Below are 382,419 nucleotides of genomic sequence, written 5' to 3'. Positions count from 1 at the left end.
ATATCTGGCGTTGATTTTTGGCACGCTGTTGAGTTCTCAAGGAACGGACGCTTCCTTTGTACTCACCCAAGCTACTCTCGGGCTTTCCTCCGGGCAGTTTCCCTTCGGTCTTGCGTTTCCGACTCTATCAGATCCTTTTCCGATCCGATTCCCTGTCGGCGGGATTTGCCTTTCGGCTGTCTTTTGGCCTCGCGGTTTCCCTTGCGGCCTTTCGACATTCACTACGTTAGCCGATTCCCTCGGCAACTCATAATTGAGTGGTGCGGGCTGGAATCAGGGCATGCCTGAATCGCCCCCGCTGAGGGGATGTCGTAGGTAGTGGGTTGGCCGCTCTCGGCTGCTGGCTGATCGCCGTAACCGGTTCAAGCGGCTCGGGCTACGTTACGGATCGCCCAGGGGCGAGTCAAGTTGAGCGCCGACGGGGGACGTGGGCCCGATAAGGGCTGACCGTCGGGTCGTTGGCGATCCAGAAACGCCAGGGGTGGACGCCGCCGTCTCCGGCGACCCCCGTACGGGGACCGTTGAGCACCTGGTCAGGGCTGACGGGGGTGCCGGTCAGGACGGTCAGGGGCGAGGCCTCTGACGCGCAGGCGTCCGTGCCGTCCAGGGCTCGGTCCACGTCCAGGGCCGTGGCCAGGCGGGCCGGCCCTTTGGCCAGTTCTTTGTCGTTTCGGGCCGAGATTCGACGTTTGCGGGCGAGGTCGACACCCTCCGTGATCTCGCCGGCGCGCAGCAGGACCGCGCTCGCCCGGCCCTCCGGGCCGCACACGAGGTTCATGCAGTGCCACATGCCATAGGTGAAGTAGACGTACACGTGTCCGGGTGGACCGAACATCACGTCGTTGCGGGCGGTGCGACCCCGATAGGCGTGCGAGCCGGGGTCGTTTGCGCCGTCGTACGCCTCGACCTCCGTCAGGCGCAGTGCGATCGGCCCGTCCGGGGTGGTGCGGACGAGGACGCGCCCGAGGAGGTCCGGCGCCACCTCCAGTACGGGGCGGTCGAAGAACTCGCGGGCGAGGGGCGTACGGTCGGGGCTCGCGATCATGGCGTACGAGCGTAGTCCAGACGGGTGCGTGCCGACGGGTGGCGTGGTGGCGTCCTCCTTGGAAGGGTGAGGAACCGGGAGGACGCGGAACCGGGTGCCGTCGGTTTGCGTTTGTAGGGATCAAGGCTCCGCGCCACGCAGAGCGATCCACACCACAGAGAACACAGAACCACGCAGATGCGCAGGCTTCGGCCTGACGGGAGGAACAGACATGGGGTTCAAGCGGCTGCTCGCGAGCCTGGGAGCCGGTGGCGCTTCGGTCGAGACGGTGCTGACCGAGGTCAACGTCGTCCCGGGCGGTGTCGTCCAGGGTGAGGTGCGGATCCAGGGCGGCTCCGTGGACCAGCAGATCGAGGCGCTGTCCGTCGGGCTCCAGGCCAAGGTCGAGGTCGAGGGTCAGGACGCGGAGTACAAGCAGGACATCGAGTTCACCAAGCAGCGGCTCGGCGGTGCCTTCGAGCTGAAGGCCGAGGCCGTCCACGTGGTGCCGTTCGGGCTGGAGATCCCGTGGGAGACGCCCGTCACCACCATCCAGGGGCAGACGCTGCCCGGGATGCACATCGGCGTGACCACCGAGCTGGAGATCGCGCGCGCGGTCGACTCAGGTGACCTGGACCCGATCAACGTGCACCCGCTGCCCGCGCAGCAGGCTCTGCTGGACGCCTTCATCCAGCTGGGCTTCCGCTTCAAGAACGCGGACATGGAGCGCGGCCACATCCGCGGGACCCGGCAGAAGCTGCCGTTCTACCAGGAGATCGAGTTCTACCCGCCGCAGCAGTACCACGGCCTGAACCAGGTCGAGTTGAGCTTCGTCGCCGACGAGCGCGAGATGGACGTCGTGCTGGAGATGGACAAGAAGCCGGGTCTGTTCAGCGAGGGCAGCGACTCGTTCCGTTCCTTCAAGGTGGGTCTGCACGACTACCAGAGCACGGACTGGGCGGCGTACCTCAACCAGTGGCTGTCCGAGGTCGGCAGCAAGCGCAGCTGGTTCTAGGCTCGGTACGACTGGAACCACATCTTCCCCGGATCCATCAGGAGGTACCGAGATGACCGAGCCGAAGAGGCCGCCGCTCCCCCACGACTTCCACCCGGTCGTGCCGTCCTTCACGGTCGCGAGCGAGGACGTCGAGGCGGGTTCCACGCTCAAGGACGCTCAGGTCTACGCGGAGGGGAACACCTCTCCGCAGTTGCGCTGGGAGGGTTTCCCGCCGGAGACCAAGAGCTTCGCCGTGACGTGCTACGACCCGGACGCCCCCACGGGGAGCGGATTCTGGCACTGGGTCGTGTTCGACATCCCGGCGTCGGTGACGGAGTTGCCGACGGGTGCCGGCTCGGGGAAGTTCGAGGGCCTGCCCGAGGGCGCCGTCCAGGCGCGCAACGACTACGGGACGAAGGACTTCGGTGGGGCCGCCCCGCCGCCCGGCGATCCGGCCCACCGGTACGTGTTCACGGTGTACGCCGTGGACCAGGAGAAGCTCGGCCCGGATGCGGACGCCTCTCCCGCCGTGGTCGGATTCAACCTGCGGTTCCACACGCTGGCCCGTGCGCAACTCATCGGTGAGTACGCCGCTGTGGCGGAAAAGTAACGAAGCCGGACGTTCATTGAACGTTTGCCCGTCTCTGGTCTTGGAAGTGATCAGAGACGGGCATTTTTTATTGCGTTGTCCATCTCGGCGTGCCCGGCCAGAGTTGATCCAAGCCCGCCGGGGGGTGGGCTGGCACAGGAGGTGGGCTGGGATGCGGGACACGCTGGTACTGAACGCGAGCTTCGAGCCGCTGTCGACGGTGACGCTCAACCGAGCCGTCGTGCTGGTGCTGCAGGACAAGGCCGTCGTCGAGCAGACCCACCCCGAGCTGCGCATGCGGGGAGCCGCGGTCGACATACCGGCGCCCCGGGTGATCAGGCTCTGCCGCTATGTGCGGGTGCCGTTCCGAAGACAAGCGCCGTGGTCGAGGCGGGGGGTCCTGGTACGGGACAGGCACAGATGCGCGTACTGCGGTCGTCGGGCGACGACCGTCGACCATGTGGTGCCGCGTTCGCGGGGCGGTGGTGACACCTGGCTGAACACCGTGGCCTCCTGCGCCGAGGACAACCACCGCAAGGCCGACCGGACTCCGGAGCAGGCGGGTATGCCGTTGCTGCGGCAGCCGTTCGAGCCGACGCCGGCCGATGCGATGCTGCTGTCGCTGGGGCATGACGACTTCGACGCGCTTCCGGCCTGGCTGTCGCAGGGAGCGGCGTAACGCCGTCGGGGTTGCTGTGGTTCGCGGTCTGTGGGTGCGTCGTGGCTTGTCGCGCACTTCCCCGCACCCCCAGACATGTCTGGGCCCGCCCTTCTTCGGAAGGCGGGCCCATCGTCGTGTCTGCCCTCAGTCGATCGCCGGCTTCTCTCGGCGTTCGCCGTTGCCGTCGGCGGGGCGGGGGACGGTCGGGCCGCCGCCCAGGTTGCCGAAGTTGCCCATGGCTCCGGAGAGGCCCTTGAGGGCGTCGCCGATCTCGCTGGGGACGATCCAGAGCTTGTTGGCGTCGCCCTCGGCGATCTTCGGGAGCATCTGGAGGTACTGGTAGGACAGCAGCTTCTGGTCCGGGTCACCGGCGTGGATGGCCTCGAAGACCGTACGCACGGCCTGGGCCTCACCCTCGGCGCGCAGGGCGGCGGCCTTGGCCTCACCCTCGGCGCGCAGGATCTGGGACTGCTTCTCGCCCTCGGCGGTGAGGATGGCCGCCTGGCGCGTACCTTCGGCGGTGAGGATCGCGGCGCGCTTGTCACGGTCGGCGCGCATCTGCTTCTCCATCGAGTCCTGGATGGAGGTGGGCGGCTCGATCGCCTTCAGCTCGACGCGGTTGACGCGGATGCCCCACTTGCCGGTCGCCTCGTCGAGGACGCCGCGCAGGGCGGCGTTGATCTCCTCGCGGGAGGTCAGGGTCCGCTCCAGGTCCATGCCACCGATGATGTTGCGCAGCGTGGTGACGGTGAGCTGCTCGATGGCCTGGATGTAGCTGGCGACCTCGTAGGTCGCGGCGCGGGCGTCGGTGACCTGGTAGTAGATGACCGTGTCGATGTTCACGACCAGGTTGTCCTGGGTGATCACCGGCTGCGGCGGGAATGGCACGACCTGTTCGCGGAGGTCGATGCGGTTGCGGATGGAGTCGATGAACGGGACCACGATGTTGAGGCCCGCGTTGAGTGTGCGCGTGTAGCGGCCGAACCGCTCGACGATGGCCGCGCTGGCCTGTGGGATCACCTGGATGGTCTTGATCAGGGCGATGAAGACCAACACCACCAGAATGATCAGGACGATGATGATCGGTTCCATCGTTTGCTCCCCGTGCCCTTCTCCGCCGTGGCGCTTCCTGAAGATCTTATGCCTGTTCGGACTGTTGAAGATCTTGCTGGTCGAGTCTGGCAGAACACCGCCTGCCGGGTGGGTCGTTCAGGCCATTGCGTCATCGCCTCGTGACCACGTCGTGCGAGGTCACATGACGATCGCCGTGGCCCCCTCGATCTCCACCACGTCCACTTCCTGACCCACCTCGAAAGCCTGGCCGGTGTCGAGCGCCCGGGCCGACCACACCTCGCCGCCCAGTTTGATGCGGCCGCCCGCGCCGTCGACCCGTTCGAGGACGACGGCGTGTTTGCCCCGCAACGCATCGATGCCGGTGGCGAGTTGCGGCCGCTGCGCTCTGTGCCGGGCCGCGATGGGCCGGACGACGGCGATGAGGGCGACGGAGACGATCGCGAAGACGACGACCTGGAGTACGACACCACCGCCCAGCCCCGCGACCACGGCGCCGGCGACCGCGCCCAGGGCGAGCATTCCCAACTCGGGCATCGCGGTCACGACGAGGGCGATCCCGAGCCCGGCCGCGCCGATCAGCCACCACACCCATGCGTCGATGCTGTCCACATCGGCCATGGTAGAACCGCGATCGGGCCGCCGAACAGAGCGCCCGGTCAGTGATCGCGTACAGGGGGCTCCCAAGTCGGGTGCGCTCGGGCCGTGTTGTGGCCCCGGCGCGCCCGACGGACGGGAGATCGACAGGAGTTGGAGGTCAGGTGAGCGGCAGGCCGCGGGCGGTCCAGCGGTCGTCGAGCTGCTCGACGACGAGCGGGAGGCCGAAGCAGAGCGAGAGGTTGCGGGAGGTCAGTTCCAGCTCCAGCGGGCCCGCGGCGAGGACCTTGCCCTGACGGATCATCAGGACGTGGGTGAAGCCCGGGGGGATCTCCTCGACATGGTGCGTGACCATGATCATGGAGGGGGCGATCGGGTCGCGGGCGAGGCGGCCGAGGCGGCGTACGAGGTCCTCGCGGCCGCCGAGGTCGAGGCCGGCGGCGGGCTCGTCGAGGAGCAGCAGCTCGGGGTCCGCCATGAGGGCGCGGGCGATGAGGGTGCGCTTGCGCTCGCCCTCGGAGAGGGTGCCGAACTTGCGGTCGACGTACTCGCTCATGCCGAGGCGGTCGAGGAAGGCGCGGGCGCGCAGCTCGTCGACCTCCTCGTAGTCCTCGTTCCAGGTGGCCGTCATGCCGTAGGCGGCGGTCAGCACGGTCTGCAGGACGGTCTGGCGCCGGGGAAGCTTCTCCGCCATGGCGATGCCGGCCATGCCGATGCGGGGGCGCAGATCGAAGACGTCGACCTTGCCGAGGGTGTCGCCGAGGATCGTGGCGGTGCCCCTGCTGGGGTAGACGTAGCTGGACGCAATGTTCAGGAGGGTGGTCTTGCCGGCGCCGTTCGGGCCGAGGATGGCCCAGCGCTCGCCCTCCTTGACCGACCAGGAGACCTGGTCCACCAGAGCCCGGCCCTCGCGGACCACGGATACGTCCTCCAGCTCCAGAACATCGCTCATGAGCGCGCTGTCTCCCCTTGCAGTGTCGGCCTGTCTCGGCTGTCGCGTACGCCTGTGGTTGGAGCCACCGCCGGGTGGGCGCAGCCCATGGGGAAATCTACGCCACCGGTCGGGCCACCCATCGCCTCGGTCGTCCTTAGGGTGGGGGCATGCTCTCGGAACCACGCTCAGGACGCCTCGTCTCATGGGGAAATGCCCTTCTTGCCGGACTTGTCTCGCCGGATGACGCGGTGCTCGCGATCGTCGGGGAGGACGCGGTGCACCGGGTGGAGGGACTGCCCGGTGAGTCGGGGCCCGTGGGACTGACGCTCGGGCTGGGTCGGTTGCGGGCGCTCGGGGTGACCGGGTTGCGGGTCGCGCTGCCGGCGCCGGGGCATCCGCTGGGGCTGAGCGGGCCGCCGGAGTTCAACAAGCGGGCGCTGGAGGCGGAGGAGGCGGTCGTCTGCCACGGGGGTGCGCTGGGGCTGGTCCCGGAGGTGTCCTCGATCGGGCCGGCGGGCGACGAGCACGTGGAGGTCGTCTGGCACTGCCTGGAGGTGCGCGAGGCGCCGCCGGCCGATGTGCCGTCGCTCGGGGAGGCCGAGCGGGAGTTGGCGGAGGGGCTCCGGGAGGCGACGGAGGTGTTGTCGCGGCTGGACGTGGCGGCGTCGGGGCCGGTGGCGGAGGCGGCGATCGACGCGTACCGGGCTCGGGCGGAGCGGGGACGGGAGATGCTGGCGCCCGGGTATCCGCCGCGTGCGGTACGGGTGCTGGAGCTGGCGCAGCGCATCGGGCTGCTGATCTCCGTGGCGTTCGAGAACGGGCACGGCGGGGCGGTGAGCGCCTCGGAGATGGCCTCGCGGACGGCCGCGCTGCGGCCGGTGGAGCGGACGGCCCGGCGGGCGCAGGTGGCGGCGTACAACGCGTTCGTGGAGGAGCGGGAGCGGGGGCGGTAGGGGGCCGTGGGCGCGTCCGGCCCGGGTGCGTCGTTGCTTGGCGGTGGTGCCGGGCGGGGGCGGGCTGGGCCCTCGGCTGTGTGTTGCCCGGCGGCTGCGGCTGGGCGGGGTTTCGCTCACCGGCGCTTGCCGGGTGCCGCTGCGCCCACCCTCCCCCACTCTCGGCTTCGCTCGAGCAGGAGGTGCCCCCATCGCCCCAGCGGCACGACTGCCCGCAGCTGGGACAGCTGGATGGCCGGCGCGGCCGTGCTCAGTGGTTGGCGGTGATGTTGCCGAAGGTCGGGTTGAGTGCGGCGATGAGGTTGGCGCTGAGGCCCGTGACGGTGACGGGGACGTCGACGGGGACCTGGACGTCGAGGCCGGGGGCGACGCCCGGGGAGCTCACGGCGGCGCTGTCGGCGACCGAGTCGGCGACGGCGGCACCGGACGAGGCGCCCGCGGCGAGACCGGCGGCCGTGACGGTCAGGGCGGCCTTCTTGGCGAAGTTCATGAGCTGCGCTCCTCCTGCGTCGTACGTGTCCGGCCCAGCCGCGGGCCGTGCGCTGACAACGCCCGGCGGCTCCGCGGCGGCACGCGCCGCCGGCGGGAACGGTCCCTTCGGCGCATTGAGGCGATGGAACGACCACAGGACGAAACCTGACCGGCCTTCCAGGAGGCGCCTGGAAGGCCGGTGGTCACTCGTGCTCCGGGGCGGGAACGTCAGTGGTTGACGCCCAGGTTGCCGAAGGCCGGGTTCAGGATGCCGACGACGTTCACGCTGTTGCCGACCGCGTTCACGGGGATGTGGACCGGGGCCTGGATGACGTTGCCCGAGACGACGCCCGGCGAGCCGATGGCCTTGCCGTCGGCGTGCGCCCCGCCGTCGGTGGCGGAGGCCATACCGGCACCGGCGGCGACGAGGCCACCGGCCACCATCGTGACAGCGGCGGCCTTCTTCAGGTTCTTCACTTTGAGCCCTTCCTTGCGATCACTGCGGCGGTCGCACGCAGCACGCACTGAAGAACGCCGGGGGTCCCGGCAGGATGCGCCACCCGGGGGACATACACCCGACAGTATGAATCTCAGCCCGGAGGGGAACCCTCCATGTTGCCGGACAATCCGCACATCATCCGGTCACACCATGGCGTACCGCCCAGAGCGCGGCCTGGGTCCGGTCCGCCAGGTCGAGCTTCATCAGGATGTTCGAGACGTGGGTCTTCACCGTCTTCTCGGACAGCACCAGTGCCCGGGCTATCTCGCGGTTGGAGCGGCCGTCGGCGATCAGGCCGAGCACCTCGCGCTCCCGCTCCGTCAGCGAACCGCCTCTCCCCTGGCCGGAGTTGGCCTCCTCCTGGGACAGCAGGGCGTCGGCGACCTCCGGCTGGAGCAGGATGTGTCCGGCGTGCACCGAGCGGATGGCGCCGGCCAGGGCGTCGGGGTCCACGTCCTTGTAGACGTATCCGGCGGCCCCGGCGCGCAGGGCGGGGACGACCGTGCGCTGCTCGGTGAAGCTGGTGACGATGAGCACGCGCGCGGGGTTGTCGAGTTCGCGGAGTCTGCGCAGGGCCTCGACCCCGTCCATGCCGGGCATCTTGACGTCCATGAGGACCACGTCGGGCCGCAACTCCTCGGCGCGGGCGACCCCTTCGGCGCCGTCGGCGGCCTCGCCCACGACCTCGATGTCGTCCTGCACCTCCAGGAAGGTGCGCAGACCTCGGCGGACCACCTGGTGGTCGTCGACGAGGAGCACCTTGATCGCGTCAGCCACCGGGGACCTCCATCTCGATGGTCGTGCCCTTGCCGGGCGCCGATTCCACGGCCAGCCGGCCTCCGACCCCGCTCGCCCGGTCGCGCATGGAGACCAGGCCGAGGTGGCGTCCCGCACGGCGTACGGCCTGGGGGTCGAAGCCGTCGCCGTCGTCGGTGACCCGCAGGACGGCTCCGCCGTCGTGCCGGTCGAGCGTGACGTCGACTCGCTCGGCGCCCGAGTGCCGCAGGGCGTTGTGCAGGGCCTCCTGGGCGACGCGCAGCATGGCCTCCTCCTGGGCCGCGGGCAACGCGCGGGTGCCGCGGCCGGAGAAGGTGACGCGGGCGCTGTGGGCGCGGTCCAGGACGTGCACCTGGGTGCGCAGGGTGGCGACGAGGCCGTCCTCGTCGAGTCCGGCGGGGCGCAGTTCGACCACGGCGGCGCGCAGTTCGTCCGCCGCTTCGGCGGCGAGGGCGGCGACCTGCTGGAGTTCGCCCTTGGCGCGGGAGGGGTCGCGGTCGACGAGGGCGGCGGCCGCCTGGGCGGTCAGGCGCAGGGAGAACAGCTTCTGGCTGACCGCGTCGTGGAGCTCGTGGGCGAGCCGGGAGCGCTCCTCGGCGATGGTCAGCTCGCGGCTGCGCTCGTAGAGGCGGGCGTTGGTGAGGGCGATGGCGGCGTGCTGGGCGAGGATCGACAGCAGGTCCTCGTCCTCCTCGGTGAAGCCGCAGCCGCCGTCGGGCTTGGGGCAGCGCTTGTTGGCGAGGAAGAGGGCGCCGATGACCTCGTCGCCGTCGCGGATGGGCAGGCCCAGGAAGTCGATCAGGTCCGGGTGGGCGCTGGGCCAGCCCTCGAAGCGGGGGTCCTTGCGGACGTCGGCCAGGCGCTCGGGGGTGGCCTGGTGGAGCATCGCGGCAAGGATGCCGTGTTGGCGCGGGAGCGGGCCGATGGCCTTCCACTGGGCGTCGCTGACGCCGTCGACGACGAACTGGGCGAAGCCGCCGTGGTCGTCGGGGACGCCGAGCGCGGCGTACTCCGCGTCCAGCAGTTCACGCGCGGAGGCGACGATCGTCTTGAGGACGTCGCGCACCTCCAGGTGCCTGCTCATGGCCAGCAGCGCGCTGCTCACCGCGGCGAGGCCGGACCGTGGACCTTGACTCATGACCTCACCGTACCGGCGGGGTCCGACAGCGCGGATCGGACCGCCGGAGGCTCCGCCGGGTCCTCGGACCTAGGCCGGAGGCCTACGACCGGACCTAGGTCCGGGGCCGGCCCGGGGCCCCGGCCGTCCCGGGACCGGCCCGGGGGCCTAGGGCGAAGGGACCCGGCGGTCTGCGGCCCGCGGACGAGGCGGCGGGGGCGGTGCGGTTCCTACGTTGAGGTCGTCGCCGCCTGATCGGAGGCGGTCGAGGACGAGGGGACGGACGTCATGTCGGTGGCGATCATCACGGGTGCGTCGAAGGGGCTGGGCCGGGCGCTCGGCGGGGCGCTGGCGGAGCGCGGGTGGGATCTGGTGCTCGACGCCAGGACCGCCGGGGTCCTGAAGGAGGCGGCGGCGGAGCTGTCGGCGTACGGGACGCGGGTGGAGGCCCTGGCGGGGGACGTCACGGACGCCGGGCACCGGGCGGAGCTGGTGGCGGCCGCGCGGGGACTGGGCGGGGTGGACCTGCTGGTGAACAACGCGAGCGCGCTGGGCGCCGAGCCGCTCGTACGGCTGGAGGGGCTGCCGCTGGAGGGGCTGAGGCGGGCCCTGGAGGTCAATGTGGTCGCGGCGCTGGGGCTGGCCCAGGAGGCGCTGCCGCTGCTGCGGGCCTCGGGGGCGGGTTCGGTGATCAACGTCAGTTCGGACGCGGCGGCCGAGGCGTACGGGACGTGGGGCGGGTACGGGGCGTCGAAGGCGGCGCTGGACCAGTTGTCGGCGGTGCTGGCCGAGGAGGAGCCGGGGCTGCGGGTGTGGGCCGTCGATCCCGGGGACATGGGCACGGACCTGTACGCGGCGGCCGTGCCGGACGACGACGATCCGCGGCCGGAGCCGGCCGGCGTGGTGCCCGCCTTCCTGCGGCTGCTCGACGAGCGGCCGGCCAGTGGCCGCTACGCGGCGCCGTCCCTGCTGGAGCAGCGATGACGACGGCGACGGTGCGGGTGCCGCGGGAGCTGCACGCGCGGGTGCCCGCCGAGCAGCGCGGGCCGGGGCGCGACCGGGACGGCGTACGGCTGCTGGTCTCGCGGGGGACGGCGGTGTCGCACCACGCGTTCGCGGCGCTGCCGGGACTGCTGACGGCGGGCGATCTGCTGGTGGTCAACACCTCGCCCACGCTGGCGGCGGCGGTGGACGGCAGGATCGGGGACGCGCGCGTGGTGGTGCATTTCTCCACGCGGGGTGACGACGGGCGGTGGGCGGTCGAGCTGCGGGACCCGGACGGGCGCGGCACCACGCGCGCGCGTGCGGGCGGCCCGGCGGGGACGGGGGTGCTGCTGCCCGGTGACGTACGGCTGGTCCTGGAGGAGCCCCTGAGCGAGCGGGGGGACCGGCTGTGGTGGGCCCGGGTGTCCTCGTCGGCCGTGGCCGGACTGCTGCGGGAGCACGGGCGGCCCATCCGTTACTCGTACACCGAGCGGGACCAGCCGCTGTCCATGTACCAGACGGTGTTCGCGCTGCCGTCGCGGGACGGGGCGGGGAGTGCGGAGATGCCGAGTGCCGGGCGGCCGTTCACGGCTCGGCTGGTGGCGGAGCTGGTGAGCCGCGGGGTGCAGTTCGCGCCGGTCTCGCTGCACACCGGGGTCGCTTCGGCGGAGGTGCACGAGCCGCCGTATCCGGAGCGGTTCGCGGTGCCCGGGGCCTCGGCGCGGCTGATCAACGCGGCGCGGGCCGGTGGCGGGCGGGTCGTCGCGGTGGGGACGACGGCGGTGCGGGCCGTGGAGTCGGCGACCGGGTCCGACGGTGTCGTACGGGCCCGGGAGGGCTGGACGGATCTGGTGGTGACGCCGGAGCGCGGGGTGCGGGTGGTGGACGGGCTGCTGACCGGGCTGCACGAGCCGGAGGCCTCGCATCTGCTGATGCTGGAGGCGGTGGCGGGGCGGGCGGCGATCGACCGTGCGTACGAGGCGGCGATCGCGGGGCGGTATCTGTGGCACGAGTTCGGGGACGTGCATCTGATGCTGCCGGAGAAGCACCTCACGCAGCGCATTGCTGACGCAACTAGCTGTGAACAAAACGTCGGGGCGGTGTGAGGCCCCCCATAGGGCCCACATCACGTACGAAGAAGCCTAGGAGATGCATACGGGCGGTATGAGCGGGAAGGACAGGGCGGTCTGTCCTATTTTGCCGGTTCCCGTACAACTAAGTGGCATCGTACGTCACACCTTTGCCACCCGATTTTGCGGCCGCTAAGAATTGCTGCTGTCGCTCGACGCCGCGGGTCAAACCGCGGCGTTTGTGCTGGAAGAGCTGTGTCCCCCACCTGGCACGCAGAGCGACCTCCGCGCTATTCGAAGAGGTCCATCACTCATGCTCAAGAACGCCAAGATCCCCGGCCACAGTCTCGCGCTGACCAAGACCCACAAGCTCTCGTTCGCCGGTGTGGCCGCCTTCGGTGCCGCCGCCCTCGCGTTCTCGCTGGTGCCGGCCGAGGCTCAGACCACCACGCAGACCGTGTCCGCGGCTCCGGCGGCGTTCAGCCAGAACCCGGCCCCGGCCGCGAAGGCCAGCGTCGTCGACCAGGCCGCCGACGCCGAGAAGAAGGCCGCCGCCGCTGCCGCGCAGAAGAAGGTCGAGCAGGAGCGCGCCAAGAAGGAGGCCGCGAGCCGGTCCGCCAAGCGCGCCGCCCAGGTCAAGGCCGCCGCCACGAAGTCGTACCCGAACAACCTCGACGGCTGGATCCGCGAGGCGCTCGACATCATGAAGAAGCACAAGATCCCGGGCACCTACAACGGCCTGCACAAGAACATCATGCGGGAGTCCTCGGGCAACCCGAACGCGATCAACGACTGGGACATCAACGCCCAGAACGGCGTCCCGTCGATCGGTCTGCTGCAGGTCATCAAGCCGACCTTCGACGCCTACCACGTCCCGGGCACGAAGAAGAGCCAGTACGACCCGGTCGCCAACCTCACGGCCGCCGCGAACTACGCCGCCGACCGCTACGGCTCGATCGACAACGTCAACAGCGCGTACTGAGGCCCGCGCGGGACCTCTGAGAACGTGGAAGGGCGGCACCCGGTTCGGGTGCCGCCCCTCGTTCGTCAGTGCTTGTCGGTCACTTCCGCATGACCTCCGGCTCGTGGCGGCGCAGGAAGCGGGCCACGAGGAAGCCGCAGATCACACCCAGCACGATCAGGGCGATCATGTCGAGACTGTAGGCGCCGACCGTGTGGTCCCACAGCGGGTCGGTGTCGCCGGCCTCCTTGGGCGGGCTGATGTTGTTGAAGTCCAGCGTGGCACCGGCGGCGGCGACCGCCCAGCGCGACGGCATCAGGTACGAGAACTCGTTGACGCCGGGGCTGCCGTGCAGGGCGAAGAGGCAGCCGGTGAAGACGACCTGGACGATCGCGAACATGACCAGCAGCGGCATCGTCTTCTCGGCGGTCTTCACCAGCGAGGAGATGACCAGGCCGAACATCATGGACGTGAAGCCGAGCCCCATGATCGGGATGGACAGTTCCAGCATCACGGCGACCTTGCCCTCGCCGAAGATCAGCGCCTCGTCCGGGATCGTCCGGCTGGAGAAACCGATCGCGCCGACCATGGCGCCCTGGAACACGGTCACCGCGCCGAGCACGATCACCTTGGACATCAGGTACGCCGAGCGTGACAGGCCGGTGGCCCGTTCCCGCTCGTAGATCACCCGTTCCTTGATCAGTTCTCGGACGGAGTTGGCGGCGCCCGCGAAGCACGCTCCCACCGCGAGGATCAGCAGCACCGTGGTGGCCGTGCCGTTCGGGATGGGCAGGTCGGTCGCCGGGTTGATCTTCCTGACCAGCAGGTCCTTGTCCGGGTCGATGAGCAGGCTCACCGCGCCGAGGACGGCCGGCAGGATCACCGTCAGCGCCAGGAAGCCCTTGTCGGAGGCGATGACGGAGACATAGCGCCGGACCAGGGTGCCGAGCTGGGAGAACCAGCCCTGCGGCTTCGGCGGACGCATCGACTGCGGCGGCGGCATGTGCACCGACTGCGGGGCGACCGCGTCGATGTCCGCGGCGTACATCTGGTAGTGCTGCGAGCCCTTCCAGCGGCCCGCCCAGTCGTAGTCGCGGTAGTTCTCGAAGGCGGAGAAGACGTCGGCCCAGGTCTCGTAGCCGAAGAAGTTCAGGGCCTCCTCGGGCGGACCGAAGTACGCCACCGAGCCGCCCGGGGCCATCACCAGCAGCTTGTCGCAGATCGCCAGCTCGGCCACGGAGTGGGTGACCACCAGGACCGTGCGGCCGTCGTCGGCGAGGCCGCGCAGCAGCTGCATCACGTCGCGGTCCATGCCCGGGTCGAGGCCGGAGGTCGGCTCGTCCAGGAAGATCAGCGACGGCTTGGTCAGCAGCTCCAGGGCGACCGAGACGCGCTTGCGCTGGCCGCCGGAGAGGGAGGTGACCTTCTTGTCCTTGTGGATGTCGAGCTTGAGCTCGCGCAGCACCTCGTCGATGCGGGCGTCGCGCTCGGCGGCCGTGGTGTCGGCCGGGAAGCGCAGCTTGGCCGCGTACTTGAGGGCCTTCTTGACGGTCAGCTCCTTGTGCAGGATGTCGTCCTGCGGGACCAGACCGATGCGCTGCCGCAGCTCGGCGAACTGCTTGTACAGGTTCCGGTTGTCGTAGAGGACGTCGCCCTGGTTGGCCGGGCGGTAGCCCGTGAGCGCCTTCAGCAGGGTCGACTTGCCGGAGCCCGAGGGGCCGATGACCGCGATGAGCGACTTCTCCGGGACACCGAAGGAGACGTCCTTGAGGATCTGCTTGCCGCCGTCGACGGTGACCGTCAGATGACGCGCGGAGAAGGAGACCTCACCGGTGTCGACGAACTCCTCGAGCCGGTCGCCGACGAGGCGGAACGTCGAGTGGCCGACGCCGACGATGTCGTTCGGGCCGAGGAGTGCCGTGCCGCCCTTGGCGATCGGCATACCGTTGACGAACGTGCCGTTGTGCGAGCCGAGGTCGCGGATCTCGAAGCGCCCGTCGGGCGTCGCGTGGAACTCGGCGTGGTGGCGCGAGACCTGGAGGTCGGAGACCACCAGTTCGTTCTCCAGGGCACGACCGATCCGCATCACCCGGCCGAGGGCCAGCTGGTGGAACGTGGTCGGGCTGCGGTCGCCGTAGACCGGCGGCGCCCCCGCGCCACCACCGGGGCCCTGCTGCGGGAAGCCCTGCTGGTGCGGGACCTGGGCAGCCTGCGGCTGCTGCCAGCCCGCCTGCGGGGCCTGCTGCTGCGGAGGCTGCTGGCCGGCGTATCCGGCGCTCGCGCCCTGCGCCGCGTACGGCTGCTGCTGGGGCTGTGCGACGGACGCGGCGGCACCGGAGAGGCTGAGTCTCGGTCCGTCGGTCGCGTTGCCGAGGTGCACTGCCGAGCCGGGGCCGATCTCCAACTGGTGGATCCGCTGCCCCTGCACGAAGGTGCCGTTGGTGCTGCCGTGGTCCTCGATCACCCAACTACGGCCGCCGAAGCTGATCGTGGCGTGACGCCAGGACACCCTGGCGTCGTCGAACACGATGTCCCCCTGCGGATCACGTCCGAGGGTGTATGCCCTGGACGGATCGAGCGTCCAGGTTTGTCCGTTCAATTCCAGTACGAGTTCCGGCACTCCATGCCCCACTGAGTTGTCCCCCGAAATTACCCCCAACACAGGGAGTCTAGGGATGTCGAACATCGGGGGGAACTATTTCAGGCTCGACCCCCTGACCGAAAGTCGGGCCTTGTGAAGAGAACGTACGGGGGCATCTCCCCGTCCCGTTGACGGGGTTGAAACCGGGCCGGAGAGTGGTAATCCCACGCGAGGGGGACATCAGCGGTGCAACACCGCGATGTGGATCGGGGGGTCCGACCATGAGCGACCGGAATGTCGACCGTGCCGGCCGTGTGCCGTGGGCCGAGGTGGTGGTCTCCGCGATCGCCGCGGTGAGCTGGGCGTTGATCGGCATGGCGGGTGTGGCCGCGCTCGGTCTGCATCTGCTGGAGGCCGACACCGCGGGCGAACTCGGGCCCATGACGGCGGCTGTCGTGGCGCTCGGGGCGGGTGGGTCGGTGACTCCGTCGGGCGATGTGTCCGTGATGGGCCTGGAAGGGGCCGAGGCGACCACCGCCATCGAGATCACGCCACTGGGTGTCAGCCTCGTGGGTGCGCTCCTGCTGGCCTGGTTCTTCCTACGGTCCTTGCGGGGCGCGGGAGTTGTCGTCCCGCCCGGGGAACTCCTCGCGCGCGTGGGCTCGGTGCTGGTGCTGTTCGCGGCGCTGATGGGCGGGTTGGCCTGGGCCGGGAACGCCATCATCACCCTCGACGGCAGCCGGCTCGGCATCGACGACCAGCTGCCGGGCGGCGGCGACCTCGGGGACGTCGAGATCCCCGGGCTCGGCGACCTCGGCGACCTCGGCGGCGGTCTGCTGCCGGACCGGCTGGGCGACCTCGCCGACGCCGACGCCCGGGTCGGCTTCACGGTCGACGCCGTGCCGACCGTGCTCGGCGGTCTGACCTGGTGCCTCGGCGTGCTGCTCATCGCCCTCCTGGCCTCGCGCCGCGCCCCGCTGCCGCCCGGACTCGACGTGCTGCACCGGGTCGTCCGGCCGGCCGTGTCCGCCGTGGTCACCGTGCTCCTGGTGGCGGTCCTGGCCGGGCTGGCGGCGGCCGGGTACGCGGCGGTCGGCGACCCCCACCCCCGGCGGATCGCCGGCGCGGCCCTGCTCGGCGCGCCGAACGGGGTCTGGCTGGGCGTCCCCCTCGGCCTCCTGGTCCCCTGGGACGGCAGGGCCACCGGGGCGCTGGCCGACCTCCTGCCCGACCCGCTCGACGAACTGCTGCGCGTCGGCGCGGGCGAGTCCGTCACCCTCGGCCGCCTCGCCGAACTGGACGGGCGGGTCTGGCTGCTGGGCCTCGCGGCGGCGCTGACGATGCTGTACGCGGGGGTCCTGACCGCCGTGCGTACGCCGTTCGTACGGGGGTCGGCTGCCGCCGCTGCCGGGGGTGCGTCCGGTGCGGATGTACGGGGCGGGAGCGTGCTCGGCTTCATCGGTCGCTGCGCGCTTCGGCTCGGGCTCACGACGGCGGTGGCACTGCCGCTGCTCGTCTGGGCGACGGAGGTGTCGGTGGACGCGTCGCTGGCCGTGTTCGGCATCGACGCGTTCGACGCGGGGGTGGAGCTGCGGGGGCGGGCGGCGACGGCGTCGCTGCTGGGCGCGCTGTGGGGCGCGGGGGCGGGGGCGGCCGGGGCACTGCTGGCCTGCGCGACACGGGCGGCCGGGCTACGGGCGTCGCCGTCGGCGCGGGGGGACGGGGGTGGCCGCGGGACGCCGACGCCCCCCGAGAACCACGCGGCGGCGTCCACCGGGCCGTACACACCGCACACGCCGTACCGTCCGCCGAACCCGGACACGAATCCGTATCTGCGACTGCCGGAGGCGGATGAGTTGCGGGGGGTGCGGGGGGCGGCAGGGGCTGGGGGGTCTCGGGAGGCTGGGGGGTCTGGAGCGGCCGGGTCCGGTGGAGGGGCAGGGCGAGGTGGGGGTACGTCGGGGGCGTCCGGTGGCTCGGGTGGCTCCGGTGGCTCGGGCGGCTCAGGTGCGCAGGGGGTGCCTGATGTGTATGGGGCGCCGACGGTGGTACGGCGGTTCACACAGCCGCCTCGGCGACCGGGGCGACGGCCGGGAACGGGGGCGGGCTCGGGCTCGGGCTCGGGCTCGGGGGGAGGTTCCGGATCGGGGGCTGGATCAGGGGGAGGGTCGGGGTCGGGGGCAGGCGCGTGGCCCTCACCGCCGCCGCCACCGGAGGAGAGGCCACCCCCGCCACCGCCACCGCCACCGCCTCCGCCGCCACCGGGGCCGCGAGGGCGGTGAGCGGCGCCGAGGGGCTCCGAGGGCACGTCGGGCGAGCCGCGCCGGCCGCCAGCCGCCAGGGCGTAGGGCGCCGTAGGCAGGCCTCTCAGGGCCGGTGGTGAGGCCCGGTGGGCAGTCCCTCGGGCCCGGTGATGGAGCCCCGAGGACGGCCTCACGGGGCCGGTGCTGGAGCCCGCAGGCCGGCCTCTGCCCCGGCCGATCAGACCGGCCCCATCGATGCTACGGCGAAGCCGCGCCAGGTCAGCCCCGAGCCATGAGCCATGAGCCATGAGCCATGAGCCATGAGCCATGAGTGGCCACCCAAACGGCGCTCTCGGCCCACAGCGGGCCCATCCAGGCGCGACCCCGCGCCGGCGGCGCTGGACTCCAGGCACGGACTGCGTACGACGGCGGCGCTGAACTCCGGGCACGGTCCGTGCGCGACGGCGGAAACTCCCCCCGCACGCTCTCCGAGGCGTCGTGCCGCATCCCGGTGGGGTTCGGTCGTCGGTAACCCAGTGTTCTCCGTCCGCTGGGCGGACCTCAGGGTCAAAAGGCACGGGGCGCCGGATACGGTTGGCACATCATGAGCGCTTCGCAGACCTCCTCTGACATCCCCACCCTCCTCGTCAAGATCTTCGGCAAGGACCGGCCGGGGATCACCGCCGGGCTGTTCGACACCCTCGCCGCGTACTCCGTCGACGTGGTCGACATCGAGCAGGTCGTCACCCGTGGCCGGATCGTGCTGTGCGCGCTCGTGACCGAGCCGCCCGCCGGGCAGGAGGGCGACCTGCGGGCGACCGTGCACAGCTGGGCGGAGTCGATGAAGATGCAGGCGGAGATCATCTCCGGCCTGGGCGACAACCGGCCCCGCGGTCTCGGCCGCTCGCACGTCACCGTGCTGGGCCACCCGCTGACCGCCGAGTCCACCGCCCGCATCGCCGCCCGCATCACGGCCACCGGCGGCAACATCGACCGTATCTTCCGGCTCGCCAAGTACCCGGTGACGGCCGTCGAGTTCGCGGTGTCCGGCACGGAGCCGGAGACGCTGCGGACCGCGCTGGTCACCGAGTCGGTGGCACTCGGCGTGGACGTCGCCGTGGTCGCGGCGGGGCTGCACCGCCGGGCGCAGCGCCTGGTGGTGATGGACGTCGACTCCACGCTCATCCAGGACGAGGTGATCGAGCTCTTCGCCGCGCACGCCGGGTGCGAGAAGGAGGTCGCCGAGGTCACCGAGGCCGCCATGCGCGGGGAGCTGGACTTCGAGCAGTCGCTGCACGCGCGTGTGGCGCTGCTGGAGGGGCTGGACGCCTCGGTGGTGGAGAAGGTGCGCAGCGAGGTCCGGCTCACGCCGGGCGCGCGCACGCTGATCCGTACGCTGAAGCGGCTCGGCTTCCAAGTCGGTGTCGTCTCGGGCGGGTTCACCCAGGTCACGGACGACCTGAAGGAGCGGCTGGGCCTCGACTTCGCGCAGGCCAACACGTTGGAGATCGTCGACGGCAAGCTCACCGGCAAGGTCGTGGGCGAGATCGTGGACCGCGCGGGCAAGGCGCGGCTGCTGCGCCGGTTCGCCGCCGAGGCAGGGGTCCCGCTGGCCCAGACCGTGGCCATCGGCGACGGCGCGAACGATCTCGACATGCTCAACGCGGCCGGTCTGGGCGTCGCCTTCAACGCCAAGCCGGTCGTGCGCGAGGCCGCCCACACCGCGGTGAACTTCCCCTTCCTCGACACCGTGCTGTACCTGCTCGGGGTGACCCGTGAAGAGGTCGAGGCGGCGGACACGCACGACGAGTAGCGGAGCCCGGCCATGACGAGGGCCCGGCACCCTGAGGTGCCGGGCCCTCCTCGTGCCGGATGCCGGATGCCGGATGCCGGGTGCCGAAGGTGGGCTACGCGGTGGAGTTACTCGGTGGGCGCCCAGTAGTCGGACAGCGTGGTCACGCCCGGCTCCAGGCTCTTCCAGGCGCCCTCGAAGGTGAGCACGGCGTAGGCGGCGGCCGGGAAGCCGAGGCGGTTCATCCGCTCGCGGGCGTCGCCCTCGGAACTGCCGGCGAGGACGTCGGCGAGACCCTGCACACCGGGGTTGTGGCCGATCAGCACGACGTTCTGCGCGTCGTCCGGGGTTTCGTTGAGCAGGGCGATCAGCTCGCCGGGCGAGGCCTCGTAGATCCGCTCCTCGTAGACCGTTTTCGGTCGCTCGGGCAGTTCGTGGACGGCCAGCTTCCAGGTCTCGCGGGTCCTGACGGCGGTCGAGCAGAGGGCAAGGTCGAAGGGGATTCCGGAGTCGGCCAGCTTGCGCCCGGCGACGGCGGCGTCCATGCGGCCCCGGTCGGCGAGCGGCCGCTCGTGGTCGGAGACCTGGGGCCAATCGGCTTTCGCGTGCCGGAAGAGGACAATCCTGCGGGATTCTGCGACGCTCATGCGTCCCAGCTTCGCACGAAACAGGCCACGGGGCGCAGGGAGTTGAAGTGCGGATACCCGAGACCGGTACATGTGCTTCCGGTGTGCCGGGCGCTCGTCACGGTGTGTGGCCCGCCAGGGCGTGCCGTATGCGCTCCACGAGGTCGGCGATCACGGGGTCGCCGCTCGCGGCCTGGGCCTGCGCGGGGTCGGAGATCAGCAGCAGGAGCGTGATGAAGCCGACCGCGGGCAGGGCGATCGCCCACCAGGGCAGCCGCACGACGACGGCGCTCGTGGTCGCCGGGTGGGGTCGGGGGTGCGTACGGGCCGACATGCCGCCTCCGTGGTCTGCGAGTCCTCGTGGCCCGGTCCTCCGTGGGCCCTCGCGGGTCCCCTGCGGCCACATCTCGACGTTACGGAACGCGGGCGGTCCGACCCATCCGGTGATCCACCCACTTCACCCTGAGACTCGCCCCCTAGGGGACGGGGGGTTTCCCCCATCCCGGGCGGTCACGGTGAGGCGATGGCCGCGATGATCCCGATGACGACGAAGATGGCGAGGAACGAGCCGAAGACCAGGAGCATCTTCTTCTGGCCGTTCTGGGGGTTCGGGTCGAGCACTGGCATACGCCCAGTCTCGCACCCCGGATACCCGGTGGGGCCGCCGGGGGTGTGCCTCAGCGGGTCGCCTCGTCCTCCACGACCCGGTCGCGGCCCGCGAGGACGCCCGCGGCGATCTGCGGGATCATCAGCGCGGCCATGAGGGCGAGGGGCAGGCCCCAGCCGCCGCTGTGCTGGTACAGGACGCCGACGACGAGCGGGCCCGGGATCGAGATCAGATAGCCCGTGCTCTGCGCGAAGGCGGACAGCCGGACCACGCCCGCGCCGGTCCTGGCCCGCATGCTGACCAGGGTGAGCGCGAGCGGGAAGGAGCAGTTGGCGACACCGATCAGCAGCGCCCACGCCCAGGCGCCCTGGGCCGGGGCGAGGTGCAGGCCGCCGTACCCGAGGAGGCCGCAGACGCCCAGGACGACGACGATCGGCCCCTGGTGGGGCAGGCGGGTGGCGAGCCGGGGGATCACGAAGGCCAGCGGCACGCCCATGACCATGGTGAGGGCCAGCAGCAGCCCCGCCGTGCCCGCGGGAACCCCGGCGTCCCGGAAGATCTGCGCCATCCACCCCATGGTGATGTAGGCGGCGGTCGCCTGGAGGCCGAAGAAGACGGCGAGCGCCCAGGCCGTACGGCTCCGGGTGATCCGCAGGGCGGGTGCCGCCTCGCGCCCGGGGCCCGACGCTCCACCGGCACCGCGTACCGACCCCGACACTCCCCGGGGGTTCTCCGTCGAGCGCGCGTCCCGGTCCCGGAGCAGCGGAAGCCACGGGACGACGGCCGCCGTCGCGAGGAGCGCCCAGACGGCCAGTCCGGTCCGCCAACTCCCGCCCAGCGCCTCGGTCATGGGCACGGTGACGGCCGCGGCGGTCGAGGTGCCGAGCGCCAGGGCCATGGAGTAGAGGCCCGTCATGGAGCCGACCCGGTCGGGGAACCAGCGCTTGACGATGACCGGCATCAGGACGTTGCTGACGGCGATGCCCATCAGGGCGAGGGCGCTCGCGGCCACGAATCCGGCCGTGCCGCCGACGTACGGCCGTATCAGCAGGCCGGCGGCGATCGCGGCCATGCCCGCGCAGACCACGGCGGCCGGACCGAACCGGCGGGCGAGCCGGGGCGCCATGACGCCGAAGAGGGCGAAGCAGAGCGGCGGGACGGAGGTGAGGAGCCCGGCGACGCTGCCGCTCATGCCGAGTCCGGTGCGCACCTCTTCGAGGAGGGCGCCGAGGCTGGTGATGGCGGGACGGAGGTTCAGGGCCGTCAGGACGGTGGCGACGACCACGAGACGGATCGTCCACGCGCGCGTGGCGGGTGCCGGGGGTTCGGACGCGGCCCGGTCGGACGCGGGTGCATCGGACCCGGGTGTTTCGGACGGTGCCCGGCCCGGTGCGGATGTCGTCGTCGCGGTCTCCTGGCTCACCATGACACCCATCATAGAATCATAGGATGATTGGTTGTCCATGGCCCGACCACTCCCGGTCGGTCACTTCGTGCGAAGGTGTGCCATGCCGTTGAGCCATCCCCGTCGATCGGCGCTGTCCGAGCAGGTCATCGCCGCGCTGCGGAACCAGATCACCTCGGGCGAGTGGCCGGTCGGCTCCCGCATCCCCACCGAGCCCGAGCTGGTCGAGGAGCTGGGCGTCGCCCGGAACACGGTCCGTGAGGCCGTCCGCGCGCTCGCGCACAACGGCCTGCTGGACATCCGCCAGGGCTCCGGCACCTACGTCGTCGCGACCAGCGAGCTCGCGGGCGTGATGCACCGCCGCTTCGCCGACGCCGACCCGAGCCACATCGCCGAACTGCGCTCCGCCCTGGAGTCGAGCGCCGCGAAGCTGGCGGCCGAGCGGCGCACCGAGAAGGACCTCAGGCAGTTGGACGCGCTGCTGGCGCGCCGCGAGGAGGCCTGGGCCTCGGGCGACGCGGAGGACTTCGTGACCGCCGACGCGACCTTCCACATGGCGGTCGTGGCCGCGTCCCACAACGACGTCGTGACGACGGTCTACGCGGACCTGGGCGAGGTCCTGCGGGACTGGCTGCGCGGTGACGTGGGCGAGGAGCTGACCCCGGAGACGTACATGGACCACGCCCGGCTGGTGGACGCGATCCGCGCGGGCGACGCGGAGACCGCCGCGGCGGAGGCCGCCGGCTATCCGTTCCACTGCCGTCCCGGCCGGGTCAGCCGTCCACCCGCTGGTGGCTGAACCACACCGAGCCGACTTCCTTCCAGCAGCGCCCGGTGAGCCGTACCGTCCGCGCGGGACCGGCCTCGACCGCGGCGCTGTCGCTGTCGATGTCCCACCACCGGACGCACTCGATGTGCAGCCGGACGCGGTCGACGGCCGCGTGGGGGTTGAAGCAGTAGCCGACCACCTGGGAGCCGGTGACGGTGCTGCGGCAGGCCGCCCCGAACGCAACGGGCTTGTCGTCCGCCCCTACGCGCGCGGGTGACTCCGCGGTCTCCACGCGCGCGTACGGTGCCGATTCGGACGGAAGAGTGAGGACGAGAACCAGGGCGACGACAGCTGGGGCGATGCTGCGGAGGATGCGCACAAGGGGGACCTCCTCGGCCGAGTGGCTGAGCGGTGCACGTCCAGCGTGCGCGGCACCGGGCTCCGGCGGCCCGCCGGATGAGCCGAACGAGTGATGATCCCGGCGGACAGGAGTACGGCGAGGGCGCGCACCCGAATGGATGCGCGCCCTCGAACCGTGGCAGAGCGTTGTGGGTGACGCTCACGCGCCGATCGCGTGCAGCCCGCCGTCCACGTGGATGATCTCGCCGGTGGTCTTGGGGAACCAGTCGCTGAGCAGCGCGACGACACCGCGGCCGGCCGGCTCGGGGTCCTTGAGGTCCCACTCCAGCGGCGAACGGTCGTCCCACACGGCGGCCAGCTCGCCGAAGCCCGGGATGGACTTGGCGGCCATGGAGCCGATGGGACCGGCGGAGATGAGGTTGCAGCGGATGTTCTGCTTGCCCAGGTCACGCGCCATGTAGCGGCTGGTGGCCTCCAGGGCGGCCTTGGCCGGACCCATCCAGTCGTACTGCGGCCAGGCGTACTGCGCGTCGAAGGTCAGGCCGACGACCGAGCCGCCGTTCTGCATCAGCGGCAGACAGGCCATGGTCAGCGACTTCAGGGAGTACGCCGAGACGTGCATCGCGGTGGCGACGGACTCGAAGGGCGTGTTCAGGAAGTTGCCGCCGAGGGCGTCCTGCGGGGCGAAGCCGATGGAGTGGACGACGCCGTCGAGCCCGCCCAGCTCCTCGCCGACGATGTCGGCCAGGCGCCCGAGGTGCTCGTCGTTGGTGACGTCGAGCTCGATGACCTTGGTGGGCTTGGGGAGCTTCCTGGCGATGCGCTCGGTCAGCGTGGGCCGGGGGAAGGCCGTGAGGATGATCTCGGCGCCCTGCTCCTGGGCCAGCTTGGCGGTGTGGAAGGCGATGGAGGACTCCATCAGCACACCGGTGATCAGGACGCGCTTGCCCTCGAGGATTCCGCTCATGGTGATCAGTGACCCATTCCCAGTCCGCCGTCTACGGGGATGACGGCTCCAGTGATGTACGAGGCGTCGTCCGAGGTGAGGAACCGCACCGTCGCGGCGATCTCCTCGGGCTGCGCGTACCGGCCGAGCGGCACCTGCTTCACGATGCCCGCGCGCTGCTCGTCGGTGAGCACCTTGGTCATGTCGGTGTCGACGAAGCCGGGCGCGACGACGTTGAAGGTGATGTTGCGCGAGCCCAGCTCACGGGCGAGGGAGCGCGCGAAGCCGACCAGGGCGGCCTTGGAGGCGGCGTAGTTGGCCTGGCCGGGCGAGCCGTAGAGGCCCACGACCGAGGAAATGAGGACGACGCGGCCCTTCTTGGCGCGCAGCATGCCGCGGTTGGCGCGCTTGACCACGCGGAAGGTGCCGGTGAGGTTGGTGTCGATGACCGAGGTGAAGTCCTCCTCGGACATGCGCATCAGGAGCTGGTCCTTGGTGACGCCGGCGTTGGCGATCAGCACCTCGACCGGGCCGTGCTCGGCCTCGATCTCCTTGTAGGCCTGCTCCACCTGCTCGGGGTCGGTGATGTCGCACTTGACGGCCAGGCAGCCCAATTCTGTTAGGGCGGCCGGCGGCTCCCCCGAGCGGTAGGTGATGGCGACCTTGTCGCCGGCGTCGGCGAACGCGCGGGCGATGGCGAGGCCGATGCCCCGGTTGCCTCCGGTGACGAGAACCGAGCGGCTCAACGGATCACCCTTTCCTTAGCGGTCTGAACGCCTGCCCGCATGCCTGGACGGCAGGCGCCTTCCCTCGAAACCTATCGGTCCGCTTCCCCCGGCGGGCATTCGAGCTGTGACAGTGGCACGGGGTGGTCACTGTGGGGTCCCTACAGAAAGCCCGCCGACCACAGCCGGAAAGATGTGGTCCGGCCGCCCGCGGGCGCGACATGATCGGATCCGACACGCCACGACAACCGTTCGGCGACAGGGAGACCTCGGTGCCTCATTCCATCGACGAAGCCTTCACGGCACTACCGCTGAGGGCATTGGCCGACGCCGCGCTCGCCCGCGCGCGGGCCCTCGGCGCCGAGCACGCCGACTTCCGGTTCGAGCGGGTGCGCAGCGCCTCCTGGCGGCTCAGGGACGCCAAGCCCGCCGGGTCCTCGGACACCACCGACCTCGGGTACGCGGTGCGGGTCGTGCACGGCGGGACCTGGGGGTTCGCCTCCGGGGTGGATCTGACGATGGACGCCGCCGCGAAGGTCGCCTCGCAGGCCGTGGCCATGGCCAAGCTGTCCGCGCAGGTCATCAAGGCCGCCGGGTCGGACGAGCGGGTCGAGCTGGCGGACGAGCCGGTGCACGCGGAGAAGACCTGGATCTCCTCGTACGGGATCGACCCGTTCACCGTCCCCGACGAGGAGAAGACCGCGCTGCTCACGGAGTGGAGCACGCGGCTGCTGGCGGCCGACGGGGTCAACCACGTCGACGCCTCGCTGCTCACCGTGCACGAGAACAAGTTCTACGCGGACACCGCCGGGACCGTGACCACCCAGCAGCGGGTGCGGCTGCACCCGTCGCTGACCGCCGTGTCCGTCGACGAGTCCAGCGGCGAGTTCGACTCGATGCGGACGCTGGCGCCGCCGGTCGGGCGCGGCTGGGAGTACCTGACGGGCACCGGCTGGGACTGGGACGACGAGCTGGCGCGCATCCCCGAGCTGCTCGCGGAGAAGATGCGGGCGCCGAGCGTCGAGTCGGGCGTGTACGACCTGGTCGTGGACCCGTCCAACCTGTGGCTGACCATCCACGAGTCCATCGGCCACGCCACCGAACTGGACCGCGCCCTCGGCTACGAGGCCGCGTACGCCGGCACGTCCTTCGCCACCTTCGACAAGCTCAACAAGCTGAAGTACGGCTCCGAGCTGATGAACGTCACCGGTGACCGCACCGCCGAGCACGGTCTGGCGACCATCGGGTACGACGACGAGGGCGTGGCGGGGCAGTCCTGGGACCTGGTGAAGGACGGCACACTGGTCGGCTACCAGCTCGACCGTCGTATCGCCAGGCTCACCGGGCTCGGCCGCTCCAACGGCTGTGCGTACGCCGACTCCCCCGGGCATGTGCCGGTGCAGCGCATGGCCAATGTGTCGCTGAAGCCGGATCCGGCGGGGATGTCGACGGAGGACCTGATCGGCGGGGTCGACCGGGGGATCTACGTCGTCGGGGACCGGTCCTGGTCCATCGACATGCAGCGGTACAACTTCCAGTTCACCGGCCAGCGGTTCTTCAAGATCGAGAACGGGCGGATCACCGGGCAGCTGCGGGACGTCGCCTACCAGGCGACGACGACCGACTTCTGGGGTTCGATGGCGGCCGTGGGCGGGCCGCAGACCTATGTCCTGGGCGGCGCGTTCAACTGCGGGAAGGCCCAGCCGGGTCAGGTCGCCGCGGTGTCGCACGGCTGCCCTTCGGCCCTCTTCAAGGGCGTCAACATTCTGAACACCACGCAGGAGGCCGGTCGATGAGCGGGCGGAACACCAAGGCGCACAAGCCGCACGAGATCGTCGAGCGGGCCCTCGGACTCTCCCGTGCCGACGGCTGTGTGGTGATCGCCGACGAGTACTCGACGGCGAACCTGCGCTGGGCGGGCAACGCGCTCACCACGAACGGGGTCACCCGGGGCCGGTCGGTGACGGTCGTCGCCACCGTCGACGGCAAGGAGGGCACCGCCTCCGGGGTCGTCTCGCGGGCCGCCGTCACCGCCGAGGAGCTGGAGCCGCTGGTGCGGGCCGCCGAGGCCGCCGCGCGCGGCGCCGGACCGGCCGAGGACGCCCAGCCGCTGGTCACGGGGGTGGCGCACTCCCCCGACTTCACGGACGCGCCCGCCGAGACGTCCTCCGCCGTGTTCACCGACTTCGCGCCGGCCCTCGGCGAGTCGTTCGCACGCGCGCGTGCGGGCGGCCGCGAGCTGTACGGCTTCGCCAACCACGAGATGGTGTCGAGCTACGTCGGTACGTCCACCGGGCTCCGGCTCCGCCACGACCAGCCGAACGGGACGCTGGAGCTGAACGCCAAGTCCCCGGACCGCAAGCGCTCGGCCTGGGCGGGGCGCTCCACGCGGGACTTCAAGGACGTCGACCCGGCGGCCCTGGACGCGGAGCTGGCCGTACGGCTGGGCTGGGCCGAGCGGCGGGTGCCGCTGCCCGCCGGACGGTACGAGACGCTGCTGCCGCCGACGGCCGTGGCGGACCTGCTGATCTACCAGATGTGGTCGGCGTCGGCGCGGGACGCGGCCGAGGGCCGGACGGTGTTCAGCAAGCCCGGCGGCGGCACCCGGATCGGCGAGCGGCTGACCGAGCTGCCGCTGACCCTGCGCAGCGACCCGAACGAGCCGGGCCTGGAGTCCGCGCCCTTCGTGCTGGCCCACTCCTCCGGCGGTGACAGCTCGGTGTTCGACAACGGGCTGCCGCTGACGGCGACCGACTGGATCAGCCGGGGCGAGATCGCGCATCTGCCGACCACCCGGCACAGCGCGGGCCTGACCGGGCTGCCGGTGGTGCCGACGATCGGCAACCTGATCCTGGACGGCGGCGAGGACCGCTCCCTGGCGGAGATGGTCGCGAACACCGAACGCGGGCTGCTGCTGACCTGCCTGTGGTACATCCGCGAGGTCGACCCGGCCACGCTGCTGCTGACCGGCCTGACCCGCGACGGGGTGTACCTCGTGGAGAACGGCGAGGTCACGGGCGAGGTCAACAACTTCCGGTTCAACGAGTCGCCGGTGGACCTGCTGGGCCGGGCCACGGAGGCGGGCCGCACGGAGAAGACGCTGCCGCGCGAGTGGAGCGACTACTTCACCAGGGCCGCGATGCCCGCGCTGCGAGTGCCGGATTTCAATATGAGTTCTGTCAGCCAGGGCGTATAACCTCGTACCTGATTACGACCCGAACGAGGAGACACGAGAACCGTGACGGACATCGTCGACGAGCTGAAGTGGCGGGGACTGTTCGCCCTGTCCACCGACGAGGACGCCTTGCGCAAGGCGCTCGCGGACGGTCCTGTCACGTTCTATTGCGGGTTCGATCCGACCGCGCCGTCCCTGCACGTCGGACACCTGGTGCAGGTGCTCACCGTGCGCCGGCTCCAGCAGGCCGGTCACCGGCCGCTGGCGCTGGTCGGCGGTGCGACGGGCCTGATCGGCGACCCCCGCCCGACGGCGGAGCGCACGCTGAACGACCCGGAGACCGTGGCCGGCTGGGTCGGCAAGCTGCGCGGGCAGATCGAGCCGTTCCTCTCCTTCGAGGGCGAGAACGCGGCCGTGATGGTCAACAACCTCGACTGGACCGAGGGCCTGTCGGCCATCGAGTTCCTGCGGGACATCGGCAAGCACTTCCGCGTCAACAAGATGCTGACGAAGGACTCCGTCGCCCGCCGGCTGGAGTCCGACCAGGGCATCAGCTACACCGAGTTCAGCTACCAGATCCTCCAGGGCATGGACTTCCTCCAGCTCTACCGGAGGTACGGCTGCACCCTCCAGCAGGGCGGCAGTGACCAGTGGGGCAACCTCACGGCCGGCCTGGACCTGATCCACCGGCTGGAGCCCGGCGTGGAGGCGCACGCGCTGGCCACTCCGCTGATGACCAAGGCGGACGGCACCAAGTTCGGCAAGACCGAGGGCGGCGCCGTCTGGCTCGACCCGGAGATGACCACGCCGTACGCGTTCTACCAGTTCTGGCTGAACGTGGACGACCGGGACATCACCCGGTACATGCGGATCCTTTCCTTCAAGTCCCGTGCGGAGCTTGAGGAGTTGGAGAAGCAGACCGAGGAGCGGCCGCAGGCGCGGGCCGCGCAGCGGGCGCTGGCCGAGGAGCTGACGACGCTGGTGCACGGGGCCGACCAGACGGCTGCGGTGATCGCCGCGTCCCGTGCGCTGTTCGGGCAGGGCGAGCTGGCGGAGCTGGACGACCGGACTCTCGCCGCGGCGCTGTCCGAGGTGCCCCACGTCAAGGTCGCCGAGCTGGGTCCGGTGGTCGACCTGCTCACCGAGGTCGGGCTGGTGCCCAGCAAGTCCGCGGGGCGGCGGACCGTGAAGGAGGGCGGGGCGTACGTGAACAACGTGAAGGTCACCGCGGAGGACGCGGTTCCGTCCCGGGAAGAGCTGATCCACGGGCGGTGGCTGGTGCTGCGGCGGGGGAAGAAGAACCTGGCCGCGGTCGAGGTGACCGGGGCCTAGGCGCGATCGAGTCTGCCGGGGCCTGGGCGCCGTAGGGGCGTGGGGTCGCTGGCGAGTGCCGCTTCGGCGTGGTTGCTCGCGCAGTTCCCCGCGCCCCTCAGATGGCGGCTGCGCCGCCGTTCAGGGCGCGGGGCTCAGGTCCGCCGTTTTCTCTTGCCCAGGGTCGCCATGTACGCCATGTCGCCGAGGGCCACGATGACGATCGCGGCGACCAGCTGGAAGATGTGGCGGCTCCAGTCGATGCCGGAGGTCTCCTCGACACCGAAGCCGCGTGCGAGCGCGTTGCCGACGACGGCGCCCAGCATGCCGAAGATCGTCGTCAGCCAGAGCGGGCTGTGCTGCTTGCCCGGGAGGATCGCCTTGGCCAGCAGGCCCAGCACGAATCCCACGATGATCGCCCACAACCAGCCCATGGCTGCCTCCTCGTACGGCTCGACGTGAGCATTACGCCCAGTCTCGGCCCGCCCGCGGTACGCCGCATGTCGGGCACGGCCGTACGCGGCGCGGCGCATTTCCTCCACTCTCCGTGGAAGGTGACCCGGTCTCGTAGGCGGCGCAGACGCGGCGTAACGTGGAATGCGTCCGGACCGTGTTCCTGTGGCGGGCACGGACGGGCACGGGCCGGGGAGCGTCCGATACAGGCGGGTGGTGGAACGTGATGCGGAAGCAGCACAACGTCGAGGTCTTCCGGATCACGGGTGCCCGGCAGGGCCTCGCCGACGACGTCCGCGGCCGGCAGCGCCGCTACATCATCTCGATGTCCGTGCGCACCCTCGCGGTGATCGCCGCCGCGGTCCTCTGGAACGTCGAACGGCACGTCGCGGTCGTCGCGCTGGTGCTCGGCGCGGTGCTGCCGTACGTCGCCGTGGTGATCGCCAACGCGGGCCGGGAGAACGCGCCCTCGCTGCCGTCCACGTTCGTCAGGGCCCCCATGCGACCGATGATCACGCCGCCCGCGGAATCCGTCGCGGAGGACGCGGCGGCCGATTCGGCGGGGCACAGGCGGAGCGAGCCGCGCGAGCGGGCCTGAGCGCGGGCCGTCCGGCCACTCCGGCGAAGCGGAATCCGGCCACCCGCCAAGCTCAAGAAAAGCTCAGATCAATCATGTAGTTCCTGTGCCGGGCAGAGGGCTACCCGTGACATACTTCGAGAGCGCTCCGCATCCCCCGTCGGAGCGACAGACCGACGCCGGGCAGCTCCCCCCGTGGCTGCTCGGCGTCGCCTTTTCTGCGGCTAGGGTCGACGTCGTGAACATCCTCAACGTCCCCGGGTCCGATCCTTCCTCCCCCATCTGTTCGGCCAAGGGGTGTCGGGCCGACGCGGTCTGGGTGCTCGCCTGGAACAACCCGAAGCTGCACACGCCGGAGCGGCGCAAGACGTGGCTCGCGTGCGACGAGCACCGGGAGCATCTGTCGCAGTTCCTGGGGGTGCGGGGGTTCTTGAAGGACGTGGTGAAGCTGGACGACTGGGAGGAGCCGGCGCCGTAGGACCGCTCAGCCCCCGATCGCCGACATCGGCCGGTCCGGCTGGACGAACGACGGGTCGTCCAGACCCGCGCCCGCCTTCTTGCCCCACATCGCCAGCCGCCAGATACGGGCGATCTCCTCGTCCGGGGCGCCGGAGCGCAGCGCGGCGCGCAGATCGGTCTCCTCACGGGCGAAGAGGCAGGTGCGGACCTGGCCGTCGGCGGTGAGGCGGGTGCGGTCGCAGGCGGAGCAGAACGGGCGGGTGACGGAGGCGATGACGCCCACGCGGTGGGGGCCGCCGTCGACCAGCCAGCGCTCCGCCGGGGCCGAGCCGCGTTCGTCCCGGCCCTCGGGGGTGAGGTCGAAGCGGGTGCGCAGGGAGGTCAGGATGTCGCCGGCGGTGACCATGCCGTCGCGCTTCCAGCCGTGCTGGGCGTCCAGGGGCATCTGCTCGATGAAGCGCAGCTCGTAGTCGTGCTCGACGGCCCAGGCGAGGAGGTCGGGGGCCTCGTCGTCGTTGAGGCCGGGCATCAGGACCGAGTTGACCTTGACCGGGGTCAGGCCGGCGTCGCGGGCGGCTTCGAGTCCTTCGAGGACGTCCTTGTGGCGGTCGCGGCGGGTGAGGGTCTTGAAGACGTCCGGGCGCAGGGTGTCCAGGGAGACGTTCACCCGGTCCAGGCCGGCCGCCTTCAGGGCCGTCGCCGTGCGCCTGAGGCCGATGCCGTTGGTGGTGAGGGACATCTGGGGGCGGGGGGCGAGGGCCGCCACCCGCTCCACGATGCCGACCAGGCCGGGGCGCAGGAGCGGCTCACCGCCGGTGAAGCGGACCTCCTCGATGCCCAGGATCCGGACGGCTATGTCGATGAGACGGACGATCTCGTCGTCGCTCAGCAGGTCGGGCTTGGCCAGCCACTGCAGGCCCTCCTCGGGCATGCAGTACGTACAGCGCAGATTGCACCGGTCGGTCAGCGAGACCCTCAGGTCGGTGGCCACTCGGCCGTAGGTGTCGATGAGCACGTGGGCCCCCTCCCTCGCGGCGGATCACAATCGTTCGACATGTGCGAGCCTACGTGACCGCGCTGACAACATCACCGGCCCGATCGCACGAGACGCGGCGAGGGGCCGCCGTAGAGATCTACGACGGCCCCCTCGCGACGGCGTCCCCCGGCGGAGCTAAGCACCGTTGCAGTACTAGTGCGCTCCGGTGCCCGTGAGGGAGCGGACCTCGAGCTCCGCGTACTTGGCCTCGTCGGGCTTCTCCTTGGACAGGACCGTGCCGAGGAAGCCCATGAGGAAGCCGAACGGGATGGAGATGATGCCCGGGTTCTTCAGCGGGAACCAGGCGAAGTCGGCGTCCGGGAACATCGCCTTCGGGTCGCCGGAGACCACGGGCGAGAACAGCACCAGGCCGACGGCGACGATCAGACCGCCGTAGATCGACCACAGCGCGCCCTGGGTGGTGAACCGCTTCCAGAAGAGGCTGTAGAGGATCGTGGGCAGGTTGGCGGAGGCCGCGACCGCGAAGGCGAGGGCGACCAGGCCGGCCACGTTCAGGTCGCGGGCGAGGGCGCCGAGGCCGATGGAGACGACGCCGATGAAGACGGTCGCCCAGCGGGCCGCGCGGACCTCCTCGGCGCCGGAGGCCTGTCCCTTGCGGATGACGTTGGCGTAGATGTCGTGCGCGAAGGACGACGACGAGGCGAGGGTGAGGCCGGCGACCACGGCGAGGATCGTCGCGAAGGCCACCGCCGAGATGGTGGCGAGCAGGATCGCGCCCCAGGCCGAGTCGACGCCGCCCAGGTGCAGGGCGAGCAGCGGTGCCGCCGTGTTGCCCGACGGGTTGGAGGCGATGATCTCGTCCTGGGAGATCAGCGCGGCGGCGCCGAAGCCGAGGGCGATGGTCATCAGGTAGAAGCCGCCGATGATGCCGATGGCCCAGTTCACGGACTTACGGGCGGCCTTGGCGTTGGGCACCGTGTAGAAGCGGATCAGGATGTGCGGCAGGCCGGCGGTGCCGAGGACCAGGGCGATGCCGAGGGAGATGAAGTCCAGCTTGGAGGTGCCGGTCGCGCCGTACTGGAGGCCGGGCTCCAGGAAGGCGGCGCCCTTGCCGCTGTTCTCGGCGGCGGTGCCGAGCAGATCGGAGATGTTGAAGTTGAACTTCAGCAGGACCAGGAACGTGATGAGGATCGTGCCGCCGATGAGGAGGACGGCCTTCACCATCTGGACCCAGGTGGTGCCCTTCATTCCGCCGATGGAGACGTAGACGATCATCAGGATGCCGACGAGGGCGACGATGAGGATCTTGCCCGCGTCGGAGGTGATGCCGAGGAGCAGCGAGACGAGGACGCCCGCGCCCGCCATCTGGGCCAGCAGGTAGAAGATCGACACGACGATCGTGGAGGTGCCGGCGGCGGTGCGGACGGGGCGCTGGCGCATGCGGTACGCGAGCACGTCGCCCATGGTGTAGCGGCCGGAGTTCCTGAGCGGCTCGGCGACCAGGAGCAGGGCGACCAGCCAGGCGACCAGGAAGCCGATGGAGTAGAGGAAGCCGTCGTAGCCGAAGAGGGCGATGGCGCCCGCGATGCCGAGGAACGAGGCCGCCGACATGTAGTCGCCGGAGACCGCGAGGCCGTTCTGGAAGGCGCTGAACTGGCGGCCGCCCGCGTAGAAGTCGGCGGCGTCCTTGGTCTGGCGGCCGGCCCAGATGGTGATGCCGAGGGTGGCCAGGACGAACAGCGCGAAGAGAGTGATGATGAGCGGCCGGTGCTCGCTGGCCTCGTTGGCCGCGAGGATCGTCTGCGTTGCGGGGCTCATGCGCCGCCCTCCATCCGGGACTTGATCGCCTCGGCCTTGGGGTCGAGCTTCGCGGCGGCGTGCTTCGAGTACCACCAGGCGATGAGGAACGTGGTGACGAACTGTGCGACGCCCAGGACGAAGGCGACGTTGATGTTGCCGAAGAGCTTGGTGCCCATGAAGTCGCCCGCGTAGTTGGAGAGCAGGACGTACAGCAGGTACCAGGCGATGAAGCCCACGGTCAGCGGGAAGGCGAACGAGCGGTAGGAGCGGCGCAGTTCGGCGAACTCGGCGCTCTCATGGACCGCGGCGAACTCCTCGGGTGAGGGGAGGTGATGCTCGGCCTTCGCTGGGGGCGGTGCGTCGGTTGCCACGGAGTCTCCTCGCGTCTCCGCCGCGTTCGCGACGGTGGATGGTGACCTCTTCGCCGTCGGATCGGGGGACGGACTGGGTTCGGACATGGGGGCGGTTCTGTTCTTTCGGTGACGGGCGCACGATCGTGCTCGGGCTCCCTGCTCAACGTCACGGCGGGGCGCGAGGACCGGTTCAACCGTGCGTGTTTCTTTCGAAAACCGATTCGGAAACCGTCGCGGGGTCCGATGTGTGGCCGAAGTGCGCCCGTTGCGGAAATGGCCAGGAGATGCGGCGACTTCGAGGGTTACCCCTCTACTTCCGCCTCCCGCCCGTGAAGTCATTGCTGGCCGGCGACGACCAGGGATAGCTTCGAGCTGCACCACCAACGTCATGTACCTGCCCAGGCACCCGTGTGCCTCGGGCCGGTTTCTTTGAGAATGATGTGGAGATCACATGGCTCATCTGCGCTCCAGGCGACGGCTCGCCCTCGCGGTGCCGGTCGTCCTGTCGCTGACCGCCTCGCTCGGTTTCCTGCCGGGTGTCGCCTCGGCGGCCCCGTCCGCGGAGTCCACCGCCGCGACCGCGGAGGGCCCGAACCTGTCGTACGTCGTGAACACCAAGACGGACAAGCGCACGATCGCCAAGGTGCAGAAGGCGATAGCCGAGGCCGGCGGCAAGACGGTGGTCACGTACGCCAAGATCGGCGTGATCGTGGTCCACTCGACCGACCCGGCCTTCGGTGCGAAGATCCGCGCGGTGCGTGGGGTGCAGTCCGCCGGTGCCACCCGGACCTCGCCGCTCACCCCCGCCGGTACGACGGACGTGGGCGCCGTCGACATGCTGACGGACGCGGAGGCCGCGAAGGTGAAGGCCGCCTCGGCGGACATCCCCGACGCCGAGCCCCTCGAGGCCGACCAGTGGGACCTGCGGGCGATCGGCGCCGACAAGGCCGCGAAGATCGACGACGGCAGCAGGAAGGTCACCGTCGCGGTGATCGACACGGGCGTCGACGACACCCACCCGGACCTCACGGCGAACTTCTCCAGGTCCCAGTCCGCCAACTGCGACGGCGGTGTCGCGGACACCAGCGAGGGCGCCTGGCGGCCGTACACCGTGAACGACTACCACGGCACGCACGTCGCCGGTGAGATAGCCGCGGCCCGCGACGGCGTCGGCGTCGCCGGTGTCGCTCCGGGCGTGAAGGTCTCCAGCATCAACGTGACCGACCGGACGAGCGGTCTGTTCTACGCCGAGAGCGTCGTCTGCGCGTTCGTGTTCGCCGCCGACAAGGGCGTGGAGATCACGAACAACAGCTACTACGTGGACCCGTGGCTCTACAACTGCGTGGACGACCCGGACCAGAAGGCCATCGTCGACGCCGTCAACCGGGCCCAGCTGTACGCCCAGAAGAAGGGCACGCTGAACCTGGCCTCGGCGGGCAACTCCAACCACGACCTGGCCTCCGACGCGATCCCGGACGCCTCCAGCCCCAACGACACGACCCCGGTCGAGCGCACCATCGACCCGAGCGAGTGCTTCGACGTCCCGACCCAGCTGCCGGGGGTCGTCACCGTCAGCGCGACGGGCGTGAAGAACGAGAAGTCGTACTACTCCACGTACGGCAACGGCGTCATCGACATCGCCGCGCCGGGCGGCGACGCCCGCTACCAGATCCCGGACACGCCGTCGAAGAACGGCCGCATCCTGTCCACCATGCCGAACGGCGCCTACGGCTACCTCCAGGGCACCTCGATGGCGTCGCCGCACGCCGCCGGTGTCGCCGCGCTGCTGAAGTCCACGCACCCGTGGGCGTCCCCGAAGCAGCTGCAGAAGCTGCTGAAGGCGCAGGCGGACGAGCAGGCCTGCCCGACGTCGTACGACCAGAACGGCGACGGCGTCCAGGACGCGGTTTGCGAAGGCAGCCCCAGCGTGAACGGTTTCTACGGGTTCGGCATCGTCAACGCCCTGAAGGCCGTCAAGTAACCCGGCCGGCGAGCAGCCACGACGAACTGGAGACAGCATGACAGCGCCTCTCAAGCGCTCCCGTCGTCTGACCGCGATCCCGCTGGGGATGGCCATGGCGACCGCACTGGTCGTCGTACCGAACATCACGGCCTCGGCGGCCGAGTCGACCGGCTCTGCCGTGTCGGCCGGGCAGACCGACGCGACCGGGCTCAGCTACGTCGTCAACGTGCGCGCGGGGCACGGGCCCTCCGCGCACGTGAAGAAGGCGATCGCTCAGGCCGGCGGCACGATCGTGACGTCGTACGACCGGATCGGTGTCGTCGTCGTCCACTCCACGAACCCCGGCTTCGCCGCGGAGATCCGTGAGGTGCGCGGGGTCCGGTCGGCCGGTGCCACCCGCACCGCGCCGCTGCCCGCGCAGTCGACCACCGACGTGGGCACCCCGAAGGTGCTGACCGCCGAGGAGATCGCGGACGTCGAGGCTGTGGACGGGCAGGACCCGCTGGAGCCGTTGCAGTGGGACCTGCCCGCCATCAAGGCGGACAAGGCCCACGAGGTGTCGCTCGGCAGCCGGGACGTCACGGTCGCCGTCATCGACACGGGTGTCGACGACACGCACCCGGACATCGCGCCGAACTTCGACCGCGACGCCTCCGTCAACTGTGTGACGGGCAAGCCCGACACCACCGACGGGGCCTGGCGGCCGGGGCCGACGGAGAGCGCGCACGGCACCCATGTGGCCGGTGAGATCGCCGCCGCGAAGAACGGCGTCGGTGTCACGGGTGTGGCGCCCGGGGTCAGGGTGTCCGGCATCAAGGTGTCCACCACCGCCGGCTTCTTCTACACGGAGGCCGTGGTCTGCGGCTTCATGTGGGCCGCCGAGCACGGGGTGGACGTCACCAACAACAGCTATTACACCGACCCCTGGTACTTCAACTGCACGAACGACCCGGACCAGAAGGCGCTGGTGGAGGCCCTCGGCCGGGCGACGAAGTACGCGGAGAAGAAGGGCGCGGTCAATGTCGCCGCGGCCGGCAACGAGAACTACGACCTCGCGGCCGACGAGATCACCGACCCGGTCTCCCCCAACGACTCGACCCCGACGGACCGGGTGATCGACCCGTCCGAGTGCCTCGACATCCCGACCCAGCTGCCGGGTGTCGTCACGGTCGCCTCCACCGGCGCCAAGGGCATCAAGTCGTCCTTCTCCAACCACGGTCTGGGCGTCGTCGACATCGCCGCACCCGGCGGCGACTCGACCCGCTTCCAGACCCCCGCCCCGCCCGCCACCAGCGGCCTGATCCTGGGCCCGCTGCCCGGCGGCACATGGGGCTACATGGCCGGTACGTCGATGGCGTCGCCGCACGTCGCGGGCGTCGCCGCCCTGATCAAGTCGACGCATCCGCACGCCCCGGCCGCCCTGGTCAAGGCACTGCTGTACGCCCAGGCCGACGCCACGCCCTGCACCGACCCGTACGACATCGACGGGGACGGCAAGGCCGACGCGGTCTGCGAGGGGCCGAAGAACCACAACGGCTTCTACGGCTTCGGCACCGCGGACGCGCTGGACGCGGTGACCAGGTAGAGGTTCTCGTCGTAGCGGCGGGTCGTTCTCGTCGTAGCGGCGGGTCGTCGGGCCGGGCGGTGTCACACCGCCCGGCCCTTCGGCTGCATAGTGCGGTCATGACAGACATGGAAAAGGTGTGGGCGGCACTCGGCGGCGATCCCGTCCTGCCGCGGCGGATCTCGACCGTCGTACGGGACGGGGTGCTCGACGCCCGGCTGCCGGTACGGGAGCTGGCGCGGACCTGCGTCGGGGTGTGCGCGCTGGCGGCGGCCGAACTGGGGGCCAGCCGGGCCGGGCTCGCCGAGGTCCCCCGGGTACGGGTGGACGACGGGGCGGTCGGCACCGCCTTCGTGAGCGAACGTCATCTGCTGGTCGACGGGCGGGCCCCGGTCAACTTCGCGCCGCTGTCGCGGTTCTGGCGGACGGCGGACGGGTGGGTGCGGACGCACGCGAACTATCCGCATCACCGGGAGCGGCTGCTGTCCGCGCTGGGGGTGCCCGGCGCCGAGGTGCCCGCGGTCGAGGCGGCGCTCGCCGAGCGGTCCGCGCGGGAGGTCGAGGAGGCGGTGTACGCGGCCGGGGGCCTGGCGGTGGCGCTGCGGACGCCCGGGGAGTGGGCCGCGCACGAGCAGGCGCGGGCGGTGGCGGCCCGGCCGCTGGTCCAGCACGAGCGGCTGGACACGGCCTACGCGCGCGTGCTCCCGCCCCTGCCTTCGGCCGAGGCGCCGCTGTCGCCCGCCGCCGGGGTACGGGTCCTGGACCTGACCCGGGTCATCGCGGGCCCCGTGGCCACCCGGACACTCGCCCTGCTGGGCGCGGACGTGCTGCGGATCGATCCGCCGGGGATGCCCGAGATCCTCGACCAGCACGCCGACACGGGCTTCGGGAAGCGGTCGGCGACGCTCGATCTGACCGCAGACCCGAGGGCGTTCGAGGCGCTGCTCGCCGAGGCCGACGTCGTCGTCACCGGGTACCGGCCGGGTGCGCTGGACCGGTTCGGGCTGTCGGCCGAGGCACTGGTCGACCGGCGTCCCGGGCTGATCGTGGCGCAGCTCTCGGCCTGGGGCGCGTACGGGCCGTGGGCCGGGCGGCGGGGGTTCGACAGTCTGGTGCAGGTGGCGACGGGGATCGCGGCGGTCGAGGGTACGGCGGAGCGGCCGGGCGCGCTGCCCGCGCAGGCACTCGACCACGGGACGGGCTATCTGCTGGCGGCGGCCGTGCTGCGGGCGCTCACCGAACAGGCGGAGCAGGGGTACAGCCGAGTCGTCCGGCTGGCCCTCGCACGTACGGCGGCCTGGTTGACGGACGGGATCGAGCGGGCCCCTGGTGAGGGCGGGGCCCTCGGCGCGCCGGACGCCTGGCTCGCCGAGCGGGACAGCCCCCTCGGGCGGCTGCGGTACGCGCTGTCGCCGGTGTCCTTCGAGGGCGGGCCGGGCGACTGGGCTCGGCCTCCGGGGCGTTGGGGTGCGGACGAGGCGCGCTGGCGTTGAATCACCGCGGCCTCCGGGCCGTATGGATGGGCGGAATGTCGAACTGCCAGTCGATTTCCGGCACTTGCCCTGATCTGGTGCGACTGGTGAACTTTCCGGGGTGAGCCTGACGAGACGGACGACGGACGCGGCGGGAGTGGCGGGGATGGAAGCCGCCGGGCCTGAGGGGCGGGCCGGGGGCGGGGCCGGGCGGGCCGTCGTCGTGCTCGTCCTGGTGGCCGTGGCGGCGCTGATACCCCTGTTCGGCCCGCGGGTGGCGCTCGACGGCACGGGTGAGGCCGGGGCGCCCGGCGCCGGCGGGATCGCCCTGCTGCGGACGGTGCTGCTGGCGGCGCTGTGTGTGCCGGTGGGCGAGCTGTTCGTGGCCCGGCTGGTGCGACGGGTGCCCGGCGCGCCCGGGCAGGCGCCGCGCAGTTGGGCGCCCTGGGCGGCGGGGGCCGGCCTCGTGGCCTCGCTGGGGCTGGCCTCGGTCGTGGCCACCGGCAATCTGGTGCCGGACTCCCCCGCCGACATGGACGTGGGCGGCCTCTACGAGACCCGGGACGGCACGCTCGCCCTCGTGGAGGTCAACGCCTTCGCGGCGGCCGGTCTGCCGGCGCTGTGCCGGCGGCCCGCCGCCCAGGCGCTGCCCCTGGCCGCCGTCGTCGTCGCGGAGGCGCTGCGCGCCCACCCGAGCACCGACCACCACGACCCGCTGGTCGGCACCGGTCTGACCCTGGTGCACCTGACATGCGCGGCCCTGTGGGCGGGCGGACTGCTGCACGTGCTGCGGACCCTTCGCACGCGCGCGTGGCGCTCGTCGGGGCGGGGCACCGCGTTGCTGGGCCTCTACGCGCGCGTGGCCGCGATACTGCTCGCCGCCGTCACCGCCAGCGGGGTGTGCAGCACACTGCGCCGGATGCCGCCGGGCACGGTGCTCGACCAGCTGACGGAGACGGCGTACGGGCGCGCCCTGTTCGCCAAGGTGGTGCTGGTGGCCGCCGTCACCGTGCTGGCCCTCTGGGCACGGCTCCGGCTGCGCCGCGCGGCCGACGATCCCCTCGGCGCCTGCGCTCCCGCGCGGGCGGAGGTGGTCGTACTGGGCGCGGTCGTCGCGGTGTCGGCGCTGCTCACAGCGCTGCCGCTGCCGATCCGCTGGTGAGGCGGCGACGGAGCGGAGGTGCGCCGCGTGGCCCGGTCAGACCGTGTGCCGGGACGCCCCACCCTCGGCCGGGGTGGACGAGGGGCGCGTACCGAGGGTGTTGAGGGCCCCTCGGGTGAGCAGGTACTGCGCCGCCAGATAGGTGAGCATGATCCACAGGTCGGGGCGGGGCGGCTGCGGCCACTCGGCGACGCCGGTCGCGATGAGCATGTCCGACACCACGAAGAGCGCGCCGCCGAGCCCCGCGACGGACCCGAACCGGGCGGCGGCCCACGCCATCGTGGTCAACAGGGCGCTGTAGCAGGCGACGGGGATGCGCAGTTCCGCCGGCAGACCGGGCCACAGACTCACGACGGCGACGACCAGGGCCAGGCCGTACGCCAGGCCGTACGCGACACCGGACGCCGGCTCCCCCAACCTGTCGCGCCTGCCGAGGCCGGCGAACAGCACGAGGTAGGAGACGTGTCCCGCCGCGAAGGAGCCCATCCCGGCGAGGAAGGCCGGTTCGGCGTCGGAGAGGAGCAGCACGTCGCCGCCCCAGCCGAACAGCAGGGCGGCGAGCAGCGGTCGGGGCGCGCCGCGGGTGTACGCGTACGCCGCGAGCAGGGGCATCAGCAGGGGCTTGGCGGCGAGGTGCCCCGCGTCGAACCCGATGGTCAGGGAGGCGAGGTCGACGCCGGCGGCGACCCCGAAGGCGACGAGGAGGGCGGCCCCTGTGTCTCGCTTCACGCGACGGTCTTCGAGGGCGGGGCCGAGAGCGATGCCTGGGGCGGGGATGGGGGCGAAGCCGGGGACGGGGTGGTGGTCGAGGTCGGGGCCGGGGGCCCGTCGCCCGCCGCGTCGCGCCCGGCCGAACCGGAGGAGTCGGCCGGGGACGGCTGCGCGGGTTTCCAGCCGGGGCCGCCGAAGACCCGCCCGGCCCGCTCGCCCCAACCGCTCGCCTTCTTCAGGTCCTTGGCGATGGCGACGTACTCGTGGGTGGCGACCCGCAGCGGGTTGTATGTGTCGATGTTCTTCGTCAGGCCGTACACCGGCCGCTCGGTCTCCTCGACGAACGAGCCGAAGAGCCGGTCCCAGACGATGAGGATGCCGCCGAAGTTGCGGTCCAGATAGCCGCCCTGGGAGGCGTGGTGGACCCGGTGGTGCGAGGGCGTGTTGAAGACGAACTCAAAGGCGCGGGGCAGCTTCCCGATGCGCTCGGTGTGGATCCAGAACTGGTAGACGAGGTTGGCGGAGGAGCAGAAGGCGAGCGCGGCCGGGTGCACGCCGAGGGCGATGAGCGGGACGTAGAAGGGCCACACCGTCCAGGTCGTCCAGGGCTGCCGGAGGGCGGTGGTGAGGTTGAACTTCCGGCTGGAGTGATGGACGACGTGACAGGCCCAGAGGATGCGGATCACGTGGTGGCCGCGGTGCGACCAGTAGTAGAAGAAGTCCTGCGCGAGCAGCATCAGCGGGACCGTCCACCACAGGACCGGGACGCGCAGCGGGGTCAGTTCGTGGACGGCCGTGTAGATCGCGACGATCGGGATCTTCCAGAGGAAGTCGAAGACGAGACTCCCGAGCCCCATGCCGACGCTCGTCGCGGCGTCCTTCGTCTCGTACCCCGCGGCATCGTCGTCCGGATGGATCCGGACACTGATCACCTCGATCACGGTGAGCAGCACGAAGGCGGGTATCGACCACAGCACGACATCGGGCAGGTTCGGCATGGGGGCACGGTAGATCCGCTGGTCGACGGGGGCTAGACGTTGTTACTGACAAGTATTTCCGGCGGTACGCGCTTGCTTCTTGGCGCTCCTCGCCAAAGCGGGGGGCGAGGGAAGAGCTGTCGCCCCGTCACTTGTGCGGTGCCACCGCCGGGTAACGAGCTGTCAGTCCCGGCCCGTATCCTCAGGGACCATGCTCGAAGACCACACGACCGCAGCGTCGCAAGCGCCTTGGCCGGCCGCGTATCCCCAGGGGTACGCGGTCGTGGACGTGGAGACGACCGGGCTGGCCCGGGACGACCGGATAATCTCCGCGGCTGTGTACAGACTGGACGCGCGGGGCGAGGTCGAGGACCACTGGTACACGTTGGTCAACCCGGAGCGGGATCCGGGGCCGGTGTGGATCCACGGGCTGACGAGTGATGTGCTCGAAGGGGCGCCGCTGTTCAAGGAGATCGCGGAGGAGTTCTCGTCGCGGCTCGCGGACCGGGTGCTCGTCGCGCACAACGCGGTGTTCGACTGGTCGATGATCGCCCGGGAGTACGCGCGCGCGGAGAGCGAGGCGCCGGTGCGGCAGCGGCTGTGCACGATCGCGCTGTCGAAGGAGCTGGCGCTGCCGCTGCCCAACCACAAACTGGAGTCGCTGGCGGCGCACTTCGGGGTGGTGCAGCAGCGGGCGCACCACGCGCTGGACGACGCGCGGGTGCTGGCGGAGGCGTTCCGGCCGAGTCTGCGGGCCGCCGCCGCGGGGGGTGTACGGCTGCCGCTGCACGAGTGCCGACCGCTGACCGAGTGGCGGGACAGCCCGGCCGCGCCCCGCATCGGGCAGCAGGCGGGTCACGGCGGCGGTCAGGGTGGGGGTTACGGCGGTTATCAGCCCACCAGTTGGCGCCCTTCGCGGAAGCGGCCCGCGTGCCCCTATCCCAACCCCGGGCGCTTCGAGGACGGCAAACCGCTCAAGCAGGGCATGCGGGTCGCCTTCTCCGGGGACACCTCGATCGAACGCGATCTGCTGGAGGACCGCGCGATCGAGGCGGGGCTGCATGTGGCGACGAGTCTGTCCCGGGTGACCAGTCTGCTCGTCACCAACGACCCCGACTCGAACACGTCGAAGGTCGTCAAGGCCCGGCAGTACGGGACGCCGGTGGTGGACGAGGCCGCGTTCGGGCAGTTGCTGCGCGATGTGGCGCCCGCCGACGAGTGACCCGTACGGACGGGTGATTGCCGGGCGACTCGCCCGGCGCCCGCTCGCCCGCGCGGCGGCGACGGCTCACCCTGTGGCGCATGGCGAGATGCGAAGTTTGCGGCAATGACTACGGAATGACCTTCGAGGTCCACGCCCAGGGCGCGGTGCACGTCTTCGACTGCTTCTCCTGTGCGATCCACCGCATGGCCCCCATCTGCGAGCACTGCCGGGTGCAGATCATCGGCCAGGGCGTCGACGTCGACGGCCACTGGTACTGCGGCGCCCACTGCGCGCGCGCCGAGGGGAAGGCGGGCATCGTCGACAAAGTCTGAGCTGACGCGTGACCGCCTGAGCCGACCATCGTTCCCCTTGTCAGCCGTGGCAGTGTGAGGACCCTTGTCCCCGCCAGTGTGAGGACCCTTGTCCCCGCCAGTGCGGGGGGGCCCGCGGTAGACCCCACGCCCCTGCAAATCGGTTGGGTGCTCTCCGCATCTGCGGAGGTGACGGCCCTCGGCGGGACCCTCCCGCCGAGGGCCGAATTGCGCGAGGTACGGTCAGTGGGTGTACCGCTTCCTGTTGTCCCGGCAGTGGGTGATCCTCGCGCTGCTCGCCCTCGTCCTGGTCCCGACCATGGTCAGGCTGGGTATTTGGCAGATGCATCGCTACGAGGAGCGCAGCGCGCGGAACCGGCTCGTCGCCGAGGCGCTGGCCGCGAAGCCGGTGCCCGTGGAGCGGCTGACCTCCCCCGGGCACACCGTCACCAGCGCCGAGCGCTACCGCACGGTGACCGCGAAGGGCCGGTTCGACACCGATGACGAGGTCGTCGTCCGTCGGCGGGTCAACGCCGATGACGAGGTCGGCTTCCACGTCCTGACCCCGTTCGTGCTCGACGACGGCAGGGTGCTGCTCGTCAACCGGGGCTGGATCCCCGCGGACGCCCCGAGTCAGACCGCGTTCCCCGAGGTTCCCGCGCCGCCGGCCGGCGAGGTCACCGTCACCGGGCGGCTGATGCCCGACGAGACGACCGAGGCGAGCGGTATCAAGGATCTCCAGGGTCTGCCGGACCGGCAGATCATGCTGATCGACAGCGAGCGGGAGGCGAAGCGCCTCGGCGTGCAGGTCCTCGGCGGTTATCTCGCGCAGACCTCGCCCGACCCCAAGGGCGACACCCCGGAGCAGCTCGGCAGCCCCGGCGACGAGAACGCCGCGCTGAACTACGCCTACGCCCTGCAATGGTGGCTCTTCGCCCTCGGCGTTCCCGTCGGCTATGTCGTCCTCGCCCGCCGGGAGCGCCGCGACCGCGTGGAGGCGGCGGCCGCCGCGGAGGCCGAGGACGACAAGGAGACGGCGCCGGCGCCGGTGTAGGGGGCCGGCCGGTTCAGGTGCCGGCCGGTTCAGGCACGGTCGCGGCTCTCCACCGAGCGCTCCCGCCAGTACACGAACGTGCGTCGCGGCTCGGGGAGCAGGTCCCACGGGTGGGTCGTCATATGGCGGCCCAGGCGGGCGAAGACGGGGGCGGCCTCGGCCGGGCGGTGGGCGCGGGTCAGGGCGAAGGCGAGGGTGTTGAGGTCGGTGACGGCCTCGGCGTGGGGTGCGGTGCCGACGTCGAACCAGCCCGTGAGGGCCAGGTCGATCTCGTGGACGGACCGGGGCTCGTTCCAGTTGCCGCCGCCCGAGCCGAGGGCGTCGACGGGTGTCGACCCCTGACGGTGGGCCATGAGTTCGACGCGGGCCGCCACCGGGAGCAGGGCCAGCGGTGAGCCGTGGGGCGCGCGGGCGGCGGCCTGCCAGGCGAAGTCCATCATGTCGGGGACCGTCCCGTGGCCGCGCGGGGAGAGATAGCGCAGCAACCGGTGGTAGGACGTCCGGAGCCAGGGGGCCCGGTCGACGGCCTCCGTCCACACGGGCACGGCGTCCCTGACCGGTACGGCGCAGGTGTCCATCAGCGACAGCAGCGCGAGCCAGGGCGTGGGGTCCTCCGGGCAGGCCTCGGCGGCGCGGAGGCAGGAGTGTTCGGCGCGGCGGACGGCGGCCCGGTCGGCGGCCGGGGCGCGGTACGACTCGACGAAGGCGCGCAACGTGAGGGCGTCGCCGTCCTCCGGGCGGTCGGCCGTCCAGCGTTGCGGAACGGCGGCGGGGAGTCGCTGGGCCAGTACGGCGACGCGGTGCGCCCGGCGGTCCCAGTCGCGGCCGGTGGCGCGCAGGAGGTCGGCCACGGGTTCCCACACGGGGCGGGTGCGGCCGGCGCCGAGGCCGTGGAGCTGAGGGGTGGGGCGGAGGTCGGCCAGGGTCGTGTGGAGGGGGGCGTCGTCGAGTTCGGGGCGGATCAGCAGGGAGGGTCGGCGTCTCAGCATCTCTGGATCCGGGGGTGGGAGGGGGGTGGGTTCGGGTGCGTTGCGGGTGCGTTGCCGGGTGCGGGTCCGGTGGGGCTTCTCGCGCAGTTCCCCGCGCCCCTGAAAAGCAGGGGGCGCCCCGTGCTTTTCAGGGGCGCAAGGAGCAGGCCCTGCGCTCCCGCACCCGACAACGCGCCCCGTGCCGGCTCAGCAGATGGCCGTCGCTCTCAGCAGCAGCGGCCCTCCGGGTGCTGTTCCCTGTAGGACGTCCGCTGGGCGTCGTACTCCCGGCGGGTCGGGACCGGCGCTGCCGGGTGGTGGCGGCGCCGGCGTTCGCAGTAACGGTCGTACTCGGCCTCTCCGGTGAGTTCCCGGAGGTACCAGCGGACCCCTCGCGCCCAGCTCCGGACAGTCATCGGCGTGCCCCCACCAACTGCTTCTCGGTGTCGTCGTCGATGCGGGACTCGACGTACGGGGCCTCGGTCGACGGCAGGGGCACCGGGGACCGTACGGCGTGCACGCAGACCACGGCGCAGTTGACCAGGACCGTGAGCACCAGGAGCAGGAAGATCGCCATGATCACGCCGTCGACCGTGTTGTTGGTGACGATGGTGTGCATGTCGTCCATGGTCGTGGCGCCCGGCAGCAGTTCGCCCTTGTCGATGGCCGCCGCGTACTTGTCCCGCAGGGCGAAGAAGCCGATCGCGGGGTGGTCGGAGAAGATCTTCTGCCAGCCGGCGGTGAAGGTGACGGCCACGTCCCAGGCCAGCGGGATGCCGGTGACCCAGGCCCAGCGCAGCTTGCCGGACTTGATCAGGACGGTGGTGGTGACGGCCAGGGCGACGGCGGCGAGCAGCTGGTTGGCGATGCCGAACAGGGGGAACAGCTGCTTGATTCCGCCGAGGGGGTCGGTGACCCCGGCGTAGAGGAAGTAGCCCCAGGCGCCGACGACCAGGGCGCTGGTGATCCAGATGCCCGGCTTCCAGGTGACGCGGCCGATCGGCTTCCAGACGTTGCCGAGCATGTCCTGGAGCATGAAGCGCCCGACGCGGGTGCCGGCGTCCACAGTGGTGAGGATGAACAGGGCCTCGAACATGATCGCGAAGTGGTACCAGAAGGCCTTCATCCCGGCGCCGCCGAAGACCCCGGCGAAGATCTCCGACATGCCGACGGCGAGCGTGGGCGCGCCGCCGGAGCGGCCGACGAGGGTCTCCTCCTCGACGGCCTTGGCCGCCGCGGTGAGCTGTTCCGGGGTGATGGTGAAGCCGAGGTTCTTGACCGCCTCGGCGGCGGTGTCGACGGTCGGGCCGAGCAGCGCGGCCGGGGAGTTCATGGCGTAGAAGAGGCCGGGCTCCAGCACACAGGCGGCGATCAGGGCCATCACGGCGACGAAGGACTCCGTGAGCATGGAGCCGTAGCCGATCAGCCGGACCTGGGACTCCTTCTGGATCAGCTTCGGCGTGGTACCGGAGGAGACCAGGGCGTGGAAGCCGGACAGGGCGCCGCAGGCGATGGTGATGAAGAGGAAGGGGAAGAGGGAGCCGGCGAAGACCGGCCCGGCGCCGGTGTGGGCGAACTCGGTGACCGACTCGGCGCGCAGGTTCGGGGCGGCGATGACGACACCGACGGCCATCAGTGCGATGGTGCCGACCTTCATGAAGGTGGAGAGGTAGTCACGCGGGGCCAACAGCATCCACACGGGCAGCACGGAGGCGACGAAGCCGTAGCCGACCAGGCAGAAGACCAGCGTCTCGGGGCTCCAGACGAAGTACTCGGCGAGCGAGGAGTCCTGGATCCAGCCGCCGCCGAGGATGGCGAGCAGGAGCAGGGCGACGCCGATGAAGCTGGTCTCGACGACCCGGCCGGGGCGCAGATAGCGCAGGTAGAAGCCCATGAAGAGGGCGATCGGGATGGTCATGGTGACCGAGAAGGTGCCCCAGGCGGATTCGGCGAGGGCGTTGACGACGACCATCGCGAGGACCGCGAGCAGGATGATCATGATGGCGAAGACACCGATCAGCGCGGCGGCGCCGCCGACCTTCCCTATCTCGTCGCGGGCCATCTGGCCGAGGCTCTTGCCGTCCCGGCGCATGGAGAGGAACAGGACGATCATGTCCTGCACCGCACCGGCGAAGATCACGCCCGCGATGATCCAGATGGTGCCCGGCAGATAGCCCATCTGGGCCGACAGCACCGGTCCGACCAGCGGGCCCGCGCCGGCGATGGCGGCGAAGTGGTGGCCGAACAGCACCCGCTTGTCGGTCGGGTGGTAGTCGACGCCGTCCTCCAGCCGTTCGGCGGGGGTGGCCCGGGTGTCGTCGACCTGGAGGACCCGGCGGGCGATGAACCGGGAGTAGAAGCGGTAGCCGATCGCGTACGAGCCGAGGGCCGCCATGAGCAGCCAGACGGCCGAGATCTCCTCGCCCCGGGAGAGGGCGAGCACGGCCCAGCCGACCGCTCCGACGAGGGCGACGCCGATCCACAGCGCGATCGATCTCGGTGACATACGCGGCTTTTCCGGCGCCTCGCGACCGGGTTCGGGCATGACTGACGTAGACATGGCGGCTCCTGACCTCAACGGGGGTACGGCAGAGAAGGGAAGAAAGGGGGAGGGTGCGGCTGCGACTCAGCGATGTCGGTCGCGGTGCCCGGCGGAGCGTCGCCGCTCCGTCAGCGCGTACGCGGCGAGCAGGCAGAGGCCGCAGCCCGGCACCCAGGCGAGCTGGTACCAGTAGAAGAAGGGCGTGCCCGCGAGCCGTGGTGCGGCACCGGCGTACCAGGGGACCCACAGCAGGCCCGCGGCGGGCGCGAGGAGCAGTACGGCGATCGCGACGCGCCGTAGCCGGGGGTGACCGGTCTGTGCCATGACCTGCTCTCCTCTCCCGCTTCCTGGGGGTCTGTGCAAGAGTTGCCCACTCGCCGGGATCGGTTGACAGCGAATTTCCAGAAGATTTCCCGCCGATTCCGTGTCATCCGGATCGGCCGTCCCCGCAACCAACAGGCGAGGGCCCAGGCACACCAAGGACGGTGACCCATGGCGGACGCTGCCATGACCGCGACGTTCCTCGCCGTGATCGGCGGAGCGTCGCTGCTCGCCGTCACCGCGCGCCGGCTGCGGCCCAGCGACCGGCTGCCCTCGCTGGAGGGCTGGGCGCTGGCCGACCGCGGCCTCGGCCCGGTGTGGACCTGGCTGCTGCTCGGCGGCACGATCTTCACCGCGTACACCTTCACCGCCGTCCCCGGCCTCGCGTACGGGAACGGGGCGCCGGCGTTCTTCGCGGTGCCGTACACGGTGATCGTCTGCCCGCTGGCCTTCGTCCTGCTGACCCGGCTGTGGGAGGTGGCCCGGCGGCACGGGTACGTGACGGCCGGGGACTTCGTGCGCGGCCGGTACGGTTCGGCGCCGCTCGCGCTGGTGGTGGCGCTGACCGGGATCCTCGCGACGATGCCGTACCTGGCGTTGCAGTTGCTCGGCATCAGGGCGGTGCTGACGGCCGGGGGTGTCTATCCGAAGGGCGCGGCCGGTGACCTGGTGATGGTCGCGCTGTTCGCGGGCCTCGCGGTGGCGACGTACCGGCACGGGCTGCGGGCGCCCGCCGTGATCTCGGCGCTGAAGGCGGTGGCCGTCTTCGTGTCGCTGACCGCCGTGTGCTGGCTGGTGCTGGAACGGTTCGGCGGCCCGGGCGCGGTCTTCGAGGGGGCGGCCCGGCGGCTCGGCGGCGCCGGTGTCGAGGAGTCCGCGCTCCTCCTGGCGCCCGAGCAGCAGCCCGCCTACGCCACTCTCGCGCTCGGCTCGGCGCTGGCCCTGCTGATGTACCCGCACGTGCTGACCGCCGGGTTCGCCGCCGACGGGCCGCGCACGGTCCGCAAGGTCGCCGTGGCGCTGCCCGCCTGGACGGGGCTGCTGGCTCTCTTCGGCTTCCTCGGGGTCGCGGCGCTCGCGTCGGGCGTGCGGGCCCCCGAGGGCGGTGCCGAGGCGGCGGTGCCGATGCTGGTGGACCGGCTGATGCCGGGCCCACTGGCCGGACTGGTGTTCGGCGCGATCACCGTGGGCGCGCTGGTCCCGGCGGCGGTGATGTCGATCGCGGCCGCCACGGGCTTCGTCCGCAATGTGTACGTCGAGTACTTCCAGCCCACCGCCACGCCCAAGCGTCAGGTGCGCATCGCCAAGGTGGTGTCGCTGACGGCGAAGGTGGGGGCGGTGGCGTTCGTGTTCGGCCTGCGCGACCAGGACGCCATCAACCTCCAGCTGCTCGGCGGGGTGTGGATCCTACAGATCTTCCCGGCGGTGGCGGTCGGCCTGTTCACCGGGCGGCTGCATCCCCGGGCGCTGCTGGCGGGGTGGGGCGTGGGCATGGTGACCGGCACCTTCCTGGTGGTGCGCGAGGGGTTCTCCTCCATCGTGCTGCTGGGCGGCGGCTCGCTGGAGATCTACGCCGGACTGCTCGCCCTCCTGCTCAATCTGACCGTCGCCGTCGCCGGCACCGCGGTCCTCGAACGGCTCGGTGTCCCGCGCGGCGCCGACGCGACCGACCTACCGTCCCGCCTGACCGTCAGGCGGCGCCCCGAGACGGGAGCGAGCAACCCGTGAGACGCAGAACGCACATGCGTATACCGGTTTCCCCGGCGGCCTCCGCGCCCCTGACGGCCACCGAGCCGCTGGGACAGGTACCGGCTCCGGCCGCCGAACCCCTGCTCCCCGGCCCCGCGCCGGCACCGGACTCCCCGCCGGTCCCGAACCCCGCGCTGCCGCCGGGTGCCCTCGGGGACCCCTCCGACGTGGAGCGCGAGGCCGGGGTCGCCCGGCTGTTCGAGCTGCACTACTCCTCGATGCTGCGGCTCGCGGTGCTGCTGGGCGCGGACGACCCCGAGAACGTGGTGGCCGAGGCGTACTACCAGATCTACCGCAAGTGGCGGCGGCTCAGGGACGCCGAGGCGGCGGAGGCGTACCTCCGCTCCACCGTCTGCAATCTGACCCGGATGCGGATACGGCACCTCCAGGTCGCCCGCCGGCATGTGGAACTCCCCGTGGTGGAGGAGCCGGTGGCCTCCGCCGAGAGCACCGCGCTCCTCCACGACGACCAGCGGGTGCTGATCGGCGCGCTCCAGCAGCTGCCCGCCCGGCAGCGGGAGGCGCTGGTGCTGCGCCACTGGCTCGGGCTGAAGGAGAGCGAGATCGCGGCCGCGATGGGCATCTCCTGCGGCTCGGTCAAGACCCACACCGCACGCGGCCTCGCCGCCCTCACCCAGGCGATGGAGGCCCGGCGATGAACGACACCACCGGAAACGACACCGGCCAGGACCGCACCGAGCGGGAACTGGCCGCGGCGCTCGCCGCGCTGGCGGGCGGCGTGCACGCCGCGCCGGACGCGTACCGGACGGCACGGGGGGACTGGCTCCGCCGTGAGCGCCGGCGGCGGCTGGTGCTGGCCGTCCTGATGCTGGTGGTCTTCGCCGTCGCCACCTTGATCGGCCTCTGGGTGCTCAACCAGGCCCCGTCCGGCTCCGGGGTGATCTTCTCGGGGGTGGGAGGGACCACGGCGGGGACGGGACCGGGCTGACAGAACCGGTCCGACGGGACCGGGCTGACGGGACCGGGCTGACGGGACCGCTGCCGGGGCCACGCCCTCCGGATCCCGCCGGACTGATCACCCCCGGCCCCGGGAACCCGACCCCCGTGCATCCCCACATCGAGGACTACGCCCTGATCGGCGACCACCAGACGGCCGCGCTGGTGAGTCGCCACGGTTCCATCGACTGGCTCTGCCTGCCGCGCTTCGACTCGGCCGCGTGCTTCGCCGCGCTGCTCGGTGACGAGGAGAACGGCCACTGGAGGATCGCGCCCGACGAGGGCGGCACCTGTACGCGGCGCTCCTACCGGCACGACTCGCTCGTGCTCGACACCGAATGGGAGACCGACGACGGCGCGGTACGCGTCACCGACCTGATGCCGCAACGCGACCGCGCCCCCGACGTCGTACGGATCGTGGAGGGCCTGTCCGGCCGGGTCACGATGCGCAGCACCCTGCGTCTGCGGTTCGACTACGGCTCGGCGGTCCCCTGGATGCGCCGGTCGGACGGCCATCGTGTGGCGGTCGCCGGCCCCGACGCGGTCTGGCTGCGCAGCGAGCCCCGGGTGCGGTCGTGGAGCGAGGACCGGGCCACGTACGCGGAGTTCACGGTGGAGCCGGGTGAGAAGGTCGCGTTCGTGCTGACCTGGCACCCCTCGCACGAGCCGCGCCCCCGCCTCGTCGACCCGTACGAGGCGCTGCGGTCGAGCCTCCACGACTGGCGGGCCTGGGCGGCGCGCTGCCGCTACGACGGCCCGCACCGGGACACCGTGGTCCGCTCGCTGATCACCCTCAAGGCCCTCACCTACGCCCCCACCGGCGGCATCGTCGCGGCGGCCACCACCTCCCTGCCGGAGGAGATCGGCGGCGTCCGCAACTGGGACTACCGGCACTGCTGGCTGCGCGACTCCACCCTCGCCCTCGGCGCGCTGCTGTCCTGCGGCTACCAGGAGGAGGCCGAGGCCTGGCGCGACTGGCTGCTCCGCGCGGTCGCGGGTGACCCGGCCGACCTGCAGATCATGTACGGCCTCGCCGGTGAGCGCCGCATCCCCGAGTACGAGCTGCCGTGGCTGTCCGGCTACGAGGACTCGCGCCCGGTCCGGGTCGGCAACGACGCCGTACGGCAGTTGCAGCTGGACGTGTACGGCGAGGTCATGGACTCCCTCTTCGTGTCCCGGCGTTCGGGCCTCCCCGACAAGCCCGACATGTGGCGGATGCAGTGCGCGCTGTTGGAGTACCTGCGGACGGCCTGGCGGAAGCCGGACGAGGGGCTGTGGGAGGTGCGCGGTCCGCGTCGCCACTTCACGCACTCCAAGGTGATGTGCTGGGTGGCCGCCGACCGGGCCGTCCGCACGCTGGAGGACGACCCGACCCTCACCGGCGGCGACCTCGAGGGCTGGCGGGCCCTGCGCGACGAGATCCACCGCGAGGTCTGCGAACGCGGCTTCGACGCCGACCGGGGCACGTTCACCCAGTCCTACGGCTCCCGCGAACTCGACGCCGCGCTGCTGCTCATCCCGCTGATGGGCTTCCTGCCGCCGGACGACCCCCGGGTTGTCGGCACGGTCGACGCGATCCGCGAGGAGCTGTGCCACGAGGGGTTCGTCCGCCGCTACGGCGCCGACCGCCTCACGGCGGCGACCGGCTCCGTCGACGGGCTGCCGGGCGGCGAGGCCACGTTCCTCGTCTGCTCGTTCTGGCTGGCCGACGCACTGCATCTGACCGGCCGCACCCAGGAGGCCCGCGACCTGTTCGAACGGCTGGTGGGGCTGGTCAACGACGTGGGTCTGCTCGCGGAGGAGTACGACCCGGTGGCGGGCCGTCAGCTGGGAAACTTTCCGCAGGCGTTCAGCCACGTCGGTCTCGTCGGCACCGCCCTCGCCCTCTTCGACGGCAAGAAGGCAGGATAGGGGCCATGGATCTTGGGCTGAAGGACCGTGTCTACATCGTCACCGGGGCGACCCGCGGACTGGGCAACGCGGTCGCGCGGGAACTCGTCGCCGACGGCGCGAAGGTGGTCGTCACGGGCCGCGAGGAGGAGACAGTGGCCGCGGCGGCCGCGGCGCTCGGGGCGAACGCGGTGGGTGTCGCCGCCGACAACGCGGACGCCGGGGCCGCGGCACGGCTGATCGCCGCCGCCCGTGAGCACTTCGGCGGCTTCGACGGCATCCTGGTCAGCGTGGGCGGACCGGCGCCGGGCTTCGTCGCCGACAACACCGACGAGCAGTGGACCACCGCGTTCGAATCGGTGTTCCTGGGGGCGGTGCGCCTGGCGCGGGCCGCGGCCGAGGAGCTGGGCGAGGGCGGGGTCATCGGCTTCGTGCTGTCGGGGTCGGTGCACGAGCCGATCCCCGGGCTGACCATCTCCAACGGGCTGCGGCCCGGACTCGCCGGGTTCGCCAAGTCGCTGTCCGACGAGTTGGGGCCGCGCGGCATCCGGGTGGTCGGCCTGCTCCCGGCCCGTATCGACACGGACCGGGTGCGGGAGCTGGACGGGATGTCGGCGGACCCGGAGGCGACGCGGGCGGCCCACGAATCGCGGATCCCGTTGCGTCGGTACGGGCGGCCGGAGGAGTTCGGGCGCGCGGGGGCCTTCCTGCTGTCTCCGGCCGCGTCCTATCTGACGGGGATCATGCTGCCGGTCGACGGTGGGATGAGGCACGGGTTCTGACGGTCGTCGGCGATCGTCAACTGACCCTCTCCGCGCGGTGTCCGGCTCCTCGCAGCCGGACCTCCGCCGGCAGCGCGGCCAGTCCAGCCGACTCCCTGGCGTGAGCCAGTGCCTCGGTGGTCAGCGTGTGCAGGGCGTCCCCCGGGTGCACATGGGGCTGGAGGAGGAGGCGGACCCGGGCCTCGGGGGCGTTGCGGCGGCCGGTCAGCCGGGCGTGGGCGCGTTCGACGCCGTCGGAGCCGGCCGCCTCGGCGGTGAGCACGCCCTCCAGCGCCCGCCCCCGGAGCAGCGCGCCCTCGCCGTCGCCGGTGTCGACGAGCACCTCGGCGAGGCGGTGGCGGCGCAGCACGGCGGTCAGCCACCACAGCGCGAGCAGGACGAGGACGGCGAGCACGGCGAGCACGGTGGGCCACCACCAGCCCGAGTCGCGCCAGCGGGTCCGGTCGGCGTCGCTGAGCAGCACGTCCCGCCGGCCGTCGTAGGGCCACCAGGAGGGCGGGTGCACGCCGAGCCCGACGGCGAGGACGGTGCCGCCGACCACCACCAGGACGAGCCCGACGACTCCGAGCAGCACGCGGTTGACGATCCTCAGCATCGCGGGTCACCCTTTCCGGCCGGGGCGGCGGACATGCACCGAGAGGGCGGGGGGCCGGGCCAGGCCCAGTCCCCGGATGCCCTCGGCGAGTGCGACGTCCAGGTCGGCCCGGACGTCGTCGAGTTCCCGGAAGTGGGAGACCGCGCGGACGTCGACCCGCTTGCGTCCCGCCCGGACCCGTACGGACCGCACGCCGGGCACCTCCATGGCCCGGTCCCGCAGGGCCAGGGCGGCGGCGTCCCGGTGCAGTCCGGCCCGGACGTGCGGGTGGACGCGCCGCATGGGCAGGACGTCGCGCAGCCCGGGGGTCGCGGCCAGCACCAGCAGCCAGAGGCCGAGGAGGACGGCGACCGCGGCGCCGACGAGGACCCAGATGTCGTCGAGGGGCCGCTCGGCGAGTTCCCGGGCCAGCGAGCGGCGCCATGCCATGGCGGGCCGGTCGGCGCGGACGGCGACGACGTCGTAGAGGAAGAGGCCCACGCCCGCGAGGAGGAGCACCGCGAGGACGGCCGCGGGGACTCTGCGCGCGGACCAGAAGCGCCGCTCGCCGCCGCTCTCGCCCCTCCCGCCTTCCGGGGCGGGGGGCGGGAGGTAGGCGGAGGCGGACGCGGACTGGTCCGGATCGCGGCCGGCCGCCTCGCCGCCGGCGGCCGCGTCGTCCGACGCCGTCCCGGCGGCGGCCTTCTCGATGACGGGTAGGCGTCGCGTGGTGCCTTCGGTGCCGTGGGGTTCGCTCATCGCGTCCTCCCCTGTGCCACGTCGTGGGCGTGTGCCAGGTGCAGCCGTTCCACCTGGACGGCCACCTCCGTCACGCGCATTCCCGCCAACGTCCCTACCCGCTCGGTGACATGACGACGCACCGCAGCGCACTGGCCACCGATGTCCGAGGGGTAGAGGAGCCCGAGCGTGACACGGACGCGCGCCGTCTCGTGAACGACGACGACGGTGGCGTTCGGGGGCGCGGAGGCGGGCGCCGACGCCACCAGTGCCTCGCGCGCCGCCTGGGCGGCGATCTTCGCGACCACCCGGTCGGCGATCCGCGTCGCCCCTCGTCCACCGGGCGCCACGGCCTGCGCCGGCTGCGTCGGTCGCGTCGCCCGCGTCTCCTGCGTCTGAGGGGGACGGCCGCTGTCCGCCGGATTCATCGGCGTCGGTCGTCACGCGGGCGGAAGAAGTCGCCCAGTTCCAGGTCCCCCTCCAGGAACCGGCCGACGACGAAGCCGACGGCTCCCAGCGCCGCCACCAGCAGGAAGGCCCCGAATCCGCCGAAGTATCCGGCGAAGCCCAGCGCCATCCCGGCGACCATGCCGATCACGGCCAAGCTCATGCTGCGCTCCTAGCGACTCGAGCCCCGCTCACTGCAGCCGGGACTCCGGCTCTTCGTCCTCCTCGTCCGGCAGCTTCACATCGCTGACGGCGATGTTGACCTCGACGACCTCCAGGCCGGTCATCCGCTCGACGGCCGCGATGACGTTCTCGCGCACATCACGGGCCACGTCGCCGATGGACACCCCGTAGTCGACGACGATCTCCAGGTCCAGCGCGGTCTGCACCTCGCCGACCTCGACCTTCACACCCCGGGTCACGGACTTGGCCCCGCCGGGGACCCGGTCGCGCACGGCCCCGAAGGTCCGGGACAGCCCACTGCCCATGGCGTGCACACCCACCACTTCCCGCGCGGCGAGTCCGGCGATCTTCTCCACGACGCCGTCGGCGATGGTCGTACGCCCGCGGGCCGCCGGATCGCCGCCGCCGCGCCGGGTTGTCCCGCGCCCGACCTGCGTCGACTCCTTGGTGGTGTCGGGTCCTTCCGTCCGGTTCCGCTCCGTCATGTCAGTCATGCCGTCAGTCCCTTCCGGTCGTCCCCCCTCAAGCCCACAGTAAGCGCGGTTGCGGCGCCGCGCGCCGGGGATGGGGCAGGCTGGAGGAATGACGGCGGACGGTTGGACGAAGGCGGTACGCCAGCAGCTCGGGCTCGGCCGCGTGCTCCCCCTGGGCGACCCGCACGACGGCACGTGGATCACGGAGAGCGCGGCCGGGGCGGCCCTGCGCCGCACGGCGGCGGCCCTGCGGGGGCTCAGCCTCGACCGGCTCCGTATCGAGCCGGTCGGCGCCGGTGCGAAGGAGGGTGAGGAGGGCGAGGACGCGCACGGGTACGGTCACGACACGGCCGTGCCCCCGCCCCCGAGTGCCCTGCCGCCCGGTCCGCTCCGGATCACGGCCGATCTCGCGGCCATGGCGGGCCCGGCCGCCGAGCCGCTCCCGGCCACGGCGGCCCGTCTGCGCGCGGCCCTGTTCACCGCCGCCGGGGAGCGCCTCGGACTGACGGTGGCCGAGGTGGACCTCCAGGTGACGCGGCTGCTGGAGGCCGACGCGGGGCCCGGTCCGGCGCCCGCACCGCCGCCCTCCGCCCCCGCTCCGACAGCCCCGGCCGGCGACGACGAGGAGTCCCGCGTGGCCGCGGCGGCGCTCTCCGTCCCCGGCGTCGCCCGTCTGACCGGTGCGCTCGGAGGTCTCGGGGGCGTCGGCGGTCTCGGCCGCGCGGTCGACATCGCCGCGGGGTCGGCCCTCCCCCGCCGCCATGTCCGCGTGGAGCTGGCGGTGACGGAGGAACGGCGTGCGCTGGACGTGGCCCGCGAGGTACGCGGGGCGGTGACCGTCTGCCTGCCGGACCACCCTTCGGTGGCGGTGCTCATCACAGCGATCGGCACCTGACCCCGCAGCCGACCGTAAGGACCGGCCGGCTTACTCGCCGATGCCCGCGAGGTCCCGCAGACGCCGGGCCTGGGCCTGACGCTCGGCCGCCCGCTGCTCGTCGTACCCGCGGTCCTGGGCACCGCGCAGCAACGCCTTGGTCTCGACGACGGCGTCCCGGGGCGCGGTGACCAGCGCACCGGCGAGGTCGCGCACCGTGTCGTCGAGCTGGTCGGTGGGTACCGCGAGGTTCGCGAGCCCGATCCGCTGGGCCTCGTCCGCCTGGACGAACCGTCCGGTGAGGCAGATCTCCAGCGCGCGGGCGTACCCGACGAGGCTCACCAGGGGGTGTGTCCCGGTGAGGTCGGGCACGAGTCCGAGGCTGGTCTCGAGCATGGCGAACTGCACGTCGTCGGCGACGACGCGCAGATCACAGGCGAGGGCGAGCTGGAAGCCCGCGCCGACGGCGTGCCCCTGCACGGCGGCGACGGACACGATGTCGTTGCGCCGCCACCAGGTGAACGCCTCCTGGTACTCGGCGATGGTCGCGTCGAGCCCGGCGTCGTCACGGCGCGCGAGATCGACGAACGACGGCTCCCCTTCGATGCCTTCGGGCGTGAACATCTGCCGGTTGAGTCCGGCGGAGAACGATTTGCCCTCGGCCCGCAGCACGACCACACGGACGGAGCCCGGCACCGACCGCCCGGCCTCGGCGAGGGCCCGCCACAGGGCGGGACTCTGCGCGTTGCGCTTGGCCGGATTGGTCAGCGTCACCGTGGCGATGGCGTCGTCGACGGTGAGCCGTACGCCGTCCTTGTCGAGCAGTGGTTCGAGCGAAGCCATGGTTGCGCCTCCGATGGGTGCGGTCAGCAGAGCGAGGGAACATCGCCAAGTGACTGCACAGTAACCACCCGGTCGATCATTCGACCGACCGGGTGGCCACCATCGAAGCCGATGGGCCGCCCGGCGTCAGGCCGAGGCGGCTTTCTTGCCCCGCGTCGCGCCGCCACGCCCTCGGAGCGTGACGCCCGACTCGCTGAGCATCCGGTGTACGAAGCCATACGAGCGGCCGGTTTCCTCGGCCAGCGCCCGAATGCTCGCACCGGAGTCGTACTTCTTCTTCAGGTCTGCCGCGAGCTTGTCGCGCGCGGCGCCGGTTACCCGGCTGCCCTTCTTCAGAGTCTCGGCCACCCGGTCCTCCTCATGGGAAGTGCGCTCTGGTCTCCTCATGATCACCCCTCCGGCGCGGGTTGGCCACCCATTCGGCAAGGTCCGTGCGACAAGGTTGTGACGACAGGAGCGCGTCCCCACAAGCGGAACCTGTGATTCCGCCCGGTCGTGTCCGTACGGCCGAACGGGTTGTTCCGTGAAGTCCCAGGTCAGAGACGCACGACGGCCGAGCCCTTCGCGCGGAAGGGCTCGGCCGTGAAATCGATGTAGGACACACCTCGGTACGAGGAGATCTCACACAGATGATGGATCACCGATGGGCCGAATGATCCAGCGGCAGTTGATCAACCGATTCGATCAAGCGAGCGCGACGAGGTCCGCGTAGTCCGCGCCCCACAGGTCCTCGACGCCGTCCGGCAGCAGGATGATCCGCTCGGGCTGGAGCGCCTCGACCGCGCCCTCGTCGTGGGTGACGAGGACGACCGCGCCCTTGTAGGTGCGCAGGGCCCCGAGGATCTCCTCGCGGCTGGCGGGGTCGAGGTTGTTGGTCGGTTCGTCGAGGAGGAGGACGTTCGCCGAGGAGACCACCAGGGTGGCCAGCGCGAGGCGGGTCTTCTCACCGCCGGAGAGGACGCCGGCCGGCTTGTCGACGTCGTCGCCGGAGAAGAGGAACGAGCCGAGCGTCTTGCGGATCTCGACCAGGTCGAGATCCGGGGAGGCGGAGCGCATGTTCTCCAGGACCGTGCGCTCCGGGTCGAGGGTCTCGTGCTCCTGCGCGTAGTAGCCGAGCTTGAGGCCGTGGCCCTCGATCACCTCGCCGGTGTCGGGCTTCTCGACGCCGCCGAGGAGGCGGAGCAGGGTGGTCTTGCCGGCGCCGTTGAGGCCGAGGATGACGACGCGGGAGCCCTTGTCGATGGCCAGGTCGACGTCGGTGAAGATCTCCAGCGAGCCGTACGACTTCGACAGGCCCTCGGCGGTGAGCGGGGTCTTGCCGCAGGGCGCGGGCTCCGGGAAGCGCAGCTTGGCGACCTTGTCGGAGACCCGGGCGGCCTCCAGGCCGGCCAGCAGCCGGTCGGCACGCTTGGCCATGTTCTGCGCGGCGACGGTCTTGGTGGCCTTGGCGCGCATCTTGTCGGCCTGCGAGTGCAGTGCGGCGGCCTTCTTCTCGGCGTTCTGCCGCTCGCGCTTCCTGCGCTTCTCGTCGGCCTCGCGCTGCTGCTGGTAGAGCTTCCAGCCCATGTTGTAGACGTCGATCTGGGCGCGGTTGGCGTCCAGGTAGAACACCTTGTTGACGACCGTCTCGACCAGGTCGACGTCGTGGGAGATCACGATGAAGCCGCCGCGGTAGGTCTTCAGGTAGTCCCGCAGCCACACGATCGAGTCGGCGTCGAGGTGGTTGGTCGGCTCGTCGAGGAGCAGCGTGTCCGCGTCGGAGAACAGGATGCGGGCCAGCTCGATACGGCGGCGCTGACCGCCGGAGAGGGTGTGCAGCGGCTGGCCGAGCACCCGGTCGGGCAGATTGAGCGCGGCGGCGATGGTGGCGGCCTCGGCCTCGGCGGCGTACCCGCCCTTGGTGAGGAACTCCGTCTCCTGGCGCTCGTACTGCTTGAGCGCCTTCTCCCGGGTCGCGCCCTGGCCGTTCGCGATCCGCTGTTCGTTGTCGCGCATCTTGCGGATCAGTACGTCGAGGCCACGCGCGGAGAGGATGCGGTCGCGGGCGAGGACGTCGAGGTCGCCGGTGCGGGGGTCCTGCGGGAGGTAGCCGACCTCGCCGGAGCGGGTGATGGTGCCGCCGGCCGGGATGCCCTCGCCGGCCAGGCACTTGGTGAGGGTGGTCTTGCCGGCGCCGTTGCGGCCGACCAGGCCGATGCGGTCGCCCTTGGCGACACGGAAGGTGGCGGACTCGATGAGGACGCGGGCACCGGCACGCAGCTCGATACCGGAGGCGGAGATCACGGACAGACTCCAGGGCGGATGGGGGTGGCGGGTGTGGGCGGCTGAGGACGTTCCCGCCGTCTAATGCGCGAGGAGAATGGCCATGGGCCGATTCTAACTGGGGCCGGCAAGCGGTTTTCCGCCCGTATGACAAGGGATCACGTGGTCTCGGTCACCGGCTCACGAGGAACGGAGGACGGAGGACGGAGGACGGAGGACGGAGGCGCTGGGCTTCACCGAGCTGTCGGTGCACGAGGGCGAGGACGGCGTCGTGCGGCACGCCGAGCCGGCGCGGGGCCCGCCGGGGTGTACGTCGTCGTGGACGACATGGACGCCCACCACCGGCGGGCCGTGGAGCACGGTGTGGAGATCCTGATGCCCCCGTCAGCTGCCTCCGGTGTGCACCTGGAAGGCGGCGCGGCGCACGGCCTTGGCGAGGGCCGGGTCGGGGTGGGCCGCCGCGAGGGCGACCAGGACCTGGACGGTGCGGGGGTGGCCCACCGCGCGGACCTCGTCGAGCAGCGCGGGGACGGTGGCCTGCACGGCGGACTCCAGATGCCGTACGAGCAGGGGTGCCTCGCCGTGGTCGGCGACGGCCGCGGCCGTGTCGACCCAGAGCCAGGTGGACTCCTCCCGGGTGAGGACCTCGTGCGCGTCCTCGGGGTCGGCGCCGTCGTGCTCGGCGAGCCACAGCAGGGCGTAGGGGCGCAGCGGGGTCTCGTCGGCGACGGTGCGGACGTCGGGCTCCGCGGGGGCGCCGACGACCCGCAGGGCCTCGAAGGCGAGGCCGCGGATGAGGGCGTCCTCGCCGCGGGCGGCGGCGATGAGTTCGGTGACGGCGCCGCCGACGGGGCGGGCTGCGAGCCAGGCGCGGTACTCGGCGCGGGCCGCGTTCGGGCGGAGCTGGGCGCAGCCTCTGAGCATGTCCTCGGCGGAGACCTCGATGTTGCCGGCGGGGCTCTGCGCGGCGACACAGATCTGTTCGAGCTTGACCCAGACCGCCCAGCTGCCGAGCGGGGTGAGGGTGGCCTGGCCGTCGCCGTAGGTGAGGGCGCCGACGGAGGCGAGGGCGCGCAGGGACCAGTCGAGGAGCGGGGCGAGGGGGGTGTCCTCGGCCGTGGGCTCCGCGCCGGGCCCGGGTCCGGGCTGCGGGCCGTAGGGGACCTCGCAGCGCTCGGTGCGCAGTTCGGTGACGCGCTGCTCCAGGAGGTCGAGGAGCTGTTCCACGGGGACGGGCCCGGCGGAGAGCTGGAGGAAGGAGAGGACCTGGGGCATGGCCGAGACGACCTCGGCGACCGCCGCGGGTTCCCGGTCCTCGGGCTCCGGATAGGCGATGGACCAGGCGTCGAAGAACGCGACCCAGCCGCGCAGGACGGCGCTGTCGTCGCGGTTCCAGGCGCGCAGGCGCCAGCCGGGGCGCGCACTGTCGCCGTGCACCTCGATCAGGCCGGCCAGGCGTGCCGTGTCCCAGTCGTGGCGGACCTGAGCCGGGGTCAGCCCGAGTTCGGCGGCGGCCCGTTCGGCGGTCGCGGCGGAGAGGGTGCCCTTGCCGTCGGGGCTCGCGCCCTCGCGGCCCGGGCGCAGGACGGCATCGGCCCAGCGGGCGACGCGGGCCGCGTCCGCCAGGACGGCGCGGGCCATGCGGGCGAGTTCCACGGGCGGCGGGGTGCCCTCCGGGGGCCGGGGAGCCGGTCGGCGGCGCTGGGTCACTGCTGCTCGGGGAGCGGCGGCCAGGGTTCGCGGGCTGACGAGTCGGAGCCTGGAGTCGCGCGGATTACGGGACGTCACGGGGGCAGTCTTCCGGTTGACGGTCCGAAAACCCAAACGGAATGTCACAGCGGGCGACAGGGGTGGCCAACGCACGGGTTTTCCCAGGGGTCCGCACCGAGGAGGATCGCCTTGGTTCGACACGAAACGGAATGTGGCGTACCTCTCTCCGGCAGGGCGGTGCGCGACCCCTCCCCCGCTCTTCCTCCGGCCGGGCGCGGGCCCCTAGATCAACGGGGTGAGGAAGCGGCGGAGGGCCTCTTCGTAGGTCTTGGGGTCGGCGTTCCACATGGCGCCGTGCGGCGCGTGACGGACCGTGCGGAGGGTGACCCGGTCGGGGCGGCGGGCGGCGAGGCGCCGGGAGGAGCCCCAGGGGGCGACGGTGTCGTCGGGGCCGTGGAGGATCAGGGTCGGCGTCCTGAGCCCCGCGGGGTCGCTGTCCTGGTCGGCGGAGGCGGCGCCCAGTCCGGTGCGGCCCTGGGCGGCGCGGACCGCGAGGGGCAACAGGGCGCCGGGGGTGCGGCGGGCGGCGGCGAGGGCACGCAGGGTGGCGGTCCAGTCGAGCACCGGTGAGTCCAGGACGAGTCCGGCGACGCGGTCGCGCAGCGCGGAGCGGGTGGCGGCGCGCAGGGCCATGGTGGCGCCGGTGGACCAGCCGAGCAGGACGACGCGTTCGGCGCCGAACCTGACGGCGTGCCGGACGGCGGCGTCCACGTCGCGCCACTCGGTCTCGCCGAGGTGGTTCAGGCCGTCCGGGGAGCGGGGGGCGCCCGGGTCGCCGCGGTAGGCGAGGGTGAGCACCGGGAAGCGGTGGCGGTGCAGGAACTCCATGACGTTCATGGGGTGTTCGCGGGTGGTGCCCAGGCCGTGCACGGCGATCACCCAGATGTCGCGGTCCGCGGGGGTGAACCAGGCGGGCAGGGTGCCGAGTTCACCGGGGATCTCGATGTCCTCGTGGTCGAGGCCGAGCGCGGTGCGCGGGTCGCCGAGGTGGAGGGTGGGGGTGAACCGCACCTTGTCGCCGGGCTCCAGGGTGCCGTGGGTGACGCGCTCCAGGCGGCGGACGACCGCGTCGGGGGCGTGCGGGGCGGCGTCCAGGACGCCGCCGACGACCGCGTGGGCGCCGTGGCCGGTGAGGCCGTAGGTGCCGGGGCGCTGGGAGGCGAAGGCGCGGGTCAGGGCGATACGGCCGGCGGCGGTGGAGTGCACGGTCAGCCGGGGTTCGGTGGGCAGCGGTTCGCCCGGCGGCGCCTTCAGCGCGACATCGCTGGCCAACCGGCCCGCTGCGACACTGGCCGCACCGGCCGCGAACGCGACCCCGACCGCGGCGACCGCCGCTTTGACTGCACCCACCCCTCCAGTGTCCCGGGGGACCCGGCCTCCGGCCAGTGGGCACCGACCGAGGAGTGACCGGAGGGACGAGGACGGCGAAGAGAGCCGCACGAGGCGGTCGGCGCCACGACGGAGAAGCTCGGGCGGAAGCGGCGCGCAGCCGGGTTTCTAGGTCGGCTGGCCGTACTCGCGCAGGTGGGCGGCCACGGTCGTCAGTTGGGCGGGGGTGAGGAGGTGGGGGGTGCGGCCCGGGAGCGAGGACGCCGTCAGCCAGACTCTGCACATCCATTCGAGCTGGGCCGTGCGGTCGTAGGCCTCGGCGAGGGTGCTCCCGTAGGTGATCGTGCCGTGGTTCTGGAGGAGGCAGCCACTGCGCCCCGTCAGAGCGCGGAGCATGTTCTCGGCCAACTCGGCGGTGCCGTAGGTCGCGTAGGGGGCGACCCGGACCGGTCCGCCGAGGGCGGCGGACATGTAGTGGATCAGCGGCAGCTCGCTCACCAGGGTGGAGACGGCCGTCGCGTGGACCGCGTGGGTGTGGACGACGGCACGGGCGTCGGTCGTGCCGTGGATCGCCAGGTGCATCGGGAGTTCGCTCGTCGGGCGGAGCGTGCCGAGGACCTGCCGGCCGGTGAGGTCCACACCCGTCACGTCGTCCGGGGTCAGGCGGTCGTACGGCACTCCCGTCGGCGTGACCAGGACGGTGTCCCCGACGCGCACGGACACGTTCCCCGAGGTGCCCACGACCAGACCGTCGGCCACCGTCCGGCGGGCCGTCGCGACGAGCTCGTCCCACGCCCGCGCCACGTCGTCCGGCACACCCGGCGCACCGCGCCGCCGCGCGTCCCGCTCGCCCCGGGCGTTCCCCTGTTGTTCGACCATGCCGCGATCCTGCCAGGCGGCCGGCGGTGGCGGGCCCCGGCGCGGGCACGGCGGGCGGATGGCGGGCCCGCGCAAGGTCCCATGTCCGCATACGCTCGACATCGCATACAACCCGTACGACCGGAAGCGGAAGCGCCACGGCCTGAGCGACGCCGTGACGGTCGGCTGGATCACGTCGTTCAGCGACGAGGTCGGGCGCCCCGCGGGCCGCCGCCCGGTGCGTACGGCAACGGCAGCGGGAGTCCGGCGGGCGACCAGAACCTGTTCAACGGGTCGGTGGACCGGCTGAAGCGGTTCGCCCGGGGGTGGCGGATCTTCGCGTTCCGCCTCCGTTCGAAGGCCGGACGGCCGCCCTGTGCGGCCCGGGGCCGCCCGGCGGCCGAAAAGCGGAGCGGCGACACCTTGTTCATTACACCCGCGCGCCTGCCCCAGTTCATCTTCCGTTCACCCAGGTTGCCTACGGTCCACATGCCACTGACGTCCGAAAGAAGCCCGGGTAAATGGAAAACTTCTCGCTGATCCTCGCGATCGTGGTCATCACCGCGCTCGCGTTCGATTTTACGAACGGTTTCCACGACACCGCCAACGCGATGGCCACCACCATCTCGACCGGCGCAATGAAGCCCAAGGTCGCGGTGGCCATGTCCGCCGTGCTCAACCTTGTCGGCGCGTTCCTGTCCATCGAGGTCGCCAACACCATCTCCAAGGGACTCGTCGACGAGTCCGGGATCCAGCCAGAGGTCATATTCGCGGCGCTCGTCGGCGCCATCCTCTGGAACCTGCTGACCTGGCTGGTCGGGCTCCCGTCCAGCTCCTCGCACGCTCTGATGGGCGGCCTCGTCGGCGCCACCATCGCCTCGGTCGGCGTCGCCGGTGTGCACGGCGACGTGCTCGTCACCAAGGTGCTGATCCCCGCCGTCGCGGCCCCGCTGGTCGCCGGCATCGCGGCGATGCTCGCCACCCGGCTGACGTACAAGCTCGGAGAGCACACGAGCGAGAAGGCGTCCGGCAAGGGCTACCGCGTCGGCCAGATCGCCTCCGCGGGCCTGGTCTCGCTGGCCCACGGCACGAACGACGCCCAGAAGACCATGGGCATCATCACCCTCGCCCTGGTGGCCGGCGGCGTCCTCGCGCCCGACTCCGACCCGCCGGTGTGGGTCATCGTCTCCGCCGGTCTCGCCATCGCACTCGGCACCTACCTGGGCGGCTGGCGCATCATCCGCACGATGGGCAAGGGCCTGACCGACCTCCAGCCGCAGCAGGGCTTCGCCGCCCAGACCAGCGCGGCCACGGTCATCCTGGCCTCCTCGCACCTCGGCTTCTCGCTCTCCACCACGCACTCGGTCTCCGGTGCGGTGATGGGCGCGGGCCTCGGCCGCAAGGGCGGGGTGGTCCGCTGGTCCACCGCGACCCGGATGTTCGTCGCCTGGGGTCTGACCCTGCCGGCCGCCGCGCTGGTCGCCGCGCTCGCCGAGTGGGTGACGAGCTTCGGCAGCTGGGGCACGGCCGTCGTCGCGGCCTTCCTCATCGCCTCCAGCGCCGCGATCTGGGTGATCTCGCGCCGCGAGGTCGTCGACCACACGAACGTCAACGACACCGAGGAGCCGCCCGGTGTGGTGACCACGGCGATGGCCGCCGTGACCCCGCCGCCCACCGCCGCCGTGGCCGAGGAGCTCACGGCGACCATCCCCGCGGCGGCCGCGGCCGCCGCCGAGACCCCGGCCCCGGCGACCTCGTCCGCGCCCACGCCCGCCGTCTGAGCCCCGCGACCTCCTGAGGAAGATCACCATGCACATCGACTGGGCAGCCCTGGGCTCCGTCTTCGGAGTCAGCCTCGTGGTCACCGTGGCCCTCGTCGGCCTCTTCACCCTGGGGATCGTCGGTCTCTCCAAGCGGGAGGCCGCGACCACCGCGGGCACCTCGCCCGCGCTCGCCACGACAGCGGCGTACGCCTGCTTCGCGGCCTGCACGGCGGCGGTGGGTTACGGGATCTACCTGATCATGGCCTGAGGCCCCGGCACCCCCTCCCACCTCGCACGACACATACAGACAAACCCCTCGTACCGTTTGACCCGGTACGAGGGGTTTGTCTATTGTCCACCCAAAGCCGTGACCCTCGTCGAAATGACATATGTCATTGAGGAGGTGTCTGTACGACGATATCCAATCGGCGTAAGCTATCAGATACATGCCGATTCGACGATGGCCACCCGACAGTTGAACAGGGGAGCGCCATGCCCAGGGACATCGATCCGAGCCTGAATCGACGCAGGCTCAGAGTCGAACTGCGCAAAGCCCGCTACACGTCAGGGCTGACCAAGCAGCAGACGGCGGACGCCCTGGAATGGTCACTGTCGAAGATCATGCGCATCGAGGCCGGCACGGTCGGGGTCAGCGTCACCGACGTCCGGGCACTCATCCAGCAGTACGGGATCACGGATCCGGCGCTGGTGAACGAGCTGGAAGAGGCCGCACGGGGCTCGAAGGGCCCGTCGTGGTGGGCCCCCTGGGGCAACCTGGTCTCCCAGCCGTTCGCCCAGTACCTGGGCTACGAGGGGGCGGCGACCTCCCTCCGCATGTACAACCCCATCGTGCTCCCCGGCCTCCTGCACACCGAGGACTACGCCACCGCCCTGCTCTCCCCCACGTCGGAGCCCACCGACGTGCGCCGCTCGGTGGAGCTCCGGCTCGCCCGGCAGGAACGGCTGATCCACTCCGACTCCGGCCCGCGCATCGACATCGTCCTGGACGAGGCCGCCGTACGACGGGTGATCGGCGGCCCTCGCGTCATGCGCCAACAGCTGGACCACGTGAAGGCGCTGGCCGGGCGCCCCCGCATGGGCATCCGGCTCCTGCCGTTCACGGCGGGGGCGCACTTCAGCACCCTCAGCCCGTTCATCCTGCTCGGGTTCAGGGACGACGACGACCTGCTCTACCTGGAGGGCCCCAACGGCGGGTTGTCCAACCGTGAGGATCTCGATCTCACGGTCCGCCACCAGGAGTGCTTCGCGGACATCAGCGACCTCGCGTACGAAGGCGACCGGATGATCGAGTTCCTCGACACGGTCCGGGAGAGCCTGGACAACGACTGAGCACCGGGCCGGGACGCCCGGCGGAATCGGGGGGAGGGCCCATGGCGGTCTTCGGATGGCACGAGTGGTGGAGGCGGCTGACGGCGCGCCGTACCGTTCCGGGCGGCGGGGACCCGGACGCCCCTCCTCCGGGCGATCCCCCGGAGACCGGCGGCCCGGCCCGGCTGGACGACTGCACGCTGAAGGCGTACGCCATGCAGGAGGCGGAGTGGGCGGAGGCGCTCATCCGGGTGGAGAGCGCCCGGGTCGACGGCGAGATACGGCTCCTGTCCACCCGCCTGTTACTGGGCACGTTCTGCGCCAGCGTCCTGCTGCTGAGCATCGCCGTGGCCGGTCGGGTCGTCCCCACGACCCGGTTCGACGCCACCGCACCGCTCACCACGGCGATCACCGGCGCGATCGCCGCCGCTCTGCTCACCTCGCTCGCGGCGGGCATCGGCAGGGTGCTGCGCGCCCGAGCCGACGCCGGGCGGCCCGGCGGCCTCAGCGTTCCTCCGGCCCCCGCGGCCGAGCCCCGACCAGAGCCCGGTCCAGGGCCCTCAGCCGCTCCGTGACCGGGGTGAGCCCCCACCACAGGCCCGCCCCCGTCGCGATCAGGGCGGTCACCACCAGCCAGACGGCACCCCGCGCCTCCGTCCCCGGCACCAGCAGGGCGGCGAGAGCTCCCACCCCCACGGCCAGGACTCCGGCGACCGTGCTGAAGAGCACCAGCGGAGCGGCGGCGGACAACAGCGTCCGCCGGTCCCTCGATGCCCGCGCGCGCGCCGAGGCGGATCCCTTGGTCCGATCGTCCATCGCGTGTACCTCCCGTCCCCCGAACGGTTCTTCAGGAGCCGTCCGCTCCCGGGTCCACAAGCCCCGCCAGAAAACCACACCACGCGCTGTGACGGAAGGAGAGCACAGCGCTCTTCTTCGAGTTCGAGTCACGCACCAGAACTCGGTCCTCGTCGAACGACGCCTCCACGCACATACTGGTGTCACCCGAACGACTGCTCTTGATCCAACTCCGCGCCGCGGACTCCCTGTCGGACACCCTGACCTCCACCTCACAAGTCAGCGCGCCGACACGCGTCCACCGCGACGACCCGAGCGCCGTGCCCAGCCGCTGCCGCTCGTCGGCGCTCAGTCTTCGTACTGCCGTTCCCTCAAGTGTTCCCGTCCGACGCCGTGGAAATGAGCGCAGAAAGAGCCGATTCGGGCGTCTGGCGATATTTCAGCGATGTGGGGCTGAGCACACCCCTGCGCCGCAGGTCAACAGCAAGTTGACGGGTCTTCCGGGGGCGTGGTGGACTGCCGGGGCCATGTACGACGGCAGGAGAGGAAGCCGGTGGAAGTCCGGCGCGGTCCCGCCACTGTCACCGGGGAAGAACCTCCCGGGAGCCAGGAACTCTCGCCGTCGGTCTCGTCGAACCAGGGCGTGGACACCCTGAGTGAGGACATATCGCCATGTGCGGCTGCCACTTGAGTCCCAGCACCGGATCCCCGTCCGACCTCGCGACCGGCTGAGCCCGTGCGTGCCGATCGCGTCTTCGCGTACGGCGCCGCCGCCGGACTCCTCGGTGATCTGCTGCTCGGTGATCCTCGCCGGGGGCATCCGGTCGCCGCGTTCGGGCGGGCGGCCGGTGCCGTGGAGCGGGTGCTGTGGCGGGACCACCGAGGGTGGGGCGCGCTGCACACCGCCGTGTGCGCGGGAGGCGCCGTGGCGCTCGGGGCCGTCGCCTCGACCGCCGTGCGGCCGTCGCGCGCGGCCTCCGTCGCGTTGACCGCCGCCGCCACCTGGGCCGTCGTCGGGGGGACTTCGCTCGCGCGGGAGGCCCGGACGATCGGGCGGTCCCTCGACGCGGGGGACCTCGAGGGCGCGCGGGCCAGGTTGCCCCATCTGTGCGGGCGGGACCCGCAGGCGCTCGACCGGGACGGGATCGCGCGGGCGGTCGTGGAGTCCGTCGCCGAGAACACCTCCGACGCGGTGGTGGGGGCGCTCGTGTGGGGAGCCGTGGCGGGTGTGCCCGGGCTCGTGGGGTTCCGGGCCGTCAACACGCTGGACGCCATGGTCGGCCACCGGTCGGAGCGGTACCGGCGGTTCGGCTGGGCCTCCGCGCGGCTGGACGACGTGGCGGGGTGGCCGGGGGCCCGGCTCACGGCGGTGCTGGCCGCCGCCTCCGGTGGGGACGCGCGGGGGGCCGTACGGGCCTGGCGCGCGGACGCGGGCAGGCACCCGAGCCCCAACGCGGGGCCCGTGGAGGCGTCGTTCGCGGGGGCGCTCGGAGTGCGGTTGGGGGGCACGTTGTCGTACGGGGGGCGGGTCGAGCACCGGCCGGTGCTGAACGGGGAGGGGCGCGCCGTCGAAGTGGGTGACATCGAGCGGGCCGTGCGGTTGTCCCGGCGGGTGGGATGGCTGGCGTTGGGGATCGGTGCGGGTGTGTCGCTGCTGCGGTCGAGGAGGCAGGGATGAGTGGCGGGCTGCTGGTCGCCGGGACGACCTCCGACGCCGGGAAGAGCGTGGTGACCGCCGGGATCTGCCGGTGGCTGGTGCGGCAGGGGGTCAAGGTCGCGCCGTTCAAGGCGCAGAACATGTCGCTCAACTCCTTCGTGACGAAGGAGGGCGCCGAGATCGGGCGGGCGCAGGCCATGCAGGCGCAGGCGTGCCGGGTCGAGCCCAGCGCGCTCATGAACCCGGTGCTGCTCAAGCCCGGGGGTGAGCGCAGCAGTCAGGTCGTGCTGCTCGGGAAGCCCGTGGGCGAGATGAGCGCGCGCGGCTATCACGGCGGACGGCAACAGCGGCTGCTCGGGACCGTGTTGGAGTGCCTCACCGAGCTGCGGGGCACGTATGACGCGGTGATCTGCGAGGGGGCCGGCTCTCCGGCCGAGATCAATCTGCGGCGGACCGACATCGTCAACATGGGGATCGCCCGCAACGCCGGGCTGCCCGTGCTCGTCGTCGGCGACATCGACCGCGGTGGGGTCTTCGCGTCGTTCTTCGGGACCGTCGCGCTGCTCTCCCCCGAGGACCAGGCGCTCGTCGCCGGGTTCCTCGTCAACAAGTTCCGGGGGGACGTCTCCCTGCTGGAGCCTGGGCTCGACATGCTGCATGGGCTCACCGGGCGGCGGACGTACGGGGTGCTGCCGTTCCGGCACGGGCTCGGGATCGACGAGGAGGACGGGCTGCGGGTCTCGCTGCGCGGGACGGTCCGCGAGTCGAACGTCGCGCCGCCCGTAGGGGAGGACGTGCTGCGGGTCGCCGTGTGCGCGGTGCCGCTGATGTCCAACTTCACCGACGTGGACGCGCTCGCCGCCGAACCCGGTGTCGTGGTGCGGTTCGTGGACCGGGCCGAGGAGCTGGCCGACGCGGACCTGGTCGTCGTGCCGGGGACCCGGGGGACGGTGCGGGCGCTGGAGTGGCTGCGGGAGCGGGGGCTGGCCGACGCGCTCGTGCGACGTGCCGCCGAGGGGCGGCCGGTGCTCGGGATCTGCGGTGGGTTCCAGGTGCTCGGGGAGCGTATCGAGGACGAGGTCGAGAGCCGGCTCGGGCGGGTGGACGGGCTCGGGGTGCTTCCCGTGCGGGTCCGCTTCGACCCTGAGAAGACCCTGACCCGGCCCGTGGGTGAGGCCCTCGGTGAGCGGGTCGAGGGGTACGAGATCCACCACGGGGTCGCCGAGGTCCTGGGGGGCGAGCCCTTCCTGGACGGGTGCCGGGTGGGGCAGACCTGGGGCACGCACTGGCACGGGTCGCTGGAGTCGGACGGCTTCCGGCGTGCCTTTCTGCGCGAGGTGGCGGCGGCTTCGGGGCGGCGGTTCGTGCCGGCCCCGGACACGTCGTTCGCCGCGCTGCGCGAGGAGCAGCTCGACCGGCTCGGCGATCTGATCGAGGAGCACGCGGACACGGACGCGCTGTGGCGACTCATCGAGTCGGGCGCGCCGACGGGGTTGCCGTTCGTGCCGCCGGGGGCGCCGGGGGTGCCGGGATGAGGGCGCCGGGTCGGTTCCGCCGGGAGAGCCGGGGGAGGGAGCGTCGTCCGCCGGCCGGTGGGGCTTCCCGCGCGGTTCCCCGCGTCCCTGAGAAGCAGGGGCTGCGCGCCGCGCCTCTCATCCCGCCGGTCGGCACTCGTCTCATTCATTCACCTCCAGGAGGGACCACCGCGTGAGCACGCACTTCCCCTTCACCGCCGTCGTCGGGCAGGGCGACCTGCAACTCGCCCTGCTCCTCAACGCCATCTCCCCGAGGATCGGTGGGGTGCTGGTGCGCGGCGAGAAGGGCACCGCCAAGAGCACCGCCGTGCGGGCGCTCGCGGCGCTGCTGCCGCCGGTGGAGGTCGTCGTCGGCTGCCGGTTCTCCTGCGACCCCGTGAAGCCGGACCCGGCGTGTCCGGACGGCCCGCACGAGCCGGCGTTCGAGACCCGGCCCTCGCGCATGGTCGAGCTGCCCGTCGGTGCCTCCGAGGACCGGCTCGTCGGCGCTCTCGACATCGAACGGGCGCTGTCGGAGGGCGTGAAGGCGTTCGAGCCGGGCCTGCTCGCGGACGCGCACCGGGGCATCCTCTACGTCGACGAGGTGAACCTGCTCCACGACCACCTCGTCGACCTGCTGCTCGACGCGGCGGCGATGGGCGCCTCGTACGTGGAGCGCGAGGGCGTCTCCGTACGGCATGCCGCGCGGTTCCTGCTGGTCGGGACGATGAACCCCGAGGAGGGCGAGCTGCGGCCGCAGTTGCTCGACCGGTTCGGGCTGACCGTGGAGGTCGCGGCCTCGCGGGAGCCGGACCAGCGGGTGGAGGTCGTCCGGCGGCGGCTCGCCTACGACGACGACCCGGCCGGTTTCGCGGCCAGTTGGGCGCACGAGGAGGCCGACGTACGGCAACGGGTCGTCGCCGCACGGGAGTTGCTGCCGTCCGTGGTGCTGGGCGACGCGGCGCTGCGGCAGATCGCGGCGACCTGCGCGGCGTTCGAGGTGGACGGGATGCGGGCCGACATCGTGATGGCCCGGACCGCGACCGCGCTGGCCGCGTGGGCCGGGCGGACCGAGGTGCTCGCGGAGGACGTGCGCCGGGCGGCGCTGCTCGCGCTGCCCCACCGGAGGCGGCGGAATCCCTTCGACGCGCCCGGCCTCGACGAGGACAAGCTCGACGAGACGCTGGAGGAGTTCGCGGAGCCGCCGCAGAACCCCCAGAACCCCCAGGACCCGCAGGACGACGACGATCCGGATCCCGGTCCCGACGGCCCCGGTGGCGGTGGGCGGCCGCCGGCTCCCGAGTACGACGGGCCCCAGGGCGGCGACGACGGCGCCCGGCCCGAGTCCGGCGAGGGCGTGCCGGCGCAGGCTCCGGCCGCCGGGGAGCAGTCGGCCGTCCGGGCCGCCGAGCCGTTCCGTACGAAGGTGCTCAGTGTGCCGGGGCTCGGGGAGGGCGCCGCCGGGCGGCGTTCGCGCGCGCGGACCGAGCACGGGCGCACGACCGGGGCGCGCAGGCCGCGTGGCACGCTGACCAAGCTGCATCTGGCGGCGACGGTGCAGGCCGCCGCGCCGCATCAGCGGACGCGGGGGCGGTCCGGGCCGGGGCTGGTCGTACGGCGTGACGATCTGCGGCAGGCGACCCGGGAGGGGCGGGAGGGCAACCTCGTGCTGTTCGTGGTCGACGCCTCCGGTTCGATGGCGGCGCGGCAGCGGATGGGTGCCGTGAAGGGCGCGGTGCTGTCGCTGCTGCTCGACGCCTACCAGCGGCGGGACAAGGTGGGCCTGGTGACGTTCCGGGGGTCGGCCGCCGAGGTGGCGCTGCCGCCGACCTCGTCGGTGGACGCGGCGGCGGCCCGGCTGGAGTCGTTGCCGACGGGCGGGCGCACCCCGCTCGCGGCCGGACTGCTCAAGGCGCACGACGTGCTGCGGGTGGAGCGGCTGCGGGACCCCGCGCGCCGCCCGCTGGTCGTGGTGGTCACCGACGGCCGGGCGACCGGTGGGCCGGAGCCCGTCGCGCTCGCCGGGCGGGCGGCCCGGTTGTTCGCGGCCGAGGGCCACGCCTCGGTGGTGGTCGACTGCGAGTCGGGCCATGTCCGGCTGGGGCTCGCCGGGCAGCTGGCGGGTGAACTGGGCGGTACGGCGGTGACGTTGGACGAGCTGCGGGCGGACTCCATCGCCGGGCTCGTCCGGGACGTGCAGGGTACGCAGAGGACTTCGAGGAAGGCGGCGTAGATGCCTCAGGGACAGCCGAGTGTCGTACCGGACGACGGGCTGACGACTCGTCAGCGCAGGAACCGTCCGCTGGTCTTCGTGCACACGGGTATCGGCAAGGGGAAGTCCACCGCCGCGTTCGGGCTCGCGCTGCGCGCCTGGAACCAGGGGTGGCCGATCGGGGTGTTCCAGTTCGTCAAGTCGGCGAAGTGGAAGGTCGGCGAGGAGAACGCGCTGCGGGTGCTGGGGGCGTCCGGTGAGGGCGGGTCCGTCGACTGGCACAAGATGGGCGAGGGCTGGTCCTGGGTGCAGCGGGACGGCCAGATGGACAACGAGGACAAGGCCCGCGAGGGCTGGGAGCAGGTCAAGCGGGACCTGGCGGCCGAGACGTACAAGCTGTATGTGCTGGACGAGTTCGCGTACCCGCTGCACTGGGGGTGGATCGACACCGACGAGGTGATCGACGTGCTGCGGAACCGGCCCGGGACCCAGCATGTGGTGATCACCGGACGGAACGCGCCCGAGAAACTGGTGGACTTCGCGGACCTCGTGACCGACATGTCGAAGGTCAAGCACCCCATGGACGCGGGCCAGAAGGGCCAGCGGGGCATCGAGTGGTGACGACGTGACCGCTTCCTCCGCTTCCCCTCCCCTGCCTTCCGTCCCCCGGCTGGTGATCGCCGCGCCCTCGTCGCGCAGCGGCAAGACCACCGTCGCCACGGGCCTGATGGCCGCGCTCACCGAGCGGGGCCTCGCCGTGTCCCCGCACAAGGTGGGGCCGGACTACATCGACCCCGGGTACCACGCGCTCGCCAGCGGGCGGGTGGGGCGGAACCTCGACGCGTACCTGTGCGGGCCCGAGCTGGTCGCGCCGCTCTTCGCGCACGGCGCGCGCGGATGCGACATCGCCGTCGTCGAGGGTGTGATGGGGATGTTCGACGGGGCCTCGGGTCAGGGGGAGCTGGCGTCCACCGCGCATGTGGCGAAGCTGCTGCGGGCGCCGGTGGTGCTGGTCGTGGACGCGTCGTCGCAGTCGCGGTCGGTGGCGGCGCTGGTGCACGGGTTCGCCTCCTGGGATCCCGAGGTGCGGATCGGGGGCGTGATCCTCAACAAGGTCGCCTCGGACCGGCACGAGGAACTGCTGCGGGATGCCCTGGAGTCGACCGGTGTCCCCGTGCTGGGCGTGCTGCGGCGGGCTCCTCAGGTGGACACCCCGTCCCGGCATCTGGGACTGGTCCCGGTCGCCGAACGGCGGGCGGCGGCGCTGGAGGCCGTGGCGGCGATGGCCGCGCAGGTGCGGGCCGGGTGCGATCTGGAGGCGCTGGTCGCGCTCGCCCGGAGCGCGGGTGCGCTGTCGGGGGCGGCGTGGGAGCCGCCGGTCGTGGCGTCGGCCGGGCGGGAGGTGGTCGCCGTGGCCGGTGGGCCCGCGTTCACCTTCTCCTACGCCGAGCACGCCGAGCTGCTGACCGCGGCGGGTGCCGAGGTGGTCGTCTTCGATCCGCTGCGCGACGAGCGTCTGCCGGACGGGACGCGCGGGTTGGTGATCGGCGGCGGGTTCCCCGAGATGTACGCCGCCGAGCTGTCGGCGAACGAGCCGCTGCGCAAGGCCGTCGCGGAGCTGGCGTTCGACGGTGCTCCGGTGGCGGCCGAGTGCGCGGGCCTGCTCTATCTGTGCCGGGAGCTGGACGGGCGGCCCATGTGCGGGGTGCTCGACGCGACGGCGCGGATGGACGAGCGGCTGACCCTCGGGTACCGCGACGCCGTGGCCGTGGGCGACAGCGCGCTCGCGCCGGCCGGGACCCGGATGCGGGCCCACGAGTTCCACCGGACCGTCGTCGAGCCGGGGGCCGGGCCCGCGCCCGCCTGGGGGATACGGTCCCCCCGGCCTCGGGTCGAGGGGTTCGTGCAGGGAGGGGTGCACGCGAGCTATCTGCACACCCACTGGGCGTCGGAGCCCGGTGTCGCACGGCGGTTCGTGGAGAGATGCCGGGCGTCATGAGCGGTACGTCGACCGGTGGGGTGTGCCGCTCACTCCGCCACGCCCACCACCAGCCAGATGAAGGCCGCCCCGGCGACCGTGCACAGCAGGGTGGAGCGGGCCGGGTGCGCATGGTGGGCCTCGGGGAGGATCTCGGCAGCGGCGAGATAAAGCAGGGCGCCGCCGAAGAAGCCGAGGTAGCAGCCGAGCGGGCCCTCCGGGATCGTGAACAGCAGCGTGGAGGCGGCTCCCACCACCGGCGCCGCCGCGTCCGCGAACAGCATCGCCAGCGCACGGCGGCGGGCGTTGCCGTAGACGCTGGTGAGCGTGTACGTGTTGAAGCCGTCCGCGAAGTCGTGGGCGATCACCGCGAGCGCGACCGCGATGCCCATGCCCTCGCCGATCTGGAAGGCCGCGCCGATCGCGACGCCGTCCATGGCGCTGTGTCCGACCATCGCGGCCGCGGCGGTCAGACCCACCTGGGGCGTACGGCCGTTGTGCTCCTCCGCGCCGTGCGCCGCCTGGCGGGCGGCCAGCAGGCGTTCCACCAGGTGGGCCAGGAGAAACCCGGCGACGAACAGCAGCAGCGCCGCCGGTACGCCGAAGACCTCCTCGCCCGCGGCCTCCAGTGCCTCGGGGAGCAGATCGAGGCCGACCACGCCCAGCATCAGGCCGCCGGCCAGACCCAGCACCAGGTGACGGCGGTCCGTCACACGTTGTGCCGTCCACCCGCCGAGCAGCGTCATCAGGAACGCGCCGAGTGCCACGAAGACCGCCATGGGTCCTTGCTACCGGAAGAGTGGGCGGTGTCGGTTGCGGCGCCCCGGGGTGGTGTGGAGTGGGGAGGTCGGATTTCGGGTGCGGGTTCGTGGGGGCTGGTCGCGCCCACGCGGCGGAGCCGCATATGTCACCGCCCCGCGCCCCCAGAAAACCGGCGCGGCTGTGGCTGACCGTGGGTTCGGGGCACTCGTTGTCGGTGTGGGCGCCTCTGCCGGGGTGTCGGTGGTGGAGGTTCTCGGGCTGGTGGTAGGGGTGCTGCGGGATGCCGGGCTCTCCCTCGGGGCCGTTTCCGCGCTCGTCACCGTCGACGCCAAAGCCGGTGAACCCGGCCTCGTCCAGGCCGCCGAGCGGCTCGGGGTCCCCCTGGTCGCCCACTCCGCGGCGGAGTTGGCCGCCGTGGCGGTGCCCAACCCCTCCGACGTCGCCCTCGCCTCCGTCGGTACCCCGTCCGTCGCGGAGGCCGCCGCGCTCGTCGGCGGGGGTGAACTCCTTGTGCCGAAGCGGAAGTCGGAGCCGGTGGACGGGCGGCCGGGGCGGGTGACGTGTGCCGTCGCGACAGCCAACCCTGGCTGTGCCGCCCCCGACGGCGGTCGGCATGATGATCGTGGTGGCGGTGACCGTGACCGCGGTCGTCGAGGGACCCGATGACGGTGACCGCCGCCGACCCGCCCCGAACGCCCCCGCGTCCCGACCGCTCCCGCACCACCCCTTCCGCCTCCGAGGAGACACCGTGACCACCCCGCCGCCCGCCCTGCTCATCACCGGTCATGGAACCCGGGACGAGGCCGGGGCCGAGGCGTTCCGCGACTTACTGCGCGAGCTGCGGCGCCGCCACCCCGGGCTGCCCGTCGGGGGCGGCTTCGCCGAGCCGTTCCGGCCGCCGCTGGGTGAGGCCGTGACCGCGCTGGTGGAGCACGGGGTACGGCGGTTCGTCGTGGTCCCGCTGGCCCCGGAGGCCGCCGGGCGCGCCGAGGCGGATGTGCGGGCGGCGCTGGACCGCGTACGGGAGCGGCACCCGGAGGTGTCGTACGGGCACGGCCGTCCCCCGGGCCCGCGTCCCGCGCTGCTGGGCCTGCTGGAGCGGCGGGTGGAGGAGGCGCTGGGGTCGCCCGCGCCGCGGACCCCGGGCGACCGGGCCGATGTGACCGTCCTGCTCGTCGGGTACGGCTCCACGGACCCCGCCGCCAACGCCGAGGTGCACCGGGCGGCCCGGCTGCTGTGGGAGGGGCGCGGGTACGCGGGGGTGGAGACGGCGTTCGTGTCGATGGCGGCGCCGGACGTGCCGAGCGGTCTCGACCGGTGTGTGCGGCTGGGCGCGCGGCGCATCGTCGTCCTGCCGTACTTCCCGCTCGACGGCGCCCTCGCGGACCGGGTGCGGCAGCAGACCGAGGGCTGGGCTGCCGCGCGTCCGGAGATCGGGGTACGGTCGGCCGATGTCGTCGGACCGGAGCCGGAGCTGCTCGATCTGATCGTGGGGCGGTACCGGGAGGCGCTGGAGGGCGGCCCGCACCCGCACCGCGATTCCCCCGGCTCCCCCGATCCCACCGACTCCTCCGTCGCCGGCGGCACTCCGCACGGCGGCGGGAACAGCCCGGGGCTGCCACGGCAGCCGCAGACCCGTCCGGACGACGACGGCCACCACGGTCACGATCATCACCTCTGGGGACACACGCACTCCCATGCACACTGAATCCGACTCCGGGAGCGGGCACGGCCTGCGGAACACGGGACACGACCTGACCGACCCGGGCCATGACCTGCGGCACCACGGCGACGCCGAGGTGCGGGACGACGGGGCGAGGCTCACCGACCTCGCCGTGAACGTCCGGTCCGACACACCGCCCGCCTGGCTGCGGGAGCGCATAGCCGGGTCGCTGACCGGGCTGGCCGCCTACCCCGACGGACGGGCCGCCCGGGCGGCGGTGGCGGCCCGGCACGGACTGCCGGCCGAGCGGGTCCTGCTCACGGCGGGCGCCGCCGAGGCGTTCGTGCTGCTCGCGCGCGCCCTGAGGGTTCGTCATCCGGTGGTCGTGCACCCGCAGTTCACCGAGCCCGAGGCCGCGCTGCGGGACGCCGGGCACACCGTGGACCGGGTGCTGCTGCGGGAGTCGGACGGCTTCCGGCTGGACCCGGCGGCCGTGCCGGAGGACGCGGACCTGGTGGTCGTGGGCAACCCGACCAATCCGACGTCGGTGCTGCACCCGGCGGAGTCCCTCGCCCGGCTCGCCCGGCCGGGGCGGACGCTGGTGGTCGACGAGGCGTTCATGGACGCGGTGCCGGGTGAGCGCGAGGCGCTGGCCGGGCGGACGGACGTGCCCGGCCTCGTCGTCCTGCGCAGCCTCACCAAGACCTGGGGGCTGGCCGGGCTGCGGATCGGTTACGTCCTCGCCGCGCCCGGGACGATCACCGAGCTGGAGCGCGCCCAGCCGCTGTGGCCGGTGTCGACGCCGGCCCTCGCGGCGGCCGAGGCGTGCGTCTCGGAGCGGGCGCTGGCGGAGGCCGCCGAGGCGGCCGCGCGCGTCGTCGCCGACCGGGCCCATCTGGTCGCCGGACTGCGGGAGTTCGCCCCCGACGGGCTGGCCGTGGTCGAGCCCGCCGAGGGCCCGTTCGTGCTGATCCGGCTGCCCCGCGCGACCGCCGTACGACGGCATCTGCGCAGCCTCGGCTTCGCCGTCCGCCGCGGGGACACCTTCCCGGGGCTGGACGACGCGTGGCTGCGCCTGGCGGTCCGCGACCGGACCACGGTCAACGGCTTCCTCCAGGCGCTGGACCGGGCGATGACGCTGGCGGACCGCTGAGCGGAGGGGCTCAGCGGTCCGCCGGCCGAACCGGTCGGACGGCTCGGGTGTGTCACGGCCTCGGGCCGGTCGGGGCGGGCACCGCGCGGGTCAGCACTGCGAGCTGTGCTTGCAGTGCATCTTGACGCCCATCTTGTGGTTGAAGTCCTGCCACTTGCCGCGCGCGAACGACCTGTTGACGCTGTCCGGGACGGAGGGCTTGGCGACGTGGGCCCAGACGTGGAGCATCAGGTAGCCGGTCTTCTTTTCGTTGTAGAACTGGAAGTTGACCCGGGAGCCGGCGCCGTCGAAGTGGCCCTTCTGCGCGATGAAGTACCAGCCGTTCTTCATGCCCTTCGTGTAGAACTTCACCGGCGCGTTCCGACAGCCGAAGGGCCCGGCCGCGCAGGCCTTCAGGTTGATCAGCTGACCTTCCTTGGGGTACTTCTTCGGCGCGTTCTTCACCGGGAAGGTGCAGTTGAAGCACCTCTTCAGCTCCTGCATCGGCTCACTGGCCTTCCAGGGGCGGCCGATGTACTTGGCGTTGTTGGGCTTCACGTGGAAGCGCCAGTCGTAGAGCTTGCGGAGCTTCACGGCGGCCGCGGCCCCGGTGTCCTTCTCGGCGACCGCCGCCGGGGCCTTCCTGGCGACGGCGGAGCCGCCTTGGGCGGACGCCGCGCCGGCGGGGGCGAGGACCGCGAGCATGGCGGCCCCCGCGACCGCCAGGTTCGAGAGGGTGCGGAGGAGGGGGGAACGGGTGAACACTGGTCTCCCTGGTGTCGGACGGACGTCTGGGACGGACGTGTGGTGCGTCACCAAGCTAGGGAGTTCGCTGATCCCCCGACATTGTCACTTCGGGCACTGCCCGTCGGGGAGCCTCAGCGGGGCCGCCCGTACGGCGTCTCATCCTTCCGGACGGACTCACGGGTGCCGTCCGGGAAGCGGATGTCCACGTCTCCGTCGGCGTCGACCCCGGCGCTCGCGCCGGTGTGCGGGGTGTGCGGGTCGCCGCTGAGCAGGACCAGGGTGACCAGGAGCGACTGACCGCCGGGCGCCGTGCGGCCTTCGAGGACGGGCGTCGCCGAGTGGTGTCCGTAGGCGTTCGTCCCGGCTGCCGACACGACCGTGCCGGGGCCGTCGCCCCAGCCGTGCAGGCCCACGAGCGCGCTGGTCAGGCCGTCCGCGCGACGGGCCAGTGCCCAGCCCGGCCCGGACGTCCCCTCGGGCGGCCCGTCGTCGGCCACGGCCCAGCCCCCTTCCCGTACGGGCGTGCCGGCCGGGGCGTGGACGCGGTGCACCCGCACCTCCCACGGGCCGTGCACCACGCTCACGGTCTCGATCCCTTCGCCGTCCGCGCCGCCGTACCGGGACGCGGCGCGGCGGCCCTCGGCGCCCAGGGGACGGATCCGGCCCCGTGGGGAGGGGGTGCCGTCGGGTGCGAGCAGGGCGAGGTGGTTGTCGGGGCCCGCCGGGGTCTCCGGTGCCGTGGCGCTGGAGTAGGCGAGCCGGGCGTAGTGCGGGCTGTCGTCGGCGGTGGCGGGCGGGGGCGGCAACCGGTCGCTGCCGTGGTTGACGAGGCGTACGAGGCCGTCGGCGGCGGTGGTGTGCAGCAGCCAGCCGGGGCCGGGCAGGGCGAGCGTGGTGTCGTCGGTGTCGATCGGCGCGGGCTCCTCCGGCGCGGTCCACACGGGGTGGCTCTCGGGCAGGAGCAGGCCGAGGAAGGCCTTGCTCGCCCAGTACGGGGAGGCGGGGCCCGAGTAGCGCTGGGTGACGGGGAGGAAGGGCCGGTACCAGCCCAGGGTGAGCAGGCCCCGCTCGTCGGGCACCCCCCGTTCCGCGAAGTGCCGCAGGGCACCGGAGGCGAGCCGGCGGGTGCGGCCCGGCGGCAGGGGCGTGGCGTCGGCGAGGGCGCCCGCCCACAGCGGGGCGGTGGTCGCGAAACGGTAGGTGAGGGAGCGGCCCTGGTGGAGCGGGCCGCCGTCGGCGCCGAAGAAGTGCTGGTGCGCTGCGAGGAACTCACGCAGCCGCGCCCGGTGCCGGGCCACCGCCGCCGTATCCGCCCGGGGGCCCGCGATCCGCGCCCACAGCACCGGATACAGGTGCAGCGCCCAGCCGTTGTAGTAGTCGAACTTCCGCCCGTCGCCGTCGGTGTACCAGCCGCCGCCCCGGTACCAGTCCTCCAGCCGGGCGAGGCCCGCGTCGATCTCGGCGCGGCTGTGCGGGGCGCCGACCGAGGCGAGGAACTCCTCGGTGATCACCTGGAAGAGGCGCCAGTTGGAGTCGTTGACGTCCGCGCCGACGAACCCACCCAGCCAGTCGGCGACCCGGGCGCGCACCCCGTCGTCGAGCCGGTCCCACAGCCAGGGGCGCGTCTCGTGCAGGGCGATCGCGATCGACGCGGCCTCCACCATGGGCTGCGCCCGGTCCGTGATCGCCGGCCAGCGCTCGTCACCGCCGGCCGGATCGGTCCCGGCGGCGAGCCCCGCCGCGTACCGCTCGATCAACGCGGGCCCGACCCGCCCCCGCGAGCCCGCGATCCGAAAGGCGGCGAGCAGGAAGGACCGCGCGAACCCTTCGAGGCCGTCGGACAACGCCCCCGAATGACTGGCCCGCCCCGGCAGCCGGTACTGCGCGAGGCCCGGCGAGGCGAACGGCTCGATCCCGTCGAGCAGCCGATCGGCGAGCGCCTCCCAGTGGGCTCGGGTCCAGCCGGTGAGGGGGGAGAGAAGAGAGTCGGTGGGCGCAAGCGTCGAGCTGTCGGCGGGTGACATGTGCGGCGCGGTCATACGGGGTCGAAACCTCCGGTGAGTTGTGGGCAGAGAGCAGGGCAGCGCGCCCCTTCAGGGGCGCGGGGAACTGCGCGACCAGCCACGACGGACCCGCACGCGACCTACGGCCGGACCGGCGGAGCCATCGGCGGAGCCATCGGCGGAGCCATCGGCGGAGCCACACTCCGCCGCACGACGATGTGCGTGCCCAGCAGATGGTGGCTCCCCGCCGCCCCCTCCGGATCCCGCAGAGCGATCCGCACCGCCGCCCGCCCCAACTCCTCCGCCGGGGTACGCACCGTCGTGAGCGGCGGATCGAAGTCCTCGGCCAGCGGGATGTCGTTGTACCCGACCACCGAGATGTCGTCGGGAACGCGCAGCCCGGCCGTGGCGATGGCGCGGAGCGCGCCCGCCGCGACCATGTCGTCCCCCGCGAAGACGGCCGTGAACTCCCGTGTCTCCTCCAGCAGTTCGGTCATCGCCCGCAGCCCGGCCGGGCGGCCGAGGCCGCAGTTCACCACCCGCGCGGCCTCGGGCGGCAGCCCGTGCTCCGCGAGCGCGGCCCGGTATCCGGCGACGCGGGCGTCGAGCGCCGTGTTCCCGGGCAGTCCGCCGAGGAAGACGATCCGGCGGTGCCCGGCGGACAGCAGGTGCCCGGTGATCGCCCGCGCCCCCGCCTCGTTGTCGAACTCGACGACGAGTGCCGGTATCCCCGGGTCGGGAGCCGGGCGTCCGCACAGCACGAGCCGGGCGCCGGAGGCGTCCAGGGCCTGCGCGTACTGGGCGACGCGGGAGCGGTACGCGTCGTCCTCGACGACCCCGCCGACGAGGATCACCAGCCGTGCCCCCTCCTCCCGCATCAGCCGGACGAAGTCCATCTCGCGCTGCGGGTCTCCGCCGGTCGCGCCGACCACGCACAGCCAGCCCCGGTCGGCGGCCTCCGCCTCCACGCCCTCGGCGACCTGGGCGTAGAAGGGGCTGGTGACCTGGCGGACGACGACGGCGGCCATCTTGCGGCCGCCGCCGACGAGGGCACGGGCGTGCGCGTTGGCGACGTAGTCGAGTTCGCGGGCGGCGCGCAGGACGCGGGCCCGGGTGGCGGCGGGCACCGGATGGTTGCCGCTGAGGGCGCGGGAGGCGGTGGCCGTCGACACGCCCGCCCGCACGGCGACCTCACGGATCGTGATCCGGCCCCTGGCCGCCGGGTCCTTGGGCTCGCTCTCCTCGGCGCCCCGGGTTCCGGGGTCCGGCTTCCGCCGTGCCGGGGCCTTGAGTTCGGTCTCCTCGGGCGCCATGTCGTTCCCCATCCCCCGCGTCTCCTGTTCCGCCGCCGCCGGCCGCAGGCCGTCGCTCATGTGTTGGCCGCGTAGTCCTTCGCGAACTCCTCGGCCATTCTGTCGCCGCCCCGCTGCCGCCACGTCTTCACGGTCGTGTCCCATTCCGAGAGCGGGAGGCGCCCGGCGACGATGCCGGTGACCGTGTCGTCGACGAGGGCCTTGAGGGTGGCGCCCTGGGCGTTGAAGGTGGCGGACTGCAGCCCGTAGGAGGCGTTGCGGACGGCGTGCGGCACGACCTTCCGCTGCCAGGCGTGCAGGGCCCGTACGGCGTCGGGCATGCCCGGCACGAAGAGCACCTGGGGGCCTTCGGCGAGGTACTTCAGCGGCAGGTTGGTGTTGTTCTCGACCTCGCCGAGCTTCGTGGTCTCGGGCGAGCCGTCGCTGCCCCGGGTGAAGTGGACGCCCTCGACGCCGTGGTGGACGAGTTCCCACTCCTTGGTACCGAAGGGCGCGGCGAGGAAGTCGAGGACGCGCAGCATCAGCTCGACGCGCTCCTTCTTCGCCTTCTTCAGGATGGTGTAGCCGAAGGAGCGACGGGCGGCGACGACTCCGCCGGGCGTGCCGTCGACGCTGTACGGCAATGCGGCGGCCGGGGTGAACTTGCCCTTGGAGTCCTGGTACTTGGGCAGATAGGCGCCGAAGCCGTCCTGCATGGAGCCGACGGTGCCGTTGAGGAAGAGGCTGCTCAGGTCGATCTGGGAGACCGAGGTCGCGTCCGGGTAGTAGGAGCCGTTCTCGCGCAGCCGGGCGCGGAAGGCGATCGACGCCTTGTAGCGCTCGTCCGCGTACCCCGGCACGAAGACGCCGTCCTTGGTGACGGACCAGTCCTGGGGCGCGTTGTGGGCGGCGGAGTGGAAGCCGTTGCCGAAGCCGGACCCCTGGGCGGCACCGAGGGCGTACGTCCTGCCGCGGGTGGCCTGCCGGGCGACGGCGGCGAAGTCCTCCGCGGTCCAGCCCTCCTCCATGCCCGCGCCCGCGAACATGGCCTGGTTGAGCCAGAGCGTGGAGCCGGGCAGCGGGCGTTCCAGGGGGATGCCGTAGATCCGGCCGCCGATACGGCCCATGTCCCGCCAGGCGTGGCCGGGGATGTTGGCGAGGTTGGGGTAGTCGGTGACGGCGTCGCCCGACAGGTACGGGGTGAGGTCCTCGCCGCGGGTCCGCACGAACTGGGCCTCGCGGGGCACGGTCAGCCCGGTGAACATGTTGATGATGTCGGGAAGGCTGTCGGCGTCGCCCGCCATGACCGTGGCCATCTTCTTCTGGTAGTCGGCCTGGGAAATGATCGTGTAGTCGATCTTCACGCCGAGTGCCTTCTCGACGGCCGCCCAGAATCTGTTGGACGAGGCCGGTTTGGGCGGTGTGCCGAAGGACACCGTCATGACCTTGATCGTGGACCCGTCGCCCGGGGTGCGGGACACGGACTGTGTCAGCTCGGCCGGGTAGGAGGTGTATCCGGCCTGGACCCCTTCCGCGGTGGCGGCGAGGTCCGGCTTCGGGGCCTTGGCCGTGGGCCGGTACGTGGGCCAGGGGGCCAGCTTCTTGCCGGCGTTGGAGACGTCGCTGTCACGGCTGCCGGAGGAGGAACAGGCGGTCAGCACGCCCGGGACGGAGGCGGCGGCCAGGGAACCGAGCAGAGTACGTCGGGACATGCGGGGCATGGGTGAATCCCTCGTGTCGGCTGGAATCGGCGGGGGTCAGCTCTTGATGGCGCCGGTGAGCACGCCCTTGGTGAAGTACTTCTGGAGGAAGGGGTAGACGAGCAGGATCGGGACGGTGGCGATCACCAGCACCGCCATCTGCACGGTCTGGGGCGCGGTGACCGTGCCCTCGCCGGTCGTCGCGTCGGTGAGCCCGGAACCGGCCACCACATAGGTGCGCAGGACCTGTTGGAGGGGCCAGTGGTCGCTCTCCAGGTACAGCGAGGCGTAGAACCAGGAGTTCCAGTACGCCACCGCGTAGAACAGTCCGACGACGGCGAGCGCGGCCTTGGACAGCGGCAGGACGACGGAGAACAGCACCCGCCAGTCCCCCGCCCCGTCCAGGCGCGCGGCCTCGTACAGCTCCTCGGGGATGCCCTGGAAGAAGCCGCGCAGCACGACGAGGTTGAAGACGTTGACGAGGACGGGCAGCACCAGTGAGGCGTAGCTGTCCAGCAGGCCCAGCTCCTTGACCAGCAGGAAGCTCGGGATCATGCCGGGCGGGAAGAGGAAGGTGAACAGGATGAGCAGCAGCGCCGGCCGGCCGCCGAAGACCCCCGGCCGGGAGAGCGCGTAGGCGAGGGTGACGGTGCAGGCGAGGCTGAGGAGGGTGCCGACGATCGTCACGCCCGCGCTGACGCCGAGGGCGTGGGTGACGATGCCGCCGTCGAGGATGTCGCGGTAGGCGTCGAGGCTGGGTTCGGTGGGCCAGAGGACCCAGCCGCCGTTCGCCACGACCTCGTCGGTGGAGGCGAGGGATGTCGAGACGATGACGAGGAACGGCACACAGACCAGGAGCACGACGGCGGCGAGGGCGACGGCCTTGGCCGCCTGGGTCACCGGCTTCGGCTTCTCCAGCCAGCCGGGCCGGACGGCGGTGCGGGTGCGGACGGCGGTGCGGGTGCGGACGGCGGTGCGGGAGCGTACGGCGGTGCGGGAGCGGGCGCTCACTTGTAGACCCCCTGTTCGCCGAGACGGTGGGCGACCTTGTTGGCGGCGTACACGAGCAGCGCGCCGACGAGGCCCTTGAAGAGGCCTGCGGCGGCGGCGAATCCGTAGTCGCCGCCGACGATGCCCTGGTAGTAGACGAAGGTGTCGATGATCTCGGCGGCCTCCGGGCCGACCGCGTCGCGCTGGAGCAGCATCTGCTCGAAGCCGACGGAGAGGATGTCGCCGAGCCGCATGATGAGCAGCAGCACGATCACCGGGCGGATGGCGGGCAGTGTGACGTGCCAGAAGCGCCGCCAGGGGCCCGCCCCGTCGATCGCGGCTGCCTCGTACTGCTGCTCGTCTACCTGGGCTAGGGCGGCGAGGAAGATGATCGTGCCCCAGCCGGCGTCCTTCCAGATGACCTGGGCGACGGTGAGCGGCCGGAAGGCGTCGGGGTTGCCGATGATGTCGACGGTGCTCAACCCCATGCCGTCGAGGGAGGAGTTGAGCAGTCCGGTGTCGCCGAGCACCTGTTGGAACAGGGCGACGACGATCACCCAGGAGATGAAGTGCGGCAGGTACGCCACCGACTGCACGACGCGGCGGACGGTGCTGAAGGTGAGGCTGTGCAGCAGCAGGGCGAGGCCGAGCGGCACCGGGAAGTAGAAGACGAGCTGGAGGACGGCGATCCAGAGGGTGTTGAGGACGGCCGCCCAGAACGCCCCGTCCTCGAACATGCGCTGGAAGTTGCCGGTGCCGACCCAGGGGCTGCCCCAGATGCCGTCGAACGGCACGTACTCCTTGAACGCGATGAGGTTGCCGGCCAGGGCGCCGTAGTGGAACAGCAGGAAGTAGCCGAGGCCGGGGAGCATGAGCAGGACGAGGGTGCGGGTGCCCCGGATTCTGCCCTTGCTCTGTAAACCTTTTCGTCGCGGTGGCGCACCGTCCGCCCTACGGTGCGCCGACCCGACCTCCTCTGTACCTGTGCGTTCCCGTAGTACAGCGGCCACGGGTCCCCCTCACGTCTCGAAGTCGGAGTGAGGGAAAGTTAAAACGTTTTCAGTAACCGGTCAACAGTTCCGACACAGAAGGGAGTTGGCTCGGCTCAGCCCACGACCCGCCCGTTCAGCACCACCCTCGACGGCGCCCCCAGCACCCGTACGTCCGCGCGGGGGTCCTCGGCGTAGACCACGAGGTCCGCCGGGGCGCCCTCGGTCAGGCCGGGGCGGCCGAGCCAGGCGCGGGCGTGCCAGGTGGTCGCCGCGAGGGCCTCGGCCGGGGGGATGCCGGCGGTGACCAGTTCGGCGACCTCGGCGGCGACCAGACCGTGGGCGAGGGAGCCGCCGGCGTCGGTGCCGACGTACACCGGGATGCCCGCGTCGTGGGCGTTGCGGACGGTGTCGTAGCGGCGTGCGTGGAGGCGGCGCATGTGCGCGGCCCAGTGCGGGAACTTGGCCTCGCCGCCGTCCGCCATGGACGGGAACGTGGCGATGTTCACCAGGGTCGGGACGATCGCGACGCCTCGGGAGGCGAAGAGGGGGATCAGGTCGTCCGTCAGGCCCGTCGCGTGCTCGACGCAGTCGATGCCCGCCTCGACGAGGTCCCGGAGGGAGTCCTCCGCGAAGCAGTGGGCGGTGACGCGGGCGCCGAGCAGGTGGGCCTCCGAGATGGCCGCCTCGACGGCCTCGCGGGGCCAGCAGGCGGTGAGGTCGCCGACGCCCCGGTCGATCCAGTCGCCCACGAGCTTGACCCAGCCGTCGCCGCGCCGGGCCTCCCGGGCGACGTACGCGACCAGGTCCTCCGGCTCGATCTCGTGGGCGAAGCCGCGGATGTAGCGGCGGGTACGGGCGATGTGGCGGCCGGCGCGGATGATGTTCGGCAGGTCGTCGCGGTCGTCGATCCACCGGGTGTCGGAGGGGGAGCCCGCGTCGCGGATCAGGAGGGTGCCCGCGTCGCGGTCGGTGAGGGCCTGCTTCTCCGCGACGTCCTCCGGGACCGGGCCGTGGGGGCCGAGGCCGACGTGACAGTGCGCGTCGACCAGGCCGGGGAGGGCCCAGCCGTCGACGGTACGGACGTCGTCGGCGGCGGCTGGGCGGTCGTAGGAGATGCGGCCGTCGATGATCCAGAGTTCGTCGCGGACGTCCTGCGGACCCACGAGGATCCGGCCCTTCACATGCAGCACCGGCAGATCGTTCATGCCACGCACGATAGTTCTTCGGGCACGGGTCCGTCGTGGCCGGTCGCGCCCACGCGGCGGAGCCGCACATGTCATCGCCCCGAGCCCCCTACGGGGCGCTGTCGTCCTCCTCCACGTTCGCCATCGCCGGGTCCAGCAGGCGGGAGAGGAAGTGGCGGGTTCGCTCGTGCTGCGGATCCCCGATGACCTGGGCCGGGGTGCCGTCCTCGACGATCAAGCCGTCGTCCATGAAGACCACGCGGTCGGCGACCTCCCTCGCGAAGGTCATCTCGTGGGTCACCACCATCATGGTCATGCCGTCCTGGGCGAGCATGCGCATCACCGCCAGGACGTCACCCACCAGTTCCGGGTCGAGCGCCGACGTCGGCTCGTCGAAGAGCATCACCTCGGGGCCCATCGACAGCGCGCGGGCGATCGCCACGCGCTGCTGCTGGCCGCCGGAGAGGGAGGCGGGGTAGGCGCTCGCCTTCTCCGACAGGCCCACCCGGGACAGGTTCTCTACCGCCACCTTCGCCGCCGTCGCCTTGTCCCGCTTGAGGACCCGGCGCTGCGGCAGTGTGAGGTTCTCGGTCACCGTGAGGTGCGGGAAGAGGTTGAACTGCTGGAAGACCATGCCGATACGGCGGCGTACGGCGTCGATGTCGACGTCGGGGTCCGTCAGTTCCGTACCGCCGACGAAGACCTGGCCCTTCGTCGGCTCCTCCAGGAGGTTCACACAGCGCAGCAGCGTCGACTTGCCGGAGCCCGACGGGCCGATGACGCACACCACCTCGCCCCGCCCGATCTCCAGATCGATGCCCTTCAGCACGTCGTTGGCGCCGAAGGACTTGTGCAGGCCCCGGACCTCGATCTCCGCCCTGGTACTCATTTCACGGCCTCCTGGGCCTTCGCCTCCATGCGGCGTACGACGAAGCCGAGCGGAACGGTCACCAGCAGGTAGCACAGGCCGGCGACCAGGATCGGCGTGGAGTTGGCGGTGGTGCTGGCCAGGTCACGGCCGTACTTGGACAGCTCGCGCTCCTCCAGCGTGACGCCGAGGAAGAGGACGAGCGAGGAGTCCTTGAACAGCAGGACCAGTTCGTTGGTGAGCGGCGGCAGGATGATCCGGAACGCCTGCGGAATGATGATCGACACCATCGCGCGGGCGGGCGAGAACCCCAGCGAACGGGCCGCTTCCAGCTGGCCCTTCGGCACCGCCTGGATGCCCGCGCGGATCGTCTCCGCCATGTACGCGGCGGCCACCAGACCGAGCGCGAGCGCGACCTTGCCGTACGTGCCGCCGGGGATCTCCGTGCCGGGGAAGGCCAGCGGCACGGCGACGCCGATGAAGATGAAGATCAGCAGCGCGGGCAGACCCCGGAAGATCTCGATGTACACGCCGGCGAACCAGCGGTACGGGCCCACCGACGACAGCCGCATCAGCGCGATGACCATGCCGAGGACGAGCCCGAACACGAAGCCGGACAGCGTGTAGAGGACGGTGTTCTTCAGTGCCAGCGTGATCACGTCGGGGAACATCTGCTCGGCGATGTCCCACTGGGCGAACTGGTTCTTCAGCCGGGCCCAGTCCGCCGACACCGCGAAGGCGACGACGGCGGCGACGAACAGCGCGTACTGCGCGCCCCGGGAGAGGGTGCGCTTCTGGCTCCGGCTCAGGCCCTTCTTCTTCGGCTGGAGCGCTGTGTCCGTGTCGGTCCCGCTCATGAGGCCGACGGGGAGGCCGAGGCGGCGCTCTCGTCGTACGGGCCGATCCACTGCTCGTACAGGTCCTTGTACGTGCCGTCGGACCTGGCCTCGGCCAGCGCCTTGTTGATGGCCGCGAGGAGCTTGGTGTTGCCCTTCTTGACCGTGAAGCCGTACTCCTCACCGGTGTTGATCTGCTCGGCGACCTCGAACGCGGCGGCGTTCGCCTTGTCCTTCAGCCAGCCCTGGACGACCGGGTAGTCGATGATCACGGCGTCGACCTGCTTGGTCCGCAGGCCGTTGAGGACGGCGTCGGAGGACTCGAAGGAGACCGGGTCGAGGCCCTGGCTCTTGACGTAGTCCTCACCGGTGGTCTGCGCCTGGGTGCCGACCTTCTTGCCCTTGAGGTCCGCGAAGGAACCGATGCCGGCGCTCTTGTCGGCGAGGACGGCCTGGGTGGCCTCGAAGTACGGGTCGGAGAAGTCGACGTTCTTCTTGCGCTCGTCGGTGATCGTCATACCGGCCGCGGCGAGGTCGCACTCGCCGGAGTTCAGGAAGGCGCCCGTCTTGAAGTTCTCGAAGGGGGTGTCCAGGATGTCCTGCTTCACCCCCAGGTCCTCGGCGACGAGGTCGATCAGGGACACGTCGAAGCCCTGGACCTTGCCGTCGATCTCGGACTGGAACGGCGGGTACGGGAGGTGCGTGCAGGTCGTCAGCTGACCGGCCTTCACCAACTCGACCCCGCCGGCCGCGGTCTTGGTGCCGCTGCTGCCGCCGTCGTCCGACGAACAGCCGGCCACGAGCAGCAGTCCGGCCGCGGCGGTGGTGGCGGCGAGGATGCGGGTCCGGCGTCCGGGGACCGAGTTCACGGGGAGACCTCCTGTGGGGAAACTGAGACAACCGATGATAAGGAAATGTTTGGCTCGCTCAAACTATTCCGATGGCTATCGGGCCGTCTGACCTCCGATGTTGGCGATGAGGGCCGCACGGATGCCGTCGGTACCCTCGACACCATCTACCCCGTCGGTGAAGAGAGCACCCCGTGACACACCCGTTTCTGGATCTGGCCCCGCTGAGCGCGTCGCACTTCGCCTCGATCGAGGACCGGGTCGCCCGGCTGCTCTTCACCGAGCAGGACGTCGTGATCACCCAGGGCGAGGCGCTGCTGCCGCTGGAGGGCGCGATCCGCGGGGCCGCCGGGCCCGGCACGACCGCGCTGAACGTGATCACCGGGCCGTACGGGCAGACCTTCGGGAACTGGCTGCGGGACTGCGGGGCGACGGTCGTCGACCTGGCGGTGCCCTTCCACACGGCGGTGACGGCCGGACAGATCCGCGACGCCTTCGCCGAGCACCCGGCGATCGACTTCGTGTCACTGGTCCACGCGGAGGCCGCCACCGGCAACACCAACCCGGTGGCGGAGATCGGCGAGGTCGTCCGCGAGCACGGCGCCCTGTTCTACCTGGACGCGGTGGCCTCCGTCGGGGCGGAGCCGGTCCTGCCGGACGCGTGGGGTGTCGACCTGTGCGTCATCGGGGCGCAGAAGGCGATGGGCGGGCCGGCCGGGGTGTCGGCGATCTCCGTGAGCGAGCGGGCGTGGGCGCGGATGGCGGCCAACCCGCGGGCGCCGCGCCGCTCGTACCTCTCCCTGCTGGACTGGAAGGAGCGCTGGATCGACGGCGGTCGCCGGACGCTGCTGCACGCGCCCGCCCAGCTGGAGATGCTCGCCCTGGAGGCCTGTCTGGAGCGCATCGAGGCGGAGGGGCTCGGGACGGTGATGTCCCGGCACGCGTCCGCCGCCGCGGCGACCCGGGCCGGGGCGCTCGCGCTGGGCGGAGGCCTGGAGCCCTATGTGCGTGAGGCGGCCGACGCGGCACCCGTCGCCACGACCCTGCGGACACCCGCCGGGGTCGACGCCTCGGAGCTGGTCGCCAAGGCGCTGGCCACGGATCCGGCGCTCCCGCTGGCCGCCGGCGGCGGTGCCCTCGCCTCGGAGATGGTCCGCGTGAACCACTACGGCCCCGACGCCACCTCGGGGGTGGTGCACTCCGCCCTCGCGGGGCTGGGCGCGGCCCTGGCGGAGTTCGGCGCGCGCGTCGACCTGGAGGGGGCCCGGCGGGCGGCGACGGCGGCGGCCCGCGCATAGCGGGCCGCTTTCGGCGGGGGAATTGCCAACGGCTTTCCGGCAGAAATGAAGTGGAATTCACAGAATAGAATCCCGTATTCTTCTGCCCGCTCTTCCCCCGCCTAAACGCAAAGGTTTCGCGAACGCCGACGGGGCCGATTCGAGCAGGACTCGTGAGGGTTGCGCACATGTGACCGACTCCACAACGCGCCCGTTTTGTGCGGTAATTTACGGGCGAAACCCACCATACCGACCATGTATCCGCAGGCCCCTCACGCCCGCGTGATAACACGTGAGCGGCTCATGCGTAACCCCGCGCGGCGATGCAATTCGAAATTCCCATGGGTAAATTCAAGCCCCATGACTGCCGCACAAGCAGAACCACTGACGGAAATCGCGGAAGGGATTCGGATCGACCGCCCGGACGTGTCGGACGGCGCGTCGCTGTGGCGCATCGCCGGGGACTCCAAAGCGCTGGACCTGAACTCCTCGTACAGCTATCTGCTGTGGTGCCGGGACTTCGCGGACACCTCGGCGGTGGCGCGGGACGAGTCCGGGGAACCGGTGGGCTTCGTGACCGGGTATGTGCGCCCGGAACGGCCGGACACCCTGCTGGTGTGGCAGGTGGCCGTCGACGAGGCGCACCGGGGGCTCGGGCTCGCGGGCGCGCTGCTGGACGGGCTCACCGCCCGGGTCGCGCGACAGCACCCCCTGACCTGCCTGGAGACCACCATCACGCCCGGCAACACCGCGTCCGAGCGGCTGTTCGCCGCGTACGCCGAACGGCACGGCGCGAGCGTCGAGCGCACGGTCCTGTTCGAGGCGGGGGACTTCCCGGACGGCCCGCACCAGCCCGAGGTGCTCCACCGCATCGGCCCGCTGTCCCCCTGAGGCCGCCGCGCGTCCGGGTCTCCGCCCGCCGGCGGACCCGCCCCCTTCCGCACTCCCCCACTCCCCCTCCCTCCCCTCACCCCCACGCACCGAGGAGCGATTCGACGTGACCATCACCCAGCCCGACCTGAGCGTCTTCGAGACCCTGGAGTCCGAGGTGCGCAGCTACTGCCGCGGCTGGCCCACCGTCTTCGACCGCGCGCAGGGCAGCCGGATGTTCGACGAGGACGGCCACACCTACCTGGACTTCTTCGCCGGCGCCGGGTCACTCAACTACGGCCACAACAACCCCGTGCTCAAACGCGCCCTCATCGACTATCTCGAACGGGACGGCGTCACCCACGGGCTCGACATGTCGACGACCGCCAAGCGGGCGTTCCTGGAGTCCTTCCAGAACCTGGTGCTGCGGCCGCGCGATCTGCCGTACAAGGTCATGTTCCCGGGGCCGACCGGCACCAACGCGGTGGAGTCGGCGCTGAAACTGGCGCGGAAGGTGAAGGGCCGGGAATCGGTCGTGTCGTTCACCAACGCCTTCCACGGCATGTCGCTCGGCTCGCTCGCCGTCACCGGCAACGCCTTCAAGCGGGCCGGGGCGGGGATCCCGCTGGTCCACGGCACCCCGATGCCGTTCGACAACTACTTCGACGGCACCGTCGAGGACTTCCTGTGGTTCGAGCGGCTGCTGGAGGACCAGGGCTCGGGGCTGAACAAGCCCGCCGCGGTGATCGTGGAGACCGTGCAGGGCGAGGGCGGCATCAACGTCGCCCGCCCGGAGTGGCTGCGTGCGCTCGCCGATCTGTGCGAACGGCAGGACATGCTGCTCATCGTCGACGACATCCAGATGGGCTGTGGCCGTACGGGCGCCTTCTTCTCGTTCGAGGAGGCCGGCATCACGCCCGACATCGTGACCGTCTCGAAGTCCATCAGCGGCTACGGGCTGCCGATGTCGCTCTGCCTGTTCAAGCCGGAGCTGGACATCTGGGAGCCGGGCGAGCACAACGGCACCTTCCGCGGCAACAACCCCGCCTTCGTGACGGCGACGGCCGCCCTGGAGGCGTACTGGGCCGACGGCTCCGTCATGGAGAAGCAGACCCGCAAGCGGGGTGAGCAGGTCGAGCAGGCGTTCATCTCCATCACGGAGGAGAACCTCGCCGACGTGAAGGAGTACCGGGGCCGCGGCCTGGTGTGGGGCATGGAGTTCCACGACAAGGAGCGCGCGGGACGGGTGGCCAAGCGGGCCTTCGAGCTCGGGCTGCTGATCGAGACGTCCGGCCCGGAGAGCGAGGTCGTCAAGCTGCTGCCGGCCCTCACCATCACCCCCGACGAGCTGGACGAGGGCCTGCGCGTCCTCGCCCGCGCCGTACGGGAGACCGTCTGACGCCGTACGGGAGACCGTCCGGCGCCGTACGGCGAACCATCTAACTAGGAGGCATCGCACCACCGTGATCGTCCGTTCGTTCAAGGACATCGAAGGAACCGACCGGCATGTGAAGTCGGCGTCCGGCACCTGGGAGAGCAAGCGCATCGTGCTCGCCCGGGAGCGGGTCGGCTTCTCCCTCCACGAGACGACTCTGTACGCGGGTACGGAGACGTCCATGTGGTACGCGAACCACGTCGAGGCCGTCGTGTGCGTCGAGGGCGAGGCCGAGCTCACCGACCAGGAGACCGGGCGGAGTTACACGATCACGCCCGGAACCATGTACCTCCTCGACGGGCACGAGCGGCACACACTGCGGGTGAAGGAGGACTTCCGCTGCATCTGTGTCTTCAACCCGCCCGTGACCGGCCGGGAGGACCACGACGAGAACGGCGTCTACCCGCTGCTCACCGAGCCCGAGGAGGTGTGACATCACCATGACCACGACCACCACGATGAACACTGCCACCACCGTCCCCGACCTCTACCCCAGCCGTGGGGCCACCGAGGTGTCGGTCCCGCGTCAGGACCCGGTCGTCTGGGGCTCCCCCGCCACGCCCGGCCCGGTCTCCCTCGCCGAGCTCCAGGCGTACGAGCGCGACGGGTTCCTCCCCGTCGAGCAGCTGATCGAGCCGGACGAGGTCGCCGTCTACCGGGGGGAACTGGAGCGGCTGGTCGCCGATCCGGCGATCCGCGCCGACGAGCGCTCGATCGTGGAGCCGAAGTCGCAGGAGATCCGTTCGGTCTTCGAGGTGCACCGGATCAGTGAGCTGTTCGCGCAACTGGTGCGGGACGAGCGGGTCGTCGGGCGGGCCCGGCAGATCCTCGGCTCGGACGTGTACGTCCACCAGTCGCGGATCAACGTGAAGCCGGGCTTCGGCGCGTCCGGGTTCTACTGGCACTCCGACTTCGAGACCTGGCACGCCGAGGACGGGCTGCCGAACATGCGGACCGTCTCCGTCTCGATCGCCCTGACCGAGAACTACGACACCAACGGCGGTCTGATGATCATGCCGGGGTCGCACCGGACGTTCCTCGGCTGCGCGGGAGCCACCCCGAAGGACAACTACAAGAAGTCGCTGCAGATGCAGGACGCCGGCACCCCGTCCGACGAGGCGCTGACGGCCATGGCGTCCGAGTACGGCATCAAGCTGTTCACGGGCAAGGCCGGTTCGGCGACCTGGTTCGACTGCAACTGCATGCACGGGTCCGGTGACAACATCACCCCGTTCCCGCGCAGCAACGTCTTCATCGTCTTCAACAGCGTGGAGAACGCGGCCGTGGAGCCGTTCGCGGCGCCGGTGCGGCGGCCGGAGTTCATCGGCGCACGGGACTTCACCCCGGTGCGGTGACCTCACCGTCCCCCTGACGGGGGCCGGGCGATCGCCACTCCTGAGCGACCGTCCGGCCCCTTTCGCGTGCCCACGGGGTCCGCCCGCGCGGCATTCCTACAGCCAGGCCAGCGAGGCCGCCCGTTCCAGTACGGTGCGGGCCGCGCTCTCGTCGCCGGTGATGCCCCTCGGTACCTCGTCCGGGGCGTGGCGGCCGCCGACCAGGAGGCAGAAGTCGACCGGGTCCAGGCTGAGTTCGGCGTGCACGGGGCCGGTGTCGTCGCCGAGGATCCAGCTGGTGTCGGTGGGCCCGGTGACCTCGAACAGGACGGGCGGCGCGTCGTGGAGGGCCAGGCCGAGGATGCGGACGGCCAGCCGGACCAGGGACCACAGGTGTTCGTCGGGGGGCGGCGGCACGGGCAGACCGAGGGCCCGGCCGATGTCGTCCGTGTGGATCCAGGCCTCGAAGGCGCGGATCACGAAGTGGTCGGCGACCGGCAGCCTGAGGCCCATCACCGTGACGGGGCGGGCGGCGAGTTCGGGGTCGGCGGCCTCGGGGGTGGCGAGCAGCGCGGCGGCCTGCGCGGCCCAGGTGGCGACCGTCTGCGCGGGTGTGCGCCGGTGTTCGTGGGCGATGACGTCGGCGGTGCGCCGGGCCCAGGCGTCCGGGGCGGGGGTCCCCTCCGGGATGTGCGAGAGGGGCAGCGGGGTGTCGACGCCGAGGCGTACGGCGAGGTGTTCGTCGGCGGCGACGAGGTGGGCGACGGTGGCGTGGGCGTCCCAGTCGTGCACGACCGGGGTGCCCCAGCGGCCCTCCACCTCCGGTACCAGCGCCTGGAGTCCGGCCACGGCCGCGGCGTAGGGCGCCGCGTGGTGGGCGAGTTCGGCGGCACGGGGGCGGCGGGAGCGGAGCGCGAGCGCGAGGACGCCGTCGGCGCGCCTGGGCGGGGCGTCGTCCGGGTGGCCGTTCGCCCCGTGGCCGGGCCGCCCGTTCACCCCGTGGTCCCGCTCGGCGATCGGTCCCGGCCCCGGCTGCTCGGGGGGCGCCGGGTAAGGCTCCGGTGTGCCGTCCAGCAGCCGTACCGTGGCGCGGAGCCGTTCCGCCTCCGCCGCGCACGAGGTGCAGACGGCCAGGTGCGGGGCGACTCTCCGCCGCTCGCCGGGCGGGAGCGCGCCGACGGCCCAGGCGGCCAGCAGCTCCCGTACGCCGTCGTGGTCGTTGGTCATCGCGCGCCGCCCTTTCGCCCTGCCGCGTCCACGATACGCAGGTGCCGCGCGCTCCGGACGGTCCCGTGCGCCCCCATCACGCGCCCCTTGCCGCTGCCGGGTCCGGCGGGTCCGCGAGGGACTCCGCCAGCTTGCGCAGCGCCGAGCGGAGGCGGGTCTTCGCGGTGCCCTCGGGTATGCCGAGTTCGACGGCGGCCTGGCGGTAGGTGCGGCCGGCGAAGTAGGCGAGGTGGACCACCTCCCGCTGGGGGCGCGGGAGTTCGGCGAGGGCGGTGTGCAGCAGGAGGGAACGCTCGCGGTCGACGAGCGCCTCGGCCGGGTCGGGGCCCGCGTCGGGGATGGCGTGCAGCGCCGAGTCGTCCGCGCGGACGTCCTTGCGGTGCCGGGCCTCCCCGCGCACCCAGTCCACGGCCCGCCGGTGGGCGACCATGGACAGCCAGGTGCGCAGCGAGCCCCGGCGCGCGTCGAAGCCGTACGGCCTGCTCCACAGCTGGGCGAAGACCTCCTGCGCCACGTCCTCGGCGGCCGCCGGGCTGCGGGTGACCCGGACGGCCACCCGCCGGACGAGCCCTCCGTACGCCGCGTACGCCTCACGCAGCGCGGACTCGTCCCCGTACACCAGCCGCCGATGCAACTCCACATCGATGGACGGCTGTTCGAGCGTCGGCTCCACCGGCACCACCACCTCGTGATGCCTTCCTAGCGTCCTGGCGCGGTCCGCGCCAGTGAGTCGGGAAAGTCAGCCGGAGAGGACGACCGGAAGCCGGCCGACGTCCGTTCGCGTGGTGCGCAGGTGGCGGGCGGCGCGCGGCTTCCCGGCGCGGGGCCGTCCCCGCACCACCGCTCCTACTGCGGCACGGCGCATCCGTCCGGCCCGCAGGCCTCCGCGCCGTCCGACGCCACGACCTTCAGCGGCGCGGGCCGCTCGCCCCAGGCCTGGGTGAGTGCCTGTTCGAAGACCTCCGCGGGCTGGGCCCCGGAGACGCCGTACTTCCGGTCGAGCACGAAGAACGGCACCCCGTTCGCCCCCAGCTCCGCCGCCTCCCGCTCGTCCGCGCGGACGGCGTCCGCGTACGCCTCGGGGTCGGCGAGCACCGTGCGCGCGGCCGCCTCGTCGAGCCCGGCCTCGACGGCCAGCTCGACGAGGTAGTCGTCCGCGTCGACGTACACGGACCGCTCCTCCGCGAAGTTCGCCCGGTAGAAGGCCTGGAGCAGTTCGCTCTGCCGTCCCTGGTCCTTGGCGAAGTGGATCAGGCGGTGCATGTCGAAGGTGCTGCCGTGGTCACGGCCCTCGGCCCGGTAGGCGAGGCCCTCGGCCGCCGCCTGGTCCCGGAGGTTGTACTCACCGGCCTGGGCCTGCGCGTGGCTCATCCCGTACTTCTTGGTCAGCATGGTGAGCACGGGCTGGACGTCGTCCTTGGCGCGGCCCGGGTCGAGCTCGAAGGAGCGGTGGACCACCTCGACGCCGTCGCGGTGCGGGAAGGCCGCGAGCGCCTTCTCGAAGCGGGCCTTGCCCACGTAGCACCAGGGGCAGGCGATGTCGCTCCAGATCTCGACGCGCATGGTGTCAGCTCTCTCCAGGTCGTACGGATACGGAGACGCCCTCCGCCCTCACGATGGATGAACGTTCAAGCAGTGCGTCCCATTCCCCGCTCAGCTGCCGTTCCTCAGATCTTTCGGCCAGTTCGGCCGGAACTCGATCTCGTCGTAGGTGACGACGCAGCCCTCGCCCATCGGGGACTGCGTCATGAAGCCGACCAGCGCGGCGCCGCTCTCCCGCTCGCCGGCGAGGGTGAAGAGGCGGACGAAGGTCCACCGCTCGCCGTCGCGGGAGGCGTGGAAGGCGAAGGCACGGCCGGTGCGGCTGACCCGCAGCCAGACCGAACTGCCCTCGACGGTGAAGGAGTTGGCGTCGTCCGAATGGCCGCGGGTGACCACCGTGCAGACGGTCGGCACGTCGGGCGAGTTCTCCAGGCAGAGCTTCGCCCAGGCCCGCTCCCCCACGTGCACGTACAGCACGCCCGCGTCGAACCCGGCGGCGAAGCCGACGGTGACGCGGGCTATCAGCTGGAAGTCCCCCTCCGGCGCCCCCAGCAGCCGGGGCGCGTCCGACTTCGGGTCCAGCCCTTCGTCCGTGGGCGGCACGAAGCGGTCCTGCCGGGCACCGGCCCACCCGGTGAGCACCCCGTCCTCGTAGGACCAGTGCCCATCGGGGCCGTACGTACGAAGCGGGAAGGGGAGTTCGGGGATCTTGACGTCCATGAGGGGATTCTTGCAGTTCCCCGCGCCCCGAAGGGGGCGCGGGGAACTGCGCGAGCAACCACGAACGCACGCGCAGCCCGAAACCGAACCCCTACGGCGCTCCCCGGAGGGCTAGCGCTCCAGCACCCCGTTGAACCGCCGCGGCAGCCCCAGCGGGTTCTCGTCCCGCAGCTCCGGCGGGAGCAGCCCCTCCGGCGCCCCCTGGTACGCCACCGGCCGCAGCCACCGCTCGATCGCGGTGCCGCCCACCGAGGTGGACGTGGAGGTCGTCGCCGGGTACGGCCCACCGTGGTGCTGGGCCGCGGCCACGGCCACACCCGTCGGCCAGCCGTTGACGAGGACGCGCCCGGCCAGCGGCGTCAGCTCGGCCAGCAGCTCCGGTCCGCGCCCGCCCTCGGCGGCCTCCTCGCCCGACACGTGCACCGTGGCGGTGAGGTTGCCCGGCAGCCGGGACAGCACCGACTTGGCCTCGTCCTCGTCCTCGTAGCGGGCCACGACCGTGAGCGGGCCGAAGCACTCCTCCAGGAGCAGGTCGTGCTCGCCCTCGACGGCCAGCTTGCCGGCGGGGACGGTCAGGAAGCCGGGGCTGACCGTGTGCTCGCCGCCCGCGCCGGCGGTCACCGGCGACTCCACGTCCGGCAGCTCGGCGCGCTCGGCGACACCGGCGAGGAAGTTGTCCCGCATCCGGTGGTCCAGCAGCACGCCGGAGCCGACGTCGCTGACCGCCTCGGTGAGCGACTTCAGCAGGCGGTCACCGGCGTCACCGGCGGGCGCCAGCACCAGGCCGGGCTTCACACAGAACTGGCCGACACCGAGGGTCATCGACCCGGCGAGGCCCGTGCCGATGGCCTCGGCGCGCTCGGCGGCGGCGGCCTCGGTGATCAGGACGGGGTTCAGGGAGCCCAGCTCGCCGTGGAACGGGATCGGCACGGGGCGCGCGGCCGCCGCGTCGAAGAGGGCACGGCCGCCGCGCACCGAACCGGTGAAGCCGGCGGCGGTGACCAGCGGGTGCTTGACCAGCTCGACGCCCGCCTCGAAGCCGTGCACGAGGCCGAGGACGCCCTCGGGGAGGCCGTGCTCGGCGGCGGCCCGGCGCAGCACGATCGCGACCAGCTCGGACAGCGCCGGGTGGTCGGGGTGGGCCTTGACGACGACCGGGCAGCCGGCGGCAAGCGCGCTCGCCGTGTCACCGCCGGGGACGGAGAAGGCGAAGGGGAAGTTGGAGGCCGAGTAGACGGCCACGACGCCGAGGGGGACCTTGTAGCGGCGCAGGTCCGGGATGGGCGGGGTGGCGGTGTCGTCGGGGTGATTGATCACCACGTCGAGGAACGCGCCCTCGTCGACGATGTCGGCGAAGGCCCGCAGCTGGTAGCAGGTGCGGGCGAGTTCGCCGGTGAGGCGGACCGGGCCGAGCGCCGTCTCGGCGTCGGCGACCTCGACGAGTTGGTCCTTGGCCGCCTGGAGCTGGTCGGCGGCGGTGCGCAGGAAGGCCGCGCGGACGGTGCGGTCGGCCAGGGAGCCGCGGGCGGCGTGCGCCGCGCGGACGGCGGCGTCCACCTCCTGGGCTGTGGCCTCCACCGCAACCTGCTCGCGCTGCTTCCCGGTACGGGGGTCGACACTCCAGACTGGTGCTGCTGCCACCGCGGGTTCCTCCACGTATTTCTGGATCGATTCCCAGGGGTATATCTGGGTCATTCACCAGCGTCGTTCGATATGCTGAACGCCGTCTCTGATGATGAATATTCTGTCGGAGACTATATCTTCAGCTTCTCGCCGAACGAAGGGGTCACGGGCGATGTCGGCAGTGGAGACGGGCGGCGGAGCACAGGTCAAATCGGCGGTAAGGACCGTTGAGCTGCTCGAATACTTCGCCGGACGCCCCGGTATGCATTCCCTGGCCGCGGTCCAGGAAGCCGTCGGATATCCCAAGTCGAGTCTCTACATGTTGCTGCGCACCCTGGTGGAACTGGGCTGGGTGGAGACCGACGCGACGGGCACGCGGTACGGCATCGGCGTGCGAGCACTGCTCGTGGGCACGTCCTACATCGACGGCGACGAGGTGGTGGCGCTGGCCCGGCCGACGCTGGACCGGCTGTCGGACGACACCACGGAGACGATCCACCTGGCCCGGCTCGACGGCACCAACGTCGTCTATCTGGCCACCCGCCAGTCGCAGCACTATCTGCGCCCCTTCACCCGCGTCGGCCGCCGGCTGCCCGCGCACTCCACCTCGCTCGGCAAGGCGCTGCTGGCCACCCACACCGACGAGCAGGTCCGCAAGATGCTCCCGGAGACCCTCCCGGCGCTGACGGAGCACACGATCACCGACCGGGAGCGGCTCATCGAGGAGCTGCGCCAGATCCGCGAGCAGGGGTTCTCGGTGGACCGCGAGGAGAACACCCTCGGGCTGCGCTGCTTCGGGGTGGCGATCCCCTACCGCACCCCGGCCCGCGACGCGATCAGCTGCTCCGTCCCCGTGGCCCGGCTGACCCCGGCCCACGAGCAGCTCGTCAAGGACGCCCTCTTCGACGCCCGCGACCGGCTGACCCTGGCGACCCGCAGACTCTGAACCGGCCTCGGCGACCCGCAGACTCCGAACCGGCCTCGTGACAACCCCGGCTTCATGAAGACCCCATGAGAAATCCGGCCGGAGGGAACGCGTGATCGCCTCCCGCTCGTCCTTCCGGGTGCGATGAACAAGACGATCAGGCGCACCGCCGTCTTCACCCTGCTGCTCGTGCTCGCCCTGCTGGTCAGGGCGACATGGGTGCAGTTCTACGAGGGCACGGCGCTCGCGGACGACCAGGACAACCGACGCAACGCGATTCGGACCTACGCCGACCCGCTCGGGAACATCATCGTGGCCGGCAAGTCGATCACCGGCTCGGCCCGTACCGAGGACAGCGACCTGGCGTACCGGCGCACGTACACGAACGGCGAGCTGTACGCGGCCGTCACCGGCTACGCCTCGCAGTCCTACGCGCCCACGCAACTGGAAGGCATCTACCAGAGCCTGCTCGACGGCACGGACCTGCGGCTGAAGTCCGTGACGGACACGGTCACCGGGCAGCGGGCCGATCCGGGCAACGTGATCACCACGATCGATCCAGCCGTGCAGAAGGCCGCGTACGACGCGCTGGGCGACAACAAGGGCGCGGCCGTCGCGATCGACCCGGCGACGGGGAAGATCCTCGCGGTGGTGTCGACGCCGTCGTACGACCCGTCCTCGCTCACCGGCGCCAACACCGCCGGCGATGCCTGGAAGAAGCTCAACGCGGACGCGGACAAGCCGCTGACCAACCGGGCGCTGCGCCAGCCGCTGCCGCCGGGCTCGACGTTCAAGCTGGTCGTGGCGGCGGCCGCGCTGGAGGACGGGCTGTACGACTCGGTGGACGAGAAGACCGTCAGCCCGGACCCGTACACGCTGCCGGAGACCGAGACCGAGCTGTCCAACGAGAACCCGAACGCGCCCTGCGAGAACGCCACGATCCGTACGGCGCTGCAGTACTCGTGCAACAACGTCTTCGCGAAGATGGCCTTCGACCTCGGGCAGGACAAGGTGCGGGCGACGGCCGAGAAGTTCGGCTTCAACGACACCTCGCAGGACGTGCCGGTGCGGGCGTACGAGAGTGTCTATCCGTCGGACATGAACAAGTCCTCCACGGCTCTGACGGGCATCGGCCAGTACGACGTCACCGCGACGCCGCTCCAGATGGCGATGGTGTCGGCGGCGATAGCCAACGGCGGCAAGCTGGTCTCGCCGCACATGGTGGCGCAGATCACCGACGGCGGTGGTGACGTGCTGGAGGACTACGACGCGGAGGCGGGCACCGAGGAGATCATGAGCTCCGACACGGCCGAGCAGCTCCAGTCGGCGATGCGGACGGTCGTGGAGGACGGCACCGGCACCAACGCGCGGATCAGCGGGGCGACGGTGGGCGGCAAGACCGGTACGGCCCAGCACGGCGAGAACAACAGCAAGACGCCGTACGCCTGGTTCACGTCGTTCGCGAAGGCAGACGGCAAGGAGGTCGCCGTCGCGGTCGTCGTCGAGCAGTCGAACGCGGCGCGCTCGGAGGTCAGCGGCAACGGGCTGGCGGCGCCGGTGGCCAAGGCGGTCATGGAGGCCGCGCTGAAAGACTGAAGAACCCCTGGACCACCTGAATGAGAAGGGCCGCCCTCACTCCCCCCGGAGGGCGGCCCTTCGTCCGTGAGGTCCGTGAGGTCCTACCTGACCCCGAACAGCTGCTGGATCGGGTTGATCGCGAAGTACACCAGGAACAGCGCCGAGGTGGCCCACAGCAGCCAGTGGATCTCCTTCGCCCTGCCGAGGACCGTCTTGATCAGGACGAAGGCGAGGAAGCCGGCGCCGATGCCGTTGGTGATGGAGTAGGTGAACGGCATGACGGCGATGGTGAGGAACGCCGGGATGGCGATGTCGTACCGGTCCCAGTCGATGTTCTTGACCTGGGTCATCATCAGGAAGCCGACGGCGACGAGCGCGGGCGCTGCGGCCTGCATGGGCACGATGGTCAGCAGCGGGGTGAGGAAGAGCGCCACCGCGAAGAGGCCGCCGGTGATCAGGTTGGAGAAGCCGGTGCGGGCGCCCTCGCCGACGCCGGCCGCGGACTCGATGTAGGAGGTCGCGGAGGACGAGGAGGCCGCGCCGCCCGCGACGGCCGCCGCGCCGTCGATGAGCAGGACCCGGCCGAGGTTCGGGACCTTGCCCTCCTCGTCGAGCAGGCCCGCCTCGGCCGTGATGCCGACGACGGTGCCCATGGTGTCGAAGAAGTCCGAGAGCAGCAGGGTGAAGATCAGCAGGACGACCGTGATGACGGTGGTCTCGCCGAACGAGCCGAAGAGGCTGAAGTCGCCGATCAGTCCGAACTCGGGGGCGGCGACGATGTCGTCGGGGACCTTCGGGGTGGTCAGGCCCCAGCTCTTGATGTCGGCCACCGAGTTGATCACGATCGCAACGACCGTCATCGTCAGGATGCTGATGAGGATCGCGCCCTTCACCTTGCGGGCGAGCAGGCCGATGGTCAGCAGGACACCGAGACAGAAGACCAGGATCGGCCAGCCGGACAGTGCGCCGGTCGCGCCGAGCTGCACCGGGACCGTGGTGTGGGCGATGTCCGGTATGCGGCTGACGAACCCGGCGTCGACGAAGCCGATGAAGGCGATGAACAGGCCGATGCCGACGCTGATCGCCTGCTTCAACGGCTGCGGTATGGCGTGCATGACGGCCTCGCGCAGGCCGGTGACCACCAGGACGCAGATCAGCAGTCCTTCGAGGACGACCAGGCCCATCGCGTCGGACCAGCTCATCAGCGGGGCTATCTGGAAGGCGACGACCGCGTTGAGACCGAGGCCGGCGGCGAGCGCCAGCGGAAGGTTTCCTCCGACGCCCATGATGATCGTCATCACGGCGGCCACGAGGGCGGTGGCGGTGACGAGTTCGGCGCCGTCGAGGGTGTGGCCGTACTTGTCCTTCGCGCTGCCGAGGATGATGGGATTCAGGACAAGGATGTACGCCATCGTGAAGAACGTGGCGAAGCCGCCGCGTATCTCACGGGCGAAGGTGGACCCCCGGGCGCTGATCTTGAAGAAGCGATCGACGCTGTTCGCCCCGGGTGGCTCGGCTGCGGGCCGGTCGGCCACCTTCTGTGCGTCGGACATGAGCGGTGCTCCTAGTGACATGCGTGGACTACGCGCGGATGCTGGCTGGATTGTGCCCGTGTTGAACCTGGTTCAGGTTTTCACCGTGTTACGGAATCGGAGTTCTCCCTGCAAGAGGGCGTTCGAAGCCGCGTACGAACCCCCTTCACGATCACTGCTACTCTTCCGGATCTCGTCGGGGGTCGACCCCTGACGACCACATGTCATTCACATGACACGCACAGTCAGCCGGCTCGGCTGCTGTGGCCGCAGCGAGAAGAGAGGTCCCCGTGGGCACTGTCGTCGACGACGCAGCCTCCGTGGAGTTCCACGCCTTCTTCGAACGGCACTATGCCGAACTGTCGCGTCTGGCACACCTGTTGACGGGCGAGGCGGACGCCGCCGACGATCTGGCCGCGGACGCGCTGCTCGCCCTGTGGCACCGCTGGGACCGGGTCCGGGCGGCGGACCATCCGGTGGCCTACGCCCGTGGCGTCGTCGCCAATCTGGCCCGTACCCGGATCCGCAGCGCGGTCCGTGAGCGCCGCAGGATCACGCTGTTCTGGTCGCAGCGCGAGGAGAAGACCGAGAATCCCGATGTGCCCGGCGTGGTCGACGTGCAGTCGGCGCTGCGCCGGCTGCCGTTCCGCAAACGGGCCTGTGTGGTCCTGCGCCATGCCTTCGACCTCTCGGAGAAGGACACGGCGCTCGCCCTCGGCGTCTCGGTCGGTACGGTGAAGAGCCAGACGTCCAAGGGGATGGCCGAGTTGCAGAAACTGCTCGGCACCGAGGACACGCCGCAGCGGATGCACGCGGGCATCGCGGGCGGGGGCGTCACGAAACCGCGCGTGACCCGCGCGGGCGTGACCGGCACCGGAGGAAGGGACCGATGAGGGACGTGCACGAGGAGCTGCGCGCCCGGCTGCGCGAGTCGGCCGAGGCGCACGAGCCCGACCGCGCCCGCATCCTGGCCCGGATCGAGCGCGGTATGGCCGCCCCCGAGGAGCGCCGGAGCCGCCGGGTGACCCGGCCGCCGCTGTGGGGCTGGGTGCGGGTGGTCACCGCCACCGCCGGTGTCGCGGGTGTGCTCGCGGTCGGCGGGTACGCGGTCGCCTCCGCGGTCAAGGGCGAGCAGACACCGCCGGCCGATCGGACGGTCGTGGTCTCCCCGACCCCGGTCGACTCCCCCGCCGCGACCAGCCGGGCCCCGGTCCGGCCGGACCGCCCGAGCCCGAGCGACGGCGGCGAGCGGGAGGACAAGCCCCGTTCGACGCCGTCGAAGAGCCCGTCGCCCAAGGAGACGACGGTGCCGAAGCTGCCCGTCTCGGGCGACGAGGAGGACGGCCCGCTCTGGTCGGACGGCTCGGTCGACCCGCACAGCAACGACTTCTGGGCGCAGAGCAACCTCACCCTGAAGACGAGCGAGCAGCTCACCGAACTGACCGTCCAGCTGACGATCGCCCAGACCGGCGGGGTCTCCTCGGCCGGTGCCTGGCGGTCGCTGCCCGAGCAGGACTTCGACCTCACGGTCGAGGCCGACGGCGGGTTCCTGGTCTACACCTGGGTGCTCAAGGACGGACGCACCGTCCCGAAGGGCGAGTTCGTCTTCGCGGGGCAGTACAACCACGAGCGCGGTGGCCGTGACGCGGCGAAGGACCGCTACACGATGACCGCGCGGGCGGGCGGTGAGAACCTCACGGTGGGCGGCGGCTTCGAGGGCCACGACGACGGCGACTCCTCGGACGAGGGCGATTCGTGACGGCCGCCCCGCCCGCCGGATCCGCGGGATCCGCGGCGAGGATCCCGTGAAAAAGATCCGCGGGCGCGGCAACCCTTTCTCCACCGGTGGCGACCAGTAGGCGCAAGAGTCACCACCAGCGAGGAATCGGCTCCATGACCGCACCTGCTCGACAGCGCGTCCGGCACCGCCGCCGGGTCACCGGCCGGCGGGCCGTGTTCATCGGTGTGCCGGGGGCGGACGGGGTGCGCTGCGAGGGCGGCTGCTGCGGATCGGGGCCAGGGACGCGTTCGGGTGCGGGCGGGCGCGGGTATCCATCAACGAGTGGGGCTCGCCGGTCCCGGTGGCCCCGAGACAGCCGTCCAGCCGTTCGCTCACCACGGGTTCGTACCGGGGGAACAACCACACCTTCCTCCCATGCGTCCCTGCAAGTGCGTGGAACTCGAACACCAGTGAGGGCGACGTTCTGACACTCGACATCGTCGGTGTCGTCAGTGGTTCGAGCGGCACGGGCTTCCTCGGTCCGGGCAGCTCGTTCGACTGCGTGGACCTGCCGGCCTGAGCCCCCCTCGGCCGGCAGCAGGTGCCGACCGGAGCCCCCCTCGGGGTCGGCACGAGAAGCGCCCCCCGCCGGTGACGACCGGCGGGGGGCGCCTTCTTCTCGCCCTGGGGGCGGGTCAGTTCATCGTCGCGCCGATGGCCTTGGAGCCGGTGGTGAGGAACGTCGTGATCGGCAGGGACCCGTCCGTGCGCCGAGCGGCGTGGGCGGGGGCCGCGTCCGTGGAGCGGAAGGCCGGCGTGGCGGTGCCTGCGTCCCAGTTGTTGGCGGCCGAGACCGTGCGGGAACCCAGCTTCGCCTTGCCCGTGCCGTTGCCCACCGCGAGGTTCCGCGCCAACCGGGCCTTGCCGGTGGCGAAGTAGAAGCCGCTCTCCTTGTTGGCGTACGCCGTGTTCCGGTTCAGCAGGATCGCGCCGGTGTTGGAGTTCTCGGTGAACCCGTGCAGCGTGTTGTCCCAGGCCGCGTTGTTGTTGACGGAGTGCGCGACCGAGGCCCCGCCGCCGCCCAGCTTGAACCCGTTGCCGTTGCCCTCGAAGGCGGGGTCCTTCCAGCGGTTCCTGCCGTTGCCGAAGGCCCAGGAGTGGTCGACGGTGACGGGCGAGGAGAACTGCCAGAGGTCGAGGCCGTCGTCGGCGTTGTCGTACAGGCGTGCGCCGGTGATCCTGTTGCCGGTGCCGGAGCCGAACTTCACGGCGATGCCGTCGGCGTTCTGGCCGTGGTTCGCGGCGTCGTAGTTGCCGTGACTGTCCAGGTTGCGCACGAGGTTGTCCGTCGTGCCGTCGCCCCGCAGGGTGAAGCCGGAGTCGCCGTTGTTCGCGGTGACGAGGTTCTCGAAGATCCCCGCGACCGAGGACGTGACGACGAGGCCCTGCGCCGGGGAGTTCTGGAAGGTGAGGCCGGAGACCGTCCAGTGGTCGCCGTAGATCCCGGCGAGCCAGGAGCCGGCGGGCAGCGCGGACCCGTCGATGCGGACCTTCTCGCCCCGGTGGGCGGTGAGCGTGATCCGGGCGGAGGGGGTGCCGTTCGCCGTGGACTTCAGCGTCCGCGTGGGCCGGTAGGTGCCGCCGCGGACCTGGATGGTCGTCCCCGCGACGGCGTTCGCGACGGCCGACTCCAGCGACGCGGTGCTGGAGACGGTGACGGTGGCGGCGGCGGCCTGGGCGCCGTCGTGCGCGAGACCGAGGTAGACGCCACCCGCCCCCGCGGCGACGGACACGGCGGCGGCGATCGACAGGGTCCGGGTTCTCCGGTGGCGTCCGATGGTCTGACGCACGGGTGTTCCTTTCGCAGGGGAGGCGTCTTCGGGAAGACGAGGAACGAAGCGGGCCGGAGGGGCCGCCCCGGCCCGCTTCTGATCACTGGTCGCCACCCGCCGGGAAAGGGTTGCCGCGCCCCCGCGAAATCGCCCGAAAGTTTCGCTCGGCCTCCTGGCCGCTCCACCGGGCGCGACCCGCCCGGCGCCCGGATCCGTGAAGTGGCCGTGCCGTCGGTCAGGCCGGTGCGGCGCCGCTGGTCCGTTCGTCGGTCACCGTCAGCAGCAGGTCCGCCGTGAAGCCGGTCCCACCGACCTCGAAGGCCCAGGTGCCCTCGCCGGTGGGCCTCATCGGCAGCACCTCGGGCACCTGCTCGTCCTCCGCGGCGGTCTGCCCTTCCTCGGTGCTCACTCCCGGCGCCAGGAAGCGCTCGCCGGTGTGGAGGTACAGCGACCACCCGCCCTCGCCGTCGGGCACCGCCTGGACGTAGTACTGCTTGCGGAAGACGATGTTGTCGGAGAATCCGATGCCGAGACTGTCCCGCTCGCAGACATGGACGTCCAGGCGGAGCACCACGCTCCGGTCCACCGCCCCCTCGGGTTTGGCGGCGGCGTCGAGCCAGCCCTCCCAGATCAGCCGGTCGGCGTCGGCCCACCCGGTGGTGGCGTCGCCCGGTGTCGCGAGCGGCTTGCTCAACTCCTCTGCGAGATCGGGCAGTTCGTCGCTGAAGTCGTTCTTGCGGAAGGGGCCGTAATAGTTCTCGGCCTCGCTGCTCTGATGGCACAGGTCGAAGTCGACGAACCGGGGTTTGACGGACACCCCGAAGTAGAACTCGCTGCGGCCGAAGAGGTCCCGGCCCCGGGTCACCTCGGCCCGGTCCAGGCGCAGCTGGACGTGGTGGGTGCCGTGGAAGAAGCGCATGGCGATCTCGTACGCCTCGCGTGAGGTCACCAGGGAGTCGTCGCCGCCGTGGCACTTGTGGACGAAGGTCCTCGGGGCGCCCGGGATCTGGGCGGAGGACTGCTTGACCAGGCCGTCGCTGCGGTTGTAGGTGAGCGTGCCCTCGTCGATCAGGCCGGCGATGCGATTGCCGAGGGTGGCGAACTTGTTGCTGTAGGAGCGGTGGTCCGTGCCGACCACCGTGAGGATCCTCCTGACGGGGAACGGGATGGCCCGGATGTCCGTGCGGTCCGGGTCGAAGGCGGCGATCTCGTCCGCGACCGCGTCGGGCAGGCACTTGACCAGGGTGTCGGGCAGGTACTGGAACGCGATGCCCCGGTGCGGTGTGCCCAGGGTGACGATGCGGTGGACGAGGTCCGCGCTCCTGTCCCCCAGCCGGCTCAGGGCGGCCCGGGTGACGAGGCCTCCCATGCTGTGGGCGACGATGTCCACGCCGGTGAACTCCTCGTCCGGCCGCATGCCGTGCCGGATGATCTCGATGAGCCGGACCAGCCCCTCCCCGAAGCGGTCGATCTTCCGGGGCAGCAGGTCGTAGTAGCGGTAGATCCAGAGGGTTCCCCGGGCGCCCTGGCCCAGCACCTCGCGCGCCATGGGGACGTCCACCACCATGGTGCCGGTGAGCAGGTGCTCGGGCCATCCGTCGTGCTCACCCGGTCTGGGCTTCTGCTCCTTCTCGTAGTAGCCGACCACGTTGGTGGCGTCCCGGTAGGGGTGCAGCGTCGACTTGAGGGCGCGCAGGACGAATCCCTCGTAGATGTAGTTCTCGCCGTAGCGCTCTCCGTAGACGCTGCCGTTGTTGAATCCCTGATAGGCGTCACGCCGCTCGTCCGACACACCGGGGCCGCCGAATCCGCGAATCAGGATCAGCGGGCGAGGACTACCGACCACTTGGACCACTCCACTCAGATGCGCAGGTGCTGTTCGTCGCGCAACACTGTGTGGGGTCGCCTCGCCTCCGGGTCGACAGAATCGTTTTGCCCGGCGTGCCGGACGAGCTTCGCGCCGGTCAGTTCATCGTGGAGCCGATCGTCGTACTGCCGGTGGTCAGGAAGGTGGTCGCGGGCAGGGTGCCGCTCGACGAACGGGCGTTGTACGTCGAGGAGGCGTCGGTGGAGCGGAACGACGGGGTCGCGATGCCGGAGTCCCAGTTGTTGCCGGACGACACCACCGACGAGCCCTTGTTGACCGAGCCGCCGCTGTTGCTCACCGCCAGGTTCTTGCCGAGGCGGGCCGCGCCGGTGGCGAAGTAGTAGCCCCACTTGGCGTTGGCGTAGGCGGTGGTGCGGTTGATGACGATGGCGCCCTTGTTGCTGTTCTCGGTGAAGCCGTTGCCCGCGTTGTCCCAGGCCGCCGAGTTGTTGATGACATGGGCGACGGTCTCGCCGTCGCCGCCGAGCTTGTAGCCGTTGCCGTCGCCCGCGAACGCGGAGTCGCCCCAGCGGTTCTTGCCGTTGCCCATCGCCCAGGTGTGCTCGACGGTGACGGGCGAGGAGAAGGACCAGAAGTCCAGGCCGTCGTCCGAGTTGTTGTAGAGGCGGGCCCCGGTGATGAGGTTGCCCGAGCCGGAGCCGAACTTCACGGCGATGCCGTCGGCGTTCTCGCCGTGGTTGGCCGGGTCGTAGTGGCCGTAGGAGTCGATGTTGCGGACGGTGTTGTTGGTGGTGCTGTCGCCGGTGAGCGTGAAGCCGGAGTCGCCGCCGTTGATGGTCTTGATGTTGTCCCAGACCGTGGAGGCGCAGGACTGGCAGACGACCGCGCTGTCCGGGGAGTTCTGGAAGGTGATCCCGGAGACGGTCCAGTAGTCGGCGGTCAGCTTGAAGATCCAGTCGCCGTCGGGAAGGTTCGAGCCGTCGATCTTCACCGTCTCCGAGCCGTACGGCTGGAGGTATATCCGGCTGGAGGAGCTGCCGTTCGCCGTGGACTGGAGGGTCGCCGTCGGGTAGTACGTGCCGCCGCGCACCTGGATGACGGTGCCGGCGGTGGCGTTCTTGATGGCGTTGGCCAGGTCGGTGGAGTTGCTCACGACCACGGTCGCGGCGTGCGCCTGGGTGGGGAGCACGGCCAGACCGGCGCCGAGGGCGAGGGCGGTGCCCAGGGCGAGAGTGGTACGACGAGACATGGAGAGCGGTTCCTTTCTCGTGCGGGTGGGGTCGTTCACAGGACGGAGTCGAACCAGTCGACGACCTCGTCCTGCTGGGGTGCGGTGAACACATGGCCGAGGTCCGGCCGGATACGCAGGTCCAACCGCTCCCCGGCGTGGCGTGAGCGCCAGACGGCGCGCAGCTTCTCGTGCGCGACCCGGACGCCCTCCTCGGTGAAGAGGGGGTCCTGGCCGCCGTGGAGGAAGAGCATCGGCTTGGGGGCGCCGATGCTCGCCACGTCGGGGAAGTCGAGGTGCCGGGCGAGCCCGGGGTGGAGCATGTAGTAGGAGGACTGGCCGCGCAGGATGTTGTTGCCCGGGACCATGACCTCCTTGAGGCCGGTCATCCAGCACACGCTCGCGGCGGCCGCGATGTCGTCGCTGAGCGCGGCCGTCTGCCAGGCCCGGAAGGCGCCCATGGAGAACCCGAGGGCGGCGACGCGGCGGCGGTCCACCCGGTCCAGACCGGCCAGGAAGCCGGCCGCGCGCACGTCCTCCCGGGCCATGAGCCCGGCGAGCGACGAGCCCAGGTTGTAGAGGTTGCTGGCGAGGGCCTGCTGCTCCTCGTAGGTCGTCGGGCCCCGGTCGCCCCAGCCGAGCGCGTCCACGGCGAGGACGACATAGCCGCGCCGGGCCAGTTCGTCGCCGACGAAACGGCCGCTGAAGTACCGGTCGGCCCAGGCCTGCGCGGAGGCCAGCCGGCTCTCGTCGAACCACGGCCGGACCAGCTTCTCCTTGCCGATGTCGAACGTGGCGCCGTGGTCGTGCAGGAGGAGCACGGCCGGGAACGGGCCGGTGCCGTGCGGGGTGAGCAGGGCGCCCCGGACACGGCCGTACCGGGTGAGGGAGAAGGTCACCGTCTCTCGGGTGAAGCCGTCTCCCTCGCCGCGATGCCCGCCGAACTCGGGCTCGTACGCGGTGTCGTCCGGGGCGACGAACAGGTGCTCCTCGACCGTGGCCCGGGCCACGCGCCGCCAGGTGCGGAAGTCCCGGATCGGTGAGGTGCCCCAGGCGAGCGGGAAGCGCAGCTCCTCCTTGAGCAGGGGGTGGAAGTCGGGAAGTGCACCGGCCGGGGCGGCCCCGGCGGGGTCCACGCGTGCCGCCCCGGCCGCCGGCGTTCCCGTCCCCGTGAGGAGCGCCGCCGCCCCCGCGCCCACGACGAAGGCACGGCGCCCCACGGACCGGCGGGTGCCGGGCGGGCCGGGGTCGCCCGCCGGTTCACCGGCCGGCATACGGCCTCCAGTCCCCGAGATACGTCCGCCGTGTGTGCTCCCCCGCCTCGGCCGTCGTCAACTGCGGCCGGTTCTCCGGCACGGAGACGACCGCGCCCGGGCCGGAGTTGGCGTACTCCCGAAAGCGCATGGTCTGCCAGGGGTAGGCGTCGCGCATGTTGGTGTAGGGCGCGACCGCGTCGATGCCGGGGCCGATCCAGGTGTCCCGCACGACCAGCGAGGGCCAGGCGGTCGTCTCGTACGACGGCACCCAGGGCCGGGCGATCTTGTACGCGGCGTCCTCGGCGCCGGAGGTGATCCGGCCGCCCACGGCGAGGAAGCCGTAGGGGTTGGCGCGGGCGGTGGCGGGGGCGAAGACCATGCCCTTGGGGGTGAAGGGCACGTCCCGCTGGAGGGTGCGGAAATGGCACGAGTCGAAGACGGCCCGGGCCCGCCCGAACACGAAGTCGACGTCGCCCTCGATGTAGCAGTTCCGGTAGTACTGCCGGTCGAAGGCTTCGAGCGCGGTGGTGTCCGCGAAGAGCGTGTCCTGATGGGCGAGGAACCGGACGTTGTCGAAGTGCGAGCGGTCCCCGGTGATGTACGCGGCGACCGCCTGCGTTCCGGTGTAGTCCGGGTGGTCCGCGCGCAGCCAGTCGTTGGCGAGGGTCAGGTCGCGCACGGTCAGGCCGGGTGCCGCCGAGGTGAAGGTGGCGGATCCCGCGGTGCCGTACGTGCCGCCCTCGGGCCTGGGGGTGCCGTTGGCGCGGGCGAAGACGACCACGGCGGCGCGGGGGTCGCGGGACGCGCCGCGCACCGTCAGTTCCGCCTTGCTCGCGGGGATGTGGACGACCTCGCGGTAGGTCCCCGGATGGACGACGATCGTCCACCCGGGGCCGGTGACGGCGTCCACCGCGGCCTGGACCGAACCTCCGGGCCGGACGTGCAGGACCCGGCGGCCGTGGGCGAGGGCGGGGGCCGCGCCGGCGGCCACCAGGCCGCCGGCGATCCCGCCGAGGAGGGTGCGTCGGCGCATCTCAGCACCTCTCCGACGGGGTCCAGTCGCCGAGGTACGCCTCACGGGTGGCCGAGGCGGCTTCCGCGGCCGTGAGCTGGGGCCGGTTCTCCGGGACGGAGACGACGGCGCCGGGCCCGGTGTTCCGGTACTCGGCGAACCGCTGGTCCTGCCAGGGGAAGCCGGCCGACATGTTGGCGTAGGGCGCGACCGCGTCGATCCCGGCACCGAGGCGGGTCTCGCGCACGGTGAGCATGGGCCGGGCGGTGGTGTCCGAGCTGGGCACCCAGGGGCGGGCCAGCTTGTAGTGGGCGTCCGGGGCCTCGCTGGTGATGCGGCTCCGGGTCACCAGATAGCCGCGCGGGTTGGCGCCGGCCGTGGAGGGCGCGAAAACGAACCCGTAGGGGGCGGAGGCCAGATCGGTCCTGGTCAGGGTGTGGAACCGGCAGTGCTCGAAGACGGCGGTGGCCCGTCCGAAGACGAAGTCCACGTCCCCCTCGGCGTAGCAGTCGCGGAAGTACTGCCGGGCGAAGGCGCCGAGCGCCATCGAGTCGGCGTACAGCGTGTCCTGGTGGCCGAGGAACCGGCATCGGAAGAACGCCGACCGGTCGCCCTGCACCTTGAGGGCGACGGCCTGGGTGCCGGTGATGTCGGGGTGGTCGGCGCGCAGCCAGTCGTTGGCGAAGGTGATGTCCCGTGCGGTGAACCCGGCGCCCTGCACCAGGGTCGTGGCGGACCCGGTGGTGCCGTGGGTGCCGCCGCCGGGCTTCGGGGTGCCGGCCGCGTTGTCGTGGACGACCACGACGTCCCGGGCGTCGCCTGAGGCCCCGATCCAGGTCATCTCGGTGCGGGTCGCGCCGACCGCGACCGTCTCCCGGTACACGCCCGGCGCGACGACCAGGGTGTACCCGGTGCCGTCGGCGGCGGTGACGGCGGCCTGGACGGTGGTGAAGTCACCGGCGCCGCCCGCGTCCACGTACAGGGTCAGGGCGTCGAGGCGGGCGGCCGGCGATCCGTACCGCCCGAAGACCCGGCGGCCACGGGCGGCGCGGTCGCCGCCGGCCGCCGGGGCCGCCTGGGCCCGGGGCGCGACGGCGAGCGCGAGGGCGGTCCCGACCCCGGCGGCCACGAACGACCGTCTGCTCGGTGCCGGGTGGCGCCCCGCCATCAGCAGACCTTCCCGGCGCCCGCGCGGTTGGCGACGATGCCGGGCACGGCGCGCGGCGAGTCGACCTTCGTCCGCAGGGTGGGCGTCCACCCGGCGCCGGAGCGGAGGAACTCGGCGGGGATCTCGGCGTTGTGGACGGCGATGAGGTCCGTCAGCCTGCCGTTGACGTAGTTGTTCTCGGCGGTGAGCGGGGAGTCGTTCCACCTCTTCAGGGCCTTGCCGACGCTCGCGCCCGCCGGCAGCGTGATCGCGTTGTCACTGGCGTGGAGCTGCGAGGAGATGCCGACACCGAAGATGTAGTAGTCGTCCTTCTGCTCCTCGGTCACCAGGTAGTGGTTGTTGTAGACGTCGACCTGGCCGAACCGCACGCGCGGGGAGCGCTGGAGGATCCCGTCGAAGCGGTTGTGGTGCATGGTGACCTTGAGCTTGCCGGCGTCCAGGGCGGCGGTGCCGTCGCTGTTGCCGATCAGCATGTTCTTGTCGTGGTTCTCGAAGCGGTTCCAGGAGACGGTCACGTAGTTGGAGCCGCGCACGATGTCGGTCAGGCCGTCGTGTTGCTGGAAGACCTTGCCGAAGTAGACCGGCCGCTCGCTGTCGGGGTGGCGCCCGTCGGTGAACGTGTTGTGGTCGAGCCAGACGTGGTCGGTGCCGAAGACGACGACGGCGTCGTACTCGGAGTTCCAGTTGCCGGTGTTGTTGTCGTCGGTGGGGTCCCACTTGGGGAAGCAGTCGAGCGGCGCCTCGATGGTGAGGTTGCGCAGGATGACGTTGGAGACACCCTTGATCTGGAGGCTGCCGCCGAGGATGCCGGAGTTCTTGCCGACGCCGACGATGGTGGTGTTGCTGGGGATGTTGGCCTTGATCGCCGAGTCCTGGTTGGCCATGGAGGCGACCCGCGCGTCCTCCTGGGGCCCCTTGGCGACCTGGTCGTTGCCGTAGACGGCCGGGTCGTAGTCCTTGAGGTACTGCTGGAGGTCGTACCCGCCGGCGACGAAGGCCTCGCAGCCCTCGGCGACGGCGTCGATCATCCCCTTCACCTTGATGATCTTCGGGGCGTTTCCGCCGGTCGCCAGCGCGCTCTTGAACTCGGCCCAGGTGGTGACCGTGTAGACGTGCTCGGCGTCGGCCGCCGAGCCGCCGGTGGTGCCGCCTTCCGCCGATCCCCATCCGTCACCGGCCCCGATGACCTGTCGGCCGAGATCACGGCCCTGGGCCTGGGCGACGCCGGTGCCGGCGACCCCGAGCACGAGCGCGGTGCAGCCGACGACGGATGTCATGACATGGGCATGCCAGATACGAGAACGCATGTGTGCGGTTCCTTTCAAAGCAAAGGGGGATGTCGAGCCCCTGCAAGGGGCGCGGGGAACTGCGCGACCGGCCACAACGGCCCCGCAGCCGAAAACCGACCTACGAGCGGAGCGCTACGCCTGGGGCCACGTGATCCAGGAGTCGGGGACCTCCTCGTCGAGACGACGAACGTCCCTCGGAGAAAGAACCCGCCTGCGCAGCAACTCACCCGCGACCAGCCGGGCCACGGCGATCGCCCCCGGCGGGTTGAAGTGCGTGTTGTCCTGCTCCGTCGCGGTCCAGTTGAAGTACTTCTTGGTCTCCTCGACCCCGAGCCGCTGCCACAACGCGATGGACAGCGCCTGGATGTCGAGGAGGGCGACACCCTCCTCCGCGGCGAGAGCGATCGCCGCTGCCGGATAGTCGCCGTGGGTCGGTACGGCGTTGCCGTTCGCGTCGAACTTTCTGCGCTCGACGGAGGTGGCGAGCACCGGCCGGGCGCCCCGCGCCCGCGCACCGTCGACGTACTGGCGCAGGTGGTCCTGGTACGTCGTCCACGGCTCGGTGTACCGCGTGGGATCGGCGATCTTGGAGTCGTTGTGCCCGAACTGGATGACGAGGAAGTCCCCGGGCCGGATCGCCCCGAGGATGACGTCGAGCCGCCCCTCGTCGATGAAGCTCTTCGAACTCCGCCCGTTCACGGCGTGGTTGGAGACCGCCAGCCCCTTCCCGAGGAAGAACGGGAGCGCCATGCCCCAGCCCGTCTCGGGCGCGGCGTCGGCGTACTTCTGGGCGGCGGTGGAATCGCCGGCGATGTAGAGGGTGCGCTGCCGCCGCGCCGACGCGGCGGAGGCGGTCCCGGTGGCGGCGGCAGCGAGCGGAACAGCGGCGAGAGCCGCGCCGGCGACTTGTCTACGAGTGAGCGACACGTGCGGGTGCCTTTCCAGGAGGGCCCCGCGCCCCGTTTGTCGGGGGCGCGGGGAACTGCGCGACCAGCCACAACCAACCCGCAGCCGGCCGCCGACGAACCGGACCGAGCTCTTAGCCCTTCTGTTCCTTCCACTCCGCCTGCGCCGTGTTCAGCTGGTCGGCCAGCGTGTCCAGGAACTCCTTCGCCGTGCTCTGCCCGTCCATCACCTTCTGGAAGGCGGGCTCGTTGTCGGCCTTGGAGATCGTGTTCCAGTCCGGCAGGTAGTACGGCAGCTGCACGATCGTGGTCGAGCCGTCGGTCAGCGCGGCGGCGGCCAGCTTCGTCGGCTCCGCCTCGGAGATCCAGGTGTCCTTCGCGGCGTCGTTGTTCGACGGCACCTGTCCGGCCGACTTGTTGAACTTGGAGTTCTCCTCGTGCGAGGTCGCGAACTCGATGAACTTCCAGGCGGCTTCCTTGTTCTTCGAGCTCTTGAACATGCCGAGCCCGTCGACCGGGTTGGACACCTGAACCCGCTTGCCGTCGGGCCCGGTCGGCTGCGGGATGCCCCGGAACTTGTCGCCGAACGCCTTCACATGGTCCTGGTAGGAGCCCAGGTTGTGGTTGAGCATCCCGATCGTGCCGGAGTCGAACTGCGCGACCATCTTGGTGAAGTCGTTGTTGAGGTCGGCCGCGGGCGTGACCTTCTTGTAGAGGCCGACGTACTTCTCCAGGGCGGCGACGTTCTTCGGGTCGTTGACGGTGGTCTTCTCACCGCTCGCGTCCCAGAACGAGGTGATCCCGGACTGCCCGTACATCGCGTCCAGCGCCTGCGCGATGGAGCCGGCGCCGCCGCGGATGGTGTAGCCGAACTTGTTCTTACCCTTGTCGGTGAGCTTCTCGGCGGCCTCGTAGAACTTGTCCCAGTCGGTCGGCGCGGCCAGGCCCGCCGCCTTGAACAGGTCGGTGCGGTAGTAGAGGACACCGTTGTTGGCGGAGGTCGGGATCGAGTAGAGGGAGTCGCCGCCGCCGGCGGACTTCAGCGACTCGACCATCGCCTCGTTGAGCTTGCCGCTGAGGGAGGACTTGGAGAGCCGGTTGTCGAGGGGCTCCAGCGCGCCCTGCGCGGCGAACCCGGCGGCCATGGCCGCGCCGACACCGCCGACGTCGGGCAGGCCGCCGCCCTGGATGGCGGTGTCGACCTTGGACTGGTACTCGGTGGAGGCGATCCCGACGTACTCGACCTTGATGTCCGGGTTGGCCTTCTCGAAGTCGGCGATGATCTCCTTCCAGATCTCGGTGCGGACACCGCCGTTGTTGTCCCAGAAGAGAACCTTGCCCTTGCCGCTGCCTTCGGAGCCCTTGTCCCCGCCCGCGCCGCTGCCGTCGTCACCGCAGGCGGTGGCGGTCAGCGCGAGAACGGAACCCAGGGCGACGGCCGCGGCGGCACGCCTGCTTCTGCGATTGCTGATCTTCATTGAACGGCTCTCTTCTTCTGGATACGAGGGTTATGAAGTTGTGGGGGGTCTGTGCTGTCCCCGGGGCGGACTCAGTGGCCGGCGCGACCGCGATGCGGCGCCCAGCCGTCCGTCCCCGCGAGGTAGGTGGTGACCGTGTGGGTCGATGCGCCGACGCCGTCGAGCTGCGGCCGGTCGGCGGTGACGACGGCCCCGGGCCCGTACGTCCGGTACTCCGTGAACCGCGCGTCCTTCCAGGAGAAGCCGCTCATGTCCGTCCACGGCGACGACTTGATCGCGGCGGGCAGTTCGGTCTCCCGGAAGAGCACCTGGGCGACGGCGTCCGGCTCACCGCCCGGGTGCCAGGGCCGGCCGAGGTGGTACGTCCCGGCGGGCGCGTCGCTGACGACCTTCGACCGGGTGATCAGGAACCCGTAGGGGTTCTGCTTCCAGGTCGAGGCGGCCGTGATGTAGCCGTTGTTGCTGTCCGAGCCCCGGCTGAGCGCCTTGATCAGGGAACGCTCGATGACGGTCGTGGCCCGGCCGTAGATGAAGTCGACATCGCCCTCGATGTAGGAGTCGCGGATGTAGACCCGGCTGACGACGTCGAGCTTGGGGCTGTCCGTCATCAGGGTGTCCTGGTTGCCCAGGAAGGCCGTGTTCTCGAAGACGATCCGGTCGCCGGTGGTCTTCATCGCGAGCGCCTGCTCGCCGTTCACCTCGTGCGCGGCCTCGTCGAAGTCGTTGCTGAAGGTGAGATTGCGGGCGGTGACGTCACTGGCGAGGATCCGCACGGTGGCGCTGCCGTTGGAGCCGCCGTTCGCGGCGGGTGTGTCGAAGACGATGACGGTGTCCGAGCGATCTTGTCCAGTCCCCTGCAGCACCAGGTTCGGCTTGTTCGCGGGGATCAGGACCTTGGCCCGGTAGGTGCCGGGCGCGATGCGGATCGTGACGGTGCCGTCGTTGCCGGCGGGCACGGCGTCCACGGCGGCCTGCACGGTCGGGTGGTCGCCGGGCACGTTCAGCACGGTGTTCGTGCCGAGCGTCTTCTGCGGGCCGGAGAACCGGGTGACCAGCGCGGGGACGGCGGCGGCCGGGTCGAGCCGGTAGGCGTAGAAGTCCCGGGGATCGAAGGCCGTGCCCCACGCCTCCCGGCGTCCGGAGACGTTCTTCAGGATCGACCCGCGCTGCACCAGCTCGGCCGTGGCGTCGGCCTGGTAAGGGTGCTGGACGCCGTCGTAGTAGCTGTTCTCGATGACCATCCTGGTCCGGCCGCGCGCCCAGTTCCCGTACGTCCACACGGGGTCGCCGTCGGCCACCTGCGCCGAGAGGTAGTTGTTGTAGAGGTGGGCGTAGGCGCAGTTGTCGGCGGAGGGGTTGCGCTGTTTGGTGCCGGTGAACCAGTTGTGGTCGATGGTGATCTCGGTCAGGACATTGCTGGTCCAGCCGATGCCGAGGGCCTTGTTGTGGTTCCTGAACTGGTTGTGGGAGACGGTGACGTACCGGCTGTCCTTGCGGATGTCGAGCAGCCCGTCGCCCATGTGCTCGAAGCGGTTGTGGTCGATCCAGACGTGGTCGACGGTGTCCATCTGGATCGCGTCGAAGTCGGTGGTCTTGCCGTCCCAGTCGCCCTCCACGTAGGAGTCCCGGATCGTCAGATTGCGGATGATGACGTTGCTGGTCCCGGGGTTGAGGTGCAGTTCGCCGTGGACGATCTCGGCGGTGTCGCCGACGCCGATGATCGTCTTGTTCGAGGTCACGACCACGTCGGAGCCGAAGGGTTCGACGTCGACGGTCCCCTCGACCCGGATGACGTACGGCTCCTCGGCGGATGCGTACCGCACCAGTGCGGCCTGGTCGGTGACGGTCACGACCTTGCCGCCCGCGCCGCCGGTGGTGCCGCCGTCGAGGGAGGCGAACCCGTGGGGGCGGTCGGTCCAGCGGGGTGCCGCGCCGTACCCGGCGGCGGCGTCGGCGGCCGTCGCGGGCTCTGCGGCCTCCGCCGGGGTGAACGCGCCGACGACGAACGAGGCGATCAGTGCGGTGACGGCGGCGAGGGCTCTCCCCTTGTGCGGCAAGCGCTTGCTACGGAGGTGCGTCATTGCGGCTCCCAACAGGCGTACGAGGACTGCGGTCAGGCGGTGGTGTCCCGCGCGGCGGTGATCCGGAACTGGGTGAACGTGGCCGCCCCGGCGTGGCCCCCACCGGTGGGCGCGACCGCGAAGAGGCCGAGCAGGGCGCCGACCCAGCGCCAGGGGGTGGCGGCGAAGACCTGTCCCGAGGACTGCCACCCCTCCCCCACGTCGTAGGAGAACCGGCAGCGTGCCCCGGCCGAGGTCTCGATCCGCAGCCGGGCCCGTCCCCCGGGCGCCGGGCGGGCGTGATCGGCGTCCCGTTCCCGCTCGGCGACGGTCTCGGCGAACCGGTGGACCAGGTGCACGGTCCCGTCGGCACCCCGCTGGAGCCCGATCCAGCGGAACGCGTCCCCGAGCACGGTGAGCCCGGCACGCGCCCCCGGTTCCTCGCTGTCGAGCCTCAGGTCCACCTCGACGACGGCGGGGATCCCCGGCAGCCGCTGTGTGAGCACATTCGCCAGTTTCCGCAGGTCGTGCGCGTGCACGGAGCGCACGCACGTGAGCCGCAGCCCGTCGCCGGAGTGCTGGGTGGCCCAGCCGTCCTGCGGGTTCGCGGTCCACTGCCATTGGCGTCCGAAGCGGCCGCCGGGGAAGTCGTCGTCGAGCGCGGGCGCGGCCGGCGGCTGCGCCGGCAGCTCCGGCTTGCGGTGGACCGCGACGGGGGCGCCGTCGTCGCCGAGCACGGGCCAGCCGTCCGGCCCCCAGCGCATCGGCTGGAGGTGGACGACCCTGCCGTAGGCGCCCCGCTGCTGGAAGTGCAGGAACCAGTCCTCGCCGGCCGCCGTGCGCACCCAGCCGCCCTGGTGCGGCCCGTTGACGTCGGTGTCCTTCTGCTCCAGGACGATCCGCTCCTCGTACGGGCCGAAGAAGTCGCGGGAGCGTAAGGCGCCCTGCCAGCCGGTCTCCACACCGCCGGCGGGGGCGAAGATCCAGTACCAGCCGTCGTGCCGGTAGAGCTTGGGCCCCTCCAGCGTGAACCAGCCGGGGAGCCGGTCCGCGTCGACGATCACCTTGCCCTCGTCGAGCAGCCCCGTCCCGTCGGGTCGCATCCGGTGGCCGGTGAGCCGGTTCTTGACGCCGGAGCGGGACTTGGCCCAGGCGTGCACCAGGTACGCCTCGCCGGTCTCCTCGTCCCACAGCGGACAGGGGTCGATGAGTCCCTTGCCCTCCTTGACCAGATGCGGCCGGGTCCAAGGGCCCCTGATCCCGGGGGCGTTGACCTGGAAGATGCCCTGGTCGGGGTCGCCCCAGAAGATCCAGAAGCGGTCGTCGAAGTGGCGCAGCGAGGGCGCCCACACCCCGCAGTCGTGGCGCGGGGCCCTGAACTCGGCGGCGGGTTCGAGCAGGTGCAGCGCGTGGCCGACGAGCGTCCAGTTGACCAGGTCCCGGGAGTGGAGCAGGGGAAGGCCCGGGGCCCGGCCGAAGCTGGAGGCCGTCATGTAGAAGTCGTCGGCCACGCGCAGGACGTCGGGGTCGGACCAGTCGGCGTCGAGGACCGGGTTGCGGTAGGTGCCGTCGCCCAGGTCGGCGGAGAAGGCGGGTGCGCTCACCGAGGTGGTCACGGGCTCACCGCCTTGCGGACGAGGGCCGCCGCCTCGCCCCGGCCGAGGGTGCCGTCGGCGACGACGGTGACGACCCGGCGTACGGCCGTCCCGCCCGGCTCGATGGGGAGACGGTCGGTGTGGGCGAGGGAGGAGCCGACGCCCGGGTACTCGTCGGCGCGGACGAACCAGGGGTCGCGCCGGGTGGTCCCGGTGGCCCCGGCGAAGACGAGCGTCCAGGTCTCGCCGGCCAGGGCGACCCAGTCGGCGCGGCTGCCGTGCACCTCGGCCTCCCCCTCCGCCTCGGCGGTGAAGACCCGGGGTGCCGCGGCCTCCTTGCGGGCCCGCCAGAAGAAGCCGCCGTACGCGGCGCCGGGGCGGCCGTTGGTGGCGGGGCTGCCGATCGACACCGGGGCGTCGGTGATGTTGGTGAGGGAGAAGGTGAAGTCCAGCGCCCAGGCGGAGTCGGTGAGTTCGGTGGCCGCGACGGTACGGCGTTCGCGCAGCAGTTCCCGGCCGGCCGCCACCCAGCGCAGCTCCTCGACGAACCCGTCGGGGTCGCGCAGTTGGAAGGCGGTGTGGCGCTGGGTGCCGTGGTTGTCGAGCTCGGTCGGGCCCCGGTCGCGGACATAGGTCCGTCCGCCCCAGAAGTTGTGCCCCTCGACGTCGGGAACGGCGACACCGACGCCGAGGTGGTGGAGGTGGTCGGCGGGACTCAGCTCGGTGACCGCCGTACCGGACAGGGTGGTGACGGGATGCAGACAGGGGCGCGGGGAGAGCCGTTCCGGCAGTTCGGGCCGGGTGAGGTAGCGGCCCACCGGGCGGCCCGCCACGCGCAGGACCAGGGAGTTGTCGGTGATCGTCATGTGCTCACCTCTTTCGCCTGAGCTTCGGGCAGCGCCCAGGGGGCGCCGAGTTCGGAGTAGAGGGCGAGGTCGTCGGCGGCGGCCGCGACGAGACCGTCGATGCCGTCGACGACCCGGCGGTCCTCGTCGGGCAGCCGGTGCCAGGCGCCCGCCGGGAGCGCGATCGGGTCGGGGGCGACCCGGATCGCCTCGACGACCTTCATGAACGCGCCGGTCACCTCCGGCGGGACCAGCAGCTCGGTGCCGTCGACGAGATGGTCGACGAGGTTCTCCAGCAGGTCCGTGCGGCCGTACTCGATCTCCTCCGGGCCGTGTCCGGCGCGCTGGACGAGCACCCGGTCCTGCTTGTACCAGAAGGTGATCCGGCCGCTGGTGCCGTGGACGACGTTGTACGGGTCGTCCGGGTCCTCGGCGCACAGCGTGGCGGCGACGGCGACCCGGCCGCCGCCGGTGGTGGTGATCCGGACGCAGGAGGTGTCGTCGGACTCGATGTCGTTGGCGCGCAGCAGCTCGGTCTCGATGCCGGCGACGTCCTCGGCCCGGCCCGCGTCGGCGAGTGCCAGCCCGGTGGCGACGGCGTGCGCGAGGGGGTTGGTGAGCGCCCCGTCGATCACGTCCACGCCGTTCATGCGCCGCTTCCCGGCCCAGGGCGCGCGCCGGTAGTAGGCCTCGGCGCGGGCCCAGGCACCGGCGCCGCCGATGCCGACGACCTCGCCGATCAGGCCCTCCGCGACCATCCTGCGGATCGCGGGCAGGGCGTGCGAGCCCAGCGACTGGAAGCCGATCTGGCAGACCGTCCCGGCCGCCGCGACCCCGTCGGCCATCCGGCGGAACTCGGCGTACGACGGGGCCGGCGGCTTCTCCAGCAGGACGTGGACGCCCCGCTCGGCGGCCGTCAGCGCCAGGTCGGTGTGGGTGGGGATGGGCGTGCAGATCACGGCGATCGCCGCGCCCGTGGAGTCGAGGAGCGCCCCGAAGTCGGCGGACTGCTCGGGCGTGCCGAGGCCGTCGGGGATCTCGTCCGCGCCCAGCGGGGTCAGTTCGCAGATCCCGGCGAGCCGGACGATCCCCTTGTCCGCGAGGCGCCGGATGTTCTCCAGGTGCCAGCGGCCGTGGCCGCGGGCGCCCGCGAGGACGAGCGGAAGCGGGCTCTCGTACGTCGTGGTGTTCATCGGATCCTCCCTGCGCCCGCGCCGCGTGCCACCTCTCGGTCGGCCTTACCGGCGCTGTCGATCTTTTGGTGCAGGGTAGGCGTCCAGCCCACGTCGGCCGTGAGATCACGCTCGCTGCCGGAGTTGTAGGCGTTGTGGATGGCCAGGAGATCCACCGGATAGCCGTTGAAGAGGGTGCCCGTCTGGTGCAGGGCGGTGCCGTTCCAGCTCTTGACCAGGTCGGCGGCCTCGATGTGGCCGGGTGTGGTGAACGCGTTGTTCTCGGCGTACACGGCGGACTCGGTGGAGACGCCGAGGGAGTAGCGGTGGTCGTGGGCGTCGGCCGGGACGACGTAGCGGTTGTTGTACAGGTGCACCTGTCCGAAGCGGACGCGCGGCGCGCGCTGCACGACGTTCTCGAACTGGTTGTGGTGCAGCGTCACCCGCAGCCTGCCCCGGTCGCCGGTGGCCGTGTCGCCGTTGCCGATCAGGAGGCCCTTGTCGTGGTCGGCGAAGCGGCTCCAGGAGACGGTGACCAGGTCGGAGGCGTTGGTGATGTCGAGCAGGCCGTCGTGGCGGAGGTAGGTGCGGCCGAAGTACGTCGGCTCGTCCTCGTCGGGGTGCCCCTGGTCGGAGATCGTGACGTGGTCGATCCAGACGTGGCTGGAGCCGCGCACCCAGATGTTGTCGTACGCCGTCTTCCAGTCGCCGAGGCCGCCGGTGTTGGGCTGCCAGACGGGGAAGCAGTCGTAGGCGTCGCGCAGTTCGAGGTCGCGGACGATGACGTTGTCCGCGCCCCTGAGCTGGAGGCTGGCGCCCTTGAGCACCGCGCCCCGCAGGCCGACGATCGTGGTGTTGGAGCCGACGGCCAGCTCGATCCGCTCGGCCTGGCGGGCCGCCGACGCCTGGCGGGCCTGCTCCTGGGGGCCGCTGGGCTTGGCGGAGCCCCAGGTGCGCGGGTCGTAGGCGGCCAGGTACTTCCGCAGGTCGTAGCCGTCGGTCGCGTAGTCGGCGCAGTCGAGCCGCTCGCCGTCGTCGGAGGTGTTGGCGTCGATGGTCCCGGCGATCCGGATGATCTTCGGGGTGGCGCTGCCTCCGTCGAGCGCGCGCACCAGTTCGGCGCGGGTGCGGACGGTGAGGACATGGGCGTCGTCGGCGGTGGAACCCCCCGTGGTACCACCGTCGGCCGCGGCCCAGCCGTCGTCCGCCGCGAGCGTGTCCCGGCCGATGTCCCGGGACTCCGCCCCGGCCGGGGTGGTGAGCGCGCAGCCCAGCACCCCCGCCAGGGCGAGGAGTTGCAGGCTCCTCCTGCGTCCGGTCATCCCTTCACCGCCCCCGCGCTGAAGCCCGTGATCAGCCACTTCTGGATGAAGGCGAAGACGATGACCACCGGGACGGCGGCGATGATGCCGCCCGCGGCCAGCGCGCCCAGGTCGACGCTGTCGGCGCTGAGCAGGGTGTTGAGGCCGACCGGGATGGTCTGCTTGGCCTGGTTGTTGAGGAACATCAGGGCGAAGAGGAAGTGGTTCCAGGAGTGCACGAAGGCGAAGGAGCCGACGGCGATCAGGCCGGGCCGCAGCAGCGGCAGCACGACCACCCGGAACGCGGTGAAGCGGTTGCAGCCGTCCACCCAGGCCGCTTCCTCCAGCGTGTACGGCACGTTCTTGATGAAGTTGCTGATCAGGATGATCGACAGCGGCAGCTGGAAGACCGTCTCGGCGAGGATGACGCTGCCGAGCGAGTTGATCATCCGCAGTTCGGCAAAGATCTGGAACAGCGGCACGAGGAGCAGTGCGCCCGGCACGAACTGGGAGCACAGCAGCGCCAGCATGAACCCGCGCTTGATCTTGAAGTCGAAGCGGGCGAGGGCGTAGCCGCCGGCCAGGGCGACCAGGGTGGTCATCACCAGGGTGACCACGCCGACGAGCACGCTGTTCTGGAAGTAGATGCCGAACGACCGCTCGTTCCACACCTTCTCGAAGTGCTCGAACGTCATCGGCCAGGGCACGAGCGAGGTCGAGCCGGGCTTGCGCAGCGCGAAGAGCAGGATCCAGTAGAAGGGGACGAGGGTGAAGACCAGGTAGATCCCCAGCGGCAGGTAGATCTGCCAGCGCGGTACCTCGTCCCAGGACCTGCGGACCTTTCCGGGCCGCTGCGGGGGCTCCTCGGCCGCGGGCGCGGACGTCACCGGTACGGTCCTCTCGGCGTCCTTGGTGATCACTTGGACTCGCCTCCGAACTTGCTCAGCCGCAGATAGACCATCGAGCAGAAGAGCAGGATCACGAACGCGACCGTGGTCAGGGCGGACGCGTAGCCGAAGTTGTGGGCGTCGACGGAGGTGTTGGCGATGTACAGCGGGAGTGTCGTGGTCACTCCGGCCGGTCCGCCGCCCGTCAGGGTGTACAGCAGGTCGACGTTGTTGAACTCCCACACCGCGCGCAGCAGCGTGGAGAGGATGATCGCGTCCTTCAGGTGCGGCAGCGTGATGTGCAGGAACTGCCGGACACGGCTGGCGCCGTCGACCTCGGCGGCCTCGTACAGGTCCTTCGAGACGGACTGGAGGTCGGCGAGGATGAGGATCGCGAAGAAGGGGACACCGCGCCACAGGTCGGCGACGACCGCCGCCGAGAAGACGGTGGAGGTGTCGGAGAGCCAGCTGGTGCCGTACTCGCCGATGCCCATGTCCGCGAGGTAGCGGGTGATGCCGGTCTGGGAGTTGTAGAGCAGCACCCAGATCGCGGAGGTCAGCACGCCGGAGACGGCCCACGGGGAGAAGACCAGGGCGCGGCCGACGGCCCGGCCGACGAAGGTCTGGTTGACGATGAGCGCGAGGGCGAGACCGAAGAGCAGTTGCAGCGAGACCTCGACGATCACCCACTTGGCGCTGAAGACGAGGGTGTCCCAGAAGAGGGGGTCCTCGGTGAAGGCGTGGACGAAGTTGTCGAAGCCGGCGAAGCCGTTCCGCCAGGGCTTCGTGGGGTTGTAGTGCTGCAGGCTGTAATAGAAGACGCTGACGACCGGGTAGGCGATGAAGCCCAGCATGAGCAGGGCGGCCGGGGCGATCAGCAGGTACGGCAGCCTGCGCGGGGTCGCGGAGGCACGGCGCGCACGGCTCCGCCGGGGTGGCGCGGGCGGCTTCGCCACGGCTGCGGCTTGGGCCATGACTGGGGCTCCGTTTCTGGGTCTGTCGTGGTGCGGTGTGGTGCGTCGTGGTGCAGGAAGCGCTTTCTCGCTGTGCATGGGTGTGCTTGATCGCGCGGTAGGGGGTGCCTCTCGCGGTTGCGTCGCGGGTGCGGGTGCGTGGGGGCTGATCGCGCAGTTCCCCGCGCCCCTATGGGGCGCTCAGCCCGCGTACGGGTCCGGGACCTTGCCCGGTCTGGCCAGGAACTCGAAGTCGCAGCCGGTGTCGGCCTGGGTGATCTGGTCGTTGTAGAGGGCGCCGTAGCCGCGTTCGTAGCGGGTGGGCGGCGGGGTCCACTCCGCTCGGCGGCGCTCCAGCTCCTCGTCGTCCACATGGAGGTGGAGGGTGCGCGCCTCGACGTCGAGGGTGATCGGGTCGCCGGTGCGGACCAGGGCGAGCGGGCCGCCGATGTACGACTCCGGCGCGATGTGCAGCACGCAGGCGCCGTAACTCGTGCCGCTCATCCTTGCGTCGGAGATCCGCACCATGTCCCGTACGCCCTGCTTCAGCAGGTGGTCGGGGATGGGCAGCATCCCGTACTCGGGCATGCCCGGGCCGCCCTTGGGGCCGGAGTTGCGCAGCACCAGCACGCTGTCGGCGGTGATGCCGAGGGACGGGTCGTTGATGGTCCGCTGCATGGTTCGGTAGTCGTCGAAGACGACCGCGGGGCCGGTGTGCTTCAGCAGGTGCGGCTCGGCGGAGATGTGCTTGATGACCGCGCCGTCCGGGCACAGGTTGCCGCGCAGGACGGCGACCCCGCCCTCGGTGGCGACCGGGTTGCCCCGGGTCCGGATCACGTCGTCGTTGTGGACGAGCGCGCCGTCGAGCTGTTCGCGCATCGTGTCGTACGAGACGGTCGGCCGGTCCAGGTGCAGCAGGTCGGTGATCCGGGACAGGAACCCGGGCAGGCCTCCCGCGAAGTGGAAGTCCTCCATCAGGTACGTCTGGCCGCCGGGCCGGACGTTGGCGAGCACCGGGACCGTACGGGCGATGCGGTCGAAGTCGTCGAGGGTGAGCTCGACGCCCGCGCGGCCGGCCATCGCGATGAGGTGGATGACCGCGTTGGTGGAGCCCCCGAGTCCGAGGACGGTGGTGACGGCGTCCTCGAAGGCGTCGGCGGTGAGGATGTCGCTCAACTTCCGGTCCCGGTGGACCAGTTCGACGATACGGAGACCGGCGGCGGCCGCCATGCGGTCATGGCCGGAGTCGACGGCCGGGATGCTGGACGCGCCCGGGACGGTGACCCCGAGGGCCTCGGCGGCGGCGGTCAGCGTGGACGCCGTCCCCATGGTCATGCAGTGCCCCGGCGACCGCGCGAGACCGGACTCCAGCTCGGTCATCTCGCAGTCGCCGATCAGCCCGGCGCGCTTGTCGTCCCAGTACTTCCACATGTCGGTGCCGGAGCCGAGGACCTCGTTGCGCCAGTGCCCCGGCAGCATGGGCCCGGCGGGCACGAACACGGCCGGCAGGTCGACGGAGGCGGCGCCCATGAGCAGCGCGGGCGTCGACTTGTCGCAGCCGCCCATCAGCACGGCCCCGTCGACGGGGTAGGAGCGCAGCAGCTCCTCGGTCTCCATCGCGAGCATGTTGCGGTAGAGCATGGGGGTCGGCTTCTGGAAGGTCTCGGAGAGGGTCGACACCGGGAACTCCAGCGGGAAACCGCCCGCCTGCCAGACACCCCGCTTGACCGCCTGCGCGCGATCCCGGAGGTGCACATGACAGGGGTTGATGTCCGACCAGGTGTTGAGAATCGCGATGACCGGCTTGCCGAGGTGCTCCTCGGGGAGATAGCCGAGCTGGCGGGTACGGGCCCGGTGGCTGAAGGAACGCAGTCCGTCGGTGCCGTACCACTGGTGGCTGCGGAGGTCTTCGGGCTTCTTCACGGCGACCGGCTCGCTCATATCGACCACCCCGCGGCGATGGCGGCGACCTCGGCGCGTTCGTCCTCGGGCAGGTGCCTGCTGGGGGCCCGGACGTCGCGGCGGCAGAGGCCGAGGGCGGCGAGGGCCTCCTTGACGACGGTGACGTTGTTGGCGGAGCCGTTGGCGGCGCGCAGCTCCTCGAAGCGGCGGATCTGCTCCCAGACCTTCATGGCGGCCGGGAAGTCACCCGACCGCAGCGCCTCGATCATGTTCAGCGAGACGGCCGGGGCGACGTTCACCAGGCCCGAGGTGAAGCCGGTGGCGCCGGCCGAGAAGTAGGAGGGGGCGTACGGCTCGGCGAGTCCGGCCACCCAGACGAAGCGCTCCAGACCGGCGTCGCGGGCGAAGGCGGCGAAGCGCGCGGCGTCCGGCACCGCGTACTTGACGCCGATCACGTTCGGGCAGGCGTCGGCGAGTTCGGCGAGGCGTTCGCCGGTGAGCTGGGCGTTGCGGATGTAGGGCACGACGCCGAGTTCGGGCACGGCCTCCGCGATCGCGCGGTGGTAGTCGACCCAGCCGCTCTGCGAGACGTAGGGGTGGACCGGCTGATGGACCATCACCATCTGGGCGCCGACCTCGCGGGCGTGCTCGGCGGAGGCGACGGCGGTCGGCACGTCGTGCCCGACCCCGACCAGGACGACGGCCCGGTCGCCGGCCTCGTCCATGGTCAGCTCGGTGACCAGGCGACGCTCCTCGGGGGTGAGGGCGTAGAACTCACCGGTGTTGCCGTTCGGCGTGAGGGTGGTGATCCCGCCGTCGAGCAGCCGACGCAGCAGGGCCCGGTGGGCGCCCTGGTCGACGGTGCCGTCCTCGGCGAACGGAGTCACCGGGATCGCCACCACGTCGGCCAGAGCCGTCCGTTGGGTCTCGAACGTCACGCTGCTCATGGATGACCTTCCTCTGCAAGGAGCTCTTGGAGGACTGCGGAGGCCCGGCGGTGCCGCCGCGTCGCGCGGCTCCGCCGTCCCTCGTGGACTCGGGGGCTTACTGGTCCTGCTGTTCCTCGCGGGACCCCGGGAAGGCCCGCTCGACGAACGACGCGATGTGCGCGTACAGGGCGGCGGCGGCACCGTCGGCGTCGCCGTCGAGGGCGAGCCGCAGGATCTCCCGGTGCTCGGTGGCCTCCCTCTCCCAGGAGGGGTCGGCGGCCCAGGCGACGGCCGAGACCAGGGCGGCCTGGTCGCGCACCTCGTCGAGCATCCGGCCGAGCAGCGGATTGCCGCACGGTACGTACAGCGCGCGGTGGAACTCCCGGTTGGCCAGCGAGCGTTCGGCGGTGTCCGTGGCCTCGTCGGCCCTGGTCAGCGCGTCGCTCGCCGCGTCCCACGGGGCACCGCGCCGTACCGAGCGGCGCAACGCCTCCGGCTCCAGGAGCAGCCGTACGTCATAGACCTCGCGCGCCATGTCCGCGTCCACCATGCGCACCGTGACGCCCTTGTACTGGCTCATCACGACGAGCCCGGTCCCGGCCAGCGTCTTCAGGGCCTCGCGCACGGGGGTCTTGGACACCCCGAACTGCGCGGCCAGTTCGGTCTCGACCAGGGCCTGCCCGGGCGTCAACTGCCCGGTGAGGATGCGGTGCTTGATCCCCTCCAGCACGAACTGCGTGCGGGACGGGATCGGCGTGGGCACAGCGGTCATGCGCGCCTCTCGGATCTCACGTATGCGATCTCACGTATGAGATCTCCCATATCGCGTCTCATATATGACGTACGAAGTACGACGCGTTGAAGGTAGGGAGGGCTCCCGTGTTTCGTCAATGCTTCTGACAGAAGAAGATGTGCGCGCGGTCACATGATCTTGGTGCGTCGGACGTCACACGGTGTGGGTGTCCCCCACCCGCGCGCTGTCCGTCGGACCGCCGAAGACCACCGCCGCCCTCCCGGTCGCCCCCTCCGGGGTGAGCGTGGGGCCCACATGGGTGATCAGCAGCCGGCCCGCGCCCTTGGCGTACCTCCCGGCCTCCTCCGGGGTGAGATGCACCCGGGGTTCGCCTTCGCGATGCGCGTCGATGTCCGCCTCGCACAGGAACAGGTCCGCGCTGCCCGCGAGCGTGCCCAGTTCCTCGCACGGCCCGCTGTCCCCGGAGTAGGCGAGCACCCGCCCCTGACACTCGGCCCGCAGCCCGTACGCCTCCACGTCGTGGACGACGGCGCGGGCGGTGAGGGTGAGGTTCCAGTGCCGGACGGTGTGGCCGTCGTACAGGGGGCGGAAGTCGAACACCTCGTTCAGGAAGGTGCTGTCCGGCCTCCCGAAGAACGCCGCGAGCCGGGCCGCGCAGTCGCCGGGCGCATAGACCGGCAGCGGCGCCGGCAGGGTGAGGCCGCCGTAGGCGAACCCGTAGTGGGCGGCCGCCAGATCCGCGCTGTGGTCCGCGTGGAGATGGGAGATCCAGATCGCCGTGAGCCGGGTGGGGTCCGTGTGCCGCTGCAACTCGGCGAACGTGCCGAAGCCCGCGTCCACCCACACCTCGGCGCCCCCACCGCGCAGCAGATATCCGGAGGCGGGGCGGCCGGGTCCGGGGTGCGGGGAGGCGGTGCCGAGGACGGTGAGACTCAGGGGCATGCTCGGGAGCGTACGGACGCGAGCGGGGGCGCGTGCCGCGTTTGTGCGTTCTTTCGCGGGTTGCTCATGGTGTTGCTCGCGGGGTGGCCGTCATGGCTTCCACCGGGGATCACGTCCGCTCAGTCCGATCACCCGGTCGAGCAGCGGCGCGTCGTCCGGCACGGGCACCACGGGACCGAAGATCTCGCCGCGCGAAGGGTCGTCGACCGACGCTTCGAGGAAGGAGTGCGTCGCGGTGAGGGCCGGCGGATCGGCCTCGTACGGCTGACCGGTCGCCCGTGCGAGGTCCCAGCCGTGCACGACGAGTTCGTCCGCCGCCACGGCTCCGGCGACGGCCCCCGGCAGCGGCACCCCGCCCGCCCGGGTCTCGCCGGTCCACGCGGCCTGCTCCGCCAGACCTCCGCCAGCTCGTCGAGCACCCGCGGCAACGCCTCGCGCCAGCCGGGCCCGATGTCGGGCAGCGTCGCCTGCGGGGCGGTGTCCGTCGTGGCCCCCAGCTCCTTGCGGCCCGCGTCCCGGAAGGCGGTGGCGAGCCCGAGCAGATGCCCGAGGAGGTGGCGCACCGCGTACTCGGGACACGGGGTGGGGCCGGAGAGCTGGTCGTCCCGGACGGCGGCGACGAGCCGGGCGACGGTCCGGGTCTGCCGGCCCAGGTCGAGGGGGATCGGGCCGTGGTCGGTCATGCGGTACTCCTTCGCCGGTCTTCGTCCTTCGTGTTGGGTAGACCGCCGGCGCCCCCGGAACTCATCGCCCGCGCGCCGCCCACCTGTCCCGGTGACGATTCCTAGGGCATCCGCCCGATCCCCCGGCCGGGGTCTTAGCGCCACGCTCACCGGACATGACATCCACGACATGGGCGGTGCGGCGCGTGCTCCAGGACCGCGACGCGGGGCTGTATCTGGCCGGGGTGGTGGTCTCGGGCCTCGGTTCGTCGGCGATGTGGCTGGTCGCGGGCGTCTGGGTCAAGGACCTCACCGGCTCGGACACGCTGGCGGCGCTGTGCGCGTTCGTGCTGTGGGCCCCGCTGCTCGCCGGGCCCGTTCTGGGCACCCTCGCGGACCGCGCCCGCCGCCGCGCGCTCCTCATCACCACCGACCTCGCCCTGGCCGCCCTCATCCTCACCCTCTTCACCGTCGACGCCCCGGGCGACCTGTGGCTCCTCTACGCGGTCCTCCTCGTCTACGGCACGGCGGGTGTCGTCCACGACGCGGCGGAGTCGGCCCTCGTCGCCACCACCGTCGCCCCCTCCCTCCTCGGCGACTTCAACGGTCTGCGCATGACGGCGAACGAGGGCATGAAGCTGCTGGCTCCGTTGGCGGGGGCGGGCCTGTACACGGCGTACGGCGGGGCGACGGTGGCCCTGCTGGACGCGGTGACGTTCGCGGCGGCCGCGGGGCTGTACGGGCTGGTGCGCACCCGGGAGCCACACCCCGTCCCCATCGACCGCCCCACCCAGGGCCTCCGCACCCGCACGGCGGAAGGCGCCCGCCACCTCCTCACGGACCGGCGCCTGCGCCCCCTGGTCCTGGCCGGCGGCACGACCATGCTGCTCTCCGGCGTGAACGGCTCCCTGATCTTCGCGGTGGTCGACTCCCTCGGCCGCTCCCCCGCGTACGCCGGCCTGCTCCACGTGGCCCAGGGCGCCGGTTCCGTCGCCGTCGGCCTGGCCACGGGCGTCCTCCTGCGCCGCCTGGGCGAACGCCGGTTCGCCGCGTACGGGATCGCCCTGACCGGGGTGGCGATGGCGCTGCGCGCCGTGCCCGACGACACGGTGGCCCTCGTGTGCGGCGCGGCGACCGGCACCGGGCTGCCGTGCGTCCTCGTGGCCACGCTCACCGCGGTGCAGCACGCGACCCCACCTCACCTGCTGGGCCGCGCCACGGCAACCGCCCAGACCCTGCTGTTCGCCCCGACAACGGTGGGCATGGCACTCGGCGCCGCCCTGGTGGGACCGGTCGACCTCCCGGTGCTGTCGGTGGCGGTGGGTGCCGCCGCCCTCCTGCCGGCGGCCGCGCTGCTGCGCCGTCCCTGAGCCGTGGGGGACCCTGTACGCATGGGCAAGGTGAGCTGTGACATCACGATCTCGCTCGACGGCTTCTCGGCGGGACACCACCAGACCGAGGCTGGCGGCGGAACGGCTGGTGGGGCGCCGATCGGCAGGTCACACGCGTCACGTACCGCGTGCTGTCCTGAGCCGGACGAAGGACGTGGTCTTACGACCCAGAACTCAACTCCAAGGGGGCCCGTTGTCAACCAGTTCCGGCGGAACCAGTGCGCCGCCCGATCCTCCCGCACAGGACGACCCGAAGATGGTCTCCGTACTCGCCGACCACTACTTCCCGGACTCCCGCGATCTGCCGAAGAAGAAGCGAAGGGTTCTTCTCGCCATCGTGACGGGGCTGACGATCCTGACTTTCCTCGGCGCCCTGTTCGCCGAGAACTACTTCGGCCTGCTGTTCTCCGAACCGTCGGTCCGCCGGGAGGACGACGCCCAGAAGAAGCTGGACATGGAAGGAGAGCCGTTCACCGCCCAGACGACCCAGCCGGTTTTCGACCCCACGGTGACACCGTTCGACTTCGTTTTCGACCACGCGCTGACTCCTGCGCAGGAGAAGCGGATGCAGGAGTTCTCGGCCGTCAAGGTGGACGAACTGTGGGCCTATCTCGCCTCCATCGGAGGCCGTATGGTCGAGTACCCCGCCGGCGGCTCGGGGGAGGCGCGTTCCCATGTGTTCAATCTCCACCTGCAGAGCGACAGGCAAGCGCCCTTGACGGTGACCGGCCTTCGGGCCGACGTTCTCCGCTGCGCTCCGTCGCGGGCGGTCTCGGTCGTCCGGGTGCCGCCCCAGGGAGGGGGCGGGTATCTGGGAATCTTCCTCGACCTGACCGAACGCGATCCTGTCGCGCGCATCAGCGAACCGACCAAGGACTACGGAAAACCCTTCTTCCGTGACCACGTCGTCAATCTCGGGAACGGCGAGGACCCCGGGAATTTCCGCGTCGAAAGCATGGTGGAGAAGGAGAGCTGCGACTGGGAGATCGAGTTGACCTATGCCGATCTGTCAGGGGTCCACACCCGGACCGTGAAGAACGGCGGCCGGCCGTTCCGGACCGAAGCCCTTCCGAAGAACCCTGAGCAGGACTGGGTGGCTTACCCGGCCGAGGGCGGCGACGTCCAGTGGATCGAATGCGGCAGCTCGATCGAGCCGGCACGACGCGATCCACTGTGCGCCTGAACGTATGGACGCAGACGGCTCACACCACCGCCGTCAGCGCCTCCCGTACCGCCGCCAGGTCCTGGTCGGAGGCCAACCCCGCGTGGTAGAGGCGGAGTTCGGTGGCGCCCAGTTCCGCCGCGCGGCCCGCGTCCTCGGCCAGGGTGACGGGGCTGCCGCCCATGCCCGACACGATGCCGAAGTTGGCGGCCAGGACGGCGCCCTCCGCGCCGACCTCGGCGAAGGCCGGCAGCAGGCCCGGGCCGCCCGCGCACGGGACGACCACACCGTCCGCCACGCCGAGGATGTGCGCGGGGTCGACCCCGGGGTTGGCGCCGCAGTGGTACGTCACCGGGTCCGCGTGCAGCAGGATCCGGAACCCGGCGGGCGCGGCGGCCCGCACCGCCTCGACGGCCGTCTCCTGGAGGGAGCGGGCGATCCCGTCGCGCCATGCGCGCGTGGCCTCCGCCCGCTCCGCGCCGAGCAGCTTCTCCACGGCCGGCCAGCCCTCGTCGACGGCCTCCCCCCGCCACAGCGGTTCCAGCGCCTCACGCACGGCCGCCGCCAGTGCCTCGGGGTCCTGCCCGGCCTCGGTGTAGCCGGCGCGGCAGGTCCCGCAGAAGCAGAGCGACATCAGGTACTGCCCGGCGTCCCCGAGTCCGACGCCGCCCGTCTTGTCGTGGGCGTGCAGGTGGGAGATGCCGTACCAGCCGAGCGACTCCAGTTCCGTGCCGTGCGCGCCCGGCCGGACCGCCGCCTCCACGGCCAGGTCGACGAGGTACTCCCGGGTCGCCTCCTGCGCCACACAGGGGGCCCACGGATACCGGTCGCCGTAGGCGTTGACCACGGAGGTCGAGGGGTGCTCGGCGCCGAGCCGGGAGTTGTGGGCGAGGACGACCCAGGTGTGCACCTCCAGGCCGGCGTGCGCGAGTGCCGTCGCCGCCTCGCCGAACGCGTCTCCCGGCGCCCACTGCCCCGCCGGGTACGGCCGCAGCGTACGGCCCTCCCAGCGCGCCCCCGGCGGGTACAGGACGGCCGCGTGCTCGGCGGTGACGATGCGCCGGCGGGGGTGGCGGGGGGTGAGCGCGCGGGTGGAGTGGTACGCGGAGGCGAGCGTCACCTGCCCCACGCCCAGCCCCGCGATGCGCTCCGCGGCGGCCGGGTCGCCGTTGACGTCCCACGGGTAGACGAACGTCGACGCCTTCACTAGTCCTCCTGGCACTCTTCCAGCAGCGCGTGTCCGCGCTCGATCAACTGGCCCAGCTGCTTGACGTGTTCCTCGGCCGGCTCGTGCAGCGGCGGCCGTACCCCGCCCACGTCCAGTCCCCGTAGCCGTACCCCGGCCTTGACCAGTGACACGGCATAGCCCCGGCCCTTGGCGCGGAGTTCGACGAAGGGCCGGTAGAACCCGTCGAGCAGCTGTTCCACGATCGCACGGTCACCGGCTTCGAGCGCCCGGTGGAAGGCGAGGGCGATCTCCGGGACGAAACAGAAGACGGCCGAGGAGTACAGCGGGACGCCGACGCCCCGGTACGCGGGCTGGGTCAGCTCGGCGGTCGGCAGGCCGTTGAAGTAGAGGAAGTCACCGGCGGCCGGAACCTCGGCGCGTACCGCGCTGACGATCCGCGTCATCAGGTCCAGGTCGCCGACGCCGTCCTTGAGGCCGACGATGCCTTCCGTGCGGGCCAGTTCGACGACGGTCTCCGGGGTGAGGACCGCGTTGTCGCGCTGGTAGACGACGACCGGGAGGGAGGTGGCGGCGGCCAGTTCCCGGTAGTGGCGCAGCAGTCCCTCCTGCGCGGCCACGACGAGGTACGGCGGCAGGGCGAGCAGACCGTCGGCGCCCGCCTCCTCGGCGAGGCGCGCGTAGCGCACGGCGAGGGCGGTGCCGTAGCCCGCACCGGCCACCACGGGCACCCGGCCGGCCGTCTCCGCGACGGCGGCCCGGACGCAGCTCTGGAACTCCTCGGGCGTGAGCGCGTGGAACTCGCCGGTGCCGCAGGCGACGAAGACGGCGGCCGCCCCGGCGTCGACGCCCTGGCGGACGTGCGCGCGGCAGGCGTCGAGATCGACGGCGCCGTCCGGGCCGTACGCCGTGACGGGGAAGAACAGCGGTCCGCTGGGGACCCTGAGCCGGGCGGTGAGAGGGGCTGACGTCACGGGCGCTCCCAAGTCCGGGCCGAGGTCGACCGTCCGGGGCGACGTCGACGCGCAGGTCCATGTCACTGATCAGTGTTTACATTTCTGAACAAGAGCACGCTAAGGCGCCCCTGCGGGGCGGGTCAAGCCGGGCAACCCCACCGCACCAGCGATTTCCGCCCCCGTGCGCGCCACTTGACGCGCGCGACCCCACTCCTTAGCGTGTCCATGAATGTGAATGTCGGACGCCCATGTGCACGGCTGGCGATACAAGGAGACCCCCGGATGCCCGCTCCCCGCACGGTTCTGCTCACCGGCGCCGCCGGTGGACTCGGCACCCTGATGCGGGACCTGCTCCCGGCCCACGGCTACGAGCTGCGCCTGATGGACCTGCTGCCCGTCGAGGGCGCGCCGGACGCGATCACGGCCGACCTCGCCGACAAGGACGCCGTGCGCGAGGCCGTACGGGGCGTCGACGCGATCATCCACCTCGCGGGCATCTCACTGGAAGCCTCCTTCGAGAAGATCCTCCGGGCGAACATCGAGGGAACCTACAACCTGTACGAGGCCGCCCGCGCGGAGGGCGTGCCGCGTGTCGTCTTCGCGTCCTCCAACCACGCGGTGGGCTTCACCCCCCGCCCCGGGGACGGGGACCCGCTGATCCCGGTCGACACCCCGCACCGCCCCGACACCTTCTACGGCCTGTCCAAGTCCTTCGGCGAGGACCTCGCCCAGCTCTACTGGGACAAGCACGGCCTGGAGACCGTGTCGGTGCGCATCGGCTCCTGCTTCCCCGAGCCCACCAGCGTCCGCATGCTCTCCCTGTGGATGAGCCCGGCCGACGGCGCCCGCCTCTTCCACGCGGCCCTGACCGCCGAGCACGTCGGCCACACCGTCGTCTACGGCTCCTCCGCCAACACCCGCCTGTGGTGGGACCTCTCCAGCGCCCGCGCCCTCGGCTACGACCCCCAGGACGACTCCGAGCCGTACGCCGAGAAACTCATCGCCGAGCAGGGCGAGCTGGACCCCGCGAACGAGGCCCACGCCAACCTCGGCGGCCACTTCGTGAGCGACCCGCCGATCTGGCCGTACTGACCGCGCCGGAGCGGACCCAAGGGTTCGCGCGTCGTACGGGAAACGAGGGCCGTACGGCGTGCGGAAGGAGCGGGCGGGCACCGAACGGGCCCGCCCGCTCCCGTATTCGGGCACGCCCGCTGCCCGATCCCTCCTCCGCCCCAGGTCCGCGACGGGCACCGGCCGCGCGAAACGGTCAGGGACGGGCAGCATCGGACGCGCAACAGGCCTGGTCGGCGCCGCGCACCCGCTGTAGAACTTCCCCCAGGGCCCGCAGCGGGCCCGAACGGGCAGCAGCACGGCGAGGGCTGCGAGGGCGAGGGAGAGCTGGTGTCGGCCATGAGCGCGGAGGAGAGGCAGCGCGAGATCGTCAGGGCCGCCCGCCGCACGGGCGCGGTCGACGTCGCCGAACTCGCGGTCGCCCTGGGCGTCGCCAAGGAGACCGTACGGCGTGATCTGCGCGCCCTGGAGGACCACGGCCTGGTCCGCCGGACGCACGGCGGGGCGTATCCCGTAGAGAGCGCCGGCTTCGAGACGACACTCGCCTTCCGCGCCACCAGCCATGTGCCCGAGAAACGCCGGATCGCCGCCGCGGCGGCCGAACTGCTGGGCGACGCGGAGACGGTCTTCGTCGACGAGGGCTTCACCCCGCAGCTCATCGCCGAGGCGCTGCCCCGGGACCGGCCGCTGACCGTGGTCACCGCCTCGCTCGCCACGGCGGGCGCCCTCGCCGAGACGGGCAGCACCACCGTGCTGCTGCTCGGCGGCCGGGTGCGCCCCGGCACCCTCGCCACCGTCGACCACTGGACGACGAGGATGCTGGCCGGCTTCGTCATCGACCTCGCGTACATCGGCGCCAACGGCATCACCCGTGAGCACGGCCTCACCACCCCCGACCCGGCCGTCAGCGAGGTCAAGGCCCAGGCGATCCGCGCCTCCCGGCGCACGGTTTTCGCGGGCGTCCACACCAAGTTCGGCGCGGTCAGCTTCTGCCGGTTCGCCGAGGTGGGCGACCTGGACGCGATCGTCACCAGCACGCTGCTGCCGACGGCCGAGGCCCACCGCTACGCACTGCGGGGCCCCCAGGTCATCCGCGTCTGAGCCCCCACCGACCCGACTCCCCGCCCCCTCCCTCCCCCCTTCCCTCCCCCGCCACGAAGCACCACGCGCTGGAGCACCGCGCCCCACGGAACCCCTTTTCTCCCGATACGTCCAGGAGCGATCCATGCGAATCCCGAGCCGACGGAGGTCGCGCGCACTCGCCGCGGTCGCCGCGGGGACGCTGCTCGCCCCGCTTCTCTCCGGCTGCTGGACCGGGGCGGGCGGGGCGGGATCCGGCGGCGACGCCATCAACGTCCTCATGGTCAACAACCCCCAGATGCAGGAGCTACAGAAGCTCACCGCCGCGCACTTCACCAAGAAGACCGGCATCCGGGTCAACTTCACCGTGCTGCCGGAGAACGACGTCCGCGACAAGATCAGCCAGGACTTCGCCAACCAGGCGGGCCAGTACGACGTGGCCACCCTCAGCAACTACGAGATACCCGTCTACGCCCGCAACGGCTGGCTGGAGGAGCTGGACCCGTACGTCGCGAAGGACCCGGGCTTCGACCAGCAGGACATCCTGAAGCCGATGCGCCAGTCCCTGACCGGCGACGACGGCAAGCTCTACGGCGAGCCGTTCTACGGCGAGTCGTCCTTCCTGATGTACCGCAAGGACGTCTTCGCCGAGCACGGGCTCACCATGCCCGAGCACCCCACCTGGCGGCAGGTCGCCGACCTCGCCGCCGAGGCCGACGGGGCCGAGGACGGCATGAAGGGCATCTGTCTGCGCGGACTGCCCGGCTGGGGCGAGATCATGGCGCCGCTCACCACCGTCGTGAACACCTTCGGCGGCACCTGGTTCGACAAGGACTGGAAGGCCCGGCTCGACTCCCCCGAGTTCGAGCGGGCGACCAGGTTCTACGTGGACCTCGTGCGCGAGCACGGCGAGTCCGGCGCCGCCCAGGCCGGCTTCGCCGAGTGCCTCAACAACATGACCCAGGGCAAGGTCGCCATGTGGTACGACGCCACGTCCGCGGCCGGCTCCCTGGAGGCGGACGACTCCCCGGTGCAGGGCAAGGTCGGCTATGTACCGGCGCCCGTCGAGAAGACCCGGTCCTCCGGCTGGCTCTACACCTGGGCCTGGGGCATCCAACAGGCCTCCCGGAACCCGGACAGGGCCTGGAAGTTCGTCTCCTGGGCGTCGAGCAAGGAGTACGAGGAACTGGTCGGCGACGAGATCGGCTGGTCGAACGTGCCCGCCGGCAAACGGGAGTCGACGTACGCGAACCCGGACTACCGCGAGGAGGCCGCCGCCTTCCAGGAGACGACCCGCGAGGCCATCGAGAGCGCCCGGCCCACCGACCCCGGCATCCAGCCGCGCCCCGCGCCCGGCATCCAGTTCGTCGGCATCCCCGAGTTCACCGACCTCGGCACCAAGGTCTCCCTGGAGATCAGCGCGGCCGTCGCCGGACGCCAGTCCGTCGCGTCGGCCCTGAAGAAATCGCAGGCGCTCGCCGAGCAGATCTCCGAGGAGTACGAGGGACGATGACCGCGACCACGACAGCGCCGACGGCGGCGGCCGCCGTACGCACCCGCGGCACACCGAACGCCCGGCTGCGCGCCTGGGCCACCCGAGCCCCGCTCCTGCCCGCCCTGATCTTCATGATCGCCGTGACCCAACTCCCGTTCGTGGCCACGCTGGTGATCTCCTTCCTCGACTGGAACTCCCTCTACCCGGACGCCCGCCGCTTCGCCGGCCTCGCCAACTACGGCGAGGTCCTCACCGACCCCGACCTGCGCCGCTCGGTGTGGACGACGATCCTGCTGACGGTCGCCGTGGTCCTCGCCAGTCTGGTCCTCGGTCTGCTGCTCGCCCTGCTGCTCGACCGGAGGTTCCGGGGCCGGGGCATCGTCCGCACCCTGCTCATCGCCCCCTTCCTGGTGGTCCCGGTGGCGGCGGCCCTGCTCTGGAAACACGTCCTCTACAACCCCGAATACGGCCTGTTCAACGGGCTGTTGCACTATGTCGGCGGCCCCCAGCCCGACTGGATCTCGGACACCCCGCTGCTCGCGGTCGAGGCCGCCCTGGTGTGGCAGTGGACACCGTTCATGATGCTGATCCTGCTGGCGGGACTACAGTCCCGGGACCAGCAGCAGATCGAGGCGGCCCGGGTCGACGGCGCGAGCGACTGGCAGATCTTCCGCCATCTGACGCTCCCGCATCTGCGCCGCTATCTCGAACTGGGCGCGTTGCTGGGCTCGATCCACATCGTCCAGAACTTCGACGCGGTCTTCACGATCACCTCGGGCGGCCTGGGTACGGCGAACCTGCCGTACACCGTCTACCAGACCTTCTACCAGGCCCACGAGAACGGCCTCGCCTCGGCCGCGGGCGTCCTGGTCGTCATCGGCTCGATCATCATCGCGACGTTCGCCCTGCGTGTGGTGTCGTCGCTGTTCCGTGAGGAGGCGGGCCGGTCATGAGGCCAACTGCCCAAAGAAGCAAAGGACTCGGCCTGGGGCTGGCGGCCTGGGCGCTCGGTGTCCTGTTCTTCCTGCCCATCGCCTGGATGGCGCTGACGTCGCTCCACTCGGAACCGGACGCGGCGACCAACCCCCCGTCCTGGGCGGCCTCCCTGACCCTCGACGGCTACCGCGAGTTCTTCGGCGTGGACGGCGGGGCCGGCCCCTGGCCCGCCCTGATCAACTCGGCGGTGGCGTCCCTGGCGTCGACCCTGCTCGTCCTCCTCCTCGCCTTCCCGGCGGCGTACGCGCTGTCGATCCGCCCGGTGAGGAAGTGGACGGACGTCCTGTTCTTCTTCCTCTCCACGAAGATGCTGCCGGTGGTGGCGGGCCTGCTCCCCCTCTACCTCTTCGCCAGGAACACGGGCCTGCTGGACAACATCTGGCTCCTCGTCCTGCTGTACACCTCCATGAACCTGCCGATCGCCGTCTGGATGATGCAGTCCTTCCTGGCGGAGGTCCCGGTGGCGGTGATCGAGGCCGCGCAACTCGACGGTGCCCGGCTCCCCACGGTGCTGTCCCGGGTGGTGGCGCCGATCGCGGCCCCCGGCATCGCCGCGACCGCCCTGATCTGCTTCATCTTCAGCTGGAACGAGCTGCTCTTCGCGAGGGTGCTGACCGGTGTCGTCGCCGAGACCGCCCCCGTCTTCCTCACCGGCTTCATCACCAGCCAGGGCCTGTTCCTGGCCAAGGTGTGCGCCGCGTCGCTCGTCATCTCCCTGCCGGTGCTCGCCGCGGGGTTCGCCGCCCAGGACAAGCTGGTCCAGGGCCTCTCCCTGGGAGCCGTCAAATGAAGGCCGCCGTCATCGAGTCCGTGGGCAGGGCCGTCGTCGCCGAGGTCCCCCACCCGGCACCGGGCCCCCGAGAGGTCGTCGTCGAGGTCGCCGCGTGCGGTCTGTGCGGCACCGATCTGCACATCCTCCAGGGCGAGTTCGCCCCGAAGCTGCCGATCGTGCCCGGACACGAGTTCGCGGGCGAGGTGGTGGGCGTGGGCGGCCGGGTCACCGAACTCTCCGTGGGCGACCGGGTGGCCGTCGACCCGTCCCTGTACTGCCACGAGTGCCGCTACTGCCGCACCGGCCACAACAACCTCTGCGAGCGGTGGGCCGCGATCGGCGTCACCACGGCCGGAGGCGCGGCGCAGTACGCGGTGGCGCCGGTGGCGAACTGCGTCCGGCTCCCGGAGCACGTCCGCACCGAGGACGCGGCACTGGTGGAACCGCTGTCCTGCGCGGTACGGGGCTACGACGTCCTGCGGGCCCGTCTCGGCGCCCATGTCCTCGTCTACGGCTCGGGCACGATGGGTCTGATGATGCTGGAGCTCGCGAAGCGGACGGGCGCGGCGAGTGTGGACGTGGTCGACGTGAACCCCTCCCGCCTGGAGACCGCCCGCCGACTGGGCGTCTCGGCGGCCGCCGCGGGCGCCGACGAACTCGACCGGCCCCAGGGCTGGGACGTGGTGATCGACGCGACGGGCAACGCCGCCGCCATCCAGGACGGCCTGGACCGGGTGGCCAGGGCCGGGACCTTCCTCCAGTTCGGAGTGGCCGACTACGCGACACGGGTCACGATCGACCCGTACCGCATCTACAACCAGGAGATCACCATCACGGGCTCCATGGCCGTCCTGCACAGCTTCGAACGCGCGGCGGAACTCTTCGCGAGCGGCGTCCTGGACCCGGACGTCCTCATCAGCGACCGCCTCCCCCTGGACCAGTATCCGCAGGCCCTGGAACAGTTCGCCTCGGGCGTCGGCCGCAAGATCGTGGTGATCCCCTGACCGCGCCCCGCACCGGCCGGCGGCTCACTTCTCCACGAAGACGATGTCCTTGCACGGGCGGGTCATCTTCACCGTGTTGTCGGTCGTGACCTCGACGATGTGGTGCAGGCCCCGGTGGATCCTTGCGGAGTCCGGGAGGCGGTACTCGTCCTGGGCTCCGGCCAGGAAGGCGCGGAAGCAGGCCAGCGAGGGGGCCGTGCCCGTGAAGTCCAGGTAGTCCTTCAGCCGCCGGAACAGCTTCGGCAGGATCACCACGCCGGTCTTGTCGTCCGTCAGCGAGGCCATGCCCATGACCTTCACGCCGTCGAGGGTCTTGTCCACCTTCCACACGCCCTTCGCGGACGCCTTCGCCTTCTCCGCGGCCTCGGCGAGCAGTTCGCGCAGGTGGAAGGGGAGGCCCGAGTAGAACGTCGGGTAGGCCAGACCGAGCAGGAGCAGACGGTGGTTGGCGGTGCGCTTCAGCAGGTCCTCGTCGACGTCCGTCCAGTAGCCGCTGTGGACGGGCGGGGTGCCCTTGCCGGCGAAGGCCACGCAGCGGCCGTAGGCGTCGGCGCCCCGGGTGAGGATCCAGCCGGGCACGCTGTCCGGCACGGTGGCGACGGTCTCGTCGTCGTCCCTGAGAACGGTCTTGAAGTCGAGGAACTTCAGCAGTTCGTCGGCGGCCTCGTGGGCGAGACCCCGCGGCTGGTGCTCCACGTGCGGCTCCTCGCCGTAGTGGGTCTCCAGGGCGTCGATCCCTTCGAGCCGGACACTCGCGCGCCCGTCGGCCCTGGGCACGATCCGCGTGTCCCCCGGGACCAGTTTCCAGTCGTCCACGTCGTCAGGGATGAAGGGAAGGGTGTCCCCGTCCGGCTTGGCACCCCCCTCCACCTTGAACCTTCCTCTGATCAGCAGCATGGCCATGATCGGCTCCCGTCCAGGCGTCACGGTGGGTGTTCGTCCCTCACGGAAGGTACACACGCGAGGAGCGGACCGGAGCGCCCCGCGCCTCCGCCCGGCCGACCCCACCCACACGGCCCCAACCCGGACGGTAAGGGAACGGTAAAGCGGCTCGAATCGTTCTCCCGGCATGACCGCTATGACCCCCGGCTCGAACATCCCGCTGCCCGTCACCCGTGTCGCGGTGGACGTCGCCGCGCCCGTGCGGCTCGACGTCTCGGGCCTGCTGCTCACCGCCGACGGCAAGGTCCGCTCGGACGACGACTTCATCTTCTACAACCAGCCGAGCGGCCCGGGCGTGACCTACCGCTCCGGCGGCGGCACGACCCCCGACTCGATCACCGTGGACACGACGGCCGTCCCCCCGGGCATCGAGAAGATCGTCGTCACGGCCAGCCCCGACGCGGCCGGCCAGACCTTCCAGGGCGTCGAACCGACGGCCACGATCCGCGACGCGGCGAACGGCTCGGTGATCGCCACGTTCACCCCGCCCCAGCTGGGCACGGAGACGGCCCTGGTGATCGTGGAGGTCTATCTGCGCAACGGCGCGTGGAAGGCGCGCGCGGTCGGCCAGGGATACGCCAACGGCCTCGCGGGCATCGCGACGGACTTCGGCGTCACCGTGGAGGAGCCCGCCCCGGCACCGGCGCAGCCCGTCGCCCCGCCCGCCCCCGCCACCCAGCCCCCGGCCGCCCCGCCGGCCCCGCCCATGGACCCCCGCGTCGCCGCGCCCCCGGCACCCCCCGCCCCTCCGGCCCCGCCCGCGCCCGGCGCCGGGAAGATCAACCTGGACAAGGGCCGCGTCAGCCTCCAGAAGAACCAGACGGTCTCCCTGGTCAAGGGAGGCCGCCCGCTGCTCTCCCAGGTCAAGATGGGCCTCGGCTGGGAGCCCGCGTACCGGGGCAAGGACATCGACCTGGACGCGTCGGTCATCGCGTACGGCCCCCAGCGCAACCACATCGACAGCTGCTACTTCGGCAAGCTGTCCATCGTCAACGGCGCGATCAAGCACTCGGGCGACAACCTCACCGGTGAGGGCGGCGGCGACGACGAGGTCATCGTCGTGGACCTCGGCCGGCTCCCCCAGGACGTCACCGGTCTGGTCTTCACCGTCAACTCCTTCTCCGGGCAGAAGTTCACCGAGGTCGCCAAGGCCTACTGCCGTCTGCTCGACGCCGCGACCGGCGAGGAGCTGGTCCGCTTCGACCTCACCAACGCCGAGGCCCAGACCGGCGTGATGATGGCCAAGCTGATCAAGCAGTTCTCCGGCGAGTGGGAGATGACCGCGATGGGCGACTTCGTCAAGTCCCGCACGGTCAGGGGGATGGTGAAGCCGGCCGCCCAGGCCCTCTGAGGCAAACAACGCCGGGCGCCCCGCTCAGGAGGGCGCCCGGCTGACGAGCGCGTACTGCTCAGGAGGGCGCCCGGCTCACTGGATCACTCCGCTGTACGCGTTCAGCGCCGGCTGCCCGCCGAGGTGCGCGTAGAGCACGGTGGAGTCCGGACCGATCTCGCCGCGCTCGATCAGGTCGACCATCCCGGCCATCGACTTGCCCTCGTAGACGGGGTCGGTGACCATGCCCTCGGTGCGTGCCGCGAGCTGCATGGCGACGAGGGTGGCGTCGTCCGGGACGCCATAGGTCCCGGCGTGGTACCGCTCGTCCAGCTCCACGTCCGCGACGGTCAACTCCCTTTTGAGACCAATGAGTTGCCCGGTGTTGTGGGCGATCCGGGCGACCTGCTCACGGGTGGTGGCCGGCTTGGCCGAGGCGTCGATGCCGATCACCCGGCGCGCCCGTGCGCCCGCCTCCTCCAGCGCGGCGAAGCCGGCGACCATGCCGGCCTGCGTCGAGCCGGTCACCGAGCACACGACCACCGTGTCGAAGAAGACGCCCAGCTCCCGCTCCTGCTCGGCGACTTCGTACGCCCAGCCGGCGAAGCCCAGGCCACCGAGCGGGTGGTCGGAGGCGCCCGCCGGGATGGCGTACGGCTTGCCGCCGTTCTCCTCGACCTCCCTGAGCGCCAGCTCCCAGCTCTCCTTGAAGCCGATACCGAAGCCGGCCCGGACGAGCCGTACGTCGGCGCCGGCCAGCCGGCTGATCAGGATGTTGCCGACCTTGTCGTAGACGGCGTCCGGCCAGTCGACCCAACTCTCCTGCACGAGCACGCACTTGAGCCCGGCGCGGGCGGCGACGGCGGCGACCTGGCGGGTGTGGTTGGACTGCACACCGCCGATGGAGACGAGGGTGTCGCAGCCCTGCGCGAGCGCGTCGGCGACCAGGTACTCCAGCTTGCGCGTCTTGTTGCCGCCGTACGCGATACCGGAGTTGCAGTCCTCCCGCTTGGCCCAGACGGAGGCACCACCGAGATGCGCGGTCAGCCGCTCCAGCGGGTGGACCGGCGAGGGCCCGAAGAGGAGCGGATAGCGCGCGAAGGAAGAAAGGGACACGGGTCCTCCCGGTCTGGAGTGGAGCGGTGCGGGGCGGGATGGTGCGGGACGAGGCGTGGTGGGGCTCGCGTGTGTACGGCGGGCGGTGGCGGCGGGTCAGTCGTCCGCTTCGAGGACGGCCGGCCCGTCCGCCGGACCGTCCGCCGACTCGTCGACGAGTGCCGCCAGGCCGTGCCAGATCTCCGCCGTCACACGGACCGCCTCGTCCGTGTCGCCGCCCGCGCAGGCCTCGATGAGCTGGTCGTGCAGGCCGGCCGAGCGGCAGTTGCCGCCCTCGCCGAAGCGCCGGCGCTCCAGGCGGCGGATGAGCGGGGTGTAGCGGGCGATGGTGGCGGCGGCCGCGCGGTTGCCGCTGACCCGGACGAGGACGTCGTGGAGTTCGTCGTCGGCGACGAGGGCGGCGTCCACGTCGCCGGTGCGGACGGCCGCCGCGAACCGCTCGTTGGCCGAGCGCATCGTCTCGACGTCCGCCGCGAACAGCCGGGGCACGGCGGCCCGGGTGGCCAGTTCGTGCATGGCGCCGACCACGGCCGCCGCGTCCCGCACATCGGCGGCCACGACGGCCGTGACCCGTGTGTAGCTCTGCGGCTTGCTCTCCAGCAGCCCTTCGTCGACCAGACGCGAGAAGGCCTCCCGCACCGGCGCCCGGGACAGCCCCAGCAACTCCGCGAACTCGGCGTCACGCACCACCGCGCCGGGCTCGATCTCCCCGGCCACGATGGCGTCCCGGATGGCTTGGTAGGCACGGTCCCTGAGAAGGGTGCGCCCGACCGGTCGTATGGCCTCCATGGACTGAAATGTTAGATGTCAGTACGGGACGCGAACAAGAGTGTGGCCCGCACCCCCACTGGGATACGGGCCACACTCACCCCCCGGTCGACCGAGGGACCGAAGTCACTCGGCCGCCCACGGCCAGTCGGCGTCCCGGGCCGCCTCCAGCAGCGGGACCATCCGGAAAGCCGCGTCCGAGAGCCCCCCGAACGTGTGCCGGTTCGCCCGGCCGGAGGGGCCGTGGCCCGCCCGGTACCCGGCGAGGTTCCAGGTGTAGACGGGGACGTCGGCCGGGATCTGCGCGGTCGGGTCGCCGTAGTGGCTGTACGTGGCCTGCTCGTCGGTGACGATCAGGACCCGGTCGTGCTTGCGGTAGTGCCGGCGGACGGCCTCGGTGGTGTCGGTGCCGCCCAGGTCGCCGAACCGGCCGATGATCTTCAGCACGGACTCGCCCGCACCGAACTTCACCACCCGGCTCGTGCTGCCGAACTCGACGAGATCCGCGTGCGCCGCCCGCAGCGCGAGCGCCGTGCCGAAGATCGCCGCCGCGTCCGCGTACGTCAGCGAGGAGCGGTCGGTCAGCCGCGAGGAGAACATCGAGCCCGAGCGGTCGACCAGGACCAGGGTCCGGCCGGGCAGCGCGGGCACGTTGGCCAGCGAGTGACCGAGCGCCTGCTCCAGCGGGTACGCCCAGCGCAGCGAGGGCGCGTGCCGGAACGCCGAGAGGTAGCGGAACGGGAACTGCCGCGACCGCGCGACCTCCGCCGGGTCGCTGATCCGCGCCGCCACCCGCGCCGCGACCTCGTCGGAGACACCCGCCTCGTCGAAGTTCCGCAGGTTGCGCACGAGGGCCATGGCGCCCATGGACGGAATGACGGCCTCCCAGGCCGCCTTGTCCATCGGCCCCTGCAGCCAACCGGCCAGCGCCTCCCAGGTGATCCCCGCGTCCGCGAGCCGCTGGGCGCCGCCCGAGCCGGTCACGACCCGGCGCCGCTTGGCGGGCCGCAGCTCCATCAGGTCACGGTGCGCGGCGAGCATCGGCAGCGACCGGGGCACGACCGCCGTGTCCGGGTGGTGGCGCCGGTCGAGGGCGTACTGGAACAGGTCCCCCTGCCACGGCTTGGCCGGGTCCGGCGCCGCGTGCACCAGGTTCAGGATGTCGCCGAAGCGGTACCCCTTGGACGCGGTGTCGTACTTCAGCAGCGACTTGGGGCTGTAGAGCCGTCGTACGGCGTCGGCGACGCCCCGCTTCACGGGCTTGGGGACGGCGCGCCCGTACCGCGAGGTCCAGTAGGCGAGCAGCTCGCCGGGCTCGTCCGGGCGCCGCAGCACCGAGTCGACGACCTGGCGGTTGGCGGGCCCGTCGGTGACGCCCGCGTCGAGCCGTGCCTTCACGTACTCGGCGGCTCCCACGATCGAGGCCGTACGGAGGTTGCCCTCGCCGCGCAGCCAGCCGAGCAGGCCGGCCGTCCACACCGGGTCGGTGACGGCGAGGCGGCGGACGAGCGCGGCGAACCGGTCGTCGCGGTCCTCACCGCTCTCGTAGAAGGTCTTCTGCGCGACGAAGTTGGCGATCGACAGCAGGAACAGCTCGGAGCGCTCGTCCCGCTCACGGCCCCTGCCGCCCTCGTACGTACGGAGCACCTGCCCCGTCGAGGTGACCCGCGAGGTGGGCTGCGCCTTTCCGGCCTTCGTGTTGAACCGCGCCATGATGAATTCCCCCGAATACATGGGTATTTCGGAGGGAGGCACGGCAGAAGGAAGGTGACCGAGATCGAATTCGGCGGCGGTGCTTATCAACAGGCGCGTCTTCCGTTCCGCCACACCGACCGGAGTCGATGACGGGATTCGAACCCGCACGGGGATTCCTCCCCACCAGTTCCCGAAGTATCCGCTGCCTGCGCACCGGGCACCCACCATCTGCCGCGCCTCCCGAGATCGCGTCGCACCGGGAGGTGCGTAAAGCTTTGGGTGTCCAGAGATCGAATTCGGCGGAACCGACGTAGGTGCTCTAACCCCTGAGCTACACCGGCGTGTTGGTACCGGTGGCGGGACTCGAACCCGCGGCCGCCCCATTATGAGTGGAAGTAGGTCCTGCCTTCGCACCTGGACAGGCATCACTCTAGGAGGCGCACCGCGGGACGGGCCAGCGAATTAATCACCGCTTCTCACCACCGTTTCTCACCACCGCTTCTGCCGCTTCCACGGCCCGGTGATCGCGAGCAGGATTCCCGGCGTCTGGATGTCGGCGTAGAGGGTCTTTCCGTCGGGTGAGAAGGTGACGCCGGCGAACTCGCTGTACTCGGGCTCCTCCTCGGTGCCGATGTTCAGGTCGTTGCGGGCGATCGGGTAGGTACGGCCGCTGTCGGTGGCGCCGAACAGATGCGAGATCCCCTCGCCGTCCTCGGCGAGGAGGACGATGCCGCCGTACGGAGAGACGGTGATGTTGTCGGGCCGGTCGAGGGCGCCGTCGGCGGACGGGTCCGGGTCGACGCCGAGGAGGACCTTCAGGGTGAGGGTGCGGCGCTTGGGGTCGTAGAACCAGACCTGGCCGTCGTGCGCGGCGCCGGGGCTCTCGGCCCGGGCGTACGAGGAGACGAGGTACGCGCCGCCGTCGCCCCCACCACATGCCCTCCAGCTTGGGTGCGCCGTGGTCAGGGGGGTGCGTGTGTCATGGGCGGGTGCGGGTCCGGTCTTCGTCCGCGGGTGCGTGGGACTTCTCGCGCAGTTCCCCGCGCCTTTAAAAGCTTCAGGCCCCTGCGGGCCTGAAAGACCACGGCCCTGCGGGCCTGAAAAGCACGGGGCGCAGCCCCTGCTTTTCAGGGGCGCGGGGAACTGCGCGAGAACCCCCACTCACCCGCACCCGCCGACGAAACAGGCACCCCCACCCCACTAGGCGCCCCACCCTTCAGACGCCCCACCCCGTCAAACCCCCGGCCCCATCTGCGAACGTGCCTTGAACGCCGCCTTCCGCGCCTCCTTCGCCACCTTCTTGTCGGGGTGGATCCTCCCCATCGCCTCCAGCACATCCGGCGTCGCCGGATGATCCACCCGCCACGCCGCCGCGAAGAACGACCCGTGCTGCGCGGCCAGCCCCTCCACCAGCGCCCTCAGCTCCGCCGAATTCCCCTCCGCCGCCAACTGCGCGGCCACCGTGTCGATGGTGAGCCAGAAGACCATCGCCTCGGACGGCGCGGGCACGTCCCCCGCCCCGCGCTCGGTCAGCCACACCCGGGCGAGCCCACCCAGCTCGGGATCGTCCAGCACCTCCCGGAGCGCCGGCTCGGCCACCGCCCCCACCAGGGACAGCGCCTGCTGACAGCGCAGCCGCCGCAGCGGAGCCCCCGCGTCGGAGCCGCGCGCCGCGGCCAGCAGTTCCCGCGCCGCGGCCAGCGCCTCACGGCGGGCGAGCCACTGCTCGGTCTCGGCCTGGGCCGCCGCCGGCGGGAACCCGGCGGTGCCGTCGAGGAGCACGTCCGCCCCCTTGTCGACGAGGTCCCCCACGGCGGGCGCGGCCACGCCGGCCTCCTGGAGCCGCGCCCGCACCCCGTACAGCCCCAGCGGGGTGAGCCGGACCATGCCGTAGCGGGTGACATCGGTGTCGTCGACGACGGGCGCCCCCGACCCCTCGGCGGCGGCCGCGGCCTCCTCCGCGTCCGTCATCAGCGCCTCGTCCACCGGCTGGTACTCCACCAGCCCGACCGGCTCCAGCACCCGGAACTGGTCGTCGAGCCGCATCATGGCGTCCGAGACCTGTTCCAGGACGTCGTTGGTGGGCTCCCCCATGTCGTCGGGAACGATCATCGACGCGGCGAGGGCGGGCAGCGGAACCGGCCCCTCGGGGCCGTCCTCGCTGACGGTGAGGAGGTAGAGGTTGCCGAGCACTCCGTCGAGGAAGTCCGCCTCGGCCTCGGGGTCCCAGTCCAGCTCGGAGAAGTCGATCTCGCCGCCGGAGTCCATGGCCTCGACCAGGCCGTCGAGGTCGGGCACGCTCGCGTCGGCGAGGGTGGTCTCCAGGGCGGTGAGCCAGATGCCGAGCACGTCCTGCGGTCCGCCCGAGGTGAGGAGCGCGAGGTCCTCGCCCGCCGCGACCGTCCCGGCCTCCTCGTCCACGATCTCGACGAGCCCGGTGTCCATGGCCACCCGCCAGGCCTCGCTCGCCAGGGCCGCCGCGTCGTCACCGCCGAGAAGGGCGAGCGGGTCGGTGCCCACACCGCCCGAGCCGCCCCCGGCGGTTTCCCCGCTTCCGGCCCCGCCCCCGCCGGTGAGCCCCAGCGCCTCGGCGGCCGCGGGCAGTTGCTCCTCCACGAGTTCGCCCCCGGCGCCCACGCGCGTGTCCGGCCCGGCCCAGCGGGCGAGCCGCGCGGCGCGCGAGAGCAGCGGCGTGGCGAGCGCCTCCCGCGCCAGCTCCGCTTCGGAGAGAAGCCGCACCGGCGGCAGTGGCGAGCTGTCTGACATCGGTGGGGGTCTCCTCGGAACAGATGGTGACGTACGACGGCCGAGCGGTTCAGGGCCGCTGTGCGGACGGCGCCCGTGAGCGATACGCGTACGAGTGCGCAGCCGCTCAGCCTAGACGGATTTGAGCCCATGCCGCCCGGTTCATGTACCTGCCAGGAGTCGGGTGTGGCTGAAACCTTGACAACTGACCTGACCAGGCAGGAGATTGACGCGCGTAGAAACTCACGGGTAGCTCTGGGCGGATTCCAGGGCCGCCCACAGGGGCGACCGTCCGGGCCCACCGAACCCCGCCGCCGCCCATCGGAGTTCTACGCGCGTCGCACCGCCCCACCGGTCGCAGGCCACCCCCGTCCACTCTCGTCCCGGCGCTCACGTACGTCCCCGGAGGGATCCCCTTGCCGAGCAAGAGAACCGCGCGCATCGGCGCGCTGACCGTCGCCACCATCTGCTCCACGGTCTCCGCCGTGGTCCTGACCTCGCCCGCCGTGGCGGACGCCGTACGCATCCACGACATCCAGGGCACGACCCGGACGTCCCCGCTCGCCGGTCAGCAGGTGACCGGGGTCGAGGGGATCGTCACGGGCGTCCGCACCTACGGTTCGCGCGGCTTCTGGATCCAGGACACCAAGGCGGACGCCGACCCGGCCACGAGCGAGGGCGTCTTCGTCTTCACCAGCTCCCGGCCGACCGTCTCCGTCGGTGACGCGGTGACGGTCGCGGGCACGGTCTCCGAGTTCGTACCGGGCGGCACTTCGTCCGGAAACCAGTCCGTGACACAGATCACCCGCCCGACGATCACGGTGGTCTCCACCGGCAACGCCGTCCCGGCCGCGACCGTCGTGAACGCCCGGTCGGTGCCGAGCCGGTACGCCCCGACCGGCGACACCGCCGTCGGCGGTTCGGTCAACGGCCTCACGCTCGCCCCGGCCACGTACGCCCTGGACTACTACGAGTCCCTGGAGGGCATGAACGTCCAGGTCGCCGATGCCCGGGTGGTGGGCGCCACCGACCCGTTCACCGAGCTGTGGGTCACCGTGAAGCCCCGGGAGAACGCCAACCGCCGCGGCGGCACGGTGTACGGCTCCTACACCTCGCAGAACACCGGCCGGCTCCAGATCCAGTCGCTCGGCGCGGTCGCCGACTTCCCGAAGGCGAACGTCGGCGACGCCCTGAAGGGCACGACGGCCGGCCCGCTGGACTACAACCAGTTCGGCGGCTACACGCTCGTCGCCAACCACCTCGGCACCCTTGAGCAGGGCGGGCTGGAGCGCGAGACGACGCGCAAGCAGGGGCGCGGCGAGCTGGCGGTGGCCACGTACAACGTCGAGAACCTGGACCCCTCGGACGCCTCCTTCGCGGACCACGCGGCGGCGATCGTGCACCACCTCCAGTCGCCCGACATCGTGACCCTGGAGGAGATCCAGGACAACAACGGCGCCACCAACGACGGTACGGTCGCCGCCGACCAGACGGTGAAGAAGCTGATCGAGGCCATCGCGGCGGCCGGCGGCCCGACGTACGACTGGCGCTCCATCGACCCGGTGAACCTCGCGGACGGCGGCGAGCCGGGCGGCAACATCCGCCAGGTCTTCCTGTTCAACCCCGAGCGGGTCTCCTTCACCGACCGCGCGGGCGGCGACGCCACGACCGCCGTCGGGGTGACGAAGGCGTACGGCAAGGCGCGGCTGACGGTCTCCCCCGGCCGTATCGACCCGGCGAACGCCGCCTGGACCAACAGCCGCAAGCCGCTCGTCGGCGAGTTCTCCTTCCGCGGCAAGTCCGTCTTCGTGATCGCGAACCACTTCGCGTCCAAGGGCGGCGACCAGTCGCTGCACTCGGAGTTCCAGCCGCCGAAGCGGAGTTCGGAGACCCAGCGCCATCTCCAGGCGACCGCCGTGAACACCTTCGTCAAGGAGATCCTGGCGAAGGAGAGGAACGCGGACGTCATAGCCCTCGGCGACATCAACGACTTCGAGTTCTCGAAGACCGCCGAACTGCTGGAGGACGACGGCGCCCTGTGGTCGGCGGTCAAGTCGCTGCCGGGGAGCGAGCGTTACTCGTACGTCTTCCAGGGCAACACGCAGGTCCTCGACCAGATCCTGATCAGCCCCTCGATCCGGCGCTCGTGCGATTTCACGTACGACAGCGTGCACACCAACGCGGAGTTCCACGACCAGATCAGCGACCACGACCCGCAGGTGCTGCGCTTCGAGCCGTAACGGGCGCGGTGGGCAGTGGTTTTCTCAGGGCTGGCTGAACACCCCGTTCAGCCAGCCCTTCCACGCGGTCTCGTCGGCCTCGGAGTCGGCGCCCGGCGCGAAGTCGTGGACGCTCATGCCGACGACATGGCCCCAGTGGTTGCGGCCGAAGAAGCGGAGGAGGGCGTCGTCGGTGCGCAGACCGATGAAGTACGCGTCGCGATAGTCGACGACGGCCTCGAAGCGCTGCCCGCCGGGCCCCTCGACCTGGACCCGGGCGCCTTCGGCGGTGTCGTCCGCGAGGCCGAGCGCCCGTCCGACGACGGAGAGCGCGTCGGCGCCACCGGACGCCTCGGGGCCGTCGAAGGTGGCGAACGCGGTGATCTTCCGGCCGGCGAAGCGCGTCAGGTACTGGCGCAGGGTGTGCAGATAGAAGCCGGTGTGCTTGGCGGCACCGTCGTACTGGTTGTCCCAGTCGTCGACGAAGACGCCGCTGTGCACGTACCGCACCCAGGCGCGGCGGCCGTCGTCGCGCGGCTCGATCGTGTAGTCGAGCTGGTTGAGCGTCTGCTCGGAGATCCCCTCCACGTCCTCGACGCGGTTGGTGTAGCGGTGCGGCGGGTCCCACGCGGTGACGTCGGAGCCGAACGGCCCCTTGCCGCCGACCCGCGGCTCGGGTGCCTCCATCGGCCACAGCCACCCCCCGGTCCCGGCGGTGACGGCCTCCCACACCTCCTCGGGCGTGGCGTCGACCTCGAACTCACGGGCGATCTCGAATTCCTTGGGCATGATGCGCTCCTCAACGGGTCCTACCGGGCGGGCGGTTCGGGCGGGACGGGAAGTACGGACGGCTCGGGGCCGTCGGCGGGCTGCGGCCTGACCGTCGGGTGGACGGCCACGACGATGCGGTGACCCCGGCCGCCCTGGGCGTCGGGGGCGTCGTACTTGCGGATGAGCGCGCTCACCCCGGCCGTCAGCTCCTGGACGAACGCGGCCCGGTCGGCGGCCGAGGCGAAGGCGACCTCGCCGTCGAGCGCGAAGGTCGCCAGGCGTTTGCGGGCCTTGGCCGCGCCGGTGATCAGCGATCCGACGTCCCGGACCAGCCGGGCGCCGAGCGCCAGCAGCCACCGCGCGGAGAGCTGGTCCCGGAAGCGGTCCGGATCCGGCTGCACGGCGGCGAGCGCGAGCGGTGAGATCACGTACGACGCGGCGGTGGCCCGCATCAGCCGCTCGGTGACGTTGCCCTTGCGGCGCTCCCCCGCCAGCTCGACCAGGCCGTGCCGCTCCAGCGCCTTGAGGTGGTAGTTCACCTTCTGGCGCGGCAGTCCGACCTTCCCGGCCAGCATGGCCGCCGAGGCGGGCCCGGCCGCCAGTTCGGCGAGCAGCCGGGCACGCACGGGGTCCAGCGACACGGCCGCTGCCTCGGGGTCCTCGATCACGGTGACGTCCCACATGACTCCAAGGTCTCACCGAAAACTTTTTTTGTCCAGACGGTTGGAATTTTCGGTGAACGGGTGTGTGCGGGTGGGGCGGGGTGGGGTGGGACCGGGGGTCGCCCATGGACGAGAGGAGCCGCCGGGCTCAGTCGGGAACGAGGCCGAGGGCGTACTCGTACCGCTTGACCGAGCCGGTCCCCAGCAGTCCGGGCCAGTTCTGCACGCGCTGCCAGAGCGGCGAGGACGAGCCGATGCCGTCGCCCGGTGCGGCGAGGGCGTCCATGTGGTGTTGCGCCGTCTCCCATTCGGCGTAGTTGAGGACGCGGGTGCCGTCGGTGCCGAGGTGGAAGTGGGCGGAGATGCCGCCGGGGTGCGCGTCCGGTTCGGCGGCGAGCGCCTCCTCCACGGCGTCCACCCAGGCCCGCTGCCGCGCTGGGTCCGGCCCGTCGAACCGGACGTCGACGATCACGACGCACCCCGGCACGCGCGCGGGCCGCCCCTCGCCGCCCGTGAGGCTGCGGTACCGCCGATAGCGCGCCAGGTCCACCCGCTCGATCCCGGGTACGGCGGTGTCGATGGCGTTGTTGCGCTCCTGCCGGTGCGTCTCGACGAAGGCGTCGTAGGCCTGCTCGTCGGCCCACTGCGAGTGGTGCAGCAGGCCGGAGCCGTCCTCGGCGGTGTAGACGAAGTACCCCAACAGCCCGGCCGCCGGCCACGGCCGTCGCTCCCAGGTGTCGGCGACGGCCTCGACTGTCCGGCGCTGCCGCTCGGGGGTGCCGACCTCCCAGGTGCTGAAGAGGGACGCCCCGACGTCCGGGCGGTCGAGGACGGGGTGGAGGTCCGTACGACGGGTCATGCCACTCTCCCAAGATCGGTACGCGATGAATGCACCGACCACCTTTCAACCTCAACCAAGATTCAGGTCAAGTGCGCGCTCGGGCCGAGCGCGCGAAGGCGCGGAAAACCAAGGGGAGAGCGCCGCACCGGACTACCGGGACGCGCGAGGCATGGCGGCGGCATTGGCGCGCCGCCACGCTTCCCCGATCCGCTGACGCCGGACGCAGACACCGCCCCCCGCGAACCGCCACCGATGCACTCGGCGCAGTGGACATCCCCGGCGCGCTCAGGCACGCGCCCCCTTCAACGCAGACCACACCGTCGGCACGCTCCAAGCACTCAGCGCGCTCCAGACACGCAGCAGCTCCACGCGCGCGTGGTCCGAACGGCAATGATGGCGGGGGCGGCGCGCATGGCGGGGGTGGCGCGCATGGCCTGCACCACGACGCACGACCCGCAGAGCGACGCGCGACCAGCACGGCGACGCGCGGCCTGCGGGGCGACGCGCGGCCTGCGGGGCGACGCGCGGCCTGCGGGGCGACGCGCGGCCTGCGGGGCGACGAGCCCGGGCGCAGGCTCGCGAGCCAAGCTCGCGGGCGGCGCATCCGGGCTCGCGACGCACGGCGCGCATGGCCTGCACCACGACGTACGACCAGTACGGCGACGAATCCCTGCGCAGCGCGCATGCCGAGAGGGCGCACATGGCCTGCACCACGACGCACGACCTGCACGGCGAGGCACGACCAGCACGGCGAGGCACGACCCTCATGGCGAGGCACGAGCCGCAGGGCGCCGCACGGCGCGCATGGCCTGCGACGCGACGCATGACCTGCACAGCGACGAATCCCAGCGCGGCGCGCATGGCGGGGACGGAGCGTACGGCCTGCACCACGACGAACTACCAGCACGGCGACGCACGACCCGCAAGGCGACGCACGGTCCGCGCGGCGCACGGCGCACCAGCCTCACCCAGTCGGCGACCGGCGTCGGCATCGGGCCGGCATCGGCCGCCCCATCGAGCTGGACTTGTCAGAGAAGCGAGTCGGGTGGGTGGGTGGGCAAAAACATTCGGCGCACCCACCGGCGGTCATTCGTGGTAGTGGCGCCAGGCCAGTACTCCCGCCGCCGCCACGGCAACAGTCGCACCGCCCACGACCACCGCCTCCCGCGGCACTCGCGGCACCCGCTCCCACGCGGAGTGCACCCGCGCCTTCACATCGGCCTTGGCGGCCAGCTCCTCGACCGTGTCGCCGAGCTGCGCCCGGGTCTGCTCGATCTGCCGCCGGAGTTCATCGGGCCCCTTGGCGCCGACCGAACCGTTGCTCGCGCCGCCGGACGCGCCGGCCGTACCGGAGGTGTGCGTCATCGCCGAGCCCTCCCCTTGATCTCGTCCATGTCGGCCTTGACGCTGTCGAGCGCCAGTTCCGGACGCGGAGGCGTGGCCCGCCGCAGCTGCGCGCGCCCCAGGGCGGCCAGCACTCCGGCGATCACGAACAGCACGGCCATGACGATGAGCGCTGCGGCCCACACGTCCAGCACCAGCGACAGCGCGGCGACCCCGGCCCCGGCGAGGGTCATGAACCCCACATAGGCGACGGCGCCGGCCGCTCCGAGGAGCCCACCGCCGCGCCCCGCGCGCCGCCCCTTCTCGGCCAGCTCCTCCTTCGCGAGGGCGACCTCCTGTCGTACGAGCAGGGAGAGCTGTTCGGTGGCCTGCCCCACCAGCTCGCCCACGGAGTGATGGTCGTGTTCCGCCGGCCCCGGACGCGCGGATCGCACAGAGCGCACGAATCGCGTGGGCCTGGTCTCGGTGGTCCCGGTCACGGTGTCGCCTCCTCACACATCGGGACGCCACGAGTACCCGCACCGGCCCGCGCTACCCCTCGGCATATCCACCGGTCTGTCCATCGGTCCGCCCCTCGGTCACCAGCGCGTCCCGCCGTGACCAGGCAAACGCCGCGCAAGGTGGTAGCAACACTTCGCAATATCTCGTAGAAGAATTAAGTGGAGCTTCACAATGAGCCCGCCGAGACTACCCCCATGACACGCATCCACCGCCCCGCCCCCTTCGGCCGCGCCCTCTGCGCGATGATCACGCCCTTCACCGCGTCCGGCGCGCTCGACCTCGACGGCGCGCAGCGGCTGGCCGACCGGCTGGTGCGGGAGGGGTGCGACGGGCTGGTGCTGTCCGGCACGACGGGCGAGTCGCCGACGACGACGGACGCGGAGAAGACGGAGCTGATCCGCGCGGTGCGCGCGGCGGTCGGCGGGCGGGCCGCGATCGTGGCCGGCGTGGGCACCGCCGACACCCGGCACACCGTGGAACTGGCGCTGGCGGCCGAGAAGGCGGGCGCGGACGGCCTGCTGGCGGTCACGCCGTACTACAGTCGGCCTCCGCAGGACGCCGTGGAGGCCCACTTCCGCGAGTTGGCCGACGCCTGCGGGCTGCCCGTCGCCCTGTACGACATCCCCGGCCGCACCGGCACCCGTATCGAACCGGAGACCATGGTCCGGCTCGCCGGCCACCCCCGGATCGTGGCGGTGAAGGACTGCGCGTACGACCTCCTCGGCACCCAGAAGGTACTGGCGGAGACGGAGCTGGCGTACTACACGGGCTGCGACGAGTACGTCCTCGCGCTGTACGCGATCGGCGGTTCCGGTTACGTGGGGACGGTCGCCAACGCGGTGCCCCGGCACTTCCGTTCGATCCTCGACGCCTACGACGCCGGCGACAGCGACGAGGCGGCCCGCCTCCAGCGGCTGGCCGTCCCGCTCACCGAGGCGATGATGGCCCGTGGCCTGCCCGGCTCGGTCACGGCGAAGGCGCTCCTGGGCCGGCTCGGTCTCCCGTCGGGCCCGGTCCGCGCACCGCTGCGGCCCGCCGGCCAGGAGGTGACCGACGGGCTGCTGGCGGCTTACGAGGAACTGGTCGGCTCCGGCGCCCGGTAGGAAGGCGGGAAGGTCAGTCGGCCCAGCGTTCGGTGAAGACCGGGACCCAGCGGCCGGGGTAGTCGTCGGACGCCTTGCGGAACCCGCTGAGCTGCACGACCTTGTCACTGCCGATCGTGAGGAGGATGAGCTGGTTGCGGAACTCGCCCTTGCCGCTGCACCTCTTGGGGTCGCAGCCCCAGGCGATGATCCGCTCGTCGTCCGCCCAGGCCAGGAGTTGCTGGCCCGGCACCGTCGTGACCCTCTTGCCGGTGCGCGAGTCGACGATCGCGGAGGAGATCTTCTCCCCCTCTCCGGCGAACTCGCCCCCGATCAGCTTCCCGTTGGGCGACAGACCCGCCTCCGCGTAGTTCACGTACTTCTCGACGGCGGGCACGTCGATCTTGTCGCCCTTCAGGTCGTAGTACTGCCGGAACGGCTTCTCCCCGATGTCCGAGAAGACGGACCGGCCGTCGTGGCTCCACTCGAAGTCGTCCCGGCTGTTGTAGAAGAAGCCCCACTCGTCCTTCCACTGCGGTGCCTTGTGCCAGGTCTCCTCACCCGAGCCCACGTCCACGACGGAGAACCCGGTACGGCTGGCGACAGGGCCCGGCACTTCCTTGCCGTTGACGTTCTGCGGGTGGTCGGCGAAGTTGCGGTCGGGGTTCTTGGAGTAGGTCGTCGCGACAAGCTTGGTGCCGTCCGGGGAGAACTCGACGGACGCGACGCCGTGGCCCACGGGGATCCAGCGGTCCACCTTGCCTGTGATCATGTCGAGCAGCCCGATCCTCCTGGCGGGCAGTTCGCCCTCCAGTACGGCCGCGGTGCGCATACCGGGCGCGACGTCCAGGAAGGCCCACTTGGTCTTGCGGTACTCGGCCGTCTTCTGGTCGAGGAGGCCGTACACGCGGGTGTTGACGATGTCCCCGCCCGGCTGCTTGACCGCCTGGCGCACATAGAACGCGGAGAGCGCGGTGTCGCCCGCCGCGATCATGTTCCGCGGCGGCGACTGCTCGGGATGACCGATGATGTCGCTCTTGTTCATCTCGCTGGCGGGCCGCACCTCGTCCCCGCCCCCGGTCATCAGCATGGGCACACCCACCGAGACGGCCACGACCGCGGCCGTGGCGGCGGCGGTGCCCGCGATCGCGCGGGTCCGGCGGCGCCGCCGGACGGTCAGCACCCGTTCGGCGAAGTCCGCTGCCAGGGGCGGCTGTTCGGCGGCCTGCTCGCGCAGGGAGTCGCGCACCAGTTCATCGACGTTCACGGACGCACCTCCACGGGCGAGAAGTCACGGGACGGCTGTTGCTCGGCCGTCGCGGGGCCGAGCGCGGCGAGTTCGGGCGCGAGTTCGCGCAGCCGGGCGAGCGAGCGGTGGGTCGTGGACCGCACGGTCCCGACGGAGCACCCGAGGATCCGGGCCACCTCGCCCTCCGGCAGGTCCTCGAAGTAGCGGAGCACGAGCACGCTCCGCTGCCGGGCGGTCAGCCGGGCCAGCGCCCCGCGCATCACCAGCCGCAGCTCCACACCGGCCACTCCGTCGACGACACCGCCGCTCTCGGGCGGCTCGGCGACGGTCAGCTCGCGCCGCCGCCACTTCAGCCGCCACCGGCTGACCTGCTGCCGGTAGAGGATCTGCCGTACGTACGCCTCCGGCTCGTCGATCCGCTGCCAGCGCCCGGCTGCCTTGATCAGCGCGTTCTGCAGCAGATCCTCGGCTGCGTGCCGGTCCCCGCCGCTCAGCAGTACGGCCGTCTTCAGCAGTGCCGACGACCGCCCGGCCACGAACTCCCGGAAACTCTCCTGCCCCGCGGCATCCATCGTCACCTTCTCTTCCCCCGGCGGTCCCTGTGTCCGCCCTGTGCTTCTTGAGACGCGTCGCCCCGGGCACCGCTATGCCAGGTCGACGAAAGAAGTCGACGAAGTCGACGGAGGAAAGTGTCGGTGAACGGGTCCGGGGCCCGCACGCGTGTCCACGCGTGCGGGCCCCGGACCGTGCGGCGGCCCTGCCGCCGTGCCTGGTCAGCCCCAGCGGTAGCCGTCACCGAACAGCAGGGTGTGCTCCAGCACGTCCTCCATCGGGTCGTCGACCTGCCCGACGTTGACGAGTCCGATCCGGGGACCGTTGTGCGAGGCCCTGTTGGTCTCGTCGGCGTGCGCGGCCCCGGCCGACACCCCGCACAGCAGCCCCGCGGCCAGCCCCGCCACGACCACGCGCGGCACGGCCCCCACCCCGTCGTTCCTCATCCCTCGGTCCCTCATCTCATCGTTTCGACCACTGATCGGACACTGCGTCCGCCCAGTTCATCGCCCCACCCCACGACAAGGTCACGCCGAGCAACCCTTACGGGGTCAGTTGTGGCTGTTCTGAACCCCGTGCAGGTCATGGGCTCATGTTGCCTCATGGGCCGTATCGGGGCCGTCGTGGGTGTCACCCGAGTTCCGGAAGACTTGATCCACGGCGGCCCTGGTGCGCGCTTCGCTGTTCGGCATCAGGTGCGTGTACGTGCCCAACGGGAGCGTGACGGATCAGGTACTCGTTCAGCGCCTTGACGCTTTCCCCCGAGCCCAGAAGCACGGAGGCGTAGGACAAGTGACGGAGCACGCGCCTGCCTGTCTCCCGGCCAAGGGGTGTTCCAGCGGCGGACGCATTGATCGTGCGATCTACACCTATTCAAGAGGGAGTTGACACCCCGCCAGGTACGGCAATACTAGAACCATCTCGGGGAAACGAGTGAGCCTTCCACCCCTCAAAGGTGCCGACAGGAGCATTTGTGCACCCGAGTTCCTTAAACGCCTAAGGGGGAGCCTGCGCTCCAAAACAAGTTAGTTAGCCTAACTATAGAAAAGGCCTTAGTTTCGACGCTTTGAAAGCGCGGATTGAACGAATCAATTTGCCCACCCAGAGATTTGCGCTCCAGGGATTTCATCTCGCTGGAGATCCGCAAGCCACAGGGGGCTGTAGACAGACCTCCCGAGCGGGCGACGGGCCAAGGCACACGGCCCCGCGGTCCGCACTCGTCGCACGGCGAAGAGGAGGCGGGGCGCGAAGACGCCCCACGCAGCAGCCCGACGCACCAAAAGAGCAGGCCACCCGCGGCGCCTGGAAACGATGCGGGTGGCCCGTTACTCACATCCCTCTTACGGAACAGGAGCGAGACAAGTATGTCCGAAGGTAACGCGACACGAACAGCCGTACTGGTACGTGCCAGCATCTACGGAGGTGCGCTGGCCGCAGGCGTTCTGCTAGTCCTCGTGGGTCACACCACACCGGTCGAGGCTTCCGGTTACATCTCTCCATTCCTTGTGATCTTCGAGCGAAGCAGCAGCCAGCGATCCGAGTGACGGAAGTCCGCGACGCAGAACACTCATGCGGAACGGCGGCGTCCGGCCATCTCATGACCTGACGCCGTCAAGTGTGCGTCGAATCTAGAAATACCTCCCTGTGGAACGTGCAGGTCACGGCCTCATGTTGCCTCGTGGGCCACATCAGGGCCGTCGTCGGTGTCACCCGGGTTCCGGAAGACCCGATCCACGGCGGCCCTGGTGCGCGCTTCGCTGTTCGGCATCAGGTGCGTGTACGTGCGGATGGTGAAGCTCGGGTCGTGGTGGCCGAGGTATTCGCTCAGCGCCTTGATGCTCTCCCCCGCGTCCAGGAGCACGGAGGCGTAGAAGTGGCGGAGGGCGTGCATGCCGTTCTCACGTCCGAGAGGTATGCCGGCGGAAGCGAGGGCCGGACGCCACACGGACCGGTTGAAGCGGAACCGATGTAGCCATTGCTTCCGGGCGCTGACGAACAGCAGCGAGGCCGTGACCGGCGGGCCGTCCGGGGTCTTCCAGGGCAGGGTGACCTCTACCGGCGGGTGCTTCGTGATGTGGGCCGCCAGTGCGAACGAGACGGTCTCGGGGAGCGGCACGTGACGTTCCTTGCCACCCTTGGGCGGGCCGAAGATCGCCTGAACGCCCCGGATGAGCTTGACCTGCCGGACGACGCGCACCGTACCGCCGAGGAAATCGATGTCTTCGAGGGCCAGGCCAAAGATCTCGCCCTGTCGGAGGCCGCAGCCCGCCCCGAGAGACACCATCTCCTGGTAGGCGTCCGGCACCGCCTCATGCATGGCCATGACGCGGTCGAAGGACCACGGCTTGACCTTGCGCCCGTCGAGGGACGGAGCCCGAACCGAGCGAGCCCGGCAAGGGTTCTCAGCGATGATCCGGTCTTCCACGGCAGCCGTGAACACAGCCGACACGTTGGCGAAGATCGACCGCCGGTAGGAGGCCGCGCGTCCCGTCTCCTCCAGCTGTCGCATCCACACGCGCAGATGCGAGGGCCGGAAGGACGCCATGGGCCGATCGCCGAGGTACGGAAGCGCGTGAACCCGCAGCCGAATCTCTACGCTCTCGCGGGTCACCGGGTCGATGGTGAGCGCCGCCATCCAGTCCTTGGCGTACTGGCCGAAGGTGATCGAGCCCGCAGCAGGGTCGATGTAGCGCCCTTGCGACATGTCGGCTTCGATGTTGGCCAACCAGGCTTCGGCCTTGCGCTTCTGCTTGTCCGGGAAGCTCTTGGACTTCTCGGAGCCGTCCGGCGCGATGTACCGAGCACGGTAGCGATGCCCGATACCGAAGCGGTCGGTTCTGGCCCGGACGGTCTTGCCATCCGGAGCGAGAGCGCTCTTGTACCAACGGTCTTGAATGTGTCCGGCCATCAGACAGCGGTTCCTTCCTTGCAGGACTTGACCCAGGCGCGAACGTCTTCGGGGTCGTAGCGGACGTGCCGGCCGACGCGGAAGCCGCGGGGGCCGGTTCGCTTGCGGCGCCACTGGTAGACCGTCTGCACGCTGGGCAGTTCGAACATCTCGACCAGGTCCTCAGGCGTCAGGTACCGGTCGGGCAGACGTATCGCCACGGTCACCACTCCCCCTCGTCCGGCAGCTCGGCGAGGGCTTCGCGGGCGGTTTCGCGGTTGAGCCGGAGGTCTCGCGCGATGGTGGCGGCGAGGGCGGATTCGCCGGGGGTGTGGCCGTGTCCGGCGTACTGCCAGTCGGCGAGGACGAGGACGGTGTCCGGCTCGCGGTCGTCCAGGTCGAGGGCTTTGCGCTCTTGGGCGGCGCGGTAGTCGGCGCGTGTCTGGCGGAGGGCGCCGAGGGTGGTGGAGTAGCGGCGGGATTTGGAGGAGAAGTGGCCGCGGAAGCCAAGCATGTGAGCCCAAGCCCACAGGCGGCGGTCGGGGTACAGCGGGTCGAGCCGTTTGCACGCTTCGATGAGGCGGCGGGTGTGGTCGGGGACCTGGTGGCGGTCGAGTTCGGAGAGTTCGCCGATGCGGCGGTCCAGGGTGCCGGTGTTCTCAGCGGCTTTGGTGGCGTACTTGGCGACGTAGGAGGCCACGGCCTGTTCGGTGATGTCGGAGCCGTAGCCGAAGGCTTTGACGGGGCGGACGTCGAGCTGGGTGCCCCAGCGGAAGGTGCGGGCAGGCTGGTCGTCGGCGGCGGGGACCGAGACCGAGGTGTACGAGTGCGTGGCGGCGGCGCGGATCGCGTCGGCGAGGAGATCGACGGTCGCCCAGGACGGCGGCGGGGTGTCGGGGCCGTCCGGTCCGTCGATGCGGATCACGGCGTGGAAGTGCAGGGCGCCGCGTTTCTGGAACTCGGCGACCTTGCCGTACGACAGCCGGGCACGCTCTTTCAGCTCTCGCTGTGTCAGGCCAGCGCGGGCGGCAATCTCGCGGCGGAGCCGGTTGGTGAAGCGCTGCCACAGGTTGCCCGCGTGGTTGTTGAAGAGGACGGCGCCCTCGTAGTCGTAGCTGGCCGGGTCGAGGGCGGTGCCGAGGGCGGGATCGTCGGCGGCGTGGTGGGTGCCGCAGCGGCAGACGCCATGGTCGGGACGGTTGTGGACGCGGCCGAAGGAGGGGGCGGTGAGGGTGGCGAAGACACGGGGGTGATCGCGGACCGTGGCGGGGATGTCGCGGCGGTCGTCACCGGCCAGGCCAGCTCTGATCACGTGGTAGGTGTCGCCTGCGTAGGTCCAGGCACAGGACGGGCAGCGGGAGGCGCGGCGATTGCCGCAGGCGAGGCGGAGGCGTCCGCCCGGCTCGTTCTCGGTGGAGTAGTGGTGCAGCGTCTCGCCGGTGGTCTTGTCCTTGGCGAGTGTCCAGCCGGTGAGGTGGATGGGGTCGGCGCAGCCGCCGGTGCGGCGGATCTGCTCGTGCCAGCGGTCGTAGTCAGCGGCGGAAGCCACCCTCAGCAGGTCGCCGAGGGTGGTCGGGTCGAGCAGCAGGTCAGGCACGGGCACCCTCCCGGACGCGGACGGTGCGGGTGCCGGTGCCCTTACAGGCCGGGCAGTCGGCGGTGGCGGTGCGCAGGTGACCGCTGCTGTCACGGCCGCCGGTGGTGATGGCGGCGGAGGCGAAGCCGTCGCAGTTCGGGCAGATGCGGGACGCGGGTGTGGTGCGGTCGGTCATGCTGGGGGTTCCTTCCGGTTGCGATCGGATAGGGGCACGGCTCCCGGGCGGCGGATGCTTGGCGGTATCGAGGTCGCCCGGGGGCCGGTCAGCGGCGCTGGTCGTTGACGAGCGAGCGGATCACCAAGGCGCAGATGGCGAGCGAGGCGCCGGTGATGGCGACCGCCAGGAGCATGGAGACGAGGACGGCGCCCACGACCAGGACCACGGCCGTACCGCCGCCCACCAGGGCGAGCGCGGTGCCGGGGGTGAGCTGGACGGTGGGCCGGGCGGGCGCCGGGGCGACCTGGGCGGGCGCGGGGGGCGTCGGGTGCTGAATGACGGTGGTCGGCTCGACGACGGCGGGCGGGGTGACCCGTCCGGTCGGCATCGGGTTGGTCGGGACCTTGGGGCGGAGCATGGCGGGTGTTCCTTCCTGGCCGGGTTACTTGACGGTGGAGTCGATGAGCAGGGCGAAGACGCTGTCGGCGATGAGGTAGCCGCCGAGGAGGAGCACGATCACGAGCCACCAGGGCGGGCGGATGAGCTTGACGCCGAGCCAGCCGATGACGATCAGGGCGAGCCAGAGTGGGACGTCCATGGCTGGGGGCCTCCTAGCGGACCTTGCAGCGGTGGGTGCGGGCGGCGAGCTGGGCGGCGGAAGAGCTGGAGTAGTCGGCGGACCAGCCGCAGCGGTCGGCGGTGCACACCGCGGCGTGCTTGGTCTGGCCGTGGCGGTTGCGGTGGGTGCCGATCTGCACGGGGCCGATCCTCATGACGGAGTGAAAGTTGTCGCGGGCAGGCATGACGGTGGTTCTCCCTTCCGGTCAGGTGAGTTGGGCGGCAATGGCGTGGGCGAGCTGGGGCGGGACGCCGAGGCGGGCGCGCAGGGTGTCGCTGTCGATCGGCGAGCCGGTTCGGGCGTGGTGGTCGTCGGCGACCTTGCGGGCGTGGTCGACGAGCGCGGCCGGGACCGGCACAGCCGGAGCAGTAACCGGTTCAGGGGCAGGCAGTGCGGGAGCTTCCTCGACGGCAGGGGCCGGGGAGGCGTCCAACTCCGGTGCTTCGGCGATCGGTTCGGGGTCGAGGTCGGGCGCGAGTGCCGGCGGATCCGGCGCCCGGTCCTCGGCGGAGTGGGCGAGGAGGGTGCCGCCCATGAAGGCCAGGGCGGGCCAGGCGGCGACGAGAATGCGCAGCCAGGCCGGGACCTGGTTCAGGTCGAGGAGCCCGGCGGTGGCCACATTGGCGCCGAGCGAGGCGACCAGGGCGATGACGAACCAGCACCAGGCCAGCCGGGATGGTCCGTCGGTACGGAGGCGTCGCCAGGCGGCGACCAGGAGCAGGTCGACGGAGACCGGGTAGGCCCAGGCCTTCCAGCCGTCCTGTCCGGCAGCGGCGGCCAGGTCGTGCAGGTGAGCGAAGGACAACGCTCCGGCGATGACGGCCTGGACCAGGACGGCGTCGATACGCAGTCGCGAGGACATCACGTCACCGGTCCCGGCCGGAGTCGGAGGCGTCTTCGGATTCCTCGTCGCGGTAGTCGTCCATGACGTCCGGGGAGTTGTTCCAGGCGGACAGCAGGGCGGATTCCAGCGGATCCACCGGGCACGGGTGCGGGGAGTGCACGGGGCACGGGTTCAGGCTCACGGGGATCACTCCGTTTCGGGCATGGCTCGGGTAGGGACCTGGCTCGAAGGCGGTCACGCCGACCGAGGAAGCGAGGGAGGCGTCAGGCCGTAGCGGGAGCTGTCTTGGACAGCGGCACGCGGGCCGAGGGCACCGGGGCGACGGCGGGTCGGAAGGCCGCCAGGGCGGGCAGGTCCGGGGTGCGCTCAGCGTGCTTGTTGCAGATGTTCACGGCCTCGCGCAGCGAGGTGTGCGGGGCGCGGATGCGGGCCCAGCCGCCGGAGGAATCGCCCGTGACGGCGATGCCGGGGGTGTCGGTGGAGATCTGGATCGCGGCGAGGACGGCGTCCGGCGCGATGTCACCGAAGGCCATGTTCGCCGAGGACTCGTCGTTGACGCGGTGGGCGGTGCGGCCGGTGAGCTGGGCGCGGAGCATGGTGATGCCTTTGCCGAGTTCGGAGCCGAAGCGCTGCCCGCAGATCTCCAGGTAGATCCCGGCGGCGCGGCCGAGCTGGGCGAGCCGGACGAGCGCGGTGATGATCCGGTCCCGCCGCTTCTCCTCGTCCTTGGTGGCGAACAGGGCGAGTTCGGCGACCTCGTCGACCAGGACCACGACCGGGACCGGGCGCAGGTTTTCGGGCAGGTCCCAGATGTCGGCGGCGATCTCCGCATCCGGAACGGCGACGCTGATGCGCTGTTCGGCGCGGATGAGCTGGTAGACCTCCTCCATGTGGGTCACGAGCGCTTCGAGCATGTCAAGCGCGGTGTCGGGGTTGTCGGCGAGAGCGGAGAACCGGCGCGCCAGCGGAAAGAGTTCCACGCCCTGTTTGCAGTCGATGCCGACCAGGGCCACGTCGTGCGGAGCCAGACCGGCTACCAGGTTGCGCTGGTAGACGGACTTGCCGGACTCGGTGGCGCCGAGGGTCAGGCCGTGCGGGACGGTCCGGCAGTCGCGGTAGTGCACCGAGCCGTCCTCCCGCAGGGCGACCGGGACCCGCATCGGGGCGCGGTCGGTCTTGGCAGGCATCTGCACCCGGTTGAGCACGTCGTAGCCGGTCATCCGCAACTCGACGACGCCGGACCGCAGTTCACGGGAGGTCACGCCGTACATCCCGAAGGAGTGACGCAGCCGGTCCGTGGCAGCCGCAACGTCGAAGGCGTCCTGTCCCGGCTGGAGCTTGAGCCGGAGGACCAGGCCGGTCCGGGTGGGCCGTATCCGCAGGATGCGCGGGACGCGGGAATCGGGCACCGGCCGGTTGGTCATCCGGGCCAGGGTGAGCCGCCAGCGCGAGGGCGGAACGGTCAGCCCGCAGGCGTCCATCACGGAGGCGTACCGGACCAGGACCCGCAGCGCGGCGAGGATGACCCCGAAAGTCAGCCAGTACCAGGCGGGGCGCCGCCACCGCAGGAGACCCGCAGCGGCGACGACCAGCACCAGAGCGACCGTGAAGCCGGTCATGATCAGGCAACCTTCGGCTTCGAGGCAGCGGCGGCGAGCGAGGTGACCGCGACCGCGCGGAAGGCGATGCCGTGCCGCTTCTGGCCGTTGAACTCGTTCTCCCACGCCGAGGCGACCAGACCCGTCAGGGCGACCGGGGTACCCATGGCCAGGTCCTCGGAGACGCCCGGCTGCGGAACGGTGAGCTTGAGGATCTCGACCTCGTCCGGGGTGGAGAACATGACCTCAACGGTCATCAGGGTGACGCCGTCCTTGTCGGTGGCGATCTCACCGGTACGGCGGTCCTTGATCTTCGGCTGCGGAGCCTTGGCGACCATCACGGTGGCGTTGGTGGTGTCGACGGGAATCTGACGCATCGTCGGTTCTCCTGATCTCGGGAGGAGTTGCATCCGCCCGTTCGGCGGTGAGATCAGGAGACCGCGAAAGGTGGTGGACACATCACGGTCCGTATGGACGGTTGGGGACGTCTGAGCTATCGTCAAAACGTCCCTGAAACGTCCCAGGAGGGAACGTCATGGCGAACGAGCGTCTGCGCGCGGCGATTTCGGCGAAGGGCGAGACCATCCAGTCCGTCGCTGATCACGTCGGAGTCGACCCAAAGAGCGTGGAGCGCTGGATCACGACCAACCGGACGCCGCACCGGGGACACCGCTGGAAGGCTGCGAGCTTCCTCGGAGTCGATGAGGTCTACCTCTGGCCCACAGTCGAGAAGCAGGCCGAGACGGCGAGCACTTCCGAACTGATCACGTACTACCCGCACCGGGGCGCGGTCCCGGCGTCGCTATGGTCATCGCTGATCGACAAGGCGACGGACCAGGTGGGAATCCTCGTGTACGCAGGCCTGTTCCTCTTCGACAGCCACCCGGACCTGCCGGACCAGCTCGCCGAGAAGGCGAAGGCCGGAGCACAGGTTCGCATCCTGCTGGGCGACCCAGACTCCGAGACGGTCCACCAGCGCGGCGAAGAGGAGGGCATCGGTGACGACCTTGCCGCGCGGGCCCGGAGCACCCGGCGCTACCTCGAACCGGCGATGATCACTCCCGGCGTTGAGGTCCGGCTGCACGACACGATCCTGTACAACTCGCTGTACCGCTTCGACGATGACGTGTTGGTGAACCCGCACGTCCTCGGAGCACCCGCCGGTCAGAACCCGGTGCTGCACTTCCGGTACCTTCCGGGAGCCCGGACGTTCCGGCACTACATGCGGAGCTTCGACTACGCGTGGGAGCGCGGTCGGCCGGCATAACCGCCCCGTCATGCGACGGTCCGTCGTGCGACGCTGGGGACATGGCTCGCATCGACTACTTCAACGACCCGAACGCACCGAAGGCGAACAGCATCGTCCCGTCAGTCACCGCCGTGGCGCTGAACGAGGCCGGGGAAGTCCTGTTGATCCACAAGACGGACAACGACCTATGGGCGCTGCCCGGCGGCGGAGTCGATGTGGGCGAGTCCGCGCCCGATGCGGCCGTCCGGGAGACGAAGGAGGAGACCGGGTTCGATGTCGAGGTGACCGGCCTGGTCGGCCTCTACACGAATCCGGCCCACGTCATGGCCTACGACGACGGCGAGGTCCGTCAACAGTTCTCGATCTGCTTCCGGGCGCGCATCACCGGGGGCGAGCTGCGGACGAGCAGCGAGAGCAAGGAAGTCGCGTTCGTGGCCCCGAGCAGGCTCGATGAGCTGAACATCCACCCGTCCATGCGGATGCGCATCGATCACGGACTCGAAGCGCGAACGGAGCCGCACCTCGGGTGACGCCGCTTCCCAGGCGACTACTTGAAGATAAAGTCCGCGCAAGCCACGATCGCAGAGATCACACCCACCGCGACTCCGAGGGTTGCACTCATCTGCTGGCGGTCCGCCATGAGCGCAGCGCGAGGGCCTTGTGCCTCGCCTCCAGCTCCCCGCAATGCCTTGAAGCCTTGCCACTTGTGCTCGCGAATCCAGCACCCCCGCAAGAGACCCTGAGCGTTGTTTCGGCACCTTCCCTGCCGTCCCAAGGCGATGCACCTGAGCGGCGCCTGGAGGAGGAAGTACAGGACGGCTGCGGCAGCCACGAGGATCAAGATCCCCGGTCCGATGAGGTCGGATGCCCACGCCAAGATCCCCAGCAAGAGGATCACTACGCCCCAACGCTTCTTTAAGAATTCCCCCAGGCCACCCATGCTGAGGACGGTAGAGCACTAGATCCATCTGCGGTAGACCGTCTACGAGCCACGTACAGACACCCGCACATCATCCCAAGCGTGCTTCGACCCGCTGAATCGCTGCGCTGAGGTACGGCCGAGCCTTGGTGATCGCGTTGTGTACTTCGCTGCCGGGCTCGTACCGCTCCAGGATCTCGTCTATGCGGTGATCGAAGCCGAAGGACTGCCCAGCGGGACCGGTCGTCATGTCGGCGTAGATCAGCGCGTCCAGTACCTCGGAATCCTCGCGCTCGTACACGGCCAGCTCAGCGGTAAGCCCGCGTTGCTCGGCCTCGTAGACGGCACCCGAGTGATGCGCGACCAGCCGGACGAGACGTGCCGACGCACCGAGCCGCTCCAGGTGGCGAGCACCATCGAGGGGGTGAAAGCCGGTCTCCCGGAGCTCCGGGGCGTAGCCGAGGTCATGCAGCCAGGCAGCGGCGATGAGGAGGTCCCGATCACCTTCGGACACAGCCGCGGAAGCCTCGCGTGCACGGGCGGCCACGGCCTGAGTGTGAAGCCAGCGGTTCCCGAGCGGGGGCAACAGGGACTCAGCGAGTTCGGCCGCACCCTGGGGTGCGTCCAGTGCAGAAGGCATGTACGCACGGTAGCCGAGTCGGGCTGGAAGCCGACAGCCCATTGCGGATCATGGCGCGGTCATACTTTCCCTACTTCATCAAGAGCCCGCGCACGGCGCGGGCGCGCGCCGCCTCTGCGGCGCGGCCTGCCTCCTGTCTGCGCCCCGGCTGGCCGCGCCCGGCGGCGCGCTCGGCGGCTGCGGGCATGAAGTGGAAGACACCCTCTATGGCTGGGGCGGTCGGCTCCACGGCTTTAGGCAGCCACTTTGGGGCGAGCCTCTAAGATCATGGCCCCAACGTCGTGCTTTACGGGCAGGTCCACTGACTGCCCGACTCGCCATGAGCTTACGGGGCCATGATCACTCGCCCCAAAGCAGCTCCAGCCCAAAGCCGCTCCACCGACCTCGCATTGCACCAGCAACACTCCGACACCTAGAGAAGCAAATATGCCGATATCATTCACTCGGCTGCAACTTCTTCGTACTTCATCCGCAATTGCCCGATCGTCACCTCCCCAAAAGGTGGATCCGCAACATCACCCTTGGCGCACTTATAGAGCCACAAATAGAATAGCCCGACACCCGACGGAAGCACGTCAAATTCGTCATCCGGACCCTCCGATTCATCGAATTTCCATTCCACATCAGAATCGGCGACATTCACATTCGCCGCCCAGACACCCCCTACCTTCTCATCGGAAATCCAAGAATGCGCAAATCTGGCGATCAATTCCAAATCCCGTTCAATCTCCCGCTTCACATCAAGGAGATTCGCAAATCCGGCAATTTCAAGTTCCCTTCGACGAGCTTCGGAATATTCACGATCCGAGTGCACGAGAGACAGGCCCACAGATTTAGCAATCCGTCGATCAAGCGCCTTAGATGCGGGCTCCCGCCTCGTGAAGGCGTGGACCGAGTCCTGATCGATCCTCACCCCCTTCCACTGTCGACTGCTGGCACCCTCAAGTCTCCGCTGGTGCCGATCCAAGTACTTCCTAATCTCCTGGAATTCGTTGTCGGCAACCTCCAGGAGGCCCGCAACGCGCGAGAACCGCCGCCGAATCTCCACGGGAATCGCATTGGAGCTCTTATATCCAAGATCGTGCTCGATCTCAGCCCAGGCATGCTGAAGGATCGACCTGATTTGAATCTCGAAGGTAACATCACTGAATCTTCCATACTCGGCTAGCTGCGACCTGCGCCCTCCGAGGCGCGCGATGTAATGCAGAGACAAGTAGCCGAATCGATCCGCGTCAAGCAATGCCCTTTTATCCGTAGAATTCTTCTCGTCGATCGTAAATTCATCTCGGATCACTTTGGCTACACGATCTACATCGTCAGGGAAGTACGTAACAATGCGCACACCCAACATGTCTGTCAGATCCGTGATCCCCGTGTATCTCTTCGACGGATTTGCCAACTTACGAACGGTGCTGACTTTCGTCTTAACTCGCGACCGGATGTAGTGGAACTGAATCTCCTTCGAGATAAGCAACTCTCTCAAGAGGGATTCCAATGCAGGTGCAAAATTTCGCAACGGTTCAGTGACTTCTTCGTAGTCCACACCTTTGTCAGACAAGTCCCCTCCAAAGTCGGGCAATACGCATCTATGCACTCTGCATGATAGGTGCTGTCACTAACGCACACGCTTAGAAGTGCCAAAAGCGGTAGGCGCACAGGACGAGGAGGTCTGACGCCGCGAACTCGTCACGCGTACAGCTCTACATGCAAGAGCGCCCTCCCGGGCCGTCCTCGGGCCGTGGAAGGGCGCTCAATGGTGACCAACGTCGACAACTGCCGACAGCTCAGCAGCAGGTCAGAGCAGTGATCGATTAGGTGGCCGCAGGTCACGGCCGCCGATGATCAGTTGTGGCTGTGCAGGATCTCGTTCAGGCCGCCCCAGACCGCGTTGTTCGGGCGGGCCTCGACCGTGCCGGTGACCGAGTTGCGGCGGAAGAGGATGTTCGAGGCGCCGGAGAGTTCGCGGGCCTTGACGACCTGGCCGTCGGGCATGGTGACGCGGGTGCCGGCGGTGACGTAGAGGCCGGCCTCGACGACGCACTCGTCGCCCAGCGCGATGCCGACGCCCGCCTCGGCGCCGATCAGGCAGCGCTCGCCGATCGAGATGATGACGTTGCCGCCGCCGGAGAGCGTGCCCATCGTGGAGGCGCCGCCGCCGATGTCCGAGCCGTCGCCGACGACGACACCGGCGGAGATCCGGCCCTCGACCATCGACGTACCGAGCGTGCCGGCGTTGAAGTTGACGAAGCCCTCGTGCATGACCGTGGTGCCCTCGGCGAGGTGCGCGCCCAGCCGGACCCGGTCGGCGTCGGCGATCCGGACGCCCTTGGGGGCCACGTAGTCCGTCATCCGCGGGAACTTGTCGACGGACGTGACCTGGAGATGCAGACCCTCGGCACGCGCGTTCAGGCGCACCTTCTCCAGCTCGTCGACGGCGACCGGGCCGAGCGAGGTCCAGGCGACGTTGGCGAGCAGGCCGAAGATGCCGTCCAGGCTCTGGCCGTGCGGCTCGACCAGGCGGTGGGAGAGCAGGTGGAGGCGGAGGTAGGCGTCGTGCGTGTCGATCGGCTTCTCGTCGAGCGAGGAGATGACCGTGCGGACCGCGACGACCTCGACGCCCCGGCGCGTGTCGTGACCGATGGCGGCCGTCGCGCCACCGCCCAGCAGCTCCGCGGCGCGCTCGGCGGTCAGCCGCTCGGTGCCGGAGGGGCCCGGCTCGGCGACGAGCTCGGGCGCGGGGAACCAGGTGTCGAGAACGGTGCCGTCGGCGGCGATCGTGGCGAGGCCGGCGGCCACGGCGCCGGTGGTACGAGGAGCAGTCGTGTCGGTCATGAGGGCAACCTAACCAGGAGGGGGGCACGCAGGCCAACCCGCGGCGCGGGCGTCTCAGCGGCCGGGCACGTTGCGGACATACCGTACGGGCCCGCGACGCCGGCCGGCCCGACGGTACGGACACGGGCCGCGGCTCAGGGGATCGCGCGCGCCAGGGCCTCCCGTGCGTACTCCTCGTCGTAGGGCGCCCCGGTCAGCAGGACCTGGAGGCAGATGCCGTCGATGAGGGCGACCAGGGTGCGCGCGGTCACGGGGTCGGTGCGTTCGGCGAGGCAGTCGGCGAAGCCCCGGCCCCACTCGTCGGCGACCGGCCTCAGGGCGGGGCGGCGCAGGGCGGCGAGATAGAGCTCGTACTCGACCTCCAGGCCCGTACGGTCGTCGGCGAACCATTCGCCGCCCAGCGCGGCCAGTTCGGCGGCGAGGTCGGTGCCGGGGTCGCGCAGGGCCTCGCGGGCTGCGACGGTCTTCGCGGAACGCTCGTTGGCCTGCCGCAGCGCGGCGACCATGAGGTCGTCGAGGGTCTTGAAGTGGTACGTCGTCGAGCCGAGCGGGACGTCCGCCTCGGCGGCCACGGCGCGGTGGCTCAACCCGGCGATGCCCTTCTCCCGCACCACCCGGATCGCCGCGTCGATGATCCGCTGCCGCCGCTCGGGGTCGTAACGCCGGGCCATCAGTGGGCGCCTCCCAGGTTCAGCACCACGACCCCCGCGACGATCAGCACGATCCCGGCGATCTTGGCCACGCTCAACCCCTCCCCGAACAGCACCAGTCCGAGGGCGGCGACCGTCGCGGTACCGACGCCGGACCAGATCGCGTACGCCGTGCCGATCGACATCGACTTCAGTGCCTGGGCGAGCAGGACGAAGGAGATGACGTACCCCACCCCGGTGACCAGCGACGGCCACAGCTTGCTGAAGCCCTCGCTGTACTTCATCGCGGTGGTGGCGGCCACTTCGGCGGCTATGGCCGCGGCGAGCAACAGATATCCCATGTGTACGATCGTACACATGATGCGTACGCCTGTACACATCGCGGGACACAGGCGCGCTTATGGGCGGAATTGACCAGCACAGACGGCCAAGAGGCCCTGCATTCGGGGCCGTTCCGTTATGGAAGCGCTCTCCGAATGGGCTCCACGCACACCCCTTGGTCCACTACTGTTTCAACGGTCAATCTCCCGATTGTGTGACGACCGCCAGGGTTTGCACACACGGGTGACACGTACCACCCTCCCTGACCCGCATGACGATTCACGTCCGCCTTGGGCCGACGCCGAAGGAACCGCGCATGCCGCCAAAGAAGCCCGGACCTGATCCGGCCGAGACCACGCCCAACCTTCCGGTGCTCAGATCCGCGAAGGTGTGGGAGACCGGTGTCGCCCCGAACGACACTCGAATACCGGGCACGCGCCGCCTCTGGCTCGCCGGCGCCCTGGCCCTCGCCGTCGTGTCGTCGTGTGTCACCGCGATCACCCTCCAGGGCAGCGGACCTGACGACTCGTCGTCGAAGAACGGGCGCACCACCACCGCCGGTGAGGACCGCGTCCTGCCCTCCCTCTCCCTCCCGCCCGCGTCGCCCCCCGCGACCTCGGCACCGGACGGCAAGAGCGGTCTGTCGGAGCCCCAGGGCTCCGAGGTCGACTCGAAGAACGGCGACGACGGCAAGAAGGACGAGGACACCGGCTCAAAGGACGCAAACTCGTCCGACGACAAGCAGCAGGGCGGTGCGAACCCGACCAGCGAGCCGTCGAAGGCCCCCGCGCCCACCAAGAAGCCGCCGTCCACCTCGACGACGCGCAAGTCCGTACGGTCCGTCAACCACCCGGACCGCTACTGGCATCTGCGTGACGGGGTGATCCAGCTGGACCAGGTGAGCTCCCGCAGCGGCAGCGAGACCAGGGAGGACTCCTCCTTCAAGGTCGTCTCCGGTCTCGCGAACTCCTCCTGCTACTCCTTCCGCATGGCGGACGGCCGCTACGTGCGCCACCAGAACTTCGTGCTCCGCGCGTCCGGCCACGACGGCTCCCGCCTCTTCATGCAGGACGCCACCTTCTGCCCCCGCTCGGGCTATTCGGGCTCGGTCATGCTGGAGTCGGTGAACTATCCCGGCTACTTCGTCCGCCACCGCGATTTCCAGCTCCGCCTGGAACGCGCCGAACACAGCGGCTACTTCTACGCGGACGCCACGTACAGCCTGGTGAAGGGCTTCTCCTGACCGGACGCCACCACCGCGGACATGGGTGTGGCCCCCGGCGATCCGCCGGGGGCCACACCCATGTCACAGCTCTCAGACGTTGAACCCGAGCGCCCGAAGCTGCTCACGGCCGTCGTCGGTGATCTTGTCGGGGCCCCACGGGGGCATCCAGACCCAGTTGATACGGAGTTCGTTGACGAGGCCGTCCGTGGCGGACTTGGCCTGGTCCTCGATGACGTCCGTCAGCGGGCAGGCCGCCGAGGTCAGGGTCATGTCGATCGTCGCGATGTTCGCGTCGTCGATGTGGATGCCGTAGATCAGGCCCAGGTTGACGACATCGATGCCCAGTTCGGGGTCGACGACGTCGTACAGGGCCTCGCGGACCTCCTCCTCGGAGGCCGGCTTCATCTCCAGGGTCTCGCTCATGCCGTCTTCCTTTCGACGTCGGCGTCGGCGCCCAGCGCCTGGGCCGTCGCGTCCTTCCACGCCATCCAGCTGAGGAGGGCGCACTTGACCCGGGCGGGGTACTTGGAGACACCGGCGAACGCGACCGCGTCCTCCAGCACCTCCTCCATCGCGTCGTCCGGCTCGATCTTCCCCTTGGACTGCATCAGCTCCAGGAAGGTCTCCTGGATCTTCCGCGCGTCCGCGAGGTCCTTGCCGACGAGAAGGTCGTTCAGCACGGAGGCCGAGGCCTGGCTGATCGAGCAGCCCTGGCCCTCGTACGACACGTCCGCGATGGTCGTGCCGTCGTACTTCACTCGCAGGGTGATCTCGTCGCCGCACGTCGGGTTCACGTGGTGTACCTCGGCGTCACCGTCCCGCAAGCCCCGGCCGTGCGGGTGCTTGTAGTGGTCCAGGATGACTTCCTGGTACATCGAATCCAGCTTCATGCGATCGCTCGTCCCCTCAGCCGAAGAAGTTCCGTACGTGCTCCAGGCCTTCGACCAGGGCATCGATCTCGGCCGGCGTGGAGTACAGATAGAACGACGCTCGGGTGGTCGCGGGAATTCCGTACCGCAGGCAGACGGGACGGGCGCAGTGGTGGCCGACCCGGACCGCGATGCCCTGCTCGTCGAGGACCTGGCCCACGTCGTGCGGGTGGATGTCGCCGAGGGTGAAGGAGATCGCCGCGCCCCGGTCCTCGGCCGTGGCGGGGCCGATGATCCTGAGGTCCGGGACCTCCGTGAGCCGCTTCACCGCGTACTCGGTGATCGCGTGCTCATGGGCGAGGATCTTGTCCATGCCGATGGAGTTCAGGTAGTCGATCGCCGCGCCGAGGCCGACCGCCTGCGCGATCGGCGGGGTGCCCGCCTCGAACTTGTGCGGGGCGGGGGCGTACGTCGACGAGTGCATCGACACCGTCTCGATCATCTCGCCGCCGCCGAGGAACGGAGGCAGGTCCTCCAGGAGCTCCTGGCGGCCCCAGAGCACGCCGATGCCCGTCGGACCGCACATCTTGTGGCCGGTGAAGGCCACGAAGTCGGCCTGGAGCGCCTGCACGTCCAGCGGCATGTGCGGCGCGGCCTGCGAGGCGTCGATGCAGACCAGCGCACCGACCTCCTGCGCCCGGCGCACTATCGCCTCGACGGGGTTGACCGTGCCGAGGATGTTGGACACCAGCACGAAGGAGACGATCTTCGTCTTCTCGGTGATGATCTCCTCGATGTTGGAGAGGTCGAGTCGGCCGTCGTCGGTCAGCCCGAACCACTTCAGCTTCGCCCCCGTGCGCTGCGAGAGCAGCTGCCACGGCACGATGTTGGAGTGGTGCTCCATCTCCGTGATGACGATCTCGGTCTCGGCGTCCACGCGGTAGGGCTCGTCGGCCCAGCCCAGCATGTTCGCCACGAGGTTGAGCGACTCGGAGGCGTTCTTGGTGAAGATCACCTCGTCGCGCGAGGGCGCGTTGATGAAGGCTGCGACCTTGTCGCGCGCTCCCTCGTACAGCGCCGTGGCCTCCTCGGCGAGCACATGCACACCGCGGTGGACGTTGGCGTTGTAGCGCTCGTAGTACTCGCTCAGGGCGTCCAGCACCTGGCGCGGCTTCTGCGAGGTCGCCGCGTTGTCCAGGTACACGAGCTTCTTACCGTCGTGGACCTGGCGGTCCAGGATGGGGAAGTCCTTGCGGATCGCCTCGGTGTCGAGGAGGCCCGGCAGCTGTGTCACGCGGATGCGCCACCCTTCGTGTATACCTCGTAGCCCTCGTTCTCCAGCTTGTCGGCGAGCTCGGCGCCGCCGGACTCGACGATGCGCCCGCCGGAGAAGACGTGGACGAAGTCGGGCTTGATGTAGCGCAGGATGCGCGTGTAGTGGGTGATCAGCAGGGTGCCGACCTCGCCGGTCTCGCGGACGCGGTTGACGCCCTCGGAGACGATGCGCAGCGCGTCGACGTCCAGACCGGAGTCCGTCTCGTCGAGGATCGCGACCTTGGGCCTCAGCAGCTCCAGCTGGAGGATCTCGTGGCGCTTCTTCTCACCGCCGGAGAAGCCCTCGTTGACGTTGCGCTCGGCGAAGGCGGGGTCCATGTTGAGGCGCTGCATGGCCTCCTTGACCTCCTTCACCCAGGTGCGCAGCTTGGGGGCCTCGCCGCGGATGGCGGTGGCGGAGGTCCGCAGGAAGTTGGAGACCGAGACGCCGGGGACCTCGACCGGGTACTGCATCGCCAGGAACAGGCCCGCGCGGGCGCGCTCGTCGACGGACATCTCCAGGACGTCCTCGCCGTCGAGCAGCACGGTGCCGCCGGTGATCGTGTACTTCGGGTGACCCGCGAGGGAGTAGGCGAGGGTCGACTTGCCGGAGCCGTTGGGGCCCATGATGGCGTGCGTCTCGCCCTGCTTCACGGTGAGGTCGACGCCCTTGAGGATCTCCTTCGTGGCGTTGTCGGCCTCGACGGTGACGTGCAGGTCTCGGATTTCAAGCGTTGCCATGGGTGCCTCAGGACTCCTGGGTGAGGGAGACGAGCACGTCGTCCCCTTCGATCTTTACGGGGTATACGGGGACGGGGCGCGTCGCGGGTAGGCCGGACGGCTTGCCGGTTCTGAGGTCGAACGCGGAGCCGTGCAGCCAGCACTCGATCTGACAGTCCTCCACCTCGCCCTCGGAGAGCGAGACGTTCGCATGGGAGCAGATGTCGTGGATGGCGAACACCTCCCCCTCGGTCTGCACGACCGAGACCGGCGTGCCGTCGAGTTCCACCCGCTTGGGGGTGTCCTCCTCCAGCTCGCTCAGCCCACAGGCTCGTACATAGGTCGACATCAGACCGACGCCTCCAGCTCCTCGTCGATCTTCACGAGAAGGCGTTCCTGGATGTCGTCCACACCGATCTGCTGGACCAGCTCGGCGAAGAAGCCACGGACCACGAGGCGGCGGGCCTCCTCGGCCGGGATGCCGCGGGCCATCAGGTAGAAGAGCTGCTCGTCGTCGAAGCGGCCGGTCGCCGAGGCGTGGCCGGCGCCGACGATCTCGCCGGTCTCGATCTCCAGGTTCGGCACGGAGTCGACCCGGGCGCCGTCCGTGAGGACCAGGTTCCGGTTCATCTCGTAGGTGTCGGTGCCCTCGGCCTTGGCCTCGATCAGCACGTCGCCGATCCAGACCGCGTGGGCGCCGTCGCCCTGGAGCGCGCCCTTGTAGACCACGTTCGACTTGCAGTGCGGGGTGTTGTGGTCGACCAGGAGGCGGTGCTCCTGGTGCTGCCCCTTGTCGGTGAAGTAGAGCCCGAACAGCTCGGCCTCGCCGCCGGTCCCGGCGTAGGCGACGCGGGGGTGGAGGCGGACGACGTCGCCGCCGAAGGTGACGACGATCGACTTGAAGGACGCGTCCCGGCCGACCAGGGCGTTGTGCTGGGCCACGTGGACGGCCTTGTCGTCCCAGTCCTGGACGGAGACGACGGTCAGCTTGGCGCCGTCGCCCAGGACGTAGTCGACGTTGGCGGCGAGCACCGCGTCACCGGTGTGGTCGATGACGACGACGGCCTCGGCGAAGGCGCCCAGCTCGATCACCTGGTGGGCGAAGGCGGTGCCGCCCTCGCCGTGCACGGCGATCCGGATCGGCTCGGCGAGGACCGTCTCCTTGGGGACGGTGATCACGCCGGCCTTCTCGAACGCCGAGTAGGCCTGGGCGGCGACGCGGTCCACCGGGGTGCCGGCCCTGCCGAGGCGGGCGTCGTCGCGGCCGACGGCCTCGACGGTGACGCCCTCGGGGGCCTGGACGTCGACCTTCAGGCCGTCGCCGGTGGCGACGGCGGTGCCGTCGTGCAGCCCGCGCAGGCGCTCCAGCGGGGTGAACCGCCACTCCTCCTCGCGGCCGTGCGGCACGGGGAAGTCCGCCACGTCGAAGGACGGGGGCGCGCTCATGCGCGTGGCGACGGTCGACTCGGCGGCCACCGCGATCGAGCCGGCGGTGGTGCTCCCCACCGGGATGTTCTGAGCCTCAGCCATGGCTGTCGGTCTGCTCTCTTCCTACGTTTTTCGATCTTCGGCCCGCCCCGGAGAGGCGGGCCGCCTGCTGCTGGACCGGAGGGCGGTGCTTAGCCGACCGCGCCTTCCATCTGCAGCTCGATCAGCCGGTTGAGCTCCAGCGCGTACTCCATCGGCAGCTCCTTGGCGATCGGCTCGACGAAGCCGCGCACGATCATCGCCATCGCCTCGAACTCGCTGAGGCCGCGGCTCATCAGGTAGAAGAGCTGGTCCTCGGAGACCTTGGAGACGGTCGCCTCGTGGCCCATGGAGACGTCGTCCTCGCGGACGTCCACATAGGGGTAGGTGTCGGAGCGGGAGATGGTGTCGACGAGCAGCGCGTCACACAGGACGTTCGACTTCGAGCCCGGGGCGCCCTCGCCGATCTCGATCAGGCCGCGGTAGGAGGTGCGGCCACCGCCGCGCGCCACCGACTTCGACACGATGTTCGAGGAGGTGTTCGGGGCCATGTGGACCATCTTGGCGCCGGCGTCCTGGTGCTGGCCCTCGCCCGCGAAGGCGATGGAGAGGGTCTCGCCCTTGGCGTGCTCGCCCATCAGGTAGACGGCGGGGTACTTCATCGTCACCTTGGAGCCGATGTTGCCGTCGACCCACTCCATGGTCGCGCCCTCGTAGGCCACGGCGCGCTTGGTGACCAGGTTGTAGACGTTGTTCGACCAGTTCTGGATGGTCGTGTAGCGGCAGCGGGCGCCCTTCTTGACGATGATCTCGACGACCGCGGAGTGCAGGGAGTCCGACTTGTAGATCGGGGCCGTACAACCCTCGACGTAGTGGACGTAGGCGTCCTCGTCGACGATGATCAGCGTCCGCTCGAACTGGCCCATGTTCTCCGTGTTGATACGGAAGTAGGCCTGGAGCGGGATCTCCACGTGCACGCCCTTCGGCACGTAGATGAAGGAACCGCCGGACCACACCGCGGTGTTCAGCGACGCGAACTTGTTGTCGCCGACCGGGATGACGGTGCCGAAGTACTCCTTGAAGAGCTCGGGGTGCTCCTTCAGGGCGGTGTCGGTGTCGAGGAAGATGACGCCCTGCTCCTCCAGGTCCTCGCGGATCTGGTGGTAGACGACCTCGGACTCGTACTGGGCGGCGACACCGGCGACGAGGCGCTGCTTCTCCGCCTCGGGGATGCCGAGCTTGTCGTAGGTGTTCTTGATGTCCTCGGGCAGGTCCTCCCAGGACTCCGCCTGCTTCTCCGTGGAACGCACGAAGTACTTGATGTTGTCGAAGTCGATGCCGGAGAGGTCCGAGCCCCAGTTCGGCATGGGCTTCTTCTCGAACAGGCGCAGACCCTTGAGACGGAGCTTGGTCATCCACTCCGGCTCGTTCTTCTTGGCGGAGATGTCCCGGACGACGTCCTCGTTGATGCCACGCTTGGCAGAGGCGCCGGCCTCGTCGGAGTCCGCCCAGCCGTATTCGTACTTACCCAGGCCCTCGAGCTCGGGGTGGGCTGTCTCCTCGATGGGGAGAGTCATGCGGGGTTCCTCCCGGCCGTGCTTGCGGATGCGTTGGTGGCTGTCTTGGAAATTCTGGGGATGAACGTCGTGCAGACGCCGTCGCCGTGGGCGATGGTGGCCAGCCGCTGGACGTGTGTACCGAGCAGTTCGGCGAAGAGCTCGGTCTCGGCCTCACAGAGCTGCGGGAACTGCTCGGCCACATGGGCCACCGGGCAGTGGTGCTGGCAGAGCTGCTCGCCCTGGTGGGGGTGAGGGGCACTGCGTGCCGCAGCAGCGTACCCGTCGGCGCTCAAGGCCTTGGCCAGGGCTTCGGCCTTCTCGTCGGGGTCCGCGGCCTCGACCGCCTCGCGGTAGGCCCTGGCCTGGGCGGCGACCCGGGCGCGGGCGAAGGCGGCGACCGCCTGCTCCCCGCCCTCCTGGTCGGCGATCCAGCGCAGCGCGTCGGTCGCGAGCTTGTCGTACGACTGGTCGAAGGCGTCCCGTCCGCAGTCCGTCAGGGCGAAGACCTTGGCCGGGCGCCCGCGCGTACGCGTGCCGTAGACGCGCTGCTCGCGGGGTTGCACGACATCGTCGGAGACCAGGGCGTCGAGGTGGCGGCGGACGGCCGCCTGGGTCAGCCCCAGACGCCCGGCGAGGTCGGCGACGGTGGACGGGCCATGGGACAGGATGGACCGCGCGACCCGGTTGCGGGTGGACCGCTCACCGGTCGCGAGTTCCTCCTGCGGAGCCTCACCGACGTTTTTCACAACGCCATTGTTGCGTAATTCCTCAGAGCTGGGCAAGCCGCGCCCGGCCGGGCGGGCGGTGCCGTGCATCACTTAGGCATACCTAAGCTGACCTGGGGAAACGATCACTGATCGATCAAACCGGTGGCGTCGCGCGGAGCGCTCCGGAAGACTGCCACACCATGTCGACAACCCCTCCCACCGGCCCACTTGTCACCCGCGCCGGCCTGGCGGCGGACCTGCGCGCCGCCGGGGTCGAGGCCGGCGAGACCCTCCTCGTGCACTCCTCGCTCAGCTCGCTCGGCTGGGTCTGCGGAGGCGCCGTGACGGTCGTGCGCGCGCTGCTCGACGCGCTCGGTCCGGAGGGCACCCTGGTCGTGCCCAGCCAGTCCGGCGACCTCTCGGATCCCGCGCTCTGGGCGAATCCGCCGGTGCCCGAGGAGTGGTGGGAGACCATTCGCGCCACCATGCCCGGATACGACCCGGCGACCACCCCCACCCGCGGCATCGGGGTGATCCCGGAGACGGTGCGGACCTGGCCGGGAGCGCTGCGCAGCGCCCACCCCCAGACCTCCTTCGCGGCGATCGGCCCGGGCGCGGCGGCGCTCCTCGCGGACCACGCCACCGACTGCCGCCTGGGCGAGCGCAGCCCCCTGGCCCGGCTGGAGGCGGCGGGCGCCCGGGTCCTGCTGCTCGGCGCGGGCTACGACGCCTGCACCTGCTTCCACCTGGCCGAGTACCGGATCCCCGCACCGCTGGTGGAGGTCGGGCGGCCCGGCCCGGACGGCTGGGAGGTGGTGACCGAGGTGTCCATCGACTCGGACCGCTTCGACGAGCTGGGCCACGACTTCGAGCGCGACCGGGGCATCCGCCGGACCAGGGTGGGCGGGGCGGACGTACGTCTGTTCCCAGTGGCGGACGCGGTGGCGTACGCCGAGCGCTGGCTCCCCGTGCACCGCCCCCGTGAGGAGGAGATCTCCGGACCCGCCCGCCTCGGCACCCGGCCGCGTACCTAGACTCGGGCCCATGCGAAGTGACCCCGTGGTCCAGGTCCGGTCCCTGGTGAAGCGGTACGGCGACAAGACCGCGGTGGACGGCCTGGACCTGGTGGCCGGGGTGGGCGTGACCGCCGTGCTCGGCCCGAACGGCGCCGGCAAGACGACCACGATCGAGACCTGCGAGGGCTACCGGAGGCCGGACTCCGGCTCGGTGTCCGTCCTCGGCCTCGACCCGGTCCGCGAGGCGGCCGCGCTGCGCCCCCGGATCGGCGTGATGCTCCAGTCCGGCGGCGTCTACTCCGGCGCCCGCGCGGAGGAGATGCTCCGGCACGTGGCGAAGCTGCACGCCCACCCGCTCGACGTGGACGCCCTGATCGAGCGCCTGGGCCTCGGCAGCTGCGGCCGGACGACGTACCGACGGCTCTCCGGCGGTCAGCAGCAGCGGCTCGCCCTGGCGATGGCCGTCGTCGGCCGGCCCGAGCTGGTCTTCCTCGACGAGCCGACCGCCGGTCTCGACCCGCAGGCCCGCCGGGCCACCTGGGAGCTGGTGCGCGACCTGCGCGCGGACGGGGTCTCGGTCATCCTCACCACGCACTACATGGACGAGGCCGAACAGCTCGCGGACGACGTCGCGATCATCGACGGCGGCAGGGTCAGGGCCCAGGGCTCGCCCGAGGAGCTGTGCCGGGGCGGCGCCGAGAACACCCTGCGCTTCACCGGACGGCCCGCCCTCGACGTCGGCTCCCTGCTGAAGGCCCTGCCGGCGGACTCCACCGCAGTCGAACTGACGCCCGGCGTGTACCGGGTGACCGGCAAGATCGACCCCCAGCTGCTCGCGACGGTCACCTCCTGGTGCGCCCAGCACGGGGTGATGCCGGACCGGATCTCGGTGGAACGGCACACCCTCGAAGACGTCTTCCTGGAGCTCACGGGCAAGGAGCTGCGTTCATGAGCGCGCGTACGGGCACGGGGTCCTACACACCGATGCCGGGGGCCGCCCCGCTGACCCGCATGATCGCGGCACAGGCGGCGCTGGAGACGAGGATGCTGCTGCGCAACGGCGAGCAACTGCTGCTGACGGTCGTCATCCCGACGCTGCTGCTGGTGCTGTTCGGCTCGGTGGACATCGTCGACACGGGCGAGGGCGAGGCGGTCGACTTCCTGACGCCCGGCATCCTGGCGCTGGCCGTGATGTCGACGGCGTTCACCGGGCAGGCCATCGCCACCGGCTTCGAGCGCCGCTACGGCGTGCTGAAGCGGCTGGCGGTCTCGCCGCTCCCCCGCTGGGGGCTGATGACGGCGAAGACCCTGTCCGTGCTGGTCACGGAGGTCCTCCAGGTCGTCCTGCTCACGGTGATCGCCTTCGCGATGGGCTGGGACCCGCACGGGAACCCCCTGGCCGTGCTGCTCCTGCTGGTCCTCGGCACGGCGGCCTTCTCCGGCCTCGGTCTGCTGATGGCGGGCACGCTGAAGGCGGAGGCGACACTGGCGGCGGCGAACCTCGTCTTCCTGCTGCTCCTGGTCGGCGGCGGTGTGGTGGTCCCGCTGGAGAAGTTCCCGGACGCGGCGCAGAGCGTGCTCGGGCTGCTGCCGATCGCGGCCCTGTCGGACGGGCTGCGGGACGTCCTCCAGCACGGCGCCGGGGTGCCGTGGGGCGACCTCGGGATCCTCGCCGGCTGGGCGGTGCTCGGGCTGGGCGCGGCGGCACGCTTCTTCCGCTGGGAGTGAGCGCAGGCCGACGCCGGGAGCAGCCGCAGGTCGCAGGGGGCGTGACAGGGGCCTGTACCCCTCGTGAATGTGTGCACAAGCGGCGGCCTACGATGGGGGCGTGCCGAAAGTGACCCGTGACGACCTCGTCTCCGCCGCGCGCAACCCGCTCGCCTTCATCGCCGAACGCTGGACCCCGGACCCCAGAACGGTCCGGCGGGCGGCCCTCGCCGCCCTCGTCATGGCGGTGGTGATCGTGGTGACCGGCGGCGCCGTGCGGCTCACCGGCTCGGGCCTCGGCTGCCCGACCTGGCCCAAGTGCACCGACGACTCGCTCACCGCCACCCGTGAGATGGGCGTGCACGGCGTCATCGAGTTCGGCAACCGCATGCTGACGTACGTGCTGTGCGCGGCGGTCGGCTGGGCCATCATCGCGGCACGCTCCCAGAAGCCCTACCGGCGCGATCTGACCCGGCTGGGCTGGGCGCAGTTCTGGGTCGTCATGAGCAACGCGGTGCTCGGCGGCATCGTCGTGCTGGTCGGCCTCAACCCGTACACGGTGGCTGCGCACTTCATGCTCTCGACCGCGCTGATCGCCGTCGCCGCCGTGATGTGGCACCGCACCGGCGAGAGCGACACGGCCCCGCGTCCGCTGGTCGGCCAGGCGGTGCGGCAGCTGGTGTGGGTCCTGGTCGGCGTGACGCTGCTGCTGATCGCGGTGGGCACGGTCGTCACCGGCGCCGGTCCGCACGCCGGTGACTCGAGCGAGGTGTATCGCATCCCGCTGAACTGGGAGAACGTCACCAAGCTGCACGCCGTGCTGGCCTGGATCGTGGTGACGCTGACCTTCGCGCTGTGGTTCGTCCTCAAGGCCGTGGACGCTCCGGCCGGTCCGCTGCGCCGCACCCGCGACCTGTTCCTGATCCTCCTCGCCCAGGGCCTCATCGGCTACGTGCAGTACTTCACCGACCTCCCCGAGCTCCTGGTCGGCGCCCATATGTTCGGCTCCTGCCTGGTGTGGATCGCGACCCTGCGGGTGCTGCTGTCGCTGCGGGAGCGGCCGGCGGACGAGGTCGACGTGTCCGCCGCGGCGGCGCAGACGCCGGTCGCGGCGCGCGGCTGAGTCAGCCGTACGCCGCCACGAGGTCGTCGATCGCGGGGCCGAGGAACAGCCGGGTCAGTTCGGCCCGGTACGGCACCTCCTCGGTCGGTTCGCCGTATCGGCGCCGCCGGACGTCCTCGACCACCTCGGCGGGCGCACCCAGCGCGGGCAGCAGGTCCAGGGCCTCGCGCTTGGAGAGCAGGCGGCCGTCGCGCAGGGTGGCGGTGGCGCGGGCGAAGGTGAGCAGCCCGAGGTCGACCCAGACGTCCCGCTCCCAGAGAGGGGCCTTGTCCACGGCCGGGCGCCAGAACTCCCGCTGGTCGCGGACGACGAAGGCGTCCAGCTCGATGTCGGAGACGGGCGGCACCAGCGCCCCGGGCGGTTCGCCGTGCAGGACCAGGCCGAAGGTGTGCAGTTCGCGCCGGGTGACCGGGGTGACCGTCCGCCGGAACAGGTGCCGGTGCGCCCAGGTGAGGTGCGGGCGGTCGGTGTCGGCCGCCGTGGCCGGCGTCAGATAGGTGCAGTGCAGCTGGCCGGCGAGGCGGTCGTGGCGCAGCCGGGCGTGCAGCCGTCCGACCGTCCAGGCGGTGCGGGCGGTGACCGGGCCGTCCAGGACGGCGATCAGGTCGAGGTCGCTGCGGCCCTCCCGGTAGTCGCCCCCGCCGAGGGAGCCGTGGGCCCAGACGGCGAGCGGGGCGAGGGCGCCCAGTTCGTCGAGGAAGTGTCCGAGCAGGGCCGCCGTGTCGGTGTCGGTGAGCGGGCCGGGTAAGCCGGTGGTCGGGTCGCTGCGTGTCATGCGCCCAGTCTGGACAGCCCGGGCGGGCGCCGTACACCCGACGGCTCACTCCAGCCCGTACACCCGGCGTGCGTTGCCGGCCGCGATGAGTCCCGCCACGCGCTGGGCGTCCGTCAGTGACCAGGCGCCCTCCGCCACCCAGGTGCCGAGCACCCGTGCGAGTGCCTCGCGGAACAGCCGGGCGCCGACGACGTGCAGCTCGGGCAGGCCGTGGGCACCGCTGGAGAAGAGGAGCTTGCCGAAGGGGGCGAGTTCCAGGACCTCGGCGAGCACGGCGGCGGCCCGTGCGCCGGTGCGGACCAGTTCGGCGCCCAGGTCGGCGTAGACGTGCGGGAAGACGACGGCGAGGTGGGCGGCGTGGCGGTGGTACGGGTAGCCGTGCAGCAGGATCAGGTCGGTGCCGAGGCCCGCCGTGGCGCGGGCGAAGCCGGTGAGCAGCACGGGGTCGGTGGCGTCGATCCGCAGGCCCGGTTCGCCGAGGCCCGCGTGGAGTTGCAGGGGGCGGCCCGAGGCGACGGCGATCCACAGCAGGTGGCGCAGGAGGACCGGGTCGGTGAGCGCCCCGCCGACCGGCCGGTGGGCGAGCCAGCGCCCCGCCGCGCCGCGCACCTCCCCGGCGCCGGGTGGCTCGGGCGCGATCGCCAGGCCGTGCCGTACGCCCGCGACGGACGCGAAGGCGACGGCGTTCGCGGCGGCCGCGTGCACCGACTCGGCGAGATTGGCCAGGAACGACTCGACGGTGCCGGAGGTGTCGGCGACCTGTTCGGCGAGGAGTTCGAGGCGGACGATCTCGTGGGCGTCCGCGTTTGAGGTGGAGGCCATCTCGCGGGGGCCGGTGAGGTCGCCGGGCAGGCCCGTGTCGACGAGGTAGGTGGTGACACCGCTGCCGCGCAGGAGTCTGCGGCCGGCCTCCAGTACGCCCAGTTCGCGGCGCCGGGCGAGATAGCGGGCCGGTGGGCAGTGCGGTTCCAGGCCCAGCAGGGGCGGGCACCAGCGGCGTACGGCGAAGCCCGTCTGGGTGTCGAAGAAGGTGGTGCCGGGGGCCGGTGGGCCCTCGCTGCGGGCGAGGTGGGCCTCGAAGGTGCCGAGGCCCAGCTCCGTGCGCAGTACGCCGTGGCAGTACTGGTCCACGAGGGACGGCGTGTCGATCATCGGGCTCCCCGAGGCTGGACCTGTGAACTCCCACAGGTCCTAACGGGTGAGCCGGGCTCAGGTGTTGCTGTTGCCGGGGCCGCCGACCTGGATTCCGGCCATCCGCGACCACTCGTACGGTCCGGTGCGGACCTTGGCGGCGAACTCTCCGTCGAAGTCCTCGTGGACGGTGACGCCGGACTGGGCGACGGCCGCCTCGGCGATCGCGTACGTCGGGGCCACGAGGTCGCCCCAGCCGCCGTCCTCACCGACCAGGACGATGCGTGCGCCGAGCTGGCCGATGTAGGCGACCTGGGCCTCGGCGCCTCCGTGGGCCTTGGCGAAGGTGCCGATCTGCTTGGCCAGCTTGGCCGCCCTGCGGTCGGCCTTCGCGGTGGCCTTGGCGTCCTTGGCCTCGTCTGCCTGCTTGGTGTCTGCCATGGTCAGGATGCTACCGATGGGTAGAGCGGGCGGCGACGGTGAGGTGAGTGGGGTTGGCCACTCGCCGTTGTGTCTTGCCGCGAGTGGGCGCGTGCGGGTTGTGCGTGGTTGCTCGCGCAGTTCCCCGCGCCCCTTACGGGGCCCTCAGCGCAGGAAGGGGTCCACCGCCACCGCCACGAAAAGCAGGGACACGTAGGTGATCGACCAGTGGAACAGGCGCATTTCCTTGAGCTTGGCGCCGGTCGTGCCGTTCTTCGCCCGGGTCTGGAGGGCGTGCGCCTCCCAGAGCCACCAACCGCCCGTGACCAGGGCGACCGCCGTGTAGAACCAGCCGGTGTAGCCGAGGGGGGTCAGCATCAGCGAGACGGCGACCATGACCCAGCTGTAGATGACGATCTGCTTGGCGACCACCTTGTTGGAGGCGACCACGGGGAGCATCGGGACGCCGACGCGGGCGTAGTCGTCCTTCACCTTCATGGACAGGGGCCAGTAGTGCGGCGGGGTCCAGAAGAAGATGACGAGGAAGAGGATGACCGCGGCCCACGACATCGAGTTCGTCACCGCGGACCAGCCGATGAGGACGGGCATGCAGCCGGCGATGCCGCCCCAGACGATGTTCTGCGACGTACGCCGTTTGAGGATCATCGTGTAGACGACGACGTAGAAGAGGAGCGCCCCGAGCGACAGCCAGGCGGACAGCCAGTTGACGAGGACGCCGAACCAGGCGGTGGAGACGACCGCGAGGGTGATGCCGAAGAGCAGGCCCTCACGCGGGGTGACCATGCCGGTGACCAGCGGGCGCTGCGACGTGCGCTCCATGAGCGCGTCGATGTCCCGGTCGATGTACATGTTGAGCGCGTTGGCGCCGCCCGCCGAGAGGTAGCCGCCGACGCAGGTGGCGAGCACCAGCCAGAGGTCCGGGACGCCCTGTTCCGCCAGGAACATCACCGGAACCGTGGTGATCAGCAGCAACTCGATGATCCGCGGCTTCGTGAGCGCCACGAACGCCTTGACTCGGGCCCCGATCGGCCGCTGACCCCGGCTGCTGCTCGTGCTGCTCGCGCCAAGCACGCCCGGTGGACGGGATTCGACGGCCGTCACGCACACCCCTGACAGAGACTCCTCAGCAAGCCTCCGGATGTGAACTCCCCGTGACGGCTCGCGCGTACCACGCCACTGTAGACGTTGCCCAGAGCCAGCCTTTCAAGGGGGTCGGGTCGTGTTGGCAGGCGCCCGCCGGGGAGGCGCACACACTTCGGTTGAGCAGTCGGATGAGCGGCTCCGTATTCAGATGTCGAACAGCGGAACCCCCAGGTCTCACCATGCGGAACACGGGTCGGGAGGCGGACCGGACCCAGTCCCGTCAGTCTGGAATGACTCGAAAAAATGCGCGTTCCTACGGGGGTAGGCTCGAGAACGGCCGGTGCCGTGAAGAACACCGGCACGAGACATGTGGAGAGGAGCCCTGACCCAGGGTGAGCACCAAGCCGACCACTACAGACCTCGCGTGGACCGAATTGGACCAGCGGGCCGTCGACACCGCCCGGATCCTGGCCGCCGACGCCGTCCAGAAGGTCGGCAACGGCCATCCGGGTACGGCGATGAGCCTCGCGCCCGCCGCGTACACCCTCTTCCAGAAGGTGATGCGCCACGACCCCGCCGACCCCGACTGGGTGGGCCGTGACCGGTTCGTCCTGTCCGCCGGCCACTCCTCCCTGACCCTCTACATCCAGCTGTACCTGGGTGGCTTCGGCCTGGAGCTGGCCGATCTGGAGGCCTTCCGCACCTGGGGTTCCAAGACCCCGGGCCACCCCGAGTACGGCCACACCAAGGGCGTCGAGACGACCACCGGGCCGCTCGGCCAGGGTGTCGCCAACGCCGTGGGCATGGCGATGGCCGCCCGCTACGAGCGCGGTCTGTTCGACCCCGAGACCCCGCAGGGCGAGTCGCCGTTCGACCACCACATCTTCGCCATCGCCGGTGACGGCTGCCTCCAGGAGGGCATCTCCGCCGAGGCGTCCTCGCTGGCCGGGCACCAGAAGCTCGGCAACCTGGTCCTGCTGTGGGACGACAACCACATCTCGATCGAGGGCGACACCGAGACGGCCGTCTCCGAGGACGTCACCAAGCGGTACGAGGCCTACGGCTGGCACGTGCAGCGTGTCGAGCCCAAGGAGAACGGCGACCTCGACCCGGTCGCGCTGTTCGCGGCGATCGAGGCCGCGAAGGCGGTCACCGACAAGCCGTCGTTCATCGCGATGCGTTCGATCATCGCCTGGCCCGCCCCGAACGCGCAGAACACCGAGGCCGCGCACGGCTCGGCGCTCGGCGCGGACGAGGTCGCGGCCACCAAGCGGGTCCTCGGCTTCGACCCCGAGAAGAGCTTCGACGTCGCGGACGAGGTCATCGCGCACACGCGTGCCCTCGGTGAGCGTGGCCGTGAGGCCCGTGCCGTCTGGGAGAAGCAGCTCCAGGAGTGGCGCGACGGCAACGCCGAGCGGGCCGCCGAGTTCGACCGGATCAGCGCGGGCGAGCTGCCCGAGGGCTGGGAGTCGCACCTGCCGGAGTTCGAGACGGGCAAGGGCGTCGCGACGCGTGCCGCGTCCGGCAAAATCCTCCAGGCGCTGGGCGCGGTGATCCCCGAGCTGTGGGGCGGCTCCGCCGACCTCGCCGGGTCGAACAACACCACGATCGACAAGAACAGTTCGTTCCTCCCGGCGGACAACCCGCTGCCGGAGGCGGACCCCTACGGCCGCACGATCCACTTCGGCATCCGCGAGCACTCCATGGCCGCGGAGATGAACGGCATCGCGCTGCACGGCAACACCCGTATCTACGGCGGCACGTTCCTCGTGTTCTCCGACTACATGCGCAACGCCGTGCGCCTGTCCGCGCTGATGCACCTGCCGGTGACGTACGTGTGGACGCACGACTCCATCGGTCTCGGTGAGGACGGCCCGACGCACCAGCCGGTCGAGCACCTCGCCTCGCTGCGCGCGATCCCCGGCCTGAACGTGGTCCGCCCGGCCGACGCCAACGAGACGGCGATCGCCTGGCGCGAGATCCTCAGGCGCTGGACCAAGGAGTTCGGCAAGGGCGCCCCGCACGGTCTGGCGCTGACTCGTCAGGGCGTGCCGACGTACGAGGCCAACGAGGATGCCGCCAAGGGCGGTTACGTCCTGTTCGACGCCGAGGACGGCGACGCGCAGGTCATCCTCATCGCCACCGGCTCCGAGGTGCACGTGGCCGTGGAGGCCCGTGAGCGGCTGCAGGCGCAGGGCGTGCCCACGCGGGTGGTGTCCATGCCGTCCGTGGAGTGGTTCGAGGAGCAGGACCAGGGGTACCGGGACAGCGTTCTGCCGCCGTCCGTCAAGGCGCGTGTCGCGGTCGAGGCCGGGATCGGGCTGACCTGGCACAAGTACGTCGGCGACGCCGGTCGCATCGTTTCGCTGGAGCACTTCGGCGCTTCGGCCGACGGCAAGGTCCTCTTCCGCGAGTTCGGCTTCACTGCCGAGAACGTGGCCGCGGTCGCGCAGGAATCCCTCGCCGCCGCTCAGCGCTGACGCTTACACACGACACGTAGGAGATGTAATCCATGACAGACGCACTCAAGCGCCTCTCCGAAGAAGGCGTGGCGATCTGGCTGGACGACCTGTCGCGCAAGCGCATCACGTCCGGCAACCTCGCCGAGCTGCTCGACCAGCAGCACGTCGTGGGCGTCACCACCAACCCGTCGATCTTCCAGAAGGCGATCAGCAGCGGTGACGGCTACGAGCAGCAGGTCTCCGACCTCGCCGCCCGCAAGGTCACCGTCGAAGAGGCCATCCGCATGATCACGACGGCGGACGTCCGCGACGCCGCCGACATCCTGCGCCCGGTCTTCGACGCGACCGGCGGCCAGGACGGCCGGGTCTCCATCGAGGTCGACCCGCGTCTCGCCCACAACACCAAGGCGACCGTCGCCGAGGCCAAGCAGCTGGCCTGGCTGGTGGACCGCCCCAACACCCTGATCAAGATCCCGGCGACGAAGGCGGGCCTGCCCGCGATCACCGAGACCATCGGTCTCGGCATCAGCGTCAACGTCACGCTGATCTTCTCGCTGGAGCGCTACCGCGCGGTCATGGACGCGTACCTGGCGGGTCTGGAGAAGGCCAAGGAGCGCGGCCTGGACCTCTCCAAGATTCACTCGGTGGCGTCCTTCTTCGTGTCCCGTGTGGACACCGAGATCGACAAGCGCCTCGACGCGCTCGGCACCGACGAGGCCAAGGCCGCGCGCGGCAAGGCCGGTGTCGCCAACGCCCGTCTCGCGTACCAGGCGTACGAGGAGGTCTTCTCGGACGGCCGCTGGGCCGCGCTGGAGAGCGCGGGCGCCAACAAGCAGCGTCCGCTGTGGGCCTCGACCGGCGTCAAGGACCCGGCCTACAAGAGCACCCTGTACGTCGACGAGCTGGTCGCGCCGAACACGGTGAACACCATGCCGGAGGCCACGCTGGAGGCCACCGCCGAGAGCGGTGAGATCCGCGGCAACGCGATCGCCGGGACGTACGAGCAGTCGCGTGCCGAGCTGGACGCGGTGGAGAAGCTCGGGATCTCGTACGACGAGATCGTGCAGCTGCTGGAGGACGAGGGCGTCGAGAAGTTCGAGGCGTCCTGGAACGACCTGCTCAAGTCGACCGAGGCGGAGCTCCAGCGCCTCGCACCCTCGGAGGGCTGAACACCTTGTCGAGCAGCAATCCGCTGCGTGACGCCGCGGACCGACGGCTCCCGCGTATCGCGGGGCCGTCGGGCCTGGTCATCTTCGGCGTCACAGGCGATTTGTCACGTAAAAAGCTGATGCCTGCCGTGTACGACCTCGCCAACCGCGGACTGCTGCCGCCGGGCTTCTCGCTCGTCGGCTTCGCGCGCCGGGAGTGGGCCAACGAGGACTTCGCGCAGGAGGTGCACGACGCGGTCAAGGAGCACGCGCGGACGCCCTTCCGCGAGGAGGTCTGGCAGCAGCTCATCCAGGGCATGCGGTTCGTGCAGGGCACCTTCGACGACGACGAGTCCTTCGAGCGGCTGCGCGACACCATCGAGGAACTGGACAAGGCGCAGGGGACGGGCGGCAACTTCGCCTTCTACCTCTCCGTTCCGCCGTCCGCGTTCCCGGTCGTCATCCAGCAGCTGAAGAAGCACGGTCTGGCGGACCAGAGCGGTGGCTCGTGGCGGCGCGCGGTCATCGAGAAGCCGTTCGGCCACGACCTGAAGTCGGCCGAGGACCTCAACACGACCGTGGAGGAGGTCTTCGCCCCGGACCAGGTCTTCCGGATCGACCACTACCTGGGCAAGGAGACCGTCCAGAACATCCTGGCGCTCCGCTTCGCCAACACGATGTTCGAGCCGATCTGGAACCGGTCCTTCGTCGACCACGTGCAGATCACGATGGCCGAGGACATCGGCATCGGCGGCCGGGCGGGCTACTACGACGGTATCGGCGCCGCCCGTGACGTCATCCAGAACCACCTGCTCCAGCTGATGGCGCTGACCGCGATGGAGGAGCCCGCCTCCTTCGACGCGGACGCGCTCGCCGCCGAGAAGACCAAGGTGCTCGGCGCGGTGAAGCTGCCGAAGGACCTGGGCCGGGACACCGTGTTCGCGCAGTACGCGGCCGGCTGGCAGGGCGGCGAGAAGGTCATCGGCTACCTCGAAGAGGACGGCATCGACCGCAAGTCGAAGACCGACACGTACGCGGCGATCAAGGTACAGATCGACAACCGCCGCTGGGCGGGCGTCCCCTTCTATCTGCGCACCGGCAAGCGGCTCGGCCGCCGGGTCACCGAGATCGCGGTCGTCTTCCAGCGCGCCCCGCACTCCCCCTTCGACTCCACCGCCACCGAGGAGCTGGGCCAGAACGCGATCGTCATCCGCGTCCAGCCGGACGAGGGCGTGACGGTCCGCTTCGGTTCCAAGGTGCCGGGCACCTCCATGGAGATCCGGGACGTGTCGATGGACTTCGCGTACGGCGAGTCCTTCACCGAGTCGTCGCCCGAGGCGTACGAGCGCCTCATCCTCGACGTCCTCCTCGGCGACTCCAACCTCTTCCCGCGCACCGAGGAGGTCGAGCTGTCCTGGAAGATCCTCGACCCGATCGAGGAGTACTGGGACAAGCACGGCAGGCCCGCGCAGTACCAGGCGGGCACCTGGGGTCCCGTCGAGGCGGACGAGATGCTGGAGCGAGACGGACGGAGCTGGCGCCGGCCATGAAGACGGACCTCACGGACACCACGGCCAGCAAGATCAACAAGGCGCTGGTGAAAGCCCGGCGGGCGATAGGCACCCCCGCCGTCGGCATGGTGCTCACGCTGGTCATCGTGACGGACGAGGAGAACGCGTACGACGCGCTCAAGTCCGCCAACGACGCCTCCCGCGAGCACCCCTCGCGCACGATCGTGGTGATCAAGCGCGTCTCCCGCTCCCCTCGCGACCGTACGAAGTCCCGCCTCGACGCCGAGGTACGGGTGGGCGCGGACGCGGGCACCGGTGAGACGGTCGTGCTCCGGCTGTACGGCGAGGTCGCGGACCACGCCCAGTCGGTGGTGCTCCCGCTGCTGCTGCCGGACGCGCCGGTGGTCGTCTGGTGGCCGGTGAACGCGCCGCTCGACCCGGCCCGTGACCCGCTGGGCGCGCTCGCCCAGCGCCGGGTCACCGACAGCTACGCCGCCGAGAAGCCCATCGAGGAGCTGCGGGCCCGCGCGGACAACTACGAGCCCGGCGACACGGATCTGGCCTGGACCCGGATCACGCCCTGGCGCTCCATGCTGGCCGCCGCGCTCGACCAGGTGGACTGCGAGGTCATCTCCGCGGAGGTGCAGGGCGAGCAGTTCAACCCGAGCGTGGAACTGCTGGCCATGTGGCTGGCGGACCGGCTCCATGTGCACGTACGGCGTGGGGTGTCGGCCGGGCCGGGCCTCAACGAGGTGCGGATGCTGACCAGCACCGGGCCCATCCGGCTGTACCGTCCGGCCGGAGGGCTCGCCCTGCTCACGCTGGAGGACCAGCCGGACCGGGCGGTGGCGTTGAAGCGCCGCGAGACGTCCGAGCTGCTGGCGGAGGAGCTGCGCAGGCTGGACCCCGACGACACGTACGCCTCCGCGCTGCGGTTCGGGGTGGACCGGTTGGGCGGCGGGCTGAGCGGTGCGGCGGGCGGTGCGCCCGCCGCGGCGACCTCGGCGGGCGCCGGCGGTGCGGGGTCCGTGGGTGCGGGGTCCGTAGGTGCCGGGTCGGGGACCTCGTCCGGTGGGGCGGGGGACGCGTCTGCGTCCGTCGCGGGATCGGTGCCGGGTTCCGTGCCCGGGTCCGTGCCGGGTTCCGTGCCCGGGTCCGTGCCGGGTTCGGTTTCCGGCTCCGGGCCGGGGCTCGGGGCGGCTGTGGCGTCCGCGGCGTCCGCCGCGCGGGCGGCCGCGGCGTTGCCTCCGGCTGCTCCTTCGGGGGCGTCGGGGGCGGCGGGGTCCGCCGGTGACGGTGACTCCGAGCGGCCGACTCCGGCGCAGATGCCGCCCGTGAAGAAGGCGAACTCGTCATGAGCACACCGCAGTTGGTCGTGCACCGCGACAAGGAGCTGATGGCGCGGGCCGCTGCGGCCCGGCTGATCACCAAAATCGTGGACGCGCAGGCCTCGCGCGGCTACGCCTCGGTCGTCCTCACCGGCGGTCGCAACGGCAACGGGCTGCTCGCCGCGCTGGCGGCGGCGCCCGCCCGGGACGCGATCGACTGGGGCCGGCTGGATCTGTGGTGGGGCGACGAGCGGTTCCTGCCCGAGGGCGACGCCGAGCGCAATGTCACCCAGGCCCGGGAGGCGCTGCTGGACTCGGTGCCGCTGGACCCGAAGCGGGTGCACGCCATGCCCGCCTCGGACGGGCCGTGGGGTGCCGATGTGGACGCGGCGGCCGCGTCGTACGCGGAGGAGTTGGCGCGGGCGGCGGGGCCGGAGAACCACGGTTCGGTGCCGACGTTCGACGTGCTGATGCTGGGCGTCGGGCCGGACACCCATGTGGCCTCGCTCTTCCCGGAGTTGCCCGCCGTGCGGGAGACCGAGCGGACGGTGGTGGGAGTGCGGGGAGCGCCGAAGCCGCCGCCGACGCGGGTCACGCTGACGCTGCCGGCGATTCGGGCGGCGCGTGAGGTGTGGTTGCTCGCGGCCGGGGAGGACAAGGCCGGGGCGGCGGCGATCGCACTGTCCGGTGCGGGCGAGATCCAGGCCCCGGCGGCGGGGGCGACCGGGAGGTCGCGAACCCTGTGGCTGCTGGACGCGGCGGCGGCGTCCCGCCTGCCGCGCGCCCTGTACCCACCGGCCTCACCGTGAAGGGTTGACTCGCCCCCGCCGCCCCTACCCGTCCCATCCCCAGGGGCTGCGCCCCTTCGACCCCCGGTCGTCCGCCCGATGGGGCTTCTCGCGCAGTTCCCCGCGCCCCTGAAGGGGCGCGGGGAACTGCGCGAACGGGGTCCGGGGCGGAGCCCCGAGTCTTCGACGGGGGCAGGAGAACTCAGGCGGTGAAGTCGTCCTCCCTGGTTTCCGGCAGCGCCCACAGGCACACCAGGCTGACCAGGCACAACCCGCCCGTGTAGAACCCCAGCACCAACGGCGACGACCACTGGCTGTTCAGCCACGTCGCCACGAGCGGAGCGAATCCGCCCCCGAGCGTGTTGGCCAGGATGAACGCCGCCGACGCCCCGGTGTAGCGCAGCCTCGCCGGGAACAGCTCCGCCAGGAACGCCGCCACCGGCGAGAACATCAGGGCGAGCAGCATGAGACCCACCGTGTACGCACCGGTGATGACGAACCCGTTGCCCGTACTGAGCGACCCGTACATCGGCACGGCCCACACGACGCACCCGACCGCGCCCGCCAGCATCAGCGGACGCCGTCCGACCCGGTCGGCCAGCCGTGCGACGGGCAGGGTGATCGCGATCCCGGCCGCCGCCCCCACACTCGCCGCGGTGAGCATCGTGTTCTGAGGGATGCCGAGCGCCTTCGGCCCGTAGGACAGGCTGTAGACGATCGTCAGGTAGTAGACGGCGGACCCGCCGATCGCCGCGCCGGTGCCGAGCAGCAGCCGGCCGGGGTACCGCGCGACGAGCGTGCCGAGCGGGAAGCGCGACACCGAGTCCGCCGAAGACACCGAGTCCGCCGAAGGCGCCGAGGACTTCGGGGTGGTCCCGGGCGTCTTGGCCGCGGGCCGGTCCTGGAAGACCGGCGACTCCGACACCGTCGTCCGCACCCACAGCCCGACCATCACGAGCACCGCGCTGAGCAGGAACGGCACGCGCCAGGCCCAGTCGGTGAAGCCGTCGCGGCCCACGATGTTCAGGGTCGGGAGGATGACGGCGCTGGAGAGCAGGAACCCGAGGGAGGGGCCGACGTTCGGGACGGCGGCGTACAGCGCCCGCCGACCGGGTGGGGCGTGCTCGGCGGCCAGCAGGACCGCGCCGCCCCACTCGCCGCCCATGCTGACCCCCTGCAGCAGACGGAGGGTCACCAGGAGGACGGGGGCGAGGAGTCCGGCGGTCTCGTAGGTCGGGAGCAGGCCGACGCCGACCGTCGCGAGACCCATGAGCAGCAGGGAGGCGACGAGTGCGCGCCGCCGGCCCAGCCGGTCGCCGATCGTGCCGAAGAGCACGACGCCGAGCGGGCGGGAGAGGAAGGCCGCGGCGAAGGTGAGGAACGCGGCGAGGGAGGAGACGGTCGGGTTGCCGGAGGGGAAGAACGCGGGGCCGAGGACGAGCGCGGAGGCCGTGCCGTAGACGGCGAAGTCGTAGTACTCGACGGTCGTGCCGATGAGGCTCGCGGCGGCGACCTTGGAGGCCTTGCTCGACCCGGCCGGCGGGGAGACCGGTAACGGGACGGATCTGGGCTCCGCGGCCTCGGCGACGGTCCTGGACGGGGATTCGGGCATGGGGGCTCACTTCCGGTACGCCCGGACACGAATGGTCCGGAACCAGAGGGGGACGGCCACGCATGAAACACGAACCGGAGTGCGGCTGTCACCCTAGGCCGGGAAATTCGAATCCCACAAGGAACCCTCGGAAAAGAGCGCCTGCCGAGTTCGTCGAATGTTTTCGACGAAGAATACGTGCCGATTACACGAGACAACGGCAGGTAAAGCATGTGATCCCGCTTTGCGTGCGGACAGATCGGCAGAGTATGCCACGAACACGACTCCCGGACCCCGTCAACCCTGCGGATCCTGTCAAGTCGCTGTCAATATTCATGTGATCCCCTGCATAAAAATTTGCCCTCGGTCACGCCTTGCCAACTGCCGATCACGCACGGAATGCTGACGTCCGGCTGAACTTGAAAGTTCTACGACCATCGTTTTTCGGACATGGACGGAAGGCTCTTTTCCCATGCTGAAAAGTGGCAAGCCATTACGTTGGAGAAGACTTTCCCTGACCGGCGACGACCGGCATTTGCTGATACCGCTCGACCACAGTGTCTCGGACGGTCCGGTCGCTCCTCCGGGTCGGTGGGAAGAGCTGTTGAAGGCGCTGGTGGCCGGCGGCGCCGACGGGATCATCGTCCACAAGGGGCGGGCCCGCACGCTCGCCCCGGCCCTCCTCCGGAACTGCGCGCTGGTGGTGCACCTGAGCGCCAGCACGGCCTGCTCCGCCGATGTCGACGCCAAGGTACTCGTCGGCGATGTCGAGGAGGCGGTGGCCCTCGGCGCCGACGCGGTCAGCGTCCATGTGAACATCGGCTCGGACACCGAGGGGCGCCAGCTCGCCGACCTGGGCGCGGTGGCCCGGTCCTGCGACACCTGGGGCATGCCGCTGATCGCGATGGTCTACCCGAGGGGCCCCCGGATCGAGAACCCGCACGATCCCGCGCTCCTCGCGCACATCGTGAACGTCGCCGCCGACCTCGGCGCCGACATGGTGAAGACCTCCGTGGCCCTGCCGCTCGCCCGGATGGCCGAGGTGGTGGCCCACAGCCCCATCCCCGTCCTCGCAGCCGGGGGCCCGCCCGACGGCTCCGACCTCATCGAGTACGGCACCGCCGTGATGGCCGCCGGCTGCCACGGACTGGCCGTCGGCCGCCGGATCTTCTCCTCCCCCTCCCCCGCCGCCCTGGTCTCCCGGCTCGCCGCCGTGGTGCACAGCGGCGAGTTCACCGATGACATGAGCATGTCCAATCCGTCCCCCTACTCGACGATCGTGGCAGGTGTCGCATGAGGTTCGCGTGGATCGATCTCCGTGAAGTCCCCCGTCCGCAGCTCCAGGCGGTGGTGGACGCGGCCGTCCACGCCCGGATGGCCGGGGTCGTCTCAGCCGACGCCGAGCTGCTGGGAACGCTGCCGCCGACGGTGACCCGGGTGCTGGCAGGCACGGCACCGGCCGCCGCTCCCCCGAAGAAGTCCGCCGACAAGGGCGACAAGGAGGCCCGGGCCGCGGCCGACGCCAAACCCGGGTCCCAACCCGAGGGCCGGGCCCCGGCCGGCGCCGGCTTCGACCTGCTGCTGCGGAGGTTCGCCACCCGGGAGGAGCTGGACGCCCTCGCCGCGGAGAACCGGGCCGCGACCGGCGCGCCGATCGCCGGCTTCGTCGACGTACGGGACGACCGCACCCTCCAGCTGTCCTGCGAGGGCGCGATGGCACTGCCGTACACGGTGATCCACTTCGCCGATCCGACGAAGATCCCGCTGGAGATCGTGCTCGCGGCGGCCGAGTCGGCCGAGGGGAAGCTGGTGACCGTCGTCGGGGACCTGGAGGAGGCGGCCATCGTCTTCGACGTGCTCGAACGGGGTTCCGACGGCATCCTGTTCACCCCCCGGAGCGCGGACGACGTGTTCGCGCTGGCCCGGCTGCTGGAGGCGACGACCCCGCAGCTGGAGCTGTCCACGCTCACCGTCGAGAGCATCCGGCACGTCGGGCTCGGCGACCGGGTCTGTGTGGACACCTGCTCGCACTTCGAGGAGGACGAGGGCATCCTCGTCGGCTCGTACTCCTCCGGTTTCGTGCTCTGCTGCAGCGAGACGCACCCGCTGCCGTACATGCCGACCCGGCCGTTCCGGGTCAACGCCGGTGCCCTGCACTCGTACACGCTGGGCCCCGACAACCGCACCAACTACCTCAGCGAGGTCGGTTCCGGCAGCGCCCTGCTGGCGGTCGGCGCCGACGGCCGCACCCGGCGGGTGGTGGTCGGGCGGGCCAAGCTGGAGTCCCGGCCGCTGCTGGAGATCCGCACCCACGCGGAGGACGGACGGCTGGTGAGCCTGACCGTGCAGGACGACTGGCACGTACGGGTCCTCGGACCGGGCGGGAAGGTCCTCAACGTCACCGAACTGCGGACCGGCGACGAGCTGCTCGGTTATCTGGCCCAGGACAAGCGCCATGTGGGCCTGCCCATCGGCGAGTTCTGCAAGGAGGTCTGAGGCCCCATGGGCGAACTCGTGGCGGCCGCGGCCGGCGAGGACGGGATGGGTGTCCTCGTCCAACGGCTGTTCGACGCGCGGGACGACGGTCTGCCGTATCTGACACACCAGACGGAGACCGTCGCGCGCGGGGAGTTACGGGAGCGGGTGGCCAAGCAGGCCGCCGTGTTCGCCGGTTACGACATCGGGCCCGGCAGCACGGTGGGGCTGCGGACGCCGCCCAGTTTCACCCAGGTCGAGGTCCTGCTCGCGCTGTGGCGGCTGGGCGCGCAGGTGATGCTGTTCGACTTCCGGCTGAAGCCCGCCGAGGTCGACGCCCTGTGCGCGGTCTGCCGGCCGCAGTTCATGGTCCGGGCCGGCGCCAACGTCCGGGCCACGTTCGGCTTCCGCTCCGAGTACGAGGTCGCCACCGAGTGCCGCAGGGCGGGACGGGCGGCCGACGGCGACCACCGGCTGGTCCAGTTCAGCTCGGGGTCGACCGGGCGGCCGAAGGTGATCGGCCGGACCGCCTCCTCCATCGCCGCCGAGATCGAGTCGTTCGCGGCGGTCCCCGGCATGCCGGCCGAGGGCGACCGGCTGCTGCTGCTCAGCTCCACCGCGCACAGCTTCGGGCTGATCGGCGGGCTGCTGCACGCGCTGGCGGCCGGGGTCTCCGTCGTCTTCGCGCCCCGGGTCTCGGCCCGCGACATCCTGCGGACCTCCCTCGACCACCGGATCACCACCCTCTTCGGGGTGCCGATGCACTACGAGCTGCTCGCGGCCGCTCTCGATCCCCCCACGCTGCCCGCGCTGCGGACGGCCGTCTCGGGAGGCGAGCTGATGCCCCCCGAGGTCGCCGCGCGGTTCGCCGAACGGTACGGCGTCACGGTCGGCGAGGCGTACGGCACCACCGAGACCGGCATCGTCGCCGTCGACGTCGGCGGCACGCTCCGGCCGTCCGTCGGCCGGCCGGCCCCGGGTGTGGTGGTCCGGCAGCACAAGGGCGAACTGGACGTCGCGCTGGCCGAGTCGCCGTACCTCTTCGACTCCGGCGGCACCCAGTACACCGACGGCTGGCTGCACACCCGGGACCGGGCCGCGGTCGGCGCCGACGGAACGGTCACCGTGGGCGGCCGCGCCGACTCCCTCGTCGTGATCGGCGGCCTCAAGGTCGACCTCACCGAGGTCGAGCACGTACTGCGCGCGCACCCGGCCGTCGAACAGGCGGTCCTGGTCCACGAGGACGTCACCGAGGCGTACGTGGCCGTCGCCGCCGGGGCCGAGACCCCGTCGGCGGAGGAGCTGCTGCGCTGGTGCCGGGAGCGGCTGGCCGACTACAAGCTGCCCCGGGTGATCCGGCTGCTGGAGACCCTGCCCCGCACGTCGAACGGGAAGCTGGTCCGTCGGGCGGCGACGCTCCAGGCGGCGGCGGGCGGCGCGTGACGGCTCGTCCCGAGTCTTCCGCGAGCTTCCCGCATACGACGTTTCGCACGACCCTCTCACGACATTCCCCCTCTGGAGATGGCGATCATGAGCACGTCCACCCTGGACAACGAGATCCGCGAGTTCGTCCTGACCACGGTCATCGACGAGATGAACATCCTGCTGAGCCGTGACGGCATCACCGACGAGAGTCCGGTGACCGTCGGCGGCCTGGAGCTGGACTCCCTGAGTCTGATCGAGCTGACGTTGCGGCTGGAATCGCGGTTCGGCGTGGAGATCCCGGACACCGACATCGAGCCGCTGGCCTCGCTGACCCTCGGCGGGCTCGTCGCCGAGGTCGTCGGGCGCGGGGCGAAGGCATGAGGGCGAAGACCTCCCCGCCGACCGTCACGGAGCCCGTCGTGCCGGACGGCGCCGCGCCGGCCGTCCTCACCACCGGGCTCGTCCGGGAGCTGCTGTCCGACCGCAAGATCTTCCCCGGTGTCCCGGACGACCTCGACGAGGACGCCGAACTGGTCCTGGACTCCCTGGGGTTGGTGTGGCTGCTGCATGTGGTGGAGGAACGGTACGGCCTGGTCGTGGAGCCCGGTGACGAGGACATCGCGGGCCTGACCTCGCTGCGGCGGCTCACGGAGTTCCTGGGCACGGCCGGAACACGGGAAGCGGTCGGGACAGCGGATGCGGCCGGGAAACCGGGTGCGTCGGGTGAGTCGGGTGCGCCGGACGGGGGTGAGCGCGGTGACCGGTGAGGTGACGGTGACCGGGTTCGGCGTGCGGACGGCGTTCGGGGTGGGCGCGGACGCCCTGCGGCGCGGTGTCTTCGCCGGTGTCCCCTCCTTCGCCCCCACCACCCGGTTCGACACCGGCCCGTACCGCACCCCGATGGCCGGCGCCGCCCCCGACGGCCCCGACGCGGTGGAGCACTGGGCCCTGCGTCCCGCCCTCGCGCACTGCGGGGCGGAGGCCCTCGACATGGCGGGGCTGCCCAGGGGCACCGAGGCGGCGGTCCTGTTGGGCATCGCGGGCGACTGCACGAGCATCACGCGGTACTGGCGGGAGGCGGCCGCGCCGGGGGCCGACACCGGGCACGGCGGTCCCGGCGACGGGGCGCCCGAGGCGACGAGGACAGCGGTCGCGGCGGGGGCCGCCACGCCGGCCGACGCCGTCCCCGCGCATCTCGCCGAGTCACTGGCCCGGGGCCTCGCGCTGACCGGGCCCCGGCTCACCTTCACCAACGCCTGTGTGGCCTCCGCCGCCGCGATCATCCACGCCTGCCGGCTGATCTCCTCCGGGCGGACCGAGGTCGCGGTGTGCGCCGGCGGCTACCTCGTGGAGGAGGAGACCTTCGGGAAGTTCGACTCGGGGCGGGCGCTGTCGCGTGACGGCGCGGTACGGCCGTTCAGCGCCGACCGCACCGGGCTGCTGCTCGGCGACGGGGTCGCGGCGGTCGTGCTGGAGTCCGCCGAGCACGCGCGGTGGCGCGGGGCCCGGCCGCTGGCGGGTGTCGTCGGCTGGGGCGCGGCGACCGACGCCCACCACATCGCGCAGCCGCATCCGGACGGGGTCGGCCTGGCCCGCGCGACCCGGCAGGCGCTGCGGCTGGCCGGGGACCCCGACGGATCGGGCCTCGGCTATGTCAACGCCCACGGCACCGGCACCAAGTACAACGACGGCGCCGAGACCCGGGGGCTGCGTGCCGCGCTGCGGGAGCGGGCCGAGTCGATCCCGGTCAGCTCCACCAAGAGCACCACGGGCCATCTCCTGGAGGCCGCCGGAGTCGTGGAGTTCGTGATCACGATGCTGGCTCTGACGGAGGGCGTGCTGCCGCCGACCGCCAACTTCACGCGGGCGGACCCGGAGTGCGACCTGGACTACGTGCCGAACCGGCCCCGGCAGACCGACCTCCGCCGGGCCCTCACCATCAACGCCGCCTTCGGGGGCGCCAACACCGCACTCGTCCTGGAGCGACCGTGACGACGACGGACAGGGGCACGAAACCCACATCGACGAGGGGGAACGAGCCCGGGGCGGTGGACGCGGGCGCGCCTGCGTCGGCCGACGCGAGGGAGGCCGGGCCGACCGACAGGAGGGTGGTGCCGACCGGCACAAGGGGGGTACCGCGTTCGCCGCTCGTGGTGCTGGCCGCCGCCACCGCCACCCACGGCACCGGGCGGGACGGCGACATTCCGTTGCCGCGCCTGCCGGGGTTCGTGGAGTCGGCGTTCAGCCCGCTGGCGTACGAGGTCGCCGCGCGGTGTCTGACCGAGCGGCCGGACGGGGGCACCTCCCGCTCGAGCGAAGCCGAGAGTGGGAGAGGTTCGCGTACGGCCGTCGCGCTCGCGAGCCTGATGGGCGACACCACCACGGCCGATCTGGCGAGCCGGCGCGTGGTCTCGGGCCGGGTCCACAATCCGCTGCTGTTCATGCAGGCCACCCCCAACTCCGTGCTGGGGCACCTCAGCCGCGAGTTCGGGATCACCGGACAGATGTTCAGCCTGTCGACGTTCGACGATCCGGTGACCGAACTGCTGGACATGGCCGACCTCCTCCTGGAGGACCCGGAGCTGGACCAGGTGCTGGTGGTGGGCGTGGAACTGGGCGGCGGCGAGCGGTGGGCCGCCGTGCACCGGGAGCTGTCCGCCGAGGACGGCCGCCCGGTCCCGGACCTGCCCGCGTCCGCCGCCCTGGCGGTGGCCGTCCTGCTCGGCCGTCCTGGCCCCGGCGCGCACCCCGGGTCCGGCGCCCCCATGACCATCGGTCCGACGGAGACGTACGCCGGGGAGCGCCCGGCGACGGCTCCGCACGCCGGCAGCGTCCAGGGCCTGTTCGACCTGGCAGACGCGCACCGGCGGCTGCTGCGGGACACCGAACGAGACGAGACGGAGAGCCATGCTCATCGGTAGGCAGGAGCGGGCGCGGATCTGCTCCGACACGGAACTCGGCGCCGGCAACGTCCTGCAACGCCTGGCCGCCTACGAACGCCCCCTCGACGAACCGGTGTTGCACACCGACGGCACCTGGCGCGCACCGGACGGCAGCCGACCCGACGTGCTGACACTCGGGCAGTTGTACGAGGTGGTCGAGGCCTACGCGGGCTGGTACGCGGCCCACGGGGTGCGCCCCCGCGACCCGGTGGCCATCCACTCCTCCTCCGCCGCCGAGTTCGCCGTGAACTTCCTGGCGCTGACGTCGATCGGGGCCGTGCCGTCGTTCGTCAACGGCAACCTCTCGCCGGAGATCGCGCGGGAGTACGTCCGCCGCCAGGGCGCGGTGGGCGCCTTCACGGACGAGGCACACCGCGAGGTGCTGGCCGAGAACGCGGCCGGGGAAGGCGACGCGAAAGCAGCGGGCGGCACGGGAGGCCCGGAAGGCCCGGACGGTGCGCGCGGCTCCGGGGGGCACGGTCTCGGGCTCCGTTTCCGGCTGACCGCCGCCGATGTCCGGCCGGAGCACCGCGCGTCGCTTCCGTCGTCGTACCCCTACCGGCACGACCCCACCGACCCGGTGCTCATCTCCCACTCCTCCGGGACGACCGGCCTGCCGAAAGGGGTGCCGCACACCCATCGCACGCTGATGTACGCCCAGGTGCACCGGCTGCGGTTCTCGACCGGCGCCGACATGGAGCGCACGCTGGTGGGGCTGCCGGGCGCGCACAACGCGATGGTGGCGACCCTGTTGTACTGCCTGCTGCTGCGCACCGACCTCAAGCTGCTCTCCAGTCAGCGCGGCACGGACGTGCTGGACGCGATCGAGGCGTTCCGGCCGACGACCGTGCTGGCCTTCGCCGGAACGTTCGGCGAGATGGCGGCGGAGGATCTGACGGCGCGCGATCTGTCCAGCGTGCAGGTGTGGTTCAACACGGGGGACGCGGCGCACGAGGCGCACATCCGGGCGCTCGTCCAGCACGGGAGCCGGGTCGAGATCCGGCGCGACCTCAGCCGTGTCCGGGTCGAGGGATCGGTCTTCGTGGACGGGCTCGGTTCCTCGGAGGCCGGCTACTCGGTCTTCCACAACCGGCACACCAAGGACACCTCCGCCTACTCCCGCTGTGTCGGCAAGCCGATCAGCTTCGCCGAGGCCGCCGTGCTCGCCGAGGACGGCACCCCGCTGCCGCCCGGGCGGATCGGCCGACTGGGCCTCAAGTCGCCCACGCTGACGCCCGGTTACTGGAACGACTCGCTGACCTGGAACCGGATGCGGCTCGGCGGCTACTGGCTCACCGGCGACCTCGCCCACCAGGACGAGCAGGGCAACTTCTACCACCTCGACCGGGCCCCGGACGCCATCCGCACCCCGGCGGGCATCGTCTTCAGCACCCGCACCGAGGAACTGCTCCTGGCCGCGCTGCCGGAGCTCAGCGACTGCACGGTGGTCGGGGTCGCCCCCGACGGCGTGCGCGCGGACTGGGACGGCGACGGCGAGGCGCAGGCGTACGCGCTGCTCCAGCTCGCCGACGCCGGCGGAGCCGACGAGGAGCGGAGCGGGCCGCGGGACGGCCGGCAGCGGACCGGGCCGCGGGACGACGAGCAGCGGACCGGGCCGGCGGTCGACGAGGAGTGGACCGGGCGGGTCAACGCGGTGCTGACGGCCGCCGGGTTCCCGCCGGTGACCCGGGCCCTGCGGATGGAGGCCGGTGATGTGGCCAAGGGCGCCACCGGCAAGGTTCTCAAACGAGTGATGCGCGACCGGTTCGCCGCCGACACGGCCGCCGCGGTCGCCGCCGAGGAGCAGCACGTATGAGCACGCACACCGACGCCGAGGGCGTCAACCACCGCGCCCGGGCCGGGGAGGCGTACCGGCTGTGGTGGCAGCACGACGCCAACTGGTACCAGGGGGTGGCCGCCCGGTTCGGGCAGGAGGTCGCGAACGAGATCAACGCGGAGGCGATGGGGAAGGTCGCCCTGCACGTCGGACAGCGGGTCGCCCGGCTGCACGGGCCCCTGCCCGACACCGGCGACGGCCGCAAGGACCTGGAGGAGCTGCGCCGCCGGTACGACGACTGCGGCGACCGGATGTTCCCGCCGGAGCTGCGCAACGCCTCCACCGAGGTCGAGGACGACGACCTGATCGTCCTCACCCTCCGGCGGAACTTCGCGATCACCATGGTCCGGATGGCCGGTTCGCTGGAGGGCTACCGCTGCCCGTGCACCGCCGTCCACGCCGGCTGGTCCGAGGGCCTCGGTGTGACGCTCACGGAGAACCGGGCCGAGACGTGTCTGCGCGACGGCGACAAGGCGTGCCGCCTCCTCCTACGGGTCGCTCCGGCCGTCGCACCCACCGCCGTCGTCCCCGGATCGGAGGCCTGAGCCATGCGCGTACTCGTCGCCGGGGCCACCGGCGTGGTCGGACATCCGCTGGTGGGCGCGTTGCGGGCGCGGGGCCACCACGTCGGCGTCCTGGTGCGGCAGGGCTCGCGCGCCCGGGCCCCGGAGGCGGACGAGGTGCTGGTCGCCGATGCCCTGGACCGTGAGGCCGTGCTGTCGGCGGTGTCCGCCGCCCGGCCCGAGGTGGTCGTCCACCAGATGTCCGCGCTGCGGCTGCTGCGGGACGACCCGCCGGAGGCCTTCGCCCGCACCGCGCGCCTGCGCGTCGAGGGCACGGCCCATCTGGTCGAGGCGGCCCGCGCGGCCGGCACGCGCCGGCTGGTCGCCCAGTCCATCGCCTTCGCCGCCGCCCCGGCCGACGCCCCGGTCCTCGACGAGGACGCGCCGCTGTACGTCGACGCCCCCGACCCCGGCTGGGCCTCGACCGTACGGGCCGTCGCCGAGCTGGAACGGCAGGTGACGGGCAGCGGCCCGGAGGGCGTGGTGCTGCGCTACGGCACGCTGTACGGACCCCGCACGGCGTACGCCCGTACCGGCGCGACCGCGCTGTCCGTGCGGGCCGGCCGGCTGCCGCTGCCGGGCAGCGGGGCGGGGATCATGTCGTTCCTGCACGTCGAGGACGCGGTGGGAGCGGCCGTGACCGCCGTCGAGTCCGACGCGGGCGGGGTCTTCCATGTGACGGACGACGATCCGGCGCCCGCCGCGCAGTGGCTGCCGCACTTCGCCCGGATGCTCGCCGCGCCCTCCCCGCGTACGGTCCCGGCGGCCCTCGCGCCCCGGCTCCTCGGTTGGTTCATGACCCACCAGCTCACCTCGGCGCACGGCGCCGCCAATGACCGGGCCCGTACGGCCCTGGGCTGGAAACCGGCCAGACCGAGCTGGCGCGACGGGCTGGGCCGGGAGTGACCCGCGCCGATGACGCCCTCGCCGTCGGCGGGAGCGCGCGCACCCCTGTGACCGGCCGCCGCGCCGTGACCGGCCGCCGCACGACCGGACGCGACCGCGCGAGAGACGGAGGCACCCGATGAGCCCCACGAGCCGGGCGGCTGGGAACGCCTCGGCCGGCCCGGCCCGGGGTCGGCTCGTCCTCCTCGTCGTGGTCTGCGCGCAGATGCTGATCTGGCTGGACACCTCGATCCTCAACGTCGCCGTCACCACGCTCGCCGACCCGGTCGAGGGCCTGGGCGCCACCCCCGGCGAACTGGAGTGGGTGGCGAGCGCCTACACCCTGGTCGTCGCCGGCACCCTCTTCGCGGGCGGCGCGCTCGCCGACCGTTTCGGTCCCCGGAACACGCTCGTCGCCGGGCTCGCGCTGATCGGCGTGGCCTCCGGGGCGGGCGCGTTCGCGGGCGGCCCGGAGTGGTTGATCGTGGCCCGTGTCGTCATGGGCGCGGGCGCCGGCCTGTTGATGCCGGCCACGCTGACGGTCATCGTGCAGAGCACCCCGGAGGAGAGACGCACCCGAGCGATCGCGATCTGGAGCTCGTCGAGCGGAATCGGCGTGGCCATCGGCCCGGTCGCGGGCGGGGCGCTGCTCAGCCACTTCTGGTGGGGCTCGGTGTTCCTGGTCAATGTGCCGATCGTCGCGCTGTGTCTGCCGGCGGTCCTGGCCTTCGTCCCCGACCTCGGCGGCTCCCGGCGCCGGGTGCTCGACCTGCCCGGCCTCGTGCTGTCGGTGCTGGGCCTGGGCGGGGTGGTCTACGGCATCATCGAACTCGGCGGCGGCAGCGCCTGGTACGGGCCGCACGTGCTGCTGCCCCTGGTGCTGGGCGGTGTCGTGCTGGCCGTCTTCGTCGCCGGTCAGCGCAGGTCCACGGCGCCCAGTCTGGATCTGCGACTCTTCCGGCAGCCAGGCTTCACGGCCGGCAGCGTGGTGCTGCTGATCGCCTTCATGGCGCTGGCCGGTCACCTGTTCTACGCGGCCTTCTATCTCCAGGGACCCCGGGGCCTCTCCCCCGCCGACGCCGGAACCGTCATGATCGCCGCCGCGATCGGCATCGTCCTGGGCAGCCAGGCCTCTCCGGCGCTGAGCCGTCGGCTGTCGGCCCGCTGGACCGTCGCGGCCGGAGTCCTCGCCACCGCCGCCACCTACGTCGCGTACGCCTGGCTCGACGGGGGGACCCCGCTGTGGGTGGTCGCCACATTGCTGTGGATCCAGGGCTTCGGCATGGGCCTGGTCGGCACGCCGGTCACGGCCGTGATGATGCGCGAGGTGCCGCCGCAGCTCGCGGGCGCCGGTTCCGCCGTCAACAGTGTCACCCGGCAGGTCGGCGGCACGCTGGGGGTGGCCATGGCCGGGTCGATCCTCTCGGCGGTCTACCGGGACCGGATGGCCGACGCCGAACTGCCCGGCCCCGCACAGGGTCTGCCGGCGGCCTCGGCGGAGCAGGCGCGCGCCTCCGCCGAGGCCGCCCGCTCCCTGGCCGACTCGCTGAACCTGCCCGGCCTGGCGACCGCGGCCGACCGCGCCTTCCTCGACGCCATGTACGCCGCCACGCTCTCCGTCGCCGCCCTCGCTCTCGTCGGCTGCGCGGTCGCGGTGACGGGCCTGCGCGACCGCCCGGCACCCGAGGACCGAGAACCCGCCGGGTCCCGGGATCTCCCCCGGCCGGAGGTGCCCTCCACCCGACCGCGGGGCCCGGCCCGCCCCCAGGACCGGACCCCATCGCAGGAGCCCGCCCAGCCGTCGGACCCGGCACCGAGAGGAAACGCACGATGACCCAGCCGACGACCGCGGAGGCGGCTCCCGCACCGACCCCGGCCACGGCGACCGCCCCGGCGGCTGTCCCGGCGACCGCCCCGGCGGCTGTCCCGACCGCCGATCCCTCGGCACCCGCAGCCCGCTCGGTCCTCGTCACCGGAGGGAACAGAGGCATCGGACTGGCCATAGCCCGCCGGTTCGTGGCGTCCGGAGACCGCGTCACCGTGACCTACCGGAACGAGGCACCCCCCGCCTCCGAGGGCTTCCTCGCCGTGCGCTGCGATGTGACGGACAGCGCCCAGGTCGACCAGGCCTTCAAGGAGGCCGAGACCGCCCACGGCCCGGTCGGCGTCCTGGTCGCCAACGCGGGCGCCACCCGGGACCGGCTGCTGGTGCGCATGTCGGAGGAGGACTTCACCTCCGTCGTCGACACCAACCTCACCGGCGCCTTCCGTGTCGCGCGGCGCGCGGTGCGCGGCATGCTGCGGGCGGGCCACGGCCGGATCGTCCTGCTCTCCTCCACGGCGGCCCTGCACGGCTCCCTGGGCCAGACCAACTACGCGGCGGCGAAGGCCGGCCTCGTCGGCTTCGCCCGTTCCCTGACCCAGGAGCTCGGTTCCCGCGACATCACCTGCAACGTCGTCGCCCCCGGGCTCACCGAGACGGACATGAGCCGCGCCCTCACCCCGGAACAGCGCCGCGCACTGCTGAGCACCACCCCCGCCGGCCGCCCGGGCACCCCGGAGGAGGTCGCCGACGCGGTGGCCTTCCTGGTCGGCGCGGGCTACGTACGCGGCGCCGTGATCCCGGTCGACGGAGGCGCCGGACTGGGGCACTGAGGGCACCCCCGGACCCGGGTGGGGAAACGGACGTCGCGCGGCCGTTCGTCTCCCCACCCGTCGTACGGGCCCCGTCGAGGGCTAGCTCCGCCCGCGCAGCGTCCGGTACGTGGCGACCAGGGCCTTCGTGGACTCGTCCAGGCCCGGCACCTCGGCCCCTTCCGTGAGCGCCGGCTCCACGCGCTTGGCGAGGACCTTGCCCAGCTCGACACCCCACTGGTCGAAGGAGTCGATGTTCCAGACGGCTCCCTGGACGAACACCTTGTGCTCGTACAGTGCGATCAGCTGGCCGAGGACCGACGGGGTCAGCTCCTTCGCCAGGATCGTGGTCGTCGGGTGGTTCCCCTCAAAGGTCTTGTGCGGCACCAGCTCCTCCGGCACGCCCTCCGCCCGCACCTCGTCGGGCGTCTTGCCGAAGGCCAGCGCCTGGGTCTGGGCGAAGAAGTTGGCCATCAGCAGGTCGTGCTGGGCCTTGAGCGTGTCGCTGAGCTCGGCGACCGGCTCGGCGAAGCCGATGAAGTCCGCCGGGATCAGCTTCGTGCCCTGGTGGATCAACTGGTAGTACGCGTGCTGCCCGTTGGTCCCCGGCGTGCCCCAGACCACCGGCCCGGTCTGCCACTCCACGGGCACCCCGTCCCGGCCCACGTACTTGCCGTTGGACTCCATGTCCAGCTGCTGGAGGTAGGCGGTGAACTTGGACAGGTAGTGGCTGTAGGGCAGCACCGCGTGCGACTGGGCGTCGTGGAAGTTGCCGTACCAGATCCCCAACAGGCCCAGCAGCAGCGGCACATTGGACTCGGCCGGTGCCGTACGGAAGTGCTCGTCGACGATGTGGAACCCGTCGAGCATCTCCCGGAAGCGGTCGGGCCCGATCGCGATCATCAGGGACAGCCCGATGGCCGAGTCGTAGGAGTACCGACCGCCGACCCAGTCCCAGAACTCGAACATGTTGGCCGTGTCGATGCCGAAGTCCGACACCTTCTCGGCGTTCGTCGACAGCGCCACGAAGTGCTTGGCGACGGCCTCGGAGCCGGCCTTCAGCTCGGTGAGCAGCCAGTCGCGCGCGGAGGTCGCGTTGGTGATCGTCTCGATCGTGGTGAACGTCTTGGAGGCGATGATGAACAGCGTCTCCGCCGCGTCCAGGTCCCGGACCGCCTCGTGCAGATCGGCCCCGTCCACGTTGGACACGAAACGGACGGTCAGATCGCGGTCGGTGTAGGAGCGCAGCACCTCGTACGCCATCGCCGGGCCGAGGTCGGAGCCGCCGATGCCGATGTTGACGACGTTCTTGATGCGCCGGCCCGTGTGGCCGGTCCACTCGCCGGAGCGGATCCGCTCGGCGAAGCCGGCCATCCTGTCGAGCACGGCGTGCACACCGGGTACCACGTTCTCGCCGTCGACCTCGATCACCGCGTCGCGCGGGGCGCGCAGCGCGGTGTGCAGGACGGCACGGTCCTCGGTGGTGTTGATCTTCTCGCCGCGGAACATGGCGTCCCGCAGCCCGAACACGTCGGTGGCGGCGGCCAGCTCGCGCAGCAGCCGCAGTGTCTCGTCGGTGACCAGATGCTTGGAGTAGTCGACGTGCAGATCGCCGACCTCCAGCGTGTACCCGGTGCCGCGCCCCGGGTCGGCCGCGAACAACTCGCGCAGCCGGACGTCGCCCTGCTGCTCCCGGTGCTCGGCCAGCGCGGTCCACTCCGGCGTCTGGTTGAGCCTGGTACGGCTTTCTGCGTTCATCTCGGACTTCAGCCTTCTTTCCTACCTGGTCCTGCCTGCGTACCTTGCCCCGCTGCCGTTCCAACCTAATTGATCACGACGGAACACGAGCCGTCGTCCCCGGGTCGTCCGACACGACAACAGATACGTCTGCCCCGAGCGCCGGTGTCAGCACGGGCGAGGAACGGCACGAAGAAGGCGCCGAGCAGGCCGGCGGCACGCCGGTCGCCCTGTTCAGGGCCGGAGGACGGCGCACGCCCCCGAACAGCTCCGGCCGGGCACCCTGGGTACCCGGCCGGTGTCGTTCGTCAGATCTCGCCCCGCAGTTTGGCGAGCGCCTCGGCGAGGATCGCCTCGCCGTCCGCGTCGCTGCGCCGCTCGCGGACGTAGGCGAGGTGCGTCTTGTAGGGCTCGGTGCGCGGTGGGTCCGGCGGGTTGTCCCGGTCCTGTCCGGCCGGGAAGCCGCAGCGCGGGCAGTCCCAGGTGTCGGGGACCTGCGCGTCGCTGGCGAAGCTCGGCTGGGTCTCGTGTCCGTTGGAGCACCAGAAGGAGATGCGCAGCCGGGGTGCGGACTCGCCGCGCTCGGCTTCGCCCATCGGCCCCGCCCCGACCCGGCTTCCTCGGATCGCGTTGCCACTTGCCACGGTCGTAACTCCCTGCGTGATGGTGCGGCGAAGCGAGTCGGCGTTTCGCTTCGCTGCGAGCGCCTCAGTCTACGTAAGGCCCAACGCGCGTCCAGTGATTGGAGTTACATCCCGCCCACAGACGCAAGCCCCATGATAGGCCGCGCTCGAAGTCGCGTACCCGGCATGGGGCTTTACGTGCGGAATGGTGCGTCCGTGACGCGTTGTTCGCCGGTGTCGGCCTGAGGGTCAGTTGTTGACCTTCATCAGGATGCCGAGTACGACAATGCACGCGAACCACAGCAGACCGACCACGACGGTGATCCGGTCGAGGTTGCGCTCGGCGACCGAGGAGCCGCCGACGGAGGACTGCATACCGCCACCGAACATGTCGGAGAGGCCGCCGCCCTTGCCCTTGTGCATCAGCACCAGCAGCATCATCAGCAGGCTGAAGACGATCAGGGCGATCGAGAACCCCATAACCACGGCTGGACCAACTTCCTCGGATTCTGATGGACTGCGGGGACCGGCCTCGGCGGCCGGTCCCCGCAAGAGTACGACGTCTCGCTGCTACCGCCTACTCACTGGTCGCGGAAGCGCACGATCTTGACGAACTCGTCGGCGTCCAGCGAGGCACCGCCGACGAGGGCGCCGTCGATGTCGGCCTGGGCCATGATCTCGGCGACGTTGCCGGCCTTGACCGAGCCGCCGTACTGGATGCGGACCTTGTCGGCCAGCTCCTGGCCGTACAGCTCGGCGAGCTTGGCGCGGATGGCGGCGCAGACCTCCTGGGCGTCCTCGGCGCCGCAGACCTTGCCGGTGCCGATGGCCCAGACGGGCTCGTAGGCGATGACGACGGTCTCGGCGTGCTCTGCGGGGACGTCCCTGAGGCCGCCCTCGACCTGGGCGAGGGTGTGGGAGACGTGGTTGCCCGCCTCGCGGACCTCCAGCTCCTCGCCGACGCACAGGATGGGGGTGAGGCCGTGCTTGTAGGCGGCCTTGACCTTGGCGTTGACGATCTCGTCGGTCTCGTCGTGGTACTGGCGGCGCTCGGAGTGGCCGATCGCCACGAACGTGCACTTGAGCTTGGCCAGCATCGGGCCGGAGATCTCGCCGGTGTAGGCGCCGGAGTCGTGGGCCGAGAGGTCCTGGGCGCCGTACTTGATCTTGAGCTTGTCGCCGTCGACCAGGGTCTGGACCGAGCGCAGGTCGGTGAAGGGCGGCAGGACCGCGACCTCACAGGCCTCGTAGTCCTTGTCGGCGAGGGCGAAGGCGAGCTTCTGGACGTGGGCGATGGCCTCCAGGTGATTGAGGTTCATCTTCCAGTTGCCCGCCATCAGGGGCGTACGCGTGCTCATTGAGGGTCAGTCCTCCAGTGCGGCGAGGCCGGGGAGCGTCTTGCCCTCGAGGTATTCGAGGGAGGCGCCGCCACCGGTCGAGATGTGGCCGAATGCGTTCTCGTCGAAGCCCAGGATCCGTACGGCGGCGGCGGAGTCGCCGCCGCCGACGACCGTGAAGGCCTTGGAATCGAGGAGTGCCTGGGCGACCGCCTTGGTGCCCTCGGCGAAATCGGGGTGCTCGAAGACGCCCATGGGGCCGTTCCAGAAGACGGTGGCGGCGTCGGCGATCTTCGAGGCGTACAGCGTGGCGGACTCCGGACCGATGTCCAGGCCCATCTGCCCGGTCGGCATGGCGTCCGCGGCGACCGCGGTGGCGTCGGCCGGGGCCTTGCTCTTCAGGTCCGGGAAGGCGGGGGCGACGACGGCGTCCACGGGCAGGACGATCTCGACGCCGGTGCGCTCCGCGCGCTCCAGGTACTCGGTGACCGCGCCGAGCTGGTCCTCCTGGAGGAGGGAGCCGCCGACCTCGTACCCCTTGGCCTTGAGGAAGGTGTACGCCATGCCGCCGCCGATGAGGATGCGGTCGGCCTTGCCGAGCAGCTGGTCGATGACGGCGAGCTTGTCGGAGACCTTGGCGCCACCGAGCGCGACCACATAGGGCCGCTGGACGTCGTCGGTGAGCTTCTTGAGGACGCCGACCTCGGTGGCGATGAGGTACCCGGCGTAGTGCGGCAGCCGGGCGGGGAGGTCGAAGACCGAGGCGTGCTTACGGTGCACCGCGCCGAAGCCGTCGCCCACGTAGACGTCCGCGAGGGCGGCCAGCTGATCGGCGAAGGCGCCGCGCTCGGCGTCGTCCTTGCTCGTCTCGCCGGCGTTGAAGCGCAGGTTCTCGACGACGGCGACCTGGCCGTCGGTCAGGCCCGCGACCGTGGCGGTGGCGGACTCGCCGACCGTGTCCGTCGCGAACGCCACGTCGGCGCCGAGGAGTTCACCGAGGCGGGCGGCGGCCGGGGCGAGCGAGAAGGCCGGGTCCGGAGCGCCCTTGGGGCGGCCCAGGTGGGAGGCGACGACGACGCGCGCGCCCGCCTCGGCCAGCGCCTTCACGGTGGGCAGGACGGCGCGGATACGGCCGTCGTCGGTGATGGTGGTGCCGTCGAGCGGCACGTTGAGGTCGGCGCGGACGAAGACCCGCCGGCCGGCGACTGGCTCGGCGAGGAGTTCGTCGATCGTCTTCATGAAGAGGGCTCCCGAGGAGGACTTGTGGTGCTCGTGATCGTAGGAGGAACCGCTTTTGTACGTGCGGCAGGGCTCGGGCGACGCGTCCCTGCGCCGCCCGAGCCCTGCTCTCACACGGAAGTGCCCGCTCTGCCGATCAGAGCTGGCCGCCGACGAAGACCGTGAGGTCGACGAGGCGGTTGGAGTAGCCCCACTCGTTGTCGTACCAGCCGAGGATCTTCACCGAGTTGCCCTCCTGGACCATGGTCAGGGAGGAGTCGAAGGTGCAGGAGGCGGGGTCGCTGACGATGTCCGAGGAGACGATCGGGTCCTCGGTGTAGGCCAGGTAGCCCTTGAGGTCGCCGTCCTCGGAGGCCTTCTTGAACGCGGCGTTGACCTCGTCCTTGGTGACCTCGCGCTGCAGCGTGACGACCAGGTCGGTGGCCGAGCCGGTCGGGACCGGGACGCGCATCGCGATGCCGTCGAGCTTGCCCTTGAGCTGCGGGAGGACCAGCGCGGTGGCCTTCGCGGCACCCGTGGTGGTCGGGATGATGTTCTCGGCGGCGGCGCGGGCGCGGCGCAGGTCCGAGTGCGGGAAGTCCAGGATGCGCTGGTCGTTGGTGTACGCGTGGACCGTCGTCATCAGACCCTTGACGATGCCGAAGTTCTCGTCGAGGACCTTGGCCATCGGCGCCACACAGTTGGTGGTGCAGGAGGCGTTGGAGATGACGTGGTGGTTGGCCGCGTCGTACTTGTCCTGGTTGACGCCCATCACGATGGTGATGTCCTCGTCCTTGGCCGGAGCCGAGATGAGGACCTTCTTGGCGCCGCCCGCGAGGTGCTTGGCGGCGTCGGCCTTCTTCGTGAAGATGCCGGTGGACTCGATGACGATGTCGACGCCCAGCTCGCCCCACGGGATGTCGGCGGGGTTGCGCTCGGAGAGGACCTTGATGGTGTGGCCGTCCACGGTGATCGTGTCGGCGGTGTGCGACACCTCGGCCTTGAGGCGGCCCAGGATGGTGTCGTACTTCAGCAGGTGAGCGGTGGTCGCGGTGTCACCCAGGTCGTTGACAGCCACGATCTCGATGTCTGCACCCTGCTCCAGCAGCGCGCGGAAGTAGTTACGACCGATGCGGCCAAAGCCGTTGATGCCTACGCGGATCGTCACGAACCGATCTCCTCGTTGGTACGCCGGCTCAGTGCCGGCGAGCTGTATGGGATGTCCCCGACCGCCTACGACCCTACAGCCCCGGGGGCCGTCGAGTGACATCGAGATGCCCTATACATGCCGGTGCGGTCCGTACTCGCCAGTAGGGGTACGGACCGCCCTGGCTTTACAAGGTGATTACCTTTTGAGCGGCCCCCCGATCATCTGATTTCAGACGTCCGGAGGGCCGCCCACGAGGCCTTTCCTCATTCGTTCGGCTCAGTCGGCACTCAGTTCTTCAGTGCCGCCAGCGCCTTGCCGAGCAGTGCCTTGCGGTCGGCCGCCGAGACGACCTGCTCCAGACCGAAGCCCAGCAGCACCGTGTCGTCCGTGGTGACCGCGCCGAAGGTCTTGAACAGTTCACCCGAGAGTCCCCAGTCCTTCACGACCGCGGGGCTGCCCGCGGGCGGGCCGGGGGTGCTCCACGCGCCGAGCGAGGTCTCGAATCCGTCCACCGCGCCGGGCGTGCCGCCGATGACGACGGCTGCGTTGTCGGCGAGGAGACCGCGACCGCCGCTGCCGGGGTCGGTGACATAGCTGAGCGACACCTCGACCTTCTTGCCGGCGTACGCGGACAGGTCGAACTCGACCTGCTGCCAGCCGTCGGAGGCCCCGGTGAAGCTGTTCCAGGCGCCGCTGGTGCCGCTGGGCGTGCAGCCCCCGGAGCCCACGGTCAGGTACCGCTTCAGGGCCGGGTGGCCCTGGACGAAGAACCCGGCCTCGCACTCGGTGGGCACGGCGGAGGAGGTGGCACCGCCGGTGTCCGGCAGCGTGGTCCAGTCGTCCGCGCCGGCCGTGTGCGCCTCCAGGAGGGCGTGGTCGTACCCCTCCTCCGTGCTCCACAGCAGCTGGGTGCGCAGGGTGGGCCGGTCCGCCGCGGTCACCGAGGTGAGGTCGATGGTGCGGGTGAGCCGGTTCCAGGCGTAGTCGGTGTGCGTGGCGGCCGCCATGGACGCGCCCTCGTAGGGGCCGTACGGGTTGACGGTGCCCGGGTACTGGCCGGCGCCCGCGCTCGCGAACTGCGGGAAGGTCCCCACGGGCAGGGCGTCGGAGGTGACCCCGAAGGATCCGGCGGTGTTCAGCGGGTTCCCGGGCGCGTCGCCGAGGGCTCCCGAGAAGCCGTCGAGCTTGGCGAGCCCCGCGAAGGCGGTGGCGTTCGGCAGGGAGGTACGGCTGTAGGCGCCCAGGTAGTACTGGCTGAAATCGTTCGACAGCGTGCCGTCGCCGAGGTCGACGGAGCCGCCGGCGCTCTCGCCCGACTCGATCAGCTTGCCGCCCTCGTTGAGGTAGGCGCGCAGGGCGAGCTGGGTGGCGACGCCCGGCCGGACGGCGCCCGTGTAGTGCACGACCTGCTGGAAGTGCTTCAGTACGCCGAGCGCGTCGGGCGCGCCCTGGGTGGCGACGTCCCAGACGAGCGCCTTCTTGCCGTTGGCCTTCAGCGCGTCGACGTAGACCTGGGTCTGGGTCGCGGTCGCGCCCTCCTCGGCGACGACGAGCGTGTCGGCCTTGGGGCGTTCGGCGATCGTGTAGGTGAAGCGCTCGCTCCTGGTGGGCTTGCCGCTCTTCGTCTCACCGGTGAACCAGACCTCGACCTTGTCGCCCGGCTCGCCGTCCTGCACCTTGGCCCGGTACTCGTCGAAGTACAGGTTGTCCGCGCCGCCGAAGGTCTCGCCGCCCTTCCAGGCCTTGAGCGTCTGGTCGTACGTGGGGCCGCGGCCGTTGATCCGGTACTTCAGTTCCTTGTCGCGCACGGACCTGCGGGCGACGACGGAGATCGTCTGGTCGGCGCCGCGCGAGTACGACGTGGTGAAGGCGGCCGGGGTGAAGTCGGGGGCGTCGATGCCGACCGAGGACTTCGGCTGGTCGGGCTTGACGGCGGACTCGGCGACGGAGAGCGCGAAGGGGATGTTCTTCTCGAACTCCTGCTGGATCAGCTTCTCGTCGTCCGGGAACGTGAAGACCGAGGCGCAGTCCTCGGGCTTCCAGGCGTCGGCCGGGTCGATGTTCGACGCGGTCTGGCAGGTCGACATCTCGGGGGTGAAGAACGCCGCGCCGTTGACGTTGGAGGCGTGGCCGTTCGCCTCACCGTTCGTCGTGTACAGCTCGGAGGAGAGCTGGGGGCGGTACCCGGGGATCGCGGGGTTCTCCGGGGTGCCGGCCAGCGACTTGTAGAGCACGTCGTCCGGGCTGGGGCTGGCCACCTGCCAGCCGACGCCGTAGAGGATCAGCTCGGCGGCCGAGTGGTAGTTGATGCCGTACTCGAAGCCGATGCGCTTCTCGAAGGCGTCCAGGACCTTGGTCTCCGGCTCCGAGTTCGGGCCGTCGCCGCGGTAGGTCTCGCTGGTGGGGAACGGGGAGGAGCCCTCGTTGTCGTAGCCCCACTTGTAGGCGAAGTTGCGGTTGAGGTCGACGCCGTCGCCGACGGTGATGGCGTTGTCGCCGTTGACGTCCCGCAGGTTCTTGCGCCACTGGCGGTTGCCGTCGGCCTGGTGCGTGAAGTCGTAGCCGTCGGGGTTGGCGGAGATCACGAACCACAGTTCGGTGGAGTCGACGATCTTCTTGATCCGCTTGTCCGTCCGGTAGTTGTCCAGGTAGTGGTGCATCAGGCGCCGGGTCATCTCCGGCGTGATCCACTCACGGGCGTGCTGGTTGGACAGGTACAGCACCGACGGCTTGGCGCCGTCCTTGGTCTTCTTCGCGTTCTTGGTCAGCTTGACCGCGAGAATGTCCTGGCCCCGCAGGGTCTTGCCGAGGGAGACCACCTTGGTCAGGGAGGGGTGCTCCTGACCGGTCCGCAGGATCTCCTCCTTGAGGTTGCCGGCGCCGCTGTAGGGGCGGTAGACCCCGTCGCCGGCGGCGTCCACGCGGGCCTCGGCCTTGCTGGTGAGGCGGTGTTCCCTCAGCTCGACGCCCTGCTTCTCCAGGGCGTCCGCCTGCTTGTCGGTGAGGTAGACCTCGACCGAAGCGGTGCCCTTCTCCGGCGCCTGCTCGCTGAGTTCGTGACCGTCCTGCCCGGCCGCGAGCAGCAGCGGTATCTGCTTCTTCGTCACCTCGGCGCGGAAGACCTTGACCTCCTCCGTGTCCGAGCCGTCGTTCTCGGCAGCCTGGGCGAGCGGTGCGAGTCCCGCACCACCGCCCAGCAGGAGCGCGCCGGCAGCGAGGATCGATCTCGCTCTTCGTCTCATGAGCCCCCCTTGCAGTGGTTCGCCCCAGTAGCGAACAGACGCCAGGCTCATGTCAGATCTGGGCCAAGTCAAGGAGGCCTCACAGGCCAGTCCCGGAATTCACGCGATAAGCCGGAAGCCGGTGCCGACAGCCCCAAATGAGCGTCGGCACCGGCGAGTTGAGATGTCCGGGGGTTTCTTCACCCCACGAGATTCTCGGCCATCTCCTCGGTCAGGCTGGCCTCGGTCCCCGGGATGCCGAGGTCCGACGCGCGCTTGTCGGCCATGGCGAGCAGCCGCCGGATCCGGCCCGCGACGGCGTCCTTGGTCAGCGGGGGGTCGGCGAGCGCGCCCAGCTCCTCCAGGGAGGCCTGCTTGTGCTCCATGCGCAGCCGTCCGGCGGCCGCGAGGTGCTCGGGGACGTCGTCGGCGAGGATCTCCAGGGCGCGGCCCACGCGGGCGCCGGCCGCGACGGCGGCACGCGCCGAGCGGCGCAGATTGGCGTCGTCGAAGTTGGCGAGCCGGTTCGCCGTGGCCCGGACCTCGCGGCGCATCCGCCGCTCCTCCCACGCCAGCACGGACTCGTGGGCGCCGAGGCGGGTCAGGAGCGCGCCGATGGCGTCCCCGTCCCGTACGACGACCCGGTCCACGCCCCGCACCTCGCGCGCCTTCGCCCCGATCGAGAGCCGGCGGGCGGCGCCGACCAGCGCGAGAGCGGCCTCGGGGCCCGGGCAGGTCACCTCCAGGGAGGACGAACGGCCGGGTTCGGTGAGCGAGCCGTGGGCCAGGAAGGCGCCGCGCCAGGCCGCCTCGGCGTCGCAGGTGGCCCCGGAGACCACCTGGGGCGGCAGACCGCGGATCGGGCGGCCCCGGCCGTCCACCAGGCCGGTCTGCCGGGCCAGCTGGTCACCGCCGGCGACCACCCGGACGACGTAACGGGAACCGCGGCGCAGACCGCCGGGGGCCATCACGATCAGTTCGGACCCGTGTCCGAAGATCTCCGCGATGTCCCGCTTGAGGCGGCGGGCCGCCATCGCGGTGTCCAGCTCCGCCTCGATCACGATGCGGCCGCTCACCAGGTGCAGCCCGCCCGCGAACCGCAGGATCGCCGAGACCTCCGCCTTTCTGCAGCAGGTCCGGGTGACGGGTAGCCGGGAGATCTCGTCCTTCACCGCTGCCGTCATCGCCATGGGCCGATCCTTCCATGCATCCGAAAAATACGGTCGTACGCGGCGGCCAACAGCTCCGGGTCATGCCGCGGAGATCCGTCGGTCCGGGCCACCGGCGCCAGCTCGACCGCGGCGCCGAACCGTTTGGCGGCGTCGGTCAGCAAGTCGCGGTCGGGCACGGCGGCCTCGTCGGCCAGCACCACGTCCAGGGCGAGTTTAGGGGCGTGTCGTGCCAAAACCTCCAAATGACGCTGCGGGGAGAAGCCATCGGTTTCTCCCGGCTGCGGGGCGAGGTTCAGCGACAGCACCAGTCGGGCCTTGGTCTCGGTGAGGGCGTCGAGCAGCTCGGGCACGAGCAGGTGCGGGATGACCGAGGAGAACCAGGAGCCGGGGCCGAGGACCACCCAGTCGGCGTCGCGGACCGCCGCCACGGCCTCGGGGACGGCGGGCGGGTCGTGCGGCACGACGTGCACGGACTGGACCTCGCCCGGGGTGAGGGCGACGGTCGCCTGCCCCCGCACGGTGTCGACGTCGTCCGGGCGGGCCGGGTCGTGCCCCTTGACCAGCGCCTGGAGCTCCAGCGGAACCGCGGACATGGGCAGCACCCGGCCCTGGGCGCCGAGCAGCCTGCCGACCAGGTCGAGGGCCTGGACGTGGTCGCCGAGCTGTTCCCACAGGGCGACGATCAGCAGATTGCCGACCGCGTGCTCGTGCAGGTCGCCCTTGGACTGGAAGCGGTGCTGGATGACGCGCGCCCAGGTCTGGCCCCAGTCGTCGTCGCCGCAGAGCGCGGCCAGCGCCTTGCGCAGATCGCCGGGCGGCAGGACGCCCAGCTCGTCACGGAGGCGTCCGCTGGAGCCGCCGTCGTCGGCCACCGTGACGACGGCGGTGAGGTCGCCGGTGATCCGGCGCAGCGCGGCGAGCGAGGCGGACAGCCCCATGCCGCCGCCGAGCGCGACGACCTTGGGCTGGGCGCCCCGGCGGCGCGGCCTGGCCCCGCGGGCCTCGGCGGGCCTGTCCGCACGGCCCTCCGGGGCGACCCGGCGCAGTCTGCTCAGCCTGCTCAGCCGGGACGAGGTGGGTCCGGTCACTCGCGCCCCATGTCCCGGTGCACGACCACGGTCTCGACGCCCTGGGAGGCGAGGCGGGCGGCGAGCTTCTCGGAGGTGGCGACCGAGCGGTGCTTGCCGCCGGTGCAGCCGACCGCGATGGTCACGTACCGCTTGCCCTCGCGGCGGTAGCCGGCGGCGATCATCTGGAGCAGCTCGGTGTAGCGGTCGAGGAACTCCTTGGCGCCGGGCTGGTTGAAGACGTACGCGGAGACCTCCTCGTTGAGGCCGGTGAACGGGCGCAGCTCCGGGACCCAGTGCGGGTTGGGCAGGAAGCGCATGTCGACGACCAGGTCGGCGTCGACCGGGAGGCCGTACTTGAAGCCGAAGGACATGACGGTCGCCCGCAGCTCGGGCTCCTCCTCGCCGGCGAACTGGGCGTCCATCTTGGCCCGCAGCTCGTGCACGTTCAGGCTGGAGGTGTCGATGACCAGGTCGGCGTCGCCGCGCAGCTCGCGCAGCAGCTCCCGCTCGGCGGCGATCCCGTCGGTGATGCGGCCGTCGCCCTGGAGGGGGTGCGGGCGGCGCACCGACTCGAAGCGGCGCACCAGGGCGTCGTCGGAGGACTCCAGGAAGACGATGCGCCGGGTGACGTGCTTGGTCTCCAGGTCGGCGAGGGAGTCGCGGAGGTTGTCGAAGAAGCGGCGGCCGCGGACGTCGACGACGACCGCGATCCGGGCCACGTTCCCCTGGGAGCGGGCGCCGAGCTCCACCATGGTGGGGATCAGCGCGGGCGGCAGGTTGTCGACGACGAACCAGCCGAGGTCCTCCAGACACTTGGCGGCCGTGGACCGTCCGGCGCCGGACATGCCGGAGATGATGACCAGCTCGGGGATGGCCGCCTCGGGGACCCCGGCTGTTTCGATGCCCGTACTCACGTGTGCTCCGTCTTCCTGTGGCGCTGGGGGCCGGGGCGTGTCGTCGCCCACCGCGCTGTGGGCCGCCCCGCGCTCCGCTGTGTGCTCGTGGTGCTGTTGTCCTGGACGCTTGGAGCGCTCCGGGGGTTCTGTGTGTTCCCGACCCGGGTTCTCTTCGTGCTCGGTCATGTCTCCTGCCCTCGCCGCCGGTCCGGGGGGCCCGCGGCCACGGGCTCCCCAGAGGGGTCCGCCGTCGTACCGGGCTCCTCTTCCTCCATGATCTCTCCGGTCGCCGTGTTCACGGCGGGTGCGGCCGGAGCCGCCTCGGCGAGGGCCACGGCGATCGTCTCGGCGGTCTTGCGCCCTATGCCGGGAACCTCGCAGATCTGCTCGATCGTCGCGGACCGCAGCTTCTTCAGCGAGCCGAAGTGCTTCAGCAGGGCCTGCTTGCGAGCCTCCCCGAGGCCGGGCACGTCGTCCAAGGGGCTCGCCCGGAATCGCTTGGAGCGTTTGGTCCGCTGATAGGTGATGGCGAAGCGGTGGGCCTCGTCGCGCACGCGCTGCAGGAGATAGAGGCCCTCGCTGGTGCGGGGCAGGACCACCGGGTCGTCCTCGCCGGGCACCCAGACCTCCTCCAGCCGCTTGGCGAGGCCGCAGACGGCGATGTCGTCGATGCCCAGTTCGTCGAGGGCCCGGCGGGCGGCGGCCACCTGCGGCTGCCCGCCGTCGACGACGACGAGCTGGGGCGGGTAGGCGAACCGCTTGGGGCGGCCGTCGTCGTCCTTGAGACCGCCCGCCGGGCCCTCGGCCCCGTCTCCGGATGCCGCGGCGTCCTCCTCGACCCACTCGCCGGTCTTCTCCTTCTCCGCGAGGTAGCGCCGGAAGCGGCGGGCGATGACCTCGTGCATGGAGCGGACGTCGTCCTGGCCCTCGCCGTGCCAGACCTGGGTGTCGCCGACGCGGCCCTTGATCTGGAAGCGGCGGTACTCGCTCTTGCGGGCCAGTCCGTCCTCGAAGACGACCATGGAGGCCACGACGTCGTCGCCCTGGAGGTGGGAGATGTCGTAGCACTCGATCCTGAGCGGGGCGCTGTCCAGGTCGAGGGCCTCGGCGATCTCCTCCAGGGCGCGGGAGCGGGTGGTGAGGTCGGAGGCGCGCTTGGTCTTGTGCAGCACGAGCGACTGCTGGGCGTTGCGCGCGACCGTCTCCATGAGCGCCTTCTTGTCCCCGCGCTGCGGGATGCGCAGGGAGACCATGGCCCCCCGGCGCTCGGTGAGCCACTCCTGCACGGGGCCCACGGGGTCGGGCAGTGCCGGGACGAGGACCTCCTTGGGCACGGAGTCGCCCGTCTCCTCGCCGTACAGCTGCTGGAGCGCGTGTTCGACGAGGTCACCGGTGGTGACGGCCTCGACCTTGTCGGTGACCCAGCCGCGCTGGCCGCGCACCCGTCCGCCGCGGACGTGGAAGATCTGGACGGCCGCCTCCAGCTCGTCCTCGGCGACGGCGATCAGGTCGGCGTCGGTCGCGTCGGCGAGCACGACCGCGTTCTTCTCCATGGCCTTCTTCAGGGCCTCGATGTCGTCCCGCAGGCGGGCGGCCCGCTCGTACTCCATCTCCTCGGCGGCGTCCGTCATCCGCTTCTCCAGACGACGGATGTACGTGCCCGTGCGCCCGGCCATGAAGTCGCTGAACTCCTCGGCCAGTTCGCGGTGGTCCTCGGCGGAGATCCGGTCGACGCAGGGGGCCGAGCACTTGCCGATGTAGCCGAGGAGACAGGGGCGGCCGGTGCGGGCCGCGTTCTTGAACACCCCGGCCGAGCAGGTGCGCACGGGGAAGACGCGCAGCAGCAGGTCGACGGTGTCCCGGATCGCCCACGCGTGCGCGTACGGCCCGAAGTACCGCACGCCCTTCTTCTTGTGACCGCGCATCACCTGCACGCGCGGGTACTGCTCGTTCATCGTGACCGCGAGGTAGGGGTAGCTCTTGTCGTCGCGGTACTTGACGTTGAACCGGGGGTCGAACTCCTTGATCCAGGAGTACTCCAGCTGAAGCGCCTCGACCTCCGTGGACACCACGGTCCACTCCACGGAGGCGGCCGTGGTGACCATCGAGCGGGTGCGCGGGTGGAGGCCGGCCAGGTCCTGGAAGTAGTTGGCCAGGCGCTGGCGCAGGCTCTTCGCCTTCCCGACGTAGATCACCCGGCGGTGCTCGTCACGGAACTTGTACACCCCGGGGGAGTCCGGGATCTGTCCCGGACTGGGGCGGTAGCTGGAGGGATCGGCCATGCTCCACACCCTACTGGCGGGGAGTGACAACCCGGGGGCCCTGTGGACAAGGGCCGATGCCCCTGGTGCTAGCGCGTCTCCAGGAACGTCAGCACGGCCAGCACCCGGCGGTGGTCGTCCGGTTCCTCGGGCAGTCTCAGCTTCCCCAGGATGCTCCGCACATGTTTCTCCACCGTCCCCTCGGTGACCCACAGCCGTCGGCCGATCCCCGCGTTGGAGCGTCCCTCGGCCATCAGGCCGAGGACCTCCCGCTCCCGGTTGCTGAGCATCGACAGCGGGTCGTCACGTCGCTGCGCGGCGACCAGCTCCTGCACCAGCGACGGGTCCACCACCGACCCGCCGCGCCGGATCCGGTCCAGCGTCTCCAGGAACTCGTCCACGACGGTGATCCGGCTCTTGAGCAGATACCCGATGCTGCGCCCGCCGGCCAGCAGCTCCAGCGCGTCCTCGACCTCGACGAACGCCGACAGCACGAGGATCCCGACCGACGGGTACCGCTCCCGGATCTCCCGCGCGGCCTTCAGCCCCTCCGTGGACTGCGTCGGCGGCATCCGGATGTCGACGATGGCGATGTCCGGAAGCTCGTTCTCCACCAGCTCCATGAGTCCCGCGGCGTCACCGGCCTGACCGGTCACCTCGTAGCCGACGCGCTCGCAGAGGCTCGCCAGGCCCTCCCGCAGCAGCACGTCGTCGTCCGCGAGCACCACTCGTCCGCGCACCGGGTGCGCATCGGCCTCCATGGTCTCGGTCTCCCCCTTGCCCGACCTGTCCCGTTCGTCCCAACAGCCTGCCTGAACACGGTCTTACGGCTAGCCGGAAGCCTAGTTGGGGGCGGGCCGTGAAGACACCTGAACGTTTGCCCGCCATGCTCGAAAAAGCGCAGCCGCGGACGGCACCGGCGACTCTGACGAGAGACGGCGAGGCATCCGCATGCCCGAGAGCCGGACGGCCGTCTCCGCCGTCCGATTCGACCGCCCGGAACGTACGCCCGTACCGAGTCCCGGACTCCCCCCTTTGAACGGGCCTCACCGCGTACGCTTCGGGCGGTCACACGCGCGTCGCGACGGCCGTCGCGGCCTCCTCGGGCGGGGTCAGCGGCAGCCGCACGCTCAGCGTCGTCCCGCCGCCGGGCGGGCTGGTGACCGTCAACCTGCCGCCGATCGCTTCCACCCGGTCGATGAGCCCGATCAGTCCCGATCCCTTGTCCGGTTCGGCTCCCCCGACGCCGTCGTCCCGGATGAGCAGCTCCAGCACGCCCGAGCGTTCCTCCGCCGCGACCGTCACCACGCTCGCGCGCGCGTGCTTGACGGCGTTGGTGAGGCTCTCGGAGGTGACGTAGTACGCGGCCACCTCGACCTGTTCCGGGAAGCGGGTGCGGGCGAACCCGAGGTCGAGCTCCACGGGGACGGCGGCGCGGCGGGCCAGGGCGCGCAGGGCGGGGCCCAGGCCGCCCTTGGAGAGGATGGACGGGTGGATGCCCCGGGCGACCTGGAGCAGGTCCTGGAAGGCGTCGTCGAGGCCCTTGGCCAGATGGTCCAGCTGCCGGGCGAGTTCCGAGGAGGGGTCGTCCACCAGGGTCTCCGTCATCCGCAGCTCCAGCTGGAGGGAGACCAGGCGCTGCTGGACGCCGTCGTGCAGATCGCGTTCGATGCGGCGCCGCGAGGCGTCCCCGGCGGCGACCACGCGCGCGCGTGAGGCGGTCAGCTGGTCGCGGCTGTCGGCGTTGGCGATCGCGGTGGCGATCAGCGCGGTGAAGTCGGCGAGCCGGGACTCGGCGCCGCCGGGCAGCGGATCGGCCAGCGACGCCGCCACGACCAGCCCCCAGATCCGGCCGTCGACGACGATGGGGGCGCCCACGGAGGTCTCCGACCGGGCCGCGCACCGGGTCCGGGCCACCTCGTCGATGGTGTGCGCGGCCGCCTCCCGGCGGGTCAGGCAGGCGGCCTCGACCTCGTCCACGCGCGCGTGCGCGATCCCGAGGACCTTGACGCCGCCGTCGGGCTCGTACCGGATGACGGCCGAGGCCGTGCCCAGCAGCGAGGCGACCTCCTCCGCCACCGTCGCGAACACCTCGGACGGCGGCACCCCGCGCGCGACCGCGGTGGCGACCCGGCGCAGCGCGGCCTGTTCGAGCGCGGCCCGACGGCTCTCGGTCACGTCGCGGGCGGCGGCGTAGATGAGGCCCTCCTCGTGGACCGCCCGGGCGCTCCACTGGAGCCAGCGTTCGGTGCCGTCGGGCCGGAGGTAGCGGTTCTCGAACTCGGCGACCTCGGCGCCGCTCGCCAGCAGCGCGACGGCCGCCCGGGTGCTCTCCCGGTCGTCCTCGTGGACGAAGTCGAGGAACGGCCGGGAGGTCAGGGTCCGGACCGGATAGCCCAGGGTGCGTTCGAAGGCCGGGTTGACGCGCTTGAAGTAGCCGTCGACGCCGCTGATGCAGAGCAGGTCCAGGGAGAGGTTGAAGATGCCCTCCAGTTCCCGTTCCGCCCGCCGGCGCCGACCGTGGGCCGCGGCGAAGGACGCCATCGTGCCGTTCATGCCGCCCAGCAGCTGGGCCCAGGTGCCGTCGAAGGAGTCGACGTCGGCGCGGTGTCCGAGCCGGCCCGCGTCGATCGCGGTGTTCATGTCCCGGATCTCGCCCGCCAGCCGCTCGCTGGTCACCCGCAGCTCGCGGAACGTGTCGGCGACGTCGCCGAGTTCGTCGCGTCCCGCGTAGCGGATGTCGTACGAGAGATCGCCGTCCGAGAGGGCGCGGGCGCCCTCGGAGACCTCGCCGAGGGGACGGGTGATCGAGCGGCACAGGGCGAGCGCGAGGAAGGTGACGAGGGCCAGGACGACGAGGCAGATCGTCAGTTCGATGAAGGTGCGGGTGCTGGTGGTGCGCAGGTCCCGGTGCGCGGTGTCGTCCAGTTGCCTGGCGGCCCGGTCGCGGATGCCGCGCAGGGCGTCGGCGTAGTCCTCGGACTCGCCGAGCCAGTCGGCGTACGAGGGCCAGTCGGCGGGCTGGGGATCGGGGTCGGCGACCAGGTCGCGGGCCGCGCGGACCGCGCGTCCTGGGGCCTGGAACCTCGCGGCGTGCAGTTCGGCCTTCAGCTCGTCCGACGCGGTCTGCTGGAACGCCCTGAGCTGGGCCTTCTCCAGTTCGGTCCAGCGGCCCGCGGCGGCGGTGGCGTGTCCGTCGCCGGGCGCGTGGAAGAGGATGGCGAGCTCCGCGCGCTCGCTCTCGGCGGCGGCGACGGCCCGCAGCATCGCGATGTGGGCGTCCGCCGCCCGGCCCGCGGCCCGGGTGGGCCGCCCGGATTCGAGGTCGGCGACGATGTCGAGCACCTTGTTCTCGATCGCCTCGTACCGCTGGGCGACGGTCGGCGCCTCCAGCGACCCGGTGCCCGTCTGGACCCTGACGGCGTGCAGCTGGCGGCGTACGGAGTCGAGGATCCCGGCGTCGTCGGACTCCGTCCGGCCGACGGTCTCCTCGAAGGCCCGGCGCAGCGCGTGGTCGGTGGTCCGCTGGGCCTCGGTCCGCTCGCGCAGGGCGTCCGGTGCGGCGCTCAGCCGGGCTTCCACCGCGGCGATCCGCTCCCGGGCGACGGCGTCGGAGACCTCGCTGATCTCGAAGGACACCTCGATCGCGGTGTCGAAGTCGCGCAGGGTGCGGGCCTCACGCCCCTGGTCGACGGCGGCGAACGCCGTGACGGCCAGCAGGACGGTGACCGGCAGCAGGACGAGCAGCGTCAGCTTGGGGCCGACGCGCAGCCGGGACAGGAACGGGACGGTGTCCACGGCCGCGGCGCGGCGGGGCGCCGGCTTCGTCGCGGGGCGCGGCGCGGGGGCCGGTCGGCTGGGCGGTGGGCGGAGCACGGCGAGGCCTCACGGACCGGTCGGGGGGTAGTGACCGTGGTCCGCCAGGTCCTTGTCGACGGCGCGCACCGCCTCGTCGAGGGCGGGCCGTACCGCCGCTCCCTTCATGATCTTCGCGAACGCCTCGGCGAAGGCGTCGGTGATCGCCGGGTAGGCGGGGGTCTGCGGCCGGGGGCGGGCGGCGCCGCCCCGCAGCTGCTCTATGTAGAGGCGCGCGGGCCCGCCCTCGGCGAACGCGTCGGTGCGTTCGACGGCGGTGCCGGTGGCGGGGATGCCGCCGTTGACGTCCGTCATCCGCAGGACTTCCTCGGGGCGCAGCAGGAAGGACAGGAAACGCCAGACCGCGTCGCCGTCGGCCGTGCCCGCGGGCACGCCCCACTGCCAGGAACCCATCCCGGTGACGCTGCCCGTGCCGAAGTCGGGCAGCGGCACGATCGCCACGTCGCCGGGGTGGGCCTCGGTGTAGCGCCCGTACCACCAGTGGCCGGTCCAGGAGACGGGGCTCCGGTCCTTCTGGAAGGCCTCGGCGTCCTTGTTCTCGTCCACGTATCCCGCCTTCACCCAGCCCTGCAGCGTCGTCAGCGCCTCGACCGTCCGCGGCCCGTTGAGCACTCCGTCGGCCGTCCGGTAGGTGGAGCGTTCGATCAGGTCGCCGCCCGCCGACCAGACGGCCGGCGCGAAGCCGTACGTCCCCCATTCCGTGCCGGCCCACTGCAGCTGGAGGTCGAGGGGCCTGTCGTAGCCCAGGGTGCGCAGTTTCTTCAGGATGCCGGTGAACTCGTCGGCGGTCCAGGCGTCGTCGACGCCCTTCGGGATGCGCACGCCCGCGTCCTTCAGCACCGACGGCCGTACGTACAGGCCGAGTCCGGAGTCGAACGTGCCGAGGCCCCACAGCCGGCCGCGGTAGGTGCCCTGTTCGAGGACGGAGGGGAGCAGGTCCGCGCGCAGGGCCTCCGGGACGCAGGAGTCGATGGGTCGGAGGTGGCCTGCCCAGGCGTGGCTGAACAGCTTCGGGGCGTCGAAGTCGAGCAGGTCGGGCAGTTCCCCGTCGGCGGCGGCCGCGCGGACCAGGTCCTCGTAGTCGCCCTCCGGGACGTCGACCAGACGGACCGTCACCTCGTCCTGGGCGGTGTTGAACGCCTCGACCTGGGCGCGTACGGCCGCCAGTTCACCGCGCGCGGAGGGTTCGTGGAACCACATCGTGATCTGCGCGGGGGCGTCGATCCGCCCGTCGCAGGTCGCGTCGGCGGCCCGCCGGGGCCGCTCGCCGTCGTCCCCGCCCGCTTCGCAGCCCCCGAGCAGCAGGGTCATGCAGAGCACGAGCGCCGCCCGGGCACGACGGGACGTCCGCCGGGCGCGGAGGCGTCCGGTCGTCCGAGGAGTGCTCCGCGGGGGCCGGGCGGCGCGGGTCACGGACCGCTCTTCGGGTAACCGTCGTGGGCGGCGAGATCCTGGTCGATGGCCTCGACCGCGTCGTCCAGCGTCTTCTCGACGGGTGCTCCGGAGAAGACGATGTCGGCGACGGCGTGCGAGAAGGCGACGGTGACCGCCGGGTACGCCGGGGTCTGCGGCCTGGGCCGGGCGACACCGCCGCGCAGCTGCTCGATGAACAGCCGCTCCGCGCCGTCCTCGTCGTACAGCGGGGAGAGCTCCACGGCTCCCTCGGTGCCGGGGATCGCGCCGTTGGCCTCGCTCATCCTGGCCACCTGCCCGGGTCGCAGCAGGTACTCCAGGAAGCGCCACACCGCGTCGCCGTCGGCGTCCCCGGAGGGGATGCCCCACTGCCAGGAGCCCATGCCGGTGACGGTGCCCGTGCCGAAGTCGGGCAGCGGCACGATCGCCACGTCGCCGGGGTGCGCCTCGCTGAACTCCCCGTACTTCCAGTGCCCCATCCAGGAGATGGGTGTGCGGCCCTTCACGAAGGCGCTCTTGTCCTTCTTCCGGTCCCTGTCGACGTAGCCCTCCTCCACCCAGCGCTGCATGGTGGTGAGCGCCTCGACGGACTCGGGGCTATTGAGGAACCCGTGGGCCGTGCGGAACTCCACGGGGTCGATGAGGTCGCCGCCGGCGGACCACACGGCCGGCGCGAAGGCGTAGGTGTTCCACTCGTCGGCGGTCTGGGAGTCGATGAAGTTCAGGTCGAGCGGTGCCTCGTAGCCCGCCTCGCGCAGGGTGCGCAGGATCCCGGTCAGCTCGTCGGCGGTCCAGGCGTCGTCGACGCCCTTCGGGATGCGTACGCCCGCGTCCTTCAGCACCGACGGCCGTACGTACAGGCCGAGTCCGGAGTCGAACGTGCCGACCCCCCACAGCCGGCCGTCGTACGTGCCCTGTTGCCGGACGGAGGGCAGCAGGTCCTTCCTGGTCCTCTCGGGAACGCAGGAGTCGATCGGCCTGAGCGTGCCGGACCAGGCGTAGCTGTAGAGGTTCGGGCCGTCGAAGTCGAGCAGGTCCGGCAGATCGCCGCTGGCCGCCGCGGACAGCACCAGCTCGGTGTACGGGCGCTGCTCGGGCAGGGTGACCAGTTCGACCTGTACCTGCTCCTGGGCTCTGTTGAACTCCTCGACCTGGCGCTCGAGCGTGGTCTGCTCGCCGCTCTGGCCCGCGTGGAACCACATCGTGATGTGGGCGGTTCCGTCGATCCTGCCGTCGCAGGTCGTGTCGCCCGCCGCCTTGTTCTCCTCGTCCACCCGGCCGTCGCCGTCGCCGGCGCCGCATCCGGCCAGGAGCAGCGCGACAGCCGCCACGCCCGACATCAGGGCACGGCGGACAGGACGTTTTCCGAGGTCCCGGCATTGCGTGTTCATCGCACACCCCCCACTCGACCGGACGGCACGGCCCCCAGGGCGACGACATGCTACTCCTCGTGTCGCACGCGATTCCCTGAGTGAGAGCGAACCCCTCGATCCGGCACGGGACTTCAGCACATTCCCGCTGACGGGTGTCCGGCGGCGACGACACTTTCCGGCTAGCCGGAATGTATGCCCCTGACCCCCTTGGGAGGCTGAGCCCATGTCCATGCGCTGTCTCATCGTCGATGACAGTGCCCGGTTCCTGGAGGCCGCCCGTACGCTGCTGGAGCACGACGGCGTGCACGTCGTCGGTGTGGCGTCCACGGGCGCCGAGGCGCTGGCACGGGCCGGGGAACTGGCCCCGGATCTGGTCCTGCTGGACATCGACCTCGCCGGCGAGAGCGGACTGGAGCTCGCGCCGAGGCTCGCGCGCACGGCTGCCCCCGTCATCGTGCTGATCTCCACGCACGCGCCGGACGACGTCCAGGAACTCGTGGCCGCCACTCCCGCCCGGGGTTTTCTGCACAAGTCGAAACTCTCGGGACAGGCTTTGCGGGCCCTGTCGGGGCCCGATCGCGGGGCGTCGGAGCATTGAGGAACCCGGCGACGGTGTCCGGCCATGTCACGCGGCAGGTGTTGTCGGGACCTGACCGACACGCTTCAATGCGGAGGAACTCGGAGCGAGGAACGCGGTCGTACGGATGTGAAGACGGATGGCCGCCCAGGGTTCCTGGAGCCCCGAGCATCCGCCGGGCGCCCGATCGGCACGCGCGGTCCCGAGCACGCGTCGCGCACTCGTCATCGTCTACGGAAAGGTCCCTGCATGCGGCACGCCACAGAGCACGCGGACGTCGCGGCGGTCACGGACGTCGCAGCCGTCGCGGACGTCGCCACGGCGGAGCTGGAGTCGGTCCTGCGGGGCGGCCCCTTCCATGTCGCCCTGCGCGCCGCGATCGCCGCCCGCGGGCTGCCGCTGCAGCGCGTGCAGCACCATCTGACGCGCCACGGGGTCAAGGTCGGTGTCACCAGCCTCAGTTACTGGCAGCAGGGCGCCCGGCGTCCGCAGCGTCCCGAGTCGCTGCGAGCGGTGCGGGCCCTTGAGGAGATCCTGCAACTGCCGGACGAGTCGCTGATCCGGCTGCTCGCGCGGGCCGACGAGCAGTCCGGTCCGCAGCGCCCCGCCGGCCGCTCGTACCGCTCCGTCGTGGAGGCCTCCGGCGTCCTGCGGCGGCTCCTCGCCGAGCTGGACGTGCCGCTCGACGGCGGGGTGCACTCCGTCGGCCACCACGAGCGCGTCCGGATCGGGGCCCGTCGCGAGCTGCTCGGCCGCGAGTCCCAGCAGATCGTGCGCGCCCACAGGGACGGGGTGGACCGCTATGTGGCCGTCCACCACGGCGATCCGGGCTGCGCGCCGGAGCGGACGGCCGTCCGTGCCCTGGAGAACTGCCGCAGCGGGCGCGTGCGCTGGGACCGGGACACCGGTGTCCTGGTCGCCGAGCTGCTCTTCGACACGCGGCTGCGCAGCGGCGACACCCACCTCTTCCGCTACGGCTTCGACGACGGCACGGGCGGTGTCTGCACCGAGTACGTCCGCGCCTTCCGCTCCACCGGCGGCCAGTACGCCCTCCAGGTCCGCTTCGACGAACGTGCCCTGCCCCTGCGCTGCCACCGCTTCAGCCAGCACTCCGCCGCGGCCCCGCGCGGCGGCCGGCAGACCCTCGCCCTGAGCGGCCTGCACCGCACGGTGCACCTCGTCGAACCCCGGGTGCGGACGGGGATCGTGGGGATCGACTGGGAGTGGGAGTGAGCGGCCGGGCCGGGGTCTGAGCCGCCGGGGTCTGAGCTGCCGGGGAGCACGGCCGGCGGCGGGGTCGGCTCCGGGGCGGGCGCCCGTCGCGGGGCGCACGCCTCTGCGGTACGTTCCGGGCCGAGAGCCCCCAGAAAGGATCCGTCCCGTGATCGTCGTCGCCGGTGAAGCCCTGATCGACCTCGTGCCGCAGGGTGCGGGCGCGCTCGTGGATCTGCGGCCGGCTCGCGGCGGCGGCCCCTACAACACGGCGGTGGCGCTCGGCCGTCTCGGCTCCCCCACCGCCTTCTGCTCCCGGGTGTCGTACGACGTCTACGGGGAGGCCCTGCTGACCGGTCTGCGCGAGGCCGGGGTGGACGTGGCCGCCGTGCAGCGGGGCTCCGAGCCCACGACCCTCGCCCTGGCCTCGATCGGCACGGACGGCTCGGCCCGGTACTCCTTCTACGTCGAGGGCAGCGCCGACCGCCTGTTCGAGACGCCCGGCCGGCTTCCGGAGGGCACCCGGGCCGTCTCCTTCGGCACCTGCTCGCTGGTCCTGGAGCCCGGTGCGAGCGCGTACGAGAAACTGCTGCACACGACCGCCGCCCAGGGGGTGTTCACCGCCCTCGACCCCAATGTCCGGCCGGGTCTGATCCCGGACGCGGACGTCTATCGGGCGCGTTTTTGGAGCTGGTTGCCCTCGGTGTCGCTGCTCAAGCTCTCCGAGGAGGACGCGCGGTGGCTGGGCGGCACCCCGCGTCTGTGGCTGGACTCCGGTCCGGCCGCCGTCGTCGTCACCCACGGCGGCGACGGGCTGACCGTCCACACCCGGGTCGGCGGGGAGCACTCCGTACCGGGCGAGAAGGTCGACGTCGTCGACACCATCGGCGCCGGTGACACCGTCAACGCGGCCCTCCTGCACGCCCTGGCGGCCCGGGACGCGCTCTCCGACGCGGCCCTCGCCGCCCTGGGCGCCGAGGACTGGACCCGGCTGCTGCGCTTCGCGGCCCGCGCGGCGGCGATCACCTGCTCCCGCGCGGGCGCGGAACCCCCGTACGCGGCGGAGGTGGGCGAGCCGCCCCACTCCCCCGCGGTACGGGAAGGCTGAACGCGAGGTCCGCCCTCGCCGAGCCGGTGCGGCCGGCGAGTGAACGGGCGGCGGCCCGTGGGGAGGTTCCCACGGGCCGCCGTGTTCTTCCAGGTGCGACAGCGCTCGCCGCGCGGACGCCTCAGGCCTTGGGCGCCCGCGTGGTCTTCTTCGCGGGAGCGGCCTTCTTCGCGGTCGAGGCGGCCTTCTTGGCGGCCGTGGTCCCGGCTGCGGTGGTCCTGCCCGTCGCGGTCTTGGCCGCCGACGTCTTGGCCGCCGTGGTGGTCCGGGCCGTCGCCGTCTTCCGAGCGGTCGAGCCGGCGGCGACGGTCTTCTTCGCCGCGGTCCTGCGCGGGGCCTTCACCGGGGCCGCGTCGCTGATCCGGTCGGCGCCGAGGATCTCCCGCAGGAACTTGCCCGTGTGGCTGGCCGGAACCCCGGCGACCTGCTCGGGCGTGCCCTCCGCGATGACGAGGCCACCGCCGGCGCCGCCCTCGGGCCCCATGTCCACGACCCAGTCGGCGGTCTTGATGACGTCGAGGTTGTGCTCGATGACGATGACCGTGTTGCCCTTGTCGACCAGGCCGGAGAGCACCTTGAGGAGCTTGCTGATGTCCTCGAAGTGCAGACCGGTGGTCGGCTCGTCCAGGACGTAGACCGTGCGGCCGGTGGAGCGCTTCTGCAGCTCGCTGGCGAGCTTCACGCGCTGTGCCTCGCCGCCGGACAGGGTGGTCGCGGCCTGGCCGAGCCGGACGTAGCCGAGGCCGACGTCCTTGAGCGTCCTGAGGTGGCGGGCGATCGCGGGGACGGCCTCGAAGAAGTCGGTCGCCTCCTCGATCGGCATGTTCAGCACGTCGGCGATGGACTTGCCCTTGTAGTGGACCTCCAGGGTCTCCCGGTTGTACCGGGCGCCGTGGCAGACCTCGCACGGGACGTAGACGTCCGGGAGGAAGTTCATCTCGATCTTGATGGTGCCGTCGCCCGCGCAGTTCTCGCAGCGGCCGCCCTTGACGTTGAACGAGAAGCGGCCGGGCAGATAGCCGCGGACCTTCGCCTCGGTGGTCTCGGCGAACAGCTTGCGGACGTGGTCGAAGACGCCGGTGTACGTCGCCGGGTTGGACCGGGGCGTCCGGCCGATCGGCGACTGGTCGACGTGCACGACCTTGTCGACGAGGTCGTCGCCGTCCACGCGCGTGTGCCGTCCCGGGACGCCCCTGGCGCCGTTCAGCTCGCGGGCCAGGTGCGTGTACAGGATGTCGTTGACCAGCGTCGACTTGCCGGATCCGGAGACGCCGGTGACCGCCGTGAAGACACCCAGGGGGAACGCGACGTCGATGTCCTGGAGGTTGTTCTCGCGGGCGCCGTGCACCGTGAGCTGCCGGGTCGGGTCGAGCGGGCGGCGGATGTCGGGCAGCGGGATGGCCTTGCGGCCCGAGAGGTACTGCCCGGTCTGCGACTCGGTGTTGCCGAGCAGCTCCTTCAGCGAGCCGCTGTGCACGACCTTGCCGCCGTGCTCGCCGGCGCCGGGGCCGATGTCGACGATCCAGTCGGCCATCTTGATGGTGTCCTCGTCGTGCTCGACGACGATGAGCGTGTTGCCCATGTCGCGCAGCCGGACCAGGGTCTCGATGAGCCGGTGGTTGTCGCGCTGGTGCAGACCGATGGAGGGCTCGTCGAGGACGTAGAGCACGCCGACGAGGCCGGAGCCGATCTGGGTGGCCAGGCGGATGCGCTGGGCCTCGCCGCCGGAGAGCGTGCCGGCCGCGCGGTTCAGCGAGAGGTAGTCCAGGCCGACGTCGACCAGGAACCGCAGCCGTTCGTTGACCTCCTTCAGCACCCGCTCGGCGATCTTCTTGTCGCGGGCGCTCAGCTTCAGCTCGCCCAGGAAGTCCGCGCAGTCGCTGATCGACATGGCGGAGACCTCGGCGATGGACTTCTCCATGATCGTGACCGCGAGGACGATCGGCTTCAGGCGCGTGCCCTCACAGGTGGGGCAGGGCACCTCGCGCATATAGCCCTCGAAGCGCTCACGGCTGGCGTCGCTCTCGGCCTCGCTGTGCCGCCGCTTCACGAAGGGGACGGCGCCCTCGAAGGCCGTCGTGTACACCCGCTCGCGGCCGTACCGGTTGCGGTAGCGGACCTCGATCTGGGTCTTGTGGCCCTGCAGCAGGGCCTTCTTCGCGCGCTGCGGGAGACCGGCGAAGGGGATGTCGGTCCGGAAGCCCAGGGCGTCCGCGAGGGCTCCGACGAGGCGGCCGAAGTAGTCCTTGGTGTGGCCGTGCGACCAGGGGTGGATGGCGCCCTCGTCGAGCGACTTGTCCTCGTCGGGGACGATCAGCTCGGGGTCGACCTCCATGCGCGTACCGATGCCGGAGCAGTCGGGGCAGGCGCCGAAGGGCGAGTTGAAGGAGAAGGAGCGGGGCTCCAGCTCCTCGAAGGACAGGTCGTCGTACGGGCAGTACAGGTGCTCCGAGAACATGCGCTCGCGCTCGGGGTCGTCCTCGGGGAGGTCGACGAAGTCGAGCACGACCATGCCGCCGGAGAGACCGAGGGCGGTCTCCACGGAGTCGGTGAGGCGGCGCTTGGCGGTGTCCTTCACCGTGAGGCGGTCGACGACCACCTCGATGGTGTGCTTCTCCTGCTTCTTCAGGGTGGGCGGGCTGGAGAGCTGGACGGTCTCGCCGTCCACCCGGGCACGGCTGTACCCCTTGGTCTGGAGGTCGGCGAAGAGGTCGACGAACTCGCCCTTGCGCTCCCGCACGAGCGGGGACAGCACCTGGAAGCGGCTGCCCTCCGGCAGCTCCAGCACCCGGTCGACGATCGCCTGCGGCGACTGGCGGGAGATCGGGCGGCTGCACTGCGGACAGTGCGGCTTGCCGATGCGCGCGAAGAGCAGGCGCAGATAGTCGTAGACCTCGGTGATGGTGCCGACCGTCGAGCGCGGGTTGCGCGAGGTCGACTTCTGGTCGATGGAGACCGCCGGGGACAGACCCTCGATGAAGTCGACGTCCGGCTTGTCCATCTGCCCGAGGAACTGGCGGGCGTAGGAGGAGAGCGACTCGACGTACCGGCGCTGCCCCTCGGCGAAGATCGTGTCGAAGGCCAGCGAGGACTTGCCCGACCCCGACAGGCCCGTGAAGACGATGAGCGAGTCGCGTGGCAGGTCGAGCGAGACGTTCTTCAGGTTGTGCTCGCGCGCGCCACGGACGATGAGACGGTCGGCCACGCCGGTCCGCACCTTTCTTGAGTGAATGACAGGGGCCAGAGCCCCCGTCTTCCACAGACTAGGGGGAGCCACTGACAGCGCCGGTTCTGTTTCCCCGTTCCGACAACAAACCCGGGCCTTCCAGCATGCCCGACGCCACGACCGACCATATAGCACGTGCATTCGATTTACGGCGCTGGTCGGCCACCTTCACCCGAAGGTGTGGCCGGGGCTAGGGTCGGCGCCATGATGGATCACGCGCGTGACCTGGCCTCTGTGTGTGAAGCGACGGACCGGCTACTCAGCGCGGTCGCCGCCCTGGACAACGCGGCTGTGACCGAGCCGTCACGGCTGCCCGGCTGGACCCGTGGTCATGTCCTCGCCCACCTCGCCCGCAACGCGGACGCCCTCGTGAACGTCCTCGAAGGGCGTCCCATGTACGTCTCCGGCGACGCCCGGGACGCCGACATCGAGCGGGACGCGCCGCGACCGCTGAAGGCCCAGCTCGCCGACGTACGCGACAGCGCGCACCGCTTCCAGGACGCCGCGTCGGTGTCCCAGGACTGGTCCCGCACGGTCGAGCTGCGGGGCGGGGTCCTCGACACCGCGGCCCGGCTGCCGTTCCGGCGGTGGATCGAGGTGGAGCTGCATCACGTGGATCTGGGGATCGGGTACGAGCTGGAGGCTCTGCCGGAGGAGTTCACGGAGCGGGAGATCGACTTCCTCGCCGACCGGTTCGCCGGACATCCGGCGGTGCCGCACACCCGCCTCACGGACGGCACGCGCGCGTGGACCACCGGTAGCACCGCTTCCGGATCGGGAGTGACGGTGACCGGTGCCGCGGCGGCCCTCGTCGGCTGGCTCGCCGGCCGCCGCGACGGCGCCGACCTGCGCGTCGAAGGAGGCGCGCTCCCCCCACTGCCCCCGCTATAGGCTGCCCTCATGACGTACAGCGGAGCGGTGAAGGTCGGCGGTCCTGCGGATGTGCACGAGCTGCCGGACCTGATGATCTCCAAGGTCGCGGTGGGCCCGATGGACAACAACGCGTATCTGCTGCGCTGCCGGGCCACCGACGAGCAGCTGCTGATCGACGCCGCGAACGACGCCCGCACCCTGCTCACCCTGATCGGTGACGACGGGATCGCGTCCGTCGTCACCACGCACCAGCACGGCGACCACTGGCAGGCGCTCGCCGAGGTCGTGGCGGCCACCGGCGCCCGTACGTACGCCGGCCGGGACGACGTCGAGGGCATCCCGGTGCCGACCGACGTGCCCGTCGGCGACGGGGACACGATCCGGGTGGGGCGCGTGCAGCTCACCGCGCGCCACCTGGTGGGTCACACGCCGGGTTCGATCGCCCTGGTCTACGACGACCCGCACGGGCATCCGCACGTCTTCACAGGCGACTGCCTCTTCCCGGGCGGCGTCGGCAACACCCGCAAGGACCCCGAGGCGTTCGCCAGCCTGATCCACGACGTCGAGACCAAGATCTTCGACGTGCTGCCCGACGAGACCTGGGTCTACCCGGGCCACGGCAACGACACGACGCTCGGCGCGGAGCGCCCGCACCTGCCGGAGTGGCGCGCGCGGGGCTGGTGAACTCCCGTGTGCCGTAGGGCAGTTGGCGGAAAGCCCGGACGGGCGCGCGACCGCTCCCGCACGCGCCCCGTGTGAATCGAACGCACACGCCGGTGTCCCGCGCGCGCTCCCGGCGTACGCCGTGGCGTAGTCCACTGGAAGCAGGTCCGCACGGGATGACGGCTCCCGCGCGGATGGGCCGCCGGCCTCACCGACCCCGCCCTCGGCCGGCGGCCCCGCCCTCGCGTTCGCACGCGTTCACTCAGCCGCAACACCCGTTCCCAGAATGCGGACAAACACCCGTGTGACCTCGACAGACGGCACGTCGCGCTGTCAATCTCACGCCATGCGTCCTGTCCCGCGAACCGCGCGCTCCCCGCGCCGTGCCGCCTCCGCCGCCATAGCCGCCCTGCTCGCCGTCGTCGCGGTGGGCTGCGCCCCGCAGCCGGAGGAGGACGCCTCCGGCTCGGCCTCCTCCGCGGCGTCCGGATCCTCCTGCGCCAAGGGCGACTTGAGCACGAAGACGTCCGGCAAGCTGACCGTCGCCACCGACGAACCGGCGTACGAACCCTGGTTCAAGGACGACCCGAAGAACGGCGAGGGCTTCGAGTCGGCGGTCGCCTACGCCGTGGCGAAGCAGCTCGGCTACGACAAGGCGGACGTCGTCTGGCAGAGCGTGCCCTTCAACAAGGCCTTCGCGCCGGGGGCGAAGACCTTCGACTTCGACATCAACCAGGTCTCGATCAGCGACGAGCGCAAGAAGGCCGTCGACTTCTCGTCGGGCTACTACGACGTGCGCCAGGCCGTCGTCGCCCTCAAGGGCTCCGCCGCCGCGAAGGCGACGAGCGTCGCGGACCTGAGGAAGCTGCATCTGGGCGCCCAGGTCGGCACCACCAGCCTGAACTACATCCAGGACGTGGTGAAGCCGACCCGGGAGGCCGCCGCGTACGCCAAGAACGACCAGGCCAAGTCCGCGCTGAAGAACGGCCAGGTCGACGCGATCGTGGTCGATCTGCCGACCGCGTTCTACATCACCTCGGCCGAGGTGACGGACGCGAGGATCGTCGGCCAGTTCGAGAACCAGGGCGGCACGCCCGAGCAGTTCGGGCTCGTCCTCGACAAGGGCAGTGCCCTCACGTCCTGCGTGACGAGCGCCGTGGACGCCCTGCGCGAGGACGGCACGCTGGCGAAGATCGAGCAGGAGTGGCTCTCCGACGCCGTCGACGCCCCGGTCCTCAAGTGACGGTCGTGAAGCAGGAGCCCGGCCCGGAGGGCGCGGACGACCACGGTGACCCGCCCGGCGCGGACGACGGCTACGTCCCCTCGCGCCGGCGGCTGGACCGGGAGCGCCACAGGCGTGACCGGGCCCGCCGCGCCACCGCCGTCGCCGCCCTGTCGACCCTGGTCACGGCTGTCGTCCTCTACCTGGTCGTCGTCAACGCCCCCGGCTGGCCGCGCACCAAGGAGACGTTCTTCAGCGCGGAGTACGCGCGCGAGGCGCTCCCCAAGGTCCTCGAAGGGCTCTGGCTCAACGTACGGCTGCTGCTGGTCTGCGGCGTCGCCGTGCTCGTCCTCGGCATGCTCATCGCCGTCGCGCGGACCCTGCGCGGCCCGGTGTTCTTCCCGCTGCGGGCGCTGGCGGCCGCGTACACCGACTTCTTCCGCGGACTGCCGCTGATCATCAACCTGATGATCGTGGTCCTGGGCGTGCCCGCGCTCCGGCTCCAGGGGGTGACCGTCGACCCGGTCCTCCTCGGCGGCACCGCGCTGACGCTCACGTACTCGGCGTACGTGGCCGAGGTGTTCCGCGCCGGCATCGAGTCCGTGCACCCCTCGCAGCGCGCGGCGGCCCGCTCGCTGGGCCTGACCAACCGGCAGGCCCTGCGGCACGTCGTGCTCCCCCAGGCGGTACGCCGTCAGGTGCCGCCCCTGCTCAACGACCTCGTGTCGCTGCAGAAGGACACCGGCCTGGTCTCGATCGGCGGTGCGATCGACGCGGTGCGCGCCGCCGACATCATCGTGGGCCGCAGCCTCAACTACACGCCCTACATCGTCGCGGGACTGGTCTTCGTCGCCCTGACCATCCCGATGACCCGCTTCACCGACTGGGTCACGGCCCGCATGGATCGGCAGCGGGCGCAGGGAGGGACGACATGAGCGACAGCCGAGACACCGTGGAGGCCGGGCAGGCCGGGCGCGCCTCCGAGGCTGCCCCCGTGCTGCGGATGGAGTCCGTGCGCAAGACCTTCGGCGGCTCCGTCGTGCTGCGGGACGTCGATCTGGAGGTCGCCCCGCACACCGTGACCGCGCTGATCGGCGCCTCCGGATCCGGCAAGTCGACGCTGCTGCGCTGCGCCAACCTCCTGGAGGACATCGACGACGGGGCGATCTGGCTGGACGGCGAGGAGATCACCGACCCGCGCGTCGACCAGGACGCGGTCCGGCGGCGCATCGGCGTGGTCTTCCAGTCGTACAACCTGTTCCCGCACATGACGGTGCTGGACAACATCACCCTCGCCCCGCGCCGGGTGCACGGCGTTCCCCGCGCGGAGGCCGAGGAGCGGGCGCGGGAGCTGTTGGACCGGCTGGGGCTGAGCGGGAAGGCGGGCGCCTATCCCGACCGGCTCAGCGGCGGTCAGCAGCAGCGCGTGGCGATCGTGCGCGCCCTGGCCGTACGCCCCCGGCTGCTGCTCCTCGACGAGATCACCGCGGCCCTCGATCCGGAGCTGGTCGGCGAGGTCCTGAACGTCGTCCGTGATCTGAAGGCCGACGGCATGACCATGGTCCTGGCCACGCACGAGATGAGCTTCGCCCGCGATGTCGCCGACCAGGTCTGTTTCCTGGACGGAGGTGTCGTGCTCGAACGCGGCACCGCGGACCAGGTCTTCGGCGACCCGCGACGGGAACGTACGCGTCAGTTCCTGCGCCGGATCGTCGACGCGGGCCGCTTGTAAGGGGCGCCCGCCTGGAGATCGGGCGTTACCGGACGGGATCGGGCGCGGGGCTCACGCGTCCGCCCGGCCCGCCCCCGCGAGCGCGGCGACGCGCTCCACGCCGAACACATAGCCCTGCACCCCGCACCCGGCGATCACCCCGTCGGCGCGCAGGGAGACGTACGAGTGGTGCCGGAACGTCTCGCGCTGGTGGATGTTGGAGATGTGCACCTCCAGCACCGGCAGTCCGTCGCAGGTGTTGAGGGCGTCCAGGATCGCCACGGAGGTGTGCGAGTAGGCGCCCGGGTTGATGACGATCCCGCTGTGGTGGAGCCGGGCCTCGTGGATCCAGTCGACCAGTTCGCCCTCGTGGTTGGACTGCCGGAAGTCCACCGTGCCGCCGTGCGCGGCCGCCGCCTCGGCACACATCGTCTCCACGTCGGCGAGGGTGTCCGAGCCGTAGATCTCGGGCTGGCGCTGCCCCAGGAGGTTCAGGTTGGGGCCGTTGAGAATCATGATCGGGGCGTGGGCCAGGCTGCGGGGCACGGTTCCTCCGGTCCGTTCGGGGTGGGCGGCCCGTCGGGACCGCCGCTCGCCCCCGGTTTATCACGGTGAAACCGCAGGGCAGGAGGCCGTACCCTCCCCGCATGACCACACCCTCGTACCCTCCCAAGCCCTCCCCCGGCGACCGGGTCGCCGTCGTCTCGCCCGGCGCCGGCCTGCCGGAACTCTTCCCGCGCCCCTTCGAACTGGGCCTGGAGCGGCTGCGCGAGGAGTTCGGGCTCGAGCCGGTCGAGTATCCGACGACACGGAAGATGGGCACGACGCCGAAGGAGCGGGCGGACGACCTGCACGCGGCCTTCGCCGACCCGGACGTCAAGGCGGTGCTGACGTCGATCGGCGGCGACGACCAGATCACCGTGCTGCCCTTCCTGGACCGGGAGTTGCTGCGGGCCAACCCCAAGCCGTTCTTCGGACTGAGCGACAACACCAACCTGCTGGCGTACCTGTACAACACCGGGATCGTCGGCTACCACGGCGGCACCGTGATGACCGCGCTCGGCAGGTCCGGCGCCATGGCGCCGCTGACGGCCGACTCCCTGCGCGCGGCCCTGTTCACCTCGGGGCCGTACGAACTGCGGCCCGCCGAGCGCTTCAACGACATCGACCGCGACTGGGCCGACCCGGCGACCTTCGACGCGGAGCCGACGACGGTGCCGGGCGCCGGTTGGACCTGGGTGAACGCCGACCGCGTGGTGGAGGGCCGCAGTTGGGGCGGCTGTCTGGAGATCCTCGGCTGGCTGCTGATGGCCGACCGCGAGGTGCCGCGCGATCTGTCCGTGTTCGACGGCGGGGTGCTCTTCCTGGAGACCTCGGAGGAACTGCCCGGTGGCGAGGAGGTCTTCCGCACCCTGCGCAACATGGGCGAGCGGGGTCTGCTCCGCCGCTTCTCCGCGCTGCTGATGGGCCGTCCCAAGACCTGGTCCTTCGATCGCCCCAACACCCCGGAGGAGGCGGCCGGTTACGCGGCCGGGCAGCGGGAGGCCGTCCTGCGCGCCATGCGGGCGTACGCCCCCGACGCCACGATCGTCTTCGACGTGGATCTCGGGCACACCGATCCGCAGTTCGTCGTCCCCTACGGGGGCGTGATCCGGGTGGACGGGCCCGCCCGGCGCATCACGGTGACCTACTGAGAGCCGTTGACGCCTCCTGGACCACCTTGGCCTCGCACGGGCCTCCGCACGCCCCCGTAACCGCCCGTCACCGTGGGTAGTTGAGGCGGCATGCAACCTGCACGCACCGTGAAACCGCCCTCCATGCTGCGGCTGGCGTCCGCCTCGCTCGCCGGGACGGCCATCGAGTTCTACGACTTCTTCGTCTACGGGACGGCGGCGGCCCTCGTCCTGGGGCCGCTGTTCTTCCCGACGTTCTCGCCCCTGGCCGGGACCCTCGCGGCCTTCGCGACGTTCGGGGTCGGGTTCGTGGCGCGTCCGCTCGGCTCGGTGCTGTTCGGGCACATCGGGGACCGGCACGGGCGCCGACCGGTCCTCGTCGGTTCGCTGCTGCTGACCGGGGGCGCGACCGTGGCCGTCGGCTGCGTCCCCACCTTCGACTCGATCGGTGTCACCGCCCCCTTCCTCCTGCTCGTGCTGCGCTTCCTGCAAGGGCTCGGGCTCGGCGGGGAGTGGGGCGGCGCGGTGCTGCTGACGGCGGAGCACGCGCCGGCCGACCGGCGCGGACTGTGGTCGAGCTTCCCCCAGGTCGGGCCGGCGGTGGGCTTCCTGCTGGCCAACGGGGTGATGCTGGCGCTCTCGGCCACCCTGACGGAGGCCCAGTTCGCCGCCTGGGGGTGGCGGGTGCCGTTCTGGGCGGCGGGCGTGCTCGCCCTCGCGGGGCTGTGGCTGCGGTCGTCGCTCACGGAGAGCCCGAGGTTCCTGGAGATCGCCGAACCCGCGCGGGTGCCGCTCGCCGAGGTGGTGCGCGACCACTGGCGCCTGGTCCTGCTGACGGCGGGCGCGCTCGCCGTCGGGTACGCGGTGTTCTACTCGGTGACGACCTGGTCCCTCGCCTACGGCACGGAGCGGCTCGGGGTGAGCCGCACGGTCATGCTGACCTGCGTCATGGGCGCCGTGGTGGTGAAGGGCGCCCTGACACCCGTGGCGGCGGTGCTCGGCGACCGATACGGACGGCGCCCGATGTGCCTGATCGGCTGCGGCGTCACCGTGCTGTGGATGTTCCCCATGGTCGCGCTCCTGGCGACCGGCGAACCCCTGCTGATCTTCTTCGGGTTCCTCGTGGCGATGCTCGGCTTCGTCACCATGTTCGCCGTCATCGCCGCGTACCTGCCCGAGCTGTACGAGCCCCGGGTGCGCTGCACGGGGGCCGCCGTCGGCTACAACCTCGGCGGGGTGCTCGGCGGCGCCCTCACCCCGATCGTGGCCACCGCCGTGGCGCAGGGCGGGCGGGTGCCTTGGGGTGTGGGCGCCTATCTCACCGGGATCGCCCTGCTGAGCCTCGGCTGCTTCGCCCTGCTGCCGGAGACCCGGCCGGTACCCCTGACGGCGTCGGCGGAGGCGGAGCCCGCGACGGGATGAGCCCCAGGTCCTACGGGTTCACCGCCAGCTCCAGATACGCCGCGAACAGCACCAGGTGCACTCCGCCCTGCAGCGGTGTCGCGCGTCCCGGCACCACGGTCAGCGAGGCCACCACGACGGTCAGGGCGAGCAGCACCATATGGGTGGCACCGAGGCCGAGGACGAGCGGTCCGGAGAGCCAGATCGAGGCGAGGGCGACGGCCGGGATGGTGAGGCCGATGCTGGCCATGGCGGAGCCGAGGGCCAGGTTGAGGCTGGTCTGGACGCGGTCGCGGCGGGCGGCGCGCAGCGCGGCGATCGTCTCCGGCAGCAGCACCAGCAGCGCGATGATCACACCGACCACCGCGTGCGGCAGCCCCGCCCCTTCGACACCGGACTCGACGGTGGGCGAGACGCCCTTGGCGAGGCCGACCACGCCGATGAGCGCCAGGCCGAGCAGTCCGAGGCTGATGCCGGCGGTGCGGGCCGACGGCGCCTCGGCGTGGTCGTCCTGCGTGATCACCTCGCCCATCCTGGTGATCGGCAGGAAGTAGTCCCGGTGCCGCACGGTCTGCGTCGCGACGAACAGCCCGTACAGAGCCAGTGAGGACAGTGCCGCGAAGGTGAGCTGGGCCGTGGAGAACTCGGGGCCCGGCTTGCTGGTGGTGAAGGTGGGGAGCACCAGGCTGAGCGTGGCCAGTGTGGCGACCGTGGCGAGGGCGGCGCCGGTGCCCTCCGGGTTGAAGACCGCGAGTCCGTGGCGCAGTGAGGCGACGAGCAGGCAGATGCCGACGATGCCGTTGCAGGTGATCATCACGGCGGCGAAGACGGTGTCCCGGGCGAGGGTCGCGCCCTTGTCCCCGCCGTCGGCCATCAGCGTCACGATCAGGGCGACCTCGATGATCGTGACGGCGACCGCGAGGACGAGGGAGCCGAAGGGTTCACCGACCCGGTGCGCGACGACCTCGGCGTGGTGCACGGCGGCGAGGACGGCGCCCGCGAGCACCAGGGTCACCAGGGCGACGGCCCCAGGGGGCAGATCACGTCCCCAGGTGAGAGCAAGCAGGACGACCGCGGCCACCGGGACGACAGCAGTCCATCGCGTCGTGAGCGACCGGAGCCGAGCGAGCATACGGTGATCCTTTCAGACGTGAAGGGGCCCCGCACTCCGGTCGACGCGTGGAACTGCGTCTCCATGGTGCGGGGCCCCATCCGTGTATCAGGTGCGGTGTCGGCCTCCGTCAGGCCTCGACACTGTCCTTGTCCGCGCCTTCGGCCTGGTCCTGATCGGCCTGGGCCTCGGCCTGCGCCTGCTTCTTGGACGCGATCAGGCTGGTGATCGTGGTGATGATCAGCACCGCGCAGATCACGCCGAGAGACACCGGGATGGAGATCTCAGGGACGTGTACTCCGGACTCGTGCAATGCGTGCAGCACCAGCTTCACACCGATGAAGCCGAGGATGACCGACAGACCGTAGGACAGGTGGACCAGCTTCTTCAGCAGGCCACCGATGAGGAAGTACAGCTGTCGCAGGCCCATGAGCGCGAACGCGTTGGCCGTGAAGACGATGTACGGGTCCTGGGTCAGGCCGAAGATCGCGGGGATGGAGTCCAGCGCGAAGAGCACGTCCGTGGTGCCGATGGCGAGCATCACGACGAGCATCGGCGTCATGACGCGCTTGCCGTTCTCCTCGATCCACAGCTTGGTGCCGTGGTACCGGTCGGCGACGCCGAAGCGCTTCTCGGCGGCCTTGAGGAGCTTGTTCTCCTCGTACTCCTCGTCCGCCTCGTCGGCCCTGGCCTCCTGGATCAACTTCCAGGCGGTGTAGATCAGGAAAGCGCCGAAGATGTAGAAGACCCAGGCGAAGCTGGCCAGGATGGCCGCGCCCGCGGCGATGAAGATCGCGCGGAGCACCAGGGCTATCAGCACACCGATCAGCAGCACCCGCTGCTGGTACTGCGAGGGCACCGAGAACTTCGCCATGATCAGCACGAAGACGAAGAGGTTGTCGACGCTCAGGGACTTCTCGGTGATGAAGCCCGCGAAGAACTCTCCGGCCGGCTGACCGCCGCCGAAGACGAGCAGCCCGAGTCCGAAGAGGGCGGCCAGGACGATCCAGACGACCGTCCAGATCCCGGCTTCCTTGATGGACACGTCATGGGGCTTGCGGCCGATGAAGAAGTCGACCGCGATGAGGGCGGCAAGGCCCACCACTGTGAGGACCCAAAGGGTCACGGAAACATCCACTGCGCCTCCGGCAGTACGTAACGGCAAATTTCAGCGTCGTCGCTACCGGAGGTCTCTTCCACCCGGTCCTCCAGGGCGTTCCACAACGCCTGGTGCCGCCGGGCCGACGCCCCGGGATCTGGATCGATCCGTATTGACGGGTACGCCGCAGCATGTAGGGAGTACTCCCCTCCGCACGAAAAGAGTACCCAATCACCAAGAATAGGTAAAGGGCGAAGCAAAGAAAGAATCAAAACCGCAGGTCAACGGCCTTTACGAGTGCTTGGTACGGGCCCTGGGCAGGGGCGTTCCCGGTGGTGCTCAGCGGTTCCAGGAGCGGCGGGCCTCGGCGACCCGGGCGAGCACGTCGTGCATGACCCTGCTGCCCGGCGGGATGCTCGACGGCTCGTACGTCCACGCGTGCCCGACCCAAGGGTCGGCGAGGTGATCGTCGGGGGTGGGGGTGAGTCGCATCAGCGAACGCCACAGCGGGTCGAGCAACGGCCCGTAGGCGGCGGCCTCCTGCCGGTCGGCGACCATCATCAGATGGACCCCGACAGCGGGGCCCTCGTCCGCGAGATAGCGGAGCTGGGTGACGGCGCGGTCGTCGAAGCCGTGCGGGAAGTCGTTGACGATCAGCAGTTGTTCGGCGGTGTCGAAGCCGGGGGGCAGCGCGTCGGCCGCGCCACCGCGCACGGCCATCTGCACGAGGTCCACGCGCTGGGTGAGCCGCCCCAGCACCTCCGAGACACCCGCCGCTCCGGCGACGGGCGGCCCGGCGAGCACACCGGCCTGCGTCAGGGGCGCCAGCGCGGACGAGCCCGCTCCGGCCGCGTCGACGACGTGCACGGCGAACTCGCCCGGCGGGTAGACCGCGAGGAGTCGGGCGGCCAGCGCCACCGCCATGTCCAGCGCCAGGCGGCGGAGCTCGTCGGAGTCGGCGAACGAGTCACGGGAGCCGGAACGGCCGCTGTCGATCCACAGGCCGCGCTCCAGCGGCAGCCGGACCAGCATCGGGATACGCACGTCCTCGCTCTCCGGCAGATGGAGATCTCCCAGACGCAGGGCCATCGGGATCTCCATCGGCACCCGGTAGCCGTGCCAGACCGGGTTGTCCCAGCTCGCGTACGCCGGGGGCAGGGCGGGCTCGACGACGTCCGCCTCGGCCCCGAGCTGCGCCAGGTCCCGGTCGAGAGCGGCCCTGGCCTGGTCGACGAGCTGGGCGTGCTTGGCGCGGGCCGCCTCGCGCGCGGCGTCGCCCTGGCCGCTGATGCGGCTGCGCGGGTCGGACAGGACCTTGTCCAGCTCCTGTTCCATCCGCGACTCGGCGAAGTCGACGGCGCTGCGGTAGGCGGCCGTGGTGCGGGCGAGGTCCTCGAACATGCCCCACACCTGGTTGTAGAGCCGCTCCTCCATGGACCAGCCGGTCGCGTCCCCGGCGACGGGCCGCGCGGGCTGTCCCGGCTCGGCCGGGGGCGCGGTCGGCGCGGGCGGTGGCGGCGCGGTGGTCTGGCGGCCGGGGTGGGTGTAGTTGACCGGGCCGCCCGCGGTGGCCGGGCCGGGCTGGCCGGTGGCCGGGTCGGCCGGGGTGGGGCCGCCGTGCTGCGCGGCCGCGGTGTGATCGGGCAGCGTGCCGTCGTGCGGGGAGCCGTACGGGGGTGTCGTGCCGTACGGCGAGGTGGGCTGGTGACCCTGGGACGGCGCGGGGTTGCCCGTCATGCCCTGGGGGGTCGCGCCCTGGGGTGTCGCGCCGCCGTGGGTCTCGTCGGGGCCCTGTGCGGGTGCGGTCGTCCGGCGCGGGCGGTCGGCGTCCGGCAGCCGGGGTGGAGGGGCGGCCACCGAGCGGGCGAGGCCCTGGGCCACCGCCTCGTTGATGCTGCCGGCCAGCTGCTGGGCCTGCGGCAGGCCCTGGTCGGCGAGCAGCGCCGCGAGGCCGCCCGCGTACCCCTGGCCGACCGCGCGGACCTTCCAGGCGCCCTGCCTGCGGTACAACTCCAGGGCGACGACGGCCGACTCCGGTTCGAGGTCGGTGATGGTGTAGCTGGCGACCTCGGTGCCGTCGAGTCCGGTGACGGCGACGAAGGGGGCGGCCACGGCGCCGAAGCGCGCCGGGCCGCCGGTTCCCATGGGGAGGGCGAGCAGCACGGTGACCCGGTGCACGGACGGTGCCAGGGCGTCGAGGTCCACGGCGAGGCGGTGGTCGGCCGCCGCCTGCCTCGGCACCTCGATGCCCGGGAGGGTGGGCGCGCCCGGGTGGGCGACCCACTCGACACCGTGCACGCGGCCCTGCTCGTCGCCGAGGGTGGCCCCGGCCACGATCGGCGTGCCGGCCGAGACGCGGATCTCCAGTCGGACCTCGGGCAGCGGATGGTTCTGCCCCCGGACCAGCTCGGCCGTCATCGACTTCGTCCCCCTGTGTCGCGTGCTCTGTGTAGTCGGTGCGTGCCTACAGGACCGGCAGGATCGCCGGCATCAGGTCCTGGAAGGTGCGGCCGTTGGCGGGAGAGCCGATGGCGGTCATCTGCCAGCCCGCGCCCGCGCGGTGCACCTTGGCCATGATCTGGGCGGTGTACTGGCCGCCGCCCGCGAGGGTGTAGCGCGCCAGCTCCTGGCCGTTGGTCTCGTCGACCAGGCGGCAGAACGCGTTCTGCACTTCCTGGAAGGTCTGGCCCGTGAAGGAGTTCACGGTGAAGACGATCTGGTCGATGTGGACCGGGACCCGGGCCAGGTCGACGAGGATCGCCTCGTCGTCGCCGCCCTGGCCGACGCCGCCGACCAGGTTGTCGCCGGTGTGGCGGACGGAGCCGTCGTCGCTCACCAGGTGGCGGAAGAAGACGACGTCGACGGGCTGCTTGTCCGCGAACAGCACGGCGGAGGCGTCGAGGTCGATCTCACGGGTGCGGGATCCGAACAGGCCGCGCCTGGGGGCAGCCTGCCAGCCGAGACCCATGCGCACCGCGGTCAGGCTGCCTCCGTCGTTCTTCTGCAGACTGATGGCCTGACCCTTGGTCATGTTGACGGTCACGCGCTGATTCCCCTCTCGACTGTCCCCTGTTCCCGCGGAGTCCGCGGATGTGCAGCACCTTACGCAGCGGCGCTGACATTGCCGCAGCCTGTGTCGCACTTTGTGTCGGTCTTGCAACACAGCGCGCCGACGCCGGAGGAGGGCCCCTCCCCCGGCGTCCGTGGGGAGGTCAGGCCAGGCCCGCCTCCTTCATCTGCCGCAGTTCCTTCTTCATCTCGGAGACCTCGTCGCGCAACCGGGCGGCGATCTCGAACTGCAGCTCCGCTGCGGCCGCGCGCATGCGCTCGGTCATGTCCTCGATCTGCCGGGCGAGATCGGCCGCGGGGCGGTCGGTCGGGACGGTCTCTCCGGCCTTGGCCCTGCCCTTGGCGGACTTGGCCGCCTTGCCGCCGAGGGAGGGCACGGGGGCCTTGGCACCCTTGCCCTCCTTGCCCTGGCGATAGCCCGAGCCGAGCAGCTGCTCGGTGTCGACGTCCTCGCGGGCGATCTGCGCGACGATGTCGTTGATCTTCTTGCGGAGCGGCTGGGGGTCGATGCCGCGGGCCTTGTTGTACGCGACCTGCTTCTCCCGGCGCCGGTTGGTCTCGTCGATGGCCTTCTCCATCGCCGGGGTGATCTTGTCGGCGTACATATGGACCTGGCCCGACACATTGCGCGCCGCGCGGCCGATGGTCTGGATCAGTGAGGTCCCGGAGCGCAGGAAGCCCTCCTTGTCCGCGTCGAGGATCGCCACCAGGGAGACCTCGGGGAGGTCGAGGCCCTCCCGAAGGAGGTTGATGCCGACCAGGACGTCGTACTCACCGGCGCGCAGCTCGCGCAGCAGTTCGACGCGGCGCAGGGTGTCGACGTCGCTGTGGAGGTAGCGGACCTGGATGCCGAGTTCCAGGAAGTAGTCGGTGAGGTCCTCGGCCATCTTCTTGGTGAGGGTGGTGACGAGGACGCGCTCGTCCTTCTCGGTGCGTTTGCGGATCTCGTGCACCAGGTCGTCGATCTGGCCCTCGGTGGGCTTGACGACGACCTCGGGGTCGACCAGGCCGGTGGGGCGGATGATCTGCTCGACGTGGCCGTCGGAGCGGGACAGCTCGTACTGGCCGGGGGTGGCCGAGAGGTACACCGTCTGGCCGACGCGTTCCTGGAACTCCTCCCATTTCAGGGGGCGGTTGTCCAGGGCGGACGGCAGCCGGAAGCCGTGGTCGACGAGGGTGCGCTTGCGGGAGGCGTCGCCCTCGTACATCGCGCCGATCTGGGGCACGGTCACGTGGGACTCGTCGATGACGAGGAGGAAGTCGTCCGGGAAGTAGTCCAGCAGGGTGTTCGGCGGGGAGCCGGGCTCGCGGCCGTCGAAGTGCATCGAGTAGTTCTCCACGCCGGAGCAGGAGCCGATCTGGCGGAGCATCTCCAGGTCGTAGGTCGTGCGCATGCGCAGCCGCTGGGCCTCCAGGAGCTTGCCCTGCTTCTCCAGCTCGGCGAGACGCTCCCCCAGCTCCTTCTCGATGTCGTTGGCGGCGCGCTCCAGGCGCTCGGGGCCGGCGACGTAGTGGGAGGCCGGGAAGACGTACAGCTGCTGGTCGTCGCTGATGATCTCGCCGGTGAGCGGGTGGAGGGTGGAGAGGGCCTCGATCTCGTCGCCGAACATCTCGATGCGGACGGCGAGCTCCTCGTAGACGGGGAAGATCTCGATGGTGTCGCCGCGGACGCGGAAGGTGCCGCGGCTGAACGCCAGGTCGTTGCGGGTGTACTGGATGTCCACGAAGCGGCGCAGCAGCGCGTCCCGGTCGAACTCCTCGCCGACCTTGAGGGGGACCATGCGGTCCACGTACTCCTGTGGGGTGCCGAGACCATAAATACAGGAGACGGAGGCGACCACGACGACGTCGCGGCGGGTGAGCAGCGAATTGGTCGCGGAGTGCCGCAGGCGTTCCACCTCCTCGTTGATCGAGGAGTCCTTCTCGATGTAGGTGTCCGACTGCGGGACGTAGGCCTCGGGCTGGTAGTAGTCGTAGTACGAGACGAAGTATTCGACCGCGTTGTTCGGCAGCAGCTCGCGGAACTCGTTGGCCAGCTGGGCGGCCAGTGTCTTGTTCGGCGCCATCACCAGGGTCGGGCGCTGGAGCTTCTCGATCATCCACGCGGTGGTGGCGGACTTGCCGGTGCCGGTCGCGCCGAGCAGCACGACGTCCTTCTCACCTGATCCGATGCGCCGGGCGAGGTCGGCGATGGCCGTGGGCTGGTCGCCGCTCGGCTGGTAGGGACTGACGACCTCGAAGGGCGCCACCGTGCGTTCGATCTTGGAAACGGGCCGCATGCAATCCACCGTACGACCCCGCACTGACAACGGGCTCCGATCAGCGATTCTGCGGTGTGCGGGAACGTCGCTCGCGGTGCTCCTGATCGGTGCGGGAGTCCGGGTGCCGGCAGGTGTGGGCGGTCGCCTGGGCCGGGATCCCGGGCCGGCGCTCGACCGGGGCCGTGTAGAACCTGCCCATGATCATGAACGGGTCGAACATGACGACGACGCCCGCGAGGAGCAGGAACACCAGGGGGCCGATCATCAGCGGGGCGAGCAGGGCGGCGGAGGAGGAGCCGTCGGCCGGGGCCGAGCCGGCGGCGCTGTGGAGGTGGACGCTGAGGGCGGCCATGCCGGTGTAGTGCATGCCGCTGACGGCGATCCCCATGACGAGGCTCGCGCCCACGCTCCACAGGAAGCCGCGGACCTGTCCGGCGGCCCACAGGGCGGCGATCGCGGCCACCACGGCGATGACGACCGAAGCGGCCACGGTGACGGTGTTGTACTCGAACGTGCCGTTGAGCCGCATGCCGGCCATGCCCAGGTAGTGCATGGAGGCGATGCCGAGGCCGGTGATGGTGCCGCCGGTGAACAGCGCGGCGCCGGTGGCCCCCTTGGAGGCGACCATGAAGATCCCGATGCCGACCATCACGATCGCAACGGCCAGGCTCGCGAACGTGGTCAGCGGGTCGTACTGGATCGGGGTCTGCAGGACCTTGAACCCCATCATCGCGACGAAGTGCATGGTCCAGATGCCGGAGCCGATGGCCGCCGAGCCCAGCGCGAGCCAGCCGACCCGCCAGCGGCCGTCCACGAGCATCGATCTGGTGGTGCAGCGCAGGCCGAGCGCGCCTCCGAGGCAGGCCATGAGATAGGCCACCACCGGTGTGACGAGTCCGTAGCTGAAGCCGTCGACCGTGCCCTGCATTCGCGGCTGCCTTTCCCGCCCTGTCGCGTCCCTGGATTTCGTGCAATGCCCCCAGCCCCGGCACCGCCACGACGGTCAGGGTTGTCGCAGAGAGTATGACCCCCACCGGAATGGTCGAACGATTTTCCGGCAAAGAAACACGGCCTTGCCCCACTTGTGCGGTGCCCGTGAGCGGACTTGGGCAACTCCATTCAATTCATGGCCATCCTGCACCCCTCTGCCGTTGACCCTCTGCTGTCACTCTTGAGCTGACCGTGATCGATCGACGAGAGGAGTACGCATGCACGTGCGCGCAGTTGCCGCCGCGACCACAGCGTTCTTGGGGGCCACCGTCCTCCTGCTCCCCACTTCCGCCGCCCACGCGGCCGCCGACGCCGGCAATCCACTGGTGATCGCGCATCGCGGAGCCTCCGCCTATGCGCCCGAGAACACCCTGGCCGCTGTCGACAAGGCCCACGAGATGGGCTTCGACTGGGTCGAGAACGACGTCCAGCGCACCAGTGACGGCAGACTCGTCGTCCTCCACGACGCGACGCTGGCACGGACGACCAACGTCGAGGACCTCTATCCCGAGCGCGCCCCCTGGAACGTGGCGGACTTCACCGCCGCGGAGATCGGGCACCTGGACGCGGGCAGCTGGTTCGGCGACGCGTACGCGGGCGCGCGCGTGCCCACACTGGAGCAGTACATGCGGCGGGTCTCACGCAACCACCAGAAGCTCGTCCTGGAGATCAAGAACCCGCAGCTCTACCCGGGGATCGAGCAACAGACCCTGAAGGTCCTCGGCAACGAGGGCTGGCTCGGCCCGGCCCACCTGGAGAAGCTGGTGATCCAGAGCTTCAGCGCCGACACCGTCCGCCGGGTCCACGAACTGAGCCCGGCGGTGAAGACCGCTCTGCTCGGCACACCGGACATCGCCGACCTGCCCGAGTACGCGACGTTCAGCGACCAGATCAACTCCTCGTACACGACCATCTCCGAGTCCTATGTCGCCACGATCCACGCGCTCGGAGGTCCGCACGGCAAACCGCTGGAGATCCTCACCTGGACCGTGAACGACGCCGCCAACGCCCGCCGGGTGGCCGACTACGGCGTGGACGGCATCATCACCAACAAACCGGACGTGGTCAGGGACGCCACCCAGGGCTGACGCGGCCGGCGGTGTGCGTTCCGGCGGAACGCACACCGCGGTCGTTGTCAGTGGCGACCCCTACGGTGGTCCCATGAACAGCCATGCGCAGGACGAGCAGCACGTGGCGTGGGCCGTCGTCGGCTCGGACATCGGCCCGCTGCTGCTGGCCGCGACGGACGAGGGCCTGGTCAACGTCGTGTTCCACGCCACGGACCCGGTGCGCGACCGGGCTCTCGACCGGCTCGCCTCCCGCCTCGGCACCACTCCGGTGGAGGCTCCCGGCGCGCCTCGGCTGGCCGAGGCCATACGTCAGTTCGAGGCCTACTTCGCGGGCGAGCTGCACGACTTCGCGCTGCCGCTCGACTGGTCGCTGATCTCGGGGTTCCACCGTCAGGTGCTGCGCGAACTGGCGTCGGGCGTCCCCTACGGCTCGGTCGTGGGCTACGGCGATCTCGCGCGGCGCGTGGGACAGCCCGGCGCGGCCCAGGCGGTCGGTGTCGCGATGGGGTCGAACCCGCTGCCCGTGGTGGTGCCGTGCCACCGGGTGGTGGAGAGCGACGGCGGCATCGGCGGGTTCGGCGGCGGCCTGGAGACCAAGCGGAGACTGCTGGCGCTGGAAGGGGTGCTGCCGGAGCCGTTGTTCTGAGGATCCCGTGGACGGCCTGTGCGCGTCTCCGTGCGTAACCTGTGCGCGTCGGTGCGTGGCCTGTGCGCGGAGGCCGGCCGGAAACCGCTCGCGACGGCGGCCGGGGCGGCGCTATTCGTAGTGCCGCGCCTCGAAGATGTTGCCGTCCGGGTCCCGGAAGTAGAAGCTTCGCCGGGCCGGTCCGCGGGCGCCGAAGGAGTCGTGGGAGACGTCGGAGACCGGGACCTCCTGTTCCTCCAGCCGGCCGCGCAGCTCGTCGAAGTCGGGGCCGGGCATGGCGAGGCAGACGTGGTTGACGGGGTGCCCGGAACCGGCGGCGGCACCCGGCACCATCCGCATCTTCGGGGCCATGGCCAGCGGCATGAGGTCGAGGATGGTCTCGTCGTTGACACGGACGGAAGGGAAGGGCGCCTGTCCCGCCGTGTACTCGGTGACCCTCACGGGTTCCAGGCCCACGGCCTTCTCGTAGAAGCCGGCCGCGGCGATCGGCTCCCGCACCCAGAGGACGACATGGTCGAGTCGTGTCGTGTTCTCCTTCATGCACCTCAGGCTGGTGTCCTGCACCACAGCGCGCAAGGGTTTGGCCGGGCGCGCCGTCCGCCAGGGATGAGGGAAGAACGTCAGACAGGAGGCAAGCGCGTGCTGGTGGTGTCCGAAGAGGTGCGGGAAGCGGTTGACGCGCGTCGACCCGTGGTGGCGCTGGAGTCGACGATCATCGCGCACGGGCTGCCCCGCCCCCGCAATCTGCAGGTGGCGCTGGAGCTGGAAGAGGTCGTACGGAGTGAGGGCGCCGTACCGGCGACGATCGCCGTGCTGGACGGGCGGCCCCATATCGGCCTCGACAAGCAGCAGTTGGAGCGCGTCGCGAACGAGGACGGCATCCGCAAGCTCGGGCATCGCGATCTGCCGCCGGCGGTGGCCGCGGGCGTGAGCGGGGCGACCACCGTGTCGGCGACCGCCCAGCTGGCGGCAGTCGCGGGCGTACGGGTGTTCGCGACGGGTGGGCTCGGGGGCGTGCACCGGGAGTGGACGGTGACCCAGGACGAGTCCGCCGACCTGGGGCTCCTCGCGCGTACCCGGATCACGGTGGTGTGCGCGGGCGTGAAGTCGATCCTCGATGTGCCGGCGACCCTGCAGCGGCTGGAGACGCTGGGTGTCGCGGTCGCCGGGTACGGCACGGACCGCTTCCCCGGCTTCTATCTGTCCGACTCGGGCCACCCGGTGGAGTGGACACTCGGGTCTCCGGGCGAGGTCGCGGACGTCATGCGGGCGCAGGACGCGCTCGGCGGCCCCGAGTCGGCGCTGATCGTCGCCAACCCCGTGCCGGAGGAGAAGCAGCTCGATCCCGAGCTGCACGCGCGTGTGCTCGCGGAGGCTCTGGCGGCGTGCGAGGCGGAGGGCGTCACGGGCCAGGCGGTCACACCGTTCCTGCTGAGCTACCTCGTACGGCACACCGACGGCGCCTCCCTGAGCGCCAACCTGGCGGCCGTACGCGGCAACGTACGGCTCGCGTCACGGATCGCGGCGGCCTGGGCCGGAGCGTGAGGTGACCCGGCGCGGCGTGAGCGAACCCGGTGGCGCGGTGAGCGGGTTCGGTGGTGCTGGGGGCGGGTCCGGTGGTGGGGGCGGGGCGCTGCTCGTCGTCGGGGACGTCGTCACGGATGTCGTCGCCCGGCACCGCGGGCCGCTCACGGTCGGCACCGACACGACCTCCGCGATCCGGACGCTACCGGGCGGGGCGGGCGCCAACGTGGCCTGCTGGGCGGCTCATCACGGCTGCGCGGACGTGCGGCTGCTCGGACGTGTGGGCACGGACAGTGCCGCCTGGCACGAGCGGGAGCTGCGGGCCTCGGGCGTGCGCCCCCGTCTGGTGGTCGACCCGGAGGCGGCCACGGGGACGGTGATCTGCCTGGTGGACACGGGCGCCGCGGCCGAGCGCACGTTCCTCACGGACAGCGGTGCCGCGCTGCGCCTCGATCCGGACGACTGGGCGCCGTCGTTGCTCGACGGGGTCGCGCGGCTCCACCTCTCGGGCTATCTGTTCTTCGCCGAATCGAGTCGCGCACTGGTCGCCGTGGCCCTGGAGTCGGCACGCGCGCGTGGCGTGCCGGTGAGTGTGGATCCCGCGTCGGCGGGCTTCCTCGCGCGGTTCGGCGTGGACCGTTTCCTCGCGCTCGTCGAAGGGGTCGATGTGCTGCTGCCCAGCCGCGACGAGGCCCACCTGCTGACCGGGCTGCCCGATCCGGCCGACGCGGCGGCCAAGTTGAGCCGACTCGTGCCCCTGGTGGTGGCCAAGCAGGGGGCCGAGGGCGCGCTCGTGGCGCGCGGGGGCGGTGTCGTGGCCCGGATCCCGGCGGCGCCCGCCACCCCCTGCGACACCACCGGCGCGGGCGATGCCTTCACGGGGGCGTTCCTGGCGGCGCTGCTCGCGGGCGCGGATGCCGAGGAGGCTGCGGCCGAGGGGTGCGGGGCGGGAGCGCGAGCGGTGGAGAAGGTGGGCGGGAGACCGCCGGGGGCCGAACGGGCGCCGTGACCGGGCGGCTGGGCCGCACCCCTCGCGTCGCCGGATCATCCGTCCCGTCGCCGGATCGTGCCTCCTGTCGCCGGATCCTCCCTCCCGCCGTCGGATCGCCCCTCACGCTGCGGGAATCCCTTCCATCGCCGGTTCTCCCGTGCCCGTCGACGGATCCGGGTCCGCCGTTGGACCGGCCCGCCCCCTACGCCTTCCGACCCCAGGCCGAGATCAGGGGTGGGGCGGCGATGTCCAGCGCGCCGGAGGCCACGGCCGACCGATGCCGGTCGATCTCCTCCGCCGTGGCGAGGTTCGCCGTGACGAGCGCTTCGCGGAACCGGTCGACGGTCGTCGCTTCCAGGGCGGCGCAGTCCGGTGAGGCGACGGGGAAGTACGCGTCGGCCTCCACCCGGCACAGGCCGGCGGCCCGCAGCAGGCGCGGGAGTCGGCGGCCGTGCGCCGGGTCGGTCCCGCGTTCGGCGAGCAGCTCGCCCACGGCCCGGCGAAGCCGGTTGGCCGACTGGTGCTCGGGGCCGGACTCCTCCAGGCAGGCCAGCGGCTGGAGGGCGAGGTCGAGGTCCTCGATCAGGAGTCGGCCACCGGGACGCAGAGCCTTGATCATCGACGCCAACGCCCGCTCGTGGTCCGGTGCGTGAGCCAGGGCGAGCCGGGCGTGCACGAGGTCGAAGCCGTCGCCCGGGGGCTGGTCGACGCCCACGTGGTGGACGAGGGCCTCGACCGGCGGGCGGGTGACCGAGGGCACGGCCCAGGAGATGTCGGTGTCCGTCGCGATGACCTTGCCCGTCGGCCCGACCTTCTTCGCCAGCCAGGAGACCACCGAGGCGCCGCCCGCGCCGACCTCCCAGCAGCGCCAGCCGGACCCCACACCGAAGGCCTCCATGTGCCGGAACGTCGTGGGGTCGAAGAGCGTGGCGAAGGCGTCGGGGCCCTGCCCCGTATCGGCCCGCCGGTGGTCGAGGAGATACCCGTCGGTTCGCATCATGCCCCGATCATCCCATTTGACCGACTTGCCCTTGACGGCGACGCTCCCACAGCCGCAAGCCCGTCCGCGGGACGGGCCGGAAATCCGGAACGGCCCCACCGGCTCGAACGTCTACAAGTGAAGCGGAACGTTCCGTTCCCACAGCCTTACCCGGCTCTCGTTCGGCCCTGGCAAACTGGCGCCACAAGGCACGGAGTGCGGTGCGAGGAGATCCACGCAAGGAGAGTCCAGATGTCCATGGCAGGGAATCTGCGGAAGGTCACCGGCCTCGACAGGGTTGTCGGCCTGCGCACGATGGCACGGCTGGCCCGACGGCGTCCCCGCGTCGACCTCAGCCATCCGGCCCGCTCCCCGCTGGGCACCTCGGTGGTGAACTGCGTGACCTACCACAAAGGCGTGCGATCCCCCGCGGTGCGCGATGTCGTCGAGGCCGTCAAGCAGGTCCGCAGGCACGACCACGGCTTCGTCTGGCTGGGGCTGCACGAGCCCACACAGCGGGAGTTCGCCGGCATCGCCGAACTCTTCGACCTGCACCCGCTCGCGGTGGAGGACGCGATCGAGGCCCATCAGCGCCCGAAGCTGGAGCGCTACGACGACACGCTGTTCGCGGTGTTCAAGACCGTCTGCTACGTCGAGCACTCCGAACTGACCGCGACCAGCGAGGTGGTGCACACCGGCGAGATCATGGTCTTCGTCGGCGCCGACTTCGTGATCACCGTCCGCCACGGACGGCACGGTTCCCTCGGTCCGCTGCGGGAGGAACTGGAGGCGAATCCCGAGCAGTTGACCAAGGGTCCGGCCGCGGTGCTGCACGCGATCGCGGACCATGTCGTCGACGACTACCTGAGCGTCACGGACTCGGTCCAGACCGACATCGACCAGGTCGAGAGCGACGTGTTCGCCGCGAACGGCGCGCGGGTCGACCCGGGCCGCATCTACCAGCTCAAGCGCGAACTGCTCGAACTGAAGCGGGCGGTGGCCCCGCTCGCCCGCCCGCTCCTGGAGCTGACCTCGCGACCGATCCGGGTGGTCGACCCGGAGATACAGGCCTACTTCCGCGACGTCTCCGACCACTTGCTGCGGGCGACGGAACAGATCGCCGCGTTCGACGAACTGCTCAACTCGATTCTGCAGGCGCATCTCGCGCAGGTCAGCGTCGCGCAGAACGAGGACATGCGGAGAATCACGGCGTGGGCCGCGCTGATCGCCGTGCCGACCATGGTGTGCGGGGTCTACGGCATGAACTTCCAGTACATGCCGGAGCTGCACTGGAAGTTCGGCTATCCGCTGGTCCTGGGAGTCATAGCCGTCGCCTGCGCCACCCTCTACCGGGGCTTCAAGCGCAACGGGTGGCTGTGACGGGTCAGTGCGTCGCGCTCTTCGCGTAGACGCTCTCGACCCAGGAGGCGATCTGGTCGTCCGACAGATGATGGGCCAGGTCGGCCTCGCTGATCATGCCGACGAGACGCTTGTTCTCGATCACCGGGAGCCGACGGATCTGGTGCCCCTTCATCTCCTGGAGCACCTCGCTGACGTCGGCGTCCGCGTCGATCCAGCGCGGTGTGCCCTTGGCCATTTCGCCGGCCGTGATCGTCGACGGGTCGTGGCCCAGGGCGACACAACCGACGACGATGTCGCGGTCGGTGAGGATGCCGCAGAGCCGTTCGTTCTGGTCGCTGATGGGCAGTGCCCCGACATTCAGCTGGCGCATCAGCTGGGCGGCGCGGTCGAGGGTCTCATGGGCGGGGATCCACTGGGCTCCGCGATGCATGATGTCTCCGGCGGTGGTCATGTAGTACCTCCCGTTGCCGGACGGCCGGCGCGGCGCAGGACGCACCGCTAGTCCCGGCGCCCTACATTCTTGCCGCGTCCGGGCCGGGGCGCACGTGGAGCGTCGTGCGGTGTCGCCACCGGCCGCGGATGGGCGTCCGCTCGACGCGGCGGACGGATTCCTCGCCGGTCACCCGTTCCAGGCGGGGTGTCGTGGGTCGTCGGCGCGCACCAGGACATCGGCCGTGGCTGCCGGGTCGGTCTCGCTCTCGTAACGCTCGAAGGCGGGGAGGGTCCAGTGCTCGCGTTCCGGCGTGCGGCGGCGCAGGGCGCCCGGGGAGAGGAGGACATGGACGGCCAGGTCGAAGGGGAACCAGTGCTTCAGGAGGAGGGGGCCGTGCGTCAGCAGGATCGCGCCGGGCGGGAGCGCGACGTAGGGGCTGCGGGTCGCGCGGTCGGTGGTGGGGTCCCAGAGGTCGGGAAGGACCCGCCCCGTGCCGCCGGGATCGAGCGGGCCGAAGACCTCGCGCCACAGGGCGGCGGTGTCGAACCAGCCGTCGTAGTACGCCTCCACGTCCTCGTGGCCGTACTCGAACCGCAGCGACGCCGGCCGCAGGAAGCCCTCGGTTCCCACGACGAGGGAGGACCGGCCGCGTATGCGCAGCGCCTCGGAGACCAGGGCGGCGAGGTCGCCGGGGCGGGCCGCCGGGGCGCCGTCGAAGGCGATCCGCGGCCAGGGCGAGCCGTCGTCCGGCTTCAGGTCGAGGAGGCGGTCGGCGAGAAGGTCGCCGAGCCGCTCCCAGGTGATCGCTTCGAATCGCACACGGCCCATGATGCCGCGCTCCGTACGCGGTGCCCGCCCGGCCGCCGGTCCGAGGAGGGCGTGACCGTGCGGTCACCAGGGGGAATGAACCGCGTATGGCAGCGCTCGCTACTCCCCCGCCCCGTACCGGACTCGTCGTCGTGCAGGCGCTCCGGAGGAAGCACTGCGCCGAGTGCCGGAGCGGGCCGGTGGCGCTGCTGGTGCTGGAGGAGGGGGCGCCGCGCTGCCTGGACTGCGCGGACCTCGGGCACCTGGTGTTCCTGCCCCGGGGCGACACCGCGCTCACCCGGAGGGCGCGGGAGGAGAGTTCGCTGTCGGCCGTGGTCGTACGGTTCAACCGGCGCCGCGGCCGGTACGAGCGGCAGGGCGTCCTGGTCGAGGAGGCTGCGCTCGGACGTGCCGAGGAGCGGTGCCTGGCGGACGCGGAGGTGCGACGCCGCCGCCGGGTACGGGACGCGCGGCGGCGGGCGGCGGAGGACGTGCGCTTCACGGACGCGTTCGCCACGGAGATACGACGGCTGTTCCCCGGCTGTCCGCCCGAGCGGGCCCGGGAGATCGCCGCCCACGCGTCGGTGCGCGGCAGCGGCCGCGTCGGCCGCAGCGCGGCGGGCCGCGCGCTGACGGAGGTCGCGGTGACCTCGGCGGTCATCGCGTCCGTACGGCACGTGGACACGCCGTACGACCACCTGCTGATGACCGGCGTGCCCCGGCACGAAGCACGCCGCCGGATCACACTCACCGTGGACGCGACGCTGCGGAGGTGGCGGGGAGCTGGGTGAGGGGTTGGGAGGGGGAGGGGGGAGGGGGGAGGCCCCCCGGAGCAGCGGGGCTGGCCCGGGCCCGTGCGTAGGTAAGTGCGTGGCTGGGGGACGGGGGTTGTGCGGAGGTTCACTTGTGGGGAGGGCGTGAGGTGGGAAGGGATTTCGGGGAATCGAGGTGGGAGCGGACATGATCGATGGGCCGTACTTCGTGCTGACGGTGCTGGGCCTGCTCGGCACGGCGGTCGTGGCGGGCGTGTTCTGCGGGTTCTCGACGTTCGTGATGAAGGGGCTGGCGTCGTTGCCGCCCGCGCAGGGCGTGGCGGCGATGCAGGCGATCAATGTGAGCGCGCTGACGCCGGCGTTCATGCTCCTGTTCGCGGGGACGGCGGTGCTGTGTGCCGTGCTGGCCGTCGTGACGTTCGTGCTGTGGCCGGACGACGGCAGGGTGGAACTGCTGCTGGGTAGCGCGCTGTATCTGTTCGGCTGCTTCGGGGTCACGATGGTGGCGAACGTGCCGCGCAACGAGACGCTCGCCAAGCTGGACGCGGGCACGCGGGAGGCGGCGACGTACTGGCGCGACTACGTGAGCCGGTGGACGACGTGGAACCACGTGCGGGCGGTCGCCGCGGCCGCCGCGGCCCTGTCGTACCTGCTGGCGCTCGCCTGAGGCGGGGGCGGCGGGCGCGTCGTATCGTGGCCCGTACGCGTACCTCTCCGTGAGGGAGACGGCCATGGCCGATCCCAAGGGTTTTCTGACCACACCACGCGAGGACTGGCCCCGTCGCCCCGTGGAGGAGCGGGTCCGGGACTGGGACGAGGTGTATGTTCCCGGGGCCCTGCTGCCGATCATCAGCAAGCAGGCCGACCGCTGTATGGACTGCGGGATCCCGTTCTGTCACGACGCCTGTCCGCTGGGGAATCTGATCCCCGAGTGGAACGATCTCGTGTCGCGGGAGGACTGGCGGGCGGCGAGCGACCGGCTGCACGCCACGAACAACTTCCCCGAGTTCACGGGGCGGTTGTGTCCCGCGCCCTGTGAGGCGGGGTGTGTGCTGGCGATCAACCAGCCCGCGGTGACCATCAAGAACGTGGAGGTGGCCATCGCGGACCGGGCCTGGGAGGACGGTTTCACCCCGCCGCGTCCGCCCGACCGGCTGTCCGGGAGGACGGTCGCCGTCGTCGGCTCCGGGCCCACCGGTCTGGCGGCGGCACAGCAGCTGACGCGGGCCGGGCACACGGTCGCGGTGTACGAAAGGGCCGACCGGATCGGGGGGTTGCTGCGGTACGGGATCCCGGCGTTCAAGATGGAGCGGCGCCATCTGGACCGGCGGTTGGAGCAGATGCGGGCGGAGGGCACGAAGTTCCGGACGTCGACGGCGGTGGGGGTGGACGTCGGGGCGGCCGAGTTGCGGGCCCGGTACGACGCGGTGGTGATCGCGACGGGGGCCACGGCGTGGCGGGAACTGCACGTGCCGGGGCGGGAGTTGGCGGGCGTTCATCAGGCGATGGAGTATCTGCCGTTGGCGGACCGCGTGTGCGAGGGGGATCTGGAGGTGTCGCCGTTGTCGGCGGCCGGGAAGCATGTCGTGATCGTCGGGGGTGGTGACACGGGGGCGGACTGTCTGGGGACGGCGGTGCGGGAGGGGGCCGCGTCGGTGACCCAGCTGGACATCTATCCGCTGCCGGAGGCGGAGCGTGACGAGGACCTCGAACCCTGGCCGACGTATCCGAAGGTGTACCGGCTCTCGGCGGCGCACGAGGAGGCGCGAGACCTTCGGTCCGCGCCCGCGGCGGACGCGGACGCGCGGCTCTTCGCGGCGTCCACGCTCCGCTTCACCGGGGACGGGTCGGGGCGGGTGCGGGAGTTGCACCTGGTCGAGGTGGACCAGGTGCGGCAGGCCAGGCCGGGCACCGAGCGGACGCTGCCCGCCGATCTGGTCCTGCTCGCGCTCGGGTTCTCCGGTCCTGACCGGCACGACGGGCTCGTGGACCAGCTCGGGCTGGCCCTCGATCCGCGCGGGACGATCACGCGGGGGCCGGACTTCGCGACGAACGTGCCCGGTGTGTACGCCGCGGGGGACGCCGCCCGGGGCCAGTCGCTGATCGTGTGGGCGATCGCCGAGGGGCGGGCCGTGGCTGCCGCGGTCGACCGGGGGCTGACCGGGGCGGACAGCCTGCCTTCACCGATAGGACCGTACGACCGCCCGATGACGGCGTAGCCACCGGCCACGCGGCGGGGTGCGGGCGGGGGCGACGGCGGTCGGCGTCGGTCCGTCCCTCGCTCGGCCGGCCGCGCCCGGCCCGCCAGCCGTCCGGCCAGCCGGGTGCTACCGGCTGTCCGTGCCGGCTTGTTTCGCGGTGGCCAGGGCGATGCGGTTCCACGTGTTGATGGTGAGGATCAGGGCCAGGACGTGGGCCAGTTCGGTGTCGTCGAAGTGGGCGGCGGCTTCGGCGTACACGGCGTCGGGGACCCCTCCGTCGGCGACGAGGGTGACCGCTTCGGTGAGGGCGAGCGCGGCCTGTTCACGGTCGGTGAAGAAGTGCCGTGCCTCGCGCCAGACCGGGATCATGTGCAGCCGGTCCTCGCTCTCACCGGCCTTGCGGGCGTCGTTGGTGTGCATGTGGAGGCAGTAGGCGCAGTGGTTGAGGTGGGAGGCGCGGATCTGGATCAGTTCGACCAGGGCCGGGTCGATGCCCTCGCGGGCCGCCGCGTCGAAGCCGATGAGGGCGCGGAAGGCGTTCCGCGCCGACTTCGCGAAGTCGAGACGGGGGACGGCGACCGCCGCCGGGTTCGGCGTCACGGTGGCGCTCACGCTCTTCTCGGCTGTTGTCGTGTTCGTCGTCATGACCATGAATCTATGAGGCGGAAAGACCTGTCGTAGGGTGCATTTCCATGGCGGATTCATGGGTCAATTCGGCGGAGTCGATCGGGGCCGATCTGCATCTCGAACTGTCCGGTGGCGGCGGGCGTCGGGCGGCGCTGATCCGGGCGTTGCGGGACGCGGTGCGGGGCGGCCGGCTGGCGCCCGGGACCCGGCTGCCCCCGTACCGCTCGCTCGCCGCGGACCTGGGCGTGGCGCGCAACACGGTCGCCGACGCGTACGCGGAGCTGGTCGCGGAGGGCTGGCTGACCGCCCGGCAGGGGTCGGGGACGCGGGTCGCGGAGCGGGTCGAACCCCTGGGCGGCACCGCGCGCGGACCTCGGAGGGCGCCGCCACGCGCGCGTGGGCCGCGGCACGATCTGCGGCAGGGCACGCCGGACGCGTCGGCGTTCCCGCGGACGGCCTGGGCGGCGTCGTACCGCAGGGCGCTGACGCGGGCGCCCAACGAGGCGTTCGGGCCGGGTGATCCGGCGGGCCGGGTGGAGCTGCGGGAGGCGCTCGCCGAGTACCTGGCACGCGCGCGGGGCGTGCGGACCGAGCCCTCGCGCATCGTGGTCTGCTCCGGTTTCGCGCACGCGTTGCGGCTGCTGTTCCACGGCCGGGTGCTGCGGGGGCCGCTGGCCGTGGAGTCGTACGGGCTGGGCTTCCATCGGGAGCTGCTGGCGGCGGCCGCCGTGCGGACCGTTCCGCTCTCGCTGGACGGGGACGGTGCCCAGGTGGACGGGCTGGACCGCGAGAGGGCGGTGCTGCTCACGCCCGCACACCAGTTCCCCACCGGTGGACCGCTGCATCCCGAGCGGCGGGCCGCCGTGGTGGACTGGGCACGCGCGCGTGGCGGGCTGGTCCTGGAGGACGACTACGACGGGGAGTTCCGCTACGACCGTAGGCCCGTCGGGGCCGTACAGGGTCTGGATCCCGACCGGGTCCTCCTCCTCGGCTCGGTCAGCAAGAGCCTGTCGCCCGCGCTGCGGCTGGGGTGGATGGTGCTGCCGGAGCGGTTCGTGGACGCCGTGCTGGAGGCCAAGGGCGAGCGGGAGGCCTGGGCGAGCGTGCCGGATCAGCTGGCGCTGGCGGACTTCATGGTGTCAGGGGCGTACGACCGTCATGTGCGGCGCATGCGGCAGCGCTACCGGGCGCGTCGGGACCGGCTGGTCGCGGCCCTGGCCGCGCACGCGCCGCACATCGAGGTCACCGGGATCGCCGCCGGGCTGCACGCCGTGCTGCGGTTGCCGCCCGGTACCGAGCGGTCCGCGGTGAAGGCGGCGGCCTGGCGGGGTGTGGCGCTGGACGGGCTGTCGGCGTTCCGGCATCCCGAGGCGCGGGGGGACGCCCCGGACGGGCTGGTCGTGGGGTACGCGACGCCGCCGGAGCACGCGTACGGGGCGGCGGTGGAGGCGTTGTGCGGGGTGCTCCCGCCCGAGTGAGCGGCCGTACGGGGGTGTGGGTCTGGCGGTCGGGGAGAGAGCGTTCCCGGTCGACAGGAAAAGCGGGGCGGTGGGAACATTGAGGTCAGGAGGTACGTCACCGCTGTCGTCGCGGGCACCCCACACATCGGTGGTGGCCTGCCCCCATCCTTCGTTCCGTCGTCAGGCGTAGGGCCCCTCCCTCGCGTCCCCCCTGTTGGCGGTCGGTCCGGGAGGGTGCTCGATGACGACGCTCGACGAACGTCACGGAGAACACGGAGAAGGTGCGCACGGCGGGGCTCCGCCCCGGAGCGGCCGCACACCGGGTTCCCACGTCGTCTCCCTGCACCAGTCGGCGGCCTCGCTCCCCCTCCTCACCGGTTCCAAGGCGGCCCACCTCGCGCGAGCGGCCCGCGCCGGTTTGGCCGTGCTGCCCGGGTTCGTGATCCCGTACGACCCTCGGGACGCGGGTGACGAGCGGCGGGAGCCCGATGACCCGCGGGATCTGTCGCGTGCCTGGGCCGAGCTGTCCCGGAACGGTTCGCGGTCCCTGGTCGTACGGTCGTCCTCGCCGCAGGAGGACACGGAGGAGTCCTCTCTGGCGGGACGGTTCGACTCGGTGCTCGATGTGCGGGGGTGGGAGGAGTTCCGGGCGGCGGTGCGCACGGTGCTCGGCTCGGCGCGGCAGCCCGACGGTGACAGCGCGCCCATGGCCGTGCTCGTCCAGCCGATGCTCAGGGCCCGGGTCGGGGGTGTGTTGTTCGGCGCGGACCCCGTGGCCGGGCGGACCGATCGGATGCTGGTCAGCGTGGTGCGGGGCGGGCCCGACACATTGGTGAGCGGGGAGCGGCCGGGGACGAGCCACTGGTTGAGCAGGTGGGGGCGGCTGCTGCGGACGGAATCATCCGAACTGCATTTTTCCGAAGTGGAGTCCCCCGGATCCGAAGTGGAGTCCCCCGGAGTGGAAGCGGAGTCCCCCGGAGTGGAAGCGGCGCGATCGTCCGGTGCCCCGCGGGCGGCCGGCGGTGGGGCGTTGCTCACCGGCGCCGAGTCCCGTCGTCTGGCGCGGCTCGCGCGGCGGGCCGAGCGGGTGTTCGGCGGGCCCCAGGACATCGAGTTCGCCTTCGACGAGGACGGGCGGCTGTGGTTGCTCCAGAGCCGACCGATCACGGCGATGGGGCCCCGTCCGCAGCGTGGCGCCCGGCTGCTCGGTCCGGGGCCGGTGGCGGAGACCCTCCCGGGGCAGTTGGAGCCGCTGGAGGAGGATCTGTGGGTGGCGCCGATGGACCGGGGGCTCGCCTGCGCGCTCGACCTCGGTGGGAGCGCGTCACGGCGGCGGCTGCGGTCGGCGCCGGTGGTCACCGCGGTCGGCGGCCGGGCCGCGGCGGACCTGCGGCTGCTGGGCGCCGTCCCGCCGCGACACCCCGCGCTGGCGTGGCTCAACCCGGCGCCCGGTGCCCGGCGGCTGGGTGCCGCCTGGCGGGTGGGGCGGCTGACCTCGACGCTGCCCGGCCTGGCGACGGACCTGGTGGCCGATGTCGACCGGCGGCTGGTCGAGACCCCGCCGACCGGTGAGCTGCCGACCGTCGAGCTGATCTCGACCCTGCGCTGGACGCGTTCCGTCCTGGTCTCCCTGCACGCGCAGGAGGCCCTGGCGGGTGCCCTCCTCCCGGAGGCCCACGTCACGGCAGCGGGGACCGCGCTCGCCACGCTCACCGAGTCGAGGTACCGGGACCGGAACCTGTCGGACCACCAGGTGGTGGGCGCCGAGCCCGTGGTCCTCGCCCTGACGGCTCCCAGCCTGTGGGGCGAGCTGCGCCTGCCGCCACCCGAGCCCGTCCACCACAACGGCGCCTCCGCGACCGCCGCCACGACGACCACCGTCACCTCCCGTGCGACGACCACTGCCGCATCCGCCACGACGACAACCGCCGCATCGGCCTCCCCCCTCTTCCCCGGCGCCCTCCCGCCACGCGAAGCCCTGCGCCTGCGGATCCGTTGGGTGCAGGAGCTGCAGGTCAGGCTGGTGCGGGAGGCGGCGCGCAGGTTGCTCGTGCGGGGTGTGCTGGGTGAGGCACGGCGAGTGGGGCTGCTGCGCTGGAAGGAGTTCGTGACCGCGCTGGAGACCGGTGGGCTGCCGGGGGACTTCGAGGAACGGCTGCCCCGGGCGGTGTCCGCACCGCTGCCGGACCGGTTCCGGCTCGCGGAGGGCGGTGTGGTCGTCGCCGAACGCGCCGCCGGGCCGGCCGGTACGGAGGACGGAACCGGAGGCCGGGGCGTGTCCGGAGGCCGGGGTTTCGGCACGGTGTGGGACGGAGTGGGGACCGCGCCGCCGGAGGCCGTGCTGGTGGTCCGGACGCTCGATCCGGCGCTGGCACCGCTGCTGCCGCACCTCACGGGGCTGGTGGCGCAGACGGGTAGCCCGTTGTCCCATCTCGCGGTATTGGCCCGGGAGTTCGGTGTGCCGACGGTGGTGGGCGTCGACGACGCGGTGCGCCGCTTCTCGCCGGGCACCCGGGTGACGGTCGACGGCGGCTGTGGCGACGTACGGGCGGAGGGTTCGTGATGAGACGCCTCGCCTACCTCTTCGGGGGCACGGCCGCGGTCGGCGCGGGCTTCTACTTCGTCGTCTATCTCTACCGATGGCAGTGGCAGCGGGCCATTCTCAGCGGGGTGCTGCTCCTGATCGTCGGGGTGCTGCTGCTCGGGCTGGTGCTGCTGGGGCGGCTGGCGCGGATCGAGGAGCGGATCCGGGAGAGCGACCGGCGGCAGCAGGACGCGCTGGCCCGGCTCCGGCAGACGCACACGCAGGAGCGCGGCGACCGGTTCCGCTGGCTGGAGGATCCGGCGAGTCGTACGTATGTCTTCGTCCCCGTGCTGTTGATCACCAGTGTGGTGCTGTCCGGGGTCGCGTGGCTGGTGCAGCGGATCGCGTCGGCCACGGCGCGGCCGACGGCGGAGCGGCACCTCGCCGGGCGGCTGGCGGTGCTCACCTCGCCCGATCCGGCGCCGGACGCCGATCTGGAGGACACGGCTCCGCCCGGGATCGGCCGGCGACGGGGGCGGGCGGCGCGCTTGATCACCGTGGGCGTCGGGGTCGGCCTGTTGGTCTCGCTGGTGGTCGGGCTCGCCGACCTCACCCAGACCAGGAAGGAGGAGCGGAACGGGGCCGAGGCGACGTCCGTGCTGGTCAAGGTGGACATGCGGGGGGTGCCCACGAGCGCCGAGCGGCAGTCGATGGCCGCGTCGCAGGCCTGGGAGCGGTGCCGGAACTCCACGTCCGTGCCGCTGCGGCGGACCACACTCGGCGAACTCGGCGACGGACTGTTCGCGGGCGTCGTCCGCCCGTCCCTGACCGATCACGACCGTCTGCGTTTGCGGGGCTGCCTGGAGGACGCCGACGTGGACCGCGCCCATCTCACGGTGGTCGGCATCGGCGACGCGGACGAGCAGTGAGACTCCGCAGGTCAAGCGTTCGACAAGATCACCGCAAGTGCCACAAACGGCGTGAGGTAGCACACAACCAGACAGAACGCTTATCCCGGGCAGGCTACGATGCCGGACAGACCCCCCGTCCCCAACCCCCGGGTCATCCATGTCTGTCGTCCTCGCCCCTCCGCCCGTACGCCCGGATCAGCGCCCCACCCCCTCCGCCAGCCCCCTCTCGCTGCGTCGCAAGGCGGTGCGCGTGTTGATCGGCGTACTGCTGGGCTACCTCGCCCTCTGGGCCACGGGCTCCCTCGGCATCCTGGCCATGTCGTACGTGGCACGTGAGACCACCTCGGCGCCCGAGGGGACGCGCTCGCTCAAGGGCATCCACAACTTCCAGCCCGTCGGCACCGACGGCGAACTGTGGCGCGGGGCCGCCCCCTCCCCCGCCGGTTACCGCGCGCTCGCCGACCTCGGTTTCACCACGGTCGTCGACCTGCGCGCCGAGAAGCTGAGCGCCGCCCAGCTCGCCCTGCCGCGCGAGGCCGGCCTCGACGTCGTACGGGTGCCGATGCGTGACGGGCAGACCCCGACGCCCGAACAGGTGCGGCGCCTGCTGGACACCGTCTCCGAGAGCTCCGGACCGGTGTTCGTGCACTGCGGCGCCGGCGTCGGCCGTACGGGGACGATGGCCGCGGCCTACCTGGTGAAGACCGGGCAGAAGGACTCGCCCGGCGCGGTCTGGCGCAACCTGTCGGTCGGGCCGCCGTCGATCGAGCAGATCTACTACGGGCTGACGCTGGAGCGCGAGCGGGAGACCGCGCAGCCGCCGCTGCCGGTGGTCGCGGTGAGCCGTGTCGTCGACGCGCCGCGCCGGATCTGGTCGTACCTGTAGGCGGCTCGAACGGCTGAAGGCGACTGAAGGCGGCTGTAGATGCCTGTAGGCGCGGATGCCTGTAGACGCGCACCGCACACCACGGAAGACGACCGCGCGGCGCGGGCCAGGAGGCCCGCGCCGCGCAGTCGTCGGTGTCGGGCCTCGACGCGGACCCTACGGCTTGCGTGCCACCGCCCCGTACCCCGGGATGACCCCGTCGTCCTGGCCGGGGACCGGGTCGCCGAGTTCGGGGTGCCAGTGGTGGGGCACCTCGACGCCGGGGTCGACCAGTTCGAGGCCGTCGAAGAAGCGGGTGAACTCCTCGCGGGAGCGCAGGGCCAGGGTGACGCCCGCGGCCCTGAGCTTCTCCGTCGCCGCCTTCGACTCCTCCGGCGTGAAGTCGGCGGTGGCGTGGGTGACGACCAGGTAGCTGCCGGAGGGCAGCTCGGACATCAGCCGCTGGACCAGGGCGTGCGCACCGTCCTCGTCGGAGACGAAGTGCAGCAGCGCGATCAGCGAGAGCGCCACGGGCCGGTCGAAGTCCAGGACCTTCTTGGCGCCCTCGACGACGGCGTGCGGGTCGCGCACGTCGGCCTGCAGATACTCGGTGCGCCCCTCCGGCGTACCGCGCAGCAGGGCCGCCGCGTGGGCCAGCACGATCGGATCGTTGTCGCAGTAGACGACGCTCGTGTCGGGGGCGACCCGCTGGGCGATCTGGTGCAGGTTCGGCTCGGTCGGGATACCGGTGCCGATGTCGAGGAACTGACGGACGCCGTGCTCCGCGAGCCAGCGGGTGGAGCGGTGCATGAAGGCACGGTTGACCTGGGCCATCACCGGCACGCGGGGGTCGAGGGCCAGCATCTGCCGGCCCATGGCCTCGTCGACGGGGTAGTTGTCCTTGCCACCGAGGTACCAGTCGTACATCCGTGCGGGATGGGGTCTACTCGTGTCGATCTCGACGGGGGGACGCCCGTTCATGACGTACTCCATAAGGTTCCGCAGCAGTAAGTGATCAATTCAGGGCCAACATAGGGGGATCGGCTGAGCAACAGGGAGGGCGCAACAGGCCTCAGGAGAGCAGGAAGTCGGCCACCCCCGCCTTGGCGCCCTGGATGAAGGCGTTCATCTCGTCGGGCGTGTAGATCAGCGCCGGCCCGTCGGGGTCGGTGGACTGCCGTACGGCGATCCGGCCGTCGGCGAGCTTCATGGCCTCCAGGCAGTTCCCTCCGTTGCCTCCGCTCCAGGGCTTGTGCCAGCCCTCGCTGCCCAGTTCCCGGGCGGGCATGCCGTTGTAGACGCGTAGGTGCGACTGCGTGCGTGCGCGCGCCTGCGCCTGCGCCTGCGACTTGATGAGGTCCATTCGGTGTCTTCAGAGCTCCTCGCGGAGATCCCAGAGGATCCCCTTCGTGCGTTGTGCCGTGGCGGCCTGCGCCGCCATGCGGTCCATGACCTCGAGGTGGGTCGCCACCTCTGAGCGGTCGTCCAGGTAGACGGCGCCGGTCAGGTACTCGCTGTAGACCATGTCCGGAAGCTCCGGCATGGCGAAACGGAACAGGACGAACGGCCCGTACGTACCGGGGTGCGGTCCTGTGTCGAACGTGGCGACCTGCAGCGTCACATGGGACAGCTCCATCGCCTCCAGCAGTCGGTCGATCTGGGCGCGCATGACCGCCGGTCCGCCGACGGGGCGGCGCAGGGCGGTCTCGTCCATCACGAACCACAACCAGGGCGCACCCTCTCGGGTGAGCAGTTCCTGTCGTTGCATGCGCAGGTCGACATGGCGCTCTATGTCCGCGGGCTTGGTCTGGCCGATGGCGCCCGAGGTCATGACGGAACGCGCGTAGTCCTCGGTCTGCAGCAGGCCGGGGACGAAGTGGGGGTCGTAGCCGCGGATCAGGGAGGCCGCGCCCTCCAGGCTGACGTACATGGAGAACCAGCCCGGCAGGATGTCGTGGTAGCGCTGCCACCAGCCGGGTTTGTTGGCCTCCTCGGCGAGCCGGACGAAGGTCTCCGCCTCCTCGTCGCCGACCCCGTACTCCTTCAACAGGAGCTGGAGATAGGGAATCTTGAGGGCGACCTCGGCGGTCTCCATACGGCGGACCGTGGCGGCGGTGACGTGCAGGACACGTGCGGCGTCCTCGCGTCTGATGCCCGCGCGCTCGCGCAGGTCCAGCAGACGCCGACCGAGCACGACCTGCCCGACCGTCGGCGCGGACCGCGGCTCGCTCATCTCGCCCCTCTTCCCTGTGACCCTGCGCTGACCTGCGTCGATGTACGGCCCGTCCCGGTGCCGACAGCCTTGCGGCGCCGTTCGGAGGCCTCGCTCGCCACTCCTGCCGGTGTACGCATACGAACACTGTGCGTGCATACGAACGTTGTGCGAGGGATTTCCAACTGGCGCCGCTACACGTGCTGTTGCGTGCAGTGTGCCACGACCGTTCAGAGAGTCATACGGCACTCTGCAATTTTCAGAGTGACACTTGCCAAGTGTTCACGGCGGGGCGATAGTGGCAAGCGTGATTCCGCCCCCTGCGCCGTTAGGAACAGACGCCGCCGGTGACCGTGTCGGTCCCGGGACGGCCGCCGGGGCGCGCCCCGAGACAGTCGCCGAGCGCCGGTTCCGGTTCGAGCTGGCCGCGCACCCGGGTGCCGTGGCCCAGGCCCGGCGTGTGACCCGTGACCAGCTCACCGGCTGGGCCCTGTGCGAGGACACCTGCGACACGGCCGCCCTCGTCGTGTCCGAGCTGGTGACCAACGCGATCGTGCACACCGCGAGCACCCAGATCGTCTGCGAGCTGCACGACGGCGACGACCTGGTGCGGATAGCGGTACGGGACGAGGGGTGTGCTCCCGGCGAGCCGCAGCCCTCATCGCAGCGGCCCGAGGAGGAACACGGCCGGGGGCTGCTCCTCATAGAGTCCCTCTGCCGTTCCTGGGGTGCGCAGCCGGTCGGTCCGGGCCTCCTGGTGTGGGCGGACGTGCCGCGCGGCCTCCTCGCCTCCGCGGCCCCGGCGATCCCGTCGCAGACCGTCGCGGCCGACGCGCCCGAGACCGTCGCGGACCTCGCCGTGGGCTCGACCCGCGCCTCGGGCCCGGACCGCACCCTGGGCTCGAACCGCACCTTGGGCGTGGACCCCGCAGCGGGCACAGGCACGGGCAGGGGTACGGACACGGCGGCCCGGTCCGATCTGGGCTGGGGTGCGAAGAAGCCGCCGTCGGAGGACCGGGACGGTGAGGTGGAGGCCTTCCGCCTCACAAGCGTCCAGGGCCTCACGAGCGTCCAGGGCCTCGCGGGTATCGAGAGCCTCGCGAGCGTCCAGGGCCTCACGAACGTCGAGAGCCTCAAGGGCGTCGACGGCCGCCGCGCCGGGGCCGATGGCGGGTACCGCACGGGTTTCGAATGTCGTACGGAAGTCGGAGTCCGGCCGCAGGACAGCCGGCGGACGGGGGCCGAATGGGTGTGAGCGCGTCGATCGGTCCCCCTCGGCCCCCTGGTGGGGGCAGAGTGGCCCGCGTGGTGAGCCTCGACACCCTGACCCGACTGCGCCGCGCCCAGCGTTACGCCGCGCCGCCCCGCCCCATCCCCCTGCCCGAGGGCATGACCGCGCCCATGGGATGCGACGCGGTCGCCGTCCCCGCGCGCTTCGGGCCGATGGTCCTGCCCCGGCTGCCCCGGGTGGGCTGTGTCTACGCCGACCGGGCGCACTGGTGGTGGATCGTGCCGTCCGACTCCGACTACGCGCTGGATTGGCCGTCGCCGGTGCGCTACACCACCGGCGCGCTCGTCTCCGACGGTGCGGCCGCTCCCGGGCTGATCCTCAGGCCCGAGGGGACGATTCCCTATACGCCGCCGATACCGCTGTATCTGGCGCTGTGCCGGGTGACGGGGACGACGCCCACGTGGTCGCGGATGACCGCGTAGGGCTCCGCCGGTCGGGCCGTTTCCGGCAGGGGTGGCGCCCCTGCCGGTCGCGCAGTGCCCCGCGCCCCTGAGAGAGCCCGGCGGCCCTTCAGGAGCGGGGGCTCCGGGGCTTTCGAGAGCTTCTTCGCGCGCCCCTTGTGCTCCGGGTGGGTCGTGGTGGCACCGTCGTGCGCCCTGGTCGGGAGCGGAGGACACCGGGATAGTGGCCGTCTGCGACGACTCGGGGGAGGCCGTGAGTGGGGAAGGCACGTGACGGGGGCAAGCCGGAGACGTCCGAGTCGGAGACACTGCTCTTCGGGGGGCCGCTGCGGTACGACATGGGCTGGTCGCAGCACGCCAACGCCTTTCTGGAGCTGAACTTCCGCGCGATGGTGCGCCGGCTGCCGGCGCTGCTCGCGTCGAGCTTCCGGTTGGCCTGGCAGGCGGACCGGCGGGCCGCCCGGACCGTGCTGGCCGCCGAGGCGGGCCGCGGCCTCGCCCAGGCGGTGAGCCTGCTCGCGGTGAACACGATCCTGGCCCGGCTGATGGCCGACGGCACGGTCGAGGAGCGGCTGCGGGAAGCGGTCCCCGCGCTCGTCACCATCGCCGCCGTCACGCTGGTGGCGACGCTGCTGCGGGCCGCGTCGACGTACGCCACGGGCCGGCTGGAACCGAAGGTGGAGCGGGTCGCGACCGAGCTGTACCTGGAGCGGGCGGCGGCGGTGGAGCTGTCCGCGATCGAGGACGACGGTTTCCACAAGTTGCTGGACACCGCGAAGTACGGCGCCCAGTCGGCCCGCCGGATGATCAGCTACTCGGCACGGGTGGTCAACGCGCTGATCTCGCTGGTCGCGGCGGCCGGTGTGCTGACCGTGCTGCACCCCGCCCTGCTCCCGCTGCTGGTCACGATGACCCTGCCGAGCGCCTGGAGCTCCCTGACGATCGCCCGCCGCCGCTACACGTCGTTCCACGCCTGGGTGCAGCACGCCCGGGCGGGTTATCTGATCGGTTCGCTGCTGATCGAGCCGGAGGCGGCCCCGGAGATCCGGGTGCACGGTGTCGGCCCCTTCCTGCTGCGGCACTACCGGTCGATGTCGGAGACCGCGGAGGCCGAGCAGGCCCGGCTGGCCCGGCTGGCGGCCCGTACGGGCCTGTACGCGGCCCTCTGGACGGGGCTGGCCACCGTGGCGACGTACGCGACGCTGGGCGGTCTGCTGCTCGGCGGTGCCATGGCGCTGTCCGTGGCGGGGACGGCGGTCATCGCGATCCGCACGGGCTCGTCGAGTCTGGACACGCTGGTCCTGGAGGTGAACTCCCTGCACGAGGAGGCCCTCTTCGTGGGCGACATGCAGCGGCTCTACGTGGAGGCCGCCAGGCGCGCGATCCCGGAGGGCGGTGATCCGCTGCCCGAGGACCCGCGGGAGATCCGGGTGGAGAACGTGACCTTCGCCTACCCGGGGAAAACCGGGCGGCCGGCGCTCGAGGACGTCACCCTGACCGTGCCGCTCGGCAAGATCGTGGCCCTCGTCGGGGAGAACGGCTCGGGCAAGACGACCCTGGTCAAGCTGCTCGCCGGGCTCTACACACCGGACCAGGGCAAGATCATGTGGGACGGCGTGGACGCGGCGGGCGCCGACCGGCGGCAGCTCGCCGAGCGCATCGCGATGGTCGCGCAGGACTTCAAGCGGTGGCCCTTCACCGCCCGCGTGAACATGGCGATCGGCCGTCCGTCGGTCCCCCTGACGGAGGAGCGGCTCGCCGCGTCCGTCGCGGAGGCCGGGGCGCAGGACGTGGTGGAGGACCTGCCGCGCGGCCTCGACACACTGCTGGCCCGGGGCTTCAGCGGCGGGCACGAGCTGTCGGGCGGGCAGTGGCAGCGGCTGGGCATCGCGCGGGCCGCGTACCGGCGCGGGCACATCCTCATCGTGGACGAGCCGACCGCCGCCCTGGACGCGCGTGCCGAGCTGGAGGTCTTCGAGAAGATCCGCGCGCTGGCGGGCACCGGGCAGACGGTCGTCCTGATCACCCACCGGCTGGCCTCGGTCCGCCACGCCGACCTGGTGCACGTCCTGGACCAGGGGCGCCTGGTGGAGTCCGGCACCCCGGACGAGCTGCTGGCCACGGGCGGGGTCTACGCCGAGCTGTACTCGCTCCAGGCGGAGCAGTTCGCGGTGCGGGCGCCTGCCGAGCAGACGGCCGCCGCGAGGGTTCCCACGCCGAAGGCGGGGTGACGGTCAGGCCGACGCGGTCGCGGCGGTCTCGGCGCCGCGCACGATGACCAGGAACATGTCCGTCGCGATGTCCATCACGACCTCGGCCTGCTGCCCCTCGAGGCGGGCCGCGTGCGCCAATTCCTCCGCCGGCCACGAGCCTCGCGGCCCACCGGCGGGAAAGCGCCCCAGCACCGTTCGCCCGTTCACCCTGCACCTCCATGTCGCGCTGCACCCGCGAGCCCGTAGCCCGCGGCTAGTCAGCTCGTAGATTTAAACGCCAACCAAGGGGTGAACGGCTCGCGAAGTGACGGTACTGAGACGTAGTTGACACGAGGTCAACGAAGGATCGTGAGACACCTCTCAGAAACCACACATTCCGGTGACACCGGGTGCCCACACTTGCACTATTTGTCACTCGGGCGGGATGCGTCGGCTAGCGGGCGGCTCGTCGTAGTCCTGGATCCGGCCGCCGTGACTGCGGTCGGTGAGCGCGGCCAGGCGGCCGGTCATCTCCCGCGCCGTCGCCCGCACGTCGACGGTGAGCAGCTCACGGTCACGCATGAGGACGCGGCCGTCGACGATCGTGGTGGTCACGTCGGCGGAGCGGGCGCTGTGCACGAGGGTGGCGGCGAGGTCGTGCACGGGCTGGGTGTGCGGGCCGCCGAGGTCGACCAGGACGATGTCGGCCCGCCGGCCGGGGGCGAGGCTGCCGACGGCCTCCCCCAGTCCCACGGCCCGGGCGCTCTGGAGCGTGGCGTGGTGCAGGGCCTGGCGGGAGGTCAGCCAGCGCGGGTCGCCCTCGGTGGACTTCTGCACCAGCGCCGTGAGGGCCATGGCCTCCCACACGTCGAGCGAGTTGTTGGAGGCGGCCCCGTCCGTGGCGAGCCCGACCGGGATCTCGAGGCGGCGCAGGGCGCGGACCGGGGTCGTGGGCCAGGCGAACTTCAGATAGCCGCGCGGCGCGGTCGCGACGGCCACCGGTCCCGTCGCCCGCTCCAGGACCGGCAGGTCGCGCTCGACGATCCCGGTGCCGTGCGCGATGAGGACGCCCGCGGGGACGCCGAGCAGTCCGGTGCGTTCCAGGACCTCGACGGGGGTGACACCGTGCCGGGCCAGGCTGTTGTCGGTCTGGTCGCGGCTCTCCGCGGCGTGCAGGTGCACCGGGAGGCCGTGGTCGCGGGCGAGTGTGGCGGTCGCGGCGAGGTCGGCGTCGTCGACGGTGTAGGGGGCGTGCGGGGCGAGGGCGGTGGTGATGCGCCCGCCGGCCGTGCCCCGGTGCCGCAGCGCGAACTCCAGGGACTTCTCGCGGCCTTCGGGCCCCTGCGAGGAGAAGAAGGCCTGCCCCAGGTGGGCGCGCAGACCGGTCTCCTCGACCACGGCGGCGACGGTGTCCATCGCGAAGTAGTGGTCGGCGAAGCAGGTCACCCCGCCGCGGATCATCTCCGCGCACGCCAGCCGGGCCCCCAGTTCGACGTCCCGAGCCGTCAGGTTGGACTCGACGGGCCAGATGACGTCGTTGAACCACTCCTCCGCCGGCATGTCCTCCGCGATACCGCGCAGCGCCACCATGGGCGCGTGCGTATGGCAGTTGACGAGCCCCGGCATGGCGACCTGGCCCCGCGCGTCGATCCGTTCCGCGGTGGGCACGGGGGCCGTCTCCTCCGCCGGTCCGATACCGGCGATCACCCCCTCCCGTACGACGATCGCGGCGTCCTCCAGGAACGCGATCCCCTCGTGCTCGTCGTGGACGAGGGCGGTGCAGCCGGTGATGACGAGATCGGCGGGCGAGGGGGGCGGGGGCGGCGTCATGTCGTCACGGTACGACCGGGGCGTGCCTGGGAGGGGGTTGACTCGGACATCCCGCGGGCGGCATCCGGCCGCTTCCTGGGCGCGCGCGGGCTCGGTCGGTCACGCCGTCGCCGTGGGCGCCGTCACGCCCTCACGCCCGGCCTCGGCAGGAGATCGGCGGCCGTGTCCGGTGGGGCGGGGAGGCTGATGTCGATGCGTCCTCGGTGGCGGGCGAGTTCGTCGAGGAGTGCGGTGAGCCGTTCGACGTGGTGGCGGCCGAGCCGTCCGGTGTCGTCGAGGTGCACGGCGCAGGCGGTGGTGGTGTCGACCAGCCGTTCGAGCAGGGCGGCGATCTCGTCGGTGCCCTCGGTGTGCCGGGCCAGGGCGGGCAGTTCGGCCCCCGAGAGGGTGATCGCGGCGCGGGCGGCGGCGAGCGAGCGGTAGGCCTCGCGGCGCAGGGTCCAGCGGGCGGCCCGTTCGTCGGCCTCGCCCGGTACGGCGGCCCCGACGGACACGGTGACACCGTACGGCGTGGACGCGCCGCTCGACGGGGGCACTCCGCCCGCTCCCGGGAAGGCACCCGGCGTGCGCGCCTCGCGCAGGACGTGCGCGAGATAGGCGTGCGCCGCTGTGCCCGCTTCCGTGAGCCGGGCGCGTACGCCCCCGCCGCGCTGCCCCTTGGGCATCGGCAGATGACCGACGATCAGGACGATGGCGCAGGCCAGCAGGGTCTCGGCGATACGGCTCCAGGATGCCTGCGGGTCTCCGCCGACCATGACGAGGGCGAGGACCAGCACGGTGACGACCGCGGTCTGGGCGGCGAAGTGCCGTGTGGCGACGGGGATCAGCGCCCCGCTGACCGCGACCAGCGCGATCAGCCCCTCCGGCCGGGGCAGCACGGCGGCGAACCCGGCGAAGAGCACGGCGCCCAGCACGGTCCCGGCCGCCCGGCACAGCACCCGGGACACGAGCGGCCCGAGGTCGGGCTTGACCAGGAAGACGGCGGTGGCGGGCAGCCAGTACCAGTGCTGGTGGTGCAGCGCCTGTGCCACGGCCGCCGCGGTACCGAAGGACAGGGCGACCCGCAGCCCGTACTCGCGCCCGCCGGAGCCGAGGCCGCGCCGGACGAGCGAGCCGAGGGTACGGCGGCGGGTGTGCAGGTCGTACGGGTCGCCGCCCCGGTCGAAGGCCTCGGCGGCGCGCAGGAGCGCGTCGTCGAGGGCGCGCAGCGCGGGCGCGGAGCGTGCGGGCGCGGGCAGCCGGCCGGTGCCGGTGTTGCCGCGTACGGCCGCGGCGAGCCGCCGGGGCCCCTCGGACGCGCGGCCGACGACGGCGTCCCCGGCCCAGGCCAGCGCGGTCGCCGCCTCGGCGAGCGGGAGCGCGGCGGTGTACTGGGCGTGCAGGCGCCGTTCCGCCGACGAGCTGGCCCAGCGCCGCAGCCGGGGTCCGGCGAGGGCGTCCTGGGCGTGGTCGAGGGCGGCGGTCAGCGCGGCCCGCCGGGCGATGGCGTCGGAGGTGCCGACGGCGTCCAGCAACGCCGCGATCGCGTCGTACACGGCGGCGACGGCGTCCCGTTCGCCGTCGAAGCGGTAGTCGCCGGCGGTGAGAACCGCGGGGGTGGGCAGGGCGAGGCGCAGCGCGAGCAGCCATCCGGCGCCGGCGAGGTAGGCGAGCGCCCGCTGCCATCCCGGTTCGGGCAGCGGCATCCCGGCGCCGATGGCGGCGGCGACCAGCAGCTGGGTGCCCGCTCCGGAGGCCACGGGCCCCACCGCGCTCATCGCGCCGGCGAGCAGTCCGAGCGCGGTGAGCAGCAGGGTGAGGACGACGGCTCCGGCGTACTGTCCGGCGTACGTCCCGACGAGGAGCCCCACGGCTCCGGCGAGCGCGGGCACACCGAGGCGCTGCACGGCGACGCGCCGGCTGCCGGGGCGGTCGTTGATTCCGGCGAGCATGGCGCCGAGTGCGGCGAGGACCCCGACGGAGGGGCGTCCCGACACCACGGCGACCAGCAGCAACGGTCCACCGGCCAGCGCCCCCCGCAGCACCGCGTTCCAGGGCACCGGCCCCCGCTGCGCACGCAGAGCGTGGGCGAGCCAGGGCGGCAGGGCGAGGACGGCGCGGCGGGACACGGGGCTCCTGTCGTCGGGTGAGGGCGGGGGTGTGCCTTCGGGCGACGGTGGCCGGGGCGTTGGCGGTGGGCGTGAGCGTCGTGAGTGTGGTGCGTGTGCTGTGCGTTCCACCGTAGGTCTCGGACCTGGAGAATATGGGACGCTCGTATTACCGCGATGTGACGATCTCTGTAGATGCCATGTTCTTTATGAACGCAACAGAGGTGGACCCGGGGGCGTAGCCGGCCCCCGGGCCCTGATATGCCGCCTCCTGGGCACGCCGCCACAGTTGAGAACCCAGGTCAGTCATCATGTCGCCGCGTCCTGCCTTTGGACCACCACGCATCGAGCTGCGCGGGCTGGACTTGAACCAGCATTTCGACGTCCGGGGCCTGAGTCCGGTCGTTGCGGCGATCGGCGGCGAATACTGAGTCTGGAGCAATAGTCTGAGATTGATCACGGCCCGTCCCTGAAATCCTTGGCGGGTACGGACCGCTCCGTCACGACAAGCCTCAGCTTCAGCTTGCGCTCCTCGCGCACCCCGCCCGGCTCACAGGCCGACCGGGGAGTTCATGAGGCTACCCGAACTATCCGAACAGGTAGCCGAATACGGCGTCACCGACCCGCTGGTCGACGACCTCCACACCGTTCGCTTCCTCCCGCGCGAACTTAACGGCCTGCTGCAGCTTCTCGACGCGGTCGAGGATCTCGTTCACACGGCGGGCGGGCAGGGCTCCGGAGAACTTCACGGTCGTCCAGTAGCCGACCGGAATGTCCTCGTAGTACACCTCCACCTGGGCGGGGTGCTTGTCGGTCGCCTCCGCCTTCACATGGTTGCGCGGCACCTTCTTGGTCCGCACCGTCCGCACCGCCTCGGTCTTCCAGGCGTCGGTGGACGGATCCTGGGCCCACGCCTCGGAGGCGTCGAGCACGGGCAGCTTGCGCACCAGTGTGTTGATCTCGCCGAGCTGCTTCTCCAGGAAGAGGAGATAGGCCACGGGCACATCGGCGACGAGCACCCGGCCCTCGACCTGCACATCCGCCCGCGCGGTGCAGTTGGCCCAGTCCTTGGTGGCGGTCACGTCGAACAGTCGCGTGAGGACGCCGGCCGTCTCCCGCAAGACGTCCTCCGCCCGCACCTGCACCCGGGTCGACTCGGGCGGCAACTGCTCGCCCTCCTCGTCCTTCGGCTGATAGGTACGCGCGATTCCGGCCAGCAACGCCGGCTTCTGCAGCCCGTGATGAGCGGCCGTCAGGTCCTGCTGGGACTTGGCCTTGACGCCCTTCTCCACTGCGATGATCTGATTGAGTTTCGCCACGCGGATGACGTTAACAGCGGAACTCCCCTCACTTCGAAGGATTATTTCGAGGGCTGCTCGGCTCGGGAAATCGGGCGGAATGCCAGCGCTCCGGCAGTTCGCCGGTTCGCAGTGGGGACCGGCGGTTCCGGAACCGCCCGCCCCTCCGCCGGCACTCCTCCTCCCTCCCGCAGCCATAAATCGGATGCGGAGGGTGGAGCGGGAAGCGGATGATCGACAGGTTGTCCTCCCCCGTTCTCCCTCGTTCTTCCCCGTCCTCCACCGGGAGCAGTGATGATCCGGCGCACCAACGCCCCCAGCCTCTTCTCGCCGCCCGTCTACGCGCACGCGTCCGTCGTCGAGGCCGGGGCCACGCTCGCCTTCCTCGCCGGTTCCGTCCCGCTGGACGCCGACGGGAAGCTGGTCGGGGAGGGCGATCCGGTGCGGCAGGCCGAGCAGGTGCTGGCCAACCTCGGGGAGCAACTGCGGGCGGTGGGCAGCGACTTCGAGCACGTCGCCTACACCGACGTGTATGTCGTGAGCAGCGAGCCCGCTGTCCTCTCCGCCGTCTGGGACGTCGTCGAGGCGTCCGGCCTGAGCATCGGCCCCCACTCCTCGACCCTCCTCGGCGTGGCCTGCCTCGGCTACACGGGCCAGTTGGTGGAGATCACGGCGACGGCGGTGGTCCCGTAGCGGCGGAGGTCGGCGTCGGGCAGGAACCGCGAGGGCCGTAGGGGCCGCAAAAGCCTTGGGAACCGTAGGGGCCGCGAGGGCTGTGGGGGTCGCAGCCCTGCAAGCCCTCTACCGCGCCCCGTTCCCGTGCCTGTTCCCGTCCCCCCAGGTCCTCCTCTTCGGCAGCGGCTTCGCGTAGCTCCCCGCGCGGCTGGTGGTCAGGCCCAGCGTGACCAGCGACTCGGCGAGTTTCACCGCCGCCCCCACCCCGTCGACGACCGGTACCCCCAGCTTCTCCCCCACGGTCCGTTGCAGCCCGGTCATCCCCGCGCACCCCAGGACCAGCACCTCGGCCCCGGCGTCGCGGGCGCGCTGTCCGGCCGCGAGGAAGGCCCGGGTGGTGCGGTCGGTGTCGGCGAGGTCGAGGACGCCGAGCCCGGTGCCGACGATCGCGGCGCAGTTGCGGCCCACACCGGCGGCCTCCAGGCTGTCCTCGATCTGCCCGCAGGTGCGGTCCAGCGTGGTCACCACCCCGTAGCGCCGTCCGAGCAGGCAGGCGAGGTGGGCGGCGGCCTCGGTGATGTCGACGACGGGGGCGTCCAGCAGCTCCCGGGCCCCCTCGCGCCCGTGCTCCCCGAAGCCGGCCATGACGACGGCGTCGTACAACTCCTCGTGGGTCCGCAGGGCGTCGAGGACGGCGGCGGCGGAGAGGTAGCTGTCGAGCCAGCCCTCCGCGGACTCGGGGCCCCAGGCGGGGGTCAGTCCGGTCACGGTGGTGCCCGGGCCTGCCGCGGCCCGGGCACCTCGCACGATCTCCTCGGTCATTCCCTGCGTCGTGTTGCAGTTCGTGACGACGATGCGCACGCTCAGCCCTCCACGGCGGAGCTCGACGCGGCGGAGGGGGTCTCGGGCGAAGCCGTCGCGGAGGGGGCCGACGCCGCGGCCCGCTCGTCCCGGCACAGCACCGCGTACAGGCCCGCGGCCAGCGCCGTACCGATGAACCAGGAGTACGGGGCGACCGCGCTGAAGGTGGTCACCAGGGCGAGCACCGCCGAGACCGCGGCGGCCGGCAGGAACGCCCACAGCGCCTTGGGGTTGACGCCCTTGCGGTAGTAGTAGCGGGAGCCGGGCTCGGCGTTGAAGAGTTCGTCGACGTCGATGCGGCCGCGCTTGACCCAGAAGTAGTCGAGCATGATCACCCCGAACAGCGGGCCGAGGAAGGCGCCCAGGCCGCCGAGGAAGTACTGCACGACGGTGGGGTTGGAGAACAGGTTCCACGGGGTCACGACCAGCGCCGCGACCGTGCTGATCATGCCGCCGACCTTGAAGGTGATCTTCTGCGGCCAGACGTTGGCGAGGTCGTACGCCGGCGAGACGAAGTTGGCGACGATGTTGACTCCCATGGTGGCGATGGCGAAGGTCAGGGCGCCCAGGACGAGCACCCAGGTGTTGCCGACCTTGGCGACGAGTTCGGCCGGGTCGGTGATGGCCTCGCCGAACACCTCCAGCGAGCCGGCCGTGACGATGACCGACACGACCACGAAGGCGGTCGAGTTGATCGGCAGGCCCCAGAAGTTCCCGCGCTTGACCGTCCTGTAGTCGGGGGCGAAGCGGGAGAAGTCGCAGAAGTTGAGCATCAGCGTGCCGTAGGTGGCGAGGACCAGCCCGATCGCTCCGAACCACTGCCGCCACTGCTCGCCGACGGAGACCGGGTTCGGGGTGGAGGTGAGGGAGATGGTCCAGTCGGCCTTGGCGAGGACCCAGACTGCGAGCGCGATCATGACGATCCAGATCGCCGGGCCGCAGAAGTCCTGGAACTTGCGGACCGACTCCATGCCCTGGCTGATGATCAGCGCCTGGATGAGCCAGAGGGCGACGAAGGTGCACCAGCCGAGCTGGTGCAGGCCGAGGAAGGAGTTGTGCGTCCAGGACTCCAGGCCCGGCCAGGCGGCGAGCAGCATGACGTTGACCGCGACGGACGCGAGGTAGGTCTGGATGCCGTACCACATGATGGCGATCACGGCCCGGATGAGGGCCGGGATGTTGGCGCCCCAGACGCCGAAGCTGATGCGGCTGACCACGGGGAAGGGCACACCGTGGCGCTGCCCGATCTTCCCCATCCAGTTCATCCCGATGTAGATGATCACGAAGCCGACGAGCAGCGAGGTGAACACCTGCCAGACGTTCATGCCGAGGACGAGCAGGCCCGCGGCGAACGTGTAGTTGCCCAGGTTGTGGACGTCGGACATCCACAGGGCGAAGAGGTCGAAGACCTTCCAGTTCCGCTTCTCGGCGGGGGCGAGGTCTTCGTTGGTGAGGCGGGGGTCGGGGAGGAACGCTGTGGTGCCGGTGGCTTCGACACTGTCGGCGAGGGACACGGGGCCTCCAGGAGCGAGAGGAGACGAGCGTAGGTGGTGGGGACGGGTGCGGCACCGGCGTGGGGGAACGGGGGAGCACCACGAATTGTTTGGTATACCAAACTGCGCTCATACTGCTCCCGTCAACCGTTCTGACCGATGTCGCAGTTGTTAACGCCATGTAAAACACCACTCGTGTCGGCGAAGATTGCTCCATGAGCTCCCTGGCTCCGGAAGGAGCGAAGATCGAACCCCTGGGTGCGGTGCGCGAGCGCGTCCTCGGCACCCTGCGGCAGGACATCATCGCGGGACGTCTGCGCCCGGGCGACCGGCTCGTCGAGCGCGAGCTGGCCGACCGCTTCGGGGTCTCCCGGGTCCCGGTCCGCGAGGCGATCCGCGCACTGGTCGCCGAGGGCTTCGTCCACTTCGAGACCCCGCGCCGCACAGTCGTGCGCCGGCTCACCCCGGCGGACGTGGCGGAGCTCTTCGAACTGCGCGAGGCGCTGGAGGTGTACGCGGCCGGGCTCGCCGCCTCCCGCGCCACCCCGGAGTCCCTCGCCGAGCTGTCGGCCCTGCTCGACCGGGCGGCGGAGGCGACCCGCGCCGGGGACGCCGAGACGATCACCGACATCAACACACGCTTCCACGACCGCGTCCTCGCCATGGCCGGCAACAGCCTGCTCAGCTCCGTCATGGAACCGGTCGACGGCCGACTGCGCTGGCTGACCCGCCAGAACACCGAGTGGCCCCAACTCCTCACCGAGCACCGGGAGTTGTACGAGGCCATCGCCTCCGGCGACCCCGACCGCGCCCGCGCGCACGCCCTCACCCACGTCCGGACCAACTACCGGTCGACTGTGCGGCACCTGTTCGGCGAGAACGGGGAGGACACCGGGACCGGGGAGACCCGGGACGGCGGCGGGACCGGGGAGGACGGCCGGACCGGCGGGCCGTGAACCCCGGTGCAACCGGAGCACCGCTCCGCCACATCAGCGGCGGCCGCACCGCCACGCGGACGACCAGCGGCCCGCGCCCGCGTCGTCCGACGCCCGGCCCGCTCAGCCGTGGGCGGCGTAGCGGTCCGTCGCCGCCACCAGTGCCTCCGTCATGTCCGGCGCGCCCGCGTCGTGGCCCACGTCGTCGACGAGGACCAGCTCGCTGCCGGGCCAGGCGTGGTGGAGGCGCCAGACGATGCCGAGGAGGTTGCCGGGGTCGAGGCTGCCCTGGACGAGGGTGCCCGGGATGCCCTCGAGCAGCGGCGCGTCGCGCAGGACCACACCGTCCTCGTCGCCGTCGCCGCCGCCGAGGAAGTGGCCGTTGCCCCAGTAGTGGGTGACGGTACGGGCGAAGCCGTAGCGGAAGACCGGATCCTCGTAGCGCGGCACCGAGCGGGGCGGCTGCGCCGCGATGGCCGTCTCCCAGTCCGTCCAGGCCCGCGCGGCCCGCGTCCGCACGGCCTCGTCGGGCGACTCGAGCAACCGGTTGTAGGCGGCCGGCAGGTTCCCGTCCCGCTCGTCCTCGGGCAGCTCGGCCAGGAACCGTTCGAACGCGTCCGGGAAGAACTGTCCGAGTCCCCTGGTCAGCAGGGCGACTTCGGCGTCGGACCCGGTGGCGACCCCGGTGAGGACCAGCTCCGTGACGGCGTCCGGATGCGTCTGGGCGTACCGCAGGCCGAGCACGGACCCCCACGACACGCCCCACACCAGCCACCGTCCGATCCCGAGGTGCCGCCGCAGCAGCTCCAGATCGGTGATCAGACGATCCGTCGTGTTGACGCTCATGTCGGTCTCGTACGCGCTCGCCGGCGGCGTCGAACGCCCGCAGCCCCGCTGGTCGAGCAGCACGATCCGGTACGCCTCGGGGTCGAAGAGCCGGGGGAACCAGGCGTTGGCCCGAGAGCCCGGCCCGCCGTGCAGCACGACGGCGGGCTTGCCCTGCGGATTCCCGCAGACCTCCCAGTACACCCGGTTGCCGTCCCCGACGTCGAGCATGCCGTGGTCGTACGGTTCGATCTCCGGGTAGAGGGGCATTGCGCGACCCTAACCGGCGTACGACGAGGTCCGCATCCGGTTTTCCGCTGGGCCGCCGCGCAGTTCTCCCCTCGGCTACGGCACGACCGCCAGCCCCGCCGACATCGCCGCCGTACGCAGGACGTCCCGCAGCATCGCGGGGGTCAGGCGGCCGGTGAAGGTGTTGCGCTGGCTGACGTGGAAGCAGCCGAAGAGGTCGAGACCGTCGAGCGGCACCCGGGTGCCGTGGGCGAAGACGGGCCGGGGCCGGGGCACGTCCCAGCCGGCCTCGGCGAGCGCGGGCAGCGCGGCCTGCCAGCCGAAGGCACCGAGCACGACCACGGCCCGCAGGGTGGGCCGCAGCAGCTCCAACTCCCGCACCAGCCAGGGGCGGCAGGTGTTCCGCTCCTCGGGCGTCGGCTTGTTGGCGGGCGGCGCGCAGTGCACGGGTGAGGTGATCCGTACGCCGTACAGTTCCAGGCCGTCGTCCGTGGCGACCGCCGTGGCGCGCGAGGCCAGGCCCACGTCGTGCAGCGCCGCGTAGAGCACGTCGCCCGAGCGGTCGCCGGTGAACATCCGCCCTGTCCGGTTCGCCCCGTGCGCGGCGGGCGCGAGGCCGACGATCAGCAGCGCGGCGTCGGGCGGCCCGAAACCCGGTACCGGCCGCCCCCAGTACTCCTGGTCGGCGAACGCGGCCCGCCGGGTGCGCGCCACCTCTTCCCGCCACTCGACCAGTCGGGGACAGGCCCGGCACCCGGTGATCCGCGCGTCGAGCGCGGCGAGACCGGTGCCCTCGGCGCCGTCTCCGCCGTCGGCCCCCACGTCGCCACCACCACCGCTGCCGCCGTCCATCTCTCCACGGTACGTCCGGTGATCGCCCGCCCCGTGCGGCCGGGCGGGGGCTAAGGTCGGGGTATGGCTTCTGAAGGTACGCAGGAGCGGGCGGGCGATCCGGCCGCGACGAGCGGGGGCTCCGACGGGCCGGCGGCGGCATCCGCAGAGGCGGCCCGTCCGGCGAGCGGCGAGAGCGTGCGCATCGACAGCTGGATCTGGTCCGTGCGCCTGGTCAAGACCCGTTCGATGGGCGCCACCGCCTGCCGGGGCGGCCACGTCCGCGTCAACGGCGAGCGCGTCAAGCCCGCGTACGCGGTGCGCGTCGGCGACGAGGTGCGGCTGCGCCAGGCCGGGGGCCACGAGCGGATCGTGGTCGTGCGGCGGCTGATCCGCAAGCGGGTCGGCGCGCCCGTCGCCGCCGAGTGCTACGTCGACAACTCGCCGCCGCCCCCGCCTCGCGAGGCCGTGGCCCCCGCCGGCATCCGTGACCGGGGTGCCGGCCGCCCCACCAAGCGCGACCGCCGGGACTTGGAGCGTCTGCGGGGCCTGGCGGAGGCGGCGAACGCCGATCGGCTCCGCCGCTCCACCTGATCCCTCCCGTCGGCGGCCCCCGAGATGTCGTCGTTCGTCGCGATGCCCGGCCGCGACGGTCACGCCCGGCGGCCGCGCACGAGCCGTGTCAGCCCGGCCGCGTCCTGCCGCCGCACCCAGGCGATCAGGGCGAGCGGAACGATCAGGATGAGCGGTGTCGCCGCGTACTCCCCGTCGAAAGCGGTGATCTGCGTGATGAACGCGCCCACCATCAGCGCGCTCAGCGACACCGCCGCGAGCGGGGCCAGCACGGGGATCAACAGCCCGACGGCGCCCGCCAGTTCGAGCAGGCCGATGGTGTACATCCCCGCGCTGCCCCAGCCGAGCGTGTCGAAGGACTCGACGGCCGACGGGTGTGCGATCAGCTTGGGCAGCGCGCTCGCGAGCCCGTAGAACAGCGCGAGCGCGATCTGCAGCGCGCGCAGCGAGATCCGGGCGCCCTTGCCGCGCGCGGTGGCCTTCGTACGGGCGGCCGGAACGGCGGTGGGGCCCGGGCCGGCGGTGGGAGCGGGGACGGCGGTGGAGGCGGCGCGGGTGACGGGGGCGGTGGTCTCGGACATGGGATCTCCTGGGTGAAGCGGTTCCGTGTTCGCTGTCACAGAGGTAGACCGGACCACTCCCCCGAACTCATCGCCGCGCGCCCGGAATTCACGCCGGGTTCTCGGCCCCCGCCGGGCCGCTCATCCCATCGGCACCGCCTTCACCCAGATCCGGTCCTCCGTCAGATACCGGTCCACCGTCAGCCCCGCCTCCGCCAGCGCCTCCTCGAACTGCTCCTTGGTCAGGGGGCGCGAGCGGAACGTCTGGGTCCACTCGCCGTCCGGGAAGACGTACTCCGCGAACACCGAGTTGACCCCATCCCCGACCGGTTCGGTCGAGGCTATGCGGACGGTGAAGCCTCGGGGGTCGACCCGTTCCCTCGGGACATCGGTGTGGTAGTCCTCCCCCTCGCGCTGGATCAGCACGAAGCCGTCGTCCGCGAGATGCCGCAGACAGGCCGCGAGCATCCCGCGCCGCACCTCGGGGTCCCCGGTGTGGACGAGGAAGGAGGCGAGGAGCACCACGTCGAACGTCTCGCCCAGGTCGAGTTCCTCGATCGAGGCGTGGATCGTGCGGGCGCCGCGCACCCGCTCCAGCATCTGGGCCGACTCGTCGACGGCCGTGACGGTGAAGCCCCGCTCGATCAGGGGGTGGGTCATCCGGCCCACCCCGCAGCCCAGTTCGAGAATGCGCGCGCCCGCGGGTGCGACGCTCGCGATCACCTCCGGTTCGTCCCCGACCGGCAGTCGTGCGTACAGCTCGACCGCGCAGCCGTCCGGGGTGATCGCCCCGGACCCGGTCCCCTCGTACCCCTCACGCGTCTGAATGCCCATGTCCGTCCAACGGCCGGGCGTGCAGGGGTCGTTCCTGCCAGGAATCACCCGATGGGGTGAACTTGCTTGTCCGGCGACCGAGTTGGGGTGGTCCTTGCATGCCTCACCAGGCGAACCAGCCGTGCCCGCTGTACCAGTGCCCGCCCGCGCGCAGATGATCGCCCACGGCCCGTTCGAGACGCGTCCGGCGCGGCAGTGTCTCCAGCGGCAGGTCGGGGTCCCCGAACACGAAACGGACCGGCAGGTCGTCCTCGGGTTCGCCGGTGGTACCGCCGACCCGGAACCGCCGCTGGAACCGGACGATGTTGGAGTCCTCGGGCAGATAACGCCGCAGCTGCGGATCGAGGAGCCAGGAGTGGCAGCAGCCCGCGGTGTACCGCTCCTCGGGGAAGTGGCGGGCGAAGAAGTCGTGGGCCGACGCCAGCGAGCGGTCGCACGCGGTCGGCGTCAGGGGCCCCGCGTAGTCGGGTATGTGCAGGTCGATGCAGGGCTCCCCGGGCCCCAGGGGGAGGCCGGCCACCGCCAGCGCGACACCCTCCCGGCCGGCCACCCGGGACCGCTGGTACTGCAGGCGGCCGAGCTGGAACAGCTCCCCGTGGAAGTGCAGCGCGAACCAGGTCGGCGCGACGAGCCCGCCCACGCCGTACCTCCGGCGGTGCAGCACCAGCCCGCGGCCCAGGTCGGCGAGGGTGCGCCGGGAGATGTCGTCGGGAATCCCGCGCTCCCGGTGGTACGCGCGCACGTACGGCAGGGCCGCCACGAAGACGAACACATGGAAGTAGCGGCCGAGCGGACCGGAGTCCCACGGCAGCGGCAGGAGCCTCGGCCCCTTGCCGACCCTGCCCAGGTCCCGCGCCAGACCGTCGACGCACCGCCCGAGCAGCCAGGTCGCGCCCTCGTCGGCCGCCAGGGTGCGGCGCAGCGCGATCAGGTCGTTGACGTCCTCGTACGGCACGGCGAGGTCCACCAGCGTGTCGAACAGTTCGTCGTCGGCGTCCGGCAGCCGGGCCTGCACCGCGCGGGCGCTCCCGCTCTCCTCCAGGCCCCCCAGCCAGTCGGCGAGCCTCTCGTCCGCCCGCACCGCGTCCAGCAGCACCATCGTCTCCCCGTTTCCGTCGGTCTCCTGGGGAAACGCGTGGGACGAGGAGTACGTTTCCGAACAGGACGAGGAGGAGTGGCGTCGATGCGTACCGGCAGTGAACCGACGACCGCGCGCAGTCCTCTGCGGATGCGGCTCTGGCTGAGCGTATGGGGCCTGATCTGGGCGATCGCCGGGACGGCGGCCTTCGCTGTCGTCGGCCGTCCCGGCTGGGCCGTGGCCTGCGGGGTGCTGTGGCTGATCGTCACCGTGGACCTGTTCATGGTCCTGCGCCACATCCGTCAGGGCCCGCACTACCAGCCGGGCCGCGACGTCCCGCCGTACCAGCCGCCCCGGCATCACCATCCGTAGCGGCGGGACCGTCCGTCAGGAGTCGAACCGGGCCGCTTCCACGTACTGCGGGTTCGGGTCGAGGGCCGCGGCGAGCCGGAAGTGCCGCTTGGCCTGGTCCGGGCGGGCCTGGCGCTGGTAGGTGCGGGCCAGGGCGAAGTGCGCGAACGCGTTGTCCGGCTCGCGCTCCAGGACGATGGTGAACTCCAGCTCCGCGGGACGCAGTTGGGCCGCCGCGAAGAAGGCACGGGCGCGCAGCAGCCGGGCGGCCGTGTTCTCGGGATGCTCGGCTATGACTCGGTCGAGCAGCTTGACCGCGCCGCGGGGGTCGTTCGCGGCGAGCAGTTGCTCGGCGGCGCGGAAGTCGATGACATGCGTCTGAGGGCTACGTCCGGTGGAACCGCTGGTCTGAGGCACGGCTGAGTCCTTCCCTTGCTGGGACGGTTCAACGCCCCCCGCGACCCCGCTATTCCTGTGTGTGTTCGGATCCCGTCCGGGACGCGTGGGCCCGGCGGGCGAGGTCCTCCCACACCTCCCGCACGCGTCGCCGCAGGTCGTCGAGGGGGCCGTCGTTGTCGACGACGATGTCCGCGATCTCCAGCCGCTGCTCACGGGTCGCCTGGGCGGCCATGCGCGCGCGGGCGTCCTCCTCGGTCATGCCGCGTAGCCGTACCAGCCGGTCGAGCTGGGTCTCGGGGGCCGCGTCCACGACGACCACCAGGTCGTACAGCGGGGCCAGGCCGTTCTCGGCGAGCAGGGGGACGTCGTGGACGACGACGGAGTCCTCGGCGGCGGCGCTCTCCAGCTCTCGGGAGCGGGCGCCCACCAGGGGGTGCACGATCGCGTTCAGCGCGGCGAGCTTCTCCGGGTCGGCGAAGACGAGGGAGCCCAGCCTGGGGCGGTCCAGGCCGCCGTCCGGCGCGAGGACGCCCTCGCCGAACGTCTCGACGACCGCCGCGAGCCCGGGGGTGCCGGGTGCGACGACCTCACGCGCGATGCGGTCGGCGTCGATCAGCACGGCGCCGCACTCCACGAGCAGCCGCGACACCTCGCTCTTGCCGGCGCCGATGCCGCCGGTCAGACCCACTTTCAGCATGTCCGGCAGCTTAGGCCCTGCCGTCGGCGCGGTGGTGGGAGACCCGGATTCTCCGGATCGCACGAGGCTCGGCGTCAGGCCTCCCACGGCCCCGGCAAGCGGTTCAGCCGTCGCCCTCGCGCTCCGCCAGGAACTTCTCGAACTCCCGCCCGATCTCGTCGGCGGAGGGGATGTCGACGGGCTCGGCGAGCATGTTGCCCCGTGTCTCGGCACCAGCGGCGGCGTCGTACTGGTGCTCGAGGCCCTGCACGAGGGCGACCAGTTCCTCGTCGCCCTCGCGGATCTGCCGGTCGATCTCCGTCTGTGTGCGGTGCGCCTCGGTGCGCAGGGCGTGGGCGACGGAGGGCAGCACCAGGCCGGTGGCGGCCGTGACGGCCTCCAGGACGGTCAGGGCGGCGTCCGGGTAGGGCGAGCGGGCGATGTAGTGCGGCACGTGCGCCGCGACGCCCAGCACGTCGTGCCCGGCCTCCATCAGGCGGTACTCCACGAGCGACTCGGCGCTGCCGGGCACCTGGGCCTCCTCGAAGGGGCTGCGGTGGCCGGGGACGAGCTCGGCCCGGTTGCCGTGCGGGGTGAGGCCGACCGGGCGGGTGTGCGGGACGCCCATGGGGATGCCGTGGAAGTTCACCGACAGACGGACACCGAGCCGCTCCACGATCTGGCGGACGGCGGCCGCGAACCGCTCCCACTCCACGTCCGGCTCGGGGCCCGACAGCAGCAGGAACGGCGCTCCGGTGGCGTCCTGGACGAGCCGTACCTCCAGGGCCGGCACCTCGTAGTCGCTCCAGCGGTCGCGCTTGAAGGTCAGCAGCGGGCGGCGAGCCCGGTAGTCCACGAGCCGGTCGTGGTCGAAGCGGGCCACCACCTGGTGGGGCAGCGAGCCGAGGAGCCGTTCGACGATCTGGTCGCCCGTCTCACCCGCGTCGATGTATCCGTCGAAGTGGTAGAGCATGACAAGTCCCGCCGACTCCTGGGCGAGCGCCATGTCGACGACTGCCAGGCCTTTCGGCTCCCATGCGTACAAACCCTGCGGATCAAGCACTGTGACCGCTCCTCCTCGTGTTCGTACTGCACAACGCGGGGCGGGGGCCCGGCATTCCCGGGAACGTGAACACCTCGGCGGGGACGTCCGGTTGATGACGCACCTCGGGCCCGCGTCCAGGAAGGACGCGGGCCCGAGGTGTCATCGGCTAGCTCTCAGCCGTGTGCGTTCAGCTCTGGCCGCCGGCCAGCTTCTCGCGGAGCGCGGCGAGGGCCTCGTCCGAGGCGAGCGCGCCGGAGGTGTCCGCACCCTCGGAGGAGTAGGAGCCACCACCCGCGGCCGGAGCCGCACCCGCGGCGTCGCCGCCCTCGGCCGCGGCAGCGGCGTCGGCCTCGCGGGACTTGATGACCTGGGCCTGGTGCTGCTCGAAGCGCTGCTGCGCCTCGGCGTACTGGCCCTCCCAAGCCTCGCGCTGGGTCTCGTAGCCCTCGAGCCAGTCGTTGGTCTCGGGGTCGAAGCCCTCGGGGTAGATGTAGTTGCCCTGGTCGTCGTAGGACGCGGCCATGCCGTACAGGGTCGGGTCGAACTCGACCGAGGCCGGGTCCGAACCGAAGGACTCGTTGGCCTGCTTCAGCGAGAGGCTGATGCGACGACGCTCGAGGTCGATGTCGATGACCTTGACGAAGATCTCGTCGTTGACCTGGACGACCTGCTCCGGGATCTCCACGTGGCGCTCGGCCAGCTCGGAGATGTGGACCAGACCCTCGATGCCCTCGTCCACGCGGACGAACGCACCGAACGGAACCAGCTTCGTGACCTTGCCGGGCACGACCTGGCCGATCTGGTGGGTCCGGGCGAACTGCTGCCACGGGTCTTCCTGGGTCGCCTTCAGCGACAGGGAGACACGCTCGCGGTCCATGTCGACGTCGAGGACCTCGACCGTGACCTCCTGGCCGACCTCGACGACCTCGGAGGGGTGGTCGATGTGCTTCCAGGACAGCTCGGAGACGTGGACCAGACCGTCGACGCCACCCAGGTCCACGAAGGCACCGAAGTTGACGATCGAGGAGACCACGCCGGAGCGGACCTGACCCTTCTGGAGGGTCGTGAGGAACGTCTGGCGGACCTCGGACTGGGTCTGCTCCAGCCAGGCACGGCGGGACAGGACCACGTTGTTGCGGTTCTTGTCCAGCTCGATGATCTTCGCCTCGAGCTCCTTGCCCACGTAGGGCTGGAGGTCGCGGACGCGGCGCATCTCGACGAGGGAGGCCGGCAGGAAGCCACGGAGGCCGATGTCGAGGATGAGACCACCCTTGACGACCTCGATGACGGTACCGGTGACGATGCCGTCCTCTTCCTTGATCTTCTCGATGGTGCCCCAGGCACGCTCGTACTGGGCGCGCTTCTTCGAGAGGATCAGGCGGCCTTCCTTGTCCTCCTTCTGGAGAACAAGGGCTTCGATCTCGTCGCCGACCTTGACGACCTCGTTCGGGTCGACGTCGTGCTTGATCGAGAGCTCGCGGCTCGGGATGACACCTTCGGTCTTGTAACCGATGTCGAGCAGGACCTCGTCCCGGTCGACCTTCACGATGACGCCGTCGACGATGTCGCCGTCGTTGAAGTACTTGATCGTCTCGTCGATCGCGGCGAGGAAGGCTTCCTCGTTACCGATGTCGTTGACCGCTACCTGCGGGGTGGTGGCGGTGGTCTCGGTGCTGCTCGTCATGTGGGAAAGGGCTCCGGTACGGACGGTGAGTCGTAGGTACTGCTACGCCGGGAGCCCGTATCGCTCTGAAGAAGCCGGACAGCATAGGAAGCGCCACGAAAATCCGGTGGCGCCTCGACAACCGAGGGGACATACGACAGATGCGAGCGCAGCCTGCTACGTCTGAGGTGCGCAGGCCCGCAGCGCAACTTGTAGCATACGGGGGCAGCCGGGCAGGGTCAATGCGCGAAGGCGCACACCCGGGGCGGAACGCCGCATACCCGGCACAAAACCTGTCCCATGAGGCCACGCAGGCCTGGGAGACCCCTCTCGTGTCACCGCCGGAGCGGGTCGCCGCACGCAGGTTACGGAAGAGTACGACGAGGGAGCCGATCATCCAAGAGTCCGAAGTCCACGAAGCCGACGCGGCCCACGGGGCCGGCGGTGCGTCCGAGGCGGACGAACCGGAGGCCACCCGCCGCGACGCCGGGGTGACGGAGAGTTCCCGGGCCAACCGGGGCTGGTGGGACCGGAACGCCGACGACTACCAAGTCGAGCACGGCACGTTCCTCGGCGACGACCGCTTCGTGTGGTGCCCGGAGGGGCTCGACGAGGTGGAGGCGGAGCTGCTGGGGCCGTCCGAGGAGCTGAAGGGCAAGGACGTCCTGGAGATCGGCGCCGGCGCCGCGCAGTGCGCGCGCTGGCTGGCCGCCCAGGGGGCCCGTCCGGTGGCCCTGGACCTCTCCCACCGCCAGCTCCAGCACGCGCTGCGCATCGGCGCGCCCTTCCCCCTGGTGTGTGCCGACGCCGGCGACCTGCCCTTCGCGGACGCCTCCTTCGACCTGGCGTGCTCGGCGTACGGGGCGCTGCCCTTCGTGGCCGACCCGGTGCGGGTGCTGCGGGAGGTCCGCCGGGTCCTGCGCCCCGGGGGCCGTTTCGTCTTCTCGGTGACCCATCCGATCCGCTGGGCCTTCCCCGACGAGCCCGGCCCGGAGGGGCTGTCCGTCTCCGGCTCCTACTTCGACCGCACGCCGTACGTCGAGCAGGACGAGGCGGGCGACGCCGTGTACGTGGAGCACCACCGCACGGTCGGCGACCGCGTCCGGGACGTCGTGGCCGCGGGCTTCCGGCTGGTGGACCTGGTCGAGCCGGAGTGGCCCGCCTGGAACACCTCCGAGTGGGGCGGCTGGTCCCCGCTGCGCGGGAACCTGATCCCGGGGACGGCGATCTTCGTGTGCGAGCGGGACTGAGCCGGGCGCGCGACACACTGGGGGCGTGATCCGTTACGACGCCCTGGACGCGCTGCCCGTGCGCGCCGCCCTGCCCTCGCTGGACGACGCCCTGGAGAGGCACGGCACCGCCGTCCTCGTGGCGCCGCCCGGCACCGGCAAGACGACGCTGGTGCCCCTGGCCCTGGCGGGCCTGTCGGACGGCCGGCCGGCGCGGCGGGTGGTCGTCGCCGAGCCGCGGCGGATCGCGGCGCGGGCGGCGGCCCGCCGGATGGCGTGGCTGCTGGGCGAGAAGCCCGGCGACAGCGTCGGCCACACCGTGCGCGGCGAACGGGTCGTGGGGCCGCGCACGCGCGTGGAGGTCGTCACGACCGGTGTCCTGCTGCAACGGCTGCAACGCGACCAGGAGCTGCCCGGGGTCGATGTCGTCGTGCTCGACGAGTGCCACGAACGGCATCTGGACGCGGACACGGTCGCCGCGTTCCTGCTCGATGTGCGGGCGGCGCTGCGGCCGGAACTGCGGCTGGTGGCGGCGTCGGCGACGACCGACGCGGAGGGTTGGGCGCGGCTGCTGGGCGGGGCGCCGGTGGTCGCGGCCGAGGGGGTGTCGTATCCGGTCGAGGTGGTGTGGGCGCCGCCGGCCCGTCCGGTGCGGCCGCCGCACGGGATGCGGGTGGACCCGGCCGCGCTGACGCATGTCGCGTCGGTGGTGCGGCGGGCGCTGGTCGAACGGGAGGGCGACGTCCTGTGTTTCCTGCCCGGCGTGGGCGAGATCGCGCGCGTGGCGGGGCAGTTGGGCGGGCTCGGTGACGTGGAGGTGCTCCAGGTGCACGGGCGGGCGCCCGCCGCCGTGCAGGACGCGGTGCTGGCGGGCGGGGAGCGGCGGCGGGTGGTGCTGGCGACGTCGGTGGCCGAGTCGTCGCTGACGGTGCCCGGGGTACGGGTGGTCGTCGACTCCGGGCTCGCGCGGGAGCCGCGGGTCGACCACGCGCGGGGCATCGGCTCGCTGACGACGGTACGGGCCTCGCAGGCGGCCGGACGGCAACGGGCCGGGCGGGCCGGGCGCGAGGCCCCCGGTGCCGTGTACCGGTGCTGGGCGGAGGCCGAGGACGCCCGTCTGCCCCGCTTCCCCGCGCCGGAGATCAAGGTGGCCGACCTGACGGCGTTCGCGTTGCAGGCGGCGTGCTGGGGCGACCCGGAGGCCACGGGGCTCGCTCTGCTGGACCCGCCGCCGGGCGGGGCGATGGCGGCGGCGCGGAACGTGCTCTCGGCGATCGGGGCGGTCGACTCCGCGGGCCACGCCACGGATCGGGGTGTACGCATGTCCCGCCTGGGCCTGCATCCCCGGCTGGCCCGGGCCCTCCTGGACGCGGCACCGCTGGTGGGCGCCGAACTCGCGGCGGAGGTCGTGGCGCTGCTGAGCGAGGAGCCGCCCCGGGAATACGGCGACGACCTGGCCGCCGCGTTGCGAAGCGCCCGGCGCGGGGGCGACGCCTACGCGGCCCGTTGGCGCGCGGAGGCCCGGCGACTGCGGACCGCATCGCCGCCCGCGCCCGCGGCGGGCGCCGGGGGCGAGCACGGGGCCGGAGTGGTGGCCGCTCTGGCGTTCCCGGAGCGGGTGGCCCGACGCGACGACGGGACGTTTCTCATGGTCTCCGGGACCCGGGCCGAGGTGTCGGAGGCGTCCGGGTTGCGAGGAGTGAGCTGGATCGCCGTCGCCGTCGCCGACCGGGCGGTGGGGAGCGGGCACGCGCGCGTGCGGCTCGGGGCCGCCGTCGACGAGGAGGTCGCCCGGGAGGCGGCCGGGGGTCTGTACCGCCGGGACGAGGAGGTCGTGTGGCGGGACGGGGACGTGGTGGCCCGGCGGGTGGAGCGGCTGGGGGCGGTGGAGCTGGCGGTGCGGCCGTTGCGGGAGGCGGAACCCGACCTCGTACGGGAGGCGTTGCTGGCGGGGCTGCGGGAGGAGGGGTTCGGGCTGCTGCGGTGGTCCGAGGACGCGGCGCGGCTGCGGCAGCGGCTGGCGTTCCTGCGACAGCGGCTCGGTGAACCGTGGCCCGATGTGTCCGACGGCGCCCTGCACGCGCGCGTGGCGGAGTGGCTGGAGCCCGAGCTGAGCCGGGCCAGGCGGCGGGCCGACCTCGGGCGGATCGACGCCGGGCAGGGGCTGGAGCGGCTGCTGCCGTGGGCCACGGGGGACGCCGTACGGCTGGACGAGCTGGCGCCGGAGCGGATCGAGGTGCCGAGCGGGTCCCGGATCCGGGTCGACTACACGCGGCCCGAACAGCCGGTGCTGGCGGTGAAGTTGCAGGAGATGTTCGGGCTGCGGGAGTCGCCCGTGCTGGCCGGGGTGCCCGTGCTGGTGCATCTGCTGTCCCCCGCCGGGCGGCCCGCCGCGGTCACCGCCGACCTCGCCTCGTTCTGGCGGGACGGGTACCGGGCGGTGCGGGCGGAGTTGCGGGGCCGGTACCCGAAGCATCCGTGGCCACAGGACCCGGCGACGGCCGAGCCCACCCGGCACACCAACGCGCGGCTCAGGCGTTGACCGGCTCGGACGCCGGGGGTTTCGCGGACTGCGGTGCGCCGGGCCTGCGGCTGCGGGCCTCGACGTAGAGGGAGAGGGCGAGCAGCAGCAGGCCCAGGCCCAGGAAGCCCCAGGGGAGGTAGGAGGTCATGAGGAGGACCGGCAGACGCTGGGACGTGACCAGGTCGACGGTGTGCTCGATGTAGTCCTCGCGCATCTTCACGTGCCCGGCGAAGGCGGTCACCTTCTCGCGGTCGCCCAGCAGCGTCCCGCCGCGCAGTTCCTCCTTGTGGATCTCCTCGCCGTAGACGGGGGCGCCGGTGACGGGTTCGACCCAGAACTTGCGGACCGTGGTGTACCAGCGGGTGGTGCCGGTCTGGGCGACGGTCTCCCGGGTGATGCCCTCCACGGGCATGGTCCGGGGGAAGGGGACCTGGGTCCAGGGGATGGTCTGTTCGAAGTAGTAGACCTCGACGCCGCGGAAGTCCTGGGTGCCCTTGTAGTGGATGGGGGCGGTGATCCGGGCCTGGGCGTCGAAGTACTCGTAGTCCCTCTTCTCCGTGAGGAAGGGCCACTTGAACTCCAGGCCCTGGCGTTTCACGGGGTCGCCGTCGACCGACTCGCCCTCGGCGTGGACGGGTTCCTGGGTGTGGGCGTCGAAGATGTAGCGCTCGGGGATGCGGGAGACCATCTCGCCGTCGGGGCCCTGGACGTACGACAGGCCGTCCCAGACGACGACGTCCCGGTCGGTCGTCCTCTCGATCTGCTCGGAGGCCTCCACATTGCCTTTGAGGGTCTGCACGATGGTGACCTTCGGGACCGTGCGGGCGGTCATCGTGCCGTAGTCGAGCAGGGTGGCGTCCTCGGCCTCCAGAACCATGTCCTGGTACTGGTTCGCCGGGATCTTCGCCAGGTTCGGGAAGGCGTACCAGCGCAGCAGTGGGGACAGCGCGGTGCAGAACACGGCGAGCGCGAGCAGGATCAGACCGGCCCTACGGCGCATCTCGGGCCTCCCTCCCTGGCGGTCACGGATGTGCGGGGACCGTCGTCAGCAGTGGCTTCGGTGAGGTCTTCCCCGTCGGTGAGCCCAGCGCGGTGAGCGTGAACACCAGGGCGAAGGCGAGGGCGAGACCGGTCACGGCGGCGATCAGGGCGCGCATACGGACCTCCCGGCCACGGGCCTGATGACGGGAACTGATACATCGTCAGGTCCGGCACGGTAGCAACGGGCGGGCGAGATGAGAACAGGTCGCGCACACACGGCGGCGGCGCCCCTCGGTGGAGGAGGGGCGCCGCCGTGGTCGTACGGGCGAGGGTGCCTAGGACTCGCTGGGGCTCGGCGTCGCCGGCTGCGTCGCCTCCGTCGTCCCGGTCGGCGCGCTCGGCTCGGTCGTCCCGGCCGGGGCCTCCACCTTCAGTTCGAGCGTGAGGGTCGCGCCGCCCTCGGTCTCGATGCGCAGCAGGAACGTGCCGGTGGCGTCGTCGGAGTAGAGCTTCGGGAGCGTGAGGGCACCGTCGGCGTCGGTCTCCAGGGCGGTCAGGGCGCGTACGGGGTTGCCCGCGGCGTCCTTGAAGTAGGGGCCCTTGTCGTTCGCGGTGGGGTCGAGGAGGGACTTGATCAGGGTCGCCTTGACGGCGACCTTGTCGGCGACCGCTCCCTTGTAGGTGGCCTTGACCGCGATCTGCTCGGCGAACTCGCCCTTGGGCACGCAGGTCAGCGCGCCCGTGCCGGTGCGGGCGAGGGCGTCGGCCCGGCGGGCGGTGACGGTGACCTTGTGGTCGAGGGCGGTCACGGTACGGCCCACGACGGTGGACCGGACCGTGACGGTGCCGGTCTTCTCGCCGGCCACGAGCGCGGGCGCGGTGGCCTTGCCCGTGCTGTCGGTGATGACGGTCGCCACCTTCTCGCCACCGAGGAAGGTGGTGTCGGTGTCGCCGACGACGGCGAAACGGACCCGGACCTTGGCGACGGCCTTGCCGGCCTTGGTCTCGGTGCGGGTGGCGAGCTTGCCGGTGAAGGTGTCCCCGGCCATGGCCGTGAGGTTCGACGCGCCCGCGTTCTCCAGGTGGTGCACGGTGTCCGTGGGGGTGGGCGGCGTCGAGGGCGGCGTGGTGGTGGGCGGCTTCGGGGTGCTGCCGCCGCCGCCCGGCTCGTCGGTGCCCGGCTTCTGCGGCTTCGAGGGGTTCGACGGGTTGGACGGGTTCGACGGCTTGGGGCTCGGCGAGGAGTTGCGGCCCCCGTTGTCACCGCTGCCGCTGCCGCCGGTGTTGTTGCTGTTGCCGCCGCTGGGGTTCTGCGGCAGGGAGCCGGTGCCGTCCGGGATCTCGTGGGTTCCCTTGCGGTAGTGCTCCAGCCACGTCATGACGGTGTTGTAGTACTCCGTCGAGTTGTTGTAGCTGAGGATCGCGCTGCGCAGGTTGGCGTCGTTCGACAGGTCCCAGTCGAAGCGGCACAGGTAGTGGCCGGCGGCGAGGGCGGCGTCGTAGACGTTGTTGGGGTCCTTGGCGCCGTCGTCGTTGCCGTCGCGGCCCGCCCACTCCCAGGTTGAGGGGATGAACTGCATGGGGCCGACCGCGCGGTCGTGCGTGCGGTCGTCGTCGTAGGCACCGTCGTCGGTGTCGCTGATGTTCGCGAAGCCGTTGCCGTTGAGCGGGGGGCCGAGGATCTTCTTCCCGGTCGTCGTGCCTTCGGCGTCGACACGGCCGCCGCTCGCCTGGCCGGACTCGACCTTGCCGATGGCGGCGAGGAGTTGCCAGGGCAGGTTGCAGCCGGGCTTGGACTGGCGCAGGGACGCCTCGGCCTTCTTATAGGCGTCGAGGACGGTCGCGGGTATGCCGCTCTCGTTGCCGCCGGCGCCGGAGGTGCCGCCCGGACCCGTCGTCGGGTTGGGGCTGTCGAGGGTCGGAAGGTCCGTGTAGTACCGCGAGTTGCCGGTGGCGGTGTCGTCGGCCTGGGTGCTCATCTCCGGGGAGGGCGAGCCCGTGGTCTGTCTGCCCGCGCCGTCGGTGGTCACTCCCGGGGCCTGCGAGGCGGCCATCGCCGCCACGGTGGCCGCGGCCAGGACGGTGGTGGCCGCCCCCTTGCGGAGCCTCAAACCGAACTGCGCCGCCATTGAGTGAACCCCTCCCGGTGGCCGAACGCCTTGGCGTTCTTCCCGTCTACGTGATGTCTCGGGCATTTCTTCCGGTTTCGCCGGACCGGCTTCCCCGCCCAGGTACACCGACTCCGGAGTTCCGGTCTTGGTTGCACTGTTCCGGCATTCCTTTTCCAGAACTCCGGTGACCACCGCGCCGACCGGCGCGACGGCCCAGGCGACCCTACGACAACTTCCGTCGCCCGGACACCCGTTCGTGCCCGATATTCACCGATTGGCCTTATCGGTTTGCTGTCTGCCGATGTCTTTCCGGGGGCCGGACCCCTGTCGCGCATACTGGCGACCGGTCATCGCCGGTCGCTCCGTCCGGCCAAAGTCCGTCACAGGGGGACGACTTGCCCTTCACGCTCAGCCACGCGGCCGCCGTACTGCCCGCCCTGCGGGGGAACGGAACCGGACGCGGGCCCCTGGTGCCCTCGGTGCTCGTGGCCGGTTCGTTCGCGCCCGACATGACCTACTACGCGGCGAGTGTGCTGCCCGAGGCCATGGAGTTCGGCGACGTCACCCACTCCTTCGCCGGGGTCTTCACCGTCGACGTGCTCGTCACCTGGGCGATGGTCGGGCTGTGGCTGATGCTCCGGGAGCCGTTGGTGGCGCTGCTGCCGCGGGGGCGGCAGGGACGGGTGGCCGCGCTGGTGCGCTGCGGGACGGGCGCGCGGCGGTTCAGCCCGTCGGTCGCGCTGTGGTGGTACGTCTCGGCCGCCCTCGGTTCGCTGACCCATGTCGTGTGGGACGCGTTCACGCATCTCGACCGGTGGGGGATGCGGCTCTTCCCGGTCCTCGGCGAGGAGATCGCGGGCTCGCCGCTCTACTGGTACCTCCAGTACGGGGGCTCCGCGGTCGCGGCGGTCGTGCTCGTCGTCTTCGTCGTGCGGGCGCTGCGCCGGCAGCCGGCGGACGAGCCCGTGGGCGTGCCGGCCCTCTCCCCGGCCGACCGGTGGGTGGCGGGCGTCGTCATCGGGGGGTGCGCGCTGGTCGCGGCGGTGCAGCGGGTGGCCCGGTGGTGGGCGCACTGGGGGTCGGTCGCCAAGCCGTACGAGGTGATCCCGACCGTGTGCTTCGGGGCGGGCGCCGGGCTGGTGATCGGCGTGATCCTCTACGGGATCGGGGTCAGGGCGCGGCGCCCGGCTCCTGCCGTCGCGGTGCCCGCGGCCGACGCGGAGGCGGACAGTCCGGTCCGCCGCTGAGCGAGGCGCGCCGGGCCGGGGCTCCGCTGGGGATGCGGGGTCGGGCGGCACGGGCGGCGTACGGCGGGACGTGGCCGAGGAGGGCCGCGAGGGGGTGGGTCAGCGGCCAGGGGTAGAGGCTGTGGGGCCGGCGGACGCGGGGGCGGGTCCAGGGGCCCCGGGGGAAGCGGGACCGGACCCCTGACAGACGGGTGCCGGCTGTCGCTGTACGACGGCGGAGCGTGCGTATGCCCATGCGGGCATCCTTACGGCTGCGCTCCGCCGGGGGCGCGGTGGTGGGGGCCGGTCGGGTGAGTGCGGGGGTTTGCGGGGCCGCGTTCGGGTGCGGGTGTGTGTGGGCTGGTCGCGCAGTCCCCACGCCCCTGAAAAGCAGGGGCTGCGCCCCGTGCTTTTCGGCCCGAAAGGCCGGAGGCCTTTCGGGGGCGCGGGGAACTGCGCGAGAAGCCCCACCGGACCCGCACCCGAACGAACCCCGCCCTCGCCCTGCGTATCCGCTAGTGCGCCGCCGACTCCCAGTCCGGGCCGTGGCCCACCGAGACGTCCAGGGGGGCCCGCAGATGGACCGCGTTGGACATCTCGTGGCGGAGGAGCTGTTCGGTGCGCTCGCGTTCGCCGGGGGCGATCTCCAGGACGATTTCGTCGTGGACCTGGAGGAGCATCCGGGAGGCGAGGCCCGCCTCGTCCAGGGCGCGGCCCACGTTGAGCATGGCGATCTTGACGATGTCGGCGGCGGTGCCCTGGATCGGCGCGTTCAGAGCCATCCGCTCCGCGGCCTCGCGGCGCTGGCGGTTGTCGCTGTTGAGGTCGGGGAGGTAGCGGCGGCGGCCGAAGAGCGTCGCCGTGTAGCCCGTGGCCCGCGCCTCGTCCACGACCCGGCGCAGATAGTCCCGCACCCCGCCGAACCGCTCGAAGTACGCGTCCATCAGCGAGCGCGCCTCGCCCGCGTCGATGTTCAGCTGCTGGGAGAGGCCGAACGCGGACAGGCCGTAGGCCAGGCCGTAGGACATCGCCTTGATCTTGCGGCGCATCTCCGCGTCCACCGCCGACTGCTCGACCCCGAACACCTGGGCGGCGGCCGTGGTGTGCAGGTCCTCGCCGGAGGTGAACGCCTCGATCAGGCCCGCGTCCTCGGAGAGGTGGGCCATCACGCGCAGTTCGATCTGGCTGTAGTCCGCGGTCATCAGGGATTCGAAGCCCTCGCCCACGACGAAGCCGCGGCGGATGGCGCGGCCCTCGTCCGTGCGGACGGGGATGTTCTGCAGGTTCGGGTCGACCGAGGACAGCCGGCCCGTGGCGGCGACCGTCTGGTTGAAGGTGGTGTGGATCCGGCCGTCCCCGGCGACCATCTTGATCAGGCCCTCGACGGTGACCCGGAGCCTCGCCTGCTCGCGGTGGCGGAGCATCACGACCGGCAGTTCGTTGTCCGTCTGGCCGGCCAGCCAGGCGAGGGCGTCCGCGTCCGTGGTGTAGCCCGTCTTGGTGCGCTTGGTCTTGGGCAGGCCCAGCTCGCCGAAGAGGACCTCCTGGAGCTGCTTGGGCGAGCCCAGGTTGAACTCGTGCCCCGCCGCCGCGTGCGCCTCCTTCACCGCCTGCTGCACGGCGCCCGCGAACATCTGCTCCATGGCCTCCAGATGCGCCCGGTCCGCCGCGATGCCGTGCCGCTCCATCCGGGCCAGCAGCGCGGAGGTGGGCAGCTCCACGTCACGCAGCAGCTCCGCCGCGCCGACCTCCTCCAGCCGCTCCCCGAAGGCCTCGCCCAGGTCGAGGATCGCGCGGGCCTGCACCATCAGCGCGTCGGCCTCGGCGCCCTCGTCCGCGCCGAAGGCCAGTTGGCCGTCGGCCGTGGCGGCGGGGGCCAGCTCGCGGCCCAGGTACTCCAGGGAGAGCGCGTCCAGGTCGAAGGAACGGCGGCCCGGCTTGACCAGGTAGGCGGCGAGCGCGGTGTCCATGGACACGCCGTCCACGGTCCAGCCGTGCTCGGCGAAGACCCGCATCGCGCTCTTGGCGTTGTGGAACACCTTCGGCCGGGCGATGTCGGCGAGCCAGGTCGCCCACGCCGTCTCGTCGCTCTCGTCCAGCTGCGTCGGGTCGAACCAGGCGGCCGCTCCCTGGGCGGCGGCGAGCGCGATCTCGGTGACCGAGCCGGTGCCGAGCGCCCAGGTGTCGACGGTGGCGACACCGAGGACGTCCGTGCCGTGCTCGGCGAGCCAGGGGGCCAGCTCGCCGGAGGCGAGCACAGTGCCGTCCACCGCGACGCCGGGGGCGGCCGGCGAGGCGGTGTCGGCCTCCTCGGCGCCCGGGTCGACGGCCAGCAGGCGCTCGCGCAGCGAGGGGTTGCGGATCTCCAGGGTGTCCAGGACCATCGCTACGGCCTTGCGGTCGTACGCGGCGCGCTCCAGGTCGCCCACGCCCTTGGGGAGTTCGACCGTGCGGACCATCTCGGTGAGGCGGCGGTTGAGCTTGACGGCCTCCAGGTGGTCGCGGAGGTTCTGACCGGCCTTGCCCTTGACCTCCTCGACGCGCTCGACGAGATCCGCGAACGAACCGAACTGGTTGATCCACTTCGCGGCGGTCTTCTCGCCGACGCCGGGGATGCCGGGGAGGTTGTCGGACGGGTCGCCGCGCAGGGCCGCGAAGTCCGGGTACTGGGCCGGGGTGAGGCCGTACTTCTCGAACACCTTCTCCGGGGTGAACCGGGTCAGCTCCGAGACGCCCTTCGTCGGGTAAAGCACGGTGGTGTGCTCGCTGACGAGCTGGAAGGAGTCGCGGTCGCCGGTGACGATGAGGACCTCGAAGCCCTCGGCCTCGGCCTGGGTGGCGAGGGTGGCGATGATGTCGTCGGCCTCGAAGCCGTCGACGGCGAAGCGGGCGGCGTGCATCGCGTCGAGCAGCTCGCCGATCAGCTCGACCTGGCCCTTGAACTCGTCCGGGGTCTTGGAGCGGTTCGCCTTGTACTCGGTGAACTCCTCCGAGCGCCAGGTCTTGCGGGAGACGTCGAACGCGACCGCGAAGTGCGTGGGGGCCTCGTCGCGCAGCGTGTTCGCCAGCATCGACGCGAAGCCGTAGATCGCGTTGGTCGGCTGGCCCGTCGCCGTCGTGAAGTTCTCCGCGGGCAGCGCGAAGAACGCGCGGTAGGCCAGCGAGTGCCCGTCCATGAGCATGAGCCGGGGACGGCTGCCGCCGGGGGTGCTGTCGGTCTTCTTCGATGCTGTCTCTGCCACGACCCCGATCCTGCCACGTACCACTGACAGCCGGACCCCAGGGACGTACGGAGGACCGGACGGGGCCGGAACACCGCTCCCTCACCACCCCGCCCCTCTCACCACCCCGCCCCCGATCGCCCTCGTTCCCGTCCGATCGCTCGTGCGAGGATCGGAGGTGTAGCCAACCGCCCGAGCAGCACGTGTATGCGAATGGGGAGCAGTCATGGCCGGCAAGGCGCCGAAGAATGATCCGGTTCAGGACGCGCCCCAGGTCGCGGGGCCCAAGCACGCGGCGGCGGGGCTGCCGGCGATCGGGCACACGCTGCGGATCGCGCAGCAGCAGATGGGCGTGAAGCGGACCGCGCTGACCCTGCTGCGGGTCAACCAGAAGGACGGCTTCGACTGCCCGGGCTGCGCCTGGCCGGAGCCGGACCACCGGCACGCGGCGGAGTTCTGCGAGAACGGCGCGAAGGCGGTCGCCGAGGAGGCCACCCTCCGCCGGGTCACCCCGGAGTTCTTCGCCGCCCACACCGTGGCCGACCTCGCCACGCGCAGTGGGTACTGGCTGGGTCAGCAGGGGCGGCTCACCCACCCCATGTATCTCCCCGAGGGCGGCGACCGGTACGAGCCGGTGTCCTGGGACCGTGCCTTCGACATCGTCGCCGAGGAGCTGAAGGCGCTCGGCTCCCCCGACGAGGCCCTCTTCTACACGTCCGGCCGGACCAGCAACGAGGCCGCCTTCCTGTACCAGCTGTTCGCCCGCGAGTTCGGCACGAACAACCTGCCGGACTGCTCCAACATGTGTCACGAGTCATCGGGCTCGGCGCTCTCGGAGACCATCGGCATCGGCAAGGGCAGCGTCCTGCTGGAGGACCTCTACCAGGCCGACCTGATCATCGTGGCAGGCCAGAACCCCGGGACCAACCACCCCCGGATGCTCTCCGCGCTGGAGAAGGCCAAGGCCAACGGCGCGAAGATCGTCACCGTCAACCCGCTGCCCGAGGCCGGCCTGGAGCGGTTCAAGAACCCGCAGACGCCGCAGGGCATGCTCAAGGGCGCCGCCCTCACCGACCTGTTCCTCCAGATCCGCCTCGGCGGCGACCAGGCCCTGTTCCGCCTCCTGAACAAGCTGATCCTGGAGACCGAGGGCGCGGTCGACGAGGAGTTCGTCCGCGAACACACCCACGGGTACGAGGAGTTCGCCAAGGCGGCCCGCGCGGCCGACTGGGACGAGACGCTCACGGCGACCGGGCTCACGCGCGAGCGGATCGACGAGGCCCTGCGCATGGTCCTCGCCTCGAAGCGGACCATCGTCTGCTGGGCCATGGGCCTCACCCAGCACAAGCACTCGGTGCCGACCATCCGCGAGGTCGTCAACTTCCTCCTGCTGCGCGGCAACATCGGCCGCCCCGGCGCCGGCGTCTGCCCGGTGCGCGGCCACTCCAACGTGCAGGGCGACCGCACGATGGGCATCTTCGAACGGCCCTCCCGCGCGTTCCTGGACGCCCTGGAGAAGGAGTTCGGCTTCGCGCCGCCCCGCGAGCACGGCTACGACGTCGTCCGGGCCATCAAGGCCATGCGGGACGACAGGGCGAAGGTGTTCTTCGCGATGGGCGGCAACTTCGTCTCGGCCTCCCCCGACACGGAGGTCACCGAGGCGGCGATGCGCCGGGCCCGGCTGACCGTGCACGTGTCGACGAAACTGAACCGCTCGCACGCGGTCACGGGCGCGCGGGCGCTGATCCTGCCCACCCTGGGCCGCACCGAGCGCGACCTCCAGGGCGGCGGCGAGCAGTTCGTGACCGTCGAGGACTCCATGGGCATGGTGCACGCCTCACGCGGCCGACTGGAGCCCGCGAGCGGGCAGTTGCTGTCCGAGCCGGCCATCGTGTGCCGGCTCGCCCGGCGGGTCCTCGGCGAGGACAGCAGGACGCCCTGGGAGGAGTTCGAGAAGGACTACGCGACCGTCCGCGACCGCATCGCGCGCGTGGTGCCCGGCTTCGAGGACTTCAACGCGCGCGTGGCCGATCCGTCCGGCTTCGCCCTCCCGCACGCCCCGCGCGACGAGCGCCGCTTCCCCACCGCCACCGGCAAGGCCAACTTCACGGCCGCACCGGTGGAGTACCCGGAGCTGCCCGCGGGCCGTCTGCTGCTGCAGACGCTGCGCTCGCACGACCAGTACAACACCACCATCTACGGCCTGGACGACCGCTATCGCGGCATCAGGAACGGCCGCCGGGTCGTGCTCGTCAACCCCGACGACGCGCGGGAGCTGAAGCTCGCCGACGGGTCGTACGTGGACCTGGTGGGCGAGTGGAGGGACGGCGCCCGGCGGCGCGCCCCCGGGTTCCGGGTCGTGCACTACCCGACGGCGCGCGGCTGCGCGGCCGCCTACTACCCGGAGACCAATGTGCTGGTGCCGCTGGACTCCACCGCCGACACCAGTAACACCCCGGCCAGCAAGTCCGTCGTGGTCCGTCTGGAACAATCGTCCACCGACTGAGCGTTTGCTCAGCAGTCCGGCGCTCCTCCGCCGGCGGCGCACGCGAGACGACGAACGGAGCCCCATGGGCGAGCAGCACCACGCGAAGTTCCCGCAAGAGGTCATCGACGAGTACGCGACCCTCGGCATCGACCTGGTCGCGATGTTCTCCGCCGGCCACCTGGGCACCCGGATGGGCGTACAGATCGTGGAGGCCTCGGCGGACCGGGTCGTCGGCACGATGCCGGTGGAGGGCAACACCCAGCCGTACGGGCTGCTGCACGGCGGCGCGTCCGCCGTGCTGGCGGAGACGCTGGGCTCGGTCGGCTCCATGCTGCACGCCGGCAGCTCCAAGATCGCCGTCGGCGTGGACCTGAACTGCACCCACCACCGGGGCGCACGGTCGGGCCTGGTCACCGGGGTCGCCACCCCACTGCACCAGGGACGCTCGACGGCGACGTACGAGATCGTCATCAGCGACGAGGACGGCAAGCGGGTCTGCACCGCCCGGCTGACCTGTCTGCTGCGGGACGCCCCCACCGCCCCGAGCCCGCGGGACCGAACGGCCGAGTGACCCGTGCGGACGAGGGGCGGGCCGGGGCGGGGACCTGTTCACCTCTGGCCCCCCGGCCCGCGCAGGCCCTAGCGTCGGGGCATGGCAACGGGAGGAGCCCCCTGGCCGGGGGCGGCGCTCGGGTCGGCGCTGCTGATCGGCGTCCTGGTCACCGGGTGCGCGGGGACGACCGACCCGGACGGGCCGGCGAGCCCCTCGACGACCGCGCGGGGCGGCGGCTCGCCGTCGCCCACCCCGCCCGAGAAACTGTGCGCGAGGCTCGTCTCGCACTGGTCGCTGGAGGTGCTGGACGGCGACACCTACGGGGACTATCAGTCCATGGGACTGTCGAACGGGCAGTACGACATCCTGCGGGACGTCGTCGACGAGGCCAGGGCCGAGAAGAGGCGCGCGGGAGCCACCGCGGCGCGGCGACTGATCGAGCGGCGGGCCCGCACGGGCTGCGAGGAGTGGTACCGCTCGGGCGGTCCGGGCGAGGGGCCCTGGAGTTGAGCGGCGTCGGCCCCGTGGAGCCGGGCGAGGGCACGCGCGCGTGGGACGCCGCGGACGGGGCGGCGGACGCGGGCACCCCGCCCCCGCCGCCGCGCGGACGGTACGCCCAGGTGTACGCCCGGCACCGACGCGTCGTGCTCGCGGGGGCGGCGGCCGTCGTCGTGCTCGTGGGCGGCGGCTACCTCTACGCCACGCGGCCCACCTCGGCGCCGACGCCGGAGCCGACCCCGAGGGAGACGCCGTACCCCTCCCAGGCCGTGGTCGTCAGCTACCTCGGCCCGGTGGCACGATCCGCCCGGACGCCGCGCGGCCGCTTCGCCTTCGAGATGGAGCTGGGCGTGCGCCAGGGCCCCCCGGTCACCGTCGAGCGGATGACCCAGCCCTACGAGGGACTGTCCCTGCGCACGGACCCGCGCACTCCGCTCCGGATCGGGACGAAAGAGACCCGAAAGATCGTCGTCACCATGCGGGTCATCGAATGCGGGAAGGCACCGGAGAACGCCGGACTTCCCTTCCTGGATGTAACTCTACGTAATACGCGCGCAATAGAAGCGCATAGTTTCATCTTGGGTGAGCGCTACGCACAGGACCTCTCCGACGCCCTTCGAGTCGCCTGTGGCAACGATTCCGCGTCATCACCAAAAAGCTGAACACTCCTGAACCTACCCGCGTCGACCCTGCACGTTCTCACTATGTGGACAGGGCGAATCGGCCGGAATTCCGCGCATCCACCCACTGAGTACCGCTCTGCATTACCTCGTGTCATAACAAGAGCGTCACAGCCTTGGTCAGACTCTCCTCCACGTTGTCCACACACGCTTAGAGTCACGGCCAGTCACCGCGCCAACGGAATCGAAGTCACGTCTTCGGCCCAGCGCTCGACTCGGCCACTCCAACAGGAAGGGCCGTGCCAGGGAAAGGACTGATCGTGCGTCAACGTTCGCTCATCGCCATCACCGCCGCGCTGGCGGCGGGAGCACTCACTCTCACCGCCTGTGGTTCGCGCGACGAGGACAAGGGCGGCTCGGACACCGGCAGTGGCACCACTGTCGTCATCGGCGTCGACGCCCCGCTGACCGGTGACCTCTCGGCGCTGGGCCTCGGCATCAAGAACTCCGCCGACCTCGCCGCCAAGACCGCCAACAAGGACAAGTACGTCGAGGGCATAACCTTCAAGGTCGAGTCCCTCGACGACCAGGCGCAGCCCTCCTCGGGCCAGCAGAACGCCACCACGTTCGTCGCCAACAAGGACGTCCTCGGCGTGGTCGGCCCGCTGAACTCCTCGGTCGCCGAGTCCATGCAGAAGGTCTTCGACGACGCCAAACTCGTCGAGGTCTCCCCGGCCAACACCGGCCCGACCCTGACCCAGGGCGCCGACTGGCAGACCAAGAAGGTCCGCCCGTACAAGTCGTACTTCCGCACCGCGACCACGGACGCCATCCAGGGCCCGTTCGCCGCGCAGTACCTGTACAACGACGCCAAGAAGAAGAAGGTCTTCGTCATCGACGACAAGAAGACCTACGGCGCCGGCCTGGCCGCCACCTTCACCGACGAGTTCAAGAAGCTCGGCGGCAAGGTCGTCGGCACCGAGCACATCGACCCCGAGACCAAGGACTTCTCCACGGTCGCCACCAAGGTCAAGAACTCCGGCGCCGACGTCGTCTACTACGGCGGCGAGTACCCGCAGTCCGGCCCGCTGACCAAGCAGATCAAGGCCGCAGGCGCCAAGATCCCGGTCGCCGGCGGCGACGGCATGTACGACCCGACCTACATCGAGCTCGGCGGCAGCGCCAGCACCGGCGACTTCGCCACCTCCGTCGGCGCCCCGGTCGAGGAGCTCCCCTCCGCCAAGACCTTCATCGAGGACTACAAGGCCGGCGGCTACAAGGAGCCCTACGCGGCCTACGGCGGCTACTCCTACGACTCCGCCTGGGCGATCATCGAAGCCGTGAAGAAGGTCGTCGAGGACAACGACGGCAAGCTGCCCAGCGACGCCCGCGCCAAGATCACCGAGGCCATGCAGAACGTCTCCTTCGACGGCGTGACCGGCAAGGTCTCCTTCGACGAGTACGGCGACACGACCAACAAGCAGCTCACCGTCTACAAGGTCGACGGCGGCGAGTGGAAGGCGGTCAAGTCCGGAACCTACTCCGGTTGATCCCACCCGCACACACCTGAGCCGCGCGGGGCGCTGCACCACAGCGCCCCGCGCGGACTCACATCCGGTCACATTCGTCGAACATCCGAAAGTCTCGGAGGACATGCGGTGAACGAACTGCCGCAGCAGCTGGTCAACGGCCTGCTACTAGGATCCATGTACGGGCTGGTCGCCATCGGCTACACGATGGTCTATGGCATCGTCCAGCTCATCAACTTCGCCCACGGTGAGATATTCATGCTGGGCGGCTTCGGCGCCATCACGGTCTATCTCTACGTGCTGCCCGACGGAACGAGCATGTGGGTCGCACTCCCGCTGATGCTCGTCGGAGGCATCATCGTCGCCGTACTGGCCGCCGTGGGAGCGGAACGCCTGGCCTACCGGCCGCTGCGCACCGCACCCCGCCTCGCCCCCCTCATCACCGCCATCGGCCTCTCCCTGGCCCTCCAGCAGGCCGTGTGGGCGTGGTACCCGGACGCCAAGGAGTCCATCAACTTCCCGCACATCGACGGCGGGCCCTTCGAGATCGGCAACGTCACCATCCAGACCGGTGACATCTTCCTGCTCGTCGCCGCCCCGATCAGCATGGCGATCCTCGCCTACTTCGTCATGAAGACCCGCACCGGCCGCGGCATGCAGGCCACCGCGCAGGACCCCGACACCGCCAAGCTCATGGGCATCAACACCGACCGCATCATCGTGGTCGCCTTCGCCCTCGGCGCCGCGTTCGCCGCCGTCGGAGCCGTCGCCTACGGCCTCAAGTACGGCCAGGTCCAGTTCCGCATGGGCTTCATCCTCGGCCTCAAGGCCTTCACCGCGGCCGTCCTCGGCGGCATCGGCAACATCTACGGCGCCATGCTCGGCGGCGTCGTCCTCGGCCTCGCCGAAGCCCTCTCCACCGCCTACATCGCCGACATCCCCGGCATGGAACAGTTCGGCAGCCAGTCCTGGGCCAACGTCTGGGCGTTCGTACTCCTCATCCTCGTCCTCCTGTTCAGGCCCCAGGGTCTGCTCGGAGAGCGCGTGGCGGACAGGGCGTGACACCGATGACCACCAACACCACCGCGGCCACCGCACCCGCCGCCAAGCACGACACCACCTCCCGGGGCCTCGTCGGCATCCCCGAGACCGCCGGCCGCGCCCTCGCCACCGGCGGCGGCGTCCTCGCCGTGATCTCCACCTTCCTCGCCTGGACCTGGACCTCCGCCTTCCCCGGCGACCTCACCGTCTACGGCTACCCCGGCGGCCTGCAGGTCCTCGTCCTCATCGGCGGCGCCCTCACCGCCCTCTTCGGCCTCGCCTCCTACGGCGTCAAGGGCCTGCGCTGGCTCGTCCCCGCCGGCGCCGACAGCTCCATCAAGCTCGCCGCGCTCGGCACCTTCGTCACCGCCTGGTACACGATCCTCGCGATCAGCGTCGAGCTCGGCGGCCTCGTCAACCTCGAACCCGGCGGCTACGTCGCGGCCGCCGCCACCCTCGCCGCCCTCCTCGGCGCACTCGCCCTGCCGTTCGAACGACCGGTACCCGAGACCGCCGACCCCGAGGACACCGCCTGGGAACAGTTCCTGCTCGGCGCACGCAACGCCCGCGCCGTCATGAAGGCCTGCTTCGCCACCGGCACCGCCGCCCCGGCCCGCAAGGTCCCCGCGTACGCCGAGATCCTGATCATCGTCGCCGCCATGGCCCTCGGCCTGATCGTCTTCACCTACGGCATCGGCACCGAGTACGACGAACTCTTCGTCGGCTTCCTGATCACCGCCGGCTTCACCATCGGCGCACTCTCCAAGGCCGGCCTCGTCGGCCGGGTCTCCGCCGTCACCGCCAAGCACCGCACCGTCACCATGACCGGCGCGTTCGCCGCGGCCGCCGCGTTCCCCTTCACCCAGTCCGACGACCAGTACGCGACCATCGGCGTCTACATCCTGATCTTCGCCACCGTCGCCCTCGGCCTCAACATCGTCGTCGGCCTCGCCGGCCTCCTCGACCTCGGATACGTCGCCTTCCTCGGTGTCGGCGCCTACACCGCGGCCATGGTCTCCGGCTCCCCCTCCTCCCCCTTCGACATCCACCTGCCGTTCTGGGCCAGCGCCATCCTCGGCGCCGTCGTCGCCATGATCTTCGGCGTCATCATCGGCGCCCCGACCCTGCGACTGCGCGGCGACTACCTCGCCATCGTCACCCTCGGCTTCGGTGAGATCTTCCGCCTCGCCGTCCTCAACATGGACGGCACCTCCGGCCCCGACATCACCAACGGCTCCAACGGCATCTCCTCGATCCCGAACCTCAACATCCTCGGGTTCGACTTCGGCCAGGAACACACCATCGCCGGGTTCACCATCGCCCGGTTCGCCAACTACTTCTTCCTCATGCTGCTCATCACGCTCGTCGTCGTGGTGGTCTTCCGACGCAGCAGCGACTCCCGCATCGGCCGCGCCTGGATCGCCATCCGCGAGGACGAGACCGCGGCACTCGCCATGGGCATCAACGGCTTCCGGGTCAAGCTCATCGCCTTCGCCCTCGGCGCCGCGCTCGCCGGCCTCGCCGGCACCGTCCAGGCACACGTCACCTACACCGTGACCCCCGAGCAGTACCAGTTCGCCCACGTCGTCCCGCCCAACTCCGCGTTCCTCCTCGCGGCCGTCGTCCTCGGCGGCATGGGCACCATCAGCGGACCCCTCGTCGGCGCCGCACTGCTCTACCTCATCCCGGCCAAGCTCCAGTTCCTCGGCGACTACCAGCTCTTCGCCTTCGGACTCGCGCTCGTCCTGCTCATGCGGTTCCGCCCCGAGGGCCTCATCCCCAACCGGCGCCGCCAGCTCGAGTTCCACGAAGAGGCCGAAGCACCCACAGTCCTCAGCAAGGCAGGGGCCTGACCCATGACCACCGACACCACCATCAAGGACACCGCACCCGGCGCCAACGCCCCCGGCGAGACCGTCCTCGACGCACGCGGCGTGACCATGCGCTTCGGCGGCCTCACCGCCGTGCGCAACGTCAACCTCACGGTCAACAGCGGCGAGATCGTCGGACTCATCGGCCCCAACGGCGCCGGCAAGACGACCTTCTTCAACTGCCTCACCGGCCTCTACATCCCCACCGAGGGAGAGGTCCGCTACAAGGGCCAGGTCCTGCCGCCCAAGTCCTTCAAGGTCACCGCGGCCGGCATCGCCCGCACCTTCCAGAACATCCGTCTCTTCGCCAACATGACGGTCCTGGAGAACGTCCTCGTCGGACGCCACACCCGCACCAAGGAAGGCCTCTGGTCCGCCCTCCTGCGCGGCCCCGGCTTCCACAAGGCGGAGAAGGCCTCCCGCGAACGCGCCATGGAACTCCTCGCGTTCGTCGGCCTCGACGCCAAGGCCGAACACCTCGCCCGCAACCTCCCCTACGGCGAACAGCGCAAGCTGGAGATCGCCCGGGCCCTGGCGAGCGAGCCCGGCCTCCTCCTCCTCGACGAGCCCACCGCCGGCATGAACCCCCAGGAGACGCGAACGACCGAAGAACTGGTCTTCGCCATCCGCGACCAGGGCATCGCCGTCCTCGTCATCGAGCACGACATGCGGTTCATCTTCAACCTCTGCGACCGCGTCGCCGTCCTCGTCCAGGGCGAGAAACTCGTCGAGGGCGACAGCGCCACCGTGCAGGGCGACGAGCGCGTCGTCGCCGCCTACCTCGGCGAACCCTTCGAGGACGCACCCGGCAAGGAAGAGGCCGCCGAGGTCGAAGCCGCCGAAGCACACGCCGAGGCCACGACCGACGCCGCGCCCGGCAAGGAGAACGACCGATGACCGCACTGCTCGAAGTGGAGGACCTCCGGGTCGCCTACGGCAAGATCGAAGCCGTCAAGGGCATCTCCTTCAAGGTCGACGCCGGCGAGGTCGTCACCCTCATCGGCACCAACGGCGCCGGCAAGACCACCACCCTGCGCACCCTCTCGGGCCTCCTCAAGCCCGTCGGCGGCCAGGTCAAGTTCAACGGCAGGTCGCTCAAGAAGATCCCCGCGCACGACATCGTCGCGCTCGGACTCGCCCACTCCCCCGAGGGGCGGCACATCTTCCCGCGCATGACCATCGAGGACAACCTCCGCCTCGGCGCCTTCCTGCGCAACGACAAACCCGGCATCGAGAAGGACATCCAGCGCGCCTACGACCTCTTCCCCATCCTGGGCGAACGCCGCAAGCAGGCCGCGGGCACCCTCTCGGGCGGTGAGCAGCAGATGCTGGCCATGGGCCGCGCGCTCATGTCCCAGCCGAAACTGCTCATGCTGGACGAGCCCTCCATGGGCCTCTCGCCGATCATGATGCAGAAGATCATGGCCACGATCGCCGAGCTGAAGTCCCAGGGCACCACCATCCTGCTCGTCGAGCAGAACGCCCAGGCGGCGCTCTCCCTCGCCGACCAGGGTCACGTCATGGAGATCGGCAAGATCGTCCTGTCGGGCACCGGCTCCGACCTCCTGCACGACGAGTCGGTCCGCAAGGCCTACCTCGGCGAGGACTAGCCTCCGGCCCACCTGCGACGAGGCCCGCACCCCCTTTCAGGTAGGGGGTGCGGGCCTCGTCGTCGTTCTTGTGAGGGCGGGCGCGGTCAGCCCTTGCCGGCCTTCTTCTCGTCCGCATCCTGGATGACCGCCTCCGCCACCTGCTGCATCGACATCCGACGGTCCATCGACGTCTTCTGGATCCACCGGAACGCGGCCGGCTCCGTCAGCCCGTACTCCGTCTGCAGGATCGACTTCGCCCGGTCCACCAGCTTGCGCGTCTCCAGCCGGAGCGTGAGGTCGGCGACCTCCTTCTCCAGCTCCTTCAGCTCCGTGAACCGCGAGACAGCCATCTCGATGGCCGGCACGACATCACTCTTGCTGAACGGCTTCACCAGGTACGCCATCGCGCCGGCGTCGCGGGCGCGCTCCACGAGGTCGCGCTGCGAGAACGCGGTCAGCATCAGCACGGGGGCGATGCGCTCCTCGGCGATCTTCTCCGCCGCCGAGATCCCGTCCATCTTCGGCATCTTCACATCGAGGATCACCAGATCCGGCTGGTGCTCCCGGGCCAGCTCGACGGCCTGCTCACCGTCACCGGCCTCGCCCACGACGGAGTAGCCCTCCTCCTCGAGCATCTCCTTCAGGTCGAGACGGATCAACGCCTCGTCCTCGGCGATGACGACACGGGTCGTCAGCGGAGGCACGTGCGACTTGTCGTCGTCGGGCGCGTCGAGGGGCTGGGGCGACTCGGGGGCGGTCACGTGGGCTCCTTGTTCGGGGCAGGGGTACTGCTGACATGAGGGTACCTAGCTGCGGTATGGTGGGAACGCAGCGGGTCGGGCTGAGCCTTCGATTCGCAGGAGCTCCGGTAGTCCAATCGGCAGAGACGATACCCTCAAAAGGTATTCAGTGTGGGTTCGAGTCCCACCCGGGGCACTTTTCCTTTGATTTGAAGGTCGCCCATCAGGAAGCGGATGTACGTTCTCGTGAACATCCGCTCTTTGCTGCACGTCGTCGCGATCAGTTGCCGAGAGCGGCCGCATGTACGACATCAGCTCACGCAAACGAGCACTTGCGTTGGTTGCCTGGGCGATGGCTGCATCTCCGCACACCCTCGCAGTGGCTACTACCTCCGCATCGCCTGCGCAGACGCTTGGCCCGGGCTCATGCAGCAGTGCCGTGAGGCCATCGCGAAGGTTCGACCCGTGTCGTCGGAGGCGAGCGCAAGCGCTACGAGTACCCCCGGTACTTCTTCACCAACGTGTCCGGCGACATCCTCCGCCTCTTCACGTCAACGCTCGACCAGGTGGGCGTCGACTGGAGACTCGCCAACGCCCGTAACGTCTCCATCGCGCGCAAGGCCTCCGTCGCCCTCATGGACACCCACGTCGGCCCCAAGTACTGACGGCCTACTCCGGGCCGTCGTCCTCCCCGATGTGGTGCACCCGCACCAAGTTCGTCGTGCCCGCCACCCCCGGCGGTGAGCCCGCCGTGATCACCACCACGTCGCCCTTCTCGCAGCGGCCGTACTTCAGCAGCAGCTCGTCCACCTGGTCGACCATCGCGTCCGTGGAGTCGACCTGTGGGCCGAGGAAGGTCTCCGCGCCCCACGTCAGGCTCAGCTGCGAGCGCGTCGCCGGGTCCGGGGTGAAGGCCAGCAGGGGGATCGGGGAGCGGTAGCGGGAGAGGCGGCGGGCCGTGTCGCCGGACTGGCTGAAGGCGACCAGGTACTTCGCGTCGAGGAAGTCGCCGATCTCGGCGGCGGCGCGAGCGACCGCGCCGCCCTGGGTGCGGGGTTTGTTGTGCTCGGTCAGGGGCGGGAGGCCCTTGGCGAGCATGTCCTCCTCCGCCGCCGCGACGATGCGGCCCATCGTGCGGACCGTCTCCACCGGGTACTTGCCGACGCTCGTCTCGCCGGACAGCATCACCGCGTCCGTGCCGTCGAGCACCGCGTTGGCGACGTCGCTGACCTCGGCGCGCGTGGGCCGGGAGTGGTGGATCATCGAGTCGAGCATCTGGGTGGCGACGATGACCGGCTTGGCGTTGCGCTTGGCGAGCTTGACCGTACGCTTCTGGACCAGCGGGACCTGCTCCAGGGGCATTTCCACGCCCAGGTCGCCCCGCGCGACCATGACCCCGTCGAAGGCCGCGACGATCTCCTCGATGTTGTCGACCGCCTGCGGTTTCTCGATCTTGGCGATGACGGGGAGCCGGCGGCCTTCCTCGTCCATGATCTGGTGGACGCGTTCGATGTCCCGGCCCGTGCGGACGAAGGACAGGGCGATGACGTCGAAGCCCGTGCGCAGCGCCCAGCGGAGGTCCTCCTCGTCCTTCGGGGAGAGGGCGGGGACCGAGACGGCGACACCGGGGAGGTTGAGGCCCTTGTGGTCGGAGATCATTCCGCCTTCGACGACCCTGGTGTGGATGCGGGGGCCGTCGACCGCCGTGACCTCCAAGGTGACCTTGCCGTCGTCGACGAGGATCTGTTCGCCGGGGGTGACGTCGGCGGCGAGGCCGGCGTAGGTCGTGCCGCAGCCCTCGCTGTCGCCGGTCGCGCCGTCCTCGACGCTGAGGGTGAAGGTGTCGTCGCGTTCGAGGAGTACGGGGCCTTCGGTGAAGCGGCCGAGGCGGATCTTCGGGCCTTGGAGGTCGGCGAGGGTGCCGACGCTGCGGCCGGTCTCGTCGGCGGCCTTGCGGACGCACTGGTACCGCTCGTCGTGTTCGGCGTGGCCGCCGTGGCTGAGGTTGAAGCGGGCGATGTCCATGCCGGCCTCGACCAGTGCCTTGATCTGGTCGTACGAGTCGGTGGCGGGCCCGAGGGTGCAGACGATCTTTGCTCGGCGCATGGTGCGAGCCTATGGCTTACCCGCCGGTAGCGACTTGGTGGAGCGTGACTACTCAACGGCCTTGAGATGAAGGGTAATTGACAAGTCGTCATCGCATGGTGAAGAGGGGGAGGGGGTCGGCGGGGGCTGGTGCGTCACAGGCGGGGCGGGTGCATCGTGAAGCGGGCGTTGACCTGTGCGTAGACGCGTTGGCGTTGGGGTTCGAGGTCGAGGGGTGCGGCGTCGGTGTCCTCGGCGCCCTTGGCTCTGGCGGAGCGCATGAGGCCGCCGGGGGCGGCGGGGCGGAGGGGTTGGGGGGCCTCGGCTCCGATGTCGGCGAGTTCGACGAGCGCGGCGAGGGTGGTGCCGAGGGCTTCGGCGTATTCGCGGGCGCGTTGGACGGCCTCGGTGACCGCTTTCTGCCTGGCTTTCCTGTGGGCGGGTGAGTCGGGGCGGAGGGCCCACCAGGGGCCGTCGACGCGGGTGAGGTCGAGGTCGGCGAGGCGGGTGGTGAGTTCGCCGAGTGCGGTGAAGTCGGTGAGTTCGGCGGTGATGTGGACGCGGCCGTGGTAGGCCTGGATGCGTTCGCCCCTGCTCTTCTCCTTGAGTTCGGGGGTGATGGAGAAGGCGCCGGTCTCCAGTCGTTCGACGGCTTCGCCGTAGGTCTTGACCAGGTCGAGGACGGTGGTGTTGCGGCGGGTGAGGTCGTCGAGGGCGGCGCGCCGGTCCTTGCCGCGGGCGAGGACGGTGACTCCGATGCGGGCTATCTCGGGGTCGACGTCGAGGCGTGCTTCGCCGCGTACGGCGATGCGGGGCGCGTCGGGGGTGCCGTAGGGGACGGCGGTGGGCTGGGCTTCCTCTGGGCTGGTCATACGCCCCACTCTGTCACCGATGGCCTGGTGGCGGGCCCTGCCGGTCACCAGATCGCAACCTGGGGGGTCTGTTGCGGCGGGGGCGTGGCGGGTCAGAATCTACGCGCGTTGTGACATCCGTTGTCTACGCGCGTTGCGATCGTCCGTACCTCCGAGGAGTGCCCCGAGATGCCCTTGAACCGCCGGAAGTTCCTGAAGAAGTCGGCCGTGACCGGGGCGGGCGTGGCCGTCGCCGGTACGGCGCTCGCCCCGAGCGCGCAGGCGGCCGAGGTGAAGCCCGAGGGGAAGAGGGCCCCGAAGCGGTACAGCTTCACCGTGATGGGGACGACCGACCTCCACGGGAACGTCTTCAACTGGGACTACTTCACGGACAAGGAGTTCGACGACAAGGCGCACAACGACGTCGGTCTGGCGAAGATCTCCACGCTGGTGAACCGGATCCGCAAGGAGAAGGGGCGCGGGAACACGCTGCTCATCGACGCCGGTGACACCATCCAGGGCACGCAGCTGTCGTACTACTACGCGAAGGTGGACCCGATCACCGCCAAGGGTGGTCCGGTGCATCCGATGGCGCAGGCGATGAACGCGATCGACTACGACGCGGCGGCGCTGGGCAACCACGAGTTCAACTACGGCATCCCGGTGCTGCGGAAGTTCCAGGAGCAGTGTCGTTTCCCGTTGCTCGGGGCGAACGCGCTGGACGCGAAGACCCTTCGTCCGGCTTTCCCGCCGTACAGCATGCACCGGTTGCGTACGCCGCACGGGCGTGATGTGAAGGTGGCGGTCCTGGGGCTGACCAACCCGGGGATCGCGATCTGGGACAAGGCGAACGTGCAGGGGAAGATGACGTTCCCGGGGTTGGAGGAGCAGGCGGCGAAGTGGGTGCCGAAGCTGCGGTCGATGGGGGCGGACGTCGTCATCGTGTCGGCGCACAGCGGGTCGTCGGGGACGTCGTCGTACGGTGACCAGCTGCCGTACATCGAGAACGCCGCCGGGCTGGTCGCCGAGCAGGTGCCCGGGATCGACGCGATCCTGGTCGGGCACGCTCACACGGAGATCCCGGAGTACTTCGTCACCAACAAGGAGACGGGCAAGCAGGTCGTGCTGTCGGAGCCCCTGAAGTGGGGGCAGCGGCTGACGCTGTTCGACTTCGAGCTGGTGTGGAGCAAGGGCTGCTGGAAGGTCGAGAAGGTCGCGGCGCAGGTGCTCAACTCCAACACGGTGGAGGAGGACCCGGCGATCGTGAAGATGCTGGGTGACGAGCACGAGAAGGTCGTGGCGTACGTCAACCAGATCATCGGGACGAACGCGGCGGAGATGACGTCGGTGGAGGCGCCGTACAAGGATGTGGCGATCATCGATCTGATCAACCACATCCAGGCCGACACGGTGAGGCAGGCTCTCGCGGCGACGGAGTACGGGGCGCTGCCGGTGCTGTCGCAGGCCGCCGCGTTCTCGCGGAGCGCGGTGATCCCGGCGGGGAACGTGACGATCCGGGATGTGGCGGGTCTGTATGTCTTCGAGAACACGCTGGAGGCGCGTCTGATGACGGGTGCGCAGATGAAGGCGTATCTGGAGTTCTCGGCGAACTACTTCGTGCAGACGGCGGCGGACGCGGTGGTCGATCCGGCGAAGCTGACGAACGCGAACGGGACGCCGGACTACAACTACGACGCGGTGAGTGGGCTGTCGTACGAGATCGACATCGCGAAGCCGGCGGGGTCGCGGGTGACGAACGTGCGGTTCGAGGGTGCTCCGCTCGCGGATGATCAGAAGTTCGTGTTCGCGGTGAACAACTACCGGGCGAACGGCGGTGGCAACTTCCCGCATGTCGCGGCGTCCCCGTTGCTGTGGTCGAACTCGGACGAGATCCGTAACACGATGATCGCGTGGGTGAAGGCGAAGGGGTCGATCGATCCGGCGGAGTTCGCTTCGGTGGACTGGAAGCTGACGCGGAACGGTACGCCGGTCTTCTAGGGGTTCGCGGGTCCCTGGAGGGCCAGGAGGGACAGGTCGACGGCGTCGGCGACGGCTTTCGCGCCGGCGTCGTTGACGTGGAGGCCGTCGCCGCTGTTGTCGGTGTCGCGGATGCGGGTGGGGTGGTCCCGGTCCGCGACGGCGGCGGCGATGTCGACGACGGCGTCGAAGGGGTGGCTGTCGCCGAGGAGCCAGGAGTTGACCTCGGCGCGTACGGTCTGGCCCTCCTCGGTGTCGTAGCCGGGGTGGACGGTGCCGGCGGCGATTCAGGTCGTGCCTGCGCGGGTGCCGGCCATGACCGAAAGGTAGGCAGTTTCTCTGCGGCCGTCACCACTCCTGCCCTGCTTCTTTGTCTTTCGATTACCTCACGTCGACGAGGGGGGTGAGGGGGACCGCGGGGCCGGCCCTGCGCGCGGGCGGGATCTGCGGCCGGGGGTCGAGGCCGAAGGTGGTGAAGGCGGTGCGGCCGGGCAGGGGGTAGGGCTCCTTGCCGGTGAGGGTGTTGAGGATGGTGGCGCTGCGCCAGGCGGCGAGGCCCAGGTCGGGGGCGCCGACGCCGTGGGTGTGCAGTTCGGCGTTCTGGACGTAGACGTGGCAGCCGGAGGCGGTGACGGACGGGTCGAGGACCATCCGGAATTTCTCGTCGACGCGCGGCCGCTCGCGGCTGTCGCGCCGCATGTACGGGTCGAGGCCGGCGAGGACGCGGTCCAGGGGGCGTTCGCGGTAGCCGGTGGCGAGGACGACGGCGTCGGTGGTGAGGCGGGAGCGGGTGCCCTGCTCGATGTGTTCGAGGTGGAGTTCGACCCGGGTGGTGGCGAGCCGGCCGGCGGTGCGGACGTGCACGCCGGGGGTGAGGACGGCGTCGGGCCAGCCGCCGTCGAGGGTGCGGCGGTACAGCTCGTCGTGGATGGCGGCGATGGTGTCGGCGCCGATGCCCTTGTGGAGCTGCCACTGGGCGGCGACGAGGCGGTCCCGGGTGGGTTCGGCGAGGGCGTGGAAGTAGCGGGTGTAGTCGGGGGTGAAGTGTTCCAGGCCCAGCTTGGAGTACTCCATGGGGGCGAACGCCTCGGTCCGGCCGAGCCAGTGCAGTCCCTCCCGGCCGGCGGGCCGGTGGCGGAGCAGGTCGAGGAAGACCTCGGCGCCGGACTGTCCGGCGCCGATGACGGTGACGTGCGGGGCGGTCAGCAGGCGGTCGCGCTCGCCGAGGTAGTCCGCGGCGTGGACGACGGGCACGCCGGCCGCCTCGACGAGCGGCTTGAGGGGTTCGGGCACGTACGGTTCGGTGCCGACGCCGAGCACGATGTTCCGGGCGTGGGTACGGCCGAGGGCCTCGACCCCTCCGTCGGCGCCGAACCTGCTGAAGTCGACCTCGAACAGGTCCCGTTCGGGGTTCCAGCGTACCGAGTCGACCTGGTGGCCGAAGCGCAGTCCGGGCAGGTTCTCGGCGACCCAGCGGCAGTAGGCGTCGTACTCGGCGCGCTGGATGTGGAAGCGCTCGGCGAAGTAGAACGGGAAGAGCCGGTCGCGGGTCCTGAGGTAGTTCAGGAACGACCAGGGGCTCACCGGGTCGGCGAGGGTCACCAGGTCGGCCAGGAACGGCACTTGGACGGTGGCGCCGTCGATGAGCAGCCCCGGGTGCCAGTCGAAGCCGGGGCGGCGCTCGTAGAAGACGGCGTCGAGTTCGGCGAGGGGGTGGGCGAGGGCGGCGAGGGAGAGGTTGGCCGGTCCGATGCCGACGCCGACGAGGTCGCGGGGGGCTTCGGGGTCGGGCTGGTCGTGCGCGGGGGTCGTGCTCATGCGGGGGTGTGTCCTTCGGCGAGGCTTGCGCGGTCTACGAGCTTCAGCAGGGCGGTGAGGTCGTCCGGCCGGGCGTGGGGGTTGAGGAGGGTGGCCTTGAGCCACAGCCGGCCGTCGAGGACGGCGCGGCCTAAGACGGCTTGGCCGTCGTGGAGGAGCCGGCGGCGGACGGCGGCGACGGCGGAGTCAGGTGCTCCGGCGGGCCGGAAGAGGACCGTGCTGAGGGTGGGCCGGTCGTGCAGCTCGAAGCCGGGGTGTGCCTCGACGGTGGTGGCGAACTCCTGGGCGAGGGCGCAGACGTGGTCGACGAGCCGGCCGAGTCCGGTGCGCCCGAGGGTCTTGAGGGTGACGGCGGTCTTGAGGATGTCGGGCCGCCGGGTGGTGCGCAGCGACCGGCCGAGGAGGTCGGGCAGGCCGGCCTCGGTGTCGTCGTCGGCGTTGAGGTAGTCGGCGCGCTGGTGCAGGGCCGCGAGGTCCGCCGCGTCGCGTACGGCGAGGAGTCCGGCGGCGACCGGCTGCCAGCCCAGTTTGTGCAGGTCCAGGGTGACGGTGTGGGCGCGGGTGAGGCCGTCGAGCCGGGCCCGGTGGCGGTCGCTGAAGAGGAGGCCTCCGCCGTAGGCCGCGTCGATGTGGAGCCGGGCGCCGTGGGTGCGGCACAGGTCGGCGACGGCGGGCAGCGGGTCGATGAGTCCGGCGTCGGTGGTGCCGGCGGTGGCGGCGACGAGGAGGGGGCCCGGGAGGTGGGTGAGGGCGTCGTCCAGGGCGGCCGGGTCGAGGGTGCCGGCGGGGGTGGGGACGACGACGGGGTCGGGGAGGCCGAGCAGCCAGGCGGCGCGGGCCAGGGAGTGGTGGGCGTTGGCCCCGTGGACGAGCCGTACGCCCGGGTGGGCCTCCCGGGCCAGGAGCAGGGCGAGCTGGTTGGATTCGGTGCCCCCGGTGGTGACCAGCGCGTCGGCGGCGCCGGCCTCCTCGGCCAGGGCCCGTGTCACCAGGGCTTCGAGGGCGGAGGCGGCCGGGGCCTGGTCCCAGGAGTCGAGGGAGGGGTTCAGCACGGAGACGGCGAGGTCCGCGGCGGCGGCGACGGCCAGCGGCGGGGTGTGCAGATGGGCCGCGCAGAGGGGGTCGGCCGGGTCGGCGGTGCCGGCGGCGAGGGCGCGAACCAGGCGGTGCAGGGCGTCCGGGTCGCCTTCGGCGGGCAGCGGGTCACCGAGCGCGTCGCGCACCGTCGCGGCGACCGCCTCCGGGCCGCCGGCGGGGAGGGGGCCGCCCCGTGCCGCGGCCCCTTCCCGCAACGCGTCGAGCACGGTGTCGAGCAACGGCCGGAGCGCGCCGGGACCTTGGGGTCCCGAGGCGAGGGGCGGGGCGGTCATGGGTTCCTCCGAGCACGGGGAATCCCATCTTGTACGCCGATCGGGTGCCAAGCCCGAAAAGACAGCTAATTACAACCGAAAGAGGGTACGGGAAGACACCCTCAAGGGCAGCGCGCCCGAAAGGGGCGCGGGGAACTGCGCGATCAGCCACACACGGCCGCAAGCCCGCAGAACACCCGAACCCCTACGTCGAGAAACGGTCTATCCCTGCCGCACGCGCAACGCCCTCGCCAGGTCGTCCAGTTGGTCCACCAGCTTCCGCCGCAGCGCCGGGATCAGCTCACCGTCCTGAAGACACCGCTCCCCCAGCCCGAGCGTCTCGGCGTCCACCGCGTACACCGGGAACGCCCACCGCCCCGCGGCCTCCGCGATCGCCGGTCCCCGCCGAGCGGCCAGCGACACCGCGTCGGCCCAGTAGCGCTCGACGTACTCCGTGAGGAGGTCCGCCTGTTCGGGCTGCCAGAACCCCTGGGCGGTGGCGGTGAAGAGGTAGTTGGAGAGGTCGTCGGCGGTGAACATCGCCTCCCAGGCGGCCCGCTTGGCCTCCGGGTCGGGCAGGGCGGCCCGGCAGCGGGCGGCGCCCTCGCGGCCGCTGGCGCTGGGGTCCCGCTCCAGTTCCGCGTCGATCGTGGCGGCGTCGACCGCGCCGAGGACGGCGAGCCGGCCGAGGACGCGCCAGCGCAGCTCGGGGTCGAGTTCGGGCCCGCCGGGCACGGTGCCCTCGGCGAGCCAGGCGGCGATGGTCTCGGGATGGGCGGCCACGTCGATGAAGTGGCGTACGGCGATGAGGCGCAGGCCGGGGTTGTCGCCGTCCTCGGTGCGGCGGATGAGGTCGCGGCACAGGGAACCGAGGGTGGCCAGGCCCGCGGCGCGCTGCTCGGGGGCGAGGAAGCGGCCGGCCACCTGGGTGCCGGCGAAGGCGAGGACGCCCTGGACGATGGCGAGGTCGCTCTCGCGGGGCAGGTGGGTGCGGGCGGCTTCCAGGTAGGCGGTGGGCGGGAGTTCCGCGTCGCGCACGGCGTCGCGCAGGGCGTTCCAGACGACGGCGCGGGTGAGCGGGTCGGGCAGTCCGCAGAGGTGGCCGGTGACGGCGGTGAAGGACTCGGGGTCGAAGCGGACCTTGGCGTAGGTGAGGTCGCCGTCGTTGAGGAGGAGGAGTGCGGGCCGCTTGCCGATGGCCTGGGGGTCGGTCTGGGGGAGGTCGAGTTCGACGCGGTCGCGGAGGGTGAGGTGGCCCTGGTCGTCGCCGTGGTCCTGGTCGTAGAGGCCGACGGCGATGCGGTGGGGGCGGCCGCCGGCGTGGTCGACGGTGAGGGTGTAGGTGCCGTCGGCGGCGCGGGTGACCTCGGGGGTGAGGGTGTCGACGCCGGTGGTGCGCAGCCAGGCGTCGGCCCAGGCGTGGACGTCGCGTTCGGTGGCGCCGGCGAGGTTGTCGATGAAGTCGGCGAGGGTGGCGTTGCCGAAGCGGTGGCGGGTGAAGTGGGCGTTGATGCCGGCGAGGAAGTCCTTCTCGCCGAGCCAGGCGACGAGTTGGCGCAGGGCGGAGGCGCCCTTGGCGTAGGAGATGCCGTCGAAGTTGAGGAGGGCGGCGGCGGTGTCGTCGACGTTCTCGGGGGCGACGGGGTGGGTGGAGGGGCGCTGGTCGGCGTCGTAGCCCCAGGCCTTGCGGGCGACGCCGAAGTCGACCCAGGTGTCGGCGAAGCGGCTGGCCTCGGTGAGGGTCTGGTAGCCCATGTACTCGGCGAAGGACTCGTTCAGCCAGATGTCGTCCCACCACTTGAGGGTGACGAGGTCGCCGAACCACATGTGGGCCATCTCGTGGGCGATGACCATGGCGCGGGTCTGGCGTTCGGTGTCGGTGACGGCGGAGCGGTAGACGAACTCGTCGCGGAAGGTGACGAGGCCGGGGTTCTCCATGGCGCCGGCGTTGAACTCGGGGACGAACGCCTGGTCGTAGGAGTCGAAGGGGTACGGCTCCTCGAACTTCTCGTGGTAGCGGTCGAAGAGGGCGCGGGTGACGTCGAGGATCTCGTCGGCGTCGGTGTCGAGGTGGGGGGCGAGGGAGCGGCGGCAGTGGATGCCGAAGGGCAGGCCGCGGTGTTCGGTGCGGACGGAGTGCCAGGGGCCGGCGGCGACGGCGACGAGGTAGGTGGAGATCAGCGGGGTGGTGGCGGCCCGCCAGGTGCCGTCGTCCCGTCGTTCGGTGACGCCGTTGGCGAGGACGGTCCAGCCTTCGGGGGCGGTGACGGTGAGGTCGAAGGCGGCCTTGAGGTCGGGCTGGTCGAAGGCGGCGAAGACGCGCTGCACGTCGTCCATGAAGAGCTGGGTGTAGACGTAGGTCTCGCCGTCGGTGGGGTCGGTGAAGCGGTGCATGCCCTCGCCGGTGCGGGAGTAGCGCATGGCGGCGTCGACGCGCAGTTCGTGGTCGCCCGGGGTGAGGCCCTTGAGGGGCAGGCGGTTGCCGTCGAGGGTCGCCGGGTCGAGGGCTTCGCCGTCGAGGGTGACGGAGCGCAGCTCGGCGGGCTTGAGCTCGACGAAGGTGTCCGCGGCCTTCTTCTTCCCCCGCACGGTGAAGTGGATGACGGTACGGGAGTCGAAGGTCTCGTCGCCGCGCGTGAGGTCGAGTGCGATCTCGTAGCGGTGGACGTCGAGGAGCCGAGCACGGGCATGCGCTTCGTCGCGCGTCAGTACGGACATGAGGGACATGCTGCCTGATGCCCTTGACGCAGGACAGGGGCGGGCCTGGTACGCCACCTATGTCCGGTCGTACGCGCCGTGCGCCCGGCAGTATGCGACCTATGCCCGGTCCTTGGCGCCGTCGGCCTGCGCGGGGACGCGCCCCCTGTCGCGCCGGTCGTCGTCGCCGCGGCGCTTGATCTCGTCGTGGTCCTTGAGGCGTGCGCGCAGGTCGCGGACCTCGCGTTCCAGGGCGTGGGAGCGTTCGTGGGCGTCGTAGAGGTAGCGGACCTTGGTGCGCAGGGCCCAGGGGTCGATGGGTTTCATGACGAGGTCGGCGACGCCGAGGCGGTAGGCGGTGGCGGTGAGTTCGGCGTCGGGGCCGAAGCCGGTGAGGAGGATGACGGGGATGTGCTGGGTCTGTTCGACGCCGCGCATGTAGCGGACGACGTCGAGGCCGCTGACGCCGGGCATGCGGACGTCGAGGAGGAGCAGGCCGACCTGGCCGCGCAGGACTTCCTTGAGTGCCGCGTCGCCGCTGGTGGCGCGCGTCAGCAGGTAGCCCAGCGGGGCCAGGGCGCTCTCCAGCGCGTACAGCGTGTCCTCATGGTCGTCGACGATGAGGATCTTGGCTTCCGACGGCATGGCTACTCACGGTGTGTGGTCGGTTCCTGACGAGGAGTGCTCACGCAGCATGCCCTCTGGAGGGGCCGATGTCACTCCCCCGCGTCCGCCGCCGGGCCGTTCTGGGCGTCGTCCGCGATGCGTTCGTGGTGCCGGATGACCTCGGCGATGATGAAGTTCAGCAGCTTCTCCGCGAACGCCGGGTCGAGTTTGGCGCTTTCGGCCAGTCCGCGCAGGCGGTTGATCTGCTGGGCCTCGCGGCCCGGGTCGGCGGCGGGCAGGTGGTGCGCGGCCTTGAGGTGGCCGACCCGCTGGGTGCACTTGAAGCGTTCGGCGAGCATGTGGACGACGGCGGCGTCGATGTTGTCGATGCTGTCGCGCAGCCGGGTGAGTTCGGCCCGTACGTCCGCGTCGACGTCGCCGGCCCGCGCGGCGCCGGTGTTCGACTCGTTGGTGTCGCTGGTGGTCATGGTCGTCACCCTACGACGCGCCGGTGGGCCGTCCTCAGGGGGCGGCTTTCGACGAACACGCGTACGCACCGGCTTAGAGTGGAACGTGTCGGGGCGTCTTCTGGGGGTGCGGACGTGGCGAACGGCGGACCTGTCGAGCACGGCTACCCGCACCTGGACCTGGTGCGGGCGTCGATCACCGCCCTGTACAAGCGGCTCTCGTACGACACGATCCAGACGTTCGCCACCAGTGTGGCCCCGGTCGACGTGGCGTTCTGCGACACCGACGATCTGCATCTGGGGGCGCAGCGGGTGGCGCGGGAGCTGGTGCGGCACTACCGGCTGCCGGACGCCCGGATGATCGTCGGGTTCCGGGAGATGACGCACGCGGCGCATGTCGAGCTGGCGGCGGGGCCGGAGTACTTCGTCGAGCTGAACGACCGGTTCCGCAGGCATCGGCGGGACATCGGGGCGGCGCTCGCGCACGAGGTGATGCACATCTATCTGCACCGGCTCGGGCTTTCCTTCCCCGGCACCCGGGAGAACGAGATCCTGACGGACACGGCGGCGACGTATCTGGGGGCGGGGTGGCTGCTGCTGGACGCGTACCGGGAGGACGCCGCCTCGTCGCAGAAGCTGGGGTATCTGACGCCGGAGGAGTTCGGGTACGTGCTGGCCAAGCGGGCGCAGCTGTTCGACGAGGATCCGTCGGTGTGGTTCACCAGTGCGCAGGCGTATTCCGCGTACGCGCAGGGCCGGGTGCGGGCGCGGAGCGACGAGCGGCAGCCGCCGCTGACGGCGGCGGGGTGGGCGGGGCGGCGGCGGTATGCACGGGACCGGCGTCATGCGCGGGACGACCTGCGGCCGGCTGGGCCGGGGGGTGCGGGGGCGGGGGTCTCGTATGCGTTCACGCCGGAGGAGCGGGGGGTGTTGCGGGTGTCGTTTCCCTGTCCGACGTGTCATCAGCGGATTCGGGTGCCGGTGCGGGGGCGGGTGCGGGCTCGGTGTGGGTTGTGTCGGACGGTGCTGGAGTGTGACACGTAGGGGGTGGGCGCCGGAGAGCTCGACTGGTGCGGTTGTCGCGCGACCGCGGGTCCGTCGTGGCTGTTCGCGCAGTTCCCCGCGCCCCTTTGGGGGGCGTGCCTCCGGTCACTCGGTGCCGTACACCGGAAGCGGTGTTCTCGTGGTCGTCAGCAGTTTGCGTACGGTCTCTCCCGCCTCCTCCGGGGTGCGGCGGGCGCCCTTGTCCTCGGTCGGGCCCGGGTGCCAGCCCTCCATGACGGTGATGCGGCCCGCCTCCGTCTCGAAGACGCGGCCGGTGACGCCGTCGCTCGCGGCGGAACCCAGCCAGACCACCAGGGGCGAGACGTTCTCGGGGGCCATGGCGTCGAAGCCGGTGCCGGGGGCGGTCATCGTTTCGGCGAAGACCGTCTCGGTCATCCTGGTGCGGGCCGCGGGGGCGATGGCGTTGACCTGGACGCCGTAGCGGGCGAGTTCCGCGGCGGCGACGAGGGTGAGGCCGACGATGCCGGCCTTGGCGGCGCTGTAGTTGCCCTGGCCGAGTGAGCCCAGCAGGCCCGCGCCGCTGCTGGTGTTGACGATGCGCGCGGTCGGTGTCCGGCCCGCCCTGGTCTCCGCGCGCCAGTGGGCGGCCGCGTGCTTCAGGGGCAGGAAGTGGCCCTTGAGATGGACGCGGAGGACGGCGTCCCAGTCGTCCTCGTCGAGGTTGACGAGCATGCGGTCGCGCAGGAAGCCGGCGTTGTTGACGAGGGTGTCGAGCCGGCCGTAGGTGTCCAGGGCGGTCCGTACGAGGGAGGCGGCGCCGTCGGTCGTGGCGACGTCCCCGCCGTGCGCGACCGCGTCCCCTCCCCCGGCGCGGATCTCCTCGACGACCCGGGCGGCGGGGCTGTCGGGGTCCGGTGAGCCGTCGAGTGCCACGCCGAGGTCGTTGACGACCACACGGGCGCCGGCGGCGGCGTACGCCAGCGCGTGCGCCCGCCCGAGGCCGCGGCCCGCGCCGGTCACGACGACCACGCGCCCTTCGCAGAGCCGCCTCGCGCGGTACCGGTCCGTGCCGCTCATCGTGGTTCTCCTTCGCTGGTGTGGGCCGTCGCCGCGTCCAGGAAGGCGGGGCGTTCGCCGCCGCCGTGGACGAGGAGGGAGGCGCCGGTGATGTAGGCCGCCGCGTCGGAGGCGAGGAAGACCGCCGCGTCGCCGATGTCGGAGGGGGTCGCGAGGCGGCCCAGTGGGACGGTGCGGGCGACGGCGGCGACGCCGGCCTCGTCGCCGTAGTGGAGGTGGGACAGCTCGGTGCGGACCATGCCGAGGACGAGGGTGTTGACCCGGATCTCGGGGGCCCACTCCACGGCCATGGAGCGCGCGAGGTGTTCCAGACCGGCCTTGGCGGCGCCGTAGGCCGCCGAGCCGGGTGAGGGGCGGCTGCCGCTGACGCTGCCGATCATCACGATCGCGCCCCGGGCCCGCCGCAGATGTGCGTGGGCGGCGAGGGAGACGGTCAGCGGGGCGGTGAGGTTGAGTTCGATCACGCGCGCGTGGCGGCGGGCGTCGGCCTCGGTGAGGGGGCGGTGGGGTGTGCCGCCGGCGTTGTTCACGAGGACGTCCACGCGGGGCAGTCCCGCGAAGAAGCCGTGCACCGCGTCGGGGTCCCGGACGTCCAGCGGTACGAACTCGACTCCCTCGAAAGGCACTTCGGGCGGTCTGCGGGCACAGGTCACGACCTCGGCGCCGGCCTCGGCGAAGGCACGGGCGAGGCCCGCGCCGACGCCGCGTGTGCCGCCGGTGACGACGGCGACCTTCCCGTTGAGCCGCATCCGCTGCTACCTTCCGCAGGAGAGACGCACCAAACAAACGTTAGGTGGAAGGTAGCTGATGCTCCGATGAGTGTCTCCACCTCGTCCCCGGAAAAGGGGATTTCCGTCGTCACGATCGATTTCCCGCCGGTGAACGCGATGCCGGTGCGCGGGTGGTTCGAGCTGGCCGACGCCGTGCGCGACGCGGGACGCGACCCCGAGGTGCGGTGCGTGGTGCTGGGTGCGCAGGGGCGCGGGTTCAACGCCGGGGTGGACATCAAGGAGATCCAGGCGGCGGGGCACAGCGCGTTGATCGGCGCCAACCAGGGCTGCGCGGAGGCCTTCGCCGCCGTGTACGAGTGCGAGGTGCCGGTGGTCGCCGCCGTGCAGGGGTTCTGTCTGGGCGGCGGGATCGGGCTGGTGGGGAACGCGGACGCGATCGTGGCGAGCCAGGACGCGACCTTCGGGCTGCCGGAGCTGGACCGGGGCGCGTTGGGTGCGGCGACGCATCTGGCCCGGCTGGTGCCCCCGCATCTGATGCGCGCGCTGTACTACACCTCACGGACGGCGACCGCCGCCGAGCTGCGGACGCACGGCTCGGTGTGGCGGGTCGTACCGCGTGCCGAACTGCACGCCGCGGCACTGGAGTTGGCGCGGGAGATCGCCGCGAAGGACGGCCGGCTGCTGCGGCTGGCCAAGGCCGCCATCAACGGCATCGACCCGGTGGACGTCCGCCGCAGCTACCGCTTCGAGCAGGGGTTCACCTTCGAGGCGAACCTCAGCGGGCTGGCCGACGAGATCCGCGACCGGTTCGGGGCGGCGGGCGGGGCCGGGACGGCCGGCGCGGGTAAGGCCGGGACGGCCGGCGCGGCCAAGGCACGCCCGCCGGCCGAGCGACGGAGTGCGGGGGAGGGAAGGGGCGCGGCCGAGCAGCGGGGCGCGGCCGAGCGACGGGGCGCGGCAGAGGGAAGGGGCGCGGCCGAGCGACGGGGCGCGGCCGAGCGACGGAGTGCGGCAGAGGGAAGGGGCGCGGCCGAGCGACGGGGCGCGGCCGAGCGACGGGGCGCGGTGGAGGGAAGGGGCGCGGTGGAGGGGGACCCGGGTGAGTGACAAGACCATGACCGCCGACGAGGCCGTCTCGCGGCTGGTGAGCGGGATGACGCTCGGGATCGGCGGCTGGGGCTCGCGCCGTAAGCCGATGGCCCTGGTCAGAGCGGTGCTCCGGTCCGGGCTCACCGATCTCACGGTCGTCTCGTACGGCGGCCCGGACGTCGGCATGCTCGCCGCCGCCGGACGGATCCGCAGACTGGTCGCCCCCTTCGCCACCCTGGACTCCGTCCCCCTCGAACCCCACTTCCGCGCGGCGCGCGAGCGGGGCGCGTTCGAGCTGATGGAGATCGACGAGGCGATGTTCCTGTGCGGTCTGCGGGCCGCCGCGCACCGGCTGCCCTTCCTCCCGGTGCGGGCGGGCATCGGCTCGGACGTGATGCGGGTCAACCCCGGCCTGCGGACGGTCACTTCGCCCTACGACGACGGGGAGACCCTCGTCGCCATGCCCGCCCTGCGCCTCGACGCCGCGTTGGTGCACGTCAACCGGGCCGATCGGCGGGGCAACGGCCAGTATCTGGGCCCGGACCCGTACTTCGACGACCTGTTCTGCGAGGCGGCCGACACCGCGTACGTCTCCTGCGAACGGATCGTGGACACGGCGGAGCTGACGAAGGAGGCGCCGCCGCAGACACTGCTGGTCGGCCGCCATGTGGTGACGGGGGTGATCGAGGCCCCGAACGGCGCGCACTTCACCTCCTGCGCCCCTGACCACGGCCGGGACGAGGCCTTCCAGAAGATGTACGCGGCCACGCCCTGGGAGGACTTCGCCGAACGGTTCCTCTCGGGTGACGAGCCCGCCTACCAGTCGGCCGTACGGGCCTGGCAGAAGGAGGGCTCGTGAACGGGACACCGGCGGCGGGGGTGGCGACGGGCGCAGCCACGGGCACAGCCACAGGCACGGCGACAGGCACAGCCACAGGCGCGGCGACCCGCGCCGAGTACTGCGTGATCGCCTGTGCCGAGGCCTGGCGCGGGGCCGGGGAGATCCTCGCCAGTCCGATGGGGCTGATCCCGTCCCTGGGCGCGCGCCTGGCCAGGCGGACCTTCTCGCCGGACCTGCTGCTGACCGACGGCGAGGCGCTGCTCGTCGACCTCGACGGCACCGTGGAGGGGTGGCTGCCCTACCGCCGGCATCTGGACCTGGTCACCGGCGGACGACGGCACGTGATGATGGGCGCGAGCCAGATCGACCGGTACGGCAACCAGAACATCTCCTGCGTCGGCGACTGGGCGAGGCCGAGGCGACAGCTGCTCGGGGTGCGGGGAGCGCCGGTCAACACCCTGAACAACCCGACCAGTTACTGGGTGCCGAAGCACTCCCGGCGGGTCTTCGTCGAGAAGGTCGACATGGTGTGCGGGGTGGGCCACGACCGGGTGGCCGCGCATCCGGCCGCCGCCCGCTTCCACCACCTGCCGCGGGTCGTGTCCGACCTCGGGGTGTTCGACTTCGCGACGCCCGACCGCACGATGCGGCTGGCCTCGCTGCATCCCGGGGTCACGGTCGAGCAGGTCGCGGAGGCGACCGGCTTCGCGCTCGCCGTCCCGGACGAGGTGCCGTACACACGGGACCCCACGGCGGAGGAGCTGCGGTTGATCCGCGAGGTGATCGACCCGGCGGGCACCCGCGCCCGTGAGGTGCGGGACTGATGGAGACGGCGCTCACGCGGCTCGTCGGCGTCCGCCATCCGGTCGTGCAGACCGGTATGGGCTGGGTGGCCGGCCCCCGGCTGGTCTCCGCCGCGGCGAACGCCGGCGCGCTCGGCGTCCTGGCCTCCGCGACGATGACACCGGCGCGGCTCCGGGAGGCCGTACGGGAGGTGCGGTCCCGCACGGACGCGCCGTTCGGGGTGAATCTGCGGGCCGACGCGGCGGACGCGCGGGAGCGGGTGCGGATCGTCGTGGAGGAGGGCGTCCGGGTGGCCTCGTTCGCGCTCGCGCCGTCCAGGGAGCTGATCGCCGAGCTCAAGGACGCGGGCGTGGTGGTGATCCCGTCCGTGGGCGCCCGGCGGCACGCCGAGAAGGTGGCGGCGTGGGGCGCGGACGCGGTGGTGGTGCAGGGCGGCGAGGGCGGCGGCCACACCGGGGAGGTGGCGACGACCGTGCTGCTGCCGCAGGTCGTGGACGCCGTCGACATCCCCGTCGTCGCCGCCGGCGGCTTCCACGACGGGCGGGGGCTGGTGGCCGCGCTGGCGTTCGGCGCGGCCGGGGTGGCGATGGGCACCCGGTTCCTGCTCACCTCGGACTCGACGGTGCCGGACGCGGTGAAGGCCCGCTACCTGGCGGCGACCGTCAAGGACGTCACCGTCACGCGGGCCGTGGACGGGTTGCCGCACCGCATGCTCCGCACGGAGTTCGTGAGCGCGCTGGAGGCGTCCGGACGGGCACGCGCCCTGGTGCGCGCCCTCCGGCACGCGGCGGCCTTCCGGCGGCTCTCCGGGCTCACCTGGCGCGCCATGGTCCGCGACGGCCTCGCGCTGCGGCACGGCAAGGACCTCGCCTGGAGCCAGGTCCTGCTCGCCGCGAACACGCCCGTGCTGCTCAGGTCCGCGATGGTGGACGGCCGTACGGACCTGGGGGTCATGGCCGCCGGGCAGGTAGCCGGGGTGATCGACGACCTGCCGTCGTGCGCGGAGCTGGTGGAGCGGATCATGCGGGAGGCGGAGGAGACCCGCCGACGCCTCACCGACACCTGACGCGCCCCATCGAGCACGACAGACCGACCGCGACATGCCGGAGGCCCGCACGCCGGGCACCGGCCCCCGGCTCCCGGCTCCCGGCTCCCGGAGCCCCGTCGACCGACACGGCGGGTCGGCCGGGCGGGCCGACGGCCGGCCGTCGATCGCCGAGCAGCCAGGCGGCGGGCCAGGCACGCGCGCAGCCAGACAGCCGACGGGCTGTCGGTCGGCCGAGCAAGGGGGCGGGCCGGCGGCTGGCCGGGGCAGGCGGACGGTCGGCCGGGCAGCCACGCAGCCCTGCGTCCGCCCCGCGCCCCTCAGATCCTCTCGATGATCGTCACGTTCGCCTGGCCGCCCCCCTCGCACATGGTCTGCAACCCGTATCGGCCGCCCGTGCGCTCCAGTTCGTGCAGGAGGGTCGTCATCAGCTTGGCGCCGGTCGCGCCCAGGGGGTGACCGAGGGCGATCGCGCCGCCGTTGACGTTGACCTTCTCCGGGTCGGCGCCCGTCTCCTTCAGCCACGCGAGGACGACCGGCGCGAAGGCCTCGTTGATCTCGACGAGGTCGATCGCGTCGAGGGTGAGGCCGGACTTCTTCAGGGCGTACGCCGTCGCCGGTATCGGTGCGGTGAGCATCCGTATGGGGTCCTCTCCGCGCACGGAGAGGTGGTGCACGCGGGCGCGCGGAGTCAGCCCGTGCTCCCGTACGGCGCGTTCGGAGGCGAGCAGGAGCGCGGCGGCGCCGTCGGAGACCTGGGAGGAGCAGGCGGCGGTGACGGTACCGCCGTCGATGACCGGTTTCAGCGCGGCCATCTTCTCCAGCGAGGTGTCGCGGCGTGGTCCCTCGTCGACGGTGACGTCCCCGTACGGCTCGGTCTCGCGTGCGAAGCGGCCCTCGTCGAGGGCCCGTACCGCACGCCGGTGGGAGCGCAGCGCGTACTCCTCCTGGTCGCGGCGGCCGATGCCCCACTTCGCGGCGATCATCTCCGCGCTCGCGAACTGGTTCACCGGCCGGTCGCCGTAGCGGGCCCGCCAGCCCTCGCTGCCCGCGAAGGGCCCGTCCGTGAGGCCGAGGGGGACGGCGGCCTGGCGGGAGGCGAAGGCGATGGGGATCATCGTCATGTTCTGGACGCCGCCCGCGACCACCAGGTCCTGGGTGCCGGAGAGCACGGCCTGCGCGGCGAAGTGCACGGCCTGCTGCGAGGAGCCGCACTGCCGGTCGACGGTCGTGCCCGGTACCTCCTCGGGCAGCCCGGCGGCCAGCCAGCTGGTCCGGGCGATGTCACCGGCCTGCGGGCCCACGGTGTCCAGGCAGCCGAAGACGACGTCCTCGACGGCGGCCGGGTCCACGCCCGCGCGTGCGACGAGCGCCCCCAGGACATGGGCGCCGAGGTCGGCCGGATGGACCTGGCCGAGCCCTCCTCCGCGCCGCCCCACGGGTGTGCGGACCGCTTCGACGATATAGGCCTCGGCCATGGCAACTCCCTTGTTGTCAAAGGTTGTTCACCGAATGTGCTCAGGGCTGGGGCGCGGCGCGTACGGCGATCCCGTCCAGGACCATCGACAGGTACTGCCGGGCGATCTCCTCCGGGCCGAGCGGCCCGCCGGGCCGGTACCAGGAGGCGGCGACCCAGACCGTGTCGCGCACGAACCGGTAGGTGAGCCGGGTGTCCAGGTCGGCCCGGAACTCCTCGGCGGCCACCCCGCGTTCCAGCGTGGCGAGCCACGCCTTCTCGAACTTGCGCTGCGACGCGTCGAGGAACCGGAACCGCTCCCGCGCGACGAGTTTCTTGGCCTCGTTCTGGTAGATCGCGACGGCGGCGCGGTGCCGGTCGATGGCGCGGAACGACTCGACGACCAGGGCCTCGAAGGTCTCCCGGGGGCGCAGTTCGGCGTCCAGGACGGCGTCGTAGCCCTCCCAGAGCTCGTCGAGGAAGGTCCGCAGGATCTCCTCCAGCATCGCGTCCTTGGACTCGAAGTAGTAGTAGAGGCTGCCCGCGAGCATGCCGGCGTCGTCCGCGATCCTGCGGACGGTGGTGGCGTTGTACCCCAGGTCGGCGAAGACCGTCGCGGCCCGGTCGAGGAGTTCCCGACGGCGGGCGGGCGCGGCGGGGGGCTTGGCGCCGGCGGTCGTCGTGGGTTTCTTCTTGGTCGGCACGCTGTTCCTCGTCCTCACGGGTGCTGGTTGCTGACGGAGACGATCTCACCCGTCAGGTACGAGGAGTAGCCGGACGCGAGGAACACGATCACGTTGGCCACCTCCCATGGTTCGGCGTACCGTCCGAGGGCCTCGCGCGCGGTCAGTTCCTCCAGCAGTTCCGGGGTGGTGACCTTCACCAGGTGCGGGTGCATGGCGAGGCTCGGCGACACGGCGTTCACCCGGACCCCGTAGGCGGCCGCCTCGATCGCGGCGCATCTGGTCAGGGCCATGACGCCCGCCTTCGCGGCGGCGTAGTGCGCCTGGCCGGCCTGGGCGCGCCAGCCGACGACGGAGGCGTTGTTGACGATCACGCCGGCCCCGGCTTCCCGCATCAGTCGCAGGGCGGCCCGGGTGCAGCGGAAGGTGCCGTTCAGTGTCACGTCGAGGACCCTGGACCACTGTTCGTCGGTCATGTCGACGAGGTCCGAGCTGCCGCCCAGGCCGGCGTTGTTGACGACGATGTCGAGCCGCCCGTGCAGTCGGGCCCCCGCTTCGAACAGTGCCCGTACCTGGTCGTCGTTCGTGACGTCGCACGGCACCGCGCGGACGGAGTCCGCCCCGAACTCGGCGACCAGCTCGGTCTTGTACTCCTTGAGCCTGCGCGTGTGGGCGTCGCTGATCAGTACCCGAGCGCCCTCCTCCAGGAAGCGTCGCGCGGTGGCCCCGCCGATGCCCGCGCCGGCCGCCGCGGTGATCACGGCGGTGCGTCCGGCGAGCAGGCCATGGCCGGGGACGTACGTCGGAGGGTCGACGTTCCTCATGCGGGCACGCTAACCTACCAAACACTTGTTAGGGAAGGAGCCGTGCTCCATGGACCTCGCCCGTTCCCCCGCCGACGAGGCCTTCCGCGCCGAGGCGCGCGCCTGGCTGCGCGCCCATGTCCCCGCGGAGCCGCTGCCGTCCCTGGAGACGGAGGAGGGCTTCGCCGCCCATCGCGCCTGGGAGGCCGAACTGGCCGCCGACCGCTGGTCGGTGGTGCACTGGCCGGCCGCGTACGGCGGCCGCGACGCGGGCCTGTCGCGCTGGTTGGTCTTCGAGGAGGAGTACTACGCGGCGGGCGCCCCGGGCCGGGTCGGCCAGAACGGCGTCAACCTCCTCGCCCCGACCCTCTTCGACCACGGCACGCGGGAGCAACGGACGCGGGTGCTGCCGCCGATGGCCTCCGGCGAGGTGGTGTGGGCCCAGGCCTGGTCGGAGCCCGAGGCCGGGTCCGACCTGGCCTCGCTGACCTCCCGTGCCGTGCGCACGGCGGGGGGCTGGCTGCTGACCGGGCAGAAGACCTGGTCGTCCCGGGCGGCGTTCGCGGACCGGGCGTTCGGCCTGTTCCGCAGCGAGCCCGGCACGGCCAGGCCCCACCAGGGGCTGACGTACCTCATGTTCGACCTGCGCGCCCCCGGTGTGACGGTCCGCCCGATCGGCCGCCTCGACGGCCGGCCCGCGTTCGCCGAACTCTTCCTCGACGACGTGTTCGTGCCGGACGAGGACGTCATCGGCGAGCCCGGCCAGGGCTGGCGCGTCGCGATGTCCACCGCCGGCAACGAACGCGGTCTGACGCTCCGCTCCCCGGGCCGCTTCCTCGCCTCCGCGCACCGGCTGCTCGGCCTCTGGCGCGACCGGGGAAGCCCGGCGTCCGCGCGCGACGCGGTGGCCGACGCGCTGATCGGCGCCCGCGCCTACGAGCTGTTCACCCACGCCGCCGCCTCCCGCTTCCTGGAGGGCACGCCGATCGGACCCGAGGCCAGCCTGAACAAGGTCTTCTGGTCCGAGTACGACATCGCCCTGCACGAGACGGCGCTCGACCTGCTCGGCGAGGAGGGCGAGTCGGCGGACACCGACTGGTGCGAGGGGTACGTCTTCTCCCTCGCCGGCCCGATCTACGCCGGCACCAACGAGATCCAGCGCGACATCATCGCCGAGCGCCTTCTCGGCCTGCCGAAGGGCCGCCGCTGACGGTGGCCTCCGTCCGAACGGCCGCCACCGGACGCGCGGCCACCAGCTCAAAAGCCGCCGACGCGCGGCCTCCGCCTCAGTCGCCTCAGGGGGCGCCGCTCACGCGTGGCCCCCTCCCGAACCGAAGGGGCCGCCGCCGATGCGCTTCCTCCTGGACACCGAGCAGCGGGCGTTCGCCGAGTCGCTGGACGCCCTGCTGACGGCCGCCGGCACACCCGCCGTCGTACGGGCCTGGGGGCGCGGGGAGCACGAGGCAGGGCGTGCGTTGTGGGAGCGCCTCGCGCACGCGGGCGTCTTCGCGCTGGCGGCGCCGGAGGCGTACGAGGGGGTCGGCCCACTCCCCGTCGAACTGGCCGTCGCCTTCGTGGAGTTGGGGCGGCACGCGGTTCCCGGCCCGCTCGTGGAGACGGTGGTGGCGGCGGGCCTCCTGGCCGGTCTGGACGACCCGGGCCCGGCCGAGCGCCTGCTTCCGGCGCTGGTGTCGGGGAAGGCGATGGCCACGGTGGCGCCGGCGCCGGGGGCGTACGCGCTGGACGGGGATGCGGCGGAGACCCGGCTGACCCTCGATCCGGCGACGGGCGGACTGCGCCTGGCGCCCGGCCACGGCCCCGTGCGCCCCTCCCTGGACCCGGCCCGCCGCCTGACCCGCCTCTCCCCCGGCGGCGAACTCCTCGCCCCTCACGCGCCCCTCCCCCACGCCTTCGTCCGGGCCCGTCTCGCGGTGGCCGCCCAGGCGCTCGGCGTCGGGCTGTCCCTCCTGGACAGGACGGTGGCGTACGTCAAGCAGCGCACCCAGTTCGGTGTGCCGGTGGGCTCGTTCCAGGCGGTGAAGCACCGGCTGGCGGACGCCAAGGTGGCCCTGGAGTTCGCGCGCCCGCTGGTCTTCGGGGCGGCGGTCACCCTGGACCCGGCGGACGCGGCGGCGGCCAAGGTGGCGGCGTGCGAGGCGGCGTACGCGACCGCGCGCACGGCGCTGCAACTGCACGGCGCGATCGGTTACACGGCGGAGTACGACCTGTCGCTCTGGCTGACCAAGGCACGCGCGCTGCGGAGCGCATGGGGCACCCCGGCCGAGTGCCGCGACATGATCCTCAGCGGCGGCACCCGCGACCGCCGCGGGTGATCTCGCGGTGCTCCTCGCCCTCCTCGACCCGGGTTCTGGGTTCCGCGTCCCGGGCCGGCACATGGCGCGGACGAACCGGCCGCACAGCCGGCCGAGGGGCCGGATCCGGAAGCCGTACGCCACCTTCCTTGTCGCTGTCGCGGTGGCGGCGCCGGAGCCCCGGCCAGGTCCGCTTCTCGCGGCCCTCTACCGCACGATCCCTTGCGCCCGCGCCGCCACCAGCCAGCTCGGGAACTCCCCCAGCAATCGGTCGTACAGCTCCCCGTCGGACACGGCCCCCGGATCCGAACCGGCATGGAAGAAACCCGCGTTGTCGACGACCCGCTTTCCCGGCACGGCCAACTCGTCGAGTCGGCGCAGGAAGTCGAACTGCCTGCTGCCGGGGTCGCCGAAACCGATGAACTGCCAGAAGAGAGGGAGGCGGGCGGCCTTGCACATGTACCGTTCGGCGGCGATTCTGCTGGTCGGCCCGCCATCCGTCTGGAACACCACGAAGGCCGGGTCCTCGGCGCCACAGGCGAGATAGTGGTCGATGACGGCGTCCATGGCCAGGTGGTAGTTGGTCTGCCCCATGTGTCCCAGCCCGGCCACGACACGGTCGATCCGCCCGCGGTGATCGGCGAGACCGATCTCGGTGACCGCGTCCACGCCGGTGGAGAAGAAGACGACCGGCACGCTCCCGTCGTCGTCGAGCTGCGCGGACAGTCCGAGCACACGATCGGCGAGAGCCTGCACACTGCCGTCCCGGTAGTAGGGCCGCATCGATCCGCTGTGATCGACCACCAGATAGACGGCGGCCCGCTGCCCCCTCAGCCCATGCTTGTCGAGGGAGACGCCGGCAGCCTTGTAGAGGTCGACCAGCGCGGGGGCGGTCTCCTGCATCTTGCTGAGGCTGATCGCGGACATACGACACTCTCCTGGCCCAGACGTCTGCGGAACCCAGAGGCTAGGGCACTCCGGACACCACCCCGTCCCCGCGCACCCGACTTCGTTCGCTATTTTGTTCGCCGCCGTCCTCACCGGCTCGTCATCAGCCCCGCACCCTCAAGGAGCCGGCCGTGGAACCCGAGTCCCCGTCGTCGTCCGACCCCGCCGTCACCACCTGCTACCGCCACCCGAAGGTGGAGTCGTACGTCCGCTGCACCCGCTGCGAGCGGTACATCTGCCCGGACTGCATGCGCGACGCGGCCGTGGGCCACCAGTGCCCGGAGTGCGTCAAGGAGGGCGCGAGAACGGTCCGCGAGGCCCGCACGGCCTTCGGCGGCCGGATCTCGGCGGTCCCGCTGGTGACGTACGTCCTGATCGGCCTGAACGTCGTGGCGTACGTCGCCGAACTGCTCCGCCCGTCGGTCGTCGACGACTTCGCGATGCTGGGCCGGGGCCTCGCCGGCCCGGACGGTCTGCACTACGTGTGGCAGAGCGCCTACCCGGCCGACTTCCACCTCGAAGGCGTGATCGACGGCGAGTGGTACCGCCTCCTCACCGGGGCCTTCCTGCACATCCCGCCCACCGAGGGCACGTTCGGCATCCTGCACATCGTGATGAACATGGTCACGCTGTGGAACGTCGGCCGCGTGGTGGAGGCGCAGCTGGGCCGGGCCCGCTATCTCAGCCTGTACCTCCTCTCCGCCCTCGGCGGCTCCGTCCTGGTCCTCCTCCTCGCCCCCGACGCCAGCACGGTCGGCGCCTCCGGCGCGATCTTCGGCGTCTGCACGGCGTACTACGTCCTGGCCCGCCGCCTCGGCGCGGACCCTGCGGGCATCAACCGCTTCATGGCGGGCCTGCTGATCTGGCTGGTCGTCTCGGCGGTCGTGACGTCCTGGCAGGGCCACCTGGGCGGCCTCCTCACGGGCGGCCTCGTGGCCCTCGCCTTCGCGTACGCCCCCCGGGACCGACGGCGGGTGCTGGTACAGGCGGGGGCGTGTGTGGGGGTGCTGGCCCTGCTGGTGGTGCTGGCGCTCGCGAAGGCGGCGGCGATGACGGGCTGAGGCCGGTCGGCAGGTCCGGGGGTCGCCGCCGTGGCGGCCCGAGGCCCCGCCCGCCGCCCGCTCGCACCGCACGTCAACCCACCCGCCCCGCCTGCCACTTCTGGGATGATGTGCTCCGCAGCGTTCGACGGGAGGGGCGATACGTGGGTGCGGAACGAGACGTGGCGGTCGCGGGCAGGCGCCGCGCGCTGCTGATCGGGGTCACGGAGACGCCGTCCCTGGCGAAGCACCCCGAACTGGCCGAGGCGTTCCCGCCGCTGGACTTCGCCAAACGGGACGTCGACCTGATCGCCCAGGCTCTGGACCAGTCCGACTACGACGTCGTCAAGGCGTGCGACGACACCTCGTTCACCTCCGTCCTCGCGGCGATCACCAACTTCCTGACGGACTGCGAGCCGGGCGACACCGCCTTCCTCTACTTCTCCTGTCACGGAGCGACGATCGACGGCCGGGACCATCTGGTCCTGCGCGACAGCCAGCCAGGAGCCGCCGGCGCCGACGGCAGCCGGGGCCTGCTCCAGCCCACCCTGCTGCGGGCCGACCCCGCCCATCTGCTGAGCGTCCTGCCCGCGGGCGTCACGGCGATCGTGTGCCTCGACGTCTGCCGGTCGGAGCAGCCCGGCCCGGTCTCCGGCACGACCGACCCCAGCTGGGCCGGGCGGGAGGAGGCCTACTGGCTCTACAGCTGTGGCCCGGGGCAGCGCGCCTACGCCGATCCCGTGGAGGGCAGCTGGTTCGCGCGGGCCCTCGCCGCAGCCCTGTCCCGGGTCAATCCGCCCACCACGTTTCGCCAGGTGGCCGACTTCGCCGAGGACGAGCTGGGGCAGCTCGCGTCCCGCAGCCCTCAGGTGGCGCCGCCCTCGGTCGGGCTGCGGCGACCGGAGCCCTCTCAGGGCGGCGAGTACCGTGATCCGGTCGTCTGCGAGGGCACCGAACAGACCCTCGACTGGACCCGGATCATCCATGATTCCGGGCTCTGGCAGCACACCTCCGGCAGACCCGAGATCCACCAGCGGGTCAAGGAGAGCCTGGCCGAGCTGGTGCGCTGGGTCGTCGACAGCAGCGAGCAGACCCGCGCGTACCGGGACGACCCGTGGCACGACTCGCTCTACCCCGAGCGGCTGGACGCCCGGCTCACGGACCTGGTGGCCAGGGCCGGCCTACGGCGGGACGACGAGCGCCTCTCCCCCGCCGAGACGGCGTGCCTGCTCTCGGCGGCCATCGTCCAGGAGGGCATCGTCGCCATCACCCTGACCCAGCTGGCCAGGCTGCTGCCCGACCGGTTCGACCCCGGCCCGCGCGGGAGCGAGGAGGCCGACGAGACCGGACAGCGGGACGGCGAGAAGCGGCAGCGGCTCGTCCGGGACGCCGCCCGCGACGTGTGCCGCGCCCACTCCCTCGTCGTACGCACCGCCGAGACCCTGCGCAGCCGCGGACTCGACCAGGCATTCATCGCTGCGGACCACTGGCTGCGGCACCGTTTCATCAACGAGTGGGACGGGGCGTGGGAGCGCGACGAGAAGCACCGCACCGATGTCGACGACCTGATCGACAAGGTGGTGGAGGCCGTCGAGGCCGCGGCCGACGTCGCGACCCCCACCCGCAGGCCCCCCGAGGAGCGGCAGGAGATCGACACCCTCGTGCGGCAGGTGCTGGGGCATCTGACGGTGAAGCCCGGGCTCAGCCCCCGGGTCAACGACGCACTGCACGACGACCAGTGGAAGAAGGAGGCCAGACCCGTACGCGGCAACCACTGGCGCGGACTCCAGCTGGCCCGTCTGCTGTGGACCGCCGGTCTGCTCGCGGCGAGCCCGCGCAGGCTCTCCAGTGTCCTGGTCGACCACCTCGGGGCGCACGAACCCCTGCGCGCCGAGGAAGTGGCGGGTGCGCTCGCCGGCCTCGACTACGACGACACGGACGACCGCACCGGTGGCCGGGGCCTCGCCGTACGGCTTCGCTGTCCGCATCCGGCGTTGCACGCGGCCATCGAGGAGCTGACCTCGGCAGCGGACGCGACGGTCCAGGCCCTGAGCGAGGACGCGGCGGCGCAGCCCCTGCTGCGTGGGCTCCCGGACCGGGTGACGACGGACGAACTGCGCGCCCTGCCCGGCCGCTACCAGGAACCGCTGGAGCGCTTCCGTCTCGCCGAGGACGAGATCCGGCCCCTGCTCATGGGCACACAGCTGTACGGCGACCGGATGCTCGCCATCCGCGAGCTGTACCAGAACGCGCTCGACGCCTGCCGCTACCGCGAGATGCGCCGCCGCTACGGCAACATCCGTTCCACCTGGGACGGAGAGATCCTCTTCACCCAGGGCTGGGACGGGGTCCGGCCCTATGTCGAGTGTCTGGACAACGGGTCCGGGATGAGCCGTTCTCGGCTCACCTCGATGTTCGCGAGGGCGGGCAAGCGCTACGAGCAGGATCCCGAGTTCGTGCAGGAGCGCCGCAACTGGCGTCGCGCCGGAATCGTCGACAAGTCCCTCAACTCCCGCTTCGGCATCGGTGTGTTCAGCTACTTCATGCTGGCCGACGAGGTCGTGGTCTGGACCCGCGCCGTCGACACCACGGGCCGTGTCGCCTCGGAACCGGCCCTGCGGGTCGACATCCGCTCCGGCTCCGGCCTCCTGCAGATCAACACCTCCGACGATCCCCAGGTCCCGGAGGACGGCGGCACCCGCGTACGGCTGTACCTGGCCGAGCCCCGCGAGGGCGAACAGGTGCCCTCCCTGCTGGAGACCCTGCGGACGCACCTGTGGGTGACCGAGTACGCCGTACGGGCGGAGGAGAGGACCACCCAGGACGGCACGGCCCGCAAGGTCAGCTGGGAGGCCGGGCAACTGGCCGTCCAGGAGGGGTGGCGGGTGCCGCCCGTCGCGCTGCACAGCGAGCAGGGTGGTCCGGTGGAGGCATGGCTCGTCCAGGGAGAGGGCCAGCTCCTCCTGGACGGTCTCCTCGTCTCCCAGGCGCCGAATGCGTACGGATACGTGGTCAACCTGCGGGAACGGCATGCTCCGGTGCCCAGTGTCGACCGGAACCATCTCCTGTCCCACGACGAGGAGTTGGTGATGAAGGAGGTACTGGACGGCATTCCGGCCGCGGCCCCGCAGCTGGCGGACCTGTCGGTGTCGTGGCTGTGGAAACTGGCACGCCGCAGTCCGCGGGTGGCGGTCCGTGTCCTCGGGTCCCTGCCCGAGGAGACCCAGGTGATCCTCGACATGGAGAGCGAGCGGCAGCTGGCCCACGACAGAGCCTCGCTCGGCACCCTGGGCTGTCTGCCCTCCGACGCGAGGGCTGCCTCCGATCTCTACGGCGGACAGGAGTTCCTCCCCGGCAGAAGACATGAGGACGCGCTGATCAAGCGGTGGCGATCCACGGTGCTGGGCGTGAAGCAGGCCCGGGAACCCTTCGCCCCCAAGGGCTATCCGCAGCCCCGGGAACTCGACGCCCTGCTCTTCCAGGACCTGACGCTCAAGGGCTGGCAGACCGTCCTGCACGCCGCGGCGCAGTCGCGCCGCCCCGTCCGCGAGGTGCTGCGCTCACTGCGCCGCTACGCCGTGACCGGGATCGAGGTGCCGGAGGTGGCGGACATCAGAGCCCTCGGCGATCACTTCGTCACCCCTGAGGAGGCCGACCTCTACTACGGCTACACCTCGATCCAGGGGTACTTCTCGCCCTCGCCGGTCCATTCCGACAGCATCGTGCTGTTCGCCCGCAGACACACCCGGAAGCGGCGCCAGCCCCCCGCCAGGCACGCCCCCCTGCTCGTGGCCTCGGCGCTGCACGGTCTCTCGCTCGGGGAGACGGCCGCCCTGCTCCCCCGGCTGCGTGCGGTGGACCCGACGGTTCCCCCCTTGCCCCCGCTGCCCGAGGAGATCGTCAGACTCCGCCTGACCAGAGCCGAGGTGGTCCGGCTGGCGCTCGGGCAGAACAGGTTCCCCAGCTCCCCCTGGACACAGAACTTCGACTGGCTGCCCGGCTCCCTCGGGCCGGTGGATCTCCTGTCACGCAGCACGGCCTCCTTCCCGGTGGGTGAACTGGCGCAGCAGGTGGAGCAGCTCAGCTGTCTCGGGTACTCCCTGGAGGCGCCCCCGACCCCGGAGGCGATCGACGCGAACACCCTGCCGCCGGCACTGGGGCATCTGCTCTCGCAGGACTTCGACCGGCAGCGCCCCTGGCACGAGGGCGAGATCCCGACCTACCACCTGTTCGAGATCTCGCACCTCTCCGGGGCCTCACCGGGGGAAACCGCGCACCGCATCAACTCGGCCACCGGGATCACCGGTGTGCACACACCCGCGGTGCCTGACGAGGCCGCCGACTGGAACGTGCCCGAGTGGATCTACGGGCTCCTGCACGAGCGCTCCAGACACCCTGAGATCAGTACCACCCCCGTCTCCGGATGGGAGCTGGTGGGCGCCTTCCACGCGGGCCCGTCGACCGTCGACGAACTGCGCGCCGCCGTCCGCGCGCTGGACGCCTGCGGCCTGCTCGACCTGCGGGGAGCCGACATGACAGCGCTGGAACGACAGGCGACCGCGCCCCAGTTCCGCCTGTTGCGCCCCTACCCCCTGCCGAACACCATCGCCAACTGCCGCTTCGACCAGGACGGCGTCACCGTCGCCTACCTGATGGCCCTCGCGGCGCACTTCGAACTGGAACTGGGCGCTGTCGCCGAGGAGTTGAGAGGTCTGGACACGGCACTGGAGTTGCGCGTCCCGGATCTCCCCCCGGAGTTCCACGATCTGCGGCTGAACGAGGCTGACTTCGACTTCCTCTCCGACGCGGAGCCCACACTCTTCGGCATGGTCTCCGGCCCCTCGCGGCTGAAGGAGGACCTGTCCGTCATGGACCTCCTGCGGTTCGCCATCGAGCGCCGTCGGGACGGCTTCCGCACCCTGGACAAGGCGTTCCACCATGTGGCCAGGCTGTGTGCCGCGGGAGGCGTCGAACTGCCCGGCGACTTCCAGGGTCCCGGCGCCGACCACCTGGTCGGCTTCGAGCCGACCGACTTCGACCTCGCCGCCTTCGACGAGGGCCTGCTGGGACCCGGCGCCCTCGGCCCCCTCGAACTCGTCCTGGTCGCCGGGCGCTTCGAGTGGACCCTGGCCGAGGCCTACGACCGCTACTCGCCCTTCTCCTGCCTCGGTCTCGACGTCACGGTCGACCCGCCCGAGGGTGCCGAGCGGGAGATCGTCCCGGACTGGGCCGACGTCATCATCCTGACCACCCGGCTCACCGGCCGCGCCCCCGCCCTCGCCGAGGCCGTCTCAGAGGACCACATCGCGCTGTGTGCCGAGGAGACCGAACTCGGCGAGGCCGACGTACGCGAACGCCTGGGACGTTTCGCCAGGCTCTTCGCGCTCACGCTGCCCGAGCCCGCCGAAGCGCCCGAGCTTCCTCAGCAGACCGCACCGACCGCCCCGGCCACCGGAAAGGCTTCTGCCTGATGACCGAACCGAAGCCGTACCACCGACACCCGTACCCCGGTGTTCACACCTTCCAGTGGAGCGCCCGGGCGGGCGATGCCGACCGGGAGTTGACGGTCTCCGGAACCTGCCCGGCGTGCGAGTGCGCCATGACCCATTCCTTCGGCCCCATCCAGCCCCTGATCGCCAAGGGCGCAGGCTTCCTGGGCCGCCGCAGGAAGCCCGACGAGCCGGACGTCTGGAACATGTCCTGCGCCTGTGAGAGCTACCACCAGCCCCGTCCGGCCCAGCGCCGGGGCTGCGGCGCCCTGCTGACGCTCGCTCCGCCGCCGGCCCACCTCACCGCAGAGAACTGAGGCAGCACATGCCGACACCGCCTCCCCGCTTCACCTTCGAGCAGCTCTGCGACGCCGAGGACCGGGCCCAGCAGATGCGCGACCCGCACCAGCAACTCCGCCTCGCCGTCCAACAGGCGGAGGGCTACCGCACCTACCTGTCCTCGCTCACCGGACTCCTGGCAGCGGTCTTCGTCCTGAAGGGGCAGGAAGATCTGAGCAAGATGTCCGGCTGCCCGCGCTGGGCGGTGATCTCCCTGCTGATCGGCGGCTTCGCCGGATTGATCGTCGCCACCTGGCTCAGCGTCCTGGCGACCGACAGCAGACCGGGCGTCGAGGTCTACAGCGAGCCCAACCGGCTCCTGACGTACGAGAAGGAGCGCACCCGGACGGTGTGGCGGCTGGTCGAGGCGGCCCGCTGGCTCGGCCTGGCGAGCGTCGTCGCGATCGCGGCCGCCGTCGTCATCACCTGGCTGGCCCCCGGCAAGTAGACGGGTCGCGACCCGCACATGCGACGGCGCCCGCCCAGGCGTCCGGTCGGGGACTGGTGGGCAGGCGCCGTCTGTGTTCCGTACGCCGTTGTACGGGACGTGTGTGGAGGACGGTGACCCGGCGGGGGTCACCGTCCCGTGTCGGTCCGGTGGATCAGACCATCAGCGAGCGGTCCGTCGGCCGGATCGGGGCCGGCAGTTCGCTCGCGCCCGTCAGGAAGCGGTCGCAGCCGCGGGCGGCCGAGCGGCCCTCCGCGATCGCCCACACGATGAGGGACTGGCCGCGGCCCGCGTCACCGGCCACGAACACGCCCGGCACGTTGGTCTGGAAGTCGGCGTCGCGCGCGATGTTGCCGCGCTCGTCGAGGTCCAGGCCGAACTGCTCGACCAGGCCGTTCTCGCGGTCAGTGCCGGTGAAGCCCATCGCCAGGGTGACCAGCTGGGCGGGGATCTTCCGCTCCGTGCCGGCCTTCTGCGTCAGCTTGCCGTCGACGAACTCGACCTCGATGAGGTGCAGCCACTGGACGTTGCCGTCCTCGTCGCCCTCGAAGTGGGTGGTGGAGACGGAGTAGACCCGCTCGCCGCCCTCCTCGTGCGCGGAGGTGACCTTGTACAGCATCGGGAAGGTCGGCCACGGCTGGTTCGGGGCGCGGTCCTCGCCCGGCTTCGGCATGATCTCCAGCTGGGTGACGGAGGCCGCGCCCTGGCGGTGGGCGGTGCCCACGCAGTCCGCGCCGGTGTCGCCGCCGCCGATGACCACGACGTGCTTGCCCTCGGCCGTGATGGGGGGCGCCACGAAGTCGCCCTCCTGCACCTTGTTGGCGAGCGGCAGGTACTCCATCGCCTGGTGGATGCCGTTCAGCTCGCGGCCGGGCACCGGAAGGTCACGGGCGGTGGTGGCACCCGCGGCGATCACGACGGCGTCGTACCGCTTCTTCAGGTCCGTCGCCTTGAGGTCGCGGCCGATCTCGATGCCCGTGCGGAAGCGGGTGCCCTCCGCGCGCATCTGCTCGATACGGCGGTTGATGTGCCGCTTCTCCATCTTGAACTCGGGGATGCCGTAGCGGAGGAGGCCTCCGACGCGGTCCGCGCGCTCGTAGACGGCGACGGTGTGACCGGCCCGCGTCAGCTGCTGGGCGGCGGCGAGACCCGCCGGGCCCGAGCCGATGACCGCGACCGTCTTGCCGGAGAGGCGCTCCGGGGCCTGGGGCGCGACATCGCCGCTGTCCCACGCCTTGTCGATGATCGAGACCTCGACGTTCTTGATGGTGACGGCCGGCTGGTTGATGCCGAGGACGCACGCCGACTCACAGGGAGCGGGGCACAGACGGCCCGTGAACTCCGGGAAGTTGTTCGTGGCGTGCAGACGCTCCGAAGCCGCGCCCCAGTCCTCGCGGTAGGCGTAGTCGTTCCACTCGGGGATGAGGTTCCCGAGGGGACAGCCGTTGTGGCAGAACGGGATGCCGCAGTCCATGCAGCGGGACGCCTGCTTCGAGATGATCGGGAGCAGCGAGCCCGGAACGTAGACCTCGTTCCAGTCCTTCAGCCGTACGTCGACGGGGCGGGACTTGGCGACCTCGCGCCCGTGGTTCAGGAAGCCCTTCGGGTCAGCCATTGATCGCCGCCTCCATCATCTTCTCGGTGATCTCGGTCTCGGAGAGACCGGCCTGCTCGGCGGCGGCCTTGGCGGCGAGCACTGCCTTGTACGTGCTGGGGATGATCTTGCTGAAGCGGCCCACGGACACGTCCCAGTCGGCGAGCAGCTTCTCGGCGACCGTGGAGCCGGTCTCCTCGGCGTGGCGGCGCACCACGTCGTGCAGCCACTGCTTGTCGGTGTCGTCGAGGGCCTCGACGGCGCCCACGTTGCCGGCGTTGACGTTGTCGCGGTTCAGGTCGATGACGTACGCGATGCCGCCGGACATACCGGCCGCGAAGTTGCGGCCCGTCTCGCCGAGGACGACCGCGTGGCCGCCGGTCATGTACTCGCAGCCGTGGTCGCCCACGCCCTCGGACACCACCAGGGCGCCGGAGTTACGGACACAGAACCGCTCGCCCGTACGACCGCGGAGGAACAGCTCGCCGCCGGTCGCGCCGTAGGCGATGGTGTTGCCCGCGATGGTCGAGTACTCGGCGAGGTGGTCGGCGCCCCGGTCGGGACGGACGATCACCCGGCCGCCGGAGAGGCCCTTGCCGACGTAGTCGTTGGCGTCGCCCTCCAGGCGCAGCGTGACACCGCGCGGGAGGAAGGCACCGAAGGACTGGCCCGCCGAGCCGGTGAAGGTGATGTCGATGGTGTCGTCGGGGAGACCGGCGCCGCCGAACTTCTTCGTCACCTCGTGGCCGAGCATGGTGCCGACCGTGCGGTTGATGTTGCGGACCTTGACCTGGGCGCGCACCGGCTGGGCGTCGGTGGCGTCCGAGGCGGCGAGCGCGTCGGCGGCGAGCTTGATCAGCTCGTTGTCGAGCGCCTTCTCCAGCCCGTGGTCCTGCTCGATCAGCTGGTGGCGGACGGCGCCCTCGGGCAGCTCGGGCACGTGGAACAGCGGCTCCAGGTCCAGGCCCTGCGCCTTCCAGTGGTCGACCGCGCGGGTCACGTCGAGCGCCTCGGCGTGGCCGACGGCCTCCTCGATGGAGCGGAAGCCCAGCTCGGCGAGGATCTCGCGGACCTCCTCGGCGATGAACTCGAAGAAGTTCACGACGTACTCGGCCTTGCCGGAGAACCGGTCGCGCAGCGTCGGGTTCTGCGTGGCGATGCCGACCGGGCAGGTGTCCAGGTGGCAGACGCGCATCATGACGCAGCCGGAGACGACGAGCGGCGCGGTCGCGAAACCGAACTCCTCGGCGCCGAGCAGCGCGGCGATGACGACGTCACGGCCGGTCTTCAGCTGGCCGTCGGTCTGCACGACGATGCGGTCGCGCAGGCCGTTGAGCAGCAGGGTCTGCTGGGTCTCGGCGAGGCCGAGCTCCCAGGGGCCGCCCGCGTGCTTCAGCGAGGTGAGCGGCGAGGCGCCCGTTCCGCCGTCGTGGCCGGAGATGAGGACGACGTCCGCGTGCGCCTTGGACACACCGGCCGCGACCGTGCCGACGCCGACCTCGGAGACCAGCTTCACGTGGATCCGCGCCTGCGGGTTCGCGTTCTTCAGGTCGTGGATCAGCTGGGCCAGGTCCTCGATGGAGTAGATGTCGTGGTGCGGCGGCGGGGAGATCAGGCCCACGCCCGGCGTCGAGTGACGCGTCTTGGCGACCCACGGGTAGACCTTGTGGCCGGGCAGCTGACCGCCCTCACCGGGCTTGGCGCCCTGGGCCATCTTGATCTGGATGTCGTCCGCGTTGACCAGGTACTCGGAGGTCACGCCGAAGCGGCCGGAGGCGACCTGCTTGATCGACGAGCGCCGCGCCGGGTCGTAGAGACGGTCCGGGTCCTCGCCGCCCTCACCGGTGTTGGACTTGCCGCCCAGCTGGTTCATGGCGATGGCGAGCGTCTCGTGCGCCTCGCGCGAGATCGAGCCGTACGACATGGCGCCGGTCGAGAAGCGCTTGACGATCTCGGAGACCGGCTCGACCTCGTCGATCGAGATCGGCGCCCGGCCCTCGCCGGCCTTGAAGCCGAACAGGCCGCGCAGCGTCATCAGCCGCTCGGACTGCTCGTTCACGCGGTCCGTGTACTGCTTGAAGATGTCGTAGCGGCGCGTCCGGGTCGAGTGCTGGAGGCGGAAGACCGTCTCCGGGTCGAACAGGTGCGGCTCGCCCTCGCGGCGCCACTGGTACTCGCCGCCTATCTCCAGGGCGCGGTGGGCCGGCGCGATGCCGCTGACCGGGTACGCCTTGGCGTGGCGGGCGGCGACCTCCTTGGCGATGACGTCGATGCCGACGCCGCCGATCTTGGTGGCCGTGCCGTTGAAGTACTTCTCCACGAACTCGTCCGCGAGACCGACGGCCTCGAAGACCTGGGCGCCGCGGTAGGAGGCGACCGTGGAGATGCCCATCTTGGACATGACCTTCAGGACGCCCTTGCCGAGGGCGTAGATCAGGTTGCGGATGGCCTGCTCGGCCTCGATACCGGAGAGGAACGTTCCGGCGCGGACGAGGTCCTCGACGGACTCCATCGCCAGGTACGGGTTGACGGCCGCGGCGCCGAAGCCGACGAGCAGGGCGACGTGGTGGACCTCGCGGACGTCACCGGCCTCGACCAGCAGGCCCACCTGGGTGCGCTGCTTGGTGCGGATCAGGTGGTGGTGGACGGCCGCGGTGAGCAGCAGCGACGGGATCGGCGCGTGCTCGGCGTCCGAGTGGCGGTCGCTGAGGACGATCAGCCGGGCGCCGTTCTCGATGGCGGCGTCGGCCTCGGCGCAGATCTCCTCGATGCGCGCGGCGAGGGCGTCACCGCCGCCGGAGACCCGGTAGAGACCGGAGAGCGTGGCGGCCTTCATGCCGGGCATGTCGCCGTCGGCGTTGATGTGGATGAGCTTGGCCAGCTCGTCGTTGTCGATCACCGGGAAGGGCAGGGTGACGCTGCGGCACGACGCGGCGGTCGGCTCCAGGAGGTTGCCCTGCGGGCCCAGCGAGGAGCGCAGCGAGGTGACGAGCTCCTCGCGGATGGCGTCCAGCGGCGGGTTGGTGACCTGCGCGAAGAGCTGGGTGAAGTAGTCGAACAGCAGACGCGGCCGGGAGGACAGCGCGGCGATCGGCGAGTCCGTGCCCATGGAACCGATGGGCTCGGCGCCGGCCTTGGCCATCGGCGCGAGGATGACGCGCAGCTCCTCCTCGGTGTAACCGAAGGTCTGCTGGCGGCGGGTGACCGAGGCGTGGGTGTGCACGATGTGCTCACGCTCGGGCAGGTCGGAGAGCTCGATCTCGCCGGCCTCCAGCCACTCCGCGTACGGGTTCTCCGCGGCGAGCTGGGCCTTGATCTCGTCGTCCTCGATGATGCGGTGCTCGACGGTGTCGACGAGGAACATCCGGCCCGGCTGCAGACGGCCCTTGCGGACGACCTTGGCGGGGTCGATGTCGAGGACGCCGACCTCGGAGCCGAGGACGACGAGGCCCTCGTCGGTGACCCAGTAGCGGCCGGGGCGCAGGCCGTTGCGGTCGAGGACCGCGCCGACCTGACGGCCGTCGGTGAAGGTGACACAGGCCGGGCCGTCCCAGGGCTCCATCATCGTGGAGTGGAACTGGTAGAAGGCGCGGCGGGCCGGCTCCATGGAGTCGTGGTTCTCCCACGCCTCCGGGATCATCATCAGCACGGAGTGCGGCAGGGAGCGGCCACCGAGGTGGAGGAGCTCCAGCACCTCGTCGAAGGACGCCGAGTCGGAGGCGTCGGGCGTACAGATGGGGAAGATCCGGTCCAGCTTGTCCTGCGGGCCGAACAGGTCGGAGGCCAGCTGCGACTCGCGGGCCACCATCCAGTTGCGGTTGCCCTTGACCGTGTTGATCTCGCCGTTGTGCGCGACGAAGCGGTACGGGTGGGCGAGCGGCCACGACGGGAACGTGTTGGTGGAGAACCGGGAGTGCACGAGCGCGATCGCGGAGGCGAAGCGGCGGTCGGACAGGTCCGGGAAGAAGGGCTCCAGCTGGCCGGTGGTCAGCATGCCCTTGTAGACGATGGTCCGCGCGGAGAGCGAGGGGAAGTAGACGTCGACCTCGCGCTCGGCGCGCTTGCGCAGCACGAACGTCTTGCGGTCGAGGTCGATGTCCTTGGCGGGCACCGCGGCGCCGTCGGAGACGAAGATCTGGCGGAAGGCGGGCATCGTCGAGCGGGCGGTCGCGCCGAGCAGCTCGGGGGCGACGGGCACCTCGCGCCAGCCGAGGACGGTCAGGCCCTCCTCGGCGGCGATGGCCTCGATACGGGCGACGGCGTCCTCGGTGCCCTCCTCGGGCAGGAAGCCGATACCGACGGCGTACGAGCCGGCCTCGGGCAGCTCGAATCCGGCCACCTCACGGAAGAACGCGTCGGGCACCTGCGACAGGATGCCGGCGCCGTCACCCGAGTCGGGCTCCGAACCGGTCGCCCCGCGGTGCTCCAGGTTGCGCAGAACCGTGAGCGCCTGCTCGACCAGCGCATGGCTCGCCTCGCCGGTGAGGGTGGCCACGAAGCCGACGCCACAGGCGTCGCGCTCGTTGCGGGGGTCGTACATACCCTGCGCAGCAGGGCGAGCATCCATGAACGACCACTTCTGGCCATTCGTGGAGTGCTGGGACGGCTGGCGCGGCGTACGCATCGGCTCTCCCGTCGTCGTCATCTGGCATATGCAATTGCCGAGGGACGACGCTGGCCCTCTGCGTAAGGTGCAAAATTTCGTGCAGGTTACATGATGGAACGATTCTCGGGAAGCGGATACTTCGTCCCAACATGCGGACGCCACGGCGCGGAGGGGGTGGCCGCACGCGGTGGCGTGATCGAACGCGATCAAGGGGGAGCCGACCGGACAGATCTGTGTCGGTCGACCGGGGCGCAGGAGGCGTCGTCGCCCACTACTTCAGGGTGCTTCAGATGCTTGACGGGCGTCGTTGCCCGCGGCGCTTACGGCTCATGCCCAGCGGTTAAGCATTCGAAACCGCCTGGTAACGACTACTTATGCGGTCCCATGCATACGTAGCCATCCGATCCATCATACGGCCGCCCCGAACAGACTGCCCAGGGCGTACGTCACACCCGCCGCGGCACCCCCGAGAGCCAGCTGCCGCAGCCCGCTGAACCACCAGGTTCTGGCCGTCACCCTGGCCACCACGGCACCACACCCGAAGAGCCCGACGAGCGCCACCAGCACCGCGGGCCACAGCGCGCTCGCGCCGAGCAGATACGGCAGCACGGGCAGCAGGGCTCCCAGCGCGAACGAGCCGAAGCTCGACACGGCGGCGACCAGGGGCGAGGGCAGATCGCCGGGGTCGATGCCCAGCTCCTCGCGCGCATGGATCTCCAGGGCCTGTTCGGGGTCGCGCGAGAGCTGCCGCGCGACCTCCCGGGCGAGCCCCGGCTCAACCCCGCGGCTCTCGTAGAGCGCGGCGAGCTCCTCCTCCTCGTCCTTGGGGTGCTTGCGCAACTCCCGCCGCTCGACGTCGAGTTCGGCCTGCACCAGCTCGCGCTGCGAGGCCACGGAGGTGTATTCGCCGGCGGCCATGGAGAAGGCCCCGGCGGCGAGTCCCGCGAGCCCGGCGACGACGACCGCCTCCCGCCCCGCCGTTCCGCCGGCGACACCGGTCATCAGTGCCAGGTTGGACACGAGCCCGTCCATCGCCCCGAACACGGCGGGCCGCAGCCAGCCGCCGTTCACGTCCCGATGGGTGTGGTTGTCCCGGTGCGCCTCGTGCAACGCGGCCTCGGTGTCGATGATCGCCACGATCAAGCCCCTTTCCTCACGTCGAACGTACGCTCGGAAAATCGCTTCTGCCAGCAAGGAAGGCCGTACTTACCTGGGTCGACGCCTGTTCGAGAAACGGCTGCCGCTCATTCGTACAGGGCTCTGCACAGATGTCGACCGGGTGATACACGGGCGTTCCGCGCGCCGCCGAGGCACCCGATGTGGGAGAGATCTTCCCAGCGAAAGCTGACACATCTTGAGAGCGGATCAACTGCCCACCGGGCCGGACCTGCCCACGGGCCAGAGAGGCGACCGTATGCCTTCCATCGCCTGCATTCCCTCGGTCCCGGCGCCCGGGGACGCCGCCGAACTGCGCGAACGGGCGCGGGGGGCCATGCTCGGGCTCGCCGTCGGGGACGCGCTGGGGGCGCCCGCCGAGAACATGAAACCCTCCGAGATCCGCGCGCGCTGGGGGCGCATCACCGGGTATGTCGCCGAGCGCCCCTCGGGCACGGACGACACCGAGTACGCGATCTTCTCCGGGCTGCTGCTGGCCCGCCACGGCTCGGCGCTCACCGTCACCCATGTGGAGACGGCCTGGCACCAGTGGATCGCGGACCGGGACGAGGGCCCGTTCCGGGGCGCCGGCTTCAGCGAGCGCGGCACCCTGGAGAACCTCCGCCGGGGCCTCGCCGCGCCGATCTCCGCCCAGCACCGGCACGCCTGGAGCGACGGGCTCGCCATGCGCGCCGCCCCCTTCGGCGTCTTCGCGGCGGGCCGCCCGGCCGAGGCCGCCCGGCTGGTCGCCGTCGACGGCTCGGTCAGTCACGACGGCGAGGGCATCTACGGCGGCCAGGCGGTCGCGGCGGGCGTGGCGGCGGCGATGGCGGGCGCGCCGACGATCGCGGTCGTGGCCTCCGCGCTCGCCGTGATCCCCGACGACTCCTGGACGGCACGCTCCCTGCGCCGGGCCGTCGCCGTCGCCCACCGGGGCGAACGCGCGGTCCGCTCCGCCGTCGTCATCGGCGGCTACCCCTGGACCGACCTCGCCCCCGAAGCCGTCGCCCTCGCCTTCGGCGCCTACGCGGCGGCGGACGGCGACTTCACCGAGTCGGTACTGACCGCGGTGAACATGGGGCGCGACGCCGACACGACCGCCGCGGTCGCCGGCGCGCTGGCCGGCGCGACCCGGGGAGCGTCGTCGATCCCGGCCGACTGGGCCGCCGCGATCGGCCCGGCGAGAGGCAGCTGCCTGCCCTCCATGGCCGGCCACCACGTCCTGGACGTGGCCGAACTCCTGGTCCCCACCGAGGGCGGCAAATGGGCCACGGGCACGGCCCTCTTCCCCCACGGCGACAGCCCGCTGACGCCCCCGACCCCCTTCACCCTCGCCCCGGCCGACACGACGGAGACCCCCGCATGACCCCACCGACCCCGTGGGACGACACGACCCCCACGTCCCCGTCCTCGCCGTACGAGGAGCCACCCGCGAGGCCGCCGACCAGCCCGCGCGAGACCTCGACGGGGACGACACCGCAAGCGACACCGGCCGCGCCGACGGACACTCCCGACATCAGCGAGCGACACCTCCTAGCGGAGCCGATCGAGCACACCCTCCCGAACACACCGAAGCCGACCGTCCCCGCCCCCCTCACGGCCAACCCCGCACCCGCCACCGAACCGCTCGCCCTCGCACCGATGCCCGACCCCACACCACTCGGCCCCGCTCCCACGCCCACGCCCGACAGCTCACCCCTCACCCCCGTGCCCACGCCGTACTCCGCACCCCTCACCCTCACCCCCGCGCCCGCGCCCGCGCCCGCGCCCGACAGCTCACCCCCCGCGCCCGCGCCCGTGCCCGTGCCCGACAGCTCACCCCTCACCCCCGTGCCCACGCCCGACCCCGCGTCTCTCGACACCGCACCTGTCGGCCTCGCGCCCCCGACCGAACTGCTGACCCCCGCCCCCATGACCGAACCGCCGCTCGCCCCCGAGCGCTTCGCGCCCGCTCGCCCGGTCTCGGCGAAGCCGCTCACCCACGGAGCGGTGGCCGCCGGCGGTGGGGGCGCCCCACCGGGGCCACCCGCAGTCGACGACGAAGGTCGCACGGGCGGTGCGGGTGGGAGAACGGAAGCCGATGGCGGAGCCGAGGCCTCCGGGGCCCGCACCCCCCGCCGTATCGAGGGCCTCCTCCTCGGCCTCGCCGCGGGCGACGCCGCCGGCTGGCCCGCCGCCCGCCACCGCGCCGCCCGCATGCCGGAGTGGACCCGCCGCCTCACCCGCGAGCTGGACACCTTCGCCGAGCAGAACGCCACCACCACCCTCCCCGTCCCCATCGCCCTCAACCAACCCCCCGAGCCCCTCCGCCTAGGCCCCTCCGACGACGCGGAGTGGGCGGCCTTCGCCGCCGAGGCCCTCCTCCGCGCGGGCGACGCCGCCGCCCTCGGCGACCTCAGCCTGGAGCGCCGTACCCGCGCCTCCATCGACCTCTCCTGGAACGCCGTCGCCAGCGAGATCGCCGCCGCCGCCGAACGCGCCCCCGAGGTCGAGTCCGCCGTGCTCCCCCTGCGCGCCCGTATCTCCGTACGCGCCGGCCTCGGCAACCTCGCCACCGGCCTGCGCCCACCCGCCACCGGCCACGACAACCCGCACTACTTCGACGACGCGGCCTGCGTCCGCGCCTGCGTCCTGGCGGTGGCCCACCCGGGCGACCCCCGACGCGCCGCCGACCTCGCCGAGTTCGACGCCCGCTACACCCAGGACGGCGACGGCGTGCACGGCGCCCGCGCGATGGCCGCGGCGCTCGCGCTGGCGCTCAGCGGCGCGGATGTCGACGACTGCGCCGCCGCGGCCCTGGCCGAACTCCCGGCCGAGACGGAGATCGGCCGCAACGCCCGCCACGCCCTCGACCTCGCCCACCGCCACAAAAACGAAGGAACATTCGCTCTGATCCCGCTCCTCGAACACCAGATCGTCGACCATGTCTACAGCTACGGCATCGCCGCCGCCGAGACCGTCCCCGTGGCCCTCGCCCTGGCCACCGCCGCCCAGGGCCGGATCGCCGAGGCCGTCCCCGCCGCCGCCTGCCTCTCCCGGGTCGCCGACTCCGCCCCGGCCCTCGCCGGCGCCCTGACCGGAGCACTCGGCGGCGGCGCCGCCATCCCCGACACCTGGCGGGACGCCTGCCGCACCCTCTCCGGCTGCGCCCTCCCCCGCCTCACCGGCACCGACCTCGTCCACCTCGCCGAACTTCTCGGTACAGCGGAACTCCCCACCACCCCCGGCGTTAGCCGGGCATGACGCCCGCATCGCATCCCGCACCCGTCCCGGCACCCGCCCCCGCGGCCGGGCCGGACGCCACGCTCGACGAACGCATCGCCGGCGCCCTCGTCGGCGCCGCCGTGGGCGACGCCCTCGGCGGCCCGGTGGAGGGCTACACCCCGGAGCAGATCCTCGAACGCCACGGCGGCCGTGTGCACGGTGTCGTCGGCCCGTGGAACGGCGACGAGTGGCGCACCGCCCGCCCCATCGCCCCGTACCACAAGGGCGACGGGCACGTCACCGACGACACCCTGATGACCCATGCGCTCGTCCGGGTGTACGACCGCGTGCGCGACCACCTCGACGCGTACGCCGTCGCCGAGCACCTGGTGCCGGACATGATGACGACCCCGCGCTGGATCCCCGAGCTGGAGGCCGAGGCCCTCCCCCTCCAGCGGGTCTTCCTCGCCGAGAAGTGGCTGGTGGCCCGGATCCACTACGGCCACATCGACCCCCGCGAGGCCGGCACCGGCAACATCGTCAACTGCGGCGCCGCGATGTACATGGCCCCCGTCGGCCTGGTCAACGCGGCCGACCCGCACGGCGCGTACGCCGAGGCGCTCGATGTCGCGGGCGCCCACCAGTCGTCGTACGGCAGGGAGGCGGCGGGCGTCTTCGCGGCGGCGGTCGCCGCGGCGTGCACGCCGGGCGCGACGGCGGAGTCGGTCATCGAGGCCTGCCTCGCCCTGGCGAAGGACGGCACCCGCGCGGCGATCGAGTCAATGTGCGAAGTGGCCCGCCGGCACTCGGACTTCGAGTCGGCGCTACGGCCGCTGCGCGAGGCGGTCACCCCGTTCGACACGGTCGGCCCCGACTACCGCGCCCCCTCCCTCGGCGCCCGCCGCCCCTCCCGCCTGCACGCGATCGAGGAACTCCCCGTCGCGCTCGGCATGTTGCTCGTGGCCCGCGGCGATTACCGCCATGCCGTGCTGGGTTCGGTGAACTACGGCCGCGACTGCGACTCCATCGCCACCATGTCCGGAGCCCTCGCCGGCGCGCTGGGCTCCGAGGTCCCGTCGGACTGGGCCAAGACGGTGGCGGAGGCTAGCCGCCTGGACCTGCACGCGCCCGCCAGGACGTTGACCGACGTAGCGCTCCAGATCCACACCCAGGACGTCCGTCGACGCCGCGCCCACGAGTCGGCCTTCACCGCCCTGGTCCCCGTCCGGTGATGCCCCTGCGTCTGACCTGGGTGCAGCCCGAGGACCTCCTCGGCCACGAACTCCACCAGGCCCGCCAGGACGGCCGCGAGCCGTCGGCCGTCGCCGCCCGCTGGCGGACGGCGGGCGGCCCCCCGGCCCCCCTCCGCGCCGGCGCCTCCCCCACCCCAGCCTCCCCCTACCTCCGGCAACTGGCCGAAGACCTCCTCGACGAACTGGCGGACCTGCCCAGTGGTTTGACGGAGGACGAGCCGACGGCCCTGCCCGGAATCAAGGCCCTGTGCCCGAACTGGCCCACGCGCCCGACCCGGCCCACGCACCCCACCCCGGCCACCTACGCACCCCGCCTGGAAGCCGCCTGGCTCGGCCGCGCCGCCGGCTGCCTCCTCGGCAAACCCGTCGAGAAACTCCCCCTCCACGCCATCCGCCGGCTCGCCGCCGCCACCGGCAACTGGCCCCTCACCACCTGGTTCACCGCCCGAGGCGTCCCCCCGGAACTCCTCACGGCCCACCCCTGGAACCGCCGCTCGGCCCCCACCTCCCTCGCCGAGAACATCGACGGCATGCCCGAGGACGACGACCTCAACTACCCCCTCCTCAACCTCCTCCTCCTGGCCCGTCACGGCCGGGAGTTCACCACCGCCGACGTGGCCGGCCTCTGGCTCGACGAACTGCCCGCGGGCCGCACCTTCACCGCCGAGCGCGTCGCCTACCGCAACCTCCTCACCGGCATCGAGCCACCCCGCACCGCCCGCCACCGCAACCCGTTCCGCGAATGGATCGGCGCCCTGATCCGCGCCGACGTCCACGGCTGGACCAACCCCGGCGACCCGGCCGCCGCGGCCGAACAGGCCCACCGGGACGCCACCCTCACCCACACCGCCAACGGTGTCTACGCGGCGATGTTCATCGCGGCCACCGTCGCCGAGGCGGCCACCGGCACCCACGACGTCCACCAGTGCCTGCGCACCGGCCTGACAGTCGTCCCCCCGAACTCCCGTCTCGCGCGAGCGATCACCCACGCCCTCCGACTCACCGCCGAGATCAGGGACTTCGACACGGTCGTCGACGAACTCCACGCCACCTACGCCGACCACCACTGGGTCCACGCCGTCCCCAACACCGCCCTGCTCACCGCCGCCCTCACCCACGCGGACGGCGACTACACGGCCTCCATCTGCCGTGCGGTGTCCGGCGGTTGGGACACCGACTCCAACGGCGCGACGGCCGGCTCCATCGCGGGCCTGCTGGCCGGCTCCCCGGAGGCGCTCCCCGACCGCTGGACCGCCCCCCTCAAGAACCGCCTGGCCACCTCGATCGCCGACTTCAACGGCATCGGCTTCGACACCCTGGCCCACCTCACCCTCCGGGAGACCCACCGCCCATGACCCAGGCGCCACCCCCGCCCCAGGCGTACGCCCCTCCGCTCGGGCACCTCCGCGTCCTCGACCTCGCCACCCTCTTCGCGGGCCCCCTCGCCGCCACGATGCTCGGCGACTTCGGCGCGGAGGTCATCAAGGTCGAGCACCCCACGAAACCGGACCCGTCCCGGGGCCACGGCCCCTCGAAGGACGGCGTGGGCCTGTGGTGGAAGCTGCTGGGCCGCAACAAGCGCACCCTGACGCTCAACCTCTCCACCCCCGGCGGCCGGTCCACCCTGCTGCGCCTCGCAGCCACCGCCGATGTGATCATCGAGAACTTCCGCCCCGGCACCCTGGAGAAATGGGGCCTGGGCTGGGAGGAGCTGTCGGCGGCGAACCCCGGTCTGGTCCTCGCCCGCGTCACCGGCTTCGGCCAGTTCGGCCCGTACGCGCACCGCCCCGGCTTCGGCACCCTCGCCGAGGCCATGAGCGGGTTCGCCGCGATCACCGGCGAACCGGACGCCCCACCGGTCCTGCCGCCCTTCGGCCTCGCCGACTCGATCGCGGGTCTGGCGACGGCGTACGCGGTGATGACGGCGCTCGCGGCGCGTGACCGCACCGGACAAGGGCAGACGGTCGACATGGCGATCATCGAGCCGATCCTCACCGTCCTCGGCCCCCAGCCCCTCTGGTACGACCAGCTGGGCCACGTCCAGCCCCGTACGGGCAACCGGTCCGCGAACAACGCGCCCCGCAACACCTACCGCACGGCGGACGGTTCCTGGGTGGCCGTGTCCACCTCGGCCCAGTCGGTCGCGGAACGCGTGATGCGCCTGGTGGGACGGCCCGAGCTGATCGACGAGCCCTGGTTCGGTTCGGGCGCGGAGCGGGCCCGGCACACGGACGTCCTGGACGAGGCGGTCGGCGCGTGGATCGCCCGTCACACCCGGGAGGAGGTGATCGAGGCGTTCGAGAAGGCGGAGGCGGCGGTGGCCCCCGTCCAGGACGTACGGGAGGTGATGACCGACCCCCAGTACCGCGCCCTGGACACCATCACCACCGTCGACGACCCCGAACTCGGCCCCCTGCGTATGCAGAACGTCCTCTTCCGGCTCTCCACCACCCCCGGCTCGATCCGCTGGGCGGGCCGTCCGCACGGCGCCGACACGGACGCCGTCCTGACCGAACTGGGCCTGTCGGAGCCGGAGATCGAGACCCTCCGCCGGGAGGGCGCCCTGTGACCCCGCCGTCGCCGAGGCCCTTCCCCCTGACCTGGCTGTACGCCCCCGGCGATCGCCCTGAGGTGGTCACCAAGGCCCTGGCCTCCGGCGCGGAGGTGGTGATCGTGGACCTGGAGGACGCGGTGGCCCCCGACCGCAAGGCCTACGCCCGCGCGGCCACCGCCGAACTCCTCTCGACCGCGCCGCCCGTGCCGGTCCATGTCCGCGTCAACGCCCTGGACACCCCGGACGCCGGGAAGGACCTCGAAGCCCTCGCCCCGCTCCCCGGCCTGTCGGCCCTCCGCCTCCCCAAGATCACGTCCCCCGACGAGGTGGCGGAGGTCGCCGAACGCACCGCGCCGGCGGACGGAGGAGCGATCCCCCTCTATGCCCTCCTCGAATCGGCCCTGGGCGTGGAACGGGCGTACGACATCGCCACCGCGCACCCCGCCCTGCGAGGCATCGCCCTCGGCGAGGCGGACCTCCGCGCCGACCTGGCCGTCAGCGACGACCGGGCCCTCGACTGGCCGCGCTCCCGGGTGATCCTCGCCGCGCGTGCCGCCGGCCTGCCGTCGCCAGCGCAGTCGATCTACCCGGACACGCGGGACCTGGAGGGCCTGGCGGCCACCTCCGCGCACGGCCGTGCGCTGGGGTTCCTGGGCCGCGCCGCCATCCATCCGCGCCAGCTGCCGGTGATCGAACGCGCCTACACCCCGACTCCCCAGGAGGTGGAGTCGGCCGAGCGGACCCTCAGGGCGGCGGCCAGCATGGCCGGGGCCCAAGCTCTTCCCGACGGGCACTTCATCGACCCGGCCGTGGTCGCGGCGGCTCGCAGGACCCTGACCCTTGCGGCCCGCCCCAGCAGGCTTTGATCGCCCCCGCCGCCCCTACCCGTCCCATCCCATCCCAGGGGCTGCGCCCCTTCGACCCCCAGACGTCCGCCCGGTGGGGGCTTCTCGCGCAGTTCCCCGCGCCCCTGAGAAGCAGGGGCTGCGCCCCGTGCTTTTCAGGGCCGTCGCCGGTCGCCTTTCAGGGCCGCGGGGGCCGGGTCTTTCAGGGGCGCGGGGAACTGCGCGAGAAGCCCCACCGGACCCGCACCCGACGACGCACCCCACTCCCCCCGAACCAAAAACCCACCCGCCCCCGAAGGGACAGGTGGGCAGGCACCACAGCAACCGAACCGACGGTCGCGGTCAGCTCTTCTCCGCCGACTCGGGCTCCTTCTTCACGCCCCCACCGCCGGAGGCCCCCGCGTCCTTCTTCTTCTCGGCCTCAGCCTTGGCCGAAGACTCCTCCGACCCCGACCCCGACCCCGACCCCGACTCAGGCTCAGGCTTCGCGTCCTCGACCGCGGCAGCCCCCTCGTCCCCGTCACCGTCGGAGACACCCGGCTCGACGATCTCCTCGCGCCCCGGCCGCTTCCGGGCCGACAGGACGATGTAGATCACGGCGAGGACGAAGACGAACAGCGCGGTCCAGTTGTTGAGGCGCAGCCCGAGGATGTGGTGGGCCTCGTCGACCCGCATGTACTCGATCCAGAACCGCCCCGCGCAGTACGCGGCGACATACAGCGCGAACGCCCGCCCGTGCCCGAGCTTGAACCGGCGGTCCGCCCAGATGACGAGCAGCGCGACGCCGATGCACCACAGCGACTCGTAGAGGAAGGTCGGGTGGTACGTGCCCGGCAGCCGCCCGTCCGTGGAGGACGTGATCTCCACGGCCCACGGAAGATCCGTCGGCTTCCCGTACAGCTCCTGGTTGAACCAGTTGCCCCAGCGTCCGATCGCCTGTGCGAGGGCGATGCCGGGCGCGACGGCGTCGGCGTAGGCGGGCAGCGGGATGCCGCGTCGGCGGCAGCCGATCCACGCCCCCACCGCACCGAGGGCGATCGCGCCCCAGATGCCGAGTCCGCCTTCCCAGACCTTGAAGGCGTCCACCCAGTCACGGCCCTCGCTGAAGTACAGCTCGTAGTCCGTGATCACGTGGTAGAGCCGCCCGCCGACCAGGCCGAAGGGCACGGCCCAGACGGCGATGTCGGCGACCGTTCCGGCCCGTCCGCCCCGCGCGACCCAGCGTTTGTTGCCGAGCCAGACGGCTACGAAGACACCGATGATGATGCAGAAGGCGTAGCCGCGCAGCGGGACGGGACCGAGGTACAGCACCCCGCGCGACGGGCTGGGAATGTAGGCAAGTTCCATGGCAGGGTCGACGCTACCCTGCCGGGCCCGGCCGACGGCAGGCGGCCCGGCAACGGGTGCATAACGCCGTACCGTTGCCGCCTTGACACCCCACGGCCCCCGCCAGACACCCCCGGCCTCACCCGGCGGCTCGCGCCTCCACCATCTGCTTCAGCTTGGCGGGGGTCATGGACTGGTCCGCGTAGATGTTGGTGCCGTTGAGGAAGACGCTCGGCGTGCCGGAGAAGCCGCCCTTCTGGAAGGCCTCGTTCGACTTGGCGACCCAGCTGTTGTGCTTGCCGTCCTCGACGCAGGTGCGGAAGGCGGCGGTGTCCAGCCCGTCCACCTTCTTCGCCAGGTCGAGGAGCTTGGTCTCGTTCGCGAAGGCGTCGTCCGTCTCGGGCGGCTGGTTCTGGTAGAGCACGTCGTGGTAGGCGGGGAACTTGCCCTCGTTCTGCGCGCACGCGGCGGCGCCCGCGGCCTCGCGGGAGCCGCTGCCGCCCATGTTGCCGTCGATCAGGGTGGCGAGGTGGTACTCGACCTTCAGCTTCCCGGCCGCGGTCAGCTCGTGGATCGTCGAGCGATAGGCGTCCTCGAAGGACTTGCAGGCCGGGCAGCGGAAGTCCTCCCACACGGAGAGGGTCGACCTGGCGCCGGCGTCACCGACGGGGATCGCGAGGCTGTCCTCGCCGTTCGCCCCCGAGGGCGCGACGACCGGGCCCGAGGCGTCGGACTCGTCGTCCTTGCCCGCGTTCGCCGCCACGACGCCGATCACGGCGGCCAGCCCCAGTACGCAGACCACGGAGGCGCCCACAATCAGCACCCGACGGCGCTTCTCTGCGGCCTTCTGCTTCTCGCGCTCCTCCGCCAGCCGTTCCCGGGCGGTGCGCTTTCCCTCACGGTTCTTCTCGCTCACATCCCGCAGAACGAACCGGGGAGGCGCTCAGCGCCTCCCCGATCCCACTTCCACCCGTTCGAGTGAGCGGATTGCCCGTTACGTCCAGCGATCCCCGTACGACAAACGGGTGAACGTCACGAGCTGCCTCACGCGCCCCGGCGTACGCCCTTCGCGAGGTCGCCCGCCAGTTCCCGGACGGCGTCCAGGCCGGCCGCCTCGTCCGGCGCGTCCAGCATCCGCTTCACGAACGCGGAGCCGACGATCACACCGTCGGCGAACCCGGCGACCTCGGCGGCCTGTTCGGCGTTGGAGACGCCGAGGCCGACGCAGACCGGCAGGCCCGACCCCGTGGCCCGGGTGCGTTCCACCAGGTCCTGGGCCTGCGCGCCCACCGACTCCCGGGTGCCCGTGACCCCCATCAGCGAGGCCGCGTAGACGAAGCCGCTGCCCGCCGCGGTGATCTCCGCGAGCCGGGCGTCCTTGCTGCTGGGCGCGACCACGAAGACCGTGCCGAGCCCGTGCTTCTCCGCGTGCTCCCTCCACAGCGCCGACTCCTGGACGGGCAGGTCGGGCAGGATGCAGCCCGCGCCGCCCGCCTCCGCCAGCTCGGCCGTGAAGCGCTCCACGCCGTAGCGGTCGATGGGGTTCCAGTACGTCATGACGAGCACCGGCTTCCCGGTGGCCTCATACGCCTCCCGCACCGTGCGCATCACGTCCGCGATCTTGACGCCGCCGCGCAGGGCGATGTCGTCGGCGGTCTGGATGACGGGTCCGTCGAGGACCGGGTCGCTGTGCGGCAGCCCGACCTCGACGACGTCCGCGCCGCCCTCGAAGACCGCCTTGATCGCGGCGATACCGCCGTCGACGGTCGGGAACCCGGCCGGCAGATAGGCGATCAGCGCGGACCGGCCCTCCGCCTTGGCGGCGGCGAGGGTGTCACTCAACAGCTGGATGTTGCCGCTCACTTGGCGTCCCCCTCGATCTCCGCGAGATCGGCCGCGTCGGCGGCGACCTCGGCGTCGGCGCCCTCGTCGTACAGGCCGAAGTAGCGCGCGGCCGTGTCCATGTCCTTGTCGCCGCGCCCGGACAGGTTGACGACGATCAGCCCGTCCCGGCCCAGTTCCTTGCCGACCTCCAGGGCTCCGGCGAGCGCGTGGGCGCTCTCGATGGCCGGGATGATGCCCTCGGTGCGCGACAGCAGACGCAGTGCCTGCATGGCCGCGTCGTCGGTGACGGCGCGGTACTCGCCGCGGCCGCTGTCCTTGAGGTAGGCGTGCTCGGGGCCGATGCCCGGGTAGTCGAGGCCGGCCGAGATCGAGTAGGGCTCGGTGATCTGGCCCTCCTCGTCCTGGAGGACGTACGAGCGCGAGCCGTGCAGGATGCCCGGCTCCCCGGCGGTCAGGGTCGCCGCGTGCTCACCGGTCTCGATGCCGTGCCCGGCCGGTTCGCAGCCGATGAGGCGGACGCCGGTGTCCGGGATGAAGGCGTGGAAGAGCCCGATGGCGTTCGATCCGCCGCCCACGCAGGCGACGGCCGCGTCGGGCAGCCGTCCGGCGCGTTCGAGGATCTGCCGCCTGGCCTCGACGCCGATGACGCGGTGGAAGTCGCGGACCATGGCGGGGAAGGGGTGGGGGCCGGCCACGGTCCCGAAGAGGTAGTGGGTGCGGTCGACGTTGGCGACCCAGTCCCGGAACGCCTCGTTGATGGCGTCCTTGAGGGTGCGCGAGCCGGACTTCACGGCGACGACCTCGGCGCCGAGCATGCGCATCCGGGCGACGTTGAGGGCTTGGCGCTGGGTGTCGATCTCGCCCATGTAGATGGTGCAGTCGAGGCCGAAGAGCGCGCAGGCCGTGGCGGTGGCGACGCCGTGCTGGCCCGCTCCCGTCTCGGCGATCACCCGGGTCTTGCCCATGCGCTTGGTGAGCAGGGCCTGCCCGAGCACGTTGTTGATCTTGTGCGACCCGGTGTGGTTCAGGTCCTCGCGCTTGAGGAAGACCCGCGCTCCGCCGGCGTGCTCGGCGAACCGGGGCACCTCGGTGAGCGAGCTGGGCCGCCCGGTGTAGTGGACGAGCAGATCGTCGAGTTCGCGCGTGAACTCGGGGTCGTGCTTCGCCTTGTCGTACTCCACGGCGACCTCGTCCACGGCGGCGACCAGCGCCTCCGGGATGAACTTGCCGCCGAACGCGCCGAAGTACCCCTCGGCACTGGGGACTTGACCCTCGGGGTCGGGAATGAAGAACTCACTGGACATGCGACTACCTCGCAGGGGCGGAGCCCCGTCGTCGGTCGGACTATGACTCACGGCGATCACGTACGCGCACCACCGGACGGATCCGCCGACCCCGCCCCGACTCACCCGCCGCCGGGGACGGGACACCCGGCGTTCAGGAAGGGAGGAGGCGGCTCAGCTGCCCGCAGGGCATCCGTGCGTACGTGTCCTGGGCCATCGCATGCCGTTCACCTGACCCGGCTCGTCACCGATGACGTAGCGGACCCGGCGCCCGTGGACCCGACGGGCGGGCGCCCGGCAGCCACGGGGACGGCACCCGCGCGCGAGGCGGGCGTAGGGGTCCCTGGGGGTCATGGTGATCGAGAACATCGGGGCACAGCCTACCGGTACCACCTCACCCGTGTGGGCGACCCCGACCGCGACGGACGGCACTGAATCCACCGCCGCGCACACCGCCCGGTGCCCCACCGCACCGCGCCCCGCCGCGCCGTCCGGGGCGGACCCCGGCCGGTCGGCGGTGCGGGTACGGGCGGTCATGTCCGGGTCAGCTCCGGCCGTGCCGCAGCGCGGGGTGCTCGCCGGCGGCCACGAGGTCGGCGACGGCGGTCCTGGGGTCCTTGCCGGTGACGAGGGACTCGCCCACGAGGACCGCGTCGGCGCCGGCGTTGGCGTAGGCGATGAGGTCGTGCGGGCCCCGGACGCCGGACTCGGCGATCTTGACGATGGAGTCGGGGATCTCGGGGGCGACCCGCTCGAACGTGGAGCGGTCGACCTCCAGGGTCTTGAGGTTGCGGGCGTTGACGCCGATCACCCGGGCACCGGCGTCGACCGCGCGCTCGACCTCGTCCTCGTCGTGGACCTCGACGAGCGGGGTGAGCCCGATGGACTCGGCACGCTCGATCAGCGACTCCAGCGCCGGCTGGTCGAGGGCCGCGACGATCAGCAGCACCACGTCGGCGCCGTACGCCCGCGCCTCCCACAGCTGGTACGAGGTGACGATGAAGTCCTTGCGCAGGACGGGGATGTCCACGCGGGCGCGGACGGCCTCCAGGTCGGCCAGCGAGCCGCCGAAGCGGCGCTGTTCGGTGAGGACGGAGATGACGGCCGCGCCGCCCGCCTCGTAGTCGGCCGCGAGACCGGCCGGGTCGGCGATCGCGGCGAGCGCGCCCTTGGAGGGGCTGGAGCGCTTGACCTCGCAGATCACCTTGACGCCGTCGCCGCGCAGCGCGGCCGCGCCGTCCTTGGCCGCCGGAGCCTTCGCCGCGCGCTCCTTGAGCTCGTCGAGGCTGACGCGCGCCTGCCGCTCCGCGAGGTCGGCACGGACTCCGTCGATGATCTCGTCGAGCACACTCACGCGAGCGGCCCCCTTTCAGACGGTGAAAATCGGTGACAACGTTTGACGGTCATGTATTGACAGTCGAGCGGTTCTCAGGGTTCAGGCAGTTCACTGCGATGGTATCCGGAGGAGGGCGTAGGCCTCGCATCCGGTTGACGGCGGTCCCACTACCTGGACGTTCGCCGTTCGATCAAGGATGGAGCCAGCCACCGAACGGCAGGTTCCGGACAACCGTGAAGACCAGCGCCAATGCGCCGAGCGACCACATCTGAACGGTCCCGAACCGAAGCCGCAGGGGTCGTCCGCGCACCACCTGGACCACCCAAACGGTCCACAGCACCGCGAACCCCAGGTAGCCCGCGACGGCGAGCGCGTTGTCGGTGAGCGCGGTGGCGAGGTCGCCGTGCGCGAAGGCGTGCGCGCTGCGCAGGCCGCCGCAGCCGGGGCAGTAGAGGCCGGTGAAGCGCCACAGCGGGCAGACCGGGTAGTGGCCGGGCTCGTTGGGGTCGACGGCCGCGACGTACGCGAAGGCGCTGCCGACGACGGTGAGCGCCGCGGCGGGCACCCAGAGGCCGCGGAGCGCGCGGCCCCGCTGCGGCGCGGGCGGGGCGGTGGGAGCGGTCTCGGCGTTCACACACCGCATTCTGCCCCGCGCGAGCCGTACACGCGCACGAGGGGCGGCCCGGCGGTTCGATCCCGCCGGGCCGCCCCTCCAGCGGACGTCAGCTCTGGGCGGCGGCCGGCTCGGTGGTCGACGTGGTCGTGCCGCCGGAGCGCACCGCCGCCGTCTCGTACACGGCGTGCGCGTCCTTCGGCTGGCCCATGCCCATGGCGCGCATGACCATGCCGACGACGCCGCCGAGGACGACGATGACCATGCCGGCCCAGAATCCCAGCGGCTGGGCCATCACCATGTAGGCGCCCGAGACGCAGAAACCGATGAAGGCGATGGTGACGCCGGTCCAGGCGGCCGGGGTGTGACCGTGGCTGCTGCCCGCCATGACTTGCTCCTCGTTGTTCATTGCGTCGTGCTCGATGCGTGACGCTCGATGCCTGTGCTGAGTCGGACGCTCGTCGTCCATTGTTCCGTACGGGTACGGGTGCCATGAGCGGGGGTGTCCACTCTCACGTTCCCGGCTGCGCCCGGTCGGTGCCGGGAACGGGTCTTCAGGCCGGGTCGGATCCCGTCGGGTCCTCGCCCCGGTCCAGGGCCTTCCACATGTCCTCGGGCCGGTCGGGGTCGACCGGCCCGGTCCTGCGGGGCCGAGGGGCGCCGTCGCGCTCGTAGCGGCCGGACATCGTGGGCCACAGTCGTCCGTAGCGCAGGGCGAGCAGGCCGGCGAGCAGGATGAGCGCGCCGCCGACGGCCGCGACGTACGGCCAGCCGGTGTGGCTGAGCGCGTCGACGGTCGCGCCGCTGTCGCCCGAGGCCTCGGCCGCCTTGTCGTCGAGCGCCCCGCTGTCGTACGCGCCGAGCAGCGCCGCGGCGACGGTGCCCGCGCCGGAGAGGGCGAGCAGGCCGGCGACCAGGACGCGCCCGGACCGGCGTACGGCGAAGACGGCGACGAGCGCGGCGAGGCCGACCACGGCGAGGGACGCCGGGACGCCGGTGACGTCGCTGCCCCTGGCGGTCAGCGGGAAGGGGCCGCCGGCCACCGTGATGGTGCCCTCCGACCAGCGCTGCCGGGTGGCGAGCAGCGTGACGGCCGCGCCGAGCGCACCGCTGAGCAGTGCCAGGGCGAGGCTGCGCCGACCGGAGCGGAGGGACGTGGGTTCGGAACGGGGGTGCGGTGCAGCGGTCACGTACCCCACTATCGCCTGCCCCCCGGGGGCGTTGTCACCCGGGGTTCTTCGGAAACCTCCGGAGATTGCTCACACGATCAGCTGAAGCAGGGGTTCCCTCGCAGCAAGGGCCCGACCACGTCGTGGTTCCTGGCAGGAATCCGGGCTGGTTCCAACCCGGCTGGTGTTGAGCGCGTAGGACCTGGCCTCTCGCTGAGTAGCCGGGCGGCGTGAGCCAGAAATCCCCTTGGGCTCCACAAGGGGAGGGTTCGAGCGAGAAGCGCCCTATGGCACATCTGGAGAGGCGCATGCTGCCGACCGCGTCGTCCGACGGGTCGGCAGCGCCCTACTGCCCCAGTCGGTTGGCCGTGTGCACCGCCCTCAGGACGGCCGCCGCCTTGTTGCGGCACTCGGTGTCCTCGGCGACGGGGTCGGAGTCGGCGACGATGCCGGCGCCGGCCTGGACGTAGGCCGTGCCGTCCCGGAGGAGGGCCGTGCGGATGGCGATGGCGGTGTCGGAGTCCCCCGCGAAGTCGAGGTAGCCGACGCAGCCGCCGTACAGGCCGCGGCGGGAGGGCTCCAGCTCGTCGATGATCTGCATGGCCCGCGGCTTGGGGGCACCGGAGAGGGTGCCGGCGGGGAAGCAGGCGGTGAGGACGTCGAAGGCGGTGCGGCCCGGCGCGACCCGGCCGGTGACGGTGGACACGATGTGCATCACGTGCGAGTACCGCTCGACGGACATGAAGTCGACGACCTCGACCGAGCCCGGTTCGCAGACCCGGCCGAGGTCGTTGCGCCCCAGGTCGACGAGCATCAGGTGCTCGGCGCGCTCCTTGGGGTCGGCGAGCAGCTCGTCGGCGAGGGCCTGGTCCTCCTGCGGGGTGGCGCCCCGGTGCCGGGTGCCGGCGATCGGGTGGACCATGGCCCGTCCGTCCTCGACCTTGACCAGGGCCTCGGGGGAGGAACCGACGACGTCGAAGCCGTCGAAGCGGAACAGGTACATGTACGGGGAGGGGTTGGTCGCCCTCAGGACGCGGTAGACGTCCAACGCGCTTGCCGTGCACGGGGTTTCGAAGCGCTGGGAGGGGACGACCTGGAAGGCCTCGCCGGCCCGGATGCGCTCCTTGATGTCCTCGACGGCCTCCTGGAAGTCGGGGCCGCCCCACAGCGCGGTGTACTCGGGCAGCTCGGACGGCGGGAGGGCCGCCGGGGGCTGGGCCACGGGCCGGGCGAGATCGGCCTCCATGGCGTCGAGGCGGGCGACCGCGTCGGCGTGGGCCTCGTCGACGCCGGTGTCCAGGTCGTTGTGGTTGATGGCGTTGGCGATCAGCAGGACCGAGCCCTCCCAGTGGTCCATGACCGCCAGGTCGCTGGTCAGCAGCATGGTCAGCTCGGGCAGCCGGAGGTCGTCCCGCTCGCCGGGGCCGATCTTCTCCAGACGGCGCACGATGTCGTAGCCGAGGTAGCCGACCATGCCGCCGGTGAAGGGGGGCATGCCCTCCTGGTGCGGGGTGTGGAGGGCCTCGATGGTGGCGCGCAGCGCGGCGAGGGGGTCGCCGTCGACGGGGACGCCGACGGGTGGGGTGCCGAGCCAGTGGGCCTGTCCGTCGCGGGCGGTGAGGGTGGCGTGGCTGCGGACGCCCACGAAGGAGTAGCGGGACCACGAGCGGCCGTTCTCCGCGGACTCCAGCAGGAAGGTGCCGGGGCGCTCGGCGGCGAGCTTGCGGTAGAGCCCGACGGGGGTGTCGCCGTCGGCGAGGAGCTTGCGGCTGACGGGGATGACCCGACGGTCGGTGGCCAGCTTGCGGAACGTCTCGAGGTCCATGGCGGCTGACCTTACTGATCCAGTGACGGTACGTCGGAATCGGCGGCGCCCGAAGCGCCCTCCACGGCCCTGAGGACGTCCTCGTCGAAGCAGGTGCGGTCGCCGGTGTGACAGGCGGCGCCGATCTGGTCGACCTTGACGAGGACGGTGTCGGCGTCGCAGTCCAGGGCGACGGACTTCACCCACTGGAAGTGGCCGGAGGTGTCGCCCTTGACCCAGTACTCGCGGCGGCTGCGCGACCAGTAGGTGCAGCGCCCGGTGGTGAGGGTGCGGTGCAGGGCCTCGTCGTCCATCCAGCCGAGCATGAGCACCTCACCGGTGTCGTACTGCTGGGCGATGGCGGGCAGGAGGCCGTCGGCGCCGCGCTTGAGGCGGGCGGCGATCTCGGGGTCCAACGCGCTGGGGGTGCCGGGGCCGGCGGGGGCTCCGGGACCGTGGGGGCTGGTGGAGGACGGCGTGCTGGTCATGCGTGCCATTGTGCCGCGCCCCGCCGACCGGCCTCGTCCGTTGTCCACAGGCCGGACCTGCTTGTCGTACGAATGCCGTCCCGGCCGGGCGTCCGTGGTGCCCCCGGCACCGGGGGGTCTCGTGCCGCAGTCGTCCGCCGGCACCGGGAGGCTCGTGCCGTCTCGGCCGGACCTGCGCTGTGCGCCGCGGTGGCACGGTCGTAGGCTGGCTGACATGTCGACCCATGCCAAGCGTGAACGGCTTCTCTTCGCCGACCTGTTGGAGACCGCGGGCCCCGACGCCCCCACCCTGTGCGAGGGCTGGACGACCCGTGATCTGGCCGCGCACGTGGTGGTGCGCGAGCGCCGCCCCGACGCCGCCGGGGGCATCCTCATCAAGCAGCTCGCCTCGCGCCTGGACCGGGTGATGGAGGAGTTCGCCGCGAAGCCGTACGAGGAGCTGATCCAGCTCGTGCGGACCGGCCCGCCGCGTTTCTCGCCCTTCTCCCTCAAGCAGATCGACGAGGCCTCGAACACGATCGAGTTCTACGTCCACGCCGAGGACATCCGCCGGGCGCAGCCCGAGTGGTCCCCGCGCGAGCTCGACCATGTCTTCCAGGACGCCCTGTGGTCCCGTCTGGAGCGCACGTCCCGCCTCATGGGCCGTGGCTCCCCCACCGGTCTGGTCCTGCGCCGTCCCGACGGCCGGACGGCGGTGGCCCATCGCGGCACCCCGGTGGTCACCGTCACCGGTGAGCCCTCCGAGCTGCTGCTGTTCCTGTACGGCCGCCAGCAGGTGGCCGATGTGGAGCTGGACGGCGAGAAGGAGGCGATCACCAAGCTGCACGAGACGAAGCAGCTGGGGATCTGAGGCACGGCCCCGGCGGGGTCCGCCCCGGCGCTCACCGAACGGCGTGCCCCGCCCCCCGCAGCGCGTCCTTGACCTCGCCGATGCGCAGGTCGCCGAAGTGGAAGACGGAGGCCGCGAGGACGGCGTCGGCGCCCGCCTCGATGGCCGGGGGGAAGTCGGCGAGCTTACCGGCGCCGCCGGAGGCGATGACGGGGACGGTCACGTGCTTGCGCACGGCGGTGATCATCTCCAGGTCGTAGCCGTCCTTGGTGCCGTCCGCGTCCATCGAGTTGAGCAGGATCTCGCCCGCGCCCAGCTCGGCGGCCCGGTGGGCCCACTCGACGGCGTCGATGCCGGTGCCCTTGCGGCCGCCGTGGGTGGTGACCTCGAAGGAGCCCGACTCGGTGCGGCGCGCGTCGACCGACAGGACCAGCACCTGGCGGCCGAAGCGCTCGGCGATCTCGCGGATCAGGTCGGGGCGGGCGATCGCCGCCGTGTTGACGCCGACCTTGTCCGCGCCGGCCCGCAGCAGCTTGTCGACGTCCTCGGCGGTGCGGACGCCGCCGCCGACCGTCAGCGGGATGAAGACCTGCTCGGCGGTGCGGCGCACCACGTCGTAGGTGGTCTCGCGGTTGCCCGACGAGGCGGTGATGTCCAGGAACGTCAGCTCGTCGGCGCCCTCGGCGTCGTACACCTTCGCCATCTCGACGGGGTCGCCCGCGTCGCGCAGGTTCTGGAAGTTGACGCCCTTGACGACCCGGCCGTTGTCCACGTCCAGGCAGGGGATGACTCGGACCGCCAGGGTCATGAATCCACGGCTCCTTAGAAAAAACCCAGAAATGCTCGGCCAGGCCCGGCAGAGGCCTAGCCCCGAAATGCTTCGATCTCTACTTCGACCAGGATGCGCGGGTCGACGAAACCCTCCACGACCAGCAGGGTCGCGGCCGGACGCACCGGGTCGAAGATCTCCTTGTGGGCCCGCCCCACGGCCTCCACGTCCCGCATGTGCGTCAGGTACATCCGCGTACGGATCACGGACGCGGCGCCGAGCCCGAACTCGCCGAGCGCCTCGACCGCGCTGGTGAAGGCCACCTTGGCCTGCTCGTAGGGGTCGCCCTCCCCGTGGAGCACATCGCCTCTGAAGGCCGTCGTGCCCGCCACCAGCACGCGGTCGCCCGCCGCGACGGCGCGCGCGAAACCGAAGGACTCCTCCCAGGGACTCCCGCTCTGCACCCGCCGTACGGCATCGGACGTCATGACGACACAGCCTCCAAGGCCTCTTCCAGGGTGAACGCCTTCGCGTACAGGGCCTTCCCGACGATGGAGCCCTCGACACCGAGGGGCACCAGCTCGGCGATGGCCCGCAGGTCGTCGAGGGAGGAGACTCCGCCGGAGGCGACGACGGGGCGGTCGGTGGCTGCGCAGACGTTCCTCAGCAGCTCCAGGTTCGGGCCCTGGAGGGTGCCGTCCTTGGCGATGTCCGTGACCACGTACCGCGCGCAGCCCTCCTTGTCGAGGCGCTCCAGCGTCTCGTAGAGGTCACCGCCGTCGCGGGTCCAGCCGCGGCCCTTCAGCGTCGTCCCGCGGACGTCGAGGCCCACGGCGATCTTGTCGCCGTGCTCGGCGATGACCTTGGCGACCCACTCGGGGGTCTCCAGTGCGGCGGTGCCGAGGTTGACCCGGGTGCAGCCGGTGGCCAGGGCCTTCGCCAGGGAGGCGTCGTCCCGGATGCCGCCGGAGAGTTCGACCTTGATGTCCATCGCCCGGGTGACCTCGGCGACCAGGTCCCGGTTGTCGCCGGTGCCGAACGCGGCGTCCAGGTCGACCAGGTGCAGCCACTCGGCGCCCGCGCTCTGCCAGGCGAGCGCGGCCTGGAGCGGGGAGCCGTAGGAGGTCTCCGTGCCGGACTCGCCGTGGACGAGCCGGACCGCCTGGCCGTCGCGGACGTCGACGGCGGGGAGGAGTTCGAGCTTTGCCATGGCTACAGGGTTCCGATCCAGTTGTTCAGCAGCTGCGCTCCGGCGTCGCCGGACTTCTCGGGGTGGAACTGCGTGGCCCACAGGGCGCCGTTCTCCACGGCCGCCACGAACGGCTTGCCGTGCGTGGACCAGGTGACCTTGGGGCTGGTCAGGGCCGGGTTGTGCGTCTCCAGGGTCCAGTCGTGGACGGCGTAGGAGTGCACGAAGTAGAAGCGGGCGTCGGCGTCGAGGCCGGCGAACAGTTCGGTGCCTGCCGGGGCGTCGACGGTGTTCCAGCCCATGTGGGGCACGATCTCGGCCTGGAGCGGCTCGACCGCGCCGGGCCACTCGTCGAGGCCCTCGGTCTCCACGCCGTGCTCGATGCCGCGCGCGAAGAGGATCTGCATCCCGACGCAGATGCCCATCACCGGGCGGCCGCCGGAGAGGCGCCGGTCGATGATCCAGTCGCCGCGCGCCTCCTTCAGGCCCTTCATGCAGGCGGCGAAGGCGCCGACGCCGGGGACCAGCAGCCCGTCGGCGTTCATGGCCCTGTCGAAGTCACGGGTTATCTCGACCTCGGCGCCGGTGCGGGCGAGGGCGCGCTCGGCGGACCTCACGTTGCCGAAGCCGTAGTCGAAGACGACGACCTTCTTGGACGCGTTGGTCCTGGACGTGGTGCTCAATTCCACACCTCCAGCCGCAGGATGCCCGCGACGAGGCACATCGCGGCCCCGATCGAGAGGAGCGTGATGAGGCTCTTGGGCATCTGTTGCCTGGCGAACGAGATGATCCCGCCGACCAGGAAGAGGCCGACGACGATCAGGACGGTGGACAGCCCGTTCACAGCGCGCCCTTCGTGGAGGGCAGGATGCCGACGGCGCGCGGGTCGCGCTCGGAGGCGTAGCGCAGCGCCCGGGCGAGCGCCTTGAACTGGCATTCGACGATGTGGTGGGCGTTGCGCCCGTACGGCACGTGCACGTGCAGCGCGATCTGGGCCTGGGCGACGAAGGACTCCAGGATGTGCCGGGTCATCGTGGTGTCGTACTCGCCGATCATCGGCGCCATCTTCTCGGGCTCGGTGTGCACGAGGTAGGGGCGGCCGGAGAGGTCGACGGTGACCTGGGCGAGGGACTCGTCCAGCGGGACCGTGCAGTTGCCGAAGCGGTAGATGCCCACCTTGTCGCCGAGGGCCTGCTTGAAGGCGGCGCCCAGCGCGAGGGCGGTGTCCTCGATGGTGTGGTGGGAGTCGATGTGCAGGTCGCCGTCGGTCTTCACGGTCAGGTCGAACAGACCGTGCCGGCCGAGCTGGTCGAGCATGTGGTCGTAGAAGCCGACCCCGGTGGAGATCTCCGTCCGGCCGGTGCCGTCGAGGTTGATCTCGACGAGGACCGACGTCTCCTTCGTCGTGCGCTCTATGCGTCCTACGCGGCTCATGCGTTCTGCTCCTTCTTGAGTTCACGGACCGCGTCGAGGAACGCGTCGTTCTCTTCGGGGGTGCCGGCGGTGACCCGGAGCCAGCCCGGTACTCCGTTGTCCCGGACCAGGACACCCCGGTCGAGGATCTTCTGCCACACGGTGTGGGAGTCGTCGAAGCGGCCGAACTGCACGAAGTTGGCGTCGGACGCGGTCACCTCGTAGCCGATCGCCAGCAGCTCGCCCACCAGCCGGTCCCGCTCCGACTTCAGCTGTTCGACGTACTTCAGCAGCGTGCCGGTGTGCTCCAGGGCGGCCAGGGCGGTCGCCTGCGTGACGGCCGACAGGTGGTACGGCAGCCGGACCAGCTGGACGGCGTCCACGACCGCCGGGTGGGCGGCGAGGTAGCCGAGGCGCAGGCCCGCCGCGCCGAACGCCTTCGACATCGTGCGCGAGACGACGAGGTTCGGCCGGCCCTCGATGAGGGGCAGCAGCGAGTCGCCGTGGCTGAACTCGATGTACGCCTCGTCGACCACGACGAGCGACGGCTTCGCCGCCTGCGCGGCCTCGTACAGCGCGAGGACGGTCTCGCCCGGAACGGCGGTGCCCGTGGGGTTGTTGGGGGTGGTGACGAAGACGACGTCGGGCCGGTGCTCGGCGATCGCCTTCTCGGCGGCGGCCAGGTCGATCGTGAAGTCGTCGTTGCGGGGGCCGGAGATCCATGCCGTACCGGTGCCGCGGGAGATCAGGCCGTGCATCGAGTACGAGGGCTCGAACCCGATCGCGCTGCGGCCTGGCCCGCCGAAGGTCTGCAGCAGCTGCTGGATGACCTCGTTGGAGCCGTTGGCGGCCCACACGTTGGCGAGGCCGACCTCGTGGCCGGAGGTGTCCGTCAGGTACTCGGCGAGCCGGGTCCGCAGCTCGACGGCGTCCCGGTCGGGGTAGCGGTTGAGGTGGCGGGCCGCCTCCCGCACCCGCTCGGTGATCCGCTCGACCAGCGGCTCGGGCAGCGGGTACGGGTTCTCGTTGGTGTTCAGGCGTACGGGGACGTCGAGCTGGGGCGCGCCGTAGGGGCTCTTGCCGCGCAGTTCGTCCCGTACGGGGAGATCGTCGATTCCGAAGCTCACTTGCCAGGTACCTTCCAGCCGAACCTTGCCTTGATCGCCGCGCCGTGCGCGGGGAGGTCCTCCGCCTCCGCCAGCGTCACCACGTGGTGCGCGACCTCGGCCAGCGCGTCCTCGGTGTAGTCGACGATGTGGATGCCGCGCAGGAAGGACTGGACGGACAGACCGGAGGAGTGGCAGGCGCAGCCGCCGGTGGGGAGCACATGGTTGGAGCCGGCCGCGTAGTCGCCCAGCGAGACCGGTGCCCAGGGGCCGATGAAGATCGCGCCCGCGTTGACGACGCGCTCGGCGACGGCGGCGGCGTCGGCCGTCTGGATCTCCAGGTGCTCGGCGCCGTAGGCGTTGACGACGCGCAGGCCCTCGTCGACGCCGTCGACCAGGACGATCGCGGACTGCCGGCCCGCGAGAGCCGGGCGGATGCGGTCCTCGATGTGCTTGGTGGCCTCGACCTGCGGCTGGAGCTCCTTCGCGACCGCGTCGGCGAGGGCGACGGAGTCGGTGACGAGCACGGCGGCGGCGAGCGGGTCGTGCTCGGCCTGGCTGATCAGGTCGGCGGCGACGTGCACCGGGTCGGCGGTGTCGTCGGCGAGGACCGCGATCTCGGTCGGGCCGGCCTCGGAGTCGATGCCGATGACGCCGGTGAAGTACCGCTTGGCGGCGGCCACCCAGATGTTGCCCGGCCCGGTGACCATGGGGGCGGGCGGGCAGGACTCGGTGCCGTAGGCGAACATCGCGACGGCGGTGGCGCCACCGGCCGCGTAGACCTCGTCGACGCCGAGCAGCGCGCAGGCGGCCAGGATCGTGGGGTGCGGCAGCCCGTCGAACTCGGCCTGCGCCGGGGAGGCCAGGGCGATCGAGGGGACACCGGCCTCCTGCGCCGGGAC

350 protein-coding genes, 1 tRNA gene, 7 pseudogenes and 1 riboswitch (1 of these 359 cut by a window edge) are annotated in these 382,419 nt (G+C 71.4%); of the genes and pseudogenes, 149 read left to right on the top strand and 209 right to left on the bottom strand.

What is annotated here, in order from left to right:
* Window positions 1-403 precede the first annotated feature (403 nt).
* Window positions 404-1,045 carry a DNA-3-methyladenine glycosylase gene (locus ACZ52C_RS04785; protein ID WP_469073387.1) on the bottom strand — a complete coding sequence of 214 codons (642 nt, stop codon included), beginning with the start codon at window positions 1,043-1,045 and terminating at the stop codon, window positions 404-406.
* Window positions 1,046-1,256: 211 nt separating this feature from the next.
* Here ACZ52C_RS04785 and ACZ52C_RS04780 point away from each other — a divergent pair, with 211 nt between their 5' ends.
* The 3 genes from ACZ52C_RS04780 (at window position 1,257) to ACZ52C_RS04770 (ending at window position 3,289) form a co-directional block, all read left to right on the top strand.
* Window positions 1,257-2,039: a sporulation protein gene (locus ACZ52C_RS04780; RefSeq protein WP_469073386.1), complete on the top strand. Its 783-nt coding sequence runs from the start codon at window positions 1,257-1,259 to the stop codon at window positions 2,037-2,039.
* Window positions 2,040-2,091: 52 nt separating this feature from the next.
* Window positions 2,092-2,631: a YbhB/YbcL family Raf kinase inhibitor-like protein gene (locus ACZ52C_RS04775; RefSeq protein WP_045560779.1), complete on the top strand. Its 540-nt coding sequence runs from the start codon at window positions 2,092-2,094 to the stop codon at window positions 2,629-2,631.
* A gap of 151 nt (window positions 2,632-2,782) precedes the next feature.
* Window positions 2,783-3,289 (top strand): HNH endonuclease, encoded by a 507-nt coding sequence (locus tag ACZ52C_RS04770; protein ID WP_033529234.1) that lies wholly within the window; start codon window positions 2,783-2,785, stop codon window positions 3,287-3,289.
* A 126-nt stretch (window positions 3,290-3,415) separates the two neighbouring features.
* On the opposite strand, the gene ACZ52C_RS04765 is transcribed toward ACZ52C_RS04770, so the two are convergent.
* The 3 genes from ACZ52C_RS04765 to ACZ52C_RS04755 all read right to left on the bottom strand — a co-directional run bounded on the left by ACZ52C_RS04765 (window position 3,416) and on the right by ACZ52C_RS04755 (window position 5,891).
* On the bottom strand, window positions 3,416-4,363 hold the full coding sequence (locus ACZ52C_RS04765; RefSeq protein WP_239753134.1) for an SPFH domain-containing protein: 948 nt from the start codon (window positions 4,361-4,363) through the stop codon (window positions 3,416-3,418).
* A 159-nt stretch (window positions 4,364-4,522) separates the two neighbouring features.
* Window positions 4,523-4,954 carry an NfeD family protein gene (locus ACZ52C_RS04760; protein WP_045560780.1) on the bottom strand — a complete coding sequence of 144 codons (432 nt, stop codon included), beginning with the start codon at window positions 4,952-4,954 and terminating at the stop codon, window positions 4,523-4,525.
* A gap of 145 nt (window positions 4,955-5,099) precedes the next feature.
* Window positions 5,100-5,891 (bottom strand): ABC transporter ATP-binding protein, encoded by a 792-nt coding sequence (locus tag ACZ52C_RS04755; protein ID WP_469073385.1) that lies wholly within the window; start codon window positions 5,889-5,891, stop codon window positions 5,100-5,102.
* A 149-nt stretch (window positions 5,892-6,040) separates the two neighbouring features.
* On the opposite strand from ACZ52C_RS04755, the gene ACZ52C_RS04750 reads away from it, so the two are divergent.
* Complete coding sequence (locus tag ACZ52C_RS04750; RefSeq protein ID WP_469073384.1) at window positions 6,041-6,826, top strand: hypothetical protein; 786 nt, start codon at window positions 6,041-6,043, stop codon at window positions 6,824-6,826.
* Between the two features lie 250 nt (window positions 6,827-7,076).
* Here ACZ52C_RS04750 and ACZ52C_RS04745 read toward each other — a convergent pair whose 3' ends face one another.
* From ACZ52C_RS04745 to ACZ52C_RS04730, 4 genes are all read right to left on the bottom strand, one after another.
* Window positions 7,077-7,316 (bottom strand): chaplin family protein, encoded by a 240-nt coding sequence (locus ACZ52C_RS04745; RefSeq protein WP_469073383.1) that lies wholly within the window; start codon window positions 7,314-7,316, stop codon window positions 7,077-7,079.
* 209 nt (window positions 7,317-7,525) lie between these two features.
* A complete protein-coding gene (gene chpE / locus ACZ52C_RS04740; RefSeq protein WP_033529228.1) occupies window positions 7,526-7,774 on the bottom strand; it encodes a chaplin ChpE in 249 nt (82 codons plus the stop codon).
* A gap of 157 nt (window positions 7,775-7,931) precedes the next feature.
* Entirely contained in the window at window positions 7,932-8,573 is a 642-nt protein-coding gene (locus tag ACZ52C_RS04735; protein ID WP_215450702.1) for a response regulator, read from the bottom strand.
* Window positions 8,566-9,711 carry a GAF domain-containing sensor histidine kinase gene (locus tag ACZ52C_RS04730; RefSeq protein ID WP_469073382.1) on the bottom strand — a complete coding sequence of 382 codons (1,146 nt, stop codon included), beginning with the start codon at window positions 9,709-9,711 and terminating at the stop codon, window positions 8,566-8,568. Before ACZ52C_RS04730 ends, ACZ52C_RS04735 begins: the two co-directional genes overlap by 8 nt.
* A 267-nt stretch (window positions 9,712-9,978) precedes the next feature.
* Between ACZ52C_RS04730 and ACZ52C_RS04725 the strand changes: the two genes are divergently transcribed.
* The 3 genes from ACZ52C_RS04725 (at window position 9,979) to ACZ52C_RS04715 (ending at window position 12,726) form a co-directional block, all read left to right on the top strand.
* Window positions 9,979-10,674: an SDR family NAD(P)-dependent oxidoreductase gene (locus ACZ52C_RS04725; RefSeq protein WP_469073381.1), complete on the top strand. Its 696-nt coding sequence runs from the start codon at window positions 9,979-9,981 to the stop codon at window positions 10,672-10,674.
* Complete coding sequence (locus ACZ52C_RS04720) at window positions 10,671-11,780, top strand: S-adenosylmethionine:tRNA ribosyltransferase-isomerase (RefSeq protein ID WP_469073380.1); 1,110 nt, start codon at window positions 10,671-10,673, stop codon at window positions 11,778-11,780. The genes ACZ52C_RS04725 and ACZ52C_RS04720 overlap by 4 nt, the downstream gene beginning before the upstream one ends.
* Window positions 11,781-12,057: 277 nt before the next feature.
* The gene (locus ACZ52C_RS04715; protein WP_469073379.1) at window positions 12,058-12,726 is read left to right on the top strand and encodes a transglycosylase SLT domain-containing protein; all 669 of its coding nucleotides are present in this window, start codon (window positions 12,058-12,060) and stop codon (window positions 12,724-12,726) included.
* Between the two features lie 79 nt (window positions 12,727-12,805).
* On the opposite strand, the gene ACZ52C_RS04710 is transcribed toward ACZ52C_RS04715, so the two are convergent.
* Entirely contained in the window at window positions 12,806-15,325 is a 2,520-nt protein-coding gene (locus ACZ52C_RS04710; RefSeq protein WP_469073378.1) for an ABC transporter ATP-binding protein/permease, read from the bottom strand.
* A gap of 242 nt (window positions 15,326-15,567) precedes the next feature.
* On the opposite strand from ACZ52C_RS04710, the gene ACZ52C_RS04705 reads away from it, so the two are divergent.
* Both ACZ52C_RS04705 and serB read left to right on the top strand, forming a co-directional pair.
* Window positions 15,568-17,568, top strand: coding sequence for a streptophobe family protein (locus ACZ52C_RS04705; RefSeq protein ID WP_469073377.1), 2,001 nt, complete (start codon window positions 15,568-15,570; stop codon window positions 17,566-17,568).
* Between the two features lie 565 nt (window positions 17,569-18,133).
* Window positions 18,134-19,342, top strand: coding sequence for a phosphoserine phosphatase SerB (serB, locus tag ACZ52C_RS04700; RefSeq protein WP_045560790.1), 1,209 nt, complete (start codon window positions 18,134-18,136; stop codon window positions 19,340-19,342).
* A 107-nt stretch (window positions 19,343-19,449) separates the two neighbouring features.
* Here the strand turns inward: serB and ACZ52C_RS04695 are convergent, their stop codons facing one another.
* From ACZ52C_RS04695 to ACZ52C_RS04680, 4 genes are all read right to left on the bottom strand, one after another.
* A complete protein-coding gene (locus ACZ52C_RS04695) occupies window positions 19,450-19,968 on the bottom strand; it encodes a SixA phosphatase family protein (RefSeq protein ID WP_469073376.1) in 519 nt (172 codons plus the stop codon).
* Between the two features lie 97 nt (window positions 19,969-20,065).
* Window positions 20,066-20,281, bottom strand: a complete 216-nt coding sequence (locus tag ACZ52C_RS04690; protein ID WP_469073375.1) for a hypothetical protein — start codon at window positions 20,279-20,281, stop codon at window positions 20,066-20,068.
* Window positions 20,282-20,457: 176 nt separating this feature from the next.
* On the bottom strand, window positions 20,458-20,574 hold the full coding sequence (locus ACZ52C_RS04685; protein WP_005477623.1) for an SGM_5486 family transporter-associated protein: 117 nt from the start codon (window positions 20,572-20,574) through the stop codon (window positions 20,458-20,460).
* A 50-nt stretch (window positions 20,575-20,624) separates the two neighbouring features.
* Window positions 20,625-21,980: a CynX/NimT family MFS transporter gene (locus ACZ52C_RS04680; RefSeq protein WP_469073374.1), complete on the bottom strand. Its 1,356-nt coding sequence runs from the start codon at window positions 21,978-21,980 to the stop codon at window positions 20,625-20,627.
* An 82-nt stretch (window positions 21,981-22,062) separates the two neighbouring features.
* Here ACZ52C_RS04680 and ACZ52C_RS04675 point away from each other — a divergent pair, with 82 nt between their 5' ends.
* Window positions 22,063-22,758 carry a FadR/GntR family transcriptional regulator gene (locus ACZ52C_RS04675; RefSeq protein WP_469073373.1) on the top strand — a complete coding sequence of 232 codons (696 nt, stop codon included), beginning with the start codon at window positions 22,063-22,065 and terminating at the stop codon, window positions 22,756-22,758.
* On the opposite strand, the gene ACZ52C_RS04670 is transcribed toward ACZ52C_RS04675, so the two are convergent.
* From ACZ52C_RS04670 to fabG (ACZ52C_RS04660), 3 genes are all read right to left on the bottom strand, one after another.
* The gene (locus tag ACZ52C_RS04670; RefSeq protein ID WP_469073372.1) at window positions 22,733-23,107 is read right to left on the bottom strand and encodes a hypothetical protein; all 375 of its coding nucleotides are present in this window, start codon (window positions 23,105-23,107) and stop codon (window positions 22,733-22,735) included. The genes ACZ52C_RS04675 and ACZ52C_RS04670 overlap by 26 nt on opposite strands.
* Before the next feature lie 180 nt (window positions 23,108-23,287).
* A complete protein-coding gene (gene fabI / locus ACZ52C_RS04665; RefSeq protein ID WP_013004673.1) occupies window positions 23,288-24,055 on the bottom strand; it encodes an enoyl-ACP reductase FabI in 768 nt (255 codons plus the stop codon).
* A gap of 5 nt (window positions 24,056-24,060) precedes the next feature.
* Window positions 24,061-24,780: a 3-oxoacyl-[acyl-carrier-protein] reductase gene (gene fabG / locus ACZ52C_RS04660; protein WP_045560797.1), complete on the bottom strand. Its 720-nt coding sequence runs from the start codon at window positions 24,778-24,780 to the stop codon at window positions 24,061-24,063.
* 251 nt (window positions 24,781-25,031) lie between these two features.
* Here fabG (ACZ52C_RS04660) and ACZ52C_RS04655 point away from each other — a divergent pair, with 251 nt between their 5' ends.
* Genes ACZ52C_RS04655 through tyrS form a run of 3 tightly spaced genes read left to right on the top strand, consistent with a single transcriptional unit; the run spans window position 25,032 to window position 29,266 of the window.
* Window positions 25,032-26,555: a TldD/PmbA family protein gene (locus ACZ52C_RS04655; protein ID WP_469073371.1), complete on the top strand. Its 1,524-nt coding sequence runs from the start codon at window positions 25,032-25,034 to the stop codon at window positions 26,553-26,555.
* The gene (locus tag ACZ52C_RS04650; RefSeq protein ID WP_469073370.1) at window positions 26,552-27,955 is read left to right on the top strand and encodes a metallopeptidase TldD-related protein; all 1,404 of its coding nucleotides are present in this window, start codon (window positions 26,552-26,554) and stop codon (window positions 27,953-27,955) included. The genes ACZ52C_RS04655 and ACZ52C_RS04650 overlap by 4 nt, the downstream gene beginning before the upstream one ends.
* A 42-nt stretch (window positions 27,956-27,997) precedes the next feature.
* The gene (tyrS, locus tag ACZ52C_RS04645) at window positions 27,998-29,266 is read left to right on the top strand and encodes a tyrosine--tRNA ligase (RefSeq protein WP_469073369.1); all 1,269 of its coding nucleotides are present in this window, start codon (window positions 27,998-28,000) and stop codon (window positions 29,264-29,266) included.
* A gap of 134 nt (window positions 29,267-29,400) precedes the next feature.
* Here tyrS and ACZ52C_RS04640 read toward each other — a convergent pair whose 3' ends face one another.
* On the bottom strand, window positions 29,401-29,679 hold the full coding sequence (locus ACZ52C_RS04640) for a GlsB/YeaQ/YmgE family stress response membrane protein (protein ID WP_469073368.1): 279 nt from the start codon (window positions 29,677-29,679) through the stop codon (window positions 29,401-29,403).
* Window positions 29,680-29,924: 245 nt separating this feature from the next.
* Between ACZ52C_RS04640 and ACZ52C_RS04635 the strand changes: the two genes are divergently transcribed.
* Both ACZ52C_RS04635 and ACZ52C_RS04630 read left to right on the top strand, forming a co-directional pair.
* Complete coding sequence (locus tag ACZ52C_RS04635; RefSeq protein WP_469073367.1) at window positions 29,925-30,296, top strand: DUF3099 domain-containing protein; 372 nt, start codon at window positions 29,925-29,927, stop codon at window positions 30,294-30,296.
* 217 nt (window positions 30,297-30,513) lie between these two features.
* On the top strand, window positions 30,514-30,753 hold the full coding sequence (locus ACZ52C_RS04630) for a hypothetical protein (protein ID WP_060885235.1): 240 nt from the start codon (window positions 30,514-30,516) through the stop codon (window positions 30,751-30,753).
* A 6-nt stretch (window positions 30,754-30,759) separates the two neighbouring features.
* Here ACZ52C_RS04630 and moaA read toward each other — a convergent pair whose 3' ends face one another.
* From moaA to ACZ52C_RS04615, 3 genes are all read right to left on the bottom strand, one after another.
* Window positions 30,760-31,749, bottom strand: a complete 990-nt coding sequence (gene moaA, locus ACZ52C_RS04625; protein WP_319108635.1) for a GTP 3',8-cyclase MoaA — start codon at window positions 31,747-31,749, stop codon at window positions 30,760-30,762.
* Window positions 31,750-31,923: 174 nt separating this feature from the next.
* On the bottom strand, window positions 31,924-33,549 hold the full coding sequence (locus ACZ52C_RS04620) for a solute symporter family protein (protein WP_469073366.1): 1,626 nt from the start codon (window positions 33,547-33,549) through the stop codon (window positions 31,924-31,926).
* Complete coding sequence (locus ACZ52C_RS04615) at window positions 33,546-33,902, bottom strand: DUF485 domain-containing protein (protein WP_045560805.1); 357 nt, start codon at window positions 33,900-33,902, stop codon at window positions 33,546-33,548. The genes ACZ52C_RS04620 and ACZ52C_RS04615 overlap by 4 nt, the downstream gene beginning before the upstream one ends.
* Before the next feature lie 433 nt (window positions 33,903-34,335).
* On the opposite strand from ACZ52C_RS04615, the gene ACZ52C_RS04610 reads away from it, so the two are divergent.
* From ACZ52C_RS04610 to ACZ52C_RS04595, 4 genes are all read left to right on the top strand, one after another.
* Complete coding sequence (locus tag ACZ52C_RS04610; RefSeq protein ID WP_469073365.1) at window positions 34,336-35,865, top strand: S8 family serine peptidase; 1,530 nt, start codon at window positions 34,336-34,338, stop codon at window positions 35,863-35,865.
* A gap of 37 nt (window positions 35,866-35,902) precedes the next feature.
* Window positions 35,903-37,432, top strand: coding sequence for a S8 family peptidase (locus ACZ52C_RS04605; RefSeq protein WP_469073364.1), 1,530 nt, complete (start codon window positions 35,903-35,905; stop codon window positions 37,430-37,432).
* A 98-nt stretch (window positions 37,433-37,530) separates the two neighbouring features.
* A complete protein-coding gene (locus tag ACZ52C_RS04600) occupies window positions 37,531-38,904 on the top strand; it encodes a CoA transferase (RefSeq protein ID WP_469073363.1) in 1,374 nt (457 codons plus the stop codon).
* A gap of 100 nt (window positions 38,905-39,004) precedes the next feature.
* Window positions 39,005-40,045 (top strand): CopD family protein, encoded by a 1,041-nt coding sequence (locus ACZ52C_RS04595; RefSeq protein ID WP_469073362.1) that lies wholly within the window; start codon window positions 39,005-39,007, stop codon window positions 40,043-40,045.
* A 36-nt stretch (window positions 40,046-40,081) separates the two neighbouring features.
* Here ACZ52C_RS04595 and ACZ52C_RS04590 read toward each other — a convergent pair whose 3' ends face one another.
* Together ACZ52C_RS04590 and ACZ52C_RS04585 are read right to left on the bottom strand one after the other, a co-directional pair.
* A complete protein-coding gene (locus tag ACZ52C_RS04590) occupies window positions 40,082-40,774 on the bottom strand; it encodes a lysoplasmalogenase (RefSeq protein ID WP_469073361.1) in 693 nt (230 codons plus the stop codon).
* Complete coding sequence (locus tag ACZ52C_RS04585; RefSeq protein WP_469073360.1) at window positions 40,771-41,754, bottom strand: sterol desaturase family protein; 984 nt, start codon at window positions 41,752-41,754, stop codon at window positions 40,771-40,773. Before ACZ52C_RS04585 ends, ACZ52C_RS04590 begins: the two co-directional genes overlap by 4 nt.
* Window positions 41,755-41,944: 190 nt before the next feature.
* On the opposite strand from ACZ52C_RS04585, the gene ACZ52C_RS04580 reads away from it, so the two are divergent.
* From ACZ52C_RS04580 to ACZ52C_RS04570, 3 genes are all read left to right on the top strand, one after another.
* Entirely contained in the window at window positions 41,945-42,955 is a 1,011-nt protein-coding gene (locus ACZ52C_RS04580; protein ID WP_469073359.1) for a DEDDh family exonuclease, read from the top strand.
* An 80-nt stretch (window positions 42,956-43,035) separates the two neighbouring features.
* Window positions 43,036-43,269, top strand: a complete 234-nt coding sequence (locus ACZ52C_RS04575; RefSeq protein ID WP_078853751.1) for a hypothetical protein — start codon at window positions 43,036-43,038, stop codon at window positions 43,267-43,269.
* Window positions 43,270-43,498: 229 nt separating this feature from the next.
* Complete coding sequence (locus ACZ52C_RS04570; protein ID WP_469073358.1) at window positions 43,499-44,302, top strand: SURF1 family cytochrome oxidase biogenesis protein; 804 nt, start codon at window positions 43,499-43,501, stop codon at window positions 44,300-44,302.
* Window positions 44,303-44,331: 29 nt separating this feature from the next.
* Here the strand turns inward: ACZ52C_RS04570 and ACZ52C_RS04565 are convergent, their stop codons facing one another.
* From ACZ52C_RS04565 to ACZ52C_RS04550, 4 genes are all read right to left on the bottom strand, one after another.
* Window positions 44,332-45,291 carry a hypothetical protein gene (locus ACZ52C_RS04565; protein ID WP_469073357.1) on the bottom strand — a complete coding sequence of 320 codons (960 nt, stop codon included), beginning with the start codon at window positions 45,289-45,291 and terminating at the stop codon, window positions 44,332-44,334.
* A 206-nt stretch (window positions 45,292-45,497) separates the two neighbouring features.
* Window positions 45,498-45,686 (bottom strand): YbdD/YjiX family protein, encoded by a 189-nt coding sequence (locus ACZ52C_RS04560; RefSeq protein ID WP_469073356.1) that lies wholly within the window; start codon window positions 45,684-45,686, stop codon window positions 45,498-45,500.
* The gene (locus tag ACZ52C_RS04555) at window positions 45,683-47,830 is read right to left on the bottom strand and encodes a carbon starvation CstA family protein (protein WP_469073355.1); all 2,148 of its coding nucleotides are present in this window, start codon (window positions 47,828-47,830) and stop codon (window positions 45,683-45,685) included. Before ACZ52C_RS04555 ends, ACZ52C_RS04560 begins: the two co-directional genes overlap by 4 nt.
* Before the next feature lie 66 nt (window positions 47,831-47,896).
* Window positions 47,897-48,136: a DUF3311 domain-containing protein gene (locus ACZ52C_RS04550; RefSeq protein ID WP_045560818.1), complete on the bottom strand. Its 240-nt coding sequence runs from the start codon at window positions 48,134-48,136 to the stop codon at window positions 47,897-47,899.
* A gap of 168 nt (window positions 48,137-48,304) precedes the next feature.
* Between ACZ52C_RS04550 and ACZ52C_RS04545 the strand changes: the two genes are divergently transcribed.
* The 5 genes from ACZ52C_RS04545 to ACZ52C_RS04525 all read left to right on the top strand — a co-directional run bounded on the left by ACZ52C_RS04545 (window position 48,305) and on the right by ACZ52C_RS04525 (window position 53,511).
* The gene (locus ACZ52C_RS04545) at window positions 48,305-49,861 is read left to right on the top strand and encodes a sodium:solute symporter family protein (protein ID WP_469073354.1); all 1,557 of its coding nucleotides are present in this window, start codon (window positions 48,305-48,307) and stop codon (window positions 49,859-49,861) included.
* The gene (locus tag ACZ52C_RS04540; protein ID WP_469073353.1) at window positions 49,858-50,541 is read left to right on the top strand and encodes a SigE family RNA polymerase sigma factor; all 684 of its coding nucleotides are present in this window, start codon (window positions 49,858-49,860) and stop codon (window positions 50,539-50,541) included. Before ACZ52C_RS04545 ends, ACZ52C_RS04540 begins: the two co-directional genes overlap by 4 nt.
* On the top strand, window positions 50,538-50,831 hold the full coding sequence (locus tag ACZ52C_RS04535) for a hypothetical protein (protein ID WP_319108613.1): 294 nt from the start codon (window positions 50,538-50,540) through the stop codon (window positions 50,829-50,831). The genes ACZ52C_RS04540 and ACZ52C_RS04535 overlap by 4 nt, the downstream gene beginning before the upstream one ends.
* A 116-nt stretch (window positions 50,832-50,947) precedes the next feature.
* Window positions 50,948-52,750, top strand: a complete 1,803-nt coding sequence (locus ACZ52C_RS04530; RefSeq protein WP_469073352.1) for a glycoside hydrolase family 15 protein — start codon at window positions 50,948-50,950, stop codon at window positions 52,748-52,750.
* Window positions 52,751-52,755: 5 nt separating this feature from the next.
* Window positions 52,756-53,511, top strand: a complete 756-nt coding sequence (locus tag ACZ52C_RS04525) for an SDR family oxidoreductase (protein ID WP_469073351.1) — start codon at window positions 52,756-52,758, stop codon at window positions 53,509-53,511.
* A gap of 16 nt (window positions 53,512-53,527) precedes the next feature.
* Here the strand turns inward: ACZ52C_RS04525 and amaP are convergent, their stop codons facing one another.
* The 5 genes from amaP to ACZ52C_RS04500 are packed head-to-tail and all read right to left on the bottom strand — an operon-like array spanning window position 53,528 to window position 55,947.
* Window positions 53,528-54,106, bottom strand: a complete 579-nt coding sequence (gene amaP, locus ACZ52C_RS04520; protein ID WP_469073350.1) for an alkaline shock response membrane anchor protein AmaP — start codon at window positions 54,104-54,106, stop codon at window positions 53,528-53,530.
* Window positions 54,107-54,112: 6 nt separating this feature from the next.
* Window positions 54,113-54,844: a DUF6286 domain-containing protein gene (locus tag ACZ52C_RS04515; RefSeq protein ID WP_469073349.1), complete on the bottom strand. Its 732-nt coding sequence runs from the start codon at window positions 54,842-54,844 to the stop codon at window positions 54,113-54,115.
* Entirely contained in the window at window positions 54,841-55,251 is a 411-nt protein-coding gene (locus ACZ52C_RS04510; RefSeq protein ID WP_469073348.1) for an Asp23/Gls24 family envelope stress response protein, read from the bottom strand. Before ACZ52C_RS04510 ends, ACZ52C_RS04515 begins: the two co-directional genes overlap by 4 nt.
* Window positions 55,248-55,433: a hypothetical protein gene (locus ACZ52C_RS04505; RefSeq protein ID WP_220649693.1), complete on the bottom strand. Its 186-nt coding sequence runs from the start codon at window positions 55,431-55,433 to the stop codon at window positions 55,248-55,250. The genes ACZ52C_RS04510 and ACZ52C_RS04505 overlap by 4 nt, the downstream gene beginning before the upstream one ends.
* Before the next feature lie 28 nt (window positions 55,434-55,461).
* Complete coding sequence (locus ACZ52C_RS04500) at window positions 55,462-55,947, bottom strand: Asp23/Gls24 family envelope stress response protein (protein WP_469073347.1); 486 nt, start codon at window positions 55,945-55,947, stop codon at window positions 55,462-55,464.
* Between the two features lie 88 nt (window positions 55,948-56,035).
* Between ACZ52C_RS04500 and ACZ52C_RS04495 the strand changes: the two genes are divergently transcribed.
* A complete protein-coding gene (locus ACZ52C_RS04495) occupies window positions 56,036-56,821 on the top strand; it encodes a nucleopolyhedrovirus P10 family protein (RefSeq protein WP_469073346.1) in 786 nt (261 codons plus the stop codon).
* A gap of 30 nt (window positions 56,822-56,851) precedes the next feature.
* On the opposite strand, the gene ACZ52C_RS04490 is transcribed toward ACZ52C_RS04495, so the two are convergent.
* The 3 genes from ACZ52C_RS04490 to ACZ52C_RS04480 all read right to left on the bottom strand — a co-directional run bounded on the left by ACZ52C_RS04490 (window position 56,852) and on the right by ACZ52C_RS04480 (window position 59,926).
* Window positions 56,852-57,643 (bottom strand): enoyl-CoA hydratase/isomerase family protein, encoded by a 792-nt coding sequence (locus ACZ52C_RS04490; RefSeq protein WP_469073345.1) that lies wholly within the window; start codon window positions 57,641-57,643, stop codon window positions 56,852-56,854.
* A 126-nt stretch (window positions 57,644-57,769) separates the two neighbouring features.
* Window positions 57,770-57,991: a helix-turn-helix domain-containing protein gene (locus ACZ52C_RS04485; RefSeq protein ID WP_006123601.1), complete on the bottom strand. Its 222-nt coding sequence runs from the start codon at window positions 57,989-57,991 to the stop codon at window positions 57,770-57,772.
* A gap of 336 nt (window positions 57,992-58,327) precedes the next feature.
* On the bottom strand, window positions 58,328-59,926 hold the full coding sequence (locus ACZ52C_RS04480) for an ABC-F family ATP-binding cassette domain-containing protein (RefSeq protein WP_469073344.1): 1,599 nt from the start codon (window positions 59,924-59,926) through the stop codon (window positions 58,328-58,330).
* 196 nt (window positions 59,927-60,122) lie between these two features.
* Between ACZ52C_RS04480 and ACZ52C_RS04475 the strand changes: the two are divergent.
* Window positions 60,123-60,292 (top strand): annotated as a pseudogene (locus tag ACZ52C_RS04475) (VOC family protein); the annotation flags it as partial.
* Here ACZ52C_RS04475 and ACZ52C_RS04470 read toward each other — a convergent pair.
* The 3 genes from ACZ52C_RS04470 to ACZ52C_RS04460 all read right to left on the bottom strand — a co-directional run bounded on the left by ACZ52C_RS04470 (window position 60,290) and on the right by ACZ52C_RS04460 (window position 63,883).
* Window positions 60,290-61,693, bottom strand: coding sequence for a hypothetical protein (locus ACZ52C_RS04470; protein ID WP_469073343.1), 1,404 nt, complete (start codon window positions 61,691-61,693; stop codon window positions 60,290-60,292). The pseudogene ACZ52C_RS04475 and the gene ACZ52C_RS04470 overlap by 3 nt on opposite strands.
* A 204-nt stretch (window positions 61,694-61,897) precedes the next feature.
* Window positions 61,898-63,025, bottom strand: a complete 1,128-nt coding sequence (locus ACZ52C_RS04465) for an alpha/beta hydrolase family protein (protein WP_469073342.1) — start codon at window positions 63,023-63,025, stop codon at window positions 61,898-61,900.
* A 147-nt stretch (window positions 63,026-63,172) separates the two neighbouring features.
* The gene (locus ACZ52C_RS04460; RefSeq protein ID WP_469073341.1) at window positions 63,173-63,883 is read right to left on the bottom strand and encodes a class II aldolase/adducin family protein; all 711 of its coding nucleotides are present in this window, start codon (window positions 63,881-63,883) and stop codon (window positions 63,173-63,175) included.
* Window positions 63,884-64,383: 500 nt separating this feature from the next.
* Between ACZ52C_RS04460 and ACZ52C_RS04455 the strand changes: the two genes are divergently transcribed.
* From ACZ52C_RS04455 to ACZ52C_RS04440, 4 genes are all read left to right on the top strand, one after another.
* Window positions 64,384-65,643 (top strand): inorganic phosphate transporter, encoded by a 1,260-nt coding sequence (locus ACZ52C_RS04455; protein WP_469073340.1) that lies wholly within the window; start codon window positions 64,384-64,386, stop codon window positions 65,641-65,643.
* Window positions 65,644-65,671: 28 nt separating this feature from the next.
* Window positions 65,672-65,893 (top strand): hypothetical protein, encoded by a 222-nt coding sequence (locus ACZ52C_RS04450; RefSeq protein WP_033529177.1) that lies wholly within the window; start codon window positions 65,672-65,674, stop codon window positions 65,891-65,893.
* 224 nt (window positions 65,894-66,117) lie between these two features.
* Window positions 66,118-66,975, top strand: a complete 858-nt coding sequence (locus ACZ52C_RS04445) for a helix-turn-helix domain-containing protein (protein ID WP_469073339.1) — start codon at window positions 66,118-66,120, stop codon at window positions 66,973-66,975.
* Window positions 66,976-67,016: 41 nt separating this feature from the next.
* Window positions 67,017-67,529, top strand: coding sequence for a hypothetical protein (locus tag ACZ52C_RS04440; RefSeq protein ID WP_469073338.1), 513 nt, complete (start codon window positions 67,017-67,019; stop codon window positions 67,527-67,529).
* Here the strand turns inward: ACZ52C_RS04440 and ACZ52C_RS04435 are convergent.
* The gene (locus ACZ52C_RS04435) at window positions 67,459-67,770 is read right to left on the bottom strand and encodes a hypothetical protein (RefSeq protein ID WP_469073337.1); all 312 of its coding nucleotides are present in this window, start codon (window positions 67,768-67,770) and stop codon (window positions 67,459-67,461) included. The two genes, ACZ52C_RS04440 and ACZ52C_RS04435, sit on opposite strands and share 71 nt — an antisense overlap.
* Window positions 67,771-67,801: 31 nt before the next feature.
* The gene (locus ACZ52C_RS04430) at window positions 67,802-68,008 is read right to left on the bottom strand and encodes a DUF397 domain-containing protein (RefSeq protein WP_469073336.1); all 207 of its coding nucleotides are present in this window, start codon (window positions 68,006-68,008) and stop codon (window positions 67,802-67,804) included.
* A gap of 236 nt (window positions 68,009-68,244) precedes the next feature.
* Window positions 68,245-68,387: riboswitch (cobalamin riboswitch) on the top strand.
* 98 nt (window positions 68,388-68,485) lie between these two features.
* Between ACZ52C_RS04430 and ACZ52C_RS04425 the strand changes: the two genes are divergently transcribed.
* From ACZ52C_RS04425 to ACZ52C_RS04405, 5 genes are all read left to right on the top strand, one after another.
* Window positions 68,486-69,427 carry a cobalamin biosynthesis protein gene (locus ACZ52C_RS04425; protein WP_469073335.1) on the top strand — a complete coding sequence of 314 codons (942 nt, stop codon included), beginning with the start codon at window positions 68,486-68,488 and terminating at the stop codon, window positions 69,425-69,427.
* Window positions 69,424-70,941, top strand: a complete 1,518-nt coding sequence (locus tag ACZ52C_RS04420) for a cobyric acid synthase (RefSeq protein ID WP_469073334.1) — start codon at window positions 69,424-69,426, stop codon at window positions 70,939-70,941. The genes ACZ52C_RS04425 and ACZ52C_RS04420 overlap by 4 nt, the downstream gene beginning before the upstream one ends.
* 172 nt (window positions 70,942-71,113) lie before the next feature.
* Complete coding sequence (locus tag ACZ52C_RS04415; RefSeq protein ID WP_469073333.1) at window positions 71,114-73,153, top strand: putative cobaltochelatase; 2,040 nt, start codon at window positions 71,114-71,116, stop codon at window positions 73,151-73,153.
* Window positions 73,154-73,753 carry a cob(I)yrinic acid a,c-diamide adenosyltransferase gene (gene cobO, locus ACZ52C_RS04410; protein WP_033529174.1) on the top strand — a complete coding sequence of 200 codons (600 nt, stop codon included), beginning with the start codon at window positions 73,154-73,156 and terminating at the stop codon, window positions 73,751-73,753. It begins immediately after the preceding gene.
* 4 nt (window positions 73,754-73,757) lie between these two features.
* Window positions 73,758-75,131 (top strand): cobyrinate a,c-diamide synthase, encoded by a 1,374-nt coding sequence (locus ACZ52C_RS04405; RefSeq protein WP_469073332.1) that lies wholly within the window; start codon window positions 73,758-73,760, stop codon window positions 75,129-75,131.
* 29 nt (window positions 75,132-75,160) lie between these two features.
* Here the strand turns inward: ACZ52C_RS04405 and ACZ52C_RS04400 are convergent, their stop codons facing one another.
* A complete protein-coding gene (locus ACZ52C_RS04400) occupies window positions 75,161-75,889 on the bottom strand; it encodes a ZIP family metal transporter (RefSeq protein ID WP_469073331.1) in 729 nt (242 codons plus the stop codon).
* A 184-nt stretch (window positions 75,890-76,073) separates the two neighbouring features.
* On the opposite strand from ACZ52C_RS04400, the pseudogene ACZ52C_RS04395 reads away from it, so the two are divergent.
* The 3 genes and pseudogenes from ACZ52C_RS04395 to cobC form a co-directional block, all read left to right on the top strand.
* Window positions 76,074-76,442, top strand: a pseudogene (locus ACZ52C_RS04395) (cobalamin biosynthesis protein); the annotation flags it as partial.
* Window positions 76,443-76,620: 178 nt separating this feature from the next.
* Window positions 76,621-77,580 carry a sirohydrochlorin chelatase gene (locus tag ACZ52C_RS04390; protein WP_469073330.1) on the top strand — a complete coding sequence of 320 codons (960 nt, stop codon included), beginning with the start codon at window positions 76,621-76,623 and terminating at the stop codon, window positions 77,578-77,580.
* Window positions 77,570-78,688, top strand: coding sequence for an Rv2231c family pyridoxal phosphate-dependent protein CobC (gene cobC, locus ACZ52C_RS04385; RefSeq protein WP_469073329.1), 1,119 nt, complete (start codon window positions 77,570-77,572; stop codon window positions 78,686-78,688). The genes ACZ52C_RS04390 and cobC overlap by 11 nt, the downstream gene beginning before the upstream one ends.
* Before the next feature lie 90 nt (window positions 78,689-78,778).
* Here cobC and ACZ52C_RS04380 read toward each other — a convergent pair whose 3' ends face one another.
* From ACZ52C_RS04380 to ACZ52C_RS04335, 10 genes are all read right to left on the bottom strand, one after another.
* Entirely contained in the window at window positions 78,779-79,432 is a 654-nt protein-coding gene (locus ACZ52C_RS04380; RefSeq protein ID WP_469073328.1) for a hypothetical protein, read from the bottom strand.
* Between the two features lie 113 nt (window positions 79,433-79,545).
* Window positions 79,546-81,453: a DUF2264 domain-containing protein gene (locus ACZ52C_RS04375; RefSeq protein WP_469073327.1), complete on the bottom strand. Its 1,908-nt coding sequence runs from the start codon at window positions 81,451-81,453 to the stop codon at window positions 79,546-79,548.
* Window positions 81,454-81,557: 104 nt separating this feature from the next.
* Complete coding sequence (locus ACZ52C_RS04370) at window positions 81,558-82,790, bottom strand: LacI family DNA-binding transcriptional regulator (protein WP_469073326.1); 1,233 nt, start codon at window positions 82,788-82,790, stop codon at window positions 81,558-81,560.
* The gene (locus tag ACZ52C_RS04365) at window positions 82,787-84,430 is read right to left on the bottom strand and encodes a type 2 periplasmic-binding domain-containing protein (protein ID WP_469073325.1); all 1,644 of its coding nucleotides are present in this window, start codon (window positions 84,428-84,430) and stop codon (window positions 82,787-82,789) included. Before ACZ52C_RS04365 ends, ACZ52C_RS04370 begins: the two co-directional genes overlap by 4 nt.
* A 36-nt stretch (window positions 84,431-84,466) precedes the next feature.
* Window positions 84,467-85,327: a carbohydrate ABC transporter permease gene (locus tag ACZ52C_RS04360; RefSeq protein WP_469073431.1), complete on the bottom strand. Its 861-nt coding sequence runs from the start codon at window positions 85,325-85,327 to the stop codon at window positions 84,467-84,469.
* A gap of 89 nt (window positions 85,328-85,416) precedes the next feature.
* Window positions 85,417-86,271 (bottom strand): ABC transporter permease, encoded by an 855-nt coding sequence (locus ACZ52C_RS04355; RefSeq protein ID WP_469073324.1) that lies wholly within the window; start codon window positions 86,269-86,271, stop codon window positions 85,417-85,419.
* A gap of 233 nt (window positions 86,272-86,504) precedes the next feature.
* Window positions 86,505-87,596 (bottom strand): amidohydrolase family protein, encoded by a 1,092-nt coding sequence (locus ACZ52C_RS04350; protein ID WP_469073323.1) that lies wholly within the window; start codon window positions 87,594-87,596, stop codon window positions 86,505-86,507.
* Window positions 87,597-87,684: 88 nt separating this feature from the next.
* Window positions 87,685-88,464, bottom strand: a complete 780-nt coding sequence (locus ACZ52C_RS04345; RefSeq protein ID WP_469073322.1) for an amino acid ABC transporter ATP-binding protein — start codon at window positions 88,462-88,464, stop codon at window positions 87,685-87,687.
* Window positions 88,461-89,300 carry an amino acid ABC transporter permease gene (locus ACZ52C_RS04340; protein WP_469073321.1) on the bottom strand — a complete coding sequence of 280 codons (840 nt, stop codon included), beginning with the start codon at window positions 89,298-89,300 and terminating at the stop codon, window positions 88,461-88,463. The genes ACZ52C_RS04345 and ACZ52C_RS04340 overlap by 4 nt, the downstream gene beginning before the upstream one ends.
* On the bottom strand, window positions 89,297-90,148 hold the full coding sequence (locus tag ACZ52C_RS04335; protein ID WP_469073320.1) for a transporter substrate-binding domain-containing protein: 852 nt from the start codon (window positions 90,146-90,148) through the stop codon (window positions 89,297-89,299). The genes ACZ52C_RS04340 and ACZ52C_RS04335 overlap by 4 nt, the downstream gene beginning before the upstream one ends.
* A gap of 173 nt (window positions 90,149-90,321) precedes the next feature.
* Here ACZ52C_RS04335 and ACZ52C_RS04330 point away from each other — a divergent pair, with 173 nt between their 5' ends.
* From ACZ52C_RS04330 to thpD, 5 genes are all read left to right on the top strand, one after another.
* The gene (locus ACZ52C_RS04330) at window positions 90,322-91,425 is read left to right on the top strand and encodes a pyridoxal-phosphate-dependent aminotransferase family protein (RefSeq protein ID WP_469073319.1); all 1,104 of its coding nucleotides are present in this window, start codon (window positions 90,322-90,324) and stop codon (window positions 91,423-91,425) included.
* A gap of 339 nt (window positions 91,426-91,764) precedes the next feature.
* Entirely contained in the window at window positions 91,765-92,295 is a 531-nt protein-coding gene (ectA, locus tag ACZ52C_RS04325; RefSeq protein ID WP_469073318.1) for a diaminobutyrate acetyltransferase, read from the top strand.
* 106 nt (window positions 92,296-92,401) lie between these two features.
* Window positions 92,402-93,673, top strand: a complete 1,272-nt coding sequence (ectB, locus tag ACZ52C_RS04320; protein ID WP_469073317.1) for a diaminobutyrate--2-oxoglutarate transaminase — start codon at window positions 92,402-92,404, stop codon at window positions 93,671-93,673.
* Window positions 93,674-93,737: 64 nt separating this feature from the next.
* On the top strand, window positions 93,738-94,142 hold the full coding sequence (locus ACZ52C_RS04315; RefSeq protein WP_033529158.1) for an ectoine synthase: 405 nt from the start codon (window positions 93,738-93,740) through the stop codon (window positions 94,140-94,142).
* Window positions 94,143-94,167: 25 nt separating this feature from the next.
* Window positions 94,168-95,064 carry an ectoine hydroxylase gene (thpD, locus tag ACZ52C_RS04310; RefSeq protein ID WP_319108682.1) on the top strand — a complete coding sequence of 299 codons (897 nt, stop codon included), beginning with the start codon at window positions 94,168-94,170 and terminating at the stop codon, window positions 95,062-95,064.
* Window positions 95,065-95,160: 96 nt separating this feature from the next.
* Here thpD and ACZ52C_RS04305 read toward each other — a convergent pair whose 3' ends face one another.
* From ACZ52C_RS04305 to ACZ52C_RS04285, 5 genes are all read right to left on the bottom strand, one after another.
* Window positions 95,161-96,270, bottom strand: coding sequence for a maleylpyruvate isomerase family mycothiol-dependent enzyme (locus ACZ52C_RS04305; protein ID WP_469073316.1), 1,110 nt, complete (start codon window positions 96,268-96,270; stop codon window positions 95,161-95,163).
* A gap of 76 nt (window positions 96,271-96,346) precedes the next feature.
* Window positions 96,347-96,955: an RNA polymerase sigma factor gene (locus tag ACZ52C_RS04300; protein ID WP_239753218.1), complete on the bottom strand. Its 609-nt coding sequence runs from the start codon at window positions 96,953-96,955 to the stop codon at window positions 96,347-96,349.
* Between the two features lie 161 nt (window positions 96,956-97,116).
* A complete protein-coding gene (locus ACZ52C_RS04295; RefSeq protein WP_469073315.1) occupies window positions 97,117-97,833 on the bottom strand; it encodes a DsbA family oxidoreductase in 717 nt (238 codons plus the stop codon).
* Between the two features lie 90 nt (window positions 97,834-97,923).
* Window positions 97,924-98,532: a DUF1349 domain-containing protein gene (locus tag ACZ52C_RS04290; RefSeq protein ID WP_469073314.1), complete on the bottom strand. Its 609-nt coding sequence runs from the start codon at window positions 98,530-98,532 to the stop codon at window positions 97,924-97,926.
* A gap of 111 nt (window positions 98,533-98,643) precedes the next feature.
* Window positions 98,644-100,173, bottom strand: a complete 1,530-nt coding sequence (locus ACZ52C_RS04285; RefSeq protein ID WP_469073313.1) for an aldehyde dehydrogenase (NADP(+)) — start codon at window positions 100,171-100,173, stop codon at window positions 98,644-98,646.
* 154 nt (window positions 100,174-100,327) lie between these two features.
* Here ACZ52C_RS04285 and ACZ52C_RS04280 point away from each other — a divergent pair, with 154 nt between their 5' ends.
* The gene (locus ACZ52C_RS04280) at window positions 100,328-101,101 is read left to right on the top strand and encodes an IclR family transcriptional regulator (RefSeq protein ID WP_013004606.1); all 774 of its coding nucleotides are present in this window, start codon (window positions 100,328-100,330) and stop codon (window positions 101,099-101,101) included.
* A gap of 123 nt (window positions 101,102-101,224) precedes the next feature.
* Window positions 101,225-102,676, top strand: coding sequence for a peptidoglycan D,D-transpeptidase FtsI family protein (locus tag ACZ52C_RS04275; RefSeq protein WP_469073312.1), 1,452 nt, complete (start codon window positions 101,225-101,227; stop codon window positions 102,674-102,676).
* Between the two features lie 83 nt (window positions 102,677-102,759).
* Here the strand turns inward: ACZ52C_RS04275 and ACZ52C_RS04270 are convergent, their stop codons facing one another.
* Window positions 102,760-104,211 (bottom strand): NCS2 family permease, encoded by a 1,452-nt coding sequence (locus ACZ52C_RS04270; RefSeq protein ID WP_469073311.1) that lies wholly within the window; start codon window positions 104,209-104,211, stop codon window positions 102,760-102,762.
* Window positions 104,212-104,480: 269 nt separating this feature from the next.
* Here ACZ52C_RS04270 and ACZ52C_RS04265 point away from each other — a divergent pair, with 269 nt between their 5' ends.
* From ACZ52C_RS04265 to ACZ52C_RS04255, 3 genes are all read left to right on the top strand, one after another.
* Window positions 104,481-105,083, top strand: a complete 603-nt coding sequence (locus ACZ52C_RS04265) for a SigE family RNA polymerase sigma factor (RefSeq protein WP_045560859.1) — start codon at window positions 104,481-104,483, stop codon at window positions 105,081-105,083.
* Entirely contained in the window at window positions 105,080-105,949 is an 870-nt protein-coding gene (locus tag ACZ52C_RS04260) for a hypothetical protein (protein WP_469073310.1), read from the top strand. Before ACZ52C_RS04265 ends, ACZ52C_RS04260 begins: the two co-directional genes overlap by 4 nt.
* 229 nt (window positions 105,950-106,178) lie before the next feature.
* Window positions 106,179-106,490: a polysaccharide lyase family protein gene (locus ACZ52C_RS04255; RefSeq protein ID WP_469073430.1), complete on the top strand. Its 312-nt coding sequence runs from the start codon at window positions 106,179-106,181 to the stop codon at window positions 106,488-106,490.
* A gap of 115 nt (window positions 106,491-106,605) precedes the next feature.
* Here the strand turns inward: ACZ52C_RS04255 and ACZ52C_RS04250 are convergent, their stop codons facing one another.
* The 22 genes and pseudogenes from ACZ52C_RS04250 to ACZ52C_RS04145 all read right to left on the bottom strand — a co-directional run.
* On the bottom strand, window positions 106,606-107,760 hold the full coding sequence (locus tag ACZ52C_RS04250) for a right-handed parallel beta-helix repeat-containing protein (RefSeq protein ID WP_469073309.1): 1,155 nt from the start codon (window positions 107,758-107,760) through the stop codon (window positions 106,606-106,608).
* Window positions 107,761-107,977: 217 nt separating this feature from the next.
* The gene (locus ACZ52C_RS04245; protein ID WP_469073308.1) at window positions 107,978-109,588 is read right to left on the bottom strand and encodes a lipase family alpha/beta hydrolase; all 1,611 of its coding nucleotides are present in this window, start codon (window positions 109,586-109,588) and stop codon (window positions 107,978-107,980) included.
* Window positions 109,589-109,706: 118 nt separating this feature from the next.
* The gene (locus ACZ52C_RS04240) at window positions 109,707-110,819 is read right to left on the bottom strand and encodes a right-handed parallel beta-helix repeat-containing protein (RefSeq protein WP_469073307.1); all 1,113 of its coding nucleotides are present in this window, start codon (window positions 110,817-110,819) and stop codon (window positions 109,707-109,709) included.
* A 35-nt stretch (window positions 110,820-110,854) separates the two neighbouring features.
* The gene (locus tag ACZ52C_RS04235) at window positions 110,855-112,072 is read right to left on the bottom strand and encodes a dienelactone hydrolase family protein (RefSeq protein WP_469073306.1); all 1,218 of its coding nucleotides are present in this window, start codon (window positions 112,070-112,072) and stop codon (window positions 110,855-110,857) included.
* Window positions 112,059-113,087, bottom strand: coding sequence for a pectinesterase family protein (locus tag ACZ52C_RS04230; RefSeq protein ID WP_469073305.1), 1,029 nt, complete (start codon window positions 113,085-113,087; stop codon window positions 112,059-112,061). Before ACZ52C_RS04230 ends, ACZ52C_RS04235 begins: the two co-directional genes overlap by 14 nt.
* 1 nt (window position 113,088) lies before the next feature.
* The gene (locus ACZ52C_RS04225) at window positions 113,089-114,234 is read right to left on the bottom strand and encodes a pectinesterase family protein (protein WP_469073304.1); all 1,146 of its coding nucleotides are present in this window, start codon (window positions 114,232-114,234) and stop codon (window positions 113,089-113,091) included.
* Window positions 114,234-115,541, bottom strand: coding sequence for a pectate lyase family protein (locus ACZ52C_RS04220; protein ID WP_469073303.1), 1,308 nt, complete (start codon window positions 115,539-115,541; stop codon window positions 114,234-114,236). The genes ACZ52C_RS04225 and ACZ52C_RS04220 overlap by 1 nt, the downstream gene beginning before the upstream one ends.
* A gap of 114 nt (window positions 115,542-115,655) precedes the next feature.
* Complete coding sequence (locus ACZ52C_RS04215) at window positions 115,656-116,450, bottom strand: rhamnogalacturonan acetylesterase (protein ID WP_469073302.1); 795 nt, start codon at window positions 116,448-116,450, stop codon at window positions 115,656-115,658.
* Window positions 116,451-116,562: 112 nt separating this feature from the next.
* Window positions 116,563-117,906, bottom strand: a complete 1,344-nt coding sequence (locus tag ACZ52C_RS04210) for an ABC transporter substrate-binding protein (protein WP_469073301.1) — start codon at window positions 117,904-117,906, stop codon at window positions 116,563-116,565.
* 71 nt (window positions 117,907-117,977) lie between these two features.
* Window positions 117,978-119,987, bottom strand: a complete 2,010-nt coding sequence (locus ACZ52C_RS04205) for a pectinesterase family protein (RefSeq protein WP_469073300.1) — start codon at window positions 119,985-119,987, stop codon at window positions 117,978-117,980.
* Between the two features lie 32 nt (window positions 119,988-120,019).
* Window positions 120,020-121,582 carry a glycoside hydrolase family 43 protein gene (locus tag ACZ52C_RS04200; RefSeq protein ID WP_469073299.1) on the bottom strand — a complete coding sequence of 521 codons (1,563 nt, stop codon included), beginning with the start codon at window positions 121,580-121,582 and terminating at the stop codon, window positions 120,020-120,022.
* Window positions 121,579-122,427 carry a DUF6807 domain-containing protein gene (locus ACZ52C_RS04195; RefSeq protein WP_469073298.1) on the bottom strand — a complete coding sequence of 283 codons (849 nt, stop codon included), beginning with the start codon at window positions 122,425-122,427 and terminating at the stop codon, window positions 121,579-121,581. The genes ACZ52C_RS04200 and ACZ52C_RS04195 overlap by 4 nt, the downstream gene beginning before the upstream one ends.
* A complete protein-coding gene (locus ACZ52C_RS04190) occupies window positions 122,424-123,599 on the bottom strand; it encodes a Gfo/Idh/MocA family protein (protein WP_469073297.1) in 1,176 nt (391 codons plus the stop codon). The genes ACZ52C_RS04195 and ACZ52C_RS04190 overlap by 4 nt, the downstream gene beginning before the upstream one ends.
* Window positions 123,596-124,900: a pectate lyase family protein gene (locus ACZ52C_RS04185; RefSeq protein WP_469073296.1), complete on the bottom strand. Its 1,305-nt coding sequence runs from the start codon at window positions 124,898-124,900 to the stop codon at window positions 123,596-123,598. The genes ACZ52C_RS04190 and ACZ52C_RS04185 overlap by 4 nt, the downstream gene beginning before the upstream one ends.
* A complete protein-coding gene (locus ACZ52C_RS04180) occupies window positions 124,897-125,799 on the bottom strand; it encodes a carbohydrate ABC transporter permease (protein ID WP_469073295.1) in 903 nt (300 codons plus the stop codon). Before ACZ52C_RS04180 ends, ACZ52C_RS04185 begins: the two co-directional genes overlap by 4 nt.
* Window positions 125,796-126,740, bottom strand: a complete 945-nt coding sequence (locus ACZ52C_RS04175) for a carbohydrate ABC transporter permease (RefSeq protein ID WP_469073294.1) — start codon at window positions 126,738-126,740, stop codon at window positions 125,796-125,798. The genes ACZ52C_RS04180 and ACZ52C_RS04175 overlap by 4 nt, the downstream gene beginning before the upstream one ends.
* 180 nt (window positions 126,741-126,920) lie before the next feature.
* Window positions 126,921-128,660 carry an L-arabinonate dehydratase gene (araD, locus tag ACZ52C_RS04170; protein ID WP_469073293.1) on the bottom strand — a complete coding sequence of 580 codons (1,740 nt, stop codon included), beginning with the start codon at window positions 128,658-128,660 and terminating at the stop codon, window positions 126,921-126,923.
* Window positions 128,657-129,568, bottom strand: coding sequence for a dihydrodipicolinate synthase family protein (locus tag ACZ52C_RS04165; RefSeq protein WP_469073292.1), 912 nt, complete (start codon window positions 129,566-129,568; stop codon window positions 128,657-128,659). The genes araD and ACZ52C_RS04165 overlap by 4 nt, the downstream gene beginning before the upstream one ends.
* A 97-nt stretch (window positions 129,569-129,665) precedes the next feature.
* Window positions 129,666-130,322, bottom strand: coding sequence for a GntR family transcriptional regulator (locus ACZ52C_RS04160; protein ID WP_469073291.1), 657 nt, complete (start codon window positions 130,320-130,322; stop codon window positions 129,666-129,668).
* A 174-nt stretch (window positions 130,323-130,496) separates the two neighbouring features.
* Window positions 130,497-131,246 (bottom strand): MBL fold metallo-hydrolase, encoded by a 750-nt coding sequence (locus ACZ52C_RS04155; RefSeq protein ID WP_469073290.1) that lies wholly within the window; start codon window positions 131,244-131,246, stop codon window positions 130,497-130,499.
* A 90-nt stretch (window positions 131,247-131,336) separates the two neighbouring features.
* Window positions 131,337-131,687: a TIGR03086 family metal-binding protein gene (locus ACZ52C_RS04150; protein WP_469073429.1), complete on the bottom strand. Its 351-nt coding sequence runs from the start codon at window positions 131,685-131,687 to the stop codon at window positions 131,337-131,339.
* Window positions 131,657-131,929 (bottom strand): annotated as a pseudogene (locus ACZ52C_RS04145) (maleylpyruvate isomerase family mycothiol-dependent enzyme); the annotation flags it as partial. The gene ACZ52C_RS04150 and the pseudogene ACZ52C_RS04145, both read right to left, overlap by 31 nt.
* 155 nt (window positions 131,930-132,084) lie before the next feature.
* On the opposite strand from ACZ52C_RS04145, the gene ACZ52C_RS04140 reads away from it, so the two are divergent.
* Window positions 132,085-133,278: an MFS transporter gene (locus tag ACZ52C_RS04140; protein WP_469073289.1), complete on the top strand. Its 1,194-nt coding sequence runs from the start codon at window positions 132,085-132,087 to the stop codon at window positions 133,276-133,278.
* A gap of 277 nt (window positions 133,279-133,555) precedes the next feature.
* Entirely contained in the window at window positions 133,556-134,482 is a 927-nt protein-coding gene (locus ACZ52C_RS04135; RefSeq protein WP_469073288.1) for a hypothetical protein, read from the top strand.
* A 19-nt stretch (window positions 134,483-134,501) separates the two neighbouring features.
* Here the strand turns inward: ACZ52C_RS04135 and ACZ52C_RS04130 are convergent, their stop codons facing one another.
* Together ACZ52C_RS04130 and ACZ52C_RS04125 are read right to left on the bottom strand one after the other, a co-directional pair.
* Window positions 134,502-135,668 (bottom strand): hypothetical protein, encoded by a 1,167-nt coding sequence (locus ACZ52C_RS04130; RefSeq protein ID WP_469073287.1) that lies wholly within the window; start codon window positions 135,666-135,668, stop codon window positions 134,502-134,504.
* Window positions 135,668-136,621: a 5-dehydro-4-deoxyglucarate dehydratase gene (locus ACZ52C_RS04125; protein WP_469073286.1), complete on the bottom strand. Its 954-nt coding sequence runs from the start codon at window positions 136,619-136,621 to the stop codon at window positions 135,668-135,670. The genes ACZ52C_RS04130 and ACZ52C_RS04125 overlap by 1 nt, the downstream gene beginning before the upstream one ends.
* A 264-nt stretch (window positions 136,622-136,885) precedes the next feature.
* On the opposite strand from ACZ52C_RS04125, the gene ACZ52C_RS04120 reads away from it, so the two are divergent.
* The 6 genes from ACZ52C_RS04120 to ACZ52C_RS04095 all read left to right on the top strand — a co-directional run bounded on the left by ACZ52C_RS04120 (window position 136,886) and on the right by ACZ52C_RS04095 (window position 143,021).
* The gene (locus ACZ52C_RS04120; protein WP_319108488.1) at window positions 136,886-137,695 is read left to right on the top strand and encodes an NAD-dependent epimerase/dehydratase family protein; all 810 of its coding nucleotides are present in this window, start codon (window positions 136,886-136,888) and stop codon (window positions 137,693-137,695) included.
* A 318-nt stretch (window positions 137,696-138,013) separates the two neighbouring features.
* On the top strand, window positions 138,014-138,775 hold the full coding sequence (locus tag ACZ52C_RS04115; protein WP_469073428.1) for a DeoR/GlpR family DNA-binding transcription regulator: 762 nt from the start codon (window positions 138,014-138,016) through the stop codon (window positions 138,773-138,775).
* Between the two features lie 124 nt (window positions 138,776-138,899).
* Window positions 138,900-140,267 carry an ABC transporter substrate-binding protein gene (locus tag ACZ52C_RS04110; protein WP_469073285.1) on the top strand — a complete coding sequence of 456 codons (1,368 nt, stop codon included), beginning with the start codon at window positions 138,900-138,902 and terminating at the stop codon, window positions 140,265-140,267.
* Window positions 140,264-141,202 carry a carbohydrate ABC transporter permease gene (locus ACZ52C_RS04105; RefSeq protein WP_469073284.1) on the top strand — a complete coding sequence of 313 codons (939 nt, stop codon included), beginning with the start codon at window positions 140,264-140,266 and terminating at the stop codon, window positions 141,200-141,202. The genes ACZ52C_RS04110 and ACZ52C_RS04105 overlap by 4 nt, the downstream gene beginning before the upstream one ends.
* A complete protein-coding gene (locus ACZ52C_RS04100) occupies window positions 141,199-142,035 on the top strand; it encodes a carbohydrate ABC transporter permease (protein WP_469073283.1) in 837 nt (278 codons plus the stop codon). The genes ACZ52C_RS04105 and ACZ52C_RS04100 overlap by 4 nt, the downstream gene beginning before the upstream one ends.
* Window positions 142,032-143,021: a zinc-dependent alcohol dehydrogenase family protein gene (locus ACZ52C_RS04095; RefSeq protein ID WP_469073282.1), complete on the top strand. Its 990-nt coding sequence runs from the start codon at window positions 142,032-142,034 to the stop codon at window positions 143,019-143,021. The genes ACZ52C_RS04100 and ACZ52C_RS04095 overlap by 4 nt, the downstream gene beginning before the upstream one ends.
* Window positions 143,022-143,045: 24 nt before the next feature.
* On the opposite strand, the gene ACZ52C_RS04090 is transcribed toward ACZ52C_RS04095, so the two are convergent.
* A complete protein-coding gene (locus ACZ52C_RS04090; RefSeq protein ID WP_469073281.1) occupies window positions 143,046-143,924 on the bottom strand; it encodes a nuclease in 879 nt (292 codons plus the stop codon).
* Between the two features lie 175 nt (window positions 143,925-144,099).
* Between ACZ52C_RS04090 and ACZ52C_RS04085 the strand changes: the two genes are divergently transcribed.
* Complete coding sequence (locus ACZ52C_RS04085; RefSeq protein ID WP_469073427.1) at window positions 144,100-145,314, top strand: TerD family protein; 1,215 nt, start codon at window positions 144,100-144,102, stop codon at window positions 145,312-145,314.
* A gap of 75 nt (window positions 145,315-145,389) precedes the next feature.
* On the opposite strand, the gene ACZ52C_RS04080 is transcribed toward ACZ52C_RS04085, so the two are convergent.
* The 5 genes and pseudogenes from ACZ52C_RS04080 to ACZ52C_RS04060 form a co-directional block, all read right to left on the bottom strand.
* A complete protein-coding gene (locus tag ACZ52C_RS04080) occupies window positions 145,390-146,409 on the bottom strand; it encodes a 1-aminocyclopropane-1-carboxylate deaminase (protein ID WP_469073280.1) in 1,020 nt (339 codons plus the stop codon).
* Window positions 146,410-146,505: 96 nt separating this feature from the next.
* Window positions 146,506-147,198, bottom strand: a complete 693-nt coding sequence (locus ACZ52C_RS04075) for a GntR family transcriptional regulator (RefSeq protein ID WP_469073279.1) — start codon at window positions 147,196-147,198, stop codon at window positions 146,506-146,508.
* Between the two features lie 105 nt (window positions 147,199-147,303).
* Entirely contained in the window at window positions 147,304-148,890 is a 1,587-nt protein-coding gene (locus ACZ52C_RS04070; RefSeq protein ID WP_469073278.1) for a vWA domain-containing protein, read from the bottom strand.
* A 471-nt stretch (window positions 148,891-149,361) separates the two neighbouring features.
* A pseudogene (locus ACZ52C_RS04065) lies at window positions 149,362-149,827 on the bottom strand (alkaline phosphatase PhoX); the annotation flags it as partial.
* Between the two features lie 278 nt (window positions 149,828-150,105).
* On the bottom strand, window positions 150,106-151,638 hold the full coding sequence (locus tag ACZ52C_RS04060; protein WP_469073277.1) for a hypothetical protein: 1,533 nt from the start codon (window positions 151,636-151,638) through the stop codon (window positions 150,106-150,108).
* Window positions 151,639-152,033: 395 nt separating this feature from the next.
* On the opposite strand from ACZ52C_RS04060, the gene ACZ52C_RS04055 reads away from it, so the two are divergent.
* Complete coding sequence (locus tag ACZ52C_RS04055) at window positions 152,034-153,857, top strand: endonuclease/exonuclease/phosphatase family protein (protein ID WP_469073276.1); 1,824 nt, start codon at window positions 152,034-152,036, stop codon at window positions 153,855-153,857.
* 24 nt (window positions 153,858-153,881) lie between these two features.
* Here the strand turns inward: ACZ52C_RS04055 and ACZ52C_RS04050 are convergent, their stop codons facing one another.
* The 5 genes and pseudogenes from ACZ52C_RS04050 to ACZ52C_RS04030 form a co-directional block, all read right to left on the bottom strand.
* The gene (locus ACZ52C_RS04050) at window positions 153,882-154,625 is read right to left on the bottom strand and encodes an SRPBCC family protein (RefSeq protein ID WP_469073275.1); all 744 of its coding nucleotides are present in this window, start codon (window positions 154,623-154,625) and stop codon (window positions 153,882-153,884) included.
* Window positions 154,626-154,645: 20 nt separating this feature from the next.
* Entirely contained in the window at window positions 154,646-155,290 is a 645-nt protein-coding gene (locus ACZ52C_RS04045; RefSeq protein ID WP_469073274.1) for an ArsR/SmtB family transcription factor, read from the bottom strand.
* A gap of 127 nt (window positions 155,291-155,417) precedes the next feature.
* Entirely contained in the window at window positions 155,418-156,128 is a 711-nt protein-coding gene (locus ACZ52C_RS04040) for an antibiotic biosynthesis monooxygenase (protein ID WP_469073273.1), read from the bottom strand.
* A gap of 1,185 nt (window positions 156,129-157,313) precedes the next feature.
* Window positions 157,314-157,475, bottom strand: a pseudogene (locus ACZ52C_RS04035) (DUF3618 domain-containing protein); the annotation flags it as partial.
* Window positions 157,472-157,933, bottom strand: a complete 462-nt coding sequence (locus ACZ52C_RS04030; RefSeq protein ID WP_408990600.1) for a phage holin family protein — start codon at window positions 157,931-157,933, stop codon at window positions 157,472-157,474. The pseudogene ACZ52C_RS04035 and the gene ACZ52C_RS04030, both read right to left, overlap by 4 nt.
* 216 nt (window positions 157,934-158,149) lie before the next feature.
* Between ACZ52C_RS04030 and dapA the strand changes: the two genes are divergently transcribed.
* A complete protein-coding gene (dapA, locus tag ACZ52C_RS04025) occupies window positions 158,150-159,058 on the top strand; it encodes a 4-hydroxy-tetrahydrodipicolinate synthase (protein ID WP_469073272.1) in 909 nt (302 codons plus the stop codon).
* A gap of 13 nt (window positions 159,059-159,071) precedes the next feature.
* Here the strand turns inward: dapA and ACZ52C_RS04020 are convergent, their stop codons facing one another.
* From ACZ52C_RS04020 to ACZ52C_RS03955, 14 genes are all read right to left on the bottom strand, one after another.
* Window positions 159,072-160,304: a WD40 repeat domain-containing protein gene (locus ACZ52C_RS04020; RefSeq protein ID WP_469073271.1), complete on the bottom strand. Its 1,233-nt coding sequence runs from the start codon at window positions 160,302-160,304 to the stop codon at window positions 159,072-159,074.
* Complete coding sequence (locus ACZ52C_RS04015; RefSeq protein ID WP_469073426.1) at window positions 160,301-160,858, bottom strand: SigE family RNA polymerase sigma factor; 558 nt, start codon at window positions 160,856-160,858, stop codon at window positions 160,301-160,303. The genes ACZ52C_RS04020 and ACZ52C_RS04015 overlap by 4 nt, the downstream gene beginning before the upstream one ends.
* 201 nt (window positions 160,859-161,059) lie before the next feature.
* On the bottom strand, window positions 161,060-161,284 hold the full coding sequence (locus ACZ52C_RS04010; RefSeq protein ID WP_469073270.1) for a hypothetical protein: 225 nt from the start codon (window positions 161,282-161,284) through the stop codon (window positions 161,060-161,062).
* 1,220 nt (window positions 161,285-162,504) lie between these two features.
* Window positions 162,505-163,746 carry a tyrosine-type recombinase/integrase gene (locus ACZ52C_RS04005; RefSeq protein WP_469073269.1) on the bottom strand — a complete coding sequence of 414 codons (1,242 nt, stop codon included), beginning with the start codon at window positions 163,744-163,746 and terminating at the stop codon, window positions 162,505-162,507.
* Window positions 163,746-163,895, bottom strand: a complete 150-nt coding sequence (locus ACZ52C_RS04000; RefSeq protein ID WP_234361149.1) for a helix-turn-helix transcriptional regulator — start codon at window positions 163,893-163,895, stop codon at window positions 163,746-163,748. The genes ACZ52C_RS04005 and ACZ52C_RS04000 overlap by 1 nt, the downstream gene beginning before the upstream one ends.
* A 53-nt stretch (window positions 163,896-163,948) precedes the next feature.
* Window positions 163,949-165,322, bottom strand: a complete 1,374-nt coding sequence (gene repSA / locus ACZ52C_RS03995; RefSeq protein ID WP_469073268.1) for a replication initiator protein RepSA — start codon at window positions 165,320-165,322, stop codon at window positions 163,949-163,951.
* The gene (locus tag ACZ52C_RS03990; RefSeq protein WP_469073267.1) at window positions 165,315-165,497 is read right to left on the bottom strand and encodes a hypothetical protein; all 183 of its coding nucleotides are present in this window, start codon (window positions 165,495-165,497) and stop codon (window positions 165,315-165,317) included. The genes repSA and ACZ52C_RS03990 overlap by 8 nt, the downstream gene beginning before the upstream one ends.
* An 88-nt stretch (window positions 165,498-165,585) precedes the next feature.
* Window positions 165,586-165,897 (bottom strand): SpdD-like protein, encoded by a 312-nt coding sequence (locus ACZ52C_RS03985; RefSeq protein ID WP_469073266.1) that lies wholly within the window; start codon window positions 165,895-165,897, stop codon window positions 165,586-165,588.
* Between the two features lie 24 nt (window positions 165,898-165,921).
* Window positions 165,922-166,077: a hypothetical protein gene (locus ACZ52C_RS03980; RefSeq protein WP_469073265.1), complete on the bottom strand. Its 156-nt coding sequence runs from the start codon at window positions 166,075-166,077 to the stop codon at window positions 165,922-165,924.
* A 13-nt stretch (window positions 166,078-166,090) separates the two neighbouring features.
* Entirely contained in the window at window positions 166,091-166,282 is a 192-nt protein-coding gene (locus ACZ52C_RS03975) for a mobile element transfer protein (protein ID WP_469073264.1), read from the bottom strand.
* 21 nt (window positions 166,283-166,303) lie between these two features.
* On the bottom strand, window positions 166,304-166,960 hold the full coding sequence (locus ACZ52C_RS03970; RefSeq protein ID WP_469073263.1) for a DUF2637 domain-containing protein: 657 nt from the start codon (window positions 166,958-166,960) through the stop codon (window positions 166,304-166,306).
* A 4-nt stretch (window positions 166,961-166,964) separates the two neighbouring features.
* Window positions 166,965-167,123: a hypothetical protein gene (locus ACZ52C_RS03965; RefSeq protein ID WP_469073262.1), complete on the bottom strand. Its 159-nt coding sequence runs from the start codon at window positions 167,121-167,123 to the stop codon at window positions 166,965-166,967.
* An 82-nt stretch (window positions 167,124-167,205) separates the two neighbouring features.
* Window positions 167,206-168,561: an FtsK/SpoIIIE domain-containing protein gene (locus tag ACZ52C_RS03960; protein WP_469073261.1), complete on the bottom strand. Its 1,356-nt coding sequence runs from the start codon at window positions 168,559-168,561 to the stop codon at window positions 167,206-167,208.
* Window positions 168,562-168,563: 2 nt separating this feature from the next.
* Window positions 168,564-168,917, bottom strand: coding sequence for an SCO3933 family regulatory protein (locus ACZ52C_RS03955; RefSeq protein ID WP_469073260.1), 354 nt, complete (start codon window positions 168,915-168,917; stop codon window positions 168,564-168,566).
* 158 nt (window positions 168,918-169,075) lie between these two features.
* Between ACZ52C_RS03955 and ACZ52C_RS03950 the strand changes: the two genes are divergently transcribed.
* Both ACZ52C_RS03950 and ACZ52C_RS03945 read left to right on the top strand, forming a co-directional pair.
* Window positions 169,076-169,807, top strand: coding sequence for an XRE family transcriptional regulator (locus tag ACZ52C_RS03950; RefSeq protein ID WP_469073259.1), 732 nt, complete (start codon window positions 169,076-169,078; stop codon window positions 169,805-169,807).
* A 41-nt stretch (window positions 169,808-169,848) separates the two neighbouring features.
* Window positions 169,849-170,319, top strand: a complete 471-nt coding sequence (locus ACZ52C_RS03945; protein ID WP_469073258.1) for an NUDIX hydrolase — start codon at window positions 169,849-169,851, stop codon at window positions 170,317-170,319.
* Window positions 170,320-170,799: 480 nt separating this feature from the next.
* Here ACZ52C_RS03945 and ACZ52C_RS03940 read toward each other — a convergent pair whose 3' ends face one another.
* From ACZ52C_RS03940 to ACZ52C_RS03920, 5 genes are all read right to left on the bottom strand, one after another.
* Window positions 170,800-171,348, bottom strand: a complete 549-nt coding sequence (locus ACZ52C_RS03940; protein WP_469073257.1) for an HD domain-containing protein — start codon at window positions 171,346-171,348, stop codon at window positions 170,800-170,802.
* 439 nt (window positions 171,349-171,787) lie between these two features.
* Window positions 171,788-172,891, bottom strand: coding sequence for a GTP pyrophosphokinase (locus ACZ52C_RS03935; protein WP_469073256.1), 1,104 nt, complete (start codon window positions 172,889-172,891; stop codon window positions 171,788-171,790).
* A 299-nt stretch (window positions 172,892-173,190) separates the two neighbouring features.
* Window positions 173,191-174,180, bottom strand: a complete 990-nt coding sequence (gene dapD / locus ACZ52C_RS03930) for a 2,3,4,5-tetrahydropyridine-2,6-dicarboxylate N-succinyltransferase (RefSeq protein WP_469073255.1) — start codon at window positions 174,178-174,180, stop codon at window positions 173,191-173,193.
* Window positions 174,181-174,314: 134 nt separating this feature from the next.
* Window positions 174,315-174,851: a TetR/AcrR family transcriptional regulator gene (locus ACZ52C_RS03925; protein WP_045560914.1), complete on the bottom strand. Its 537-nt coding sequence runs from the start codon at window positions 174,849-174,851 to the stop codon at window positions 174,315-174,317.
* A complete protein-coding gene (locus ACZ52C_RS03920) occupies window positions 174,851-175,171 on the bottom strand; it encodes a DMT family transporter (protein ID WP_469073254.1) in 321 nt (106 codons plus the stop codon). The genes ACZ52C_RS03925 and ACZ52C_RS03920 overlap by 1 nt, the downstream gene beginning before the upstream one ends.
* A gap of 296 nt (window positions 175,172-175,467) precedes the next feature.
* On the opposite strand from ACZ52C_RS03920, the gene ACZ52C_RS03915 reads away from it, so the two are divergent.
* A complete protein-coding gene (locus tag ACZ52C_RS03915; protein WP_469073253.1) occupies window positions 175,468-176,394 on the top strand; it encodes an AbfB domain-containing protein in 927 nt (308 codons plus the stop codon).
* A 72-nt stretch (window positions 176,395-176,466) separates the two neighbouring features.
* On the opposite strand, the gene ACZ52C_RS03910 is transcribed toward ACZ52C_RS03915, so the two are convergent.
* The 8 genes from ACZ52C_RS03910 to ACZ52C_RS03875 form a co-directional block, all read right to left on the bottom strand.
* Complete coding sequence (locus tag ACZ52C_RS03910) at window positions 176,467-176,799, bottom strand: metal-sulfur cluster assembly factor (protein WP_020130530.1); 333 nt, start codon at window positions 176,797-176,799, stop codon at window positions 176,467-176,469.
* A complete protein-coding gene (gene sufU / locus ACZ52C_RS03905) occupies window positions 176,796-177,266 on the bottom strand; it encodes a Fe-S cluster assembly sulfur transfer protein SufU (RefSeq protein ID WP_033527154.1) in 471 nt (156 codons plus the stop codon). Before sufU ends, ACZ52C_RS03910 begins: the two co-directional genes overlap by 4 nt.
* A gap of 16 nt (window positions 177,267-177,282) precedes the next feature.
* A complete protein-coding gene (locus ACZ52C_RS03900) occupies window positions 177,283-178,539 on the bottom strand; it encodes a cysteine desulfurase (protein ID WP_469073252.1) in 1,257 nt (418 codons plus the stop codon).
* Window positions 178,536-179,300 (bottom strand): Fe-S cluster assembly ATPase SufC, encoded by a 765-nt coding sequence (gene sufC, locus ACZ52C_RS03895; RefSeq protein ID WP_326583645.1) that lies wholly within the window; start codon window positions 179,298-179,300, stop codon window positions 178,536-178,538. The genes ACZ52C_RS03900 and sufC overlap by 4 nt, the downstream gene beginning before the upstream one ends.
* Before the next feature lie 7 nt (window positions 179,301-179,307).
* On the bottom strand, window positions 179,308-179,628 hold the full coding sequence (locus tag ACZ52C_RS03890; RefSeq protein WP_239753293.1) for a non-heme iron oxygenase ferredoxin subunit: 321 nt from the start codon (window positions 179,626-179,628) through the stop codon (window positions 179,308-179,310).
* A complete protein-coding gene (gene sufD, locus ACZ52C_RS03885) occupies window positions 179,628-180,809 on the bottom strand; it encodes a Fe-S cluster assembly protein SufD (RefSeq protein ID WP_469073251.1) in 1,182 nt (393 codons plus the stop codon). Before sufD ends, ACZ52C_RS03890 begins: the two co-directional genes overlap by 1 nt.
* A gap of 89 nt (window positions 180,810-180,898) precedes the next feature.
* Window positions 180,899-182,323, bottom strand: coding sequence for a Fe-S cluster assembly protein SufB (sufB, locus tag ACZ52C_RS03880; protein WP_045560921.1), 1,425 nt, complete (start codon window positions 182,321-182,323; stop codon window positions 180,899-180,901).
* Complete coding sequence (locus tag ACZ52C_RS03875; RefSeq protein ID WP_469073250.1) at window positions 182,320-183,051, bottom strand: helix-turn-helix transcriptional regulator; 732 nt, start codon at window positions 183,049-183,051, stop codon at window positions 182,320-182,322. Before ACZ52C_RS03875 ends, sufB begins: the two co-directional genes overlap by 4 nt.
* 161 nt (window positions 183,052-183,212) lie before the next feature.
* Between ACZ52C_RS03875 and ACZ52C_RS03870 the strand changes: the two genes are divergently transcribed.
* The 4 genes from ACZ52C_RS03870 to ACZ52C_RS03855 all read left to right on the top strand — a co-directional run bounded on the left by ACZ52C_RS03870 (window position 183,213) and on the right by ACZ52C_RS03855 (window position 186,858).
* Window positions 183,213-184,046 (top strand): AAC(3) family N-acetyltransferase, encoded by an 834-nt coding sequence (locus ACZ52C_RS03870; RefSeq protein ID WP_469073249.1) that lies wholly within the window; start codon window positions 183,213-183,215, stop codon window positions 184,044-184,046.
* A 10-nt stretch (window positions 184,047-184,056) separates the two neighbouring features.
* Window positions 184,057-184,980, top strand: a complete 924-nt coding sequence (locus tag ACZ52C_RS03865) for an ABC transporter ATP-binding protein (protein WP_469073248.1) — start codon at window positions 184,057-184,059, stop codon at window positions 184,978-184,980.
* Window positions 184,977-185,756 (top strand): ABC transporter permease, encoded by a 780-nt coding sequence (locus ACZ52C_RS03860; RefSeq protein ID WP_469073247.1) that lies wholly within the window; start codon window positions 184,977-184,979, stop codon window positions 185,754-185,756. Before ACZ52C_RS03865 ends, ACZ52C_RS03860 begins: the two co-directional genes overlap by 4 nt.
* Before the next feature lie 67 nt (window positions 185,757-185,823).
* On the top strand, window positions 185,824-186,858 hold the full coding sequence (locus tag ACZ52C_RS03855; protein WP_469073246.1) for a COX15/CtaA family protein: 1,035 nt from the start codon (window positions 185,824-185,826) through the stop codon (window positions 186,856-186,858).
* A gap of 1 nt (window position 186,859) precedes the next feature.
* On the opposite strand, the gene ACZ52C_RS03850 is transcribed toward ACZ52C_RS03855, so the two are convergent.
* The 4 genes from ACZ52C_RS03850 to ACZ52C_RS03835 all read right to left on the bottom strand — a co-directional run bounded on the left by ACZ52C_RS03850 (window position 186,860) and on the right by ACZ52C_RS03835 (window position 190,306).
* The gene (locus ACZ52C_RS03850; protein WP_469073245.1) at window positions 186,860-187,633 is read right to left on the bottom strand and encodes a DUF4111 domain-containing protein; all 774 of its coding nucleotides are present in this window, start codon (window positions 187,631-187,633) and stop codon (window positions 186,860-186,862) included.
* A 45-nt stretch (window positions 187,634-187,678) separates the two neighbouring features.
* Window positions 187,679-188,785 carry an amidohydrolase family protein gene (locus tag ACZ52C_RS03845; protein WP_469073244.1) on the bottom strand — a complete coding sequence of 369 codons (1,107 nt, stop codon included), beginning with the start codon at window positions 188,783-188,785 and terminating at the stop codon, window positions 187,679-187,681.
* Window positions 188,786-188,842: 57 nt separating this feature from the next.
* Window positions 188,843-189,205 carry a hypothetical protein gene (locus ACZ52C_RS03840; protein WP_469073243.1) on the bottom strand — a complete coding sequence of 121 codons (363 nt, stop codon included), beginning with the start codon at window positions 189,203-189,205 and terminating at the stop codon, window positions 188,843-188,845.
* Window positions 189,206-189,349: 144 nt separating this feature from the next.
* On the bottom strand, window positions 189,350-190,306 hold the full coding sequence (locus ACZ52C_RS03835; protein WP_469073242.1) for a heme o synthase: 957 nt from the start codon (window positions 190,304-190,306) through the stop codon (window positions 189,350-189,352).
* 374 nt (window positions 190,307-190,680) lie between these two features.
* Between ACZ52C_RS03835 and tkt the strand changes: the two genes are divergently transcribed.
* From tkt to pgl, 5 genes are read left to right on the top strand one after another with little or no spacing between them, the layout of a single operon-like run.
* Window positions 190,681-192,768 carry a transketolase gene (tkt, locus tag ACZ52C_RS03830; RefSeq protein WP_469073241.1) on the top strand — a complete coding sequence of 696 codons (2,088 nt, stop codon included), beginning with the start codon at window positions 190,681-190,683 and terminating at the stop codon, window positions 192,766-192,768.
* A 32-nt stretch (window positions 192,769-192,800) separates the two neighbouring features.
* The gene (tal, locus tag ACZ52C_RS03825) at window positions 192,801-193,919 is read left to right on the top strand and encodes a transaldolase (RefSeq protein ID WP_469073240.1); all 1,119 of its coding nucleotides are present in this window, start codon (window positions 192,801-192,803) and stop codon (window positions 193,917-193,919) included.
* Window positions 193,916-195,448 carry a glucose-6-phosphate dehydrogenase gene (gene zwf / locus ACZ52C_RS03820; protein ID WP_469073425.1) on the top strand — a complete coding sequence of 511 codons (1,533 nt, stop codon included), beginning with the start codon at window positions 193,916-193,918 and terminating at the stop codon, window positions 195,446-195,448. The genes tal and zwf overlap by 4 nt, the downstream gene beginning before the upstream one ends.
* Window positions 195,445-196,767 carry a glucose-6-phosphate dehydrogenase assembly protein OpcA gene (gene opcA, locus ACZ52C_RS03815; RefSeq protein WP_469073239.1) on the top strand — a complete coding sequence of 441 codons (1,323 nt, stop codon included), beginning with the start codon at window positions 195,445-195,447 and terminating at the stop codon, window positions 196,765-196,767. The genes zwf and opcA overlap by 4 nt, the downstream gene beginning before the upstream one ends.
* Window positions 196,764-197,546 carry a 6-phosphogluconolactonase gene (gene pgl, locus ACZ52C_RS03810; protein WP_469073238.1) on the top strand — a complete coding sequence of 261 codons (783 nt, stop codon included), beginning with the start codon at window positions 196,764-196,766 and terminating at the stop codon, window positions 197,544-197,546. The genes opcA and pgl overlap by 4 nt, the downstream gene beginning before the upstream one ends.
* A 181-nt stretch (window positions 197,547-197,727) precedes the next feature.
* Here pgl and ACZ52C_RS03805 read toward each other — a convergent pair whose 3' ends face one another.
* Entirely contained in the window at window positions 197,728-199,137 is a 1,410-nt protein-coding gene (locus tag ACZ52C_RS03805; protein WP_469073237.1) for an MFS transporter, read from the bottom strand.
* A gap of 451 nt (window positions 199,138-199,588) precedes the next feature.
* Here ACZ52C_RS03805 and ACZ52C_RS03800 point away from each other — a divergent pair, with 451 nt between their 5' ends.
* The 12 genes from ACZ52C_RS03800 (at window position 199,589) to fabG (ACZ52C_RS03745) (ending at window position 211,898) form a co-directional block, all read left to right on the top strand.
* Window positions 199,589-200,413 (top strand): 2-amino-3,7-dideoxy-D-threo-hept-6-ulosonate synthase, encoded by an 825-nt coding sequence (locus tag ACZ52C_RS03800; RefSeq protein WP_469073236.1) that lies wholly within the window; start codon window positions 199,589-199,591, stop codon window positions 200,411-200,413.
* Entirely contained in the window at window positions 200,410-201,612 is a 1,203-nt protein-coding gene (locus ACZ52C_RS03795) for a 3-dehydroquinate synthase II family protein (protein ID WP_469073235.1), read from the top strand. The genes ACZ52C_RS03800 and ACZ52C_RS03795 overlap by 4 nt, the downstream gene beginning before the upstream one ends.
* Window positions 201,613-201,618: 6 nt before the next feature.
* On the top strand, window positions 201,619-203,034 hold the full coding sequence (locus tag ACZ52C_RS03790; protein WP_469073234.1) for a class I adenylate-forming enzyme family protein: 1,416 nt from the start codon (window positions 201,619-201,621) through the stop codon (window positions 203,032-203,034).
* Window positions 203,035-203,112: 78 nt separating this feature from the next.
* Window positions 203,113-203,397 (top strand): acyl carrier protein, encoded by a 285-nt coding sequence (locus ACZ52C_RS03785; RefSeq protein WP_177261679.1) that lies wholly within the window; start codon window positions 203,113-203,115, stop codon window positions 203,395-203,397.
* A complete protein-coding gene (locus ACZ52C_RS03780) occupies window positions 203,394-203,783 on the top strand; it encodes an acyl carrier protein (protein WP_469073233.1) in 390 nt (129 codons plus the stop codon). The genes ACZ52C_RS03785 and ACZ52C_RS03780 overlap by 4 nt, the downstream gene beginning before the upstream one ends.
* Window positions 203,773-205,008 (top strand): beta-ketoacyl-[acyl-carrier-protein] synthase family protein, encoded by a 1,236-nt coding sequence (locus ACZ52C_RS03775; protein ID WP_469073232.1) that lies wholly within the window; start codon window positions 203,773-203,775, stop codon window positions 205,006-205,008. Before ACZ52C_RS03780 ends, ACZ52C_RS03775 begins: the two co-directional genes overlap by 11 nt.
* Before the next feature lie 119 nt (window positions 205,009-205,127).
* A complete protein-coding gene (locus tag ACZ52C_RS03770; protein ID WP_469073231.1) occupies window positions 205,128-205,937 on the top strand; it encodes a hypothetical protein in 810 nt (269 codons plus the stop codon).
* Window positions 205,924-207,774, top strand: coding sequence for a class I adenylate-forming enzyme family protein (locus ACZ52C_RS03765; RefSeq protein WP_469073230.1), 1,851 nt, complete (start codon window positions 205,924-205,926; stop codon window positions 207,772-207,774). The genes ACZ52C_RS03770 and ACZ52C_RS03765 overlap by 14 nt, the downstream gene beginning before the upstream one ends.
* Window positions 207,771-208,340 (top strand): hypothetical protein, encoded by a 570-nt coding sequence (locus ACZ52C_RS03760; protein WP_469073229.1) that lies wholly within the window; start codon window positions 207,771-207,773, stop codon window positions 208,338-208,340. The genes ACZ52C_RS03765 and ACZ52C_RS03760 overlap by 4 nt, the downstream gene beginning before the upstream one ends.
* A gap of 3 nt (window positions 208,341-208,343) precedes the next feature.
* Window positions 208,344-209,264, top strand: a complete 921-nt coding sequence (locus tag ACZ52C_RS03755; protein ID WP_469073228.1) for an NAD-dependent epimerase/dehydratase family protein — start codon at window positions 208,344-208,346, stop codon at window positions 209,262-209,264.
* A 118-nt stretch (window positions 209,265-209,382) separates the two neighbouring features.
* A complete protein-coding gene (locus ACZ52C_RS03750; RefSeq protein WP_469073227.1) occupies window positions 209,383-211,077 on the top strand; it encodes an MFS transporter in 1,695 nt (564 codons plus the stop codon).
* Window positions 211,074-211,898 carry a 3-oxoacyl-ACP reductase FabG gene (gene fabG / locus ACZ52C_RS03745; RefSeq protein WP_469073226.1) on the top strand — a complete coding sequence of 275 codons (825 nt, stop codon included), beginning with the start codon at window positions 211,074-211,076 and terminating at the stop codon, window positions 211,896-211,898. Before ACZ52C_RS03750 ends, fabG (ACZ52C_RS03745) begins: the two co-directional genes overlap by 4 nt.
* An 81-nt stretch (window positions 211,899-211,979) precedes the next feature.
* Here the strand turns inward: fabG (ACZ52C_RS03745) and pgi are convergent, their stop codons facing one another.
* From pgi to ACZ52C_RS03670, 15 genes are all read right to left on the bottom strand, one after another.
* Window positions 211,980-213,635 (bottom strand): glucose-6-phosphate isomerase, encoded by a 1,656-nt coding sequence (gene pgi, locus ACZ52C_RS03740; RefSeq protein WP_469073225.1) that lies wholly within the window; start codon window positions 213,633-213,635, stop codon window positions 211,980-211,982.
* A 287-nt stretch (window positions 213,636-213,922) separates the two neighbouring features.
* A complete protein-coding gene (locus tag ACZ52C_RS03735; protein WP_003957010.1) occupies window positions 213,923-214,258 on the bottom strand; it encodes an RNA polymerase-binding protein RbpA in 336 nt (111 codons plus the stop codon).
* 228 nt (window positions 214,259-214,486) lie between these two features.
* A complete protein-coding gene (gene secG / locus ACZ52C_RS03730) occupies window positions 214,487-214,717 on the bottom strand; it encodes a preprotein translocase subunit SecG (RefSeq protein WP_029181151.1) in 231 nt (76 codons plus the stop codon).
* 101 nt (window positions 214,718-214,818) lie between these two features.
* Window positions 214,819-215,595 carry a triose-phosphate isomerase gene (gene tpiA / locus ACZ52C_RS03725; protein ID WP_469073224.1) on the bottom strand — a complete coding sequence of 259 codons (777 nt, stop codon included), beginning with the start codon at window positions 215,593-215,595 and terminating at the stop codon, window positions 214,819-214,821.
* A gap of 6 nt (window positions 215,596-215,601) precedes the next feature.
* The gene (locus ACZ52C_RS03720) at window positions 215,602-216,813 is read right to left on the bottom strand and encodes a phosphoglycerate kinase (protein ID WP_469073223.1); all 1,212 of its coding nucleotides are present in this window, start codon (window positions 216,811-216,813) and stop codon (window positions 215,602-215,604) included.
* A gap of 136 nt (window positions 216,814-216,949) precedes the next feature.
* Entirely contained in the window at window positions 216,950-217,960 is a 1,011-nt protein-coding gene (gap, locus tag ACZ52C_RS03715) for a type I glyceraldehyde-3-phosphate dehydrogenase (protein ID WP_469073222.1), read from the bottom strand.
* A gap of 269 nt (window positions 217,961-218,229) precedes the next feature.
* A complete protein-coding gene (locus ACZ52C_RS03710; protein WP_469073221.1) occupies window positions 218,230-221,184 on the bottom strand; it encodes a M14 family metallopeptidase in 2,955 nt (984 codons plus the stop codon).
* Window positions 221,185-221,363: 179 nt separating this feature from the next.
* Window positions 221,364-222,353: a DNA-binding protein WhiA gene (gene whiA / locus ACZ52C_RS03705; RefSeq protein ID WP_033526623.1), complete on the bottom strand. Its 990-nt coding sequence runs from the start codon at window positions 222,351-222,353 to the stop codon at window positions 221,364-221,366.
* Window positions 222,344-223,423: a gluconeogenesis factor YvcK family protein gene (locus ACZ52C_RS03700; protein ID WP_086784007.1), complete on the bottom strand. Its 1,080-nt coding sequence runs from the start codon at window positions 223,421-223,423 to the stop codon at window positions 222,344-222,346. Before ACZ52C_RS03700 ends, whiA begins: the two co-directional genes overlap by 10 nt.
* Complete coding sequence (gene rapZ, locus ACZ52C_RS03695; RefSeq protein WP_469073220.1) at window positions 223,420-224,487, bottom strand: RNase adapter RapZ; 1,068 nt, start codon at window positions 224,485-224,487, stop codon at window positions 223,420-223,422. The genes ACZ52C_RS03700 and rapZ overlap by 4 nt, the downstream gene beginning before the upstream one ends.
* Window positions 224,484-226,583: an excinuclease ABC subunit UvrC gene (gene uvrC / locus ACZ52C_RS03690; protein WP_469073219.1), complete on the bottom strand. Its 2,100-nt coding sequence runs from the start codon at window positions 226,581-226,583 to the stop codon at window positions 224,484-224,486. The genes rapZ and uvrC overlap by 4 nt, the downstream gene beginning before the upstream one ends.
* A gap of 68 nt (window positions 226,584-226,651) precedes the next feature.
* Window positions 226,652-227,323 carry a response regulator transcription factor gene (locus ACZ52C_RS03685; protein WP_469073218.1) on the bottom strand — a complete coding sequence of 224 codons (672 nt, stop codon included), beginning with the start codon at window positions 227,321-227,323 and terminating at the stop codon, window positions 226,652-226,654.
* Window positions 227,324-227,630: 307 nt separating this feature from the next.
* Window positions 227,631-230,360 carry a PAS domain S-box protein gene (locus ACZ52C_RS03680; RefSeq protein ID WP_469073217.1) on the bottom strand — a complete coding sequence of 910 codons (2,730 nt, stop codon included), beginning with the start codon at window positions 230,358-230,360 and terminating at the stop codon, window positions 227,631-227,633.
* An 87-nt stretch (window positions 230,361-230,447) separates the two neighbouring features.
* Window positions 230,448-231,749 (bottom strand): ABC transporter substrate-binding protein, encoded by a 1,302-nt coding sequence (locus ACZ52C_RS03675; RefSeq protein ID WP_469073216.1) that lies wholly within the window; start codon window positions 231,747-231,749, stop codon window positions 230,448-230,450.
* 98 nt (window positions 231,750-231,847) lie between these two features.
* On the bottom strand, window positions 231,848-233,242 hold the full coding sequence (locus tag ACZ52C_RS03670) for an ABC transporter substrate-binding protein (protein WP_469073215.1): 1,395 nt from the start codon (window positions 233,240-233,242) through the stop codon (window positions 231,848-231,850).
* A gap of 205 nt (window positions 233,243-233,447) precedes the next feature.
* On the opposite strand from ACZ52C_RS03670, the gene ACZ52C_RS03665 reads away from it, so the two are divergent.
* The 3 genes from ACZ52C_RS03665 (at window position 233,448) to ACZ52C_RS03655 (ending at window position 236,121) form a co-directional block, all read left to right on the top strand.
* Window positions 233,448-233,822: a response regulator gene (locus ACZ52C_RS03665; RefSeq protein WP_469073214.1), complete on the top strand. Its 375-nt coding sequence runs from the start codon at window positions 233,448-233,450 to the stop codon at window positions 233,820-233,822.
* A gap of 228 nt (window positions 233,823-234,050) precedes the next feature.
* Window positions 234,051-235,034: a hypothetical protein gene (locus ACZ52C_RS03660; RefSeq protein ID WP_469073213.1), complete on the top strand. Its 984-nt coding sequence runs from the start codon at window positions 234,051-234,053 to the stop codon at window positions 235,032-235,034.
* Between the two features lie 148 nt (window positions 235,035-235,182).
* Complete coding sequence (locus ACZ52C_RS03655) at window positions 235,183-236,121, top strand: carbohydrate kinase family protein (protein WP_469073212.1); 939 nt, start codon at window positions 235,183-235,185, stop codon at window positions 236,119-236,121.
* Window positions 236,122-236,242: 121 nt separating this feature from the next.
* On the opposite strand, the gene uvrA is transcribed toward ACZ52C_RS03655, so the two are convergent.
* Window positions 236,243-239,326 carry an excinuclease ABC subunit UvrA gene (uvrA, locus tag ACZ52C_RS03650; protein ID WP_469073211.1) on the bottom strand — a complete coding sequence of 1,028 codons (3,084 nt, stop codon included), beginning with the start codon at window positions 239,324-239,326 and terminating at the stop codon, window positions 236,243-236,245.
* A gap of 225 nt (window positions 239,327-239,551) precedes the next feature.
* Between uvrA and ACZ52C_RS03645 the strand changes: the two genes are divergently transcribed.
* The 5 genes from ACZ52C_RS03645 (at window position 239,552) to ACZ52C_RS03625 (ending at window position 243,837) form a co-directional block, all read left to right on the top strand.
* Window positions 239,552-240,238, top strand: coding sequence for a maleylpyruvate isomerase family mycothiol-dependent enzyme (locus ACZ52C_RS03645; protein ID WP_469073210.1), 687 nt, complete (start codon window positions 239,552-239,554; stop codon window positions 240,236-240,238).
* A gap of 9 nt (window positions 240,239-240,247) precedes the next feature.
* On the top strand, window positions 240,248-240,904 hold the full coding sequence (locus ACZ52C_RS03640) for an MBL fold metallo-hydrolase (protein WP_469073209.1): 657 nt from the start codon (window positions 240,248-240,250) through the stop codon (window positions 240,902-240,904).
* 325 nt (window positions 240,905-241,229) lie between these two features.
* The gene (locus tag ACZ52C_RS03635) at window positions 241,230-242,126 is read left to right on the top strand and encodes an ABC transporter substrate-binding protein (RefSeq protein ID WP_469073208.1); all 897 of its coding nucleotides are present in this window, start codon (window positions 241,230-241,232) and stop codon (window positions 242,124-242,126) included.
* Window positions 242,123-243,040 carry an amino acid ABC transporter permease gene (locus ACZ52C_RS03630; protein WP_469073207.1) on the top strand — a complete coding sequence of 306 codons (918 nt, stop codon included), beginning with the start codon at window positions 242,123-242,125 and terminating at the stop codon, window positions 243,038-243,040. Before ACZ52C_RS03635 ends, ACZ52C_RS03630 begins: the two co-directional genes overlap by 4 nt.
* Complete coding sequence (locus ACZ52C_RS03625; protein ID WP_469073206.1) at window positions 243,037-243,837, top strand: amino acid ABC transporter ATP-binding protein; 801 nt, start codon at window positions 243,037-243,039, stop codon at window positions 243,835-243,837. Before ACZ52C_RS03630 ends, ACZ52C_RS03625 begins: the two co-directional genes overlap by 4 nt.
* 51 nt (window positions 243,838-243,888) lie before the next feature.
* Here ACZ52C_RS03625 and aroQ read toward each other — a convergent pair whose 3' ends face one another.
* Window positions 243,889-244,362, bottom strand: coding sequence for a type II 3-dehydroquinate dehydratase (aroQ, locus tag ACZ52C_RS03620; protein ID WP_469073205.1), 474 nt, complete (start codon window positions 244,360-244,362; stop codon window positions 243,889-243,891).
* A 101-nt stretch (window positions 244,363-244,463) separates the two neighbouring features.
* Between aroQ and ACZ52C_RS03615 the strand changes: the two genes are divergently transcribed.
* The gene (locus ACZ52C_RS03615; protein WP_469073204.1) at window positions 244,464-245,510 is read left to right on the top strand and encodes a S66 family peptidase; all 1,047 of its coding nucleotides are present in this window, start codon (window positions 244,464-244,466) and stop codon (window positions 245,508-245,510) included.
* Between the two features lie 123 nt (window positions 245,511-245,633).
* Window positions 245,634-246,911, top strand: coding sequence for an MFS transporter (locus ACZ52C_RS03610; RefSeq protein WP_469073424.1), 1,278 nt, complete (start codon window positions 245,634-245,636; stop codon window positions 246,909-246,911).
* 10 nt (window positions 246,912-246,921) lie between these two features.
* Here ACZ52C_RS03610 and ACZ52C_RS03605 read toward each other — a convergent pair whose 3' ends face one another.
* From ACZ52C_RS03605 to ACZ52C_RS03580, 6 genes are all read right to left on the bottom strand, one after another.
* Window positions 246,922-248,022, bottom strand: coding sequence for a calcium:cation antiporter (locus ACZ52C_RS03605; RefSeq protein WP_469073203.1), 1,101 nt, complete (start codon window positions 248,020-248,022; stop codon window positions 246,922-246,924).
* A gap of 109 nt (window positions 248,023-248,131) precedes the next feature.
* On the bottom strand, window positions 248,132-249,139 hold the full coding sequence (locus ACZ52C_RS03600) for a TerC/Alx family metal homeostasis membrane protein (RefSeq protein WP_469073202.1): 1,008 nt from the start codon (window positions 249,137-249,139) through the stop codon (window positions 248,132-248,134).
* A 300-nt stretch (window positions 249,140-249,439) separates the two neighbouring features.
* Entirely contained in the window at window positions 249,440-251,518 is a 2,079-nt protein-coding gene (locus ACZ52C_RS03595) for a TerD family protein (RefSeq protein ID WP_469073201.1), read from the bottom strand.
* 46 nt (window positions 251,519-251,564) lie between these two features.
* A complete protein-coding gene (locus ACZ52C_RS03590; RefSeq protein ID WP_184895455.1) occupies window positions 251,565-252,143 on the bottom strand; it encodes a TerD family protein in 579 nt (192 codons plus the stop codon).
* A gap of 169 nt (window positions 252,144-252,312) precedes the next feature.
* On the bottom strand, window positions 252,313-254,448 hold the full coding sequence (gene uvrB / locus ACZ52C_RS03585) for an excinuclease ABC subunit UvrB (protein ID WP_469073200.1): 2,136 nt from the start codon (window positions 254,446-254,448) through the stop codon (window positions 252,313-252,315).
* A gap of 40 nt (window positions 254,449-254,488) precedes the next feature.
* Window positions 254,489-255,358: an MHYT domain-containing protein gene (locus ACZ52C_RS03580; protein WP_469073199.1), complete on the bottom strand. Its 870-nt coding sequence runs from the start codon at window positions 255,356-255,358 to the stop codon at window positions 254,489-254,491.
* A gap of 280 nt (window positions 255,359-255,638) precedes the next feature.
* On the opposite strand from ACZ52C_RS03580, the gene ACZ52C_RS03575 reads away from it, so the two are divergent.
* Entirely contained in the window at window positions 255,639-256,508 is an 870-nt protein-coding gene (locus ACZ52C_RS03575; protein ID WP_469073198.1) for a glycerophosphodiester phosphodiesterase, read from the top strand.
* Between the two features lie 73 nt (window positions 256,509-256,581).
* The gene (locus ACZ52C_RS03570) at window positions 256,582-257,136 is read left to right on the top strand and encodes a methylated-DNA--[protein]-cysteine S-methyltransferase (RefSeq protein ID WP_469073197.1); all 555 of its coding nucleotides are present in this window, start codon (window positions 256,582-256,584) and stop codon (window positions 257,134-257,136) included.
* A 111-nt stretch (window positions 257,137-257,247) separates the two neighbouring features.
* On the opposite strand, the gene ACZ52C_RS03565 is transcribed toward ACZ52C_RS03570, so the two are convergent.
* Window positions 257,248-257,676: a VOC family protein gene (locus ACZ52C_RS03565; protein WP_469073196.1), complete on the bottom strand. Its 429-nt coding sequence runs from the start codon at window positions 257,674-257,676 to the stop codon at window positions 257,248-257,250.
* Between the two features lie 99 nt (window positions 257,677-257,775).
* Between ACZ52C_RS03565 and ACZ52C_RS03560 the strand changes: the two genes are divergently transcribed.
* Together ACZ52C_RS03560 and ACZ52C_RS03555 are read left to right on the top strand one after the other, a co-directional pair.
* Window positions 257,776-258,681, top strand: a complete 906-nt coding sequence (locus ACZ52C_RS03560; RefSeq protein ID WP_469073195.1) for a pseudouridine-5'-phosphate glycosidase — start codon at window positions 257,776-257,778, stop codon at window positions 258,679-258,681.
* 37 nt (window positions 258,682-258,718) lie between these two features.
* Complete coding sequence (locus ACZ52C_RS03555; RefSeq protein ID WP_469073423.1) at window positions 258,719-259,669, top strand: carbohydrate kinase family protein; 951 nt, start codon at window positions 258,719-258,721, stop codon at window positions 259,667-259,669.
* A 184-nt stretch (window positions 259,670-259,853) separates the two neighbouring features.
* Here the strand turns inward: ACZ52C_RS03555 and ACZ52C_RS03550 are convergent, their stop codons facing one another.
* Window positions 259,854-260,651, bottom strand: a complete 798-nt coding sequence (locus ACZ52C_RS03550) for a methyltransferase domain-containing protein (RefSeq protein ID WP_469073194.1) — start codon at window positions 260,649-260,651, stop codon at window positions 259,854-259,856.
* 231 nt (window positions 260,652-260,882) lie between these two features.
* On the opposite strand from ACZ52C_RS03550, the gene corA reads away from it, so the two are divergent.
* Entirely contained in the window at window positions 260,883-262,010 is a 1,128-nt protein-coding gene (gene corA / locus ACZ52C_RS03545; RefSeq protein WP_469073193.1) for a magnesium/cobalt transporter CorA, read from the top strand.
* A gap of 4 nt (window positions 262,011-262,014) precedes the next feature.
* Here corA and ACZ52C_RS03540 read toward each other — a convergent pair whose 3' ends face one another.
* Both ACZ52C_RS03540 and ACZ52C_RS03535 read right to left on the bottom strand, forming a co-directional pair.
* Window positions 262,015-262,443 (bottom strand): CBS domain-containing protein, encoded by a 429-nt coding sequence (locus tag ACZ52C_RS03540; RefSeq protein ID WP_045560979.1) that lies wholly within the window; start codon window positions 262,441-262,443, stop codon window positions 262,015-262,017.
* 168 nt (window positions 262,444-262,611) lie between these two features.
* Window positions 262,612-263,253 (bottom strand): nucleoside/nucleotide kinase family protein, encoded by a 642-nt coding sequence (locus ACZ52C_RS03535; protein WP_469073192.1) that lies wholly within the window; start codon window positions 263,251-263,253, stop codon window positions 262,612-262,614.
* A gap of 86 nt (window positions 263,254-263,339) precedes the next feature.
* Between ACZ52C_RS03535 and ACZ52C_RS03530 the strand changes: the two genes are divergently transcribed.
* The 3 genes from ACZ52C_RS03530 (at window position 263,340) to ACZ52C_RS03520 (ending at window position 266,224) form a co-directional block, all read left to right on the top strand.
* Window positions 263,340-264,023, top strand: a complete 684-nt coding sequence (locus tag ACZ52C_RS03530) for a DUF2293 domain-containing protein (RefSeq protein ID WP_469073191.1) — start codon at window positions 263,340-263,342, stop codon at window positions 264,021-264,023.
* A gap of 169 nt (window positions 264,024-264,192) precedes the next feature.
* Window positions 264,193-264,672: an anthrone oxygenase family protein gene (locus tag ACZ52C_RS03525; protein WP_469073190.1), complete on the top strand. Its 480-nt coding sequence runs from the start codon at window positions 264,193-264,195 to the stop codon at window positions 264,670-264,672.
* Window positions 264,673-264,736: 64 nt separating this feature from the next.
* The gene (locus ACZ52C_RS03520) at window positions 264,737-266,224 is read left to right on the top strand and encodes a glutamate synthase subunit beta (protein ID WP_469073189.1); all 1,488 of its coding nucleotides are present in this window, start codon (window positions 264,737-264,739) and stop codon (window positions 266,222-266,224) included.
* 108 nt (window positions 266,225-266,332) lie between these two features.
* Here the strand turns inward: ACZ52C_RS03520 and ACZ52C_RS03515 are convergent, their stop codons facing one another.
* Window positions 266,333-266,851: a carboxymuconolactone decarboxylase family protein gene (locus ACZ52C_RS03515; protein WP_469073188.1), complete on the bottom strand. Its 519-nt coding sequence runs from the start codon at window positions 266,849-266,851 to the stop codon at window positions 266,333-266,335.
* Between the two features lie 47 nt (window positions 266,852-266,898).
* Between ACZ52C_RS03515 and pdxR the strand changes: the two genes are divergently transcribed.
* From pdxR to ACZ52C_RS03495, 4 genes are all read left to right on the top strand, one after another.
* Window positions 266,899-268,311 (top strand): MocR-like pyridoxine biosynthesis transcription factor PdxR, encoded by a 1,413-nt coding sequence (gene pdxR / locus ACZ52C_RS03510; protein WP_469073187.1) that lies wholly within the window; start codon window positions 266,899-266,901, stop codon window positions 268,309-268,311.
* A 223-nt stretch (window positions 268,312-268,534) separates the two neighbouring features.
* The gene (locus ACZ52C_RS03505) at window positions 268,535-270,856 is read left to right on the top strand and encodes a PEP/pyruvate-binding domain-containing protein (RefSeq protein WP_469073186.1); all 2,322 of its coding nucleotides are present in this window, start codon (window positions 268,535-268,537) and stop codon (window positions 270,854-270,856) included.
* Complete coding sequence (locus ACZ52C_RS03500) at window positions 270,856-271,746, top strand: hypothetical protein (protein WP_469073185.1); 891 nt, start codon at window positions 270,856-270,858, stop codon at window positions 271,744-271,746. The genes ACZ52C_RS03505 and ACZ52C_RS03500 overlap by 1 nt, the downstream gene beginning before the upstream one ends.
* A 139-nt stretch (window positions 271,747-271,885) precedes the next feature.
* Window positions 271,886-272,614 carry a protein-tyrosine phosphatase family protein gene (locus ACZ52C_RS03495; RefSeq protein WP_469073184.1) on the top strand — a complete coding sequence of 243 codons (729 nt, stop codon included), beginning with the start codon at window positions 271,886-271,888 and terminating at the stop codon, window positions 272,612-272,614.
* Window positions 272,615-272,770: 156 nt separating this feature from the next.
* Here the strand turns inward: ACZ52C_RS03495 and ACZ52C_RS03490 are convergent, their stop codons facing one another.
* The 3 genes from ACZ52C_RS03490 to ACZ52C_RS03480 form a co-directional block, all read right to left on the bottom strand.
* Window positions 272,771-273,586, bottom strand: coding sequence for an SAM-dependent methyltransferase (locus tag ACZ52C_RS03490; protein ID WP_469073183.1), 816 nt, complete (start codon window positions 273,584-273,586; stop codon window positions 272,771-272,773).
* A 79-nt stretch (window positions 273,587-273,665) separates the two neighbouring features.
* The gene (locus tag ACZ52C_RS03485) at window positions 273,666-273,956 is read right to left on the bottom strand and encodes a DUF397 domain-containing protein (RefSeq protein WP_469073182.1); all 291 of its coding nucleotides are present in this window, start codon (window positions 273,954-273,956) and stop codon (window positions 273,666-273,668) included.
* 9 nt (window positions 273,957-273,965) lie between these two features.
* Window positions 273,966-274,826, bottom strand: a complete 861-nt coding sequence (locus tag ACZ52C_RS03480) for a helix-turn-helix domain-containing protein (RefSeq protein WP_469073181.1) — start codon at window positions 274,824-274,826, stop codon at window positions 273,966-273,968.
* Between the two features lie 439 nt (window positions 274,827-275,265).
* Between ACZ52C_RS03480 and ACZ52C_RS03475 the strand changes: the two genes are divergently transcribed.
* From ACZ52C_RS03475 to ACZ52C_RS03465, 3 genes are all read left to right on the top strand, one after another.
* Entirely contained in the window at window positions 275,266-276,060 is a 795-nt protein-coding gene (locus ACZ52C_RS03475) for an ATP-binding protein (protein WP_469073180.1), read from the top strand.
* Entirely contained in the window at window positions 276,051-276,518 is a 468-nt protein-coding gene (locus ACZ52C_RS03470) for a hypothetical protein (RefSeq protein WP_469073179.1), read from the top strand. Before ACZ52C_RS03475 ends, ACZ52C_RS03470 begins: the two co-directional genes overlap by 10 nt.
* A 236-nt stretch (window positions 276,519-276,754) precedes the next feature.
* Entirely contained in the window at window positions 276,755-278,728 is a 1,974-nt protein-coding gene (locus ACZ52C_RS03465) for an ABC transporter ATP-binding protein (RefSeq protein ID WP_469073178.1), read from the top strand.
* Window positions 278,729-278,731: 3 nt separating this feature from the next.
* Here ACZ52C_RS03465 and ACZ52C_RS03460 read toward each other — a convergent pair whose 3' ends face one another.
* The 4 genes from ACZ52C_RS03460 to ACZ52C_RS03445 all read right to left on the bottom strand — a co-directional run bounded on the left by ACZ52C_RS03460 (window position 278,732) and on the right by ACZ52C_RS03445 (window position 283,925).
* On the bottom strand, window positions 278,732-278,917 hold the full coding sequence (locus ACZ52C_RS03460; protein WP_045555207.1) for a hypothetical protein: 186 nt from the start codon (window positions 278,915-278,917) through the stop codon (window positions 278,732-278,734).
* 204 nt (window positions 278,918-279,121) lie between these two features.
* Entirely contained in the window at window positions 279,122-280,519 is a 1,398-nt protein-coding gene (locus ACZ52C_RS03455) for an amidohydrolase (protein ID WP_469073177.1), read from the bottom strand.
* A 122-nt stretch (window positions 280,520-280,641) separates the two neighbouring features.
* Window positions 280,642-282,627 (bottom strand): FUSC family protein, encoded by a 1,986-nt coding sequence (locus tag ACZ52C_RS03450; protein ID WP_469073176.1) that lies wholly within the window; start codon window positions 282,625-282,627, stop codon window positions 280,642-280,644.
* A 566-nt stretch (window positions 282,628-283,193) separates the two neighbouring features.
* On the bottom strand, window positions 283,194-283,925 hold the full coding sequence (locus ACZ52C_RS03445) for a DUF7873 family protein (protein ID WP_469073175.1): 732 nt from the start codon (window positions 283,923-283,925) through the stop codon (window positions 283,194-283,196).
* A 273-nt stretch (window positions 283,926-284,198) separates the two neighbouring features.
* On the opposite strand from ACZ52C_RS03445, the gene ACZ52C_RS03440 reads away from it, so the two are divergent.
* A complete protein-coding gene (locus tag ACZ52C_RS03440; protein ID WP_469073174.1) occupies window positions 284,199-284,597 on the top strand; it encodes a RidA family protein in 399 nt (132 codons plus the stop codon).
* A gap of 108 nt (window positions 284,598-284,705) precedes the next feature.
* Here ACZ52C_RS03440 and ACZ52C_RS03435 read toward each other — a convergent pair whose 3' ends face one another.
* Together ACZ52C_RS03435 and ACZ52C_RS03430 are read right to left on the bottom strand one after the other, a co-directional pair.
* Window positions 284,706-285,440 (bottom strand): aspartate/glutamate racemase family protein, encoded by a 735-nt coding sequence (locus ACZ52C_RS03435; protein WP_469073173.1) that lies wholly within the window; start codon window positions 285,438-285,440, stop codon window positions 284,706-284,708.
* A 2-nt stretch (window positions 285,441-285,442) separates the two neighbouring features.
* Window positions 285,443-286,954 (bottom strand): NCS1 family nucleobase:cation symporter-1, encoded by a 1,512-nt coding sequence (locus ACZ52C_RS03430; protein WP_469073172.1) that lies wholly within the window; start codon window positions 286,952-286,954, stop codon window positions 285,443-285,445.
* A gap of 194 nt (window positions 286,955-287,148) precedes the next feature.
* Between ACZ52C_RS03430 and ACZ52C_RS03425 the strand changes: the two genes are divergently transcribed.
* Complete coding sequence (locus ACZ52C_RS03425; protein WP_469073171.1) at window positions 287,149-287,889, top strand: GntR family transcriptional regulator; 741 nt, start codon at window positions 287,149-287,151, stop codon at window positions 287,887-287,889.
* A gap of 102 nt (window positions 287,890-287,991) precedes the next feature.
* On the opposite strand, the gene pip is transcribed toward ACZ52C_RS03425, so the two are convergent.
* Window positions 287,992-288,963: a prolyl aminopeptidase gene (gene pip / locus ACZ52C_RS03420; RefSeq protein WP_469073170.1), complete on the bottom strand. Its 972-nt coding sequence runs from the start codon at window positions 288,961-288,963 to the stop codon at window positions 287,992-287,994.
* Between the two features lie 75 nt (window positions 288,964-289,038).
* Window positions 289,039-289,794: a uracil-DNA glycosylase gene (locus ACZ52C_RS03415; protein ID WP_469073169.1), complete on the bottom strand. Its 756-nt coding sequence runs from the start codon at window positions 289,792-289,794 to the stop codon at window positions 289,039-289,041.
* A gap of 63 nt (window positions 289,795-289,857) precedes the next feature.
* Between ACZ52C_RS03415 and ACZ52C_RS03410 the strand changes: the two genes are divergently transcribed.
* Window positions 289,858-290,367 carry an RNA-binding S4 domain-containing protein gene (locus ACZ52C_RS03410; protein ID WP_469073168.1) on the top strand — a complete coding sequence of 170 codons (510 nt, stop codon included), beginning with the start codon at window positions 289,858-289,860 and terminating at the stop codon, window positions 290,365-290,367.
* Between the two features lie 59 nt (window positions 290,368-290,426).
* Here the strand turns inward: ACZ52C_RS03410 and ACZ52C_RS03405 are convergent, their stop codons facing one another.
* From ACZ52C_RS03405 to ACZ52C_RS03395, 3 genes are all read right to left on the bottom strand, one after another.
* Window positions 290,427-290,927: a DoxX family protein gene (locus tag ACZ52C_RS03405; protein ID WP_469073167.1), complete on the bottom strand. Its 501-nt coding sequence runs from the start codon at window positions 290,925-290,927 to the stop codon at window positions 290,427-290,429.
* 120 nt (window positions 290,928-291,047) lie between these two features.
* Window positions 291,048-291,740, bottom strand: a complete 693-nt coding sequence (locus tag ACZ52C_RS03400; protein WP_469073166.1) for a class I SAM-dependent methyltransferase — start codon at window positions 291,738-291,740, stop codon at window positions 291,048-291,050.
* A gap of 103 nt (window positions 291,741-291,843) precedes the next feature.
* Window positions 291,844-292,836, bottom strand: a complete 993-nt coding sequence (locus ACZ52C_RS03395) for an acyltransferase domain-containing protein (protein ID WP_469073422.1) — start codon at window positions 292,834-292,836, stop codon at window positions 291,844-291,846.
* A gap of 87 nt (window positions 292,837-292,923) precedes the next feature.
* On the opposite strand from ACZ52C_RS03395, the gene ACZ52C_RS03390 reads away from it, so the two are divergent.
* Window positions 292,924-293,190 carry a DUF6343 family protein gene (locus tag ACZ52C_RS03390; RefSeq protein WP_469073165.1) on the top strand — a complete coding sequence of 89 codons (267 nt, stop codon included), beginning with the start codon at window positions 292,924-292,926 and terminating at the stop codon, window positions 293,188-293,190.
* 15 nt (window positions 293,191-293,205) lie between these two features.
* Here ACZ52C_RS03390 and ACZ52C_RS03385 read toward each other — a convergent pair whose 3' ends face one another.
* The 4 genes from ACZ52C_RS03385 to rpsA form a co-directional block, all read right to left on the bottom strand.
* Window positions 293,206-293,586 carry a tetratricopeptide repeat protein gene (locus ACZ52C_RS03385; protein ID WP_469073164.1) on the bottom strand — a complete coding sequence of 127 codons (381 nt, stop codon included), beginning with the start codon at window positions 293,584-293,586 and terminating at the stop codon, window positions 293,206-293,208.
* A gap of 49 nt (window positions 293,587-293,635) precedes the next feature.
* Window positions 293,636-294,265 carry a dephospho-CoA kinase gene (gene coaE / locus ACZ52C_RS03380; protein ID WP_469073163.1) on the bottom strand — a complete coding sequence of 210 codons (630 nt, stop codon included), beginning with the start codon at window positions 294,263-294,265 and terminating at the stop codon, window positions 293,636-293,638.
* A gap of 103 nt (window positions 294,266-294,368) precedes the next feature.
* The gene (locus ACZ52C_RS03375; protein ID WP_469073162.1) at window positions 294,369-295,307 is read right to left on the bottom strand and encodes a PAC2 family protein; all 939 of its coding nucleotides are present in this window, start codon (window positions 295,305-295,307) and stop codon (window positions 294,369-294,371) included.
* Window positions 295,308-295,476: 169 nt separating this feature from the next.
* Window positions 295,477-296,973, bottom strand: a complete 1,497-nt coding sequence (gene rpsA / locus ACZ52C_RS03370) for a 30S ribosomal protein S1 (protein ID WP_086800035.1) — start codon at window positions 296,971-296,973, stop codon at window positions 295,477-295,479.
* Between the two features lie 311 nt (window positions 296,974-297,284).
* Between rpsA and ACZ52C_RS03365 the strand changes: the two genes are divergently transcribed.
* Window positions 297,285-298,202, top strand: coding sequence for a class I SAM-dependent methyltransferase (locus tag ACZ52C_RS03365; RefSeq protein ID WP_469073161.1), 918 nt, complete (start codon window positions 297,285-297,287; stop codon window positions 298,200-298,202).
* Between the two features lie 25 nt (window positions 298,203-298,227).
* Window positions 298,228-300,723 (top strand): ATP-dependent helicase HrpB, encoded by a 2,496-nt coding sequence (gene hrpB, locus ACZ52C_RS03360; RefSeq protein ID WP_469073160.1) that lies wholly within the window; start codon window positions 298,228-298,230, stop codon window positions 300,721-300,723.
* Here the strand turns inward: hrpB and pgfA are convergent.
* The 3 genes from pgfA to ACZ52C_RS03345 all read right to left on the bottom strand — a co-directional run bounded on the left by pgfA (window position 300,713) and on the right by ACZ52C_RS03345 (window position 303,815).
* Window positions 300,713-301,705: a cell envelope lipid trafficking protein PgfA gene (pgfA, locus tag ACZ52C_RS03355; protein ID WP_469073159.1), complete on the bottom strand. Its 993-nt coding sequence runs from the start codon at window positions 301,703-301,705 to the stop codon at window positions 300,713-300,715. The two genes, hrpB and pgfA, sit on opposite strands and share 11 nt — an antisense overlap.
* 22 nt (window positions 301,706-301,727) lie before the next feature.
* Window positions 301,728-301,862, bottom strand: coding sequence for an SPW_0924 family protein (locus ACZ52C_RS03350; protein ID WP_107073670.1), 135 nt, complete (start codon window positions 301,860-301,862; stop codon window positions 301,728-301,730).
* A 159-nt stretch (window positions 301,863-302,021) separates the two neighbouring features.
* A complete protein-coding gene (locus ACZ52C_RS03345; RefSeq protein ID WP_469073158.1) occupies window positions 302,022-303,815 on the bottom strand; it encodes a lytic transglycosylase domain-containing protein in 1,794 nt (597 codons plus the stop codon).
* 377 nt (window positions 303,816-304,192) lie between these two features.
* Here ACZ52C_RS03345 and ACZ52C_RS03340 point away from each other — a divergent pair, with 377 nt between their 5' ends.
* On the top strand, window positions 304,193-305,044 hold the full coding sequence (locus tag ACZ52C_RS03340) for a DUF4184 family protein (RefSeq protein WP_469073157.1): 852 nt from the start codon (window positions 304,193-304,195) through the stop codon (window positions 305,042-305,044).
* A 494-nt stretch (window positions 305,045-305,538) separates the two neighbouring features.
* Here ACZ52C_RS03340 and polA read toward each other — a convergent pair whose 3' ends face one another.
* Window positions 305,539-308,265 (bottom strand): DNA polymerase I, encoded by a 2,727-nt coding sequence (gene polA / locus ACZ52C_RS03335; protein WP_469073156.1) that lies wholly within the window; start codon window positions 308,263-308,265, stop codon window positions 305,539-305,541.
* A gap of 205 nt (window positions 308,266-308,470) precedes the next feature.
* Here polA and ACZ52C_RS03330 point away from each other — a divergent pair, with 205 nt between their 5' ends.
* The 9 genes from ACZ52C_RS03330 (at window position 308,471) to ACZ52C_RS03290 (ending at window position 318,454) form a co-directional block, all read left to right on the top strand.
* The gene (locus tag ACZ52C_RS03330; protein ID WP_469073155.1) at window positions 308,471-310,750 is read left to right on the top strand and encodes an FdhF/YdeP family oxidoreductase; all 2,280 of its coding nucleotides are present in this window, start codon (window positions 308,471-308,473) and stop codon (window positions 310,748-310,750) included.
* A gap of 64 nt (window positions 310,751-310,814) precedes the next feature.
* Window positions 310,815-311,303 carry a PaaI family thioesterase gene (locus ACZ52C_RS03325; protein WP_469073154.1) on the top strand — a complete coding sequence of 163 codons (489 nt, stop codon included), beginning with the start codon at window positions 310,815-310,817 and terminating at the stop codon, window positions 311,301-311,303.
* A gap of 81 nt (window positions 311,304-311,384) precedes the next feature.
* Window positions 311,385-311,795, top strand: coding sequence for a hypothetical protein (locus tag ACZ52C_RS03320; protein ID WP_469073153.1), 411 nt, complete (start codon window positions 311,385-311,387; stop codon window positions 311,793-311,795).
* Window positions 311,792-312,445, top strand: a complete 654-nt coding sequence (locus ACZ52C_RS03315) for a Tat pathway signal sequence domain protein (RefSeq protein ID WP_469073152.1) — start codon at window positions 311,792-311,794, stop codon at window positions 312,443-312,445. Before ACZ52C_RS03320 ends, ACZ52C_RS03315 begins: the two co-directional genes overlap by 4 nt.
* 278 nt (window positions 312,446-312,723) lie before the next feature.
* Window positions 312,724-313,953, top strand: a complete 1,230-nt coding sequence (locus ACZ52C_RS03310) for a branched-chain amino acid ABC transporter substrate-binding protein (protein WP_469073151.1) — start codon at window positions 312,724-312,726, stop codon at window positions 313,951-313,953.
* A 108-nt stretch (window positions 313,954-314,061) separates the two neighbouring features.
* A complete protein-coding gene (locus ACZ52C_RS03305) occupies window positions 314,062-314,994 on the top strand; it encodes a branched-chain amino acid ABC transporter permease (RefSeq protein ID WP_086801603.1) in 933 nt (310 codons plus the stop codon).
* Window positions 314,995-314,999: 5 nt separating this feature from the next.
* Complete coding sequence (locus ACZ52C_RS03300) at window positions 315,000-316,826, top strand: branched-chain amino acid ABC transporter permease (RefSeq protein ID WP_469073150.1); 1,827 nt, start codon at window positions 315,000-315,002, stop codon at window positions 316,824-316,826.
* A gap of 3 nt (window positions 316,827-316,829) precedes the next feature.
* Window positions 316,830-317,741, top strand: coding sequence for an ABC transporter ATP-binding protein (locus tag ACZ52C_RS03295; protein ID WP_469073149.1), 912 nt, complete (start codon window positions 316,830-316,832; stop codon window positions 317,739-317,741).
* Window positions 317,738-318,454 carry an ABC transporter ATP-binding protein gene (locus tag ACZ52C_RS03290; protein WP_469073148.1) on the top strand — a complete coding sequence of 239 codons (717 nt, stop codon included), beginning with the start codon at window positions 317,738-317,740 and terminating at the stop codon, window positions 318,452-318,454. The genes ACZ52C_RS03295 and ACZ52C_RS03290 overlap by 4 nt, the downstream gene beginning before the upstream one ends.
* Window positions 318,455-318,540: 86 nt before the next feature.
* Here the strand turns inward: ACZ52C_RS03290 and ACZ52C_RS03285 are convergent, their stop codons facing one another.
* Entirely contained in the window at window positions 318,541-319,197 is a 657-nt protein-coding gene (locus ACZ52C_RS03285) for an ANTAR domain-containing response regulator (RefSeq protein ID WP_469073147.1), read from the bottom strand.
* Window positions 319,198-319,298: 101 nt separating this feature from the next.
* Here ACZ52C_RS03285 and ACZ52C_RS03280 point away from each other — a divergent pair.
* Together ACZ52C_RS03280 and ACZ52C_RS03275 are read left to right on the top strand one after the other, a co-directional pair.
* Window positions 319,299-319,372: transfer RNA gene (locus ACZ52C_RS03280), tRNA-Leu, on the top strand.
* Between the two features lie 38 nt (window positions 319,373-319,410).
* Window positions 319,411-319,841: pseudogene (locus ACZ52C_RS03275) on the top strand (hypothetical protein).
* A 4-nt stretch (window positions 319,842-319,845) separates the two neighbouring features.
* Here ACZ52C_RS03275 and pyk read toward each other — a convergent pair.
* Together pyk and ACZ52C_RS03265 are read right to left on the bottom strand one after the other, a co-directional pair.
* The gene (gene pyk, locus ACZ52C_RS03270; RefSeq protein WP_469073146.1) at window positions 319,846-321,282 is read right to left on the bottom strand and encodes a pyruvate kinase; all 1,437 of its coding nucleotides are present in this window, start codon (window positions 321,280-321,282) and stop codon (window positions 319,846-319,848) included.
* Between the two features lie 134 nt (window positions 321,283-321,416).
* Window positions 321,417-322,133, bottom strand: coding sequence for an SIMPL domain-containing protein (locus ACZ52C_RS03265; protein WP_469073145.1), 717 nt, complete (start codon window positions 322,131-322,133; stop codon window positions 321,417-321,419).
* Between the two features lie 168 nt (window positions 322,134-322,301).
* Between ACZ52C_RS03265 and ACZ52C_RS03260 the strand changes: the two genes are divergently transcribed.
* On the top strand, window positions 322,302-324,110 hold the full coding sequence (locus ACZ52C_RS03260; RefSeq protein ID WP_469073144.1) for a 5'-nucleotidase C-terminal domain-containing protein: 1,809 nt from the start codon (window positions 322,302-322,304) through the stop codon (window positions 324,108-324,110).
* Window positions 324,023-324,496, top strand: coding sequence for a hypothetical protein (locus ACZ52C_RS03255; RefSeq protein WP_469073434.1), 474 nt, complete (start codon window positions 324,023-324,025; stop codon window positions 324,494-324,496). The genes ACZ52C_RS03260 and ACZ52C_RS03255 overlap by 88 nt, the downstream gene beginning before the upstream one ends.
* On the opposite strand, the gene ACZ52C_RS03250 is transcribed toward ACZ52C_RS03255, so the two are convergent.
* The 5 genes from ACZ52C_RS03250 to ACZ52C_RS03230 all read right to left on the bottom strand — a co-directional run bounded on the left by ACZ52C_RS03250 (window position 324,471) and on the right by ACZ52C_RS03230 (window position 331,047).
* Window positions 324,471-325,907: a lysine N(6)-hydroxylase/L-ornithine N(5)-oxygenase family protein gene (locus ACZ52C_RS03250; protein ID WP_469073143.1), complete on the bottom strand. Its 1,437-nt coding sequence runs from the start codon at window positions 325,905-325,907 to the stop codon at window positions 324,471-324,473. The two genes, ACZ52C_RS03255 and ACZ52C_RS03250, sit on opposite strands and share 26 nt — an antisense overlap.
* On the bottom strand, window positions 325,904-327,277 hold the full coding sequence (locus tag ACZ52C_RS03245; RefSeq protein WP_469073142.1) for a pyridoxal phosphate-dependent decarboxylase family protein: 1,374 nt from the start codon (window positions 327,275-327,277) through the stop codon (window positions 325,904-325,906). Before ACZ52C_RS03245 ends, ACZ52C_RS03250 begins: the two co-directional genes overlap by 4 nt.
* Window positions 327,278-327,478: 201 nt before the next feature.
* Window positions 327,479-329,983 (bottom strand): aminopeptidase N, encoded by a 2,505-nt coding sequence (gene pepN / locus ACZ52C_RS03240; RefSeq protein ID WP_469073141.1) that lies wholly within the window; start codon window positions 329,981-329,983, stop codon window positions 327,479-327,481.
* Window positions 329,984-330,073: 90 nt separating this feature from the next.
* Window positions 330,074-330,598, bottom strand: coding sequence for a response regulator (locus ACZ52C_RS03235; protein WP_469073140.1), 525 nt, complete (start codon window positions 330,596-330,598; stop codon window positions 330,074-330,076).
* Between the two features lie 71 nt (window positions 330,599-330,669).
* Complete coding sequence (locus tag ACZ52C_RS03230; RefSeq protein ID WP_469073139.1) at window positions 330,670-331,047, bottom strand: chorismate mutase; 378 nt, start codon at window positions 331,045-331,047, stop codon at window positions 330,670-330,672.
* A gap of 114 nt (window positions 331,048-331,161) precedes the next feature.
* On the opposite strand from ACZ52C_RS03230, the gene ACZ52C_RS03225 reads away from it, so the two are divergent.
* Entirely contained in the window at window positions 331,162-332,070 is a 909-nt protein-coding gene (locus ACZ52C_RS03225; protein ID WP_469073138.1) for a hypothetical protein, read from the top strand.
* 105 nt (window positions 332,071-332,175) lie between these two features.
* Here ACZ52C_RS03225 and ACZ52C_RS03220 read toward each other — a convergent pair whose 3' ends face one another.
* Window positions 332,176-333,108 (bottom strand): SDR family oxidoreductase, encoded by a 933-nt coding sequence (locus tag ACZ52C_RS03220; RefSeq protein ID WP_469073137.1) that lies wholly within the window; start codon window positions 333,106-333,108, stop codon window positions 332,176-332,178.
* The gene (locus tag ACZ52C_RS03215) at window positions 333,105-333,857 is read right to left on the bottom strand and encodes an SDR family oxidoreductase (protein WP_469073136.1); all 753 of its coding nucleotides are present in this window, start codon (window positions 333,855-333,857) and stop codon (window positions 333,105-333,107) included. Before ACZ52C_RS03215 ends, ACZ52C_RS03220 begins: the two co-directional genes overlap by 4 nt.
* Before the next feature lie 66 nt (window positions 333,858-333,923).
* Here ACZ52C_RS03215 and ACZ52C_RS03210 point away from each other — a divergent pair.
* From ACZ52C_RS03210 to ACZ52C_RS03195, 4 genes and pseudogenes are all read left to right on the top strand, one after another.
* Window positions 333,924-334,661 (top strand): annotated as a pseudogene (locus ACZ52C_RS03210) (enoyl-CoA hydratase family protein); the annotation flags it as partial.
* A 277-nt stretch (window positions 334,662-334,938) separates the two neighbouring features.
* Window positions 334,939-335,787: a CoA transferase subunit A gene (locus ACZ52C_RS03205; RefSeq protein WP_469073135.1), complete on the top strand. Its 849-nt coding sequence runs from the start codon at window positions 334,939-334,941 to the stop codon at window positions 335,785-335,787.
* Between the two features lie 104 nt (window positions 335,788-335,891).
* Window positions 335,892-336,593 (top strand): CoA-transferase subunit beta, encoded by a 702-nt coding sequence (locus tag ACZ52C_RS03200; protein ID WP_469073421.1) that lies wholly within the window; start codon window positions 335,892-335,894, stop codon window positions 336,591-336,593.
* Complete coding sequence (locus tag ACZ52C_RS03195) at window positions 336,593-337,639, top strand: NAD(P)H-dependent flavin oxidoreductase (protein WP_469073134.1); 1,047 nt, start codon at window positions 336,593-336,595, stop codon at window positions 337,637-337,639. The genes ACZ52C_RS03200 and ACZ52C_RS03195 overlap by 1 nt, the downstream gene beginning before the upstream one ends.
* A gap of 299 nt (window positions 337,640-337,938) precedes the next feature.
* Here ACZ52C_RS03195 and ACZ52C_RS03190 read toward each other — a convergent pair whose 3' ends face one another.
* The 3 genes from ACZ52C_RS03190 to ACZ52C_RS03180 are packed head-to-tail and all read right to left on the bottom strand — an operon-like array spanning window position 337,939 to window position 340,581.
* Window positions 337,939-339,096 carry an acetyl-CoA C-acetyltransferase gene (locus ACZ52C_RS03190; RefSeq protein WP_469073133.1) on the bottom strand — a complete coding sequence of 386 codons (1,158 nt, stop codon included), beginning with the start codon at window positions 339,094-339,096 and terminating at the stop codon, window positions 337,939-337,941.
* A 40-nt stretch (window positions 339,097-339,136) separates the two neighbouring features.
* Window positions 339,137-339,778, bottom strand: a complete 642-nt coding sequence (locus ACZ52C_RS03185) for a TetR/AcrR family transcriptional regulator (RefSeq protein ID WP_469073132.1) — start codon at window positions 339,776-339,778, stop codon at window positions 339,137-339,139.
* Window positions 339,779-339,792: 14 nt separating this feature from the next.
* Window positions 339,793-340,581: an SDR family oxidoreductase gene (locus ACZ52C_RS03180; protein WP_469073131.1), complete on the bottom strand. Its 789-nt coding sequence runs from the start codon at window positions 340,579-340,581 to the stop codon at window positions 339,793-339,795.
* A 49-nt stretch (window positions 340,582-340,630) separates the two neighbouring features.
* On the opposite strand from ACZ52C_RS03180, the gene ACZ52C_RS03175 reads away from it, so the two are divergent.
* Entirely contained in the window at window positions 340,631-341,770 is a 1,140-nt protein-coding gene (locus ACZ52C_RS03175) for an acyl-CoA dehydrogenase family protein (protein WP_469073130.1), read from the top strand.
* Window positions 341,771-341,909: 139 nt separating this feature from the next.
* Entirely contained in the window at window positions 341,910-342,893 is a 984-nt protein-coding gene (locus ACZ52C_RS03170) for an acyl-CoA dehydrogenase family protein (RefSeq protein WP_469073129.1), read from the top strand.
* 186 nt (window positions 342,894-343,079) lie between these two features.
* On the opposite strand, the gene ACZ52C_RS03165 is transcribed toward ACZ52C_RS03170, so the two are convergent.
* Window positions 343,080-343,799 carry a vWA domain-containing protein gene (locus ACZ52C_RS03165; RefSeq protein ID WP_469073128.1) on the bottom strand — a complete coding sequence of 240 codons (720 nt, stop codon included), beginning with the start codon at window positions 343,797-343,799 and terminating at the stop codon, window positions 343,080-343,082.
* Window positions 343,800-343,951: 152 nt separating this feature from the next.
* Between ACZ52C_RS03165 and ACZ52C_RS03160 the strand changes: the two genes are divergently transcribed.
* From ACZ52C_RS03160 to ACZ52C_RS03145, 4 genes are all read left to right on the top strand, one after another.
* Window positions 343,952-344,881, top strand: a complete 930-nt coding sequence (locus ACZ52C_RS03160) for a rhomboid family intramembrane serine protease (RefSeq protein ID WP_469073127.1) — start codon at window positions 343,952-343,954, stop codon at window positions 344,879-344,881.
* 143 nt (window positions 344,882-345,024) lie between these two features.
* The gene (locus tag ACZ52C_RS03155) at window positions 345,025-350,331 is read left to right on the top strand and encodes an HD domain-containing protein (protein WP_469073126.1); all 5,307 of its coding nucleotides are present in this window, start codon (window positions 345,025-345,027) and stop codon (window positions 350,329-350,331) included.
* The gene (locus ACZ52C_RS03150) at window positions 350,331-350,666 is read left to right on the top strand and encodes a hypothetical protein (protein ID WP_469073125.1); all 336 of its coding nucleotides are present in this window, start codon (window positions 350,331-350,333) and stop codon (window positions 350,664-350,666) included. The genes ACZ52C_RS03155 and ACZ52C_RS03150 overlap by 1 nt, the downstream gene beginning before the upstream one ends.
* A gap of 8 nt (window positions 350,667-350,674) precedes the next feature.
* Window positions 350,675-351,136: a hypothetical protein gene (locus ACZ52C_RS03145; protein ID WP_469073124.1), complete on the top strand. Its 462-nt coding sequence runs from the start codon at window positions 350,675-350,677 to the stop codon at window positions 351,134-351,136.
* A 154-nt stretch (window positions 351,137-351,290) separates the two neighbouring features.
* Here ACZ52C_RS03145 and ACZ52C_RS03140 read toward each other — a convergent pair whose 3' ends face one another.
* The 3 genes from ACZ52C_RS03140 to ACZ52C_RS03130 all read right to left on the bottom strand — a co-directional run bounded on the left by ACZ52C_RS03140 (window position 351,291) and on the right by ACZ52C_RS03130 (window position 358,473).
* Window positions 351,291-352,751 carry a glutamate synthase subunit beta gene (locus ACZ52C_RS03140; protein WP_469073123.1) on the bottom strand — a complete coding sequence of 487 codons (1,461 nt, stop codon included), beginning with the start codon at window positions 352,749-352,751 and terminating at the stop codon, window positions 351,291-351,293.
* Window positions 352,744-357,354: a glutamate synthase large subunit gene (gene gltB, locus ACZ52C_RS03135; protein ID WP_469073420.1), complete on the bottom strand. Its 4,611-nt coding sequence runs from the start codon at window positions 357,352-357,354 to the stop codon at window positions 352,744-352,746. The genes ACZ52C_RS03140 and gltB overlap by 8 nt, the downstream gene beginning before the upstream one ends.
* Window positions 357,355-357,744: 390 nt before the next feature.
* Window positions 357,745-358,473: a VIT1/CCC1 transporter family protein gene (locus tag ACZ52C_RS03130; protein ID WP_469073122.1), complete on the bottom strand. Its 729-nt coding sequence runs from the start codon at window positions 358,471-358,473 to the stop codon at window positions 357,745-357,747.
* Window positions 358,474-358,750: 277 nt separating this feature from the next.
* Between ACZ52C_RS03130 and ACZ52C_RS03125 the strand changes: the two genes are divergently transcribed.
* The 6 genes from ACZ52C_RS03125 to ACZ52C_RS03100 all read left to right on the top strand — a co-directional run bounded on the left by ACZ52C_RS03125 (window position 358,751) and on the right by ACZ52C_RS03100 (window position 366,368).
* A complete protein-coding gene (locus tag ACZ52C_RS03125) occupies window positions 358,751-359,857 on the top strand; it encodes an ADP-ribosylglycohydrolase family protein (protein WP_469073121.1) in 1,107 nt (368 codons plus the stop codon).
* A gap of 545 nt (window positions 359,858-360,402) precedes the next feature.
* A complete protein-coding gene (locus ACZ52C_RS03120; RefSeq protein WP_469073419.1) occupies window positions 360,403-361,734 on the top strand; it encodes an ADP-ribosylglycohydrolase family protein in 1,332 nt (443 codons plus the stop codon).
* Window positions 361,731-362,927 carry an ADP-ribosylglycohydrolase family protein gene (locus ACZ52C_RS03115; RefSeq protein ID WP_469073120.1) on the top strand — a complete coding sequence of 399 codons (1,197 nt, stop codon included), beginning with the start codon at window positions 361,731-361,733 and terminating at the stop codon, window positions 362,925-362,927. The genes ACZ52C_RS03120 and ACZ52C_RS03115 overlap by 4 nt, the downstream gene beginning before the upstream one ends.
* Window positions 362,927-364,303 (top strand): ADP-ribosylglycohydrolase family protein, encoded by a 1,377-nt coding sequence (locus tag ACZ52C_RS03110; RefSeq protein ID WP_469073119.1) that lies wholly within the window; start codon window positions 362,927-362,929, stop codon window positions 364,301-364,303. The genes ACZ52C_RS03115 and ACZ52C_RS03110 overlap by 1 nt, the downstream gene beginning before the upstream one ends.
* Window positions 364,300-365,517 (top strand): CaiB/BaiF CoA transferase family protein, encoded by a 1,218-nt coding sequence (locus ACZ52C_RS03105; RefSeq protein ID WP_469073118.1) that lies wholly within the window; start codon window positions 364,300-364,302, stop codon window positions 365,515-365,517. The genes ACZ52C_RS03110 and ACZ52C_RS03105 overlap by 4 nt, the downstream gene beginning before the upstream one ends.
* Window positions 365,514-366,368: an HpcH/HpaI aldolase/citrate lyase family protein gene (locus ACZ52C_RS03100; RefSeq protein ID WP_469073117.1), complete on the top strand. Its 855-nt coding sequence runs from the start codon at window positions 365,514-365,516 to the stop codon at window positions 366,366-366,368. The genes ACZ52C_RS03105 and ACZ52C_RS03100 overlap by 4 nt, the downstream gene beginning before the upstream one ends.
* Window positions 366,369-366,689: 321 nt before the next feature.
* Here the strand turns inward: ACZ52C_RS03100 and lgt are convergent, their stop codons facing one another.
* From lgt to hisI, 11 genes are all read right to left on the bottom strand, one after another.
* Window positions 366,690-367,694: a prolipoprotein diacylglyceryl transferase gene (gene lgt, locus ACZ52C_RS03095; protein ID WP_469073116.1), complete on the bottom strand. Its 1,005-nt coding sequence runs from the start codon at window positions 367,692-367,694 to the stop codon at window positions 366,690-366,692.
* Window positions 367,695-367,812: 118 nt separating this feature from the next.
* Window positions 367,813-368,589 carry a thioredoxin domain-containing protein gene (locus ACZ52C_RS03090; protein ID WP_469073115.1) on the bottom strand — a complete coding sequence of 259 codons (777 nt, stop codon included), beginning with the start codon at window positions 368,587-368,589 and terminating at the stop codon, window positions 367,813-367,815.
* A gap of 128 nt (window positions 368,590-368,717) precedes the next feature.
* Window positions 368,718-369,536 carry a tryptophan synthase subunit alpha gene (gene trpA / locus ACZ52C_RS03085; protein WP_045555270.1) on the bottom strand — a complete coding sequence of 273 codons (819 nt, stop codon included), beginning with the start codon at window positions 369,534-369,536 and terminating at the stop codon, window positions 368,718-368,720.
* A complete protein-coding gene (gene trpB / locus ACZ52C_RS03080; RefSeq protein ID WP_469073114.1) occupies window positions 369,533-370,822 on the bottom strand; it encodes a tryptophan synthase subunit beta in 1,290 nt (429 codons plus the stop codon). The genes trpA and trpB overlap by 4 nt, the downstream gene beginning before the upstream one ends.
* 153 nt (window positions 370,823-370,975) lie before the next feature.
* Entirely contained in the window at window positions 370,976-371,155 is a 180-nt protein-coding gene (trpM, locus tag ACZ52C_RS03075) for a tryptophan biosynthesis modulator TrpM (RefSeq protein WP_469073418.1), read from the bottom strand.
* Between the two features lie 190 nt (window positions 371,156-371,345).
* On the bottom strand, window positions 371,346-372,155 hold the full coding sequence (gene trpC, locus ACZ52C_RS03070; protein ID WP_045555272.1) for an indole-3-glycerol phosphate synthase TrpC: 810 nt from the start codon (window positions 372,153-372,155) through the stop codon (window positions 371,346-371,348).
* A gap of 172 nt (window positions 372,156-372,327) precedes the next feature.
* Window positions 372,328-372,780, bottom strand: coding sequence for a DUF2752 domain-containing protein (locus tag ACZ52C_RS03065; RefSeq protein WP_469073113.1), 453 nt, complete (start codon window positions 372,778-372,780; stop codon window positions 372,328-372,330).
* 79 nt (window positions 372,781-372,859) lie between these two features.
* Window positions 372,860-373,138: an HGxxPAAW family protein gene (locus tag ACZ52C_RS03060; RefSeq protein WP_086804972.1), complete on the bottom strand. Its 279-nt coding sequence runs from the start codon at window positions 373,136-373,138 to the stop codon at window positions 372,860-372,862.
* 166 nt (window positions 373,139-373,304) lie between these two features.
* The gene (locus ACZ52C_RS03055; RefSeq protein ID WP_469073112.1) at window positions 373,305-373,949 is read right to left on the bottom strand and encodes a TIGR02234 family membrane protein; all 645 of its coding nucleotides are present in this window, start codon (window positions 373,947-373,949) and stop codon (window positions 373,305-373,307) included.
* A 316-nt stretch (window positions 373,950-374,265) separates the two neighbouring features.
* Window positions 374,266-375,744: an anthranilate synthase component I gene (locus ACZ52C_RS03050; protein ID WP_469073111.1), complete on the bottom strand. Its 1,479-nt coding sequence runs from the start codon at window positions 375,742-375,744 to the stop codon at window positions 374,266-374,268.
* 11 nt (window positions 375,745-375,755) lie between these two features.
* On the bottom strand, window positions 375,756-376,211 hold the full coding sequence (gene hisI / locus ACZ52C_RS03045) for a phosphoribosyl-AMP cyclohydrolase (RefSeq protein ID WP_469073110.1): 456 nt from the start codon (window positions 376,209-376,211) through the stop codon (window positions 375,756-375,758).
* A 214-nt stretch (window positions 376,212-376,425) separates the two neighbouring features.
* Here hisI and ACZ52C_RS03040 point away from each other — a divergent pair, with 214 nt between their 5' ends.
* Window positions 376,426-377,061 carry a TIGR03085 family metal-binding protein gene (locus tag ACZ52C_RS03040; RefSeq protein WP_093788287.1) on the top strand — a complete coding sequence of 212 codons (636 nt, stop codon included), beginning with the start codon at window positions 376,426-376,428 and terminating at the stop codon, window positions 377,059-377,061.
* Window positions 377,062-377,092: 31 nt separating this feature from the next.
* Here the strand turns inward: ACZ52C_RS03040 and hisF are convergent, their stop codons facing one another.
* The 8 genes in view from hisF to hisD are tightly spaced (at most 56 nt apart) and all read right to left on the bottom strand, a layout consistent with a single transcriptional unit that may run on beyond the window.
* Window positions 377,093-377,848, bottom strand: coding sequence for an imidazole glycerol phosphate synthase subunit HisF (gene hisF / locus ACZ52C_RS03035; protein ID WP_469073109.1), 756 nt, complete (start codon window positions 377,846-377,848; stop codon window positions 377,093-377,095).
* A gap of 56 nt (window positions 377,849-377,904) precedes the next feature.
* Window positions 377,905-378,297 (bottom strand): RidA family protein, encoded by a 393-nt coding sequence (locus tag ACZ52C_RS03030; RefSeq protein WP_060885051.1) that lies wholly within the window; start codon window positions 378,295-378,297, stop codon window positions 377,905-377,907.
* Window positions 378,294-379,019: a bifunctional 1-(5-phosphoribosyl)-5-((5-phosphoribosylamino)methylideneamino)imidazole-4-carboxamide isomerase/phosphoribosylanthranilate isomerase PriA gene (gene priA / locus ACZ52C_RS03025; protein ID WP_469073108.1), complete on the bottom strand. Its 726-nt coding sequence runs from the start codon at window positions 379,017-379,019 to the stop codon at window positions 378,294-378,296. The genes ACZ52C_RS03030 and priA overlap by 4 nt, the downstream gene beginning before the upstream one ends.
* Window positions 379,020-379,021: 2 nt before the next feature.
* Window positions 379,022-379,681 (bottom strand): imidazole glycerol phosphate synthase subunit HisH, encoded by a 660-nt coding sequence (gene hisH / locus ACZ52C_RS03020; RefSeq protein ID WP_469073107.1) that lies wholly within the window; start codon window positions 379,679-379,681, stop codon window positions 379,022-379,024.
* On the bottom strand, window positions 379,678-379,842 hold the full coding sequence (locus tag ACZ52C_RS03015) for a hypothetical protein (protein WP_469073106.1): 165 nt from the start codon (window positions 379,840-379,842) through the stop codon (window positions 379,678-379,680). Before ACZ52C_RS03015 ends, hisH begins: the two co-directional genes overlap by 4 nt.
* Window positions 379,839-380,432, bottom strand: coding sequence for an imidazoleglycerol-phosphate dehydratase HisB (gene hisB, locus ACZ52C_RS03010; protein ID WP_329899018.1), 594 nt, complete (start codon window positions 380,430-380,432; stop codon window positions 379,839-379,841). The genes ACZ52C_RS03015 and hisB overlap by 4 nt, the downstream gene beginning before the upstream one ends.
* On the bottom strand, window positions 380,429-381,538 hold the full coding sequence (locus tag ACZ52C_RS03005; protein WP_469073105.1) for a histidinol-phosphate transaminase: 1,110 nt from the start codon (window positions 381,536-381,538) through the stop codon (window positions 380,429-380,431). Before ACZ52C_RS03005 ends, hisB begins: the two co-directional genes overlap by 4 nt.
* Window positions 381,535-382,419: the 3' portion of a histidinol dehydrogenase gene (gene hisD, locus ACZ52C_RS03000; RefSeq protein WP_469073104.1), read on the bottom strand. It continues 438 nt past the right edge of the window; the window shows 885 of its 1,323 coding nt (coding positions 439-1,323); its start codon lies beyond the right edge, outside the window; the stop codon is at window positions 381,535-381,537. Before hisD ends, ACZ52C_RS03005 begins: the two co-directional genes overlap by 4 nt.

The sequence above is a fragment of the Streptomyces sp. NPDC034049 genome (genome assembly GCF_055575575.1).
Note: the sequence above shows the minus strand (reverse complement) of the source record. Positions and strands in the feature narration are given on the sequence as shown.

Excerpts from the sequence above, each read along its gene's own strand:
- ACZ52C_RS03640 (WP_469073209.1), top strand. The coding sequence starts at position 240,248 with ATGACGTACAGCGGAGCGGTGAAGGTCGGCGGTCCTGCGGATGTGCAC.
- ACZ52C_RS03635 (WP_469073208.1), top strand. The coding sequence starts at position 241,230 with ATGCGTCCTGTCCCGCGAACCGCGCGCTCCCCGCGCCGTGCCGCCTCC.
- ACZ52C_RS03540 (WP_045560979.1), bottom strand. The coding sequence starts at position 262,443 with ATGACCACCGCCGGAGACATCATGCATCGCGGAGCCCAGTGGATCCCC.
- ACZ52C_RS04495 (WP_469073346.1), top strand. The coding sequence starts at position 56,036 with ATGACGGCGGACGGTTGGACGAAGGCGGTACGCCAGCAGCTCGGGCTC.
- ACZ52C_RS04720 (WP_469073380.1), top strand. The coding sequence starts at position 10,671 with ATGACGACGGCGACGGTGCGGGTGCCGCGGGAGCTGCACGCGCGGGTG.
- araD (WP_469073293.1), bottom strand. The coding sequence starts at position 128,660 with ATGAGCGAGCCGGTCGCCGTGAAGAAGCCCGAAGACCTCCGCAGCCAC.
- fabG (WP_469073226.1), top strand. The coding sequence starts at position 211,074 with ATGACCCAGCCGACGACCGCGGAGGCGGCTCCCGCACCGACCCCGGCC.
- ACZ52C_RS03525 (WP_469073190.1), top strand. The coding sequence starts at position 264,193 with ATGATCGATGGGCCGTACTTCGTGCTGACGGTGCTGGGCCTGCTCGGC.
- ACZ52C_RS03290 (WP_469073148.1), top strand. The coding sequence starts at position 317,738 with ATGACCGCACTGCTCGAAGTGGAGGACCTCCGGGTCGCCTACGGCAAG.
- ACZ52C_RS03300 (WP_469073150.1), top strand. The coding sequence starts at position 315,000 with ATGACCACCAACACCACCGCGGCCACCGCACCCGCCGCCAAGCACGAC.
- ACZ52C_RS03245 (WP_469073142.1), bottom strand. The coding sequence starts at position 327,277 with ATGACCGCCCCGCCCCTCGCCTCGGGACCCCAAGGTCCCGGCGCGCTC.
- ACZ52C_RS04545 (WP_469073354.1), top strand. The coding sequence starts at position 48,305 with ATGGCGGACGCTGCCATGACCGCGACGTTCCTCGCCGTGATCGGCGGA.
- ACZ52C_RS04440 (WP_469073338.1), top strand. The coding sequence starts at position 67,017 with ATGGCGGTCTTCGGATGGCACGAGTGGTGGAGGCGGCTGACGGCGCGC.
- ACZ52C_RS04695 (WP_469073376.1), bottom strand. The coding sequence starts at position 19,968 with ATGAGCGTCGCAGAATCCCGCAGGATTGTCCTCTTCCGGCACGCGAAA.
- ACZ52C_RS04550 (WP_045560818.1), bottom strand. The coding sequence starts at position 48,136 with ATGGCACAGACCGGTCACCCCCGGCTACGGCGCGTCGCGATCGCCGTA.
- ACZ52C_RS03345 (WP_469073158.1), bottom strand. The coding sequence starts at position 303,815 with ATGGCGGCGCAGTTCGGTTTGAGGCTCCGCAAGGGGGCGGCCACCACC.
- ACZ52C_RS04620 (WP_469073366.1), bottom strand. The coding sequence starts at position 33,549 with ATGAGCCCCGCAACGCAGACGATCCTCGCGGCCAACGAGGCCAGCGAG.
- cobC (WP_469073329.1), top strand. The coding sequence starts at position 77,570 with ATGCACACTGAATCCGACTCCGGGAGCGGGCACGGCCTGCGGAACACG.
- ACZ52C_RS04745 (WP_469073383.1), bottom strand. The coding sequence starts at position 7,316 with ATGAACTTCGCCAAGAAGGCCGCCCTGACCGTCACGGCCGCCGGTCTC.
- priA (WP_469073108.1), bottom strand. The coding sequence starts at position 379,019 with ATGGCAAAGCTCGAACTCCTCCCCGCCGTCGACGTCCGCGACGGCCAG.
- ACZ52C_RS04305 (WP_469073316.1), bottom strand. The coding sequence starts at position 96,270 with ATGACCAACGACCACGACGGCGTACGGGAGCTGCTGGCCGCCTGGGCC.
- ACZ52C_RS04095 (WP_469073282.1), top strand. The coding sequence starts at position 142,032 with ATGAAGGCCGCCGTCATCGAGTCCGTGGGCAGGGCCGTCGTCGCCGAG.
- cobO (WP_033529174.1), top strand. The coding sequence starts at position 73,154 with ATGCCTCAGGGACAGCCGAGTGTCGTACCGGACGACGGGCTGACGACT.
- pepN (WP_469073141.1), bottom strand. The coding sequence starts at position 329,983 with ATGTCCCTCATGTCCGTACTGACGCGCGACGAAGCGCATGCCCGTGCT.
- ACZ52C_RS03760 (WP_469073229.1), top strand. The coding sequence starts at position 207,771 with ATGAGCACGCACACCGACGCCGAGGGCGTCAACCACCGCGCCCGGGCC.
- ACZ52C_RS03120 (WP_469073419.1), top strand. The coding sequence starts at position 360,403 with ATGACCGAACCGCCGCTCGCCCCCGAGCGCTTCGCGCCCGCTCGCCCG.
- ACZ52C_RS04050 (WP_469073275.1), bottom strand. The coding sequence starts at position 154,625 with ATGCCCAAGGAATTCGAGATCGCCCGTGAGTTCGAGGTCGACGCCACG.
- ACZ52C_RS03595 (WP_469073201.1), bottom strand. The coding sequence starts at position 251,518 with ATGACGGCCGAGCTGGTCCGGGGGCAGAACCATCCGCTGCCCGAGGTC.
- ACZ52C_RS03480 (WP_469073181.1), bottom strand. The coding sequence starts at position 274,826 with ATGAGCGAGCCGCGGTCCGCGCCGACGGTCGGGCAGGTCGTGCTCGGT.
- ACZ52C_RS04770 (WP_033529234.1), top strand. The coding sequence starts at position 2,783 with ATGCGGGACACGCTGGTACTGAACGCGAGCTTCGAGCCGCTGTCGACG.
- ACZ52C_RS03215 (WP_469073136.1), bottom strand. The coding sequence starts at position 333,857 with ATGCGGCTCAACGGGAAGGTCGCCGTCGTCACCGGCGGCACACGCGGC.
- ACZ52C_RS03165 (WP_469073128.1), bottom strand. The coding sequence starts at position 343,799 with ATGTCCGCGATCAGCCTCAGCAAGATGCAGGAGACCGCCCCCGCGCTG.
- ACZ52C_RS03515 (WP_469073188.1), bottom strand. The coding sequence starts at position 266,851 with ATGACGACGAACACGACAACAGCCGAGAAGAGCGTGAGCGCCACCGTG.
- ACZ52C_RS04235 (WP_469073306.1), bottom strand. The coding sequence starts at position 112,072 with ATGCCGGCCGGTGAACCGGCGGGCGACCCCGGCCCGCCCGGCACCCGC.
- ACZ52C_RS03800 (WP_469073236.1), top strand. The coding sequence starts at position 199,589 with ATGCTGAAAAGTGGCAAGCCATTACGTTGGAGAAGACTTTCCCTGACC.
- ACZ52C_RS04460 (WP_469073341.1), bottom strand. The coding sequence starts at position 63,883 with ATGGTCGAACAACAGGGGAACGCCCGGGGCGAGCGGGACGCGCGGCGG.
- pgl (WP_469073238.1), top strand. The coding sequence starts at position 196,764 with ATGAGCACACCGCAGTTGGTCGTGCACCGCGACAAGGAGCTGATGGCG.
- ACZ52C_RS03330 (WP_469073155.1), top strand. The coding sequence starts at position 308,471 with ATGGCCGGCAAGGCGCCGAAGAATGATCCGGTTCAGGACGCGCCCCAG.
- ACZ52C_RS03295 (WP_469073149.1), top strand. The coding sequence starts at position 316,830 with ATGACCACCGACACCACCATCAAGGACACCGCACCCGGCGCCAACGCC.
- ACZ52C_RS04280 (WP_013004606.1), top strand. The coding sequence starts at position 100,328 with ATGTCGGCAGTGGAGACGGGCGGCGGAGCACAGGTCAAATCGGCGGTA.
- ACZ52C_RS04070 (WP_469073278.1), bottom strand. The coding sequence starts at position 148,890 with ATGGCGCGGTTCAACACGAAGGCCGGAAAGGCGCAGCCCACCTCGCGG.
- ACZ52C_RS03980 (WP_469073265.1), bottom strand. The coding sequence starts at position 166,077 with ATGGACGTCCCACTCTGGCTCGCCCTGATCGTCATCGGCTGGCTCGGC.
- ACZ52C_RS03860 (WP_469073247.1), top strand. The coding sequence starts at position 184,977 with ATGAGCGCGCGTACGGGCACGGGGTCCTACACACCGATGCCGGGGGCC.
- tal (WP_469073240.1), top strand. The coding sequence starts at position 192,801 with ATGACAGACGCACTCAAGCGCCTCTCCGAAGAAGGCGTGGCGATCTGG.
- ACZ52C_RS04775 (WP_045560779.1), top strand. The coding sequence starts at position 2,092 with ATGACCGAGCCGAAGAGGCCGCCGCTCCCCCACGACTTCCACCCGGTC.
- amaP (WP_469073350.1), bottom strand. The coding sequence starts at position 54,106 with ATGCTGAGGATCGTCAACCGCGTGCTGCTCGGAGTCGTCGGGCTCGTC.
- ACZ52C_RS04755 (WP_469073385.1), bottom strand. The coding sequence starts at position 5,891 with ATGAGCGATGTTCTGGAGCTGGAGGACGTATCCGTGGTCCGCGAGGGC.
- ACZ52C_RS03665 (WP_469073214.1), top strand. The coding sequence starts at position 233,448 with ATGTCCATGCGCTGTCTCATCGTCGATGACAGTGCCCGGTTCCTGGAG.
- ACZ52C_RS04275 (WP_469073312.1), top strand. The coding sequence starts at position 101,225 with ATGAACAAGACGATCAGGCGCACCGCCGTCTTCACCCTGCTGCTCGTG.
- ACZ52C_RS04715 (WP_469073379.1), top strand. The coding sequence starts at position 12,058 with ATGCTCAAGAACGCCAAGATCCCCGGCCACAGTCTCGCGCTGACCAAG.
- ACZ52C_RS03990 (WP_469073267.1), bottom strand. The coding sequence starts at position 165,497 with ATGACCGACCGCACCACACCCGCGTCCCGCATCTGCCCGAACTGCGAC.
- ACZ52C_RS04045 (WP_469073274.1), bottom strand. The coding sequence starts at position 155,290 with ATGTGGGACGTCACCGTGATCGAGGACCCCGAGGCAGCGGCCGTGTCG.
- ACZ52C_RS03485 (WP_469073182.1), bottom strand. The coding sequence starts at position 273,956 with ATGGACCTCATCAAGTCGCAGGCGCAGGCGCAGGCGCGCGCACGCACG.
- ACZ52C_RS04510 (WP_469073348.1), bottom strand. The coding sequence starts at position 55,251 with ATGAATCCGGCGGACAGCGGCCGTCCCCCTCAGACGCAGGAGACGCGG.
- ACZ52C_RS03970 (WP_469073263.1), bottom strand. The coding sequence starts at position 166,960 with ATGTCCTCGCGACTGCGTATCGACGCCGTCCTGGTCCAGGCCGTCATC.
- ACZ52C_RS03390 (WP_469073165.1), top strand. The coding sequence starts at position 292,924 with ATGCGTACCGGCAGTGAACCGACGACCGCGCGCAGTCCTCTGCGGATG.
- ACZ52C_RS03170 (WP_469073129.1), top strand. The coding sequence starts at position 341,910 with ATGCGCTTCCTCCTGGACACCGAGCAGCGGGCGTTCGCCGAGTCGCTG.
- ACZ52C_RS03890 (WP_239753293.1), bottom strand. The coding sequence starts at position 179,628 with ATGTCGACCTATGTACGAGCCTGTGGGCTGAGCGAGCTGGAGGAGGAC.
- ACZ52C_RS03565 (WP_469073196.1), bottom strand. The coding sequence starts at position 257,676 with ATGAAGGAGAACACGACACGACTCGACCATGTCGTCCTCTGGGTGCGG.
- ACZ52C_RS04100 (WP_469073283.1), top strand. The coding sequence starts at position 141,199 with ATGAGGCCAACTGCCCAAAGAAGCAAAGGACTCGGCCTGGGGCTGGCG.
- ACZ52C_RS03400 (WP_469073166.1), bottom strand. The coding sequence starts at position 291,740 with ATGGGCATTCAGACGCGTGAGGGGTACGAGGGGACCGGGTCCGGGGCG.
- ACZ52C_RS04780 (WP_469073386.1), top strand. The coding sequence starts at position 1,257 with ATGGGGTTCAAGCGGCTGCTCGCGAGCCTGGGAGCCGGTGGCGCTTCG.
- ACZ52C_RS03850 (WP_469073245.1), bottom strand. The coding sequence starts at position 187,633 with ATGACACGCAGCGACCCGACCACCGGCTTACCCGGCCCGCTCACCGAC.
- ACZ52C_RS03180 (WP_469073131.1), bottom strand. The coding sequence starts at position 340,581 with ATGAGGAACGTCGACCCTCCGACGTACGTCCCCGGCCATGGCCTGCTC.
- ACZ52C_RS04240 (WP_469073307.1), bottom strand. The coding sequence starts at position 110,819 with ATGTCTCGTCGTACCACTCTCGCCCTGGGCACCGCCCTCGCCCTCGGC.
- pyk (WP_469073146.1), bottom strand. The coding sequence starts at position 321,282 with ATGCGCCGAGCAAAGATCGTCTGCACCCTCGGGCCCGCCACCGACTCG.
- ACZ52C_RS03955 (WP_469073260.1), bottom strand. The coding sequence starts at position 168,917 with ATGCGTCAGATTCCCGTCGACACCACCAACGCCACCGTGATGGTCGCC.
- ACZ52C_RS03030 (WP_060885051.1), bottom strand. The coding sequence starts at position 378,297 with ATGACGTCCGATGCCGTACGGCGGGTGCAGAGCGGGAGTCCCTGGGAG.
- ACZ52C_RS03425 (WP_469073171.1), top strand. The coding sequence starts at position 287,149 with ATGAGCTCCCTGGCTCCGGAAGGAGCGAAGATCGAACCCCTGGGTGCG.
- ACZ52C_RS03405 (WP_469073167.1), bottom strand. The coding sequence starts at position 290,927 with ATGTCCGAGACCACCGCCCCCGTCACCCGCGCCGCCTCCACCGCCGTC.
- pip (WP_469073170.1), bottom strand. The coding sequence starts at position 288,963 with ATGCCCCTCTACCCGGAGATCGAACCGTACGACCACGGCATGCTCGAC.
- ACZ52C_RS04160 (WP_469073291.1), bottom strand. The coding sequence starts at position 130,322 with ATGACCGCTGTGCCCACGCCGATCCCGTCCCGCACGCAGTTCGTGCTG.
- ACZ52C_RS03780 (WP_469073233.1), top strand. The coding sequence starts at position 203,394 with ATGAGGGCGAAGACCTCCCCGCCGACCGTCACGGAGCCCGTCGTGCCG.
- sufC (WP_326583645.1), bottom strand. The coding sequence starts at position 179,300 with ATGGCAACGCTTGAAATCCGAGACCTGCACGTCACCGTCGAGGCCGAC.
- ACZ52C_RS03985 (WP_469073266.1), bottom strand. The coding sequence starts at position 165,897 with ATGCTCCGCCCCAAGGTCCCGACCAACCCGATGCCGACCGGACGGGTC.
- ACZ52C_RS03845 (WP_469073244.1), bottom strand. The coding sequence starts at position 188,785 with ATGATCGACACGCCGTCCCTCGTGGACCAGTACTGCCACGGCGTACTG.
- pdxR (WP_469073187.1), top strand. The coding sequence starts at position 266,899 with ATGGCGGATTCATGGGTCAATTCGGCGGAGTCGATCGGGGCCGATCTG.
- ACZ52C_RS04015 (WP_469073426.1), bottom strand. The coding sequence starts at position 160,858 with ATGGATGCCGCGGGGCAGGAGAGTTTCCGGGAGTTCGTGGCCGGGCGG.
- ACZ52C_RS04350 (WP_469073323.1), bottom strand. The coding sequence starts at position 87,596 with ATGAACGATCTGCCGGTGCTGCATGTGAAGGGCCGGATCCTCGTGGGT.
- uvrC (WP_469073219.1), bottom strand. The coding sequence starts at position 226,583 with ATGGCCGATCCCTCCAGCTACCGCCCCAGTCCGGGACAGATCCCGGAC.
- ACZ52C_RS03865 (WP_469073248.1), top strand. The coding sequence starts at position 184,057 with ATGCGAAGTGACCCCGTGGTCCAGGTCCGGTCCCTGGTGAAGCGGTAC.
- ACZ52C_RS04000 (WP_234361149.1), bottom strand. The coding sequence starts at position 163,895 with ATGTTCGAACTGCCCAGCGTGCAGACGGTCTACCAGTGGCGCCGCAAG.
- ACZ52C_RS03840 (WP_469073243.1), bottom strand. The coding sequence starts at position 189,205 with ATGGCAGACACCAAGCAGGCAGACGAGGCCAAGGACGCCAAGGCCACC.
- ACZ52C_RS04195 (WP_469073298.1), bottom strand. The coding sequence starts at position 122,427 with ATGACGATCACCGACAACTCCCTGGTCCTGCGCGTGGCGGGCCGCCCG.
- ACZ52C_RS04610 (WP_469073365.1), top strand. The coding sequence starts at position 34,336 with ATGGCTCATCTGCGCTCCAGGCGACGGCTCGCCCTCGCGGTGCCGGTC.
- ACZ52C_RS03150 (WP_469073125.1), top strand. The coding sequence starts at position 350,331 with ATGACCGAACCGAAGCCGTACCACCGACACCCGTACCCCGGTGTTCAC.
- ACZ52C_RS04105 (WP_469073284.1), top strand. The coding sequence starts at position 140,264 with ATGACCGCGACCACGACAGCGCCGACGGCGGCGGCCGCCGTACGCACC.
- ACZ52C_RS04650 (WP_469073370.1), top strand. The coding sequence starts at position 26,552 with ATGAGCGGGCGGAACACCAAGGCGCACAAGCCGCACGAGATCGTCGAG.
- ACZ52C_RS03685 (WP_469073218.1), bottom strand. The coding sequence starts at position 227,323 with ATGGAGGCCGATGCGCACCCGGTGCGCGGACGAGTGGTGCTCGCGGAC.
- ACZ52C_RS04085 (WP_469073427.1), top strand. The coding sequence starts at position 144,100 with ATGACCCCCGGCTCGAACATCCCGCTGCCCGTCACCCGTGTCGCGGTG.
- ACZ52C_RS04785 (WP_469073387.1), bottom strand. The coding sequence starts at position 1,045 with ATGATCGCGAGCCCCGACCGTACGCCCCTCGCCCGCGAGTTCTTCGAC.
- ACZ52C_RS03195 (WP_469073134.1), top strand. The coding sequence starts at position 336,593 with ATGGAGACGGCGCTCACGCGGCTCGTCGGCGTCCGCCATCCGGTCGTG.
- ACZ52C_RS04580 (WP_469073359.1), top strand. The coding sequence starts at position 41,945 with ATGCTCGAAGACCACACGACCGCAGCGTCGCAAGCGCCTTGGCCGGCC.
- ACZ52C_RS04705 (WP_469073377.1), top strand. The coding sequence starts at position 15,568 with ATGAGCGACCGGAATGTCGACCGTGCCGGCCGTGTGCCGTGGGCCGAG.
- ACZ52C_RS04210 (WP_469073301.1), bottom strand. The coding sequence starts at position 117,906 with ATGAAGATCAGCAATCGCAGAAGCAGGCGTGCCGCCGCGGCCGTCGCC.
- ACZ52C_RS04290 (WP_469073314.1), bottom strand. The coding sequence starts at position 98,532 with ATGGACGTCAAGATCCCCGAACTCCCCTTCCCGCTTCGTACGTACGGC.
- ACZ52C_RS04765 (WP_239753134.1), bottom strand. The coding sequence starts at position 4,363 with ATGGAACCGATCATCATCGTCCTGATCATTCTGGTGGTGTTGGTCTTC.
- ACZ52C_RS03870 (WP_469073249.1), top strand. The coding sequence starts at position 183,213 with ATGTCGACAACCCCTCCCACCGGCCCACTTGTCACCCGCGCCGGCCTG.
- lgt (WP_469073116.1), bottom strand. The coding sequence starts at position 367,694 with ATGGAACTTGCCTACATTCCCAGCCCGTCGCGCGGGGTGCTGTACCTC.
- ACZ52C_RS04565 (WP_469073357.1), bottom strand. The coding sequence starts at position 45,291 with ATGCTGAGACGCCGACCCTCCCTGCTGATCCGCCCCGAACTCGACGAC.
- corA (WP_469073193.1), top strand. The coding sequence starts at position 260,883 with ATGTCCATGGCAGGGAATCTGCGGAAGGTCACCGGCCTCGACAGGGTT.
- ACZ52C_RS04155 (WP_469073290.1), bottom strand. The coding sequence starts at position 131,246 with ATGCCCCTGAGTCTCACCGTCCTCGGCACCGCCTCCCCGCACCCCGGA.
- ACZ52C_RS04190 (WP_469073297.1), bottom strand. The coding sequence starts at position 123,599 with ATGAACACCACGACGTACGAGAGCCCGCTTCCGCTCGTCCTCGCGGGC.
- ACZ52C_RS04445 (WP_469073339.1), top strand. The coding sequence starts at position 66,118 with ATGCCCAGGGACATCGATCCGAGCCTGAATCGACGCAGGCTCAGAGTC.
- ACZ52C_RS03490 (WP_469073183.1), bottom strand. The coding sequence starts at position 273,586 with ATGGAGTACGTCATGAACGGGCGTCCCCCCGTCGAGATCGACACGAGT.
- ACZ52C_RS03625 (WP_469073206.1), top strand. The coding sequence starts at position 243,037 with ATGAGCGACAGCCGAGACACCGTGGAGGCCGGGCAGGCCGGGCGCGCC.
- ACZ52C_RS04605 (WP_469073364.1), top strand. The coding sequence starts at position 35,903 with ATGACAGCGCCTCTCAAGCGCTCCCGTCGTCTGACCGCGATCCCGCTG.
- ACZ52C_RS03235 (WP_469073140.1), bottom strand. The coding sequence starts at position 330,598 with ATGCCGTCGGAAGCCAAGATCCTCATCGTCGACGACCATGAGGACACG.
- ACZ52C_RS04010 (WP_469073270.1), bottom strand. The coding sequence starts at position 161,284 with ATGAGGAACGACGGGGTGGGGGCCGTGCCGCGCGTGGTCGTGGCGGGG.
- ACZ52C_RS03575 (WP_469073198.1), top strand. The coding sequence starts at position 255,639 with ATGCACGTGCGCGCAGTTGCCGCCGCGACCACAGCGTTCTTGGGGGCC.
- whiA (WP_033526623.1), bottom strand. The coding sequence starts at position 222,353 with ATGGCGATGACGGCAGCGGTGAAGGACGAGATCTCCCGGCTACCCGTC.
- ACZ52C_RS03755 (WP_469073228.1), top strand. The coding sequence starts at position 208,344 with ATGCGCGTACTCGTCGCCGGGGCCACCGGCGTGGTCGGACATCCGCTG.
- ACZ52C_RS04500 (WP_469073347.1), bottom strand. The coding sequence starts at position 55,947 with ATGACTGACATGACGGAGCGGAACCGGACGGAAGGACCCGACACCACC.
- ACZ52C_RS04175 (WP_469073294.1), bottom strand. The coding sequence starts at position 126,740 with ATGGCCCAAGCCGCAGCCGTGGCGAAGCCGCCCGCGCCACCCCGGCGG.
- ACZ52C_RS03975 (WP_469073264.1), bottom strand. The coding sequence starts at position 166,282 with ATGCCTGCCCGCGACAACTTTCACTCCGTCATGAGGATCGGCCCCGTG.
- ACZ52C_RS04295 (WP_469073315.1), bottom strand. The coding sequence starts at position 97,833 with ATGCGCGTCGAGATCTGGAGCGACATCGCCTGCCCCTGGTGCTACGTG.
- ACZ52C_RS03110 (WP_469073119.1), top strand. The coding sequence starts at position 362,927 with ATGCCCCTGCGTCTGACCTGGGTGCAGCCCGAGGACCTCCTCGGCCAC.
- ACZ52C_RS04450 (WP_033529177.1), top strand. The coding sequence starts at position 65,672 with ATGCACATCGACTGGGCAGCCCTGGGCTCCGTCTTCGGAGTCAGCCTC.
- ACZ52C_RS03855 (WP_469073246.1), top strand. The coding sequence starts at position 185,824 with ATGTGTGCACAAGCGGCGGCCTACGATGGGGGCGTGCCGAAAGTGACC.
- ACZ52C_RS04490 (WP_469073345.1), bottom strand. The coding sequence starts at position 57,643 with ATGGCTTCGCTCGAACCACTGCTCGACAAGGACGGCGTACGGCTCACC.
- gltB (WP_469073420.1), bottom strand. The coding sequence starts at position 357,354 with ATGCGTACGCCGCGCCAGCCGTCCCAGCACTCCACGAATGGCCAGAAG.
- hisI (WP_469073110.1), bottom strand. The coding sequence starts at position 376,211 with ATGACCAGCACGCCGTCCTCCACCAGCCCCCACGGTCCCGGAGCCCCC.
- ACZ52C_RS03125 (WP_469073121.1), top strand. The coding sequence starts at position 358,751 with ATGCCTTCCATCGCCTGCATTCCCTCGGTCCCGGCGCCCGGGGACGCC.
- ACZ52C_RS04555 (WP_469073355.1), bottom strand. The coding sequence starts at position 47,830 with ATGTCTACGTCAGTCATGCCCGAACCCGGTCGCGAGGCGCCGGAAAAG.
- ACZ52C_RS04455 (WP_469073340.1), top strand. The coding sequence starts at position 64,384 with ATGGAAAACTTCTCGCTGATCCTCGCGATCGTGGTCATCACCGCGCTC.
- ACZ52C_RS03455 (WP_469073177.1), bottom strand. The coding sequence starts at position 280,519 with ATGACGCCGCCCCCGCCCCCCTCGCCCGCCGATCTCGTCATCACCGGC.
- ACZ52C_RS03645 (WP_469073210.1), top strand. The coding sequence starts at position 239,552 with ATGATGGATCACGCGCGTGACCTGGCCTCTGTGTGTGAAGCGACGGAC.
- ACZ52C_RS03530 (WP_469073191.1), top strand. The coding sequence starts at position 263,340 with ATGGCAGCGCTCGCTACTCCCCCGCCCCGTACCGGACTCGTCGTCGTG.
- ACZ52C_RS03960 (WP_469073261.1), bottom strand. The coding sequence starts at position 168,561 with ATGACCGGCTTCACGGTCGCTCTGGTGCTGGTCGTCGCCGCTGCGGGT.
- ACZ52C_RS04005 (WP_469073269.1), bottom strand. The coding sequence starts at position 163,746 with ATGGCCGGACACATTCAAGACCGTTGGTACAAGAGCGCTCTCGCTCCG.
- ACZ52C_RS03500 (WP_469073185.1), top strand. The coding sequence starts at position 270,856 with ATGAGACGCCTCGCCTACCTCTTCGGGGGCACGGCCGCGGTCGGCGCG.
- sufU (WP_033527154.1), bottom strand. The coding sequence starts at position 177,266 with ATGAAGCTGGATTCGATGTACCAGGAAGTCATCCTGGACCACTACAAG.
- hisB (WP_329899018.1), bottom strand. The coding sequence starts at position 380,432 with ATGAGCCGCGTAGGACGCATAGAGCGCACGACGAAGGAGACGTCGGTC.
- ACZ52C_RS04140 (WP_469073289.1), top strand. The coding sequence starts at position 132,085 with ATGACATCCACGACATGGGCGGTGCGGCGCGTGCTCCAGGACCGCGAC.
- rapZ (WP_469073220.1), bottom strand. The coding sequence starts at position 224,487 with ATGACCGAGCACGAAGAGAACCCGGGTCGGGAACACACAGAACCCCCG.
- ACZ52C_RS03920 (WP_469073254.1), bottom strand. The coding sequence starts at position 175,171 with ATGGGATATCTGTTGCTCGCCGCGGCCATAGCCGCCGAAGTGGCCGCC.
- ACZ52C_RS04400 (WP_469073331.1), bottom strand. The coding sequence starts at position 75,889 with ATGGCGGTCTTCGTGGCACTCGGCGCGTTCCTGATGACGCTGCTCGGC.
- tpiA (WP_469073224.1), bottom strand. The coding sequence starts at position 215,595 with ATGAGCACGCGTACGCCCCTGATGGCGGGCAACTGGAAGATGAACCTC.
- thpD (WP_319108682.1), top strand. The coding sequence starts at position 94,168 with ATGAACACTGCCACCACCGTCCCCGACCTCTACCCCAGCCGTGGGGCC.
- ACZ52C_RS04600 (WP_469073363.1), top strand. The coding sequence starts at position 37,531 with ATGACAGACATGGAAAAGGTGTGGGCGGCACTCGGCGGCGATCCCGTC.
- ACZ52C_RS04230 (WP_469073305.1), bottom strand. The coding sequence starts at position 113,087 with ATGCGCCGACGCACCCTCCTCGGCGGGATCGCCGGCGGCCTGGTGGCC.
- secG (WP_029181151.1), bottom strand. The coding sequence starts at position 214,717 with ATGGGGTTCTCGATCGCCCTGATCGTCTTCAGCCTGCTGATGATGCTG.
- ACZ52C_RS03710 (WP_469073221.1), bottom strand. The coding sequence starts at position 221,184 with ATGAGACGAAGAGCGAGATCGATCCTCGCTGCCGGCGCGCTCCTGCTG.
- ACZ52C_RS03060 (WP_086804972.1), bottom strand. The coding sequence starts at position 373,138 with ATGGCGGGCAGCAGCCACGGTCACACCCCGGCCGCCTGGACCGGCGTC.
- dapA (WP_469073272.1), top strand. The coding sequence starts at position 158,150 with ATGACACGCATCCACCGCCCCGCCCCCTTCGGCCGCGCCCTCTGCGCG.
- ACZ52C_RS03945 (WP_469073258.1), top strand. The coding sequence starts at position 169,849 with ATGGCTCGCATCGACTACTTCAACGACCCGAACGCACCGAAGGCGAAC.
- ACZ52C_RS03140 (WP_469073123.1), bottom strand. The coding sequence starts at position 352,751 with ATGGCTGACCCGAAGGGCTTCCTGAACCACGGGCGCGAGGTCGCCAAG.
- ACZ52C_RS04220 (WP_469073303.1), bottom strand. The coding sequence starts at position 115,541 with ATGCGTTCTCGTATCTGGCATGCCCATGTCATGACATCCGTCGTCGGC.
- ACZ52C_RS03065 (WP_469073113.1), bottom strand. The coding sequence starts at position 372,780 with ATGCGGTGTGTGAACGCCGAGACCGCTCCCACCGCCCCGCCCGCGCCG.
- uvrB (WP_469073200.1), bottom strand. The coding sequence starts at position 254,448 with ATGCGGCCCGTTTCCAAGATCGAACGCACGGTGGCGCCCTTCGAGGTC.
- ACZ52C_RS04135 (WP_469073288.1), top strand. The coding sequence starts at position 133,556 with ATGGTCTCCGTACTCGCCGACCACTACTTCCCGGACTCCCGCGATCTG.
- ACZ52C_RS04690 (WP_469073375.1), bottom strand. The coding sequence starts at position 20,281 with ATGTCGGCCCGTACGCACCCCCGACCCCACCCGGCGACCACGAGCGCC.
- opcA (WP_469073239.1), top strand. The coding sequence starts at position 195,445 with ATGAAGACGGACCTCACGGACACCACGGCCAGCAAGATCAACAAGGCG.
- ACZ52C_RS03265 (WP_469073145.1), bottom strand. The coding sequence starts at position 322,133 with ATGACCAGCCCAGAGGAAGCCCAGCCCACCGCCGTCCCCTACGGCACC.
- ACZ52C_RS03415 (WP_469073169.1), bottom strand. The coding sequence starts at position 289,794 with ATGGACGGCGGCAGCGGTGGTGGTGGCGACGTGGGGGCCGACGGCGGA.
- ACZ52C_RS04640 (WP_469073368.1), bottom strand. The coding sequence starts at position 29,679 with ATGGGCTGGTTGTGGGCGATCATCGTGGGATTCGTGCTGGGCCTGCTG.
- ACZ52C_RS04515 (WP_469073349.1), bottom strand. The coding sequence starts at position 54,844 with ATGAGCGAACCCCACGGCACCGAAGGCACCACGCGACGCCTACCCGTC.
- sufB (WP_045560921.1), bottom strand. The coding sequence starts at position 182,323 with ATGACTCTCCCCATCGAGGAGACAGCCCACCCCGAGCTCGAGGGCCTG.
- ACZ52C_RS03605 (WP_469073203.1), bottom strand. The coding sequence starts at position 248,022 with ATGCTCGCTCGGCTCCGGTCGCTCACGACGCGATGGACTGCTGTCGTC.
- ACZ52C_RS04585 (WP_469073360.1), bottom strand. The coding sequence starts at position 41,754 with ATGCCGAACCTGCCCGATGTCGTGCTGTGGTCGATACCCGCCTTCGTG.
- ACZ52C_RS04345 (WP_469073322.1), bottom strand. The coding sequence starts at position 88,464 with ATGAGTACCAGGGCGGAGATCGAGGTCCGGGGCCTGCACAAGTCCTTC.
- ACZ52C_RS04115 (WP_469073428.1), top strand. The coding sequence starts at position 138,014 with ATGAGCGCGGAGGAGAGGCAGCGCGAGATCGTCAGGGCCGCCCGCCGC.
- ACZ52C_RS03320 (WP_469073153.1), top strand. The coding sequence starts at position 311,385 with ATGGCAACGGGAGGAGCCCCCTGGCCGGGGGCGGCGCTCGGGTCGGCG.
- ACZ52C_RS04525 (WP_469073351.1), top strand. The coding sequence starts at position 52,756 with ATGGATCTTGGGCTGAAGGACCGTGTCTACATCGTCACCGGGGCGACC.
- ACZ52C_RS04420 (WP_469073334.1), top strand. The coding sequence starts at position 69,424 with ATGAGTGGCGGGCTGCTGGTCGCCGGGACGACCTCCGACGCCGGGAAG.
- ACZ52C_RS03220 (WP_469073137.1), bottom strand. The coding sequence starts at position 333,108 with ATGAGCGGCACGGACCGGTACCGCGCGAGGCGGCTCTGCGAAGGGCGC.
- dapD (WP_469073255.1), bottom strand. The coding sequence starts at position 174,180 with ATGACCGACACGACTGCTCCTCGTACCACCGGCGCCGTGGCCGCCGGC.
- ACZ52C_RS04375 (WP_469073327.1), bottom strand. The coding sequence starts at position 81,453 with ATGACCGCGCCGCACATGTCACCCGCCGACAGCTCGACGCTTGCGCCC.
- ACZ52C_RS03115 (WP_469073120.1), top strand. The coding sequence starts at position 361,731 with ATGACGCCCGCATCGCATCCCGCACCCGTCCCGGCACCCGCCCCCGCG.
- ACZ52C_RS04730 (WP_469073382.1), bottom strand. The coding sequence starts at position 9,711 with ATGAGTCAAGGTCCACGGTCCGGCCTCGCCGCGGTGAGCAGCGCGCTG.
- ACZ52C_RS04205 (WP_469073300.1), bottom strand. The coding sequence starts at position 119,987 with ATGACGCACCTCCGTAGCAAGCGCTTGCCGCACAAGGGGAGAGCCCTC.
- ACZ52C_RS03750 (WP_469073227.1), top strand. The coding sequence starts at position 209,383 with ATGAGCCCCACGAGCCGGGCGGCTGGGAACGCCTCGGCCGGCCCGGCC.
- hisF (WP_469073109.1), bottom strand. The coding sequence starts at position 377,848 with ATGACCCTGGCGGTCCGAGTCATCCCCTGCCTGGACGTGGACAACGGC.
- ACZ52C_RS03040 (WP_093788287.1), top strand. The coding sequence starts at position 376,426 with ATGTCGACCCATGCCAAGCGTGAACGGCTTCTCTTCGCCGACCTGTTG.
- ACZ52C_RS04750 (WP_469073384.1), top strand. The coding sequence starts at position 6,041 with ATGCTCTCGGAACCACGCTCAGGACGCCTCGTCTCATGGGGAAATGCC.
- ACZ52C_RS03615 (WP_469073204.1), top strand. The coding sequence starts at position 244,464 with ATGACCACACCCTCGTACCCTCCCAAGCCCTCCCCCGGCGACCGGGTC.
- ACZ52C_RS04225 (WP_469073304.1), bottom strand. The coding sequence starts at position 114,234 with ATGGCGGGGCGCCACCCGGCACCGAGCAGACGGTCGTTCGTGGCCGCC.
- ACZ52C_RS03910 (WP_020130530.1), bottom strand. The coding sequence starts at position 176,799 with ATGAGCGAGACCCTGGAGATGAAGCCGGCCTCCGAGGAGGAGGTCCGC.
- trpB (WP_469073114.1), bottom strand. The coding sequence starts at position 370,822 with ATGTCCAGTGAGTTCTTCATTCCCGACCCCGAGGGTCAAGTCCCCAGT.
- ACZ52C_RS04165 (WP_469073292.1), bottom strand. The coding sequence starts at position 129,568 with ATGAGCAGCGTGACGTTCGAGACCCAACGGACGGCTCTGGCCGACGTG.
- ACZ52C_RS04260 (WP_469073310.1), top strand. The coding sequence starts at position 105,080 with ATGAGGGACGTGCACGAGGAGCTGCGCGCCCGGCTGCGCGAGTCGGCC.
- ACZ52C_RS04435 (WP_469073337.1), bottom strand. The coding sequence starts at position 67,770 with ATGGACGATCGGACCAAGGGATCCGCCTCGGCGCGCGCGCGGGCATCG.
- ACZ52C_RS03145 (WP_469073124.1), top strand. The coding sequence starts at position 350,675 with ATGCCGACACCGCCTCCCCGCTTCACCTTCGAGCAGCTCTGCGACGCC.
- ACZ52C_RS04340 (WP_469073321.1), bottom strand. The coding sequence starts at position 89,300 with ATGAGCGGGACCGACACGGACACAGCGCTCCAGCCGAAGAAGAAGGGC.
- ACZ52C_RS03950 (WP_469073259.1), top strand. The coding sequence starts at position 169,076 with ATGGCGAACGAGCGTCTGCGCGCGGCGATTTCGGCGAAGGGCGAGACC.
- ACZ52C_RS04270 (WP_469073311.1), bottom strand. The coding sequence starts at position 104,211 with ATGTCCGACGCACAGAAGGTGGCCGACCGGCCCGCAGCCGAGCCACCC.
- ACZ52C_RS03350 (WP_107073670.1), bottom strand. The coding sequence starts at position 301,862 with ATGCGCGCCCTGATCGCCGCCGTGACCGGTCTCGCCCTCGCCTTCGCC.
- ACZ52C_RS03505 (WP_469073186.1), top strand. The coding sequence starts at position 268,535 with ATGACGACGCTCGACGAACGTCACGGAGAACACGGAGAAGGTGCGCAC.
- ACZ52C_RS03720 (WP_469073223.1), bottom strand. The coding sequence starts at position 216,813 with ATGAAGACGATCGACGAACTCCTCGCCGAGCCAGTCGCCGGCCGGCGG.
- ACZ52C_RS03940 (WP_469073257.1), bottom strand. The coding sequence starts at position 171,348 with ATGCCTTCTGCACTGGACGCACCCCAGGGTGCGGCCGAACTCGCTGAG.
- ACZ52C_RS03785 (WP_177261679.1), top strand. The coding sequence starts at position 203,113 with ATGGCGATCATGAGCACGTCCACCCTGGACAACGAGATCCGCGAGTTC.
- ACZ52C_RS03550 (WP_469073194.1), bottom strand. The coding sequence starts at position 260,651 with ATGATGCGAACCGACGGGTATCTCCTCGACCACCGGCGGGCCGATACG.
- ACZ52C_RS03495 (WP_469073184.1), top strand. The coding sequence starts at position 271,886 with ATGTCTGTCGTCCTCGCCCCTCCGCCCGTACGCCCGGATCAGCGCCCC.
- rpsA (WP_086800035.1), bottom strand. The coding sequence starts at position 296,973 with ATGACGAGCAGCACCGAGACCACCGCCACCACCCCGCAGGTAGCGGTC.
- ACZ52C_RS03660 (WP_469073213.1), top strand. The coding sequence starts at position 234,051 with ATGCGGCACGCCACAGAGCACGCGGACGTCGCGGCGGTCACGGACGTC.
- ACZ52C_RS03105 (WP_469073118.1), top strand. The coding sequence starts at position 364,300 with ATGACCCAGGCGCCACCCCCGCCCCAGGCGTACGCCCCTCCGCTCGGG.
- ACZ52C_RS03410 (WP_469073168.1), top strand. The coding sequence starts at position 289,858 with ATGGCTTCTGAAGGTACGCAGGAGCGGGCGGGCGATCCGGCCGCGACG.
- ACZ52C_RS03580 (WP_469073199.1), bottom strand. The coding sequence starts at position 255,358 with ATGCAGGGCACGGTCGACGGCTTCAGCTACGGACTCGTCACACCGGTG.
- ACZ52C_RS03925 (WP_045560914.1), bottom strand. The coding sequence starts at position 174,851 with ATGGCCCGGCGTTACGACCCCGAGCGGCGGCAGCGGATCATCGACGCG.
- ACZ52C_RS03765 (WP_469073230.1), top strand. The coding sequence starts at position 205,924 with ATGCTCATCGGTAGGCAGGAGCGGGCGCGGATCTGCTCCGACACGGAA.
- ACZ52C_RS03325 (WP_469073154.1), top strand. The coding sequence starts at position 310,815 with ATGGGCGAGCAGCACCACGCGAAGTTCCCGCAAGAGGTCATCGACGAG.
- ACZ52C_RS03520 (WP_469073189.1), top strand. The coding sequence starts at position 264,737 with ATGGCCGATCCCAAGGGTTTTCTGACCACACCACGCGAGGACTGGCCC.
- ACZ52C_RS04365 (WP_469073325.1), bottom strand. The coding sequence starts at position 84,430 with ATGCCCCGCATGTCCCGACGTACTCTGCTCGGTTCCCTGGCCGCCGCC.
- ACZ52C_RS04120 (WP_319108488.1), top strand. The coding sequence starts at position 136,886 with ATGCCCGCTCCCCGCACGGTTCTGCTCACCGGCGCCGCCGGTGGACTC.
- ACZ52C_RS03260 (WP_469073144.1), top strand. The coding sequence starts at position 322,302 with ATGCCCTTGAACCGCCGGAAGTTCCTGAAGAAGTCGGCCGTGACCGGG.
- ACZ52C_RS04560 (WP_469073356.1), bottom strand. The coding sequence starts at position 45,686 with ATGACTGTCCGGAGCTGGGCGCGAGGGGTCCGCTGGTACCTCCGGGAA.
- ACZ52C_RS03535 (WP_469073192.1), bottom strand. The coding sequence starts at position 263,253 with ATGGGCCGTGTGCGATTCGAAGCGATCACCTGGGAGCGGCTCGGCGAC.
- ACZ52C_RS04725 (WP_469073381.1), top strand. The coding sequence starts at position 9,979 with ATGTCGGTGGCGATCATCACGGGTGCGTCGAAGGGGCTGGGCCGGGCG.
- fabI (WP_013004673.1), bottom strand. The coding sequence starts at position 24,055 with ATGAGCGGAATCCTCGAGGGCAAGCGCGTCCTGATCACCGGTGTGCTG.
- ACZ52C_RS03675 (WP_469073216.1), bottom strand. The coding sequence starts at position 231,749 with ATGACCCTGCTGCTCGGGGGCTGCGAAGCGGGCGGGGACGACGGCGAG.
- ACZ52C_RS03915 (WP_469073253.1), top strand. The coding sequence starts at position 175,468 with ATGCCGCCAAAGAAGCCCGGACCTGATCCGGCCGAGACCACGCCCAAC.
- ACZ52C_RS04505 (WP_220649693.1), bottom strand. The coding sequence starts at position 55,433 with ATGAGCTTGGCCGTGATCGGCATGGTCGCCGGGATGGCGCTGGGCTTC.
- trpM (WP_469073418.1), bottom strand. The coding sequence starts at position 371,155 with ATGACCCCCAGGGACCCCTACGCCCGCCTCGCGCGCGGGTGCCGTCCC.
- ACZ52C_RS03795 (WP_469073235.1), top strand. The coding sequence starts at position 200,410 with ATGAGGTTCGCGTGGATCGATCTCCGTGAAGTCCCCCGTCCGCAGCTC.
- serB (WP_045560790.1), top strand. The coding sequence starts at position 18,134 with ATGAGCGCTTCGCAGACCTCCTCTGACATCCCCACCCTCCTCGTCAAG.
- ectA (WP_469073318.1), top strand. The coding sequence starts at position 91,765 with ATGACTGCCGCACAAGCAGAACCACTGACGGAAATCGCGGAAGGGATT.
- ACZ52C_RS04355 (WP_469073324.1), bottom strand. The coding sequence starts at position 86,271 with ATGCTCCCCGGCCTCGGCTACTTCCTGCTGTTCCACTACGGCGCCCTG.
- ACZ52C_RS03250 (WP_469073143.1), bottom strand. The coding sequence starts at position 325,907 with ATGAGCACGACCCCCGCGCACGACCAGCCCGACCCCGAAGCCCCCCGC.
- ACZ52C_RS04090 (WP_469073281.1), bottom strand. The coding sequence starts at position 143,924 with ATGGCCATGCTGCTGATCAGAGGAAGGTTCAAGGTGGAGGGGGGTGCC.
- ACZ52C_RS03190 (WP_469073133.1), bottom strand. The coding sequence starts at position 339,096 with ATGGCCGAGGCCTATATCGTCGAAGCGGTCCGCACACCCGTGGGGCGG.
- pgfA (WP_469073159.1), bottom strand. The coding sequence starts at position 301,705 with ATGCGCCGTAGGGCCGGTCTGATCCTGCTCGCGCTCGCCGTGTTCTGC.
- ACZ52C_RS03440 (WP_469073174.1), top strand. The coding sequence starts at position 284,199 with ATGATCCGGCGCACCAACGCCCCCAGCCTCTTCTCGCCGCCCGTCTAC.
- ACZ52C_RS04680 (WP_469073374.1), bottom strand. The coding sequence starts at position 21,980 with ATGGTGAGCCAGGAGACCGCGACGACGACATCCGCACCGGGCCGGGCA.
- ACZ52C_RS04185 (WP_469073296.1), bottom strand. The coding sequence starts at position 124,900 with ATGACCGGACGCAGGAGGAGCCTGCAACTCCTCGCCCTGGCGGGGGTG.
- ACZ52C_RS04675 (WP_469073373.1), top strand. The coding sequence starts at position 22,063 with ATGCCGTTGAGCCATCCCCGTCGATCGGCGCTGTCCGAGCAGGTCATC.
- ACZ52C_RS03805 (WP_469073237.1), bottom strand. The coding sequence starts at position 199,137 with ATGCCCGAATCCCCGTCCAGGACCGTCGCCGAGGCCGCGGAGCCCAGA.
- ACZ52C_RS04370 (WP_469073326.1), bottom strand. The coding sequence starts at position 82,790 with ATGAGCGACGGCCTGCGGCCGGCGGCGGCGGAACAGGAGACGCGGGGG.
- ACZ52C_RS04575 (WP_078853751.1), top strand. The coding sequence starts at position 43,036 with ATGGCGAGATGCGAAGTTTGCGGCAATGACTACGGAATGACCTTCGAG.
- ACZ52C_RS03610 (WP_469073424.1), top strand. The coding sequence starts at position 245,634 with ATGCTGCGGCTGGCGTCCGCCTCGCTCGCCGGGACGGCCATCGAGTTC.
- ACZ52C_RS03175 (WP_469073130.1), top strand. The coding sequence starts at position 340,631 with ATGGACCTCGCCCGTTCCCCCGCCGACGAGGCCTTCCGCGCCGAGGCG.
- ACZ52C_RS03050 (WP_469073111.1), bottom strand. The coding sequence starts at position 375,744 with ATGGACCTCGAGACGTTCCGCAAGCTGGCCACCGACCGTCGGGTCATC.
- ACZ52C_RS03230 (WP_469073139.1), bottom strand. The coding sequence starts at position 331,047 with ATGACCACCAGCGACACCAACGAGTCGAACACCGGCGCCGCGCGGGCC.
- coaE (WP_469073163.1), bottom strand. The coding sequence starts at position 294,265 with ATGCTGAAAGTGGGTCTGACCGGCGGCATCGGCGCCGGCAAGAGCGAG.
- ACZ52C_RS03790 (WP_469073234.1), top strand. The coding sequence starts at position 201,619 with ATGGGCGAACTCGTGGCGGCCGCGGCCGGCGAGGACGGGATGGGTGTC.
- ACZ52C_RS03570 (WP_469073197.1), top strand. The coding sequence starts at position 256,582 with ATGAACAGCCATGCGCAGGACGAGCAGCACGTGGCGTGGGCCGTCGTC.
- ACZ52C_RS04635 (WP_469073367.1), top strand. The coding sequence starts at position 29,925 with ATGCGGAAGCAGCACAACGTCGAGGTCTTCCGGATCACGGGTGCCCGG.
- ACZ52C_RS04075 (WP_469073279.1), bottom strand. The coding sequence starts at position 147,198 with ATGGAGGCCATACGACCGGTCGGGCGCACCCTTCTCAGGGACCGTGCC.
- ACZ52C_RS04060 (WP_469073277.1), bottom strand. The coding sequence starts at position 151,638 with ATGTCAGACAGCTCGCCACTGCCGCCGGTGCGGCTTCTCTCCGAAGCG.
- ACZ52C_RS03470 (WP_469073179.1), top strand. The coding sequence starts at position 276,051 with ATGGGTGTGAGCGCGTCGATCGGTCCCCCTCGGCCCCCTGGTGGGGGC.
- ACZ52C_RS04535 (WP_319108613.1), top strand. The coding sequence starts at position 50,538 with ATGAACGACACCACCGGAAACGACACCGGCCAGGACCGCACCGAGCGG.
- pgi (WP_469073225.1), bottom strand. The coding sequence starts at position 213,635 with ATGAACGCAGAAAGCCGTACCAGGCTCAACCAGACGCCGGAGTGGACC.
- ACZ52C_RS03670 (WP_469073215.1), bottom strand. The coding sequence starts at position 233,242 with ATGAACACGCAATGCCGGGACCTCGGAAAACGTCCTGTCCGCCGTGCC.
- ACZ52C_RS04685 (WP_005477623.1), bottom strand. The coding sequence starts at position 20,574 with ATGCCAGTGCTCGACCCGAACCCCCAGAACGGCCAGAAGAAGATGCTC.
- sufD (WP_469073251.1), bottom strand. The coding sequence starts at position 180,809 with ATGGCTGAGGCTCAGAACATCCCGGTGGGGAGCACCACCGCCGGCTCG.
- ACZ52C_RS04040 (WP_469073273.1), bottom strand. The coding sequence starts at position 156,128 with ATGACCCGTCGTACGGACCTCCACCCCGTCCTCGACCGCCCGGACGTC.
- ACZ52C_RS04110 (WP_469073285.1), top strand. The coding sequence starts at position 138,900 with ATGCGAATCCCGAGCCGACGGAGGTCGCGCGCACTCGCCGCGGTCGCC.